The sequence below is a fragment of the Bradyrhizobium commune genome (genome assembly GCF_015624505.1).
GTDB lineage: Bacteria > Pseudomonadota > Alphaproteobacteria > Rhizobiales > Xanthobacteraceae > Bradyrhizobium > Bradyrhizobium commune.
Genome location: NZ_CP061379.1, coordinates 2,041,805 through 2,501,153 on the forward strand (window position 1 = coordinate 2,041,805; position 459,349 = coordinate 2,501,153).

General features: G+C 63.4%; 423 protein-coding genes, 1 tRNA gene and 3 pseudogenes (2 of these 427 cut by a window edge). 260 read left to right on the forward strand and 167 right to left on the reverse strand.

The genetic code is table 11. From position 1 onward, the window contains the following. The 3 genes in view from IC761_RS09640 to IC761_RS09650 are tightly spaced (each overlapping or abutting the next) and all read left to right on the forward strand, a layout consistent with a single transcriptional unit that may run on beyond the window. On the forward strand, positions 1-597 hold the 3' portion of the coding sequence (locus IC761_RS09640) for a branched-chain amino acid ABC transporter permease (RefSeq protein WP_195803013.1). Its footprint begins 423 nt before the window's first position; only the last 597 of its 1,020 coding nucleotides appear in the window; its start codon lies beyond the left edge, outside the window; its stop codon occupies positions 595-597. Next, positions 557-1,474: a polyphosphate kinase 2 family protein gene (locus IC761_RS09645; protein ID WP_195803014.1), complete on the forward strand. Its 918-nt coding sequence runs from the start codon at positions 557-559 to the stop codon at positions 1,472-1,474. Before IC761_RS09640 ends, IC761_RS09645 begins: the two co-directional genes overlap by 41 nt. Continuing rightward, on the forward strand, positions 1,474-1,731 hold the full coding sequence (locus tag IC761_RS09650) for a DUF3551 domain-containing protein (RefSeq protein ID WP_195803015.1): 258 nt from the start codon (positions 1,474-1,476) through the stop codon (positions 1,729-1,731). Before IC761_RS09645 ends, IC761_RS09650 begins: the two co-directional genes overlap by 1 nt. Positions 1,732-1,936: 205 nt before the next feature. Here the strand turns inward: IC761_RS09650 and IC761_RS09655 are convergent, their stop codons facing one another. The 3 genes from IC761_RS09655 to IC761_RS09665 form a co-directional block, all read right to left on the reverse strand. Then, positions 1,937-2,821, reverse strand: coding sequence for an MBL fold metallo-hydrolase (locus IC761_RS09655; RefSeq protein ID WP_195803016.1), 885 nt, complete (start codon positions 2,819-2,821; stop codon positions 1,937-1,939). A 104-nt stretch (positions 2,822-2,925) separates the two neighbouring features. Then, complete coding sequence (locus tag IC761_RS09660) at positions 2,926-3,897, reverse strand: ABC transporter substrate-binding protein (protein WP_195803017.1); 972 nt, start codon at positions 3,895-3,897, stop codon at positions 2,926-2,928. 368 nt (positions 3,898-4,265) lie between these two features. Continuing rightward, positions 4,266-4,859 carry a hypothetical protein gene (locus IC761_RS09665; RefSeq protein WP_195803018.1) on the reverse strand — a complete coding sequence of 198 codons (594 nt, stop codon included), beginning with the start codon at positions 4,857-4,859 and terminating at the stop codon, positions 4,266-4,268. Between the two features lie 218 nt (positions 4,860-5,077). Here IC761_RS09665 and IC761_RS09670 point away from each other — a divergent pair, with 218 nt between their 5' ends. From IC761_RS09670 to IC761_RS09715, 10 genes are all read left to right on the forward strand, one after another. After that, the gene (locus IC761_RS09670) at positions 5,078-7,417 is read left to right on the forward strand and encodes a mechanosensitive ion channel domain-containing protein (protein WP_195803019.1); all 2,340 of its coding nucleotides are present in this window, start codon (positions 5,078-5,080) and stop codon (positions 7,415-7,417) included. Between the two features lie 90 nt (positions 7,418-7,507). After that, positions 7,508-8,506 (forward strand): tripartite tricarboxylate transporter substrate-binding protein, encoded by a 999-nt coding sequence (locus IC761_RS09675; RefSeq protein WP_195803020.1) that lies wholly within the window; start codon positions 7,508-7,510, stop codon positions 8,504-8,506. 220 nt (positions 8,507-8,726) lie between these two features. After that, a complete protein-coding gene (locus IC761_RS09680) occupies positions 8,727-10,322 on the forward strand; it encodes an NAD-dependent malic enzyme (RefSeq protein ID WP_246791557.1) in 1,596 nt (531 codons plus the stop codon). A gap of 231 nt (positions 10,323-10,553) precedes the next feature. Further along, a complete protein-coding gene (locus IC761_RS09685) occupies positions 10,554-10,946 on the forward strand; it encodes a BlaI/MecI/CopY family transcriptional regulator (RefSeq protein ID WP_195803022.1) in 393 nt (130 codons plus the stop codon). Further along, positions 10,943-13,462 carry a M56 family metallopeptidase gene (locus IC761_RS09690; protein ID WP_195803023.1) on the forward strand — a complete coding sequence of 840 codons (2,520 nt, stop codon included), beginning with the start codon at positions 10,943-10,945 and terminating at the stop codon, positions 13,460-13,462. The genes IC761_RS09685 and IC761_RS09690 overlap by 4 nt, the downstream gene beginning before the upstream one ends. Before the next feature lie 174 nt (positions 13,463-13,636). Further along, complete coding sequence (locus tag IC761_RS09695; protein WP_195803024.1) at positions 13,637-15,094, forward strand: DUF1800 domain-containing protein; 1,458 nt, start codon at positions 13,637-13,639, stop codon at positions 15,092-15,094. A 2-nt stretch (positions 15,095-15,096) separates the two neighbouring features. Beyond that, the gene (locus IC761_RS09700; protein ID WP_195803025.1) at positions 15,097-16,347 is read left to right on the forward strand and encodes a DUF1501 domain-containing protein; all 1,251 of its coding nucleotides are present in this window, start codon (positions 15,097-15,099) and stop codon (positions 16,345-16,347) included. A 30-nt stretch (positions 16,348-16,377) separates the two neighbouring features. Then, positions 16,378-16,545, forward strand: a complete 168-nt coding sequence (locus IC761_RS09705) for a hypothetical protein (protein ID WP_195803026.1) — start codon at positions 16,378-16,380, stop codon at positions 16,543-16,545. A gap of 152 nt (positions 16,546-16,697) precedes the next feature. Beyond that, positions 16,698-17,222, forward strand: a complete 525-nt coding sequence (locus IC761_RS09710; RefSeq protein WP_195803027.1) for a septal ring lytic transglycosylase RlpA family protein — start codon at positions 16,698-16,700, stop codon at positions 17,220-17,222. Positions 17,223-17,317: 95 nt separating this feature from the next. Then, positions 17,318-17,470, forward strand: coding sequence for a hypothetical protein (locus tag IC761_RS09715; RefSeq protein ID WP_195803028.1), 153 nt, complete (start codon positions 17,318-17,320; stop codon positions 17,468-17,470). Positions 17,471-17,483: 13 nt separating this feature from the next. On the opposite strand, the gene IC761_RS09720 is transcribed toward IC761_RS09715, so the two are convergent. The 3 genes from IC761_RS09720 to IC761_RS09730 all read right to left on the reverse strand — a co-directional run bounded on the left by IC761_RS09720 (position 17,484) and on the right by IC761_RS09730 (position 20,993). Continuing rightward, positions 17,484-17,789 carry a hypothetical protein gene (locus IC761_RS09720; RefSeq protein WP_195803029.1) on the reverse strand — a complete coding sequence of 102 codons (306 nt, stop codon included), beginning with the start codon at positions 17,787-17,789 and terminating at the stop codon, positions 17,484-17,486. 113 nt (positions 17,790-17,902) lie between these two features. Next, positions 17,903-18,175: a hypothetical protein gene (locus tag IC761_RS09725; protein ID WP_195803030.1), complete on the reverse strand. Its 273-nt coding sequence runs from the start codon at positions 18,173-18,175 to the stop codon at positions 17,903-17,905. Positions 18,176-18,305: 130 nt separating this feature from the next. Next, positions 18,306-20,993, reverse strand: coding sequence for a flavin-containing monooxygenase (locus IC761_RS09730; RefSeq protein WP_195803031.1), 2,688 nt, complete (start codon positions 20,991-20,993; stop codon positions 18,306-18,308). A 187-nt stretch (positions 20,994-21,180) separates the two neighbouring features. On the opposite strand from IC761_RS09730, the gene IC761_RS09735 reads away from it, so the two are divergent. Further along, the gene (locus IC761_RS09735; protein ID WP_195803032.1) at positions 21,181-21,429 is read left to right on the forward strand and encodes a hypothetical protein; all 249 of its coding nucleotides are present in this window, start codon (positions 21,181-21,183) and stop codon (positions 21,427-21,429) included. Between the two features lie 82 nt (positions 21,430-21,511). Beyond that, positions 21,512-22,984, forward strand: coding sequence for a carboxylesterase/lipase family protein (locus IC761_RS09740; RefSeq protein ID WP_195803033.1), 1,473 nt, complete (start codon positions 21,512-21,514; stop codon positions 22,982-22,984). A 7-nt stretch (positions 22,985-22,991) separates the two neighbouring features. Here IC761_RS09740 and IC761_RS09745 read toward each other — a convergent pair whose 3' ends face one another. Then, positions 22,992-23,171: a hypothetical protein gene (locus IC761_RS09745; protein WP_092228438.1), complete on the reverse strand. Its 180-nt coding sequence runs from the start codon at positions 23,169-23,171 to the stop codon at positions 22,992-22,994. A gap of 159 nt (positions 23,172-23,330) precedes the next feature. Between IC761_RS09745 and IC761_RS09750 the strand changes: the two genes are divergently transcribed. Continuing rightward, entirely contained in the window at positions 23,331-24,125 is a 795-nt protein-coding gene (locus IC761_RS09750; RefSeq protein ID WP_195803034.1) for a DODA-type extradiol aromatic ring-opening family dioxygenase, read from the forward strand. A 192-nt stretch (positions 24,126-24,317) separates the two neighbouring features. Here IC761_RS09750 and IC761_RS09755 read toward each other — a convergent pair whose 3' ends face one another. Genes IC761_RS09755 through glgC form a run of 3 tightly spaced genes read right to left on the reverse strand, consistent with a single transcriptional unit; the run spans position 24,318 to position 27,304 of the window. Then, positions 24,318-24,578 carry a SemiSWEET transporter gene (locus IC761_RS09755; RefSeq protein WP_195803035.1) on the reverse strand — a complete coding sequence of 87 codons (261 nt, stop codon included), beginning with the start codon at positions 24,576-24,578 and terminating at the stop codon, positions 24,318-24,320. Positions 24,579-24,608: 30 nt separating this feature from the next. After that, the gene (gene glgA, locus IC761_RS09760) at positions 24,609-26,045 is read right to left on the reverse strand and encodes a glycogen synthase GlgA (RefSeq protein ID WP_195803036.1); all 1,437 of its coding nucleotides are present in this window, start codon (positions 26,043-26,045) and stop codon (positions 24,609-24,611) included. After that, entirely contained in the window at positions 26,042-27,304 is a 1,263-nt protein-coding gene (gene glgC / locus IC761_RS09765; RefSeq protein ID WP_195803037.1) for a glucose-1-phosphate adenylyltransferase, read from the reverse strand. Before glgC ends, glgA begins: the two co-directional genes overlap by 4 nt. Positions 27,305-27,654: 350 nt before the next feature. Between glgC and IC761_RS09770 the strand changes: the two genes are divergently transcribed. The 4 genes from IC761_RS09770 (at position 27,655) to IC761_RS09785 (ending at position 30,831) form a co-directional block, all read left to right on the forward strand. After that, positions 27,655-28,140: a hypothetical protein gene (locus tag IC761_RS09770; RefSeq protein ID WP_195803038.1), complete on the forward strand. Its 486-nt coding sequence runs from the start codon at positions 27,655-27,657 to the stop codon at positions 28,138-28,140. A gap of 213 nt (positions 28,141-28,353) precedes the next feature. Next, a complete protein-coding gene (locus IC761_RS09775) occupies positions 28,354-29,199 on the forward strand; it encodes a CmcJ/NvfI family oxidoreductase (protein ID WP_195803039.1) in 846 nt (281 codons plus the stop codon). A gap of 102 nt (positions 29,200-29,301) precedes the next feature. Beyond that, a complete protein-coding gene (locus tag IC761_RS09780) occupies positions 29,302-29,613 on the forward strand; it encodes a septal ring lytic transglycosylase RlpA family protein (protein WP_195803040.1) in 312 nt (103 codons plus the stop codon). 48 nt (positions 29,614-29,661) lie between these two features. Beyond that, positions 29,662-30,831: a Gfo/Idh/MocA family protein gene (locus tag IC761_RS09785; protein ID WP_195803041.1), complete on the forward strand. Its 1,170-nt coding sequence runs from the start codon at positions 29,662-29,664 to the stop codon at positions 30,829-30,831. A 64-nt stretch (positions 30,832-30,895) separates the two neighbouring features. On the opposite strand, the gene IC761_RS09790 is transcribed toward IC761_RS09785, so the two are convergent. The 8 genes and pseudogenes from IC761_RS09790 to IC761_RS09825 form a co-directional block, all read right to left on the reverse strand. Beyond that, positions 30,896-31,114 carry a GCG_CRPN prefix-to-repeats domain-containing protein gene (locus tag IC761_RS09790; protein ID WP_195803042.1) on the reverse strand — a complete coding sequence of 73 codons (219 nt, stop codon included), beginning with the start codon at positions 31,112-31,114 and terminating at the stop codon, positions 30,896-30,898. Positions 31,115-31,277: 163 nt separating this feature from the next. Further along, entirely contained in the window at positions 31,278-32,588 is a 1,311-nt protein-coding gene (locus tag IC761_RS09795; protein ID WP_195803043.1) for an ABC transporter substrate-binding protein, read from the reverse strand. A gap of 180 nt (positions 32,589-32,768) precedes the next feature. Continuing rightward, the gene (locus IC761_RS09800) at positions 32,769-34,007 is read right to left on the reverse strand and encodes an ABC transporter substrate-binding protein (RefSeq protein WP_195803044.1); all 1,239 of its coding nucleotides are present in this window, start codon (positions 34,005-34,007) and stop codon (positions 32,769-32,771) included. 54 nt (positions 34,008-34,061) lie between these two features. Beyond that, entirely contained in the window at positions 34,062-35,543 is a 1,482-nt protein-coding gene (locus IC761_RS09805; protein ID WP_195803045.1) for an ATP-binding cassette domain-containing protein, read from the reverse strand. Further along, positions 35,543-36,469 (reverse strand): branched-chain amino acid ABC transporter permease, encoded by a 927-nt coding sequence (locus tag IC761_RS09810; protein WP_195803046.1) that lies wholly within the window; start codon positions 36,467-36,469, stop codon positions 35,543-35,545. Before IC761_RS09810 ends, IC761_RS09805 begins: the two co-directional genes overlap by 1 nt. Position 36,470: 1 nt before the next feature. Continuing rightward, a complete protein-coding gene (locus IC761_RS09815; RefSeq protein ID WP_195803047.1) occupies positions 36,471-37,346 on the reverse strand; it encodes a branched-chain amino acid ABC transporter permease in 876 nt (291 codons plus the stop codon). A 91-nt stretch (positions 37,347-37,437) separates the two neighbouring features. After that, positions 37,438-38,682, reverse strand: coding sequence for an ABC transporter substrate-binding protein (locus IC761_RS09820; protein WP_195803048.1), 1,245 nt, complete (start codon positions 38,680-38,682; stop codon positions 37,438-37,440). Positions 38,683-38,904: 222 nt separating this feature from the next. Next, positions 38,905-39,165: pseudogene (locus IC761_RS09825) on the reverse strand (L-2-amino-thiazoline-4-carboxylic acid hydrolase); the annotation flags it as partial. Between the two features lie 99 nt (positions 39,166-39,264). On the opposite strand from IC761_RS09825, the gene IC761_RS09830 reads away from it, so the two are divergent. Continuing rightward, positions 39,265-40,716, forward strand: a complete 1,452-nt coding sequence (locus IC761_RS09830; RefSeq protein WP_368367102.1) for a hypothetical protein — start codon at positions 39,265-39,267, stop codon at positions 40,714-40,716. Positions 40,717-40,816: 100 nt separating this feature from the next. On the opposite strand, the gene IC761_RS09835 is transcribed toward IC761_RS09830, so the two are convergent. Beyond that, the gene (locus IC761_RS09835; protein WP_195803049.1) at positions 40,817-42,040 is read right to left on the reverse strand and encodes an SMP-30/gluconolactonase/LRE family protein; all 1,224 of its coding nucleotides are present in this window, start codon (positions 42,038-42,040) and stop codon (positions 40,817-40,819) included. Positions 42,041-42,297: 257 nt separating this feature from the next. Between IC761_RS09835 and IC761_RS09840 the strand changes: the two genes are divergently transcribed. The 5 genes from IC761_RS09840 to IC761_RS09860 all read left to right on the forward strand — a co-directional run bounded on the left by IC761_RS09840 (position 42,298) and on the right by IC761_RS09860 (position 47,007). After that, positions 42,298-42,537 (forward strand): hypothetical protein, encoded by a 240-nt coding sequence (locus tag IC761_RS09840; RefSeq protein ID WP_195803050.1) that lies wholly within the window; start codon positions 42,298-42,300, stop codon positions 42,535-42,537. 555 nt (positions 42,538-43,092) lie between these two features. Next, positions 43,093-44,655, forward strand: coding sequence for a 2-isopropylmalate synthase (locus IC761_RS09845; protein WP_195803051.1), 1,563 nt, complete (start codon positions 43,093-43,095; stop codon positions 44,653-44,655). A gap of 284 nt (positions 44,656-44,939) precedes the next feature. After that, positions 44,940-45,941, forward strand: a complete 1,002-nt coding sequence (locus IC761_RS09850; protein ID WP_195803052.1) for a TRAP transporter substrate-binding protein — start codon at positions 44,940-44,942, stop codon at positions 45,939-45,941. A 238-nt stretch (positions 45,942-46,179) separates the two neighbouring features. Further along, the gene (locus IC761_RS09855; protein WP_195803053.1) at positions 46,180-46,764 is read left to right on the forward strand and encodes a Spy/CpxP family protein refolding chaperone; all 585 of its coding nucleotides are present in this window, start codon (positions 46,180-46,182) and stop codon (positions 46,762-46,764) included. A 167-nt stretch (positions 46,765-46,931) separates the two neighbouring features. Beyond that, positions 46,932-47,007, forward strand: a tRNA-Lys gene (locus IC761_RS09860). Positions 47,008-47,483: 476 nt separating this feature from the next. Here the strand turns inward: IC761_RS09860 and IC761_RS09865 are convergent. The 3 genes from IC761_RS09865 to IC761_RS09875 are packed head-to-tail and all read right to left on the reverse strand — an operon-like array spanning position 47,484 to position 51,875. Next, entirely contained in the window at positions 47,484-48,476 is a 993-nt protein-coding gene (locus tag IC761_RS09865; RefSeq protein WP_195803054.1) for an HlyD family secretion protein, read from the reverse strand. Beyond that, the gene (locus IC761_RS09870) at positions 48,463-50,793 is read right to left on the reverse strand and encodes an ABC transporter permease (RefSeq protein WP_195803055.1); all 2,331 of its coding nucleotides are present in this window, start codon (positions 50,791-50,793) and stop codon (positions 48,463-48,465) included. Before IC761_RS09870 ends, IC761_RS09865 begins: the two co-directional genes overlap by 14 nt. Before the next feature lie 20 nt (positions 50,794-50,813). Continuing rightward, positions 50,814-51,875, reverse strand: a complete 1,062-nt coding sequence (locus tag IC761_RS09875) for an HlyD family secretion protein (RefSeq protein ID WP_195803056.1) — start codon at positions 51,873-51,875, stop codon at positions 50,814-50,816. A gap of 379 nt (positions 51,876-52,254) precedes the next feature. On the opposite strand from IC761_RS09875, the gene IC761_RS09880 reads away from it, so the two are divergent. The 6 genes from IC761_RS09880 to IC761_RS09905 all read left to right on the forward strand — a co-directional run bounded on the left by IC761_RS09880 (position 52,255) and on the right by IC761_RS09905 (position 58,393). Beyond that, positions 52,255-53,073, forward strand: coding sequence for a 3-hydroxyacyl-CoA dehydrogenase (locus tag IC761_RS09880; RefSeq protein ID WP_368367103.1), 819 nt, complete (start codon positions 52,255-52,257; stop codon positions 53,071-53,073). A gap of 22 nt (positions 53,074-53,095) precedes the next feature. Continuing rightward, on the forward strand, positions 53,096-54,046 hold the full coding sequence (locus tag IC761_RS09885; protein WP_195803058.1) for a 3-hydroxyacyl-CoA dehydrogenase NAD-binding domain-containing protein: 951 nt from the start codon (positions 53,096-53,098) through the stop codon (positions 54,044-54,046). Positions 54,047-54,130: 84 nt separating this feature from the next. Then, complete coding sequence (locus IC761_RS09890; protein ID WP_195803059.1) at positions 54,131-55,351, forward strand: acyl-CoA dehydrogenase family protein; 1,221 nt, start codon at positions 54,131-54,133, stop codon at positions 55,349-55,351. Between the two features lie 49 nt (positions 55,352-55,400). After that, a complete protein-coding gene (locus IC761_RS09895) occupies positions 55,401-56,258 on the forward strand; it encodes an enoyl-CoA hydratase-related protein (RefSeq protein WP_246791475.1) in 858 nt (285 codons plus the stop codon). 39 nt (positions 56,259-56,297) lie between these two features. Next, a complete protein-coding gene (locus IC761_RS09900; protein WP_195803060.1) occupies positions 56,298-57,524 on the forward strand; it encodes a CaiB/BaiF CoA transferase family protein in 1,227 nt (408 codons plus the stop codon). Between the two features lie 83 nt (positions 57,525-57,607). Further along, positions 57,608-58,393 carry an enoyl-CoA hydratase gene (locus IC761_RS09905; protein ID WP_195803061.1) on the forward strand — a complete coding sequence of 262 codons (786 nt, stop codon included), beginning with the start codon at positions 57,608-57,610 and terminating at the stop codon, positions 58,391-58,393. A gap of 49 nt (positions 58,394-58,442) precedes the next feature. On the opposite strand, the gene IC761_RS09910 is transcribed toward IC761_RS09905, so the two are convergent. From IC761_RS09910 to IC761_RS09920, 3 genes are all read right to left on the reverse strand, one after another. Then, positions 58,443-58,892, reverse strand: a complete 450-nt coding sequence (locus tag IC761_RS09910; RefSeq protein ID WP_195803062.1) for a hypothetical protein — start codon at positions 58,890-58,892, stop codon at positions 58,443-58,445. A gap of 57 nt (positions 58,893-58,949) precedes the next feature. After that, complete coding sequence (locus IC761_RS09915) at positions 58,950-60,203, reverse strand: NAD(P)/FAD-dependent oxidoreductase (protein WP_246791476.1); 1,254 nt, start codon at positions 60,201-60,203, stop codon at positions 58,950-58,952. A gap of 233 nt (positions 60,204-60,436) precedes the next feature. Then, entirely contained in the window at positions 60,437-60,790 is a 354-nt protein-coding gene (locus IC761_RS09920) for a hypothetical protein (RefSeq protein WP_195803064.1), read from the reverse strand. A gap of 277 nt (positions 60,791-61,067) precedes the next feature. Between IC761_RS09920 and IC761_RS09925 the strand changes: the two genes are divergently transcribed. From IC761_RS09925 to IC761_RS09970, 10 genes are all read left to right on the forward strand, one after another. Further along, complete coding sequence (locus IC761_RS09925; RefSeq protein ID WP_195803065.1) at positions 61,068-62,117, forward strand: heme o synthase; 1,050 nt, start codon at positions 61,068-61,070, stop codon at positions 62,115-62,117. A gap of 35 nt (positions 62,118-62,152) precedes the next feature. Then, the gene (cyoA, locus tag IC761_RS09930; protein WP_195803066.1) at positions 62,153-62,992 is read left to right on the forward strand and encodes a ubiquinol oxidase subunit II; all 840 of its coding nucleotides are present in this window, start codon (positions 62,153-62,155) and stop codon (positions 62,990-62,992) included. A 53-nt stretch (positions 62,993-63,045) separates the two neighbouring features. Further along, positions 63,046-64,977: a cytochrome o ubiquinol oxidase subunit I gene (gene cyoB, locus IC761_RS09935; protein ID WP_246791477.1), complete on the forward strand. Its 1,932-nt coding sequence runs from the start codon at positions 63,046-63,048 to the stop codon at positions 64,975-64,977. Further along, on the forward strand, positions 64,974-65,606 hold the full coding sequence (gene cyoC, locus IC761_RS09940) for a cytochrome o ubiquinol oxidase subunit III (RefSeq protein ID WP_195803068.1): 633 nt from the start codon (positions 64,974-64,976) through the stop codon (positions 65,604-65,606). Before cyoB ends, cyoC begins: the two co-directional genes overlap by 4 nt. Then, positions 65,603-65,998, forward strand: a complete 396-nt coding sequence (gene cyoD / locus IC761_RS09945) for a cytochrome o ubiquinol oxidase subunit IV (protein ID WP_195803069.1) — start codon at positions 65,603-65,605, stop codon at positions 65,996-65,998. The genes cyoC and cyoD overlap by 4 nt, the downstream gene beginning before the upstream one ends. A 292-nt stretch (positions 65,999-66,290) precedes the next feature. Beyond that, the gene (locus IC761_RS09950) at positions 66,291-67,043 is read left to right on the forward strand and encodes an acetoacetate decarboxylase family protein (protein ID WP_210338527.1); all 753 of its coding nucleotides are present in this window, start codon (positions 66,291-66,293) and stop codon (positions 67,041-67,043) included. Between the two features lie 129 nt (positions 67,044-67,172). Next, on the forward strand, positions 67,173-67,973 hold the full coding sequence (locus IC761_RS09955) for an acetoacetate decarboxylase family protein (RefSeq protein WP_195803071.1): 801 nt from the start codon (positions 67,173-67,175) through the stop codon (positions 67,971-67,973). Between the two features lie 328 nt (positions 67,974-68,301). Continuing rightward, positions 68,302-68,889: a helix-turn-helix domain-containing protein gene (locus tag IC761_RS09960; protein WP_195803072.1), complete on the forward strand. Its 588-nt coding sequence runs from the start codon at positions 68,302-68,304 to the stop codon at positions 68,887-68,889. After that, entirely contained in the window at positions 68,886-71,738 is a 2,853-nt protein-coding gene (locus tag IC761_RS09965) for an ATP-binding protein (protein ID WP_195803073.1), read from the forward strand. The genes IC761_RS09960 and IC761_RS09965 overlap by 4 nt, the downstream gene beginning before the upstream one ends. 115 nt (positions 71,739-71,853) lie before the next feature. Beyond that, entirely contained in the window at positions 71,854-74,733 is a 2,880-nt protein-coding gene (locus tag IC761_RS09970; RefSeq protein WP_195803074.1) for an ATP-binding protein, read from the forward strand. A 13-nt stretch (positions 74,734-74,746) separates the two neighbouring features. Here the strand turns inward: IC761_RS09970 and IC761_RS09975 are convergent, their stop codons facing one another. Then, positions 74,747-77,497, reverse strand: a complete 2,751-nt coding sequence (locus IC761_RS09975) for a winged helix-turn-helix domain-containing protein (protein ID WP_195803075.1) — start codon at positions 77,495-77,497, stop codon at positions 74,747-74,749. Between the two features lie 259 nt (positions 77,498-77,756). On the opposite strand from IC761_RS09975, the gene IC761_RS09980 reads away from it, so the two are divergent. Together IC761_RS09980 and IC761_RS09985 are read left to right on the forward strand one after the other, a co-directional pair. After that, a complete protein-coding gene (locus IC761_RS09980; RefSeq protein WP_195803076.1) occupies positions 77,757-80,624 on the forward strand; it encodes an ATP-binding protein in 2,868 nt (955 codons plus the stop codon). 128 nt (positions 80,625-80,752) lie between these two features. Beyond that, positions 80,753-82,465, forward strand: a complete 1,713-nt coding sequence (locus tag IC761_RS09985) for a thiamine pyrophosphate-dependent enzyme (RefSeq protein ID WP_195803077.1) — start codon at positions 80,753-80,755, stop codon at positions 82,463-82,465. On the opposite strand, the gene IC761_RS09990 is transcribed toward IC761_RS09985, so the two are convergent. Beyond that, positions 82,462-82,782: a hypothetical protein gene (locus IC761_RS09990; protein WP_195803078.1), complete on the reverse strand. Its 321-nt coding sequence runs from the start codon at positions 82,780-82,782 to the stop codon at positions 82,462-82,464. The two genes, IC761_RS09985 and IC761_RS09990, sit on opposite strands and share 4 nt — an antisense overlap. 567 nt (positions 82,783-83,349) lie before the next feature. Between IC761_RS09990 and IC761_RS09995 the strand changes: the two genes are divergently transcribed. Continuing rightward, positions 83,350-84,501: an OpgC domain-containing protein gene (locus IC761_RS09995; protein ID WP_195803079.1), complete on the forward strand. Its 1,152-nt coding sequence runs from the start codon at positions 83,350-83,352 to the stop codon at positions 84,499-84,501. A 400-nt stretch (positions 84,502-84,901) separates the two neighbouring features. Here IC761_RS09995 and IC761_RS10000 read toward each other — a convergent pair whose 3' ends face one another. Beyond that, on the reverse strand, positions 84,902-85,990 hold the full coding sequence (locus IC761_RS10000; RefSeq protein ID WP_195803080.1) for an AraC family transcriptional regulator: 1,089 nt from the start codon (positions 85,988-85,990) through the stop codon (positions 84,902-84,904). A gap of 384 nt (positions 85,991-86,374) precedes the next feature. Between IC761_RS10000 and IC761_RS10005 the strand changes: the two genes are divergently transcribed. From IC761_RS10005 to IC761_RS10035, 7 genes are all read left to right on the forward strand, one after another. After that, a complete protein-coding gene (locus IC761_RS10005; protein ID WP_195803081.1) occupies positions 86,375-88,027 on the forward strand; it encodes a fatty acid--CoA ligase in 1,653 nt (550 codons plus the stop codon). A 42-nt stretch (positions 88,028-88,069) separates the two neighbouring features. Then, positions 88,070-88,549: a MaoC family dehydratase gene (locus tag IC761_RS10010; RefSeq protein ID WP_195803082.1), complete on the forward strand. Its 480-nt coding sequence runs from the start codon at positions 88,070-88,072 to the stop codon at positions 88,547-88,549. After that, on the forward strand, positions 88,546-90,240 hold the full coding sequence (locus IC761_RS10015) for an alpha/beta fold hydrolase (protein WP_195803083.1): 1,695 nt from the start codon (positions 88,546-88,548) through the stop codon (positions 90,238-90,240). The genes IC761_RS10010 and IC761_RS10015 overlap by 4 nt, the downstream gene beginning before the upstream one ends. Next, positions 90,233-91,156 carry a poly(3-hydroxyalkanoate) depolymerase gene (gene phaZ, locus IC761_RS10020; RefSeq protein ID WP_210338528.1) on the forward strand — a complete coding sequence of 308 codons (924 nt, stop codon included), beginning with the start codon at positions 90,233-90,235 and terminating at the stop codon, positions 91,154-91,156. The genes IC761_RS10015 and phaZ overlap by 8 nt, the downstream gene beginning before the upstream one ends. Next, the gene (locus IC761_RS10025) at positions 91,153-91,581 is read left to right on the forward strand and encodes a phasin family protein (protein WP_195803084.1); all 429 of its coding nucleotides are present in this window, start codon (positions 91,153-91,155) and stop codon (positions 91,579-91,581) included. The genes phaZ and IC761_RS10025 overlap by 4 nt, the downstream gene beginning before the upstream one ends. Before the next feature lie 30 nt (positions 91,582-91,611). Continuing rightward, complete coding sequence (locus IC761_RS10030) at positions 91,612-92,829, forward strand: acyl-CoA dehydrogenase family protein (RefSeq protein WP_195803085.1); 1,218 nt, start codon at positions 91,612-91,614, stop codon at positions 92,827-92,829. A gap of 66 nt (positions 92,830-92,895) precedes the next feature. Further along, complete coding sequence (locus IC761_RS10035) at positions 92,896-94,440, forward strand: acetolactate synthase large subunit (protein WP_195803086.1); 1,545 nt, start codon at positions 92,896-92,898, stop codon at positions 94,438-94,440. A 22-nt stretch (positions 94,441-94,462) separates the two neighbouring features. Here IC761_RS10035 and IC761_RS10040 read toward each other — a convergent pair whose 3' ends face one another. After that, on the reverse strand, positions 94,463-94,930 hold the full coding sequence (locus IC761_RS10040) for a nuclear transport factor 2 family protein (RefSeq protein ID WP_195803087.1): 468 nt from the start codon (positions 94,928-94,930) through the stop codon (positions 94,463-94,465). Between the two features lie 174 nt (positions 94,931-95,104). Here IC761_RS10040 and IC761_RS10045 point away from each other — a divergent pair, with 174 nt between their 5' ends. After that, entirely contained in the window at positions 95,105-95,383 is a 279-nt protein-coding gene (locus IC761_RS10045; RefSeq protein WP_246791478.1) for an NAD(P)-binding domain-containing protein, read from the forward strand. Between the two features lie 10 nt (positions 95,384-95,393). On the opposite strand, the gene IC761_RS10050 is transcribed toward IC761_RS10045, so the two are convergent. Further along, complete coding sequence (locus IC761_RS10050) at positions 95,394-96,089, reverse strand: IclR family transcriptional regulator (RefSeq protein WP_246791479.1); 696 nt, start codon at positions 96,087-96,089, stop codon at positions 95,394-95,396. Between the two features lie 206 nt (positions 96,090-96,295). Here IC761_RS10050 and IC761_RS10055 point away from each other — a divergent pair, with 206 nt between their 5' ends. From IC761_RS10055 to IC761_RS10105, 11 genes are all read left to right on the forward strand, one after another. Next, a complete protein-coding gene (locus IC761_RS10055) occupies positions 96,296-96,658 on the forward strand; it encodes a VOC family protein (RefSeq protein WP_195803088.1) in 363 nt (120 codons plus the stop codon). Between the two features lie 38 nt (positions 96,659-96,696). After that, positions 96,697-97,725 carry an LLM class flavin-dependent oxidoreductase gene (locus IC761_RS10060; protein ID WP_195803089.1) on the forward strand — a complete coding sequence of 343 codons (1,029 nt, stop codon included), beginning with the start codon at positions 96,697-96,699 and terminating at the stop codon, positions 97,723-97,725. 17 nt (positions 97,726-97,742) lie between these two features. Then, complete coding sequence (locus IC761_RS10065; RefSeq protein ID WP_195803090.1) at positions 97,743-98,843, forward strand: flavin reductase; 1,101 nt, start codon at positions 97,743-97,745, stop codon at positions 98,841-98,843. Positions 98,844-98,891: 48 nt separating this feature from the next. Continuing rightward, positions 98,892-99,722: an alpha/beta fold hydrolase gene (locus tag IC761_RS10070; RefSeq protein ID WP_195803091.1), complete on the forward strand. Its 831-nt coding sequence runs from the start codon at positions 98,892-98,894 to the stop codon at positions 99,720-99,722. 39 nt (positions 99,723-99,761) lie between these two features. Beyond that, entirely contained in the window at positions 99,762-101,126 is a 1,365-nt protein-coding gene (locus IC761_RS10075; protein ID WP_195803092.1) for an MFS transporter, read from the forward strand. Between the two features lies 1 nt (position 101,127). Beyond that, on the forward strand, positions 101,128-101,916 hold the full coding sequence (locus IC761_RS10080; protein ID WP_195803093.1) for an enoyl-CoA hydratase/isomerase family protein: 789 nt from the start codon (positions 101,128-101,130) through the stop codon (positions 101,914-101,916). Positions 101,917-101,991: 75 nt separating this feature from the next. Beyond that, the gene (locus IC761_RS10085; RefSeq protein ID WP_195804899.1) at positions 101,992-102,240 is read left to right on the forward strand and encodes a type 2 periplasmic-binding domain-containing protein; all 249 of its coding nucleotides are present in this window, start codon (positions 101,992-101,994) and stop codon (positions 102,238-102,240) included. A 233-nt stretch (positions 102,241-102,473) separates the two neighbouring features. Beyond that, on the forward strand, positions 102,474-104,189 hold the full coding sequence (locus IC761_RS10090) for a CocE/NonD family hydrolase (RefSeq protein WP_195803094.1): 1,716 nt from the start codon (positions 102,474-102,476) through the stop codon (positions 104,187-104,189). 27 nt (positions 104,190-104,216) lie between these two features. Further along, entirely contained in the window at positions 104,217-105,002 is a 786-nt protein-coding gene (locus IC761_RS10095) for an enoyl-CoA hydratase/isomerase family protein (RefSeq protein WP_195803095.1), read from the forward strand. 54 nt (positions 105,003-105,056) lie between these two features. Next, positions 105,057-106,739 carry an AMP-binding protein gene (locus IC761_RS10100; protein WP_195803096.1) on the forward strand — a complete coding sequence of 561 codons (1,683 nt, stop codon included), beginning with the start codon at positions 105,057-105,059 and terminating at the stop codon, positions 106,737-106,739. Between the two features lie 155 nt (positions 106,740-106,894). Next, positions 106,895-107,599: a TetR/AcrR family transcriptional regulator gene (locus IC761_RS10105; protein ID WP_195803097.1), complete on the forward strand. Its 705-nt coding sequence runs from the start codon at positions 106,895-106,897 to the stop codon at positions 107,597-107,599. Positions 107,600-107,640: 41 nt separating this feature from the next. On the opposite strand, the gene IC761_RS10110 is transcribed toward IC761_RS10105, so the two are convergent. Together IC761_RS10110 and IC761_RS10115 are read right to left on the reverse strand one after the other, a co-directional pair. Next, positions 107,641-107,823 carry a hypothetical protein gene (locus IC761_RS10110; RefSeq protein ID WP_195803098.1) on the reverse strand — a complete coding sequence of 61 codons (183 nt, stop codon included), beginning with the start codon at positions 107,821-107,823 and terminating at the stop codon, positions 107,641-107,643. 25 nt (positions 107,824-107,848) lie between these two features. Beyond that, complete coding sequence (locus IC761_RS10115; protein ID WP_195803099.1) at positions 107,849-108,607, reverse strand: SDR family NAD(P)-dependent oxidoreductase; 759 nt, start codon at positions 108,605-108,607, stop codon at positions 107,849-107,851. Between the two features lie 160 nt (positions 108,608-108,767). Between IC761_RS10115 and IC761_RS10120 the strand changes: the two genes are divergently transcribed. The 12 genes from IC761_RS10120 (at position 108,768) to IC761_RS10175 (ending at position 122,460) form a co-directional block, all read left to right on the forward strand. After that, positions 108,768-110,027 carry an extracellular solute-binding protein gene (locus IC761_RS10120; protein WP_195803100.1) on the forward strand — a complete coding sequence of 420 codons (1,260 nt, stop codon included), beginning with the start codon at positions 108,768-108,770 and terminating at the stop codon, positions 110,025-110,027. A 2-nt stretch (positions 110,028-110,029) separates the two neighbouring features. After that, positions 110,030-110,971 (forward strand): carbohydrate ABC transporter permease, encoded by a 942-nt coding sequence (locus tag IC761_RS10125; protein ID WP_195803101.1) that lies wholly within the window; start codon positions 110,030-110,032, stop codon positions 110,969-110,971. After that, positions 110,964-111,812: a carbohydrate ABC transporter permease gene (locus IC761_RS10130; RefSeq protein ID WP_195803102.1), complete on the forward strand. Its 849-nt coding sequence runs from the start codon at positions 110,964-110,966 to the stop codon at positions 111,810-111,812. The genes IC761_RS10125 and IC761_RS10130 overlap by 8 nt, the downstream gene beginning before the upstream one ends. A gap of 22 nt (positions 111,813-111,834) precedes the next feature. After that, complete coding sequence (locus IC761_RS10135) at positions 111,835-112,932, forward strand: Gfo/Idh/MocA family protein (RefSeq protein ID WP_195803103.1); 1,098 nt, start codon at positions 111,835-111,837, stop codon at positions 112,930-112,932. Positions 112,933-112,942: 10 nt separating this feature from the next. Then, entirely contained in the window at positions 112,943-113,587 is a 645-nt protein-coding gene (locus tag IC761_RS10140) for a ThuA domain-containing protein (protein WP_195803104.1), read from the forward strand. Then, entirely contained in the window at positions 113,584-114,633 is a 1,050-nt protein-coding gene (locus IC761_RS10145) for a LacI family DNA-binding transcriptional regulator (RefSeq protein WP_195803105.1), read from the forward strand. Before IC761_RS10140 ends, IC761_RS10145 begins: the two co-directional genes overlap by 4 nt. Before the next feature lie 174 nt (positions 114,634-114,807). Further along, a complete protein-coding gene (locus IC761_RS10150) occupies positions 114,808-115,890 on the forward strand; it encodes an AI-2E family transporter (protein WP_195803106.1) in 1,083 nt (360 codons plus the stop codon). A gap of 69 nt (positions 115,891-115,959) precedes the next feature. Further along, a complete protein-coding gene (locus IC761_RS10155; protein ID WP_438265101.1) occupies positions 115,960-118,176 on the forward strand; it encodes a DUF3141 domain-containing protein in 2,217 nt (738 codons plus the stop codon). 29 nt (positions 118,177-118,205) lie between these two features. After that, on the forward strand, positions 118,206-119,168 hold the full coding sequence (locus IC761_RS10160) for a phosphate acetyltransferase (protein ID WP_195803108.1): 963 nt from the start codon (positions 118,206-118,208) through the stop codon (positions 119,166-119,168). Positions 119,169-119,173: 5 nt separating this feature from the next. Next, entirely contained in the window at positions 119,174-120,388 is a 1,215-nt protein-coding gene (locus IC761_RS10165) for an acetate/propionate family kinase (RefSeq protein ID WP_195803109.1), read from the forward strand. Then, entirely contained in the window at positions 120,385-121,173 is a 789-nt protein-coding gene (gene fabI / locus IC761_RS10170; protein ID WP_195803110.1) for an enoyl-ACP reductase FabI, read from the forward strand. The genes IC761_RS10165 and fabI overlap by 4 nt, the downstream gene beginning before the upstream one ends. A gap of 357 nt (positions 121,174-121,530) precedes the next feature. Then, on the forward strand, positions 121,531-122,460 hold the full coding sequence (locus IC761_RS10175) for a formylglycine-generating enzyme family protein (protein WP_195803111.1): 930 nt from the start codon (positions 121,531-121,533) through the stop codon (positions 122,458-122,460). A gap of 43 nt (positions 122,461-122,503) precedes the next feature. Here the strand turns inward: IC761_RS10175 and IC761_RS10180 are convergent, their stop codons facing one another. The 4 genes from IC761_RS10180 to IC761_RS10195 all read right to left on the reverse strand — a co-directional run bounded on the left by IC761_RS10180 (position 122,504) and on the right by IC761_RS10195 (position 125,287). Continuing rightward, positions 122,504-122,983, reverse strand: coding sequence for a hypothetical protein (locus IC761_RS10180; RefSeq protein ID WP_195803112.1), 480 nt, complete (start codon positions 122,981-122,983; stop codon positions 122,504-122,506). 123 nt (positions 122,984-123,106) lie between these two features. After that, on the reverse strand, positions 123,107-123,760 hold the full coding sequence (locus tag IC761_RS10185; RefSeq protein WP_195803113.1) for a hypothetical protein: 654 nt from the start codon (positions 123,758-123,760) through the stop codon (positions 123,107-123,109). 223 nt (positions 123,761-123,983) lie between these two features. After that, positions 123,984-124,634, reverse strand: a complete 651-nt coding sequence (locus IC761_RS10190) for a 3-oxoacid CoA-transferase subunit B (RefSeq protein WP_195803114.1) — start codon at positions 124,632-124,634, stop codon at positions 123,984-123,986. A 5-nt stretch (positions 124,635-124,639) separates the two neighbouring features. Next, entirely contained in the window at positions 124,640-125,287 is a 648-nt protein-coding gene (locus tag IC761_RS10195; protein WP_195803115.1) for a CoA transferase subunit A, read from the reverse strand. Between the two features lie 179 nt (positions 125,288-125,466). Here IC761_RS10195 and IC761_RS10200 point away from each other — a divergent pair, with 179 nt between their 5' ends. Next, complete coding sequence (locus IC761_RS10200) at positions 125,467-125,916, forward strand: potassium channel family protein (RefSeq protein WP_195803116.1); 450 nt, start codon at positions 125,467-125,469, stop codon at positions 125,914-125,916. Between the two features lie 184 nt (positions 125,917-126,100). Here IC761_RS10200 and IC761_RS10205 read toward each other — a convergent pair whose 3' ends face one another. Then, the gene (locus IC761_RS10205) at positions 126,101-126,784 is read right to left on the reverse strand and encodes a helix-turn-helix domain-containing protein (RefSeq protein WP_195803117.1); all 684 of its coding nucleotides are present in this window, start codon (positions 126,782-126,784) and stop codon (positions 126,101-126,103) included. Between the two features lie 322 nt (positions 126,785-127,106). On the opposite strand from IC761_RS10205, the gene IC761_RS10210 reads away from it, so the two are divergent. Next, positions 127,107-127,730, forward strand: a complete 624-nt coding sequence (locus IC761_RS10210) for a response regulator transcription factor (RefSeq protein WP_195803118.1) — start codon at positions 127,107-127,109, stop codon at positions 127,728-127,730. Positions 127,731-127,807: 77 nt separating this feature from the next. Continuing rightward, a complete protein-coding gene (locus tag IC761_RS10215) occupies positions 127,808-128,287 on the forward strand; it encodes a response regulator transcription factor (RefSeq protein ID WP_368367104.1) in 480 nt (159 codons plus the stop codon). A gap of 14 nt (positions 128,288-128,301) precedes the next feature. Here IC761_RS10215 and IC761_RS35820 read toward each other — a convergent pair whose 3' ends face one another. Both IC761_RS35820 and IC761_RS10220 read right to left on the reverse strand, forming a co-directional pair. Beyond that, positions 128,302-128,847 carry an invasion associated locus B family protein gene (locus IC761_RS35820; protein WP_246791560.1) on the reverse strand — a complete coding sequence of 182 codons (546 nt, stop codon included), beginning with the start codon at positions 128,845-128,847 and terminating at the stop codon, positions 128,302-128,304. Beyond that, positions 128,821-129,705 (reverse strand): annotated as a pseudogene (locus IC761_RS10220) (alpha/beta hydrolase family protein); the annotation flags it as partial. The pseudogene IC761_RS10220 and the gene IC761_RS35820, both read right to left, overlap by 27 nt. Before the next feature lie 166 nt (positions 129,706-129,871). Here IC761_RS10220 and IC761_RS10225 point away from each other — a divergent pair. Together IC761_RS10225 and IC761_RS10230 are read left to right on the forward strand one after the other, a co-directional pair. Then, positions 129,872-131,575 (forward strand): SulP family inorganic anion transporter, encoded by a 1,704-nt coding sequence (locus tag IC761_RS10225; protein ID WP_195803119.1) that lies wholly within the window; start codon positions 129,872-129,874, stop codon positions 131,573-131,575. A gap of 148 nt (positions 131,576-131,723) precedes the next feature. Further along, the gene (locus IC761_RS10230) at positions 131,724-134,477 is read left to right on the forward strand and encodes an aminotransferase class I/II-fold pyridoxal phosphate-dependent enzyme (RefSeq protein WP_195803120.1); all 2,754 of its coding nucleotides are present in this window, start codon (positions 131,724-131,726) and stop codon (positions 134,475-134,477) included. A gap of 12 nt (positions 134,478-134,489) precedes the next feature. On the opposite strand, the gene aspT (IC761_RS10235) is transcribed toward IC761_RS10230, so the two are convergent. Then, a complete protein-coding gene (gene aspT / locus IC761_RS10235) occupies positions 134,490-136,184 on the reverse strand; it encodes an aspartate-alanine antiporter (protein ID WP_195803121.1) in 1,695 nt (564 codons plus the stop codon). A gap of 14 nt (positions 136,185-136,198) precedes the next feature. Beyond that, positions 136,199-137,887 carry an aspartate-alanine antiporter gene (aspT, locus tag IC761_RS10240; protein ID WP_195803122.1) on the reverse strand — a complete coding sequence of 563 codons (1,689 nt, stop codon included), beginning with the start codon at positions 137,885-137,887 and terminating at the stop codon, positions 136,199-136,201. Between the two features lie 362 nt (positions 137,888-138,249). Here aspT (IC761_RS10240) and aspD point away from each other — a divergent pair, with 362 nt between their 5' ends. Together aspD and IC761_RS10250 are read left to right on the forward strand one after the other, a co-directional pair. Next, positions 138,250-139,869, forward strand: coding sequence for an aspartate 4-decarboxylase (gene aspD / locus IC761_RS10245; RefSeq protein ID WP_195803123.1), 1,620 nt, complete (start codon positions 138,250-138,252; stop codon positions 139,867-139,869). Between the two features lie 70 nt (positions 139,870-139,939). Then, positions 139,940-140,374 carry a hypothetical protein gene (locus tag IC761_RS10250; protein ID WP_195803124.1) on the forward strand — a complete coding sequence of 145 codons (435 nt, stop codon included), beginning with the start codon at positions 139,940-139,942 and terminating at the stop codon, positions 140,372-140,374. 44 nt (positions 140,375-140,418) lie between these two features. On the opposite strand, the gene ppk2 is transcribed toward IC761_RS10250, so the two are convergent. Beyond that, entirely contained in the window at positions 140,419-141,219 is an 801-nt protein-coding gene (ppk2, locus tag IC761_RS10255; RefSeq protein ID WP_195803125.1) for a polyphosphate kinase 2, read from the reverse strand. A 2-nt stretch (positions 141,220-141,221) separates the two neighbouring features. Beyond that, a complete protein-coding gene (locus tag IC761_RS10260; RefSeq protein WP_195803126.1) occupies positions 141,222-141,677 on the reverse strand; it encodes a hypothetical protein in 456 nt (151 codons plus the stop codon). A gap of 156 nt (positions 141,678-141,833) precedes the next feature. On the opposite strand from IC761_RS10260, the gene IC761_RS10265 reads away from it, so the two are divergent. Together IC761_RS10265 and IC761_RS10270 are read left to right on the forward strand one after the other, a co-directional pair. Then, positions 141,834-142,247: a hypothetical protein gene (locus tag IC761_RS10265; RefSeq protein WP_195804614.1), complete on the forward strand. Its 414-nt coding sequence runs from the start codon at positions 141,834-141,836 to the stop codon at positions 142,245-142,247. Then, on the forward strand, positions 142,240-143,472 hold the full coding sequence (locus IC761_RS10270) for an HlyD family secretion protein (protein WP_195803127.1): 1,233 nt from the start codon (positions 142,240-142,242) through the stop codon (positions 143,470-143,472). Before IC761_RS10265 ends, IC761_RS10270 begins: the two co-directional genes overlap by 8 nt. A 117-nt stretch (positions 143,473-143,589) precedes the next feature. Here the strand turns inward: IC761_RS10270 and IC761_RS36145 are convergent, their stop codons facing one another. Next, positions 143,590-143,871, reverse strand: coding sequence for a winged helix domain-containing protein (locus IC761_RS36145; RefSeq protein ID WP_368367108.1), 282 nt, complete (start codon positions 143,869-143,871; stop codon positions 143,590-143,592). Between IC761_RS36145 and IC761_RS10275 the strand changes: the two genes are divergently transcribed. From IC761_RS10275 to bamA, 5 genes are all read left to right on the forward strand, one after another. Continuing rightward, positions 143,755-145,446, forward strand: coding sequence for a sensor histidine kinase (locus tag IC761_RS10275; protein WP_368367109.1), 1,692 nt, complete (start codon positions 143,755-143,757; stop codon positions 145,444-145,446). The genes IC761_RS36145 and IC761_RS10275 overlap by 117 nt on opposite strands. Positions 145,447-145,576: 130 nt before the next feature. Further along, positions 145,577-147,268, forward strand: coding sequence for a DUF3300 domain-containing protein (locus IC761_RS10280; protein ID WP_195803129.1), 1,692 nt, complete (start codon positions 145,577-145,579; stop codon positions 147,266-147,268). After that, positions 147,265-148,185, forward strand: coding sequence for a DUF2950 domain-containing protein (locus IC761_RS10285; protein WP_195803130.1), 921 nt, complete (start codon positions 147,265-147,267; stop codon positions 148,183-148,185). The genes IC761_RS10280 and IC761_RS10285 overlap by 4 nt, the downstream gene beginning before the upstream one ends. A gap of 19 nt (positions 148,186-148,204) precedes the next feature. After that, on the forward strand, positions 148,205-148,633 hold the full coding sequence (locus IC761_RS10290; RefSeq protein WP_438265102.1) for a hypothetical protein: 429 nt from the start codon (positions 148,205-148,207) through the stop codon (positions 148,631-148,633). 1,041 nt (positions 148,634-149,674) lie between these two features. After that, entirely contained in the window at positions 149,675-152,182 is a 2,508-nt protein-coding gene (bamA, locus tag IC761_RS10295; protein ID WP_195803132.1) for an outer membrane protein assembly factor BamA, read from the forward strand. A gap of 78 nt (positions 152,183-152,260) precedes the next feature. Here the strand turns inward: bamA and IC761_RS10300 are convergent, their stop codons facing one another. From IC761_RS10300 to IC761_RS10325, 6 genes are all read right to left on the reverse strand, one after another. Further along, a complete protein-coding gene (locus IC761_RS10300) occupies positions 152,261-153,493 on the reverse strand; it encodes a Zn-dependent hydrolase (RefSeq protein ID WP_195803133.1) in 1,233 nt (410 codons plus the stop codon). Further along, positions 153,486-154,271, reverse strand: coding sequence for an ABC transporter ATP-binding protein (locus tag IC761_RS10305; RefSeq protein ID WP_195803134.1), 786 nt, complete (start codon positions 154,269-154,271; stop codon positions 153,486-153,488). Before IC761_RS10305 ends, IC761_RS10300 begins: the two co-directional genes overlap by 8 nt. Next, positions 154,268-155,041: an ABC transporter permease gene (locus IC761_RS10310; protein ID WP_195803135.1), complete on the reverse strand. Its 774-nt coding sequence runs from the start codon at positions 155,039-155,041 to the stop codon at positions 154,268-154,270. The genes IC761_RS10305 and IC761_RS10310 overlap by 4 nt, the downstream gene beginning before the upstream one ends. 2 nt (positions 155,042-155,043) lie before the next feature. After that, a complete protein-coding gene (locus IC761_RS10315; protein ID WP_195803136.1) occupies positions 155,044-155,988 on the reverse strand; it encodes an ABC transporter substrate-binding protein in 945 nt (314 codons plus the stop codon). A gap of 106 nt (positions 155,989-156,094) precedes the next feature. After that, positions 156,095-156,823, reverse strand: a complete 729-nt coding sequence (hutC, locus tag IC761_RS10320) for a histidine utilization transcriptional repressor HutC (RefSeq protein ID WP_195803137.1) — start codon at positions 156,821-156,823, stop codon at positions 156,095-156,097. After that, the gene (locus IC761_RS10325) at positions 156,820-158,175 is read right to left on the reverse strand and encodes a formimidoylglutamate deiminase (protein WP_195803138.1); all 1,356 of its coding nucleotides are present in this window, start codon (positions 158,173-158,175) and stop codon (positions 156,820-156,822) included. The genes hutC and IC761_RS10325 overlap by 4 nt, the downstream gene beginning before the upstream one ends. Before the next feature lie 85 nt (positions 158,176-158,260). Here IC761_RS10325 and hutI point away from each other — a divergent pair, with 85 nt between their 5' ends. From hutI to hutU, 3 genes are read left to right on the forward strand one after another with little or no spacing between them, the layout of a single operon-like run. Then, positions 158,261-159,475 (forward strand): imidazolonepropionase, encoded by a 1,215-nt coding sequence (gene hutI / locus IC761_RS10330; RefSeq protein ID WP_195803139.1) that lies wholly within the window; start codon positions 158,261-158,263, stop codon positions 159,473-159,475. Then, a complete protein-coding gene (gene hutH / locus IC761_RS10335; protein ID WP_195803140.1) occupies positions 159,472-161,031 on the forward strand; it encodes a histidine ammonia-lyase in 1,560 nt (519 codons plus the stop codon). Before hutI ends, hutH begins: the two co-directional genes overlap by 4 nt. A gap of 10 nt (positions 161,032-161,041) precedes the next feature. Next, the gene (hutU, locus tag IC761_RS10340) at positions 161,042-162,706 is read left to right on the forward strand and encodes a urocanate hydratase (RefSeq protein WP_195803141.1); all 1,665 of its coding nucleotides are present in this window, start codon (positions 161,042-161,044) and stop codon (positions 162,704-162,706) included. Between the two features lie 8 nt (positions 162,707-162,714). Here hutU and IC761_RS10345 read toward each other — a convergent pair whose 3' ends face one another. The 8 genes from IC761_RS10345 to IC761_RS10380 all read right to left on the reverse strand — a co-directional run bounded on the left by IC761_RS10345 (position 162,715) and on the right by IC761_RS10380 (position 169,164). Next, positions 162,715-164,733 carry a putative bifunctional diguanylate cyclase/phosphodiesterase gene (locus tag IC761_RS10345; RefSeq protein ID WP_195803142.1) on the reverse strand — a complete coding sequence of 673 codons (2,019 nt, stop codon included), beginning with the start codon at positions 164,731-164,733 and terminating at the stop codon, positions 162,715-162,717. 298 nt (positions 164,734-165,031) lie between these two features. After that, positions 165,032-165,307, reverse strand: a complete 276-nt coding sequence (locus tag IC761_RS10350) for a TonB-dependent receptor plug domain-containing protein (RefSeq protein ID WP_195803143.1) — start codon at positions 165,305-165,307, stop codon at positions 165,032-165,034. Positions 165,308-165,378: 71 nt separating this feature from the next. Then, complete coding sequence (locus IC761_RS10355; RefSeq protein ID WP_195803144.1) at positions 165,379-166,413, reverse strand: hypothetical protein; 1,035 nt, start codon at positions 166,411-166,413, stop codon at positions 165,379-165,381. A gap of 214 nt (positions 166,414-166,627) precedes the next feature. Next, positions 166,628-166,852 (reverse strand): hypothetical protein, encoded by a 225-nt coding sequence (locus tag IC761_RS10360; RefSeq protein ID WP_195803145.1) that lies wholly within the window; start codon positions 166,850-166,852, stop codon positions 166,628-166,630. Between the two features lie 374 nt (positions 166,853-167,226). Continuing rightward, positions 167,227-167,916: an aquaporin gene (locus tag IC761_RS10365; protein WP_195803146.1), complete on the reverse strand. Its 690-nt coding sequence runs from the start codon at positions 167,914-167,916 to the stop codon at positions 167,227-167,229. Then, positions 167,916-168,326, reverse strand: a complete 411-nt coding sequence (arsC, locus tag IC761_RS10370; RefSeq protein WP_195803147.1) for an arsenate reductase (glutaredoxin) — start codon at positions 168,324-168,326, stop codon at positions 167,916-167,918. The genes IC761_RS10365 and arsC overlap by 1 nt, the downstream gene beginning before the upstream one ends. An 11-nt stretch (positions 168,327-168,337) precedes the next feature. Next, positions 168,338-168,808 carry an ArsI/CadI family heavy metal resistance metalloenzyme gene (locus IC761_RS10375; RefSeq protein WP_195803148.1) on the reverse strand — a complete coding sequence of 157 codons (471 nt, stop codon included), beginning with the start codon at positions 168,806-168,808 and terminating at the stop codon, positions 168,338-168,340. Positions 168,809-168,819: 11 nt separating this feature from the next. Continuing rightward, a complete protein-coding gene (locus tag IC761_RS10380; RefSeq protein ID WP_195803149.1) occupies positions 168,820-169,164 on the reverse strand; it encodes an ArsR/SmtB family transcription factor in 345 nt (114 codons plus the stop codon). A gap of 159 nt (positions 169,165-169,323) precedes the next feature. Between IC761_RS10380 and IC761_RS10385 the strand changes: the two genes are divergently transcribed. The 5 genes and pseudogenes from IC761_RS10385 to IC761_RS10405 all read left to right on the forward strand — a co-directional run bounded on the left by IC761_RS10385 (position 169,324) and on the right by IC761_RS10405 (position 174,850). Continuing rightward, positions 169,324-170,802 (forward strand): FAD-binding oxidoreductase, encoded by a 1,479-nt coding sequence (locus IC761_RS10385; protein WP_195803150.1) that lies wholly within the window; start codon positions 169,324-169,326, stop codon positions 170,800-170,802. 223 nt (positions 170,803-171,025) lie between these two features. Beyond that, the gene (locus tag IC761_RS10390; RefSeq protein ID WP_195803151.1) at positions 171,026-171,877 is read left to right on the forward strand and encodes a 3-hydroxybutyryl-CoA dehydrogenase; all 852 of its coding nucleotides are present in this window, start codon (positions 171,026-171,028) and stop codon (positions 171,875-171,877) included. 25 nt (positions 171,878-171,902) lie between these two features. Next, positions 171,903-172,091, forward strand: a pseudogene (locus IC761_RS10395) (preprotein translocase subunit TatC); the annotation flags it as partial. Positions 172,092-172,356: 265 nt separating this feature from the next. Further along, complete coding sequence (locus tag IC761_RS10400; RefSeq protein WP_195803152.1) at positions 172,357-173,004, forward strand: QcrA and Rieske domain-containing protein; 648 nt, start codon at positions 172,357-172,359, stop codon at positions 173,002-173,004. 118 nt (positions 173,005-173,122) lie between these two features. Next, positions 173,123-174,850, forward strand: a complete 1,728-nt coding sequence (locus IC761_RS10405) for a methanol/ethanol family PQQ-dependent dehydrogenase (protein WP_195803153.1) — start codon at positions 173,123-173,125, stop codon at positions 174,848-174,850. Positions 174,851-174,939: 89 nt separating this feature from the next. Here IC761_RS10405 and IC761_RS10410 read toward each other — a convergent pair whose 3' ends face one another. The 7 genes from IC761_RS10410 to xoxF5 form a co-directional block, all read right to left on the reverse strand. After that, the gene (locus IC761_RS10410; protein WP_195803154.1) at positions 174,940-175,200 is read right to left on the reverse strand and encodes a hypothetical protein; all 261 of its coding nucleotides are present in this window, start codon (positions 175,198-175,200) and stop codon (positions 174,940-174,942) included. A 52-nt stretch (positions 175,201-175,252) separates the two neighbouring features. Beyond that, a complete protein-coding gene (locus IC761_RS10415; protein ID WP_195803155.1) occupies positions 175,253-177,565 on the reverse strand; it encodes a xanthine dehydrogenase family protein molybdopterin-binding subunit in 2,313 nt (770 codons plus the stop codon). A gap of 1 nt (position 177,566) precedes the next feature. Next, positions 177,567-178,019 (reverse strand): (2Fe-2S)-binding protein, encoded by a 453-nt coding sequence (locus IC761_RS10420; protein ID WP_195803156.1) that lies wholly within the window; start codon positions 178,017-178,019, stop codon positions 177,567-177,569. 597 nt (positions 178,020-178,616) lie between these two features. Continuing rightward, on the reverse strand, positions 178,617-179,180 hold the full coding sequence (gene gfa / locus IC761_RS10425) for an S-(hydroxymethyl)glutathione synthase (RefSeq protein WP_195803157.1): 564 nt from the start codon (positions 179,178-179,180) through the stop codon (positions 178,617-178,619). A gap of 30 nt (positions 179,181-179,210) precedes the next feature. Further along, the gene (locus tag IC761_RS10430; protein ID WP_195803158.1) at positions 179,211-180,320 is read right to left on the reverse strand and encodes an S-(hydroxymethyl)glutathione dehydrogenase/class III alcohol dehydrogenase; all 1,110 of its coding nucleotides are present in this window, start codon (positions 180,318-180,320) and stop codon (positions 179,211-179,213) included. Between the two features lie 61 nt (positions 180,321-180,381). After that, positions 180,382-180,870 (reverse strand): c-type cytochrome, methanol metabolism-related, encoded by a 489-nt coding sequence (locus IC761_RS10435; protein ID WP_195804615.1) that lies wholly within the window; start codon positions 180,868-180,870, stop codon positions 180,382-180,384. Positions 180,871-180,981: 111 nt separating this feature from the next. Then, a complete protein-coding gene (xoxF5, locus tag IC761_RS10440) occupies positions 180,982-182,787 on the reverse strand; it encodes a lanthanide-dependent methanol dehydrogenase XoxF5 (protein ID WP_195804616.1) in 1,806 nt (601 codons plus the stop codon). Positions 182,788-183,299: 512 nt separating this feature from the next. Here xoxF5 and IC761_RS10445 point away from each other — a divergent pair. Continuing rightward, a complete protein-coding gene (locus tag IC761_RS10445; protein ID WP_195803159.1) occupies positions 183,300-184,268 on the forward strand; it encodes a helix-turn-helix domain-containing protein in 969 nt (322 codons plus the stop codon). Between the two features lie 10 nt (positions 184,269-184,278). Here the strand turns inward: IC761_RS10445 and IC761_RS10450 are convergent, their stop codons facing one another. From IC761_RS10450 to IC761_RS10470, 5 genes are all read right to left on the reverse strand, one after another. Next, positions 184,279-184,704: a hypothetical protein gene (locus tag IC761_RS10450; RefSeq protein WP_195803160.1), complete on the reverse strand. Its 426-nt coding sequence runs from the start codon at positions 184,702-184,704 to the stop codon at positions 184,279-184,281. Positions 184,705-184,833: 129 nt separating this feature from the next. Then, a complete protein-coding gene (locus tag IC761_RS10455; protein ID WP_195803161.1) occupies positions 184,834-185,856 on the reverse strand; it encodes an FUSC family protein in 1,023 nt (340 codons plus the stop codon). 85 nt (positions 185,857-185,941) lie between these two features. Next, complete coding sequence (locus tag IC761_RS10460) at positions 185,942-186,868, reverse strand: type 2 periplasmic-binding domain-containing protein (RefSeq protein ID WP_195803162.1); 927 nt, start codon at positions 186,866-186,868, stop codon at positions 185,942-185,944. Then, positions 186,865-187,158 (reverse strand): c-type cytochrome, encoded by a 294-nt coding sequence (locus tag IC761_RS10465; RefSeq protein WP_195804617.1) that lies wholly within the window; start codon positions 187,156-187,158, stop codon positions 186,865-186,867. The genes IC761_RS10460 and IC761_RS10465 overlap by 4 nt, the downstream gene beginning before the upstream one ends. Positions 187,159-187,225: 67 nt before the next feature. Continuing rightward, on the reverse strand, positions 187,226-188,893 hold the full coding sequence (locus tag IC761_RS10470; RefSeq protein WP_195803163.1) for a methanol/ethanol family PQQ-dependent dehydrogenase: 1,668 nt from the start codon (positions 188,891-188,893) through the stop codon (positions 187,226-187,228). Positions 188,894-189,241: 348 nt separating this feature from the next. Here IC761_RS10470 and lanM point away from each other — a divergent pair, with 348 nt between their 5' ends. The 4 genes from lanM (at position 189,242) to IC761_RS10490 (ending at position 191,126) form a co-directional block, all read left to right on the forward strand. Beyond that, positions 189,242-189,634 carry a lanmodulin LanM gene (gene lanM, locus IC761_RS10475; protein ID WP_195803164.1) on the forward strand — a complete coding sequence of 131 codons (393 nt, stop codon included), beginning with the start codon at positions 189,242-189,244 and terminating at the stop codon, positions 189,632-189,634. A 171-nt stretch (positions 189,635-189,805) separates the two neighbouring features. Further along, positions 189,806-189,886 (forward strand): pyrroloquinoline quinone precursor peptide PqqA, encoded by an 81-nt coding sequence (gene pqqA, locus IC761_RS10480; RefSeq protein ID WP_008562446.1) that lies wholly within the window; start codon positions 189,806-189,808, stop codon positions 189,884-189,886. 24 nt (positions 189,887-189,910) lie between these two features. Beyond that, positions 189,911-190,816 carry a DUF6662 family protein gene (locus tag IC761_RS10485; RefSeq protein ID WP_195803165.1) on the forward strand — a complete coding sequence of 302 codons (906 nt, stop codon included), beginning with the start codon at positions 189,911-189,913 and terminating at the stop codon, positions 190,814-190,816. A 100-nt stretch (positions 190,817-190,916) separates the two neighbouring features. Then, positions 190,917-191,126, forward strand: a complete 210-nt coding sequence (locus IC761_RS10490) for a hypothetical protein (RefSeq protein WP_195803166.1) — start codon at positions 190,917-190,919, stop codon at positions 191,124-191,126. Between the two features lie 7 nt (positions 191,127-191,133). Here the strand turns inward: IC761_RS10490 and IC761_RS10495 are convergent, their stop codons facing one another. From IC761_RS10495 to IC761_RS10510, 4 genes are read right to left on the reverse strand one after another with little or no spacing between them, the layout of a single operon-like run. After that, complete coding sequence (locus IC761_RS10495; RefSeq protein ID WP_195803167.1) at positions 191,134-191,487, reverse strand: hypothetical protein; 354 nt, start codon at positions 191,485-191,487, stop codon at positions 191,134-191,136. A 46-nt stretch (positions 191,488-191,533) separates the two neighbouring features. Continuing rightward, positions 191,534-192,244 carry an ABC transporter ATP-binding protein gene (locus IC761_RS10500; RefSeq protein ID WP_195803168.1) on the reverse strand — a complete coding sequence of 237 codons (711 nt, stop codon included), beginning with the start codon at positions 192,242-192,244 and terminating at the stop codon, positions 191,534-191,536. Then, positions 192,234-192,971, reverse strand: a complete 738-nt coding sequence (locus IC761_RS10505; RefSeq protein WP_195803169.1) for an ABC transporter permease — start codon at positions 192,969-192,971, stop codon at positions 192,234-192,236. The genes IC761_RS10500 and IC761_RS10505 overlap by 11 nt, the downstream gene beginning before the upstream one ends. A 1-nt stretch (position 192,972) precedes the next feature. After that, positions 192,973-193,953: an ABC transporter substrate-binding protein gene (locus tag IC761_RS10510; protein WP_195804618.1), complete on the reverse strand. Its 981-nt coding sequence runs from the start codon at positions 193,951-193,953 to the stop codon at positions 192,973-192,975. 87 nt (positions 193,954-194,040) lie between these two features. On the opposite strand from IC761_RS10510, the gene IC761_RS10515 reads away from it, so the two are divergent. Further along, on the forward strand, positions 194,041-194,400 hold the full coding sequence (locus IC761_RS10515) for a hypothetical protein (protein ID WP_195803170.1): 360 nt from the start codon (positions 194,041-194,043) through the stop codon (positions 194,398-194,400). Between the two features lie 228 nt (positions 194,401-194,628). Here the strand turns inward: IC761_RS10515 and IC761_RS10520 are convergent, their stop codons facing one another. Further along, positions 194,629-195,447, reverse strand: a complete 819-nt coding sequence (locus IC761_RS10520; RefSeq protein ID WP_195803171.1) for a quinoprotein dehydrogenase-associated SoxYZ-like carrier — start codon at positions 195,445-195,447, stop codon at positions 194,629-194,631. Positions 195,448-195,500: 53 nt separating this feature from the next. Beyond that, positions 195,501-196,430, reverse strand: coding sequence for a quinoprotein relay system zinc metallohydrolase 2 (locus IC761_RS10525; protein ID WP_438265105.1), 930 nt, complete (start codon positions 196,428-196,430; stop codon positions 195,501-195,503). A 126-nt stretch (positions 196,431-196,556) separates the two neighbouring features. Here IC761_RS10525 and IC761_RS10530 point away from each other — a divergent pair, with 126 nt between their 5' ends. Together IC761_RS10530 and IC761_RS10535 are read left to right on the forward strand one after the other, a co-directional pair. After that, entirely contained in the window at positions 196,557-197,438 is an 882-nt protein-coding gene (locus IC761_RS10530; protein ID WP_195803173.1) for a substrate-binding domain-containing protein, read from the forward strand. After that, positions 197,435-197,992 carry a PQQ-dependent catabolism-associated CXXCW motif protein gene (locus tag IC761_RS10535; RefSeq protein WP_195803174.1) on the forward strand — a complete coding sequence of 186 codons (558 nt, stop codon included), beginning with the start codon at positions 197,435-197,437 and terminating at the stop codon, positions 197,990-197,992. The genes IC761_RS10530 and IC761_RS10535 overlap by 4 nt, the downstream gene beginning before the upstream one ends. 3 nt (positions 197,993-197,995) lie before the next feature. Here IC761_RS10535 and IC761_RS10540 read toward each other — a convergent pair whose 3' ends face one another. The 6 genes from IC761_RS10540 to IC761_RS10565 form a co-directional block, all read right to left on the reverse strand. Then, positions 197,996-198,295, reverse strand: coding sequence for a copper-binding protein (locus IC761_RS10540; RefSeq protein WP_195803175.1), 300 nt, complete (start codon positions 198,293-198,295; stop codon positions 197,996-197,998). Positions 198,296-198,431: 136 nt separating this feature from the next. After that, a complete protein-coding gene (locus IC761_RS10545; protein ID WP_195803176.1) occupies positions 198,432-199,040 on the reverse strand; it encodes a hypothetical protein in 609 nt (202 codons plus the stop codon). Beyond that, a complete protein-coding gene (locus IC761_RS10550; RefSeq protein WP_195803177.1) occupies positions 199,037-199,885 on the reverse strand; it encodes an ABC transporter permease in 849 nt (282 codons plus the stop codon). The genes IC761_RS10545 and IC761_RS10550 overlap by 4 nt, the downstream gene beginning before the upstream one ends. Next, complete coding sequence (locus IC761_RS10555) at positions 199,882-200,688, reverse strand: ABC transporter ATP-binding protein (RefSeq protein ID WP_195803178.1); 807 nt, start codon at positions 200,686-200,688, stop codon at positions 199,882-199,884. Before IC761_RS10555 ends, IC761_RS10550 begins: the two co-directional genes overlap by 4 nt. Further along, complete coding sequence (locus tag IC761_RS10560; protein ID WP_195803179.1) at positions 200,685-201,668, reverse strand: YVTN family beta-propeller repeat protein; 984 nt, start codon at positions 201,666-201,668, stop codon at positions 200,685-200,687. The genes IC761_RS10555 and IC761_RS10560 overlap by 4 nt, the downstream gene beginning before the upstream one ends. Beyond that, entirely contained in the window at positions 201,653-202,849 is a 1,197-nt protein-coding gene (locus IC761_RS10565; protein ID WP_195803180.1) for an ABC transporter substrate-binding protein, read from the reverse strand. Before IC761_RS10565 ends, IC761_RS10560 begins: the two co-directional genes overlap by 16 nt. A 104-nt stretch (positions 202,850-202,953) precedes the next feature. Here IC761_RS10565 and IC761_RS10570 point away from each other — a divergent pair, with 104 nt between their 5' ends. Then, positions 202,954-203,454: a DUF3280 domain-containing protein gene (locus IC761_RS10570; RefSeq protein WP_195803181.1), complete on the forward strand. Its 501-nt coding sequence runs from the start codon at positions 202,954-202,956 to the stop codon at positions 203,452-203,454. Between the two features lie 212 nt (positions 203,455-203,666). Here IC761_RS10570 and fghA read toward each other — a convergent pair whose 3' ends face one another. After that, positions 203,667-204,512 carry an S-formylglutathione hydrolase gene (gene fghA / locus IC761_RS10575; RefSeq protein ID WP_195803182.1) on the reverse strand — a complete coding sequence of 282 codons (846 nt, stop codon included), beginning with the start codon at positions 204,510-204,512 and terminating at the stop codon, positions 203,667-203,669. A 79-nt stretch (positions 204,513-204,591) separates the two neighbouring features. Continuing rightward, on the reverse strand, positions 204,592-205,212 hold the full coding sequence (locus IC761_RS10580; protein ID WP_195803183.1) for a response regulator transcription factor: 621 nt from the start codon (positions 205,210-205,212) through the stop codon (positions 204,592-204,594). Between the two features lie 191 nt (positions 205,213-205,403). On the opposite strand from IC761_RS10580, the gene IC761_RS10585 reads away from it, so the two are divergent. The 8 genes from IC761_RS10585 (at position 205,404) to IC761_RS10620 (ending at position 220,725) form a co-directional block, all read left to right on the forward strand. Continuing rightward, on the forward strand, positions 205,404-206,759 hold the full coding sequence (locus IC761_RS10585; RefSeq protein WP_195803184.1) for a histidine kinase: 1,356 nt from the start codon (positions 205,404-205,406) through the stop codon (positions 206,757-206,759). Positions 206,760-206,921: 162 nt separating this feature from the next. Then, positions 206,922-209,381 (forward strand): TonB-dependent receptor, encoded by a 2,460-nt coding sequence (locus IC761_RS10590; protein WP_195803185.1) that lies wholly within the window; start codon positions 206,922-206,924, stop codon positions 209,379-209,381. A 386-nt stretch (positions 209,382-209,767) separates the two neighbouring features. Further along, positions 209,768-213,211, forward strand: coding sequence for a patatin-like protein (locus IC761_RS10595; protein WP_195803186.1), 3,444 nt, complete (start codon positions 209,768-209,770; stop codon positions 213,209-213,211). A gap of 75 nt (positions 213,212-213,286) precedes the next feature. After that, positions 213,287-214,750 carry a GH1 family beta-glucosidase gene (locus IC761_RS10600; protein WP_195803187.1) on the forward strand — a complete coding sequence of 488 codons (1,464 nt, stop codon included), beginning with the start codon at positions 213,287-213,289 and terminating at the stop codon, positions 214,748-214,750. Between the two features lie 237 nt (positions 214,751-214,987). After that, positions 214,988-216,220 (forward strand): acetyl-CoA C-acetyltransferase, encoded by a 1,233-nt coding sequence (locus IC761_RS10605; RefSeq protein WP_195803188.1) that lies wholly within the window; start codon positions 214,988-214,990, stop codon positions 216,218-216,220. Positions 216,221-216,527: 307 nt separating this feature from the next. Next, positions 216,528-219,146 (forward strand): bifunctional diguanylate cyclase/phosphodiesterase, encoded by a 2,619-nt coding sequence (locus IC761_RS10610; protein WP_195803189.1) that lies wholly within the window; start codon positions 216,528-216,530, stop codon positions 219,144-219,146. Between the two features lie 61 nt (positions 219,147-219,207). Next, positions 219,208-220,131 carry an amino acid ABC transporter substrate-binding protein gene (locus IC761_RS10615; RefSeq protein WP_195803190.1) on the forward strand — a complete coding sequence of 308 codons (924 nt, stop codon included), beginning with the start codon at positions 219,208-219,210 and terminating at the stop codon, positions 220,129-220,131. Positions 220,132-220,422: 291 nt separating this feature from the next. Beyond that, entirely contained in the window at positions 220,423-220,725 is a 303-nt protein-coding gene (locus tag IC761_RS10620) for an HU family DNA-binding protein (RefSeq protein ID WP_195803191.1), read from the forward strand. 71 nt (positions 220,726-220,796) lie between these two features. Here IC761_RS10620 and IC761_RS10625 read toward each other — a convergent pair whose 3' ends face one another. The 4 genes from IC761_RS10625 to IC761_RS10640 form a co-directional block, all read right to left on the reverse strand. Further along, positions 220,797-220,952 carry a hypothetical protein gene (locus IC761_RS10625; protein ID WP_195803192.1) on the reverse strand — a complete coding sequence of 52 codons (156 nt, stop codon included), beginning with the start codon at positions 220,950-220,952 and terminating at the stop codon, positions 220,797-220,799. 4 nt (positions 220,953-220,956) lie between these two features. Next, positions 220,957-223,344, reverse strand: a complete 2,388-nt coding sequence (gene lon, locus IC761_RS10630; RefSeq protein ID WP_195803193.1) for an endopeptidase La — start codon at positions 223,342-223,344, stop codon at positions 220,957-220,959. Between the two features lie 8 nt (positions 223,345-223,352). Next, complete coding sequence (locus tag IC761_RS10635) at positions 223,353-223,736, reverse strand: Hsp20/alpha crystallin family protein (RefSeq protein ID WP_195803194.1); 384 nt, start codon at positions 223,734-223,736, stop codon at positions 223,353-223,355. 189 nt (positions 223,737-223,925) lie between these two features. Then, positions 223,926-224,495, reverse strand: coding sequence for a YciE/YciF ferroxidase family protein (locus IC761_RS10640; protein ID WP_195803195.1), 570 nt, complete (start codon positions 224,493-224,495; stop codon positions 223,926-223,928). Positions 224,496-224,644: 149 nt separating this feature from the next. On the opposite strand from IC761_RS10640, the gene IC761_RS10645 reads away from it, so the two are divergent. The 4 genes from IC761_RS10645 to IC761_RS10660 all read left to right on the forward strand — a co-directional run bounded on the left by IC761_RS10645 (position 224,645) and on the right by IC761_RS10660 (position 229,324). Continuing rightward, positions 224,645-225,271, forward strand: a complete 627-nt coding sequence (locus IC761_RS10645; RefSeq protein ID WP_195803196.1) for a MarC family protein — start codon at positions 224,645-224,647, stop codon at positions 225,269-225,271. A 160-nt stretch (positions 225,272-225,431) separates the two neighbouring features. Then, entirely contained in the window at positions 225,432-226,085 is a 654-nt protein-coding gene (locus IC761_RS10650) for a class II aldolase/adducin family protein (RefSeq protein WP_195803197.1), read from the forward strand. Between the two features lie 8 nt (positions 226,086-226,093). Next, entirely contained in the window at positions 226,094-227,881 is a 1,788-nt protein-coding gene (locus tag IC761_RS10655; RefSeq protein ID WP_195803198.1) for a chloride channel protein, read from the forward strand. Between the two features lie 126 nt (positions 227,882-228,007). Beyond that, positions 228,008-229,324 (forward strand): alpha/beta hydrolase, encoded by a 1,317-nt coding sequence (locus IC761_RS10660; protein ID WP_195803199.1) that lies wholly within the window; start codon positions 228,008-228,010, stop codon positions 229,322-229,324. Positions 229,325-229,338: 14 nt separating this feature from the next. Here IC761_RS10660 and IC761_RS10665 read toward each other — a convergent pair whose 3' ends face one another. Next, on the reverse strand, positions 229,339-229,545 hold the full coding sequence (locus IC761_RS10665) for a hypothetical protein (protein WP_438265108.1): 207 nt from the start codon (positions 229,543-229,545) through the stop codon (positions 229,339-229,341). A 137-nt stretch (positions 229,546-229,682) separates the two neighbouring features. On the opposite strand from IC761_RS10665, the gene IC761_RS10670 reads away from it, so the two are divergent. After that, a complete protein-coding gene (locus IC761_RS10670) occupies positions 229,683-230,075 on the forward strand; it encodes a hypothetical protein (protein WP_195803200.1) in 393 nt (130 codons plus the stop codon). 947 nt (positions 230,076-231,022) lie between these two features. Here IC761_RS10670 and IC761_RS10675 read toward each other — a convergent pair. Next, complete coding sequence (locus IC761_RS10675; protein ID WP_195803201.1) at positions 231,023-231,241, reverse strand: hypothetical protein; 219 nt, start codon at positions 231,239-231,241, stop codon at positions 231,023-231,025. 243 nt (positions 231,242-231,484) lie between these two features. Here IC761_RS10675 and IC761_RS10680 point away from each other — a divergent pair, with 243 nt between their 5' ends. From IC761_RS10680 to uraD, 4 genes are all read left to right on the forward strand, one after another. After that, positions 231,485-231,763: a hypothetical protein gene (locus IC761_RS10680; RefSeq protein WP_195803202.1), complete on the forward strand. Its 279-nt coding sequence runs from the start codon at positions 231,485-231,487 to the stop codon at positions 231,761-231,763. A gap of 93 nt (positions 231,764-231,856) precedes the next feature. Further along, positions 231,857-232,270: a DUF3830 family protein gene (locus IC761_RS10685; RefSeq protein WP_195803203.1), complete on the forward strand. Its 414-nt coding sequence runs from the start codon at positions 231,857-231,859 to the stop codon at positions 232,268-232,270. 1 nt (position 232,271) lies between these two features. Then, the gene (gene puuE / locus IC761_RS10690) at positions 232,272-233,207 is read left to right on the forward strand and encodes an allantoinase PuuE (protein ID WP_195803204.1); all 936 of its coding nucleotides are present in this window, start codon (positions 232,272-232,274) and stop codon (positions 233,205-233,207) included. Between the two features lie 7 nt (positions 233,208-233,214). After that, positions 233,215-234,102: a 2-oxo-4-hydroxy-4-carboxy-5-ureidoimidazoline decarboxylase gene (gene uraD, locus IC761_RS10695; RefSeq protein ID WP_195803205.1), complete on the forward strand. Its 888-nt coding sequence runs from the start codon at positions 233,215-233,217 to the stop codon at positions 234,100-234,102. On the opposite strand, the gene IC761_RS10700 is transcribed toward uraD, so the two are convergent. Continuing rightward, a complete protein-coding gene (locus IC761_RS10700; RefSeq protein ID WP_195803206.1) occupies positions 234,099-236,825 on the reverse strand; it encodes a molybdopterin-dependent oxidoreductase in 2,727 nt (908 codons plus the stop codon). The genes uraD and IC761_RS10700 overlap by 4 nt on opposite strands. After that, positions 236,822-237,649, reverse strand: a complete 828-nt coding sequence (locus IC761_RS10705) for an FAD binding domain-containing protein (RefSeq protein ID WP_195803207.1) — start codon at positions 237,647-237,649, stop codon at positions 236,822-236,824. The genes IC761_RS10700 and IC761_RS10705 overlap by 4 nt, the downstream gene beginning before the upstream one ends. A 151-nt stretch (positions 237,650-237,800) precedes the next feature. On the opposite strand from IC761_RS10705, the gene IC761_RS10710 reads away from it, so the two are divergent. Further along, positions 237,801-239,150: an 8-oxoguanine deaminase gene (locus tag IC761_RS10710; protein ID WP_195803208.1), complete on the forward strand. Its 1,350-nt coding sequence runs from the start codon at positions 237,801-237,803 to the stop codon at positions 239,148-239,150. Between the two features lie 117 nt (positions 239,151-239,267). On the opposite strand, the gene IC761_RS10715 is transcribed toward IC761_RS10710, so the two are convergent. From IC761_RS10715 to IC761_RS10730, 4 genes are all read right to left on the reverse strand, one after another. Beyond that, positions 239,268-240,344 (reverse strand): BMP family ABC transporter substrate-binding protein, encoded by a 1,077-nt coding sequence (locus tag IC761_RS10715; protein ID WP_195803209.1) that lies wholly within the window; start codon positions 240,342-240,344, stop codon positions 239,268-239,270. A gap of 79 nt (positions 240,345-240,423) precedes the next feature. Continuing rightward, positions 240,424-241,341 (reverse strand): ABC transporter permease, encoded by a 918-nt coding sequence (locus IC761_RS10720; protein ID WP_195803210.1) that lies wholly within the window; start codon positions 241,339-241,341, stop codon positions 240,424-240,426. Next, positions 241,328-242,419, reverse strand: a complete 1,092-nt coding sequence (locus tag IC761_RS10725) for an ABC transporter permease (protein ID WP_195803211.1) — start codon at positions 242,417-242,419, stop codon at positions 241,328-241,330. Before IC761_RS10725 ends, IC761_RS10720 begins: the two co-directional genes overlap by 14 nt. Then, a complete protein-coding gene (locus IC761_RS10730) occupies positions 242,403-243,974 on the reverse strand; it encodes an ABC transporter ATP-binding protein (protein WP_195803212.1) in 1,572 nt (523 codons plus the stop codon). Before IC761_RS10730 ends, IC761_RS10725 begins: the two co-directional genes overlap by 17 nt. 569 nt (positions 243,975-244,543) lie before the next feature. Here IC761_RS10730 and IC761_RS10735 point away from each other — a divergent pair. Continuing rightward, complete coding sequence (locus IC761_RS10735; RefSeq protein WP_195803213.1) at positions 244,544-245,650, forward strand: hypothetical protein; 1,107 nt, start codon at positions 244,544-244,546, stop codon at positions 245,648-245,650. A 184-nt stretch (positions 245,651-245,834) separates the two neighbouring features. Here the strand turns inward: IC761_RS10735 and IC761_RS10740 are convergent, their stop codons facing one another. From IC761_RS10740 to IC761_RS10765, 6 genes are read right to left on the reverse strand one after another with little or no spacing between them, the layout of a single operon-like run. Then, entirely contained in the window at positions 245,835-246,320 is a 486-nt protein-coding gene (locus IC761_RS10740; RefSeq protein ID WP_195803214.1) for a nucleoside deaminase, read from the reverse strand. Between the two features lie 14 nt (positions 246,321-246,334). Beyond that, positions 246,335-247,867, reverse strand: coding sequence for an ABC transporter ATP-binding protein (locus tag IC761_RS10745; protein WP_195803215.1), 1,533 nt, complete (start codon positions 247,865-247,867; stop codon positions 246,335-246,337). Continuing rightward, positions 247,864-248,547 carry a biuret amidohydrolase gene (biuH, locus tag IC761_RS10750; protein WP_195803216.1) on the reverse strand — a complete coding sequence of 228 codons (684 nt, stop codon included), beginning with the start codon at positions 248,545-248,547 and terminating at the stop codon, positions 247,864-247,866. The genes IC761_RS10745 and biuH overlap by 4 nt, the downstream gene beginning before the upstream one ends. Before the next feature lie 18 nt (positions 248,548-248,565). Then, positions 248,566-249,492, reverse strand: coding sequence for an ABC transporter permease (locus tag IC761_RS10755; RefSeq protein WP_148753461.1), 927 nt, complete (start codon positions 249,490-249,492; stop codon positions 248,566-248,568). Position 249,493: 1 nt separating this feature from the next. Further along, a complete protein-coding gene (locus IC761_RS10760) occupies positions 249,494-250,606 on the reverse strand; it encodes an ABC transporter permease (protein WP_195803217.1) in 1,113 nt (370 codons plus the stop codon). Then, entirely contained in the window at positions 250,603-251,715 is a 1,113-nt protein-coding gene (locus IC761_RS10765) for a BMP family ABC transporter substrate-binding protein (protein ID WP_195803218.1), read from the reverse strand. The genes IC761_RS10760 and IC761_RS10765 overlap by 4 nt, the downstream gene beginning before the upstream one ends. Before the next feature lie 403 nt (positions 251,716-252,118). Between IC761_RS10765 and IC761_RS10770 the strand changes: the two genes are divergently transcribed. The 5 genes from IC761_RS10770 to IC761_RS10790 all read left to right on the forward strand — a co-directional run bounded on the left by IC761_RS10770 (position 252,119) and on the right by IC761_RS10790 (position 259,269). After that, the gene (locus tag IC761_RS10770) at positions 252,119-253,378 is read left to right on the forward strand and encodes an allantoate amidohydrolase (protein ID WP_195804619.1); all 1,260 of its coding nucleotides are present in this window, start codon (positions 252,119-252,121) and stop codon (positions 253,376-253,378) included. A 116-nt stretch (positions 253,379-253,494) separates the two neighbouring features. Further along, the gene (locus tag IC761_RS10775) at positions 253,495-254,868 is read left to right on the forward strand and encodes a hypothetical protein (RefSeq protein WP_195803219.1); all 1,374 of its coding nucleotides are present in this window, start codon (positions 253,495-253,497) and stop codon (positions 254,866-254,868) included. 269 nt (positions 254,869-255,137) lie between these two features. Beyond that, on the forward strand, positions 255,138-257,195 hold the full coding sequence (locus tag IC761_RS10780; RefSeq protein ID WP_246791482.1) for an alkaline phosphatase family protein: 2,058 nt from the start codon (positions 255,138-255,140) through the stop codon (positions 257,193-257,195). Between the two features lie 224 nt (positions 257,196-257,419). Then, the gene (locus tag IC761_RS10785) at positions 257,420-258,841 is read left to right on the forward strand and encodes a tetratricopeptide repeat-containing sulfotransferase family protein (protein WP_195803221.1); all 1,422 of its coding nucleotides are present in this window, start codon (positions 257,420-257,422) and stop codon (positions 258,839-258,841) included. Next, a complete protein-coding gene (locus tag IC761_RS10790; RefSeq protein WP_195803222.1) occupies positions 258,838-259,269 on the forward strand; it encodes a hypothetical protein in 432 nt (143 codons plus the stop codon). Before IC761_RS10785 ends, IC761_RS10790 begins: the two co-directional genes overlap by 4 nt. A gap of 16 nt (positions 259,270-259,285) precedes the next feature. On the opposite strand, the gene IC761_RS10795 is transcribed toward IC761_RS10790, so the two are convergent. Continuing rightward, a complete protein-coding gene (locus IC761_RS10795; RefSeq protein ID WP_195803223.1) occupies positions 259,286-260,605 on the reverse strand; it encodes a dicarboxylate/amino acid:cation symporter in 1,320 nt (439 codons plus the stop codon). Positions 260,606-260,777: 172 nt separating this feature from the next. Here IC761_RS10795 and IC761_RS10800 point away from each other — a divergent pair, with 172 nt between their 5' ends. Beyond that, positions 260,778-262,397 carry an amidase family protein gene (locus IC761_RS10800; protein WP_195803224.1) on the forward strand — a complete coding sequence of 540 codons (1,620 nt, stop codon included), beginning with the start codon at positions 260,778-260,780 and terminating at the stop codon, positions 262,395-262,397. Between the two features lie 22 nt (positions 262,398-262,419). On the opposite strand, the gene IC761_RS10805 is transcribed toward IC761_RS10800, so the two are convergent. Continuing rightward, positions 262,420-263,433: a formamidase gene (locus IC761_RS10805; RefSeq protein WP_195803225.1), complete on the reverse strand. Its 1,014-nt coding sequence runs from the start codon at positions 263,431-263,433 to the stop codon at positions 262,420-262,422. Between the two features lie 241 nt (positions 263,434-263,674). Here IC761_RS10805 and IC761_RS10810 point away from each other — a divergent pair, with 241 nt between their 5' ends. From IC761_RS10810 to IC761_RS10820, 3 genes are read left to right on the forward strand one after another with little or no spacing between them, the layout of a single operon-like run. Then, positions 263,675-264,337 (forward strand): TetR/AcrR family transcriptional regulator, encoded by a 663-nt coding sequence (locus IC761_RS10810; RefSeq protein WP_195803226.1) that lies wholly within the window; start codon positions 263,675-263,677, stop codon positions 264,335-264,337. Between the two features lie 13 nt (positions 264,338-264,350). After that, positions 264,351-266,216, forward strand: coding sequence for an adenine deaminase (locus IC761_RS10815; protein WP_195803227.1), 1,866 nt, complete (start codon positions 264,351-264,353; stop codon positions 266,214-266,216). A 13-nt stretch (positions 266,217-266,229) separates the two neighbouring features. Further along, on the forward strand, positions 266,230-267,621 hold the full coding sequence (locus tag IC761_RS10820) for an NCS2 family permease (RefSeq protein ID WP_195803228.1): 1,392 nt from the start codon (positions 266,230-266,232) through the stop codon (positions 267,619-267,621). An 8-nt stretch (positions 267,622-267,629) separates the two neighbouring features. Here the strand turns inward: IC761_RS10820 and IC761_RS10825 are convergent, their stop codons facing one another. Beyond that, the gene (locus IC761_RS10825) at positions 267,630-267,851 is read right to left on the reverse strand and encodes a hypothetical protein (RefSeq protein WP_195803229.1); all 222 of its coding nucleotides are present in this window, start codon (positions 267,849-267,851) and stop codon (positions 267,630-267,632) included. Between the two features lie 351 nt (positions 267,852-268,202). On the opposite strand from IC761_RS10825, the gene IC761_RS10830 reads away from it, so the two are divergent. Then, positions 268,203-268,385, forward strand: coding sequence for a hypothetical protein (locus IC761_RS10830; protein WP_195803230.1), 183 nt, complete (start codon positions 268,203-268,205; stop codon positions 268,383-268,385). A gap of 19 nt (positions 268,386-268,404) precedes the next feature. On the opposite strand, the gene IC761_RS10835 is transcribed toward IC761_RS10830, so the two are convergent. From IC761_RS10835 to IC761_RS10845, 3 genes are all read right to left on the reverse strand, one after another. Then, entirely contained in the window at positions 268,405-269,781 is a 1,377-nt protein-coding gene (locus IC761_RS10835) for a vWA domain-containing protein (RefSeq protein ID WP_195803231.1), read from the reverse strand. Positions 269,782-269,786: 5 nt separating this feature from the next. Continuing rightward, the gene (locus tag IC761_RS10840) at positions 269,787-270,734 is read right to left on the reverse strand and encodes an AAA family ATPase (RefSeq protein WP_195803232.1); all 948 of its coding nucleotides are present in this window, start codon (positions 270,732-270,734) and stop codon (positions 269,787-269,789) included. A 146-nt stretch (positions 270,735-270,880) separates the two neighbouring features. Then, the gene (locus IC761_RS10845) at positions 270,881-271,081 is read right to left on the reverse strand and encodes a hypothetical protein (protein ID WP_057749711.1); all 201 of its coding nucleotides are present in this window, start codon (positions 271,079-271,081) and stop codon (positions 270,881-270,883) included. 227 nt (positions 271,082-271,308) lie between these two features. On the opposite strand from IC761_RS10845, the gene IC761_RS10850 reads away from it, so the two are divergent. Then, positions 271,309-272,283 carry a quinone oxidoreductase family protein gene (locus tag IC761_RS10850; protein ID WP_195803233.1) on the forward strand — a complete coding sequence of 325 codons (975 nt, stop codon included), beginning with the start codon at positions 271,309-271,311 and terminating at the stop codon, positions 272,281-272,283. 40 nt (positions 272,284-272,323) lie between these two features. Here the strand turns inward: IC761_RS10850 and IC761_RS10855 are convergent, their stop codons facing one another. Together IC761_RS10855 and IC761_RS10860 are read right to left on the reverse strand one after the other, a co-directional pair. Further along, entirely contained in the window at positions 272,324-272,599 is a 276-nt protein-coding gene (locus IC761_RS10855; protein ID WP_195803234.1) for a hypothetical protein, read from the reverse strand. Between the two features lie 107 nt (positions 272,600-272,706). Further along, entirely contained in the window at positions 272,707-273,315 is a 609-nt protein-coding gene (locus IC761_RS10860) for a S24 family peptidase (RefSeq protein ID WP_195803235.1), read from the reverse strand. Between the two features lie 166 nt (positions 273,316-273,481). Here IC761_RS10860 and IC761_RS10865 point away from each other — a divergent pair, with 166 nt between their 5' ends. After that, positions 273,482-274,009, forward strand: coding sequence for a GcrA family cell cycle regulator (locus IC761_RS10865; protein WP_195803236.1), 528 nt, complete (start codon positions 273,482-273,484; stop codon positions 274,007-274,009). A 52-nt stretch (positions 274,010-274,061) separates the two neighbouring features. Beyond that, positions 274,062-274,637, forward strand: a complete 576-nt coding sequence (locus IC761_RS10870; protein ID WP_195803237.1) for a hypothetical protein — start codon at positions 274,062-274,064, stop codon at positions 274,635-274,637. Between the two features lie 46 nt (positions 274,638-274,683). On the opposite strand, the gene IC761_RS10875 is transcribed toward IC761_RS10870, so the two are convergent. Then, complete coding sequence (locus IC761_RS10875; protein ID WP_195804900.1) at positions 274,684-274,914, reverse strand: hypothetical protein; 231 nt, start codon at positions 274,912-274,914, stop codon at positions 274,684-274,686. Positions 274,915-275,332: 418 nt separating this feature from the next. Between IC761_RS10875 and IC761_RS35825 the strand changes: the two genes are divergently transcribed. Together IC761_RS35825 and IC761_RS10885 are read left to right on the forward strand one after the other, a co-directional pair. Further along, on the forward strand, positions 275,333-275,518 hold the full coding sequence (locus IC761_RS35825; protein ID WP_195803238.1) for a hypothetical protein: 186 nt from the start codon (positions 275,333-275,335) through the stop codon (positions 275,516-275,518). A gap of 143 nt (positions 275,519-275,661) precedes the next feature. Further along, positions 275,662-276,003 carry a phasin gene (locus IC761_RS10885; RefSeq protein ID WP_195803239.1) on the forward strand — a complete coding sequence of 114 codons (342 nt, stop codon included), beginning with the start codon at positions 275,662-275,664 and terminating at the stop codon, positions 276,001-276,003. A gap of 488 nt (positions 276,004-276,491) precedes the next feature. On the opposite strand, the gene IC761_RS10890 is transcribed toward IC761_RS10885, so the two are convergent. Together IC761_RS10890 and IC761_RS10895 are read right to left on the reverse strand one after the other, a co-directional pair. Beyond that, complete coding sequence (locus IC761_RS10890; protein ID WP_195803240.1) at positions 276,492-277,322, reverse strand: alpha/beta fold hydrolase; 831 nt, start codon at positions 277,320-277,322, stop codon at positions 276,492-276,494. Between the two features lie 123 nt (positions 277,323-277,445). Continuing rightward, positions 277,446-279,242, reverse strand: a complete 1,797-nt coding sequence (locus IC761_RS10895) for a ShlB/FhaC/HecB family hemolysin secretion/activation protein (protein WP_195803241.1) — start codon at positions 279,240-279,242, stop codon at positions 277,446-277,448. Positions 279,243-279,373: 131 nt separating this feature from the next. Between IC761_RS10895 and IC761_RS10900 the strand changes: the two genes are divergently transcribed. Beyond that, a complete protein-coding gene (locus tag IC761_RS10900) occupies positions 279,374-280,576 on the forward strand; it encodes a FecR family protein (protein WP_195803242.1) in 1,203 nt (400 codons plus the stop codon). A gap of 62 nt (positions 280,577-280,638) precedes the next feature. Further along, entirely contained in the window at positions 280,639-283,383 is a 2,745-nt protein-coding gene (locus IC761_RS10905; protein WP_195803243.1) for an EAL domain-containing protein, read from the forward strand. Between the two features lie 3 nt (positions 283,384-283,386). On the opposite strand, the gene IC761_RS10910 is transcribed toward IC761_RS10905, so the two are convergent. Further along, positions 283,387-283,647, reverse strand: a complete 261-nt coding sequence (locus IC761_RS10910; protein ID WP_195803244.1) for a hypothetical protein — start codon at positions 283,645-283,647, stop codon at positions 283,387-283,389. A 276-nt stretch (positions 283,648-283,923) separates the two neighbouring features. Between IC761_RS10910 and rocF the strand changes: the two genes are divergently transcribed. The 4 genes from rocF to IC761_RS10930 all read left to right on the forward strand — a co-directional run bounded on the left by rocF (position 283,924) and on the right by IC761_RS10930 (position 287,256). Next, positions 283,924-284,901, forward strand: a complete 978-nt coding sequence (gene rocF, locus IC761_RS10915) for an arginase (protein ID WP_195803245.1) — start codon at positions 283,924-283,926, stop codon at positions 284,899-284,901. Positions 284,902-285,061: 160 nt separating this feature from the next. After that, positions 285,062-286,333, forward strand: a complete 1,272-nt coding sequence (gene soxC, locus IC761_RS10920) for a sulfite dehydrogenase (RefSeq protein ID WP_195803246.1) — start codon at positions 285,062-285,064, stop codon at positions 286,331-286,333. Further along, entirely contained in the window at positions 286,320-286,862 is a 543-nt protein-coding gene (locus tag IC761_RS10925; RefSeq protein WP_195803247.1) for a c-type cytochrome, read from the forward strand. The genes soxC and IC761_RS10925 overlap by 14 nt, the downstream gene beginning before the upstream one ends. A 112-nt stretch (positions 286,863-286,974) precedes the next feature. Beyond that, positions 286,975-287,256 carry a hypothetical protein gene (locus IC761_RS10930; RefSeq protein ID WP_195803248.1) on the forward strand — a complete coding sequence of 94 codons (282 nt, stop codon included), beginning with the start codon at positions 286,975-286,977 and terminating at the stop codon, positions 287,254-287,256. A 23-nt stretch (positions 287,257-287,279) separates the two neighbouring features. Here the strand turns inward: IC761_RS10930 and IC761_RS10935 are convergent, their stop codons facing one another. Both IC761_RS10935 and IC761_RS10945 read right to left on the reverse strand, forming a co-directional pair. Next, positions 287,280-288,494, reverse strand: coding sequence for a mandelate racemase/muconate lactonizing enzyme family protein (locus tag IC761_RS10935; RefSeq protein WP_195803249.1), 1,215 nt, complete (start codon positions 288,492-288,494; stop codon positions 287,280-287,282). Between the two features lie 498 nt (positions 288,495-288,992). Beyond that, the gene (locus IC761_RS10945; RefSeq protein WP_195804620.1) at positions 288,993-290,240 is read right to left on the reverse strand and encodes an NRAMP family divalent metal transporter; all 1,248 of its coding nucleotides are present in this window, start codon (positions 290,238-290,240) and stop codon (positions 288,993-288,995) included. A gap of 502 nt (positions 290,241-290,742) precedes the next feature. Between IC761_RS10945 and IC761_RS10950 the strand changes: the two genes are divergently transcribed. Further along, a complete protein-coding gene (locus IC761_RS10950) occupies positions 290,743-290,934 on the forward strand; it encodes a DUF3606 domain-containing protein (protein WP_195803250.1) in 192 nt (63 codons plus the stop codon). A 94-nt stretch (positions 290,935-291,028) separates the two neighbouring features. Then, complete coding sequence (locus IC761_RS10955) at positions 291,029-291,277, forward strand: hypothetical protein (RefSeq protein WP_195803251.1); 249 nt, start codon at positions 291,029-291,031, stop codon at positions 291,275-291,277. Between the two features lie 71 nt (positions 291,278-291,348). Here IC761_RS10955 and IC761_RS10960 read toward each other — a convergent pair whose 3' ends face one another. After that, positions 291,349-291,534, reverse strand: coding sequence for a hypothetical protein (locus tag IC761_RS10960; protein WP_195803252.1), 186 nt, complete (start codon positions 291,532-291,534; stop codon positions 291,349-291,351). A 184-nt stretch (positions 291,535-291,718) separates the two neighbouring features. Between IC761_RS10960 and IC761_RS10965 the strand changes: the two genes are divergently transcribed. After that, complete coding sequence (locus tag IC761_RS10965) at positions 291,719-292,666, forward strand: ABC transporter substrate-binding protein (RefSeq protein WP_195803253.1); 948 nt, start codon at positions 291,719-291,721, stop codon at positions 292,664-292,666. 49 nt (positions 292,667-292,715) lie between these two features. Here the strand turns inward: IC761_RS10965 and IC761_RS10970 are convergent, their stop codons facing one another. Next, on the reverse strand, positions 292,716-293,054 hold the full coding sequence (locus IC761_RS10970) for a hypothetical protein (protein WP_195803254.1): 339 nt from the start codon (positions 293,052-293,054) through the stop codon (positions 292,716-292,718). 107 nt (positions 293,055-293,161) lie between these two features. Continuing rightward, on the reverse strand, positions 293,162-293,686 hold the full coding sequence (locus IC761_RS10975; protein ID WP_195803255.1) for a hypothetical protein: 525 nt from the start codon (positions 293,684-293,686) through the stop codon (positions 293,162-293,164). A 30-nt stretch (positions 293,687-293,716) separates the two neighbouring features. Here IC761_RS10975 and IC761_RS10980 point away from each other — a divergent pair, with 30 nt between their 5' ends. After that, positions 293,717-293,983 carry a hypothetical protein gene (locus IC761_RS10980; protein WP_195803256.1) on the forward strand — a complete coding sequence of 89 codons (267 nt, stop codon included), beginning with the start codon at positions 293,717-293,719 and terminating at the stop codon, positions 293,981-293,983. 120 nt (positions 293,984-294,103) lie between these two features. Beyond that, complete coding sequence (locus IC761_RS10985) at positions 294,104-294,364, forward strand: hypothetical protein (protein ID WP_195803257.1); 261 nt, start codon at positions 294,104-294,106, stop codon at positions 294,362-294,364. Between the two features lie 37 nt (positions 294,365-294,401). Here the strand turns inward: IC761_RS10985 and IC761_RS10990 are convergent, their stop codons facing one another. Both IC761_RS10990 and IC761_RS10995 read right to left on the reverse strand, forming a co-directional pair. Next, on the reverse strand, positions 294,402-294,980 hold the full coding sequence (locus tag IC761_RS10990; RefSeq protein WP_246791483.1) for an alpha/beta fold hydrolase: 579 nt from the start codon (positions 294,978-294,980) through the stop codon (positions 294,402-294,404). Positions 294,981-295,111: 131 nt separating this feature from the next. After that, positions 295,112-295,357 carry a DUF1127 domain-containing protein gene (locus tag IC761_RS10995; RefSeq protein ID WP_195803258.1) on the reverse strand — a complete coding sequence of 82 codons (246 nt, stop codon included), beginning with the start codon at positions 295,355-295,357 and terminating at the stop codon, positions 295,112-295,114. Between the two features lie 304 nt (positions 295,358-295,661). On the opposite strand from IC761_RS10995, the gene IC761_RS11000 reads away from it, so the two are divergent. The 3 genes from IC761_RS11000 to IC761_RS11010 all read left to right on the forward strand — a co-directional run bounded on the left by IC761_RS11000 (position 295,662) and on the right by IC761_RS11010 (position 297,246). Further along, on the forward strand, positions 295,662-296,273 hold the full coding sequence (locus tag IC761_RS11000) for a hypothetical protein (RefSeq protein ID WP_195803259.1): 612 nt from the start codon (positions 295,662-295,664) through the stop codon (positions 296,271-296,273). A 56-nt stretch (positions 296,274-296,329) separates the two neighbouring features. Continuing rightward, entirely contained in the window at positions 296,330-296,677 is a 348-nt protein-coding gene (locus tag IC761_RS11005; RefSeq protein WP_195803260.1) for a hypothetical protein, read from the forward strand. 275 nt (positions 296,678-296,952) lie between these two features. Next, the gene (locus IC761_RS11010) at positions 296,953-297,246 is read left to right on the forward strand and encodes a hypothetical protein (protein ID WP_195803261.1); all 294 of its coding nucleotides are present in this window, start codon (positions 296,953-296,955) and stop codon (positions 297,244-297,246) included. Here the strand turns inward: IC761_RS11010 and IC761_RS11015 are convergent. Then, positions 297,227-298,177: a S1/P1 nuclease gene (locus IC761_RS11015; RefSeq protein WP_246791484.1), complete on the reverse strand. Its 951-nt coding sequence runs from the start codon at positions 298,175-298,177 to the stop codon at positions 297,227-297,229. The two genes, IC761_RS11010 and IC761_RS11015, sit on opposite strands and share 20 nt — an antisense overlap. 531 nt (positions 298,178-298,708) lie before the next feature. Here IC761_RS11015 and IC761_RS11020 point away from each other — a divergent pair. The 13 genes from IC761_RS11020 to IC761_RS11080 all read left to right on the forward strand — a co-directional run bounded on the left by IC761_RS11020 (position 298,709) and on the right by IC761_RS11080 (position 312,841). Then, positions 298,709-299,077 carry a hypothetical protein gene (locus IC761_RS11020; RefSeq protein WP_246791485.1) on the forward strand — a complete coding sequence of 123 codons (369 nt, stop codon included), beginning with the start codon at positions 298,709-298,711 and terminating at the stop codon, positions 299,075-299,077. A 383-nt stretch (positions 299,078-299,460) separates the two neighbouring features. Next, entirely contained in the window at positions 299,461-300,822 is a 1,362-nt protein-coding gene (locus IC761_RS11025) for a hypothetical protein (protein WP_195803262.1), read from the forward strand. 331 nt (positions 300,823-301,153) lie between these two features. Then, the gene (locus IC761_RS11030) at positions 301,154-301,942 is read left to right on the forward strand and encodes a DUF4261 domain-containing protein (RefSeq protein ID WP_195803263.1); all 789 of its coding nucleotides are present in this window, start codon (positions 301,154-301,156) and stop codon (positions 301,940-301,942) included. A 52-nt stretch (positions 301,943-301,994) separates the two neighbouring features. Next, complete coding sequence (locus tag IC761_RS11035) at positions 301,995-302,654, forward strand: imm11 family protein (protein WP_195803264.1); 660 nt, start codon at positions 301,995-301,997, stop codon at positions 302,652-302,654. Positions 302,655-303,078: 424 nt separating this feature from the next. Further along, entirely contained in the window at positions 303,079-304,635 is a 1,557-nt protein-coding gene (locus IC761_RS11040; RefSeq protein ID WP_195803265.1) for an AHH domain-containing protein, read from the forward strand. Positions 304,636-304,937: 302 nt separating this feature from the next. Continuing rightward, positions 304,938-305,813, forward strand: a complete 876-nt coding sequence (locus IC761_RS11045) for a DUF2971 domain-containing protein (protein WP_195803266.1) — start codon at positions 304,938-304,940, stop codon at positions 305,811-305,813. Positions 305,814-306,307: 494 nt separating this feature from the next. Beyond that, on the forward strand, positions 306,308-306,643 hold the full coding sequence (locus tag IC761_RS11050; protein ID WP_246791486.1) for a hypothetical protein: 336 nt from the start codon (positions 306,308-306,310) through the stop codon (positions 306,641-306,643). A 14-nt stretch (positions 306,644-306,657) separates the two neighbouring features. Continuing rightward, positions 306,658-307,944, forward strand: coding sequence for a PBSX family phage terminase large subunit (locus IC761_RS11055; RefSeq protein ID WP_195803267.1), 1,287 nt, complete (start codon positions 306,658-306,660; stop codon positions 307,942-307,944). Between the two features lie 95 nt (positions 307,945-308,039). Then, the gene (locus IC761_RS11060; RefSeq protein WP_195803268.1) at positions 308,040-308,678 is read left to right on the forward strand and encodes a portal protein; all 639 of its coding nucleotides are present in this window, start codon (positions 308,040-308,042) and stop codon (positions 308,676-308,678) included. A gap of 420 nt (positions 308,679-309,098) precedes the next feature. Then, the gene (locus IC761_RS11065) at positions 309,099-309,665 is read left to right on the forward strand and encodes a hypothetical protein (RefSeq protein WP_195803269.1); all 567 of its coding nucleotides are present in this window, start codon (positions 309,099-309,101) and stop codon (positions 309,663-309,665) included. Between the two features lie 59 nt (positions 309,666-309,724). Continuing rightward, positions 309,725-311,386: a portal protein gene (locus tag IC761_RS11070; protein WP_246791487.1), complete on the forward strand. Its 1,662-nt coding sequence runs from the start codon at positions 309,725-309,727 to the stop codon at positions 311,384-311,386. Beyond that, on the forward strand, positions 311,379-312,374 hold the full coding sequence (locus IC761_RS11075) for an HNH endonuclease signature motif containing protein (protein WP_195803270.1): 996 nt from the start codon (positions 311,379-311,381) through the stop codon (positions 312,372-312,374). The genes IC761_RS11070 and IC761_RS11075 overlap by 8 nt, the downstream gene beginning before the upstream one ends. A 14-nt stretch (positions 312,375-312,388) precedes the next feature. After that, on the forward strand, positions 312,389-312,841 hold the full coding sequence (locus IC761_RS11080; RefSeq protein WP_195803271.1) for an SMI1/KNR4 family protein: 453 nt from the start codon (positions 312,389-312,391) through the stop codon (positions 312,839-312,841). 313 nt (positions 312,842-313,154) lie between these two features. Here the strand turns inward: IC761_RS11080 and IC761_RS11085 are convergent, their stop codons facing one another. Next, positions 313,155-313,715, reverse strand: a complete 561-nt coding sequence (locus tag IC761_RS11085) for a hypothetical protein (RefSeq protein ID WP_195803272.1) — start codon at positions 313,713-313,715, stop codon at positions 313,155-313,157. 159 nt (positions 313,716-313,874) lie between these two features. Here IC761_RS11085 and IC761_RS11090 point away from each other — a divergent pair, with 159 nt between their 5' ends. From IC761_RS11090 to IC761_RS11160, 15 genes are all read left to right on the forward strand, one after another. Then, positions 313,875-314,174: a hypothetical protein gene (locus IC761_RS11090; RefSeq protein ID WP_195803273.1), complete on the forward strand. Its 300-nt coding sequence runs from the start codon at positions 313,875-313,877 to the stop codon at positions 314,172-314,174. A 109-nt stretch (positions 314,175-314,283) separates the two neighbouring features. After that, the gene (locus IC761_RS11095) at positions 314,284-314,919 is read left to right on the forward strand and encodes a hypothetical protein (RefSeq protein WP_195803274.1); all 636 of its coding nucleotides are present in this window, start codon (positions 314,284-314,286) and stop codon (positions 314,917-314,919) included. Positions 314,920-314,950: 31 nt separating this feature from the next. Next, positions 314,951-315,841, forward strand: a complete 891-nt coding sequence (locus IC761_RS11100) for a hypothetical protein (protein ID WP_195803275.1) — start codon at positions 314,951-314,953, stop codon at positions 315,839-315,841. Between the two features lie 206 nt (positions 315,842-316,047). After that, entirely contained in the window at positions 316,048-317,010 is a 963-nt protein-coding gene (locus IC761_RS11105; RefSeq protein WP_195803276.1) for a DUF5309 domain-containing protein, read from the forward strand. 68 nt (positions 317,011-317,078) lie between these two features. Further along, positions 317,079-317,441 carry a hypothetical protein gene (locus IC761_RS11110; protein WP_195803277.1) on the forward strand — a complete coding sequence of 121 codons (363 nt, stop codon included), beginning with the start codon at positions 317,079-317,081 and terminating at the stop codon, positions 317,439-317,441. Position 317,442: 1 nt separating this feature from the next. Further along, positions 317,443-317,754, forward strand: coding sequence for a hypothetical protein (locus IC761_RS11115; RefSeq protein ID WP_195803278.1), 312 nt, complete (start codon positions 317,443-317,445; stop codon positions 317,752-317,754). Continuing rightward, complete coding sequence (locus tag IC761_RS11120) at positions 317,754-318,086, forward strand: hypothetical protein (protein ID WP_195804624.1); 333 nt, start codon at positions 317,754-317,756, stop codon at positions 318,084-318,086. Before IC761_RS11115 ends, IC761_RS11120 begins: the two co-directional genes overlap by 1 nt. Next, positions 318,083-318,736 (forward strand): phage adaptor protein, encoded by a 654-nt coding sequence (locus tag IC761_RS11125; protein WP_195803279.1) that lies wholly within the window; start codon positions 318,083-318,085, stop codon positions 318,734-318,736. The genes IC761_RS11120 and IC761_RS11125 overlap by 4 nt, the downstream gene beginning before the upstream one ends. A 9-nt stretch (positions 318,737-318,745) precedes the next feature. Beyond that, positions 318,746-319,177, forward strand: a complete 432-nt coding sequence (locus IC761_RS11130; protein WP_195803280.1) for a hypothetical protein — start codon at positions 318,746-318,748, stop codon at positions 319,175-319,177. A 1-nt stretch (position 319,178) separates the two neighbouring features. Beyond that, a complete protein-coding gene (locus IC761_RS11135; protein WP_195803281.1) occupies positions 319,179-320,012 on the forward strand; it encodes a hypothetical protein in 834 nt (277 codons plus the stop codon). A gap of 11 nt (positions 320,013-320,023) precedes the next feature. Then, positions 320,024-320,455, forward strand: a complete 432-nt coding sequence (locus IC761_RS11140) for an XkdW family protein (protein ID WP_195803282.1) — start codon at positions 320,024-320,026, stop codon at positions 320,453-320,455. Positions 320,456-320,512: 57 nt separating this feature from the next. Then, positions 320,513-321,070 carry a hypothetical protein gene (locus IC761_RS11145; RefSeq protein ID WP_195803283.1) on the forward strand — a complete coding sequence of 186 codons (558 nt, stop codon included), beginning with the start codon at positions 320,513-320,515 and terminating at the stop codon, positions 321,068-321,070. Between the two features lie 14 nt (positions 321,071-321,084). Next, positions 321,085-322,557, forward strand: a complete 1,473-nt coding sequence (locus tag IC761_RS11150; RefSeq protein ID WP_195803284.1) for a hypothetical protein — start codon at positions 321,085-321,087, stop codon at positions 322,555-322,557. After that, positions 322,554-322,868: a hypothetical protein gene (locus IC761_RS11155; RefSeq protein ID WP_195803285.1), complete on the forward strand. Its 315-nt coding sequence runs from the start codon at positions 322,554-322,556 to the stop codon at positions 322,866-322,868. Before IC761_RS11150 ends, IC761_RS11155 begins: the two co-directional genes overlap by 4 nt. Positions 322,869-323,207: 339 nt before the next feature. After that, positions 323,208-323,855: a tetratricopeptide repeat protein gene (locus IC761_RS11160; RefSeq protein WP_195803286.1), complete on the forward strand. Its 648-nt coding sequence runs from the start codon at positions 323,208-323,210 to the stop codon at positions 323,853-323,855. A 38-nt stretch (positions 323,856-323,893) separates the two neighbouring features. On the opposite strand, the gene IC761_RS11165 is transcribed toward IC761_RS11160, so the two are convergent. Further along, entirely contained in the window at positions 323,894-324,337 is a 444-nt protein-coding gene (locus IC761_RS11165) for a YfjT/YkfB family phage-associated protein (RefSeq protein WP_195803287.1), read from the reverse strand. 231 nt (positions 324,338-324,568) lie between these two features. On the opposite strand from IC761_RS11165, the gene IC761_RS11170 reads away from it, so the two are divergent. After that, positions 324,569-325,390 carry a hypothetical protein gene (locus IC761_RS11170; RefSeq protein WP_195803288.1) on the forward strand — a complete coding sequence of 274 codons (822 nt, stop codon included), beginning with the start codon at positions 324,569-324,571 and terminating at the stop codon, positions 325,388-325,390. A 46-nt stretch (positions 325,391-325,436) separates the two neighbouring features. Beyond that, positions 325,437-325,838 carry a hypothetical protein gene (locus IC761_RS11175; protein ID WP_195803289.1) on the forward strand — a complete coding sequence of 134 codons (402 nt, stop codon included), beginning with the start codon at positions 325,437-325,439 and terminating at the stop codon, positions 325,836-325,838. Positions 325,839-325,854: 16 nt separating this feature from the next. Here IC761_RS11175 and IC761_RS11180 read toward each other — a convergent pair whose 3' ends face one another. Next, on the reverse strand, positions 325,855-326,067 hold the full coding sequence (locus IC761_RS11180; RefSeq protein WP_195803290.1) for a hypothetical protein: 213 nt from the start codon (positions 326,065-326,067) through the stop codon (positions 325,855-325,857). A 64-nt stretch (positions 326,068-326,131) separates the two neighbouring features. Here IC761_RS11180 and IC761_RS11185 point away from each other — a divergent pair, with 64 nt between their 5' ends. The 6 genes from IC761_RS11185 to IC761_RS11210 all read left to right on the forward strand — a co-directional run bounded on the left by IC761_RS11185 (position 326,132) and on the right by IC761_RS11210 (position 330,273). After that, complete coding sequence (locus IC761_RS11185) at positions 326,132-326,986, forward strand: tail fiber domain-containing protein (protein WP_195803291.1); 855 nt, start codon at positions 326,132-326,134, stop codon at positions 326,984-326,986. An 11-nt stretch (positions 326,987-326,997) separates the two neighbouring features. Next, entirely contained in the window at positions 326,998-328,194 is a 1,197-nt protein-coding gene (locus IC761_RS11190) for a hypothetical protein (protein WP_195803292.1), read from the forward strand. A gap of 73 nt (positions 328,195-328,267) precedes the next feature. Beyond that, positions 328,268-328,534 (forward strand): hypothetical protein, encoded by a 267-nt coding sequence (locus IC761_RS11195; RefSeq protein ID WP_195803293.1) that lies wholly within the window; start codon positions 328,268-328,270, stop codon positions 328,532-328,534. Beyond that, entirely contained in the window at positions 328,531-329,019 is a 489-nt protein-coding gene (locus IC761_RS11200; protein WP_195803294.1) for a hypothetical protein, read from the forward strand. The genes IC761_RS11195 and IC761_RS11200 overlap by 4 nt, the downstream gene beginning before the upstream one ends. Continuing rightward, entirely contained in the window at positions 328,985-329,281 is a 297-nt protein-coding gene (locus tag IC761_RS11205; RefSeq protein ID WP_246791488.1) for a hypothetical protein, read from the forward strand. The genes IC761_RS11200 and IC761_RS11205 overlap by 35 nt, the downstream gene beginning before the upstream one ends. Next, positions 329,278-330,273 (forward strand): phage tail protein, encoded by a 996-nt coding sequence (locus IC761_RS11210; protein WP_195803295.1) that lies wholly within the window; start codon positions 329,278-329,280, stop codon positions 330,271-330,273. The genes IC761_RS11205 and IC761_RS11210 overlap by 4 nt, the downstream gene beginning before the upstream one ends. Here IC761_RS11210 and IC761_RS11215 read toward each other — a convergent pair. Beyond that, positions 330,259-331,251, reverse strand: coding sequence for an acyltransferase family protein (locus tag IC761_RS11215; RefSeq protein WP_195803296.1), 993 nt, complete (start codon positions 331,249-331,251; stop codon positions 330,259-330,261). The genes IC761_RS11210 and IC761_RS11215 overlap by 15 nt on opposite strands. 72 nt (positions 331,252-331,323) lie before the next feature. Here IC761_RS11215 and IC761_RS11220 point away from each other — a divergent pair, with 72 nt between their 5' ends. The 10 genes from IC761_RS11220 (at position 331,324) to IC761_RS11265 (ending at position 337,596) form a co-directional block, all read left to right on the forward strand. Then, entirely contained in the window at positions 331,324-332,010 is a 687-nt protein-coding gene (locus IC761_RS11220) for a hypothetical protein (RefSeq protein ID WP_195803297.1), read from the forward strand. 2 nt (positions 332,011-332,012) lie between these two features. Continuing rightward, positions 332,013-332,162 carry a hypothetical protein gene (locus tag IC761_RS11225; protein ID WP_195803298.1) on the forward strand — a complete coding sequence of 50 codons (150 nt, stop codon included), beginning with the start codon at positions 332,013-332,015 and terminating at the stop codon, positions 332,160-332,162. Beyond that, the gene (locus tag IC761_RS11230) at positions 332,162-332,404 is read left to right on the forward strand and encodes a hypothetical protein (RefSeq protein ID WP_195803299.1); all 243 of its coding nucleotides are present in this window, start codon (positions 332,162-332,164) and stop codon (positions 332,402-332,404) included. The genes IC761_RS11225 and IC761_RS11230 overlap by 1 nt, the downstream gene beginning before the upstream one ends. Beyond that, positions 332,404-332,787 (forward strand): hypothetical protein, encoded by a 384-nt coding sequence (locus IC761_RS11235; protein ID WP_195803300.1) that lies wholly within the window; start codon positions 332,404-332,406, stop codon positions 332,785-332,787. Before IC761_RS11230 ends, IC761_RS11235 begins: the two co-directional genes overlap by 1 nt. Then, positions 332,784-333,083, forward strand: coding sequence for a hypothetical protein (locus IC761_RS11240; RefSeq protein WP_195803301.1), 300 nt, complete (start codon positions 332,784-332,786; stop codon positions 333,081-333,083). The genes IC761_RS11235 and IC761_RS11240 overlap by 4 nt, the downstream gene beginning before the upstream one ends. Before the next feature lie 50 nt (positions 333,084-333,133). Next, positions 333,134-333,562: a GNAT family N-acetyltransferase gene (locus IC761_RS11245; protein WP_195803302.1), complete on the forward strand. Its 429-nt coding sequence runs from the start codon at positions 333,134-333,136 to the stop codon at positions 333,560-333,562. A gap of 208 nt (positions 333,563-333,770) precedes the next feature. Next, positions 333,771-335,039 carry a CaiB/BaiF CoA transferase family protein gene (locus IC761_RS11250; protein WP_195803303.1) on the forward strand — a complete coding sequence of 423 codons (1,269 nt, stop codon included), beginning with the start codon at positions 333,771-333,773 and terminating at the stop codon, positions 335,037-335,039. Between the two features lie 34 nt (positions 335,040-335,073). Next, entirely contained in the window at positions 335,074-335,730 is a 657-nt protein-coding gene (maiA, locus tag IC761_RS11255; RefSeq protein ID WP_195803304.1) for a maleylacetoacetate isomerase, read from the forward strand. Between the two features lie 87 nt (positions 335,731-335,817). Then, the gene (locus IC761_RS11260; protein WP_246791489.1) at positions 335,818-337,023 is read left to right on the forward strand and encodes an acyl-CoA dehydrogenase family protein; all 1,206 of its coding nucleotides are present in this window, start codon (positions 335,818-335,820) and stop codon (positions 337,021-337,023) included. Positions 337,024-337,032: 9 nt separating this feature from the next. Further along, positions 337,033-337,596 carry a flavin reductase family protein gene (locus IC761_RS11265; protein ID WP_195803306.1) on the forward strand — a complete coding sequence of 188 codons (564 nt, stop codon included), beginning with the start codon at positions 337,033-337,035 and terminating at the stop codon, positions 337,594-337,596. Positions 337,597-337,611: 15 nt separating this feature from the next. On the opposite strand, the gene IC761_RS11270 is transcribed toward IC761_RS11265, so the two are convergent. After that, on the reverse strand, positions 337,612-338,517 hold the full coding sequence (locus tag IC761_RS11270) for an NAD(P)-dependent oxidoreductase (RefSeq protein WP_195803307.1): 906 nt from the start codon (positions 338,515-338,517) through the stop codon (positions 337,612-337,614). A 180-nt stretch (positions 338,518-338,697) separates the two neighbouring features. Between IC761_RS11270 and IC761_RS11275 the strand changes: the two genes are divergently transcribed. From IC761_RS11275 to IC761_RS11300, 6 genes are all read left to right on the forward strand, one after another. Continuing rightward, positions 338,698-339,681, forward strand: a complete 984-nt coding sequence (locus IC761_RS11275) for an ABC transporter substrate-binding protein (protein ID WP_195803308.1) — start codon at positions 338,698-338,700, stop codon at positions 339,679-339,681. A gap of 78 nt (positions 339,682-339,759) precedes the next feature. Further along, positions 339,760-341,454: a dihydroxy-acid dehydratase gene (ilvD, locus tag IC761_RS11280; RefSeq protein ID WP_195803309.1), complete on the forward strand. Its 1,695-nt coding sequence runs from the start codon at positions 339,760-339,762 to the stop codon at positions 341,452-341,454. Positions 341,455-341,574: 120 nt separating this feature from the next. Continuing rightward, positions 341,575-342,420, forward strand: coding sequence for an ABC transporter ATP-binding protein (locus IC761_RS11285; RefSeq protein WP_195803310.1), 846 nt, complete (start codon positions 341,575-341,577; stop codon positions 342,418-342,420). After that, positions 342,417-343,202 carry an ABC transporter permease gene (locus IC761_RS11290; RefSeq protein WP_195803311.1) on the forward strand — a complete coding sequence of 262 codons (786 nt, stop codon included), beginning with the start codon at positions 342,417-342,419 and terminating at the stop codon, positions 343,200-343,202. Before IC761_RS11285 ends, IC761_RS11290 begins: the two co-directional genes overlap by 4 nt. Before the next feature lie 17 nt (positions 343,203-343,219). Then, positions 343,220-343,966: an ABC transporter permease gene (locus tag IC761_RS11295; RefSeq protein WP_438265111.1), complete on the forward strand. Its 747-nt coding sequence runs from the start codon at positions 343,220-343,222 to the stop codon at positions 343,964-343,966. A gap of 38 nt (positions 343,967-344,004) precedes the next feature. After that, positions 344,005-345,051: a 2,5-dihydroxypyridine 5,6-dioxygenase NicX family protein gene (locus tag IC761_RS11300; protein ID WP_195803313.1), complete on the forward strand. Its 1,047-nt coding sequence runs from the start codon at positions 344,005-344,007 to the stop codon at positions 345,049-345,051. Here the strand turns inward: IC761_RS11300 and IC761_RS11305 are convergent. Genes IC761_RS11305 through IC761_RS11325 form a run of 5 tightly spaced genes read right to left on the reverse strand, consistent with a single transcriptional unit; the run spans position 345,048 to position 350,775 of the window. Beyond that, a complete protein-coding gene (locus IC761_RS11305; protein WP_195803314.1) occupies positions 345,048-346,040 on the reverse strand; it encodes a 3-hydroxybutyryl-CoA dehydrogenase in 993 nt (330 codons plus the stop codon). The two genes, IC761_RS11300 and IC761_RS11305, sit on opposite strands and share 4 nt — an antisense overlap. A gap of 3 nt (positions 346,041-346,043) precedes the next feature. Beyond that, positions 346,044-347,132, reverse strand: a complete 1,089-nt coding sequence (locus tag IC761_RS11310; RefSeq protein WP_195803315.1) for an NAD/NADP-dependent octopine/nopaline dehydrogenase family protein — start codon at positions 347,130-347,132, stop codon at positions 346,044-346,046. Further along, positions 347,129-348,655 (reverse strand): class I adenylate-forming enzyme family protein, encoded by a 1,527-nt coding sequence (locus IC761_RS11315; protein ID WP_195803316.1) that lies wholly within the window; start codon positions 348,653-348,655, stop codon positions 347,129-347,131. Before IC761_RS11315 ends, IC761_RS11310 begins: the two co-directional genes overlap by 4 nt. A 2-nt stretch (positions 348,656-348,657) precedes the next feature. Then, positions 348,658-349,947, reverse strand: coding sequence for an acyl-CoA dehydrogenase family protein (locus tag IC761_RS11320; protein WP_195803317.1), 1,290 nt, complete (start codon positions 349,945-349,947; stop codon positions 348,658-348,660). Positions 349,948-349,959: 12 nt separating this feature from the next. After that, positions 349,960-350,775, reverse strand: coding sequence for an alpha/beta fold hydrolase (locus IC761_RS11325; RefSeq protein WP_195803318.1), 816 nt, complete (start codon positions 350,773-350,775; stop codon positions 349,960-349,962). Positions 350,776-350,973: 198 nt separating this feature from the next. Here IC761_RS11325 and IC761_RS11330 point away from each other — a divergent pair, with 198 nt between their 5' ends. The 4 genes from IC761_RS11330 to IC761_RS11345 all read left to right on the forward strand — a co-directional run bounded on the left by IC761_RS11330 (position 350,974) and on the right by IC761_RS11345 (position 356,354). Further along, entirely contained in the window at positions 350,974-351,735 is a 762-nt protein-coding gene (locus IC761_RS11330) for an SDR family NAD(P)-dependent oxidoreductase (RefSeq protein ID WP_195803319.1), read from the forward strand. A gap of 26 nt (positions 351,736-351,761) precedes the next feature. Next, positions 351,762-352,598, forward strand: a complete 837-nt coding sequence (locus tag IC761_RS11335; RefSeq protein WP_195803320.1) for an enoyl-CoA hydratase family protein — start codon at positions 351,762-351,764, stop codon at positions 352,596-352,598. A gap of 98 nt (positions 352,599-352,696) precedes the next feature. Beyond that, positions 352,697-355,048, forward strand: a complete 2,352-nt coding sequence (locus IC761_RS11340; RefSeq protein ID WP_195803321.1) for a bifunctional salicylyl-CoA 5-hydroxylase/oxidoreductase — start codon at positions 352,697-352,699, stop codon at positions 355,046-355,048. Between the two features lie 55 nt (positions 355,049-355,103). Continuing rightward, complete coding sequence (locus tag IC761_RS11345) at positions 355,104-356,354, forward strand: flavin-dependent oxidoreductase (RefSeq protein WP_195803322.1); 1,251 nt, start codon at positions 355,104-355,106, stop codon at positions 356,352-356,354. A gap of 9 nt (positions 356,355-356,363) precedes the next feature. Here IC761_RS11345 and IC761_RS11350 read toward each other — a convergent pair whose 3' ends face one another. Together IC761_RS11350 and IC761_RS11355 are read right to left on the reverse strand one after the other, a co-directional pair. Beyond that, positions 356,364-356,822: a cupin domain-containing protein gene (locus tag IC761_RS11350; protein ID WP_195803323.1), complete on the reverse strand. Its 459-nt coding sequence runs from the start codon at positions 356,820-356,822 to the stop codon at positions 356,364-356,366. Between the two features lie 29 nt (positions 356,823-356,851). Further along, positions 356,852-358,027 (reverse strand): ABC transporter substrate-binding protein, encoded by a 1,176-nt coding sequence (locus tag IC761_RS11355; RefSeq protein ID WP_195803324.1) that lies wholly within the window; start codon positions 358,025-358,027, stop codon positions 356,852-356,854. A 280-nt stretch (positions 358,028-358,307) separates the two neighbouring features. Here IC761_RS11355 and IC761_RS11360 point away from each other — a divergent pair, with 280 nt between their 5' ends. The 3 genes from IC761_RS11360 (at position 358,308) to IC761_RS11370 (ending at position 361,114) form a co-directional block, all read left to right on the forward strand. After that, positions 358,308-358,799 carry a MarR family winged helix-turn-helix transcriptional regulator gene (locus tag IC761_RS11360; RefSeq protein ID WP_195803325.1) on the forward strand — a complete coding sequence of 164 codons (492 nt, stop codon included), beginning with the start codon at positions 358,308-358,310 and terminating at the stop codon, positions 358,797-358,799. 148 nt (positions 358,800-358,947) lie between these two features. Next, positions 358,948-360,639: a benzoate-CoA ligase family protein gene (locus IC761_RS11365; protein ID WP_195803326.1), complete on the forward strand. Its 1,692-nt coding sequence runs from the start codon at positions 358,948-358,950 to the stop codon at positions 360,637-360,639. Positions 360,640-360,655: 16 nt separating this feature from the next. After that, complete coding sequence (locus IC761_RS11370) at positions 360,656-361,114, forward strand: RidA family protein (protein WP_438265113.1); 459 nt, start codon at positions 360,656-360,658, stop codon at positions 361,112-361,114. 15 nt (positions 361,115-361,129) lie between these two features. Here the strand turns inward: IC761_RS11370 and IC761_RS11375 are convergent, their stop codons facing one another. Continuing rightward, on the reverse strand, positions 361,130-361,858 hold the full coding sequence (locus tag IC761_RS11375) for a CBS domain-containing protein (RefSeq protein ID WP_195803328.1): 729 nt from the start codon (positions 361,856-361,858) through the stop codon (positions 361,130-361,132). 185 nt (positions 361,859-362,043) lie between these two features. On the opposite strand from IC761_RS11375, the gene IC761_RS11380 reads away from it, so the two are divergent. Further along, on the forward strand, positions 362,044-363,894 hold the full coding sequence (locus IC761_RS11380; protein WP_195803329.1) for a PHA/PHB synthase family protein: 1,851 nt from the start codon (positions 362,044-362,046) through the stop codon (positions 363,892-363,894). Here the strand turns inward: IC761_RS11380 and IC761_RS11385 are convergent. Together IC761_RS11385 and IC761_RS11390 are read right to left on the reverse strand one after the other, a co-directional pair. Beyond that, positions 363,891-364,865 (reverse strand): CHAD domain-containing protein, encoded by a 975-nt coding sequence (locus IC761_RS11385; RefSeq protein ID WP_195803330.1) that lies wholly within the window; start codon positions 364,863-364,865, stop codon positions 363,891-363,893. The two genes, IC761_RS11380 and IC761_RS11385, sit on opposite strands and share 4 nt — an antisense overlap. A 25-nt stretch (positions 364,866-364,890) precedes the next feature. Next, entirely contained in the window at positions 364,891-366,414 is a 1,524-nt protein-coding gene (locus tag IC761_RS11390; protein WP_195803331.1) for a bifunctional aminoglycoside phosphotransferase/ATP-binding protein, read from the reverse strand. Positions 366,415-366,603: 189 nt separating this feature from the next. Between IC761_RS11390 and IC761_RS11395 the strand changes: the two genes are divergently transcribed. From IC761_RS11395 to IC761_RS11405, 3 genes are all read left to right on the forward strand, one after another. After that, positions 366,604-367,443 carry a universal stress protein gene (locus tag IC761_RS11395; protein WP_195803332.1) on the forward strand — a complete coding sequence of 280 codons (840 nt, stop codon included), beginning with the start codon at positions 366,604-366,606 and terminating at the stop codon, positions 367,441-367,443. Positions 367,444-367,502: 59 nt separating this feature from the next. Continuing rightward, on the forward strand, positions 367,503-370,196 hold the full coding sequence (locus IC761_RS11400) for a bifunctional acetate--CoA ligase family protein/GNAT family N-acetyltransferase (protein WP_195803333.1): 2,694 nt from the start codon (positions 367,503-367,505) through the stop codon (positions 370,194-370,196). Positions 370,197-370,381: 185 nt separating this feature from the next. Further along, entirely contained in the window at positions 370,382-371,110 is a 729-nt protein-coding gene (locus IC761_RS11405; RefSeq protein ID WP_195803334.1) for a Crp/Fnr family transcriptional regulator, read from the forward strand. 94 nt (positions 371,111-371,204) lie between these two features. Here the strand turns inward: IC761_RS11405 and IC761_RS11410 are convergent, their stop codons facing one another. From IC761_RS11410 to IC761_RS11430, 5 genes are all read right to left on the reverse strand, one after another. Then, a complete protein-coding gene (locus IC761_RS11410) occupies positions 371,205-371,981 on the reverse strand; it encodes a cyclase family protein (protein ID WP_195803335.1) in 777 nt (258 codons plus the stop codon). An 80-nt stretch (positions 371,982-372,061) separates the two neighbouring features. Continuing rightward, positions 372,062-373,351 carry a TRAP transporter large permease gene (locus IC761_RS11415; protein ID WP_195803336.1) on the reverse strand — a complete coding sequence of 430 codons (1,290 nt, stop codon included), beginning with the start codon at positions 373,349-373,351 and terminating at the stop codon, positions 372,062-372,064. Positions 373,352-373,367: 16 nt separating this feature from the next. Continuing rightward, complete coding sequence (locus IC761_RS11420) at positions 373,368-373,883, reverse strand: TRAP transporter small permease (RefSeq protein ID WP_195803337.1); 516 nt, start codon at positions 373,881-373,883, stop codon at positions 373,368-373,370. Positions 373,884-373,971: 88 nt separating this feature from the next. Beyond that, positions 373,972-374,976 carry a TRAP transporter substrate-binding protein gene (locus IC761_RS11425; protein ID WP_195803338.1) on the reverse strand — a complete coding sequence of 335 codons (1,005 nt, stop codon included), beginning with the start codon at positions 374,974-374,976 and terminating at the stop codon, positions 373,972-373,974. Between the two features lie 55 nt (positions 374,977-375,031). Beyond that, positions 375,032-375,775, reverse strand: coding sequence for a GntR family transcriptional regulator (locus IC761_RS11430; protein ID WP_195803339.1), 744 nt, complete (start codon positions 375,773-375,775; stop codon positions 375,032-375,034). A 361-nt stretch (positions 375,776-376,136) separates the two neighbouring features. On the opposite strand from IC761_RS11430, the gene IC761_RS11435 reads away from it, so the two are divergent. Next, positions 376,137-376,943 (forward strand): SDR family NAD(P)-dependent oxidoreductase, encoded by an 807-nt coding sequence (locus IC761_RS11435; RefSeq protein ID WP_195803340.1) that lies wholly within the window; start codon positions 376,137-376,139, stop codon positions 376,941-376,943. Positions 376,944-376,955: 12 nt separating this feature from the next. Here the strand turns inward: IC761_RS11435 and IC761_RS11440 are convergent, their stop codons facing one another. Continuing rightward, a complete protein-coding gene (locus IC761_RS11440) occupies positions 376,956-377,657 on the reverse strand; it encodes a molybdate ABC transporter substrate-binding protein (protein ID WP_195803341.1) in 702 nt (233 codons plus the stop codon). Positions 377,658-377,675: 18 nt separating this feature from the next. Then, positions 377,676-378,632 carry a tripartite tricarboxylate transporter substrate binding protein gene (locus tag IC761_RS11445; protein WP_195804625.1) on the reverse strand — a complete coding sequence of 319 codons (957 nt, stop codon included), beginning with the start codon at positions 378,630-378,632 and terminating at the stop codon, positions 377,676-377,678. Between the two features lie 249 nt (positions 378,633-378,881). Here IC761_RS11445 and IC761_RS11450 point away from each other — a divergent pair, with 249 nt between their 5' ends. Then, positions 378,882-380,972, forward strand: a complete 2,091-nt coding sequence (locus IC761_RS11450) for a molybdopterin-dependent oxidoreductase (protein ID WP_195803342.1) — start codon at positions 378,882-378,884, stop codon at positions 380,970-380,972. On the opposite strand, the gene IC761_RS11455 is transcribed toward IC761_RS11450, so the two are convergent. Beyond that, a complete protein-coding gene (locus tag IC761_RS11455; RefSeq protein WP_246791490.1) occupies positions 380,969-382,339 on the reverse strand; it encodes a caspase family protein in 1,371 nt (456 codons plus the stop codon). The two genes, IC761_RS11450 and IC761_RS11455, sit on opposite strands and share 4 nt — an antisense overlap. A 176-nt stretch (positions 382,340-382,515) precedes the next feature. Between IC761_RS11455 and IC761_RS11460 the strand changes: the two genes are divergently transcribed. Beyond that, positions 382,516-383,298 (forward strand): enoyl-CoA hydratase/isomerase family protein, encoded by a 783-nt coding sequence (locus tag IC761_RS11460; protein WP_195803344.1) that lies wholly within the window; start codon positions 382,516-382,518, stop codon positions 383,296-383,298. Between the two features lie 355 nt (positions 383,299-383,653). Here the strand turns inward: IC761_RS11460 and IC761_RS11465 are convergent, their stop codons facing one another. From IC761_RS11465 to IC761_RS11475, 3 genes are all read right to left on the reverse strand, one after another. Further along, positions 383,654-384,082, reverse strand: coding sequence for a GlcG/HbpS family heme-binding protein (locus tag IC761_RS11465; RefSeq protein ID WP_195803345.1), 429 nt, complete (start codon positions 384,080-384,082; stop codon positions 383,654-383,656). Continuing rightward, on the reverse strand, positions 384,075-387,053 hold the full coding sequence (locus IC761_RS11470; RefSeq protein WP_195803346.1) for an FAD-binding and (Fe-S)-binding domain-containing protein: 2,979 nt from the start codon (positions 387,051-387,053) through the stop codon (positions 384,075-384,077). Before IC761_RS11470 ends, IC761_RS11465 begins: the two co-directional genes overlap by 8 nt. A gap of 104 nt (positions 387,054-387,157) precedes the next feature. Continuing rightward, a complete protein-coding gene (locus IC761_RS11475; protein ID WP_195803347.1) occupies positions 387,158-387,895 on the reverse strand; it encodes a GntR family transcriptional regulator in 738 nt (245 codons plus the stop codon). A 133-nt stretch (positions 387,896-388,028) separates the two neighbouring features. Here IC761_RS11475 and IC761_RS11480 point away from each other — a divergent pair, with 133 nt between their 5' ends. The 10 genes from IC761_RS11480 to IC761_RS11525 all read left to right on the forward strand — a co-directional run bounded on the left by IC761_RS11480 (position 388,029) and on the right by IC761_RS11525 (position 402,948). Next, positions 388,029-389,231, forward strand: coding sequence for a pyridoxal-phosphate-dependent aminotransferase family protein (locus tag IC761_RS11480; protein ID WP_438265114.1), 1,203 nt, complete (start codon positions 388,029-388,031; stop codon positions 389,229-389,231). 53 nt (positions 389,232-389,284) lie between these two features. Beyond that, on the forward strand, positions 389,285-390,568 hold the full coding sequence (locus tag IC761_RS11485) for an MFS transporter (RefSeq protein WP_195803349.1): 1,284 nt from the start codon (positions 389,285-389,287) through the stop codon (positions 390,566-390,568). Between the two features lie 116 nt (positions 390,569-390,684). Beyond that, entirely contained in the window at positions 390,685-391,884 is a 1,200-nt protein-coding gene (locus IC761_RS11490; RefSeq protein ID WP_195803350.1) for a pyridoxal-phosphate-dependent aminotransferase family protein, read from the forward strand. 27 nt (positions 391,885-391,911) lie between these two features. Further along, on the forward strand, positions 391,912-392,709 hold the full coding sequence (locus IC761_RS11495; RefSeq protein ID WP_195803351.1) for an enoyl-CoA hydratase/isomerase family protein: 798 nt from the start codon (positions 391,912-391,914) through the stop codon (positions 392,707-392,709). Positions 392,710-393,255: 546 nt separating this feature from the next. Then, entirely contained in the window at positions 393,256-397,155 is a 3,900-nt protein-coding gene (locus IC761_RS11500) for a beta strand repeat-containing protein (RefSeq protein ID WP_195803352.1), read from the forward strand. Between the two features lie 233 nt (positions 397,156-397,388). Then, on the forward strand, positions 397,389-398,363 hold the full coding sequence (locus IC761_RS11505; protein WP_195803353.1) for a Bug family tripartite tricarboxylate transporter substrate binding protein: 975 nt from the start codon (positions 397,389-397,391) through the stop codon (positions 398,361-398,363). An 80-nt stretch (positions 398,364-398,443) separates the two neighbouring features. Beyond that, positions 398,444-398,986: a tripartite tricarboxylate transporter TctB family protein gene (locus IC761_RS11510; protein ID WP_195803354.1), complete on the forward strand. Its 543-nt coding sequence runs from the start codon at positions 398,444-398,446 to the stop codon at positions 398,984-398,986. 11 nt (positions 398,987-398,997) lie between these two features. Beyond that, positions 398,998-400,515, forward strand: a complete 1,518-nt coding sequence (locus tag IC761_RS11515; protein WP_195803355.1) for a tripartite tricarboxylate transporter permease — start codon at positions 398,998-399,000, stop codon at positions 400,513-400,515. A 298-nt stretch (positions 400,516-400,813) separates the two neighbouring features. Next, positions 400,814-401,713, forward strand: a complete 900-nt coding sequence (locus IC761_RS11520) for a right-handed parallel beta-helix repeat-containing protein (protein WP_195803356.1) — start codon at positions 400,814-400,816, stop codon at positions 401,711-401,713. A gap of 365 nt (positions 401,714-402,078) precedes the next feature. Continuing rightward, positions 402,079-402,948 carry an outer membrane protein gene (locus tag IC761_RS11525; protein ID WP_195803357.1) on the forward strand — a complete coding sequence of 290 codons (870 nt, stop codon included), beginning with the start codon at positions 402,079-402,081 and terminating at the stop codon, positions 402,946-402,948. Between the two features lie 90 nt (positions 402,949-403,038). On the opposite strand, the gene IC761_RS11530 is transcribed toward IC761_RS11525, so the two are convergent. Then, entirely contained in the window at positions 403,039-404,232 is a 1,194-nt protein-coding gene (locus IC761_RS11530) for a CaiB/BaiF CoA transferase family protein (protein ID WP_195803358.1), read from the reverse strand. 388 nt (positions 404,233-404,620) lie between these two features. Here IC761_RS11530 and IC761_RS11535 point away from each other — a divergent pair, with 388 nt between their 5' ends. The 3 genes from IC761_RS11535 (at position 404,621) to IC761_RS11545 (ending at position 411,714) form a co-directional block, all read left to right on the forward strand. Further along, positions 404,621-407,314: an NF038122 family metalloprotease gene (locus IC761_RS11535; RefSeq protein ID WP_195803359.1), complete on the forward strand. Its 2,694-nt coding sequence runs from the start codon at positions 404,621-404,623 to the stop codon at positions 407,312-407,314. A 725-nt stretch (positions 407,315-408,039) separates the two neighbouring features. Beyond that, positions 408,040-411,102, forward strand: coding sequence for a S8 family peptidase (locus IC761_RS11540; RefSeq protein ID WP_246791491.1), 3,063 nt, complete (start codon positions 408,040-408,042; stop codon positions 411,100-411,102). Between the two features lie 144 nt (positions 411,103-411,246). Next, a complete protein-coding gene (locus IC761_RS11545) occupies positions 411,247-411,714 on the forward strand; it encodes a tetratricopeptide repeat protein (protein ID WP_438265136.1) in 468 nt (155 codons plus the stop codon). A 135-nt stretch (positions 411,715-411,849) separates the two neighbouring features. Here the strand turns inward: IC761_RS11545 and IC761_RS11550 are convergent, their stop codons facing one another. Together IC761_RS11550 and gspD are read right to left on the reverse strand one after the other, a co-directional pair. After that, complete coding sequence (locus tag IC761_RS11550; protein WP_195803362.1) at positions 411,850-412,443, reverse strand: prepilin peptidase; 594 nt, start codon at positions 412,441-412,443, stop codon at positions 411,850-411,852. Between the two features lie 3 nt (positions 412,444-412,446). Next, positions 412,447-414,843, reverse strand: a complete 2,397-nt coding sequence (gspD, locus tag IC761_RS11555; protein ID WP_195803363.1) for a type II secretion system secretin GspD — start codon at positions 414,841-414,843, stop codon at positions 412,447-412,449. Between the two features lie 158 nt (positions 414,844-415,001). Between gspD and IC761_RS11560 the strand changes: the two genes are divergently transcribed. From IC761_RS11560 to IC761_RS11625, 14 genes are all read left to right on the forward strand, one after another. Further along, positions 415,002-416,690 carry a GspE/PulE family protein gene (locus IC761_RS11560; protein ID WP_438265116.1) on the forward strand — a complete coding sequence of 563 codons (1,689 nt, stop codon included), beginning with the start codon at positions 415,002-415,004 and terminating at the stop codon, positions 416,688-416,690. Positions 416,691-416,708: 18 nt separating this feature from the next. Then, a complete protein-coding gene (locus IC761_RS11565; RefSeq protein ID WP_195803365.1) occupies positions 416,709-417,920 on the forward strand; it encodes a type II secretion system F family protein in 1,212 nt (403 codons plus the stop codon). A gap of 28 nt (positions 417,921-417,948) precedes the next feature. Next, complete coding sequence (gene gspG / locus IC761_RS11570; protein ID WP_195803366.1) at positions 417,949-418,404, forward strand: type II secretion system major pseudopilin GspG; 456 nt, start codon at positions 417,949-417,951, stop codon at positions 418,402-418,404. After that, complete coding sequence (locus tag IC761_RS11575) at positions 418,367-418,873, forward strand: prepilin-type N-terminal cleavage/methylation domain-containing protein (RefSeq protein ID WP_195803367.1); 507 nt, start codon at positions 418,367-418,369, stop codon at positions 418,871-418,873. The genes gspG and IC761_RS11575 overlap by 38 nt, the downstream gene beginning before the upstream one ends. Further along, positions 418,851-419,249 carry a type IV pilus modification PilV family protein gene (locus IC761_RS11580; protein WP_195803368.1) on the forward strand — a complete coding sequence of 133 codons (399 nt, stop codon included), beginning with the start codon at positions 418,851-418,853 and terminating at the stop codon, positions 419,247-419,249. Before IC761_RS11575 ends, IC761_RS11580 begins: the two co-directional genes overlap by 23 nt. Then, a complete protein-coding gene (locus IC761_RS11585; RefSeq protein WP_246791492.1) occupies positions 419,246-419,986 on the forward strand; it encodes a general secretion pathway protein GspJ in 741 nt (246 codons plus the stop codon). The genes IC761_RS11580 and IC761_RS11585 overlap by 4 nt, the downstream gene beginning before the upstream one ends. Next, positions 419,983-420,924, forward strand: a complete 942-nt coding sequence (locus tag IC761_RS11590) for a type II secretion system minor pseudopilin (protein ID WP_246791493.1) — start codon at positions 419,983-419,985, stop codon at positions 420,922-420,924. Before IC761_RS11585 ends, IC761_RS11590 begins: the two co-directional genes overlap by 4 nt. 1 nt (position 420,925) lies before the next feature. Next, positions 420,926-421,963 carry a PilN domain-containing protein gene (locus IC761_RS11595; RefSeq protein ID WP_195803369.1) on the forward strand — a complete coding sequence of 346 codons (1,038 nt, stop codon included), beginning with the start codon at positions 420,926-420,928 and terminating at the stop codon, positions 421,961-421,963. 8 nt (positions 421,964-421,971) lie between these two features. Next, positions 421,972-422,553 carry a type II secretion system protein GspM gene (gspM, locus tag IC761_RS11600; RefSeq protein WP_195804628.1) on the forward strand — a complete coding sequence of 194 codons (582 nt, stop codon included), beginning with the start codon at positions 421,972-421,974 and terminating at the stop codon, positions 422,551-422,553. Between the two features lie 143 nt (positions 422,554-422,696). Continuing rightward, positions 422,697-423,398 (forward strand): hypothetical protein, encoded by a 702-nt coding sequence (locus IC761_RS11605; protein ID WP_195803370.1) that lies wholly within the window; start codon positions 422,697-422,699, stop codon positions 423,396-423,398. Between the two features lie 96 nt (positions 423,399-423,494). After that, positions 423,495-425,066: an MATE family efflux transporter gene (locus IC761_RS11610; RefSeq protein ID WP_195803371.1), complete on the forward strand. Its 1,572-nt coding sequence runs from the start codon at positions 423,495-423,497 to the stop codon at positions 425,064-425,066. A 125-nt stretch (positions 425,067-425,191) separates the two neighbouring features. Further along, complete coding sequence (locus IC761_RS11615; RefSeq protein WP_195803372.1) at positions 425,192-426,283, forward strand: glycosyltransferase family protein; 1,092 nt, start codon at positions 425,192-425,194, stop codon at positions 426,281-426,283. 9 nt (positions 426,284-426,292) lie between these two features. Next, positions 426,293-427,408, forward strand: a complete 1,116-nt coding sequence (locus tag IC761_RS11620) for a DegT/DnrJ/EryC1/StrS family aminotransferase (protein ID WP_195803373.1) — start codon at positions 426,293-426,295, stop codon at positions 427,406-427,408. After that, entirely contained in the window at positions 427,405-428,523 is a 1,119-nt protein-coding gene (locus IC761_RS11625; RefSeq protein WP_195803374.1) for a glycosyltransferase family 4 protein, read from the forward strand. Before IC761_RS11620 ends, IC761_RS11625 begins: the two co-directional genes overlap by 4 nt. Before the next feature lie 30 nt (positions 428,524-428,553). Here IC761_RS11625 and IC761_RS11630 read toward each other — a convergent pair whose 3' ends face one another. From IC761_RS11630 to IC761_RS11650, 5 genes are all read right to left on the reverse strand, one after another. Continuing rightward, a complete protein-coding gene (locus IC761_RS11630; protein ID WP_195803375.1) occupies positions 428,554-429,204 on the reverse strand; it encodes a class I SAM-dependent methyltransferase in 651 nt (216 codons plus the stop codon). Continuing rightward, positions 429,188-430,531 carry a hypothetical protein gene (locus tag IC761_RS11635; RefSeq protein ID WP_195803376.1) on the reverse strand — a complete coding sequence of 448 codons (1,344 nt, stop codon included), beginning with the start codon at positions 430,529-430,531 and terminating at the stop codon, positions 429,188-429,190. The genes IC761_RS11630 and IC761_RS11635 overlap by 17 nt, the downstream gene beginning before the upstream one ends. Before the next feature lie 41 nt (positions 430,532-430,572). Further along, on the reverse strand, positions 430,573-431,535 hold the full coding sequence (locus tag IC761_RS11640) for a UDP-glucuronic acid decarboxylase family protein (protein WP_195803377.1): 963 nt from the start codon (positions 431,533-431,535) through the stop codon (positions 430,573-430,575). 116 nt (positions 431,536-431,651) lie between these two features. Beyond that, complete coding sequence (locus tag IC761_RS11645) at positions 431,652-432,401, reverse strand: glycosyltransferase family 2 protein (protein ID WP_195803378.1); 750 nt, start codon at positions 432,399-432,401, stop codon at positions 431,652-431,654. Between the two features lie 12 nt (positions 432,402-432,413). Beyond that, positions 432,414-433,814 (reverse strand): capsular polysaccharide export protein, LipB/KpsS family, encoded by a 1,401-nt coding sequence (locus IC761_RS11650; protein WP_195803379.1) that lies wholly within the window; start codon positions 433,812-433,814, stop codon positions 432,414-432,416. 156 nt (positions 433,815-433,970) lie between these two features. Between IC761_RS11650 and pseG the strand changes: the two genes are divergently transcribed. From pseG to IC761_RS11705, 11 genes are all read left to right on the forward strand, one after another. Further along, on the forward strand, positions 433,971-435,065 hold the full coding sequence (gene pseG, locus IC761_RS11655; RefSeq protein WP_195803380.1) for a UDP-2,4-diacetamido-2,4,6-trideoxy-beta-L-altropyranose hydrolase: 1,095 nt from the start codon (positions 433,971-433,973) through the stop codon (positions 435,063-435,065). A gap of 156 nt (positions 435,066-435,221) precedes the next feature. After that, positions 435,222-435,872 (forward strand): formyltransferase family protein, encoded by a 651-nt coding sequence (locus IC761_RS11660; protein ID WP_195803381.1) that lies wholly within the window; start codon positions 435,222-435,224, stop codon positions 435,870-435,872. After that, the gene (pseI, locus tag IC761_RS11665) at positions 435,865-436,974 is read left to right on the forward strand and encodes a pseudaminic acid synthase (protein ID WP_195803382.1); all 1,110 of its coding nucleotides are present in this window, start codon (positions 435,865-435,867) and stop codon (positions 436,972-436,974) included. Before IC761_RS11660 ends, pseI begins: the two co-directional genes overlap by 8 nt. Further along, positions 436,967-438,364 (forward strand): surface carbohydrate biosynthesis protein, encoded by a 1,398-nt coding sequence (locus IC761_RS11670; RefSeq protein ID WP_195803383.1) that lies wholly within the window; start codon positions 436,967-436,969, stop codon positions 438,362-438,364. The genes pseI and IC761_RS11670 overlap by 8 nt, the downstream gene beginning before the upstream one ends. Before the next feature lie 267 nt (positions 438,365-438,631). Then, positions 438,632-439,876, forward strand: a complete 1,245-nt coding sequence (locus tag IC761_RS11675) for a lipopolysaccharide biosynthesis protein (protein WP_246791495.1) — start codon at positions 438,632-438,634, stop codon at positions 439,874-439,876. Between the two features lie 157 nt (positions 439,877-440,033). Beyond that, positions 440,034-440,909, forward strand: a complete 876-nt coding sequence (locus IC761_RS11680) for a hypothetical protein (RefSeq protein WP_246791496.1) — start codon at positions 440,034-440,036, stop codon at positions 440,907-440,909. A gap of 123 nt (positions 440,910-441,032) precedes the next feature. Next, positions 441,033-441,833: a class I SAM-dependent methyltransferase gene (locus IC761_RS11685; protein ID WP_246791497.1), complete on the forward strand. Its 801-nt coding sequence runs from the start codon at positions 441,033-441,035 to the stop codon at positions 441,831-441,833. Between the two features lie 52 nt (positions 441,834-441,885). Further along, positions 441,886-443,316 (forward strand): DUF6418 domain-containing protein, encoded by a 1,431-nt coding sequence (locus tag IC761_RS11690; RefSeq protein ID WP_195803387.1) that lies wholly within the window; start codon positions 441,886-441,888, stop codon positions 443,314-443,316. Continuing rightward, positions 443,313-444,161 carry a hypothetical protein gene (locus IC761_RS11695; protein WP_195803388.1) on the forward strand — a complete coding sequence of 283 codons (849 nt, stop codon included), beginning with the start codon at positions 443,313-443,315 and terminating at the stop codon, positions 444,159-444,161. Before IC761_RS11690 ends, IC761_RS11695 begins: the two co-directional genes overlap by 4 nt. A gap of 16 nt (positions 444,162-444,177) precedes the next feature. Then, positions 444,178-445,386 carry an HAD-IIIA family hydrolase gene (locus tag IC761_RS11700; protein ID WP_195803389.1) on the forward strand — a complete coding sequence of 403 codons (1,209 nt, stop codon included), beginning with the start codon at positions 444,178-444,180 and terminating at the stop codon, positions 445,384-445,386. Positions 445,387-445,548: 162 nt separating this feature from the next. After that, the gene (locus IC761_RS11705) at positions 445,549-446,259 is read left to right on the forward strand and encodes a class I SAM-dependent methyltransferase (protein ID WP_195803390.1); all 711 of its coding nucleotides are present in this window, start codon (positions 445,549-445,551) and stop codon (positions 446,257-446,259) included. A gap of 3 nt (positions 446,260-446,262) precedes the next feature. On the opposite strand, the gene pseF is transcribed toward IC761_RS11705, so the two are convergent. Genes pseF through IC761_RS11755 form a run of 10 tightly spaced genes read right to left on the reverse strand, consistent with a single transcriptional unit; the run spans position 446,263 to position 456,418 of the window. Continuing rightward, a complete protein-coding gene (gene pseF / locus IC761_RS11710; RefSeq protein ID WP_195803391.1) occupies positions 446,263-446,973 on the reverse strand; it encodes a pseudaminic acid cytidylyltransferase in 711 nt (236 codons plus the stop codon). Next, positions 446,970-448,148, reverse strand: coding sequence for a UDP-4-amino-4,6-dideoxy-N-acetyl-beta-L-altrosamine transaminase (gene pseC, locus IC761_RS11715; RefSeq protein ID WP_195803392.1), 1,179 nt, complete (start codon positions 448,146-448,148; stop codon positions 446,970-446,972). Before pseC ends, pseF begins: the two co-directional genes overlap by 4 nt. Beyond that, complete coding sequence (gene pseB / locus IC761_RS11720) at positions 448,145-449,146, reverse strand: UDP-N-acetylglucosamine 4,6-dehydratase (inverting) (protein WP_195803393.1); 1,002 nt, start codon at positions 449,144-449,146, stop codon at positions 448,145-448,147. Before pseB ends, pseC begins: the two co-directional genes overlap by 4 nt. 51 nt (positions 449,147-449,197) lie before the next feature. Further along, entirely contained in the window at positions 449,198-450,037 is an 840-nt protein-coding gene (locus IC761_RS11725) for an SDR family oxidoreductase (RefSeq protein WP_195803394.1), read from the reverse strand. A 13-nt stretch (positions 450,038-450,050) separates the two neighbouring features. Further along, positions 450,051-450,812 carry an SDR family NAD(P)-dependent oxidoreductase gene (locus tag IC761_RS11730; RefSeq protein WP_195803395.1) on the reverse strand — a complete coding sequence of 254 codons (762 nt, stop codon included), beginning with the start codon at positions 450,810-450,812 and terminating at the stop codon, positions 450,051-450,053. Further along, positions 450,809-451,657: a sugar phosphate isomerase/epimerase family protein gene (locus tag IC761_RS11735; RefSeq protein ID WP_246791498.1), complete on the reverse strand. Its 849-nt coding sequence runs from the start codon at positions 451,655-451,657 to the stop codon at positions 450,809-450,811. The genes IC761_RS11730 and IC761_RS11735 overlap by 4 nt, the downstream gene beginning before the upstream one ends. Then, positions 451,654-452,418, reverse strand: coding sequence for an SDR family oxidoreductase (locus IC761_RS11740; RefSeq protein WP_195803396.1), 765 nt, complete (start codon positions 452,416-452,418; stop codon positions 451,654-451,656). The genes IC761_RS11735 and IC761_RS11740 overlap by 4 nt, the downstream gene beginning before the upstream one ends. Further along, entirely contained in the window at positions 452,411-453,100 is a 690-nt protein-coding gene (locus tag IC761_RS11745; RefSeq protein WP_195803397.1) for an acylneuraminate cytidylyltransferase family protein, read from the reverse strand. The genes IC761_RS11740 and IC761_RS11745 overlap by 8 nt, the downstream gene beginning before the upstream one ends. Beyond that, positions 453,100-455,019, reverse strand: a complete 1,920-nt coding sequence (locus IC761_RS11750; protein ID WP_246791499.1) for an N-acetylneuraminate synthase family protein — start codon at positions 455,017-455,019, stop codon at positions 453,100-453,102. The genes IC761_RS11745 and IC761_RS11750 overlap by 1 nt, the downstream gene beginning before the upstream one ends. A 22-nt stretch (positions 455,020-455,041) precedes the next feature. After that, positions 455,042-456,418, reverse strand: coding sequence for a GHMP family kinase ATP-binding protein (locus IC761_RS11755; RefSeq protein ID WP_195803399.1), 1,377 nt, complete (start codon positions 456,416-456,418; stop codon positions 455,042-455,044). A gap of 295 nt (positions 456,419-456,713) precedes the next feature. Between IC761_RS11755 and IC761_RS11760 the strand changes: the two genes are divergently transcribed. Then, positions 456,714-458,765 (forward strand): hypothetical protein, encoded by a 2,052-nt coding sequence (locus tag IC761_RS11760; protein WP_195803400.1) that lies wholly within the window; start codon positions 456,714-456,716, stop codon positions 458,763-458,765. A gap of 24 nt (positions 458,766-458,789) precedes the next feature. Here IC761_RS11760 and IC761_RS11765 read toward each other — a convergent pair whose 3' ends face one another. Then, a protein-coding gene (locus tag IC761_RS11765) for a hypothetical protein (protein WP_195803401.1) crosses the window boundary here: on the reverse strand, positions 458,790-459,349 show its end. The gene runs 2,302 nt beyond the window's last position; only the last 560 of its 2,862 coding nucleotides appear in the window; the start codon falls outside the window, past its right edge — the gene reads right to left on this strand; the stop codon is at positions 458,790-458,792.

The window sequence follows — 459,349 nt, forward strand, 5'->3', positions numbered from 1 at the left end:
ACGCCGAACCGCGCCTCGGGCAACAAGCTGCTGGCGCTGCAATTCGACGACAAGACCACCTGGTATTTGATCGCGCTCGCGGTCTGGCTTGTCGGCATCGTCGTCTGGCACCTGGTCGACCGCAGCATGAGCCGGTACGCGCTCGAGGCGATCTCGGAGGACGAAGACGCCGCGGCCGCCGCCGGCGTCGACGTCACCGCGGAGAAATTGAAGATCACGTTGATCAGCGCGCTGATGACGGCGCTGGCGGGCGCGATCTACTGCCAGTACCAGATGTTCATCACGCCCGACACCGTCTCCGGCATCGCGGTGTCGCTCCAGATGGTGTTCGCGGCGATCGTCGGCGGTCTGTTCGTCTCGCTCGGCCCGACGGTCGGCGCCGTCATCACCATCCTGCTCGCGGAGACCTTGCGCATCGGCTTCGGCACCAGGGCGGTCGGCTGGGACAACCTCGTTTATGGCGTGCTGCTCGTGCTTTTCATCATATTCCTTCCCAAGGGCATCCTTGGTAGCGTGCTCGACCGATTGAAGCCGCAACGCAAGGTGCCCCGCGCTCATGAGCAAGAAGCCGTCCAAATCGCTCGCCCAGGAACTTGATCGCTACATCACGCCGTTCCGCTATGACGGGTCCGGCAAGTTCCACCTCAAGGCGCACAAGACCAACGAGAAAGGCGATCTCGACAAGGAGAAGGCGCAGGAGATTCTCGACGCCAACAAGAAGCGACTCATTGCGTATCAGGAGAAGCTCTACGCCCAGGACCGCTGGTCGATCCTGATCGTGTTCCAGGCCATGGATGCCGGCGGCAAGGATAGCGCGATCAAGGCGATCTTCGAGGGCATCAATCCGCAGGGCTGCGAGGTCCACGCCTTCAAGGCGCCGAGCAGCAAGGAGCTCGATCACGATTTCCTCTGGCGCCACGCCATCGCGCTGCCGGAGCGCGGCAAGATCGGCATCTTCAACCGCTCGCATTACGAGGAATGCCTGGTCACGCGCGTGCATCCGGAGATCCTGGCCAAGGAGAAGCTGCCGGAGAAGCTCGTCACCAAGAACATCTGGAAGGAGCGGTTCGAGGACATCTCCGCCTTTGAGCGCTATCTCTGCCGCAACGGCACCGTGGTGCTCAAATTCTTCCTCAACCTCTCCAAGGAGGAGCAGCGCGAGCGCTTCCTCGACCGGCTGGAGATTCCGGCCAAGCAGTGGAAGTTCTCCATGGACGACATCAAGGAGCGCGCGCTGTGGCCGCGCTACCAGGCGGTCTATCAGGACATCGTCCGTCATACCTCGACGCCGCTTGCGCCCTGGTATGTCGTGCCCGCCGACCACAAATGGTTCGCGCGTGTCGTGATCGGTTCGGTGATTGTCGCAACGCTCGATCAGCTGGACCTGCGTTTTCCGCGCGCCGATAAGGCCTCGTTGGCCGAGTTCGAAAACGTGCGCAAGGCGCTGGAGCGCGAAGGGAAGGGGAAGCGGTGATGTTGAAATCTGCTCTCACCGCGTTCGTGCTTGCCGTGCCCGCGACGAGTACGCCCGCGCCGGCCCAGACCTACGCCCCCGGCGCACCGGTCTGCCTGCACGTCTTCGGAGAGCTGGAGGGCGAGCGGATCGATTGCGTCTTCACCTCGTTCGCCCAGTGCCAGGCCGCGGCATCGGGGCGGCCGGCGACCTGCCTGATAAATCCCTATTTCGCGCAGGCCGGGGCGCGGCCGACAACGGGACGCCGCGTACGCTGACAGATGGTGGGCACGGCGCAAATGCGCCTTTGCCCACCCTGCGGTCTCTCCCCGAGTTGAAATACGAAAACAACCCCATGCACAGTAGCCGATGATAGCGGAATCAATGGTTTGACGGCCCGCGCGAGAAAAATCGGATTTTGCGAATCGATTTGACTTGTCGGGCAAAACAGGCGCATGATGTCACCATCGCGCCGGTGCCCCCTCAATAGCCGCGGCCCCACCAGTAGCAGAAGCGCTCGACATTGGCCGGCAGGCCCGCCTCGTAATTCGCCCACTTCTCGTATTTCGGCAGCTTCACCTCCTTCATCGCGGTGTCGAAGCATTTGCCGGCGTCGGCGGCCTTCTTCACCTCGGCGGACAGATCCTCCATGTAGGCGATGTCGTCCTCGACATCCTTCTTGGTGCCGAGCCGGCCACCGGCATAGGGATGGCCGGGGATCATTCGCTCCCAGTCGAGCGACACCAGCTTCTTCAGCGAGGCGATGAATTCCAGCGGCGAGGCGTTGTCGGGAATGTTGCGGAACTGAATCGATTCAATCGGGGCGAAGTCGACGACGAAGACGATTTTCTCCCTTGGCAGCCGCATCACCAGCGAATTGTCGGAATGGTTGCGACCGACATAGTCGAGCTCCAGCGTGGTGCCGCCGAGCGTGATGTTTTTCTTCTCGTCGACCACCTGGTCGGGCATCACGACGTCGGCGAGCAGCGCATTCTGCTTCTTGAGCTCGAGCAGGCGCTCCCTGGTGCGGCGATGCGCAATGAAGGTGGCGCCGAGATCCTTGAACGGCTGGCCGCCGGCGATGTGGTCGTAATGGTGGTGGCTGTAGATGACGTATTTGATCGGCTTGTCGGTGACGGCCTTGATGGCGTCGATATAGGGTTTTGCCGGACGCTGATACGAGATCGGGTCGGTCGCGATCACGCCCTGCGGCGTCACCACGAACATCGACTGGTGGCCGCCATAGCGGAAGATGTAGACGTTGTCGGTGCCGTCGACCTTCCTGGTCGAGGTTTGCGGCGGCGTCTGTGCGACAGCCGATCCGGCCAAGAGGGTCGCGAGAACGGCAATGCAGAATGATTTTTTCATCTTTGGCTTTCCGGCGAATGATCGGATTGCGGGGAGGGCGGGCACCCGTAACACCACAAACGCCGGCCAATGCCGATTATTCCGCGGGCAAGAGGTCGGTCCTGCTATTCGATCACCTCGTCAGCGGCGGCCATGATCAGCGACGGCAGTTCGAGGTTGAACGCCTTCGCCGTCTTGAGATTGACGATGAGCTCGAACCTGGTCGGCTGCTCGACCGGCAGGTCGCCCGGGCGCGCGCCTTTCAAAATCTTGTCGATGAGCTCCGCAGCGCGGCGGTAATTGGCTGTTTGGCTGAATCCATAGGTCATCAGGCCGCCCGACCGTGCGTAGTCGGCAAAGCCCGACATGGTCGGCAGACGTAATCGCAGGGCCTGCGCGACGACCTCGTCGCGGATGATGGCCGCCAGTGGATCTTCGACGATCATCAGGCTGGTCGCGCCGTTCAGCACCAACCGATCCATCCTTTCCGCCGTGAACTGCTCGGGCCGCCTGACCTCCAGCAATTCGAGCCGCACGCCTCGCTGCTCCGCGGCGGTCTGGAGTTGTGCGAGGGCAAGCGCGCCGTAGGGCGTATCGGGATTCAGCAGCACCCCGATGACGCGCTGCCCGGGGATGCAGCCGAGCAACAATTCGAGCTGCTTGCTCTTGAACTCGGTGGATTGACCGCTCAGGCCGGTCAAATTGCCGCCGGGATGCGCGAGGCTTTGCACGAGACCGGCGCCGATCGGATCGCCGACGGTTGCGAACACAATAGGAATGGTGTCGGTTGCGGCCTTCAGCGCCTTCGGTGCAAGTGTGCCCCATCCCGCGACGAGGACGTCCGGCTTGTCGCGCACGAGGTCCTCGGCGATGGCGGCGAGTCGTCCGGGATCGCCGTCCGCGGAGCGATAAATGAAGGAGAGATTCTTGCCGTCAATGTAGCCCAGATCCCGCAACGGTCCCTTGACCAGGTCGGCGCTTTCGCTGGAATACAGCGTCAGCAGCGCGATGCGATACAACCTCGCTTCGGCATACACGTCGGGCGGCCGGACGACGGTCGTGAGGATCGAGAGGGCAACGAATTCGCGCCGGTTCATCTTTGGACCAACAATCAAGGAATGGACGTGCAACGTAGCGTTGACATTTGTTCCCTGTCAAAGCGCCCAGTTCCGTCCTTCACAATTGTCGATGGACTCATTGATCCGGCTTGACAGTTTTATGTCACGGGAGGACCATGCGTGCGGTCGCGAACAAGCGACGCGTAATGTCCAACCTCATGAGCAAGGGGAGGTCTATGACACCACCTCCGCAAATCCAGCCGCGTTAAGTGCGATGGAGCTCGTTCGGACTATCGCATAGCGGCAAAAACCGCGAACGGCACGCCGGGTCCAGGTTTAGAGGGCTGCATCAGTAAGGCAGAGCCCCTACCTGCCCGGCGCTGTGCGTTTTGTACCGGGCCGGTGCGCTAGGCTTTCTTCTGCACGCCAAAGAGGTCGCCGAGCCATTGATAATAGACCGGCTGCTTGTCATGCAGCGTGGCGCGGTCGTTCGGCGGACGGTCGACATTGCCCCAGAGATAGAGGCTTCCCGTCACGGCGAAGAACTCCTGCACGTTCTTGAGCACATAGGCGTCCGCCGGATAGAGCTCGTTCTGTTTCGCGATGTCATAGAAGCGCACGAGGTCCGGATTCTGCAACGCGCCCGGCAGGACGCGGAAGTGATAGGCGTGCAGCAGTTCGTGCAGCAGCACCGGCTTCTCCGGCGCGACGACCGCCGCGTCCACCGTGACGCCGTCCGCCTTGGACGAGAAGTGCCCGCCGCCATCGCCCTGTCCGGGCTTGACCGAGACCGGCTGGCTCTTGAAGAAGGTCATGATCTCAGGCTTCGCGCCGCAGTCGATCACGATGTCGATCTGATGCTTCAGCGAGGCAACGATCTCCTTGAGATTCGGCAGGTCCTGCGCGGCACTGGCGTCGACATTGATGCCGCGATAGCTGAAGGTCGCGCCGCTCTGCGCGATTGCGGATCGCGTGGCGAGCAGAGCCGCCGCTGCGATCATGAGTCGGCGTCGATCGACATGTATCATGCGAAGTCCCCAAATCACGCCGTTCTGCTTTTGGTTCCATCATGCCTGCGTTGCGGCAAATGCCAAGAGATTGTCGCCTCAACGGCAAACTTCCGACACAGGATCGGGGCGAATAGCGTCCATCCGACATGACGCAGTGCTTCGCGCGGTCACGATTCCGCCGGCGCATTTCATTTTTTCAAGGAATCCGCGTGTCGCATAAGCTTGTCCCGGCGCTTCTTGCCGCCATCCTCCTCGCCATCTCCGCTCTCTCCAGCGCCCGCGCCGAGCCGGCCGCGCCTGCCGCGAGCAGCGCCGCTGCGCTGTCGCCCGACGAGGCGAGGCGCGCATTGGAGACGCTCCAGGACGACCAGAAGCGCGCGCAGATGATCGACACCTTGCGTGCGATTGCGAACGCGTCGGGTCCGCAGCAGGCGGCGGCGCCGGCGCCCGCGCCGAAATCGCCGATCCCGCTTTCGGCCGACGGTCTCGGGGCGCAGCTTCTGCTCACCGTATCCGAGCAGATCGGCGAGGTTTCGCGCGAGGTCGCCGACATGGCGCGGACGCTCACTCATTTTCCGGCGTTCTACTACTGGATCGTGCGGACCGCGAACGATCCTGCGGCCTATAATCTGCTGATCGAGATCGCCTGGAAGCTGGCGCTGGTGTTTGGCTGCGCTTTCGCGGCGGAATGGGTGATCTTCCGCCTGATCCGACGGCCGGTCGCGTTCCTGGAAGCGCGCGTGCCGCAGACCGCGCGCCTGCCGGCGCAGACGTTGCCGATTGCCGACCCGCCGTCGTCGGTGACCGATGTCACCCCTTCGCCGGAATTGCACAGCCGCCGCCACAGCCTCGCGCGCGTCTGGCAATTGCTGCTGCGGCTGCCCTTCGTGCTCGGCCGCCTCGTGCTCGAACTGCTTCCAGTGATCGTTTTCGTCGGCCTCGCCACCACCCTGCTCGGAACGGAGATCGGCGAGCCCGCTACCGTCCGCCTCGTCATCCTCGCTGTCGTCAACGCCTACGCGTTCTCGCGCGGGCTGATCTGCGTCGTTCGTGCATTGGCAGGGCCGTTCGGCCTGTTTCCGGTCCGCGCAGAGACCGCGGCCTATATCGAGATCTGGGCGCGCCGCATCGTCGGCGTCGGCGTCTCCGGCATCGCTTTTGCGAATGTCGCATTGCTGCTCGGGCTGCATCGTGCCGGCTACGCGGCGCTGTTGCGCATGGTGATGCTGGTCGTGCATCTCTTCATCGTCGTCATCATCCTGCAATGCCGCCGCCAGGTCGCGGACGCCATTCGCGCGCCGGCGGACCGGCAGGGGATCGCAGCGCGGCTGCGCAACCGCATCGCCGGCGGCTGGCACTATCTGGCCATCGCGCTCGACATCGCGCTGTGGGCGGTCTGGGCGCTCAACATCCGCAACGGCTATTCGCTGCTGCTGCAATATTTCGTCGGCACCATCGCGGTGGTCTTGATCACGCGCGTCGCCATCGTGGTGACGCTGAGCCTGATCGACCGCGGCTTTCGCATCAATCCGGAGATCCTCCGGCGCTTTCCGGGCCTGGAGACCCGCGCCAACCGCTATCTGCCGTTGCTGCGCAAGATCGTCTCCGGCGTGATCGCCTTCATCGGCTTCGTCGCCGTGCTCGAGGTCTGGGGTGTCGATGCCATCGTCTGGTTCTATGGCGGCCAGATCGGCAGCCGGCTGATCTCGGCCGTGGTGACGATCGGCCTCGCCGTCGTCATCGCCGCGGCGATCTGGGAGGCCAGCAATGCGCTGCTGGACCGCCAGATCAATACGCTGTCGCGCGACGGTCATTATGCCCGCGCCGCGCGGCTGCGCACGTTCCAGCCGATGCTGCGGACGGCGCTGTTGTGCCTGATCGCGACCGTCGTCGGCCTCACTGCGCTGAGCGAGATCGGGGTCAACGTCGCCCCATTGCTCGCAGGCGCCGGCATCGTCGGCATCGCCATCGGCTTCGGCTCGCAAAAGCTGGTGCAGGATCTCATCACCGGCCTGTTTTTGCTGCTGGAGAACACGGTCCAGGTCGGCGACACCGTCAGCGTGTCGGGTCTCACGGGCGTGGTCGAGAATGTTTCTATCCGCACCATTCGTCTGCGCGCCGGCGACGGTGCCGTGCACATCGTGCCGTTCAGCGCGGTGACGACCATCACCAATGCCAGCCGCGGCGCCGGCAATGCATCGGTCAGCGTCAACGTCGCCTACAAGGAGGACACCGACCGCGCCGGCCAGATCCTCAAGGACATTGTCGACGAGATGCGCCGCGAGAGCGAATTCCGCCCGTTGATCCGCGGCGACCTCGAGCTCTGGGGCATCGACAAGGTCGACGGCGCCATGGTGTCGATCGTCGGCCAGATCCGCTGCACCGAAGCCGGCCGCTGGCCGGTCCAGCGCGAATTCAACCGCCGCATGAAGCAGCGCTTCCAGCAGAACGGCATCGAAATCGCATCCGCCACCCAGACCATCCTGATGCAGATCGCGCCGCCGTCAGATGGCGCCGTCAATCTGACGCCGCGGCGCGCGACCGGGTAAATTCCGGCTTGCCTCCATTCATTCGGCATCGTTCACTCCGGCTCCAGTCCGCTCGCGACATGCGGACGACAAAGACGGTGGGAGAGATTGATGCGGGGGCTGTGGGCTGGATTACGCGGTCATGTGATCGTCATTTGCGCTTTGCTCGGGTGCGGGGTGTCGATCGCACCGGCCAGCGCCCAGAATTTTCCCTCGCGCCCGATCACGCTGGTGGTGCCGTTCGCTGCGGGCGGACCGACCGATACGCTGGCGCGCATCTTGTCCGAGCGCATCGCGGCGGAGCTGCGCGCGACCATCGTGGTCGAGAACGTCGCCGGCGCCTCTGGCAGCATTGCCGGTGCCCGCGTCGCGCGCGCGGCTCCGGACGGCACGACCATCACCATCGGCCATTGGGGCACCCATGTGCTCAACGGCGCAATCTTCAAGCTGCCTTATGACGTGGTCGGCGATTTCGAGCCCATCGCGATGATCGCAATGGGAACGCAGCTCATCGTCGGCCGGAAGACGCTCGAGGCCAACAATCTCAAAGAGCTGATCGCCTGGTTGAAGGAGAACCCCGGCAAGGCCACCGCGGGCACGGCGGGTGCCGGCACGGGAGCACATGTCGCCGGTGTCTTCTTCAAGGAGAAGACCGGCACCGACTTCCAGTTCGTGCCCTATCGCGGCGCCGGGCCCGCGATGGTCGATCTGGTCGCCGGCCAGATCGACATCATGTTCGACCAGGCCACCAATTCGCTGCCGCAGGTCAAGAACGGCGCGATCAAGGCTTTTGCGGTGACCTCGCCGACGCGGCTTGCGTCCGCGCCCGACATCCCGACCGTCGATGAGGCCGGGCTACCCGGGCTCTACATCTCCTATTGGCACGGCATCTGGGCACCGAAGAACACGCCGAAGGAGATCGTTGCAAAGCTGAATGCGGCGATCGTCGCCGCACTTGCCGATCCGTCCGTCAAGCAGCGCTTTGCCGAATTGGGGCAGGAGATCCCGCCGGCGGACCAGCAATCGCCCGCAGCGCTCGGCGCCTTCCAGAAGGCCGAGACCGAGAAATGGTGGCCGATCGTGAAGGCCGCGGATATCAAGCCGGAATAGCTTTGCGGCGTTAACTTTTGCGTCGGCGCAAGCTGCGATCTCGCGCGAAAATCTCGCTGCGGTGCGAGATCACAATCGTTGCTGACGAGGCAACATCCTTGATCTCGATGGAGCGCTGGCAGACAATGATTGCCCTTCAATAAGAAACTCCCTGGGGGAATCCGTGAATAGACCTGCTCGGGTCGCAGCCCAACCGACGTCATCCGATCAACCGCACGGCATGACGCTGCTGCGCGATCCCCTGCTCAACAAGGGCACCGCCTTCACGGAAGCGGAGCGCGATGCAATGGGCCTGCGCGGCCTGCTGCCGGCTTGCGTATTGACGATCGAGGCGCAGGTCGAGCGCGTGCTGATCAATCTGCGATCGCTGCCGACCGACCTGGAAAAATACGTCGCGCTGAACGCGCTGCATGATCGCAACGAGGCGCTGTTCTTCCGCGTCGTCGTCGACAACATCGACGAGATCCAGCCGATCATCTACACGCCGACGGTTGGGCTTGCCTGCCAGAAATTCGGCCTGATCTTCCAGCGGCCGCGCGGCATGTTCATCACCTCGCACGATCGTGGTCAGATCGGCGAGATCCTGAAGAACTGGCCCTATCCCGCCAAGCTGATCGTCGTCACCGATGGCGAGCGTATCCTTGGCCTCGGCGATCTCGGCGCCAACGGCATGGGCATTCCGGTCGGAAAACTCTCGCTCTACTCGGCCTGTGCCGGTGTGCATCCCGAGCATTGCCTGCCGATCGTGCTCGATGTCGGCACCAACAATGAAGAGCTGTTGAACGATCCCTATTATCTCGGTCTGCGCGAGCGACGGCTGACCGGCGAGGCCTATGACAGCTTCGTCGACGAATTCATGGTCGCGGCGCGGAAGACGTTTCCGGGCGTGCTGATCCAGTTCGAGGATTTCGCCAATCATTCGGCATTCAAGCTGCTGCACAAATACCGGGATGAAACCTGCGTCTTCAACGATGACATCCAGGGCACCGCGGCGGTGGCGCTGGCCGGCCTGTTCTCGGCGCTGCGTGTGAATGGTGGCAAGCTGAGGGATCAGCGCATCCTGTTCCTCGGCGCCGGCGAGGCGGCGACCGGCATCGCCGATCTCGTGGTCTCCGCGATGATGGCGGAGGGCGCCACTGAAGCGGAGGCGCTCCGGCGCAACTGGCTGGTGGATTCCCGCGGCCTCGTCGTTGCGCGGCGCGAGGGCCTCCATGGCCACAAGCTGCGCTATGCCCATACCGATCAGGCGCCGATCTCCGACTTCCTCACCGCGATCAGGACGCTGAAGCCGACGGCAATCATCGGCGTCGCCGCGGTCGGCGGCGCCTTCACGCCCGACGTGCTCAAGGCGATGGCCGAGCTCAACGACAAGCCGATCGTGTTCGCGCTCTCCAATCCGACCTCGAAGGCCGAATGTTCGGCGGAGGACGCCTATCGCTACACCGAGGGCCGCGCGCTGTTCGCCTGCGGCAGCCCCTATGATCCGGTGACGCTCAACGGCCGCACCTTCGTGCCGCGCCAGGGCAACAATTCCTACATCTTCCCGGGCGTCGGCCTCGGCGTCATCGCCAGCCGCTCGCGCCTCGTCACCGACGAGATGTTCATGGCGGCCGCCCATACGCTGGCCGATTGCGTCGGCAAGGAGGACCTCGCGCAGGGCAGCCTCTATCCGGCGCTGCCCCGCATCCGCGAGGTTTCGGCCCGAATCGCCGCCGCGGTGGCCGATGTCGCCTACCAGCGCGGGCTCGCCGACGGACCGGCGCCGAACGACGTGAAGGCCCTGGTCTCGTCGCAGATGTACGAGCCGAAATACTAGAGCGCGATGAAGGCAGGCTCGATTGGCGTCCCGGATCACCTCTCCCTGCGGGAGAGGTGATCTGAGCTCCTCGGTTCGCATCGATTACCAAAACACATTCCGCCTTAGCGGAAACAGCCAATAGGTCAGCCCGGCGATACCATTTCAGGTGGAATCGCCGTTGCCTGGCGCGGGCGTATATGCGACAGTCTGTAGCGTTACAAGAGAACTCAAGCCGTTAGGTAGGCCACCATGGACGATCGTTTGCCCGAACTGGGCGACCTCGAGCACGAGGTCATGCAATTGGTTTGGGCCCACGGTCCGGTCACGGCTGAAATCGTCCGCGAGCGGCTGTCGCGGCGACTGAAGGAATCCACGGTGCGCACGGTGCTGCGCCGGCTCGAGGAAAAGGGCTATGCTCACCACACCGTGGACGGCCGCACCTACGTCTACCATGCGGCCGAGCCGCGGGCGAAGGTGGCCGCCAAGGCGGTGCAGCGCATCGTCGACTGGTTCTGCAACGGGTCGATGGAGGAGGTCCTCGTCGGCATGGTGGACAATGCGATGCTCGACCAGCAGCAATTGCGCACGCTGGCCGACCAGGTGGCCAAGGCGAAGAAGGCGAAGGGAGTGAAGAAAGAATGATCGCAACTCTGGCGGAGGCGGCGCTGCGCTCCCTTGTGCTGGGAGGCGTCGTTTGGTTCGGTCTCAATCTGTTTCGCGTGCGCAATCCGCACGTCCACATGACGGCGTGGGTCGTCGTGCTCATGGCCTCGCTGGCCATGCCCTTCGTGATGCATTGGCCGACGCTCACCATCGACCGGCTGCCTTTGTCCGTGCCGGTGCCGGACGAATTGTGGCCGGCCGACATTTCGATGCTGGAGACGCCGCAGCCGGCGCTGCCGATCGCGCCAGGCACTGCGGTTGTGCCGCAGGTGAAGAGCGCCGTCTCGATCGATTGGCGGCTCCTGGCCACCATCGGCTATGCCGGAATCGCCGGCCTGTTGCTGTTGCGGCTTGCCATCGGCCTCGGCCTGACCTGGCGGATGGCGCGGGCGGCAAAGCCGATGAAGGGCGGGCAGCTGATCGATGCCGACGTGCGCGTCAGCCGCGATGTCGGCGGTCCCGTGACCTTCGGCTCGACCATCCTGGTGCCGCCGCAATTCGCCGGCTGGGACGCCAAGAAGCGCCTCGCGGTGCTCGCGCATGAGGGTGCGCATGTCGCCAATCGCGACTTCTACGTCCTGCTGCTCGCCTCGCTCAATCGCGCGGTGTTCTGGTTCAGCCCGTTCTCGTGGTGGCAGCTCGCCCGTCTCGCCGAGCTTGCCGAGATCATCAGCGACGCCGAGGCGATCGAGGTGATCGACGACCGCTGGTCCTATGCCGAAATCCTGCTCGACGTCGCAACATCCGTGAAGCCGCGGCCGATGGAGCTCGCGATGGCGCGGGCCTCGACCGTGCGCGCGCGGGTGGAGCGCATCATCGCGGCCGCCGCCATGCCCGTGGCGGTCGGCTGGCGCAAGCGGCTGTGGATCGCGGCGGCGATTGTGCCGGTCATGATCGTCTCCGCCGGCATGATCGCCTATCGCACCCCGGATCCCGCGCCGCTTGCGGCGGATCTCGGCGAGGTGCCGGCGGAGCACTATCGGCCGTTCGTCAATTTCTATGCGATGGGTCCGGCCTCGGTGTTCGCCATCTTCCGCGAGGGCGACGATCTCTATGGACAGCTGACCGGGCAGCGCAAGCTGCGCCTGACGGTCGGCAATGACGGCACGGCGTCCTACGCGGCCTCGTTCGGCGAGATCACGTTCCCGGTCGACGCGGAGCGTCGTTCGTCCGAGCTGATGCTACGCATGAACGGTCGCGACATGCGCGCCGCGCGCGTTGCCGAGATGCCGACGGCGGCCGCCGATTCCGCGTCACTTGACCAGTATGTCGGCTGGTACAGGATGGCGCCGAATCGCGTGCTCACCGTGCGGCGCGATGGCGATCGGCTCCAGGTGCAGGAATCCGTGCAAGGCGGTGCCGCGCTCCTGGCCGAAGGTGCCGATGTCTTCTCGATCCAGGGCCGCAATCTCCTGATCTTCCTGCGCGACGGGGAGGCCAAGGTCTCGCGCGTCCTGGTCCAGAATGCGGTGTTCGGCGCCCGTCTCGCGCCGCGGATCGATGCGGCGACGGCGCAGGCCATCGAGGCCGACTTCGCGCGCCGGCTCGCGCAGGTTCCGGAACGTTTCCGGGAGCAGGTCCCGGCCGACGGCGGCAAGGAGATGATCCTGCGCGGGATCGAGGATCTGCGCCACGGCACGCCGAACTACGACCGCATGAGCGCGCCGCTCGCGGCCAAGGTACACCGGCAGCTCGGCGAGCTGACTGCGACGGTCGTGGCGCTCGGCGCGGTGGAATCGATCTTCTTCCGCGGCGTCGGCCCCGGCGGCTACGACATCTACGGCGCACAGTTCGAAAACGGCGCGGCCGAATTCCGCCTGCTGATCGACCCCGACGGCAAGGCCGGCGACGTGCTGTTCCGTCCCAACGGCAATAGCGAACTCGGCGGCATGGTCTCCTGTGCCGAGGAGGCGAGCGTTCGCGGCCGCACCGGCACCTCGCCGATCAGGATCATGATCTACAACGACATGGGTGACGACATCCAGGTCTTCAATCTCGACGGCGACGGCAATCACCGGGCGCAGAGCGTCGTCAGGGCCAACATGTCCTGGGCTTCCACGACCACCGTGAACAATCCGTGGATGATTGCCGACAAATCGGGACGATGCCTGGAGATCCTGGTGCCGGGCCGGCAGACGCGCTTCCACAATGTCGAGGCTTCCAGCCTCGGCGCGCGACCGGGGCGCGCTGCTCGCCGCGACGTTCCGATCGCCAATGGCGAGGAGATGCTGCGCCACTATATCGACGGCGTCGGCAAGGGGCAGCCGGACTACGATCTCATGACGACCGAAGTTGCCGATCTCACGCGTCAGCAGCTTCCGTTCGATCAGGCGATCCTGGCCCGGCTCGGAACGCTGCGGGCGATCTCGTTCCGCGGCGTCACCGCGCTCGACAGCGACATCTATATCGCCCAGTTCGCCAACGGCTCGGCGGAATGGCGCATCGGCGTCAGGAACGGAACGATCACGAAGATCGCGCTCGGGCCGAGTTTCTAGACTGCTGCGACGCATCCGCCGGCTGGCGGATGCCGGTTCGCGCCGTCAGAGCCTTGCTCAATCTCAACTTGCATCCGTCCATCGCTAATGCTACGTTGTGTAGCATTACGGTTCGTACCGGACCGAGGCGTATCGCCCCGCCGTCCGGTGGCTCGAAACAGTTGGGCATTCGCCATGAGCAATTCTGCAAAGGCCGAAGCTGTGCTGGCGCTCCATCGATTCGGGATGGGACCACGGCCGGGATCGATCGCCGCTGTTGGCACCGATCCGCGAGGCGCTTTGATCGCCGAGCTCGACCGGCCGCTGGTGCTCAGCGCGGCCACCAACCTTCCCACCAGCGCCAAGGCATTCCGCACCGTGGCCGACGCCAATGCGCGGCGAACGGCGCGCGCCAAGCAGGCGCAGCAGCAGGCAAAGAAGCAGCAGATGGCTTCCGCGCCCGCCATGTCGGAAGACCAGACGCAGGCACCAGGACAAGGCTCCGAGAAGGACGCCGCCGAGATGGCGGCCAAGCAGGCCGCCGAAGCCGTGCCAGATCCCGGACGTCCGATGTATTTGCAGGAGGCCAAGCTGCGCACGGAGGCGGCGCTCGCCGCCGAGATCGGCTTCGCCGAACGGCTGGTGTGGTTCTGGTCCAACCATTTCTGCATCTCGGCCAACAAGATCCAGAGCATGTCCGGCGCCTATGAGCGCGAAGCCATTCGCGCCAATACGCTCGGCCGCTTCGTCGATCTGCTGCTGGCGGTCGAAGGCCATCCGGCGATGCTGTTCTATCTCGACAACCTGGAATCGATGGGGGCGAACTCGATTGCCGGCATCAACCGCAATCGCGGCCTCAACGAGAACATCGCGCGCGAGATCATGGAGCTGCACACGCTCGGTGTGCGCACCGGCTACACCCAGGACGACGTCATCAGCTTCGCCAACGTCATGACCGGCTGGACGCTGGTGCCGCCGGGCGTCGATCCCCAGCATGGCGGCGAGTTCACCTTCAACCCGCGCCTGCACGAGCCCGGCGGACAGACCGTGCTCGGCAAGCGCTACGAGCAGGAGGATGCCGAGCAGGGCCGCGCCGTGCTGCGCGACCTCGCCGCAAACCCCGCAACCGCGACCCATGTCGCGACCAAGCTCGCGCGGCATTTCGTGGCCGACGAGCCGCCGCCAGCGCTGATCGAGCCGATGGCGAAGACGTTTCGCGACACCGAGGGCGATCTCAAGCAGGTCGCGATCACCATGGTGTCGTCAGATGAAGCCTGGCGCGGGCCGCCGTCAAAGCTCAAGCGTCCCAGCGAATGGGTGATCGGCATGGTGCGCGCCACCGGCATCACGGTGGTCGATCCCGTGCGCTACACCGGGGGCCAGGAATTGCTCGGCGAGGCGCTGTGGCGTCCGTCGGCGCCGAAGGGCTATCCTGACGACGAGGCGAGCTGGATCGACGGCGTCGGCCGCCGGCTCGACGTCGCCAACAATTTTGCCGAGCGGATCACCGGCACGGCCGATCCGCAAGCCATCATCGAGGACGTCTTCGCATCCGAGATCGGAGCGGACGTGAAGCAGGCGGTCGGGCGCGCGGAGAGCCGGCAGCAGGCGCTGGCGCTGTTGTTCATGTCGGCAGATTTTCAGAGGAGGTGAGCATGGGCCTGGTCAACCATCTGCCCACAAGGCGCGAGCTTCTGGTCGGCTCCGGTGCGCTGTTCGCGTGGAGCCAGATGCCGCGGCTCGCGCGTGCCGAAGGCCGCGATCCGCGCCTGCTCGTCATCGTGCTGCGCGGCGCGCTTGACGGCCTCGGCGCGGTCGCGCCCGTGGGCGATCCCGACTGGATCGCGTTGCGCGGCGACCGCGCGCTGGTCGCGGACGGCAAGACGCCGGCGCTGCCGCTCGATGCTTTCTTCGCGCTCAATCCGGCGATGCCGAACCTGCACCGGCTCTACAAGACCGGCAAGGCCGCGATCGTCCACGCCACCGCGACGCCCTATCGCGAGCGCTCGCATTTCGACGGCCAGGACGTGCTCGAGAGCGGGCTCACCAAGCCCGGCATGACCAGCTCGGGCTGGCTCAACCGCGCGCTCGTCGCGCTGGAATCCGGCGGTCGTGTCGATCCGCGCGGCAGCCGTGCGCTCGGCATCGGCTCGGTGACGCCGCTCGTCGTGCGCGGCTCGGCGCCGGTGATGACATGGGTGCCGCAGAAGCTGTTGCCGGCGAGCGCGGACACGCAGAACCGTCTGCTCGATCTCTACCAGCATACCGACCCGAAGCTCGCGACCGTGCTCCAGGCGCGCATGAAGCTCGCCTCGCTCGACGGCGCGATGGGCACGGGTGAAGCGATGTCGGACGACCCGACGCTGGCGCCGCCCGGCATCGCGCGTGTGCGCGCCTATTTTGCGGAGGCCGCCGGCACGGCCGCACGCTATCTCGCAAAGCCCGACGGTCCGCGCGTCGGCGCCATGGGATTTGTCGGCTGGGACACGCACATCGCCGAAGGTGCCGCCGCAGGTCAGCTCTACAATCTGCTCGGCGCGCTCGACGGCGCCTTTGCGTCCATCGAGACCAACATGGGCGAGGCCTGGGGCGAGACGGTCGTCGCCGTCGTCACCGAGTTTGGCCGCACCGCGCGCATCAACGGCACGCAAGGCACCGACCACGGCACGGGCACGGTGGCCTTCCTGATCGGCGGCGCGCTCTCCGGCGGCCGCGTGATCGCGGACTGGCCGGGCCTGAAATCGGAGCAGCTGTTCGAGGACCGCGATCTCAAGCCGACCACTGACTTGCGCGCCGTGCTGAAGGGCCTGCTCAGGGATCATCTGCGCGTCGACGAGAAAGTGCTGGCGGATGCGGTCTTCCCCGGCAGCGCGGATGTCAAGGCAATGGGAGGCCTCGTCGGCTGACGACGTGGCCACTGCAACTTGATCGGGTCCATGATGTGCACACTGACACAACGGGAGCTCGACTTTCTCGCCAGCCTGAAAACGGGCTGGCGGCTGCTCTATCGGCGCGAGCTGATGCGGCTTCTGAGGGGCGACGGCGACACTGCTGAGGCTCAGCCGGACGCGCGCCCGATGCTCTGGCGCGTCGTATCGGGCTGATTTTTCGCTGAATTTGTCCCGATTCAGGACATCGACTGTGGTGGATTCGTCACAGCCGGTGCCAAACAACCCCCGCCTTACCCCCGCTCGGCTTCAGCCAAGGTTCTGCCCTCATTGCCCACCGAAACTTGGGGTTGTTCGGAGGGCGTATCATGTCTCGCTTTGCACGTGCCGAAAATGCCCGGATTTCCCCCGCAACCTCGTGCCGGCTGCTGCTCGCATTCATCGGCGCCGCATCGCTTGCCGCCTGCGCGCAATCGCCGGTCGGTCGCCAGAGGGCCGATCTTGGCACGACCACAAGGCAGTCCGCGATCGAGCGGCCGCACCGGGTGGCGGCGCTGCATCCGCATCCGATCTTCAGGCCGCGTCCGTCTCATGATACGGCGAGCACCAGGCCGACGGCGTCGCAGGGCGTTGCGAGCTTCTATTCGGACACGGAGACCGCGAGCGGCGAGAAGTTCGACAAGAACGAGTTGACCGCGGCCCATCCCACCTTGCCGTTCGGCACCAAGCTGCGCGTCACCGATGTTTCCTCCGGCCGCTTCGTCACCGTCAGGGTCAACGATCGCGGCCCCTTCGTTCACGGACGCGTCGTCGACATCTCCCCCTCCGCGGCCGAGGCGCTCGGCATGGTCGACAAGGGCGTCACCAATGTCAGGCTCGACGTCGTGCGATAGGCCGCGATTTCATTTGAGGGCCGCGCTTAACCGGCTGTTAGCCGACGTCGCTCACGATGGGGGCTTCGACACATCGAGGCTTTTGGGGGCGGCGCTTGAACACGATCCAGTATCTCGAAGATCAGGCCGCGCGCGCCGAGCGGCTCGCCAAACGGATCACGGATACGCTGACGATCGAAAAGCTCCTGAGCTTCGCCGGCGACCGCCGCCGCGAGATCGAGGTCATCGCCGCCAGGCGGCGTGGATAACCTCGGCAATCCCTCAGCTATTGGCTGCGACGAAATCTCTGAGGTAGTCGGGAAGCGTAATCCCGTCGATGTCGCAGCGCGCCCGGATTTCGCCGGCGATCTCGGGCGAGATATCCTTGACCCAGTGCTCGAGCGTGTTGAACGAGATCACCTTGACCGGATCATTGAAGCAGCCGGCCACGAGCTCGCCGATCGTGGTTTCGAGATCGCTGCGCTCGATGCGGATCTCGGTCGCTTTGTCGCGGCGATCGATCACCACGAACAGGGTCTGATCTGCGCCATAGGGCACGGTCGGGGATGGTACGCCAGCTTCGATCATCTCAGCACTCTCGCCTCAGCATCCGATCCCCGATAACGGGAAAAACCGGACGAAGGTTCCTGCGCCTGTGAGAAGCTGGTCGTATGGGTGCGGGCAGAGGCCTCTGCGCGTCGTTAGAGAAATTCCCGCAGCCGCGACAGCTCGGCGATGTGCTCCGGCGAGAGGATCTCAGTCACCAGCGGCGGCTGCGGCGCCGTGTGGATCTCATAGAGGTGCCGGGTTGCCGGCGGCTTCTCCATGAAGGCTGTGATGCACTGGTCGAGCGTGCCTTCGCTGACGTGGTAAGATTCCCGGTCCGGCCTGCGCTGGTTTGCAAGCGACGGCCATTTGTGCAGCACGGCCGGCACGCCGAAATCGACCTTTGAATCAGTGGCTGATGCCCCCATCGTCCTCGCCTCACGCAAAAAGAACCCCGGCACGCAGACACGCGTACCGGGGCCCACACCAATCGCTGCATCTCTATGCCACGTTTCGATAACGCGGTGGCCGGGACATGGTTCCCGGCCGATCGCGGCCTTAACTTGCGGCCGCTGCGATCTTGTGCCCCGGGCTGACATGGCCGTGACTATGCTCGTCATCGTGCCTTAACCCCGGCGGCAGCCCGGCAAAGCGCCGCAACGCCTCGGCCATCTGCGTCCGGCCAGTCACGCCGGTGATGACTACGTCGACCATCGTGAAGGACGAGTGGAAATGGCCGTGCGCCTTGAGCTGCTCGACCGCGACGCCGGCCGCGGCCATCGCGTCCGCATAGGCGATGCCCTCGTCGCGCAGCGGATCGAATTCGCAGGTGACGACGAAGGCCGGCGGCAACCCTGAGACCTTGCCGCGCAACGGCGAGACGCGCGGATCGGTGCGGTCGGCCGGCGAGCAGTAGAGGTCCCAGAACCAGTCCATCAGCGAGCGCGTCAGGAAATAGCCGGTCGCATTGTCGTTGTAGGAGGGACGGTCGAAGCTGCAATCGGTGACCGGGCAAATCAGCAGCTGGCCGGCGATCGCCGGGCCGCCGCGGTCACGCGCGAGCTGGCAGGTGACGGCGGCGATGTTGCCGCCGGCGCTCCAGCCCGCAACCAGCACCGGACCCGGCTGGCCGCCGAGCTCGACCGCATGCTCGGCGATCCAGCGCGTCGCCGCATAGCCGTCCTCGGCTGCGGTCGGAAAGCGATGCTCCGGCGCATGGCGATAGCCGACGCTGACGAACATCATGCCGGTCCGCCGCACCATGTCACGGCAGAACGGTTCGTCCGATTGCTCATCGCCGAGCACCCAGCCGCCGCCGTGGAAATAGACCACGATCGGATGCGGTCCCGCCGTCGCGGGCTTGTAGACACGATAGGGCAGCGGACCGTCGGCGCCGGGCAACGTGCCGTCGACGACAGCGCCGATCGGCCGTCCGGCAGGGCGGCCCTTGTTGAACTCGTTGACGAAGGCCCGGGCGCCTTGCGCGCCCATCGACTCGATCGGCGGCAGGTTGAGCGTTGCGAGCAGGTTCAGCACCAGCCGCACATCCGGTTGCAGGCGTACCACCTCGCCGTCATTGCACTGCGCGGCGACATTGGGGCCGGTCAGCTTGAAGCCGAGCATGCCGCGGCTCGTGACCTCGTCGCAGATGCTGCGATAGGGGCCGACGCCGCCGGTATAGGGCATCAGCGCGTGCACCTTGCCGGGAACGTTGGCGCCGGTGTACCAGGTGTTGGCGAGCCGGTGCAGCGTCAGCATCGCGCAGTCGGCCATGTGCCGGCCCCAGCCGGCCTGCGCCGTCTCGGTCGCTTCGACCGTGGTGAAGCCGGCGTCGCGCAATTGGGCGAGGCGATCGACCACCCAGTCGACATGCTGCTCGATCGACACCGCCATGTTCGACAGCACCGACGGGCTGCCGGGCCCGGTGATCATGAAGAAGTTCGGGAAGCCTTCGACCGTGAGCCCGAGATAGCTCTCGGGTCCGTGCGCCCAGACATCGGACAGCGACTTGCCGCCGCGGCCGGTGATCGGATGCACGGCGCGGATCGCGCCGGTCATGGCGTCGAACCCGGTCGCGAACACGATGACGTCGACGTCGACGTTGCGCTTGGCCGTCGTGATCCCGCTTTCCGTGATTGCCTTGATCGGCTCCTGGCGCAGATTGACCAGCGTGACGTTCGGCCGGTTGTAGGTCGCGTAGTAATTGGTGTCGAGGCAGGGACGTTTGGCGCCGAACGGATGATCGTGCGGCATCAGCGCAGCTGCCGTTTCCGGATCCTTCACGATCGCCGAAATCTTCTCGCGTATGAAGTCGCAGACCAGTCTGTTGCCGTCGAGCTCGGAGCCCTGATCGGCCCAGAGCTGGGTCAGGATGTGGACGAGGTCGCCGGCGGCCCAGGCGCGTTCGAAGCGCTCGCGACGCTCGGCCTCGCTCAATTGCCAGCTCACCGCCGTCTGCTGCGGATAGGGCACGCCGGTCATCGACTGACGCGCCTGATCGCGATACGCGGCGCGGTCGCCTTGCAGCAGGCTCATGCGGTCGTCCGGCGCGGGGCCGTTATGCGCGGGCAACGCGAAATTCGGCGTGCGCTGGAACACGGTCAGATGCGCGGCCTGTTCGGCGATCAACGGGATCGACTGGATTCCCGACGAGCCGGTGCCGATCACGGCGACGCGCTTGCCCGCAAGGTCGACGCCGCCATGCGGCCAGCGTCCGGTGAAATAGACCTGGCCGCGAAAATCCTTGACGCCGTCGATCTCCGGCGGCTTTGGCGCGGAGAGGCAGCCGGTCGCCATGATGTAGAAGCGGCAGGAGACGGGCGCGCCGCTGTCGGTCGAGAGCTGCCAGCGCTCGGTCGCCTCGTCCCATTTGGCTTCCGTCACCTTGGTCTTGAAGCGGATATCGCTGCGCAGGTCATAGCGGTCGGCGACGAAGCCGAGATAGCGCAGGATCTCCGGCTGGGTCGCGTATTTCTCCGACCAGGTCCAGGCGGTCTCGAGCTCGGGATCGAAAGTGTAGCTGTAGTCGATGGTCTGGATGTCGCAGCGTGCGCCGGGATAGCGGTTCCAGTACCAGGTGCCGCCGACATCGCCGGCTTCTTCGAGCGCGACCGTCGAGAAGCCGGCCTTGCGCAAACGATGCAGAAGATAGAGGCCGGCAAATCCGGCGCCGACCACGGCAACATCGACCTGTTGGACGGTTCCATTCGCTTTGGAATCGCGTGCGGCGACCATTGCGTCAGGCATGGCATTCCTCCCGTGTATTTTTGTTTGCCGGCAGGCTAACGCCGCCAGCCCGGTCTGTCATCAGAACAAGTGCAATCTCCGGTAGTCGTTTGCGGCGTCATCGTGGCGCGAACGTTGCGTCAATGCACGCATCGCGATGCACAATGGCCGTGATTGCCCGGGCTAATCATGTACGATCCGTCCGTGTATGCTTGCGGTTACTAGCCACGCGTACCGACCGGGCGTCATGACAGAGTTGAGTGAGCGGACCAAAGCCAACATGGACGTCGTCCTGGAGGAGACGTGCCGCCAATTGCCGCATGGCGGTGATCACGACAGCCGCAGGTTCATCGCCGAGCGCCTGATCGAGGCGGCACAAGCCGGCCATTCCACGCTCGGCGAGCTCGGCATCATCGCGCGCCGCGCGCTGGCGGAGATTATCGGCAAGGGCGGCTAGGCGCGGCTGCAAGGCTTGCCTCGCCGCCGGCGCCGGACGTAACCTCCGGGGGAACCTTACCGCGCATCGAGATCCCCCGAAGATGCGATCCCTGCTAGCGGGCGTTGCGGCTTTTGTCGTCCTCTGCTGCACCGGCATCGCCACCGCGCAGCCGGTCGGACAATTTCCATTCGCGTTGACGCGCGAGGGGCAGATGCTCGGCGCCGTCGAGGGCGAGGTCGCCTCCTTCAGGGGGCTCGCTTATGCGAAGCCGCCGGTCGGCGCACTGCGCTGGCGGCCGCCGCAGCCGACGCCGGAAAGCTCGGAGATGCGCACTGCCTACGACTATGGCGCGCCTTGTCTTCAGCCGTTGATCTCCGGGACGCGCGAGGATTGCCTGACGCTCAACGTGTTCCGTCCGTTCGGCGTCGACGGCCCGTTGCCAGTGATGGTGTTCATCCATGGCGGCGATTTCGCAAGAGGCACGGCGAACGATCCGCTGTTCGACGGCGCCAAGCTCGCGCAGGCCGGCCTCATCGTCGTGACCGTGAATTACCGCCTCGGCGTGCTCGGCTTTCTCACGCATCCCGCGCTGTCGGAAGGCGGCTCCGGCAATTTCGGTCTGATGGACCAGATCGCGGCGCTCAATTGGGTACACGACAACATCGCGGCCTTCGGCGGCGATCCCGGTAACGTCACCCTGTTCGGGAACGGCGCAGGCGCGACCTCGATCGCGCTTTTGATGCTGTGCTCCCAATCGCGCGATCTGTTTCAGAAGGCCATTCTGCAATCAGTGCCCGGCCGTGCACACCTGAACTCGTCGCAGCAGGCCGAGGCCGCGGGCCGACAGCTTATCGCCGCGCTCGGGCCGGAGGCGGATATGCGCGACGCGAAAGCGATGCGGCTACTTGCCGTCGAAAAAAATCTTCTGGCGAAATCGCCCCATGGTTTTGGGCCAGCGATAGACGGAAACCTCGTGACGGAAGACGTCGCCGCCGGATTTGCCGCAGCACACCAGAGCCGCGTTCCCCTGATCGTCGGTTCGAACGACGATGAGACACGCTTTGACGGCGAGCTCGACATCAAGGACGCGCTTTCATCCGCAGGCGAGAGCATCGATGAGCTGCGCAAGCTCTATCCCGACGTCGCGAGGCCGGCAGACCTTGCGGCCAGTTTCTACACCGACAAGGTCTTCTCCGAGCCGGTGCGTTTGCTGGCTCGGCTTCATGCCGCAACCGGCGCGCCGACCTTCCGCTATCGTTTTGCCTATGTGCCGCAGGCGCAGCGCCGCAATCCCGACGAAGGGCATGGGCGCGAGCTGCAGTTCATCTTCGGTGCGGAGGGCGTGCCCGGCGCGGGCATCTTCTCGCGCGGCGACCGCGAGGTCGCGAGCCGCCTGCGCGCCTACTGGATCAACTTTGCCAAGAGCGGCGATCCCAACAGCCCCGACCTGCCGCATTGGGACGCGGTCGCAGACCGCGATCGCCTGCTGCTGATCGCGAATGATCGCATCGCGAGCGGCGACGACCCTTGGGTAGAGCGTCTCGACCGGCTCGCGCCCGAGAGCAAGAAATGAGTGAGACTTAGGCGGCGAGCTCGACGCGGGGCGCCGGCGTCAACCGGTCTTCCTCCAGATAGTCCATCGCACCATCCTTCTCGACGGCGTAGAATTGCTGGCCTTCCTTGGAGCGGTAGGCGGCGCGAACGACACCGCGACGGCCCTTGTCACTGTTGACGACGTCCCCCAGCGCAAACTTCTTCATCTCACGACTCGCTTGTCTTCTGGCCGATTCCTTCGGCCACGTCGGATTCTCGCCGGCAAATCGTTAACGGCTTGCTAACCATGACGATTTCCCTATGCTCGCCGCCGATTGCGCGGGCCGCTGGCACGCGCATGTTCTGAAACAGGCGAGCCGACACCCATGACGCGATTACCGACCCTCTTCCTGTCCCACGGCGGCGGACCCTGGCCGTTCATGGAGGACCGGCGGGTGCAATATGCCAGGACCGCCGCGGAGTTCGCTCGGCTGCCGCAACTGCTGCCGGCAAAGCCGAAGGCGGTGCTCGTCATCACCGGCCATTGGGAGGCAGATGCTTTCACCGTGTCGACCTCGGCGCATCCGCCGATGGTGTACGACTATTACGGTTTCCCCGAGCATACCTATCACATCAAATATGCGGCGCCGGGAAAGCCCGAGCTTGCCGCCGAGGTGAAGGCGCTGCTCGCGCGCGCCGATCTCGAGTGCCGGGAAGATGCCAACCAGGGTTTTGACCACGGCACCTTCGTGCCGCTCGGCCTGATGTATCCGAACGCGGACATGCCGATCGTGCTGCTGTCGCTGAAATCGAGCTACGATGCGGCCGAGCACATCAAGGTCGGGCAGGCGATTGCATCGCTGCGCGACGAAGGCATTCTGATCGTCGGCAGCGGGCTCACCTATCACAACATGCGCGGCTTTGGCCGCGCAGAGTCGAAGCCTGTCTCCTATGACTTCGAAGCCTATCTGAACGAGGCGATCAGCAACCCGGATGCGGCGCGCCGCAACGCGATGCTGGTCGATTGGGAGCACGCGCCGAGTGCGCGGTTGGCCCATCCGCGCGAAGACCATCTGCTGCCGCTGATGGTCGCAGCCGGCGCCGCCGGCAGCGATGTGGGCGAGCGCGTCTTCGTCGACGAGGTCGCCAGCGTCGCGATGGCGTCGTATGTGTTCGGGTGAATCGTAGGGCGGCGTTTGGCGCCGCAACCCTCTCCCCTTGTGGGAGAGGGTGGATCGCCGCGCAGCGGCGAGACGGGTGAGGGGTTTCTCTCGACTCGGGAATCTTGCGTAGTGAATTTGCCGAGCGAACCCCTCATCCGGCGCTTCGCGCCACCTTCTCCCACAAGGGGAGAAGGAAGAGGCGAGCAGGGCTCACCCATATTTCAGCTTCATCGCCAGAATGCCGCCGGCGAGCAGCATGGTGATGGCGTTGGCGGCGACGAGCGGCGCATCGCCCGAGAGCAGGCCGTAGATCAGCCAGAGCGCCAGGCCCAGCACCATGATCAGGAACATGCCGAGCGAGATGTCGCGCGCCGAGCGGGTCTTCCAGACCTTGATGACTTGCGGCGCGTAGGCGACAGTGGTGCAGGTGGCGGCGGCAAAGCCGATCAGCTTGATGACGAAGGGTTCCATGCCGGCTCTATAGCATGGATTCGACGAGGGTCACGCCATGCGGCGGGATGCCATCAGGCCGCGATAGAGCGCGGCATATTCGCCGGCCCGGTTGCGCCACGAGACGTCGGTCGCAAGGCCCGTGAGCTGCAATTGGCGCCACGCCGGCTTGTCGTGGAAGGCGAGGCTTGCGCGCCTCAATGCAGCCGAGAGATTGTCCGACGTGACCGGGCCGAAGGTGAATCCCGTCGCCGGTTCGCTGACCGTGTCCGCAAGACCGCCGACGCGCGACACGATCGGCACGGCGCCATAGCGCAGCGCGCAGAGCTGCGTCAGGCCGCATGGCTCGAACCGCGATGGCACGACGAGGGCGTCGACGCCGGCCTGGATCAGGTGAGCAAGCGCCTCGTCATAGCCGATCACGGCCGCGATCCGTCGCGGATGCGCACGGGCAGCTTCACGGTAGCGATCCTGTAACTCGGCGTCACCGCTGCCGAGCAGAGCCAGTTGCATGCCTTCGCCCAGTATGGTGGGGATGGCCTCGAGCAGGAGATCGAGACCCTTCTGCCACGACAGCCGGCTGATGACGCCGAGCAATGGTGCGTCGGTCAGGAGATCGAGCCCGAGCCGTTGCTGCAAGGTCGCCTTGTTCGCCACCCGAAACGACATCTCGTCGGCATCGAAGCGGCAGGCGATCAGCGGATCGGTCCGCGGATTCCACACCGAGACGTCGACGCCGTTGAGGATGCCGCTCAGCACGCTCGCGCGCTCGCGCAAGAGGCCGCCGAGCCCCATGCCGCCCTCGTCGCTCTGGATCTCGCGCGCGTAGGTCGGCGATACCGTGGTGATGCGATCGGCGAATTGCAGGCCGGCCTTCAGGAAGCTGATCCCGCCAAAATATTCGAGCCCATTGACGTCGAACGACGCGTCCCCGGGCAGGCCGATCGCGCCCGTCAGCGCGCGGTCGAACTTGCCCTGATAGGCCATGTTGTGAATGGTCATCACGGTGCCGGGCCGCGGACGGTTGTCATAATGGAGATAGGCCGGCGCGAGCCCGGCCTGCCAGTCATGGGCATGTACGATTTCGGGCACGAAGGCGGAGACAAGGCCGTGGCCGATATCGGCTGCCACGCGCGCCAGCGCCGCAAAGCGCACGCCGTTGTCCGGCCAGTCGGTGCCATCAGCGGTGACATAGGGATTGCCGGGCCGTGCGTAGAGATGCGGCACATCCAGCACGAACAGGTCGAGCCCGTCGCGTGTGCCGGCGAGCAGCCGGCCGGGCCCGCCGAAATAATCCGGCCAGCGCCACACCTCCTGCGCGCCCGCGAGCATCCGCATCACATCGGGATAGCCCGGCATTAGCGTGCGCATCTCGACGCCATGCGCCTTCAGTGCGATCGGCAGCGCGCCGGCGACATCCGCGAGGCCGCCGGTCTTGACGATGGGATAGACTTCGGAGGCGACCGCGAGGACGCGAACAGGCGTCATGTATTGAGCCTGTCGATCATCGGCTGGGTGATCAGCGAGACGCCCTGCTCGGTGGTGCGGAAGCGTCTTGCGTCGAGCTCGGGATCTTCGCCGACGACAAGCCCCTCGGGGATTTCGATGCCGCGGTCGATCACGACGTTCTTGAGCCGCGCGCCGCGGCCGATATTGACGTAAGGCATGATCACGGCGTTCTCGACGCTGGCATAGGAATTGACGCGCACGCCGGTAAACAGCAGCGAACGTCGCAGCGAGGCGCCGGAAATGATGCAGCCACCGGACACCAGCGAGCTCACCGCCGAACCGCGCCGGCTCTCTTCGTCATGGACGAATTTCGCCGGCGGCGTGATCTCGGCATAGGACCAGATCGGCCAGGCGCGGTCGAACAGGTCGAGCTCCGGCACCACGTCGGTCAAATCGATGTTGGCGGCCCAATAGGCGTCGACCGTGCCGACGTCGCGCCAATAGGAGCGGGGATCGTCGCCCGAACGGACGCAGGAGCTGGAGAACTGATGCGCGATGGCGCGGCCGTTCTTGACGATGTAGGGGATGATGTCCTTGCCGAAATCGTGGTTCGAATTCGGATCCTCGGCGTCGCGCTTGAGCTGGTCGTAGAGGAATTTGGCATCGAACACGTAGATGCCCATGCTGGCGAGCGAGACGTCGGGCTTGCCCGGCATTGGCGGCGGATCCTTGGGCTTTTCCAGGAATTGCTGGATCCAGCCGTTCTCGTCGATATGCATGATGCCGAAGCCACTGGATTCCGCGCGCGGCATTTCGAGGCAGCCGACGGTGACGTCGGCGCCGCTGTCGACATGCTGCCGCAGCATCACCTCGTAATCCATCTTGTAGATATGATCGCCGGCGAGCACGACGATGAAGCGGCAGGCATGCGACTCGATGATGTCGATGTTCTGGTAGATCGCATCCGCCGTGCCGACATACCACATGTTCTCCGACACGCGCTGGCTGGCGGGAAGGATGTCAAAGCTCTCGTTGCGCTCGGGGCGGAAGAAATTCCAGCCCATTTGAAGATGCCGGATCAGGCTGTGCGCCTTGTACTGGGTCGCGACCGCGATGCGGCGGATGCCGGAGTTCACCGCGTTCGACAGCGCGAAATCAATGATGCGGGATTTGCCACCGAAATAGACCGCGGGCTTGGCGCGCCGGTCAGTCAGCTCCAGCAGCCGGCTGCCGCGTCCGCCGGCCAGGACGAACGCCAGCGCCTGGCGGGCAAGCGGCTCATTTCCGGCGGCACTCATGTCATCCTCCCACTCACGCTTGGCGCAGGCCGCGGCCTGTTGTCGCGAGGAGCCCGTTGGGCCCGCGCCCGTTGGAACCGATAGTAGCGGTACGAATAGTCAATCGGGAAGCTGGTTGTTGGTTGCGAACGCGCGGCAAGCTTAATGCTTTGCCGTTCGAGGCCCGCCCTCCGGCGCGGTCGTCTCGTTGTCACATCGGCGCGCTGGAGGGCCCGGCTGATAACAATTCAGGCAAGGGGCCGCGTCTTGTGCGCTGCACGCGAATTCGAAGCTTTGACTTGGCGCAAGGATGCACGATCATGGGGCCTGCGATCTTTTTCCAAACGAAACGTCAGACAGGAGTTGAGGCGATGAGTATCTGGAAAACGGTAGTTTCCTGTTCGCTTGCGACGGCTGTATTGGCCGGTCAGGTCGAGCAGGCGGCGGCGGCGCCGATGCCGACCCATGTCGCGGCCATGAAGGCCGCGACCCCTGAGGCCGCGACGCAGGTGTATTGGCGCGGGCGCGGCTTTGGCTGGGGTATCGGCGGGCTTGCGGCCGGCGCGATCATCGGCGGCGCCATCGCCAGCAGCGGGCCCTACGGCTATTACGGCGGGAGCCCTTATGGCTATTACGGCGGTAGCCCCTATTACGGCTACGGCGGCGGCTATGGATATCCGGCCTACGGGTACGGTTATGGATCCGGTTACGCGCCGGCCTATTACAGCTACGGCTATGGTCCTGGCTACGGTTACGGCTATCGCCCCTACTACCGTCCGCGTCCGTATTACGGCTATCGCTACGGCTACTATCGGCCCCGGGCCTATTATCGCCCTTACTATCGGCACTATTGGTGATTGCGCGTCCGAGGTGGTCATTCTCGGTTTCGATCGATCGAAGATAAGATGAGAACAACTCGTTTGGCGGGATCGCTTCGCCGACGTGATTGTTCTCTTCTTGCCCGTGCCGACGACAGCGACATTGCTATTCGAGCCGGCTCCCTTGCGGCGCAATCAGCGCCCGCCGAGATCAATCTGATGCCGACAAATGAGTTGGCCAGGAGATCAGAGATGGGCCTGCAAGAAACAAAAATCGAATCGCTTCCCTTCGTCACCGCTGAACTCAACTATCTCGCGCCGACATCAGCCAAGCCGCGCACCTATGCCTTCGATCCGCCGCCGGGCGAGCCGAAAAGCACGTCACTGCCGGAGCCGCATCAGGTGCCGATCTTCGACGCACGACTGATCGCCGAAAATTTATCGCTTGATCGCGAAGGCTTTGCGCTGGTGCGCCACCCGACCCGGGTGAAGGATTTTTACAACGACGAGGAAATACGTACGGTCTACTATCCCGCCGTCGAAGCCTTTCTCCGCGCGACGCTGAAGGCCGACCGCGTCGTCATCTTCGATCACACCGTGCGCAAGCGTGTCGCGGGCGCAGCCGACATCCGTGGCGGCGGGCCGCGCCAGCCTGCCACGCGCGTGCATGTCGACCAGACCGTCACGTCCGGCGCCAACCGCGTGCGCGAGCATTTGCCTGATGAAGCCGATGAGCTGTTGAACGGCCGCGTGCAGGTGATCAATCTCTGGCGCCCGATCCGCGGGCCCTTGCGCGATTCACCGCTCGCGATGGCCGACGGCACCACGGTCGCGCCCGAGGATCTTGTTGCGTCCGACCTGATCTATCCGAACCGGCGCGGCGAGACCTATTCGGTGAAATACAATCCGAACCATCGCTGGTTCTATTTTCCCGAGATGACGGCAGACGAAGCTCTGCTGCTCAAGTGCTATGATTCCGCAACCGACGGCCGCACGCGGTTCGGACCGCACACGGCCTTCGTCGATCCGACGACGCCGGCCGATGCACCCCTGCGCGAAAGCATCGAAGTGCGCACGCTCGTATTTCACAAGCAGTAACAATGTGTGATGGCACTGCCGGGTAATGCCCGGCAGTGTTCCCGGAACCATTTGGAACAAGGCGACGTTTGCACGCGGGGCAGGGTAACCGGGAGCGGTGCCGTGCGAGCGCGGACGACCTTATTGCTGTGTGTGACGACTTCTTCTCTCGCCTTCATCTCCGTTGCAAATGCCGAGAGTGGGCTTGCCTCATATTACGGTTACGGAAAGGCCGGCAAAGGCGAGATGACGTGCGCCCACCGTACGCGGCCATTCGGCAGCGTGCTGAAGGTGTCCTGGAGCGGGCACACGATTCAATGCCGCGTGAATGATCGCGGCCCGTTCATCCGTGGCCGCATCGTCGATCTCTCGGTGCCCGCCGCCCGCGCGCTCGGCATGATGAGCGCCGGCGTGGTCCGCGTCTCGGTGGAATAGACCTGCAAGCGCGCTATAGTGCTACCAAACCAGGGGTGAGGGAGCGTTATGGCTGGGATCAGGGTCGGACTCGTCGGCTGCGGCTTCGTGTCGGAGCTGCATATGCATGCGTTCCGGCGCGTCTATGGCGTGGACGTCGAGGTCGCGGCGGTCGCCGCGCGCGGCGACAAGGTCGTCGCGTTCGCTCGGCATCACAATATTGCACGGGTCTATCGGAGCTTCGCCGAACTGATCGCCGATCGAGAGCTCGACATCATCGACATCTGCACGCCGCCCAATCTCCACGCCGAGATGATCGTCGCCAGCATGCAGGCCGGCAAGCATGTCATCTGCGAGAAGCCCTTTGCCGGCTATTTCGGCCGCAACGGCGACCAGCAGCCGATCGGCAAGCACGTGCCGAAGGCGCTGATGTATGAACGGGTGATCGAGGAGATGGACGCGACGCGGGCCGCGATCGAGCGGACGGGAAAGCTCTTCATGTATGCCGAGGACTGGATCTACGCCCCCGCCGTCACCAAGACCGCTGAAATCATCAAGGCGACGAAAGACAAAATCCTGTTCATGAAGGGTGAGGAGAGTCATTCCGGTTCGCACGCGGCGCACGCCGCGCAATGGGCGATGACCGGCGGCGGCTCGCTGATCCGCATGGGCTGCCATCCGCTCTCTGCGGTGCTCTATCTCAAGCAGGTCGAGGCGAAGGCGCGCGGCGAGACCATCCGCGTTGCCAGCGTCACCGGCGATGTCGGCAACGTCACCGCCGGTCTGAAGCCGGGGGAGCGCAGCTACATCAAGGCCAATCCGGTCGATGTCGAGGATTGGGGCACGCTGACGGCGACCTTCTCCGACGGCACCAAGGCGACCGTGTTCTCCGGCGACATGATCATGGGCGGCGTGCGCAATCTGATCGAGACTTATACCAGCGGCGGCTCGCTATTCGCCAACATCACCCCGAACACGCATCTGATGAGCTACCAGACCTCCGAGGAAAAGCTCGCGTCGGTCTACATCACGGAAAAGGTCGACCGCAAAACCGGCTGGCAATATGTCTGCCTCGAGGAGGAATGGACGCGCGGCTATTTGCAGGAAATCCAGGATTTCATGGAATGCGCGGTGACGGGAAGGCAGCCGCTTTCGGACCTAGCGCTGGCCTACGAGACGATCAAGGTGAACTACGCGGGCTATTGGGCCGCGGAGGAAGGGCGACGGGTGGTGTTGTAAGGGTGATGAACCGCCCTCTCCCGCAGGGGGAGAGGGGAAGTGAATGTCGCCGATCGGCTTCAGCTCACAGGCACTTCATCGTGCCGTTGGGCATGCGCGTGGCCGGATGGCCGGTCTTGCGGATGCACCAGTCTTCATTCTGACCACCGGGGACGCAGCGCCCGGCGCCATCGCGATGGGCGTTGGGACCGCAGCCGCCGAGCGCGAGCGCAGGCGTCGAGGTCAACCACAGGCCGGCCGAGAGAACGACAATTCCAAACAGAGCGGCAGAAAGCATCTTCATGAATATCTCCACGTCTCGCACCATCGTCGGTGAATGGCGGCTTTCTATAGCACGGGCGCGGAACTCATAAATGACCGAAGCGCCCGGTCCTGGCGAAAATAACTTTGCGCTCGCGCCTCTGCTATAAGAAGAGAGGCGCGCTGTCAGCCTGGTGTCAGGAATCTCACGCCCCGTAGGTCGAGCCCTTCGGCAGCGGAAACACCGGGTCCTGTGTCCGGATGTTGGTCGGCCACACCACGGAAATGTGCTCGCCGGCGTTCTGCATCACCACGGGCGTCGAGCGTTCGTTCTGGCCGGACAGCGGCGTGCCCGGCGGGAAGAATTTTACGCCATAGCCCTGGATGGTGCCGCCGGCGGGAATGTCGACGTCGAGCGCCGCCTTGCGAATGGCGTCGGGCTCGAAGCTGCCGTACTTCTCCTTGGCGACCGGCAACACGTTGTTGAGCAGCACCCAGGTCTGGTTGAAGCCCATCGAGCAGTGCGGCGGCACGTCGGTGGCGCCGGTCTTGGCCTGGTAGCGCATGACCATGGTCTTGATCAGCTCACCCATGCCGGGCGCAAGCTTCGACGGATCGAGCAGCTGCGCCGGCACCGGATCGATGTTGCAGAAATTGTCGATGTCGGCGCCGAAGGTGGTGCGCAGCTTGTCGAGCTGGCTGTAGCCGGCGCCCGCGCCGAACAGCATCTTGAAGCGCAATCCGCTCTCGCGCGCCTGGCGCAGGAACAGCGTGATGTCGGGGTTGTAGCCGGCGTGCGAGATCACGTCGACCTTGGCGCGCTTGAGCTTGGTCACGAGCACTGAGAGATCTGGCGCAGAGGCCGAATAGCCCTCGCGCAGCGCCACCTGGATGCCGGCCTGCTTGGCATAGGCCTCGTCGGCCGCCGCGACGCCGACGCCATAGGGGCCGTCCTCGTGGATCAGCGCGACCTTCACATCCGCGGGCTCCATGCCGAGCTTGGCCTTGGCGTGCTCGGCGAGGAAGCCGGCGAAGGCCTGGCCGTACTGGTCGGAGTGGATCTGCGCGCGAAACACGTATTGCAGGTTCTTGTCCTTGAACACGGCGGTCGACACTGCGGTCGTGATCCAGAGGATCTTCTTCTGCTGCTCGACCTTCGCCGCCATCGGCACGGCATGCGCGCTGGAATAGACGCCGTTGATGATGTCGATCTTTTCCTGGCTGATCAGCCGCTCGGCCTCGTTGATGGCGACGTCGGCCTTGCTCTGCGAATCCGCGGAGACCGGCGCGATCTTGGTCTTGCCGCCGATGCCGCCCTTCTCGTTGACGAGGTCGATGGCGATCTGCGCGCCGACCGAGGAGGCGACCGAGCCGCCTGCGGCAAACGGACCGGTGAGGTCGTAGATCAGGCCGATGCGCAAATTCTCGGCTTGCGCCTGGGCCCGTGTCCAATCGAGGCTGAGTGTGGCGGCGGCAGCCGCCGAACCCTTCAGCAGCTGCCTGCGTGAAGTCGGCATCCTATCCTCCCTCAAATCCGTCTTATGATTGGTTGTTATTTTTTTGCGAAGTATGGGGAGGGGGACAGCGGAAAGTCAACATCGCCCAAGGTCGATACGCGGGCGCGCCACAACGCAGCTGCGAAAAGAAAAGCCCGCCGCTTCTGAGCGAGCGGCGGGCCGACTATCGGCTGATGCGCGTTACTGCGACAGCTTCACAAAGTCCGGAAACTTCAGCTTGCCTTCCGCGATCTTCTCGGGCCAGACCACGACCTGCTTCTGGTCCTGCCACTGGAAGACGAGGCCGGTGACGGCGCCGGGGCCGGACTTGATGCCGTGGGTGAATTCGTCGTCCTTGCCGTAGAACTGGATCTGGCCGATCGTGCCCTCGAAATTGGTTTTCTCCATCTCGGCGACCATCTTGTCGGGATCGGTCGAGCCGGCGCGCTTGATCGCGTCGGTGATGATGTAGACCTCGTCATAGGCGGTGTAGCCGGTATAGGCCGGGGGGCTGCCGAACTTGGCCTTGAAGGCGGCCGCGAACGGCTTCGTCTTCGAGGTCACGGCAACGTCGGGCGTCGCCACCGCGAGCGACGGGACGCCGTCGGCGGCGCCATTGGTGTCCTTCCAGAAGGTCGGGCTCAGCGCCTGCGCGCTGATGCCGAACATCGGGATCGGCACCTGCTGGTTCTTCCACTGCACCGTCGGCTGTACGCCGACATGCGAGATGCCGGTGACGATCACGTCCGGCTTCTTGGCTTCCATATTGTTGAAGATCGGCGTGAAGTCGGTGGTGTCGGGCGAGAAGCGCACATGCTCGACGACCTTCAAACCCGCCTTGGGCAGGCAGGCCTCGTAGCCGACGTCGAGTGGCTTGGTCCAGGCGGCGTCCTCGCTCATGATCGCGACCGTCTTCATGTGCATCTTGTCGACGAGCAAATCCTTCGCCGCGTCGCAGACGAGCTGGGCCTGCGCTGCCGAGGTCAGGTAGCCGTGGAAGGTGTACTTGTTCTTCTCGTAGTCGTTGTGGATCGCCTTGGTGATTTCGTTCGAGGCCGCACCCGGTGTGATCAGCGGCATCTTCAGCCGCGCCGCCCAGGGCTCGAGCGCCAGCACGACCTCGCTGATATAGCTCGCGATCACGGCCGACACCTTGTCCTCGCTCACCGCGCGCTGGAACGCGCGCACGGAATCGGCCGAGGAGCTCTTGTTGTCATAGGTGACGATCTCGATCTTGCGGCCGAGGATGCCGCCCTTGGCATTGATCTCGTCGGCGGCGATCTGCGCGCCGCCGGGCGTCGCCGCACCCGCGATCGATTGCACCTCGGCGATGACGCCGATCTTGATCGGATCGTTCGATTGCGCATAGGCGGGCGCCGCGAGGCACAGCGCCAGCGCCGAGGCGAGGAAGCCGCCGCCGAGAAGAGTTGATGATCGCATGGTCGTTTCCCTTTCCTTGTTTTCTTGCCTTGTTTTGTCATTGATACGCGCGAACTAGAGAAAGTCGGCACCCGCTTCGCTCGCGAACCGGCCGGGATCACCCTCCCAGACGATCCTTGCATGCTCGAGCACATAGACGCGGTCGGCATGCGGCAGCGCGAAGGTGACGTTCTGCTCGCCGAGCAGCACCGTGATCGAGGTGGTCTGCCGCAGTTTTTCCAGCGCCTTGGACAACAGCTCGAGGATGACGGGGGCCAAACCCAGCGTCGGCTCGTCCAGGATCAAGATCTGCGGCTGCATCATCAGTGCGCGGCCGATCGCAAGCATCTGCTGCTCGCCGCCGGAAAGCGTCTGCGCCAGCTGGCCCTGGCGTTCCTTCAGGATCGGGAACAGCTCGAACAGCCAGGCGAGCTGCGCGGCGCGCTTGTCGTCGGAAAGATGCTGACCACCGAGATCGAGATTCTCGCGCACGCTCATCTCGCCGAACAGCTCGCGCGATTCCGGACACTGCACGAGGCCGCTGCGGGCGATCTTCGCCGGGCTGGTGCCGCGCAGCCGCTCGCCGCCGCGCGTGATCTCGCCGCTATAGGGCAGGAAGCCGGAGATGGTGTTGAACAGCGTGGTCTTGCCGGCGCCGTTGAGGCCGACGATCGAGACGAACTCGCCTTCGTGGACGTGGATCGAGACGTTCTCCAGCGCCTGCGCCTTGCCGTAATGGACGCTGACATTCTCGACCTGGAGCAGCGGCACCTTGTCCTTGAAGCTGGTCTCTGGCCGCGCATGGGTCTCGAGCGCGCCGCCGAGATAGACCCGCCGCACCGTCTCGTTCTTCATGACGTCGTCGGCCTTGCCGGTGACGATCTCCTCGCCGAGATACATCGCGAGCACGCGGTCGACCAGCGCCGCGACACTCTTGACGTTGTGGTCGACCAGCATCACCGCGCGCCCGTCATCGCGAAAACTGCGGATCAAATCGGAGAAGACCTCGACCTCGGCGCGCGTCAGCCCGGCAAACGGCTCGTCGACCAGCACGACCTTTGGGTCGCGCGCGATAGCCTTGGCAAGCTCGAGCCGGCGCAGATCGGCAAACGGCAGCGTCGGCGGACGGCGGTTCACGACCGCGCCGAGGCCGACGCGGTCCGCGATCCATTTGGCGCGCTCGACCAGCGCCTTGTCCGGGAACAGCATGAACAGGCTGTCCGGCAACAGCGCCACCATGATATTTTCGAGCACGGTCTGCCGATTCAGCGGCCGCGAGTGCTGGAACACCATGCCAAAGCCTTTGCGCGCGATCTTGTGTGCGGGCAGGCCGGCGACATTCTCGCCCTCGAAAATCACCTCGCCGGCGGTGGGGCGCTCGATGCCCATCACGCTTTTCATCGCGGTGGATTTGCCGGACCCGTTCGGCCCGATCAGGCCAAAGATCTCGCCGCTGTTGACCTCGAAGCCGAGGTTCTTCACCGCCGTCAATCCGCCGAAGCGTTTTGTGAGACCGCGGACTTCGAGCACGGGCCGGTTTGAAAGCCGCATATCCATCACGAGCGAGCCTCGTGCGAGAGGGCCGCCCCGAGGAAGCCGCCGGGAAAGAACAGGACGACGAGCAGCGCCACCGCCGAGACGATGAAGGTCGCAAGCTCGCCGGTCGGACGCAGGAATTCGCCGGCGACGATCAGGAAGATCGCTCCTAACGCCGCCCCAAGCACAGTACGCCTTCCGCCGAGCACGGCCGACACGATCACGTTGACGCCGACCGCGACGTCGACGACGGTGCCGACCGATGCGGTGCCGAAATAGAACACCAGCAGCGCGCCAGATAACCCCGAGAAGAACGCGCTGACGATGAAGGCGGCCAGTTTGTGCTTCACGATGTTGAAGCCGAGCGCGCCGGCCTGCACCGGGTCCTGGCCGCTCGCTTGCAGCACCAGCCCGATCGGTGATTGCGACAGGCCATAGAGGATGGCGGCCGAGATCGTCATGAAGCCGAGCGCGATCCAGTAATTGGCGCCGGCATTGATGGTGATGACATCGGGGATGGTCAGCCCGATCTCGCCGCCGGTGAGGTCGGCGAAAACCACGATGAAGTTTTGCAACATCAGCACCGCGACCAGCGTGGTCAGGCCGAAATAGGGCCCGCGCACGCGTAACGCCGGCAGCGCCAGCACGAGGCCGGCGATGACGGAGGCGAGCGCGCCGAGCACGATGCAGAGATAGACCGACCAGCCGAACTGGGCATTCAGGATGCCGGCGGTGTAAGCACCGACGCCGATCAGGAAAGTCGGCCCGAAATTCACTTCGCCCGCGAAACCGAACAGCAGGTCCCAGGCCATCGCGAACACGCCGAAATAGAAAGCGACAGTCAAGAGGCCCAGCACGTAGCCGGAGACATAGAGCGGCAGCGTCGCCGCGATCACGACCAGCGCCAGCGAAATGAAGAACAGGCGCGAGGTAAAGAAGCTCGCCATCTCAGCGCCTCCCCAGAAGGCCCTGGGGCCGGATGTACATCACGAAGACGAGCAGCAGCAGCGCCGGAATGGTGCGATAGGCCGGCGAGACCAGATAGGCCGTCAGCGTTTCGAGGTAGCCGACCACGAAGGCCGCGATCAGCGAGCCGGAGACGCTGCCGAGGCCGCCGAGCACCACGATCGAGAATGCGCTCGCGGTCAGCGGCCCGACGCTGTAGGAGCTGACGCCGAGAAACATGCCGAGCAACACGCCGGCGATGCCGGCCAAAATACCGTAGATCGCCCAGACCACGATGTAGATGTTGGTGAGCTCGAGGCCGAGCAATGTCACACCGCGCGGGTTCATCGAGGCCGCCAGCACCGCCTTGCCGGTGCGGGTGCGGTTCACCAGCAGCCACAGCAGCGCGATGACGAGGCAGCACACGATCGCGGTGAAGATCTCGTTCTTGGGCGTGCGGACGCCGAGGATGTCGACCACGCCCTCGACGATCGGCAGCACCGTCTTGGCGTTGTTGGTGAAGAAATAGGCGATCAGCTCCTGGATCATGATGCCCCAGAGCAGCGTGCCCGTGAGCACGAAGATCTCCTTCTCCTCATTCGGGATGCGCCGGGAATCCTGGATCGGCTTCACCACCGCGAAGTAAGTGGCAAACGCGGCGATGAGCGCAACCGCGACCCCGATCAGCGCGCCGGCATAGGTGCCGACGTTGAAGATGCTGGCGGCGGCCCAGGCGGCGACTGCTGCCGCCACCATGATGGCCCCGTGGGAGAGGTTGAGGACGCCGGAGACGCCGAAGATCAGCGTGAAGCCGGTGGCACCGAGGGCATAGAGAGCGCTGATGGCAAAGCCATCGATCAGAATCTGGAAAGCTCGCATCTATGGTTGGCCAAGCAGTCTTGCTGGAGGAACGTGTTGCGGGACGCCGCAAGTGGAAGCTCCCGGGAGATGGTCCCGGGAGCGTGTCCTCTTAGTTCGAGAGCTTGATGAAGCTCGGGAACTTGATATCGACCTTGGCGACGTCCTTGGGCCAGACCGCGCTCTGCTTCCCGTCCTGCCATTGCAGCATCAGCCCGGTGATCAGGCCCTTGCCGTATTTGATCGAGTGCGTGAACGGATCGTCCTTGCCGTAGAACTGGACGCGGCCGATGGTGCCTTCCCAATCGGTCTTCTCCAGCGCGTCGACCAGCCTGTCGGCATCGGTCGAGCCGGCGCGCTTGACTGCGTCGGCGACGTAGTAGACCTCGTCATAGGCGGTGTAGCCCGCATAGGACGGATAATTGCCGAACTTCTTCTTGAAGTTCTCCGCAAACGGCACCGATTTCGGCGTCACCGCGACGCCGGGACCGGAGACGCCCTGATAGAGCACGCCCTCGGCCGCCTGGTTGGTGTCCTTGCCGAACGTCTCGTTGGTCGCTTGCGAGGCGATCCCGAACATCGGGATCGGCACCTGCTGGTTCTTCCACTGCACCGTCGGCTGCACGCCGACATGCGAGATGCCGGTGATGATTACGTCGGGCTTCGCACCCTCGATCTTGTTGAAGATCGGCGTGAAGTCGGTGGTGTCAGGCGAGAAGCGGATGTGGTCAAGCACCTTCAGCCCGATCTTGGGCAGGCACTCCTCGTAGCCGACATCGAGCGGCTTGGTCCAGGCGGCGTCCTCGCTCATGATGACGGCCGTCTTCATGTGCATCCTGTCGACGAGCAGATCCTTGGCGCCATCGCAGACCGAGAGCGCGAGTGCTGCCGAGGTCAGATAGCCGTGGAACGTATACTTGTTCTTCTCGTAATCGGCGTGGACGCTCTTGCTGATCTCGTTGGAGGCCGCGCCCGGCGTCACGAATGGCGTCTTCAGTCGCGACGCCCAGGGTTCCAGCGCCAGCACGACTTCGCTGATATAGCTGGCGATGACCACGTTGACCTTGTCCTCGTTCACCGCGCGCTGGAACGCTCGCACCGAGTCGGCCGAGGAGGAATGATTGTCGTAGCCGATGATCTCGATCTTGCGGCCGTCGACGCCGCCGTTCGCGTTGATCTCGTCGGCGGCGAGCTGTGCGGCTTGCGGGATCGATGCGCCGGCGATCGCCTGCGCTTCCGCGATCACGCCGATCCTGATCGGATCCGCCGCAAATGCTGCACCTGATGCCGTCATCAACGCGCCGATCGAGGCCGCGCCAAGCGCTATTCGCAATGCACAAGGGAGTATGTTCTTCATGTTGTTCGTCTCCTCTTAAACAAGCCTCTTTTGAGCTATTGGAGCGCGACTATAACGGTGAGGGCATTCTCGGCAAGTGAAACTGCATTCAGGATTGTGAGAGGGGAACTAAAGTCTAGCGTTGCGCAAATTGAGTGCGGGGGCGGTGTGCGCGAAACCGCCTAGCGCATAGGCATGCAGATTTCGTCGGCGGGCATGCGGACGCGTCGTAGCCACATCGTCCTAGTCCGGCGGCAACCGTGAGAACCGGAAATTGCAGTGGTTCGCGCCGCCGGCCAACGTTTGTGTCCGCTCCAGATGGAAGCCGCGTGTCGCATAGGCCGCGAAATCGAGTCCGCAAATGTTCGGCAGGATTTCCTTGTCGCCATGGCGCGCCGCGAATTTGCAAAATCCGCAGGCCTTGTAGTTGATGCCGAATTCGAAGCCGTCGCCCGGACCCGGCTCGACGAAATCGTAGACGAAGTCGTCCGGAAATTGCTTCTGAGCCCCCGCTCAGACAACAATGTCGCTGATCTTGTCTGCCAGATATCGCGCGCCTTGTCCGCAAGTCACAAATAATTCGGCGTTGGCACCGGCGCCGCTTTGCAATCTTTCGTCGCGCCGCTCAGGCCGGTCCTGCGTCGTCGTCAACACGGCGCAGAGCAATGTTCTTCTTCCCTCGTTGATCATACAGTTCGCGCCGCCGCGTCGTATGCGCAGTGTTTCAAAATGTTTCACGCGAGCGTCACACCTCGCGGCTACGTTTGTCGCCGCAATTTGAAGCCTCGGGCGGCTTCCTCTCATTTCGTAAACCAGGCTTGGCCAGGACAACTCGACGTTGTCGCTGTGGTGAGCCGTCTTTTGTCAAAAGCTGTCTGGGGAGAGACCATGATGAGACTCAGTGGTGGGAGGTTGGAAGGCGTCTACGGCAAGCTGCGCAGGATGAGCTTTCTCGCGCTGGCCGCCTGCTTTGCGATTTGTCCGATCGTCGGCGCGCAGGCCGACGATGACGACCGCGACAGGGGAGGCGAGAGCCGGGCTTATGCGATCGGGTTGTGGGGCGATCTGCCATATTCCGACCTTCAGGCGCAGGTCGGCGTGCCGAACCTGATCGCAGACATGAACGACCAGAAGCTTGCCTTCACGGTTCACGATGGCGACTTGAAGGCTGGCAACGGCACGCCTGGATCGGTGACGCCGACCACGTGCAGCGACGCCCTGTATCAGCAGGGGCTCGGATATTTCAACGCGTTGAAATCGGCCGCGATGTTCACTACCGGCGACAACGACTGGACCGACTGCGATCGGCCGGCGAACGGCTCGTTTTCCTCGCGAGAAAGGCTTGACTACGAGCGGAAGATTTTCTTCAGCACCGATTTCTCACTTGGCCAGCGGCCGATCAAGCAGCAGGTGCAGCACGACAAGCTGTGTCTCGATCACAACAACCAATTGACCGGCTGCGTCGAGAATCGCCGCTGGATCATGAAGGGCGTCGTCTACGCGACGCTCAACATTCAGGGATCGTGCAACAATCGTTGCGATACATTGCCCGACGACGCCGAATGGGCCGCGCGCAACAACGCCAACATCCTGTGGATGCAGCAGACCTTCGAGGTGGCGAGGACATACCGCGCCGCGGCGATCATGTTCATCTCGCAGGCCGACCCGGGCTGGGACCAGTCGGACGCCACCCGCTCGCCGTTGCGTGACCCGAAGTCGCTCAAGGAAACCGATGCCAATCCGGATGGTTTCCAGGCCTTCCTGCTGGCGCTGCGCGATGAAGTGGTCGCTTTCGGCAGGCCCGTCGCCTACGTTCATGGCGACTCCCACTATTTCCGGATCGATCGGCCGTTCCTCGATGCCCAAGGCCGGCGGCTGGAAAACTTCGTCCGCGTCGAGACCTTTGGCGATAATCAGGCGAACGGCAACAACGACGTGCACTGGCTGAAAGTGTTCGTGGACGACCGTAGCCGCGAGGTGTTCGCGTTCCAGCCGCAGATCGTGCCTGCCAACCGAACCGCCGTGCCGGCGCCGCCGAAGCGTGGCGACAACTGATAAGTGATGCCAAGGCCGGTCTGCGATCGGCCCAATCTTTCGCAAGAAAAACTGGTGCCGGCACATTTGCGCCGGCACCATTTTGTGAGGCCGGCCCGCCTCAACCCGGTCCTGCGCCCTGCGTCGCCGTGTACACGGCATAGAGCGACTGGCTTGCGGCCATGAACAGGCGGTTGCGCTTGGGGCCGCCGAAGCAGAGGTTGCCGCAGACTTCGGGCAGGCGGATGCGGCCGAGCAACTTGCCTTCCGGCGACCACACCGTCACGCCGTTATAGCCGACGGCGCGGCCGGCATTGCTGGAGGCCCAGACATTGCCGTTGACGTCGCAGCGCACGCCGTCGGGCCCGCACTTCACGCCGTCGATCACGAAGTCGGAAAACCGCTTTGGGTTGGACAGCTTGTTGTCGCTGCCGACGTCGAACACGAAGACGTCGCCCTGGCCGCCCGCTCCCGTATCGCCAGGACCCTTGCCGGTCGAGACGACATAGAGCTTCTTGAAGTCGGGCGAGAAGCACAGGCCGTTCGGATCGGGCACCTGATCCTCAGTGACGACGAGATCGACGCGGCCGCTCGGATCGATGCGGTAGCAGTTGGTCGGCAGCTCGCGCTTGCCAGGGGCGAAGCCCGCGGGCTGTCCGATCCGCGGATTGAGCTTGCCGGGTGCATTGCTCGGCCCGCCCGGACCGTCGGGTTCGCCTTCATAGAGCTGGCCGCCATAGGGCGGATCGGTGAACCAGTAGCTGCCATCGGGATGCGCGACGACGTCGTTCGGCGAGTTCAGCTTCTTGCCGTTGTAGCTGTCGCACAACACAGTGGCGGTGCCGTCATGTTCGTAGCGCGTCACCCGCCGGGTGAGGTGTTCGCAGGAGAGCTGGCGGCCCTGGAAGTCGAACGAGTTGCCGTTGGAATTGTTGGAGGGCGAGCGGAATATGCTGACGCGGCCGTCGTCCTCGCTCCATCGCATCTGCCGGTTGTTGGGAATGTCGCTCCACAGCAGATACCGGCCCTGCGCACTCCACGCCGGACCTTCGGCCCACAACAGGCCAGTGTGAAGGCGCTTGATCGCGGTGTTGGGCTGCGCCAGATCGTTGAAGGCGGGATCGACCGCGATGATGTCAGGGTCCCAGAAGTAGGTGGTCGGTGCGCCGCGAGGGCTGAAGTCGCGCGGCGGGGTGGTGATCGTCGTCGGCGGGGCGGCAGGTCCGGTCTGGGCCTGTGCGGTGCCCGTTCCGGCCAGCGTGGCCGCGGCACCGAGCGCAAGGCCCTGCACCAGCGTTCGTCGTGAAAGCGCAGCATCCAGCTCACGCTGCTGTTGGCGTGTCATCGCGTCCTCCCGGTCTTGTTTGGCTGGCCGGTTGATCCGGCCGAGCGACCTCAAGGTTAGTCCGGTCTGCAGCGGGTTGCGAGGGGTGGATTCGCAGCCTCTGCGTGATGCCCAAGCGATGTCGTGAATTCGTCGCAAGATTGTCCAAAACGGCGACAGTTCCACGGTGTGATCGCGTATTCGTTCGTGGCGCATCACGCCTTGACCTCGCCCTCATTGCTGCGCACAACTCGCCTGGGACGAAGTCGGAGTTGAGTGTGGGCGGTTTCATCTTGATCGTGCTGCTCGGGATCGCGTTCGCGGCCGGCTATTTCACGCGCGATCAGATCTCGCGCAAACGACACGCCGAAGCGCGCCGCATGCGCGGCTACGCGAAGCCGGATTGGGTCGCCGCCGCACCCGCCAACACCAACGAGGTGCCACCCCGGACCACCGGCGAACTCGGCCAGATGCTCGACCGCTGGGAGAGCAGGGCCCGCGCCCGTCGCGCGGGGTGAAACGCGAGTTGAGGTGATCGCGACGTCGCGCCTTTCTCCGTCATGGCGAGCGAAGCGAAGCAATCCAGAATCTTTCCGCGGAGACGGCCTGGATTGCTTCGCTTCGCTCGCAAGGACGAGTTCCTGGCAGCGGTGGCCTAACTGTCCCGCAGCAGAGCGCCTTGGCTCCGCCGCCCGAAGCGGGCCGCCCGACCAGGTCAGCCCACCTGACCATCTTTTGGCGTTGCGGTTGCGCCTATTTCTCGTCTAGAAACGGCGCACTGGGCCTCCCGGCAACCAACCGTCAACGGTTTTGACCGAGAATTGGAGGCTCAAAAGGGTCTGGCAATGCTGATTCGCGGCCAAATCGATGGGATTTCGGGGGAGGTGGCTCTGGCCGCCGCCACGATCCCGGCCGCGTCGCTGCTCACCCTTATTATTGGCGAGCTCCTTCTTAGCTGCCCCTGAGGGCCGGCTGGGCGCACGCGCCTGGGCACTCAGGGGTTGGTCGAGATCACCGGACACCTCCAAGCGCCCAGCAGACTGACGGCGCGAAAGCTCAAAAGGAAATTTGAAATGGCCCCCGCGAACAAGTCCGACAAGGACCGCGTCATCATTTTCGATACCACGCTGCGCGACGGCGAGCAGTGCCCCGGCGCCACCATGACCTTCGAGGAGAAGCTCGAGGTCGCCGAACTGCTGGACGATATGGGCGTCGACGTCATCGAAGCCGGCTTCCCGATCACCTCCGAAGGCGACTTCCAGGCGGTCAGCGAGATCGCCCGCCGCTCCAAGACCGCGATCATCGCCGGCCTGTCCCGCGCCCATCCCGCCGACATCGACCGCTGCGCCGAGGCGGTGAAGTTTGCAAAACGCGGCCGCGTTCACACTGTGATCGCGACTTCGCCGCTGCATATGCGGGTCAAGCTGAACAAGACGCCGGACCAGGTGATCGAGACCTCCGTTGCCATGGTCGCGCGTGCGCGCAACCAGATCGACGACGTCGAATGGTCGGCCGAGGACGGCACCCGCAGCGAGATGGATTATCTGTGCCGCATCGTCGAAGCCGTCATCAAGGCCGGCGCCACCACGGTGAACATCCCCGACACCGTCGGCTATACCACGCCCGATGAATATACCCAGTTCATGAAGACGCTGATCGAGCGCGTGCCGAATTCAGATAAAGCGGTGTTCTCCGTGCACTGCCATAACGACCTCGGCATGGCTGTGGCGAATTCGCTGGCCGGCGTGGTCGGCGGTGCGCGCCAGGTCGAGTGCACCATCAACGGCATCGGCGAGCGCGCCGGCAACGCCGCGCTCGAAGAGATCGTGATGGCGATCAACGTGCGCAACGACAAATTCCCGTTCTGGAACAAGATCGACACCACGCAGCTGACCCGCGCCTCGAAGGTGGTGTCGGCGGCGACCTCGTTCCCGGTGCAGTACAACAAGGCGATCGTCGGCCGGAACGCGTTCGCGCATGAGAGCGGCATTCACCAGGACGGCGTGCTGAAGGACGCTTCCACCTACGAGATCATGCGGCCGGAGATGGTCGGCCTGAAGCAGTCCTCGCTGGTGCTCGGCAAGCATTCCGGACGTCATGCGTTCGTGCACAAGCTGGAAGAGATGGGCTACAAGCTCGGCCCGAACCAGCTGGAAGATGCATTCACGCGGATGAAGGCGCTCGCCGACCGCAAGAAGGACATCTACGACGAGGACATCGAGGCGCTGGTCGACGAGGAGATGGCGGCCTCCCACGATCGCATCAAGCTGACCTCGCTGACCGTGATCGCCGGCACCCATGGCCCGCAGCGCGCGACCATGAAGCTCGACGTCGACGGCCAGATCAAGATCGAGGAAGCGGAAGGAAATGGTCCGGTCGACGCAGTGTTCAACTGCATCAAGCGCCTGGTGCCGCACGACGCCAAGCTCGAGCTGTACCAGGTCCACGCGGTGACCGAAGGCACCGACGCGCAGGCGGAAGTGTCGGTGCGGCTGTCGCAGGAGGGCCGTTCGATGACGGCGCGCGCGGCGGATCCCGATACGCTGGTGGCGTCTGCCAAGGCTTATCTCGGTGCGCTCAACAAGATCGTCATGAAGCGCCAGCGCGACACCGTGTCGGCGGCGGCGGCGAGCTGACGTTGCTGTCTTCGCCTCTCCCGCTTGCGGGAGAGGCTGACGCGTGCGGAGCGCCGCGGCGGGCGAGGGCTCTCTCCCCAAAGAGAATCTTTCTGTGGAGACACCCTCTCCCCAATCCTCTCCCGCAAGCGGGAGAGGGAGCTCAACGCCGCTCGCATTCACCATGAATAGCTGCCCTGCTAACGGCCAATAGCACATGTGGGCGCCGGCCTGTATTGATGTGCCCGGCTCGAGGATCGGTCGCCCGCGCGCCGGGTGGCCCAAGAAAGCAACAGGGAGAGAATATGCGCACCTTCGCGATCGCGGCGTCCATCGCTGGACTGGCATTTGGGCTCGCCGGCCCGGCCAGCGCCGACCCGATCATCATCAAGTTCAGCCACGTCGTCGCGACCGACACGCCGAAGGGCAAGGCGTCCGAAAAATTCAAGGAACTCGCCGAGAAGTACACCGGCGGCAAGGTCAAGATCGAGGTCTATCCGAACTCGACGCTGTACAAGGACAAGGAAGAGCTCGAGGCGCTTCAGCTCGGCAGCGTGCAGATGCTGGCGCCGTCCAACTCGAAATTCGGCCCGCTCGGCATCCGCGAGTTCGAGGTGTTCGATCTGCCCTACATCCTTCCCGACCTGAAGACGCTGCGGAAGGTGACGGAAGGTCCGCTCGGCCTGCGCCTGCTCAAGCTCTTGGACTCCAAGGGCATCACCGGCCTTGCCTATTGGGACAACGGCTTCAAGCAGATGAGCGCCAACAAGAAGCTGGTGACGCCGGCGGATTATCAGGGCGTCAAGTTCCGGATCCAGTCCTCGCGCGTGCTCCAGGCCCAGTTCAAGGCACTCGGCTCGCTGCCGCAGGTGATGGCGTTCTCGGAAGTCTACCAGGCGCTCCAGACCGGCGTGGTCGACGGCCAGGAGAACACCTGGTCGAACATCTATACGCAGAAGATGCACGAGGTGCAGAAATACATCACCGAGACCAATCACGGTTACATCGGCTACGTCGTGATCGTGAACAAGAAGTTCTGGGACGATCTGCCGGCCGACATCCGCGACCAGCTCTCGAAGGCGATGAAGGAAGCGACCGACTTCAACAACGCGCAGTCGCAGAAGGAAAACGACGACGCGATGGCCGAGATCAAGAAGAGCGGCAAGAGCGAGATCATCAAGCTCACGCCGGAGCAGGACGAGGCGATGCGCAAGGCGATGGAGCCGGTCTACAAGGACGCTGCAAGCCGCGTCGGCCAGCCGCTGATCGACGAGTTCCTGAGGGAAGCCAAGAGCTCGACGAACTAGCACGACGAACTAGCACGACGAACGGAGAGCACCGTCGAACTAATCTCAACGAAATATGAAAAAGAGGCTTCCGTGCGCGCTGCACGGAAGCTTTTTTGTTACGAATGATGTCCGCGGTGGTTGAACGGAAATTCACAGGCGTTACATCTCGGTTAGGACGTGCTCTCTGTCCAACTTGTAAGTTGCGCACGAGCCTCGCGGCGCTCATCTTCAGGGCATCCTTCCAGAGGAGGTTCGTATGAGGAAGTTCACCATCGCCGCCATCGCCGTGCTCAGCATCGCCGGCTCGGGCGCGGTCTATGCCCAATTTCATCGCCCGTGGATGGAGCACTTCCGCCACATCCGCATGAACCCGGAAGACCGCGCCGCCTTCGTCGACGCGCGGATCGCCGCGGTCCATGCCGGGCTGAAGCTCAATGCCGATCAGGAGAAGCTGTGGCCGCCGGTCGAGGCCGCCGTGCGCGACTTCGCCAAGCTGCGCCTCGACCGCGCCAATGCGCGGATGAATGCGCCGCCCGGCGATGCCGACAAGCCGGAGGATCCGGTCGCCCGCCTGCGCCAGCGCGCCGACGACATGGGTGCGACCTCCGCGGCCCTGAAGAAGATCGCCGATGCCGCCGATCCGCTCTACAAGACCCTGGATGACGGCCAGAAGCGGCGCCTGGCGCTCTTGACCCGCCACCGCGGTCCGTTCGGCGGCGGCGAAGACGGCCCGCCCCGCCACTTCATGGAACGCGGTATGGACCGCATGATGGAGCGCGGCATGGACCACTTCCGCGGCAGCGACCGGGACGGCGGCCCGGACCGGGAAGGTCGGCTGTGAGCCGACCGGGATTCCCCGGGTATTGCCCCCTGAGAAGCCGCTGGAATCCAGCGGCTTTTCGCATTTCAGGGGCTGTGGAAGAACCTTGGAAAACATGCGCCGCATCGCTTGCCATCCCCGGATCGCTTTGCTAAACGACCGGCCTCGCAAGGCATTGACCGCCTTTCGGGCGCATAGCTCAGTTGGTAGAGCAGCTGACTCTTAATCAGCGGGTCCCAGGTTCGAGCCCTGGTGCGCCCACCATATAAAAATCCTTCCTTCCCAAGGCCTTCGCGTGATAGCGGACGAGAACAAAACGGGTCTCGTGCGACGTTTTCTGTGGTCGGATTGCTGCGCGACTTTCTTTTGTTTCTGTACCCTCTCCCCATTCGATACGGCGCGCAGATCCGACGGTATAGGTCGATCACGTGCTCGTCGTAGAATAGGATATTGGGGCGAGCAAAACGGACAATCTGTTCTTCCCGTCACCGCATGAAATCGCTTGCTGCAGAACCAGAACCGGATTGTTCGGGTCGGGGGTTCGCTTCGCCCTCCCGCTACCAAACTTCTGCGATCTTGTTCGCCCTCCTTCGATCATCTGCGATCCGTTCCGCTTAATGGTAGCGCCTGACCAAGTGCGATTTGAATCTCGCCAGATTTCGCTTGCCATCACGGGCCGAGGTTCAAATGCCCCACAGCCAAGTGGAAAACCCCGGTAGTCTCAACGGACCGCTGGGGTTTCATTGTGGCGGCGGGATCGAGTGGTCGATCCAGACGGTCATGCCCGGCTCAAGGTCTGCCAACTCCCCCTTTGGGTCGAGGCGCAGGCGAAGCGTGTTGCGGTCATGATCGCCGATCACGCGTTCGGCTTGCCAGGTGGCGAAGACGCCGAGCGGCCGCAGCTCGGTGATGACCGCCTTCATCGGGACAGCGGCACCGTTCCGCATCACGTCTGTTGTTGCTCCCATCGCCAGACGATCGAGATGATCCTCGCGGACGTTGAACGAGAGCCATCGCTTGCCCGCCGCCTCGACCATCAGGATCGGCTGGCCCGCGCGAACATTTTCGCCGACCTCGGCGGCGATGACGCTGACCACACCATCGGCTGGCGCCCGCAACACCATCTTGTCGAGGCGGCGCTCAAGCACGGCGACCGCGGTGGTCGCGGCCTGCACCTGCGCATCGGCAATCGCACGCTCCTCCCGGGTCGGGCCCGCCACCGCCGCATCGTAATTGGCCTGGGCCTCCGCCACGTCGGCGCGCGCGCTGGCGACGTCGTTCTCGGCCTGATCGAGCGACTGCTGAGATTCAAAGCTCTGGCGCGCCAGCGTGCTGGTCCGGGTCAACTGGGCCTGCACGAAGTCGAGGCGGGCGCCCGCCTTGGCGATGGCAGCTTTCAGCGAGTCGACCTGTTCCCGGCGCACACCGGCATAGACGTTGTCGCGGTTGGCGGTCACTGATGCCAGCGCGGCCCGCGCCTGGTCCGCCTGTGCCGTCAATTCCACAGCAGAGAGCTGCGCCAGAATATCACCCGCGCGCACATGGGCGCCCTTCTCGACCGCAATCGACTGGAGCTGGCCGCCCACCTCCGGCTCGACCCTCACCTCGGTCGAGCGCACGACACCGACGATCGCCGCGGGCGGTGCCGAGTTGCGCATGACATAGAGTAACGCTCCCGCCGCGACGAGCGCGAGCGGAATTGCGACGAAGGCGGCAGGTCTAAGGGTGGGCATGTCGCTGGCTCCTCCTGACGACAAATGCCGAGATCACCGCGAGCCCGAAATAAACCAGCGCCAGCAACCAGAGTCCGAGCCAGTCATGCGCGACTTCCCAGATGCCGGCGCCGAGCTGATTGATGCGCACGAGGCCGTCGATCGCGGAGTCCGAGGGGAAAATCCGGCCGAACGCGAGGGCGACGCCGGGTATGGCTTCACGCGGCCATGCAAAACCGGCCATGAAAAATTGCGGCATGCTGGTCGCGAGCAGCAGGATGGTCGCGTTCTCCGGCCGCGTGAACCAGGCCCCAACGGCCTGTCCCATAAAACTCGTCGCCAGCAGGAAGAGGGTCGCGAGCGCGAGGATTTGCGGCAGATGGCCGAGTGTCGAGAAACCGTAGATCCGCGGCAGCACGATGAGATAGAGCGCGACCGCCGGCAGGTAGATGGTCAGATGCGCGACGCCACGGCCGAGCACGCCGGAGAATGCGCCGCCGCGGCTGGCCAGTGCGGAGCGGGTCAACATAGCCGCGCCGATCAGCAGGGTTTGCTGGAGGATCAGCACGAACGCCGCCGGAACGACGTAGCTCGCGTAGCCGCCGACCGGGTTGAAGATCGGTTGCAGCAGAACGTCGGCCGGGCTCGCGCTTGCGAGCTTCGCCTTGACCAGGCTGCCGTCCGAGCGACCGCCGCGCGATACCAGCTCCGACGTCAGGACTCCCAAGGCAGTGGCCACCCCGCTTGCGGTCGAGCGGAAGATGAAGAGGTAGGTGGCATCCGCATAGACCGGGATGTGAGCCGTGAGGCCCTTGAGCACATCGCGCTCGGTGCCTGTCGGGATGTCGACGGCCGCAAAAGCCTCGCCGCGATTGATCGCCTTGTTCGCGTCGGCCAACGTTCGGGCGCGAACCGCAACGCTCAATGCGCCACTCGCATCCAGCGTCTCGACCATCCGGCGGCTGAGATCGCTGAGATCGTTTTCGACGACCGCGATGGGAAGCTTGCGCAGGATCTGGTTCAGATAGGGTTGCGGATAATAGATGCCGTAAACCAGCGGCGCCAGGAACAGCACGCTGAAGGCGCTCCGCGCGCCCAGCACGCGCCGCCACTCCGCCGTGAAGGCGCCGCCGATGCCGTGCGGCGTGGGCTCGATCGCGGGCGGTTCTTCAGGTTGCGCCGTCTCGAACCAGCCCTTGCGCGTCAGGCTCGCCATGCGCCACCATGCCAGCCCGGCAAACAGCACCGCCAGTCCCGCGAGCGCCGCGAAGGGGACCGCGGAATCCGCGACCGACAGTCCCCGCGCCGCTTGTCCCAGCAGGACGGACATGTACCAGCGCAGCGGCAGGATCGTGCTCCATGTCTGCGCAAAGGCATTCATGCCGATGGTAGGAAAGCCGACGCCGGCATAGCCGAACGCGGGCGAGGCGATGAGGCCCGCAAGCCCGAGTCCGGTGGCGAGATCGCCGACCAGAAGCTGGAGCAGGGCGCCGAGCGACAGATAGGCGATGATCAGCAGCGAGCCGGCGGCGATCATCAGCGGCAGGTGTCCCTTGAAGGGGACGTCCAGCACGCCCTCGAGCACGAGCGGCTCGGCCAGCATGATCAGGAGGAAGATGCAGAACAGCGGCGCGAGCTTGCCGGCGAGTGCTGCGACCGGATCGCCTCCGGCACTTGCGAGCCAGGCCCGCGCGTCGCGGCGGCGGAATTCGGAGCCGACCGAATAGCCCGCGGCAAGCGTCATCACCACATGAATGATCGTCGGCAGCAGCGCGCGCAGCAGGAACTGCGCGTAATTCTTCTGCGGATTGACCAGCGCGATGGTCTCGGCCGAGAGCGTCCCGATCGAAGCCGCGGCCGGCGCGGCGTTCCTGGCGGGGGCGGCCACGGCCGCCGCAGCGGACAGTCCATCGCTCAGACCCGAGGCGGCGATGCCGGCGGCTGTCAGGAACTGCTGGTTATAGAACCCGACCACCTGTGGGCGGCGCTGCGCTTTCAGGTCGCGCTCGAAATCCGGCGGAATGTGAATGGCCGAGATCGCCTTGCCCGAGCGGATGTCCTGCACCGCCGTGGACAATGTTCCGGAGCGGTCGACGATTTTGAGGCTCGGTGACGCCGCGACATATTCCACCAGCGCATGCGAAGCGTCCGACTTGTCCTCGTCGACGATCGTCACGCCGAGCCCGCGGATGACCGGATGGCTGAACACCGTGGTGAGCACCACGAACGCAAACAGCGGCACGCCGAAGATCAGGAGCAGCGCCACGCGATCATGAAACAGCCAGCGGCACTCGCGCCGCGCGACCAGTAGAAATCCGGGCCCAGATCCGGACCTCAACCCAGGCTCTGGCGCCGCCCTCATTGCCGCGACCGCCAGTCGAGATAGGCGCTCATCCCCGGTCGCAGCTCGGGCACCGGCTGAACGGGATAGGCGCGGATCGAAAACGTCCGCAGATCGAAATCCCCAGAGGCACGCGTCGCCCGCCAGCTCGCATACTCGCCCTTGGTCGCGATGAGCTTGACCTCGACCGTCACGGAACGGTCGCCGAGGGCCGGAATGCGGACATCGAAGCGATCGCCGACCTTCAGGCTTTTAACGAGATCCTCGCGGAGGTCGAAATGCACCCAGAGGTCGGCCAGGTTGATCAAGGTGACGAGCGGGACGCCCGGCGATACGTATTCGCCAGGCTCCACGTTGCGCTGGTAGACCTGCGAGGCGATGGGCGCATAGACCACGAGCTGATCGATGATCGACTGGACGCTCTGGATGTCGGCGCCGGCCTTTTCGACGTTGGTCCCGGCGATGGCGCGCTCCTCCTTGGTGTAGCCGTTGACCGCCTGCTCATAGGCCGATTTGGCCTGGTCGACCGCGCGCTCGCTCTCGTGCAGCGCATCGGTGGCCTGGTCGAGGCGGGCCTGCGGCGCGTTGCCCTGATCGGTCAGGGTGTGCGTGCGGTCGAACGTCTTCTGCGCCAGCACCAGCGCTGCCTGGGCGCGCTCCATTTCCGCCTTGCGTGCGGCGATGACTTCCGCGCGCGTTCCGACCAGCACGTTGGCAAGCTGCGCGTCCGCAACAGCCTTGGCCGCCTTCATCTGCTCGTGCTTGGCCAGCGTTTCCGGATTGTCGATCTGGACGAGCACCGTGTTCGCGGCAACGTTCTGACCACGTTCGACGGGGATCTTGCCGACCCGTCCGTCGACGCGCGCGGCAATATCAAGCCGCGTTGCATCGACTTCGCCCTGAACGAGCAACGGTTCTGGCCGCAACAGATAGAAGACCGAAAGCCCGACGACGGCGGCCGCAACGACACCGACGATGATGGAGGGAGTCCGGATCGGGTTGCGTGCGGCTTTCGCCTGTCCGTCACCCGGTACGTCGGGTGGGCTTTGGATGTCCTTGTCAGAGCTCGGCACGTCCATGCCTGACTCCCTTTCCCACGGCCTGATCGCCGTTCACTATGTTTAGCCGTCCGGTCCGGTCCAATCGCGGTGTGCCGATCTTGTGGGCCGCAAACCCCGACCATGTGGCGTGTCCATTGCCCGTGCTTGGACGTTTGATGCCTGAGTTGTCGAAAGCTGCTGCTCTCGCATCTGTCGGTGCAGCAGGCCCATCCCAACGATGACATTCCTGTCCAAGCTGACCGTCGGCACTCAGGTCATAGTCACGGCCACCTGACCCGGTTCGTGGTCGGGCCACGATGCAGGGTGCGCCATGGCAAATGCTGTCACAAGATCTTCCGCAAACTCCTCAGTCCCTCGCCTCTTCGTTCTCGAATTGAACGCCGGCTGCATTCACTTGATGAATGCGGATGGCTCCGATCGCACGACGATCGTTACGGGCTGTCACCTGCCGGATGGCATCGTCGTGGATGTCGAAGCGGGCCATATCTACTGGACCAACATGGGCATCCCAAGCCTGAATGACGGGTCGGTCGAGCGGGCGGACATCGACGGCAAGAACCGCAGGATCATCGTGCCGCAGGGAGCGACCCACACTCCGAAGCAGATCATTCTCGATAAGAAAGGCGGCAAGCTCTACTGGTGCGACCGCGAGGGCATGCGCCTCATGCGCTGCAATCTCGACGGCTCGCAGCTGGAGACGCTCATCGAGGCGGGGCACGGCGAGGCTGAACGCAAGGACCAGACACGATGGTGCGTTGGACTCGCGATCGATCCGAAACTCGGACGCATCTACTGGACGCAAAAGGGCCCCGACAATGCCGGGCTCGGTCGCATCTTCCGCGCCAATGTTGAAATACCCGCTGGCCAGACTGCGGCCACCAGGTCCGACATCGAGATCTTCTACGACGGTCTGCCGGAGCCGATCGATCTGGAGATCGATCACAAGAGCCGGATTCTCTATTGGACCGACCGCGGCGACCCTCCGCGCGGCAACACGGTGAACCGGGCCTCAATCGATACCAAGCCGGCGGAGCCGGAGATCGTGGTGACCCATCTCATGGAAGGGATCGGCATCGCGCTCGACGTCCCGAACGACCGCATGTTCGTGACCGACTTTGCTGGCTCGATCTACTCCGCACGACTCGATGGATCCGGCGAGCGCAACTTCCTCTTCGCCCAGGGCAATCTCACCGGCATTGCTTACGCCGAAATCTAACCGACGTATTGGAGAGAATGACATGACCGACACCAAGCCCATTCGCCGCATCGCCATCATCGGTACCGGCGTGATCGGCGCGAGCTGGAGCTCGCTGTTTCTCGCCAAGGGACTGCAGGTCGTCGCGACAGATATCGCGCCGAACGCAGAAGCGGCGCTGAGGAAGTTCGTCGAGACGGCGTGGCCGGCGCTGACGCGACTGGGTCTGTCGCCCGGAGCGTCGCAAGCGAACCTCAAATTCACGTCCGACATCGCGCAGGCGCTCGCGGGTGCCGACCTGGTCCAGGAGAACGGGCCCGAGCGGATCGAATTCAAGCAGAAGCTCTATGGCCAGCTTGATGAGCTGTTGCCGCCCGACGTGATCATCGCATCGAGCTCGTCGGGGCTCACCATGAGCGAAATCCAGAAGGGGGCCGCGTCGCATCCCGAGCGTTGCGTCATCGCCCACCCGTTCAATCCGCCGCACCTGATCCCGCTGGTCGAGATCGTCGGCGGCGCGAAGACCTCCGAGGTCACGAAACAGCGCGCAGCGGAGTTCTACACGTCGATCGGGCAACGGACGGTGCGCCTCAACAAGGAAATGCCGGGGCATGTCGCCAACCGTCTGCAGGCGGCGCTAAGTCGCGAGGTTTATTACCTTGTCGCCGAGGGTGTGGTGAGCGCCGCCGACGTCGACACCGCTCTGAGCTGGGGGCCGGGCCTGCGCTGGGGTGTCATGGGCAGCATGATGCTCAACCATCTCGGGGGCGGTCCGGGTGGCATCGAGCACTTCTTCCAACAGTTCACCGGACCGATGACGGCCTGGTGGAAGACCCTTGGCTCGCCGGTGCTGACGCCGGAGGTGCAAAAGAAACTCATCGACAGCGTCCATGCCGAGGCTGGATCGCGCACCATCGTGGAGTTGGAGGCCGAGCGCGACGAAATTCTGCTCGGTCTGATCGAGCTGCGCAAGAAAGCTGCCAAGCCGAGCTAACGACATCGGCGACGCCCGCGAGATCAACGACACGTTCAACCCATCACTTTTCAGGCTTCCGAGCCGCAGCGAGGAGTATCGCAAATGCCCACCGCAACCACAGCAAGCAAGAGCGCCGCGCCGAAGCCGGCGCCCGCACCCAATGGCGACTTCTATCAGCTGGCCGACCTTCTCACTGCCGAGGAGAAGGCGCTCGTCAAGAAGGTGCGGACCTACATGGAGACCAAGGTCCAGCCGGTCATCAACAAGTACTGGGCCGACGACGCGTTTCCGTTCGAGCTGCTGCCGTCGTTCAAGGAGCTCGGCCTCGGCGGCCTCGGCTTCGAAGGTTATGGTTGCGCCGGCGGCAGCCAGAAGCTGTTCGGCTTCGTCGCGATGGAACTGGCGCGCACCGATGCCTCGTTCTGCACGTTCTTCGGCGTGCATAGCGGCCTGGCGATGGGCTCGATCTATCTCGATGGCTCCGAGGAGCAGAAGCAGAAATGGCTGCCGGCGATGGCGCGCTGGGAAAAGATCGGCTGCTTCGGCCTCACCGAGCCGCTGGTCGGCTCCGGCACGAGCGGCGGTCTGACCACGACGGCCAAGCGTGAAGGCGATACCTGGATCCTCAATGGACAGAAGCGGTGGATCGGCAATGCGCCGTGGTGCGACCTTTCCATCATCTGGGCGCGCGACCTTGCCGACAACCAGGTCAAGGGATTCATCGTCGAGAACAAGTCGACGCCCGGTTTTAGCGTCGAGAAAATCGAACATAAGATCGCGCTCAAGGTGGTCCAGAACGGCCAGATCACGCTGAAGGATGTGCGGGTGTCCGAAGCGAACCGCCTGCAGGGCGGCAATTCATTCCGCGATACCGCGCGCGTGCTGCGGATGACGCGGTACATGGTGGGCTGGGCGTCGACCGGCATCCAGATGGGCGCATACGAAGCAACCCTCAAATACGCCCAGGAGCGTCTGCAATTCGGCAAGCCGATCGCGTCGTTCCAGCTGATTCAGGATCTGCTCGCCAAGATGCTTGGCAATCTGACCGCGTGCCAGTGCCTGATGCTCCGCCTGGCGCAGCTCGATGACGAAGGCAAGCTTGGCGACCATCACGCGGCGCTGGCGAAGGCGTTCTGCACCTCGAAATCGCGCGAGACGGTCTCATGGGGCCGTGAGGTGCTGGGCGGCAATGGCATCGTCGCCGACTACAACGTCGCGCGCTTCTTCGCCGATGCCGAGGCGCTCTATTCCTACGAGGGTACGTATCAGATGCAGAATCTGATCGTGGGCAAGGCCATCACTGGCCACGGCGCATTCCTCTGACATCTCAGCGGCGCCGACGCACCAGCGCCGGCTGCCCCACCCAGGAGACATGACCATGGTTTCGGGAACTGCACCGTTCACCCCATCGCCAGCGACGGCGCCAAGCTCCGTCCCCAGAGCGGCGCTGGTCCTTACGAACGTTCTATATGAGAAAAAAGGCTCGATCGCCTACGTCACGATCAATCGGCCCAAGGTGCTCAACGCGCTCAATACGCCAACTTGGACCGATCTGCACGCTGCATTCGAGGACGCCAAGGCCGACGCGTCGGTGCGCGGCGTCATTCTCACCGGCGCGGGCGAGAGGGCGTTTATCGCCGGCGCCGACATCAGTGAACTTGCACATGTCGACGCCTACGACGCCGAAGAGTCCAGTCGGTTCGGGCAGGGCGTGCTGGACCTGATCGAAAATCTAGGCAAGCCGGTGATCGCGGCGATCAACGGCTTCGCCCTTGGCGGTGGCTGCGAGACGGCGATGGCCTGCACCATCAGGATCGCGGCCGAGCACGCCAGATTCGGGCAGCCCGAGGTCAAGCTGGGCCTGTTGCCCGGCGGTGGCGGAACACAGCGCTTGCCGCGCCTGGTAGGAAAGGGTCGTGCGTTGCAGCTGATCCTCACCGGCGAGACGATTTCCGCGCACGAGGCCTATCGCATCGGCCTCGTCAACGAAGTCGTCGCCGGAGCCGGCCTGATCGATCGTGCCGAGACGATTCTGAAGCAGATCATGGCCAATGCACCGATCGCAGTGAAGTTCTCGCTGGAAGCCGCCAACAGGGGGATGGAGACGAGCCAAAGCGAAGGCCTCGTGCTGGAAGCATCCTTTTTCGGCATTTGTGCCGCCACCGAGGATAAGAAGGAAGGCACCGCCGCCTTTCTCGAGAAACGCGCGCCGCAGTTTCGCGGACGCTGAAGCAAGGCCGCTCTCCACGCGGATTTGGAAAGGATGCCCATGGCAAACGATAACATTTTCTCCGGACTGAAGGTGGTAGACCTCGCGAGCTTCATCGCGGGCCCCAGCGCGGCCGTGATCTTGTCCGATTTCGGCGCCGACGTGATCAAGGTCGAGCCGCCGAGCGGCGAACTTTGGCGACACGCGAACCATCTCCCGCCGCAGCCGGTCGCCGACGAAGCCTATCCCTGGCATCTGGCCAATCGCAACAAACGCGGCATGGCGCTCGATCTGAAATCTCCGAGCGCCCATCAAGTTCTGGAGAAGCTCGTCAAATGGGCCGACGTTCTCATCGTCAACACGCCGCATCCGGCGCGCAAGAAACTGAAGCTCGAGTATGAAGATGTGGTGGGGTGGAATCCGCGGCTGATCTACGCCGACCTCACGGGTTTCGGCGACAAGGGACCGGATGCAAATCTTCCGGGCTTCGACATCACGTCGTACTGGGCCCGTAGCGGATTGCTGTCGATGACCCGCGATGCCGGCGCGCCGCCGACCTGGCCGGTGGCCGGCAGCGGCGACAATGCGACCGCCGTCGGGCTCTATTCGGCGATCGTCACGGCACTATATCGTCGCGAGCGAACCGGCGAGGGGGCGCATGTCACGACCTCGCTGCTCGCCGAGGGCGTGTGGTCCGCCAGCGTCTCGATTCAGGCCGCGCTGTGCGATGCGAAATTCTTCGGGTTGCATGATCGCATGCATCCCGCAAATGCAGCCATGAACGTCTATCGCGCCAAGGATGATACCTGGTTCGTGCTCCTCATCACGCCTGACAAGGTGGAGGCCGTGGCGAAGGCGATCGGCCGACCCGATCTCCTGACCGATCCGCGATTCTCCGACCCGGCCAAGCTGATGGCGAACATGACGGAGCTCACGGCAATTCTCGACCAGACCTTCTGTGCCGAGCCGATGACACATTGGTACGAGGTGTTCAACGGCGTTCACGTGACGTTCGGAGCGGTGCGTGGGCCGCAAGAGGTGATCAACGATCCTCAACTCCGGGCGAATGACATCATCGTTCCGCTCGAGGGTGCCGGCGGCAAGCTGACGTCCACGATCTCCAGTCCGCTTCAGGTCCATGGCGTCGCCAAGGTCTCCGCCAAGCGCGCCCCGAAGATCGGAGAACACAATGACGAGGTTCTCCGGCAATTGGGATTTAGCGCGGCCGACATCGATGGTCTGCATGCGAGCGGTGCCATTCCCAAGCCAAAGGAACACGCGGCTTAGCGTAACGAGACGCTCGGGGCGGCGTTAGCCGCCTCGAGCTTGCACTTGCAGTGAAAGTCACCAAAGAGATCAGGATTTCGGCCATGGATGAGATCGTTACCGAACATGCCGCAGGCATCCTGCGCGTCCAATTGAACCGCCCGGCAAAGCGGAACGCGATGACGTCCGCCATGTACGTTGCTCTCGCAGACATCTTCAACGCCGCAGCGAAGGACGAGAGCACACGTGTCGTCCTCTGGCACGGCGCGGGAGATTCGTTCTGCGCCGGCAACGATATCGATGATTTTCTCGCGAATCCCCCAGGGCCAGGTGAATCGCCACAGGCCGGGCTCATGACGGCGTTGGTCAACTTCGACAAGCCATTGGTCGCGGCGGTCCACGGCGCCGCCATCGGGGGCGGTACCACCATGCTGACGCACTGCGACTTCATCTATGCCGGCGAGAGCACGAAATTCCAGATGCCCTTCATCAATCTGGCTGTCGTGCCTGAATTCGGCTCGAGCTGCTCCGTGCCGGCGCGGATCGGTCATATCCGTGCGGCCGAGCTGATCCTGTTGGGAGCTCCCTTTGATGCCCGGCGCGCGGTAGAGTTAGGTCTGGCCACCGAAATCGTTCCGGATAGCGATCTCCGGGCGAAAGCAACCGACACGGCCCGCAAACTGGCAGCGAAGCCTGCCGCGGCGCTGCAGGCCGGCAAAAGGCTCATGAAGCAGCCGTTTCGCGAGCAGATCAAAGCCGCGATGAAGGCGGAGAACGAAGAGTTCAGCGTGCAGGTCCGCTCCGATGACGCAAGAGAGGCGTTCACGGCCTTCGTCGAAAAGCGCAAGCCCGACTTCACGCGAAACATCAAGTCTCAAGCGACTGCATGACGATCCGGTCGCAGGGGTCAGACACCTGACGCCTTACGTCAAAAGTGAACTAGAAATGGACTGGCCGCATTTGCTCGAATTCGTCGCGGCACGCGTGGCTGAAGCCGCGCAGCAGATCGATCGTGCCGTCGATCGCCATTTCGCGCAGTTGGACGAAGTTCTTGTCCGGCTCCAAATAAGCGTCCAGGATTCTTCGGGCGACGTCTTCGGCATGATGGACCACCAGTTTTGAAGACACCGCCCGCATCGCGCTCAATTGCGCGTAAAGGCTGACCAGGCCGGCAATGTCGGGCTTATCGTGCTGGAGCGCATCGATATAGCATTTGGCCGCGTCCTGGATGAAATCTCTGTACAAGGTCTGCCGGCTGGTCTCTTCGTGAAGGATCCACTGCGCGCGGACCTGGCTTCGTTGGCTCCGCCAATTCGCTATTCCACTTGTCAAGCCGCCGACGGCTGCACCCGTCAGAGCGGCGAGCGCGGATATGATGGAGGCGTCCACAGGTGTTATCTCCGGCCGGCAGAAGCCGGCGGTGAGGGTTATCGAGCCTGATCTAGATCAAGACGCAGGCGGCCGCGGTCCTTCCGAGATCAGCCGTGAGCTCCGCTGTCCCGACAGATACGACCAGAACCACTGGGTCTGGACCCGAAACCTGTTCTGGAGCTGCGGCAGCGCGAGCACGTGCAGCGCGGCCCACACCCACCAGGTCACGAAGCCGCTGCTGCGCAAATGGCCGGCCTCGAGGATGGCAAAATTCTTGCCGACCACGGCCATGTTGCCTTTGTTGCGGTATCGAAACGGTCGGCCATCCTTGCGGCTCCTGGCGCGGCCGGCGATGACCTGCCCGACAAATCGTCCCTGTTGAATGGCTGCCTGCGCCACTCCGGGGACGGGATGCCCATCCTGAGTCATCGTGGCAGCATCGCCTGCCACAAAGACGTTGGGCGCTTCCGGAATGTCCATGAAAGCGCCAACGAATGCCCGTCCGGCGCGGTCTGTCCGGGTCCCAAGCATTTTCACGATTGGGGAGGCGCTGACGCCTGCTGTCCATAGCACCGTGGCGCTGGGAATGCGGACGCCAGCCGCGATCACACCCTGATCGTCGACTTTCTCGACCTTCACGCCCGTCGCCACCTCGACGCCGAGTTTCGTCAGTCGCGTGGCTGCCTTTCGCGACAGCGATTCCGCAAAGCTCGGCAGGACGCGAGTGCCGCCATCCAGCAAGACAATTCGGCTCTTGGCCGGGTCGATCTTGCGGAAATTGTTGCGCAGGGTCACCGAGACCAGTTGAGCGATCGAAGCGGCAAGCTCGACGCCGGTCGGGCCGGCGCCCACTAAGACAAAGGTCATTTGACGCGCGCGTTCCCTCTCGTCATCGGTCGATTCTGCCAGTTCAAAAGCGCTGAGGATCTTGGTCCGGATCGTCTCGGCGTCGTTGAGGCTCTTGAGGCCCGGTGCGAACTGCGCGAACTCGTCATGGCCGAAATAGCTCGGATGCATTCCGGTCGCGATCACCAGGAAGTCGTACGCGAGTTTTCGACTGCCAATCTCCGGGCAGATGGCCTCGATCGTGCGTGCCGCGAGATCGATGCCCTTGACCTCGGCCAGCAACACGCTGAGATTTTTCTGTTTCGCCTCGAGTTGCCGGATAGGCGCCGCTATCTCGGATGGTGCCAGAACAGCGGTGGCGACCTGGTACAGGAGCGGCTGAAAAATGTGGTGATTGCGCCGATCGATCAGCGTGATGTCGACGTCGGCTCGCTTCAGTGCCCGTGCCGCCGCGATGCCAGCAAAGCCACCGCCGACGATCAAGACGCGCTTTTTGCCCTGCGCCGCCCGCGTCGATGGCCGCTTTTCCTGCGGGAACGATTTGGTCAGAACTGTCGTCATGGGTGTACCAACTCTTGCGGGCTCGCCGGCTTGCGGGCCAATCGGCCCGTCAGGACAGATACGGGGGAGCTGCAAACTATTCTTGGATGGCGCTGCGGTGCATTGAACGGCCGTGCCTCGTCATACGGGGCACGATCTTTTCCGTCCCCGACCGTTCAATTGCGCTGCGCGGTCCAGTAGCCCGAGCATCGCGAACTTCCCGCGTAGCCGGTCCACCTTCCGCGACCCGCGGCCGCGGAAAGTCTACCTGTGCCGGACGCGAATTTATCGTGAACCGTCACGGAGGCGCGAACCGAACCGGATCTCGTGACGTATCCCTTGAATTTCACGAGATTGGGATGAGTGACGATTCCGTCGGAGATGTTGACGGTGAAGTTGTAGCTGGGATCGCATGCGCCTCCTTGCGTCACGAAGACGAGATCCCAGGAGCCGTCATAGGCGGATCGTGCCTGTGCGGCAGGGGGCACAAGGCAGATGGTTGCGATGATCCAGAGCAAAGGCGTCTTCATTGAGAGTTCTCCGTGGGCTCGGCGAGCGCTTCCACTGCTCTAGGAAAAACCGGTGCAGAGCGCTTGTTGAAACGTGCTCGGATGTTGTGAATCGGGCATTCGCGGTGGGTCTCGTTCGATCCGGACTCCTCAGCCCGCTGTTTTGAGCAGGATTGGTACCAATCGAGCAGCCATGTTCAATCGCGGCCTCGCCTGGGCCGACAAACTGAATGCACGCACTGCGGCTGTTCGAACGGAAGACGGCAGCTCTTATTCTGAATGACCTTGGAGCAGCGAGATGAACGTCAAATCTATTGCTGGCCAGGTCGAGGGAAGACGATCTCGTTCTGCCCATCTGCTTGCTGACCATTGGAGGGTGTCTGACTTCGTCGCCCTCACAAAGCCGCGCGTGATGATGCTTGCGGTCTTCACGACGCTCGTCGGATTGAGCTGCGCCCCGAGTCAACTTGATCCGCTGACGACTGTCGTGGCGGCTCTTGCCATCGCAGCGGGAGCTGGAGCCGCCGGTGTGCTCAACATGTGGTACGACGCCGATATCGATGCGATCATGAGCCGTACCGCCATGCGGCCAATTCCCCGCGGCAAGGTCTCCCGGTTCGAGGCGCTTGTCTTTGGGGTCGTTCTTGGCGGTTTTGCCGTGGTGATGCTCGCCTCGGTGACGAATCTCATGGCAGCCGCATTGTTGGCCGGAGCGATCCTCTTTTATGTTCTCGTGTACACCGCGTGGCTGAAACGGTCCACGCGGCATAACATCGTCATCGGCGGCGCCGCCGGTGCGCTGCCGCCGGTGATCGGATGGGCTGCGGCAACCGGGGAAGTCGGACTCCAGCCGCTTGCGATGTTCCTCATCATATTTCTTTGGACGCCACCCCATTTCTGGGCGTTGGCGCTAAATCGCGCTGACGACTATGCGCGTGCCAGCGTGCCGATGTTGCCGGTTGTCGCGGGACGCGCCACGACAACGCGCCAGATCCTGATCTACGGTGGCCTCCTGGCGCTCGCTTCGGAATTACCTTGGGCACTGGGGTTTGCAGGTGTGATCTATGGCGTGGCCGTTGCGATCTGTGGCGCGCTCTTCCTTACATTCGCATTCCAGCTGGACAGAAGCACTGGGCCTGATCGCCGCCCCGCTCACAGGCTGTTCGTGTTTTCCATCTGCTACCTGTTCGTGCTGTTTGCAGCGCTTCTGGTCGACCATGGCGGCAATTCATCCTCGCTCATGCATGCCTCGCATGCGGGCCTCGGCATCTCGGCGCATGCCGAACTCATGCCAGAGGCCGTCCGCACCACATGGCGCACCATCAACCTCGGCGAGGGTCTAGCATGAGATACGGATTACTGACTGTCCTCCTGATTGGAGCCATGGCACTCGGTGGCTGCACAGAAGGCGTGCTCGATCCCAAAGGACCGATCGCGCTGGCCGAGCAGCAAATTCTGTTCAACGCGCTGGGTATCATGCTGGCGATTGTGATCCCGGTGATCCTTGCGACACTCGGCTTTGCATTTTGGTTTCGTGCATCGAATGAGCGTGCGCGCTATCTGCCGGATTTCACTTATTCCGGACGTCTTGAGTTGCTGGTCTGGTCCGCCCCCGCAATGACGGTGCTTCTGGTCGGTGGCGTCGCATGGATCGGCGCACACGACCTTGATCCGGGCAAGCCGATTAGCTCAACGGTCAAGCCTGTCAACATTCAGGTCGTCTCGCTCGACTGGAAATGGCTGTTTATCTATCCAGAGCAGGGGGTCGCGAGCGTCAACAAGCTGGTCGTACCAGTTGGCACGCCGATCAGCTTCGAACTGACCTCTTCGAGCGTCATGAATAGCTTCTTCGTGCCTCAGCTCGGGAGCCAGATCTACACCATGTCCGGGATGGCGACGCGTCTCCACCTGCAGGCAGACCATCTCGGAACCTATGCCGGGTTATCCGCCATGTTCAGCGGGGATGGCTTTCCCGACATGCGCTTCACGGTCGATGCAGTGACAGACGACGGATTTGCGCAATGGGTCCGGCGAGCCCGCGAAGTTGGTTCGGTACTCGATAAGCGGGCCTATGCTGACCTGACCAGCCCGACTAAGGCGGTCGCACCGTTCACCTATCGCGACGTCGCTCCCGATCTGTTTAGCAGCGTCGTAAACGCCGGCACGGGCATCAAAGATTCCTCTCTATCAACTTGTTCAACGTCGCAGAGGGCCGAGCGATGAATCTCCTTGGGAAGCTGGATTGGAATGCGATTCCACTTCATGAGCCGATCATCATGGGCGCAACGGTCTTCATGGTCGTGATCGTGCTGGTCGTTCTCGGGTTCCTCACGGCGAAGGGGGCCTGGCTCTATCTGTGGCGCGAGTGGCTCACCTCGGTCGACCACAAGCGCATAGGCGCCATGTATTGCATACTGGCGCTCGTCATGATGCTGCGCGGCTTCAGCGACGCGATCATGATCCGCGCGCAGCAGGCGCTCGCAGCCGGCGGTGCGCAAGGTTATCTGCCGCCCGAGCATTTCAACCAGATTTTCTCGGCGCACGGCACGATCATGATTTTGTTCATGGCAATGCCGTTCGTGGTGGGGCTCATGAACTTCGCAGTGCCGCTGCAACTTGGTGTTCGCGATGTCGCATTCCCTACGCTCAATTCCGTCAGCTTCTGGCTGACCGCCTCGGGCGCGTTGTTGGTCAACATTTCGCTGGCGGTCGGCGAGTTCTCAAGAGCCGGCTGGTGGGGTTATCCGCCGCTTAGCGAATTGCAATACTCGCCCGGCGTCGGTGTCGACTATTATCTTTGGTCGCTGCAAATCTCCGGTCTCGGTACCCTGCTGGCGGGAATAAACTTCGTCACAACCATCCTCAAACTGCGGGCACCGGGAATGAGCTATATGCGCATGCCGGTCTTCTGCTGGACAGCGCTTGCCGCCAATTTGCTCATTGTCGCGGCTTTTCCGGTCCTGACCGCGACGCTCGCGATGCTGGCGCTCGATCGCTATCTCGGCTTTCACTTCTTCACACTCGAAGGCCAGGGCAATCAGATGCTGTATTCCAACTTGTTCTGGGTGTGGGGGCACCCCGAGGTCTACATCCTGATCTTGCCGGCATTCGGCGTATTCTCGGAAGTGATGGCGACCTTTTCCGGCAAGCCGTTGTTCGGCTATCGCTCGATGGTCGCCGCAACGATGGCCATCTGTATCCTCTCCTTCCTGGTCTGGCTGCACCATTTCTTCACAATGGGTGCCGGCGCAAACGTCAACGGCTTCTTCGGCGTCATGAGCATGATTATCGCTCTTCCGACGGGCGCGAAGGTCTTCAACTGGCTGTTCACAATGTATGGCGGACGAGTTCGGTTCTCGGTGCCGGTGCTGTGGTCGATTGGCTTCATGGTGACCTTCGTCATTGGGGGCATGACCGGCGTGCTCATGGCGGTGCCCCCGGCCGACTTCCAGCTGCACAACAGCGTGTTCCTGGTTGCGCACTTCCATAATGTCGCCATCGGCGGCGTCGTGTTCGGCGTGATGGCGGGGTACAATTATTGGTTTCCCAAGGCGTTCGGGTTCAAGCTCGACGAACGCTGGGGCAAAGCGTCATTCTGGTGCTGGTTCGTCGGCTTCTATGTCGCCTTCATGCCGCTCTATGTGCTGGGCTTGATGGGCATGACCCGGCGTATGCAACATTACGACAATTTGTCCTGGCAGCCTTGGCTGATTGCGGCGGCATTCGGCACCGCGATCATCCTGGCCGGCGTCGTTTGCCAAGTCGTGCAACTCGTTGTGTCGATCCGTAATCGCGAGAGCCTGCAGGACGTGACCGGCGATCCGTGGAACGGCCGCACGCTCGAATGGGCGACAGCGTCTCCGCCGCCGGCGTGGAACTTTGCGTTCCAACCCAAGGTAGCCGGACTGGACGCGTTCTGGAGCAGCAAAAACCGCGCGCAAGCAACGAAGGACGAGCCGCCGCCGGCGCGGACTTATGAGCCCGTCGAAATGCCGAAGAACAGCGCCACCGGCTTTGTCACTGCGTTCTTCGCCGTCGTGATCGGCTTTGCGCTGATCTGGCACATCTGGTGGTTGGCCGGCATCGGGGCGTTCGGCGCGTTTCTGACGTTACTTGCGTTCTCGTTCCGCCGACACAACGAAATCGAGGTGCCTGCCGAGGAGATCGCCCGGTTCGTACGGGCCCACCAGGCAGGGGTTGCAGCATGAATATCGCCGTCGCAATAGACCAGATTCCGCAAGAGGCGCTGCCAAGTGCGAGTGAGGCCGGGCCTGCGCCAAAGAGGATCGTCGTCGCCTATGGCTTCTGGATCTTCCTGCTGAGTGACATCATCATGTTTGCCGCGCTGTTCGCGAGCTACGCGGTCCTCTTGCGCTCCACGGCCGGCGGGCCAACCGGGGCCCAGCTGTTCAATCAGACGACGGTCGCGATCGAAACCGCCTGTCTGCTCTTTTCGAGCTACACTTGCGGGCTGATGTCCATGTCCATCAATTCGCGCCGCTACCTCAGGACCTATTTAGGGGCCCTCATCACTTTCGCGCTCGGAGCCACGTTTCTCAGTCTCGAGATCCGCGAATTCTCAAGCATGATCGCAATCGGTGCAACTCCGCAGCGGAGCGCTTTCCTGTCTGCATTCTTTACGCTGGTCGGATGTCACGGGCTGCACGTCACGCTCGGACTGATCTGGCTGATCGTGATGATGGTGCAGGTGGCGGTATTCGGGTTTGCTGCGAGGGTGCAGCATCGCCTGCTCTGCTTCTCGTTGTTCTGGCACGCGCTCGACATCGTTTGGGTCGGCGTATTCACGGTGGTCTATCTGATGGGAGTGAGCCCATGACCGACACTCGACACGAACGCGCACCCGGAGACAGGCCGAGCCGCGAGATGGACTCATCGGCTCCATCCGAGTTGATCGTCTACACGATCGGCCTGTTTGTGGCGGTTCTTCTCACGGCTACGTCGTTCTGGACTGCAAACACGACGGTGCTCTGGCCGGGCGGCGTATTCCTGGGGCTCGCTGTTCTTGCCATCGCTCAGATGGGCATTCACCTGGTGTTTTTTCTGCACATCACCAGCGGACCGGAGAGCACCAATAATGTGCTCGCGCTTGCCTTTGGCGCTCTCATCGTACTCGTCGTGATATCCGGTACGATGTGGATCGTGGCAGACATGAACGCGAACATGACGATGTCGTCGGGCGCGCCGATGAGTATGAGGATGGAACATTGAGCAGCATCGCGGGGATATCTGCTGCCAATTAAGCGTCCATCCCGCTGCGGCCCTCCGGCTCCTGGAAGGGACTTACGGGGAATTGCACAATCAGAGCTGTTCGGTTCGGCCGGTTTGTGTCAGCGTCGGGTGCGCACAAACCACCAATTCATCAGACGTTTGTCCAAGCGTTGAGGTTGATACCGACGTTAACTTTCTATGTTGGAATGATACGCCTTGTATGGACTGCTGGTGGGGCGAGGACATGCTCAAGGGATTTACGGCTCCTCGGTCGCCTCGAGGGACTGCTGCATTGGTCCCGTCGCCGCCCTGGCACTTCGCAGGTGACGTGCTCGCAGTGGAATTCTGGAATGATCCTGATGTCTCTGCCCAGATCCTTCCGACGGGCATGTCACTTGATGAGCAATCTCGAGGCCACTCTGTTGCACTCTTCACGGACTATCAGTTCACGGCGCAGAGCGATGAGCATCTGGATCCGGCCAGATATCAGTGTCGCGGCTTCAGCGTTCTGCTCGACGCAATGTGGAAGGGGACGCCGATAGCGTGGTGCCCATACTGCTATGTGGACAACGACGCCGCTTTGATGAGAGGCTGGATTCAGGGCTACCCGAGAAAATTCGGCACTGTGCACCTCACCCGCACCTTTGCTGCTACGAGCTTGGCTTCGGCGCCACTCGTCCACGATGGCAGGTTTTCGGCCTGCATGTCCGCTCACGGCCGCTTGCTGGTGCAGGCCAGCGTTACCTTACGCGAAAAAGCCGAGCATCTAGTCGGTCTGCTCGATCGGCGCATTGTCGGACGGCGGCATTTTCCACGGCTCTCCGCAGGCATGCACGACAAGCCGGCCGTGGACGAACTCGTTCGATGCGTTTCGGACCAGGTCCTGATCACCAACGTGTGGATCGGCGAGGGTGAGCTCAATTTTCCGGAAGCCTATGGCGAGGAGCTGGACATGCTCGGGCCGGTCAAGGTGGGGCGCGGATACCGGTTCTCGTTTTCGTACTCCGTCACCGATATCGAGGTTTTGGCAGACCTGACCGCCTAGCAATCGGCCGGTGCCGACAGGCATGTTCTGGATTGCGGCAGGAATAGACAAATCGACGCATTTCAATCAAATCCAGCGAGGTTGGTTCCGGTAGCCTCTGTGTCGAAGCGATGCACGTAGGACACGGAAATGCTCAAGGGTTTTACAGTTCCGAAGTCGCCCTTCGGTCAGGCCGCTCTAACTCCACCGCCACCCTGGCACTATGCCGGGGATGCCGTCGGCGTCGCGTTCTGGACCGACCCCGACGCGACAGCAGCTACTTTGCCGAGCGGACTTTCTCCCGATCCGGAGTCGAATGGTCACGCGGTCATGATGTTCCTGGATTGGCAATTCACCGCCCAGGACGACGAATACCTCGAGCCGGCGCGTTATCAATATCGCGAGGCGCTTGTCCTGGTCGACGCAATGTATGCCGACGTGCCGGTGATGTGGTGTCCGTACATCTATGTCGACAATGACGCTGCGCTGGCGCGCGGTTGGACGCAGGGATTTCCAAAGAAGATGGGCAGCATCTTTCAGACGCGCTCCTTCGTGGCCTCAGGGCCCGCCGCGGCGCCGATCGCGCCCGGCAGCCGGTTCGGCGCCAGCCTCTCGGCGCATGGCCAGCGTCTTGCGGAGTCATGCGTCACCTTGCGCAAGCCGGTCGAAAACGGGCTGTCGCTGCTCAGCCGACCCACGGTCCTGTTGCGATATTTCCCGACTCTCGCGGCCGGATGCCAGGACAAGCCAGCGGTCGATGAACTGGCGATGTCGGTCACCGACAATCTCACCGTTGCCGGCGCCTGGATCGGGACGGGAGAGCTCAATTTTCCGGAAACGAATGGCGAAGAACTCCACGCGCTGGCGCCGAGGCGGATCGAGTCGGGATTCCGTTACTCACTTTCCTACTCGATCAGCGATCTGAAGGTCCTCGAAGACCGTGGCACGTAGGTGAGGACACCCGGCGTGATGGCGGGGCATACTGTACTCGCTTCGTCAGCCGGGGCGCCGCGGCATCGCGTCCCGCAGCAGCCGGAAGCTTTCCCGCGACCGGTGAGGAAAGCTGATGGTCACAATTGCGTCCGAATATCTGGTTCGACGCCATCTACATTGACGATCTGCTTGAAAATTAAGGGTTTTTTCCTTCCGTCGGAACATTCGCCCAGCAGCGGAGCATTTGCCCACTTTTAACCGTTCAGAACGTTACTTAACAAGCCAAGCGGCTCCCCTTGCTGCACTCTCTCGCCGGGCTGTCGGACTGATCGTCGAGGGAATGAATATGGCAGGACTTCCGGCTACTGCACCAGAATCGCCCCCGGCATCCGATCAACAGTTCAGCCTGGTTGCGAACAGCTTGGCCACGTTGCTTGAAACGGCGCGGCGCGAGCTTGAGCGTGATCGAGATGCGGCCAAGGTGTCGCTGGCCACGGCATCTCACATCCTGCAAGCGGAGATCGAGCGATGCTCCGGCGCTCACGGCTCCACAAGGGGCGGCCTGGCAGCCTGGCAGATCCTGCGCGTGCGAGCCTACATCGACAGCAATCTGCATCGCACCATCCACATTCGGGATCTCAGTGCAGTCGCACGTCGAAGCCCTGCGCACTTCTCCCGCAAGTTCAAGCTGGCTGTCGGGGAGTCGCCGCACGCCTATGTGGTGAGAAGGCGACTGGAGCGAGCCTGCCACCTGATGATGACCTGTGCGGCGTCGTTGAGCGAAATAGCCCTGAGCGTAGGCTTTTCCGATCAAGCCCATCTCTGCAGGCTGTTCAGACACGCCTTTGGTCAGAGCCCGGCCAACTGGCGACGCGAGCTTGGAATCCCTTGCGAGCTCACCCCGAGAACCGAGATGGACGAAAATAGCTCATGAGCGGTCAGCAGGGGACAGTCCTCAGCTTCGGCCCCTTCGAACTGTCGATAGCAAACAGACTGTTGACGAACGACGCGAAAGTCGTGCCGCTCGGCGCACGCGCCATGGATCTCCTCATCATCCTGGTGGAGCAGGCAGGCAAGGTCGTCGGCAGGAGGACTCTGATCGAACGCGTTTGGCCAGAGCGAGGGGCGGAACAAGTCAGCCTGCGCGTCCATATTTCAGCGTTGCGGAAGGCTCTCGATCAAAGCGACCCCGGAAGGCGATACGTCGCGAACATACCCGGGCGCGGGTACAGCTTCGTCGTACCGGTCACCTCACGTGCCTCGCAGATGTCGGAGAATCCCAAGCTGCCTCCGAGGCCCCGAGTGCCTGCGCGCCTGATGCGGATGCTTGGACGTGAACAAGCCGTGGCCGAGATCCAGGCGAAGCTGGCCGGGCAGAAGTTTGTCACGGTCGTCGGGCCTGGCGGCGTCGGCAAGACCACGGTGGCGGTCGCAGTTGCCCATGAGATGGGCACAGCCTTCGACAGCCAGGTTCTCTTCATCGACCTGAGTGCGCTCGGCGACGCCTCGCTCGTCGCGCCTGCCATCGCCGCATCACTTGGCATGTCGGTGCAAACAAACAATGTCGTACCCGCCTTGATCGATCGCTTGCAGGGAAGGCCAGCGCTGATCGTGCTCGACTGTTGCGAGCATCTGATCGATGGAGCGTCGGCCGTCGCAGAGGAGCTGATGCGCCGTGTCCCGACATTGCATTTACTCGCGACCAGCCGGGAGGCCATGCGCGTCGAGGGTGAGCATGTCTACGAACTCGACGGGCTCGAATGCCCTCCGGAAGACGACAATCTGTCAGCGCGGGATGCGCTGCAATACCCCTCTGTTCAATTGCTGGTCGACCGCGTGCGAGCCGTGCGAAGTGACTTCGAACTGACGGATGCGGATGCGCCGATCGCTGCGGAAATCTGCCGACGGCTTGACGGCATTCCCTTGGCAGTCGAACTCGCAGCCTGCAGGGTCGACATATTCGGCCTTGGCAAGACCGCAAGCCTGCTCGACGAGCGACTGAACCTGTCATGGGTGGGGCGCAGGACCGCACCGTCGAGGCACCAGACGTTGAACGCCACGTTGGAGTGGAGCTACGACCTGCTCGGCGAGGCAGAGAAGCGCATATTGAATCGGCTCAGCGTATTTGCCGGCGGATTTTCGTTCGAAGCGGCGGTCGCTGTTGTCGCCGATGAGACGGTGGATGAAGCAAACGTATCGGATTGCGTTTGGGAGCTTCGCTCGAAATCGATGATTGCCGCTCAAGGACAGGACGGCCGGCTGCGCTTGCTTGACCCCACCCGCGCCTTTGCCCTGCAGCGATTGGCCAGGAGCGGCGAGCAGGACCTCTTTCGCCGCCGTCACGCCCTCTATTTCACCGACCTGTTCAGGCAGGGCGCTGCAATGGACATATCGGGCTGGCCTAAGGCGCTCGCGATTGAGGTCGATAACCTCAGAGCCGCCCTGAACTGGGCGTTTTCTGCGACGGGCGATGCGAAAACCGGCGTTGAACTCGCTGCGGCTTCGGCAAGCGCCTGGATGGGCATGGCGCTTCTCACCGAATGCGTGGAATGGATGAGAAAGGCCATAAGCCATCTCGACGAGAAGAATTCGGGCACACGGCAGGAGATGGTCCTTCAGTCGGCCCTCGCGAGTTGCGTGATGTTCACTGGGGGCATGACGGAAAAATCATACGCGACGTGGGCCAAGGCGCTGCTTCTCGCCGAGGGCCTCAACGACATCGACTATCAGATGGACGCCGTGCTTGTGCTGTGGGCACACGAGTTGCGCGTTCCGAACTATGCGCAAGCCATCGAGCTGGCGGACCGCGGCGGCATGGTTTCGGAAGGAACGGGCCGGATCGGCGCCGTCGCAACGGCCAACTACATGCGGGGCATCGCGTATTACCATGTCGGCCGCATTACGGAAGCTCAAGGCCTGCTGGAACTGTCGCTGCATCGTGATGACGAGGCTGCGCGACAATTGCTGATCAAGCGGTTTGGCTATGATCGCAAGGTCGACAATTTGGCCGGTCTTGCGACCCTGGCGTGGTTGCGCGGCTCTCCGGATCAAGCCCGCAGGTTCAATCAAATGGCCGTCGCCGAGGCGCGCCAATCCAATCGGACCGTGAACCTTTGTGGCGCGCTGACCTTTGCAGGCTTCATCGCATATTTCACAAATCCGGATGACGGCGAAGCCCAGGCGTTCGTCGACGAACTCGTCACTCATGCCGGGAAATCCGCTCTCCACAACTACCAGGGCTTTGGTCTCGGCATGCAGGCTCTCTACGAAGTCAGGCGAGGAGGGCAAATCAGCGCGGCGTCCGCGATGCTCTACTCGGGTCTCGAGAAGCTTTCCGCGGCGCGCTACGGAATTTTCAACTGGATCTTGCAGGCAGAGTTTGCGATGTGCACGGCCCTCGCGAGCCGGCCGAGGGAAGGGCTTGATGTCTTCGAGCGTGCGAAGATCGATCTCGACGAAAGCCGATGGTATGGCCCGGAACTGCACCGCATCAGGGGTGAACTGGCGCTGAGCAACGGCGAAGGATTGGCAGCTGGCAGGCAATACTTTCAGCGCGCGCTCGAGCTTGCAAACAGGCAGGCCAGCCTGTCATGGGCGCTCAGGGCCGCGACCAGCCTCGCCATTGCCGAGACGTCGGCCGGGCGAAAGGAGGCCGCGTGGCGGACCTTGCAGGCCACTCACGCGAAGTTTCGGGAGGATTTCGAGACCTTCGACCTCCGGCTGGCCAGGCAGGTGCTGAGCGGTTCATACCGGCGTGAAGACGCAGCCAATTCAATGCAGTGAGGCTTGTTGCCAAAGGAGGTTTCGGCTAACACTTGATCGGTTGGCGTGCGTTTGCGCAAGACTGACGGCGAACGATGCGGTAACCAGATCGTCGGCGGTCTTGGCGGAATGATTGATGTCGGTCCCACCAATTGGCTCATCGAGTGCAATCCGGCTTCGGTTTGGCCCATTCGAGCTGAGTGTCGCCGAGCGCTCTCTCAGCAAGGCGAGCCAGGTCATTCCACTGGGTGGCAGGGTCTACGACATCCTGATCGCGCTGCTCGAAAACGCCGGTGAGGTCGTCCCGAAGTCCGAACTGATCGCGAAGGCTTGGCCTGATGTGACGGTCGAGGAGGGCAGTCTTCGCGTCCATCTGTCGGCGCTGCGCAAGGCACTGGGCGACGGCCAGTTCGGCAACAAGTACATCGCGAATATCCAGGGCCGCGGCTATAGCTTCATCGCGCCGGTTACGCGATTGTCCGCAGTTCGCGACAGCGGTAGCGCATCTTCGGGATTGTCAAACCTGCCGCCGGCCCTGGGTCGCATGGTTGGTCGTAGCAAGGTCGTCCTTGAAATTCAGCATCTGCTCCAGACGGAACAGCGTCTGATTACAATTCTGGGTGCCGGGGGCATGGGCAAGACGACGGTTGCCCTGTCAGTCGGGCACGGGGCGCTGGCCGACTTCTCCGGGGCGGTATTCTTTGTCGACCTTTCAACGGCGACCGATAATGAGCAAGTCATCGGCGCTGTCGCTGCCGCGCTCGGGCTCGCCCCGCACCTGGTCGATCCGAGGGAGGCGTTGCTCAATTTCCTGCGCACACGCAGGGCGCTTGTCATTCTCGACAGTTGCGAGCATCTCATCGAGAGCGCCGCGGAGATCGCCGACCATATTTTCCGGAACGCCCCCGACATCTACATCCTCGCGACCAGCAGGGAGATCTTGCGTGTTGCTGGCGAACACGTGCTTCGTCTTTGTCCACTGGACTGCCCGCCGGAGCAGCCGCGGTTGACCGCGTCGGAGGTGTTGGCTTATCCGGCAGTACGGTTGTTTGCCGAACGGGTCAGTGCTCGCCGCGGCAATTTTTCGCTGAGTGACGACGAAGCCCCCATGGTTGCCGAGATCTGCCGCAAGCTTGACGGCATTGCGCTCGCCATCGAACTCGCCGCTGGAAGAGCCGCTGTCTTCGGCGTCAGGAACACTGTGGCAAGATTGGGTTCGCACCTCGATCTTCTCAAATTCGGCCGCCGGACGGCGAATCCGCGGCATCAGACCCTCAAGGCGACGCTGGACTGGAGCCACGATCACCTGTCCGAGGTCGAGTGCGTTGTACTGCGACGTGTCGCGATCTTCGTCGGGCACTTTTCACTGGAAGCGGCGTGTGCGGTTGCAGAGCAGGACGGAATTGACCGGTCCGAGATCGAGGGCGCGGTCGAAAACCTCGTCAACAAATCGCTCATTGTGGCGTGGCCCAGCTACCGGCGGATGCTTTACCGATTGCTCGACACCACGCGCTCCTATGCCTTGGAGAAACTGGCGGCAAGCGGCGAACATCAGTCCATGGCGGCGCGCCACGCGAGCCATTTGAGTCGATCGTTGCACGACAACCGCGAGAATCTCTTCGATCTGGAGCCCGGACGAACTTTGGCGGATGCGACGCAGCACAATCTCGGTGATATCCGTGCCGCACTCGAATGGAGCTTCGGTCCCGATGGAAACGACCGCGCGGCCACACAAATGGCGGCCGCCGCCCCGCAATTGCTCCTGGCCAAATCGCTTTTCATGGAGTGCCGGGATTGGATGGAGAAGGCGATCGATCGGATCGCTGCGGAGGATGACCCGCGGGACCAGATGGAAATCCACGCTTCGCTCGCCTTGTCGCTGATGTTCACTGCCGGCAACAGTGAAAGGGTTCGCGATGCCTTCAATACGGCGTTGACTCTCGCCGAGCGGTGCGAGGATGCCTACCAGCAGCTGCGTCTTCTCAGCGGGCTGTCGATGTATCTTCACCGCACGATCGACGCGGCGGCCAGTCTTGAAGTTGCGCTGCGCGCAGAGTCCGTCGCGAACAAGACCGGAAATCCGGAGGATGCAGCGCTAGCGGATTCGATGCTGGGAGCAGCGTACTATATGCTTGCGGACCACCTCCGCGCGCCAAAATACCTCGAACGGGCCCTGCACGGGGCGCCGGCTTCCCGACGGTTCAACGCAACTCAATATCTGTTTGATCTGCGCACCACATCGCTGTTCAACCTTACCCGATCGCACTGGTTTGCTGGCAATCTTGATAAGGCGGTCGGTTATTCCGGACGAACCATCGCGGAGGCTGAGAAATCGGATCATCCGATAGCCCTGTGTCGGGCCCTGATCCTGACGATGCCTCTCTATTTCTGGATCGACGACTTGGGACAGGCCGAACGGAACCTTTCTGCGCTCGAGCTCACCGCCGAGAAGTATTCGTTGGAGCCATTTCGCGCGGTCGCCGTGGGACTTCGGGGGCGTTATCTGGTTCGCGTCGGCCAGACAGAGGATGGCATGTGTCATCTGCGGGACAGCTTGAAAAAGCTGCGGATACTGCGATACGAAATGCTCGTAACGGATTTTGTCTCCGAATTGGCGGTCAGTCTGGCAAAGCAAAACCAGCGCGCGGAAGCGCTGGCTCTCATCGACGGTTCGATCGCCACGCAGCTTGGATCGAGGAGGCCTCTTCATCTTCCGGCCCTCTTTTTGGCGAAAGGCGTGGCCCTTATGTGCGGTGAATCCCAACAGCGTGATCTGGCTGTGGAGTGTTTCGAGGCGGCAATGACCCTGGCAGCGCAACAGTCGGCGCTTTCGTTCGAACTGCGGGCAGGATTGGCGCTTGCGCGGATTTGGATTGATCGGGGTCAAATCCGAGGGGCCCATGAGCTCATCGGAGCCATCTACGGCCGATTTACCGAGGGCTTCGAAACGCCGGATCTCGTGCTGGCGAGCCAAATCCTCGAGCAGACGAGTGTTCGTGCGCGGCAAGCCGGATGAAGGGCGCGAAGCTTCACTGCGTGGTGACGATGCCCAGGGTCTGTGCGCGTGATACGGCCTGTGCGCGCTTCTCCACGCCCAGCTTGGTGAAAACGCTCTTGAGGTGCGACTTCACGGTCTCAGGACCTATCTCAAGGCTTCGGGCGATTTCCTTGTTGGACAATCCATCCGCGATCCGCGTGAGAATGTCGGTCTCGCGCCGGCTCAATGAGCTGAGCACCCGCGCGCTTGAACTCGGTGCCGAACGATCTTGTCGTGCGCGCTGCAAACCCGCCGCGAGGCGATCGACGTAGGGGATCAGATCCGGTTTGACGTTTCGTCCCTCCCGGGTCGCTCGGAGAAGCTCGGAAATGACAGGCCCCTCGTCCAGGACGCTCTGATAAAGACCGGCCGCCGCACACGCGGCAAGCACGCGGTGAAAGCGGCTCACCGCCTCCGCGGCCTTGCCGGCGCTGAGCTGAATTGCCGACTGGCGGATCGCAATGCAGATCAGGAACTGACGGTGCTGCAACGCTTCAGCTTCGTGCTGCAATTGTTGCAGGATTGAAATGGCCTCGTCGGGACGAGCCTGCTGGCCCAGCAAATGAGCGCGGGCCAATTTGTGGTACCACCCAATCTCCGACCAGGCGCCAGGTCTCGGCGCGGGGTTTTTCCGCGCAAGGCGGTCCAGGCGATCGACGCATGCGGCGGCTTCATCCAGCCGGCCATCGTTAAGGTAGAGCCGCGCCTGCTCCGCGATCACGCCGGCCGAGAGCCTGCCCCAGTCTCGCGCGACGCCCAGATTTTCTGCGCGCTCGAGGAGCGTACGGGCCCGCTCGAAGTTCATTCGCGCCGCGGCGACCCTGGAGATCACAAAATAGGTGCCCCACACGCAGTCGAGCATTGTCCCCGAGTTGATCAGCGGGACGCGATCGATGACCCAGGCTTCTGCCTCATCGAGCTGGCCTTGCTCGTATTTAACTCGTGCGATCAGACTTGCCGGCAAGGCCGCGGCGATCGAATTCGGGCCGACATCCTGCTCGGCGATCCGCAAGCCCTCGCGGTAGTGCTCGTCTGCCGCCGCGAGACGTATCTGCCGCTCTTCTGCAAGCCCGTTCAGGCAGTGTCGATACACGGAGGCAAATACGTTCCTGCGATCCTCCTCGACCGAATACGGAATCCATGGCGTCGCATGGAATTGCTTGAGGTTGCCCGCCTTCATATGGCTGAAGCGAATGACGTTCGAGGCGACGTTCGCGGTCCAGGGATCGGATGAACGGTTCACGCAATCCTGCGCCAGAGGCAGCGCACTTTCGCCGTCATCCTTCAGCGCGATGGCAACGGCGCGAATCGCCTGGCATTCGCACAGCAGGTTGCCGTCCGGCAGAGATGTTCTGGCGATATCGCCCTCTATGTCGGCTGCGAGCTTCAGGGCCTCGTCACAACGAAGCGCGAGCGCCAATCCCCAGGCGATCGCCAATCGGACCTCGCACTGACCTCGCATGAGCTCGTCGGGAAACTGGCGCTGCCATTCGAGCAAGGTGAAGAGATCGCCTCTCTTTATCAACGTCATCGCGCAATTTTTGATCCAGCCGATCGCACGATCGGAGGCGCCGGCTGCAATCGCGTGCTGGACCGCCTCGGTCCACAATTCGTGGGAGGCGTACCAAAGCGCCGCGCGCCCGTGCAATTCAGGAACCTCAATGCCGCGATCCGCCTCAAGCCGCTGTCTCAGATATTCGGCAAGCAGCGTGTGATAGCGAAACCAGACCCCGTCATTGTCGAGCGGCGTGAGCAGCATCTGGCGCTGGGCAAGTGATGCCAGAATGGTGCGGCTCGCGCTCAAACCTGTCACGGCCTCGCAGAGGGGACCGGAGAGCCGATCGAGAACTGCCGTGCGCAGCATGAAGTCGACCAGTTCGACCGGAAGCCCATCCAGCATCTCCGTCAGGTAGGCGGCGATTGGACGCTGCGAACCCGAAAGATTGTGGACATACTCCTTCAAGTCGGATCCGGCCTGCGAAGGCATGGATGAGATAATGCGCAGCGCGGCGGGCCACCCCTCGGTCTTGCGCTGCAAGAGTTGAACGTCGGGGAGTTCCAGTATTCCGGGTTTGGTGCCGTCCAGAAACGCCTGTGTCTCCTGCATGTCGAACCGCAGGGCTTCGGCGTCAATCTCGATCAACTGGTTCTGGGCGCGCAAGGTCGCGAGCGGCAGGGGCGGTTCGGTACGCGTCGTCAGCACCACATGACAGTGCGACGGGGCGTGCTTCAGAAAATACGCGACAGTTTGATGGATGCGAGGCGCACTGACCCAGTGATAGTCCTCGAGAAACAGGTAAACATCATCCTCGATCTCCGCCAGATCGTTGATCAGGCTCGACAGGACCGCCGTCGGGTCGATCAAATTGTTCTCGAGGATCAGCCCGATCGCGCCGGCGCCGACCTCCGGACAGGCCTGGTGCAGGGCCTGGGAGACATAAAATAGGAACCGCGTGGCCTCGTCGTCGTCCGAATCGATTGTCAGCCACCCAACGGCATTGCCGTCTTGCTCGAGCATCTCGGCCCAAGTGGCCGCCAGTGAGCTCTTGCCGAAACCCGCCGGCGCCTTGATGACGCCAAGTCGCTTGGCGCGGAACTCGGACAAGATGGCGAGGAGCCGGGGACGCGCGACCAGTCCCCCGAATCGGGCCGGCAAGATCTTGGTCGCGAGGAATGGTAGCCGTCCTCCGCCGGGCAGGGCACCCGTTCCATGTGCCGGATGGCTGGAGTGCGGCTGGATCAAGGGCTCCCCCTAACCACGTCGGTCCTCCCCCCATTCGGGGGATGCAAACAATGGTGAAAGTGTACGATCTCTGTCAGCGAGAGGGAAGCGCCGGGCGTCGTCGGTTGTATGTAGTCCGCATGCCGGTCGCCGCGTGCCGATCCCTTCAAGTCTGCGCGTCGAGCCGAAAGCGAGCTGATGTCTATCAAGAACGCACGCTTGGGTTTCGCGTGGATCATTGAACATCCTGGAAAAGCACCCCAAGCCCGTGCCAAGAGCCATGGCTGACGATGAGCTTCGTGGAAATCTGCTGTTTGGCCCCTTTGAGCTTTCCAGCACAGAGAGGGTACTTCGGCGCGACGGCCTGGCGCTGCCCCTCGGGAGCAGGGCCCTCGACATCCTGATCTACCTCGTTGAGCGTCCGGGTGAGGTGATCGCAAAGCAGGAGTTGATCGATCACGTCTGGCCGGATGTGACTGTCGAGGAGGGTAGCATCCGGGTCCACGTGGCTGCGATCCGCAAGGCGCTCGGCGCCGGCCAATTCGGCAACCGCTACATCGCAAACATCAAGGGGCGGGGCTACTCGTTCGTCGGCACAGTGATCCCGCTCGGAGGCGCCACGGAAAGCAGCAACGCCAGGTCGCGGCACCAAGGCAGGCTTCCGTTGCGACCGATCGCGATGGTCGGGCACGAGGCGCTCGTCGGGGAGGTCGGCGACAAGCTTCGAAACGACCGGTTCGTGACCCTGCTCGGCCCCGGAGGCATCGGCAAAACGACCATTGCCCAGGCCGTCGGCCGCGCTGTCGCCGAGCGGTTTGGGCGCGATGTCTATTTTGTCGATCTGGAAAGCCTCACCGATCCACTTCATGTTGCTCCAGCCGTCGCGGCCACTTTGGGGCTCGCGCTCAAAACGAAAGATCCCGGACTGGAGCTGGTCGACCTCATTCGGTCGCGGAAACTTCTCATCATACTCGATAACTGCGAGCATGTGATCGAGACGGTCGCCCCGCTTGCCGAACAACTCTACCAGCAAACCGAAGCGGTCCATATTCTGACCACGAGCAGAGAGTTGCTGAAAGTCGAGGGCGAGCATTGTTGCCGGGTTCTCCCCCTTGATTTTCCGCCAGACGGCTCGGAGCAAACCGCAAATGAAGTGCTACGATATCCGGCGGCGCAGCTGTTCGTGCGGCGTTTGGCCACGAGAGCAGGTCGCGTCGTTCTCGCCGACAGGGAGGCGCCATTTGTCGCGGAAATATGCCGAAAGCTGGATGGGATTCCGTTGGCAATCGAGTTGGCTGCGGGTCAGGTGGCCGTGCTGGGCCTCAAGAACACGGTTGACCTCCTGATGTCCCGGCTGGAATTGCTGAAGCTGAGCCATCGGACGGCAGTTGCCAGACATCGGACGCTCAAGGCGACATTGGATTGGAGTTACGATCTGCTGTCCGACGCCGAGAGGATCGTCTTTCGACGCATCGCTCCTTTCGTCGGACATTTCACCCTGGATGGCGCGCGGTCGGTCACGGATGAACCCGGCGTGGGTGCCGAGGAAATTTTTGACGCGGTCGCGGGCCTCGTTGAGAAGTCGTTGATAGCAACCCAGATCGATGCCGCGCAGGCACAGTATCGGTTGTCGAACACGACCCGGGCGTACGCGCTGGCAAAACTGGAGGAGCATGCCGAAGTCGATATTGTCTTCGGCCGGCATGCAGAATACCTGGCCGGACACCTCGAGACGCTGAGGGAGGCTCTATCGGCCCTGCCGGGCGCTGAAAGAGTTTTGGCCTATTCCGATCAATTGAGCAACGTCCGTGCGGCGCTCGAATGGAGCTTCGGGCCGCACGGCGATGCCGCGACGGCAACGAGACTGGCCGCCGCTTCCACGCAGGTGTTTCTGGAGCTGTCACTGCTGATCGAATGCCAGGCATGGGCAGAACGCGCGATGGCAAGCCTGGGAAATCCGCATCGAGACTCCCGCCGAGCAATGGAAATCTCCGCGTCGATACCGCTGGCCATGATGCACACGGAAGGTAACGATCAACGCGTCCGGACCGCATTTACGAACGCGCTGGAGATTGCGATCGAACAGGGAGATATCGCTTACGAGCTGAGGATTCTGAGTGGATTTTTCATGTACTCACACTGGATCATGGACATTCGTGGTGCGACCGACATCGCCATCCGGAGCAAGAAACTGGCGTTGAGGACGGGGGATCACGCCGACATGGCGCTGGCGGAGGCAATGTTTGCGGCGTCCGAACATCTGTTGGGGAATCAGCTCGCCGCACAACTGCATTGCGAATCGGGCCTGCGGCACTTGGCGTCCGGACCACGCTCTCGAACGGAACCATATCTTTTTCACTATACGAGCTTCCTGCTCGTCGGTATGGCGCGTTCTCTCCTGTACCGGGGCTTGCTCGATCAATCGCTGGACTATGCAAGGCGCGCCTTGGAGGAAGGCAAGAGGTCAGGCAATCCCGCCACGCTTTGCCGATCCCTGGCCCTGGTCCTTCCTGTCTTTCTGGCCATGGCCGACCTGAAACAATCGGACCAGTACATCGGTGAGCTGAGCGAGCTCTCCGTCGCGCATTCGCTGATGCCGTATCGCGCCATAGCGGCTGGCCTGAAGGGTCAATGGCTGCTCCTCCAAGGCGATCGCATCGAAGCGATCCAATTGCTGAAGAAAGCGCTGGAAGAGCTTCATGTCCAGCGTCACGAGATGCTGAACATGGACTTTACCTGCGATCTGGCCGCGGCCCTCGTGCACCTTGGTGAGCACGAACAAGCGATGACCCTCACGGTGAATGCAATCGAGCAACAGCAGCGCGCCGGAAAATTGTTGCACATGCCCGCTCTGTTCAGGATGAAGGGGCTCATCCTGGCGTCTCGATCCGTGGAGGACCATCTCGACGCCGAAGAAAGCCTGCTGTCGGCAATCGACTGGGCAAAACGCCAGTGGGCCACCCTTTTCGAATTGATGGCCGCGACGGACCTTGCCGCGCTGTTGCAAAAACAGGATCGCTTGCCGGAAGCTTGCGAGTATCTCAGCGCAAGTCTTGAGCGAATGCCGGCCGGAATTTCATTTCCCGCTCGCAGGCGCGCCGAGGAAATGCTCGGCCAACTCCAATCCGGAACCGATCACGTCGGCTGAAAGCTGCGCCTTCCGCAGCCGTGCGCCGTCTGCGCAGGCGGGTTCAAGTCCCCGCATTCCGATACAAGCCCCGTAGTGCAGTTGGGTGCACGCTGTGGCAGGAACGGTCATAGCCAGGGTTGAATGTCATGGGCAAGCTGGTCGCGGATATCATTGTTGAAACTCTGCAAAGTGCAGGAGTCAAACATTGTTATGGCGTCGTCGGCGACACCCTCAATCTGATCGCCCGCTCGCTCGAAAGAAGCGAGATCGAGTGGATATCAATGAGACACGAAGAGGCGGGGGCGTTCGCCGCTCAGGCGGAGGCGCAGGTTGCCGATCGCCTGACCGCGGTCGCCGGCAGCTGCGGGCCCGGAAGCCTGCATTTCATCAACGGGATATTCGAGGCCAATCGCAACCGTGCGCCCGTCATCCTGATCGCAAGTCAGATCATTCGCGACGAATTGGGCTTCGAGTTCATCCAGGAGGTCGACTTCAAGCAGGTCTACAGGGACTGCAGCGTCTTCTGCGACATGATCCATACTCCGGAACAGGCGCGCCGGAAGACGGTGATCGCCTGTCAGACGGCCCTGGCGAAACGCGGAGTTGCCGTTCTGATCGTGCCGGCGGATATCTCTGCCTCGATTGTGGATGACAACATCCCCTATGCCGTGCACGTCGCCAAACCTATCACGCGACCGAACGATGCGGATCTCGGTGAGATCGCAGACATCCTCAACAGTAGCGAAAATGTCGTGCTGTACTGCGGATCGGGCTGCCAGGGCGCGCATCGGGAGATTCTCGCGGTCGCCAGCAAGCTGAAGGCGCCGATTGCGCATACGTCGCGCGCAAAGGACTTCCTTGAGTTTGACAATCCCTACAACATCGGAATGACCGGGATGCTCGGCAACGAGGCCGGATACCACGCCTTGCTGGATTGCGATGCGCTGCTGATGCTGGGCGCGGACTTTGCCTGGCGGCAATTCTACCCCGACAAGGCAAAGATTGTGCAGGTCGATATCGACCCGACCCACCTGGGACGGCGGCATCCGATCACGAAAGGCGTCGTCGGCGATGTGAAGGCAACGCTCGAGGCTCTGCTGCCGATGCTGGCCGAGCGCAGCGATGCCTCGTTTCGAAGCGCATATGTGAAGCGCTACGCGCAATATCGGGAGGCGGAGCGGGTCAAGGTTGCTGCCGGTCACGAAGGCCACATTCCTGGAAGCTATCTGACGCAGGTCATCAGCCGGCACGCCGCAGAGGATGCGTTGTTCACGGCCGACGACGGTACCCCGGCCGCCTGGGCCTATCGCCACATCGAGGCGAACGGCCGGCGCCGCATCTTCGCGAGCCTGCTTCACGGTACGATGGCGAACGGCATGCCGTCCTCCATTGGGCTCCAGAAGGCAGAGCCCGGCCGCCAAGTCGTGTGCATGGCCGGCGACGGCGGAATCTCGATGCTGTTCGGAGACCTGATGACGGTCGTCCAGCAGGAGTTGCCCATCAAGATAGCGGTCTACGACAACGGCAAGCTCGGCTTTGTGGAGATCGAGCAAAAGGCCGAGGGGATGCTCGATACTTTCACGAAGTTGAAAAACCCGAATTTCGCCGGCGTTGCGCGTGCGCTGGGTCTCTGGGGCCAGACGGTTTCGAGTGCGGACGAGTTGGAGACCGCGGTCAAGGATTGGTTGGCGCAACCGGGGCCCGCGCTTCTGCACGTACACGTCAACCCGATGCAGCTCGTCATGCCGCCATTCATGCAGGTCGAACCTGCAGTCGGGATGGCGCTCTATTCGGCTCGAGCCGTCCTGCATGGCCGTGGAGGAGACGTCTGGGAGATGGTGAAGGAGAACTTCCTCTAGCCGAGGTCGCCCTCCCTCAGCAGCGGCGTGGCGTCCCGATCGCTTCGCCGCATGGCATGAGACTGGCCAAGCATTGCTGTCATGGGTCGATCGAGATTGCCGAAACCGCCGGAACCATCGGCTCTACCCATGGCAACGTATTTTGTGGTTGTCGGGGGCGCACTCGCTGTTCTTCTGCTGATAGCCGGCTGGTCTTTGCCGGAGCTGCCGGACAGATTTCCTGATCGGCCGAGCAGCATCGACGCGGCGACCATCCGGATCAAATCAGCGCGCAAATGGCCGGAGAAGGTCGTCTTTGACGCCAACCAGCCGACCATCTCGCCACCGTCGATTGAGGCGGTACCAACCCAGACATTGGTCGAGCGGCTGCCCGACGAACAGACGGATCGGACGCGCGTTGACTCGTTGACTGACTCCATAACCGAACCAGAACCGGGCGCGCGGCCGATCGTTGCCGATCATCCGCCGATGCGCGCCAGGCGTAAGCGGGCCCGGACGGCTCCACCGGCCCATGTGGCGAGAGCCAGTAATCCTAATGAACTCTACGCACTGGGTGAGGAGTGCTGTTGGTTTGAGTCGACGGACAGGCGAAGGTCGGGAGCTGGATCACATAAGCGCGTTGCCCGTCGTGACTCATGGGCAGGATGGCATTTTCCAGAGGCAAATTGAAAGTCGAAGCTGTTCTGCCAGCCTCGTCTCCTGTCTTTCCACCGAACTCACATCCAGCGTGCGCACGATTATACAAGACTGGCAGTTACGGGCAGCTATGCTCACGTCGACCACGTCGAAATGTCGGGGCGGGCTCTGGATGTTGCAAACGGAGGCACCGCAGGCAGGTAATCGGCGAAGGAGATATCTCGGGTTAGAGCCTCGGTGCATTGACGATGAAGATTCTCGCGACGCTCCCGACGAAGGGCCGAGATCTCCGGCTGGACCTGTTTCGAGGTGTGGCAAATTGGGGGATATTCCTCGACCATATCCCCAACAACGTCGTGAACTGGGTAACAACGCGGAACTACGGTTTCAGCGACGCCGCGGATCTCTTCATCTTCATTTCCGGCTACACCGTCGCCTTCGTCTTCGCACGGATGATGCTCGAACGTGGATTCATCATTGGAGCATCGAGGCTTCTGAAGCGTGTCTGGCAGATCTACGTCGCCCACGTCTTCTTGTTCGTGCTCTATCTCGCAGAAATCGGATATGTCGCGCAGAGCTATGGAAACTCAAGTTTCACCGATGACTTCAACATACGGGGCTTCCTCGCCAATCCCGCGCAGTTCCTGTTCGAAGGGCTGGTACTCCGGTTCAAGCCGGTGAACATGGATGTGCTACCGCTTTACATCGTTCTGATGGGCGTTTTCCCGCCGATACTTTGGCTGATGCTCCGCCGGCCGAATATGACCCTGGCAGCTTCGGGGGTGCTCTATTTGATGGCCAGGCATTTCGGCTGGAACGTTTCAGCCTATCCGTCGGGTGTCTGGTATTTCAATCCATTCGCATGGCAGTTTTTGTTCACGTTCGGAGCCTGGTTTGCGCTTGGTGGATCGGCACAGGCAATGCCATTCATCCGGTCGCGTACCGCGCTGGTGCTCGGCGTCAGTTATCTTCTGTTCGCCCTGGTCATGACGATGGCGGCCCGGTTTGACGGACTGCGGTCACTGATCCCGCCGGACATCTACGGCGCCTTCAATCCGAACGACAAGACCAACCTTGCGCCTTATCGTTTGCTGCATTTTGTTGTGTTCGCCTTTTTTGTCGTTCGTCTGCTGCCACGCGATTGGCCGGGGCTGGAATGGGCGATCTTTCGGCCCGCAATCAAGTGCGGTCAGCAGTCGCTCGAAGTGTTTTGCGCCGGCATATTCCTGTCCTTTGCCGCACACGTGGTTTTGGTCGAGATTTCCGGCGCGATCTGGATGCAGGTCGTGGTCAGCATTGTCGGGATATCGATGATGACCGCGCTGGCGTACTACCGGTCCTGGTCGAAGAACGCCGACAAGGCACCGAAGGCCAAGCCGGTCGTCGTAGTGGCGGGTTAAGAGCCGGGGGATCGGTTGCAGCGAGGACGCCGTCCGCTTCGCCGTCGGCATTCACTACGGCGAGGTCGTGCAGGGAGATGTCGGCAGCGAAAGAAGGCTGGAGCTCACCCTGGTCGGTACACCGTGAATATCGCGAGCCGCGTTGAAGCCTATTGCCGAATTCTCGATGCTCGGCTTCTGGTTACCGGTCAATTCGTGGAGGCGCTGCTGGCAGAGGGGAGTCAGGAACTTGCGAAAGCGTTTGTCGACGAAGGTGTCCACGTATTGCGCGGTTGCAAGGAGCCGATCCGTCTCCTTAGCGTGAGACGAGAACGAACGGCCGTCCAGAGACCGGACGACAGGATGGTTTGCGGCCGTCCGGCGGATGAAGTCGGGTGAAATGGGTGAGCGAGCCAGCGGCCTATTCGGCCCTGATGTCGCTCGGCGCCTTGTTTGTCCATCGATGGAACGCGCGACGGAAATTCGCGGCGTCGCTGAATCCGAGCGCCAAAGCGATATCGTCGTTCGAAAGCCTGGTCGTGCGGAGATATTTCAGCGCAATCTGGGCGCGGAGTTCGTCCAGCAAGCCGCGATAGGAAAGACCTTGCTGGCGAAGCTTGCGGCGCAGGGAGCGATCGTCCATGCCGAGGAGCCTGGCCGCCGCCGAGGAGGTTGGCGGCGTGGCAATATCCGCCAGCAGAAGGTCGCGAACCTTTCCGGCGATGCCGATTCGTAACGTCAGATCGTCGAGCAGGTCGTCGCATAGCGCAACGATCGATGGGTAGGTGGTCCTGTTGCCGAGACTTGCCTCCTGCTCCAGCCATGTCGATCGGAAAACAATCTTGTTCGCGGTTTTCGCGAAGCTGACGCTGCATCGTAACTCGTCGTTCGGAAAGCCGCCGTCTCCCGCGCCCGGGTAGGCGAGGCAGACTTCGTCCGGGGCGAACGCGGGACCCATGACGTCGCGCATCAGAGAGATGTGTATTCCGATCTGCATCTCGGTGACGAAGCGATACAATGCGGGATCCGTTGCGGCGTGCAGATTGGGTTCGATGGACCAGACGGCGGATCCGTTCTCTTCGCTGAAGCTGATCGCAGCCAGGGGCGCGGCGAGCATGTGGTACCGCGTCGCGAACTGCATCGTCCTGCGAAAGTCGGGACAGCACAGGATGGCAAAACCGTACATTCCGTACGTGGATATATGGATGGATGCGCCGATCCGATAGGCGAGGTAAGGATCCCTCGAGAGCCGGACGGCATTCTTGCAGGCGGTCAGCAATTGCTTGAGCGAGATCCGCGCCTTCGAGGAATACACCTCCTTCGCCGGCAGATTGACGTTCTTCAATATCTCGCTGGCCGGGTGGCCCTGGCTCAATAGCATGTCGAACAGCGCGGCAAGCTTGGTCGTTTCGTATATGCGCTCGCTCAAGCCGACGATCGCCGATTCCTTCGCGCCTTCCGGGTGCGGTGGTGAGGACGGGAAAGGGTGATGTTGCCGAGCTTTTTGCAATCGGGTCCGCCTTTGTACTGGAGCTCCGAAGGGGCGCGCTCCCGTTCACCGACCGTCCGGTAGTCTCGGCAACGATAGCAGCTTTTTGGATCGTCAAAAGCAATGCCGGGATTTGCGACGCGTCAGCCGGATGACGCGCCGCCGCAATTCGCGAAATGAGCAGCTTTATTCAAGAACGAATGCCGGAGTGGTCGTAGCCTGTCCGTTCTGGACCCCGTTGATGTCCGTTTCGGACCTTCACAAACACCGCGCGTCACGCGACGGTCGATGTCCACGTCGGGTGATGGAATCGTCGAAGGGACGACCGGCCGAGGCGATCCGCAAATCATAATTGCGGACGTCGCGAGGAGCCGAGCGAGAGGCAACGTTTCGAGGGAGGCCGCCATGGTGGGAAGGCTGATCCAGACTGCCAAATCCGCCTATCGATATCCGCTGATCCTCAAGCAGCTGTGGCATACCCCGTTGCTGCAATCGCCCGCGCAGGAGATCGTCTATCGCGATCGAAGCCGGCTGACATATCGGCAGCTCGGAGAGCGCATCGCCCGCCTCGCCTCCGCGCTGAGCAGGCTCGGTGTCGAGCCCGGCGACACGGTCGGCGTCCTCGACTGGGACAGCAACAGGTTTCTCGAGGCCTTCTTTGCGATCCCGATGATGGGGGCGGTGTTGCAGACGGTCAACGTGCGGCTCTCGCCCGAGCAGGTCGCCTATACGATCGATCATGCCGGCGCGTCCACGCTGCTCGTCAACGACGAGTTCGTCGGCTTGCTGGAAGGCCTCAGGCCGCAGCTCACGAAGGTCAAGACGCTCGTCGTGATGTCGGATCGTCCTCGCCCCGAGACCGGAAGCCTGCCGTTTGCCGGCGAGTACGAGAGCCTGCTTGCCGAAGCGTCGTCCGACTATGATTTTCCGGATTTCGACGAGGATACGCAGGCGACGACCTTCTACACCACCGGCACGACCGGCTTGCCCAAGGGGGTCTATTACAGCCATCGGCAGCTGGTGCTGCATTCGTTATGCGAGCTGGCGTTCTTCGGGATGGCGAGCCAGCAGGGCCGGTTCTCGCGCGACGACGTGTATATGCCGATCACGCCCATGTTCCATGTGCACGGCTGGGGTTTTCCCTGGGCTGCGACGCTTGCCGGTGTCAAACAGGTCTATCCCGGGCGCTATGACCCGGCGATGCTCGTCAAGCTGATCAAGAGCGAGGGCGTCACGTTCACCCACGGCGTCCCGACGATCCTGCAAATGCTGCTGAACGCCGCTGCGGCAGCGAAGACGGACCTTGCGGGTCTGAAGATGGTGATCGGCGGCTCGGCGCTGCCGAAGACGCTGGCGAAGCAGGCGCTCGCCGCGGGCATCGACATATTTGCCGGTTACGGCATGTCCGAGACCGGCCCGATCGCCGCGGTGGCCCACGTCATGTCGCGCGACCTCAGCGGCGATCACGACCGGGAGGTGGAATTCCGGACCAAGGCGGGCATGGCGGCCCCGCTGGTCGATCTGCGCATCGTCGACGAGGACATGAACGATGTCCCCCATGACGGCAAGTCGTCCGGAGAGATCGTGTTGCGCTCCCCCTGGCTGACGCAGGGCTACTACAACAATCCCGAGGGCTCGGAGGAGCTCTGGGCCGGCGGCTATCTGCACACCAACGACATCGCGGTGGTGAGCCCGGGCGGCTACGTCCATATCACCGACCGCCTCAAGGACGTCATCAAGACCGGCGGTGAGTGGGTGTCCTCGTTGCAGATCGAGGACCTGATCACGCAATGCCCGGGTGTGGAGGAGGCGGCGGTCATCGGCGTCAAGGATGACCGGTGGGGCGAGCGTCCACTTGCACTCGTGGTCAAGGAACCGGCGGAGACAAACGGTGTCACCGATACGATCGTGAAAAGTCATCTCAAGACGTTCGCCGACAAGGGCGTCATCTCGCGATACGGAATTCCCGAGAAGATCATCTTCATCGACAGCATCCCCAAGACCAGCGTCGGCAAGATCAACAAGAAGGAGCTGCGCAAGCGCTACGGCGACGTGTAGCCGTTCGACCCCGGTCGGAGAAAAGCATCAAAGGAGGAAAACGTGAGCAAGCTCACCCTTGCCGGTCTGAGCGAACGAATTGGAGAGGAGCTTGGCCTGTCCGAATGGGCCACGATCGACCAGGCGCGCATCGACGCGTTCGCCTCCTGCACCGGCGACCATCAGTGGATTCACGTCGATGTCGAACGGGCGCGCCGTGAAAGTCCCTTCCGCAGTCCGGTCGCGCACGGCTATCTGGCGCTGGCGATGGTGGCTCCGCTGTCGATGCAGGTCGGTGTCATCCCAGGCGATGCGGCGGCCGGTCTGAACTACGGCATCGACAAGGTGCGCTTCCTCGCGCCGGTGCCGGCGGGCGCGCGGGTCAGGCTTCGTGTCGTTCTTGCCGGCGTCGAGCCGAAGGAGCGTGGGCAGGTGGTCATGAAAACCCGGAACACGTTGGAGGTGGAGGGGTCGGAAAAGCCCGCCCTGATCGCCGAGACCCTGGCGCTGCTGATTCCCGCAACGGAAGCGAGACAGTCATGAGCACGGAAGACCCCGGCCCGACATTGTCGCGCGCAGAATTATCCGAGGAGGCATCCAAAAATACGCTGGCGCTCAATCCCCTCGTCGCCATCCAGGGCCAGGATCTGCTCGACAGTGCCGGTATCTTGTTCAAGGCGGTCATCAACGAGCCGAAGGTCGCAACCGAACAGTGGCTCGCCTTCGTCGGCGAGTTAGGCTCCATCGTCGCCGGAAAGTCCGAGCGCGCGCCGAAGCCCGGGGACAAGCGGTTCTCGGATCCGACATGGAAGGAGAGCTCGTTGCACCGCGGCCTGCTCAAGGCCTATCTGGCGTGGGGCGAGGCCGTCAATGGCCTCGTCGACAAGACCAGCCTCAGCAACATCGACAAGGCGCGCGCGCACCTGATCACCGAGATCCTGATCGATGCGGTGGCGCCGACCAACGCGATGGTCACCAATCCCGCGGCGGTCCGCAAGTTCGTCGACAGCGGTGGGCAGAGCCTGTGGCGTGGATTGAAGAACTATCTTGACGACCTCACCCGCAATCGCGGCATGCCGTCGATGGTGGATACCAGCGCATTCAGGGTCGGCGAGAATCTCGCAGTCACGCCGGGCGCGGTCGTGCTGCGTAACGAGCTGCTCGAGCTGATCCAGTATACGCCGACGACGCCAAAAGTCTGGAGACGGCCGCTGCTCATCACGCCGCCGCAGATCAACAAGTACTACGCGCTCGATCTCTCGCCCGACAAGAGCATGGTTCGTTTTCTGCTCGAGAGCGGTATTCAGGTGTTTTGCGTGAGCTGGCGCAATCCGACCGCTGCCGATCGCGACGTTGGCCTCGAGAGCTACGTTGCCGCGCTCGACGAAGCCGTCGACGCCGCGCGCGAAGTCACTGGCAGCGACGACATCTCGATGATGGGATCCTGCTCCGGCGGCATCACATCGACGGCGTATTTCGCAACCCTCGGCAGCGCGAAGATCAGGAACATGGTGCTGGCGGTCTGCCTGCTCGATCCGAACACCGCCGACGAGAGCGCGTTCGGCTGCCTCATGACGCCGGAAACGATGAGGGCCGCCAAGGAAACATCGCGGCTCCGCGGTCTGGTCGATGGTCACGAACTGGCGCGGATGTTCGCCTGGATGAGGCCGAACGATTTGATCTGGAACTACTGGGTCAACAACTATCTGCTCGGCAATCAACCGCCGGCCTTCGACATCCTGTACTGGAACGCCGATACGACCCGGCTGCCGGCGCGCCTGCACGGCGACTACCTCGATCTCTACTTCACCAATCCGTTCGTCAACGCCGGAAAGCTCGCGCTGAACGACAGGATGATCGACATGAGCAAAGTCAAGGCCGACTGCTACGTCGTTGCCGGCGTGACCGACCACATCACGCCCTGGAAGGGCGTGCACAGGACGGCGCAGATCATGGGTGCAGGTACCACCTTCGTGCTGTCGAACAGCGGTCACCTCCAAAGCCTCCTCAATCCGCCGACCAATCCGAAGGCGTCGTTCATGATCGGTCCCGTCAATTCGGCAGGCCCGGACGCGTTCCTGGCCGCCTCCGAAAAGCGGAAGGGAAGCTGGTGGCTCGACTGGCGAGACTGGCTTCACAGGCGATCGGGTGAGGAAGTGGGTGCACCGGCGTCGTTCGGTAGCCAACGCCATCCCGTCCTTGCTCCAGCTCCGGGGACATACGTCTTTGAGTGACATCGCCACGAGTGCCCGCCCGTCTGCACAGATCGCGACCGGGAAGCCGGGCGAGATCACGGTGCAGCAAATCGCAATCGACGGGCAGTCGCTCCGGGTCGCCATCAGGCATGGCCGCGAGCGACAACCGCCCCTGCTGCTGTTCAACGGGATCGGCGCCAACTGGGAGCTGGCCAAGCCGCTCCTCGAGGCGCTCACGCGCACGACCGCGATCATCTTCGATGTGCCGGGGGTCGGGGCATCGCCTCGACCGCTTTTCCCATATCGTCCCTCGACGTTGGCACGGCTGGCCGCCAGTCTCCTTGCCGAGCTTGGCTACGCCGAGGTCGACGTTGCCGGCGTGTCCTGGGGAGGCGGCATCGCGCAGCAATTCGCGCACCAATATCCGACGCTGTGCCGGCGGCTGGTGCTGGCTGCGACGGCGCCCGGCTTCACCATGGTGCCGGCGAGCCCCGCCGTGTTGTGGAAAATGGCAACGCCGCGCCGTTATACCGACAAGGACTATATGAACAGGATCGCGGCGGACATCTATGGCGGTGCCTTTCGCCAGGATCCGTCATTGATCGGCCGGCATGCGGCGGGGATGCATGGCGCGCGCAATCTCGGCTATCTGTACCAACTTCTCGCGATGGCCGGCTGGACCAGCCTGCCATGGCTATGGTCTCTACCACAGCCGACGCTCGTGCTGATGGGTAACGACGATCCGCTGGTCCCCCCGATCAACGGTCATATTCTGGCGAGCCTGATCCCGAACGCCGAGCTCCGCATGATCGATGACGGACATCTGTTCATGGTGACCCGGCCGGCGGAGACCGCCGCGTTGATCGAGGATTTTCTGGTGATCGCAGATATCGTTCCGGCATCGGAAGATGGGCGTCATCACACCAAGGCAGAGCAACAAGGGAGGACATCATGACGGATACAGCCTCGTACATCGACATGCTGAGGAAGTTCGGCAGCGACCTCGGTTTGCCGAAGCTGAACGTGGATGAGCTGCTTCAGGCCCAGAAGAAGAGTATCGACGCGCTCGGCCAAAGCGCAAAGGTGGCGGCGCAGGGCGCCCAGTCGGTCGCGCAGAAGCAGCGCGAGGTGTTGGAGGCTGGCCTCAGAGAAGCCGAGACACTCGCGCGCGAGTACAAACCGCTTGGCCAGATGCAGGAGAACATCGCGTTGCAGACCGAATTCGCGCGAAAAGTCTTCGAGATCACGGTCGAGGGAGCGCGCGAGAGCGCGTCGACCGCGAGGCAATCGACCACGGATGCGGTGAAGATCATCCAGGACCGCGTGAAGGAGAGTCTGGAGGAGATCCGCGCCAACGTTCGTCCGGGCAAATCGACCTGACGTTATCGTTCACGCACCAGGGAGAGGATCATGGCGAACCCGCAGGCGACAGGAGCGAGAAAGCCTGATTACGCGCCGCCGCCGATCGACGGCGACTTCTATCGGATTGCGAAGGTGATGAACGAGAGCGAGCGTGCGTTGCTCCGGCGCGTCCGCGAGTTCACCGAAGGCGTGGTCGCGCCCGTGATCGAGGAGTATTGGGGGCGGGACGAATTCCCGTTCGCAATCGTTCCGAAGATGGCCGAAATCGGCATCGGAGGTGTCGGCTATCAGGGCCATGGCGCGGCAGGCGGAAGCTGGTTGTTGAATGGCCTCGTCGCGATGGAGCTGGCTCGGGTCGATGCGTCGATTGCGACGTTCTGGGGCGTGCACACGGGGCTCTCGGCGGGCTCGATCTACCTGTGTGGCGACGAGGCGCAGAAGCAACGCTGGCTGCCGCCCATGATGCGTTTCGAGAGGATCGGCTCGTTCGGCCTGACCGAGCCGCTGGTCGGCTCCGCGACATCGGGTGGGATGACGACGACTTGCCGGCGCGAGGGCGAAATCTGGATCCTCAATGGCCAGAAGAAGTGGATCGGCAACGCTACCTTCGCCGACATAAATGTGATCTGGGCGCGCGAGGAGGACACGAACCAGGTCAAGGGCTTCGTCGTCGGGAGGGACAATCCCGGATTCGCAGTCGAGAAGATCAGGACCAAGATGGCGCTTCGCGTCGTGCAGAACGGGCTGATCACCCTGAAGGATTGTCGCGTGCCGGAGGCGGATCGCCTGCAGAACGCAAACTCGTTCAAGGACACCGCCAAGGTGCTGAGGATGACGCGCACCGGCGTGGCGTGGTTCGCCGTGGGCTGCCAGATGGGCGCCTATGAGCACGCGCTGCGCTACGCGACCGAGCGAATGCAGTTCGGCAGGCCGATCGGCGGCTTCCAGCTCGTCCAGGATCTCCTGGTGCGCATGCTCGGCAACGTCACGTCGACCCAGACCATGATGCTGCGTCTTGCCCAGCTCCAGGACGAAGGCGTGATGCGCGACGAGCATGCCTCGCTGGCGAAGGCCTTCTGTACCGTCAAGTGCCGCGAGACGGTCGGCTATGCGCGCGAGCTGCTTGGCGGCAACGGCATCCTGCTCGAAAACCATATCGGGCGGTTCGTCGCCGATGCCGAGGCGATCTACTCCTATGAAGGCACCAGGGAGATGAACACGTTGATCGTCGGCAAGGCGATCACCGGTTTGAGTGCCTTCGTCTGATGAGATACGTACGAATTTTCAAGTGACGGCACGACAAAGTCCTCAACGGTAAAACGGGGAAGCGGCATGAACGGCGCTGAAAGTCTCTTGCGGACGCTCGTCGGATCGGGTGTCGAGGTCTGCTTCGGCAATCCCGGCACGTCGGAAATGCATTTTGTGGCTGCCCTCGACAGGGTGGAGGGTATGCGGACCGTGCTCGGCCTGTTCGAAGGTGTGGTGACCGGCATGGCCGACGGCTACGGTCGCATGGCGGAGAAGCCGGCCGCGACGCTGCTGCATCTCGGACCTGGACTCGCGAACGGGCTCGCCAATCTTCATAACGCGCGCCGCGCGGCGACGCCGATCGTCAATATCGTCGGTGACCACGCCACCTATCACGCGCAGTACGACGCGCCGCTCGCTTCCGATGTCCGCGGCTTTGCGCGGCCGGTCTCCGGCTGGGTGCATTCGTCGGTGAGCGCCAGAACCGTTGCCGCAGACGGCGCGCGGGCCGTGCAGGCCGCCCTGCAATATCCGGGTCAGATTGCGACGTTGATCTTGCCTGCCGACACGGCCTGGCTCGAGGCCGACCACCCGGCACCCGCGCTGCCGAAGCCTCTGCCAGCGACGGCGTCTGCCGAAGCGATCGACCAGGCCGCCGTTGCACTCAAATCGGGCCGCAAGACCATGCTGCTGATCCGCGGAGCTGCGCTCAAGGAAAGTGGGCTCAATGCGGCAGGACGCATCGCCGCGACTTCAGGCGCGCGGATCGCCTGCGACACCTTTGCGCCACGCTGCCAGCGTGGCGCCGGGCGCGTGAAAGTGGAGCGTGTTCCCTATTTCGCCGAGCAAATCGTCGAGTTCATGAAGGGAACGCAGCAACTGATCCTGGTTGGCGCGAATCCTCCGGTGAGCTTCTTCGCCTATCCGAACAAGCCGTCCTGGTGCACGCCCGACGACTGCAAGATCTTGCATCTCGCCCACGTCCACGAGGATGGCACGGCGGCGCTGGAAGCTCTCGCTGACGCCGTGAAGGCAGCGAGGGACCCAGCGCATATCGGTTCGCCAGGCAAGCCTGATATCCCTGCCGGACCGCTCAATCCGCAGACCGCCGGACAGATCATTGCACATTTCCTTCCTGACGGGGCCATCATCTCAGACGAAGGCGCAACGGCAGGCGGTGGCATGCATCGATTTGCAGCCAATATCGCGCCGCACGACCATCTTGCGTTGACCGGAGGCGCGATCGGGCAGGGTATCCCCCTCGCCACGGGCGCCGCGGTTGCCTGTCCGGACAGGAAGGTCGTCTGTCTCCATGGCGACGGCGGAGCGATGTATACGCCGCAGGCGTTGTGGACGCAGGTGCGGGAATCGCTCGACGTCACCACGGTGATCTTTGCCAATCGCTCCTATGCGATTCTCAACATCGAGCTCGCGCGGGTGGGTGCCGGAGAAGCCGGGCCCAAGGCGTTTTCGATGCTGGATCTGCATAATCCGGAGCTCGATTGGGTCAAGCTCGCCTCCGGCATGGGCGTGGAGGCGAGCCGGGCGACTTCGGTTGAGGGGTTTGCGAGCCAATTCGCCAGCGCGATGAGTAATCGCGGTCCCCGCCTGATCGAGGTCGTGCTTTAGTTTCCTGGAACGCGACGCGTCCTCATGAGAGCGCGCGTTCGTCGATCCAGTCGACATAGAGCCGGCGCTCCGCAAACAGCCAGGTGCCGTCCAGCTTCACGAACGTATCGAGGTAGCGGAGCGAGGCGACCATCAGGCGGCGTTGTCCGTCGTTGCCGACCGTGACGTGATGCGCCAGGCAATAGGTTTCGCCCGTGCCATGCTCGCTCGTCAGCGAGAGCAGCGTGCTCTGTCCGAGGAAGTGGGTCGTGGCATCGTATTTGTTCAGCTCCGCGAAGACCGGAGCAAGTGCCGCACGGGAGTGCAGCTCCTGTGACGGCGTTGGATCCTTGGCATTCATGTAAACGATGAACTGGGTGTCCTCGGTGAAGAGGGACATCTGGCCCATTGCATCGCGACGGTCGGCGCAGTGTGCGTAGGCTTCGACCAGCTCGCGTATTGCGAGGCGATCCGCGGCTTCGCCGGGGGAGATGGCAAATTGCTTGCTCATGGGCAGATCTCCGCTTGAGTAGGAGCGACCAAGTCTCGCCGGTCAAGCTGACGCATTTGCGGGACTGGTCTTGAACAAAACTGCTCTGGCCGAAGGGATTTCGAAGAATCTGCTCTCAGAGGCGGGCTTGGCGCGACCATCGCAAACAGTCGCGGCCCGGAGTCGCTACGAGGATTGGTCGCGGAACTTGGTCCGTCGATCAAGGCCGGTACCGCCAGGGAGGCTGCCAGCGCCGACATCGTTCTGACGGCCGTACGCTGGGTCGATCTCGAAAGGGCGTCACAGGGGCTTCCCGTTTGCAACGGCCGCATCGTCATCGATGCCACCAATCCCGTTGAGTTCATCGAACGGGTCGGTCATTTTCCGGTCGACCTCGGCGTACTCAATGTGGGTGAGCCTCTGGCCTCGCTGCCGTTCGGTTCGCTTGCGGCGAGCAACCTTGTCAAAATCTGACGTTCGATCTTCAGTCGCGTAGGTCGGTCTTGCCTCCGAGGGATTGTGTCGCGCGGGAGGCGCTGGCGAGCAGCGCCTTCACGTGATCGCTCGAGGGCTCGACTTTCATGGAGGCGCGCGTGCCGGCGAGGCTGAGCGTGAAGCGAACATCGCCGTTCCAGTCCACGATCGGCGCGGCGATCGAAACATAGCCATCGAGGTCGGACCGGGTGATGGTGGTGTAGCCCCTTCGCTTGAGCTCCCGCACGGCATCTTCTCGGAATTTGCCGATATCGGGCTTGCCACCGAACATCGCGCCCCACTCCTGCTCGATCAGATGTGTCGTCACGCCCGCCGGCAGCCGGGCCGCATAGATCTTCCCCGCCGCAGAACCGAGCATCGGGATCAGCCCGGTGCGAAATTCGAACGCGCCGCGCTGATCGCCGTCCTGCTTGAACAGGCTGAGTGGGCCGTCATCGGTCCAGGTGGTGACGGCCGCGCTGCGCCTGGTCATGTCGCGCAGATTGGTGACCTCGCGGCGGACGATCTCGAAACCGTCGATCTGCTGGATCGCGCTGACGCCGAGCGAGAGCGCCGCAGGTCCGAGGCGATAGTGGCCAGGCTTCTCGTCCGCGGCGGCAAGCCCGATCCTGACGAGGCTCACGAGATAGTTATTCGCGGCGCTCGTCGTGAGATCGGCCAGAGGCGCGATGTCCTTGAGAGCCATTGCCTGCTGGCTCGTCTGCATAACGCTCAGAATCCGAAAGGCAATTTCCACCGACTGAATGCCTCGGCGCGGCTTCTTCTCCAGCATCTGCTTCCTTCGACTGGTTCAGCGATTGGAATCGAGATTGACACAAATGAAAGTCGAGAGCAGTATACAACAATACAACATATATACAACAGTGTTGAATATAGGAAAAGGAGGAAAAGATGCCTTTCGGGGCCGTCCGCAGCATCTACACGGTCGTCAATGACATGGACCGCATGCAGGCCTTCTACGCAGAGGCGCTGGAGTTGCCGCGGGCATTTCGCGATCACGACAACTGGTGCCAGTTCAAGGCCGGGCCGGTCGTGTTCGCCCTGAGCTCGGCTGCCGAGGCGGCCAAGGACGCGCGCGGCAGCGTGATCGTGTTCGACGCAACCGATGTGGGGCCGGTCGCGGCGCGGATCGAACGGTTTGGCGGACGGCATCTCGCAAGCCGCGACATGGGCGCGCACGGCAGCGTCGCCACCTTCGCCGATCCCGAGGGCAATCTGTTTCAGCTTCACGTCCGGCCGGGCCGCTCGGTCTGACCCGGCTGCGCATATCGAATCCAACGAGGAGACTCATCATGAAATTCGGCGTCTTCGATCAGAATGACCGTTCGGGCCTACCGCTGGCGGAGCAGTACGAGAACCGTCTTGCGCTCGCCGAGCTCTACGACCGTCTCGGCTTCCATTGCTTCCATATGAGCGAGCATCACGGCACGCCGCTGAGCATGACGCCGTCGCCCAGCGTGTGGATGGCTGCCCTGTCGCAGCGGACCAAGAAGTTGAGGCTATGCCCGCTCGTCTATCTGTTGCCGACCTACAATCCCGCGCGCCTTTACGAAGAGATCTGCATGCTCGATCATCTGAGTGGCGGGCGGTTCGAGTTCGGGATTGGGCGCGGTGCTTCGCCGCATGAACTCGACGCGCTCGGCATCGACTCCACGAAGGCCGCGAAGATGTATGCGGAGGCCTTCGATGCGATCCAGCGCTGCATCACGCAGGATTCCGTCACGACGACGGGCGAGTTCTGGAACCTCAACGACTATGCGGTGGAGATGAAGCCGCTTCAGCGGCCGCGTCCGCCGATGTGGTACGCGGTCGGCTCGCCGGACTCCGTGGTCTGGCCGGCACACAACGGTTTGAACGTGGTCTGCGGCGGGCAGGTATCGCGCGTGCGCGCGATTTCGGATCGCTACCGCAAGGAGATGGCTGCGGCCGGTCTCCGGGGCAACGGCTCGCCGCTGATTGGCGTCAATCGCTACATCATCGTCGGCGAGACCGATCGCGAAGCGCAGGAACTGGGACGAAAGGCCTGGCCGTCGTTCTACGACAACTTCATCAAGCTCTGGCGCAAGCACGGGACGCAACCGGTCAACGCGAAGCTGCCGCCGTCATTCGACCAACTCGTCGAATCCGGACATGCGATTGCCGGCTCGGCCCGAACGGTGACGCAAGTTCTGTCGGACCAGGTCGCGCTTGGCGGACTGAACTACGTGATCGGAAGCTTCATGTTCGGGACCATGCCGCACGCGGAAGCCGCTGCCTCGATCCTCCGCTTTGCCGAGCATGTCATGCCGGCCGTGGAAGCGGCGGAAGCGGTTGCCGCATGAACGCAAGGAGATGAAAAATGCCGGATGCTCCTCTGTTCGACAGCCGCGATCTGCGGCGCGTGCTCGGAACCTTCGTGACGGGGGTGACGGTCGTCACCACCAGCGACGACGAAGGTCAATTTCACGGCGTGACCGCTAATTCGTTCAGCTCGGTATCGCTCGACCCTCCGCTGGTTCTCTGGAGCCAGGCGGTGAAGAGCCATAGTCATTCGGCATTCTTCAAGGCTGAACGCTTCGCGGTGAATATCCTGGCCGAGGACCAGATCGAGCTGTCCAAACGATTCGCGAAATCCTCGCATGAGAAGTTCGCGGGCATCGATGTCGATATCGGCGCTGGCGGCGTACCGCTGCTCCGCGACTGCAGTGCCCGGCTCGAGTGTCGGGTCGTGTCGCGCGTGCCGGGCGGCGACCACACGATCTATGTCGGCGAGGTGCTCGCGATCGATCAAGCCGAGCGGAAGCCGCTCGTCTTCGGCAATGGTCGATATCTGCTGGCGGATCCCCACGACATGGCCGACGGCGCGTCGTCGCCCGATCGCAGAAACGCTCAGCTCACGGCGATGCGGCTCGGCACACGTGCGATCGAGCGCCTGGTCAGACGGTTCGACGAGACGATGGCGCTTGCCGTCTGGGGCGCCCATGGTCCGACGATCACCCATTGGGAGCCGGCATCCGCTCCGGTGAGCGAAGCGCTTCCCCTGGGGTTGATCCTCCCGGTCGCATCGACGGCGACCGGTCTAGCCTTTGCTGCACATCTTTCTCCTGAAGCTATCGCCCAGACGACTTTGCCAGATCAAGATGCGGGGGCCAGAGAGGGCGATTGGAACGAACGCCTCGCAGAGGTGCGGCGGCAAGGGCTCGCGAGACAAGGGCTGGAGACCTTCTATCGTAGCGAGACGCTGATCAACGCGCTCAGCGCGCCCGTGCTCGATGCGGATGGCCGGGCGGTGCTGGCCCTGACCGCGGTGGGCGAGGCGAGCCGGTTTCGCGCCGATCTCGACGGAGAGTTCGCTCGCGCCTTGCGCGAGACGGCAAAAGACCTGTCGCAACGGCTTGGCTATGAAGCCGGGAATTCTCGCGAGCCGGCCCGACGCCTCGCGCTTGCGGTCGGAGCTTGAGCGATGGCCGAATTGTCCCCGCTCGATACCGAGCTGCTTGCGCAGGATTTGCCCGCGCTCGCCCGGGCCGACGTTGTGTCGTCGGTCTTCTCCGGGCAGCGGGGCCAGATGGAATATCGTTCCGCTGGAAATCCGAGCAATCCTGCGGTGCTGATGCTTCATGGGCTGGGCTCCAGTTCGGCAGGATACCGCGCCCAATTCGCCGGGTTGTCGCGTGATTTTCACGTCATCGCCTGGAACGCGCCCGGCTTTGGCCGCAGCTCGCCGATCCCGGGGCAGGACGCTGATATCGATGGCTATACAAACGCGCTGGAAGGTTTACTGCGTGCGCTCGGCGTGCGACGGCTGGCGGCTCTGGTTGGCAGCTCCTGGGGGAGCGTCGTGGCGCTGGCCTTTGCGCGACGATATCCCTCGCTGATCGGCAGCCTTGTTCTTTCGGCGCCCAACGCTGCCAGAGGTCACATCACCGGTGAGGCCCGCGATGCCGAGCTGAATGCGTGGCTTCGTATGGCGGATGTCGACATCCTGGTGTCGCGCGCGGCGATCGCGAACAGGCTCGTCGCCCCCCACACGCCGGCTCAGGTCAGGCAGCATGTCGAATGCTTGCGCGATGGGATGACGACCGATGGCTGGCGTCAGGCGATCCGCTCGCTGTTCACGGTCTACACACCCGACATCATCGCAGCGGTTAAGTCCCCGATCGCCATCCTCTCCGGCACCCTCGACCAGGTCGCGCCATATCGAGATCACGCCGGGCGGCTCCTTGCCGCGGCGCCGTCGGCTATGGCGCATTCGTTCGAGGATTGCGGTCACATTCTCAAGCTCGAAGCTCCCTCGAAATTCAACGCGGTCGTTCGCGAGATGGCCGCTCAAGCGTGAAGGGAAGCGGGCGCAGTTGCGCCGGGAGGAAGGAAACGCATGGTAGCCGAACAGGAAGTCGAGCGGCCCAATCGAGGGCATTGGTGGTTGGCGGCTGTCCTTTGTCTCGTGAATGCCGTTGCGTTCATCGATCGCGCGGCACTGCCGTTGCTGGTGCAGCCGATCAAGCGCGACCTCCAGATATCCGACACGCTGATGAGCTTCCTGATCGGGGCTGCCTTTATCATTACCTACTCCGTCGGAGGCTGGTTCGTCGGCATCCTTGTCGATCGTTTCCCGCGACGACGGATCCTGGCTATGGGTATCGCTGTGTGGGGCATATCGACGATGTTCTGCGGCTCCGTCACGACTTACGCAGGTCTCTTTCTTGGCCGCTGCGGCGTCGGTGCCGGCGAAGCAACCTGCGGACCTTCGAGCATGTCGCTCGTCAGGGATGCATTCCATCCCCGCTTTCGGGGGCGCGCGGTTGCGATCTGGGCGATGGGGGCGAGCGTCGGCGGCGGGTTGGCGCTGCTAGGCGGCGGAGCGATCCTTCACTTCGTGGGAGAGAGCGGAAGCTACGTTCTTCCCTTGCTGGGAGTCTCGGTTCGCTCATGGCAGCTCGTTCTGATCGCGTGCGGGGCGATCGCGCTCCCGGTCGCCTTGCTCGTCTACACGTTCAAGGAGCCGGCGCGACGGTCGGTTAGCACGGATAAACCCATCGCGCTCAAGGACGCCTTCGAAGCTGTTCGTGATCGATGGCTTGTCTTCGTTCCGCTGTTTCTGGCGAACGCCGCAACGATCATGTTGTCGGTCGGATACTCGTCCTGGATACCGGCCTTTCTCGGGCGGGTATGGAAGATCCCGGCCGGCGAGATCGGCCTGACCTATGGTCTCATCGTCCTGTTTCTCAGCACCGCCAGCCAGTTCATCGCCGGCTTTCTCGTCGACGCGGTCTATCGGAGGTACGGGTTGCCGGCGGTCCCGGCCCTCGGCGTTGCGATCTCCGCGCTGATCTTCCTTCCAGCGGTCTTTGTTCCGGCCGCAGGTTCCATCGTCTCGGTCTGGATGCTGCTCGCCGTCTTCAATCTGCTGGCCGCGAGCCTCTTCACCATCGGAACATCGACGATCGTGCATTTGTCGTCCGGAGCCGCGATCGGAAAGATCACGGCAGTCCATTTCGCCTGGGTCGGCATTACCGGAACGGCGATCGCGCCGACACTGGTGGCCGTCGTCGCCGAGCAACTTTTCCAGGGAGTTCTGGGATCGGCTCTCTCGACTGTCGGCGGAGCGCTGGCGGCGCTCGGCGGGCTGTGTCTCCTCGTCGTGTACTGGCAACTGCGACCGGGCGATACCGTTTCGTCGCTGGCGCGAGACGGCCTAGGGAATTCATCTTTGCTCGACAAACCCATCCCAGGAGGTTGACATGCAAGTGATCAAATTCGAACAGACGGACGCCGTCGGCCACATCGTGCTGGCCAATCCACCGAAGAATCTCATCGCCTCGGCCTTCTCGAACGACCTCAAGCAGGCTGTTCATGAAGCCAGCGAAAGCGACATTCGGGTGCTGTTGGTCCGCGCGGAAGGCCCCAATTTCAGCCAGGGCGGCGACGTGCTCGACTTCCTGGAGAAGAACACCAATCAATTCCGCACCTTCATCGCCGAATGCAATCGTTCGTTCCGTGCGATCGAGGCCTTGCAGGTCCCGACCGTCGCGGCGGTTCGAGGCGCGGCATATGGCGGCGCCTTTGAGCTTGCTCTGGCTTGCGACTTCATCGTTGTGGCGGACGACGCCGTCTTTCGCTGCATCGAGGCATCGGTGGGATCCGCGCCGGTCGCCGGTGCAGTGCAACGATTGGCGGAGCGCATCGGCCGTTCGCGCGCGGCACGCTATGCCATGCTGTGCGAGCCGATGTCGGGCGTCACTGCCGGCCAATTGGGTATCGCGACATCGGTCGTGCCCGCGGAGGAAGTCGAGGCGGTGGCGTTGAAATTCGCGCAGGACCTGTCGACGGGCCCCACGCGATCCTATGCGGCGATACGAACCCTGTTGAAGGCGTGGTCGGGCGGCGGCGTTCCGTCCGCCGATGCGGTGATCCTGGACGTCACGATGGCGCTTCACAACTCGGAGGATGCGCGACGCGGCCGCACGTCTCGCGCGGAGGCCATCAAGGAGGGGATCGAGCCGCCGAAGGTCGTCTTCACCGGCCGGTGAGGATGATCGAGAGGCGCGGAATCCTCCTCATCTGCCCGAGCAGTTCGGATCGCGAGGAAGGACTGGCGAGTAACGGTGCGCGACTTCAACGATCTCCGGTTCTTTGCCGCGGTGGTCCTCAAACGCGACCAATCGCCGCGTCGACCTGATTCACGAAGCGTCGATGTCGCGATCCGCGTGCGGGAACGTCTCGATACCGATGCGGACATGCAAGTGAAATGGATCGGCGTCAGCCGGCGGATCCTTGTTGCGAGCCCGAGCCTGCTGGCAAAGGTGGGCGCAGCCAGAGAAGGACGCACGAACGTCCCGCATTGCGCGGCATAGCGTGTCGCGCGAGTGCCTACTGGCATTCACTGTCCTGCAGAATGCGTCGTCCCACGACCGGCTCCGGAGACGGCGAATATTATACTTTACGATCGTAAAGGTAAGTGGCATAATCCGTCTGGTCGGGATCGAGCGCTTGGTTCTCCATCCGCCGACAGCGTCAAACGTCGACCGAAAGTGTCGCGAAAAGCCGGGGTGAAACGATGGTCGAGGAACGGGACATCAGCGTTGCCATGAGAGACGGCACTCGGCTCGCCGTCGACGTGTATCGTCCGGACGTATCGGGCAAATACCCGGTGCTGTACGCGTCAGCACTGCACAACAAGGATATCCAGGGGCCCGACATCGCGGACATCTTGCCGCCGCAGCCGGCTCATGCGCCGCTGTGGTTCGGACCGATCGAGGCGGGCGACACACGGCGTTTCATCGCCAATGGCTATGTGCATGTGATCGGGCAGCCGAGAGGATCGGCCAAGTCGGAAGGCCATTACGGCCACGAAGACACCGACCATTACGATACGATCGAATGGATCACGCAGCAGCCTTGGTCGAACGGCAAGGTGGGCATGGTCGGCATTTCCGGCTACGCCGGCGAGCAATGGCGCGCCGCCGCGCAGGGGCATCCCGCACTAAAAGCCATCTTCCCTTACGACGCATGCAGCGCCTACGGCGGCATGTTCGGCTTCCGCGACTTCAATCCCGGCGGCGTGCTGCACACCTTCCCGTATCTGCTTGACGTGTTCAGCACCGTTCATGAATCGCGGGACCGGCCCGCGGAGCTTCCTGCCGCGGAGGAAGAGCTGTGGCGCCGCGCGATGCGGAATCCGGACTTCAAGCAGTACATCAATCTCTACAACATCCTGACCCAGAAGGGGCAGCGGACCTTCATCATGTATCTCATGATGACGCATCCCTGGGAGCTCGACGGAACCGTCGAGCGCGCGGAGGAGATATTCAAGAAGATCAAAATCCCGTTCTACACCGGCTCAGGCGCCTACGCTTACACCTACAAGCTCCACTGGCTCGGCGCGCAGCACTATTTCCGGAACGTCGATGCGCCGAAGAAGCTGCTGTTCACCGGACCGGCGCATCTCGAGCGACCATTCCATCAATATCACGACGAGATCATTCGCTGGTACGACCATTGGCTGAAGGGGCAGGATACCGGCATCATGAACGACCCGCCGGTGCGCTACTGGCTGATGGGCGCCAATGAGTGGCGAACCGGTGCGGATTGGCCGCTGCCGGAGACCCAGTGGACGAAATACTATCTCTCCCACTGGGAAGGCCTCTCGACTGAGCCGCCGCGACCGGCCATCGAGCTTGGCGCAGCAGCACGCGAGCCGGATGTCTTCACGCAGATGCCGGTCACGCGGACGACGAAGGTCGAGCGGCTGCGTTACATGACAGAGCCTTTGCCGCATGACGTCACGGTGGCCGGCCCGATCACGCTCACGCTCCACGCAGCGATCGATCAGGAGGACACCAATTGGATCGTCGTTCTCAAGGACGTCGGCCCCGACGTTTCCGTTCGCACCGCCCGCGAAGGCGAGCGCGACGTTCCCTCGACCTTGCCCGAACGGGAGCTGACGCGAGGCTGGCTGAAGGCCTCCTACCGGGCACTCGATGAGAAGCGTTCAAAGCCCTGGGAGCCGTTCCACAAGCTCACGCGCGAGGCGATCTCTCCCGTGAAGCCGGGCGAAGCGGTCGAGTACCAGATCCAGATTCTCGCCACCGCGAACCAGTTCAAGGCCGGACACCGGATTTGCCTCGACATCGCGTCCATGGATGTTCCGACCGGCACGGGGGCGATGACCAATGTCGAATACATCCCGTACCACGTTTGCAGCAGCAAGGCCGTGACCCACAGGATCTACCGGGACGCGGAGCGGCCCTCGCATTTGCTGCTGCCCATCATTCCACAGTCGAACGATCGCCGTACGGTATGACCGTCGGCGTACAGGAGGAAGCTTGCCATGACGATCCGATTTGAACGCGACGGCGCCGTCGGCAGCATCGTGCTCGCCAACCCACCCTTCAACCGTCTTGACCTGCGCTTTACCGAGGCCCTGCGGATCGCAGTGCACCAGGCCGGCATCAGCGACATCCGCGCGCTCGTCATCCGTGCAGAGGGACCACACTTCTCCTTCGGCGGCGAGGTGCGCGAATGGCCGGGCAAAGACGTCAACTGGTTCAGGACGTTTGTGGCCGAGGTCAACGTCTCCTACCGCGCCATCGAAATGCTGAAGATTCCGACCGTCGCAGTGGTGCAGGGTGTCGCGTTCGGCGGCGGCTTTGAGCTGGCGCTGGCCTGCGATTTCCTCATCGCCGCGGAAAGTGCGACGCTACGCTGCGTCGAGGTCACCACGGCGATGCTGCCGATCGCGGGCGCCCTCCAGCGGATCGCCGAGCGCGCCGGCCGGGCGCGTGCCTCGCGGCTTGCCATGCTCGGTGAGCCGATCTCCGGACGCGAGGCGGGGCAACTCGGAATCGCGACCCATGTGGTGCCCGAGACCGAGCTCGCGGCGACGGCTGCGGCACTGACGCAACAGCTCGCCGCCGGGCCGACCCGATCCTATGCCGCGACGCGCACGCTTCTGAAGGCATGGTCGAGCGGCGGCGTGGCAGCGGCAGACCTCGTGATGCTCGATGTTGCGATGGAGCTCTATGACGGCGCCGATGCGCAGCGCGGCTTCGCCAATACGGCAGCGGCCTTCGACAAGGACATCGAGCCGCCGACGCTCGTCTTCGAAGGAAAGTAAGCCAGCCGCGGCGCGGCTAGCGTCCGATGGCTCAGAGATGACCGGGAGGAATACGTGCCACGCGAAAGCTATGTTCATGGTAGCAGCGGACCACCCCTGATCGGGAAAACCGTTGGCGCGCTTCTGGACGAGGTGAGCGCGACCGATGGGTCTCGCGAAGCACTGGTCGTGACGCACCAGAACATTCGCTGGACCTACGCCGAGCTGAAATCGCGCTCCGATGCGTTCGCCTCGGGTCTTCTGGCTCTTGGCCTGCAGGCCGGCGACCGGGTCGGAATCTGGTCCCCGAACTGCGCGGAATGGACGATCGCGCAGTTCGCGACAGCGAAGGCCGGCCTGGTCCTCGTCAACATCAACCCCGCCTATCGCCTCAGCGAGTTGGAGCACGTCTTGCGGGCGGTGGGATGCCGGGCGCTGATATCGGCTGCCCGCTTCAAGTCCAGCGACTATGTCGCCATGATCCGCGAGCTTGTTCCGGAGCTCGCAAGCGCAAATGGTGAGCTGCATGGTGCGCGCCTTCCCGAACTGAGGCACGTGATCGCAATCGCGGGAAAGCATGAGGGTTGCCTGACGTTCGACTGGGTCATGGAACGCGGCAGGCAAGTCGGTAACGCCCGGCTCGACGCCGTGTCCGCCGCAGTCCAAATGGACGACGCCGTCAATATCCAGTTCACCAGTGGCACGACGGGACTGCCGAAGGGTGCAACCCTTTCGCATCATAACCTGATCAATAATGCTCTCTTCGTGGGTGAGACGACCGGGATCGAACCTGGTTCTCGCGTCTGCATCCCGGTGCCGCTGTATCATTGCTTCGGCATGGTGATGGGCAACCTCGGCTGCGTCACCCACGCGGCAACCATGGTCTATCCATCCGAGTCCTTCGATCCCCTGAGGACGCTCGAGACCCTGGAGGCGGAGCGATGCGACGTGCTCTATGGCGTGCCCACGATGTTCATCGCGCAGCTGAACCATCCCGAGTTCTCGCGCTTCGATCTGAGCTCGCTGCGGCGCGGAATCATGGCCGGGGCGCCATGCCCGATCGAGGTCATGAAGGAAGTGGCCTCGAAAATGCACATGAGCGAGATCACGATCGCCTACGGGATGACCGAAACCAGCCCGGTGAGCTTCCAGAGCAGTCGCGACGATCCGCTCGAGCTGCGCGTCTCAACGGTCGGAAGGATCCAGCCGCATCTCGAGGTCAAGATCGTCGATCGCCAGGGCCGGGTCCTGCCGCGGGGAGAAGCCGGCGAACTCTGTACCCGCGGCTACTCCGTCATGCTCGGCTATTGGAATGACGAAGTGCGGACCAAGGAAGCGATCGATTCGGCGGGCTGGATGCATACGGGCGACCTGGCGACGATCGACGAGGAGGGATATTGCCGCATCGTCGGACGGATCAAGGACATGGTGATCCGCGGCGGCGAGAACATCTATCCGCGTGAAGTGGAGGAGTATCTCTACCGCCATCCCCAGATTCAGGACGTCCAGGTGTTCGGCGTGCCCGACACGAAGTACGGCGAGGAGCTCTGCGCCTGGATCATCACGAAGGCCGGCACCACGCTCGACGAGGAGAACGTCCGCAAGTTCTGTCAGGATCGGATATCGCACTACAAGATCCCGCGCTACATCCGCTTCGTCGAGAATTTCCCCTCCACCGTCACTGGCAAGATCCAGAAGTTTGCCATGCGCGAAGCGATGATCGAGGAGTTCGGCCGTGCGACGAAGGTCGATGCATGAGCGGTGACGACGCCGTCGATCACGCCGAAAGACCGGAGATCGGCGAATCGACGGTCCTGGGATCGTTCTATGCGGCAAATCCCTCGTGGATTCATGACATGTCATCGACCACGTTGCTTGGCCTCAGGTCGGAAGCCATGCTAATTGACGGCCAAATGGCGAACAAAACGGGGCTGACCACCGGGCGTCGCGGGCGACCGCGCAAGAGAGCCGAACAACAGCGCTCGATCGAGACGCGAGCCGCGATCCTCGATGCTGCCATCGCGGAGTTTGCCGAGCGCGGGTTCGAAGGAGCGAGCATTCGCGCCATTGCCGATCGGCTCGGCCTGCAACATCCCCTGATCACCTATCATTTTCGCAGCAAGGATATCCTCTGGCGGGCCGCAGCGGAGCATGCGTTCGCCCAGATTCGGTCCGAATGGGATGTCTCAGCCCCCGAGGAATCGGATTTGTCGCCGCTGGCGCGGCTGCGTCAGGAGTACACGACGCTGTTCCGCTATACGGTCGCGTTTCCGGAATTTCACCGGTTCATGCGCCAGGAAACGCTCACGAACAATCCCCGGCTGAAATGGGTCGCAGAAACGGTGCTGGTGCCGCTGCTCGATCGGCTGATTCCGCAGATCGCCGCCGCCCAGAAACAGCGTCTCCTCCCGGCGGTCGATCCCATCCTGTTTCACTACATGATGGTCAGCCTGACCGCGACGCTCTCGGGCTTTGGGCCTGAAATGCAGTTCACGAGCGGACTATCCGACAAGGACCCGCAGGTCGTGGAAGCCTATTGGCGCCTAGTCAATGAGACTGTCTTTGGCGCGGATACGTGCGGCAAGGCGGCTCGCGGCAGCGACGCGCGGAAGCGCTGAGACATCGATTGGGCGCGAGGCAAATCGCGGCCGGCGGTCGCTCATGCCTGCCCGGTCACGGTCGTATCGACGGCGCGTTGCTCGGTCGCTTTGGCTCTCGCCTCTGCCGGATAACGATAGGGGCCGAGACAAAGGATCGCGGCGCTCGCGACCAGCATGAATGCGACGAAAGCCCAAAGCGCGGGACCGTAGGAATGCAGCCGCCTGAAGGCGAGTCCCATCATACCCTGGTGCGCCCACCATCCCGTCTCACACCCAGCCGCCATCGACGATGTAGTGCTGGGCGGTGCAGGCGGAGGCCTCGTCGGAGGCGAGGAAGACGGTGAAGTTCGCGACTTCGTCCGGGACGAGTCTGCGCTTCAGGCATTGTCGCTGCTGCAGTTCGATCTCGCCCGCCGGCGTCATCCATTTCTCGAGTTGGCGCTCGGTCATGATCCAGCCCGGCGCGATCGCGTTCACGCGAATATTGTAGGGCCCGTAATCGCGCGCCAGCGAGCGCGTCAGGCCGACCACGCCTGATTTGCTGGCGGTGTAGGCGGCCATGCCGCCTTGTCCCGCGATCCACGACACCGAGCCGAAGTTGATGATGGCGCCGGCATTCGCGGCCTTCATGTCCGGCAGCACGGCCTGCGACGCAAAGAACTGGTGCTTCAGATTCACCGCGATGCGGTCGTCCCAATATTCCGGCGTCATCTCCTCGGTGTTGTGCCGCTCATCGTGCGCGGCATTGTTGATGAGAACGTTGATTGCGCCATGGGCCTTGCGCGCCTCCACGACGCCGGCGCGTAACGCCGCGATATTGGTCAGGTCGACGCACTGGAAATGCGTGCCGAGACCTTGATCCGACAGCTCGCGTGCCAGGCGTTGGCCCTCATCGGCCTTGATGTCGAAGAACACGACAGTGGACTTCTGCAGTGCAAAGCGCCGCACGATCGCAGCGCCAATTCCCGATGCGCCACCGGTGACGAGAACGACCTTGCCGGCGAGGTCGGAATAGATGGCGGCCATGGGTACCTCGACTTGTTGACGGGGCGATGCGCCGCCCAACTCTCCCGCAGACCTTAACCGCTCCCCGCGCGAGGTGCATAGATCAGAATTTTAGTTGCGCACCTCAAAAATTGAAGGCAGGATTGCAGCCAAAGAATAAAAGCCGGTCGGGAGGAATGTGATGAGACTGCTCGAGAAGCTAGGACTCGCCGCTGCCGCATGCCTGCTTTGGGCTAACTCTGCCGCAGCCGACACGACGGTAAAGTGGCTGCACATCGAGGCAAATCCGGCCCAGGTGAAGATCTGGGAGGAGGTCGCGCGGGCCTATGAGGCGTCGCATCCCGGTGTAAAGGTCGAGATGCAGTTCCTCGAGAATGAGGCTTACAAGGCCAAGCTGCCGACCATCCTGCAATCCAGGGACCGGCCCAACATCATCTACAGCTGGGCCGGCGGCGTCCTGAAGACGCAGATCGAGGCCGGCGTCCTCGACGACATCACCGATTCCGTGAAGGGCTACAGCGACAGCCTCACGCCGGCGGCGCTCGCCGCCTTCACCAGCAACGGCCGCGTCTATGGCCTGCCGACCGCGCTGTCGCAGGTCGGCTTCCTCTGCAACAAGGAACTGATGGCCAAGGCGAAGGTCGATCCTGCCGGGATCAAGAGCTGGGACGATCTGCTCGCGGCGGTGAAGACGTTGAAGGCGGCCGGTGTCACCCCGATCGTGGTCGGCGGCGCCGACAAATGGCCGCTGCACTTCTACTGGACCCATCTTGCGGTGCGCATCGGCGGCAAGGCGGCATTCGACGCGGCGTTGCGCGGCGAGAATGGCGGCTTCGCCGGCGAGACCTTCCTGAAATCCGGCGAGCTGTTCAAGCAGCTCGTCGATCTCCAGCCGTTCCAGAACGGTTTTCTCGGCTTCAAGAACCCGCAGGCTGTCGGCTATTTCGGCGACGGCAAGGCGGCAATGACGCTTGCGATCAGCACGGTCTATCATTTGCAGCGCGCGCTCGCCGCCGACAAGGTCGGGCTGAGCGAAGACAAGATCTGCTGGTTCGATTTTCCGGTCGTCGCCGGCGGCAAGGGCGCGCCGACGGATACGCTCGGCGGCATCACCGGCTGGCTGATCACCAAGGGCTCGCCGAAGGAAGCCGTCGATTTCCTGAAGTACTTCATCTCGAAGGACGTGCAGACGCGGCTTGCGGCGGGCAATTTCATCATCCCGGTGGTGCAGGGCGCGGACGCCGGCCTCAACAATTCCTTCATGAAGCTGATCGCGGCCAATCTGGCGAAGTCGAACTACCATCAGAACTTCTACGACCAGAGCCTCGGCCCCTCGGTCGGCCGCGTCGTCAACGACGTCACCGCGGAGATCGCCGGCGGCAGCATGAGCCCGCAGGACGCTGCGAAAGCGATCGAAGCGGCGTGGAAGCAGGGCAATTGACGGTGGCGCGACGGATCGCGATCGTGCCGGCGATGGGCGTTGCCGGCGAGACGGTCCCGCAGGCCGCGGTCCGCGGCCCGAGCTGGGACGGCCGCTTCACCGTCCTGATTCTGTTCCTGCCGCCGGCGCTGCTGTTGTTCACGTTGTTCGTCGTGCTGCCGATCGGCGAGGCCGCCTGGTACTCGGGCTTCAACTGGAATGGGTTCGGCAAGCCGACCCACTGGATCGGCTTCGACAATTACCGCTTCGTGCTGGAGACGCGTGCCTTCTGGCTCGCGCTGCGCAACAACGGGCTGATCATCGCGGTCTCGCTCGCGATCCAGCTGCCGCTGGCGCTCACGCTGGCCTTGATGCTTGCCGAACGCTTTCGTGGAGCGGTGGCGCTGCGCATGCTGTTCTTCATGCCCTACATCCTGGCCGAGATCGCGACCGGGTTGATCTTCAGCTTCGTCTATGACGGCGACTACGGCCTCGTCGCCTCGGTCTGGCGTACCTTCGGCGCCGAGCCGCCACATCTCTTGGCCTCGACCGATACGGCGATGCTGGCGGTGCTGATCGTGATCGTCTGGAAGTATTTTGGCTTCCACATGATGCTGTTCATCGCGGCGCTCCAGGGCCTCGACAAGAGCCTGGTCGAGGCGGCGCGAATCGACGGCGCAACGCGCTCGCAAGCGCTGCGCCACGTCGTCATCCCCTTGCTCTATCCGACGATCCGGCTCTCCGTGTTCTTCGCCATCGTCGGCTCGCTGCAGCTGTTCGACCTCGTCATGCCGCTGACGCGCGGGGGGCCTGCGGATTCCTCCAACACGATGGTGAGCTTCCTCTACAACAACGGCATCTCGCGCATGCGGGTCGGCTATGGCAGCGCCATCGGTGTCATTCTGTTCGCGATCTGCGTGACGTTTGCCTTCACGTACAAGCGATGGTTCATGCGCGATGAGTAGCACCGAGACCGCCCGTGCGCCATTCGATCCCGCCGTGCTGTTCAAGACGGCGTTCCTCGCGCTCGTTGCCATCTTCGTGCTGGTGCCGCTGCTTGCGACCTTGCTCGGCGGCTTCAAATCGCTCGGCGAATTGCGGGTGAATCCGTTCGGCTGGCCCACGCACTGGGAATGGCAGAATTACGCCGACATCCTGTTCTCCGCGCGGTACTGGCAGCTCCTGCGCAACTCGCTGATCATTTCGACGCTCACGGTGACATTGACCCTGATCACAGCCTCGATGGCGGCGTTCACCTTTGCCCATGTCAGGTTCTACGGCTCATCGATGTTGCTGAGTTATTTGACGCTCGGCCTGCTGTTTCCGGCGGCGACCGCGGTGCTGCCGCTGTTCATCAAGGTGCGCGATCTCGGGCTGCTGGACACCTATTTCGGCGTTGCGCTGCCGCAAGTGGCCTTCAGCCTCGCGATGAGCGTGCTGCTGCTAAGGCGCTTCTTCAAGGACATTCCCTACGAACTGCTTGAGGCCGCGCTGGTCGATGGTTGCAGCTATGTCAAGTTCTTCCGCTACGTGACGCTGCCGTTGTCGCGGCCCATTCTCGCGACCGTCGGTACCATCACCTTCGTCAACAGCTGGAACGCCTATCTGTTGCCGCTGGTGATGCTCAACACCGATGCGCTCTATCCCTGGCCGCTCGGGATCATGGTTTACCAGGGCGAGTATTCGTCCGAATGGCACCTGATCCTGGCCTTCATCACGCTGACCATCCTGCCCACGATCATTCTCTTCCTGCTGGCGCAGAAGCACATCGTCGCCGGTCTCACCGCAGGCGCGGTCAAGGGATGAACGGTACCTCACGGAGATCACAATGAGAAAAGTCGGCATCGGAATCATCGGCTGCGGCAATATCAGCACGGCCTATCTGAAAGCGGCGCAGCGCTTCCCGGTCCTGGATATCAAGGCGCTGGCCGACATGCGGAGCGATGCTGCGAAGCGTCAGGGCGCCGCCTTCGGGCTTCCGGCGATGCGGGTCGACCAATTGCTCAAGCGCGATGACGTCGAGATCGTCATCAATCTCACGGTGCCGCTCGCCCACACCGACGTCAGCCTCGCGGTGCTGAATGCCGGGAAGCACGTTCACTCCGAGAAGCCGCTCGGGATCGACGTCGCGGAAGCCCGCAAGGTGATGGATCTCGCTGCGCAGAAGGGCCTGCGCGTCGGCTGTGCGCCCGACACGTTCCTCGGCGGTGGACACCAGACCGCACGCAAGCTGATCGACGACGGCGCCATCGGCACGCCGGTGGCGGGCAGCGCCTTCTTCGGCTGCCCCGGCCACGAGCGCTGGCATCCGGCACCGGGCTTCTACTATTTGCGCGGCGGCGGCCCGATGCTGGACATGGGCCCGTATTACATCACGGACCTCGTGCAGCTGCTCGGCCCGGTCGCGAGCGTGATGGGCTCGACCGCGCGACCGAAATCCGAACGTATCGTCACCAGCCAGCCGATGAACGGCGCGCTGATCCCGGTCGAGGTTTCGACCCATGTCGCGGGCACGCTCGAATTCGAGAGCGGCGCGGTCGTCTCGATCGCGATGAGCTTCGACGTGCCGAAGCACCGGCACGCGCCGATCGAGATCTATGGCGACACCGGCAGCATGCTGGTGCCGGACCCGAACCGCTTTGGCGGCGAGGTGCAGGTGGCGAAGACAGGTGGCGAGTGGCAGACGGTGCCGCTAACCCATGGTCATGTCGAAGGCGAATTCCGTTCCATCGGCGTCGCCGACATGGCCTCGGCGGTCCTGAACAACCGGCCGCACCGCGCCTCGGGGGCGCTCGCCTTCCATGTGCTGGAGGTGATGGAGGCGTTCCAGACCTCTGCCGACGAAGGCCGGCGCGTCAAGATCGAGAATCGCGTCGAGCGGCCGGCGATGCTGCCGGCCGGACGTGAAACCGGACAGATCGACTGAGGACAGAAACATGCGCAAGGCAATGATAGTTTGGGGCGGTTGGCCGGGACATGATCCCGATCTCTGTGCCTCGATGATCCGCGGCTGGCTCAAGGCGGAAGGCTTCGAGGTGCGGGTCGAGACCACGACGGCGGCGTTCGCCGATCCCGCGATCCACGATCTGTCGCTGATCATCCCGATCTATACCATGTCGAAGATCGAGAAGGCGGAGGCGCTCAATCTCTGTGCGGCGGTGCGTGGCGGCGTCGGGCTCGCCGGCCATCATGGCGGCATGTGCGATGCGTTCCGCGAGTCCGTCGATTACCAGTTCTTGTGCGGCGGGCAGTGGGTCGCGCATCCCGGCAACATCATCGATTACAAGGTCGACTTGACGAAGCCGGATGACCCTATCATGAAGGGTCTGAAGAGTTTCGAGCACCGTTCCGAGCAATACTACATGCATGTCGACCCCGCCAACGAGGTGTTGGCGACAACGACCTTCAGTGGCGAGCACGCACCCTGGATCGAGGGTGTGGTCATGCCCGTCGTATGGAAGAAGCGCTACGGTGCGGGCAGGGTGTTCTATTCCTCGCTCGGCCACCGGGCCTACGAGCTCGACGTACCGGAGATCCGAACGTTGATGACCCGCGGCATGCTGTGGGCAGCGCGCGAATGACGGTTGGCGCGATGCAGCCGGCCGTTCGCGCCACGCTCGAGGACGTCGCGCGAGCGGCGGGCGTTTCGCTCGCCACCGTCGATCGTGTCGTCAACCGGCGCGAGGGCGTGCGGGCCAAGACCGTCGCGCGTGTCGAGGCCGCCGTCGCCAAGCTCGGCTACCGCGCAGACGTGGCGGCCGCCCGGCTCGCGCGCGGGCAGAGCTTTCGCTTCGCCTTCGTGCTGCCGAGCGGCAGCAACAGCTTCATGACTAGCCTGACCGAACAGGTCCAGCGCACCGCGGAGTGGCTCGCCGGACAGCGCGGCTTCATCGATATCCTCCATGTCGACGTATTCGATCCGGATGTGCTCGCCGGCGCGCTGGAGAATTTGTCGCCGGCCTATCACGGCGTTGCCGTCATCGCGCTCGACCATCCAAGGGTGCGCGCCGCGATCGACGAGCTCGCCGCGCGCGGGGTCGCCGTGGTGACCCTTGTGTCGGACGCGCCGAGTTCGCGCCGCCTGCATTATGTCGGTATCGACAACCCGGCCGCAGGGCGGACTGCGGCAACGCTGATGGGACGTTTCCTCGCGGGCCGCGAGGGGACGGTTGCCGTGATCGCGGGATCGTTGTCGCTGCGCGATCACACCGAGCGGCAGTTCGGCTTCCACCAGATCCTATCCAGCGAGTATCCGAGCCTGCTCACGCTACCGGTCATCGAAGGCCGCGACGACAGCGCGCGCACGCGGGAGCTCACTGTCGCGCTGCTCGCGCGCCATGCCGATCTCCGCGGCATATACTGCTGCGGCGCCGGAAACCGCGGCATCGCCGATGCGCTCGAGGCCTCCGGTCGCGCGCGCGATGTGGTCTGGATCACTCATGAGCTCACTCAGTACACGCGGCGTTTCCTGGTTCGCGGCACGCTCGACGCCATCATCAACCAGGATCCCGGTCACGAGGCCCGGTCTGCGGCGCGTGTCCTGCTCGCGCATTGTTCGGGCGAGCCGATCAGCCCCGACCAGGAGCGCATCCGCATCGACATTTTTCTGCGGGACAATCTGCCGTGACTTCAAATGAGTGCCTGGAGGCCCACTGAGAGGCATCGAGCGCTGCCGAACTGCCACCTTGGCGAGCCGATCAGGCCGCCTGCCTCCGCGCGCCGTTTGATCTGGATCAAGATCGCCGCGCGACCGGAGCCGCTACGCTGATCCCGTGTCGCTGCTCCAGCAAGAGGCGCCGCCTTGAACACCCTTCGCCAGCTTGTCTCCGCGGAGAAAGTGATCCAGCTCGTGATCCGGCTCGGATTGCTGGCGCTGCTGATCGTGTGGACGTTCCTGATCATCCGCCCCTTCGTGCCGATCCTGACCTGGAGCGGGGTGCTGGCGGTGGCGTTCTATCCGGTCTTCGGCTGGCTCGCCAAACGTCTCGGCGGCCGCCCGCGGATGGCTGCGACCATCCTCACCTTGATCATGCTCGGCATCGTCATCGGTCCGGCGGCATGGCTCGGCTTGAGCGCCGTCGAAGGCATCAGGGACCTCGCAAGCCAGATCGGCACCGGCGATCTCGTGCTTCAGGCCGCCCCCGAGCAGATCAGGAGCTGGCCCCTGATCGGGCCGCAGCTCTACGATCTCTGGAATCTGGCCTACACCAACATTCGCGCCGTGTTGCGCGAGGTGACGCCCTATCTGAAGCCGCTCGCCGGCGTCATGCTCTCGTTCGCCGGCAGTGCCGGGGTCGGCACGCTCCAGTTTCTGCTGTCGGTCCTGGTTGCCGGATTCCTGTTTCCCCACGGGCCGCAGCTCACGGCCGCGGTCCGCGGCTTCCTGTTCCGCATCGTGCCGGAGCAGAGCGAGCATTTTCTCGCGCTTGCGGGTGCGACGATCCGGGCGGTGTCGCAGGGCGTGATCGGTGTTGCCATCATCCAGGCGCTACTCGCCGGCATCGGCTTCAAGCTTGCCGCCATTCCGAGCGCGGGCCTGCTCGCAATCATCGTGCTGTTGCTGTCGATCGTGCAGATCGGCCCCGCCATCGTCCTTGTCCCGGTCGTGATCTGGATCTGGATGGACAAGGACGTCACCACCGCGCTGCTCCTGACGGTCTTCCTCGTCATCGTCGGCCTCCTCGACAACATCCTCAAGCCCCTCGTGATGGGGCGCGGCCTCACCACGCCAACGCTGGTCATCCTGATCGGCGTGATTGGCGGCACGCTGGCGCACGGCATCATCGGCCTCTTCATCGGGCCGATCATCCTGGCGGTTGCCTGGGAACTCGCGGCGGCCTGGATCCGAACCGACAGCGCCGCGAACGTTGTCGCCAACCGTTGACCTAAATCAACGTTGGCGATTGCAGCGTGCCTTGAATGGCCTCGCGCGACAGCGAGGTCGGACATGCCGATGGACAATGTGAAACTGCTCGACGGCCCCCTGTCGGGACTGGTGGCTTCCGCCGTCGAATACATGGTCGATGCCGGACAGCGCAGCGTGCTGTTTTTAGACATCATGCGTCAGCGCGGCGATCAATATCGCGAGCATGTCGCCCAGACCGCGCCGCATGTGCTGCAATATGCCGCCGAATTGATCACCGACGGCCGCACGCTGGAGGAGCCGGTCAATTACGCGCTGGTGCGGATCATTCCGCCGAAGGACGTCGAGATCGACATGGGCCGGCGGCCCTTCGTCGTGGTCGATCCGCGCGCCGGCCACGGTCCGGGCATCGGCGGCTTCAAGGCGGACAGCGAAATCGGCGTTGCGATGAAGGCCGGACATCCCTGCTATTTCATCGGGTTCCTGCCGGAGCCGGTGCCGGGCCAGACCATCGAGCGGATCGCGCGGGCCGAAGCGAAATTCATCGAGACCGTCATCAGCCGCCATCCCGATGCCGACGGAAAGCCTTGTGTGATCGGCAATTGCCAGGCCGGCTGGGCCGTCATGATCCTGGCCTCGCTGCGGCCGGAGCTGTTCGGGCCGCTGATCATCGCCGGCGCACCGCTTGCCTATTGGGCAGGCGTGCACGGCCAATATCCGATGCGCTATTCGGGCGGCCTGTTGGGCGGAAGCTGGCTCACGGCGCTCACGAGTGACCTCGGCGCCGGCAAGTTCGACGGTGCCTGGCTGGTGCAGAACTTCGAGAACCAGAATCCGTCGAACACGCTCTGGACCAAGCAATATAACGTCTATTCCAAGGTCGACACCGAGGCCGAGCGCTACCTCGATTTCGAGCGCTGGTGGGGCGGGCACGTCAATCTCAATGCCGAGGAGATCCAGTTCATCGTCGATGAGCTGTTCATCGGCAACAATCTCGCCGCCGGCCGGATCGAGATGTCCGACGGCCAGAAGGTCGATCTGCGCAACATCCGTTCGCCGATCCTGGTGTTCTGCTCCAAGGGCGACAACGTCACCCCGCCACAGCAGGCGCTGGACTGGATCCTCGACTGCTATGCCGATGTCGACGAGATCAGGGCCTATGGCCAGACCATCGTCTACACCGTTCACGACAGCATCGGCCATCTCGGCATCTTCGTGTCCGGCGGGGTGGCCAGGAAGGAGCATGCGGAGTTCTCCAGCAATATCGACCTGATCGACGTGCTGCCGCCCGGGCTCTATGAAGCGACCTTCGAGGCTCGTGGTAACGAGACGCTCAATGCCGATCTCGCGGCAGGCCAGTGGGTGATGCGCTGCGAGGCGCGTACGCTCGACGATATCCGCGCCATCGGCGGCAATTCGCCCGAAGACGAGCGGCGGTTTGCGGCAGCCAAGCGCGTCTCGGAGCTCAATCTCGCGGCCTATCAGAAATTCGTGCAGCCCTGGGTCAAAAGGATGGTGACGCCGCAGGTGGCGAACTGGGCGCGCAACATGCATCCGCTGCGACTTCAGTACGAAGCCTTCAGCAGCAAGAACCCCTTGATGTCCTCGGTCAGGTCGGCCGCCGATCGGGTCGAGGACAATCGCAGGCCGGTCTCGAAGGACAATCCGTTCCTGGCGTTCCAGGAGCAGATGTCGAAGCAGATCGTGCACGCGCTGGATAGCTGGCGCGACGCACAGGAGAGGCTGAGCGAGACGATCTTCCTGAATGTCTATGGCTCGCCGGTGCTTCAGGCCGCGGTCGGCATCGATCCGAGCTCCGCGCCGTCGCGCCGCCGCGAGATGTCGGCGGAGCACCGCGCCATGCTCGACAGGCGGGTCGCGGAGTTGAAGTCGAAGATCGACGAGGGCGGTCTGCGCGAAGCGGCTATTCGCGCGCTGCTCTATGTCGGCTCGGCGCGCGGCATGGTGGACGAACGGAGCATCGAGGCGCTGCGGCAGATCCGGCGCGATCATCCCGGTGAGCGGCTGACGCTCGCCGAATTCAAGATGCTGGTGCGCGAGCAGTTCTTCATGCTGCTGCTGGACCGGGAGGCGGCGCTTGCCACCATTCCGACCATGCTGCCGAACGATCTCAATCAGAAGCGCGCGGCGTTCGCGGCCATGCGCGAGGTGCTGTCGGCGAGCGAGGACATCAGCGGCGAGCGCGCCAACCGCCTGAAGCGCGTCGCCGAACTGTTCGGTCTGGACGGGGAAGGAGAGTGGACGTCGAATGTCGCCCCTTTCGACCCGCAGGCAAGGGCGTCGTAACGCGGATTGGCGGGAGCGGGAGCGACACGATGTCGACTGAGGCGACGCAGGCGCATTCCGGCAGCAAATATGACCGCCTGATCGCGGCGGCCCGGGCTGCGCCGCCGACGCCGACCGTCGTTGTGCATCCCTGCGACGAGACTTCGCTGCGCGGCGCCGTCGATAGCGCGAGCGCCGGCATCATCCGGCCGATCCTGGTCGGACCCGAGAGCCGGATCAGGGACATTGCCGCGATGTTCGATCTCGACGTCTCCGGCTTCGAGATCGTCGATGCCGCGCATAGCGACGACGCCGCGGCCAAGGGCGTCGAGCTGATCCATTCCGCCAGGGGCGAGCTCCTGATGAAGGGCAGCCTCCACACCGACGAGCTGATGCGGGCCGTCACGGCCAAGACCGGCGGGCTGCGCACCGATCGTCGCATCAGCCATGTCTTCGTCATGGACGTGCCGGCCTATGCCGAGACCATTTTCGTCACGGATGCCGCGATCAACATCTTTCCGGATCTCGACGCCAAGCGCGACATCATCCAGAACGCGATCGATCTCTACAACCAGGCCGGATTCGGCAAGGCGCCGCGGGTGGCGATCCTGTCGGCCGTCGAGACGGTGACGTCAAAAATTCCCTCCACGATCGAAGCGGCGGCGCTGTGCAAGATGGCCGACCGCGGCCAGATCACCGGCGGTGTGCTCGACGGACCGCTGGCCTTCGACAATGCCATCGACCCCGAGGCGGCGCGGATCAAGGGCATCGCATCCGAGGTCGCGGGCCGCGCCCAGATCCTGATGGTTCCGGACCTCGAGTCCGGCAACATGCTCGCCAAGAACCTCGCTTATTTCGCCAAGGCCGATGGCGCGGGCATCGTGCTCGGCGCGCGGGTGCCGGTGGTGCTGACCTCGCGCGCGGATTCGCCGCGGGCGCGCATGGCCTCCTGCGCGGTCGCCGCGCTCTACGCTCACGCCCGGCGCCAGAGCGCGCCGACAGTCGCGGCGTGATCGCCATGGACACGATCCTCGTCGTCAATGCCGGTTCTTCAAGCGTCAAGTTCCAGGTCTATTCGGTCGAAGGCGAGGGCGTGCTTCGCCGCCAGATCAAGGGCCAGATGGATGGCATCGGCTCCAGGCCGCGGCTGCGGGCGAGCGGCGCGAGCGGCGATCCGCTGGCCGATCGCGCCTATCCGATCGAGGCCGTGCCTGACGTTCCCGCTGCAATGGCCGTTGCCGGCGACTGGTTGCGGCATGAGGTCAGGGTCTTGCCCATCGCCGTCGGCCACCGCGTCGTGCATGGCGGGCCCGACTACGACCGGCCGGTCCTGATCGACCACGGTGTCGTCTGCCGCCTCGAACGCCTCGTCACGCTGGCGCCGTTGCATCAGCCGCACAATTTGGCGCCGATCCGTTCGCTGCTCGAAAATTTCCCGACGCTGCCCCAGGTCGCCTGCTTCGATACCGCGTTCCATCGCACCCATGATGCGGTGGCCGACCACTACGCCATTCCGCACCAGCTCTATGCCGAGGGCGTGCGGCGCTACGGCTTTCACGGCCTGTCCTACGAATACATCGCCAAGACGTTGCCCGCCGTCGCGCCTGATGTGGCGAAGGGCCGCGTGATCGTCGCGCATCTCGGCAGCGGCGCCTCGATGTGCGCGCTGAAAGACGGCCGCAGCGTCGAGAGCACCATGGGTTTCACCGCGCTCGATGGCCTGCCGATGGGCACGCGCCCGGGGCAGATCGACCCCGGCGTGGTGCTCTATCTCGTCTCCGAGAAGGGCATGTCGGCCGCCAAGGTTCAGGACTTCCTCTACCGCGAATGCGGCTTGAAGGGACTTTCCGGCGTGAGCAACGACATGCGGGAGCTGGAAGCGAGCACGGATCCGCAAGCCAGGCTCGCGATCGACTATTTCGTCTACCGCATCAGTCTCAACGCCGGCCTGCTTGCCGCCGCCTTGCAGGGCCTCGACGCCTTCGTCTTCACGGCTGGCATCGGCGAGAACTCCGCCGCCATCCGCGCCCGTGTCGTCGCGCAACTCGGATGGCTTGGTGCTGCGCTCGATGCGACCGAGAACGCGCGGCACGCGCGGCTGATCTCGCGCCCCGAGAGCGCGATTCCCGTCTACGTCGTGCCGACCGACGAAGAGTTGATGATCGCGCAGCACACGCTGGCGCTGCTGATGAACGGCCAATCGCACAACACCAGAGCTGAGAGGGTGTCATGATCCCCGTCTTTCCGGACAGCAAGGTCGCCCTCAAGGGCAAGAAAGGCCTCGTCGTCGGCATTGCCAACGACCAGTCGATCGCTTGGGGCTGCGCGCGGGCGTTTCGCGCGCTCGGCGCCGATCTCGCCGTCACCTATCTCAACGACCGCGCCAGGAAGCATGTCGAGCCATTGGCACAGGCGCTGGAGGCGCCGATCTTCATGCCGCTGGACGTGATGGTCGACGGCCAGACCGAGGCGGTGTTCGAACGCATCACGGCGGAGTGGGGACAGCTCGACTTCCTGCTGCACTCGATCGCGTTCTCGCCCAAAGAAGCCTTGCACGGCCGCGTCGTTGACGTCGGCCGCGACGGCTTCCTCAAGACCATGGACGTCTCCTGCTGGTCGTTCCTGCGCATGGCCCATCTTGCCGAGCCGCTGATGAAGAACGGCGGCACCCTGTTCACCATGACCTACTATGGCAGCCAGATGGTGGTGGACAATTACAACATCATGGGCGTCGCCAAGGCGGCACTCGAGGCCTCCGTCCGCTATGCCGCCGCCGAGCTCGGTCCGAAGGGTATCCGCGTGCACGCGATTTCGCCGGGACCGCTGGCGACACGCGCGGCGTCAGGCATTCCCGAGTTCGACGAGCTCATGGACAAGGCGCAGTCGAAGGCGCCGGCGCGCAGCCTCGTCAGCATCGACGATGTCGGCAACGCCACCGCATTCCTCGCACTCGACGGCGCCAAGCTGATCACCGGCAGCGTGCTCTATATCGACGGCGGATATCACATCATCGACTAGGGCGTGTACCCGGCGAGATCACTCGCAAAAGAACTGCCTGACGCGATTGATCGCGTCCGCAATGACTTTGGGTTTGACGCAATGCTTGGTGATTTTCATCTGGGCATGTTGTACCATCCGACGTGAAAATCTCAGTTTAGGCGAAAACGACGTCAAATCGTCAGCTGCCGTACTTCTTATCACTCGTGACGATATTTCATTTATTCAAGCCGCGAAGCAATTCAGCTTAGCAACGAAGCCATCTTGTTGGCATACGCAGTCAGCCTGAAACAAACGGAATGTATGGTGCGCGAATTAATCGGCGTTCATTGAAGACGCCGCAAGCTGTTTGCGCTTTTGATCAAAAGATAGCTCTGCATGAATGGATTTGCTCCACGATTGCTTGTCTTGCTTGCGCCCCTGATGATCCAGGTGCACGTGGCGAGCGTCGGAGCACAAACGTCGGATCAATCCATGCAGGCGCTCCCGACCTTGACCGACAAGGGCGCATCGGCCCTGGATTTGCGGCTCCTGCGGCCGCTATCGCGATCTGAAGAAAAAGCATTACTGCCTCTTGATCCCTTTAAAGAGTGTGATCGCTGTCCAGCGATGATTGTCGTCCCCGGCGGCAGCTTCACCATGGGCGCAAGCGCGGACGAATCAGGGAGCACGGCGGACGAACGGCCGCAACACCAGGTGACGTTTTCGAGATTTGCAGTCGGACGCTTTCCCGTTTCTCTTGATGAGTGGAACGCCTGCGTCATTGGGAAGGGCTGCAGCTTTCGACCTTCCGATGCGACAGCGAGCAACGGATGGAAACCCGTCACCAATATTCAATGGATCGAAGCCAAAGAGTACGTTGAATGGCTGTCGCGCGCGACCGGAAGGCCATATCGGTTGTTGAGTGAATCGGAGCGAGAGTACGTCGCCCGCGCCGGGACGACGACCCCCTTCTGGTGGGGGGATTCCTTCGCCATTGACCAGGTCGAGGAACGCCAACTCGCCGGGACGAGCTCTCCGCCGCCAACGATGTCCGCTTTCGAAACGTCGCTTCCTAACCCATGGGGGGTCTACGAAGTCCATGGTCGAGTCTACGACTGGGTGGAGGATTGCTGGCACGACACTTACCAGGGCGCACCGACGGACGGCTCGGCATGGATAGAAGATGATTGCAGCCGACACGTCCTGCGCGGCGGCTCGCTCAGTCGAGCGGCGCAAACCCGTCGCGCCGCGGCGCGCATCTGGTTCGGCCCATCAAATCGGATGCATTACATGAGTGTTCGTGTCGCAAGGACACTACAGCGATAGGCAGGGTAGGCCCCGTCCCCAACGGCACGGAGACAAGCGTCGACTATTTTTCCGTCGCGGCCGAACGTCCACAAACGCGCACAGCTTCGACGAACGCGCCCCAATCCTTTACGCAGGAGATCGTGGCTTCGATGTCATCCCACGTAAGGGCGGCCTTGGCGTCCAGCTCTGGCGCTCCGCGGCTTTGCAAATCCTCTTTCGCGGCCAAGCTGGCCAGGCGAGAGGCAACGAAGTCGCGATCGAGATCGAGCAGACTAATGTTTTCTGAGGCTGACGGAATCTGGGCGCCGCTCCGATCACGGATGTCGAGCAGTCCGAGCTCCTCCCGTCTGACGTCCGCTGTCTCGTTACCCCAAATCGTTTCCGCCCGCTGAGCCAGCAGGATGAGCCGAACGTAGAGGCTCGCGGGGATCCCGGACGCCGCCGCTTGGGTCTGCGCGATGACATCAATCCGGTGAGACTGGAAGTCGAGCACCTCACCCGACTGAGCGTGGGAGTGATCCCTGGTTTCGTCTGCCGACATCGCAATCTCCGCAGCGACGGTGAATTAACGATAGCAAAAACCGATTCCGAAAAGGCAACGACGGGCGCTAAAATCTCTGCGCTTTGATTCCCCCGCTCAGAAAACAAATGGCCGCATTGTCGCTCAGTTGGCGGCGAAGCAATAAAACAATCCCGCACCGCCGACGCGCTGCAAATTCGCCGGTGAACAACCCGGCGTCTTGTGCGAATAGTTCCAGAAATTGGGACCCTGAGTGTTGCCGATCAAGTCATGGTGTCCGACGATCGCGCTGCCCTGGCCGTCAGTGCTGCTGGTCCAGTTACCGCAAGTCGCGTCGGCCCCCGGGATAGCCGTGCCATCGTGCTGCGTGCCGGTGAGCATGTCATGTTGATTGGGGGTATCGGTGCGGCCCTTGACCGTCATGCCCTTCTCGTCGAGGCCGGTCTCTTTGTTGATCTTGTTGCTGTCGCCGTGCAGGTCGGCCACGTTTGCCGCGATCTGGATACCTTTGGCGTTGAACCAGGGACCGTTGCCAATTCGGTCCTTGGCATTGATCGCGCCAGGGCCCTGCGTCGAGAGGTAGGCGCGCCAGGTTTTGCCACCCGCGCCTGCGGCCTGGGCGAGGCTCTGGCAGTGTCGATCCGCACCATCGAGCCCACCGAGGTCGCCGCCCTTCCCGAGCCCGACACTGGTGATGAAGAAACTCATGCTGCTTTGCTGGGCTTGCGCCGGTCCACTCGCACTCAAGGTCAACCAGACCATGGACGAGAGGAGAACCAAATTCGTTATCTTGCTCATGTGGCTGGTCCTTCCGATGAGGACTCTGACCACGCGCAGTCGCGACTGGCAGGCTCGAACGCGTGGGGCTGATCATGGCATCATGCCAGTGTTTTGCCCGACGGAGCAAACGATTTCGTTGACTGAAATTTCGCTGATTGAGAAACGCAAATGACTCCAGACCTAGGGCTACTGTGCATGGGGTTGTTTTGGATTTTTCTCGGCGGCCGTGCAGCAGCCTCCGTTAGAGCTTCATCTCCGGCACGGAATCGGGAAGCACAAGCTCGGCTTCGGTCACCGCCAAGACTTCCCCGACCGTGACGCCGGGTGCGGTCTCCAGCAGCGTCGCCCGGCCGTCGGAAAAGCCGATCACGGCCATGTCGGTGACGACCAGGCTCACCGGTCGCACTGAGGTCAGCGGCAGTGTGCATTGGGCGACGATCTTGGACTTGCCCTTGGCGGCGTGCTGCATCGCGACGATGACGCGCCTGGCGCCGCTGACGAGATCCATGGCGCCGCCCATGCCCGGCACCATCTTGCCGGGGATCATCCAGTTGGCGAGCAGGCCATGCGCGTCGACCTGGAGGCCGCCGAGCACCGTGACGTCGACATGGCCGCCGCGGATCAGGCCGAACGACATCGCGCTGTCGAAGGTGGCTGCGCCCGGCAGCGCGCTGATCGGCCGGCCGCCGGCGTCGGTGAGCAGCGGATGGGCCATACCCTGCTCCGGAATCGGCCCGGTGCCGATCAGCCCGTTCTCGGACTGGAAGAACACCTTGAGGTCGGCCGGGACGTAGTTCGCGACCAGCGTCGGAATGCCGATGCCGAGATTGACGAGATTGCCGCTCTTCAATTCCTGGGCGACGCGCCGGGCGATGATGATCTGCGGGTCCATGGATCTCACCCGTTCGTAATGAGATAGTCGACCAGCGGCGCCGGCGTGACGACATGATCGGGCGCGATGACGCCGACCGGCACGATGTGCTCGGCCGTGACGATCACGGTGTCGGCCGCCATCGCCATGATCGGATTGAAATTGCGCGCGGTGAGCGCGTAGGTGAGGTTGCCGAGGTAATCGGCGAGGAAGGCGTGCACCAGCGCGAATTGCGCGCGGATGGCGGTCTCCAGCAGGAAAGGCTTGCCGTCGACCTCGATCAGGCGCTTGCCTTCCGCAACGAGGGTCCCGACGCCGGTGGGCGTCAGCACGCCGCCGAGGCCGCAGCCGCCGGCGCGGATGCGCTCGACGAAAGTGCCCTGCGGCACCAGATCGACGTTGATCTGGTTCGCCAGCATCTGCTGCTGTGCTTTCGGATTGAGCCCGATATGCGTTGCGGTCAGCCTCGCGACCAGCGCCGCATCGAACAATTTGCCGACGCCCTTGCCCGGCGTCGCCGCGTCATTGCAGATCACGGCCAGCCCGCTCTTCTTCTGCCGGACGACTTCGTCGAGCAGCCGCTCCGGCGTTCCCACGCCCATGAAGCCGCCGACCATGACACTGGCACCTGCCGGGATCATCGCAACGGCTTCTTCGACGGAAACAGCCTGCATGGTTGCAACTCCGGTCGGCGCGCAGGGAGCGGCGACGGATCGATGCTGGCGGACCTCCGCATGCTATCCTTGATCTGCGTCAAGGCTCCGCATCATCCGGATATGACGATGCCGATACTCTCCGGGATGTTGCGGCGCACCTTGGCGTTGACCGGTATTGATGGAAGCGACGGCACCTGATGGTTCTTCAATTCCTCGTCGGCGCGCTGGTCAGCGCGATCGACATCGGAATCCATGCGATGGCGACCGTCGTCGCCATATCGATCGCGCGGGCCGCCAGCTTGCGGCTGACCGAAACGCCGCGACTGCATCTGATGGGCGTGATGATTGCGACAGCGGCGGCGCTCATGGTCGCGCACACGCTGGAGATCCTGGTCTGGGCCTGGACCTACGGCATCATCCAGGCGGCACCCCCGGGCAGCGACCTGCTCTATTTCGCCTTCGTCAACTACACCACGCTCGGCTATGGCGACATCACCCCGGTGGGCGAATGGCGGCTGATCGGGCCGCTGACGGCGATGAACGGAATCCTGCTGTTCGGCTGGTCGGCCGCCATCCTGTTCGAGGTCTTGCGCAAGACGCTCGAACATCTCGATGCCATCGAGGTGCCCGGGAAGCCCCGGACCTGATGGACGACGGAACCCGAACCCGATTCACCGCAGGAAAAGCACAGCGGCCGTGAGCGCGACCGGCAGCGTACCAATGACAATGATCGCGATCCGGAAGGCGAGCTCGTTCGACATGGACCGACGGTATCATGCGATAGAGCCGGTGTGATGTGCAGTTTGTGCCACCACGCGGGCCTTGGGCCGCTCAGGACTGGAGGTCGAGGCCCGCAAGCTGCTCCCGGTCCAGGAGCACGATCTGGCGCTGGGTGTTGCCAATGAAGCCGAGGATGCCGAGCTCATGCAGCCGCGACAGGGCGCGCGAGACGGTTTCCAGCGTCAGACCGAGATAATCGGCGATGTCGCGCCGCGACATCGGCAGCGCCATGACGCCCGCTGCGGTCAGGCGCTTGTCCATCTCGAGCAGGAAGGCCGCGACGCGCTCCAGCGACGTCTTGCGGCCGAGCAACAGCATGTGGTCTTCCGCGTGCTGGAGGTTGTTGGTGGTCATGCTGAGCAGGTTTCTGGCCACCATCGCATCGCTCTGGGCCACGACTTCGAGGCTTTGCTGTCGGATCAGACGAACCGTGGTATCGACGATCGCTTCGGTCGTGAACCGGTGCTCATCGCCGTTCTCGAGACCGAAGATGTCGCCGATCAGATGGAAGGCGCCGATCTGCCGGCGGCCATCCGACAGCAGCTTGTAGCTTCGCACTGCACCAGACTTGACCTGATAGACGTACTCGGCGGGCTCTTTCTCGCCGTAGATCTCGGCGCCTTTTCTGTAGGAAAATTCGCTTAAACTGACGAGCGCATTTGAAGCGCTGGTCATGCCGAGGTCACGGAGGGAATTGGGACGGAGCGCGCTATCCGTCGTGATGCGAACGAACATAGGCCAACTCCTCAGCTCATCGCCGAATTGGTCTGTCGGACAAAATCTCTCGCAGCGGGACATGTGCCGCGCCGTCTCATTCCCGCCGAGGTTGATTTACGACTAACGCAGTGTTCCAATCCATTGTCCCAAGGTTCATTGTACCAAGGGGAGGACGGGCGTTTACTTGCTGTGATTGAAGCGCGGATTGAGAAGTGCGCAATGCGTTCCGGCATCTGTCCCATTGCGAAGCACATATTTCGCTTTTCGAACCATTGGGCGGCGGCGCCGCTTGGTTTAGAAACCTGAATCGATGTTTTCTGGATTTCGTGAGAGGTGAAGAGTGCCGGGCCTTGTCCATGTGGTCGACGACGATGCTTCGTTCCGCACCGCGATCGAGCGCAGGTTGAAGCTTGCCGGCTATGAGGTCGCGACCTACGCATCGGCGCAGGACCTGCTCGACGCAGCACTGGACGACCACCAGCCGGGATGCATTTTACTCGACGTGCGGATACCGGGGCTGAGCGGTCCCGATTTGCAGAGCCGCCTGATCGAGCGGGGGTCGACATTGCCCATCGTCTTCCTGACCGGACACGCGGACACGCCGACCACGGTGCGGGCCATCAAGGCCGGCGCCGAGGATTTTTTGACCAAGCCGATCTCGTCGGAGCTGCTGCTCGATGCGATCGAGCGCGCGCTGGCACGGCAGCGCACCGCGCGCGTGCAGCGCGACAGGCTCGAGACGTTCCGCGCGCACCTCGCGACGCTGACGCAGCGCGAGCGCCAGGTATTCGAACTGATCGTCCGCGGCAGGATCAACAAGCAAATCGCCTATGAGCTCGGCACCACCGAGCGCACGGTGAAAGCCCATCGCCATCAGGTGATGGAGAAGATGCAGGTTCATTCACTTGCGGAGCTCGTTTCGATCGCGGAGCGGCTCGGAATGCTCGATTCGAACGGCGATTGATCGCTTTGTCAGAATGCACGTTTCCATGATGGCACTGCCCCAAGGGACAATATGAAATCTGTCAACGTGGTGATGCCATGCATGTGCGGCAGATGTGGCGTTTTGTCTGCTGCGCGAATCGATGGTCGGGCCTGTCGGATGTGTCCGGCCGTGCCATCAGCGCCGATGCCGCCCGAAAGGTCGACGCCGTGACAACGCGCCAGTCCGTTTTCATCGTCGATGATGATCCGTCCGTCCGGACCAGCATGAGCCGGCTGCTGCGCGAATATGGCTTCGTCACGACTCTGTTCGAGTCCGCGAGTGCGTTGCTTGATTACGGCAGCTTCGACAGCGCGATCTGCATCGTCATCGATATCAATCTCGACGGAAATTCCGGCATCGATTTGCGACGGAGACTGGCAGAGGATGGCGTCACTGTACCGGTGATCTTCATTACCGGCAGTGACAGCGCTGCGAACCGCGTCGCTGCGATTACGTCGGGCTGCGTCGCCTACCTGACCAAACCGTTCACGGCGCAGTCGCTGATCGAGTCGGTGACGCGCGCATCGGCCGCGTAGCGGGGCCAGGCTGTTCATTCATCGACATATTGCTCCAGCGTCTGCGCCGGTGCGCCCCTGTGGACAGATGCGAATTGCGCCAGCGGAATCGATGTCGTCATTGCCAGCAGGTTGGAGTCGACGACCTCGAGCGCCAGCACCTTGCCCGCTTCCATCTGCTGGACGATCTCGGGCGATGCGACATCGGCTGCAATGCACGCGTTGGTCAGGCACCAGGTATAGGGGATGCGAAAGGCGCTGCCCTGATCGACAGTCAGCTTGGCCGGCTGTTGCAGATACATGCCAACGGGCACGAACAGTTGCAGCCGTGCCGTGGACGTGCCTTCGCGCTCGATCAGGTCCACACGTACGGCAGTCTGGCCGGTCGGGAATTTGCCGGTGATGGAGGTCCGGCACAGCGTCGGCGCGCCACCCGCCTTGAAGCAGAGCTTCTGCCAGTCGCTATAGGTGATGTCCTTGGCCTCACGTTGGCCGCGGGTCGCGACCTCGGTGGATTTGTCGACCTGCGCGGCCTTCGATGCGGCCCAATCCGGTTTCTGCGCGTCGAGGAATTTGGTCACCAGCGGTGACCAGAGCGGGATCGCATCCAGCGAGCCGATGAAGAAATGCCCCTCGTTGCCGAACGGCGGCATCAGATGATATTCGGCCCGGCCGCCGGCCGCGGTGAAGGCCGCGTACATGCGCTTCGACAGATCGGGGCCAAAGAACGTGTCGTTCTCGATGTAGATCCACAGCATCGGCACCCGCGAGGTGCGGCCAAAATCCGCGGTGGCCTCCACCAGCCTGTCGGGTGCGCAATTGTTGTTGGGCTTGCCGCCGACCCGGCCACCGCGACCGGCTGCGAATGTGATGACGGCTTTGACCTGCGGCGGGTTTACGCTCGACAGCGCGATCGAGGCCCAGCCGCCGGCGGACTGCCCGACCACGATCACGTCCTTCGGGACGATGCGCTTTTCAGCGGCGAGGTAGTCGATGATCCAGAGATCGACCTGCGCCACCGCAAGCCCCGCGTCGTGGAAGTTGGGATTCGTGCATTTGCCGATCTTGGAGAAGAAGGGGCCGTAGATCGCGCGCGCGGGAATGTCGATGGCGGCGGCGCCATAGCCGGAGCCCACCGGCGCCACCACGAGATAGCCGCGCTTGGCGAACCACTTTGCGGCGTCACGGAATTCCACGAGCGGAAAGAAGCTGCGATCGGTCGGATTGAGCGACACGCCGTGGTTCATGATCACGAGCGGGAAGGGGCCGTCGCCGACCGGGCGCACCAGATAGGCGAACATGGGCAGCGGCAGCGGCAGCGCCCAGATCTCCTCCTGGATGCGGACGTCGTTCTCGGCGCGCACCGGCGCGGACAATCCGCCGAGAACGAGCAGGGCGGTTGCAAGTGATCGGAGGATTGCCGTCGGGACACAGCGCATCACAAACCTCCTTCAGCCCGGCGGATTTGAGTTGCGGCAGGAGAAGTTTGCTTGATCCAGATCAATCTTTCCCGATGACCGGAAACCCCTATGGATCGATGCAGCAGACCCGACAGCTGCTCATCGTGTCGCTGCGCTGTGCGGTCATCCATCATGAGGCATCTGCATGAACACATCATCCGAGCCGGGATGGATACGATTCTTCCCGCCGTCTGCCTGGCTCGCGGCCTATGAACGACGTTGGCTATCGTCTGACGCGGTCGCGGGCATCACGCTGGCGGCCTACGCCATCCCGGTCTCGCTCGCCTATGCGGCGCTGGCCGGCCTGGCGCCGCAGGTCGGCGTCTACGGCTACATGCTCGGCGGGATCGGCTATGCCTTGCTCGGCTCGTCGCGACAGCTCGCAATTGGCCCGACGTCGGCGATTTCCCTGATGATTGCCGCCACCGTCGGCGCGCTCGCCGGCGGCGATGCGGTGCGCTATGCGCAGATCGCAAGTCTTGCCGCGTTTGCTGTGGCGGTGCTGTGCTTCATCGCCTGGCTGTTCAAGCTCAGCGTGCTGGTCCGTCTCGTCAGCGACAGCATCCTGGTCGGCTTCAAGGCTGGCGCCGGGCTCACCATCATCCTGAGCCAGTTGCCGAGCCTGCTGGGCGTTGCCGGCGGCGGCCACAATTTCTTCGACCGCGCTTTCAAGCTGATGGGGCAGCTCGGGCATATCGATGCGCTGGTGCTGGCGATTGGCGCGATCGCGCTGTTGCTGCTCCTGCTCGGCGAAAGATTGCTGCCGGGCAAGCCGGTCGGAATCAGCATCGTGGCGCTTGCAATTGTGGTGGCAACGGTTCTGGGCTTTCCGGCCATGGGTGTGCCCGTTACCGGGAAGATACCGGAGGGGCTGCCGGCAGTGGGGATGCCGACATTCGGGCTGCTGGAGTTCGACGATCTCTTTCCGCTCGCCGCCGGATGCGTGCTGCTGGCCTACATAGAAGGTGTCTCGGCCGCCCGCAGCTTTGCCGCGAAGCACGGCTATCCCCTCGACGTGCGGCAGGAATTTTTGGGGCTGGGCGCTGCGAACCTCGCGGCCGCCTTTGGCCATGGCTATCCCGTCGCCGGCGGCTTGTCGCAATCGGCCGTCAACGACAGTGCCGGCGCGCGGACGCCGCTGGCGCTGGTGATCTGCTCGGTGACGCTCGGGCTGTGCCTTCTGTTCTTCACGGGGTTGCTGACCAATCTTCCCAAGGCGGTGCTCGCGGCCATTGTCTTTGCCGCCGTGTACAGGCTGGTCGATATCCGCGCGCTGATGCGGATGTGGCAGGTCAGCCGGATCGATTTCTATGCCGCGGCGATCGCGCTGGTTTCGGTGTTGCTGCTCGGCATTCTCCAGGGCGTCCTGCTGGCTTCGATTGCGTCGATTGTCCTGCTGCTCGCGCGGGCCTCGCAGCCGAACGTGGCGTTTCTCGGCCGTCTACCCGGTAGCGGGCGCTATTCCGACAGCGCGAGGCACCAGGATGTCGAGCCGCTGGTCGGAATCATCGCATTCCGCCCCGAGGCCTCGCTGCTCTATATCAACGCCGAGACCATCCTCGATACCGTCCTGATTGCGTTGCGGCGATCGCCGGGCATCCGGCTGGTTGCCTGCGATCTGTCGGCCTCGCCCTATATCGACCTCGCCGGTGCCCGCATGCTGCGCGACCTCCATGACGAGCTCGCGCCGCGCAGCATCACATTCTGTATCGTCGGTGCGCATGCGCAGCTGCGCGATCTGCTCCGAGCTGAGGGTTTGGCCGACAAGACCGACAGCGGCCAGTGGCTGCGTTCGCTCGACAGCGTTCTCGGGGACGATCATACCGGCGAAGCGCAACGGCCCGCCTGACGAGGCATGTCGCGTTGCGGGCAAGACCGACGCGGACGTCGATCGTCATAACAGTTGACCGTTGACTTGGATCAACGGAGCCCTCCGCGCTGCACGCACGATCTGCCATCATCTTTGTCCAATGGCCGACACGGATCGGGAGAGACACATGTCAAAAGACGCCAAGCCCGCACATAAGCGAATCGACCAGTTCTTTTCCGGCCCCGGCGGTCGGGCGGATGACTGGCGAGATCTGGTGGAAGCTGCAAAGGCGTGGGCGCGCGGCGGCGGTCGCGCGAAATATGATGCAGCCTTGGCTGAGCTTTTGGTGACGGAGGAGTTTCACGGCTATCCCGGCCTGCAATTGATGACCGCGCTGCGGGAGGCGGCCTCGGCCGGAGATGCGGCAACCTCGCTGGCCCTTGCGACCCGGATCACCCAGGCTCTGGCGACGCGTTCGTTCCGGCAGCATGCCGGCGACTGGAGCGCGACCGATGACGGCAATGGTGATGTGCCCGAGCTGGTTCCGTCGGCTTTCGGCGCACATACGACGCGCCGACCCTATTTCGAAACGCTGATCGTCACCGGCGTGTCGTCCAGCAACTGGCCGGCCCTTGCGGCGGAATGGCGCAAGCTGCGCCGTCCGACCGACGCCTTCGTCTACGAGCCCGTCATTGTCGGCAGTCTCGAAGACGCCTTCTGCGCGACGATGCTCAATCCCAACATCGCCGCCGTCGTGATCAACGACGGTTTCGGCCTGCGCTCGCGCCACGATGCCCCGGTGCTGCGTTCGATGACGGCCGCTGCCGGCCTCAACGACGAGGCTGATGCGTCCGCACTCAGGCTCGCTCACATCATCAAGCGCGTCCGGCCCGAGCTCGACATCTACCTGATGTCCAATCGCGACGTCGAGGAGATGGCGGGCAATCCCGAAGCCAACGTCGCTCGCCGCATCTTCTACTCCGTCGAGGAGCTGCTGGAGCTGCATCTGTCGATCCTCGAAGGCATCCAGGACCGGTTCGACACGCCGTTCTTCGACAATCTCAAGAAATATGCCCAGCGTCCGATTGGGACGTTCCACGCTTTGCCGATCGCCCGCGGCAAATCGATCTTCAAGTCTGACTGGATCCGCGACATGGGCGAGTTCTACGGCTTGAACCTGTTCCTGGCCGAGAGCAGCGCCACCACCGGCGGTCTCGACAGCTTGCTGGAGCCGACCGGCACCATCAAGAAGGCACAGGACAAGGCGGCTCGGGCGCTCGGCGCCGACCGCGTCTTCTTCGTCACCAACGGCACCTCGACCTCGAACAAGATGGCGGTGCAGGCGTTGCTTGCGCCGGGCGACATCGCGATCGTCGACCGCAACTGCCACAAGTCGCATCACTACGGCATGGTGCTGGCCGGCGCCCAGCCGCTCTATGTCGAAGCCTTTCCGATGACGGAATATTCGATGTATGGCGCGGTGCCGCTGAAGACCATCAAGCAGGCGCTGCTCGACGCCAAGGCCGACGGCCGGCTCGACCGCGTCAAGCTGCTCGATCTCACTAACTGCACCTTCGATGGCCACATCTACAACACCCGCCGGGTCATGGAGGAATGCCTTGCGATCAAGCCGGACCTGATCTTCCTGTGGGACGAGGCCTGGTTTGGCTTCGCGCGGTTCTCGCCGTTCCTGCGCCGGCGCACTGCGATGGGCGCGGCCAACGAGATCGAGGCGTGGATGCACGACCCGAAATCGATCGAGGTCTACGAGAAGCAACAGACCGAGCTTGGCAAGAATCCGTCCGACGAAGTGCTGCTCAAGACTCGGCTGATCCCGGACCCGCGCCAGATCCGGCTGCGCGTCTACCAGACCAACTCGACCCACAAGTCGATGTCGGCGATCCGCCAGGGCTCCATGCTCTCGGTCAAGGACGTTGAATTCCACACGGTCGAGCAGCAGTTCAAGGAGGCCGTGTTCACCCACGCCTCGACCAGCCCGAACCAGCAGCTCATTGCCAGCCTCGACGTCTCGCGGCGTCAGATGGAGCTGGAAGGCTATGGCCTCGTCGCCAACGCGATGGAGATCGCGCTCGCGATCCGCCAGGCCGTCAACAACAATCCGCTGATCTCGAAGTACTTCCGCGTCCTCGGCGCCGACGCGATGGTGCCCGCGCAATATCGCCAAAGCGGCTTCACCGACTATCTCGCCGCCGGCGTCAACTGGGCCAATACGCTCAAAAGCCTGGACGACGACGAGTTCTGCCTTGATCCGACCCGCATGACGCTGGTGTGCGGCACCGCCGGTTACGACGGCACCCAGTTCAAGGGCATTCTCGCCAACGAGTACAACATCCAGGTCAACAAGACTTCGCGCAATTCGGTGCTGCTCCAGTCCAACATCAACAACACCCGCAGCGACGTCGCCCATCTCGTGCGCGTGCTCGCCGAGATCGCGGGCGAGGTCGATCGCGGCCTCGCGCAGGGCGGCGCCAATGCGAAGAAGACGTTCGAGGCGCGGGTGACAAGCCTGATGAAGGACGTGCCGGACTTGCCAAACTTCTCGCACTTCCATCCGAGCTTCCGCGGTGATGCCGGCGCCAAGACCAACGAGGGCGACATCCGCACCGGCTTCTATGCGGCCTATGACGCAGCGGGCTGCGAGCATATCCGCCTTGGCGATCCCGAGATTGACCGCCGCCTGAAGGCCGGGCCCGAGCTTGTCTCGGCCAATTTCGTGATCCCGTATCCGCCGGGGTTCCCGATCATGGTGCCCGGCCAGGTCATCACCCAGGAGACTATCGACTTCATGCGCAAGCTCGATGTGAAGGAGATCCATGGCTACGACGCCAAGGAGGGACTGAAGCTCGTTCGCACGGAGGCCTTGGCGAAGCTCGGCCGGCCGAAGCCCGGCGCACAGCCGAAGCTCAAGGCGGCGTCATAGCGTGCTGGCCGTTCAGACGGCGAACACGACCACCATGACTGAGCCCCAGGTCGTCAACAGGATGTTGGCGACCGGGTAGGCTGGGGTGTAGCCCAGAACCGGGACGGGGCTGCCGGCGCGTTCCTGCAGCGCTGCCATTGCGGCGGTGACCGTCTGCGACCCGGTCAAGCCGCCGAGCAGGAGAATCGGATTCATCCGCAACACGAAATGGCCAAAGCAGAATCCGACGAGCTGCGGCAGCAACGTGACGGCCATTCCGCCCAACAGGAGGCCGATGCCTGATTGTTGAAGGGCCGTCAGGAAGATCGGCCCGGCATGGATGCCGGTGAGCCCGACGAAGGCCGCAAGGCCGAGCGAGGTCATCAGGCTGATGGCACCGTCGGGAATCTGTCCGAACAGCGGGTAACGCGTACGGAGATGCCCGACCAGAAGCCCAGCGAGCAACGTGCCGACGCTGGTGCTGAGCGAGATCGTGATGCCGCCGACGGTGAAGCTCAGGAGCGTGCCAACGAGGCCGCCGAGGAAAATCGCGAGCCCCAGCACGATGAAATCGATGTTGGTGCTGGGCGCAACGATGACGCCGATGCTCTTGGCCGCGTTCTGTACGACCGGCTCGGGCCCGACGATCCGGAGCAGATCGCCGCGTTGCAGGACAACGCCGGCTCCGACCGGAATCTCCTGGCCTCCCCGGGTCAACGATCGCAAATAGAGGGCACGGGTCCAGCTCTCCTGCGAAGCGGCTTCCAATGTCATGCCTGCAAGCTTCGGATTGATCAGGAGGACGTCAGCGGAGATCAAGGGAATGTCGAGAAGCTCCCTGTCCTCGACTTCCTCGGCGCGAGGGCCGATCCGCCCGACGATGATTTGGCGCGGTGCGGATAGCGCAACGAGATCGCCGGTCGCGAGGATCGTTCCGGGAGCCGCTTCAGCGATGTGGTCTCCACGACGGATCCGGTGAATGAACAGCCGGTGTTCTGGAATACGGCCTTCCGCGTCTGCGACGGTCGACCCAACGAGAGGTGAGCCCTCGTCCAATCGATAGGCGCGTAGCTCGAATTTGCGCCAGGCCGATGCCAGACCCGGCTTGGTGCGGGTCACGCCCAAGGCCTGCTCGAGCTTGAGCGCCTCCGCGCGCAGGTCGATTTTGAGCAAAGCCGGCGCAATCTGGGTGACGAACAGGATGACGCCTGCGTAGCCGAAGATATAGCAGACCGCGTCCGCAACCGCGATGTGCGAGACGTAGAGTGCGCGCTGCGCCTCGGAAATGGCCAGCCCGTTGACCGCATCGGTCGCCGTTCCCATTGCGGCGCTCTGGCTAAGGGCGCCTGACATGAGGCCCGCCGCGAGGCCGGGATCGAGATGCAACACCTTCGCGACGACAATGGCTGTCGCGAGACCGGTCGAGCACGTCACGACGGCAAGCAGCATCGGCTTCAGCCCGTCGCGCTTCATCGCCTGCGCGAATTGCGGTCCGACCAGATAGCCGACGCCAAACAGGAACATCAGGAACAGGAAAGACTTGGTCATGCCGGAGACCGGGACATGCGCGAAATCCCCGACCGCCAGTCCGGCAAACAGCGCGCCCGTAACCGGGCCGAGGCTAAACGTTCCAACCCTGAAGCTGCCGATCCAGTAGCCCGCGGCAATCACAAGGAATAGCGCGAGCTCCGGGTAGCGGACGAGGAACTGCTCCAGCCAGGCCAGCATCGCGAGCAGTCCCGCTACGTCATCAACATGACCAGCACCATTCCCCAGATCGTCAGCAATGTGTTTCCGACGGCGTAGGTGACCGTATAACCCAACCCGGGAATCTGGCTTTTGGCACGGTCATTGATCATGCCGAGGGAAGCTGTCGTGGTCCGCGCTCCTGAGCAGCAACCCAGCACGATGGCGTCATGAAAGCGAAACACATACTTGCCGACATACATCGCCAGGATCAGCGGCACGGTCGTGACTGCGACGCCCCAGAGGAACAGGCTGAAGCCGAGCTGCTGGAGACCCGCGACGAAGCCCGGTCCCGACGAGATGCCCACGACCGCAATGAACATGTTCAGGCCGACTGAATTCATGAACCACACGGTCGGCGACGGGATTCGGCCGAAGGTCGGGTGGACCGATCGCAGCCAGCCGAAGAACAGGCCCGAGATCAAGGCGCCACCCGAGGTGGATAGTGTCAGCGGCACGCTGCCGACCTTGTAGACGACGGCGCCGATCAATGCGCCGATCGCAATCGCTGCTCCGATGAAGGCGACGTCGGCAACGTCGGTCACGCGATCCGGGCGGCCGAGCAATTTCGTTGCGGCCGCCACATCCGGCGTACGTCCCACGATGGTGACGATGTCGCCGCGATTGAGCTTCGTGTTCGGCAGGATGGGAATGTCGACCGCGATTGCGCCCCTGGTGATCTTGCGCAGAAATACGCCGCGCGCGCTCGGCTCTGTCGACAGCTCTTCCAGCGTCTTTCCGTCGACGTCCTTGCTGGTCACGTAGACGTCGACGCCTTCGATCGGCACCGCCAGCAGCTCGCGGTCATCGACTTCCTCCGCCTGCTCGCCAATCAGATTGATGAGAACGTCGCGCCGGCCGGCCACGGCGACGACATCACCGGCGTGAATGACGGTATCGGCAGTGGCGTCCATGATCTTCCCGCTCTGCCTGATCCGCAGCACGAACACCCGATGCTCGGGCACCAGCGCCTCTGCCTGATGTACGGTCTTTCCAACCGCGAGCCCCCGTTCGCTAACCCGGAACGCACGCACATCGAACTGGTGCCACGCGGTCCCCGGGCCGCCCGCCTGCTTCTTGCCCCCCTGTTCTTCCTCATATTTTTTGCAGGCCGCTTCGAGGTCGATACCGAGCAGTGCCGGACCAAGCAGTGCCAGGACGACCGCGGATCCGACCGTGCCGAAGATATAGGTGACCGCATAGGCGACCGGCATCGCGTCGAGCAGCTTCTTCGCTTCTTCTGCACTCAGGCCGAGACGATTGATCGCGTCGGTGGCAAGGCCCATCGATGCCGAGATCGTCTGTGAGCCGGCATAGAGCCCCACGGCTGACCCGACATCGTAGCCGGCGATCTTGGCGCCGAGATAGGGGGCCAGGAGGCAGAATACGCAAACGACCACGGCAAAAATCGCCTGCGGGACACCGTCGTGCGCGATGCCGCGTACGAATTGTGGCCCGACGCCGTAGCCAATCGCGAACAGGAACATCAGAAAGAAGGTCGGCTTGAGCGGACCCGAGATCGTGATCCCGATCTGGCCGATGATGACGGCCGCGATCAAGGTCGCCGTCACGGCGCCGAGGCCGAGACCCTTGTAGGTGAAGGAGCCAAAGTAGTAGCCCAGGGCCAGCGAGAGGAAGATCGCGATTTCCGGATAGCTCTTGAGAGTCTGGAAGAACCAATTCATCGTCTCGTCCCCCGTTCATGCAGAAGCACTGGCGACGCGTGCCTCGGCCACGTGCGCGCCGGACCAAACGGCAGCGACATGGCCTCGCATCGCGTGAGCCCAACATCGGGCGGCGGCCGACCCGGTCATGTTGATCTATGTCAACCATATGCGGGATGTCTCACGACACCGATGTCATCGCCGCGTCATTCGCCGCGTTGCAGCGCGGCGACGGGCCCGCGCTCTCGTCGATCCGTCGCGGTCGAAGCGTTGAGATAGATCAAAGATCGACGTCGATCGCCCACCATGCTGCTGGAGATTGCGCAGGCGAGGAGCCTCCTCGGCTTCCGTTTCATCAGGCTGCATAGCCCTGGGAGTCTCACATGGCAGACATCTTAACTCTGAAGAAGTTCGAGGCGCTGAGCCCGTTCGAGATCAAGGACGAACTGATCAATTTGGCCAAGGCCTCCTCGAAACGGACGCAGAGTGCGTTTCTGAACGCCGGCCGCGGCAATCCGAACTGGGTCGCGACCACGCCGCGCGAAGGCTTTTTCCTGTTGGGACAGTTTGCCATCAGCGAAAGCAAGCGGGTGATGGACCATCCCGCCGGGATCGGCGGCATGGCCGAGGCGAAGGGCATCGCCCGACGGTTCGAGGCCTGGCTTGCCAAGCACGCCGACATGCCGGGCGCGAGCTTCCTGTCGGCGATGCTGCCGTTCGCGGTCAAGAAGTTCGGTTTCGACCCCGATGCTTTCGTTCACGAGCTCGTCGATTCGATTATCGGCGACAATTATCCCGTGCCGGACCGCATGCTGGTGCACAACGAGAAGATCGTGCACGAATATCTGATGTGGGCTGTTTGCGGCGAGCCGCGGCCGGCCGGCAAGTTCGACATCTACGCAGTCGAGGGCGGGACAGCGGCGATGTGCTATCTCTTCAAGTCACTGAAGGCCAATCGCCTGCTGCAGCCCGGTGACACGATTGCGCTCGGAACGCCGATCTTCACGCCCTACATCGAGATGACGCACCTGGAGGACTATGACCTCAAGGTTGTTCAGATCAGGGCTCCGCAGGAAAACAAGTTCCAGTTCACCGACGAGGAAATCAAGAAACTGGAGGATCCGAAGGTCAAGGCTTTCTTCGTCGTCAATCCGTCCAATCCTCCGGGGATGGGCTTGAGCAAGGAAACGATCTCCAAGCTGGCGAACCTGGTCAAGACCAAGCGGCCCGACCTGATGATCCTGACCGATGACGTCTACGGCACCTTCGTGCACGGTTTCCGCTCGCTGCTGGGCGAGCTGCCGCACAACACGATCGGCGTCTATTCCTATTCCAAATATTTTGGTTGCACCGGATGGCGGCTCGGCGCCATCGCCATTCACGAGGACAACATCTTTGACAAGATGATCGCCAAGCTGCCCGATGCCGCCGTGAAGGCGCTCGACAAGCGTTACGGCCCTCTGACGCTGGAACCCCGCAAGCTGAAGCTGATCGACCGCATCGTCGCCGACAGCCGGGACGTCGCGCTCAATCACACCGCGGGCCTGTCGCTGCCGCAGCAGGTGATGATGAGCCTGTTCTCCCTGTCCGAGATGCTGGACGACAAGAAGGCTTATCAGGCTGCCTGCATGGAGATCGTCAACAAGCGGCTATGGTCGCTGCTCGACGGCCTCGGGCTCGCCGACAAGCTGAGCCCGAATCCCAGTTACGACGCCTATTATGCCTTGCTCGATTTCGAGTTCTGGGCTCGGAAGAACATCGGCGACGAGGCCGTCGAATATCTGAAGAAAAGCGTCCATCCGCTCGATCTCGCATTTCGTCTGGCCGAAGCCCACGGCATCGTGCTGCTGAACGGCGGTGGCTTTGACGCTCCTGAATGGTCGCTGCGCGTGTCGCTGGCCAATCTTCCCGACGACGTTTACGACGACATCGGTCGAGGCGTCCGGTCGATCGCGCGCGGCTATCGGGATGCATACGAGGCGTCCAAGGCCGGCCCGAAGTAACGGAAACCTGAGGGAGGCCGCCGGTCGGACCCGGAGCGCTTCGGTATCATTACCAAAGGAAAAGAGAGTCATGAGACAGACTGCCCTCTACGCTGCCCTGATCACCTCGCTCGTAACTGTCGCCGGCTTCAGCACGCCGTCGCGTGCAGAAACCGGCCAGGTTGCCATCGTCTTCACCAAGGGCGGGTTTATCGTCGGCGTCGGAGGCGGGGAGGGTGTTCTGCTGTACCGGGGCCACAAATATCCCTTCACCGTCTCAGGCATGAGCGTCGGTTTCACAATCGGGGCTTCGACGACGAAGTTCGTCGGCCACGCCCTCAATCTGAGAGGGCCGCAGTCGATCGAGGGCTCCTACGCCGCGGGCGGCGCCGGCGGCGCGGTCGCCGCTGGTGCCGGTGCCGTGCAGTTGCAGAACGGCAATGGCGTGATCCTTCAGCTCAGCGGCCCGAAGGTCGGCGCGGAAGTCTCGGCCGCGGTCGGCGGCGTCACGATCCGGCTGAAATAAGGACAGGGCGATAGGGCCGCGCTCCCGGCGCGGCCTGATTTGCCTCAGTACCGCTGCTCGACGAACTTCATCCGGCGCAGGCTCGCCTGATCGTTATAGCGGCCCTTGTGGGACCGCTTCGGCAGCCTGACCTTGGCCCGCGCGATCTTCTTGTAGGGGATGGTCTTGAGAATGTGCGAGATGACGTTGAGCCGCGCCCGACGCTTGTCGTCGGAGCGGATCAGCCGCCATGGCGCATGCCTGGTGTCGGTCGCCTCGAACATCATGTCGCGTGCGCGCGAATAGTCGTACCAGCGGCCGAAGGATTCGGTATCCATCGGGCTCAGCTTCCACTGCCGCAGCGGATCCTCGATACGCGCCTGGAAGCGCAGCTGCTGCTCTTCCATCCCGACCTCGAGCCACAGCTTGATCAGGATGATGCCGGCGTCCACGGCGAATTTCTCGACCAGTGGACACAGCTCCAGGAAGCGCTTGTGCTCGGCCGGCGAGCAGAAGCCCATGACGTATTCGACACCGGCGCGATTGTACCAGCTGCGGTCGAAGATCACGATTTCGCCGCCGGCTGGAAACTGCTCGATATAGCGTTGCAGGAACAGCTGGGTTTTTTGCCGGTCGGACGGTGCGGGTAGCGCGCAGACACGGAAGACGCGCGGGCTCACCTTCTCGGTCAGGGCCTTGATGGTGCCGCCCTTGCCGGCGGCGTCACGGCCCTCGAAGATGACGATCACCTTCAGCTTCTCGGCCTTCACCCATTCCTGGAGATGACACAGCTCGACCTGGAGCTTTTCCAGCTCCTGCTCATAGTCCTTCCGCTTCATTTTCTCCGCAGGCTTGTCCTTCGCCATGATCAATCATCGCCCCACGAAATGATGACGCCGATGTCGCCGGGCACGCCGCCGGGAAAGTCGATGATCTGATAGGCGATGCGATAGCCGCGCGGCTTCAGATGGTCGGCCCAGAGCTGGAAGATCTCCTTGGGAATGCCGGTCAGCGTATTTTCCCAACCCTTCTCCATCTGGTTGATGGCGCGCCCCTTGTCGGTGCAGAGCGAGTTGGGGAAACGATAGACCTGCACCTCGGTGAGCCCGTTTCGCACTGCACGCTGGATGATGGTCGAGGCGAGCCTGACCTTCTCCTCCTCGGTCTTGCCGGAGGGCTTGCTCAGCCGCTCGATCAGCGCGCGTTTCTCGGCCTCGGCGGCTGCGGCGAGGCGGACATATTCCTCGGCCTTCTCGGCCTCCTTGAGAGCGGCCTCTTTGCGGATCTGCGTGGCGCTGGGGATCAGGTCATCGATGCCGGGCATGGCTTGCGGCTCCTATGGCTGCATTTCGACGTCTGAGGTAGGCTAGGTCCGGCAAGGGGTATTCCCTTGATTCAAATCAACCATGTCCGCGACCTGTTGCGCACGCTGCGGCACATTCCTGACCGGGAGAGAGATTTGAGCGAACAGCTTCATCCTATGGCGCCGCACCATCTGCCGTTCTATCTGGCGCCGGGGAGCGGGACCGACACGCTGATGGTCGTGATGGGGATCTTCCTTATCGGCACCGTGCTCTGGGTCGGCACGCTCTATTGGAGGCTACACAGCCTGCCTGAGCGGATGGCGCACAAATCGCAGAAGCTGCAGTTCGAGTTCGTCGCCGTGCTCGGCCTGATCTCGCTCTTCACGCACATGCACATCTTCTGGATCGCGGGCCTCTTGCTGGCCTTGATCGACATCCCCGATTTCGGCGGCCCGCTGCGCAGCATCGCCGATTCCGTCGAGAAGATCGCCGACGCGACGCCGGGTGAGGTGGGCGAGGACGGGCAACCGAAGCCGCCGCCGTCACAACCGACTGAACCGGCGAAGGAAAGGGAGCACAATCATGTTTGAGCTCATGATCTGCTCCCTGCTGACGATTGTGCCGGATTATCTCTATCGCCGTTATGCCCAGGGAAAGCGTTTTGGCAAGGAGATCACCTTCTTCTCGGTCTGGTACGAGCTGCGCTGGGGCATCACCGGCTGCCTGATGCTGACGGTGTCGCTGATCACCATGATCTTCTATTTTCATCCGTCGACGTCGAGCGCCACGCTCTATTTCCGCACCATCCCGATCCTGCCCGAGGGCTCGGGCCGCGTGGCCGAGGTCAAGGTCGGCTTCAGCGAGGCGGTGAAGAAGGGTGACGTGCTGTTCACGCTCGACGCATCGAGCCAGAAGGCCGCGCTCGAAACTGCAAGGCGCAAGGTCGCGGAGGTCGATGCCGGCATGGAGACGGCCCAGGCCGACCTGGTCAAGGCCGATGCGCAGATTGGCGAAGCCAAGGCCAGCTATCAGCAGGCCAAGGACGAACTCGACACCAAGATCGAGCTCCAGCGCCGCAACGCCAACGTCGTCGCGCAGCGTGAGATCGACAAGCTCCAGGTGCTGGTCGATCAGCGCCAGGCCGGCATCGACGCCGCGACGGCCGCGAGGCGGGCGGCGGAGTTGCAGATCTCGGCGTCGCTTCCGGCGCAGAAGGCAAGCGCGGTGGCTGCGCGAGACGAGGCCCAGGTCGCGTTCGACAAGACCTTCATTCGCGCCGGTGTGGACGGACGCGTGGAGCAATTCCTCGTCCGCCCCGGTGACCTCGTCGCCCAGATCATGCGCCCCGCCGGCATCCTGATTCCGGCGGAGGCCGGCCGAACGGTGCTTCAGGCCGGCTTCAGCCAGATCGAGGCGCAGGTGATGAAGACCGGCATGGTGGCGGAGGCGACCTGCATCTCGAAGCCGTGGGTGATCATTCCGATGGTCATCACGACGGTGCAGGACTATATCGCGGCTGGGCAATTCCGGGCTGGTGAGCAGTTGATCGACGCGCAGACGGCCGTCCGGCCCGGCACGATCCTGGTGTTCCTGGAGCCGCTCTACAAAGGCGGCCTCGAGGGCGTGACGCCCGGCTCGAGCTGCATCGTCAATGCCTATACCAGCAACCACGAGGAAATCTCCGCGAAGGAGACCTCGACCGGTCGGAAGATCGCGCTGCACGTCGTCGACGGCGTCGGCCTGGTTCATGCGCTGCTGCTGCGTATCCAGGCCTTGCTGCTGCCGATCCAGACTCTGGTGTTCACCGGGCACTGATACCAGGCCTGTCGAAGCGGCGCAGTTCCCGCTAGAATTGTGGCCAGCAACGGCCGGAGAAAGCCGTCGGGGAGGCGGATGAGCGGGCGGAGATCCATGGCGCCGATCATGCCGCGGTCAGTCGCGGCCGCGTGGCTCAGTCTCGGCCTGTGGCTCGCCGCCTGCATCCTGTCCAGCGCGGCCGGAGCCGTCGAGCGCAGCGCGCGCGGAGAGCTCAGGCGCGTGCTGGTGCTGCATTCCTTCGGCCGCGAATTCCGCCCCTGGAGCGAATATGCGCGTAGCATCAAGGCGGGGCTGGAGCAGCAATCGCGCTGGCCCCTGGACATCCAGGAGCACACCCTGCTCACCGCGCGCTTCAACAGTCCGGGCCCGGAAGCGCCCTTCGTCGACTATCTGCACTCGCTCTACGAGGGCGCCCCGCCTGACATCGTGCTGAGCATCGGCGCGCCGGCGGCGCGGTTCGTGCAGCGATACCGGCAAAAGCTCTTTCCCGAGATACCGATGGTGCTGACCGTGGTCGAGCAGCGGCTCGTGAATAGTCTCGACCTCACCGACAACGACGTCGTCGTGTCGGTCCACAACGATTTCATGGCCGTGTTCGACAACATTCTCCGCGTTCTGCCGGGCACGAAGAGTGTTGCCATGGTGGTTGGCGCATCGCCGCTCGAGAAGTTCTGGATCGACGAGGTGAAGCAGGAGCTGAGGCCGCTAGGAAAACGCGTCGGCCTGATCTGGTATTCGGACCTTGCGTTCGATGAAATCCTCAGGCGCGCCGCAAAACTTCCGCCAGACACGGTGTTGTTCTGGGGCCTGATGTCGGTCGATGCCGCCGGAATCGTCTACGAAGGCGACATCGCCTTGCGCAGCCTGCACGCGGTCGCCAACGCCCCGATCTTCTCCTACCAGGAGCCCTTCTTCGGCAACAGCACCGTCGGCGGCCCGATGCAGATGATCGGCGAGACGAGCCGAAGAACCGTCGATGCCGTCAACCGCATTCTCGGGGGCGAGAAACCGGCCAGCATCAAATACGAGACGATCGAATTCGGAACGCCGCGATACGATTGGCACGAGCTGCAACGCTGGTCCATTAGCGAGAGCAATCTGCCGCCCGGCAGCGAGATCATGTTCCGCGATCAGGGCTTGTGGGAGACCTACCGCTGGCAGCTGCTGCTGATCGCCGCCGTGATCCTGGTGCAGACCGGGCTGATCAGCGGGTTGCTGCATGAGCGCCGGCGCCGCCAGGTCGCCGAGGTCGAATCGCGCCAGCGTCTCGCCGAGCTCGCGCACGCCAATCGCTATTCGGCCGTCGGCGAGCTGACGACGTCGATCGCGCACGAACTCAACCAGCCGCTCGGCTCCATCCTGACCAACACGGAGACGGCAGAGCTCATGCTCAAGGGCGCCTCGCCCGACATCGACGAGGTCCGGCAGATCCTCGCCGATATCAGGCGCGACGACCAGCGGGCGAGTGAGGTGATCCGCAGGCTGCGCAGTGTCTTGAAGAAGACGCCGTTCGAGATCAAGAACCTCGAGCTCAACGACACGGTGCGGGAGGCGATCGGCCTGGTGGCGGCCGTTGCCGACGGACGCCGCATCGCGCTGACCTATGTCCCGGCTTCCGCCGACCTGCATGTCAAGGGCGATTCCGTGCAGCTCCAGCAGGTCGTGCTCAACCTGATCATCAATGCCATGGATGCGGTCGCCGACGCCGACATGAGGAAGCGGGACGTCAGCGTGGCGACCGCGCGGGCCGGCAACCAGGCCGAGATCAAGATCGCCGACACCGGTCCCGGGATCGCGTCCGGCGATCTCGCGAACGTCTTCAACCCGTTCTTCACCACCAAGCCACAGGGCATGGGCATGGGGCTTGCGATTGCGAAGACGATCGTCGAGGCCCATCACGGAACGATTGGCGTCGAGAACCAGCCGTGGGGCGGAGCGCTGTTTTCGGTCCGGCTCCCGATCATCCGTTGACACCGGGATCTGGCCGCCCTGCCGCTCTCGCGCCGCAACACGGTTGCGAAGCAGCCTTTCCTTGATCTCGATCAACGAACGCCGACGCTCCGGCACGATCCTCGCGGATAGCATGTTTGGGGAGATTGTGATGTTTCGCTGCGGCAAGACCCTGATGGCGCTTGCGCTAATGATGGCGGTCCCGGCCGCCGCAATGGCGCAGGCCACCACGCCGGCGGCTCCGAGCCCGCAGGCGCAGCCGGCGAGCCCGCCGGCGCCGTCCGCCGAGCTGTTGAAGCCCGAGCAGCTCGAGGCGCTGGTCGCACCGATCGCGCTCTATCCCGACGAGCTCCTCGCCAATGTGCTCGCCGCTTCGACCTATCCGCTCGAAGTGGTGCAGGCCGATCGCTGGCTGAAGGACCACAAGACCCTGAAGGGCGATGCGCTGAAGGCCGAGGTCGACAAGCAGGGCTGGGACGACAGCGTCAAGGCGCTCGCGAGCACCGCCGACGTGCTGTCGACGATGAGCGACAAGCTCGACTGGACCGAGAAGCTCGGCGATGCCTTTCTCGCCCAGCAGCCCGACGTGATGGATGCGATCCAGCGGCTGCGCAACAAGGCCTATGACAACAAGAAGCTCGTGACCACCAAGCAGCAGAAGGTCAGCGTGCAGTCGCAGGAAGGCAAGCAGGTCGTGGTGATCCAGCAAGCCGATCCGCAGACGATGTACGTGCCCTATTACGATCCGTCGACGGTGTATGGCTCCTGGCCCTATGCGGAGTACCCGCCCTATTATTGGGGTTATCCGTCCTATATCGGCGCCGGCGCGGTCGCCGCCGGCCTCGCTTTCGGTACGGCCTGGGCGATCGGGCGCTGGGGCAATTACTGGGGTGGTGGCTGCAACTGGGGCAACCGCAACGTCTACGTCAATCACCGCACGACGAACATCAATGGCGGCTGGCAGCACAATCCGGCGCATCGCCAGGGCGTGCGCTACAACAACGCCAACGTTCAGCAGCGCTTCGGCAATAACAATGCGCGGGCGGGCGCATCGGATCGGATGGATTTCCGCGGCCGGGACGGAAACCAGGTGCTGCGTCCCAATCAGGGCGGCCCAGGCGACCGTGCAGGAGATCGCGCGGGTGACCGTGGCGGACCGGGAGATCGCGGCGGCGCCGGAGATCGCGCGGGCAATCGCGGAGATCGCGCGGGAGCAGGCGATCGCGCCGGGGTGAGCGATCGTGCCAAGGGCGGCGGCGATCGTGCCAAGGGTGGCGATCGTGCCAAGGGTGGCGGCGATCGTGCAAAGGCTGCGAACCGCGGTGGTGCCGGCGCAGGCAACCGTGGCGGAGGCAATCGCCCTGCGACCGCCAATCGCGGTGGTGGCAATCGCGGTGGCGCCATGAACGTCTCGTCCGGCCGGGCGGCGTCGGCTGCGTCGGCGCGCGGACGGTCCAGCATGGCCAGCATGCCACGCGGTGGTGGCGGTCCCAGCATGGCCGGACGCGGCGGCGGTGGCGGCGGGTTCCAAGGCGGCGGCGGGGGAGGCGGCCGTGGCGGCGGTGGTGGCGGCCGGCGTTCCGACATCGCGCTGAAGCAGGACATCGTCCTGCTTGGCCATCTCGCCAACGGTCTCGGCTACTACCGCTTCAGCTATATCGGCAGCAACAGGGCCTATGTCGGCGTCATGGCGCAGGAGGTCGAGAATGTGATGCCGGAAGCCGTGACCCGTGGCAGCGACGGATATCTGCGGGTCTATTACGACAAGCTCGGGCTGACATTCCGCACCTACCGCGACTGGCTCGCCGGCGGCGCGAAGATTCCTGCGGAGGCCTTGCCATGATTGATCTGAAAACGCTTCGGCGCGCGGTTCTGCCGGCCATCATGGCCGTGGCGATGCTTGGCTCGGCGGCGCAATCGCAGGAATCCTACAAGACGCCGGAAGACGCAGCCGCAGCACTCGCTGCCGCGGCCAAGAGCGGTCCGAAAGACATCCTGAAGGTGCTCGGCGGGGCCGCCGACGACATCGTCTCGTCCGGAGATGAGGTTGCGGATGCCGACATCCGCGCGCGCTTCATCTCGATGTATGAGGTCAAGCACGGCATCAAGGCGGAGGGCAACAGGAAGGCCACGCTGCTGCTCGGGCCCGACGACTTCCCGTTCCCGATTCCGCTGGTCAATACCAAGACCGGATGGGAGTTCGACACCGACGAGGGACGCATCGAGGTGCTTCGTCGTCGCATCGGCCGCAACGAGCTCGATGCGATCCAGACCGCGCTCGCCTATGTCGACGCCCAGAACGAATATGCCGACAAGGATCGCGGCGAGGGTGTCGGCGTCTATGCGCAGCGCTTCCTCTCCACCGCCGGCAAGAAGGACGGCCTGTTCTGGCGCGACGACAGCGATCCAAGTCCGCTCGGCGCGCTGGTCGCGGAAGCCTCGTCCGAAGGCTACAAGCCTGGCGCAGGCGACGGGCCCGTGCCCTATCACGGCTATTATTTCCGGATCCTGAAGGGCCAGGGATCCGACGCGCCCGGCGGCGCACTCAACTACGTCGTCAAAGGCAAGATGATCGGCGGCTTCGGATTGATTGCCTGGCCCGCCGAGTACGGCAACTCCGGCGTAATGACCTTCGTGGTCAACCATGCCGGCACCGTCTACCAGAAGGATCTCGGCACGCGGACCGATTTCATCGCGCCGCGTACGACGCTGTTCGATCCCGACCAGACCTGGAAGAAGGCCGATGCCGAGAAGCCCTGAGCGGCGCGTGACATTGCGTATGTGGCGTCTGATTGCAATGGTCTTGTTCGTGCTGGGGCTTGTCGCGCCGGCGACGCCGTGCTTCGCGCAGGCCGCGGGCCATGTCCGCGTCAAGATCGTCAAGGCCGGCCTGCTGGTCGGCGGCGGCGCCGGCAGCGGCACGCTGACCTATCGCGGCAAGACCTATCCGTTCACAATCAGCGGCCTGAGCTTCGGCATCACGGCCGGTGCCACCATTGGCCGGTTCGACGGCTGGGCCTCGGGCATCGGCGAGGTCAGAGACTTCGCCGGCACCTACAGCTCCGTCGGCGGCGGCTTTGCGCTCGTCGGTGGCGTCAATGGCGTCCACTTGCGCAACGAGAAGGGCGTCACCATCGTGCTCCAGGGCCCGAAGGCGGGGCTGGAACTTGCGGCGAATATCAGCGCGATCACGATTGCGCTAAGGTAAGAGCTGCCTGTCGCCCGGGTCCCTTCCCATTCGACGAACTCCGCCCTGTTTTGCTCGCCTGTCAACATCCCTACGCAAAAATATTCAGCTTTACCGAAATTCGGAAATATCGTATGTATCGCCCATCCCGGCTCATCCTTGAGGGGCGATCTCGTGTCGTCTTGATTGCGAGCCGGGCTTGCGGTGGACGCGGGCAGCGTCGGGTGCGAGAGGTGCGGGCAGGGCGGGTAGTCCCTGTGAGCCCGAAACCGCGTGCCGACGAACGGCGCTGCAAGGCTCGTCTCGCCTGTAAGTTTCTGGCTCCGTCGACAGGGCCGGGAAAACTGCGGCGAAAACGGCGGGCCGTGCGTACGGCAAAACCGTGTGGTCCTGGCCGTCGTTGCTACGGTCAAGCCTTTCGCGGAGATGTGCGCGAGCCCAACCGGGCAGACGGCATCGTCAATTCGCGGGGTGAGGGAGGCCAGCAGGAAGTCGGCTCCCGGGAGAGCACGGCATAAGCCGTCCGACCATCGCGCAGGGAAGGCCGAGTGATTGGCACCACCTGTATGCTGCTGTGCGGTCTCTTTGCGCTACCTTTCGCGCAGCAGACCGCGGGTGCGAGGTCAGCACCCGGTCTTCCCTGCGCCCTCTTGGCTAAGAGGGTGGAGAGACGAAGCAAAGCTCGGGCGAAACCGGTCGCGAGGATGCGTAGGCGCGTCTGCGAGTCGAAATGAGAATCGAAGATCGATGCTGCCGCTCCTTGCTCCGTCATTGCGAGGAGCCCTTGCGACGAAGCAATCCAGAATCTCACCGCAGGCAGTCTGGATTGCTTCGCTGCGCTCGCAATGACGATGAGGAGAGGGCGAGCGCCCCTCCGCCGTTCATCCTTCGAGGCTCCGCTCGCGATGCGTTCGCATCGCATGCTTCGCACCTCAGGATGACGGAGCCATGCGCCCGCGAAAAATCAAACTCAACGACCAGAAACAGACCAGCAACAACAAAGCCACACCGTGGCCACAGCTTTCCCGTCTCAAGGCAGGTCAGGTGCTCTTGAGGTGTGGAATGTCGGTTTTGCGGGCCTGGCTTGTCGCGGTGGTGGTGAGTGGCGTGTCGATTGCAGCTTCACTGCCGCTGCTGCCGCAGCCGGCAGCGGCGCAAGCAGCTGAGACGATCGTGGTCGAAGGCAACCGCCGCGTCGAGGCCGAGACGGTTCGCTCCTATTTCAAGCCCATGGCCGGCGGGCAGTTCGATCAGGCAGCCGTCGACGACGGCCTCAAGGCGCTGATCGAGACCGGCCTGTTCCAGGACGTGAAGGTCAGCCGGGTCGGTGGCCACATCGTGGTGTCGGTGGTGGAGAACGCCGTGATCGGCCGCGTTGCCTTCGAAGGCAACAAGAAGATCAAGGACGAGCAGCTCTCGGCCGAGGTCCAGTCCAAGCCGCGCGGGACCTTCTCGCGCGCCATGGTGCAATCCGACACGCTGCGGATCGCCGAAATCTACCGCCGCTCGGGCCGCTACGACGTCCGCGTCACGCCGGAGATCATCGAGCAGCCGAACAACCGCGTCGACCTCGTCTTTACGGTCGAGGAGGGCGTCAAGACCGGCGTCAAATCGGTCGAGTTCATCGGCAACAACGCCTACTCGGCCTCGCGCCTGCGCGACGTGATCAAGACGCATGAATCGAATCTGCTGAGTTTCCTCAGCAGCGCTGACATCTACGATCCCGACCGGGTCGAGGCCGACCGCGACCTGATCCGCCGCTTCTATCTCAAGAACGGCTATGCCGACGCCCAGGTCGTCGCGGCGCTCACCGAATACGACCCGGACAAGAAGGGTTTCCTCGTCACCTTCAAGATCGAGGAAGGCCAGCAATATCGCGTTGGAACGGTCGATCTCCATTCGACCATCGCCAATTTCGATGCCGCCTCGCTGCGCTCCTTCTCGCGCGTCAATGTCGGCTCGCTCTACAACGTCGAAGCGGTCGAGAAGTCGGTCGAGGACATGCAGATCGAGGCGTCGCGCCGCGGCTACGCTTTCGCCGTCGTCCGGCCGAGCGGCGACCGCAATTTCGAGGCGCATACCGTGTCGGTCGTGTTCAACATCGACGAAGGGGCGCGCACTTATATCGAGCGCATCAATCTGCGGGGCAACACCCGCACGCGCGATTACGTGATCCGACGCGAGTTCGACATCTCCGAGGGCGACGCCTATAACCGCGCGCTGGTCGACCGCGCGGAGCGGCGGCTGAAGAATCTCGACTACTTCAAGAGCGTCAAGATCACGACGGAGCCCGGCTCCTCCAGCGACCGCGTCGTTCTGATCGTCGACATGGAGGAGAAGTCGACCGGCGATTTCTCGATCTCGGGCGGCTACTCCACGACCGACGGTGCGCTCGCCGAAGTCTCGGTCTCCGAGCGCAACCTGCTCGGCAGGGGGCTCTACGCCAAGGCGTCGGTGACCTACGGCCAGTATGCGCGCGGCGTCTCGCTGTCCTTTGTCGAGCCTTATCTGCTCGATTACCGCATCGCGCTCGGAATCGACACCTATTGGCGCCAGCAGCTGTCGAACAGCTACACCAGCTACGGCGTCACCACGCTGGGCTTCTCACCGCGCCTCGGCTTCCAGCTGCGCGAAGATACGTCGCTTCAGCTGCGCTACTCGCTCTATCAGCAGAGCATCACGCTCGCCAGCGCCTACAACAACTGTAACAACAACGCGGCCAACACGTCGCTCGCGTTCAATCCGACGCCGGCCTATATCGCGAACGTGCTCGGCGGTGTGGATCCGACCAATTCGACGAGCTCGGGTGTGTACGGCTACGGCTGCTATGGCGATGGCGAGTCGAGCTTGCCGGTGCGCAAGGAGCTCGCCAACGGTCCGACCTTGACGTCGGCGGTCGGTTACACGCTGAACTACAACACGCTCGACAACAACAAGAACCCGACCGACGGCCTGATGATCGACTTCAAGCAGGATTTCGCCGGGGTCGGCGGCGACGTGACCTATCTGAAGACCGCGGCCGACGCCAAATACTATACGCCGCTGGTGTCCGAGATCGTCAGCGTGATCCACTTCCAGGGCGGCGTCCTCACCAAGATCGGCGACAACGATCTGCGCATGCTGGATCACTTCCAGATGGGCCCGAACCTCGTGCGCGGCTTCGCTTCGAACGGCATCGGTCCGCGTGACATCACCTACGCAAGCTATGGCGCAGTTGGTGACGCGCTCGGCGGCACCAAATATTGGGGCGCGTCGATGGAATTGCAGATGCCGTTCTGGTTCCTGCCCAAGGAAGTCGGCTTGAAGGGCGCAGTCTATGCCGACGCCGGCTCGCTCTGGGGCTACCAGGGGCCGACATCCTGGGCTGCGACCGGTGAGGTCAATACCAAGGCCTGCCCCACCTGCGGATTGCAATATGACGACAGCAGCGTGGTTCGCTCGTCGGTCGGCGTCGGCCTGATCTGGGCCTCACCGTTCGGGCCGCTGCGCTTCGACTATGCCGTGCCGCTCACGAAGGGCAAATACGACGTGGTTCAGGAGTTCAGGTTCGGCGGCGGCACGTCGTTCTAGAGCATGATCCGGAAAAGTGTGCAGCGGTTTTCCGAAAAGATCATGCTCAAAAAAATGGGCTAAAGCGCGATAAGCGCTTTAGCTTTCCAGAATGCGCCGGCAGGCGTCGACAAAGACCTCCGCGCCGGTGACGATGTCGGCGTCCGCCGTGTTCTCGGTCCAGTGGTGGCTGATGCCGCCGATCGAGGGCACAAACAGCATGCCGGCGGGCATCACGGTCGCGAGCATCTGCGCATCGTGACCGGCCCCGCTCGGCATGCGCAGCGATCGCCCGCCGGCAAATATCTTGCTGGCGGCGTCGATCGCATCCTGAAAGCCGGCGTTCATCATCGCGGGCGCGCCGGTGCGCAGCTTCGTGACGATGACGGCGCAGGGGCCGTTCGTGCTGGCCTCATCCGCCATGGTCCGCAGCAGCTCCTCCAGCCGCGCGATGACGGTCGGGTTGTCATCTCGAATCTGGAACAACATCTCGGCGCCACCCGGAATGATGCTCGGTGCGCCCGGATCGAGCGTGATGCGGCCGGTGGTCCAGACCGTGCGTGGACCGCACGCGGCGGGGAAACGCTCGTCGATCGCCACACAGAATTTGGCCAGCGCAAGCCCGGCATCCTTGCGCGCCGCCATGCGGGTCGTGCCGGCGTGATTCTGCTCGCCGACAAAATTGATCTGGTACTGCCAGATCCCGACGATGGAGGTCACGACGCCGATCGCGAGTTGGCCGCTCTCGAGCGTGTCGCCCTGCTCGATATGCGCCTCGAGATAGCCGACGTGCCGTCCCGGCTCGACCGCGATACGTGCCTGTCCGGCAAGCCCCATGTCGGCCAGTGCATCGCGCATAGTACGGCCATTGGTGCGGTCGCGCGCGGCGTCGATATCGGCCTCGGTCACCTGCCCGATATAGGAGCGCGAGCCGAGGAAGCTGCCGAAATGACCTTCCTCGTCGCACCAGGCGGCAACTTCGACCGCACCTGTCACGGAAGGATCGCGGTTGAGCACCCGCGCGGTTTCGAGCGCGTAGACGACGCCAAGCGGACCGTCGAGCCAGCCCGCGTAATTCTGGCTCTCCAGATGCGATCCGGCGAGAAGCTTCGGCCCTGCCTTGGCGCTGGTGCCGAAGACATTGCCGATACCGTCAATTACCGCGCCGAGGCCGGCGTCGGGCAGCTTCTGCATGAGCCACTCCAGCGACTGCTTGTGCGGCTCCGAAAAGGTCGGCTTGTGCACGCCGGTCTTGTAGGCGCCGATGGCGCGCAGCGCATTGAGATCGGCGAGAACGCGGGCGCCGTCGGCGGAGGGACGAATGTCAGGCATGTTCGGCAACCTTCAGCGCCTCGGTGCGGATTTCCTCGACCAGCCGCTCCTTGAGCTGGACGAATTCCGGCGTGGTCTTGATCTTGTAGGAGCGCGGATGCGGCAGGTCCACATTGATCTCGGCCTTGATGCGGCCGGGCCGCGCGCTCATGACGATGACGCGGCTGCCGAGGAAGATCGCCTCCTCGATGTCGTGGGTGACGAACAGCACGGTCTTCTGGTCGCGCTCCCAGATCCCGAGCAGCATCTCCTGCATCAGCGCGCGGGTCTGGTTGTCGAGCGCGCCGAAGGGTTCGTCGAGCAAGAGAATCTTCGGATCATTGGCAAGCGCGCGCGCAATCGCCGTGCGCTGCTGCATGCCGCCGGAGAGCTGCTTGGGCCAGTGGCTCTCGAAGCCGGAGAGCCCGACCTGGCGGATGAAGGCGTCGGCGACCTTGTTGCGCTCCGCCTCGGACACGCCGCGCTCGCGCAGGCCGAAGGCGATGTTCTCGCGCACGGTGAGCCAGGGAAACAGCGTGTAGGACTGGAACACCACGCCGCGATCGGCGCCGGGGCCCGTCACCTCGCGCCCGTCAAGGGTGACGTGACCGCCGGTCGGACGGTCGAGGCCGGCCACGATGCGCAGCAGCGTGGATTTGCCGCAGCCGGAGGGCCCAAGGATCGTGACGAAATCATTGTTGCCGATGGTGAGATCGGTCGGATCCAGAGCCCTGGTCGGGGCGTTGCCGTGGCGGGCGGGGAAGGTTCGCGAAACCTGCTCGATCTTCAGGGTCGTCATGCCAGCTTCCACGGGAACAGCCAGGCGTTGAACGCCTTGAACAGGAAGTCGGAGACGAGGCCGATCAGGCCGATGATTATGATGCCGAAGATGATTTGGCCGGTGTTGAGCAGAGCCTGGCTGTCGGTGATCATGTGGCCGATACCGGAGGATGATCCGATCAACTCAGCGACGATGACGTAGGTCCAGGCCCAGCCCAGCACCAGCCGCAGAATCTCCGCGATCTCTGGCGCGGAGGAGGGCAGCAGCACGCGACGGATGATGCCGCGGTCGCCGGCGCCCAGCGTATAGGCCGCCTCCACCAGATCGCGCCGCGTCGCGCCGACGGTTACGGCAACCATCAGGATGACCTGGAACACCGAGCCGATGAAAATGACGAGCAGCTTCTGCAATTCGCCGATGCCGGCCCACAGGATCAGGAGCGGAATGAAGGCGGAAGCGGGCAAGTAGCGCGCAAAGGACACGAACGGTTCGAGAAAGGCCTCGACGGGCTTGTAGGCGCCCATCAATACGCCGAGCGGCACCGCGACGAGCGCAGCCAGAACAAAGCCGCCGATCACACGCCAGATCGTCATGCCGATGTCGAACACGAAGCCTTGCTTGGTCAGCAGATCAAAACCCTCCTGCACCATGGTCAGCGGATTGGCGAGGAAGGTCTTCGACACATGGCCGCCGAACGTCGCCCACGACCAGAGGGCAACGAACACCACGAAGAACGCGAGGCCATAGGCCGCGCGCTGCTTCGATGTTACGGGATCGAGGGGACGCATGCCTACTTGATGAAGCCGGCGTCGAAGAGATCCTCGACCTTCGGTGCGGCCTTGATGATGCCGATCTCAAGCAGGAGCTCGGCGGCATCCTTGTTGAAGGCGAGGAAATCACCCGAGAAGAACTTCCGGTTCGCAGCCTTGTCCTGCCAGCGCAGGTATTTGGCCGAGTTGCCGAACGCCTCGCCGGTCTGCTTCACGTCCGCGCCCATGATCTCATAGGCCTTGGCTTGGTCCTTGGCGATCATGTCGAGCGACTCGAAATAGCTGTCGGCGAGCGCCTGCGCGGCCTTCGGGTTCTCGCTCAGGAATTTCGGCGTGCAGCCAAAGGTATCCATCACGATCGGATAGTCCAGCGTGGTCGCGATGATCTTGCCCTTGTCGGGCGCGGCGCGCACGGTCGACAGATACGGCTCATAGGTCATCGCGGCGTCGTTCTGGCCTGTGACGAAAGCCTGCGCAGCCGCGGCCGGCTCCAGGTTCACGACGGTGACGTCCTTCATGGTGAGGCCGTTCTTCTTCAGCATCCAGGCGAGCGCAAAGTAAGGCGAGGTGCCCGGCGCTGACGCGGCGACTGTCTTGCCCTTGAGATCCTTGATCGCGGCGATGTCGTTGCGTACCGCCATGCCGTCGGCGCCAAAGCTCTTGTCGAGCTGGAAGATCTGCTTGGTCGCGACGCCATTGGCGTTCCAGGAAATCCAGGTCTCGACCGTGGTCGCGGCGCACTGGATGTCGCCGGAGGCGATCGCAAGGTGGCGGTCCTTCTGCGGGATCTTCTTGATCGTGACGTCGAGGCCGTTCTTCTTGAAGATGCCGGCCTCCTTCGCCAGCGTCAGCGGCGCGAAGCCGGTCCAGCCGGAGATGCCGATTCCGACCTTGACGTCGTCGGCGAGCACCGGAGTGGAGACCGTAAGCGCAATGATTGTCGCAAATACTTTCGAGCTACGCATGATTGTCGTCCTCTTGCCGATCGATGGATTGACGTCCTGTTGATCTCTGTCGGCCCGTATAGGCCGTTGCCTGAAGCGTTGCACGATTTGTGCCGACATGGTCCTCTCAGCCTCCCTTGAATCGGGCGACAAGGCGGTGAGAGTCACCGGGATAAAGCAGCCGTACCGCGGTGATCGTGCGCGCGCTGCGCCAAGTATAGCGATCGATCACAAGGCAGGGTGCGCCGATGGCGATATCGAGCGCCTCCGCCGTGTGATGATCCGCAACAATGGCGCTGATCGTATGCTCGGCCTCTGTCCATGGGACATGATGAAGCAGCCACGAGCCCGGCGGCTCGCGCGAAAAATCCGCGGTCGCGGCGTCCGGCACAGACGAGAGGTCAATCAGCCTGTCTTCGACCGCGAAGGGCACGTTGTCGGCGCTGTGCCGGCAGGCGATTGCGATCACCTTGCCGGCTTTCTTCACGCCGAGCCGGTCGCGATCAGCGGCTGTCGCTACGCGTAGCTTGCGATGGATCAGCTCGTAGCCATAGCTGCGGCCGAGCGCGGTGATCTCGGCGCGGATATCGGCGATCTTGAGCACGGCGGACTGATGTTGCGGCCGGCGCACGAAGGAGCCGGCGCGCCGCCGCCGTTCGATCAAATCGGCCTGGGCGAGCTCCGACAGCGCCTTGTTCACCGTCATGCGCGAGCAGCCGTAGCGCGCAACAAGCTCGTGCTCAAAGGGGATGCGATGGCCGGGCGGCCACTCGCCGGTCAGGATACGCTTCTCGATGTCGGAGCGGATGCGCTTATAGAGCGTCGGCTTGTTACTTTCGTCAGTGGCAAGGCTCATGCGACGAGCCTCCGCACCGATGCGTTGAAGCGTTCGCGCGCGGTTTGACGCAGCCTGTGCCGTCCGCCTTCGACCAGCTTGTGGCCGCCAGCCCAGACGCAATCGATCGCGTTGCTGCCGGTCGCGAAAATCCAACCGTCGATAATGGCGTCGTGCGAACGTCCCGCCAGCGACGGATGCGCGGCGTCGAGCGTGACGATGTCGGCGCGCACACCGGGCGCGAAGCCGACAGTCGGTTGCGCCAGTGCCTGCGCGCCGCCAGCGAGTGCATGGGCAAACAGCGTGCGCCCGGTCGAGGCGCCCGCGCCTCCAGAGAGCACGTTGCGCTCACGAAGCTTGAGCCGCTGGCCGTATTCGAGTTGGCGCAATTCGTCGGCGACACCGACCAAGACGTTGGAATCGGTGCCGACGCCGAACCGGCCGCCAGCATCGAGGAATTCACGGGCCGGAAAAATTCCGTCGCCGAGGCTCGCTTCTGTGATGGGGCAAAGGCCTGCGACTGCGCCGGTCTTGGCGAATGCGGCGACTTCGTCATCCGTCGTGTGGGTCGCGTGAATGAGGCACCAGCGTTGATCGACCGGCGCGTGCTCCAGCAGCCACTGTACCGGTCGCCGTCCCGACCAGGCCAGGCAATCATCGACTTCCCTGACCTGCTCGGCGGCATGAATGTGCACGGGCCCGCCATCGGCGAGCGGAATGATTGCCGCAAGCTCGTCCGGCGCGACGGCGCGCAAGCTGTGCGGCGCGATGCCGATATTGGCGCCCGGCAATTTGCTGATTGCCTTGCGAGAGGCCGCCATCAACGCGGCGAACTGATCGACTGAACAGATGAAGCGGCGCTGGCCGGCATGCGGCGCGGCGCCGAAGGAGCCATGCGCATAAAAACTCGGCAGCAGGGTCAGGCCAATGCCGGATGCTTCCGCAGCCTGGACGATGCGCGCAGCCATCTCGGCGATATCAGCGTAGTGCAAGCCGTCGCGATCATGGTGCAGATAGTGGAATTCGCCGACGCGGGTAAAACCCTGCTCCAGCATCTCGACATAAAGCAGCGTTGCGACGGCCGCGACGTCGTCCGGCGTCATCGCGAGCGCGAAGCGATACATCGTCTCGCGCCAGGTCCAGAAGGTGTCGGTTGAGTCCCCGCGTAGTTCCGCCAGCCCGGCCATGCCGCGCTGGAAGGCGTGGCTGTGCAGGCTCGCAAGCCCAGGCAGCGCGATCTGGTGGCGCTCATCGCCGGCGGTGGGCGCCACGCCCGGCGTCACCGCCGCGATCGTGCCGGCGGTGACCACCACCTGCACGTCATTGGCCCAGCCCGAAGGCAGGAGCGCGGAAGCAAAATGCAATCGGGTCATGATTACACGCCGGCTGGACAGAACCGCGCAACGATTATATGTCTAGACATATAAGTCAAGCATCCCGCGACGAGGGGACACCTTCATGGCAGAGCGCTTCGACCGGATCTGGCACAATGCCCGGCTCGCCACGATGCGGGCCGATCGTCCCGATCTCGGTGAGATCGAGCACGGTGTGATCGCCGCGCGCGATGGCCGCATCGTCTGCGCCGGCGCGCTGGCGGATTTCCCGGCGGATGCGGACGCGATCCAGCGGATCGATTGCGAGGGCCGCTGGATCACGCCGGGCCTGATCGATTGCCACACCCATCTCGTCTACGGCGGCAACCGCGCGCACGAATTCGAGCTGCGCCTGAAAGGCGCGAGTTACGAAGAAATCGCGCGCGCCGGCGGCGGCATCGTCTCGACGGTCGCCGCGACACGCAAGGCGAGCGAGGCCGATCTCGTCGCGAGCGCGCTGCCGCGACTTGACGCGCTGATCGGCGAGGGCGCAACGACGGTCGAGATCAAGTCCGGATATGGCCTCGATACGGCGACCGAGATGCGGCAGCTCGCGGCCGCGCGCAGCCTCGGGCGCCAGCGGAAGGTCACGGTCCGCACGTCGTTCCTCGGCGCGCATGCGTTGCCGCCCGAGGCCGATGGCGACAAGGATCGCTACATCGATCTCGTCTGCAACGAAATGCTGCCCGCAGTGGCAAAGGCGGGCCTCGCCGACGCCGTCGATGCCTTCATGGAGGGTATCGCGTTCTCGGCCGAGCAGACGGCGCGGGTGTTCGAGGCGGCGAGGGCGCTCGGATTGCCGGTCAAGCTTCATGCCGATCAGCTCTCGAATCTCGGCGGCGCCGCGCTCGCCGCAAAATTCTCTGCGCTCTCCGCCGATCATTTGGAGCACTCCGATGAAGCCGGGGCCGCCGCGATGGCAAAGGCCGGAACGGTCGCAGTGCTGCTGCCCGGTGCGTTCTACTTCATCCGCGAGACGCAAAGGCCACCGGTCGGAGCGTTCCGCAAGCACGGCGTTCCCATGGCGCTCGCGACCGACTGTAATCCCGGCAGCTCGCCGCTGACCTCACTGCTGCTGGCGATGAACATGGGCGCGACGCTGTTTCGAATGAATGTCGCCGAATGCCTCGCTGGCGTCACCCGCGAAGGCGCGCGTGCGCTTGGGGTGCTCGCGGAGACCGGCACGCTCGAGGCCGGCAAATGGTGCGACCTCGCAATCTGGGAGATCGAGCGTCCTGCCGAGCTCGTCTACCGCATCGGATTCAATCCGCTGTACCGCCGGGTGTGGAGGGGACAGTGACGGAGCAGGGCGCCGCGATCATCGTCAAGCCGGGAACGGTCAGCTTCGACGATCTCGCGCGCGTGCTGGAGGGCGCGCCGGTCCAGCTTGATCCCGCATTCTGGTCGCGCGTCGAAGCCGCCGCGGAAATCGTCGCCAAAGCCGCGCGGGCCGCTGCCCCTGTCTACGGCATCAACACCGGCTTCGGAAAGCTGGCTTCGAAGCGGATTCCGCCGGACCAGACCGCGCTGCTTCAGCGCAATCTCATCGTCTCGCATTGCTGTGGCGTCGGCCCGGCGACGCCGGAGCCGATCGTGCGGTTGATGATGGCGCTGAAGATCGTTTCGCTTGGCCGCGGCGCCTCCGGCGTTCGCCGGCAGGTGATCGAGCAGCTACAGGCCATGCTTGCGCGTGGCGTCTTTCCGCTGGTGCCGCAGCAGGGTTCGGTCGGTGCGTCCGGCGATCTCGCGCCGCTTGCCCATATGACCGCGGTCATGATTGGAGAGGGGCAAGCGATCGTCGACGGCAGCACCGCATCCGGCGCCGAGGCGCTCGCCGCCGCCGGCCTTGCGCCACTGACGCTAGGCCCTAAGGAGGGACTTGCGCTGATCAACGGCACCCAGTTCTCGACGGCCTACGCCGTCGCTGGCGTGCTGCGCGCGCATCGTCTGGCTCGCGCCGCGCTCGTGACGGGCGCGCTGTCGGTCGATGCGGCGATGGCGTCAACGGCGCCGTTCCGCCCGGAGATCCAGTCGCTGCGTGGCCATGCCGGGCAGATCGGTGCGGCCGCAACGCTAATGGCGCTGCTCGACGGCAGCGACATCCGCCTGTCGCATCTCGAAGGCGACGAACGCGTGCAGGATCCCTATTGCCTGCGCTGTCAGCCACAGGTCGCGGGCGCCGCGCTTGATGTGATCACGGGGGCTGCGCGCACGTTGATCGTCGAGGCCAACGCCGTCACCGATAATCCGCTGGTGTTGGTCGAGACCGGCGAGATTGTCTCCGGTGGCAATTTCCACGCCGAGCCGGTCGCCTTCGCCGCCGACGCCATTGCACTGGCGCTGTCGGAGATCGGTGCGATCAGCGAGCGGCGGATTGCGACGCTGGTCGATCCCGCGCTCAATTTCGGCCTGCCGCCGTTCCTCACCCCCGATCCTGGCATCAATTCCGGCTTCATGATCGCCGAAGTCACGGCTGCCGCGCTCTACGCCGAGAACAAGCAGCGCGCTTCTGCTTGTTCGATCGACTCGACGCCGACCAGCGCCAACCAGGAAGATCACGTCTCGATGGCCGCGCATGCCGCGCGGCGCCTGTCCGACATGGCCGACAATCTCGCCGCCATTTTGGGCATCGAGCTTCTGGTCGCCGCACAAGGCATCACGCTCCGCGCGCCGCATCTGACCAGCGCGTCGCTCGTCGCCGTCATCGCCGCGTTGCGCGAACATGTGCCCGCGCTCGGCGCGGACCGCTACATGGCCGACGATCTCGCCAAGGCTGCTGCGCTGATCGAAGCCGACGCACTGCCGGTCGCGGCGCTTTCCGCGCTTCCATCCGATCCGTTTCCAAGACTCGACTGAAGAGGTCTTCATGAACCGCCGACTGGACAACGACCGCACCATCCGCGCCGCTCGCGGCAGCGAGATCAGCGCCAAGAGCTGGCTGACGGAAGCGCCGCTGCGGATGCTGATGAACAACCTCGATCCTGATGTCGCCGAGCGCCCGAGCGAGCTCGTCGTTTATGGCGGCATCGGCCGCGCCGCGCGCGACTGGGAGAGCTTTGACCGGATTACGGCCGCCTTGCGCAAACTTGAGAACGATCAGACCTTGCTGGTGCAGTCCGGCAAGCCGGTCGGCGTGTTCCGCACCCATGCCGATGCGCCGCGTGTGCTGATCGCGAACTCCAACATCGTACCGCACTGGGCGACGCTCGATCATTTCAACGAGCTCGATCGCCAGGGCCTGATGATGTACGGTCAGATGACGGCTGGCTCATGGATTTACATCGGCAGCCAGGGCATCGTGCAGGGCACCTACGAGACCTTCGTCGAGGTCGGTCGCCGCCATTATGGCGGCAGCCTCGCCGGCAAATGGATTCTCACCGCCGGCCTCGGCGGCATGGGCGGAGCCCAGCCGCTGGCGGCGACCATGGCCGGCGCATCGATGCTCGCGGTCGAATGCCAGCCGAGCCGCATCGAGATGCGGCTGCGCACCGGCTATCTCGATCGTCAGGCTGCAACGCTCGACGAAGCGTTGTCGATCATGGATGAGGCCGCGAAGACAAAGAAGGCGGTCTCCGTTGGCCTGCTCGGGAATGCCGCTGAAATCTTTCCCGAGTTGGTGCGCCGCGGCGTGAAGCCCGACATCGTCACCGACCAGACCAGCGCGCATGACCCGATCAACGGGTACTTGCCGAAGGGCTGGACTCTCGCCGATTGGGAAGCGAAGCGCGCATCCGATCCGAAAGGGGTTGAGCGCGCGTCGAAGATTTCGATGGTCGAGCACGTCCAGGCCATGCTGGATTTCCATGCGCTAGGAATCCCAACGCTCGACTATGGCAACAACATCCGCCAGATGGCGCAGGACATGGGCCTGAAGAACGCCTTCGATTTCCCGGGCTTCGTTCCCGCCTATATCCGCCCCTTGTTCTGCCGCGGCGTCGGGCCGTTCCGCTGGGCCGCGCTGTCAGGCGATCCCGAGGACATTTTCAAGACCGATGCCAAGGTCAAGGAGCTGATGCCCAATGACAAGCACCTGCACAATTGGCTCGACATGGCCAGGGAACGCATCAAGTTCCAGGGCCTGCCGGCGCGGATCTGCTGGGTCGGGCTCGGCGATCGTGATCGTCTGGGTCTCGCCTTCAACGAGATGGTCGCGCGAGGCGAGTTGAAAGCACCCATCGTGATCGGCCGCGATCATCTCGACAGCGGATCGGTCGCAAGCCCGAACCGCGAGACTGAGGCAATGAAGGACGGATCGGATGCGGTGTCCGACTGGCCCCTGCTTAACGCGCTGCTCAATTGCGCAAGCGGCGCGACCTGGGTGTCCCTGCACCATGGCGGCGGCGTCGGCATCGGCTATTCCCAGCACGCCGGCATGGTGATTGTCGCGGACGGCACGCCGGAAGCCGCCAAGCGGATCGAGCGCGTGCTTTGGAACGATCCCGCCAGCGGCGTCATGCGCCATGCGGATGCAGGCTACAAGACCGCGATCGACTGCGCCCGCGCCAATGGGCTCGATCTGCCGAGCTTGTAGCCCGGTATTCAGGCCACGACTTTTGCGTCGCGCGTCCCGGCAGCGTGGAGACGCTGCTGCTCCTTCGTGAGATACTTGTCGATCGCATCGCCCGACATCGGCTTTGCGAAATAATAGCCCTGGATGAAGTCGCAGCCGAGGCGGCGCAGGCTGTCGAGCTGGGCGCGGGTCTCGACGCCTTCGACGACACAAGCGATTTCCATGTCGTCGCACAGGCCTGTCAGAGACTTGATGATCTTGTGGCTGACCGGATTGTCGTTGATGTCGGCGACGAAGCTGCGGTCGACCTTGATCTTGTCGAGCGGCAGGCGGTGGACGTGGCTCAGCGACGAATAGCCGGTGCCGAAATCGTCGAGCGAGATGCCGCAGCCCATGGTCTTCAGCGCAGCAATCGATTGCTGCGCGCGCACGAAGTCGAAGGTGACGGCGGTCTCGGTGATCTCGAAGTCGAGCCGGCGCGGCGGCACGCCGCTCTTCTCGATGATGGCGATCAGCGGCAGGATGCCTTCGGGCGAGCAGACGTCGTGGGCCGAGAGGTTGAACGAGAGGCGGATATCGTCGGGCCAGGTCTTTGCGGTCGCGAGCGCACGCACCAGCAGCGCCTGTGTCAGCGGACGGATCAGGCCGATGCGCTCGGCGGCCGGGATGAAATCGGCCGGCGAGACCCAGCCTAGGCGCGGGCTCTGCCAGCGCGCCAGCGCCTCGAAGCTGGCGGTGCGCTCGCTCATGGCGTCGACGATCGGCTGGAACACCAGTTCCAGCTCGGTTTCGAAATCGGCGGTGCGCAGCGAATTCTCGATGACGCCACGGCTGCGAATCTCGGCCTCGAGCTCGATCGAGAAGATCACGGTGCGGCCGCGCAGATGGCGCTTGGCGTGATAGAGCGAATAGTCGGCGCATTCATAGAGCGCTTCCGCCGTCGTCGCTGATTGCGGGAACAGCGCAAAACCGATCGAGCAGGACAGGCCGGTATGCGCGGTGTCGAGCTGATAGGGCAGCTTGACCTGGTCCCCGATGCGCTGGCCGAGCCGCATCAGATCGTCGTCGCCGGGGTCATCCCAGACCACGAGGCCGAACTCGTCGCCGCCGAGGCGGGCGAACTCGACGCGGTGCGCGCCGAAGCCCTCGCAGACCTCGCGGATGCGGCGGCCGGCCTCGATCAGAACGCGGTCGCCGACCGAGTGGCCGTAATTGTCGTTGATCGGCTTGAAGCCGTCGAGATCGATGATTCCGACCGCAACGCGAACGCTGCTTCGCTCGGCGTCGGCGAAGGCGCTTGAGAGCTCGGCGAAGAAGCGGCGGCGGTTTGGCAGTTCGGTGAGGGAATCGAGATTGGCGAGACGGAAGTTCTCATCCGAGAGCGCCTGCGTCGCCGCCTGCTGCGCGAGCAGCGATTTGCGGCTGGCGACGAGATCGGCGAAATCGCGATAATAGATCACCAGTACCGTCACCATCGCGCCGGACACCAGGAGGTCGTTGACGGCGATCGCTCGCAGCGTCGGCTCGCCGGTCGCCCAGAAGAACAGCACATACGGTATGTCGACAACCAGCGTGACGATCAGCGCCGACGAGCGCAGGTGCATCAGCGAGAAGATGCAGCCGATCACTGTGACTGCCATGTAGAAGGCGATCTGGCTCTTGGCAAAAGGGTCGCCGTAAGGGTAGAGCGCGAAAGACCAGGCAGTGAAGCCGGCGCCGATCGGCAGCGTCATCCAGTTGGTGGCGCGCAGGTTGCGCAGGATGTCGGCGTCGCTGCGCACGAGATGACGCTGGCGCAGCCACCAGAAGGTTCGGAGCGCCGCTAGCACGGTCAGCACGCTCGGCACGATCATCGTAAGCCAATCCGGCGCCACGTTCACATAGGTGTAGGCGACCGCGATCGTATTGCTGATCAGGATGAAATAGAGCAGCGGGATTTGCTTGGAGAAGGCGTCGAACTGCGCGCGCGTCAGGTCCGGATTGTCGGCCGGCACACGAAACAGCCGCACGGCGGCGGCGAGGTGCGCTTTCAAATCGACGGCAGGCATTGCAATACGCGCCCCAAATCCCTTCAAACGAAGGCGATCTTGCACAGCGGGAGTAAAGAGCGCGTTAGACGAGTTCCACGTGGAAAAGCCTGCGCAGGTTGCGCGCTACCGCAGGATTTTCCGGCCGCGTGCATTGGTGAGGCGGTGTTAAGCATGTGCGGCAGAAGGGACGGGTGCGGAGCCCGTGACGGCTACGCTCTGCTAACCATGCGCATGGCGCAGCGCAGAGCCGCATCCCATTGGCGCAGGCCGACTTGCTGGATCGACCTCTTTCGCCGCCGCGCCGGACGCCAGCGAGCTAGCGCCCGATCGTCACGCCGGCGGTCGAGCGCATCGCGTCTCTCAGGCTCGTCGCGTTCATGTCGTCGAGGACTTGCCGCGTCAGCACGGTGGTCTGTCCGGGTGTGTTGAGGATCGTCTCGCCGCGCGAGGAAGAAAGCCGGTCGGTCTTATAGGGCGCGGCTGGATCGGTAGCCGGTATGGACGCAGGTGCATCGCGCGGCTGCTTGGAAGCGGCAAGCGCGCCTTGCGAGACGCAGAGCGCGGCGATCACGATCATTCGTAGCGATGTCATGGCCAAGCGAACTCCCAGGTCAAGGGCGTCAGCCTAACACATGGTAGCGACCATCGTGGCGGGGAAATGCGTCAGGCGAGCGCGGCCTGGCGCTCCCGCATGGGCTCGCGGACCCGGTCGTGGCTCCGCGGTTCGGCAAGCCGGGTGAAGCTGCGCTGGCTTGCATGCGCAGGCGCTTCGACAATGACGCCTTCGCAGACGATCTGGCCGCCGAGCATCCTGAATTCGAGCTTGTCGTAGCGCGGCAACGTCTCGCCCGGCGCCGGCGGCAGCAGCTCGACGCGCCCCTGGATATTCAGCGTGGCATCGCCGGCACCGTGCAGCCGCGGGTTCCACATCCTGATCCCGGTCTCCGCCCAGCGCTGGCGGATCAGCGTAGCGCGGTCGACAGGGTCGGCTGCTCTTGCGCGAGCCTTCCGCGTGCTGCGGATTTCCGGGGCAGGAGGCGGGGGAACCGTGGCAGGCTCGACGGTCGCGGCGGCAGAATCCTCGGCAAGGGCGATGGCGACGGGCAAAGGATCGTTTGCGACGACCGGTTCGATCTCAGCGACGACACGGGAGGATTGATCCGTGTCGATACTGACCTCGGAGTCATCAGCCGCGGACACTTCGGCGGCGGCGGCGACGCAGGAGTCGTCAACGATCGCCGGCCCGATGTTTGGGAGAACGCCGGGCGAAGCATCTTCATCGATCGCGACATCAGCGAGTTCAGCTGGAGCGGCCTCGATGTCGATCGACGAGACCGGGATCTCCTCCATGACGAGGGGCTCAACATCCGTCGGGAATTCGGCAGAAAGATCGCGGCTGGCAACATGCTCAGGACCTTCAGCCGGCTCGTTCCCGACATCAGACGAGACCGAAGCCTCTTCCACGACCGGGTCAAGATCCAAGCGCTCTGTTCGAGATGAAGCGTCGCTGAATTGGATGTCGGACGGCGCGGCCGATGGACTCTCTGCGATGACAGAGATCGTCGAGTCATCCTCCGCGACCGGCATGACCACAGACTGTCCATCCGCAGCGATCTGCGTCGCGTCGATGCTGCCGCTATCCGGCAGAGGCCGACGCCGGGTGAACGCCCATTTCACCGCAGGGATGCGGCGCAGCAACGATATCAGTCTCGAAAGCACTGGGAGTTGTCCAAGAGGTACTCAGCTTGAGGCAATCGCTGATTCGCCAGCAATGCAAAAAACTGCCCCGGCCGTCACATCGATGTCAATGTAGGTGGGACCAATTGCAGAACATCCGCACAGCCGTCGCGTGCGAGAGAAGCGACACGCGTGACGTCTCGCTTGTTGCCCACCGCCAATTGCGTTGCAACGTTCATTCGAAATGCATGGATGCGAGGGGATCCTCTTCGGGATCGGGCAGGCGTGTCGGAGGAAGCGAGATAGCCGCGTGCTCGGTCTTGCGGATATGCGGGTGTGCCGCAGCGGGCTTGCGGACGAGCGCCGCGGCCAGTGCGCTACCAGGCGAGGCCTGCGCCGGGCCGGCGATCGCAAGCGAGAGGATCAGTCGCAACGCGGTGACGATGATTGTCTTTGTCATGGGAGGCTCCAAACCGTTCCATCGAAAAGATCGGCCGGAGCGCTTGATATTCCGCGCTGCCACATGATCTCGCATCGGCTCACGTAGGGTTCAACGGGCGTGAGGTGTGCGTGAGGGGGCGCTCGCGCCTGCAAGCGTTGAGCTGTGCCGGGAACCCGGATGCGACAAAGCACCGCCGCGGAGTTCGGGGACGTCGTGCTTAGGATGCGGGGGCAGCAAGGCGAAACGTTCGCATGTCCGATCCTCCCGAAGACAGGATCGTTCCGATCCGCCCTTTGCAAGGCGCAAGGCTCCTCGCAGCGGCTAAGATCCAGCTCGACGAGGTGTCGGCCATCATCGAACGGCTACGACCGTCATGAACGCCGAGCCGGCTGTCATGAGGCCGGCGGTGCCGCGCTCAGTCTGGTAGGGCGTCCCCAAAGCCAGCATCCGACAGCAGTGGCAGCGATCGCCCCGACGAACTGGGCGGCAATGAAAGCCGGCACGCTGTGCAGAGCGATGCCTGCGAACGTATCGGACAGCGACCGAGCGATGGTGACTGCGGGATTGGCGAACGACGTCGAGGCCGTGAACCAATATGCCGAAGTGACATACAGGCCGACAGCGTAGGGAACGGCCGCGGGTGTTCGCGACGCGACGCCGAAGATCGTCAACAGCAGACCGAAGGTTGCTACGGCCTCGGCGAGCCATTGCCCAGTTCCGCTGCGCTGTGTCAGCGAAAGCTGGAGCACGGGCAGTTCGAACATCAAATGCGCGAGCCAGACACCGATGACCGCGCCGACGATCTGCGCAACGACATAGACCGCAGCGTCGGTCCGGGCTGTGTCGCCGCGGAGCGTAAATGCCAGGGTCACCACCGGATTGAACTGGGCCCCCGATATCGGGGCAAAAGTGAGGATCAGCACCGCGAGGATGGCGCCGGTGGCAATCGTGTTGCAGAGAAGGGCCAGCGCGACGTTTCCGCCCGAGAGCTTCTGGGCCATGATCCCCGAACCGACCACCGCGGCGAGCAGGAACGCCGTCCCGAGCCATTCCGCGAAAGCGCGCTGCGCTAACCCTGGCATCAGGCGCCGCGGTCGAGCCGGACATGCTCGCCATCCTCCTTGACAAATTCGCCCTGCTGCGCGGGGAGGAGATCCAGCACCAGCTCGGAAGGACGGCAGAGCTTGACGCCTTTCGGCGTGACCACGATCGGCCGGTTGATCAGGATCGGATGTGCCATCATCGCGTCGAGGAGTTGGTCATCGGTCAGGCCCGCATTGTCGAGCCCGAGCTCGGCGTAGGGCGTTCCCTTCTCGCGCAGCAGCTGGCGCACCGAGAGCCCCATCCGCGCGATTAGCTCTTGCAACAGCGCCCGCGAAGGCGGCGCCTTGAGATATTCGATCACATGCGGCTCGATGCCGGCATTCCGGATCATGGCGAGCGTGTTGCGCGACGTGCCGCAGGCGGGATTGTGGTAGATGATCGCATCCATGGCGAAGGCCTTTAGCAGCAGACCTGCGATGGCTTGGCCGCCGTCTGCGGCGCACAGCAGGCCGAAGGCTTCTCATTGGCGACGCGCGCGCGGTTCTCGCCGCTGCCGTCGCCGTAGTCGGTGCTCTCGCCGGTCGTGTGGAAGGTCTCCCAGGCGATGCCGGCGGGATCGTCGATCCAGGATTTTTCGGACTTGGCATAGCAGCAGGCCGTCTGTCCCTGGTCGATGATCTCGCCACCCGCCTCGCGCAACCGGGTATAGACCTCCTGGAGTTCGTCATCGGTCTCGACCTGGATGCCGAGATGGTCGAGCCCGGGCGTGCGTCCGCGTGTCGAGATCGCAAAGTTCACGCGGGGGTCTTCCAGCATCCATTTGGCGTAGTCGGATTTCACGACTGAAGGCTGAGATGCGAACAGGGCAGAATAGAAGCCGATGGAGCGGGAGAGATCATCGACGGAGACGTGAACGTGCAGGCGCTTCATGATCTGTCCTTTCAGGCTGGCAATTTGCTGCGCCTTCGCGCGGGCTTCGCAGGTGCGGCCGGCGCGCATGAGACGCCGCCACAGCAATTCTCGGTCAGGAAGCCGACGAGCGCATTCATGGTCTCGAACCGTGCGGCATAGATCATCGAGCGCCCCTCACGCCGGACGGTGGCAAGCCCGGACATCCGCAGGCGGTCGAAGTGGAATGTCAGCGTGTTGGGGGCGAGGTCCAGTGCTTCCGCGATCGCGCCGGCGGCCATGCCGTCGGGGCCGGCCTGCACCAGCAGACGGAAGACATCGAGGCGATTGGTCTGTGCAAGTGCGGCCAGCGCCGTGACGGCATCTGTTTTTTCCATATTTCAACGATTATTGAAGTATTGCAGGTCTGTCAACCCTGCGCCCGCAACCGTGGCCTTCGTGCTAGGCTCCTCGCGCGAACGCCCAGAACTGAAATGCAAAAACGAAGGCCGGCGCGCCTTGAGGGCAGCGTAGAAGAGCCGCAAAGAGAGGAACACATGCCGGGTGCAGCCCTTCCCTCCACTCCCTCGATTCCGACCGCGCCCGTGACACCAGCCGTTCTCGAGCGCCTGCGGGCCGTCGTCGGCGACAAGGGTCTGATCCTGGACGAGCTGGACAAGCAGCCTTTTGTGACCGACTGGCGCGGCGAGCTGGCGGGGCAGGCCTCGGCTGTCGTGCGTCCGGCCAGCACTGCGGAGGTCTCGGCTGTCGTCAAACTTTGCTACGATAACGGCATCGCCATCGTGCCGCAGGGCGGCAACACCGGCCTGATGGGCGGTGCGACGCCGTGGCCTGCGCATCGCGGCATCGTGCTGTCGCTCGGGCGCATGAACCACGTGCTTGATGTCGATCCCGTCGGTTACGCCATGACCGTGGAGGCGGGCTGTATCCTCCAGACGCTTCAGGACACCGCCGCACGTCATGACCGCTTCTTCCCGCTCAGCCTGGGCGCCCAGGGCTCGTGCATGATCGGCGGCAATCTGTCCACCAATGCCGGCGGCGTGCAGGTGCTGCGCTACGGCAATGCGCGAAACCTGGTGCTGGGTCTCGAGGTCGTGCTGCCTAACGGTGATATCTGGAACGGACTGCGCGCACTCAAGAAGGACAACACCGGCTATGACCTCAAGCACCTGTTCGTGGGCGCCGAAGGCACGCTCGGCATCATCACCAAGGCAGTTCTGAAGCTGTGGCCCGCGCCAAAGGACGTCTGCACGGCATGGCTCGCGGTCCGCGATCCCGGCGCGGCGATCGAGCTCCTGTCGGAGGCGCATGCCGCATCCGACGACAATGTCGGATCCTGCGAGCTGATGAGCCGCGCCTGCACCGATATGGTGCTGCGCCATATTCCCGGCACCCAGGATCCGCTTAAAGCCTCGACCGAATGGTATCTCCTGCTCGAATGGTCGTCGGCCCGACCGCGGCAGGACAGCGCGCCGGGCATGTCGGACAGGATGGAGCAGTTTCTGGCCGGCCAGCTCGAGACGGGTCGGGTGCTGGACGCGGTGATCGCACAGACAGAAGCGCAGTCGCGCAACATGTGGCGCATTCGCGAGAGCGTCGCTGAAGCCTCACGCGCCGAAGGACCGGGCCTGAGCTACGACGTGTCGGTCGCGATCTCCAAAATTCCCGAATTCATCGACAAGGGGCTCAAGGCCGCGCTCGAGATCCTGCCGACGATCCGTCCCTATCCGCTCGGCCACATCGGAGACGGCAATGTGCACTTCTCCTTCATGGGGCCGAAGGGCATGGATCGCGCCACGCTCAGCCAGTATTCCGCGGCGATCACCCGGGCCGTCAACGACCTCATCGCCTCCATGGACGGCTCGATCTCGGCGGAGCACGGCATCGGCATCGAGAAGCTCGACGAGCTCTCGCACTATCGCTCCCGGACCGAGCTCGACATCATGCGGACGATCAAGCGGGCGCTCGACCCCAAGAACATCATGAATCCGGGCAAGGTGCTGCGGCTTGGGTGAGGCGAGGACCGGGCCCTCCTAAGGGGCTCTGCCTGCACATCGCTCAGGCCGAAACCGGCCGCGCGGCCTGCAAATGATGCCCTTTGCGGCTTTATTCCCGCCATGGATGCTTTAAGGAAGGGGCAGGATCAGGTCGCACCCGCCCGGCGACGGTGCTAGACCCTGATGCAGGAACAATGGGCCGGGCCGCTAGCGTGCCCGCAAGGATGAAGGATGTGACGCAATGATCCAGACCGTTGGCATCATCGGGGCAGGGACCATGGGGAACGGCATCGCGCAGGTCTCTGCGGCGGCCGGGCTCTCGGTCGTGATGGTCGATATCTCCGATGCGGCGGTGAGCCGCGGCGTCGCAACCGTCGGCGGCAGCCTCGAGCGGCTGGTCAAGAAGGAGAAGATGTCGGCGGCCGATCGCGAGGCGACGCTCAAGCGCATCGCCGGCACGACGGACCGGGCCAGGCTCGCCGATTGCGATCTCGTCATCGAGGCCGCGACTGAGAATGAGGAACTGAAGGTCAAGATACTCAAGGACCTTTGCGCGACGCTGTCGCCGCGCACGCTGGTTGCGACCAACACCTCGTCGATCTCGATCACCAAGCTCGCCGCCGCAACCGATCGCCCGGATCGCTTCATCGGCATGCACTTCTTCAATCCGGTGCCGGTGATGCAACTGCTGGAGCTGATCCGCGGCTTGCAGACCTCTGACGATACCCACGCCAAGGCGCTCGATTTCGCCCAGCGCGTCGGCAAGGTGGCGATCACGGCCAAGAACAGCCCTGGCTTCGCCGTCAACCGCATCCTCTGCCCGATGATCAACGAGGCGATCTTCGCGCTCCAGGAAGGAATCGCGACTGCTGAGGAAATCGATGCCGGCATGAAGCTCGGCTGCAACCATCCGATCGGGCCGCTGGCGCTGGCCGATCTCGTCGGGCTCGACACCATGCTTTCGGTGATGGAGGTCTTCTACAAAGGCTTCAACGATCCCAAATACCGTCCGGCGCCGCTGCTGAAGGAAATGGTCGATGCCGGCCATCTCGGCCGCAAGACCGGGCAGGGCTTTTATTCTTACGGCGCTTGATGGTGGTGCGAGGGCGGGCGTGCCGCTCTCACTGATCGGGAACCACTTTGATCGCTGGCTCGACCTGTTCGAGCAGACGGCGCGCGAGATCTGTCCACCGGCAGCAGCTGGACTGTTCATCGACAAGGCGCACCGCATCGCCGACAGTTTCGAGATGGCGTCGGCGACGGTTGCGGGGCGCATCGCGTCGCCGCGCCATGTGCTCAAGTCCTGAAATCCAAAATACCTGCCTGAGAAGCGTGCAACGCACGAATGGCAATCGGCGTAGCGCTGAAGCGCGGCGCGATGCACCAATTCCCGCATCATCGGTCTGATCTGCAAAATCATCATGCTGCTCGCGCGGCGTGACGTAGAATTCGCGAAAACGCGATTGAATGCGTTCATTCGTGTTCAATCAAAGCGAGCAAAGCCATATTGATGCACTGCGGCGCCAATTCTCCGCCTTCATTTTGGCAGAGTTCCAGCGCCTGCTAGCATGCATGTCGAACGCATCGTTCAACGCCACGGCGCCATCCTCCGACAGCATTGCGGAACCTGAGGCGTGCGCGGAACAAACGCGACGAACGCTGTTGCTCGGTGCGCTCGCCACCAGTGCCTGTCTCGGGTGTTCCGCGCCGGCGCGCGCTGGCGAGGATCCGCCGGGCTCCGACGAGCGGCCGCAAAAGGGCGATCGGCTCGTCTTCTCCGAAGGCGACCAGGAGGGAAAGCTCATCACCTCGGCAGATGTCCCACGCGGCGGTCCACCGGTACACGCCTGGCCGCAGGATCCCACGACATCGGTGGTGCGCAGCGCCTCGCGGCTCAACGAGATCCTGATCATCCAGCTTGATCCAGCCGAGCTCGACGAGCAGACGCGCGCGCGTGCGGTGGACGGCATCATCGCCTATTCAGCGATCTGTTCCCATGCCGGTTGTCCCGTCACCGCCTGGGTCAAGAGCGATGTCGGCGACAAGGAGGTGTTCAAATGCATGTGCCACAACTCCGAATACGATCCCCGCGCGGGTGCGCAGGTCGTGTTCGGGCCGGCGCCGCGGCGGCTTGCCGCGTTGCCGCTCATGCTCGATGACGGCTCGCTCAGCGTCGCCGGCAATTTCGTCGGAAAGGTAGGTGGCGCGCAGCCGGGATGATGGACCATGCGGGTTGCGCCCGCGTCACGAGAGGTCGCATCCGCCGATCGGCGGACGACGGGACGAACGACAAGAATTCAAAAACAAGAATTCAAACGGATGAAAAAGGGGAACGTCCATGACCAGGAAGCAATGGTTATTGTCCGGCTTCGTCGCCTTCACGTGCCTTGCCTCGACCGCCGCGAGTGCCGGCCCAATCGAGAATTATGCACCTGTCACCGCGCAACGCCTGGAAAATCCGGAACCAGGCAATTGGATGCTCTATCGTCGTACCTATGACGGGCAGGGCTATAGTCCGCTCGACCAGATCAACATCTCGAACGTCAAGGATCTCACGCCGGTCTGGACCTTTGCGACCGGCGTGGTCGAAGGCCACGAGGCGCCGCCGATCGTCAACAATGGCGTGATGTTCGTGGCGACGCCGATGGGACAGGTGATCGCGCTGAACGCGAAGACCGGTGACGAATATTGGCGCTACAAGCGGCAGCTTCCCGACGATCTGTTCCAGCTGCATCCGACCAGCCGCGGTGTCGGCCTGTGGGACGACAAGCTCTATCTCGCCACCACCGACGACCACGTCGTCGCACTCGACGCCAAGACCGGCAAGGTGGTCTGGGATACGAAGGTCCAGGATTACAAGAAGGGTCAGTACATGACTCTGATGCCGCTGATCGTCGACGGCAAGGTCATCGTCGGCGGCTCCGGCGGCGAGCTCGGCGTGCGCGGTTACGTCGCCGCCTACGATGCCAAGGACGGCAAGGAGCTGTGGCGCACCTTCACCATTCCCGGCGAAGGCGAGCCGGGCCACGACACCTGGCAGGGCGACGACTGGAAAACCGGCGGCGGCTCGGCCTGGATGACCGGCAATTACGACAAGGACACCAAGACGATCTATTGGGGCGTCGGCAATGCTGCGCCGTGGCCCGGCGAGACGCATCCCGGCGACAATCTCTACACCTCGTCGGTGCTCGCACTCGACCCGAGCAGCGGCAAGATCAAGACCTATCACCAGTACCACCAGAATGATTCCTGGGACTGGGACGAGGTCGACGCGCCGATGCTGGTCGACCTGCAACGCGACGGCCGCAGCATCAAGAGCCTGATCCATCCCGGCCGCGACGCGATCTTCTGGGTGCTCGAGCGTACGCCGACCAAGATCAACTACGTCGCCGGCTGGCCGTTCGTCTCAACCGACGTCTGGAAGGGTATCGATGCCGAAAGCGGACGGCCGATCGTCGATCCCGCGCACAAGCCGGTCATCGGCAAGCGCGTCGAGTTCTGCCCATCACTGTGGGGCGGCAAGGACTGGCCGTCGGCGGCCTACAGCCAGCGGACCGGTCTCGTCTACGTGCCCGCCAACGAGAATTTCTGCGGCGGGTTCACCGGCGAGAAGGTGGCGCTGAAGCCGGGCGAGCTCTGGCTCGGCACCAAACCGGAGGATATCGGCCTGAAGGCGAAGCCGGGCGCGGATCATTTCGGCGAGCTTCAGGCCTGGGATCCCGTCACGGGCAAGAAGGTGTGGCAGCACGACTTCCCGAAATCGCAGCTGTTCGGTTCGGTGACGGCGACCGCGGGCGATCTCATCTTCGCCGGCGGCACCAACGACCGCAACTTCCGCGCTTTCAATGCCAGGACCGGCGATCTGCTGTGGGAGCAGAAGACCAATTCCGGCATCATGGGCATGCCGGTATCTTATGAGATCGACGGCACGCAGTACGTCGCGATCCAGTCGGGCTGGGGCGTGGACGCGCAGCGCATCCAGGATGCGCTCGCGACCAACAATATCGGCATCGAGTCCAATGTGCCGCAAGGCGGCGTGATCTGGGTGTTTGCGCTGAAGAAATAAGCTCCGCAGGCGGATCGACGAAGGCGGAGCGACAGGGGGCAAATGCGGCGGACGGCAACGTCCGCCGCATTTTGCGCGTGCGATAGAGCTTACTTCCCTTGCCTGTCGACCTTGTCCTTCTCCGCCTGGTTCATCTCCCGAACCTTCGGATCGGTGGTGCTCTGCCCGGTGGTCTGGGTGGTGGAGGTGGGTGGGGCGCTGGCGTTGGGAAGCGAGCTCTGGTCCGGCGCGGTGGGGCGCGTCGCCGTGGTCGGCGGCGTGGTGCTGCTCTGGGCGAACGCGCCTGCGGCCGGCAAAAGAAAGGCGCCCGACAGCAACGAGACTGCGAGCGCCCTTGAGATGTTGGTCATCGATCTGCTCCTGTCAGATCGAAGAGAACGGCGCGAGGTCGCCTCTGTTCCGTCACGCCTCCAATTGCTTGCCGATCGGAAGCGCGCGGATGCGCTTGCCGGTCGCGGCGAAGATCGCGTTTATCAACGCCGGTGCGAACGGCGGCACGCCGGGCTCGCCGACGCCGCTCGGCGGCGTGTCAGGTCCGGGCGGCACGATGTAGACGTTGGTGACCACCGGAGATTCGTCGATCCTGACGACCTGGAAGTCGTCAAAATTCTTCTGCTCTACCTTGCCGCCCTTGAAGCTGATCTCGCCGTATTTGGCGAGACTCAACCCCATGATCGCCGCGCCCTCGATCTGCGAGGCGATGCGCTCCGGATTGACATAGGTGCCGCAATCAATTGCGGTATCGACCCGCGGCACCGTCAGCTTGCCCTTGTCGTCGACTGCGACCTCGACGATGGTCGCGATGTAGCTGACGAAGCTGCGGTGCACGGCGATGCCGAGGCCGTGGCCCTTCGCAACCTGACGGCCCCATTCGCCCTTCTCGGCGACCTGCTCGACCACCTTGCGCAGGCGCGCGGTGTCGATCGGGTAGCTGTCATAGGGCTCGCCGTAGTTCCAGAGATCCTTCACCGCCGGCTTGACGATGCGCGGGCTGCCGATCAGCGCGAGCAGCGTCTCCTTCTGGTCGCGTCCTGTTGCATTCGCGATCTCGCCGACCATTGATTGCACCGCGAAGGCGCGCGGGATGTTCGAGACCGAGCGGAACCAGCCGATGCGGGTGAACGCGGCCGCCTCCGGGTTCTCGCAACTGATATTGGCGATCTCGAACGGCATGTCGACGAGGCCCATGCCGAGCTCGAACGCAGCTTCGTGCTTGGCGCCTGCCTCAAACGTCGAGGCGATGCTCGGCGCCACGCTGCGATGGCGCCAAGCGATCACCTTGCCGCTCTTGTCGAGCCCCGCCTCGATACGTTCCACGGAGACGGTGTGCAGGAAGTCGTGACGGACGTCGTCCTCGCGGGTCCACTGCACCTTGACGGGCGCGCCGAGCTCTTTCGACAGGAGCGCAGCTTCGAGCGCGAAATCGCATTTCGATTTGCGGCCGAAGCCGCCGCCAAGCAGCGTGACATTGACGGTGACGTTGCCCTCGGGGATGCCGAGCGTCTTGGCGACATCCTCGCGGGTTCCGCCGGGGCTCTGCACCGGCGCCCAGATCTCGGCCTTGTCGCCCTTGACGTCGGCAACCGCGACCGGCGGCTCCATGCTGACATGGGCGAGGTGGGGCAGATAATATTCGCCGACGATGACCTTGTCGGCACTCTTCAGCGCGGCGTCCGCATCGCCCTCCTGGCGCACCACGAGGCCGGGTTTGCGCGAGGCCTCCTCGAGCTCTTTGCGATAGGCGACCGAGTCGTATTTGCCGTTGGCGCCGTCGTCCCAGACCAGCTTCAGCGCATCGCGGCCCTTGATCGCAGCACCGGTGTTGCGCGCGATCACCGCAACACCGCCGAGCGGCTGGAACTTCGACGGCCACGGCCAGCCGCGCACCTGCATCACCTTTTCGACGCCGGGGACTTTCATCGCTTCAGCCGGGTCGAATGAGGTGAGCTTGCCCCCGGTGACCGGCGGACGCGCGATCACGGCGTATTTCATGCCGGGCAATCGCACGTCGGCGCCGTAACGCGCCTTGCCTGTGGTGATGTCGTGGAGATCGACGATGCCGACCTCGCCCTTGCCGAGATAGCGGAAGTCCTTGGGGTCCTTCAGCTTGAGGCCTTCGATGCTCGGCACCGATTCCTTGGCGGCATCGGCAGCGAGCTCGCCGAAGCCGAGCTTGCGTCCGCTCGCGCTGTGGACGACCTCGTGATTGACTGCTTTCACCTCGGTCGCCGGCACGCCCCAGCGTTTCGCCGCGGCCTGTTCCAGCATGGTGCGGGCGGAAGCGCCGATCTGGCGCATCGGGATCAGATAGTGCCGCGTGCTGCGCGAGCCGTCGGTGTCCTGGTTGCCGAACTTGACCTCGTCGCCATGGGCCTGCTGCACTTTCACTTTCGACCAGTCGGCTTCCATTTCCTCGGCCACGATCAGCGGCAGGCTGGTGCGCACGCCGGTGCCCATCTCGGCGCGATGGGCGAGGATGGTGACGGTGCCGTCGGGGGCGACCGCGACGAAGACGCGTGGATCGACCACGACGCCGTGCGGCATCTTGCCGGCGCCGGTCTCGTAGGCAAAAGCCTGACGCGACATCACGGGTGCGGCGAGCACGAAGCCGCCGGTGACGCCGAGCCCCTTCAGGATGCTGCGGCGCGAGACCTTCTCGACCCTGGTGTGCTTCTCGAAGCCACGGAGCTTGCGGGGATTGTCGATGAAATTCATGTCACACTCCCGTCGATGCGAGATGGACCGCGTTCTCGATGCGCTGGTAGCAGCCGCAGCGGCAGATGTTGCCGGACATCGCCTCGCGGATCTGGTCGTGCGACGGTTTGGGATTGTCCATCAGAAGCGCTGCGGCCTGCATGATCTGGCCGGCCTGGCAGAACCCGCATTGGGGAACATTGACCTGGCGCCAGGCCTTTTGCACGGGGTGATCGCCATCGGGATGCAAGCCTTCGATCGTGGTGACCTCGCGTCCGGCGACGTCGTTGACCGACGTGATGCAGGAACGCACCGCCTGCTTGTCGACGATGACGGTGCAGGCGCCGCAAAGGGCCTGGCCACAGCCGAATTTGGTGCCGGTCAGCCCGGCCTCGTCGCGCAGGAACCAGAGTAGCGGGAGATCCGGGTCGCCGTCCCAGCTCTGTTCCTGGCCGTTGATCTTCACCTTGATCATGATCGTCCCTCGCTCTTCATAAGCATGCCAAATCCGAACTCACCGACGTGGGTCAGTCAGAGGTCGTATGTCGTGCCGCCGCATCCCTGCCGTCATCCCGCCCGGGCAAATCCCGGTGGGAGACAGGAACGCCAATGGCGATGTCTGGATGTGCTCGATACCTCCCCGTGTTGTTCTTGTTTGATTGAACTTCGCGCGGCATCGTGACGACGCGATCGTAGCAGAGGTCGCGTCGATCTGACGTTCACAGCCAAGTGTTCTCACCGGGAAAAGATTGCATCGGTGGTTTGTCAAAAGCAGGGCGCGGCATCACGCCGCGCGCTTGCACAACGTCACGGGAAAAAAGCTTCGTCCGCCAGAGGGACTGCGCGGACGAAGCAGTAAGCCTCAGTCGAGGGAGGGAGAAACGCAGGGCGCGCTGACTTCAAGACGGAAGGAGGCGGCACTGCGCAGTCATTCAGAGACCAGGACTGAGGAGCGGAACTCACTCGCATACGCAAAGTGCGCCGGCGGAACGGCCGCCGTCAGTTGCGCCCGTCCCGCTCGCTGACGGCGGTTGCGGTCAGCGAGCGGAGAGGCGAAGGGTGAGCGGCCCTGTCAGGCCGCCTTGGCCTTCGCCACGTGGGTGGCGATCGCGTCCATCAGCGCCGGCGACAGACAGTCATAGGGCTCGAGCCCGATTTCCTTCAGCCGCGAACGGATGCCGGCCATCTGCTCCGGCTTGACGCCGGACTCGATCACCGAGGAGACGAAGGCGGCGAATTGCGGCGCCTGCGAGCCCTGCTCCTGGAACAGCTCCGGATGGATGAAATCGAGCCCATAGAACGGATGGTTCTTGTTCTCGATACGGCCGAACATGTGCGTGCCGCAGGCCTTGCAGGCGTGGCGCTGGATCACTGCGGAGGCGTCGACGATCTGAAGCTTGTCGCCGTTCTCGAGCACGGTGACGTTTTGGCGCGGCACCACCGCGACGACGGAGAAGGTCGCGCCCTGCGGCTTCCAGCACTTGGTGCAGCCGCAGGCGTGGTTGTGTGCCACGTCGCCCTTGACGCCGACCTTGACCGGGTGGTCCTTGCATTTGCAGGCGAGCGTGCCGCCGGCAAAGTGGCCGGTGCCTTGTTTGACGCCGTTGTCGATCGAGGGGTGGAGTGCAACAGTCATGGTCGATCCTCCTTGGGGGTGACGCTTGAGCTAGAACACGACGACTGAACGAATCGATTTGCCCTCATGCATCAGGTCGAAGCCCTTGTTGATGTCTTCGAGCTTGAGCGTGTGGGTGATCATCGGATCAATCTGGATCTTTCCGTTCATGTACCAGTCGACGATCTTGGGCACGTCGGTGCGGCCACGGGCGCCGCCGAAGGCGGTGCCGCGCCAGTTGCGGCCGGTGACGAGCTGGAACGGACGGGTGGCGATCTCCTTGCCGGCTTCGGCAACGCCGATGATGATCGAGGTGCCCCAGCCGCGATGGCAGGCTTCCAGCGCCTGACGCATGACCGTGGTGTTGCCGGTGCAGTCGAAGGTGTAGTCGGCGCCGCCATCGGTCAGGGTGACCAGATGCGGGACGATGTCACCGGTGATCTTCTTGGGGTTGACGAAGTCGGTCATGCCGAACCGGCGGCCCCATTCCTCCTTGGAGTCGTTGACGTCGACGCCGATGATCTTGTCGGCGCCGGCCATCTTGGCGCCCTGGATCACGTTGAGGCCGATACCGCCGAGGCCGAACACGACGACGTTGGAGCCCGGTTCGACCTTCGCGGTGTTGACGACGGCGCCGACGCCGGTGGTGACGCCGCAGCCGATATAGCAGCTCTTGTCGAACGGGGCGTCCTCGCGGATTTTCGCCACCGCAATCTCCGGCAGCACCGTGAAGTTGGAGAAGGTCGAGCAGCCCATATAGTGATAGATCGGCTTGCCCTTGTAGGAGAAGCGGCTGGTGCCGTCGGGCATGACGCCCTTGCCTTGCGTCGCGCGGATCGCGGTACAGAGATTGGTCTTCTGGCTCAGGCAGCTTTTGCACTGCCGGCATTCCGGGGTGTAAAGCGGAATGACGTGATCGCCCGGCTTCACCGAGGTCACGCCGGCGCCGATCTCGCGGATGATCCCAGCGCCCTCATGGCCGAGGATTGAGGGGAAGATTCCTTCGCTGTCGAAGCCGTCGAGCGTATAGGCGTCGGTATGGCAGATGCCCGTCGCCTTGATCTCGACCAGGACTTCGCCGGCTTTCGGTCCTTCCAGATCGACTTCGACGATCTCGAGCGGTTTCTTGGCTTCGAAAGCGACGGCGGCACGTGTCTTCATCGGTAACTCCTTAAATTCTCGCAGGGCGCCAAGACTTAAGTCTCAGCCGGGCCCCAAACGTTCACTTCTTGCCCATGCACGAGTCTTCATTCTTGGTATAGGCGTCGTTCTTGTCCTCATGCTTGCCCGGACGGGCTCGGCCCCATGCGTCGTTGGAGCGGGAACGCAGATAGACGTAGAGATCGTCCATGTAGCAGGCGACGTTCGGGTTATCGCCGAAGGCCGGCATCACGTTCTCCGCGGCCGTCGAGATGTTCTTGCGGCCGGAGGCGACGACGCCCAAAAAGTCGGCATAGCTCATCGTCTTGAGCGAATCCTTCAGCGCCGGCGCATAGGTCGAGCCCATTCCATCGGGGCCGTGGCAGACATGGCAGTCCGAGTGATAGCGGCGGTATCCCGAATAGGTGTACCAGTCGACGGATTCGCCGTTGATCTTGTAGGTCGGATTTCCCTCCTTATCGAGCCACTCGCCAGTTTCGTTCTGCTTGACGGCAGTGGGATCGCCCGAGCCGTCCGCGACAGCAATTCCTCCGGACACAACGAAGATCATCGCAGCAATGACAAAGCAGATTTTACGCAAGAGGTTTTCCTCGAAGGCGTTCGGTGGAGACGAGCCGGCGCGTGGAGTTGATCCACGCGCCGGAGCGATGCCGATCAGGGCCTAGTTGGTGGGCAACGAGAACACGGTCAGCGTGCCGCCGAGTGCCGTGTAGTTGCTGAGTGCAGCATAGCCGCCGACTGCGCCGAGACCGGCGGTCGGATCGGTCAGGCCTGCGGCGAGACCAATGCCGGCCCAGCCGCCAACGCCGGAGAGCACGGCAACATACTGCTTGCCGCCGTTCTCATAGGTGGTGACGTTGCCGATGATGCCGGAGGGAGTCTTGAACTTGTAGAGCTCCTTGCCGGTCTTGGCGTCGACCGCCTTCAGATAGCCTTCCAGCGTGCCGTAGAACACTACGCCGCCGCCGGTTGCGAGCGCACCCGACCAGACCGAGAACTGCTCCTTGTTCGACCAGACGATCTTGCCGGTCTTGCCGTCCCAGGCGATGAAGTTACCCATGTTGGTATCGCCCTGCGGCGGATACATCGAGAGCGTCGCGCCCACATAGGGCTGGCCCGCGGTGTAGCTCACCTTGAACGGCTCGTAGTCCATGCAGACGTGGTTGGTCGGAACATAGAACAGCTGCGTGTCCGGCGAGTACGCCGCCGGCTGCTCGTCCTTGGTGCCGAGCGCGGCCGGGCAGATACCCTTCACGTTGTGGTCCTCGCCGGCCTTGTCGGTCGAAGCTGCGTCGAGCACCTTCGGACGGCCATAGGTCGCAGAGTTCTTGTCCATGTCGACGCCGGAGGTCCAGTTCACCTTCGGATCGTACTTCTCGGCGACCAGAAGCTCGCCGGTGGTGCGATCGAGCGTATAGCCGAGGCCGTTACGATCGAAATGCGTCAGCAGCTTGCGCGCCTGGCCGTTGATCGACTGGTCCGACAGGATCATCTCGTTGACGCCGTCATAATCCCATTCGTCATGGGGCGTCATCTGATAGACCCATTTGGCGACGCCGGTGTCCGGATTGCGCGCCCAGATCGTCATCGACCATTTGTTGTCGCCGGGACGCTGCTTCGGATTCCAGGTCGAGGGGTTGCCCGATCCGTAATAGACGAGGTTCAGCTCGGGATCGTAGGAGATCCAGCCCCATGTGGCGCCGCCGCCGATCTTCCACTGATCGCCCTGCCAGGTCTTCAGGCTGGAATCTTTGCCGATCGGCTTCCCGAGTGCGGTGGTCTTGTCGTCGACCAGGATCTGGTCATCCGGGCCTTCCGAAAAGCCGCGCCAGGCGAGCTTGCCGGTCTTGATGTCGTAGGCGCTCATGTGGGCCTGAACGCCGAACTCACCGCCGGAGATGCCGATCAGCACCTTGTCCTTGATCACCATCGGCGCCGACGTGCCGGTCTCGCCCTTGCCCGGATCGCCGTTCTTCGCGGTCCATGCCACCTCACCGGTCTTGGCGTCGAGCGCGACCAGGGTCGTGTCGGCCTGATGCAGGAAGATCTTGCCGTCGCCAAATGCCAGGCCACGATTCACCGTATCGCAGCACATCACCGGAATGACGTTCGGATCCTGCTTCGGCTCGTACTTCCAGACGATCTTGTTCTCCTGCGAAAGGTCAATGGCGTAGACCTTGTTCGGGAACGGCGTATGGACGTACATCATGTTGCCGATCACCAGCGGGCCGCCTTCGTGGCCGCGCAGCACGCCGGTCGAGAAGGTCCAGGCGACCTGGAGCTTGCCGACATTTTGTGCGTTGATCTGGTTCAGCTTGGAATAGCGGCTATTGGCATAGTCGCCGGTCGGCATCACCCAGTCTTTCGGGTTCTGCGACATCTTGTTCAGCTCGTCATTGGCTGAAGCGCTGCCGACGGCGAGAGCCGCCGCGGAGCCAAGAAAGGTCGCCAGTAGCACCTTGCGCATAGTCATTCCTCCGTTGGTCTCGTTTATTGTTTCCGAAGCATTGCTCAATCACCGGGCTTCTCGTCCGGCGTCTGCTCGTGCAGGGCGGTCACGATTGCGACCAGAAACGATGCGGTGGTGTTTCCTCCTCCTGATGAGAGCCACAGGTCCGCGTGCAGGAGCGGCCCGTTCTTTTTTGTTCCTGCCGCAATTCCTAACGGGTTCGCCAACGGGAAACTTGCCCAAGAGAGAAGGCGCTTTGCTCGATAGCGCACGGAGGCGAAGTTTTTGATTTTGCAGTAGCGAATTCAGCGGCTTCCGCATCGCGCGGCGCGGCGCACCACGCTCAGGTTCCCCTTGACGGCGCTGCAACTAAGGCGGAGGATTAACGTCAAGGGTGGCAATGCAGCGATGGCGCGCGCAGCAAAAGACCACCCAAATTTGAGGTAAACGTCACGCAATCACGGCCGAGGCTCCAGCAGCGCTGGTCGCGATTCGCATCGAATCCCCGGGTAACACCAGTGGCTGGATTAATGTCCGACACAATTCACACGCTCTCGACGACGGGACTGACGCCGAGGCGGCAGATCCAGAGCTGGGTCGACGGGCTGACGAGCCTGTGCGGCCATTTCGACGTCGATCCGCTGGAGGCGTCCTCGCTCGAAGGACGCATCGATTACACCACCGTGTCGCGGTTGAAGCTCTGCCAGATCGAGGTGAGTCAGCATCGCATCGCGCACACGCTGGCGCGTGCCAAGGCCAATGAACACCCGTACATCAAGATTCACTTCCAGACTTATGGCGTGTCCTATTTCGAGCAGGAAGGCCGCCACATCGAACTGAACCCCGGCGACATCATCGCCTACGACGTCTCCTGCCCGCACTCGATCATCAGCCCTGCCTTCACCCGCCACGACGTGGTGATCGTGCCGAAGGCGCTGCTGCGCGACCGCGGTTTCCCGTCGCAACGGATGCCGGCTTGCAAATTGTCGGCGCGCACAGGCACGGGACGCATTGCTCATGACTTCGTCCACGCCACGTTCGACGAGGCGGCAAAACTGTCGGCCAACAGCGCGGTCGGCGTCGCCGATTCGCTGATCGACCTGCTGCTGCTGCCGCTGCGCGAAGCCGATACGATGTTCGATCGCGTCGGGCCCGAGGCGATGTATGTGCGTGCGCAGTTCTTCATCCGCGAGCATCTGCGCGATCCGGATCTGTGCATCGATCAGATCTCTGCCGAGCTCGGCTGCTCCAAGCGCTATCTGCACATGCTGTTCTCGGAGCGCGGCACCACGGTGAGCGACTACATCTGGCAGGCGCGCTTGCAGAATTGCCGCCAGGAGCTCGAGGCCCACGCCGGCAAGACCATCACCGACGTCGCGTTCTCCTGGGGCTTCTCCAGCTCATCGCATTTCAGCCGCGTGTTCCGGAAATATTTCGGCGTGGTGCCGTCCTCGATCCACAAGGCACAGCAGGGCACTGTCGTCGCGGACGAGAACTAGGCGGGCCTCCTTACGTCGACATGGCAACGTAGGGAATGCTGGCCACGAGAGCGGCGACGAGCGCCGCGTTGCAGAGCATTCCGCTCCAGTGCAATCGACGCAGCCGCCGCACGGCGTCCGCATCGCCTGCGTCCCTGGCGCTCAGCTGGTCATCCATCCGTTTCATGAACCACCCGCGTCCCCAGATCGCGAGGGACGCAATCAGGCCAATGCCGATGGCGAAGAGCGGCCGACCTGCGACGAGGAAAGCCACCGTCGCAAGGACTCCGGTCGCACCTATCATTCTGAACTGGATGTTGAACATCCCGCGCAGCAGCTGCGTAACCGGCGGGATATCGAGCTTCACAAGCAGGAAGGCGGGCGAGGCCAGCAAAAAATAGCCCATCGGAAAGAGCAGGATGACCAGGGCGGCCACGGCAACGGCATCGGGTCTCATGCGATCGGCCTTTCTCGTCCGGAGCGGTGAGGGCCTCCGGCAGCAGCGCATGATCATAGCCGGCAAATGGCGTTCCGACACTAGGCTTTGGTCGGACGCGGGACCGCGAGCGGGCCAACGCCTCCCGTATCACGCCGACGACCGGTCCTTCCGGATCATGCGTTGCCAGACGATGTCGGTCAGGGCCACCGCAATGAGACCGAACGCGCCGCCGGTGATCACATTGGCGACGCGCTCCTCCGCAATCCCGCTGGCGCCGCCGGCAAAGGAGGCGGCGAGTGCGATGAAGAAGCAGCGCAGACCGAAGCCGACGATGTAACGGGAGAACGAGATCAGCGTGAGCGTGGCCGCGAGAACGGCGAGCGCATAGCCGGCGCGGTTCTGCGGCAGCGCGAGGCCGGCGAGGAAGCCTAAGGGCACACCGACGCACGCGCCGATGGCGCGCTGCTTCAGCTTGTCGGTGGATGCGGAGAGATCGCCGACCACGACGCTCGCGGCCGACCACATCACCCATTGCCCCTGCGCGAGATCCAGGACCTCGACCAGTGCGGCTGCGGCGAACACCGCCATGGCGGTGGCCGCTGCGGGGAGAAACCATTCGGCCGCAGGCGGTCCGAACGAGCTCACTGCCGCCTTGCCGCGTCGCTGATCGTAGATCTGGATGCCGCAGACCAGCGCCAGCGCGACCGGGGAGGACACGATGATCATGCCGGCATGACGCAGCGCTTCCGCGGCGCCCACGCCCTCCCGCACTTCGCAGGCGAGATAGACGGCGGCGATGAATACCCAATTGCCAAGCGTGCGAAAGTGTTCGCCGTAGCGCGTCACCGCCACCGCGAGGAAGCCGGCGAGCGCCGTCAGCAGCACGAAGAGTGGCTTGATCGGGGCAGCGAAGAAGAGCGTGGCGAAGGTGATGAGGATCGCAAGGTAGTGCCACGCGACCACCTTCGTCGCCAGGTGCAGCCGCAGCGCGGGAATCAACAGCGACACTGCGACCAGCCCCAGGTTCAGGAGCGCCGTTTCGCGCGAGATGAAATAGGCCGCCACGAACGGCCCGACGACAAGCAGCGCGCGCAGCAGTTCGCTGGCCTTGACCTCGCGGGAGATGAGATCGCGGAGGCCTGCGGCGGGCGGTATGGTAGGGGCGTTCATAGAGCACCGTACGGTCGCACGAAAACGTGGCATCATACGGTTCCTGGTACGGCAAGGCCAGCGAACGGCGGTGCGTACGACCGCCTCACCGTTGCATGATCTGCTTCCACACGTCGCCCAGGATCGCAGGCTCGCGCGGCGGCAGATAAGTCAGGCCGGCCTGCTTGCCGTATTCGGCGATCTTGCCTTCCGCAGCGAGCTCCCCGAGCGCCTTGTTGACGGCCTCGATCAGCGCAGGGTCATTCGCAAGCCCGACATAACCGCGATTGGCCCCGATCGGATAATAATAGCCGGAGGCGGTGATGGCGGTGTCGGGATGTGCCGTGCGATGGGCGTCGAAGCGGGCGAGATCGATCAGCGTTGCGTCATACTCGCCGCGGTCGAGCGCGCCGAGCAGATCGTCGCGGCCGGGGACGAGATGGGTGATGCTGTCGATCAGCCGCCCCTTGTCGAAGTTCATCAAGACGGCGTCACCAAGCGAACCGCTTTCGATCGCGAGCTGCAGGCCGGCGAGATCGCCGATGTCGCCGATCTTGCGGTCGCGCGCCTTCGGCCCGAGCACGATCGTCATCGGCGAATAGACGTAAGGCGCGCTCGGTGCGAGCACGCCGAGCGCGACGCGGCGCCGCCGGTCGTCGCGCGTTGCGCCTGCGAAATCCGGCAGGCGCGCCGTCTTCATGCCGGGTGCGACGAGGGAATCCGTCGTCAGTGCATAGCCGCCGACGAACGAGCAGCGACGATCGGAGAGCAGCGCGTTGGCCTCGAGCTGCGGGCTCGAGTCCTCGTCCAGCTTGCTCTCGAACCACTGGATTTTCAGCGGCCGTCCCAGCCGGTCTGCGATCGCCTGTGCGAGCAGCACATCGAAGCCCGCGTCGGGCTTGCCGCGGTGATGCACCGACAGCGGCGGCCGGTCCTCGTCGAGACAGATGCTCAACGGATCGGCCGCGCGCGCGGTCGTTGCCAGCGAGGTCAGCATTGCAGCGAGACCCAGCGCCGCCAGCCGGCACCTCATGGCTTCCTCCGGCTCGAGATGAAGGCCCAGAGATCGCCGATCTCGTCGTCGTTGAGGACGTCGCCCCAGGGCGGCATCTTGTTGTTCTTGCCGTTCTTCACCGTGGTGACGAAGCGCGTCTTGTCGTCGGGAAAGGCGCGCAAATCCGGCGTGATGGTCCCCGAATTGACCATGTTGGGGCCGTGGCAGTGCGAACACTTCTGGGCGTAGGTCATTTTGCCGTGGTCGATCGGGGAATTGGCGTTCTGCTCCTGCGCGATGCCGGCGGCCGCAAAGACCGCGACAGCCATCACCGCGACGGCGGCGAACGCCGCCGCCGTCCTGAAGGTTGATGTCCTGGGCACGCGGTACCTGCGATCACTGCTTGACGGCAAACACCCACAGCGAACCGCCCGCGGGCACGTTCGCAAGCCGTTCGTCACCCGAGAAGATCGAGTAGACGCCGCCGTAACCGCTGGTGACGGCGATATATTGCACGCCGTCCTGCTGCCAGGTGACAGGCTGTCCCTCGATGCCCGAGCCGGTCTGGAACTGCCAGAGCTTCTTGCCGGTGTCGGCGTCGAAGGCCTCGAACTCGCCGGTCAGCGCGCCGGTGAAGACGACGCCGCCCGCTGTCGACAGCACGCCGGAGAAGCGCGGAATGTCGCTCGGCGCTTCCCATTTCGCCTTGCCTGTCAGCGGATCGATGGCCTTGAGATGACCACGTGGTCCGTCGGTCCACTCCCACAGATCGGTCAAGTCCATGCCGAGGTACCATTCGCCGGCCTTGTAGGTCGCCGGTTCCGTCTTGTAGTGTCCGCCGAACGCAAGGGTGTTGGCGTAGGCCAGCCCCGTCTGCGGATTGAACGACATCGGTTCCCAGTTCTTCCCGCCCAGCAACGATGGGAAGACGACCACCTTCTTGCCATCACGGGCATCCTTGCTGACGTCGGTCTCGATCGGACGACCCGACTTCATGTCGATGCCGGTGGCCCAGTTCACCTTCACGTACGGATTGGCCGCGAGCAGCTTGCCGTCGGTGCGATCGAGCACGTAGAAGAAGCCGTTGCGGTTGGCGTCCATCAGCACCTTGGTCGGCTTGCCCTCGACATTCATGTCGGCGAGGACCATCTCGGCCACCGAGTCATAGTCGAACGGATTGTTCGGCGAGAACTGGTAATGCCACTTGATCTTGCCGGTCTTGGGATCCATCGCCAGCACGGAGCAGGTGTAGAGATTGTCGCCGGGACGCACCGCCGAATTGAATGGGCCGGGATTGCCGATGCCCCAATAGACCGTGTTCAGCTCGGGATCGTAGGAACCCGTGATCCAGGTCGAGCCGCCGCCGAGCTTCCAGGTGTCGCCCTTCCAGGTGTCGCCGCCGGGCTCGTCCGGCGAGGGGATCGAATGCGTGCGCCAGAGATGCTTGCCCGTTGCCGGATCCCAGCCGTCGATGAAGCCGCGGGTGCCGAACTCGGCGCCGGAAATGCCGGTGATGACGACGCCGTCGGCGACCAGCGGGGCCACCGTCATCGAGTAGCCTTCCTTGATGTCGGCCACCTTCTGCCGCCACAGCTCCTTGCCGTCCTTGGCGTCGAGCGCAATCACGTTGGCGTCGAGCGTGGTGCGGAAGAGCTTGCCATCGTAGAGCGCGGCGCCGCGATTGATGATGCCGCAGCAGACGATGCGCGGCGTCTCGGCCGGATATTCGATCTTGCTCTTCCAGATCTGCTTGCCGGTCTTGGCGTCGACCGCCATGGTCGCGTTGTGCGAGGTCACGTAGATCACACCCTGGTACACCAGCGGCTGCGATTCCTCGCTGCGATCGTCGTTGAAGGAGTAGTTCCAGACCGGGACGAGGTTCTTGATGGTGTCCTTGTTGATCTGGTTCAGCGTTGAGAAGCGCTGGAGATTGTAGCCCATCCCGTAGTTGAGAACGTTCGACGTGTCGGTCGCACCCTTGACCAGTTGCTCGGTGGTCTGAGCGTTTGCATACGTCGATGCAACCAGCATGACGAGGCTCGCGGCCATCGCAAAGCGTTTCATCCGTTCCTCCCAATATGCGCGCCTTTTGACGCTGCGATTGCAACACTCGGCCCGAAAGCAAAACCCGTCAATACGAAAGTCGAAAGCGCGTTGCCGATATGTTGGACGCCAGATGCCAGGCTTCGTTCGGTAATTCCCGAGAGAATTTGCGCGTCTTGCGCGAATGCGCTGCACCAATTTCCACGGCGCGAAGATTGGTCCGGGACGCTGTGAGAGCAGAACGCCCGTGCGGCCGAGTTCCCGTTGTTGAGCGGTGATCCGCGACTCCACGCTTGAACCGCGACGCGATTGTGGACTTATGTTCTCTCTTCCCCGTTCGAATCGGGGCTCTTGCTCAGGGAGGTTTTGATGATATCGCGCCGTTCCATTGCGCTGTCGTTGCCGATTGCCTTGCTCGCCGGTCCGGCTTGGTCTGCCTCCGGCAGTGCCGTCAAGATGTTCGATACCGACAATGACGGCACGCTCGATCTCGTCGAGGTGAAGAAGGCGGCGGCCGCGCTGTTCGCCAAGCTCGATCCGGACCATGACGGCACGCTCGACGTGCGCGAGTTGCGCGGACGGTTGACGGCGAAGGAACTCGCGGCCGCCGATCCCGATCACGACGGAACGCTCACGCTCGAGGAATATCTCGCGGTGGTGGAGCAGCGTTTCAACGCGGCGAATCCCGACAAGGACGGAACGCTCGACGCGAAGGAGTTGAATTCGCGTGCGGGCCGTGCGTTGCTGCGTTTGTTGCGATGAGAAACACATCGTTTGACTGGGAGCGAAGGCGATTTGCCCGAGAGGGAACTGCGCGCGTACAACACGCTCGATCGCTGCGTCAGACGCTTGATTCCAGGCTTGCACTGCGTGTGACGCAGCCCTAGGTTTTGCCCGGCGCGATGTCGCGCTCAATACCTTGGGAGACCCCGAATGGCTTGGAAAGCTCCGAAGATCGTGGAAGTGCCGGTCGGCATGGAAATCAACATGTACGCCTGCGCTTCGCGCAAGTAAGACTGACGACCTGCCGCGGCTTCGGTGGCGAATGCCATCGAAGCCGTGGTAGTGTTCGTGATGCGCATTGGTGCTCACACGATTTGGACGGCGGCCGCGTGCACGCTTGTGCTCGCACCGGTATGCGTCAGCGCCGAAGAGGGTTTCGATACTGAGCACATCTTCGGCTTCATGATCGGCAGCGACGTCGGCAATCCCGGCGAGCGCGAATTCCAGAGCCAGACGACGGGACGTTTCGGCAAGGGTGGCGGCACCTATCGTGCCATAGGCCAGGAGGTTGAGATCGAAATCGTGCCGCTGCCGAATTTTCGCATCGAGGTCGGCGGCGCCACCACGTTGCACGACATCACCGGCGTCCCTGATATCGACGATCGCCGCCAGCTCAACTTTCAGGGCGCCTCGCTCGATCTGCGTTATCGCCTGCTCGACCGGGAGCGCGCCCCGTTCGGCATGACCATCGCCGCCGAGTCTCATGGCGATCGCATCGACGAGATCAGCGGCGCCAAGGGGCGGATGTATGGCACCGACTTCACGCTCGCTTTCGACCGCGAACTCGCCCCGAACCTCGTCATCGGCGCCCTCAACCTGGTCTATCAGCCTGAATGGGCGCGCTTCGAGGCGACGGGGCTGTCGGAGAAGAGCTCAACCATCGGCGTCGCCTTCGCCGGCATGGTGCGCCTGCGCCCCGATGTCCTGCTCGGCAGTGAAGTGCGCTACTTCCGCCAGTATGAAGGCATCGGTCTCGGCGAGCTTTCGGGGCAGGCCCTGTTCGTCGGCCCGACAGCGTATTTCCAGCTCTCCGAGAGCTCGCGGCTGACGCTGAGCTGGAGCATGCAGGCCTGGGGGCGTCCAGCCGGAACAGCCGCCAATCTCGACCTCGTCAATTTCGAACGGCATCAGGCACGGCTGGTGTTCGGCGTGAACTTCTAGGCGTTCTTCCCGATCCCTCACGCCGGATTGAAACTTCCCGCTGCTCGGAACGTATTCCCTTATGCTAATCTCCAGCGCGCCCCTGCGTGAGGATCCCGGCATGAACCCGATCGACCTGGTGGTGACTGTGTGTGCGGTGCTCGCGCCTGCGACCTGCGAAGAGCAGCATCTTGTGTTCAACTACGCGGGATCACCGACGCAATGCGCGATGGCCGCGCCGCCCTACATCGCGCAATGGGTCGGCGAGCATCCGAAATGGCAGGCGGTGCGGTGGCGCTGCGAATATCCGCACCCGAACGACAAGGCGTGACGCGCGACTACTTGGTGCAGTCCTTCAGATCCTTGTCGGCGATCGAGAACACCGCATCCGCCTTGATCTCGATATCGCGCACGATGCATTGCCTTGAGTTCGGATAGCTGACCTTGGCGTCGTAGCGGCCGGGCTCGATGCCGGTAATGCGCAGCCGCTCGTCGTGGTCGACCTCCTTGTCCTTGTCGTTCAGGCACTGGTTCGCGCCCCAGTCGGTCTTGCCGGCGGGCGCGAGCTGGAAGCCCGAGATCGTCTCGCTCGTCAAATTCCAGAGCCGGATGCCCTTGCCCTTGGTCTGCGCGAGCGCCGCGCCCGGCATCGCGACCAACAGGATGCCGATCGCAATCAGCTGACGGCGCATGGTAGACCTCCCGCAACAATCGTTTGGTGCAATTGACCACGAGTTGTTATTTCGATTCAAGCTGCAACGCCGCGAGCTCAGCTCGGATCCTGCCGAGCTCGGCCTCGCCGCGCTCCGCGCGCGGAATTGGGATCGGCACCTCCTGAATGACGCGTGCCGGCCGCGGCGACAGGACAAACAGGCGGTCGCCGAGGCGGATGGCGTCGTCAAGATTGTGCGTGACGAGCAAAGTGATCGCGGAACGGTTTGCCACCAGCGCAGCGATCTCGTCGCGCAGGCGGCTGGCGAGCGCGTCGTCCAACGAGGCGAGGGGTTCGTCGAGCACCAGCAGATCGGGCTCGACCGCAAACGCACGAGCGAGTGCGACGCGCCGGGCGAGACCCAATGACAGTTCGCCGGGGAAGTGGCTGCGATGTGCGTCAAGCTCCAGAATCTTGAACAACTCGCTGAGCTTCGCATCGTTTGCATCGGGCGCCGCGAGGCGCACGTTCTGCTCGACCGAGCGCCACGGCAAGAGCCGCGGCTCCTGGAACACCATGCCGACCCGCGCCTCAGGCGGGCGCGCTACATAGCCCTCGAAATCGCGGTCGAGCCCGAGGATGATGCGCAGCATCGTGCTCTTGCCGCAGCCGGACGGGCCGATGAGAACGCCGACCTCGCCCGACTGAAGCGCGAATTTGATCGGCGCCAGCACCTCGTGCGTTCCGCCCGCAGCGCTCCTGAAGGTCTTGCCAAAAATATCGACATCAAGCCGCACGGGGCCGCCACCGTGTTGCGCGGGCCTCGAACGGCTGCACCAGCGCGGTCTCGATCACGAGGACAACGGCGGCAAAGGTCAGCGAATAGGCGAGCAGCCGCGGTGTGTCGAACAGCTGGAAGGCGACCCCGATCTCGAAGCCGACGCCGTTCGGCCGTCCCAGCAGTTCGGCGACCAGCACGATCTTCCACACCAGCGACAGGCCCGAACGGGCGGCGGCCGCGATATAGGGTGCGAGCTGGGGCAGGACGACATGGCGGAACGCGCGCCAGCGCGGCATCGCGAATACGGTTGCCATTTCATCAAGTGAACGGTCGAGCGCGCGGGTGCCCTCGCGCAAGGTGACGACGGCGGTCGGCAGCTTGTTGATCGCGATCGCCGCGATGGCGGCAGCTTCGGTCAGTCCTGCCCAGATATAGGCAAGCACGATCACGACCAGTGCCGGCAGGTTCAGGAGCAGGATCAGCCAGGGATCGCCGAGCCGGTCGGCGAGCTTCACCCGACCCATCAAATAGCCGATGGCGCTGCCGAGCGACATCGCCAGCACGAAGGACAACGCGACGCGGGCGAGCGTGGCGCTGAGATGCAGAAACAGCGCACCGCTCGCGGCTTCCGCGATCATCACGTTGAGCACGACCGGCGGGGAGGGCAGTTTTGCGCCGCCGACGAACAGAGCGGCGGTCCACCAGACCGCGAGAAACAGGGCGAACGAGAGCAGACGCAGCACCTCAATCTCCGCCGCCGGCGTGATAGAACGTGCCAGGATCGAGTTCGGACGCCGGCCCGACCAGGTCGCGGCCGCCGATTTCGGCCAGCACGCGATAGAGTATGCGCGCATCCGCCTCCTCATCGGTGATGCTCCGGCGCGGAATGCCGTCGCGATAACGGTCGCGATAGGTCTTGAGCAGGACCGGATCGGTCGTGCCGGTGAGCGGGGCGATCTTGTCCCAGGCCGCATCCGAGGTGACCAGCAACTGCTTGGATTTGCGGGTCATGGCGATGAAACGCGCCACCGCGTCGCGATGGCTCGCGGCCCAGCTCTCGTCGAAGACATAGCCGACCGCGGACACCGCGCCCTTGGCCCCCAGCTTCGGCAAGATCTCCTCGATGCCGGCGAGGCGTCGAAAACCCTTGGCTTCAAGCTGGGCGCAGAAATTCCAGAAGTTGAGGCTCGCATCCATCTCGCCGTCGAGCGCCTTGGCGGCGATCAGCGGTGGCGCGCCATAGACGATGGTCGCCTCCGATTTCAGGTCGATGCCGTCCTGCTTCATCCGCGCCTGCAGCAGCAGCCAGCTCTTGTCGATGGGACCGCCGCCGACCGCGAGCTTGCGGCCCTTGAGATCAGCAAGTGTCTTGATCGGCGATGAGGCCTGCACCATCACGGCGCCAAGCGCGCTGGAATAGGGATAGAAGGTCAGCTTGGCGCCGAGCGCGCGCTCGCGCGACACCCACAGCCAATCCGACAGCATGATGTCGGCATTGCCGGCGCGAAGCGCGATCTTGCCGGCTTCGGGGCTCGCAAGCTCGCTGACTTCCAGCGACAGGTCGGCCTCCTTGTCGAGGCCGGCGCCGCGGATCGTCGCCAGTTCCCAGGAGAATGTGCCGGTTTTCTGCACCGCGAGGCGGATCGTATCCGCAGCGTGGCCGGTTGTGATGAGTGTCAGTGCCAGCGTCGCCGCAAGCGCCCATGTTCGACCGAGAAGTTTCATCACCTTGTGAGCCGTTTCCTCGAAGGGAGTGCTTTTCAGGACAATACGCATAGCATAGCTTTCATCGCAACCAGCGGGAGGACGCTCATGGGTGTTGCGGGACAGGGACTGCCGATTGTCGCCGCATTGGCATTGTGGGCTGCGACCGCTTGCGTGGCGCGCGCCGAGGACGCCAATGATTACCCGACTTCCGCGCGGGCCGAATATGTCTATGGCTGCATGAAGGCCAATGGCGAAACGCGGCAGTCGATTGAGCAATGTTCCTGCTCGATCGATGTGGTCGCCTCGATCGTGTCCTACGAGCGCTACGTGACTGCCGAGACAGCGCTCAGCATGTCTCAGGTCCGCGGGAATCTCGGTGTCCAGTTCCGCACGTCGGAGCAGGCAAATTCGGCGGTGAATGATCTGCGCCGCGCGCAGGCCGAGGCTGAGGTGAGGTGTTTCTAGTATAGCTGCGCAGGCGGTGCCTTCTTCCTTCTCCCCTTGTGGGAGAAGGTGGCGTAGGCGGCCTTCGGCCGCCGTTCTTGAGAACGCCGAAGCGAAGCTTCGGCTATGGCGCCGGATGAGGGGTATCTCACCGCGCGCTCGTGTGTGGAGAGATACCCCTCACCCGTCTCGCTGCTTACGCAGCGATCCAACCTCTCCCACAAGGGGGAGAGGGTAAGAAAGCGCCCCTCACGTCCCCGGCTTCTCCACGTCCCACTCGTTGCGGAACACGTGCCCGTCCGTGTCCTTGGCTTCCGCACGGAAGCGCTTGGCGCCATTGGACACATAGGTGAAGCGCAGGTTGGGATCTTCCGAGATCGAGATGCCGCCTTCCATCGACAGCACCGGGCTGTCATCCTGCGTCAGCTTGAGCTGGTTGACGAAGAAGGCGGGAATATAGAGCTGGGTGACCTGATCCATCTGGAGGCCGGAATTGTTGGGATGGCCGATCATGATCTGCGCCTCGCGAACGCGGCTTGCGGGCGCCTCCTCGCGCGCGAATTGCCGGTAGCGCATCTGGCCGAGACGATTGCGGGCTTCCTCGGCATTCTTTGCTGCTGGCGCCGAGCAGCCGCCGGAGGCCTTCACATAGGTCTTGGCGACGTAGAGCTGGCCGTCGCTGAGCTCGGCGACGGCATGCACGTCGGTATAATTGTTGACGCGTACGCGCGTGGAGATCTCGGTGACATTGGCGTCCGGCCCGAGCTCGAACTTCGCCGCCATCGGCGCGGGGTTGCGGTCGATCACCAGCGTGATCGACCGGATGCGGCGGCTATCCGCGGGCGAGAGCTTGCTGCGCAGCGCCACGGGCACGATTGCCGCGTCCTCGGCGCGATAGGGCATCTCGATGCCGATGATGTCGGCACCATCGTTCATCGGACGGCTGTTGAAGATGTCCTGCACCAAGCCCGGCCAGGGATCATAGGCCTCTTCGGCGCGCGCGGGCGCTGCGAAGGCGATGCCGGCGAGCGCGGCGATCAAGGTCAGGCGGCGAGCGTATCCGATCATGGTCGTGGTCCCGCGCGGACGAAGCAGTCGTTGGGCCGAGCGTAGCGCGCTTGCTACTCCCATTCAATTTCCGAAAATGCTGCGGTTGCGTTGCGGGCGTTGTAATCGTCGAACAGTTCCCAATGAGGCCGTTCCGATCCGGCCGCCTTGTCCGCCGCTGCCCGAATCGATTCGCCCTTCTTGTTCAACGCGCGGACGTCGGACAGCAGGGTCGTGAGATAACGCCGTTCATCCGCGAGTGCAGCGGGCCAATCGCTCACAGGCCCGTGACCGGGGATGACGCGAGTGGCTGGAATCGTCTCGAGTTCCTTGAGCAAATCCAGCCAGCCGCGCAGGCTGCCGTCCATCACCGGGATGTGGCGGAGAAAGACGAGATCGCCTGCGAACAACGTCTTCGTCGTCTCGTCGAACACGGTCAGATCGTTGTCGCTGTGGGCGGCCGGCCAGGCCCGCAAGGTGAGCCGGCGCGATCCGAGGTCGAGCGTCAGCGTATCCGCGACGAGCAGTGTGGGCGGCACGATCTTCACGGGATCGATCAATTCGCCACCCATGATGCGCCTGAAATTGTCGAGATAGTACGGCCCGCGCGTTGCCAGCGCCTGCGGCAGCTTGCTGTGGCCGACGAAGCTGGTTCCCTCTGCCACGAAGGCGGCGTTGCCGAAGACATGATCGGGATGGCCGTGGGTGTTGATGACATAGCGGATCGGCTTGGTCGTGTGGGCCCGTAAGGCCGCGAGCAGCGCCTCGCCCTCGCGAAGGCTGCCGCCGGTGTCGATCACGGCCACCGCATCCTCGCCGACGATGAAGCCGACATTGGCGATGTCGCCCTCGTTCTTGCGGGTCATCAGCGCAATGGCCCCGGAGTGTAGGAAGATTCCCGGTGCGACTTCGCTCACAGGCAATTCGGTCGCCCCGGCGCGTGCTAGCGTCGCCAGTCCCAGCAGGGACAAGGCCGCGATCTGTGACGCGAGATGAGACACCACTTTTCCGCCTCAGTTCAGGGTTGTTCGCATTGCACTGCAACAGGACAAGCCAACGCAAAGTTTGGCAAACAGGGTGCGTCCATGCGTTGCATGGATAGCATTCGAAGGAAACGAGGAGGAAGCGCGATGACGGAGGCCGGACGACATCGTCGCTGGTTGTTTCTGCTGTGTGTGATGGCGGCGTCTGGTGCGATCGGCGATGTCGCCGTGGCGCAGACGAATGAGAGTGGCGATCTCTCGTTCGAGCTGGTCGACCCAAAGGTGCTGCGTGTCTGCGCCGACCCGCGCAATCTGCCGTTCTCGAGTGAAAAGGGCGAAGGTTTCGAGAACAAGCTCGCCGAGCTGTTCGCGGACAAGCTTGGCAAGAAGCTCGACTACGTCTTCTTCCCGCAGGCAACCGGCTTCGTGCGGATGACGCTGGGTGCGCATCGCTGCGACGTCATCATGGGCTTTCCGCAAGGCGACGATCTCGTGCAGGGCACCAATCCCTATTACCGCACCACCTATGCGCTGGTCGCGAAGGCCGGCAGCGGGCTCGAGGATGTCGATACGCTCGAAGACGCACGACTCAAGGGCAAGCATGTCGGCATCGTCGCCGGCACGCCGCCAGCGACCAACATGGCGATCGCCGGCCTGATGGGCGACGCAAAGCCCTATCCGCTGATGATCGACACGCGCTACGACAATTCGGCGCAAGCCATGATCGACGACCTCACTGCCGGCAAGATCGACGCGGGCGTGCTGTGGGGCCCGATGGCCGGCTTTTATGCGAAGAAGGCCGGCTCGCTGCATGTCACGCCGCTGGTGAAGGAGACCTCCGGGCCGAAACTTGTCTATCGGATCGGTATGGGCGTGCGCCCGGCCGACCAGAACTGGAAGCGGCAGCTCAACAAGCTCATTCAGGAGAACCAGGGCGAGATCAACAAGATCCTGCTCGACTTCGGCGTGCCGCTATTGGACGAGAACGACCGGCCGCTCGGCGCGGAGACGGCCAAGAAGGCGCCATGAGGCGGCGTCTCGCTGCTGCGCTCGTCGCCGCCATGCTGGCCGCGCCGGCGTCCGCGCAGCAGCAGGAGCCGTTCGAGCCGGAGGGTTTTCGCTCCGACAATTACCGCGCGCCGGTGCCGGCGACGCTGGAAGGCGCGCGCGTGCTCACGACGGCGGAGGCGGAGGCGATCTGGCGCGCGAAAAGCGCTGCCTTCATCGATGTGTTGCCGCGCCCGCCGAAGCCCAAGAACCTTCCCGAAGGCACGGTGTGGCGCGATGCGCCACGCAAGAACATTCCGGGCAGCCTATGGCTGCCGGATACCGGCTACGGCGCGCTGCCGCCTGCGATGGCCGATTATTTCCAGCGCGGCCTCATGCGCGCGTCGCATGGCGACAAGGCCGCGCTGCTGGTGATCTATTGTCTGGCCGACTGCTGGATGTCGTGGAACGCCGCCAAGCGCGCGCTGGCTTACGGCTATTCCAACATCGCCTGGTATCCCGACGGCACCGATGGCTGGGAGCGCGCAAAGCTACCGACCGAAGATGCGCAGCCGGAGCCACGGCCTGATCAGTAGGCGTTACTGCTTCTGCAGCTTCGTCAGCGTGCCTGTGCCGTCGGTGTCGGTCGCGGTGTAGCTCACCCTGTCGCCGGCATGGACGGCATCCAGCATCGCGGCGTCCTTGGCCTTGTACTGTTGGAGCGCACCGGCGCCGCCGGCACTGCCGCCGACCGTGCCCTTCTGCGTCTGCTGGATCGAGATCGTGTTGTTGAGCCGATCGATCCTTGTGACCATTCCGGTCATGTCGTCGGCGAATGCGCTGGACGCGATCATGGTGAGGACCGCAGCGCCTGCGAGGATCAATTTTGTGGTTCCCATCGAAGCCTCCCGGCGTCTTGGATTCACATCGACAAGCCATCCTAGAGCGATTTGGTTCCGGCAGATAGCGCGGCAAAGGTTAACGATCGCGTTGAGATCGCGGGAACATTTCTCGAAGCTGTCAGCAAGGCTGACGCTATTCCAGTTCCTGCTGGATGACGCGACCGAGCGCGAACAGGCGCTGGTCGATCGTGGTCGGAACCTCGCAGACGAATCGCACCACCTTGCGGCGGTCCTCGAAGATGCGGGTCTCCCAGATCAGCTGATTGCTGAGCGCCTCGACCTTGGTGTCGTCGCGTGGCGTCGCGCCCTGGAGGGTCTGGAGCTGGATCGTCTCGTCTCGGATCTTGTCGGCGGCCTCGCGCTGCTTGCGGCTGACGCGTTCGAGCCCGCTCATGACCTGGGAGCGCTGGGCGTTGAGGGTGTCGAACAGGCCGGCGAACAACAGCTTTGCATTGGTGGATTTGTCGCTCGCCGAACCCGCCAGAAATTCCTTCACCGACTTCTCGGCCTCGTCCAGCGGCGTCTTGCGCGCCGCGAGCTTCGAGACCAGCGCGCTGACTTTGGCGTCGTCTTTCCACTTGCTCTCGGCGTTGTCGAGCGCCGGACCGGCCCAGACGGCCGCGAGCGAAATGTCCGGCACCTTTGCCTGCGTACAGGGCCAGTCGGGATAGCGCGGATCGGCCGCGTGCGCGGCCGTGCCCGCGACTGCCAGGACGACCATCGCTGCGATCAGAACTCTCATCCTTCGCCTCCTGCGGGCCCGCGCCGCGCCAGCCCGCGCGAGGGATCATAGGCGAAAATCGCTGCCGTCATGAAGACGATTGTGCAGGCCGCGACCACCGCCAGCGAGATCCAGTTGATCTGCCCATAGAGCGCGAAGCGGATCAGCTCGACCGCGTGGGTGAACGGATTGGCCTCGCAGACATAATAAAGATAGGGGCTGCCTTCCTGCACCCGCCAGAGCGGATAGAGCGCCGAGGACGCAAAGAACATCGGGAAGATGACAAAATTCATCACGCCGGCAAAGTTCTCCAGCTGCTTGATGCCGGAGGAGATCAGCATGCCGAGCGAGCCCAGCATCAGCCCGGACAGCACCAGCGCCGGCAGCACGGTGAGATAGCCGATCGGGGGCGGGGTGATATCCCAGAACCAGGCGATGATCAGGAACGCATAGACCTGGAGCAGCGACACCGCGGTGCCGGCGAGCAGCTTGCAGAACAGCAGGAAGCCGCGCGGCAGCGGGCTCACCAGCAGCGTGCGCATGTTGCCCATCTCGCGGTCATAGACCATCGAGAGCGAGGACTGCATGCCGTTGAAGAGCTGGATCATCGCCATCAACCCGGGCGCGATGAAGACCTCGTAGAGGATGTAGGTCTCGTAGGGCGGGATGATGGAGATGCCGAGCACCTGGCGGAAGCCGGCGGCGAAGATGAACAGCCACACCAGCGGCCGCACCAGCGCCGAGACGAAGCGCTCGCGCTGATGCAGGAAGCGCAGGCCCTCGCGCCAGACGATGCCGGTGAGGCAGGTCATGTACTCCTGGAGCGAGAAGCCGCGCGGTGTGTCACGTGCCGTGATGCTGCTCATGCGCCGCCTCCCGGCATGGTTTGCGCGCCGGTCAGGCGCATGAAGGCGGTGTTCACGTCCTGTGCGCCCGCTTCGGTGATCACGCGGTTCATCGGGCCCTGCGCCAGCACCTTGCCCTGGTGCAGTACGACGAGATCGTCGCCGGCGGTGATCTCGTCGAACAGATGCGTGGCCCAGAGCACGCCGATGCCTTGTTCGGTGACGAGCTGGCGGACATGGCTGATGATGTCGGCGCGCGCCTTGACGTCGAGGCCGACGGTCGGCTCGTCCAGCAAGAGCAGCCGCGGCCGATGCAGCAGCGCGCGGGCGATCTCCAGCCGTCGCATCTGTCCGCCGGAGAGATCGCGCACCTTGCTGCCGGCGCGGTCGGCAAGCCCGATGCGCGCGAGCAGCTCGGCGCTGCGCGCGGCGGCCTCGCGGCGGCTGATGCCGTGGAGAGCGGCGTGATAGAGCAGGTTTTGCGTCAGCGACAGGTCGAGATCGAGCGTGCGCGGCTGGAACACCACGCCGAGCAGCCGCAGCGCCTCGCCGGGCGCGCGGCTGATGTCGTGGCCGAAAATGCCGATGCGCCCGGACTGGATGCCGAAGAGCCGCGTGATCAACGAGAACAGGGTGCTCTTGCCCGCGCCATTGAGGCCGAGCAGCGCCGTGAAACTCGCGGGCTGCACATTGAAGGAGACGTCAATCAGCGCCCGCCGCGGGCCATAGGAATGGTTGATGCCGTCGAGCGACAGCGCCGGCACCGCGGCCGGATCTGGCCCTGGCGTCTCGCGTGGCTCGGCGATGGGGGCGGGGCTGGTCATGGTGCGATCGTGATGCCCCAGGGCAATTCGCCCACCTGAATGGTCTTGATGACCTTTTGCGCGGCGACGTCGATGACGGAGACGTCGTTCGACACGCCGTTGGTCGTCAGCAGGTATTTTTCATCCGGCGTGAACGCCATGTGCCAGACGCGTTGCCCGACCAGCAGATATTTCGTCACCTTGCGCGTGGCGGTGTCGACCACGGCAACGCGGTTGGCGGGGCCGAGCGCAACGAAGGCGGTCTTGTCGTCCTTGGTCATGGCGATGCCGACCGGCTGGATCGCCTCGCGGCGCAGGCCCGGGATGTCGAAATTGATCTTGCCGATCACCTCGTGCTTGCCGGGATCGACGATCGACACGGTGCCGCCGATCTCGGACGAGACCCACAGCTCCGAGCTGTCGTGCTTGAACTCGGCAAAGCGCGGCCGCGCGTCGACCAGCACGTTGGCAACGATCTGGCGCGACGATGTGTCGATGAAATGCGCCATGTTGGTGGTTTCCGACGTGTTGATCAAAATCTTGCCGTCGGGGCTGATGGTCATGCCCTCGGGCTCGACGCCAACCTGAATGTCGCCGAGGCGGGCGCGCTTCTCCAGATCAATCACGGTGACCGTGTTGTCGTTCTCGTTGGCGACATAAAGCGTTTTGCCGGCCGCATCCTGGGTGAACAGCTCGGGGTCCGGACCCGAGGGCAGGCTGTCCACCACTCCTTGCGTCTTGGCGTCGATCACCTGGATGGTGTCGTCGTCACCGACGGCGACCATCACGAATTTTCCATCGCGCGTGAACGCGATGCCGCGCGGGCGCTGGCCGACCTTGATGGTCTTGGTCACGGTCCAGCTGTCGGTGTCGATCACCGAGACCGTGTTGCTCTTCTCGTTCGAGACATAGGCAACGAAGGCATGTGCCGGCGTGGCGGCAAACGCCAACCCGAAGAGCAGCCCGACACGCAACATCTGCTTTCTCACTTCAACTTGCATTTGCTCTCCGGACGATCGTAGCCGAGCGTGTCGAGCTCGGAGACCTGGTGCAGAAATCCCTCCTGCGGCGACACCGACACCACCATGCGGCCATCGACCAGCAGGATCGGCTGGCGCAGCTGGAGATTCCAGTCGCGCAGGGTCAGCTTGGTGCCCTTGAAGGCGGCGACGGAGAAGTCCGGCCCCTTGATGAAATCGGTGACCTTCTTGATATCGCCGGAATTGGTGCGCGAGGTGGCTTCGCCAATCATACGCACCGCGGTCCAGGCCTGCATGTCGAGCGCGGTCATGCGCCGCGAGTTCAGCTTCATGAAGCGGTTCTGCATCTGGGTCGCGCCCCACTGGTCCTGCGCGGCGTCCCAGCTGCGCGGCACCAGGCCGGCTGAGCCCGCGACGGGCCGCGGATCCCAGGTGCGGTAGGGCAGATAGGCGCCGAACACCTCGCTCTCGTCGGCGGCGACCAGCACATCGTATGCCGGCGCTTGCTGGGTAAAGACCGGCATCTGGCGCTGGATCAATGTCACACCGCTATCGGTACGACGCGCGCCGCCGGTGTCTTCAAAGGTGCGCTCCTGCACGATCTTGGCGCCGAAGCGTGTGGCGGCGCGGCGCAGCGCGTCGGCATAGAGCTTGTCCTCGTCATGCGAGCCGACCACGAGCAGCCAGCGCGACCAGCGCTTCCACACCAGGTACTGGCCGAGCGCATCCGCCAGCATCGAGCGCGTCGGTGCGGTGTGGATGACATTGGCGCGGCAATCGGCTTCGCGCAGCCGCTCGTCGATTGCGCCGGCGTTAAACAGCAGCGTGCCGCGGTCGCGCAGGGAATCTGCGACTTTCAGCAGCGCGTCGGCCGGCAGGTCGGCAATGATGAAGCCGTTGCGCGCGGCGAGGTCGGCCGCGGCCTGGATCGCGTCCTCGCCTTCCCTGATGCGGCGTTCTTCCAGCGTGAAACGCTGGTTGAGGAATTTGCCCGTGGTGTTGTTGTCCTCGACCGCGAGGCGGGCGCCGGCGACGCCGTCATTGTCCGCGGGCTGCTCGACCAGCGACAGTGTCGATCTGGTGCCGGCGATTCCGAGATAGCCGACGCCGATCATGACCGGGTCGGCCGCGAGCGCTTGCGTCGCGGCAAGGCTCAAACCGACAAGACTCAGGCCGATCAGGCCGAGCGACCCTCGGATCATGCTTCCTCCGTAGGCTCCCCGGCTTGACCGCCGATGGAGAATTGTTTCTCTTCAAGCATGACCGATTTGGCCGGGCTTGCAACCCCGCATTTGGAATCACGATCATGCGAGCGCTGATAACCATCGCGACTTTGTTGCTGAGTGGTTCGGGCGCGTTCGCCGATCCGCCAAAACTCGCCGTGTTCGATTTCGAGCTGATCGATACCAGCCTGCCCGGCGAGTTCTACGGCTCCAAGCCGGAGGAGGCGCGTCTCGATCGGATCAGCGAGCAGTTGCGCAAGGAACTGGCCGAGTCGGGCCGGTTCCAGGTGCTCGACATTGCGCCGGTTCGGGACGCTGCCCAGCACAGCAATCTGCAGGCCTGCGGCGGCTGTGATCTCAAGCTTGCGGGAGAGTTGGGCGCCGATATCGAAATCACTGGCCTCGTGCAGAAGGTCTCGAACCTGATCATCAACCTCAACATCTACCTGCGCGACGTGAAGACCGGCAACTTGATCACGGCCGCCAGCGCCGACATGCGCGGCAACACCGACGAATCCTGGACGCGCACGATGAGCTATCTCATCCGCAACCGATTGCTCGCGCCGAATTACGGGCGGCCGTGAGGTTTTCGCCTCTCCCTGGCTGTGCGCTGCTTTCCCTCTCCCCTTGCGGGAGAGGGTGGCTCGCCGCGAAGCGGCGAGACGGGTGAGGGGTTTCTCTCCGCGAGTCCACCCTCATTTGAGTTTGCGGAAACAACCCCTCATCCGGCGCTTCGCGCCACCTTCTCCCACAAGGGGAGAAGGAAGAACGCAGCGTGCGCCTGGCGCGCAGAGCCTCACCCCTTCAGTCTCTCCGCATGCCACTGCAGATGATCGCTCATGAAGGTCGAGATGAAATAATAGCTGTGGTCGTAGCCGGGCTGCCGCCGCAGCGTCAGCGGGATGTTGGCCTTGGTGCAGGCCGCCTGGAGCAGCTCCGGCTTGAGCTGTTCTTTGAGGAAATTGTCTGCCTCGCCGACGTCGACGAGGAAGCCGGAATATTTCGCGCCGTCCTCGATCAGCGCCACGGTGTCGTGGTTGCGCCAGTTGTCCTTGTTCGGCCCGAGATAGCCGGTCAGCGCCTTGATGCCCCAGGGCACCTGCGACGGGGCCACGATCGGCGCGAACGCACTTGCCGCGCGATAGCGGTGCGGATTGCGCAGCGCCACCGTCAGCGCGCCGTGACCGCCCATGGAATGGCCCATGATTGATTGCCGCTTGGGGTCGACCGGAAAGTTCTCCGCGACAAGCTTCGGCAGTTCGTCGGTGACATAGCTCCACATGCGATAGTTGCGCGCGAACGGCGCTTCGGTGGCATCGACATAGAAGCCGGCGCCCAGGCCGAAATCATAGGCATTGTTGGCGTCGCCCGGGACGTCCGGTCCGCGCGGTGAGGTGTCGGGGGCGACGAAGATCAGGCCGAGCTCGGCGCAGGCTTTGCGGAATTCGCCCTTCTCGGTGACGTTGGCATGGGTGCAGGTGAGCCCGGAGAGATACCAGACCACCGGCAGCTTCGTGCCGTCGGGATGCAACGGAACGTAGACCGAGAACACCATGTCGGTGCCGGTCGCCTGGCTCGCATGGCGGTACACGCCCTGCACGCCGCCATAGGATTTGTTGGTCGAGACAGTCTGGAAAGTCATGCCATTTCGCTCCGTGGCATCTCACCACATCAACATTGCAACGCTGTATGACCGAATTTGTGGCGGCTGTCGCGCCTCGTCAGGCCACGCCGCTATCGATCGCCATCCGCACCAGTTCGACCGAGGTCTTCACGCCGAGCTTCTGCCGTATGATCGAGGAGGTGTTGGCGACCGTCTTGTAGGACGATTGCACCAGCCAGGCGATCTCGGACAGGCTCTTTCCGGCGCTGAGCAGCCGCAAGATCTCCATCTCGCGCGCGTTCAGCTTCGACAGCGGGCTCTGCGCCAGCGACGGCCCCGCGAAAGCGATGCTGCGTGCGATCGCGGTGGGCAGATAAGTGCCGCCGCTTCCGACCGCGCGGATCGCCTCGACGAGGTCGTTGGGATCGCCGGTCTTGGAGACATAGCCCTTGGCGCCGGATTCGATCGCGCGCGCGGCAAACGCAGGGTCGTCGTTCATGCTGAACATGATGATGCGCGCCTCGGGCGCGCGTTCGAGGATGCGGCGCGCGAGCTCGAAGCCGGAGACGGTCGGCAGGTTGATGTCGATGATGGAGAGGTCGGGGCGCTCGACGATGAAGACGCTCTCGCCGTCTTCGGCGTCGGCGGCCTCCAGGATCTCGATCTCGCCTTCGTCGGCCAGCACGGCGCGGCAGCCGGAGGCGACAATGGGATGATCGTCGACGATCAGAATGCGCATGGGCGTTCCCCGGGACAGCCTCGGCCTGTTTTGCAGCGCACGGTGCCGAATGAGGGACACGCGCGTGCCCCATGTCGGGTCATGCAACCCGGCCGGGATTGCTGTACGGTTTCGATTAGATATCGGCCGCTTCGCCTCTGTCAACGCTATCGGATGGACGCGAGCGATCCTTCGTGGGGCAGGCGAAAGCAATGTGGCAAAATCTCTCCTTGCGCGCGCGCATCAACCTGTTGCTGGCGCTGCTGCTGGCGCTGGGGCTCGCCGTCAACATCGCCCGCCAGGTCGCGGAAGCAGGTCCCCGTGTTCAGGCCGAGGACCAGAGCGTGATCCGGCTCGCACGCGAGTTCATCGAGATGATCGTTGCCGATCTCAACGAGGCGCCGGACCCCGATGCCCGGCTAAACCAGATCGCGAACGACCTCAATCGTCTCCGCCATGTCAGTATCGCGCTTCGCGATTCCGGCGGGAACCCGCTGACGCCGCCGCGCACTGAGGCCGATGACGACACGCCCGGGCCGCCGGCCTGGTTCGTCAGCCTGGTTCATCCAGAGCAGACCGCCGTCAGTGTTCCCGTCTCGGTCCATGGCAAGCCCGGTTCCCTGGTGATTACCTCGCATCCCACTGACGAGATCGCCGAGATCTGGGACGCCATCGTCACGCAGCTCGAGGTCGGCTCGGCCATCGCGCTCGTGCTGTTCCTGGTGATGATGACGGTCGTCGGCCGGGCGCTGGCGCCGCTCGAATCATTGGCGCAAACGATGGCCGAACTCGAGGGCGGCCACTACGACGCGCGCGCGACGCCCGGCGGCGCGCCCGAGCTGGCTGCGATCTGCACCAAGCTCAATCATCTCGCGGCGACATTGGGGGAGGCGGTCGAGGACAAGCGGCGCCTTGCCGAGCGCGCGGTGTCGCTCCAGGACGTTGAGCGCAAGGAGATCGCGCGCGAGCTGCATGACGAGTTCGGGCCCTATCTGTTTTCGCTGCGCGCGCATGCGAGCGCGTTGGCCAAGCTCGCCGATGGGCGCGCGCCAAATGCGGACGCCGTGCGAAAACATGGCGGCGCCTTGCTCGAGCAGATCAACGCGCTTCAGCAATTCACCCGTCGTGTGCTGGAGCGCTTGAGGCCCGTCGGCCTTGCCGAGCTTGGTCTCGGCAAGGCGCTTGAATCGCTGTCGCGGCTGTGGCGGGAATCGCATCCCGATGTCGCGATCGAGACCACGATCTCGCCGTCGCTTGGGATCACCGGCGAAACCGCCGACCTCACCATCTACCGCGTCGTGCAGGAGGCGCTCACCAACGCGTTCCGTCACGCCGGCGCGACCGCGATCAATGTCGTGATCGAGCCGGCGGAGCAGGGCCGCGATGGCCGCGGTTGCGCCCGGGTGCGGGTCAGCGACAACGGCCACGGCATGGAGCCGGGCCAGAAGCTCGGCTTCGGCCTTGTCGGCATGCGCGAGCGCATTCTGGCGCTGGGCGGCACGCTCAACGTGGCGTCTGGCGAGCGCGGTGTCACGGTGGAAGCGCTGGTTCCGACGGCTTCCGCCTGATCGGGCCTGACACAATCGGGAAAAATTCCCGATTTCGTCGGGAAGATGGGTGCGGAGCGTGCCCGACCTTTTGTGGCTGGTGCGAGAGATGCTGCCGATTACACTCGTCGCAACCAAACGGCGAAAACAAAACAGCCGAAGGTGACGGGTGGGACGACAGAAATGGGCAAGCCGGGAAACAAGCGACGTCTGCTGATGGCCTCGGTCTCGACTGGGCTGGTGTCAGGAGTCGTTCTCGCAACGGATGCGCGCGCTGCGCAGGACGAACAGACCAATGTTCAAAACCTGCCCGCGGTCGAGGTGGTGGCGCCGCCGCCGACCACGCGGCGCGCGCCAACGCGGGCCACGCCGGCCAGAACCGCGAACGCCGCCAAGCCCAAGCCCAGGATCTACGTCTACCCGACCTCGCCCGGCGCCTCCGGCAGCATCGATGTCGACAAGATTCCGGCGAGCGTGAATGCGGTCGATCCGACCCAGATCAAGCGCACCGGATCCTTGAACATCGCCGACGCGCTCCAGCAATATGTGCCCGGCGTCAATTTGACCGAAGTCACCGGCAATCCGTTCCAGCCCAACATCGAGTTTCGCGGCTATGTCGCCTCGCCCCTGGCCGGCACGCCGCAGGGCCTCGCCGTCTACCAGAACGGCGTGCGCATCAACGAAGCGTTTTCCGATACCGTCAATTGGGACATGATCCCGACCGCGGCGATCCGATCGGCCACGATCGTCACCAACAATCCCGCCTTCGGCCTCAATGCGCTTGGTGGCGCGGTGAACCTTCTCATGAAGGACGGCTTCACCTATCAGGGGGCCGAGATCGACGTCATGGGCGGCTCCTACGGCCGCATCCAGGGCTCCGCGCAATGGGGCAAGAAGATCGACAACAACTGGGCGGTCTATGGTGCGCTGGAGGGTGCGCACGACAACGGCTTCCGTAATTTCTCCGCCTCGGACATCCGCCGCTTCTACGGCGACGTCGGCTATCGCTTCGAGGGCAACGAATTCCACGTCAATATGGGCGTCGCCGACAATCACCTGGCGGGGCCGAGCAGCGTTCCGATCGAGCTGCTCCAACAATATTGGGGCGCGACCTACACCACGCCGCAGACCAGCGCCAACAAGGTCGGCTACATCAATTTGACCGGCAAGGTCGAGGCGACGCCGACCTGGACCTTCGAGGGCACCGCGCATGTGCGCGGCTTCAACCAGAACACGCAAGATGGCAATCCGACCGACGCCCAGCCTTGCAGCGCGCCGGCGGGCCTGCTGTGTTTCGGCGACGACACTACGCCGGCTTTCGGCCTCAACGGCGTCCAGCTCGCCAATCCCTTCCCGGCGGGCGCAGTGCTCGGCGAGATCGATCGGACCACGACGCGCTCGACCTCGTTCGGCATCTCCGGCCAGGCGACCAACAGCGACAGACTGTTCGGGCATGAGAACCGTGTCGTGCTCGGTGCGAGCTACGACGCCAGCGTCAGCCATTTCGATGCGAGCTCCGAGCTCGGGACGATCGGCGACAACTACGTCGTCACCGGCAGCGGCATCTTCCTGGGACAGTCGGGTGTTCCGACCTCGATCGGTCCGGTGTCGCTGCGCACCGTCAACCAGTATCGGGGCGTCTATGCGCTCGACACGTTCAACGTGACGGAGGCGTTCGCGATCACCGGCGGCGGCCGCTTCAACGCGGCCCGCGTCACGCTGGAGGACCAGCTCGGCACCGCCTTGAACGGTGACCATACCTACAACCGCTTCAATCCCGTGATCGGGGGCACCTACAAGATCACGCCGGAGCTGACCGCCTATGCCGGCTATTCGGAAGCCAACCGCGTGCCGACGCCGCTCGAGCTCGGCTGCGCCGATCCGAACAATCCCTGCCTGATCGCGGCGTTTCTCGTCTCCGATCCCGACCTGAAGCAGGTGGTATCCAAGACCGTGGAAGCCGGCCTCCGCGGCACCAAGGAGCTGAACATCGGCTCGCTCGGCTGGAAGTTCGGCGGTTTTCGCGCCACCAATTACGATGACATCCTGGCGCTGCCGATCGCGGGCCTGCAAGGTTTTGGCTTCTTCCAGAACGTCGGCTCGACGCGCCGGCAGGGACTTGAAGCCGAGATCAGCCTCAAGTCCAACGAAGTCCAGTTCCACGCGAGCTACGCCTTCGTCGATGCGCGCTTCCTCGACGCGCTCACCGTCGCCTCCAACAGCCCGACGGCCGTCGCCAATGGCGGCACGATCCCGATCACGCCCGGCAACCAGATTCCGGCCGTGCCGCGCCACCGCATCAAGGCCGGCATCGAATATGCCGTCACCGACGCCTGGAAGATCGGCGGCGACGCGCTCTGGGTTTCCAGCCAGTATTTTGTCGGCGACGAGGCCAACGTCGAGATGAAGCTGCCCTCCTACGCCGTGTTCAACTTGCACACCTCCTACCAGGTCACCAAGAACCTCCAGCTCTACGGCAAGGTCGACAACGTCTTCGACAACCGCTACGCGACCTACGGCACCTTCTTCGACACCACCGCGCTCCCGAATTTCGCCAACGGCGGAAGCCCCTTCGCCGACCCGCGCTCGCTGAGCCCGGCCAGGCCGCGCGCGTTCTACGCGGGCGCGCGGGTGACGTTCTAGGCGATTGCGGGTTCCTCGCGAAAGATGGCGCGGCCGACGCCAGGCAGGCCTTGGCCGGGCGACGCACCGATTGACTTGCAGCCGAGGTTGTCAATAATCTATCATGCATCGCGACGTAGAGTGGTGGCGTGCGGCGATAGACCGTAGGCGCCAGTCGTGGCTTGCGTAACCGGCAAGCCCTCTTTTTCCCGAGCGTGAATTTGAAACTGCGAATTTTTGAGTGTGATTTTGAAACCGTGATTTGGAGAAATCCCGGCGACGCTTCGAGAACGCCGGTGAACCAGGAGTCATCGATCATTCGCGCATCAGGCGCATCGCGCAAGCCATCGCGGGTGGCTTCGCCGGCCCATGGCGCGTGGACGTGACCCAGAAGGCAGGAGCGACCAATGACCACGACTGACAATCTCTACGCGCGCGAGATCCGCTTCGGCGTGGTCATGTATGGCGGCGTCTCGCTTGCGATCTACATCAACGGCGTGTCGAACGAGCTCTACGAAATGGCCTGCGCGACGCCGAAGGGGCAGGATACGCCGGGGGGTGGACACACGCGCGAGGTCTATCGAAAGGCGTCCTGGCTGCTGCGCGACCAGGCGCTTCGCGATAGCTATCTTGCCTACATCCGCGACCAGAAATTGCCGGTCAACGCGCGCAATCCGGCTTTGACGGATCCGTTCGGGAAGGATGCAACGCCCACGTCGACGGAACGAACTCGCTTCGTGATCGACGCGATCGCAGGCACCTCGGCGGGTGGTATCAACGGCTTGTTTCTCGCGAAAGCACTCGTCAACGGACAGGAATTCTCTCCGCTGAAGAACTTGTGGATTCAGGAAGGCGATATCGGCGGTCTGCTCAATGACAACCAGTCATATCAAGGCCTGGAATTCGCCAAGACCGACAACCCGCCCCAGTCGCTGTTGAACAGCGACCGCATGTACGTCAAGCTCGTTGGCGCGTTCCAGGGCATGGCAAACGTCATCCCCCAAGTGGGTCGAGAGCCGGCCCTCGTCGACGAACTGGACCTTTTCATCACGACGACGGACATTCGCGGAGCCATCGTACCCCTGCGCCTGTTCGACAAGGTCGTGTACGAAAAAAGGTACAAGCAGGTCTATCGATTCCAGTATCCATCCGCGGACGGAACCAATCATTTCGACGACAGCTCCGTGCCGTTTCTCGCATTCGCGGCGCGGTGCACGTCATCCTTTCCGTTTGCATTCGAGCCGATGTCCGTGGCCGACGCGCAGCGCCTGTGCGACGCAAACCCGGCCGGCGCGGGGGTGAATTTCGACCGATGGAAGCCATTCTTCACCGGCCTGTCGAGCGATGACATCGCGAGTGGCCGTTGGCGCACGCGCGCATTTGGCGACGGCGGATATCTCGACAACAAGCCGTTCAGCTATGTCGTCGAGACCCTGTCGTTGCGCCTCGGCGGGCTGCCGATGGAACGGAAGCTGATCTATCTCGAGCCGGCACCGACCAATCCGGAGCTGGAGCGCGTGGTCTTTGACAGGAAGCCCGACGCGCTCGAAAACGCCATGGAGGCGCTGTTCACGATTCCCCAGGACGAGACGATCAGGGAAGACCTCGAGGCTGTCCTGGCCCGCAACCGGCGCATCGAGCGGGTCGAGCGGATCGTCCGCCAGGTCGAAACGGAGATCGACGAGCGGGCCGACGACCCGTACGCACGTATCGAGCTCGAAGGTGATGACCATGATCAGGTCCCCGCGTGGGGATCACGCGACCTGCGCGACATGGCCAACTATTATGGAGCGGCGTTCCTTCCCTACCGGCAGCTTCGGGTGATGACCGTAACCGACGACATCGCGGAGCAACTGGCCGCCTGGTGGGATATCGACAGCAAATCCGACCGCTTGTACGCGATGAAAGCCATGGCCCGCGTGTGGCGCGATGCGCACTACTACGAGAACAAGAAGGAGAGCAAGGGCCGAGACGAGTCGGTCAATGCGTTCCTCGAAGATTATGACGTGAAGTACTATATCAGGCGCGCCAGCTTCATTCTGCGCAAGGTCCATCAGCTCCTGAGCCTGGTGAGAAAGCTTAGCCTGCCCGGCGGCCCGCCGAGTCTGACCGATATCGAGCAACATCTCTACGACCTCTGGAATGATCACCCGAAGACAGGCGCTTCGATGGACGTCGGCCGTCTCGTGGATGCGCTCACCTGCCTCGCTGGCGGGTTGGGCGCTGCAATCCGCGAAATCCGTCGGGTCACGCCGCTCCGCGCGCCCTCTGAGAATGCGGATGCACGGAGAGCGCACCACGACGAGCTCGAAGCGGTGCTTCATCTCCTCCTTGGTGAGGGGACCGTCACGGCTTTGACGTCGCAGGCCGGCGGGACCGTACCGGTATCGAACGACCTGCCGACACCCAGCCCGTTGCTCACGCTTCAGGAAAACGTGTTTGCGAGGGCGGCAACGCTCTACAAATATGCAACGCAGGCCAATCTGACCGGCCTCCAGAAGGGGCTCGAGGACGACATCGCGCTGATGCAGCGCGCCTATGCCAGCGCGATAGATGGGTCGTCGGGGGCCGTGCCGTCCGTTCACGATCTGCTTGGAAAGCCGAAGCTGCGCGCCACGCCCGTCGAAGGCGGGCACCGCGTGGATGTTCACCTCGAAGGCCCCGCTGCGGGCGGCGACGCGCTCAATACGGTTGAGGGCACGGCGCTGCGAGGGTTCCTTGCCGACTACTATATGCGGTTCGACGAGTACGACCAGGTGAGCTTTCCACTCTATTACGACACCGGAACCGGAGAGCCGTCGACCGTCGAGGTGGTTCGTGTCAGCCCCGAGGACGCGTGCAGCCTGATCGACGAGCATAACGAGCAGGGGACCGTCGTTCACCAGCGGCTCAAGCTTGCGGGAACGGCGTTGTTTCACTTCGGCGGCTTCCTCGACGCGCAGTGGCGGCGGAACGACATCATGTGGGGGCGCCTGGACGGTTGCGAGCGGCTGTTGACCACTCTGTTTCCTGCAACCGAGGACAAGGAGATCAGGGACGCATTGCTCCTGGAGGCGCAGCTCACGATCGTGCGCGAGGAAATGAAGCCCGAGGGATACGCCGAGCTGGTCGATCGGTTCGGAGAGGCGCTTGCGGAACAGAACAATGCAACGCTCGAGGGCGCCTTCGATGATCTCTGGGGCGAGCTGGCGCTCACGGCCGGCGGACAGCGTCGCACGCAGATCGCCCAGGCGCTGAGGGCAGTTCTGGGCGACGTAGGCATGCTCAATTACGTGCGCGAACATTATGAGGTTGATCGCAAGCTCGACAGGCAGGTCGCGTTGCAAACCAGTACACGCGCGCTGACCATCACCGGGCGGATTCTCGAGGAATTGGAGCAGCGCCGCCGGGGCCAGCGGAGCTGGATGTTATGGGTCACGCGTGCCGGCCGCGCGACCCAGGTGTTGCTCGCGATTTCGACGCCCGGCGGATTGAGCGAGGCCTTGTTTCGCCACTGGCTCGGCCTGCTGTATCTGTTCGAGGCCGTGATATTTATCGGCGCGACCTTGCTTGGCTTCTCGGGCGTCCGCAATTTCGCTGTGGCGGCCTTTGCCGTGACCGCGGCAATTCACATCGCGAGCCTGATTACGCAGGACCTCATTGTTCGCCGATCCGGGCGGCTCAGGGCGATCGGTCTCGCATTTGGGATCACGACTCTCGTGCTGGCGTTCATGGGCGCGATGGCGGTGGTCAACGGCGGTCTTCACGGCATCAACTGCGCAGGGGGCCATAACGCCTTTGGCTCGATCTTCGACATGCTGTGTCAGCCGAGCAACAGCGTTGACCCCCATGCGCCGCGGCCGGGTGGATGACGGGGACTCCACTTCTCAAATCGGTCGGAACTGGTCAGTGTGCCGCGGCAACAGCAGCACACCGGAGCAGTATCGATGTCGGACAGGGTCTCGCGTCGCCAGTTCGCGAAAATCGCGGGGGTGTCCGCAGCTGGAATTGCAAATCCCCTTGAGATCGCGGAGGCCAAACCGGCATCGGCTCCACGCAGCACGACGAGCTTCCCGCCAGGCTTCCTCTGGGGCACCGCGACTTCGTCCTATCAGGTCGAAGGCGCGGTCAACGAGGACGGGCGAGGGGTCTCGATCTGGGACAGGTTTGTCCGCATTCCCGGCAAGATCGAGGACGGCACCACCGGCGATCGCGCCAACGAGCATTATCACCGCTACAAGGACGATATCGCGCTGGTCAGGGAGCTCGGCTGCAAGGCCTATCGCTTCTCGGTGGCCTGGCCGCGGGTGTTTCCCGACGGCGACGGCAAGCCGAACCCGAAGGGGCTTGATTTCTACAATCGCCTCGTCGACGAGTGCCTTAGGAACGGCATCGAACCTTGGCTGACGCTCTATCACTGGGACCTGCCGCAATCACTCCAGGATCGTTTTGGCGGCTGGCGCTCGACCGAGACCTGCAAGATCTTTGGCGACTACGCGGCCTATGTCGCGGCGCATCTGACCGATCGCGTCAAAAACGTGTTCACGCTGAACGAGAGCGGCCGCTTCGTCCATTTCGGCTACGGCCTAGGCATCGACGCGCCCGGCCTGACGCTGCCGCAAGCAGAGGTCAACCAGATCAGGCACAACAGCGCGCTCGCGCACGGGCTCGCGGTGCAGGCGGTGCGCGCCCACGGCCGGCGCGGCACCAGGGTCGGCCCGGCCGAGAACATCGACGTCTGCGTGCCCGCGATCGATACGCCCGAGCATGTCCGCGCCGCCGAGATCGCGCTGCGCGAGATGAATGGCGGCTATCTCAACGTCATCATGACGGGCCAATACACCGACGCGTTCCTTAAATACGCAGGTGCGAACGCGCCCAAATATACCGACGCCGAACTGAAGATCATCTCCTCGCTGGTCGACTTCCTCGGCCTTAACATCTACGCGCCGCAGAATTACGTGGTGCCGTCCGACCAGGGCGCCGGCTTCGCGCCGCTGCCGATCCCGAAGTCGTTTCCGCACATGAATTCGGACTGGCTCCGCATCGCGCCGGAGACGATCTACTGGGTGCCGAAGCTGGCGGCTAAGATCTGGAAGACGGATGCGATCTATATCAGCGAGAACGGTACCTCCGGCGACGACGTGGTCACGCAAGACGGCAAGGTCTACGACACCGATCGCATCATGTACTTGCGCAACTATCTCGCCCAGCTCCAGCGCGCCACCGCCGAAGGCGTACCGGTACGCGGCTATTTCCTCTGGAGCCTGATGGACAATTTCGAATGGGTGTATGGGCTCGGCAAGCGTTTTGGGCTCTATCACGTCAATTTCGACACTCAGGTGCGCACGGCAAAACTCAGCGCCAGCTTCTACCGGAACGTGATCGCAAGGAACGCGGTAGGGGCGTAGCTTACCTCCGAGGAGAGTCCCGCACCCAGAGGTCGTCATGCCAGGGCTTGTCCCGGGCATCCACGTTCGTCGTGCCGCGCAGCAAGGCGTGGATGGCCGGGACAAGCCCGGCCATGACGTCGCAGAGACTTTCGCGCGGCGGAAAATCCAGGTGAGGGGCTGAAACGCTGCGCATTGACTCCACTCTCCCCCTGATTCAAAACCGCCCCCAACACTCATAACAAGAGGACAACGCCCATGGCTGACGCGCTGATCATCGATGCTTGCCGCACCCCGCGGGGCGTCGGCAAGGCCGGCAAGGGAGCACTCTCCGGCATTCATCCGCAGCAATTGGGGGCAACCGTGCTGCGCGCGCTCGCCGATCGCACCGGCATCAACACCGCCGACGTCGACGACATCGTCTGGGGCTGCTCGGCGCAGGTCGCAACCCAAGGCGGCGATCTCGGCCGGATGTCGGCGCTCGATGCCGGCTATGACGTGCGCGCCAGCGCCGTGACGCTGGATCGCTTCTGCGGCTCCGGCATCACCAGCGTCAACATGGCGGCATCGTCGATCATGGCGGGCGCGGAAGACCTCGTGATCGCCGGCGGTTGTGAGATGATGTCGATGGAGGGGCGCCGCGGCGGCGGTCCGATGATGATGGACAGCGGCAATTTGCGGCTGCGTGCGCGGCATCCGCAGTCGCATCAGGGCGTCTGCGCCGACGCGATCGCGACGCTGGAAGGCGTCACGCGACAGGATGTCGATGCGCTCGGGCTCGAGAGCCAGAAGCGCGCAGCGCATGCGATGGCGAATGGCCACTTCAAGAAGAGTCTCGTGCCGGTCCATCGCGAGGACGGCAGCCTCGCGCTCGACCACGAGGAGTATCCGCGGCCGCAGACCACGATGGAAGGGTTGAGCAGCCTGAAGCCGGCATTCCCCGCGATCGCCGACTATGCGCTGGACGACAAGGGCACGACTTATCGCGGTCTCATCCTCCAGCAATATCCGGACCTGAAGATCGACTTCGTGCATCACGCCGGCAATTCGTCCGGCGTCGTCGACGGCGCCGCCGCGATCCTGCTGGCGTCGCCCGCTTACGCCAAGGCTCACGGCCTGAAGCCACGCGCCCGCGTCGTCGCGATGGCCAACATGGGTGACTCTCCGACCCTGATGCTGAACGCGCCGGTGCCGGCCACCCGCAAGGTGCTGGCGAAGGCGGGGCTTTCCATCGACGATATCGATCTGTTCGAGATCAACGAGGCCTTTGCGGTGGTCGCGGAAAAATACATCCGCGACCTCAAGCTCGACCGCGCCAAGGTCAACGTCAATGGTGGTTCGATCGCACTCGGCCATCCCATCGGCGCCACCGGCTCGATCCTGATCGGCACCGTGCTCGACGAGCTCGAACGGCGCGACCTCAAGCGCGGTCTCGTCACCATGTGCGCCGCCGGCGGCATGGCGCCTGCGGTCATCATCGAGCGGGTCTAGCCGGTCGTCCTCATCGGCGGCGGGCCTGACGGCCGCGAGGTTGCACATTCCAGATGCAGCGATCTCCGTAGAATTGCGGAAAGAGAGGCCTTACTCGTCGCATCGTCCGCGATGATGAAACACACAGGTAACCCTGATCGTCGTTCGGACGTCGACCGAGCGCCAGCTTTAACCGGATTCGACATACTCGAAGCCCTACACTCCGACGGTTGGATTGTCCTCGGAATTGTGTTTCCTGATGCTTCGGGCTGTTCGCGCGCTCAAAGGCCGGTTAGCGATGCTGGCGCCGGACGGGGGAGCCCGTCCGATGCGCCGGATCGGCGCGACGCGCCCTGTTGCCGTGCTGATGCTGTGCGGCGCGTTTCTGATCGCGCTCGTCGTATGCACCATCGCCCTCATCCTGTCCAACCTGCGCGATCACGCGATCGCGGAGAGCAAGCAGCAACTGCTGGCGACGGCGACGCTGCTGGGCAATCAGACGGCGCGCGACTTCGAGGCCGTCGACCTGATCGAGACGAATCTGATCGAGCACATGCAAATCCTCGCCGTCGTCTCCGACGAGGTCTACGCGCGTTCGATGGCGAGCCGCGACATCCAGCTCATGCTGGAGGACAAGATCGGCGGCTTTCCGCATATCGGGGCTGTGATGCTGGTCGGCGCCGACGGGACCGTGATCAATTCGTCCGCCGCCTGGCCCACGCCACGCCTCAACGTCGCGGATCAGGACTATTTCCGGGCCTTGAAGACCACCCCGGCCCTGAGCTCGAAGCTCGGCCGTCCGACGAAGGATCCGCGCAGCGGAACCTGGACCATCCCGCTCGCCCGGAAATTCATGGGCGCCGACGGTGAATTTCTCGGGCTGGTGGTCGGCATGATCAAGTCCCGGCATTTCGAGGAACTCTATCACACGATGGTCCGCGGCGCGGATGAATCCATTGCGCTGGTCGGCCGCGACGGCGTAACGCTGGCGCGTTATCCGCACGTCGATCCCGTGGTCGACAAGTCCGTCTCGAGCGGCCGGCTGGCCGAGATCACCCGCGCTGGCGCGGGCGTGATCCGGGAGTTCGACGCGTTCGACGGCACCGACCGGCTGATCGCGGCGGCATCTCTCGTCAAGGTCCCCATTTTCCTGACGACCAGCACAACGGTGCCCGCAGCGCTCGCCGGCTGGCGAACCGAGGCGTGGTTTCTGATCGGGCTTACCCTCGTGCTCGTCGTCGCCATCGGCGGCACCGGAGCCGTGGTCGTTCAACATTTCCGCAAGCAGAGCATCCAGCTCGATGCGACGCTGAACAACCAGTCGCAGGGCGTCTGCATGTACGACGCCCAGCATCGCCTGATCGTCTGCAACGACCGCTACGCCAAGATGTTCAATCTTCCCAACGAGCTCATGAGACCGGGAATCATGCTGCGCGAGGTGTTCGAGTATCGGCTTTCGCGGGGGCTGTACCCCGCAGACGGCGCCGACGCACTGAAGGCGATCATTGCGGCCAACGAACCGGCAAGCATCGTGGCGGAGCTTCCCGACGGGCGCGCGGTGGTGATCGTCTTCCGTCCGGTGCCTGGCGGCGGCTTCGTGAAGACGGTCGAGGATATCACCGAGCAGAAGCGCACCGAGAAGCGGATCGCGCACATCGCACACCACGATGCCCTGACCGGATTGCACAATCGCGCGTCGTTTTCCGACTATCTGGCGACGACGGTCGACGAGACGATCCGCGCCGGAGGGGCTTTCGCGATCCTGTGCCTCGACCTCGACCGCTTCAAGGAGATCAACGACCTCTACGGCCATCCGGTCGGTGACGCGCTGCTGTGCGAGGTGACGCGGCGACTGAAGCAGGTTGCGGGCGACGCCTTCCTGGCGCGGGTCGGCGGCGACGAGTTCATCGCGGTGCTGCTTGGCGAGAAGCAGGCCGCGGCCGCCGGCCGGCTTGCGGAGCAGTTGCGGGCGGCCCTTGTCGGAGACATCGAGATTGCCGGACGGCAGGTGCGTATCGGCGTGAGCATCGGCATTGCGTGTTCACCGGTTGATGGCAACGACCCGACGACGCTTCTGGCCAATGCCGACATTGCGCTCTACCGCGCCAAGTCCGAGGGACGCAACGCGATCCGTCTCTTCGAGGCGGGCATGGCGACGCAGCTTCGCGACCAGCGCGAATTGCAGCATGATCTGCAATCGGCGGTCGCCAATGACGAACTGCGGCTCGATTTTCAACCGCTGGCGCGGACCGGCGGCGAGATCGTGGGCTTCGAAGCCCTGGTCCGCTGGTGGCATCCGAAACGCGGCCTGATCTCGCCCGGCACGTTCATTCCGCTTGCCGAGGAGAACGGGCTGATCGTCACCATGGGCGAGTGGATTCTGCGCGCCGCGTGCCGCGAGGCCGCATCCTGGGCGAACCAGCTCAAGATTTCCGTGAACCTGTCACCGGTCCAGTTCCGCAACGACGACATCGTGCGGCTGGTCCATGAGATCCTGATCGAGACCGGATTGAGTGCCGGCCGGCTGGAGCTCGAGATCACGGAAGGCGTTCTGATCGATGATGTCTCCGGCGCGGTCTCGATCCTGCGCCGGCTCAAGTCGCTCGGAGTAGGCATCGCGCTCGACGATTTCGGCACGGGTTACTCGTCGATATCCTATCTGCACGCGTTCCCGTTCGACATGATCAAGATCGACCGCAGCTTCATTTCGAACCTTGACCATGCGCAGTCGAAGGCGGTCTTGCGCGGCGTCGTCGGACTGGCGCGGGGGCTTGAGCTTCCGGTCACCGCGGAGGGCGTCGAGACGCAGGAGCAGCTCGATGTTCTAACGCAAGCGGGCTGCGATTTCGCGCAAGGCTTCCTGATCGGACGGCCGGCCGCGATGACCCAATATGCCGCAATCGTGGGGCGGCCGGTTCGCCGGGCGCGACTGGCCTCCAACGGATGAACGAGCCGATGACCGATTGTTGCAGTCATGATTTGTCGGTGCCAACCAAGGAAATGGAACGATGAACGTCAAGATGATCCTGGCCGTGGCCGCGCTGAGCATTGCAAGCCATGCGGCGATCGCCGAAGAGCCCAGCGGCACGCTGGAGAAGATCAGGAGCACCGGCACGATCACGATCGGTCATCGTGAATCGTCGATTCCGTTCTCGTATTACGACAACAACGAGAAGGTCGTGGGCTACGCCATGGACCTCTGCTATCTGGCAGTCGACGCCGTGAAAGCGAAGCTCGGGCTGCAAAAGCTCGACGTGAAGCTCGTGCCTGTCACCCCGTCGGGTCGTATCCAGTCCGTGCTGAGCGGGGCGATCGATCTCGAATGCGGAACGACCACCAACAACCTCGAGCGGCAGAAGGTGGTGACGTTCTCCACCTCGTATTTCGTCGCGGCAAATCGTTTCATGGCCAAGGCAGCGGCCAATGTGCGGACCCTGGATGACCTCAAGGGCAAGACCATCGTTTCCACCATCGGGTCCACCAATCTCAAGCAGATCAGCGAGCTCAACAGCCAGCGCCAGCTCGGTCTCACCATTCTGGCTGCCAAGGACAACGGCGAAGCGTTCCGGATGCTGGAATCCGATCGGGCCGCCGCCTTCGTGATGGACGATATCCTGCTCTACAGCCGGATGGCCAATTCGGAGATTCCCGGCACTTACATCGTCTCGGAGGAAGCGCTGTCGGTGGAGCCTTACGGCATCATGCTCCGGCGCGACGATCCGGCCTTCAAGAAGGTGATCGATGACGCGCTGTCGGCGGTCTATCGCAGCGGCGAAATCCAGAAGATCTATGCCAGATGGTTCCTGGCGCCGCTTCCGCCGAACAACGTCAATCTCAACGTCCCGATGAGCGCGTCGCTCAAGCTTGCGATCGAGCATCTGACCGACAGTGGCGACCCGGCCGCGTATCGGACCGAAAGCCTCGTGCGGTGAGGCAGGACTGACGCATTTCGACGCTTCTCTCGCGACCGGCCTTCGACAAAGAGGCCGGTCGTCGCTTGTCGAAAGCATCGAATCAGCTTTAGCAAGGCTGCTTGCGGGCCTTTGAAACAAGGCAAAAACCGCTGCCCGAAGCGCCTCCCGCTCTGGAAGCCGCTAAAAAGCAGGGTTTTTTGCCACAGGGGGCCAAAAAAGCCCGTAAAACCGCGACAAAACTGTGCAGAAGGCTATAGGCCTTTGCCGGTTGGTCTAATATGCAACCGGCAACGAATCAGAGGAGACACGATGCCAACCCAAATGTCGAAATCGCAGCTGATCGAAAAGATCGCGACCGCCACCGAGCTTTCCAAGCGCGACGTCAAGAACGTCATGGAGACGTTGACGGACGTCGGCCACAAGGAGCTCAAGAAGAGCGGCCTGTTCCTGGTGCCGGGCTTCGCCAAGTTCGTGGTCATCAAGAAGCCCGCGACCAAGGCGCGCAAGGGCACCAACCCGTTCACGGGCGAAGAGATGATGTTCAAGGCCAAGCCGGCCCGGAAGATCGTCCGCGCCCGCCCGGTCAAGGCTGCCAAGGACGCCGTGGCCTGATAACGCAAAGGCCCCCTCGAGGAGAGGGGGCCTTTTCTATTCGACGATCGCAAGGGCTGAGGCGGAGGGGCTCAGCCCTTGCGACGTTTGACCCGGACCGGGATCGGCTGAAGCCGCGGCTCGGGTCCTGCAAGTGCTTCGCGCACCCGGTCGATGGTGCGATCGAGCAGCTGCCGCAGGCGCTGTGCCTTCCGGGACTTCTTCGCTCTTTCCAACAATTCGCTCATCGTATCACTCCGCCGCCTCGACCTTGGCCCCGGCTTCGGTCGGCTCGAGCGCTGCGGCGATGGCTTCGTCGACGCGCTCCAGCCAGATGAATTCGAGATTGTCCCGCGCGCTCTGCGGGATGTCGTCGTAGTCCCGCTTGTTGCGCGCAGGCAGCATCACCCGCTTCAAACCGGCGGCGGCCGCGGCCACCACCTTCTCCTTGATGCCACCGACCGGCAGCACCAGGCCGCGCAGCGAGATCTCGCCGGTCATCGCCGTGTCGCTGCGCACCGTGCGGTTGGTGAGCAGTGATGTCAGCGCCGTGAACATTGCGACGCCCGCGCTCGGTCCGTCCTTCGGGGTTGCGCCCGCCGGCACGTGAACGTGGATGTCGCTCTTCTCGAACACCGACGGATCGATGCCGAGCTGCGAGGCCTTGCTCTTCACCAGCGTCATCGCCGCCTGCACGCTCTCGCGCATGACGTCGCCGAGCTGGCCGGTCAGGATCATGCCGCCGCGGCCGGGCACGCGCGAAGCCTCGATGAACAGGATGTCGCCGCCCACCGGCGTCCAGGCAAGGCCGGTGGCCACGCCCGGAATGCTGGTGCGCTGCGCGATCTCACCCTCGAAGCGTGGCTGGCCAAGCACCGTGGCGATGTCCTTCGGCGTCACCACGACCTTGGTAGCCGTGCCCTCGGCGACCTGCACCGCGGCATGGCGGAACAGTTTTCCGATTTCGCGCTCCAGATTCCGCACGCCGGCTTCGCGGGTGTAGCCCTTGACCACCAGCTTCAGGGCCTCCGGCTCGATTTCGGCCTGCTCGGCCGTCAGGCCGTTGGCCTCGAGCTGCCGCCGCATCAGATAGCGCTTCGCGATCTCCAGCTTCTCGTCCTCGGTGTAACTGGCGAGGCTGATCAGCTCCATGCGATCCAGCAGCGGGCCGGGAATCTGGTCCAGCATGTTGGCGGTCGCAATGAAGACCACGCGCGACAGGTCGAACGGCACGCCGAGATAGTTGTCCCGGAACGTCCCGTTCTGCTCGGGGTCGAGCACCTCCAGCATTGCGGCTGAGGGATCGCCCTGCACGCCGCGGCCCATCTTGTCGATCTCGTCCAGCATCATGACGCAGTTCCGTGCGCCCGCCTTGCGGATGCCCTGGATGATGTTGCCGGGCAGCGCACCGATATAGGTGCGCCGGTGACCGCGGATCTCGGCCTCGTCATGCACGCCGCCGAGGCTGACGCGCACGAAGGGGCGATCCATCGCGCGCGCGATGGACTGGCCGAGCGAGGTCTTGCCGACGCCGGGCGGGCCGACGAAGCACAGGATCGGCGCCTTGCCCTGCGGGGCGAGCTTGCGCACCGCCAGATATTCGATGATCCGGCTCTTGATCTTCTCCAGGCCGAAATGATCGGCGTCGAGGATGCGGCGCGCCTCCTTGATGTCGATCGGCTTCTCCGCGGGCAGAGCCCAGGGCAGCTCGATCAACCAGTCGAGATAGGTGCGGACCATGCCGGCCTCGCCGGCGGCCTCGGGCATGCGCTCGTAGCGGCGCAGCTCCTTCTTGGCGTGCGCGTCCGCCTCCGGCGGCATGTCGGCCTTGGCGATGGCAGCCGTCAGCTCGGCGACCTCGGCCGCCTTGCCGTCGCCTTCGCCCAGCTGGCGCTGGATGGTCGCCATCTGCTCGCGCAGGATCGCCTCGCGCTGCCGCTCGTCGAACGAGGCCTTGGTCTTCTGGCCGATTTCGTTGGAGATGCGCAGTACCTCCAGCCGCTCGGCCAGATGCTTCGACACCTTCTCGACGCGCAAAGCGAGGTCGACGGTCTCCAGCACCTCCTGCTTGTCCTGCGGCTTGATGTCCATGAACGAGGTCGCCAGATCGGCCAGCGCGCCGGGCGCGGTGGTGCTCTGGAACATCGCGACCAGCTCGGGCGGCGCCTGCGGCAGCAGCTCGATCGCCTCGATGGCCTGGCGCTGCAGATTCAGCGCCCGCGCCTCGATCTCGGGCGAAGACGTGGTCGGCTCCGGAATCTGCTGGAAGCGCGCAACCGGGAACGGCGTCCCCGGCAGGAAGTCGAGGATGCGCGCGCGCTGCACGCCCTGGCAGACGATATGATGGGTGCCGTCGGGCGCGGTGATGTAGCGCACGATGTTGGCGATGGTCGCGACCCGGTAGAGATCGTCCGGGCCGGGCTCGTCGGTCTCGGGGCTGCGTTGCAGCACGATGCCGATCGGCCGCTGCTCACGCAGCGCCTGCTGGGCGGCGGCGACCGACTTCGGCCGCGCAATCGCGATCGGCGCGATGGCGCCGGGGAAAAGCACCATCTCGCGCACGGGGATGATGATCAGTGCGTCTTCGGGGATCTTCACGTCAGGATTGGTCTGTGCGTTATTCATCTGTTCGGTGGCCATGATCGACCTCAGGATTTGGCGAGGCGCAGTGCGACGCAGCCGTCCATCACGAAGCGGCTGATGGCGTAGCGGCCAATGGGCAATGCAATGCGGCGTTCAAAACGCCCCTGCGGCAGCTCGAGCCGGTGGATGCGGGCGTTGCGAAGCTCCGGCGGCAGCGTGCGCTGGCCGGAGATGATGAGCGCGCCGTCATGGATCACCGTCTCGACGTTGTCGGGATTGACGCCGGGAAGCGCCACCAGGATCAGAAGCTCATGCTCGGTCTCGAGCACGTCGATCGGCGGCTCCCAGCAGGCTTCCTGGCGGCCGAACTGCTGACGCAGCCGTTCGGCGCGGGTCAGCTGGTCCAGGGCTTCGGACAGCATCCAGTCGAGGGGATTTTTGGGTTGCATGGCAAAAACTCGGGGGAAGGCGCCGCGGTTGGAAAACGTGGATATGGGGACGGTTCCCCAAAATTCCAGCATCGCGCGTTCCGAGCATGCCTGTCCCCTCGATGGGGGAGGAGCCTTCGCACTCAGACGCATCGACGCCACGGAGATGTTCCGCGGCGCCGAAGGCAATAGTTGGGCGCGGGGCGCGGATCAGGCAGCCGCGCGGTACTCCTCTTCCGCTTCGAGGTTGATCACGGAGGTGGCAAGCTCGGTCAACGTGTGGTCGGTCGCCTCTTCCTCGTCGAGCGTCGCCTGCAGCAGCTGGGCTGCCTCCGGCATGCCGAGCTCCTCGGCCCAGGTACGCAGCGTGCCGTAGCGGGAGATCTCGTAGTGCTCCACGGCTTGCGCGGCTGCGAGCAGGCCGGCATCGAGGGCAGGGGCATTCTTGAAGTCCTTCATGATCTCGGCGCCCTCCTCAGTGATGCCGTTGATCGCTTCGCAAGGCTTGCCGCGCGCGGGCTTGCCCAGCATCTTGAAGATCTGGTCAAGCCGTTTGACCTGGCCCTGCGTCTCGCGCAGGTGTTTGTTGAAGGCCGCCGCGAGATCCTTCGAATGCGCGGCTTTGGCCATCTTGGGCAGGGTCTTGATGATCTTGTTCTCGGCGAAATAGATGTCCTTCAGCGTCTCCAGAAACAGATCGCTCAGCATCTTCGGTGCCTGACGCGCGCGGCGCGAAGCGGTCGTTTTCTTGTTTGCACGCTTCTTTGCTCTCTTAGCCATTGGTCCTCCTCTTGAGGTGACGCGGGAAGGCAGCCCTTCCTCAATCCTCGGGCGATCAAGCGTCCGCGAAAGCAAAAGTTCCTCGCGTCGGTTGCGTCGAGCCGCTATGGCTTGCGGCCTGAGCCGCGCCCGTCCCGAGACACCCTCCCATGCTCGACTTCGCCCTGTCCGCCTTCGTGACGCTGCTGCTGGTGGTCGATCCAGTCGGCCTCGCGCCGGCCTTCCTGGCTGCGACCGGCGGCATGCCCGACAAGGTCAAGCGGACGGTCGCGTTGCGCGCGCCATCGATCGCGGCCTCGATCCTGGTTGTGATCGCGCTGGTCGGAAACTGGCTGTTGCGCCAGCTCGGGATCGGCATCCCCGCGTTCCAGATCGCCGGCGGGCTTCTGCTGTTCGGCGTCTCCTACCAGATGATCTTCGGCGACCGGCCGCATCGCGAGGCCCGCGAGGCCGACAAGGCGACGGCCGAACATGCCTCCGATGTCGCCGTGTTTCCGCTCGCCATCCCCATGATGGCCGGCCCCGGCGCGATCGCGACCACACTCCTGCTGGCGGGCGATGCCGGCTACGGGCCGAAGCTCGCGATCATCATCGCGATCGTGCTCGCGGTGTGTCTCCTTTGCATGCTCTGCTTCGTCTCCGCGAGCCTGATCGCGCGGACGCTTGGGCGGACCGGAAATGCCGTGCTGTCGCGCGTGCTCGGCATGCTGCTCGCCGCCTATTCGGTGCAGTTCGTCATCAACGGGATCGCGGCCGTCCGGGCGAGCCTCTCCTGAGGCTGCGACAATCTGTTAATTAATTGATTTTACGATATATTTCGGGGCGGCCGGCACGACTTCCCGCGATCCGGGCCGCTTTCTCTTGCACTGCCATATGGGTTTGACGTACTTCCCCTTTAACAGGCGTCCACGGCCAAGAAATCGAGATGAATTCGGGATGTCGATGACAGCGGACGAGCTCGACAAGAGACAGGCCATCGTCGACGCCTGCCGCCGCATGAATGCGCTCGGCATCAACCAGGGCACCTCGGGCAATATCAGCGTTCGGCACCAGGACGGGCTTCTGGTGACCCCGACCAGCGTGCCCTATGAGGCCATGACGCCCGACCAGATCGTGTTCATGGCGATGGACGGCTCGCATGCGCCCACCCAGAAGCCGTCGAGCGAGTGGCGCTTCCACCGCGATATCCTGAAGGCGCGCGGCGACGTCAGCGCCGTTGTCCACGCCCATCCGACCTATTGCACCATCCTGGCGATCATGGGCATGGAGATCCCGCCGGTGCATTACATGATCGCGGCCGCCGGCGGCGACAGCATCCGCTGCGCGCCCTATGCCACCTTCGGGACAGCGGAATTGTCCGAATATGCAGTGCGGGCGCTGCAAGGCCGGCTGGCCTGCCTGCTCGACCATCATGGCATGATCGCGGTCGGCAAGACGCTCGACAAGGCGATGTGGCTTGCGGTCGAGGTCGAGACGCTGGCGCGGCAATATCACGGCTGTCTCCAGATCGGGACACCGCCGCTGCTGTCGAGCGCCGAGATCGAGCGGGTCTGCCAGCGCATGGCCGGCTACGGCATGGCGGAGGGGTAGGGCAGCCGGTGTTCGCGCGGATCAGGCATATCGTCGATCGTAAGGGGACCAACCGCACCATGGTTCGGCTGCGCGCACTGTTGCGCAGCAACGAGTTCTACCTGATCCCGTTGTCGCTGCTGATCGGGACGCTGGCCGGCGCGATCGTGACGCTGATGGCCGAGATCGCGCAGATCGCCCATGTCGTGATCTACGGCATTCCGGTCGACGTCCGCCTCTCCGCCAACGCGCGCATCACGCCCTGGGCGGCGCTGCTCGCGCCTGCGCTCGGCGGGCTGGCGCTCGGCATCATGGAATGGTGGCGGCGGCGCTGGAAGATTTCCAGCGCGGTCGACCCGATCGAAGCCAATGCGCTGCGCGGCGGCAATCTGTCGATGCGCGACAGCGTGGTGGTGTCGAGCCAGACCCTGATCTCCAACGGCTGCGGCGCCTCGGTCGGCCTCGAGGCGGGCTACACCCAGATCGGCTCGGGCATCGCCTCGCTGTTCGGAAAATTCTTCAATCTCCGCCGCAACGATCTGCGCCTGATCGTCGGCTGCGGCGCCGCGGCTGCGATCGCGGCGGCTTTCGGCGCGCCGATCACCGGCGCGTTCTACGCCTGCGAGCTGATCGTCGGCGTCTATTCGGTCGGCAGCGCCGCGCCGATCCTGGCCGCCTCGCTCGCCGGCGCGCTGACCGCGCAATGGCTCGGCGGCGCGCCGTATTCGATCGAGATCCCGAAGGTCTCGTCGGTCGGCATCGAGCAATATCTGGCGCTGATCGTGCTTGCGCTCGTCACCAGCGGCGTCGGCATCGCCGTGATGCGCTCGTCCTCGATGTTCGAGCGGCTGTTCAAGTGGTTGCCGGTCTGGTTGCGCCCGGTGATCGGCGGCCTCGTCGTCGGCAGCTTTGCGATCGTCACGCCGCAGGTGCTCGCGGCCGGTCACGGCGCCATGGTGCTCGATCTCTTCCACGACATGACGATCGGCCTGATCGCGCTGATCATCGCGTTGAAGGTGACGGCCTGCCTGATCTCGCTCGCCTCGGGCTTCCGCGGCGGTCTGTTCTTTGCCTCGCTGTTCGTCGGCAGCCTGATCGGAAAGTTCTTCTCCGCCGTACTGCTGCTGATCAGCCCGGAGTTCGTGATCGATCCGCTGGTGGCGATGCTGACCGGCATGGCCACGCTCGGCGTCGCCATCGTCGGCGGACCGCTGACGATGTCGTTCCTCGTGCTCGAAATGACCCGCAATGTCGACGTCACCGCCGTCGTGCTCGCCGGCTGCATCGTCACCTCGATCTGCGTCCGCTTCATGTTCGGCCATTCGTTCTCGACCTGGCGCCTGCATCTGCGCGGCGAGACCATCCGCAGCGCCAACGATGTCGGTTGGCTGCGCAACCTCACCGTCGAGCGCCTGATGCGCTCCGACGTCGGCAAGGTGCCGTCGACCACGACGATCGCCGCGACAAGGAGCGAATTTCCGCTGGGATCGCGGCCCGGCATCGTCATCGTCAACAATGCGGACGAATATGTCGGTCTCGTCCTGCTGCACGATCTGTTCTCCAGCGATCTCGACACCATCGCCGACGATATCCAGATCATCGAGCTCGCCCGCCTGACCGACATCGTGCTGATCCCGGAAATGAACGTGAAATCGGCGATGGCGGTGTTCGACGAGGCGGAAGCCGAAATGCTGGCGGTGGTCGATTCCACCGACAGCCGCAAGGTGGTCGGCTTCCTGACCGAGAGCACCGCCCGCCGCCGTTACGTCGAGGAGATCGACAAGGCCACCCGCGGCGTGCTGGGGGCGTTGTCGTAAGGAACGCCGTCCGGGCAAGTTGACGCTGGCACGCGCAGCGGACTTGCCAGATCGTTCACAACCTCTAGGCTAGGAACGGACGGTCGGGCTGCCGCCTCGGCCGCATTCAGCGACGAGGGCCGTGCGATGTCGGACACGCTTCGCCTGTTGCTTGCCTTGCTCGGCCTTGGGCCGCAATTGGAGAAGCTGCTCGGCGACAAATGGCCGGCCTATCGCGACGACTTGCTGGAGCTCGCCGGCCGCGCGGGCGAGGGCAATGACCCCGGCGAGCTTCGCCGTGCGCTCGACGCGCTGGTTCAGCGCCTGCTTGCTGAGGCGCCGGCCGCGGAGATCGTCCGGCGTGCGGTGCAAGCGACGCAGCCCGCGCCGGTCAAGGAGATCGTGATCCGCCGCGGCCGCCCGCCGCCGCCTGTGGTCTCGGAGATCGTCCGCCCGAGCGCGGATGAGGCGACCGGCATCGTCACGATCCCCGTCTTCTACGGCACCGATCGCGCCCGGGGCGGCGACACACCGGCGAGCTATTTTCGTGGTGAGCGCGGGACCCTGGCGTTCGGGATCGCGGAGGTCAGCGTGCCCACGCGCGGGCGCGACCTCGGCGAACTGACCGGCCCCAGCTGGTGGCGTTTCGAATTGACGGCCGATCCGGCCAGGCACGTCATCCTCAGAAGCGTCGGGCCGCTGGGCCGGGATGTCTTCGTCACGAGCCTGACGGACTCGCTTGCCGCGGCCGACGCACGCGACGTCCTCGTCTTCGTGCACGGCTACAACGTGACGTTCGAGGATGCGGCGCGGCGAGCCGGGCAGCTCTCGGTCGACCTGAAATTTGCAGGGAGAACGCTGCTCTATAGCTGGGCGTCGGCTGCGGATACCAAGAAATACACCGTGGACGAGAGCACGATCGAATGGTCGCGCGACCATTTCGAGGCGTTTCTCCAGCTTGCGCTCGCCGAGATCGGCGCCCGCGAGGTTCACGTCATCGCCCACAGCATGGGCAACCGCGCGGTGATCAACACGCTCGAACGCGTCTCGTCCTGGCAATTGCCCACGGGGGCCGCAAAGCTCGGTCAGGTCATCTTTGCCGCGCCGGACATCGACCGCGATCGCTTCGTCCAGCTCGCCGCGAAGTTCAAGGACTCCGCCGCGCGCTTCACGCTCTACGCCTCGTCACGCGACGTCGCGCTGCTGGCCTCGAAATTCATCCACGGCTATCCCAGGGCAGGCGAGGCCGGCGCCGCCTTGCTGGTGGTCGACGGCGTCGACACCATCGATGCGTCGCTGGTCGACACCAGCCTCGTCGGCTTGCACCATTCCTATTTCGGCGACAAGCGCTCGATCCTCAACGACATGTTCAATCTGATCGCGCAGCAACTCGCACCCGACCAGCGCTTCGACCTCCAGGCCTCCGGCAATGCGCCGCAAAAATATTGGAGCTATAGAGCCTAGAACGCGATATGGACTTATTTGAATCGATGCGAGCCGCGAACTCCGAACACCTCTCCGAGCTGAGGAGAAGTGAAGCGCAGGGCCGCCAGCGTGACGCGGACGACGACGCTGATGGTGTCGGCCGCACCCATGGCGATAAGCGCAACGATCGAGAGCCAGATGGTCCGCGACAGCGCGAACACGATGGTCGCAAGGCCGAACACGATCACCGCCTGAAACATCCGCAGGCCCGCGCGCCGCGGTTCGGTTTACAATCGTTCAAAGCGCGGCGGATTGCCGCGGTCGCGAAACCATTTCAGTGCTTTGCGCGTTATGTCGCGTTTCCATATCTTCCCTGGCGAGAACAGAGGACGTTCAGATGAGTGACAGGCCCGTGAATTCGAGAATTGGCCGCAGCACTGCGCTGGCAGCGTTCACCAGTCTCGCCGTGGCCATGGTGTCCATGTCGCCTCCGGCGGCCGCTTCCCCGATGCCGGCCAACACGACAGCCAAGGCACCGGCCGCGGTGGCCGGGCAGGGGTCATCCGACGTGACCGATTTCAGTGCCGTGCGACGTCGTCACTACTATCGGCGCGGGCCGAGCGCTGCGGGCCTTGCCTTCATGGGCGTCGCGGCCGGTCTGATCGGCGGTGCGATCGCCGAAAGCCGGCGCCAGGAGTACTACGACAATTACTACTATGGCGGCCCGCGTTATTATGGTCCCGGCTACGGCTACTATGGTGGTCCTCGCTACTACTACGATCCGTATTGACGGTGACTGTAGCCCGGATGGAGCGCAGCGTAATCCGGGGCCGCTGGTGCTTGCGGCAAAGCCCCGGATTGCGCTGCGCTCCATCCGGGTTACGGGACTGATTGTTACGGTGCCCGACGGGCAAAACACTTGCGAACGCCGTCAAGCCGCGCTCGCAAAAATATTCGACTTTACAGAAATTCGGAATTGGCGTATGTGTCGCGGTATCCCGGCTCATCCTTGAGGGGCGATCTCGTGTCGTCTTGATTGCGAGCCGGGCTTGCGGTGGACGCGGCAGCGTCGGCACGAGAAGTGCGGGCAGGGCGGGTAGTCCCTGTGAGCCCGAAACCGCGTGCCGACGAACGGCGCTGCAAGGCTCGTCTCGCCTGTAAGTTTCCGGCTCCGTCGACAGGGCCGGGAAAACTGCGGCGAAAACGGCGGGCCGTGCGTACGGCAAAACCGTGTGGTCCTGGCCGTCGTTGCTACGGTCAAGCCTTTCGCGGAGATGTGCGCGAGCCCAACCGGGCAGACGGCATCGTCAATTCGCGGGGTGAGGGAGGCCAGCAGGAAGTCGGCTCCCGGGAGAGCACGGCATAAGCCGTCCGACCATCGCGCAGGGAAGGCCGAGTGATTGGCACCACCTGTATGCTGCTGTGCGGTCTCTTTGCGCTACCTTTCGCGCAGCAGACCGTGGGTGCGAGGTCAGCACCCGGCCTTCCCTGCGCCCTCTTGGCTTGAGAGGGTGGAGAGACCAAGCAAAGCTCGGGCGACATGCGTCGCGAGGATGCGTAGGCGCGTCTACGGTTTGAAATGCGAATGGGAGAAAGGCGATGTCGCCTCATACTCCGTCATTGCGAGCGCAGCGAAGCAATCCAGAATCTTTTCCGCGCAGGCAGTCTCGATTGCTTCGCTGCGCTCGCAATGACGACGTTGATGCAGTTGCGCTCGATCGCGCTACGCTTCCGACATCACCGTCCCGCCGGCGCCGACAGCGCGCCGTTCACGTAGCGCGAGTAATCCGGCTCGGTCGGCTGCGACGGCCAGATCGCCGCATTGGAGTCGCGCACGGACTGGGTGACTTGGGCAGGTTGCGCCTTGCGGGCGTGGTGACGGTCGCTCGCCGCGGCGGTCTGGATGGTGGCTGCGGCAATCAGGGTGGCGCCGAGAATGGCAAGAGTCTTTTGCATGGTTGTTTCTCCCGTGACGACGTCCCGGTTGTGAAAAATGTCATCGTCGTCACGGCTGACATGGCGATGCGTCTCACCGAATGTCAGCGGGACCGGCTTCACGATCGGCCGGACCGCTTTCACGAAGGGGCGAGCAAATTTTTTGGTCTCGGCTAAATATTCGGCAATCGCCCCTGGGGCCCAATGGACTTGACCGGCGCAATCCGGTTGAATGGGGGCCAATTGAGGTTTTGGACGACAATGATGTCGAAATATCTGCTGATCCTTCTGCTGATCGCCCCGCCGGCCGCGGCGCAGGTCAAGCTCACTCCAAAAACCTCGGCGGCGCATCCGGACCCCTGTGCCCCTATCGGACGCACCGCGGATGGCAAGCTGGTCTATTCCATGAAATGCGAGAACCTGCCGGCGCCGCCTGCGCCCCCGCCGCAGGCGGAACTGAAGGAAGCACCTGCACCGGCCGCCGAGCCCGAGCCGGAAGTGCGGCGGAGCGGCCTTTTCGGCTGGTCCTACGACCGCCGGTAGAGGGGGCCTGCGCCCCTTGCGCGAAGCCCGCTGGAATGCTCTTTGCTTGCAAGTTCCACGTGGGGCCTTTGGCTCCCGATCCAGAGAGATGAGATGAGCAAACTCGTTATCCGTGCCGGTGATTACTCTTTCGATGCCCGCTTCGAGGAGCAACTGGCGCCCAAGACCGTCGCCGCGTTCCGCAAGGCCATGCCGTTCGAAAGCCACATCATCCACGTGCGCTGGAGCGGTGAGGCGGTGTGGATGCCGCTTGGCGACCTCGACTTCGGCGTCGGCTACGAGAACCACACGAGCTATCCCGCGCCCGGCCAGATCATCCTCTATCCGGGCGGCATCAGCGAGACCGAGATCCTGATGGCCTATGGCGGCGTGAGCTTTGCGAGCAAGATGGGCCAGCTCGCCGGCAATCACTTCATCACCGTCACCTCGGGCCTCGAGAATCTCGCGACGCTGGGCAAGAGCGTGCTGTGGAAAGGCGCGCTGCCGATCCGCTTCGAGGAAGTCTGATTTGGAAGAGCAACGCTACCCGCGCGATCTCCGCGGCTACGGCCGCAACCCGCCGCATCCGCAATGGCCGGGTCACGCGCGGGTCGCGGTGCAGTTCGTCGTCAATTTCGAGGAAGGCGGCGAGAACAACATTCTGCATGGCGACCGCGCTTCGGAAGCGTTTTTGTCCGACGTGCTCGGCGCGCAGCCCTGGCCAGGGCAGCGCCATGCGAATATCGAGTCGATGTTCGAATATGGCTCGCGCGCCGGCTTCTGGCGGCTGTGGCGGATGTTCACCGAGCGGAAGTGGCCGACCACCGTGTTCGGCGTCGCCACCGCGCTCAAGCGCAATCCGGAAATTGTTGCTGCCATGAAGGAGGCGGGCTGGGACATCGCCAGCCACAGCCTGAAATGGATCGAGCACAAGGACATGACCGAGGCGCAGGAGCGCGCCGAGATCGCAGAGGCGATCCGCGTCCATACTGAAGCTACCGGCGCGCGACCGCTCGGCTGGTACACGGGCCGGTCCTCGATCAACACCAACCGGCTGTTGATGGAGGAGGGCGGCTTCCTCTATCTCTGCGACTCCTATGCCGACGATCTGCCCTATTGGGTCAAGGGCGCGAATGGCAAGCAGCTCATCATTCCCTATACGCTCGACAACAACGACATGCGCTTCATCAATCCGCAGGGCTTTGCCGAGGGCGAGCAGTTCTACACCTATCTGAAGGACGCTTTTGACGTGCTCTATGCCGAGGGCGAGACCGCGCCGAAGATGATGTCGGTGGGGCTGCATTGCCGTCTCGCCGGCCGGCCCGGCCGCGCTGCGGGCCTGATCCGTTTCCTCGACTATATCGGCAAGCACGAGCGCGTCTGGGTGCCGACCCGTCTCCAGATCGCGCAGCATTGGCACGACAAGCTTGCGCATCTCGCCGGCAATGCATTCGAGACCGGGTGAGGGGACGATGTCGCAAATTTCGCTCGTCGATCTCAATGCCGCAAGCCAAGCCGACTTCGTCGCCGCGCTCGCCAACGTCGTCGAATATTCACCGTGGATCGCCGAGCAGATCGCCGTGCGGCGACCGTTCGCCGGGATCAATCAACTGCATGCCGCGCTGATGGCGGCAATTCAGAGTGCCGAACCGGATGCGCAGCTGGCGTTGATCCGGGCGCATCCCGACCTCGCCAACAAGACCCAGCGCGCCGCGGGCCTGACCGCAGAATCGACCGACGAGCAGAACGGCGCTGGCCTCGACCGGCTGTCGGATGCCGAATACGCGGCGTTCGAGCGCGTCAACAACGCCTACCGCGAGAAATTCGGCTTCCCCTATATTGTCTGCGTGCGGCGCCACACCAAGGATTCAGTGCTGCGCGACTTCGAGACGCGCTTGCTCAATATCGGCAAGACCGAGACGCGCCGCGCGATCGAGGAGATCGGACGCATCTCGGCGCTGCGGCTCGATCAGCTCGTCATCGCTGACGACAAGCTCAAGGTGCATGGCCGACTCTCAACGCATGTGCTCGACAATCACGCCGGCAAACCCGCCCCTAGCATCCCGGTTGAGCTCGTCGAGCTCTCCGCGCTCGGCGAAAACCGCGTCATCGCGCGCACCGTCACCAACGCGGATGGCCGTACCGACCAGCCGCTGATTGGCGGCCGCCCGTTGCCGATCGGTCGCTACGAGCTCAAGTTCAGCGTCGCCAAATACTACGTCGAGCGCAACGTGCCGCTGTCGGATCCGCCGTTCCTCGACGAGATCCCGTTGCGCTTCGCGATCAGCGACCCGGAGAGCCACTATCACGTGCCTCTCCTGGTCACGCCCTGGAGCTACGCGACCTATCGCGGCAGCTAGGACCCGAATTTTTCGAGCAGCGCCGGAAACAGCCGGTCCGGCTTGAACGGCGGCGCCGTGAAGCGGATGCCGGTGGCATCGGCGATTGCGTTGCCGAGTGCGGCGGTGACCGGATTGTACGGGCTCTCGCTCATCGACTTCGCCCCTAACGGTCCGATCGTGTCGGAGGTCTCGGCGAACAGGACCTCCGTGCGCGGCACGTCGGCGAAGGACGGCAAATGATAGTCGCGGAATTTCGGATTGGTGACGCGGCCGCTCTCGTCGATCACCATCTCCTCGTAGAGCGCAGCACCAAGCGCCTGCGCGACGCCGCCCTCGACCTGGCCACGGCATTGCATGGGGTTGGCGACGACGCCGGCGTCCGCGGCCTGCACGCTCCTGAGAATCTTGACCTCGCCAGTGCCCTTGTTCACACCGACACGAAACCCCTGCACGTTGAAGCCGACCGAGCGCGGCGTGCCAGCGGAATCGCCGTGCGCTGCGAGAGGACGACCGCCTTCGCGCGCGAGCTTGGCGAGCTCCACAAAGGACATTCGGCGCACCCCGCTGACGACGAAGTCGTCCTCGAGGGTGCAGGTCCCCGCATCGCAGAGCCAGGCGCCGGCGGCCGCCGCCTTCAGGTCGGTCGCAAGCTGCATCGCGGCAGCATGCGTGGCCTTGCCGGCCACGAAAGTGCCGGTGCTGCCATAGGCGCCGGTGTCGTGACCACCATGGGCGGTGTCGGACTGGCGCAGGTTGATCCTGTCGACAGTGGTCGCGAGAATCGTCGCCGCGATCTGGCGGTGCACTGTGCTGGTGCCGTTGCCGAACTCGGCGGTGCCGACGGTGAGATCGAAGCCGCCATCATCGCGCAATGCGATCATGGCATCGGCGAGGTGGCCGGCCGGTGGCACGGTGTCGATCATGGTCAGCGCGATGCCCTCGCCGATCAGCCATTCCGGCGAAAGCTCCGGCTGCGGTTGATCGGCCTGCATCGCGCGCTCGACGAGGTCGAGGCACTGGTCGAGGCCATAGGAGCCGTAGAGCACGTCGTGATATTCCGACGGCGGCGGCGACAGCATGGGATCGCCGGGCCTGACGATGTTCAGCCTGCGCATGTCGTAGGGGCTGATGCCGAGCTGTCTGGCCAGCTCGTCGATTGCGGCCTCCACCGCGATCAGCGTCTGCGGCAGGCCATAGCCGCGAAAAGCACCCGCCGGCACCGTATTGGTGTAGACGACGAGGCCGTCGACCCGCTTGTTCGGGCAGTTGTAGACGGCGATGGACTCGGACACCGCATGGAACATCACGGAGCCGCCGTGATTGCCGTAAGCGCCGGTGTTGGAGAGCACGTCGAGCTGGAGCGCGGTGAGCTTGCCGTCGGCGTCGGCGCCGGCCTTGATGCGGACCCGCATCGGATGCCGCGTCGAGGTCGCGATGAACTGCTCCTCGCGGGTGAGCTCGAGCTTGACTGGCCGTCCCGTCTTCAGCGCGGCGAGCGCGAGGATGTCCTCGACGAACATCTCCTGCTTGCCGCCAAAGCCGCCGCCGACCCGCTCGCAGAACACGCGGACCTTGTCCATGGGAAGCTGAAAAATGTCCGACAGCGCACGCCGGGTCAGGAACGGCACCTGCGTCGAGGTGCGGACGTTGAGCACGCCAGCCGCGTCGAGCCAGGCGAGGCCGCCATGGGTCTCCAGTGCCGCGTGCTGGACGCGATGACTGCGGTAGGTGGCCTCGTAGGTGACGGCCGATGTGGCGAGTGCCGCCGCGACATCGCCGAACTCGCCATGTGTTTCGGCCACGAGGTTGCGCCGGGCGTCGGCGACACGGTTCGCGGCGGTCCGGTCGGGATGAACGAGCGGCGCACCGGGCGCCATCGCCTGTTCGGGATCGATCACCGCGGGCAGGATCTCGTAGTCGACCTTGAGCCGTCGGCAAGCCTCCTCGGCGGCACCTTCGCTCTCGGCGACGACGGCGGCGACCTTCTGGCCAATGAAGCGGACGACGTCGTCGAGGATGCGGGTGTCCTCCGGATCCATCCAGTCCTTCTCGTGCCGCGCGGTCGAGAACAGCGCCGATGGCGCATCTTCATGCGTCAGCACCGCGTGCACGCCGGGAACGGCGAGCGCGGCAGACTTGTCGATCGCGACGATCTTGGCGTGAGCGTGCGGCGAACGGAGCAGCTTGATGTGGAGCAGCCCGTCGATCGCAGTATCGAACGTGTAACGCGCCTTGCCGCGCACGACATCGGGGCCGGCGGGCGCGGGCAGGCTGCGGCCGAAGGCGGCGCCGGCCTCGACGCTCGCCTCGACATTGCTCTTGCCGTGGATCGCGTCCTCGATCGAGCGATAGCCGGTGCAGCGGCAGATGTTGCCCTTGAGTGCCACGCCGAGATCGCGCTGCTGCGCCTGGTTGAGCGAGGCGCAGGTCAGGATCATGCCGGCGGTGCAGAAGCCGCACTGGAATCCCTGCGCGTCGAGGAACGCCTGCTGCATCGGATGCGCGCCGGCGTCGCCGCCGAGCCCCTCGATCGTGGTGACGGCACGACCTTCGGCGCGGAAGGCGGGGATCAGGCAGCTATGCACGGGCTCGCCGTCGAGCAGCACGGTGCAGGCGCCGCAATCGCCGGCGTCGCAGCCCTTTTTCACGCCGAAATGGCCGAGCTCGCGCAGGAACGTGCGCAGGCACTGGCCTGCGCGCGGCTCTTGCGAAAAAATCGCGCCATTGATCTCAAAACTCATGGCCGCGTTGCATCCAATAATTCGCCGCGAATCTCTTCGGCGAGCCGCAGCGTCATGTGCTTGCGCCAGAGCGGCTTGCCGTGGATGTCGGTGTGGTACGTCTCGTCGGTGATCTGCTGCACGATCGTATCGTGGAGCGTATTCGCATCGGGCGGTTTGGGAAACGACAGTCGAACCGGGCGCACCGTCGAGGCGGTCACCGTCAGTGTCATCGTGCCGTCGGCATCGAGACTTCCGATCAGCAGCGCAGCCGAGCGGCCGACCGGCGCGAGCGAGATCTGGCGAAACGCGGAGCGGCGCTTCAGTGCGGCAAGCGGGAGATCGATCTGCCGCAGCAGGTCGCCCGGCGTCAGGCTGTTGCGCTGGTTGCCGGTGACGAAATCAACGACGGGAAGCTTCTGCTCGCCGCCGCCGGCTTTCCAGATGGTGCAGACGCCGTCGAGCGCCGAGGTGAGCGAGATCATCGGTCCCGCCGGCAGCGACATGCAGAGATTGCCGCCGACGGTCGCCGTCTTCCAGATCTTGAAGGACGCGAGGAAGGCGCGGCAACATTGGCTGATCAAGGGCGCGGCGAGCCAGTCGGCCGGGGAGGCGAGCGCGTCGAGTTGCGAGATGGTGCAGGTCGCAGCGATACTGAGGTGGCTCTCCGTCATCGTCAGCGCAGGCCATTTCAGATCGGTGAGATCGATGAGCCGCGCGAGGTGGATTTGCGGCTCGGAGAACAACCAGGTGCCGCCTGCGAGCCAAGCATCACCTGACGTCCAAACGGGCAGCTGGGAGCGCGTTTGCGGATGGGCGACCGCTGTGATGGTATTCAAGTCCATGGCTGCGCCGACGCTGGCATCGAGTGAATTAGCATGTGGAAAGTCTTGCAAGACCAGCGCCAAGTGGCAACAACAAGTCGCAGCAATCACGCTCTCGGACTGGCCTTGGCCTTGCAGGCGTACCGTCAGCGGATGTGAGGAGACGCACGATATGAGCGACGCAAAGCCGATCTGGATCAGGGATCCCCTGGCCATCCTCGCCGACGGCGCCGAGCGCGGGATCGTATTGAAGGACGGCCGGATCATCGAGCTCGTTCCAGCAGGCGGGACGCCCGCGACTGCGGATGTCGCGGCGTTCGATGCAAGCCAGCACGTCGTGCTGCCAGGCCTCATCAATACCCATCACCACTTTTACCAGACGCTGACGCGCGCGCTGCCGGCGGCGATGGACCGCGAGCTGTTTCCCTGGCTCCAGGCCCTCTATCCGGTATGGGCGAGGATGACGCCGGAATCGCTCGAGCTTGGCGTCACGGTAGCGATGTCCGAGCTGCTGCTTTCGGGCTGCACGACGACGACGGATCATCACTACGTGTTTCCAGCCGGGCTCGAGCAGTCGGTTGACATCGAAGTCGGAGTCGCAAAGCGGCTTGGCCTGCGCGTGCTGCTGACGCGCGGCTCGATGAACCTGTCGCAGCGCGACGGCGGCCTGCCGCCGGACAGCGTCGTGCAGGATGAAGACACTATCCTCGCCGACAGCGCGCGCGTCGTCGCAAAGCATCACCAGCGTGGTGCCGATGCGATGGTGCAGATTGCGCTCGCGCCTTGTTCGCCGTTCTCGGTGACGACGTCGCTGATGCGCAGCACCGCCGATCTCGCCGACAAGCTCGACGTGCGCCTGCACACCCATCTCGCCGAGACCGAGGACGAGAACAAATTTTGCCAGCAGATGTATGGCTGCCGCCCGCTCGACTATCTCGAGCAATGCGGCTGGCTCAATGCGCGAACCTGGCTCGCCCACGGCATATTTTTCAACGCCGATGAGATGAAGCGGCTCGGCAGGGCGAAGACGACCATCAGCCATTGCGCCTGCAGCAACCAGCTGCTGGCGTCGGGCTGTTGTCCGGTGTGCGAGATGGAGGAGGCGGGCGTCGGGATCGGGATTGGCGTCGACGGCTCGGCCTCGAACGACGGATCGAACCTGATGCAGGAGGTACGGGCGGCCTTCCTGCTGCAACGGGCGCGCTATGGGGTGACGAAGGTCAGCCACAAGGACGCGCTGCGCTGGGCCACCAGGGGCTCGGCGGCCTGCGTGGGCAGGCCGGAACTCGGCGAGATCGCCGTCGGCAAGGCCGCCGACCTCGCTCTGTTCAAGCTCGACGAGCTGCGCTTCTCCGGTCACGGCGATCCCCTGGCCGCCGTGGTGCTGTGCGGGGCGCATCGGGCCGATCGGGTGATGGTGGCGGGAAAATGGGCGGTCGTGGACGGCGCGATCCCGGGACTGGACGTCGCAGATCTCATCCGCCGCCACAGTTCCGCGGCGCGTGCGATGCAGGCCGGATAGGGTAGGCAGATTAGGCGAGATAGAAAGAGGGGGCGACCACAAGTGCCGGGTGCTCGTGGCCACCCCCTCCGAACCTCCTCCGGGAGGAGCAGGTGATTTAGCAATGCAAGAAGCGTGCTACTTGCCCGGCAGCTTGTCGTCGATGCCCTTGACGTAGAAATTCATGCCGAGGATCTGGCCGTCCGCCAGATTGGCGCCGCCCTTGCACTCGATCTCCTTGCCGTCCTGCCCAACGACCGGGCATTTGAACGGATGCAGCTTGCCGGCGGTGATTGCCGCCTGGGCATCCTCGGCAATCTTCTTCACGTCGTCTGGCATGTTGGTATAGGGCGCCATCGCGAACATGTGGCTGTCGAGGCCGCCCCAAGTATCTTCCGACTTCCAGGTGCCGTCGAGCTCGGCCTTGACGCGAGCAATGTAGTAGGGCGCCCAGGTGTCGAGGATCGAGGTCAGCTGGGTCTTGGGCCCGAACTTAATCATCTCGGAGTCCTGGCCGAAGGCGAGCTTGCCGCGTTCGCTGGCGATCTGCATCGCGGCCGGCGAATCCGTATGTTGCATGATGACGTCGGCGCCCTGATCGATCAGCGCCTTGGCGGCGTCGGCTTCCTTGCCCGGGTCGAACCAGGTGTTGGCCCAGATGATCTTGACCTTGATGTTCGGGTTGATGGTCTGCGCCGCGAGCATCGTCGCGTTGATGCCGGAGACGACCTCGGGAATCGGGAACGAGCCGATATAGCCGAGCACGCCGGTTTTCGACATCTTGGCGGCGATCAGGCCCTGGATGTAGCGGCCCTGATACCATTTCGACGAGTAGGTCGACATGTTCTTGTCGCGCTTGTAGCCGGTGGCGTGCTCGAAATGCACGTTCGGATACTTCTTCGCGACCTTCAGCGTCGGATCCATGTAGCCGAACGAGGTCGTGAAGATCAGCTTGTTGCCGGCGCGGACGAGCTGCTCGATGGCGCGCTCGGCGTCGGGACCTTCGGGCACGTTCTCGAGGTAGGTGGTCTCGATCTTGTCGCCGAACTCCTTGACCATCGCCTGGCGGGCGAGCTCATGCTGGTAGGTCCAGCCGAGGTCGCCGATCGGGCCGAGGTAAATGAAGCCGACTTTCAACTTGTCGGCAGCGGAGGCCGCACTGACGCTCCCGGCAAGCAGAAGGCCGGCAGCCAGCGCAAGAAGTGATTTCCTCATCGTCAATCTCCAAACAGTCGGGGAAAGCCACGATCCGCAACGTGCGCGCCCCATCGCGCACGCCGCGGAAATGAAAACCTCAGCGGTCAGGCACGAACACGGTGCCGAGCGCGGCCGGCGCGGTCGAGCCGCCGGTGCGCGCGCGGGACAACAGGACCAGCACGATGACGGTCGCGAGATAAGGCAGCGCCGACATGAACTGCGAGGGAATGCCGACGCCCCAGCCCTGCGCATGCAGTTGCAGGATCGTCACCGCACCGAATAGATAGGCGCCGATCACGAGCCGGCCCGGGCGCCATGACGCGAACACGACCAGGGCCAGCGCGATCCAGCCGCGGCCTGCGGTCATGCCGGGAATGAAGAACGGCGTATAGGCGAGCGGCAGATAGGCCCCGGCAAGCCCGGCGCAGGCGCCGCCGAACATTACGGCGAGGGTGCGGATGCGCAGCACCGGATAGCCGAGCGCATGCGCGGAGACATGGCTGTCGCCGCAGGCGCGCAGCACGAGCCCCGCCCGCGTGCGATACAGAAACCACCAGACGCTGATGATGAGCGCGACGGAGAAATAGACGAAGGCGTCCTCGCCGAGCAGCACGCGGCCGATCAGCGGCAAGTCGGTGAGGCCGGGAATGTAGAGATGCGCCGCCGGCGTGATGCGCTCGCCGACAAAACCGGCGCCGATCAGGCCGGAGAGGCCGACGCCGAGAATGGTCAGAGCGAGGCCGGTCGCGACCTGATTGACGGCAAGGCCAAGCGCCATCAGCGCGAAGATCAACGACATCAGCGTACCGGCGACGATGCCGAACAGCGCGCCGATGAAGATCGAGCCCGTGAGCCAGGCGCCGCCAAAGCCGCAGGCCGCGCCGACGATCATCATGCCTTCGACGCCGAGGTTGAGCACGCCGGAGCGCTCGGTCACGAGCTCGCCGGTCGCCGCGATCAGGAGCGGCGTCGAGGCGGCGAGCACCGACAGGATGATGGCTTCAACCAGCTCCACGGGCCACCTGACGGTTCGGGAACACCAGCTTGAAGCGGTAGAGGATGAGGGAATCGCAGGCGAGCACGTAGAACAGCAGGATGCCCTGAAAAACCTTGGTGACGTCCAACGGGATCTTCATCGCGATCTGCGCCTGCTCGCCGCCGATAAAGGTCAACGCAAGAAAAAGGCCTGCAATTAATATTCCAATCGGATTCAACCGGCCGAGGAACGCGACGATGATCGCGGTAAAACCGTAGCCCGGCGAGATGCCGGGCTGGAGATGGCCGACGGGACCGGCAACCTCGATGATGCCGGCCAGGCCCGCCAGCGCGCCGGAGACGGCGAAGGTCAGGATGATCAGCTGGTTGGCGTTGAAGCCGCCGAACCGCGCCGCACGTGGCGCTGCGCCGACCACACGGATCTCGAAACCCTTGATGGTTCGCCCGAGCAGGACCGCCGCAGCTGCGACGACCAGCAGCGCAATGACGGAACCGAGATGCAGCCGACCGCCCTCGATCAGCAGCGGAACGGTCGCTACGGGATCGAACTCCGCCGTGGTCGGGAAGTTGAAGCCGTTCGGATCGCGCCAGGGGCCGCGCACGAGGTAATCGAGGAACAGATCGGCGACATAGACCAGCATCAGGCTGGTCAGGATTTCGCTGGCGCCGAACTTCACCTTGCAGATCGCGGGGATCAGCGCATAGAGCGCGCCCGCGGCCGCAGCCAGCACGAGCATCGCCGGCAGCACCCAGGCGCCGGCATCGGTGCCTTGCGTCTTCACGGCAATCCAGCTCCCGGCAACAGCGCCGATGAGGAATTGGCCTTCAGCACCGATGTTCCAGGCGTTGGCGAGATAGCAGAGCGACAGCCCAATCGCGATCATCACCAGAGGCGTCGCCTTCACCGCGATCTCCTGCAGCGAATAGCTGTCGCTCAGAGGCGCGATGAAATAGGCATGCAGTGCGAGAAACGGGTTCTTGCCGAGGATCGCGAACAGGATCGTCATGGTCACGATCGTCAGGCCGATGGCGATCAGCGGGGAAACCAGCGCGATCGTGTTGGAGCGCTCGGCGCGCTTCTCAAGCACCAACTGCATGCGCGGCCTCCTTCGGCTCCAGGCTGCTGCCGCCCATCAACAGGCCGAGCTTTTCGCGTGTTGCGTCGCGCGTGGCGAGCGGCTCCGACAAATGGCCGTGGAACATCACGGCGATGCGGTCGGCAATCTCGGCAAGCTCGTCGAGATCCTGGCTGGTCACGAGCACGGCGGCGCCTGCTGTTGCGAGATCAAGCAACGCCTGGCGGATGACGGCGGCGGCGCCGGCGTCGACGCCCCAGGTCGGCTGACTCACCACCAGCACCGCCGGATTGCGCAGGATCTCGCGGCCGACGATGAATTTTTGCAAGTTACCGCCGGAGAGGCTCGCAGCCTCCGGGTCGCGCTTGGCCTTGCGCACATCGAACGTCTCGGTCGCGCGGTCGACGGTCTTCAACGTGGCCGCGGTGTCGATGAAGCCGCGATTGACCATGCCGCTGGCGGCATGTCCGGTGAGCAGTGCATTCTCGGACAGTTTCATGCGCGGCGCGGTGCCGTGGCCAAGCCGCTCCTCAGGTACGAAGGCCGCGCCGAGCTTGCGGCGCCGGGTGATCGAGAGGTGGCCGGCGGCGATGCCTTCGATCACCACGGTGCCGGGATCCTTGGAGAGCCGCTCGCCGGACAGCGCGGCGAACAGCTCATCCTGGCCGTTGCCGGCAACGCCGGCGATACCGAGGATCTCGCCGCCCTTCAGCTCGAACGAGATGTGCTCGAGCCGTACGCCATGCGCCTCGTCGGGCGCTAGCGAGAGGTCGTTGACGACCAGCCGCGGGATCGTGGTCTGCCGGCCGGCGGCCGCCTTCACTTCCTTGATCTCGCCGCCGACCATCATGCGCGCCAGCGAGGCGGCGGTCTCGCGCCGGGGGTTGCAGGTGTCGACCTTCTTGCCCCCGCGCAGGATCGTGGCGGTGTCGCAGAGGCGCTTCACCTCCTCGAGCTTGTGGCTGATATAGAGGATGGCGCGGCCTTCGGCCTTGAGCCGCTCCAGCACGATGAAGAGCTGATCGGCCTCCTGCGGCGTCAGCACCGCGGTGGGTTCGTCCAGGATCAGGAATTTCGGGTCCTGCATCAGCGCGCGCACGATTTCGATGCGCTGGCGCTCGCCGACCGACAATTGCCAGACCTCACGCCTTGGATCGAGCGGCAAACCATAGGTCTTTGACACCTGCTCAAGCCGGGCCGACATGTCTTTGAAGGATTCCTTGCCGTCGAGGCCGAGCGCGACATTCTCGGCGACGGTAAGATTGTCGAACAGCGAAAAGTGCTGGAACACCATGCCGATGCCGCGGCTGCGAGCTTCGGACGGCCCGGACAGCACGATCGGTTCGCCCTGCCAGCGGATCTCGCCGGCGCTGGGCTGGATCAGCCCGTAGATCGCCTTGACCAGCGTCGACTTGCCGGCGCCGTTCTCGCCCAGCAGTGCGTGGATTTCCTTCGGCCAGATGTCGATGTCGATGGAATCATTGGCAAGGAAATCCCCATAGCGTTTGGTGAGCCCGAGCGTTTGGAGCAACGGGGACTCGCCGGAATGCAGGCCGTTAGGCGTCGGATCTAACATTCGCTGATACGCTTGCATGGGGGTGAAGTGCCTCAATAGTGGGCTAGTTTGAACCGCTGCGTAAGTAGTGAAAAAGCGTCATCCCTTGCTCAACGCTTCGGCAGGCGCGCCGCCGCGGTGAGTCGCTGCACTTGTTCGGTGAGGGCTCGAAAAGCCCTTCCGGGATGGGCGTCGCCATGGCGTTCTGCCAGCAACAGCTGTTGCAGAATTGTGACGGTTCAGTCCAAATCGGACCGGCTATGCAGGCTTGACGTTGAGTTGATGAAACACGCGCCACGGCTCGTATGCATCTCCCGACGGCCATCGCAGCGATCGCGGTCGCGTTGCCCGATTGACGAAAAACCACAGCAAAATCAAACGGAAATGTCTGGCAATGGTCGGTGTCGGATTGCCGTCTGGAAGCAATGGCACAGTGCAAAAACCATTGAAATTCCGGGGTCGGAGACTGCTTGCTGCTGAAACAAGCGGCACGCCTTGAAAAAAGATGAGGCTTCTCACATCGGAAGTTCGGCGCAAGTGTCGCACCAAGGGACGTTCATTTTTACGTGTTCAAACTTGGGGGTATCAGGATGTCGTTTCGTTTCAAGGCAATTGCAGCAGCCGCGCTGTCACTTGCTACGCTCGCCGCCGGCGGCTTGGCTCAGGCGGCTGATCTGCCGGTCAAGGCCGTCAAGAAGGCGCCTGATCTTCCGTTCTTCCTGGTGATCGACGACCGCGTGTCGTTCTCCTGGATGCCGAAGGGTACTGACCCCGGCATGTGGAGCACCCGCCCGGATGGCAGCATCAACGGCACCACCGCCAAGCAGGTCTACTCCTTCACCCACTTCGACCTGTGGGCCTACGGCACCAACTTCTTCACGATCTCGATGTTCAAGTCGGGTCATAACGACCCTGCCTCGCCCTGTACCGCGCCGGGCGTGACCATCACCGGCGGCGTCGGCAACTGCGCTGGCGCGACCGAGATCTACGGCCTGTTCCGCTCGACCTTCGGCTGGAACGAGCTGTTCAACACCAAGGCCTTCACCATGGGGCCGTTGCACAACATCTCGTTCGAAGTCGGTATGGACGGCAACAGCGAGAACAACTTCCTGGCGCCCGCCAAGCGCGACGTGGTCGCCGGTCTCCAGTTCGCCTTCGACCTTCCATACAAGGGCTACGTCAACGTCGCTCCGTTGATGTACTGGGAGTTCTCGAACCACAACGCCTTCACGCAGTGCGGTCTGTTCGGTGCGGGCGTTGCGGGCGTGACTTGTAACTCCGACGGTAACGTCAGCTACAACCCGACCTGGGCCGTTGAAATCAACTACTACATGGATCTCGGCTTCCTGCCGCCGAGCATGCAGTACTTCTCGATCAGCGGCCGCGCCGGTTGGTATGGTGCGAAGGGCGACTCGAACGGCCTGCCTGCCCTCTCGGGTGCCGGCCGGCTCTCGACCGCCTCCAAGGTCGAGCTGAACAGCGAACCGATCCGTCTGACCTTCGACGCTTCGAAGGCGGTCTGGGGTGACAAGTACTCGCACTTCGTCGACCTCTGGGTTGCCTACCGTTACTGGCAGAACAAGTTCGGCCTCGACCACAACGCCATGCCCGGCGTCTGCACCATCGCCGCGACTGGCCAGAGCACCAATAGCTGCACCGAGTCCACGGTTTACGGTGGTATCACTCTGAAGTTCTGATCTGAGGTCTCCAAGGTTCGAATGGCGCCGCGCAGCAATGCGCGGCGCCATTCTGCTTTGAAGAGGCGAGCGTAGCCGCAGGGTGGGCAAAGGCGCAACGCGCCATGCCCACCACCTTCCAAAGCGAGGTTATTGGTGGGCACGCTTCGCTTTGCCCACCCTACAATTCCGAGTTTGCGGCTCGCTACTTCGTCCAAACGCCGTCGTGCAGCGCTGCGGCTTCGTCTTCCAGCAGCGGCCCCACAACCACCGTCGGGCGCTGGCCGCTGGCGAAGACCTCGCGGCAGGGCAGGTCGAGCGTCGGGTTCTCCGGATGGTTGCCGGTCACGCCGCGCAGGCGGTGCTCGCTGAGGCCGTAGACCACGCGGCCGATGCCGGCCCAGTAGATCGCGCCGGCGCACATCGCACAGGGCTCGGCGGAGGAATAGAGCGTGGCCGTCGCCAGCACCTCACGGTCCAGCGTGCGGCAGGCCTGGGTGGCTGCGAGGCGCTCAGCATGCGCGGTGCCGTCGTGATCCGGCATGTAGCCGTTCTCGGTCTCGATCAACACATTGCCGTCGGCATCGACGACGATGCAGCCGAAGGGATGGTTGCCATGGGTCAGCGAGCGGCGTGCGACGGCGAAGGACAAACGCAAAAGCTGTTCGTCGCGTTCGGTTGCGCCACTCATCGACATTTCCCTGGTCAGTGACCCGCCATGTGCCGGCCGACCACGGTGAGATCGGCCTCGCTGGTACGCGCTTCATACACGAATTCACCGTGGAACATCACCACCAGCCGATCGGAGAGCTCGAGCAATTCGTCGAGGTCCTCGCTGACCAGCAGCACCGCGGCGCCTCGGTTGCGCGCAGCCATGATCTCGGCGTGGATCTGCGCGACCGCTGCGAAGTCGAGACCGAAGCAGGGATTGGCCGCGATCAGCACCTCGACGTCGCCGCCGAGCTCGCGGGCGAGCACGGCGCGCTGCACATTGCCTCCTGACAGCGCCGAGATCGGCGTGTCAGGCGTGCGGGTCTTGATCTTGTATTGGCCGATCTTCTTCTTCGCGTCATCGCGGAAGGCGCTGCGGTTAAGCCACCAGCCGCCGCTGGCGAAGGGAGCGCGGTCGAACTCGCGGAAGGCAATATTGTCGGCGACGCTCATGCCACCGACGCAGGCGTTCTTCAGCGGTTCCTCGGGCAGCAGCGACATCCTGTGCCGACGCATCTCCTCGCGGCTGGCATGATAGGGATCGCCGGCGACGCGGACCTCGCCGCTCTCGGCCTCGCGCTGGCCGGCCAGCACTTCGACCAGCTGGCGCTGGCCGTTGCCGGAAACGCCGGCGATGCCGACGATCTCGCCAGCGCGCACGGTGAGCGACACGTCATGCACAGCGACGGCACCGGCGTCATCGAGTGCGCGGACCTTCTCCAGCTCCAGCCTGGCCTTGCCGGTTTCGCCGGTGCGCGGCGGCTGCACCGTCAGTTCCTCGGCCCCGATCATGGTGCGCGCCATCGCATCCGGCGTCAGCTCCGCGACCTTGCCGGCGCCGGCGAGCTTGCCGCGGCGCAGGATCGTGACCTCGTCAGCGAAGGCCATGACCTCGCGGAATTTGTGCGTGATCATCAGGATGGTGAGCTCGCCCTTGACCACCATGTCGCGGAGCATGCCGAGGACCTCGTCGGCTTCTGCCGGCGTCAGCACCGAGGTCGGCTCGTCCAGGATCAGGAAGCGGCGCTTCAGATAGAGCTGCTTGAGGATCTCGCATTTCTGCCGCTCGCCGGCGGAAATATCGGAGACCTTTGCAGAGAGCGGCACCTTGAAGGGCATGCGGGCGAGGAACGCCTCGAGCTCCTTCATCTCGTTGGACCAATTCACCACCGCTGGCACATCGTCGCGCGCCAGCACCAGGTTCTCGGCAACGGTCATGGCCGGGACCAGCGTAAAGTGCTGATAGACCATGCCGAGGCCGAGTGCGTGGGCGTCCTTCGGATTGGCGATCGCCTGCTCGCGATCGCCAATGATGATGTCGCCCTCGGTTGCGTGGTAGTAGCCCATGATGCATTTGACCAGCGTGGACTTGCCGGCGCCGTTCTCGCCGAGCAGCGCATGGAACGAGCCCGGCCGCACTTTCAGTTCGACATTGTCCAGCGCCAGGAAGTCGCCGAAACGCATGGTCATGGCGATGGCGTTGACGCCGAAGGCGCCCGACGGTGGAGCGGATTCGCCGATGATCACGAAATCGCCCCGATGAAAGCCTCTGACGTCGAGACTGCGCCGAACACGCCGCCCTGCATCTTGATCATCTTGAGCGCGTGCTCGTGGTTGCTCTTGTCAGTCGCGCCGCAGCAATCGTGCAGCAGCACGCATTCGAAACCGCGGTCGTTGGCCTCGCGCATGGTGGTGTGGACGCAGACGTCGGTGGTGATGCCGGTCAGCGCGATATTCTCGATGCCGCGCACGCGCAGGATCAGTTCGAGATCGGTGGCGCAGAACGAGCCTTTGCCGGGCTTGTCGATGATCGGCTCGCCCGGCAGCGGAGCGAGTTCCTCGATGATGTCCCAGCCGGGCTCGCCACGCACCAGAATGCGGCCGCAGGGGCCGGGATCGCCGATGCCGGCACCGATCTGGCGCGAGCGCCAGCGCTTGTTGGCGGGCAGGTCGGCGAGGTCGGGGCGATGGCCTTCGCGGGTATGAATGATGTGAAAGCCTTGGGCGCGCATCGCAGCGAGCAGCTTCTTGATCGGTTCGATCGGCGCCCGCGTCAGCGAGAGGTCATAGCCCATCTTGTCGACATAACCGCCGACGCCGCAGAAGTCGGTCTGCATGTCGATGATGATGAGCGCCGTATTCTCGGGACGGAGATCACCATTGTAAGGCCAGGCGTAGGGCTCGGACTTGATGTAGCGCTCGGGCATGGACGACCTCGTGCGTGTTTACCGTGTGATCGAGAGTTCGGCGGGGGCGCCGGTCAGCGTCCGCTTTGGCGAGCAGGTGATGATCATGATTGCCAGCGTCAGAATGTAGGGCGCGGCGTTGAAGAGGTGATAGCCGGAGGTGACGCCGACCGATTGCAGCGCAGGTCCAAGCGCGGCCGCGCCGCCGAAGGCCAGCGAGGCCCACAGGCAGAGCAGCGGATCCCAGCGCGCGAAGATGACCAGCGCCACGGCGGTGATGCCCTGGCCGGAGGACAGGCCTTCGTTCCAGCTGCCGGGATAGAACAGCGACAGGAACGAGCCGCCGATGCCGGCGAGGAAGCCGCCGACCATGGTGGCGCGCAGGCGGATCAGGAGCACGGAATGGCCCATGGCGCGTGCGGCGTCCGAACTCTCGCCGGCGGTGCGGATCAGGAGGCCCCAGCGCGTGGTGCGGAAGGCCCAGTACAGGATTGGTGCGAGCGCCACGCCGATCAGAAAGAGGACGTTGACGCGCAGCGCTGCGCGGAGCTGCGGGATGTCGCTCCACCAGCCGAAATCGATCGCGGGCAGCCGCGGCGCGGTAGGCTCGATCAGCGGCTTGCCGAGATAGAAGGCGAGGCCGGTGCCGAACAGCATCAGCGCGATGCCAACCGCGACGTCGTTGACGCGCGGCAGCGAGCAGATACCGGCATGGAGCGCGCCAAGCAGCGCGCCGGTGACGCCGGCGGCAAGTACACCAAGCCAGGGCGAGCCGGTGAGATAGGAGATGCCGTAAGCGCTCATTGCGCCCATCACCAGCGTGCCCTCGAGGCCGAGATTGATGCGCCCCGAACGCTCGGTGATGCACTCACCGAGGCTCACGAACAGGAACGGCGTGGAGACGCGAATGGCGCCGCCGAGCACGGCGAGCGGGACGGTCCAGAGTCCGATCGATCCGTCTGCCATCTCAGGATTTTCCCTTCAGAAACCCGATGCGGCCGTAGAGTGCATCGCTGGCCAGCACGAAGACGAAGATGATGCCCTGCAGCACCAGCACGGATGCATCAGGCAGTCCAAGACGTCGTTGCAGCAGACCGCCGCTGGCGCTGATGCCGCCAAGCAGGATCGCGACGGGAATGATGGCGAGCGGATTCTGCCGCGCCAGGAAGGCGACGAGGATGCCGGTGAAGCCGTAGCCGGCCGCGAGGTTGGCGTTGGTACGCCCCTGCACGGCGGCGACCTCGACCATGCCGGCAAGGCCGGCGGCGCCGCCGGCGAGGAAGCAGATGGTCAGGATCAGCTTGCTGACGCCGAGGCCAACGATCTTTGCGGCGCGGATGTTGCCGCCGGCGACGCGCGCGGCAAAGCCGAACACGGTGTGATAGATCAGGATATAGGCGGCGATCGCGGCGATCAGGCCGAAGACCAGGCCCCAATGCACGTCGGTGCCGGGAATAGAGCCGATCATGTTGGCGGCGCCGATCTCGCGGGTCGACGGCTTGTTGAGGCTGGCGGGATCGCGCATCACGCCTTCGACGAGATGGTTGAGGATCGCGAGGCCGATGTAGACGAGGAGCAGGCTGGATATTGTTTCGTTGACGCCGCGATATTGCCGCAGCGCGCCCGCCAGCATGATCCACAAGCCACCCCCGACGACACCGGCGACGACCATGGCAGTTTGCACGACGAGCGGCGGCATGCCCTGGAGCGCCAGCGCGATACTGGTCGCCGAGAGCGCGCCGATCAGCAGCGCGCCTTCGCCGCCGATGATGACCATGCCGAGCTGCGCCGGCAGCGCCGTGCAGAGCGCGGTCAGGATCAGGGGCGCGGCACGCGTCAGCGTGTTCTGCCAGGAGAACCAGGTGCCGAAGGCGCCCTGGTACATGTAGAAATAGAGGTCCAGCGGGTTCTTGCCGAACAGCATGACGAAGATCCCGAAGACCACGAGCGCGCCGGCAAGCGCCGCGCCCGGGATCAGGACGTATTCGATCGTGCCGCCATGGCGTTGCAGAAAGCCGGGGTCGGCGGCCGGGGCAATTGTCCCGGCCGCCTCGGCAGAATCCGCTGCTTCCGATGTCACGAAGTCGCTCCGATCACGCCCTCGACGAGATAGTCCATCTTCTCGAGCTCAGGATCCTTCTGGCCGCGATCGGTGCCGGCGGGGATCACCGTCTTGCCCTTGTTGTCGACCAGCCCACCCTTGAACACGGCGTAGCCGTCCGCGGACAGGAACTTGGCCTTGATGTCGTCGGCGTGCTTGCGCGCCTCGGCCGAAACCGCCTCGCCATACGGAGACGTCTTGACGATCTCTTCCTTGAGGCCGCCGCGATAGAAGTTCGGGATGGTCTCGCCGGCGGCGATCATCTTGACGAACTTCGGATACAGCGCTTCCCAGTTCCACTCGGCGCCGGTGAGATAGGCCTTCGGCGCCAGCGGCGACTGGTTGACGTGATAGCCGCAGACGAACGCGCCGCGGCGTGCCGCGTTCTCGACCATGGTCTTCGGACCGTCGACGTGACAGGTCAGAACGTCCACGCCCTGGTCGATCAGGCTGTTGGTGGCCTCGGCCTCCTTGACCGGCATCGACCAGTCACCGGTGAAGATCACCTGCGTGGTGGCCTTGGGGTTGGCGAGCTTGGCGCCGAGCGCGAAAGCGTTGATGTTGCGCAGCACCTGCGGGATCGGCTTGGCCGCGACGAAGCCGAGCTTGCCGCTCTTGGAGGTGTAGCCGGCGACGATGCCCGAGATGTACTGGGCTTCGTCGATATAGCCGAAATAGCTGCCGGCGTTCTTCGGATCCTTGTCGCTCCAGAGGCCGCCGCAGTGCTCGAAGCGGAGCTTCGGGTACTTGTTGGCCATCTTGATCATGTGCGGATTGTAGTAACCGAACGAGGTCGGGAAGAGCAGGGAGGCGCCGTCGAGATTGATCATCGACTCCATCGTCTTCTCGACGGCGTCGGTCTCCGGCACCTTCTCTTCCTCGACGACCTTCAACCCGGCGATCTTCTTCAGCGCCGCCGCGCCCTGGGCATGCGCCTGGTTGTAGCCATAGTCATCGCGCGACCCGACATAGATGAAGCCGATGGTGGTGTCGGCTGCGAAGGCCGGCCGGGCGCCGGCCGCCGCGCCGAGGGTGAGGGCCGCGCCGCCCTGCAACAAATGCCGTCGTGAAATCCTGCCAAAATCCATTGGTTGCTCCCTTGGCGGATGGACCGCCTCAATCTCGCGGCTGCGCCGGTCTGGCGGAGCCCGGGATAAGATGTCGCAAGCTTCGTGCCAGAGGCTATGAAGCGTGCATTTCGAAATAAGATATTGAAAAGTATATAGTATATGGATCACCCGAATCCTGATGAGGAAAGTGGCAGATTAAATTATGAGCAGTATCTTTTGATTGTATGCAATGGAGTTAAGCAACCCTAACCGGCTCTCAGGTGTGCATGACCACGGTTGGGCGGGTCTGCCGGCTACCGCATTCATGCTAACCACGCGCTGGTTCGGATGACGCCGGCTAAACGATTTTCGCTGGCACCGAACTTGAATCGATTGTGGTTGCGACCGCGGCGCGGTCTCCAGGATGGAAAGCTTGACCGAGATGGGTTCTGCCAACGCCGTTCAAAATGCATCGCTCGGCGAGGAGATCGTACGTCGCATCAATGAGCTCGGCGCGATCTCGGAAGACACCGACAAGCTCACCCGCATCTATCTCAGCAAGGAACTGCGCGTGGCCTCGGACCTGATCCTCGGCTGGATGCGCGAGGCGGGCATGAGCGCGCATCTGGACGCGGTCGGCAATGTCTGTGGCCGCTACGAAGGCGCGCGGCCGGGCGCGCCCTGCCTGATGCTTGGCTCCCACTACGACACCGTGCGGGACGCCGGCAAATGGGACGGGCCGCTGGGCCTGATCACGGCGATCTCCTGCGTTGCCGATCTCAACCGCCGCGGCAAGCGCCTGCCGTTTGCGGTCGAGGTCGTTGGCTTTGCCGACGAAGAGGGCGTGCGCTTCGCCTCAACCCTGCTCGGCAGCCGCGCGGTCGCCGGCACGTTCGACGAAAGCGTTTTGAATACGCGCGACCGCGACGGCGTGTCGATGCGTCAGGCGCTCGTGCAATTCGGGCTCGATCCTGATCATATCGGTGCGGCCGCGCGGGCGCGCCGCGAGCTGCTGGCCTATCTCGAATTGCATATCGAGCAGGGGCCGGTGCTGGAAGCGCAGAATTTGCCGGTCGGCGTGGTCACGGCGATCGCGGGCGCGACACGGCTCGCCGCGCGCCTGACCGGCATGGCCGGTCATGCCGGCACGGTGCCGATGGCGTTGCGGCGCGACGCGCTCACGGGTGCTGCCGAATGTATCGGTGCGATCGAAGAGTTCTGCCGCACCGACGAGGGCGGGCTGGTCGGCACCGTCGGCTACATCCAGGCGAGGCCCGGCGCGACCAACGTCATTCCGGGCGACGTATCATTCACCATCGACATGCGCGCGCCGACCGACATGCATCGCAAGCGCGCGGTCGCCGATATCGTCCGCCAGATCGAGGCCATCGCAAAGCGCCGGCAAGTGGCGCTTCAGCTCAACGTCACCCACGAAAACCGCACCGCGCCGTGTGCGCCCTGGCTGAGGGATCAGATCGCGCAGGCGATCGCCGCTGAGGGCTCTTCGGCGTTCGAGTTGCCGAGTGGGGCCGGGCATGACGGCATGGCCATGATCGACATTGCCGATGTCGGCATGATCTTCGTCCGCTGCCGCGGCGGCATCAGCCACCACCCCGACGAGCATGTCGATCTCGCCGACGCCGATGCCGGTGCGCGGGTGCTGCTCAGAGTGGTCGAGAATTTCCGGCCGCGTGAGGGATAGTCGCATCCAGTTAACGATGTCGCGAGCCCCGCAAGTTCCCGGGTAGAGAGACGAATCAGCTGCATTTAGAATAAGCCAGCACCGAACCACCCGAGACTTTGGCCGACTTAAGCATTATGAACAGCGATATTTCGTTTCCGTCACATCCTGAGAACCGGTTCTACCAGGGCGTTGCCGCGACCTTTGTCGCCAACGCGCTTCAGGCGGTGAATTTTCTCGGCGATCGGTTCATGAGAAAGTCGCAGCATTCGCTGTCGGCCATCGAGGATCTCTACCGGCATTCGATGGACAGCGCCTTCTCGGTGACCGAGTCCTTTCTCGTCACAGGAGCGCCGCACGCATCCGCCTATTACCCGCGCGACTTCGCCTGGTTCTACCCTGATGTCCTCGACCCCGAGACGATCATGGATGCGCAGGACGCAGTGAGGCGGGCCCGGCTGCTCGACAAGAGCGTGCGCCTGTTGCTGGAGGCGGTTCGCGCCAACGTCGTCACGACGACCATCGTCCCGGCCGGACGTGGCCGGTATCTCGGCGTGAACTATTTCTCGCGGCCCTCTGATACGCTGCTCGGCATTCTGGCCGGTCTCCAGCAGATGCTCTCTGCCGAAGAGCGGGCGTCGTCCTATCTGGCGATGTCACAATGCGCGCATGCCGGCCGCCTCTTGCTGGCCGAGTATGGCGCAGACCTGAAGCGCGCGATTTTGCGGCTTGCAAGCGAGCTTGAGCCGTTCGACGATGACGGCACCCGGTATTTGCTGTGCGATGCCAGCGCGCCTCGCTCTGCGGCGACGGACACTCGCGCCGAGCGCCGGCGTTTCGTCACCAATGCCTGCGTCTACACGACGTTCGTGTGGGGTGTAGAGCTCGGCGTCGTCAGCGAGAACGAGCTGAAGCGCCTGCTTGGGCGTGACCTCTCGCAATACAAGGGCGACCTTCTCCGCCTGTTCGGCAAGGGCGGCTATATCAGGCATTCGCTGGACGGTCCGGCAGGTTCGCCCGCGTCTTCGGTTGCACTGGATTTCGTCAGCGTGCATCGCGGCTTCTGGAATTTAAACGATGCAAGCGAACGCGCGCTGTTTGCGGCCACGGCGGATCTGGTCATCGCCGAGCCGCGGTTTCGCATCCCCGGAACCTCCCACTTCCTGGTGTCCGCCGATAATCCGCGCAACAAGATGATCCACAAGATCGCGGCACCCGCTTATCAGGGTCGTTCTTCCTGGCCGACGTTCAATGTCGAGTTTGCCGACCGCATGCTGGACTACGATGAGTTCTCAGGGGACGATACTTATCGCGCCTGCGCCCAGGGAATCCTGAAGGATATTCGCACCGCGACCGAAGTCCATGGCGGATATCAGGAGCTGATCTCGGAGCAGGGTCTGAAGTACCGCACCTGGGCCTATAAGGGCGCGGTGGCGCACTCCTGGTTTCCGCGCTTCCTCTCCGTCTGGAGCAGGGCGTTCGGAACGCCGCTCCTCCAGTGGAACGACTGAAGGCACCTCAGCGCGAGCTTGCGGTTTCCCCGCTCTCGCTCGGGCACCGTCTTGCGGTGGAACCTCGGGTGAAATCACCGGCAAGCCATTGACAGCAATCCATAAGCGCCGCCGGTTGCGACAACATGTCCCTGCACGCTGTCACAATTGCATAATGCAACTGACATTCTCGCGCAGCACGTCTGACAAGTGCGACCCCTAGCCTGAAGTGCACTGAAACAATTTTCAGGCTTCAGAAACGAACAGAGGGGTGTGAAATGCTTTCGAGAATGACACGACGTCTACGCGATCGCACCGTGGTCACCGCCGCGATCCTGTCGCTGATGGGGTATGACGTTTATGCGGCGGACGCCAATTTGCTCGGGGGAAGCAACAGGAACGGCGATCGGACCGAGTCGCCGATCAAGCATGTGATCGTCATCCTCGGCGAAAACCGCACCTTCGACCACGTCTTCGCCACCTATGAGCCGGCGCGTCCGGGCGAGCGTGTCGACAACCTCCTCTCCAAGGGCATCATCACCAAGGATGGCTTGCCCGGACCGAACTACGCCAAGTCGGCGCAATTCTCCGCCGTGGTCAACAACACCTATTCAATCAGCCCCGGCCAGAAGGCTCCCTACAATACCACCACCAACAAGGTGCAGGCGCCGGGAACCTCCTACGCGCCGCAATCCTGCTACACCTCCGTCGATCAGGCCGCGCTCAATGGGCCCGGGTGCCTCGCTACGCTGCAAATCGCGGCGCAGGGGGATTACGGCCTCCGCCAGCAGGATCTGCCGCTGCTGACGACGGGTGCCACGGGACTGCCCGGCAATTCGCCGGACTCGCGCATCCTGGATTTCGACAGTCTGCCGAACGGAGCCTATCCGCTGGTGACCCTGGCGCAGGCCAGCGAAACCCCGACCAGTCTCTACAAGACCTATGGCGGCAGCCCGGTGCACCGGTTCTACCAGATGTGGCAGGAGCTCGACTGCGACGTCGCCAAGGCCACGCACCACAATCCGAGCGGCTGCCAGGCCGATCTCTTCACCTTCGTGGAATCGAGCGTTTCCTCGGGAAGCAACGGCAACCCGACGCCGCACGCCCTCAAGGAGGGTGCTATCGCGCTCGGCTTCTACAATGTCGCCAAGGGCGACGCGCCTTATCTGACCGAGCTTGCGCGCAAGTACACGCTCAACGACAATTTCCATCAGAGCGTGATGGGCGGCACTTTCGCCAATCACATGATGATCGGCTACGCCGATGCGCTCTATTATGCTGATGACAAGGGCGATCCCGCGAAGCCCGACCACGTGCTCGTTCCCGGCTCCAACCCACCGCAATACGTCAACGAGGTCGAGAACCCGAACCCGGCGCCTGGCACCAACAACTGGTACCTCAACGACGGTTATGGCGGTGGCAGCTATTCGAACTGCTCCGATCCGAACCAGCCGGGTGTCGGTCCGGTCGTCACCTACCTCAACGCCATCCACGTGTCGCCGCGCTGTGCGCCGAACGCCTATTATCTCCTGAACAACTACGTTCCGGCCTATATCGGCAGCGGCGCCACCGATCCTATCAACAACGGTCCGTTCACCCTGCCGCCTGTCATCAAGCAGCGGCATATCGGCGATGCGCTGACCCAGGCCGATGTCTCCTGGGCCTATTTCGGCGAGCGCTGGAACGATTTCAAGACCGCGCCAGGTGAAGGCACCAACTTCGGCGCGCTGGACCCGGTCGCCTATCTCTATTGCAACATCTGCAATCCGTTCCTGTTCTCCGCCTCGGTCATGACCCATGCGGCGCAGCGCAATGCGCACATGAAGGATACGCTCGATCTTTACGACGCCATCGCGGATGGCAAACTTCCGGCCGTGTCTTTTGTCAAGCCGAGCACTTTCAACGATGGCCATCCGTCGTCGTCCCGTGTGGATATCTTCGAGGCTTTCACCAAGAACATCGTTGACAAGGTGAAGTCCGACAAGGAGCTGTGGAAGTCGACGGCCATCGTCATCACCATGGACGAGGGTGGCGGTTACTACGACTCGGGCTATGTCCAGCCGGTCGACTTCTTCGGCGACGGCACGCGGATTCCGCTTCTGGTCGTGTCGAAATACTCGCGCGGCGGTCACATGTCGCACGAATATGGCGACCACGTCTCGATCACCAAGTTCATCGAGCGCAACTGGCATCTCAAGCCGCTCGGACCCAAGACGCGCGACACGTTGCCCAACCCCGTGGCCTCGGACGACAATCCTTACGTTCCCGTCAACCGGCCGGCGATTGGCGATCTCTTCGGCAATTTCAATTTCGCCGATCGTCGCGACGATGATCGTGATGATGACTGACCACGACCGGTGATCTTCGACCGATCGACCCGGAGGCCGACCGGCCACCGGGTCGATTTCATCACTCGTAGCATAGGGCAATTTGCGTGAATGTAGCGCGCTCGGGGAGCACCGCTTCGATTGATGCGGCGCGTGATGCGTTTGCCGGAGGCAATTTGGGAGCCGCCGAGCAAATCTGTGCAAGCATTCTTGAACAGAATCCTGCCGAGTGGCGCGCCTGGGCATTGCTGACGGAAGCCGCGCTGTTGCGCGGCCGGCAGGATGCCGCGACCGTCAGCGCCGCTCGCGCCGTCGCGCTCGCGCCTACGAACCCGGTTGCGCTGGTGTTACGCGCGAAGTGCCTGTTCATCGCTGGTGAGACACGCCAGGCCTGTGCGGCAACGGAGGTCGCGGCACAGCATCTCGGCGAAGCTCCCGATGCGCTCGATGCTGTCGGCGCGATGTTCGGTCTGCTCGGGCTACAGCAGCGAGCGATAGAGCTCTTTCGTCGCGCCATGCTCGGGCGGCCGGACGTGCCGCAATATCTCTTCAACCTGGCTGCTGCCGAGCGGATGATCGGCGCACTCGGAGACGCCGAAGCGCATTGCGACGCGGCCATTGCCTGCGACCGTCATTACGGCCTTGCGCACTATTTGCGGTCGGATCTGCGCATCCAGAGCCCCGATCGCAACCATATCGACGAGATGGAAGCGCTGATCGGTGAGGGAGGCTTGTCTGCCTCGAGCGAAATCATGCTGCGCTTTGCGCTCGGCAAGGAATGCGAAGACATCGAGCTCTGGGGGCGCGCCTTCGATCATGTCGAGGCTGGCTGCAATTTGCAGAGCCGATCGCTTCCGCGCGACCCCGCCGCCGAAATTGGCGAGATCGATGCCATCATCGAGGCGCACACGCGACGCTGGATCCAAGCCGCGCCACGCGGCTGTGTCGACGCCGCGCCTGTCTTCGTCACCGGACTGCCGCGCACCGGCACGACGCTGGTGGAGCGAATTATCGGGAGCCACTCCGCGATGCATTCCGTGGGCGAGACCGGCGCGTTCGCGGCCGAGATGCGCCGCGCCATGGCGGAGCGCGCGGGCGGCCGCGACCCTGAAGGCATCGGCAGACGCTATCTGGATTCGGCGGCAGCCCTGCGCGTGCCGGTCGACGCGCGTTTCATCGACAAGACACTCGAGAACTATCTCTATTGCGGCCTCATCCACGTGGCGCTGCCTGCCGCGAAGATCATCCTCGTGCAGCGGCATCCGATCGATTCGTGCTGGGCGATCTACAAGGCGCATTTCCGCGGCAAGTTCTCGTTCTCATATCGGCAGACCGAGCTCGCGGACTATTATCTGGCGTATCGCCGTCTGTCGCAGCACTGGCGCACCGTGCTGCCGCCGGATGTGCTGATGGAAATCAACTACGAGGACATTGTGCGGGACCAGGCGGCGGCAAGCCGGGATATCATCCGCTTTCTCGGGCTTCCCTGGGAAGACGGGGTGATGCGCTTTCATGAAAGCCCTGCGCCATCGGCAACTGCCAGCGCCGTTCAGGTGCGCCGCCCGGTCTACGCGTCCTCGGTCGGCAAATGGCGTCACCATGCCGATCGGCTAGGGCCGCTTCGCGAACGTTTGGCGCGCGAGATTCCGGAAGCAGAGCTCGCATGATGACATGTCGGCCATTCCTCCTCCTCGTGACCGCGTCTGCCGTCCTGCTGGCCTTCGGTCGAGCCGCGTCGGCCGAGGTGAAGATCGAAGGCAGGCCGGAGGCCGTGCATCTCGAAGTCCATGACGCTTCGCTCCATGATGTGCTGGCGGCGCTGCAGGAACGGTTCAACCTGCGTTATCGCACCATCGATGCGCTCGACACGCCGACGACGGGAGTCTTCGATGGACCATTGCGGCGCGTGGTGGCTCGGCTCCTCAGTGGCCATGATTATGCGATGCAAGTCACCGCTGACGGTGTCGACGTGCTGGTGCTGGCGCCGCAGCCATCCAGCGCCGCAATGGTCGCCACGGTGACGCCGGCCAATGCGGCCAGGCCGCCGCTAACGGCCGCGGAGCGCAGGCACTTTGAGCGCGGGCACCTGCGCTAGGACGACGATAGGCGAATTAGCCCGCGGTCACGTCCACCAGCTCGCCGCCTTCGAGCACCTTGGCCGCCTTGACGCGGTCGAGGTCGCCTTCCCAGGCGGCAACCACCACGGTCGCCACGCAGTTGCCGATCAGGTTGCCGAGCGCGCGGGCCATGCCGATGAACCAGTCGACCGAGAGCACCAGCACGAGGCCGATCGCGGGGATGCTCGGCACCGCGTTCAGCGTTGCCGCCAGGATCACGATCGCCGAGCCCGGCACGCCATGCGCGCCCTTCGAGGTGATCAGGGAGACGCCGAGGACCAGCAGGAGATCGCCGAAGGACAGCGGCGTGTTGGTCGCCTGCGCGATGAACACGACGGCGAGCGTGAGATAGATCGAGAAGGCGTCGAGGTTGAAGGAATAGCCGGTCGGAATGACGAGGCCGACCACGGAATCCTTCACGCCCATCCGCTCGAGCTTCTTCATGATCTGCGGCAACACGGCGTCGGAAGAGGCGGTTGCCAGCACGATGGTAAGCTCCTCGCGGAGGTAGGCGAGGAACTTGAGAATGTTGATTCCGGCAAGCGCCATCACGCTGCCGAGCACGCCGAGCACGAAGATGCCGACCGAGACGTAGAACAGCAACACCAGCGAGACGAGCTGCTTCAGCGAGCCGACCCCATATTTGCCGACGGTGTAGGCGACCGCACCGAGCACGCCAAGCGGGGCGACGCGGACGATCAGTCCCATGACGCGGAACAGCACGGTGGAGGCCGCGTCGATGATCGAGGTGACGAGTTGGCCCTTCTCGCCGCCGACCAGCGCGAGGCCGACGCCGAACAGCACGGCGAAGAACAGCACCTGGAGCACGTCGTTGCGCGACAGCGCGTCGAACGATGTGGTCGGAATCACGTTGAGCAGGAAGGCGCCGATGCCCGCGCCCTGCAGCTTGTGGGCGTTGTCGGCATAGGTATTGAGCGCCTTGGCATCAAGCGTCGAGGGATCGATGTTCATGCCGTGGCCAGGGCCGAAGATGTAGGCCAGGATGAGCCCGACCACGAGCGCCACCGTCGTCATCGTCTCGAAATAGAGCAGCGCCTTTGCGCCGACCCGGCCGACCTTCTTGAGGTCGCCGGCCCCGGCGATGCCGTGCACGACGACGCAGAACACGATCGGCGCCACGATCATCGAGATCAATTTCAGGAAGGCGTCGCTGAGGATCTTGAGGCTGATAGCGAAGTCCGGGGCGACCATGCCGAGGATGATGCCAAGGATCAGGGCCGCAAGGACCTGAACGAACAGCGAGGTGTAGAGCGGCTTGCGCTCGACGGCCGGAGCCGCGGCAATGGTCGACATGGAAACTCCCCCTTTTGACGACGTCCAGATGACACAAGGAGCAACTACCGTGCCAGAATGTCGCGGTTTTCCCCGGAAACGTGTCGGGCGCGTCCTCGCGGACCCGGGATTGTCCGTGTCACGGCGGCGAAGGTATGCGCATGATGCCGGGCGAGAATCCCTGAGGTATGCCATGAGGAAGCCAACCCGCCGCGATGCAGGCGCGGCCGCCGGCAGTGTGACGCGGACCAAGCTGAAGCTCGAGCACGCACCGATGAGCGATATCATCGATGCTTTGGCCAGCGGTCGGGTGACTGCGACGGCGCTGGCCGAGGGTTATCTCGCCCGCATCGCGGCCTACGACCGCGATGGGCCCATGCTGAACTCCGTCCGCGCGTTCAATCCCGACGCGATCAAGATCGCGGCCAAGCTCGACGGCACCAAGCCGTCGGCCAGGCGGCCGCTGGCCGGTGTGCCCATTCTGGTGAAGGACAATATCGCGACCTCTGACAAACAGCCGACCACGGCGGGCTCGCTGGCGCTGGAGGGCGCGCGTGCCAGGGACGACGCCACCGTCGTCAAGCTGCTGCGTGACGCCGGCGCGGTGATCCTGGGCAAGGCGAACCTGACGGAGTTCGCCAACATTCTCGCGATCGACATGCCCTCGGGCTACTCGTCGCTGGGCGGTCAGGTGAAGAACCCCTTCGTGCCGGCGCTGATGGACGATCGCGGCATCCCGGTCGTGCAACCCGGGGGATCGAGCTCGGGTTCGGCGGTCGCGGTCGCGGCCGGCCTGTGCGCGGCCTCGATCGGCACCGAGACCTCGGGCTCGCTGCTGTACCCCGCAAGCCAGAACGGCCTCGTCACCGTCAAGCCGACAGTCGGACTGATCAGCCGTACCGGCATCCTGCCGATCTCGCACAGCCAGGACACGGCAGGGCCGATGACGCGTACCGTGCGCGACGCGGCGATGTTGCTGAATGTGTTGGCCGCCGCGGACCCGCTCGATCCGGTAACGAAGCGGCAGCGGCGGCCGGCCGACTACACCGCCGACCTCGCGCAGGATGCGATGAAGGGCGCGCGCATCGGTGTGCCGAGCGACCCCGCCGACCCGCTCAACGATCGCTACTACGGCAAGCTGCCGCCCAAATGGACCAAGGTGATGGCTGACGTGGTCAAGGTGCTGGAGGACCTGGGCGCGGTCATCGTGCGCGCCAACATGCCGACGGCTGGCTGGACCGGCGGGCCGGGCACGAGCATGTCCGTGCTCAACCGCAATCCGCTGAGTCCCCACAAGGGCAATGTGGCGACGCCGCCGATCGTCTTCCTCTACGAGCTGAAGCACGGTCTCAACCTGTATTTGAAGGATTGGGCGACCAACACGGGGATCAAGACTATGGCCGACATCATCGCCTTCAACGATGCGCACGCCGAGAAGGCGCTGCGTTTTGGTCAGGACCTGTTTCTCGCCGCCGATATCAGCAGGGGCGATTTGAGTGAGCGTGAGTACAAGTCGGCGCGTGCCATGGACCTGCTCTCCGCCAAGACACGCGGCATGGACGCCTACATGAACCAGCACAGGCTCGACGCGGTGCTGTTCCCCGGCAGCGGAGGCTGCGTGATCGCCGCGAAGGCAGGCTATCCCAGCGTCATGGTGCCGGCTGGCTTCGTGTCAGGCGTCGACGGCAAGGACACGCCCGACTATCCGCTCGGCGTCACCTTCGCAGGCCGCGCCTGGAGCGAGCACAAGCTGCTGCGTCTGGCCTACGCCTATGAGCAGGCTACCCACATCTTCAAGCCGCCTGAGCTCTAGACAGAGCCAAGGCCTGCGGCCGTCACTCCGCCGCCTTCGCGGTCTTTCCGAACATCCGCGCCGGTGCCGGGAAGCCGCAGGAGGAGCCGTCGGTGACCTTGACCTGGTCTTCCCACGGCAGGCGGAAAGTGCCGGCGACCATGTCCTGCATGAAGGTGTAGGGGCAGTCCATCGCGCCGCCCTTCACCGCGACATAGCCGCGGTGCCAGAGCTGGTAAATGTTGTTCTCGACGCCCCAATTGATGCGGGCTTCGCGCACGAGGTCGGGCCGCACTTCGGCGGTGATGATCTCGTCGGCGCGGCCGGTGGTGCCGTGCGCCAGCACGCTGCCGTCGAAATTGACGATCATGCCTTCGCCCATGGAATCGAACGAGCCGTCGGAGCCGCACATGCAGACGTTCGCCGTGACCATCAGGTTCTGGAACGAGTTGGCCTGGTTGGTGAAGCGCCAGGCGTCGCGGATCGGCGCGGTGTAGCCGGCGGTGCGGATCATGATCTCCGCGCCCTTGTAGGCGCATTCCCGCGCCATCTCCGGGAACATGCCGTCATGGCAGATGATCAGTGCGATCTTCGCGCCATTCGGCCCGTCGATCACGGGAATGCCGATATCGCCCGGCTCCCACGGTTCGACCGGAATCCAGGGATGGAGTTTTCGGTAATAGAGCTTGATCTCGCCGTGGTCGTCGATGATCAGGCCGGAATTGTAGGGATTGCCGTGCGGGTTGAACTCCATGATGGAGAAGCAGCCCCAGATCCTGTTGTCGATGCAGGCCTTCTTGAACGCCGCGACCTCGGGCCCGTCGAGCCGGCACATGATCTCGGGATTGGTGTCCATCGAGAGGCCGTGCAGCGAATATTCGGGAAACACCACCAGATCCATGGTGGAGAGATTGCGGCGGGCCTTGCCGACCATCCAGACGATGCGCTCGGTCTGCTTCGCAAGATCGGCCCGGGTCACGACGTTCGGCAGCTGCAGCTGCACCAGCCCGATGACCACGCCGTTGGGAGATTTGTTCAACCCGCCAAGCCCGTTCATGATCAGCTCCCTTGTCGGCTTTGTTGCCGTCCGCGCGACGTCTTCGCGCGCGATCGGTTCTTGGCAGAGCAAATCCGATTTTGACGGCGTGCAAAAGTCCATTTTTCAGGCGGCAGGCGAAAGTCGTGCCCGTGTGGGGTCGACTGACCTCCCGGAGTGTATGCCGACGCCCATGATTGCGGCGCGGCGTGCCGCAAGTCTCGGCTTGACCCTCCAATCCGCCCGATGTCAGACTTATGACATGAGTACAGAAAAGCGACATATCGCCAGCCTTCGCGACGAATATGCCGAGATGACACGGCAGCGCATTGTCGCGGCTTTTGTCGAGACGCTGGAGGACGAGGCGGCCGATGACGTCTCGATGGCTGCGGTGGCGAAGCGGGCGAAGGTGGCCGAGCGCACTGTCTACCGTCACTTCAACACCCGCGCGGAGCTGTTCGCTGCTGCCGGTGAATGGATCGAGCACAACGTCTTCAGCTACATTCCCTTCACCTCGCCCGACGAGCTGCCGGATATATTCCGCAAGCTGTGCAGGCGGTTCGACCATCACCCGCATCTGGCCCGCGCCATTGCGATGACGCGAGCGGGCCGCCGGGTGCGCGCCGGCTTCCGGCGTCACCTGATCGACCAGCACCGCAAGGCGATGGCGCCGCTGGTGCAGCATCTCCCTGCGAAGGAAGTCCGCCAGGCGGAGGCGCTCGCGTCTTATCTCAACAACGTGCTGGCCTGGAATGCGATGCGCGAGGATTTTGGCATGTCGAGCGCCGAGATCGCCGATGCGATCGAGTGGGCGCTCACGACGCTCCTGAAGGACGTCCGTCAGCGCGATGCCGCCGCGGCGCGGAGCGGCAAGACCGGTAAATCGCCGCGAAAGCGATCCACGGCTGCGAAAGAGCAGGCGTAGAGCGAGGCAGGCCATGAACGCGATACCCGAAGATCTCTTGATCAACGCGCCCGACGAGGTCCGCATTCGCCAGGACCTGGTGCTGACGGCGCTCGGTCGCCGCCCGGCCGATCGCGCTTTACGGGTCGGCAGGTTGCTGGATGTGCATAGCCGCACCTGGAGCGAAGATCAGGAGATTGTCTTTAAGGGCCGGCGCATCGCCTGGGTCGGGCCTGCCGGCAGTTATCCCGGCGAAGTCCGCGAGCGCGCGCATCGGCCGGATCTTGCGGCCGTGCCCGGCTTCGGCGAGGTGCACAAGCACATCGAAAGTTCGCATCTCACGCCGGAATGGGAGGCCGCGCTGGTGCTGCCGCATGGCAATACCTGGACCTGCGAGGCAAGCCACGAGTTCTCCAATGTCAACGGCGCCCGCAATCTCGAATTCTGGTTCGAGGCACGCCGCCGCGGCTCGCCGCTCAAGATCTTTCCGCAACCCGGCTCGGCCGTGCCACCGACGGCTTACGAATGGGGTGGCGGATGGTATGGCCACGACGAGCAGGCGCGCTTCATGGGCGAGAGCCTGATGGTGACCGGGCTCGACGAAGTCATGGACTGGCCGGCGGTGTGGAATCCCGACAATCCCTCCTACAAGCGGCTCTGGGGCATGATCGAGGCGACGTTCGCGGCGCGCGGCGTCGTCGAAGGCCACGCCTCTGGCTTGCGGGATCTGCCCTCCATCAACGCCTTTGCCGCGGCGGGGCTCGCCTCCGATCACGAAATGCAGACTCCGGAGGAAACCTGGGACAAGCTCACCCGCGGCTTGTTCGTCGAGCTGCGCGTCTATGCCATGGACGAGATCGTCAAATGGCTGCTCGCCAAGGGCCTGCAGGATTGGTCGCAGATCGCATTCACGACCGACGACCGTAGCGCCAGCCACACGATCGAGCTTGGTGCCAGCGACCACAACGCGCGAATCGCCATCGAAGCCGGTCTTGTGCCTGAAATCGCAATTCAATGTCTCACCATCAATCCGGCGCGGCACATGCGCCTTACGCCGTTCGTCGGCAGCCTGGCTCCAGGGCGTTTCGGCGACGTCGTGCTGCTGTCGGATGTTGCCAAACTCACCGTCGCCGAAGTGTGGGCCGATGGCATGCAGGTCTCCGAAGGCAAGCGCTATCTCGGCAAGGTGCCTGAAATCCAATGGCCGGCCTGGGCAACGAAGACAGTCAACATCAAGCGTACGATCAAGCCTCAGGATTTCGAGCTGCGGGCCGAGACTGGCCGCACTTCGATGAAGGCGGCCGTGATCCGTCCCTTCCATTGGCATCCCGAATTCTACACGCTCGAACTGCCGGTGCGTGATGGTGCCGTACAGCGCGACGAGAGCGAGGCCATCACCAAGTTTGCCATCGTCGACCGCTTTTCCGGCGACGGGCGCGTCGCAAAGATGTTCTGGCGCGGCTGCGGACCGCGAACGCCGGAGACGGCCGTTGCCTGTTCGGTGGCGCACGACAAGCACAATATCTGGGTGGTCGGCTCGTCCGACGCGGCGATGGCGAAGGCGGTGAACGCGCTGATCGAGCTTCAGGGCGGATGGGCTCTGGTGCGCGAGGGTGAGCTCGTTGCCACCGTGCGCTTCGAGGTCGGAGGGCTGATGAGCTGCCGCTCGGCGCAAGCGCTCGATGCCGAGATGCAGGCGCTCTATGCAGAAGGCCGCAAGGTCGACTGGATGTACGAGCCGACGTTCCGGCCGCGCTGGTATCCGGGATTCCCCGAGCGGCTGATGTTCGCGACGCTGACTTGCGCGCCCTGGAGCTGGGTGCTGGTGGCGCCTTGCGAGCAGGCGCCGCTCGGATTCATCAACGTGCAGACGGGCGAGGCGCACCCGGTGGTCTGGTAGGGGGAGGACTGGGATGAACGAGATGACACCACCGCAGGAAGCTTCCGCAGAGCTGCCGTCAAAGCCCGCCGCAAGCGCGCTTGATCGATTCTTTGGCGTCAGCGAGCGCGGCACCAGCCTCGGACGCGAGGTCATGGCCGGAGCGACTACGTTCGCGGCGATGGCCTATATCATCGCTGTGAACCCGGCGATCATGTCCAACGCCGGGATGGACCGCGCCGACCTCGTCAGCGCCACGGCACTCGCCGCGATCCTCGGCTCGGTCATGATGGGCCTTTGGGCCAATCTGCCACTCGCCGTTGCGCCGGCGATGGGATCGAACGTCATCTTCACCTACGTCATCGTCAAGCAGATGGGCATGCCCTGGCAGGGCGCGCTCGCGATGGTCGCCTTCACCGGCGTGTTGTTTTTGATTCTCAGCCTGTCGAAGCTGCGCGAAAAAGTCGCAAAGGACGTTCCGGAAGCGCTGAAGATCGGTATCCAGGCCGCCGTCGGCACCCTCATCGTCTTCATTGCGCTGCGTGGTGCCGGCTTCGTGGTCCAGAATCCGTCGACCTACATCGCGATGGGATCGCTGCGCAATCCGCCGGTGCTGCTGACGCTGTTCGGTCTCCTGCTCACGCCGGTATTGGTAGCGCGCCGAGTGCCGGCAGCGCTCATCCTGTCGATCGCAGTGCTCACCCTGATTGGCTTCTTCGTTCCGGGTGCCAACGGCAAGATGGTCACGTCGGTGCCGTCGGCCATCATGGCGTGGCCGCGCTGGCCGACCAGCACCTTCATGGCGCTCGACATCGGCTATCTCTTCAGCCATTTCGTCGTGGCGCTGCCATTGCTGTTCTATTTCCTGTGCGCCGAATTCTTCTCGACGCTGGGTACGCTGATCGGAGTCACGGGGGCGGCCAATCTGCGCAAGCCCGACGGTTCGATCCCGAATGCCACCGCGGCGTTTGCCACCGATGCGACTGCCTCCATCGTCGGCCCGCTGCTCGGCACCTCCGTTGTCACGGCCTACATCGAATCCATCACCGGCGTGCAGGCGGGTGGGCGAACCGGCCTGACCTCGTTGACCGTTGCGGCATTCTTCTTTCTCGCGCTGTTCTTCTGGCCGATCTTCGTCATCATCCCGCCGCAAGCAACCGCGCCGGCGCTCGTGCTCGTCGGCGTCTTGATGATGCAGGGGCTCGCCCGCATCGACATGACCGATCTCGTCAACGCGGTGCCGATCGTGCTGACCTTATTGGTCACCGTGCTGACCAATAACCTCATCAACGGAATGGCGCTGGGGACGCTGAGCTACTTAGCGCTCGAAGCGGCGATGGGCCGTCGGGCGCAGATTCCGGCGATGGTGTGGGGCTTGGGCGTGGTGTTCATCGCCTACGCGTTCGTGATCGCGCAGATATTCTGATTTCCGCGCTACGCCGCCAGATCGAGCAGCCGGCACGAGCCGCGCACCAGAACCTGGCGGCCGGTCGGAGTCATCGCAGGCACGCCGTCGTTGACGACGACGAGGCCAAGCTTCACGAGGCCGTCGAGGAGATAAGCCTTCGAAAGGCGACCGTTCGACACCGGGTTGCGAAGCGAGCGCAGCGCTTCCCATTGGTCCGGTGAAAGATCGAAGTCGACGTCGTTGCTCATGTTGCCTCAAGTGACAGTACGGTTGGTGCGCCCCTGTTAGCGGCGCCGCATGAAGACCATGCGACGACAATGAGTCGGAATTCGGTGAGGTGTTGAGAACCTCTATTCGCAAATTGCCGCACGTCATTGCGTCACAACAGTTAAGATCGCCGAGATGAGAATATCGTCTCGATTTCGGATCACTAATTGATGATCTGCCCTTGAATGTGCGGTGAGGGCTACCGCAGTGCACGGGAAGGACCGCTGTCCCATTCTGCGTCGCGATATGCACAGAAATCTTGAGGCGAGCGTTTCAGGAGTCTGTTAGGCTGATTCGCGGGGAATGGCTTCACACGACAGGAGTGTGAGTGCATGAAGAGGCTGGCGGAAATACGCAGTCAGGAATTCCTTTGCCGCGAGCGCGCCGCGCTCGATTCGGAGCGCCGGCTTTTCTGGCTCGCGCGAGCGGAAGAGTGGGAGCAGCGTGCTCTCGACGAGATCGCGTATCATTTCCGGGAATGCAATCTCGACTTGACCGAGCTGGCTGCTGCCTGACGTCAGAGGCGGGCACTGCTTACTGGTAAGTTGCCACGATATCGGACACAGCGCGCTCGAGCTGGTGCGCTGTGGCGCATTGGCGCACGACGCTGCAAAAGGTCGCGTAGCGCGGCATCTCGGAATCGCCAAAGCCCCAGGCGAGCCGTCCTTCGGGATTGAGCCAGACCAGCCGCTTCGAACGCTCGGAGATGCGCCGCAGGATGTCGGCGCGCGGGTCGAGATTGTTGCTGCGGGCGTCGCCGAGCACGATCACCGTGGTCTGCGGTGTCAGCGTGCTCATGAACTCCTTCTCGAAATCGACCAGCGACGAGCCATAGTCGGATGAGCCGAAGCCGACCTTGGACATGATCTCGGCCATCGCCGCTTCCGGCGAATTCTCCTCCAGGATCTCGCTGACCTCGATCAGATGCGACGAGAATGCGAAGGAACGGACGTCGTCGACCACCTCGTGCAGGGAGTGGATGAGGAGCAGGAAGAAGTCGGAGACCTGCGCGACTGAGCCCGAGACGTCGCACAGCGCCACGATTTTGGGCCGGTCACGGTGCTTGCGCTTCCACGCCGTGAGGAAGGGCACACCGCCCCAGGCGGCGTTGCGGCGGAGGGTGCGGCGAACGTCGAGATGGCCCCGGCGCTGGCGCTTGCGCGGCTTCGAATAGCGCTCGCGCAGGCGCCGTGCAATCTGGCGGATGAGGGCGCGCATCTCGGCGACCTGGCGCCGCTCGATCCGCGCGAGCGGCGCGTTACGCAGGATCTCGTTGCGGAGGTTTTCGGCCTCCTCGCGGGCATAGAGTGCAAGTCCTTGGGAGACCGTGTCGCGGACCGCTTCGCGCAGGGCATCGAGCGCGGCGCGGAGGCGCTCGGCGAGTGCCGGGCTGGTCACGGTCAGTTCATCGAGCTCGTCGCGCAGGCGCTGAAGGCCCATGGCGTCGAGGATGCGGCTCGAGAAGATGCCGCGCTGGGTGGAATATCGGATGTCGGACAACGAGGCGGCGCCGGCGGCGTTGGCGATTGCGGCGGCGATCGCGTTGCGATCCTGCGACAGCAGCATCTGAGCGAGCGGGCCCAATGCTTCGGCAGGCTGACCTTCGCCCGCTTCGCTGGCCGAGCCGGATGAGGGCGATTGATCAGAGTCCTGCGAGGCGTCGTCGTTGTCGGGCTCAGGCGGATCTTCCCGCAGTTCAGGCTGACTGAAGAACAGGTCAAAACTGTCGCCGAGCGCGAGCTTCTCGTCCTGCGACTTGGCAAGCGTCAGGAGGAGCGCGTCGCGCAGGATCGCCCGGTCGGAAAATCCGACCTGCTTGACCGCGCGCATCGCATCGATGCTTTCGGCGGGCGAGACGTGGACTCCGGCTCCCCGCGCCGCCCGAAAGAAACGATGGAGGTTTTCGCGCATCGGCGTCAACCGAAGACGTTGGACCGGGCCGCTTTGGCAATGAAGGTCGTCACTTGCGGCGACGCGGCCTCGATGTCGGCTTCGTATTTCAGGAGCACGTTGAGCGTGTCCTTGACGATGTCGGTGTCGAGCTCGGAGGCCTGGAGCAGCACCAGCACGCGCGCCCAGTCGATGGTCTCGCTGACCGAAGGCAGTTTCTTCAGGTCGAGCGAACGGATCTCGTGGATGAAGCCGACCATCTGCCGGCGCAGCGTCTGCGAGATGCCGGGCACGCGGCTCTCGACGATGCGTTCCTCCAGCCGCTGCTCGGGGAAGCCGATATGCAGATGCAGGCAGCGCCGCTTCAAGGCGTCGCCGAGATCGCGCTCGCTGTTCGAGGTGAGGATCACCGTGGGCGGCGTGATTGCGGAGACCGTGCCGAGCTCGGGGATCGTCACCTGGAAATCGGACAGGATTTCCAACAGCAGCGATTCGAATTCGGCGTCCGATTTGTCGATCTCGTCGATCAGCAGCACGCAGCCGCCCGGCTGCTCCAGCGCCTGGAGCAGGGGGCGCGGCTCGACGAACTCCTTGGAGAAGAACACGTCGCCGAAATCATGCAGCTGGTCGAGCGCGGCATGCAGCGTCTGTGCGCCGCCGAGGACTTCGCCAAGCTTGTCCTTGAGGATTTGGGTGTAGAGCAGCTGCTTGGCGTATTTCCACTCGTAGAGCGCCTTGGCCTCGTCGAGGCCTTCGTAGCATTGCAGGCGGATCATCTTCATGCCGCGCCATGCGGCGATCGCCTTGGCAAGCTCGGTCTTGCCGACGCCCGCGGGGCCCTCGACCAGGATCGGTTTCTCGATCTGTTGCGACAAATAGACGGCGGTCGCGATCTGCCGGCTCGCGATATAGCCCTGCGCGGCGAGGCCGCTCTCCACTGCCTCGATCGAGGTCGAGGCCTTCTGTTCAGCCACGAAACGGCTCTCCCAAAGGTCTTGGTTGAGGCTTGTTCTGCCTGCGTTCCAGGCAAAGAACAAGTCTCGTTTGGGACGGCCTGACCCGCGCTCACGATCGCTTTTTCCGTTCAGCGCAAATACTTAAGGGATGGCCGATCGTGCGGTCAGTGCCGCAGCAGCTCCGGCTTGCGGATGGTCTGCCTGACCTCGGCGCCGCAATCGGCGCATTCATAGACGAAGTCGATCTTGGCAAGGCTCCAATGCGGCTCGACCTCGCGCACATACATTGGCAGGAACCCCATGCAGGTCGGGCAAATTACAGGCGCGATTTCGATATCCTGATGATGCTGGACGTATGCAGGCATCTCGGCTTTCCTTCGCAGGCGACCACCAAACCCCGCGCAAAAGCTACTGCCGGACGGCCTCAGGGCCGTCATCAACTCTTTCGAACAGAGGCGGAACAGCGGAGCTTTGTCGTTCGCTGTGACATTCTTGTTACGTCTTTTATACTGTAACGGGCGGACCAAATGCCTATTTCACGGGCCGATCCGCTGCCTGCGGACCTTCATTCCAACGATAAGGGAGCAACCCCATGACGCACGCCATTCGCTTTCACAAGACCGGCGGTCCGGAAGTCCTTGTGTGGGAGGAGGTCAGTGTCGGCAAGCCCGGAGCTGGCGAAGCGCGCATCCGCCATACCGCGGTCGGTCTGAACTTTGTCGACATCTACAACCGCTCCGGTCTTTATCCCGCGCAATTGCCGAGCGGGCTTGGCAGTGAGGCGGCCGGTGTCGTCGAGGAGGTCGGCTCAGGCGTCACCGATCTGAAGCCCGGCGATCGCGTCGCCTACGGCGCCTCGCCGCTCGGCGCTTATTCCGAGGCGCGGCTGATCCCCGCCGACCGGTTGTTGAAGCTGCCTGACGGCGTCGACGACAAGACTGCGGCGGCAATGATGCTGAAGGGGCTGACCACGCAATATCTGATCCGGCAGACCTATCGCGTGAAGGCCGGCGACACCATTCTGCTGCACGCCGCGGCCGGCGGCGTGGGCCTGATCCTCAGCCAGTGGGCAAAACATCTCGGCGCGACCGTGATCGGCACGGTCAGCAGCGACGAGAAGGCGAAGCTTGCCAAGGCGCATGGCTGCGACCATGTCATCATCTATACGCGCGAGGATTTCGTGAAGCGCGTCGACGAGATCACCGGCGGCAGGAAGGTGCCGGTGGTCTACGACTCCGTCGGCAAGGATACGTTCCTGAAGTCGCTCGACTGCCTCGCGCCGCTCGGCGTCGCTGCGCTGTTTGGTGCATCCTCCGGCGCTGTCGAGCCGCTTAATCTCGGCCTGCTCGCGCAGAAGGGCTCGCTCTACGTGACCCGTCCGACGCTGTTCACCTACGCCGCCAAGCGCGAAAGCCTGGTCGCGATGGCGGGCGAGCTGTTCGACGTCGTGAAATCCGGCGCGGTCAAGATCGAGGTGCGCCAGACCTATCCACTGAAGGACGCCGCCAAGGCGCATGCCGATCTCGCCGCGCGCAAGACCACGGGATCGACCGTGCTTACGGTGTGATCTCGCCGCCGGACGGTGGCGCGGGCCGCTCAAGCCCGCGTCACGTCCGCTCGTGCTTGCGCAGGTCGCGGGCGTGATCGAGGCGGATGGCCTGGAGATCGACGTCTTCCGGGGGGATTTGGGGCAGGGCAGCTTCCGTCAGGATCGCTTCGGTGACGTCTTCGACCGAACGCTCCACGATCTCGTGGATGAAGGAGATGTTCCGGTATTCACCCGAGGCGACGCGGGAGACGACCTCGCGCCTGGTGATCTCGGGGTCGACGACCGCCTCGCGGCCGCGCCGTCCATAGTCGATCATCACGACGAAATACTGCATGAAACGATCCTGCCGCGCTCCGGTTTCCGGGAGCGCAGCAGAGTATTTCCGAAAAACGGAATTAAGTCAAGCAAAATTTCCAAAAATCGGAAATCTGCGCCGGGCGCCTATTTGCTCTTCTTGCGGGGACGCGCTGACTTGGCGCGCAGCCGCTCGAGCTGGCCTTTGGGCATGGACAGGCAGATCTCGCCGACCCAGTCGAGCTTGACGCCGACGATCGGCTTGGCGTTGAAGCTGGTGAGGTTGACGACGGAGGGCGATTTGCCCCGCTCGATGGTCTTCAAATAGCGCTCGCCGGTCTTGAGCCGGACCGCGGCCTCTTCGCCGTAGAAGCTCGACAGCGGATGGCGCTGGTCCTTGTAGACCACGATCACGTCGCCGCTTTCGTACTTCGGCAGCATCGAATCGCCGACGATCTCGAAGGCGACGGTCTCTTCCATGATCGGGAAGGGCAGCGCGATGTCGCCGAGCCCCTCCGGGGGGACCTGCTCGTAATCCGGCTCGATCACCGCGCCGGCGCCGACCCGGCCCATGATCGGCGCGAGGTTGAGCTCAAGATATTCCATGATCGGAATGATTTCCGACGCTTTCACAAGACGTTCGCCGCCGAGGATCTCCGACACCGCGCCCGGGCGCACGCCCATCGCCGCAGCGAGGCCGCCTTTGCTCTTGCCCGTCTTTTCCAGGCCCCGCTCGATCATTGCAACGTCCAGCATGTGATTCCCTCGATTAGCCATCGCCTAGGCTCTTGTAATCCGAAATTCGGAATTGATGCAATTATGAATATCAGAAATATTGCTTGACTTCTTTTTCGGAATAACGGAATGTGCATGTCGCCTTCCCGATCGTTCGATCGGCGGAGGCGCATCACAGGACAGCAGCATGGAACCGGGCCAGTGGTCGTCGGAACAATCCGACGCGCTTCGCGACTATTTTCTCAAAGGGATGTCTTATGCGGAGATCGGGAGACAGATTAACGCAAGGTTTGGAACGGCTTACACGCGCAACGCAGTGGCCGGCCGTGCCAAACGGCTCGGACTTGCCGCACCTGTGCGAATGACCAGTCCGTCGATCGTGCCGTCACTGCCTGGCGAACCCGGTCTGCTCTCGGCTCGCCGCCCGGCGCTCCTGAACCTGCCGCCGCCATCGGCGATGAAGCCGGCCAAGCAGGTCAAATTGCGTTGCGTTGGTATTCAGCCACGACTGATCGCGCTGCTTGAACTCGAGCGGGGCGACTGCCGCTATCCCTATGGCGGCGACAAGGAGGGCGAGGAGATCAGCTTTTGCGGTCACCCGCGCCAACCTGGCTCGGGCTATTGCGCGCCGCATGCCCGCCTGACCCGTAGATCCGGAGCCGCTTCCGGCCGGATCGCCGGTCCCGTCGCACTGAGACTGGTCTCCGCCGCTTGACCGGCACAGCCCAGCCATTCCTTCCAACGACAGCTTTCGCGAGGAGTTTTCAGTGGGACGTGTCAGACGCAACAGGTCGTACAAATTGGCCAAGCTTCACGACCGGCGGTCGCGTGAGCTGCCGTTCAATGCCGCGGTGGCGGAGGTCGAGGTCGACAATCCGCTGGCGCTCGATCCGGACGAGAAGATCCTGGCCATGCGCTCGGTCCGCAACGATCCGCTCGGCCGGCTGCATTCGCATCACCAGATCGACGAGGCGCAATATCGTGGCGGTCGGGCCTACCAGAACGACTGGGAGAGGGCCGAGCGGGGCCCGCAGGCGGTGGATACGACACGCGAATATGTCGATGGCGCCGGCACGCGCGAGCCCGTCACCGAGGGCCAGCGCCAGGCTGTGCTGCGGTTGAACCGGGTCGAACGCGAGCTCGGCACCGACGGCGCTGCGCTGGTGTATGACGTGCTGGTGCTGGGGCTCACGATGGATCAGATCGGGCAGCGGCGTGCCGTCCGCACCCAGCGCTGGAATGACTATTTCGCGCGGCGCTTTCGCGAATGCCTCGACCGGCTGGCGCTGATCTACGGCTTTGCGACGGAAGCAGGGGGGCAACGCGCGGAGCTACGCCGATGATCGTGGCACGCCTGCGGCTTCGGCCGCAGGCGTGCCGGTTGGCCGCTCAGGGATGCGGCATGACCTGGTAGGGCGTGGTGCAGGGCTCGACGCGGAGCGAGGCATTGGCCAGAAGCCCGATCTTCGCGGTCGGCGCCTGCTGCAACCCATGGCGCCCGTGATCTGCGTGGCCGCTTCGCAACCGCTTGGTCGCACGATTCTTGAACGGCGGTTCATGTGCCGCGGTGGCGAGATCGACGTCCATTTCGTGGACGATGCAACCGCCGAAATCGGACACAACGATTACGTGTATACGTTAAGCAGGCGCCAGCTGCGTTTGCCGATTTCCGCTCACGCTGGAAACAAGCGGAAACGCTGTACCGATTGACAGCGATCAGGACTGCATGCGTGAGTGATGCCGCTTCTTGACGCAGGTGGGTGACGGCGGTGCATATTCCTGTTATCCGGAATTGCCGTGGCGCGATGCCGACGAAGCATCGCTAGGTCATACGGTTTGGCTTGCCCAAAGGGTTGTTCCTTGTCATAATTGCAACCTCTCGGGTCGGGCCGAGTCCGTTCAGATGTACTGCTCAGCGTGCCAACCCGCTGGGGTGCCCGTCCGAGAGTTCGTCGTCGCCATGCTATTCGGTGACGGTGTCCGGTTCTCGGGGGACCCTGACTTCCGACACGAAGGCCGATCCCGTCATAGGTGCGAGATGAAAAACCTCAATTTCGCGGCTGAATTGCATCTCAAGCTCGGCGCGCCCGCGAACAGTACTGTCGAAAGTCTCCGCCTGCTGCGCGCCTTTCTCAAGCTCGAGCCTCGGCAACGCTTCGAGGTCATCAAGCTGGTCGAAGACCTCGTCACCGACGAAACCCTCCCCGAACATCCCTTGTCTTGAGCGGGGCCTCGCGCCCGCATTACACTTTGTCCATCTTTCCAGCCGGCGACGGGTGCCAGGTGGTAGCCCTTAGCGGAGCTTGGCCGCTGGAAGGCGATGCGACAAATGTGATAATCAGTAAGAAAAAGGGGAGGAGAGCGACCATGATCGAACCGAAGCTCGAAGTTCCGGCCGAATTGCGCGACCTGGCCGAGAAGACGATCGACCAGGCGGAGAAGGCGTTCGGCATGTTTTTCGATGCCGCCACCAAATCCATGTCGTCGGTCCCGGGACCGGGGGCGGATGTCTCCAAACAGGCGCTCGCCTTCACCGAGCAGAACATCAAGGCGGCGTTCGAGCACGCGCGCAAGCTCGTTCACGCAACCGATGTTCAAGAAGCGATGCGGATCCAGTCGGAATTCCTCCGCAGCCAGTTCACCAACGCGGGGGATCACATGCGCCAGATGACGGGCAACTTCATGCAGCCCGGCAAGGGCAAGTCCTGACTACAAGTCCTGACTACAAGTCCTGACTACAAGCCCTGACCACAAGTCCCGATTATACAAGGCGCCGCTGCCTGCTCACAAATTGATCTTGCCTTGCGGCGAGATGCGCACTTCAATTTTGGTGCAGGTCCATGATGGGCCACCGGATGAACATCATTCGCCGTCCGTCATCCTTTCTGCTGATCCCTGTCGGTTCATCCGGCAGGGATTTGCATTTGGCAGGCTAGTCCAACTAGTTTGCGGATCTGGCGCACCGCGCCCCGCTCAGCCGCAGCAAGATCCCGGAAATTGCGAGAGGTCGATGCGGGCGATGATCGACCGTAGCAGCCTGCTGGCCGAACGATAGAGCTGGCGTGCGAACCTGCGCGTTCTCGACGCAGGCAGGCCAAAGCTTTCGCTGTAATGCGACACCGGTTTCTCCGACGCTGTACGGCTCTTCTATCGCCGTCGGTTGGGAGCTGCCTTGATCTGCCGCAATGCGTTCCCGGCTAGTAGTCGGCGGGATTCATGATCATCGGGCTCGTCGTATCCGCCGGCGCGAGCGCGCTGCTGGCGCTGTCGCTGAGGAAGCGATCGAGTGTCGCCTGGATCTTCTCCTTGACCGAGTCGGGTCCGCGGTCGCTCATCTCGGTGTGCTGTGCACCGGTATGAACGATATCGATGCCGCGCGCTTTGGCCTCTTCCGGTGTCGGCAGCACGCCGGGGTCGGTCACGAAATGCGGATCCTTCGAGCGGAATGACAGGATCTTCATGTGATCGTTGAGCACGAAAGGCACCCTGAGATTGTCGAGCGTAATCACCTTCGACACCAGCTCGGGATGCTGACGGGCGACATACATGGAGACGTCGCCGCCGTTGGAATGACCGACCAGCGTGATGTGGTCGTAATCGGCGTTCTCCTGCCGCCCCCTCAGCTCGTTCAGCACGAACAGGATATTGGCCTCGCAACGCATATAGACCTCGCGGCGGCCGACATATTGCTGGCCGACATGGGTCATCAAAGGCGGATCGCTCGGCAGGTCCTGCTGGATGCTCGCGACGAGATAGCCGCGCGCAGCGAGCACGTTGGCAAGGAACGAATACTCGGTGGCCCTGACGGTGTTGCCGTTGCTGATGATGGCGAGCGGAAGCTTCCAGAGGCCGAGATTGGCCTTGGTCTCGTAGTCGCGTCGCACCGCGATCTCGACGGAGATCGGCCGCTGGCGCGATGCGTCGAACAGGGTCAGCACCTCGTGACGGATCGCGAATTTGCTCACGATCACGTACTGGCCCACGCCAAGGGCGACGAGAAAAGCCAGAATTGCAAACACCCTCTTCATGGTTCCGTCTCAATCACATTTGACTGAACATGGCCATCGGGAACGCCTGGATCGAGCGATCGTGAGCATGTTACGGGATTAAATTTAGGCAAGTCTGTGAGGTGGGTCCCAAAAGGGCGCAGGCTAGAGGCAGTTTGCCTTGCCGCGTTCCGAGCAGAGCCGGAAGGCGCTCGAGAGCGTGAACAGGAAGCGCGGGCTGCGGCGCTCATTGTCCGGTGCCCGGTAGCTCAGCGGCACGGCGACGCCGAAATCGGCCTGGAGATCGTCCCACAGGAAGAACCGCGCGCCGACGCCCGCCGAGGTCAGCGCCAGGCCGTCGCTCAGGCGATAGCCGTCGTTCCAGACCGCGCCGGCGTCACCGAAGGCGTAGAGCTGGTAGCCGCCCCAGTAGCGGTAGTTGAGCTTCTGGTCGAAGCGCAGCTCGAGCGAACCGGCAAGACCGTTATCGCCGCTGATCTCGGCTGCGCCATAGCCGCGGCCGAAGGCCGCGCCGCCGAGATAGAATTGCTGCGAGGTGAAGAGCGGCCGCGATGCGGTCTGGCTCGCCGCGGAGAGCTTGAGCGACCAGGTGTCGTTGAGCGTCTGGTAGCGCGTGAACCAGAGGTTCAGCACCGAGAAGTCCGAGGAGGCGCCATCGCGCGACAACAGATCGTCGCCGAATTGTGAGGCGCCAAAGATGTTGAGGCCCTGGCGGAACGTCAGCGTCGCGAAATTGGTGCCGCCGAAGCGATCCTGGAGGCGGTAATCGGCGGTGAGGCTCGCAGTCCTGATGTGGTCGTTGTACCAGGGACCGTAGAGGTCGTGCTCCGACACATTGCTGAAGGTCGTCGCCGCAGTCAGGGTCAGCGAGGAAGATTGCGACTGCAGCGGGACGATGCTGGCGCGCAGCTCGAAGGCCTCGGTCGTGGTAATGTCGCTGTCGAGGCGCCGGGCGTCACCCGGCCGGACCGCGCTGTACAGCACCGATCCACCGAGCCGCACGCCGTCGACTCCGACCGGCGCATCATAGGACAGGCGGCCGAAGCCGAGCTCCCGCGGGTCGTTCGCGATCGTCGACAGGTTAACCGCGAGCGCGTCGCCGGGCGTGAGGTATGAGTTGAACGCGCCCGTCGCGTAGGTCTGCCACGGACCGACCGACGACGAGCCGAGATTGTCCAGCCCGAACGAGGTGAAGACGTGCCACGTTTTTACATAGACGGTGAGGCGGAAACGACCGGTCATACCGCCGATCTCCTCTAGCGCGGTATCGGCGATCCGAACACCCGGCCTGCCGTTGATGAGGTAGAGCTGGCGTTCAAGCGTCGCCAGGCGCGACGGCTGCTCGGCCAGGACCGGTCCAAGCATCGGACGCACGCCGAACTGCTCGGCGCCGTCGCCTTTCAGATCGACTTGCACGATCGCGCCTTCGATCGCACGGATCTGGACGCGGCCGTCGGTGATGTCCTGCGGCGGCACGATGGCCCGGCTGAGATGGAAACCGTCGGCGCGGTAGAGATCGCTGATCGCACCGGCAATCGCGGCAAGGTCCGCTTGCGAGACCGTCTTGCCGAGATAGGTCTGGTAGACCGCGGTGATGCGCTCGCGTGGAATGGCGTGAGCGCCGCTGATATTGACGTCGCGCAGGACGAACTGCGGCCTGGTATCGCCGCCGGTGTTTGGCTGGCCGACACTCGGCAGCTTGACCGGGGGCCGGTTCAACGACTCCTGCTCGGATTGGTTTTCGAAATATTTTTCGGGCTGACGTGGATCGAATCCGGGCTGGTTCGCCTGTTGCGCGAATGCTTGCGGAATTCCCGTAAAAATTGGTGTCAGCACGAGCAAAGCGGTAAGCAGATGCCGCTTCTCATTGCGTGCAGCGAACCACTCTCCGTAGTTTGACGGAGTTATCCCGAGGATGCGGTAAAGGTTCGTTAGCCACATGATTTTTCATAGTTTTTTATGGTCAATGAAGAGTTAATGCGGCCGTTAGATTTGCCGGTTCCGGCTAATCGGATGTTGAGTGATTTCGGATACGCCTCAGGTTCCGGCGAAACAGCGGACTGAGGATCGTCATGCTCGGTAGAATGGGATTGCGGCGCGCCTTGATGGCCGCGCTGGTACTGGGAATGGCCTCTGACGCATTCGCCGCTGATGACGGCGTCTGGTCGGTGAGCAAGGCTTCTGGTGAGGTCTGGGTTGCGACCGACGGCGCGCAGCAGGCGTCGTTGAACCAGGAAGAAACGCTCAAGCCCGGCGATACCATTCGCACCGGGCGCAACGGCCGCGTGCTGCTCGTCCGCGGCGAGGAAACGATCCTGATCTCGCCAAACTCGGTGGTCGGCCTGCCGACCGAGAAGAAGGACGGACTCTCGACCACCATCATCCAGCAGGCGGGTTCGATCCTGCTCGAGGTCGAGAAGCGCAACGTCAAGCATTTCGAGGTCGAGACGCCTTATCTCGCCGCCGTGGTCAAGGGAACGCAGTTCAGCGTCACGGTCGGTGCAGGCAGCACCAAGGTTGGCGTGCTCCGCGGCCAGGTCGAAGTCTCCGATTTCAAGACCGGCCAGATTGCCCAGGTCATGCCGGGACAGGTGGCCACCGCCTTCGAGCACGGCAAGCCCGGTCTCAGCCTGAGCGGCTCCGGAACGTTCAATGCGATCGAACAGGGCAAGCCACGCGCGTCGGCGGTCGATCGGATTCCCGTACCGAAATCGGGGCTGTCGGCGCAGCGCAATGCGGCCAACGGACACGCGATCCATGCGCTCGGTCCGATGGACAAGGGCGTCAAGACGGCCGGCGTGCCGACGCAATCGCATCAAGCGTCAAAAGGTCAGACGCCCAAGGCCGGCGTCGTGCGCATCTCCGGCACGCTCGGCGAGGTCAGGCTGAACTTCCACAAGGTCACGCATGGACTCGCTCACGACGCCGTTGCGGTGGGGCGCGTGCGTAACGCGAACGCCAGCTCCGATACGGTCTGGAGCGATACCAAGACGAGCGTGGCGACCACAGCTGCAAACAGCTCCACGGTCACGGCGGTCACCTTGAGCAGCAGTGCCGCCGCCGCCAGCGCCGCATCGACGTCGTCGAGCGCAACGACGGCCGCTGCGACGACCAGCAGCGCGTCGAGCGGAAGCCCCGGAAGCGAAAGCAGCGAGAGTGGCGCGACCGGCAACGGCAACAGCGGCAACGGCAACAGCGGCAATGGTAACAGCGGTAATGGTAACAGCGGAAACGGCAACAACGGCAACCATTACGGCCAGTACAAGCATCACTAGGATCGTCTCGTCGCCATAAAGGGGAGCACTGCGGCATCCGCCGTGGGTGCGGGGGAGCAAGGGTGAAACGCTATCGGCCGCATATTCTTGTTGTGATCGCACTTGCGGTCGTGCTGTCGACGGGATGGCATGGCGCACTGCGCAATGCGCTCACCGATCTGCGGTTCGCCTGGCAATCGCGTGCGGCTAGCGGAGACGTCGTCGTGGTGGCGATTGATGCGCCCTCGATCGACCGGATCGGCGTGTGGCCGTGGCCGCGCCGGTTGCACGCGGAGTTGCTGCACAGGCTGGAAGCCGCCGGCGCGCAGGAGGTGGCCTTCGATGTCGATTTCAGCACGCCGTCCGATCCTGACTCGGATGAGGCCTTCCTCAAGGCGCTTCGCGAGGTCGGCGGTTCGACGATCCTGCCGTCCTTCAAGCAGCCGGGGCCGACCGGTGGTGCGGCTCACGTCAATCGTCCCTTAAAGCCGTTCGGCAACCAGTCGTGGCCGGCCCTCGTCAATGTCGCGATCGAATCCGATGGTCTCGTTCGTCGCTACCCGTTCGGTGAGAAGCTCGGCGACACCGTGATGCCATCGATGGCCGTCGTGTTGGCCGGACAGGACGTTAATCGGCGGCCGCCGTTCCTGATCGATTTCGGTATCCGCGCCGCCTCCGTGCCGCGTGTCTCCTATGCCGATGTGCTCCGCGGCGATGCCGAGACCCTGGACAAGCTGAGAGACAAGAAGATCATCGTCGGGGCCACCGCGCTTGAGCTCGGCGACCGCTTCAGTGTTCCAAACGGCGGCATCGTGTCGGGGCCGGTGCTTCAGGCGCTCGCGGCGGAATCGATCCTTCAGCATAGAACGCTGCGCTGGACGTCCGATTTCGGCATGATGCTCGGCCTCGGCCTGATCTGCCTGTTGATGATGTATTCGTGGCGCCGCATCGCGCCGGGTCTGCGCGTGGCGATCCTAGTTGCGGCAGGAGCCGGTGTCGAGTTGATCGCAGCCCTCGTGCAGGCAAGATGGCCGCTCGTCATCGACACGTCGCTCTTCCACATTGCCATCATCGCCTACCTGACCGCGATAGCGCTCGACGAGATCGATTTCCGCAGCCTTTTGGGACGCATCGCCGAGAGCCGCTTTCACCGCATCGCGATGTCGCTCGGCGACGGCCTGGTCTGCACCGACGAGGATCACCGCATCACGGTGTGGAATCCCGGCGCCAGCGCGATCTTCGGCTACATGCCGACCGAGATGATCGGGCGGTCGTTCGAGACCCTGTGCGCGGTGCCGGCCGACAATAGCGCGAGGCCCTTCGCCATGAGGGATGCCGCGCGCCAGGCGCTCTTGGTTCCGGGGGGCGCCGTCGTCGTCGAGTTCGAGGGACGGCGCAAGAACGGCGAGACATTTCCGGTCGAGGCGAGCTTCTCGGGCTGGCAGGGCGCGGACGGCTTCCAATATGGCGCGATCCTGCGTGACATCTCGGTCCGCAAGCGCGAAGCGGAGCGTGTCCGATATCTCGCCGAATATGATGCGCTGACGGGTCTCGCCAATCGCAACACGCTGCATGCGGGGCTCGTCGGCTTGATCGCTAAAGCGGAGCGGCGGTCTTCCGAGGTCGCGCTGCTGGTGCTTGGCCTCGATGGCTTCCAGCAAATCAACGACATGCTCGGCCATGCGGCCGGCGATCTCGTGTTGCGCGCTGTCGCCGCGCGCCTGAAGACAGAGGTGGGCGAGACCGCGATCGTGGCCCGGCTCAGCGGTGACGAATTTGCCATCGCGTTCGATTGTGCTGAAACCGGCGAGCCGGTCGCCGCTTTCGCGGAGCGGATCGCACGGGCCTTCGAAGCGCCACTCGCAACGGGCGCGCGGCAACACCGCGTCAGGATCAGCATCGGTGTCTCGGTCTATCCGGAAGCCGGACAAAACGCCGACGATCTCATGGGCAACGGACATCTTGCATTGACCAAGGCAAAGATGACGCGGCGCGGCAGCCATGTGATCTTCGAGAGCACCATCAGGCAGGAGCTGGAGAACCGGCTGACGCTGGAGAGCGAGCTTGCACTCGCCGCGGACCGCGGCGAATTCGAATTGTTCTACCAGCCCCAGGTTCGCCTGGTCGACGGCAGCCTGATCGGGGCCGAGGCACTGATCCGCTGGCGACATCCCGCGCGCGGCTACGTCTCGCCCGGAGAGTTCATGCCGGTCGTCAACACGTCGGCGTTGTCCGAGCGGATCGCGAGCTGGGTGATGGAGACCGCCAGCCGGCAGGCCCGGGCGTGGGAATTGTCGGGCAACAGTGTACGTGTTGCGATCAACCTGTCGCCCTCGCAGCTGCACTCAGGCGATCTCGCCCATTCGGTCGCGGTGCTGCTCGCGACGACGGGGCTGACGCCATCGCTGCTCGAGCTCGAAGTAACCGAAGATATCCTGCTGCACGACGAAGGCCGCGTGCTCGACCTGTTCAAGCGGATCCAGGAGCTCGGCGTCCGCGTCCTGTTCGACGATTTCGGCACGGGTTATGCGAGCTTGAGTTATCTGAAGAAGTTTCCGCTCGATGGACTGAAGATCGACCGATCCTTCGTGCTCGACCTGCTCTCGGATTCCGACGATGCCGCGATCGTCGGTTCGACCATTGGTCTCAGCAAGCAGCTCGGTCTTACCGTTGTGGCCGAAGGTATCGAGAACCGCGCCACCGCCGACTTCCTGGTCAGCATGGGATGCGAGGAGGGGCAGGGCTATTTCTTCGGACGCCCGATGCCTGCCGAGGCATTCGAAAAGCAATTCCTGATGGTCGGACGCGAATCCGTCAACGCTGCCTGACGTCTACCGCCGACGCGCGACAGCGACGCCGAACAGAAATGCAACGAACAGGCTTGCAAGCGGTGCTTCGCGTGTAATCGCGGCAACAGTCGACAGCGGCCGGCCAGGTTTTCGGGCTTCTTCGATTGCATGGGTGAGGCGATCGACGGCCGCACGCAGACCTCCCGCGACTTCGCCGATGGTCCGAGACACGTCGGTCGCTGCGTCGATGGCGCGTTCGGCCATGCCGGGTTGGGGATCGGGCTGTGGTATGTCCGTGCTCAAGCTCGACCTCCAAACCAGGCAAAGATATTGAGGCCGGCACCTTTGGCTATCCGCGCGAGCGCTCGTTTTGAACAGCGGGTCAAAAGACCTTTGGCTATCCGCGACAGGCGCCGTCTGTAGACGGCGGGTGCCGGCCTTGCAGTGAAAATGCGGTGTAAGAGAATTTGTTCCGAGATGGACGCTCGCGCCCCGGATTTTCGGTCCATAATCCCCGTGAAACGACGGGTGCGAATCTCTGTTAGGCTGGCGCAGTCTTGCTGATCTCGGGAGATTGCCGTGACCGATCGGACCATGACGGATCGAGCCCGGCGCATCGCCTTGCTCGGCGCGCCCATCGACATGGGGGCGTCGCAGCGCGGCACCTTGATGGGCCCCGCGGCTTTGCGCACCGCCGGCCTTGCGACGCTGCTTGAGAGCCTGGATTTCGAGGTCGTCGACTACGGCGATCTCTCCGTGGCCGAGGTCAGAGACCTCGCCGACCGGCCGCCGGAGAAGGCCAATCATTACCGCGAAATCCAGCGCTGGACGCGTGTGCTCAGCCGTCGCGGCTACGAGATCGCGCAGACCGGCGCGATCCCGATCTTCCTCGGCGGCGATCACACGTTGTCGATGGGCTCGGTCAATGCCATGGCGCGGCACTGGCAAGAGCGCGGACGCGAGCTGTTCGTGCTCTGGCTGGACGCGCATGCCGACTACAACACGCCGGAGACGACGATCACCGCTAACATGCATGGCATGTCGGCGGCGTTTCTGTGCGGTGAGCCGGGGCTCGATGGTCTGCTGGGCGATGATCCGCGCGCTTCGATCGATCCTGACAGGCTCGATCTGTTCGGTGCGCGTTCGATCGACAAGCTCGAAAAGGAGTTGATGCGCGCACGCCGGATCAGGATTGTCGATATGCGGCAGATCGACGAGTTCGGTGTCGCCGTGTTGATCCGGCGCGTGATCGAGCGGGTCAAGGCGAGCAACGCCGTGCTGCATGTCAGCTTCGACGTCGATTTCCTCGACCCCTGCGTGGCGCCGGGCGTCGGTACCACGGTGCCGGGCGGGGCGACCTATCGCGAGGCGCATCTGATTATGGAGCTGCTGCACGATTCCGGCGTGGTGGGATCGGTCGACATCGTCGAGCTCAATCCGTTCCTCGACGAGCGCGGCCGCACGGCCCGCACCGCGGTCGAACTGATCGGAAGCCTGTTTGGCCAGCAGATCGCCGATCGGCCGACACCCAGCAACGCGATTGCGCCGGGTGAATGACGCGCGAGCCGTTTGTGCATCGCAAAGAATGGAACTGCTGTCGCGGGCAGCGGATTTAGATCAGTCGTGATCGAAATCGCCTGCTTTTGAAATACGCGCGAATTGCAAATGCGCTTCGTGAGAGGTTTCATGCTGGCCGAGCTTCAGCCGAGGAACCGCCATGAGCAGTACGATCGATGCCGACGAGAAATCAGCAAGGACTACGCGCCGTCGCTTCCTCCAGGGTGGTAGCGCAGCCGCAGGCGGCATTGTTCTAGGGACCGGCGCATCGCGTGCCGCGGAGACCGAAAATCTTCCACCAAACGTGCCGGAATGGATGAAGGCGCCGGGCGATCCGATGGGTAGCCAGCCCTATGGCACACCGTCGCCGTACGAGAAAAACGTCGTCAAGAATATCTCGAAGAATCTCAAGCAATACATTTCGGCGTCGGGCCGGACGCCACTGCAGGAGCTCGATGGCATCATCACGCCGAACGGGTTGTTCTACGAACGGCACCATGGCGGTGTTCCGACCATCGACCCGGCTCAGCATCGGTTGATGCTTCATGGGATGGTCGAGCGTCCTCTGATCTTCTCGATGGACGATTTGCGGCGCTTTCCCTCGGAGTCGCGTATCCACTTTCTCGAATGCTCGGGCAATCCTGGCTATACCAAGCCCTATGGCAAGACCGCGTCGGACCTCGTTGGCCTCTTGAGCTGCGCGGAATGGACCGGCGTGAGCCTGAAGCTGGTGCTTCAGGAGGCTGGGCTGAAGCCGGAGGCCAAATGGGTGATCGCCGAAGGTGCCGACGCGGCAGCGCTGACCCGGAGCATCCCGATCGAGAAATGTCTTGAAGATGCCATGCTCGTGTATAGCCAGAATGGCGAGCGGTTGCGTCCGCAGCAAGGCTATCCGCTGCGATTGCTGTTGCCGGGCTTCGAAGGCAACATGAATGTGAAGTGGCTAAGGCGGCTCCATGTGACCGCCGAGCCCGCTTATTCGCGCGAGGAGACCTCGAAATACACCGACCTTCTGCCGGACGGAACGGCGCGAGAATTCTCCTTCTACATGGAAGCGAAGTCGATCATCACGCGCCCCTCGGGTGGACAGCGCCTGAGCGCGCCTGGCTTCCATGAGATCACGGGCATTGCCTGGAGCGGGCATGGCAAGATCGCCCGTGTCGAGGTGTCCGTCGATGACGGCAAGAGCTGGCAGGAGGCGAGGCTGCAGGAGCCGGTGCTGACGCGAGCGCTCACGCGTTTTCGCCTGCCGTGGCAGTGGGACGGCCGGCCCGCCGTCATCCAGAGCCGCGCTATCGACGATACCGGCTATGTGCAGCCGACATTCGCGGAACTGCTCGCAGTGCGCGGTGAGAACTTTTTCTACCACAATAACGCGATTTGGCCCTGGCGAATCGCGGCCGATGGTGAGGTGACCAATGCGCTGGCGTGAGATTTTTGGCATCGCCCCAGCTCTGCTACTGTGCGCTTGGTCGGGCCATGCGTGGGCGCAGAGCCCTTATGGCATTGGGCGACCCGCAACGCCGGCCGAGATCGCTGGCTGGAATATCGATATCGGGCGCGATGGCACCAATCTGCCGGAGGGACATGGCTCGGTCAGTCGGGGGCGAGAGGTGTTCGCGCAGCAATGCGCCGCCTGCCACGGCGACAAGGGCCAAGGCGATCTCGGCGATCGTCTCGTTGGCGGGCAGGGGACAATCGGTACCGCAAAGCCGATCCGCACAGTCGGAAGCTATTGGCCCTATGCAACGACGCTGTTCGACTACATCCGCCGCGCCATGCCGCAAAATGCGCCGCAGTCGCTCAGTAATGACGAGGTGTATGCGGTCTCGGCCTACATTCTGAGCTTGAACGGATTGGTCGCAGCTGATGCGACGCTCGACGCAAATTCCCTCGCGGCCGTCAACATGCCGAATCGTGACAAGTTTGTCGGCGATGCGCGGCCCGATGTGAAGCATTGAGCTGTGTGCTCGTTGGGTTCCAACGCATTGGCTCGGAACTTGCTTAATCCCCGGCGGAACTCGTTGGGGCGGAATTGAGTTAGCCCACGAGAGAAAAACAGCGGATTCTTCGATGTCAGATCGTTTCGCGAACTCTATCTCCATTACGCTTCGTCATCCCGGCGTGATTGCGCTGATCGTGGCCGGCGTCACGATTGCAGCAATGCTGGTGGTCGACCACGGACCGTGGAATCGCGCCAAGACGCAGCCGGCCCATGTCGCGATGTACGCAACCACGGGCGAAGCGGCGCACGCGGCAGGCGCCAAGGTGCTTCCGACCGAACCAAGATCGCCGGTCGAGCCGGAACGGCCGGGGCCAAAGACATCCCCGACCGTCAATCCCGTGACGCCCTAATTTGCTTCAGTTCTTGTTTCGCTTCAGCTCTTGCGGCCGTAATTGAGCAGCCCGCCGCTCGTCTTCGGCGGATGCGCGCGAAGCGCGTCCTCGTTCGGCTCGGTGCCCCAGCCTGGCCGGTCCGGAATGATCAGATGACCGTTCTGGAATTCAGGCTCGTGCGTGAACAGCTCGCGGTCCCAGGCGAGGCGATCGATGTCGATCTCCATGATGCGCAGATTCGGCACGGCGGCGCAGAAATGCGCGTTCATCATCGAGCAGAGGTGGCCGTAGAAATTATGCGGCGCGACGTTGACCTCGAAGGCCTCCGCGGCTGACGCGATCTTCATCGACTGCCATACGCCGTTCCAGGGCGTGTCGATGATCGCGACGTCCATCGCCTGCTCGCGGAAATAGGGCAGGAACTCGCGCAGGCCCAACAATGTCTCGCAGGACGAGATCGGGTGCGGGCTCTGCCTGCGGATGTAGCCGAGCGCCTCCGGATTGAAGCTGTCGATCTCGATCCAGAACATGTCGAGGTCGGCGATGCTGCGCAGGATCTTCAGATAGCCCTCTGTCTTGGCGTTGAAGTTGCAGTCGAGCAGGATGTCGATGTCGGGGCCTGCGCCGTCGCGGATCGCTTCGAGATGCATGCGCAGGTCGCGCAGGATCTTGCGGTCGACGTTGATCTCGGGGGCGAAAGGCGAGCCGAATCCGGGTCGCCAGCCGGTCGGCTTGCCGTCGTCATAGGAGAAGATGTTGGTCTTGAGCGCGGTGAATTTCTTCTCGCGCACCTCGCGTCCCATCGCCTTGACGCCGTCGAGGTTTTCGATCGGCGGCTTGTACCAGGACGGGTGATTGATCCGCCACGTCGCGCAGTGTGACCAGTAGACCCGGACGCGGTCGCGGATCTTGCCGCCGAGGAGCTCATAGCAGGGCACGCCGAGGCATTTCGCCTTGGCATCGAGCAGCGCATTCTCGATCGCGCCGAGCGCCTGCGCCACCACGCCGCCGGCTGCGGGACGGGTGGCCGCGAACAGCTCGGCATGGATGCGCTCGTGCTGGAAGACATTCTGGCCGATAACGCGTGTGGACAGGCGCTGAATCGCAGCGCCGACGCCCGGCGAGCCAAAACCCTCGTCGAACTCGCTCCAGCCGACGATGCCGTCATCGGTCGTGACCTTGACGAAGTGGTAGTTTCTCCAGCCGGCGTCGCAGGCGAAGATGTCGAGACTTGTCGCTTTTGATGACTTTGTCATGTCGCTCCCCGTCGCCCGGCCCGCCTTTGTGACCCGGTCGCAAGCCCGAGCACAGCCACAATTGTTAGGCTAACGATCGATCGGCGTGAAGCCTGCGGAGCGGAAGCCGGCCTGCATTCCGGCCGCGTTTCGAGGCAAAGGCCGGTAGAATCTGCTGGGGATGGCCATGATGTTTCCCGGGATCGTCCTGAAATTGCGCCACGGCCTGACGTTTTTGGCCACAATCGGAACCGACCCTGCGGGCCATGAAATTCATGGCCATGATCTCGATACTGGCGCTGCTCACGATGAGCGGGGCGGCCATTTCCGATCAGCTTCTGACGGCCGATCAGCACGTTGCGCGTGGGGTGGAGTAGGCGCGGCGGGCGGAGGGCGATGTTTGTCTTTTGGGGGGACAGCGATGCTTTCGGTAGACCAGTTCTTGCGGTTCATCAGCGTGCCGGCCGTGTTCGCGGCCTTCATCATCGCGTCGCAGATCTCGGCGGCGCTGTCGCCGGTCTAGCCGAGCACGGACGAGCCGAGCAGAGCGAGCACGGCGAGCGCCATCAGCGCGGTGCCGAGCCAGCCCAAAGCGACGAGCCATGACCGCGCCTTGAAGCGGCCCATGATCGTGGCATTCGAGACGATCAGCATCATCATCGCCATGATCGGCACCGCGACGATGCCGTTGATCACGGCGCTCCACACCAGCATGTGGATCGAGTCGATCCCGGTGAAACCGAGGCCGAAGCCGATGATGGTTGCGGCCGCGATGATGGTGTAGAAGCCGGCCGCCTTCTCGGGGCGAGCCTCCAGCGTCGCGCGCCAGCCGAAAATCTCCGCAACGCCATAAGCCGCCGAGCCCGCCAGCACCGGGATCGCCAGCAGGCCCGTGCCGATGATGCCGAGCGCGAACAGTGCAAAGGTGAAGTCGCCGGCGAGCGGCCGCAGCGCCTCGGCGGCCTGCGTCGCCGAATTGATGTTGGTGACGCCGTTGGCGTTGAGCACCGAGGCCGTGGTCAGAATGATGAAGTAGGCGATGCCGTTCGACAGCAGCATGCCGAGGATGGTGTCGGCCTTGATGCGGGCGATCTCGGGATCGCCGCCGCTGGGCAGATCGCGCAGCGGCTTGTCGCGCTTGCCCTGGTTCATCTCCTCGACCTCTTGCGAGGCCTGCCAGAAGAACAAATAAGGGCTGATGGTGGTGCCGAGCACGGCGACCACCATCATGAGATAATCGGCGTTGACGGTCGCCTTCGGCCACACGGTCGCAAGCAGCGCGGTGCTCCAGGGGATTTTCACCGTAAAGGCGGTCGCGACATAGGCAAACAGCGTCAGCGTCAGGAATTTCAGCACCGGCGAATAGCGCCGATAGGGCAGGAAGACCTGGAGGATCGTCGAGCCGGCCGCGAAGATCAGCGCATGCTCGTGGTTGAGCCCGCCGATCACCAGCGACAGCGATTCCGCCATCGCGGCGATGTCGGCGGCGATGTTGAAGGTGTTCGCGGCAACGAGCAGCGCGACCAGCCCGAGCACCAGCCAGCGCGGCGCGAGCGCCATGACGTTGGCAGCGAGTCCCTTGCCGGTGACCCGGCCGATCTGCGCGCTCACGAGCTGGATCGCGATCATGAACGGCGTGGTCAAAAACACCGTCCAGAGCAGGCCGTAGCCGAATTGCGCGCCGGCCTGCGAATAAGTGGCGATGCCCGACGGATCGTCGTCGGCCGCGCCCGTGATCAGGCCGGGGCCCAGCCGTCGCAGCAGCATCGGCCCCGACTTCGTCGGCGCGACGACACTGTCGTGTCTGGAGGGGCGGCGTTTTGACCGGTTCGACAAGGCGTTCTTTCCGGAATTACGAATTCAGGGCACAAGCCCCATCATAGCCGGAAAGTTCCATTGCCGCATGACAAGCCGACGCCTGCGGCGCGCGGTTTGACTCGTCGGGCAAAACACCTGTAGATTGCTACCATCGAAAAATCGTCGAGCCCGCGCCGCCACCGGTCGCGGGCTTTGTCGTTCAGGTCGCCAACCTTCGGGCCGCAAACCTCGCGCGACATGATTGGCCGCGCCCGCGACAGCTCTGCCGGCACATCAGTCCGCGTATCGTCCAGATATTTCCAGCGGCGACGGAACGTCCGCCCACCACGCAGGTTGATTCTGCGGCGACGGAATCTTCGCAAGCCGCGGGACAGTCCCCATCGCGACGAAGGCGGCGTCACGCCCGCCTTGTCGCGGTCCGCCGCTCCCTCCTCGTCTTGAAAGAAAGCTCATGAACAGGCCCCGGCCGACCTATTTCCGCAATGCGATCGATCTGCGCGACAAGGTGCAGGTCAAGGTCTTGCGCAAGCGTCTCAATCTGTCGAACGATCAGTTCGCCGAAGTCTTTCGGAAGTCCGGCAATTCGATCTCGGGTATCGCCAAGGAGGCGGCCGTTTCGAAACCGGGCAAGGTCGTGGCATAGGCCGCGCGCGGCTTGCCACATTATTTCCGCCGGCCGCGCCGCGGGCCGGAACGAGCCATTAGTCCGACGATTTTCTCGTCAGGAGGAAACCCCGATGAAAACAGCAACCCTGACTTTGGCAATTTTGCTCGCGCTCCCGGCCGGCTATGCGTCGGCCCACAGCACCAGGCACAGCCACCATCACGGCTGGTTCAGTTCGTTTGGCATGATGCACGGCCCGGGCCGCACCGCGGCGCGGACTGATCCCAATGGCACGGCAGGCGGCCCGACCAGTGTCAGCGGCACCGGCTCGTCGAAATTCGGCGGCCAGATTCCCGGCGCGCCCGCGGCGGCACGGCAATAGAGTCAAAACAGCCGACTGTAGCGCTTCGGGCGTGCCGGCGCCCGTCACGGATGTCGGCCGCTTCTCGCGTCCTATTTGACGCTGACGAACATGCCCCAGGCGGCTGCGAGCGCGGCGCCGGTGAAGACGATGATAGGGCTGTCGCAGAACGCGCTGCCATAGCTGCACACGTCCGCGCCGAACTGGCCGAGCTCGTGATGGCTCGCCGAGTAGAACATTCCTGAAAGTCCGAGCAATGCGGCGGCGACGTAATACATCGCGCATCTCCTCAGAATGCGTGCGTGCCAGCGTGGCGCGAACAGATTTCAGTCAGCCGAATCCACATCCCTGCATTTAATTAAAGTTTGACCCGTCGGGCAAAACACCGGCACAATGGCATCGTCGGGATGTGCACGCGCGCTGGATCGTGAGATGAAGCGAAGGCGGTTCTTGAATCTCCTCGTGGGTGCCGCGGCCGCGGGACCTATCAAGGTCGGTGCACAACAATCCGCCAGGCAACCGGTGATCGGCTTCCTCGTGGCGGGGACGGAGGCCTCGCACGGGGCGTGGGTGGCCGCGTTCGCGCGGCGCCTGTCGGAGCTCGGATGGACCGATGGGCGCAATGTCACGATCGCGTACAAATGGGCGGCCGGCGACGTCCAGCGCATGGCGGAATTTGCCGCCGAGTTCGTGCGGCAGAAGGTCAACGTCATCGTGACTTCGGCATATGGTGTTGTCGCAGCCCGGCAGGCAACGTTGACGATCCCGATTGTATTTGCTTCTTACGGCGATGCCGTCGCCAATGGCTTCGCTGCGAGCCTGTCCCGGCCTGGTGGAAATGTGACGGGGCTGTCGATCCAGCCGGGCGAGCTCAGCAGCAAGCGTCTTGAATTGTTGAGGGAAGTGATCCCGGGTGTCCGCCGTCTCGCCGCGCTGGTCAACGTCAATTACGCAGGGCTCAAGCAGGAGGTCGCCGGAATCCGGGCCGCCTCCACGCGGATGAACATTGACGTCGATCTGATCGAGATCGAAAAGGCTGACGACATTGGGCCCGCGCTGTCCAAGCTCGCGGGCCAAACGGACGCCCTCTATGTCTACAGCGAGCCTCTCACCAATGCCAACAGGGCTCAGATCATCGCCGCGGCCACCGCTGCAAAAATCCCCACCATCTTCGGGTTCAGGGAGTTCGTCGACGCAGGAGGCTTGATTTCATATGGCCCGAACTTCGTCGAGCTTTTCTCACGTGCTGCGGAGTTCACGGACAAGATCCTGCGTGGCGCAACGCCGGCGGATATGCCGATCGAGCTGCCGGTCAAGTTCGACCTCATCATCAACCTCAAGGCAGCCAGGGCGATCGGTCTTGCCATTTCGGAAAACGTTCTGACGCGGGCCGACGAGGTGATCGAATGAGCCGAAATGATCGAGCCCTGCCGCTCCGCTCGCGGCTCACGCATGGCCGTCAGACGTCGCCTCTGCGGGGAGGACGCGCCAATGGGAGAACACCGAGAGCTTCGACCGACCCTTCGGCGCGTTGAACGTTGGCCTTGTCCCCGTTGGCTTCGCGTGCTGCTTCCCGGGCGGTCAAGGAGACCGCTTGCGCAGTGTTTTGAGAACCGTTGCCTGAACCGTTGCGGACGGAGGTCCTGGACATGTGGTCGAACAGATCCTGCCAACCCTGTTCTCGCGCGGCTTCTTTCGCTCTCTGTCTGCGCGCCTCGCGCGTACGAATATGCTTCCGCTCTTCCTGGAAGACGCGAAGCGACCAAAGGAATTCGGAGACGATATCGCCGATGCCCATCTGACCTTCCGCCTGGCGCGCCGCCGGCCCAAAGCTGCCTTGTGTGAGGCCGCCTTGCGTGAGGCGGCCCTGGACGCGACCATGGGGCGCGGTGAATATCGAGTCAATCAGTTCGGTGTTGGCCGTGCCTCGGCCGGCGCACTCTTCGCTGGTGTCGCGGCTTGCCCGGTGACGGCACTTGCGCTTTTGCTGGCGGAGGGTTGGGCCCGGCTCACGATCTTCAGCTTCGAGACCACCTCGGCATTGTCCTCGCGCATCATCGTTGCAAAGGCGTCCGCGATCGCATCGATCTTGGCCCGCGAATAGCCGCTGCTGTTGGGATCGAGATCGAAGTCGACTTCGACGACCAGCGTTTTGTTGCGGGTCGCTCCTTTGATATCCAGCTCGAAATGGGTTTTCGACACGCCTTCGAGACGCTCGACATAGTCCCTGACCATCGCTTTGTCTTGGCTCATGAAATCCTCCCGGGATTGAGGGTGTGGGATCGTCTTGTGCGGACCATTTGAACCCACGGCGGCCAGCTTCGTTCCAAGCGCGCTTGAACCTGCATCCTGCCCGGCCACACCAAATCCAGGCAGAACGCATGTGACGGCTTCTGTGACCTTGCCCGACGGGCCGCACAGCCTGATCATCGCCTCGGAACGTGACGCACGGATGCTCGCATGAACATTCTCGTTGACATCGGCTTCCGCGCCGCTTCGGCCTCGCTGTGTGTCTCGTTTGGCCGCCGGGTCTGGTCCGGCCTCGCCGCGAGACAGATCCAGTCCTGGCAAAGGCCCAGCATCTTTGATCTGTTTCAGGAACGGAAGCCGCCGGTCTATCAGAGGGATGCCGAGCCGGTCGGCTTCTGGATGCAGATCTGCCTCCAGGGCGGCGCCGCGGCCATGGGCCTCGTGAGTGCGATTGTCGGATGGCATCCGAACGGCTGAGCCATTGAACCGGTATCCGCTCCGGCCACACCAAATCGGGCAGAGCTATTGCCAAGAGCCTGCCGATCGATGGGCGGTACGGCTGGTCGTCGATGCAGGACGTCGTGGACGGATATTCGCATGAACCCCGCGCTTGATCTCGCCTATCGCCTCGTCGTGCTCGGGCTCAGCGTCTATTGGGCTCGCAAGGCGTGGCTTGGCTATGTCGAGCGCAAGATCCTGTTCATCAGCGACGACTGGCTGGACTGGTCGCGCTGGTCGCGGCAGGAGTTTGACCGCGACACCATGCCGATCCGCTACTGGATGCAGATGGGAGGCACCGCGTTCGGCGCGGTGCTCTGCCTCGTCGGCGCGATCATCGGCTGGCAGCCGAACGGCTGAGCGGCCGCCGATGGACCGCGAGCGGACAGCTGCGACCTCACGCCGCCTGCAGGATCAACTCGCTCACGCGATCCGATGCATCGAGCATGACGAAGTGCCCAACGTCCGGCAGTTCGAATGTGGTCCAGGATTTATCGCCCTTGCAATCTGCGAGCGCCTTGTCAAAGGACGGCAGCGGATATCTGGGGAGGCGGATGTATGTCTTCTTCGCCACCTTTTGCAGCGCCCCGGTCAGCTTGACCGGCTGGAGATAGGCGCCGACGGGATGCGGAGTAGCTTTGGATTCGACGAAGGCCCGATCTCGCTCGGCAACGACGGCGTCGCTCGAAATCTTCACCAATCCGCGAACGCCGGGTTCGCCCTTGTCGACGGCCACCTGTATGGCCTTGCGAACCGCCTCGGCCGCGGTGTCCGCCGGCCTTTGTCCGTCGGCTGGAATGAAGGCATCAAGCCATACGATCGACGAGACGCGATCGCCGATGCTTTCGAGTGCGCCCGAACCGACATAGCCCGCCAAGGACCACGCCACGAGGCAGACGTTCTCGAGACTCTCCCATTTGATCAGGTTGACGACGTCGGCGATGTGGGTGTCCAGATTGATGTCCTTGCTCAGCACCTGACTGTCGGCGGGTTGCGGCCCGAAGGATATCCGCGCAACGACGCACGGCCAAGGTCCGCGCCTGTCTTGGCAAGGCTCGCCATGGTGCCACTCGCACCGGAAGATTTCGTCACCCGATCGGGTGAAATTCAGCGCGCGGTGGATCGCACGCCGCGCGGATCGATCGAGCGGTGCGAGGCGACGTAGTCGATCTCGCCGCGCGTGATGCCGAGGTCCTGCAAATCGCGGTCATTCAGGCCGGACAAATCGGCACGCAGCTGATCGCGTTCGCGCCAGTCCTGAAAGGCGCGCAAATATTTTCTGAGAGGGCGGAACAGGCGCCACGCCGATGCGGTCGGCTGGGTCGAACCCGTTCTGCTGATGATCGTGCTCATGGCAGCGCTCCAATTCGGCAATGACTTCAAAATGATCTGCCCGCGACGTCGCAGCCGGGGCCAGCCTGTCATGTTCTAAAATGGCGTTTGGGTCTCGTCGCAATCCGGGCTCTCGGTCGACCGGATTGAAAATGGCGCGCTGCCTTCAGGCAGCCGCGCAACGGACCCGCTATCGGATCGAGGATACTGCGCCGGCGCTGTTCGGTGTGTGAACTGGCTTACATCCGCGCAAACGTTTCCGCTCGCGAGTTCTTGTACGGCGATGATGTAGACAACCTGACGGTGTTTTTCTAAGCTCTGCATCATGGCTGATCCGGCAACGGCATTTGATGCTTTCAAGGCGTGCCTCGATCAAATTCCGGCATCGGGAAGCCGTGCCTACACGATCGCCAAGGATTTTCAGCCCTTGATCGCGGCGGCGGTTGCGCTCCTCGTTGGCGTGGCAGCCTGGATCAAGTTGAGAGAAGACCGCAGAGTGGCCGAACTGGCCGACAGGGAAAAGAAGAAGGCGCTTTATTGGCTTGCGCACACCGAAGCAGGCATCGGCGGCTACAACGCAGAAACGCTGAAAAAGGAAATCGACAAGTGGATCGAAGACCATCCTGCCGAGGATGCGGTCGTCGATGCCGGTATTCAGAGGAATTGGCAGCTGCAAGTCGGTCGGCTTGCGTCGGAAGAATATGAGATGGCGTACCAGCAGCTCTCCGTCTTCCCGCTCGCGGCATTCGATTCGATCCGCATGCTCAATGCCTACAACCAAAACTTGCGCATACTGGCTTCCGACACGACCATTCCGGGTTTTTCGGCGAAATATCTGTCGTACCTGCTCAACGATGTGATCAAGTATTCGTCGGACCTCGAGAAGGTGCTGGCGCCTTTGGTGGCAAATTTCACCTGGAAAGAACGGAAGCTTTGAAGTTGGTTCGGCTTCCAGTGACCCAGTTGGCTCTACCGAGTGCATTGGAGAATGATATGGGTGAGGCCGATAAACCCGACGTCAGCCTTCCGAGAAATGAAGCAGAGCGCAAAAGCTTCATCCGAGACCATCTGCTAACAAGAACTGCGGATCAAATTGCGGATGCCCGTTATACCGGTGAGTGGGGGCGCTACAATAGAGACCCTGCCAAGAGCAGTTGGAAGGTCAGACAAGCCAACCGGTACCTGACCGAACGCGATCGACGGCGAGCTCTTCTCTGGGTAACTGTGGGCATCTGGGTCGGCGTTGTCGCAGTTGTTGTCGCCATCTTGGCGATGCCGGTCAAGGATAGTCTGTTATGCCGGTTGTCCGGCAAGTACATTCCGTTTTGTCATGGTGGCTAGACGCCCCGCAGCAAGCGGCCGAGATTGTCTCGTGGCCGTTGGCGAGGCGCGAAATGGTCATTTTCGCCCCGACGAAACAGTTCTGAAACACTCCTGAAACCAGATCGTCCTGAACGCCTTTCCCGCTGGCCCCGACCAACGGAGCGCAAAGGAGACAGGCATGATCCAGGTCGGTTCGAAGGAAGAAGTCGCGTTGCTGCTGGCGCTGTTCGGCACTCACACCCAGCCCGTCAGGAAGCCGAAGCCGAAACCGCAGCAGAGCTGAGCGAACACCCATGCCGGGTCTGGCCGATTGCCTGAGTTTTTTGCGATTGCTGATCGCCAGGGGAGATCCGAAAGGAATCCCGCTGGCCGAAAACGCCATCGACGACTATCTCGCGATGGCGCCGATCAGCGCGCGCCGCTCAGGCCTGCGCACGCTCCAGCAGGACGCATGGGAGCTGCATGGCACCGCGGTCGGCGTGCAGCGCTCGTTCGCGGAAACGGTGGACGCTTATATCGAGCGGAAGCTCAGCGAAGAGGAGGGCGGCGCCGCAGGCGAGCGTGCCGCTATTTCAGCGCATCGTTGATCAGCTTCGCGAGCCTTGCCGCCGCAAGGGCGGCCTGGCTGCGTGCGATGTTGCGGACGTTGGTTTCATACTCGCGCGTCAGCAGCACCGCGTTGTCGCCCGTGCTCACCGGCGCGGCAAAGCCATATTGCTGCGCGAGCTGGGCGCTCTCGTCGATCCAGCTTTGCGGATCGACGATCTGGGCGCTGGTATCGTTCACCGTGAGGTGCGAGATGCCGCCCTTGTCGTCGGCGTCGAACACGGCGCCGAACGGCGAGTCATAGCCGCCGAACATCGCATCCCAATAGGCGTGCAGCGCGATCGTCTCGCCGGTGGCCGGGATCACCATCTCGAGGTTGCCGCCGGAATCGCCGTTCGGGATCTGCCGCGTGTAGCGGGTCGAGGCATGCAGCGGCTGGTGGGCATCGCCGACCAGATGCAGCATCCAGACCAGATCGTAGGAGCGGACGTCGTCCGAGGCGCCGGACGAGGCCGGCAATGCCGCGATCATCAGCTTGAGCTGGGTGACGATATCGACGGGGTCGGGCGTCGGCAGCGGCGTGCCGTCGGGCGAGAAATTGGTGTCCTTGAAATGCCAATAGGCGTGCTGGTTGTGGTCGGCATAGCCGATGTTCTGGCCCGCGGTGGCGCTATCGACGCTGTCGCGGGTGTAGTGATAGTCGGCGTTCTTGATGTCGTCGGCCCAGGTCGCCGCGTGCACGAAGGCCCAGAGCTTTGCGGTGCGGTCGTCGGGCGCGCCTGCGCTCCATTTCGTATAGTCCGGGTTGAGCCGCAGCAGCGCATCGACCTTGTCCTTCACGGGCGCGTCGAGGTGCTTGTAGGCGACATAGGCGATCTGCATGTGGCCGGCATCCCACCAGGCCTGGGCAGGCTGCGCGAGGCCAAGGACGGCGACGATGGGGAGGATTTGCGACAGACGAAGCATGGCCATGGCCTCCGGACGATGCGGATTCAATCTGGACGCGCATAGGCAACATCAACGTCGTGACGTTGCGATGACGGGGGGGTGGGGATGGACGGCGCGGACAGCGCTGCCAAAGAGCAACCCATGCCGGGTTTGGCCGATTGCCTGAGCTCTCCGCGTTTGCTGATTGCCAGGGGGATCCGAAAGGAATCCCGCTGGCCCAAAACGCCATCGACGACTATCTCGCGATGGCGCCCGGTCATGGATTGACGCCGTTGGCAAATCCTCGATCGCTAGTGGGCGCGATGGAGGCTGGCCTACTGCCGGTCGTGGATGTGGAAAACCAAAGCGCGCGTCAGGGCTTGGCGAGAAATAGGAGCCTTCGAGACACGGCCCCGCTTGAGACACGGAAGTGCTGATTTACCGAAACATGCTTGACGCGTCGGGCAAAACACTGGCATAGTGGCATCATCGAAGAAGTTTGGTTCAATCCGCGCGGAGCAATCCGCTGCGGGTTTTTTATTTCCAGCGAATCCAATTGCTCGTGGGAGTTTCGAAATGGTCCCCTTGAAAAGAAGTTCTGCTCTATCTTTCAGCGACGGCATCGGAGATCCGACGCTGGAGGACATTCGGCTGTTGGCGAGAAGCAAGACCGAAGCCGCAATCAACGTCCTTTCCGCGATCATGTACAAGGAGAGCGCGAACGCGTTTGCGCGCGTGGCCGCCGCAAACGCGCTTCTCGACCGGGGCTGGGGCAAGCCGGTGCAGCCACTGGCGACCGACGAAGGCCCGCTCGAACTCATCCACCGGATCGAACGCGTCATCGTGCATCCGAATAACCCTGCGCCGTCCGTGCCCCAGATAGAAGGCAAAGGCGGCCAGGAGGTTTCGCAGTTCGTCTCATCCCGAGAGACGGAATTGCAATGAGTGAGATAACACCGACAGCAGCTGTACTGAGATCGTCAGCGAACGAGACACAGGAATTGGCCGCGCTGGCCTGAATGGATTCGCGAGGCGCTCGCGTATCAGCGATAAAAGCAAGTGCCTACGAAGGTAGACACAGACAACGCTCCTCCACGCATCGATGCTGCAAACGTTCGGATTCTGAGCCGTATGCCGCCCTCAGGTTGATCCCTCGTTGCGATCGTTCGTCTATGGAACTCTCGGCGCACCCTACTTGACCGAGATGGCTTGGGCCTCAGAACCTATCATCCATCGACAATCTCTAGATGCATATCCCATATCATGATCGACACGCGGTCGGCTTGTGGTAACCTAAGCCGCGCATTCTATTTCTTGGGAAGTCCCCAATGAAAGACATTCGAATCCCGCTACCGGGTGATGTCCTTTTCTTCGAGTCGGCGAAAATTCACGGCAAGGCAATTGCCCTGGAGCAACGAAGGCTGGGGCTTGAGCACTACAAGTACATCCACGCCGCCCTCGTGGTCGAAGGCGACCTCGTTCTCGAGTCGACTACAAGGCAGGGAGTAGACAAGGTACGACTTTCGAGCCTTGACGACCCAAGCCAATACCTCAACGCCGCCGTGCTCCGAAACGCCACCGTTTCATCGCTGACGCCTTTTGAAGAAACTGGGGAACTGGCGAAGGCCGCTTACTATTTCTACAAAGAGGCCTATGACTGGCCGGGGATCGTTGATCGCGATCTCGACAGAGACGGCAAGTCGATCTGCTCGGTATTCGTGAAAAAGGCGCTGCTGCGCGCCGAGCAGGTTCCAACAACGGCTTTTGCGAAGTACCGGACACAGATTTTTCCGGCCGAGCTGTTTGGTGCGTTGCTCGACGCGGGCTACCAAATCTTGGATCAAGGGTACGATCGAGAGCTGATGGGGCGCGCATCATTCCGGCTGGACGACATAGAATCCTCTCTGGACATTATAGATATTCTGGAGCAGTCGCGGGAACACAACCGGCTGTTTGAAGAGCTCGACAAAGTCTCTCGGCGATCCCGACGGTCGGTGGATGAGCTTCTTGAAAGGCTCGGTCGGGAGTCGTCACGGCTTTGGCGATACATTTCCTTCTTCAGGGCAGCCAAACTTACATTTATCGACTTCATTCATCTTCGCTTTGAAACAATCTTGCGCGACTTCGAAGGGCTCGATCGTAAAGTAAAGAAGGAGCCGCAAACCTGGAGAGATAGATCGGAAGACAACGCCGCAGCATTGCATCATTCAGACGCAATCGTTCGGTTTTGCAAGGGCACGATGAACGTTGTCGCCGCCTTCATCGAAATGGTGCCGAGCAAGTCGATCGTTGATCGAATTTCTCAATCGCCGCCAGTCACCACGAGCGAAGGGGTTACTGAGCTCCTCATGTGCATCTCGCTCATTATGCTCGAAGTCTTCCTGGTCACCGGCGCGCGTGACCTTGATCAGCTTGACGCCAAGGTCCGGGAGTCGCGAGCCAAGCTTAATGGCTACAAAGAGGCCGTTGACGCTTTGCCAGCCGTTAGGGGTTTCAAGTATCCTTCGTTGGCCGATGTATACGAGACGCCGATCGCGATTCTCGAACAGTTTGCGGACATGTTCCGCAGCCACGAGAGCGCATTTGGAAAACCAGTGATGGACCAGATCGTCGTCGGCTCACGGAAGACCGCTGAAGAGCTGATAGCCGAATTGGCGCAGCTTACCGCACCTGCAGAGCCTGCTAGATAGGCTCGGTGACCTTGACGACGATCCTCGCAGTGGGTGGCGATTTCGGATAATACAAATATGGTTTGACTCGTCGGGCAAAACACCGGTAGAGTGGCATCATCGAAATTGTTTGGTCGACCCGCGCGGAGTTGTTCGCCGCGGGTTTTTTTGCGCGGGAAGCTAACGCTGCTTTGGGCGCGGCTAGACGCATGTCCGCGAGCCTGAAATGGCTTGGCTTTGCCTGGTTGAGCCTCGAACCAAGGGCGCCTGTTGACATCGTTCTTGATTTGTTCCATTGTTTCAACCTCTGACCGATCGCCGCATTTCGCGTTGGGTTTAGACGAGGTAGCCAATGAGTAACTCTTTCCTCGCCCTTGTTTTGTTGGAAAAGCCGGCTAGTCCGGACATGGTGCTGGTCGTCAAGGCCCTTCATGCGAGGCATCCCGAGCTGGGGGCGGAAATAGTAGATGACCGTGGAGCGGCGGACATTCGGCAGCCCCCTGCGAGTTCGCCGCTCATCCGCTGTGGCGACGAAATGGTCGCTGTGATGTCGATGCCGGCACCCATTCCGCAAGACCCCGGCTTGTGGTCGCGCGCGGCGACCACGTGGCCGGAGGCCGGGACGGTGGCGGCGCGTCATCGAGGTCATCTGATCGTCTCGGTGCTAGGGCAAGATCTGCAGCCGCTGCCGGCTGCACGCGTGACGACCGCTGTCATCGGGGCGTTGATCGCCACGATGCCGGAATGCAGCGCGGTGGTGTGGGGTACCAAAGTCGCGCGACCCGCCAAACTTTGGATGGAGATGTCGCGTCAATCCTTCGCGCCGTTTCCCGACTATCCGTTCACGCTTTGGGTCGACATCCAGCCGTTCCGCTCGGAGGCGAAGATCGGCGCCGTGACAATGGGGCTATCGGCCTTTGCGGGGCGCGAGATTGAATTCGAGACGGGCAAACTTGCGCTTCCAATGATGATCGACAGGGTGGAAGGCTTGGCCGTCTATCTCATCGAGCATGGTGCCGTCGTCAAAGATGGCGACACCTTCGGCGGCGACGAGCACGAGCGCTTCACGGCGCATTACAGAATGTCCGCGCGATTTGCGGGCTTGCCCGTGCTGTTCTGCGCCGCGGATCCGGCGTCGTGAACAAGCAGCGATCACGTTCCTCTCTGGAGCGCACGCTGGCAGGGCTATGAGAATGAGCGACGAAAAACCAAAGACGATTGAGAAACGATCAAAGGCGATCAAGCGCAGATTTTATGAAATGAGGCTTGACTTTCGTATCCAATCGGCGCCGGGAGTTGATTGGGAGAATATCGATGAGCTCGCCCCGGACACTGGAGAGCTCGATCCTTTTCTCAGACGAGGGTTTCCGAATTACCCTGAGGCGCCGCGTTTCGTGTTCGACAGGAAGTTGGGGCGAGCGCCGCTGGATTTCGAACAATTTTCTAAGTACTGGCTGATCTCCGACCGAATGAAAGCGGTCTTTGAAGCGGTCGATCCCGCAGGATTTGCTTTTGCCGCATGTGACGTCAGGCTAGCGCGGGGATCCTACAATGGACCGAGCTACTGGTTGTGCGACATCGTTCGTGTCCTTGATGCAGTGGATGAATCGCGATCACGTTTAGAGATCGGCATTGTTGACGATCCGAAGTACCGAAATTTCGGTTTGAAGTATTACAGCACCTTGCTCGTGGGCGGAGCCAAGCTTGTCTTCAAGGAAGACGTGGTAGCCAGGGCGCACATTTTTAGAATGGCGCATCTGGAGGCAACCATCATTTGCGATCAGCTGCTCAAGGATGCCTGCAAGAACGCCGGTGTTGCAGGCGTCAGTTTTAGAGACGCGTCAAAACTCTAGTTCTGTGGCCTTTCTCGCGCCGATAGCGTGATTGCGGCGGCTAACCGATCGCTCATCATTAGGTGGCTGCTCTTAGCTCAAATTGCTATGCGCCGGACTTCCCAGCTTAGGGGGCGGCATTCTGTTGCACTATTTGAGCGTTCGGGAGTGATGGCTTGCGACTCCAAGGGTCGGCACGCGCCGGCGCGCACGACCCAAGTACTCTCTTCTCAACATCTCGTTGTTGCGCCCAATCGATCTGTTTGATCGATCGGCCCGATAATCGGAGAGCGCTCTCGTCCGTCGCGCTCAGGCCGATTGGCCCATCTCACCAAGACATCTTCCCGAGAAGCAGACGTGGATTTGACGTCTCGAGGGAAATTCGAGGGTCCACACAGACCCAGGGCGACGACTTGGCTTCCAGAATTTTCCGAGGTGAAATGTCATGGCAATACTGGGCGAACATCACATCATTCCCAAGCGCTTCGCGGGTCATGATGCGCTCAAAGGCATAGACATCAATGCGCCAGAGAACCTGATTTATCTGCCGGAAAGCAAAGAGCTTGCTGCGAGAATGGGAGTATCTCCTCATTCGGGTGGTCACTTGTCTTCGTATTATGATGTGAAGACGATACTCGATCAGATCGCAAGGATCAGAAATCCATCTCGTCGCCAAACAGAAATCAGAAATCTGCAAGATGCGATGAGGCTCGGGCTCGCAAACGGCGACCTCTATGCCAACGATCCCGGAACAGGTGCTGACCCGGAATCAATTAACCCCAAGCTCATCACGCGCTACAACGACTATCACGCAGTGCACCCTGATCAGGTTCGGAAGCTGGCGCATCTTAGGCAGAGAGGCATCGATACCGGAAATCCAAACTTGGAGAAATTTTCGGCGATACTGGGTGATGACGACAGGGAGAAGCTGCTAAGCGAGGCAATCGCAAAAAATCCTGGCGTCAACATAACAACAGGAAACAAGGACTTGGGCGGTACGCATTGGCAGTCCAAGTTCACAGTTGCCGATGACATTTTTAACGTACCGCCATCGACGCCGGCCAAGCCGAGCGACGCTCCCTCGCTGCCGCCCTTCAGTTCGCCATCTCTTGGTGGTCTGAACGAACCGGAAGGGCTTGATCGAAATGATCCGCGCTTGGCCAATGGACTGCCAGGTTTTCCGGTGCCGAACCCGAATGAGCAGAGGCTTGGCCAATTGCCTCCCAGCACAGCCATGCCGTCCGCACCGCAAGTTCTGCAATTCCATTCCGAGACCGGAAATCTGCTCAGGCTTTCGGATGGATCGCCGTTGATGGGGCCGGATCCGTACAATATGCCCCATGACGCCGCGAGTGGCCCGGCCGTTCTGGCTGGATTGGCGATATTCGGGACCGCAATGTTTGCGCCAGAATTATTGCCACTGTTGCCGGCTTGGGCGCCAATCGCAGGCGCTCTTGGGCTAACGGGCTTGGCGGCCAACTCCGCAGCCCACGCGGAGCCTACCAGCAGTAGGGAGCCCGGAGCATTCCGCGTTGCGCCCCTCGCTGCGCAGCAGTCCGCGAACAACGTGCGAAGTCAAAATCCGACTCCCTCCAGCACGTTTGCCGATCGGTTCGGAAATTGGACCGACGCGACGAACGGTACCTTGCCTGCTCAGCCAGCGAGTGGCGGCGAAGCGCCGGCCGTTCCTGCCGCGCAAGCGGTCCCGCCCGAACAAGTCCGGCAGCTCACCCGCGTGAACGCCTCGAACGCGGGCAGTGTGTTTACGTCGGGGAGTGCGCCGGTCCCATATCTGCCTTCTCCGGAATTTAACGATCGATTTGGCAATTGGAGCACGACGAGCGGGGATGGGCAGTCACCGCCGACGAGCCGGCCGGTCGGTGCATTCGCCGATGAGCCGGGCTATGTCATCCCCCCACCGATCTGGGGAATAGAGCAGTCGGCCAATCCGCGAAAGGATGCGGAAGAATGGTTCTCCCGCTGGATACGGCCGCTGCTTTGACACAGGAATGACGGTGTATTTCCTATCTGAGCGAACTCGGCTCGATCCGGTTTGACTCGTCGGGCAAAACACTGGCAGAATGGCATCATCGAGATGGCTGAAATCGGTCCGCGCGGAGCAATCCGCTGCGGACCTTTATTTTGTCCGAACGCGCTATCGCATGTCGGGCGCTGAACAGGCATCCGGCAGTGCGCGCTGGAATCCGGCAAGGAGCGCGAAAACAAGCGGCTTCCACCTAGAAGAACAACGCAATCTGAGATAGTATCTTCAGTAAAGTAAAATCAGCAAATCTGAGGCCGCACATGATCACGGATCGATTGGCCGCCGTCAAAGGTCTCACTCATCTCTATCACTATCAATCGTTTAATCTGGATCGCTTGCGCGAGGTGATTGTCGGCGGGACCATCTATTTCTCGAAACCAAGCGACTTCAATGATCCCTGGGATTGTCGACCATGGTACGATTTGGAGTCATTGAAAGACCCCGCCGTATTCGAGCAGCACTTGCAGCTCTACATGAAGCTTGAGCGCCGGTCACCGGAATGCTCGGAAGCTCGACTTGCGAGAACTGTGGAGCGCTACAGGGCCAAACCTGACATGCTTGCAGACGTGATACGTGACCTCTCGGCTGAGACCGCGAAGTCGTTCGATGAGCGATACCGCATCTATTGCCTTGGAACAAAGCCAGACTGCGAACTGATGTGGGCGCACTATACGACCAAGCATCAGGGTGTGTGCTTGGAGTTCTCGGTGCAGGACAATCTGCTGTTCGGTCAGGCGGCTGAGGTACGTTACGTGCGAGACTACCCACGCTTTACAATTACCGACGGACCCGACGAGCGTTTCGAAGCGTTCCTCACCAAGTCCGCATCGTGGAGCTATGAAAACGAGTTTCGCCTGATTGGGGATGAAAACGAATACCCTTCATTGACCGCGGCCATAGCCACGAAGGCTGGCAAATTTGCGATCCCGCCGATGACTCTAACAGCAGTCATTTTGGGTTGCTCGGCATCCGATTCAACAAGAAAAAGCATCGCTGACCTGGTCTCGTCTTCGCGGCAGTGGCCGAAACTGAAGATAGCCACGCGGATGAAAGACAGGTACCAACTGGAAATCCGCGACTGCGGGCATTTTCCTTTCAATACAGAGTTTGACTCGTCGGACAAAACACCGGCATAATGGCATCATCGAAATTGTTTGGTTGAGCCCGCGCGGAACGCGATCCACGGCGGGCTTTTTTCATGTCGATTTCGGATAATGCAAATAGGGTTTGACTCGTCGGGCAAAACACCGGTAGAGTGGCATCATCGAGAAACGTTCGTGACACCCGCGCGGGACAAAAATCCGCCGCGGGTTTTTTCATGCCTATTCGAGATCGGACGGCGGCCACGCCTTGCGGCCACGCACTCACAACACTGGAGCGCCGATCGGCGCGCCGCCGTCCGAACCTTTTTATTGGCCGCGCACGCGCGAACGTGCCGGCCCGCGGCGCGATGTCCCTCGCGTCGCGCCGCAGCGGCCCCCGGATACGGGGATAGGGTTCGCGCCGAAACGATCGCGCCTCGTCGCGCGATCTGCCGCACCTTTTCATGTCGTGGAGATGCGATGACCGCCTATCTGATATCGCTCGCGCTCGCGGGCCTGGTTGCAATCGTGCTGTGGGAGAGTGTGTCGTGAGCGAGGAGATATGCGCGCGTGACAACGATCCGGTTCGCCTGCCTGTGGCTCGAAAATCGTCACGCGCGCGGACGCCGACCGAAATTCGCACGCTCGCGCGCAGCCATACCCGGACGGCCATCAAGGTTCTCGTCGGGGTGATGCGCAGCGACGACGCAACGCCGGCCGCCCGCGTCTCGGCGGCCAACGCCATCCTCGACCGCGGCTGGGGCAAGGCTGCGCAAACGATGGAGAACGGCGAAGACGGCGTGCTGCAATTGATCCACCGGATCGAACGCATCATCGTGCATCCCATACAGTCTGACGGTGAGGACGCTGGCGCCTCCGATTGAGAGGAGGTGCCGAAATGTCCATCCTGAAAATTCCAACCGCCAAAATCTTCGAGCCGTTGCTGAAACCCGCACGCTACAAGGGGGTTTACGGCGGACGCGGCTCCGGTAAATCGCATTTCTTCGGCGAGCTTTTGGTCGAGACCTGCCAGGCCGAACGCGGCACGCTCGCGGTCTGCATTCGCGAGACGCAGCGGACGCTGGCGCAATCGTCCAAGCGGTTGATCGAGGACAAGATCGCGGGCCTCGGGCTCGGCCACGGATTCAAGCTGTTCAGCGACAAGATTGAAACTCCGGGCGACGGCCTGATCATCTTCCGGGGCCTTCAGGATTATACGGCGGACGCTCTTAAATCCCTGGAAGGATTTCGCATCGCCTGGATCGACGAGGCGCAAAGCCTGAGCGCGCGCAGCATCGCACTGTTGCGGCCGACGATCCGCGCAAAGCACTCCGAGCTGTGGGCGAGCTGGAATCCGCGTCGCAAAAGCGATGCCATTGATGACTTCTTACGAGGGCGCCGGCCGGATGGCGCTGTCGTCGTCAAGGCGAACTGGCGCGACAATCCCTGGTTTCCGGACGTGCTCGCGGAGGAGCGGTTGCTCGACCAAAAACTCTATCCGGAGCGCTACGATCACATCTGGGAAGGTGAATATGCGCGCGCCTTCGAGGGCGCCTATTTTGCCGCGCTGCTGTCGGAGGCACGGACGCAGGGACGGATCGGGAAGGTCGCGGCAGATCCGCTGCTGCCGCTGCGCGCCTTCATCGACATTGGCGGCGCGGGAGCCGCGGCGGACGCATTCACGATCTGGATTGCGCAGTGGGTCGGAAGCGAAATTCGCGTGCTGGATTATTACGAGAGCGTCGGCCAAGTGCTGGCGTTTCACGTCAACTGGCTGCGCGCGCGCGGCTACGACAAGGCCATTCTGTATTTGCCGCATGACGGCGTCGCCGCCAACAACATCACCGGCAAGCGCTACGAGGATCATCTGCGCGAGGCCGGCTTCGCGGTCGAGCCGCCGGTGAAGAACCAGGGGCCGGGTGCCGCGATGCTGCGGATCGAGGCGCTGCGGCGGCTCGCCCCGCAGCTCTGGTTCAACGAAGCGACGACCGAGCCCGGCCGTGAGGCACTCGGCTTCTATCACGAACGCAAGGACGAGACGCGCAACATCGGCCTCGGGCCGGAGCACGACTGGTCGAGCCATGCTGCCGATGCGCTGGGATTGATGGCGATCTGCTACGAGCAGCCGGGCAGGGTGGCCGCGTTCAACCGGCCGATCCGCTATGCCGAGCAGGGCTGGGTGTGAGCGGGGCGGGTTGCCGCTATAAAACCTGGGGTTGATGTTGTTCTTTATGTTCTATCGTCGGATCAAGGCCAGCCTTGCCGATCAGAAGGTTCTTCATGTCCAAAAAAATGTCGATCTCCGAAGTGAAGACAATGCTCGCCTCCGAGAAGGCCAATGCGCTCGCCGCGATGTCGGCGGCGCGGCTTGCCGAGGAGCGCGCCGATGCAATGGACTATTATCTCGGCGACATGCGCAAGGACATGCCGGTGCAGGACGGCCGCTCGCGCGCGGTGTCGACCGACGTCGCTGACGCCATCGAAGGCCTGATGCCGTCACTGATGGACATCTTTGCCGGATCCGACGAGGTCGTGCACTTCGAGCCGGTCGGCCCGGAAGATGTCGCCGCCGCGCAGCAGGAGACGGATTACGTCAATCACGTCTTCATGCAGCAGAACGGCGGATTCATGATCCTCTATTCCTTCATCAAGGATGCGCTGCTGTCGAAGGCCGGCATCGTCAAGGTCTGGTGGGAGGAGCGGGAGGAGGAGAGTCGCGAGACCTACTACGATCTCACCGACGATCAATTCGCGCTGCTTGCCCAGGACGTGGCGGAATCGAACGGCGCCATGAAGATTGTCGCGCATACGGTGCGCGACGGGGCGGATCTCCAGGATAGGTCGCAGACGGCGCCTTTTGAGGGGTTCAAGGCCGCGGCGAACCGGGAGCCCATCGACGCAACCGCCATTGTTCGTTGATACGAACAACTTCAGCGGGCCAATCGACGAGATCGGAATCGGGCTTGGGCCGCCAGGACACTTTGACCGTTAGACGGTCGTCACTTTCCCAGCGGACGTATTCCCAAAGTTCATAGCCTTCGGACCTGCAATGAATGCGCGCGAGTACGGATCACTCTCCCAGCGAGTCGATTTCGCCTGTTGGTCGAGACCGATTGCGGGAGGCGGACAAGCCCCGTCTCGCGGCTCGGAAAGAAAACAACTGAAGCCTGCCGGGCATGGAACGTCCGACGAAGTTGCCGCGAATGCGTTGCTTGCTCCCATTGAGGCGCACAGCACGCCAAAGAGAAACACCCGCATCGCCATTCCCGGAATTGGCGTGAGAGCGGCTCGCGCGCGCTGGGCGATCGTTACCGGATCAACAATCGACGGAATCAAGAGATGCCCGAATACAGATATCCCGGCTACGGTCCGGCCAGCGAAAATTGGTTGACGCCCCGCGCGAAGACCAAAGGTGGTTATCACGGCGGAACTGACAATCCGGCCAAGCCGGGAACATATTCCAGCGACATCACACACAAGGCGGATCCGGACGCGTTTGATATCGATCGTCCGGTCTTTCCGTACCAGAACGGAGAGCCGAAGCCGGCGCTTCCGCCTGGCTCTACGCTTTCGCCGGGAGCCGCGCCTCTGTCATCGTCCGGCATGGCTATTCCCGGCGCGGAAGGCCCGACATCGTTGGGTGGATCGAACGGTCCGGCACCGTTGCGGGCTCCTACATCTTCGCGCTCGCAATCTCCGGCGCTCTTTCCACTCGAGGCGCTGCTGGCTCGCGATCCCAATCGCGCATGGGATCAATGGGCCTCGCTGCGGAGAGACGTGTCATCGCGCGCGCCGGGTGTTTCCGCCGGCCCGTCGGCCCCGGTGGATTCGGCCAATCCAGATCAAGCGCCCGCCGGCGGACTGCTTAGCCTGATCCGGGACCATATGCGCAACAACGGCTATTAGGCCGCCGCGCTCTTTCTGCCGTCCGCCCCACGCGGCAAAACCGAAGAGTTCAATCAGACATGCCCGTTCCTTTGCTAGCCCCGGCGCCGCCCGCGCCGGTGGGTCCTCTCGTCACGCATGACGTCACCATCGTCACCACGCGCAAGCGCGCGCAGGTGCGGGTGATGGGTGTGCCGCCCGAAGAATTCGGCATCGAGCGCGGCGCGCGCAGCATCCGTGACTGCAATTATTGCTTCCATGAGGTCGTCACCAAGACCGAGGCGCAGCTGATCGCGGAAGGTTTTGATGCCGGCCAGATCAGGGCGCTGCGGCCGCATACCGGCACGACCGAGATCGAGACGCTGGCACGCGACACGGTGGAAGAGCATCTGTCGGCGACCGCCGGCGGCGGCAGCGCCAATTCGGCGGCGCGGCTGGTGCGCATCACCGAGCATTATGTCCGGATGGACTTCGAGGGCTCGGGCCGTCCCTGCCTCTACCAGGTCATCACCGGCGGCGATCAGGCCGAGATCCTACGCAAGGACGGCAAGGACTGCATCACGCCGTTCGACGAGATTCCCTTTGCCGCCACCACGCCGGTGCCGGTGACGCACCGTTTCTTCGGCCGTTCGATCGCCGATCTCGTGATGCCATTGCAGCGGGAGAAGACCGCGCTGAAGCGCGGCGCGCTCGACAATCTCTATCTGCACAACAATCCTCGCGTCGAGGTCGCCGAGCAGAATGCCGGGCCGAACACGCTGGACGATCTGCTGGTGTCGCGGCCGGGCGGCGTGGTCCGCACCAAGACCGCGGGAGGGCTGAACTGGCAGGTCGTGCCCGATATCACCACGTCGATCTATCCGATGCTGCAATATCTTGACGCCGAGATCGAGATCCGCACCGGCCTCGGCAAGCAGACGCAAGGCATCGACGCCAACGCGTTGCAGAACCAGTCGGCCACCGCGGTCGCGCAGGTGTTCTCGGCCTCGCAGATGCGGATCAAGCTGATCGCGCGCATCATGGCCGAGGGCGTGCGCGACATCTTCGCGCTGCTGCATGGCACGATCCGCAAGCATGGACAGCGCGAGGAGACGGTGCGGCTGCGCGACGCCTGGGTCGACGTCAATCCGCGCGACTGGAAGACCCGCGACGACATGACCATCAATGTCGGCCTCGGCTCCGGCGGCAAGGCGCAGCAATTCGCCCAGACCATGGCGATCGCCAATGTGCAGAAGGAGCTGCTTGCCGGCGGCAAGATCAACCTGGTCGGCGACCGCCAGCTCTACAACACGGCGGCCGAGTTGACGCGAATCATGGGGCACCGAAACCCCGATCAGTTCTTCAATGATCCGACCGCCGTCAATCCGCAGACCGGACAGCTGCTCAATCCGCCGCCGGCGCCACCGCAGCCGCCGCCGGATCCGAAGCTATTGGCCATACAGGCGCGGGCGCAGGTCGATGCCGCGCTCGCGGCGCATCAGGCGCAGCTCCAGCAACAAAAGGCGCAGAACGACGCGATCCATCTCCAGGTCAAGACGCAAGGGGAGATCGAGCTCGCCAAGATCAAAGCCGCTCTCGACGCCAAGATGACGGTGCTGGAGACGCATCTGAAGGCGGCGATCGATGTAGGGAAAGTGCAGCGTTCATATCCGCCGGGCGCACGCAAGGCGAAAGACGGCCACCACTATCTGCCGGACACCAACCGGCCCGGCAAATATCTGCTGGTCGCTCACCATGGCTGATTATTCCCTGGTGCCGGTCGAGCATCAGCCGGACTTCGAGAATGCCTCTCTCGTTCCAGTCGACCACGATCCGTTCAGCGCCGATGGCGTAACGCAGCACGTGCCGGCCCAAACAGCACAGAGTCAGCCAGCGCAGTCTCCGCTGCAGCAGCCAGCGACGGGAGTTCAGCGACTCTATGTCGGTCCGGCAGCGAAGATCACACAGACATCGGAGGAGGGCGAATCTTGGGATCCGGAAAGTGAAGCTAACGATACGTCTACGTCAAATCGACCGACCCAACCGACACCTCCGCAGGACAAGCCTCCTCCTGATCTGTCGCACTTTACACCGCTCGGCGAGCTGAAGCCGGCGACCTTCACGCCCACGCAGCAGATTGAGCATCACGCGATCGACGCGCTGTTAGCTCTCGGCGTGCCGCTGCACAATGCCCAAGAGCTGGCGACGCGTATTGGAAACTTGTTGAGCTTGACGCCGCTTGGCGTTGCCGGGTCGGCGCTCAACCTCATCGATGCGAAGCGCCGCGACGATTTCCCCGCGGGCGTTGAGGCTGCGATCGGACTGATACCGGGTGCGAAGGGCGTCGGCCGCGTCGCCGCCGGAGAAGTACGCGCGCTAACAAGCAAGGTTCGGCTCTCTCCGGCATCCTGGGCGGCTAAAAAAGGATACGCCGGTGTTGGAACGACCGTGAACGGCGGGCCCACCTTTGCTGCAACCAAGCATCTGTATCCTGCTGTGCAGGGGCAGCGAAGTGTTGTGAAAATAAAACTTACTGGGAGCCGAAGAGGTGACTCTAACCTCGCGAACAGGCAGGGTGGGTTCACTAAAACTCCGCCTGGATATAGGTGGCACCACGTCGACGACTTCGATCCGCAGAGTGGAGAGGCCTCCCTTGAGCTTATAGATAAAGACGCGCATGATGCTACTTTCCCGCATGCCGGTTCGGTTGCGCAGTACGCGAAGCACCACGGAGTACAGTACAAGCGTTGACAAGGAAACAGGCCATGGTTGTTTTTGAAGATACTGCTCCACCGCTTTCCGAGCTTGACATAAAGCGTGTGGAGAACCGCTTGGGTATTCGCTTGCCGCAGGATCTCAAGGAACACTACCTCCTGCACAATGGTGGAAGACCTTGCCCTCAATTTTTTCCGAAGGATGGAGACGCATATGATGTCGACTGTTTCTATTCCATGAACACCTACGCGAAGGGCTCAAGCTTCGAGCGGACATACGTCATGATGGTGCATCAGACACCCGAGTTTCCTCGGGGGTATATACCGTTCGCGGACGATTGTTCGGGCGACAAGTTTCTCTATAGTGTGAGGCCTGAGTCCTTCGGGAATATTATGTTCATTTCACATGAAGATTATGAGGACCCTGATCGATACGTCGTGTTTCTCGCCCCGACATTGAAGGAATTTATCAATTCTCTCACTGAACTCCCTGAAGGTTTGTAGTGGCCGTGGAGCCGTGCGGTCTACGGATCTGCAGGCAAGACGTGATTGTGTGGCTGGATGCATCTAGGATGAAGGCACGCGGACCGAACGCTTGCTGAGGCAACCCGGCGCCGCCGCAGCCGCCGCCGGATCCGAAGCTATTGGCCATACAGGCGCGGGCGCAGGTCGATGCCGCGCTCGCAGCGCATCGCTCAAGACGAGCTCGCTCTCGATTGGTCGCACCTTAATCAGCCGTTCGGCGAACTGAAGCCGGCGACATTCACGCCCTCGCAGCAGATCGGGTACTTTCGAGCTCGCCTTCGTCTTGAGGCGGTCAATGGTTGAGCAGATTTTGCATCCGATCTATCTCTGTTTCAAGAATTGCAGCTATTTCGTCGCACGCGTTGGCCACGCGCTCGCAATTGTTACGAAGCATCGGTTTCATTCTGTCTTTTTGCCGCTGTTCGATAGGACCCAGTTGACCAACTCGATCGATGAGTTGGTGGCTCCTAATCACAAAGTACCGGGCTTTTTCGAGGGGAGCCATTGCTTCGATGGGCAGCATGGAGAGCCTTTGCCATGCGTCATCAATGTCGGGCACGTTCTTGGGTATCGCAACGACGAAGTTGTCGTAATGGATATCCTCTGCGGTCGAGAAGTGTCGCATCTCTGCACCGAGCTGCTGCGAGACTGCGCGGAGTCGGTAAAGAAGACCAAGCCGTTCATCGATTCGGTCGTCCGCTCTTATCTTTCGGTCGAACTCTACCCTCGCCATTGTGCTGCGATAGGCGAGTGCTGCGGCCGCAAGGGCGATGCCGGCTGCCAGCGAAGGCTGAAAGTCCTTCAATATGTCGTAAAGCGCGTGCGCGGCGCTCGCCGTCGTTGCGTCAGTCATCAGGCGGCCTCAGATGCCTTTTGGCACAGCGCCAAGGTCCGCGGACCTTATCAGAACATTGTACCAGGTGGAGGATGGATGTTGCCGAGGCGGCGCTCGCCGCATCTGCCGCGCGCCACGATATGAAAACGCGCCGGCCGAATAACGAGGAGGAAACCAATGTCTGACGAGAGCTCCCTGGAGAGGGCGGCCGCGAAGGCGGCTCGTGCCGAAGCATTGCTTGACGACGAGCTCTTGGGCGAGGCGTTCGACACACTCGAGACAGGCTACATCGCGGCCTGGCGCGCGACTACGGTCGACGATGCTGCTGGGCGCGAGAAATTGTTTCTCGCCATCAACATCGTCGGCAAGGTGCGCGATCATCTTGCGGCCGTCGTCGCCAACGGCAAGTTGGCGCGCGCCGAGCTCAAGGAGCTTGCGGAGACGGCGGAGCGGCGGAAGCGGTTCGGGATCATTTAGCCTGCACAGATTCTGCACAACTACAGGGAGAGTTGACATCGTTCCTGTTTTGTTCAATTAATGCCCTGATGTCCATTATGTTTGTCTTGGGAAGTTGGAGAGGTTTCGGTTGAGCAGTGATCAGGAGCAGTCGGCGCCAGCAACGTCTGGCGGAGAGATGTTCCGACGTCCGCCCTGGCTGACCTGTGCGTTCGCTGCCGTGACTTTGGCGAGCCTGGCTGGCCAGGAATTCCTGACGTATCTCCAGCCTGAGGCGGCCGGCTGGCTCCTTTGGCTCGGTGTCGCGTGTATCGCCATCACCGTCGTATGGCTCATCATCTGCGCGTTCATTCGGAAGCCGCGAAGTGCGCCGGTCCTCCTCGCCACTTTGCTGGTTTTTTTTGTTCCCTATCTTTTCGAGCGCGAAAATGCCCCTTGGCTCACGTCACAGGGATTCCGCCTCCAGGCTTCGCCACTCGAGCAGTATCTGAAGGGGTGCCGGTTGGTCGAGTTCAACGAAGCGGGGGGCACCCAGGCCATGGGCTTTTGTGAGAGGCGTGAATTCGGCTATTCGCTCAACACGCAGTTCGACAGTGTCTTCTACGATTCAACGGGAGGAATTCAGAAGCCGGAACGACGAACACCGGAATGGACGCAAGCTTGGCATGATCTCGAGACCGCTGACATTGGCCTGATCCGGACTTGCGGAGGAGCGCTTCGTCTCGTCGATCATTTTTACCGTGTTTGTACTGCTTATGGAATGTGAACAGTAATCCTGGAGACGATGGACCAATTTGATGGCTGAACGGACATTCTATGCCGGCGCAATACGCAACGAGAAGGGCAGAGACATCGTGGCCGGCTTCGCGCCGGCCAAATTTTTGATGCGCGACGGCGCCTATGTCGTGGACCCGATCCCGGGCGGCTCTCAAGGTTTTGCGCTCTATTCTGACGACCGCGGGAACAACAGGACCGAAGGAAGGATTGCAAACCCGAACAACTACCTCATGGTGCCCGCGAACTATGACGAGCAGAAAGCGAAAGCTTTTGCCGCGGTCATCACCCAAAAGTGGAACACGGTCCATCCTGGTGGTGATGACACCGGACTGACCGGACCAAGCGAGGCGCTCATGGCGATGACGCAAGCCTTCAGGCGTGGTGGTCCGCAGGACTTGCAGCGACATCCGCAATGGGGCGTTCCAAACGGCCTCTTCGTACCTGCCTTTACTAGCAGCGCTTCGAACCATCTGGGATATGTCATGGCGCAAACACCCATTCCAATGGTTGCTGCCGAAGTCGGTGGAGGGACTTCAAATCGACTGGGCGCGATTCAAAAATTGATCGGTTCGATCATCAACGAAAACCGGAGGAATACGGGCGGGGTCAAGCCGCCGCCGCCAAATACCGATACGAGCGGGCCCTACGGCCTTTCCCAACAGAACCATGCCAACATGGTTCAAGGTTATGAATACGGGAGCCGTAGCAATGCTCCGCCGTCCGCATTCGAGGATTACGGCCGTGACGCGCGACCACGCGGTGCCGCCGCGGTTATCGGCGCCGGCAATGGTATCGCGCCTTTCACCGGATCGCTTGCCGGCGTGAACTCCGACGAGCTGACGCCGCCGGACTGGCCTCCTGCGACCACGGCTCCTGTACGCTATCTCAGTTCGTACAGAGTGCGACCGTAGACGACGCGTTCGCGTCGACGCCGCCCTCACGCACCGCGTGGGCTCCCGGCGACCTAGTCTCGACATTCCAGACCGGACCTGTTCTCGGCGCGACCGGTGGAGCGAGATCGCAAAGTCGAAAATCAAACGCGAAGGCCTGGGCGTACCAACGGCAGTACGATGTTCTGCACGTCAGGTGACGCTCGGCTTCTCTCAGGGAAACACAGATGACACTACCGGCTTCAACTTTCGTGACCTATTCCGCGGTCGGCAACCGCGAAGACCTCAGCGATATGATCTATCGCATCGACCCGGTCGACACGCCGTTCATGAGCGGCGTCGACAAGGAGAAGGCGGCTGCCGTCAATCACGAATGGCAGACGCAGGCCCTTGCCGCGGCCGATAACACCAACGCCCAGCTCGAGGGCGACGACCCCAACACCAACACGACCACGCCGACCGTCCGGCTCGGCAATCTCTGCCAGATCTCCTACAAGGTCGCGCGTGTCTCGGGCACGCAGCAGGCGGTCGATCACGCCGGCCGCGACAACGAGCTCGCCTACCAGGAGATGCTGAAAGGTCTCGAGCTCAAGCGCGACCTCGAAACCATCCTGTGCGGCACCAACCAGGCCAAGGTGGTCGGCAACACGACGACGCCGCGGAAGAGTGCGTCCGTCCTCTCCTGGATCTTCTCGAACACCTCGAAAGGCACGGCAGGCGGTGCTGCGGACCCGGCGGCTGCCGACGGCACCGGCACGCGAACGGACGGCACCCAGCTCGCCTTCACCGAGGTGCGGCTTAAGACCGTGCTGTCCGCGATCTGGGGCAACGGCGGCAAGCCCGGTACCATCATGACCGGCGCCTTCAACAAGCAGGTGTTTTCGACCTTCACCGGTCGCTCCACCGCGATCGAGGAGTCGAAGTCGAAGAAGATCGTCGCGTCGGTCGATGCCTATGAGTCCGATTTCGGCAAGCTCAAGGTGCTCGCCAATCGCTTCCAGCGCCCGCGCGACGTGCTGGTGCTCGAGCTCGACAAATGGGCAGTGGCCTATCTCAATGGCCGCAACATGATCTCGATCCCGCTGGCCAAGACCGGCGATTCCGATCGCCGCCAGATCCTGGCGGAATACACCCTGGTTTCTCGCAACGAGAAGGCCTCCGGCGGCGTGTTCGACAACACCACGTCCTGAGCGATCAAGATCCTTCATCTCATCTCGGGGCGGCCTTCGGGTCGCCCCTCATTTTTTGGAGACCCAAGATGCCGCTTCCCGGCAATCGCCCTCTCAATACCGCCGATCTTACCGCCTATACGCCATCGTGCGGTGCCAGCCCCGTCGCTGCCTATGTCCGCGCTCCCTTCCGTTGCCGCGTGCTGAAAGTCACCGGCATTCTCGGCGGCGCTCTCACCACCACCGATGGAACGATCACCGTGTCGGCCAATGCGGTGACGCTTGCGACGTTCGCCGTGCCGCAGGCGGGGTCCGCCGCCGGCCAGCTGTTCTCGGTCGTTCCGCCGTCGCCGACCTATCTCAACGAGGACGACGTGATCGTGCTGACGCCCTCGGGCGCCGCAGGCGCGGCCATTCCGATGCATTTCTCGATCTCAGTGAGGACCGCCTGACATGCCGTTCTTCTCCAAGCAAAACTCCTCGCGCATCGGCCCGACCCAGACGATTGCCTATGACGGCAGTGTCGGCGCCACCAACGCGTTCGGCACGGAGACCTACCAGATCCGCCTGGTCGCCAATTCCGGCTGTAGCTACCGCATCGGCGACGGCGTCCAGACCGCGACCATTTCAGATCCCTACCTCCCGGCCAACGTCGTTGAATACGTCACGGTGAGCCCCGGCCAGCGCATCGCCGCGTTGAAGGCGGCCACCAACGGCTTGGTCACGGCGACAGCCGGCACGCTGTGGGTCACGGAGCTGTCGTGATGGAGGGCGTCCTGATCCGACCTCATCTCGACAGCAATGGCCGCGACCTCGCGATCGAGCATGTTCAAGACGTCGCTCCGATCCTGGAATGGAATAGTCGGGCGCGCGGTGACGAGCAGCACGGCGAATGGGGGCGGCACGTCGCCCGCATTCCCAACGTCATCTACGTCCAATGGCTCAACGAGGAACATGCCAAGGGCAACACCTCGCTGCGGCTGTTCACGCCTGAATTCGACGCGATCGTGCAGAGGAAACTCGACGATCCCGAATGGGCCTATTTGCGAACCGATAGGCCCAAATTGCAGGCCGGCTGGTCAGCGGAGCTCTCGTGACCCAGATAACCGACTACATTTCGCTGCAATCTGCGGTGACCGAATATCTCGCGCGCGACCAGGACACCACGCTGATCGCGCGGATCCCGACCTTCGTCCAGCTCGCGGAAGCCAAGTTCAACCGTCAGCTGTTCGTGCGGCAGATGGAGCAGCGGGCGACCGCGCTGGTTGACCTCGGATCGGACGAGCCGGAGTTCATCTCGCTGCCGTCGGACTTCCAGTCCATGCGCAGGGTTCGACTGTCGAGCGTGACTGGCAAGCCGTGCCTGGAGTTCAAGTCCGGCACGCAGATGGACGAATATCGCTTCGCGACGTCCGATATCGCCGCGCAGCCGCGTTACTTCACCGTGTTCGGCAACGAGCTGGAGCTCGCGCCGACCCCGGATGCCGCCTACACCATCGAAATGGTCTACCGGCAGAACGTGCCGGCGCTGGCGTCCGACGGCAGCAATTGGCTGCTGACCATGGCGCCGGATCTCTATCTCTACGGCGCCCTGCTGGAAACCGCGCCGTACATCAAGGAAGACGCGCGCATCCAGACCTGGGGGCTCGGCTTCACCTCGGCACTCACCGACCTCAACAATCTCGGGCTGACGTCGACCTTCAACGCGGGGCCGATGACGGTGCGCGTGTCCGGACAGGTCATCTAGGAGGCGATCATGGCAAGCTTCAACAAGTTCTATTGCTTCGTGCAGGACGTCGCCAACGCGCTGCACGACATGAAGACCGGTACAGCGCAGGTGTACAAGATCTATCTGACCAATACGGCGCCGGTCGTCACCAACACCGTCTACAACACGCCGGCGGATCTTGCGGCCGGCAACGGTTACACCGCGGGCGGCAACAGCGTCGGTACCATCACCGGCGCGCAGACGACCGGCACGTTCAAGTTCGTCGGCGGAAGCGACCCGTCATGGACGGCGTCGGGCGGTTCGATCGGACCGTTTCAATACGCGGTGCTCTACAATTCGACGTCGTCGACCAAGCCGCTGATCGGCTGGTGGGACTATGGCACCGCCATCACGCTCACGAACGGCAACACCTTCACCGTCGATCTCGATCAGACCAACGGCATTTTGACGATCACCTGACATGGCAGCTTTTCTCGACGTTTGCAGGTTCACGCCATCGGCCGGCGGCACCGCGGACTGGACTTACGCCGCCGCTGTCACGGGCTATCAGAGCCCGGCCGCAGCCGGCGTGGTCAACGGCCGGCTCTACAAATATCGCGCGGAAAGTGCGGATCTCAGCCAGTGGGAGGTGGGTGAGGGGGCTTACAACACCTCGACCGGCGTCCTGGCGAGGACGACCGTGCTGTTCAACTCGTCGGGCACCACGGCGAAGATCAGTTTCTCAGCGACACCGCAGGTCGCCGTCGTTGCGCTCAAGGAGGATCTGATCTCGGTCGAGGAGAGCAACAGCTTCACGACCACGCAGCAGGCGCAGGCGCGCAACAATATCGGCGTGACGGCGATCGGCGCGGCCAACGTCGGTCAGATCCCTGGCACGACCGGAACGACGCAACCGTCGGCCGGAAATGTCGGCGAGACGATCACCATCAATTCCACGCTCTCGTTCGGCGGTTCCGGTGTCACTGGAAATGTCGGGAGCGCGAGTCTCGCGCCCGGCGTCTACGACGTGACGATCATGGGAACGTTCGGCGGACCCGGCGGCACGACGTCGTCCGACTGGCTTCTTGCTTTCGGCACCACCAGCGCGTCAGTGAGCTCGAGTCAGGCCATCCAGCTTCACGAGCGCATCAGCAATTCGTCGCCGCTCGCCGACATGTCGATCGTGATGACGTCAGCCTCGGTCCGCATCACGGTCGCGAGCACCACGACCTATTATCTCTGTGCTCAAGCCGCTTACGCCGGGGCCGGCGGCTATGGTGTTCAGGGCCAGGCCTATATCCGGCGCGCGAGTTAGAGAAAGAGAACATGGCATATCATCCCAAGGACTTTGTTCTCGCCCTGGCGGCCCTGCGCCCCGGCCTCGCGAGGAATATCGACTTCGAGGTGTCGGATCACGGCGATGGGCCGTTCATCTCCCGCTGGGAACGAACCGACGTGGCGCAACCGACGGCTGCCGAAGTTGCAGCGGTCGATACGGACGCACTCCTGCAACAGCAGGTGAGGTTCGTCGCGCGCGAGATGCTGGCCCAACTGACGCCGGACGACTATGTCAGGATCCAGCTGGCGATCACGTCGAACGCTGCGCTGGGTCTGTTGTGGGCTGCCTTGCTCGGACAGGGTGAAGCGCCGATCTCGGTCGGTTCCGATCGCTTCAGGCAGGGGTGGGCCGGCATGACGTCCGCTCTGGGGAGCGACCGTTCTCATGCCATCGCCGCCGCGATCGGCATTCTGGTCTGATCGATGTCACTCCTCGGGTTCGATGCTGTCGGGCGCCAGGCGCTCGGGCAGCTGCCGATGCTTGGCCTGACCAATACGGTTCTGCTCACGGTCACGAGCGCCTATGCGGTCGCCGGCCAGGGCGCGGCCTTTCAGGCGGCAGCAGCCGGTGGCGCAGGCGCCTTTGCCATCTCGGGAAATGCCGCAATCTTCGGCGCCGCGCTGTCTGCCGCAGCAGGCAGTTACGTCATGTCCGGAAACGTCGCCCTGTTCAGGCGATCGCTTGCGGCAAATCCCGCTGCTTACACGGTGGGCGGAGTGCCGACGACGACCGCTCTGCGGATGTCTTCGCTGACCGGCACGTATCTGTTCACAGGTCGCGCGACGTCGATGGCCACATCGGCCGCGTTGCGCGGGGGCAGCTATCTCGTCAACGGCAATCCCTCGAGCTCGAGCAGGGATTTCGAAGCGTGGTTTCCGCGGCCGTTCGATTCCGACGCCTGGAGCGGCGCCGTGATCGAAGCTCAAGTCTGGACGGCGAAGGATGGTGTCACCGCCGCCTGGGTCGTGGAAGCGGAGCCGTCCGATCAATGGACGAAGACGACGATCCAACCCGAGTCTTGGACAACCGAATAACCGAAGGCAAAGCCATGCCCCTTCTTGCCTATGGCGAATACCGCCCGGACGTCAGCGATTACGAAGGACAAGCGACGCGCAACATTCTCAACGTCATTCCGCGCGGCGACGGCTACGGACCGTTTCCGTCCTTCTCCGCCTACACCTCGGCCCTGCCGGCGCCGTGCCGCGGCGCATTCTACGCACTGAAGTCCGATGGCACGGTCGTTACCTTCGCGGGCACGAGCACCAGGCTCTATCGGCTCAACAACATCGACTTCACCTGGATAGATGTGTCCAAGGGAGGTTCGCCCTATTCGGCGCTTTCGGCCACAGCGCAATGGCAGTTCGCCCAGACCGGGAACTTCGTCTTCGCGACGCAGGCCAATGCGGTGTTGCAGGTTTTCGATCTCTCGTCGTCGACGGCTTTTGTCGACGCGCTGGGGACGCCGCCACAGGCGGCCTATATCAGCGTGGTCGGACGCTTCCTGGTGCTGTCCGGACTATTGTCGACGCCGTATCGGATCCAGTGGTCCGGGCTGAACAATTTCAACGCGTCCGACAGCTGGACCAGCGGCATCAAATCGTCCGACTTCCAGGACTTTCCGGATGGCGGCATCGTTCGTGGTGTCGCCGGGGGCGAGTCCGGCATCGTGTTCCAGGACCAGGCGATCCGCCGCATGTCCTATGTGCCGGGGTCGCCGATCATCTTCCAGATCGATCGCATCACCCAGGACAAGGGGCTCTACGCGCCGTACTCGATCATCCGTGCCGGCGAGCGCATCTTCTTTTACGCAGGGCAAGGCTTTCACAAGATCGAGCCGGGCGGCGTGCCGGAGCAGATCGGACGCGAGAAGGTGGATCGCACGTTTCTCGCCGATCTCGACAAGGGCAATCTGCAACTCTTCATCGGCGCGGCCGACCCGCGCTCGACGCGCGTGTACTGGGCCTACAAGTCGGTGTCGGGCACGGTCGGCGCGTTCGACAAGCTGCTCGGCTACGATTTTGTGCTCGATCGCTTCTTTCCGGTTGCGGTGACGGGAGAGTATCTGCTCGGCATCTCGCAGACCGGGCTTACGCTGGAAAATCTCGATAGCATCTCGTCGTCGCTCGATGCGCTGACGCTGAGCCTGGATGCCTATGCCACCGCCGTGCAGCCCGAGATCGCGCAATTTTCGAATGGTCACGTGCTGGGCTTCTTTCGCGGTCCCAACCTCGAGGCAACGCTGGAAAGCTCGGAACAAGGCACGGACGAGAACCGCATCACCATTCGCGGCTTCCGCCCGGTGACTGACGCCGCGACGTTGTTCGGCTCGGCGTCCTGGCGCGATACGCCGTCCGCCGCGGCGACGCCAGGCGCGGAGGTGCTGGTCAACGCGCGGACCGGGCGATGCGACCTCAGGCGCGACACCCGCTATTCGCGCTTCAAGGTGCGCATCCCCGCGGCGACGTCGTGGTCGTTCTGCGCCGGCATCGTTCCCGATCTTACACCCAGCGGCACGCTATGACGGCTTACGTTCCGGGCATCACCGAGACCGACCTGAAGAAGATCGTGCTCGCGATCCAGCAGCTCGCAGCCGGCAGGTCGAACGCCGTCGGCAGCGTGACGCTGGCGACGGGAGCATCCAGCACGACCGTGACGACGGCGAACTGTGCGGTTGGTTCGGTGCCGATCCTGGTGCCGGCGTCCGCGAACGCGGCGACGGAGGTCGGCAACGGCACGATGTATGTGAGCGCGGTTGCAAACGGCACGTTCACGATTGCGCATGCGAACGCCGCGACGACGGGGCGGGTGTTTTTGTGGGCGGTGATGGGGTGAGGGGACGCCGGAGGCGCTCCTGACGACACGATCTAAAGACAGCAAACGTTTCGATAGTCATTTCACCTGCTGAGCTTGGCTCGGTTGCGCGCGGCAGGCCGCACTGTGCTGCGCTCTATTCAGCTTCTCGTTTTCAAATCGTGAAAGATTTTCGATGGCAACCCCTGATATTGGCCGCGGAACGATGGGATGCCTGCAATAAGAACGGCGGAACTCCACCGCCTTGGGAACCAAAAAAGTGGAGTCTCGATCCGGACGAAGAGCTTTATATCAACCCAGATCGATAAAAGAGATCAGCCCGTTGCCAGCTCATATTTGAATTGACCTGATACTCCCCTGTTGCTCGAATACGAACAACTGCGACAGGAGGCAAAGATCGGACAGATCGATCCATCAGTTAGAGTCGAAGGCTGGATTCGACGATTGCGCACCGAGGCTCCACTCGATCGCGTTATTGCTACCGTAACTCGGCGCCTCGAGCAAACGGATGGTGATGACCATCGTTCGCTTTCCTACGAATTGGTCTTTTTACTTCGCGAAGCAGAGCGGAATCAGGAGGCTCTGCAGCTTCTCGATCAGATTCTGCAATGCTATCCAGACGACGTTCTTCCCGGAATCAACAAGGCGAACGTCTTCTTCAATTCGCTTGATGAGCCTGAGGAAGCGCTCAAGTGTATCGAGGTAGCGTTGGAGCGCGCTTATCGTACTAAGTATTTTCGTAGACAGGCACTTGGCAACAAGGCTCGGATCCTCCTGAAATTGGGGCGTGGCGACGAGCTGTCCGATGTTCTCGAGGAAATCATGTCACTTCAGATGGTGACAAACATACCTGATGTCGCCCGCGAGCGTGATTTTGTTGATAGGGCACCATCAGGGCTCATTCGAAAGAACGTCTTGGACCGCTACAACGAATTTCGTCCAAGACGGCCGGGCGATAGTTTGGCTGACGAACCGCCAAAATACAAACCGTCCGACGACAACATGTGAAGCTATTGACTGTTTTCAGGGCGCCATACAGTTGCCTATCACGTCCCGTCATCGCATTCCCTGATGATGGTCTTTTTCGCAGTCCCCAGCGTCTTTCGGACATCGAGCAGGGAAAACGTTTCCTGGGTTTGGTACTTGGGGAATTCGACGACAAAGGACTTTTGATTGCTCGCGGCCAATGCGTTGACGAGCTCTCTGAAGTCCCATTGGTTCTGGCGTCCCGCAGCCTTGAATTGGCTTCCGTCGAGAAGGAACGGATGGTTCTTGCCGTCGATGATGATCTGCGCTGTCACGATTTCTTTGACCTGCGGCTTGATCCGCGCGACCGTGATGAACATCCCCGGCGTCTTATCGTCGCTGCCGGCCGGGCAATAGATGCTGAAAGTGGATCCGGCACCGTTCTCGATGTTCGCCTCCAGCGTGCCCTGGCCATAGCCGAGGGTCCAGCGGAAATCGACGGCCAGGGCGGCGGTGCCGCTCACGATCAGGGCGAACGCAGCTGGTAGCAGTTTCATCTGTCACATCCGGTAGTGGTGAGACATTTAGCTATAGATAGATCGTCCGACATTGCAACTGCGCGTGCCCGTTTCGAGGGTGAGCAGGGCATTCCTTCAGATTTCGAAAAGGAGATGGATATGGGTTCCCGCGATAGCAGTGCATTTGTCCCGGAGACATCCTCGGGCGCCGGTGGTCTTCTCGGGAGATTGTCGGGAATGACCGGGCAAATGCGGAATGGAGCCGATCCGACCGCAGCCCAGCAAGGCATGTATGATCCTGAGGCCTTTGGCGGAGCTGCGGTTGGCCTGATCGACCGAATGCGTAAGCTTCAGCAGCAGCAAGCCTCCTATCGGCCGAGCGCGACGTTGGCGCCGAGCCCGCTGACGAACCAAAGCGGCGGCAGAGCGAATGCTACGAATGATCTTTCAAGCGCGCTCGGCGCCGGCCAATTTCTTCGCGGGACATGGCTGGACATGCTGGCCAAGTACCGGCCGGATTTGACCGGGACACCGGACGAGCTTGCGGCGCTGCGCAAGGATCCTAAGCTTTCGGCCGAAATGGTCGAAGCCTATGCGGCCGAGAATGCCAAGCGGCTTGTTCGGGCCGGACATGAGGCTACTCCGGGCAATATCTATCTGGCGCACTTTGCGGGCCCCTCGGGTGCGTTCAAGATACTCGCTGCCGACCAGGCAGCGTCGGCCAGGTCGGTTCTCGGAGAAGATGCAGTCACCGCCAATCCGTTTCTCGACAGGATGACGGTTGGAGACCTGAGGTCATGGGCGGACCGGAAGATGCGCGCGCAGCCGTCAGCACCGCGTTCTCAGGCGCCGGCTTTTCCCGATCATGCTGACCCTGTCTTCGGCGCGCCGGCATTTCCGGACGTCGCGCCGCAAGGCCCATCGTCCAACGCATCACCGGCGTCGTCTCGCCCGGCTCCTGATGTCCCGCAAGGGACGGACGATCGCTCGCGTGGACTCCTGAGCAACGAACCGATGAGGCTTTGGCCGGTACAGCCCCCGATCTTCTTTCCGTTCTGAAATGTCCCTCAGGAGCGGCCTATCGACGGAATCACGCGCAGGCGGCATGCAGCTCGCCTGTGTCGATCCGAAGCGCGTGCGCGAGATCTGGCCGGCCGTCGCTCCGCTCCTCAAGCGAGCAATTGTCAGGACAGGGCTGTCGGCGTTCGCCGCAATCGAGCACGACATTCTCGATGGTTCCTCGCTGCTTTGGGTCGCCTGGAACGGTCGCGCCATCGAAGCGGCTGCATCGACGAGTCTTCAGCAGACGGATGCGGGCAAGGTCTGCGTCGTCACAGCGTGTGCCGGTGCCGGCATGACGCGCTGGTTGCCTTTGATCCACGATATCGAAGTCTACGCCGAAGTGGAGGGCTGCCGGTTCGTACGCATCTTCGGACGCAGGGGCTGGGCCCGCGTCCTGGATGGATACAAAGAAACCTACGCGATCATCGACAGGCGCCTGCGGTAGCGGACGCGATGCGCGTTCAGACGCGCGCCGCCGCCGCTCGCACCGGGAAATCTGAAGCTTCACGCCATACGCCCGCGCCGCTGAATACTGCCGCGGCGACATCGCGCGGCCGATCGCGTCGTCGCAAGACAAGCGCGTGCTCTGTCTTGATGGGGAGATCACATCCGACCTCAACGTCGCGGTCGGGGAAAACCTGGCGGATCGCGGCATCGCCGTCGAGTACTGCCATCGCTTGCGCTGCTGGAGCGGCGTCGCCGCAAAAATACCCTCAAGCTCAAAAAGGAACATCGTCCATGGGCGGACAATCCACTTCCACACAGACCCAGCAATCGCAGACTGCGCCCTGGGCCGCCGCGCAACCTGCGCTCCAAACGATGCTGGGCCAGATCGGCACTGGCCTCAACAACACCGGCCTGACGTCGGCGGAGAGCTCTGCGCTCGACACGCTGCGGAACAACGCCGCGACAGGTAATCCTTATGCGGGCCAGATCGCGAACTATGCGCAGACGCTGCTCAATGGCGGCGGAGCCACGGCGCAGGCCAGCAACGTGCAGGACAATCTCGCGGCCTATCGGGCGGCGTTGACGCCATATGCAACCGGCAGCATGGTGGGCAACAATCCCGCGCTCACCGCACAGCTCGCGCAGATTCGTTCGGACGTCGGCAACGACGTGAACTCGCAGTTTGCCGCAGCCGGTCGCGATCTGAGCGGTGCCAATCTGATGGCGTATGGCCGCGGCGTCTCAGCTGGCGAAGCGCCTGTGATCGCGGCTCAATACAATCAGGATGTGGCAAACCAACTCGCGGCTGGCAACGCGCTCTATAACGCTGGCAACACCACTGCCAACACGCTGGCGCAGATGCAGCAGAGCGACCTCGCCAATCGCGGTCAGGGCGTGTCTGCTGCGCAATCGGCGCTGGATGCGCAAAACTACGGCGCCAACGCCACTCTGGCGGAGGAAGCGCAGCGACGCGGCATTCCCGTGCAGGCATTGAGCCTGCTCGCACAGATCGGCGTACCCATCGCGCAGCTCGGCAGTCAGGGCAACAGCACGACGACGGGGACACAGGAGAAATCCGGGGTGGATCAGTTTGCGACGTTGGCCGGTGGGATCAGCAGCCTGGTCAATGCCTTTAAGCCCAAGTAGGGAGGCCGGACATGACGATTCAAACCGAATCCGCGTTGACGGGAGCAGCCTTTGATCTGGCAAATGCGGGATACGAGGCGATGCCGGACCGCGAGCGCAAGGAAGCGGCCGAGCCGATCGGCAGCGACAGCGGCTCGCTGCGTGATGCCGCGGACCGACGCTCCGATTCATCCTCCGAACTCGTCGTCAGGCGATACACAGATGCAGAGGGCAAGCCTGCGGCCGCAAACGAGGCCGTGACGCTGTCCCGTGCCGCGCGTGACTACGCGAGCGCGACGGCCAGTGACAGGCGGGCCGCCGAGAACGAGTCGGCCGAGGATCTCGCCACAAGGATCGACGCGCTGCGCGCGGAGGTCGCCGCCCAGGACCCGGATGCGCCCGAGTTCTACGGATTTGAGCAGTCCGAGGCAAATGACGGTGAAGACGAAGAGACCGCAGCTTCCTCAAAGACGGCAAGCGATCCGAAGCTGCGCTCAACGGAGATCGATCCGGATATCGAAACGCTCATGCGGCACCCGCAGGTGCGCCTGGCGCTCGAGGAAAAGGTCGGAGAGGTCGAGCGCGCGCGTCGAAGCTATGTCGACGGGCTCGACGCCGCCATGCAGGTGGCGCAAGCGAGCTTCATCAGCCAGTTTCCGGAGCTGACCGGTCTTGCTCCGGAGCAGCTTCCGGAAGCGCTGGCGCAGATGGCGCGGCAGGACCCCGCAAAGCTGTCGCGCGTCCAGGCGATCGTCGCGGCGAGCGAGCAGTTGCGCGCGCGCCAGGGGGAAGAAGCTCGGCGGACGGCGGATGCAGCGCGGCGCAACTTCCAGAATTATGCAAAGGCAGAGGATGTCCGGCTCGAGAGCTTGCTCAAGGATGAAACGCGGGACGTCCGGCAGGCGGTCGCGCAGGAGATACTTTCGTCGGCCAAGGCCAGCGGCATCGAACCGGACGAATTGCACCGTCTGTTCGACAGCGAGCCGCTGATGCGCAATGCGACCTTCCAGCGCATGATGTACGACGCCGGCAAGTATCGATTGATGATGAAGGCGAGGGATGCGGTTGCGGCCAGGCCCGTGCCGCCGGTGGTGCGGCCGGGGATGGCTGCGACCCGCGCCGAGCGTGAGCAGTCGGATCTGCGGTCGCTGAATGCCAGGCTTTCCAGCTCGGGCGATCTGAAGGATGCGGTTGCGCTTTATCAGGCGAAGAGGGCGGGCAGGCGGTGAGCGATGCACCAGAGGGGCATTCGCCAGGCGATTGTTGGCTGAAAGAAACCTGTTCCAGCAGAGGATGACCTCCATGACCGATGACGACCGGAATTTTATCGATCGCGCTGATTCCATCACCGGAAATCTTTATGGCGAGCCGATGTCGCCGGAACGCATTGTCGAGAACTTTGCGCTCTATGGACTGAATAAGCGCGCGGCCGCGCTCGAGAGGTTCGACGCCGAGCTTCGAGGCGAGATCGATTCGAGCCCCCACAATCTGCGGCGGCGCATCCAGCTCGTCGATTTGCGCCGGCGCATGGGCGGTCTGCACGAGGCGCTGCGCAAAGCGAAGCGATGACGCATCCGCTGCTGACGGCGCTGGCGCAGGCGCGGCTGCGCGAGGCGCCGATATTCGTCCGATGGTGTGAGCTGAACAATCTGATCGCCTGCCCGGCAGCACCGGCTTCGGTGGCGCGTTTTGTCACCGACTGCGCGTCGCTCGGCATGAGCCGGCTCTGGCCGGCCGTGCAGGACATCTCGCGGATGCATGCGTCGCTTGGCCTTGCCGATCCCACGCTTGGTGGCACAGCCGCAACCGCGATCAGCAAGATCGCGGCGGTTGCTCCGCCGCGATCTTGGCCTGCGGAATTCAAGCAGCTGTTCGGCACGCTGCCCTACGACATCCAGATGTATCTCGCATCCCACGAGACGCAGCGGGAGCGCGCGCTCCGGCGTGCGCAGAATGAGGCTGCATCCGCCCGGCAGAAGCTGGCGGAACGTGAAGTTCAATTGAAGGACGCAAAAACGCATGGCGACGAAGCAGCAACGAACGACAAGGCTTGAGGAGCGGATCGAGGAACTGCGCACCGAGATCGATGCCATCATCGACGAGCGCGTGGCGAAGATCGCGAGCCAGAGCCCGGGGGGTGCCGCCTGGTGTGATCCGCAACCTTCTCACGGCTCGAGCACCGGCCTGCCGCTGCGCGCAGTACATCGAGCTGTGCGGCAGGGAAGCGAAGAATTCCGACTGACAGGGCGAGTGGTGCCCGTGGAAATGGACAACAGCGACGATCGCTCGCGCCTTCACATCGAGGAAGCAGGATGACTCTCTACAAATGGTCTCAAACGGCATCGGCCGACGCGACGGCGGATTCGACGATCAACTGGGCCGAGGGGCAATCTCCCTCCAGCGTCAACGATTCCGCGCGCGCAATGATGGCGGCGATCGCCAAATATCGGGATGACATCGCCGGCGCGATCGTGACGAGCGGGACCAACACGGCCTACGTCGTCAACAGCTATCAGGTGTTCCAGTCGCTCTCGCAGCTGAACGGCCAGGTGATCGCTTTCACACCGCACGCCACGAACGGTGCGACGGTCACGATCAATGTGGATGGTCTTGGTGCGAAGCCGCTGCGGTCGGCACCGGGGGGCGAATTGCCAGCCGGGACGATTATCCAAGGAACGCCGTATGCTGCCCTTTACAATAACGGTGACGCTGCGTTCTATCTGATGGGCTTCTTCAACAATCCCTACAATATGCCGATTGGTTGCTGTATCGATTTTTTCGGCGCTATAGCTCCGAACAGTTCGTTCGTGCTTGCCTACGGTCAGGGAATCTCCCGAACGGCGTACTCTACGCTGTTCTCGATGTTCGGTACGACGTATGGAGTCGGGGATGGCTCGACCACATTCAACATTCCAGACCTGCGTGGGCGGATTATCGCTGGCAGAGATGACATGGGTGGTTCTGCCGCTTCGCGGCTTACATCATCGTATTTCGGCGGTTCGGCTAGTAACCTTGGCGCGGTGGGCGGCTCCGAAAGCCATACTCTTACGACAGCTCAACTTGCATCGCATGTACACGCGAACAGTCTGACTGATCTTGGACATCAGCACGGCGGTGGCCAGGCTAGCGTTCAGACCGCTTTTGGAGGGACGAACTCAGGGGCCCAGGTCACTTGGGGAGGTACGGCGCAAAATACGAGCTCGGCGACTACGGGGATCACCATCACAAATGCCTCTGCCGGCAGCGGCAACCCCCACAATAATACTCAGCCGACGATCATCGCAAATAAGCTCCTACGCATAATTTGATGCAGGCACAGCTGTTGTGATCGACCGTCCGAGTTTCACAAAGCTATGCTCAATGAGAAACCAGGATGTCCACGCCATCGGAATCGTGAGGAAAACGGCGAGACCAAAGATAAATACCCAATTTTCAGAGGCTCTTGCCGCCAACGATAAGCCTATTGGGTGCAGCAAATAGAAACTATAAGAAATGCGTCCAACGAAGCGAACGGGAAAAGTATCCAAAACGGCGAAGAAACTGTCTTTGGTGTTGTTGGCAATCAAATAGATCAATGAAGCTGAGGCTAAAGTTTCGCCCAGGATCGTAATCGCCGTCTGCTTGCGAAGACCACACATAACAAGAGTAGCAGCAGCTAACGCGGTGCATCCGATCAGCATCATTCGCTCTGCGCGCGATGCGAAATGTACAAGGACCCCGACCACGAAAGCGTAGAGCGGCGCCAAATTAGTGAAACCGCCTAGCAGGTGAACATAGGGTCCCCAAAATGACAGGGCCACTAGGATCACACAAAGTGAAATGAGAGGCCAAGGCCCAAATCGTTTGTGTGCCAGAAAGCATGCGAGGATTAGGGGGGAGGCTACGCACTCAACGGTCATTGACCACATAACGCCATTTATATCGTTACGGATCATAAGTGCGTTCAAAAAAACATTTAGAGCGTCAAACGAGCCTTCGAAGCCCACGTAAAAACCGAACCGCCAATGAAGAAGGGTGAGAAGTACAATTGTCGCCGCGGCGGCGGGTAAGAGGCGAAACAGCCGATTGAGAAAGAATCTGCCAGGATTGGGATTTCGGTCGAGAGACCGAGCCAACACAAAACCGCTGAGCACAAAAAACAATACGACAGGCGCCATGCCAGTCACGAACGTGTCGCTCTGCAATCCATATGAATGATAACCGACGACGGAAACGGCGGCCAGACCCCGAAGTGATTCAAGGCGGGGCAGAAATTCGGTTCGGCGACTTAAATCGCGCTTCGGCATAGGCGCGTGTTTTCCAAATATTACTGATTTGTATCTAAACGTATCATCTTAAACCCCCAATCGAGTCAACCCATGGTAGACCTGAACGCCCTCTCCAGGGCGAATGCGAAGCGCTGGGCTAATGCCAAGCCGACCCGAGAGGCAGAAGCCGCCAGCATTGCCTCGCGCCTTTACAAGGCCAGGCAGCGCTACCAGGCCGTCGAGCGGCAAACCGGCGTGCCTTGGCCCGCTATCGCTGTCATCCACGAACGGGAGTCGTCCCAGAATTGGATGGGCTCTCTGGCCCAGGGCGATCCCTGGAACCGGGTCTCGGTTCACGTTCCGGCCGGGCGAGGTCCTTTTGACTCCTGGGAGGCCGCGGCGATCGATGCGCTGGTCAACTGCCCGCCTTTCCTGGCGCGCCACAAGGACTGGTCGATCGCCGGCGCGTTGACCGCGCTCGAGACCTACAACGGCATCGGCTATGCCGCCCGTGGCGTGGCTTCGCCTTATCTCTGGTCCGGGACAAACCAGTACCACGCCGGAAAGTACGTGCGCGATGGCATTTACGATCCCGGCAAGGTCGACCCGCAACTAGGCTGCGCGGCGTTGTTGCTTGCGCTGATGGAGCTCGATCCAGGGATCAGCTTTGCAGGGGTCAAGATCACCAAGAGCCCGGTCATTCGCGATCCGAACAAGCCCTCACTGACGAACCCGTCGCAAGGCTCAATCGGCGCGCTTGTCGTCAACCTGATCAAGACCATTTTTGGAAGGAAATGAACATGTGGACTGTTTTTGACGTCATCGTCTTCGCCGCCGGTTTCGGCGCCAGCTGGCTTTGCAAGGATGCGCTGCTCCGATTCGTGACCGGCACCGACGCGCTGATCAAGTCGCTCGAGGCCAAGCTTGCCATGCTGCGGGCCAAGCCGTGATGATTGCGAAGATCAAGGCGGCTTGCCTGCACTCCATGACCATCGCCTGGAGTTACTGCATCGCGCTTGCCGGTGCATTGGCTTCGATCGTCGATGATCTTGCCGACGCCTTGGGCGATCCCGGCGTCAAGGATCAAATCAGCGCGGCCATCGGCGACGTCAAGGTCACGGGACGGATCCTGCTCGCGATCTCCGTCGTGACGATCATCGCGCGCCTGCGAACACTCCGGAGGACATCCTGATGTGGATGACGATCATCTCGTTTCTCGGCGGTCCTGTCGTCAAGGCGCTGATCGATGCCTATAGCGCGAAATTGAAGGCTGAGACTACCGACGCCAAAATTGCCGCGGATCTCGCAGCTGGCGAGATCGCTTCGCAAACGGCCGAGACCAAGGCCATCATGCAGTACCGCATCGCCGAGATCGGGCACTGGTATGAGCCGGACAAGCTGATGGGGTATTGCGTGGCGCTCTACTTCGCAAAACTCCTGGTCTGGGACAAGGTCCTCGGTTTCGGCTCCACGGACGCCCTGGCGGGATTTGCCGCGATCACCGCGAATCTCGTCGTCTCCTTCTATTTCGCCAAGCGCGGCTTCGAGAATGTTGCAAGGATCATCAAGCGGTGAAGATACAGGATGACGACATCCGGGCGATTGTCGCCGAGACGCTCGCCGAGCAGCACAGGATACAGCAGGAGAGCATCGATGCCATCGTGTTGAAAGCGGTGGCGTCGGTGCTGGCGTCCTTTGGAATCGAAGACGATGACCGAAAGGAGCTCAAGGCTGATTTTCAGCACCTGCGGCGGTGGCGCAAGAGTGTCGAGCAGGCGCAGAGCTACACTTTCAAGGCCGTCATCACAGTGATCGCGACCGGCTTGATGGGGGCCGTCTGGCTAGGCGTCAAGGTCGTGCTCGGCAAGTGAGCTCGTGCCTGCAAGTACGTTCAAGGATATTCCTCGTCAATGAGCCATCCATGTACAAAATTCGAAGCGTCGATACGGACGACGATGACGTTGTCGACACCCTTGTCGACCTGCACCGGTTGACGTTTTTCGATGGGGCGAGCGTGCCGCAGTTCGAGCTCGGAGCTTGGTGGCTTGCCTATCACAATGATGACGCGGTGGCGTTTGCCGGAGTTGTCCCGTCGACGCACGCACGGAATGGCGGCTATTTTTCCAGGGTCGGGGTTCTGCGACGGCATCGGGGGCGGGGCCTTCAACTCAGGCTGACGCGGGTTATCGAAGCGAGGGGCAGGCGCGTCGGATGGCACAGCATCGTTTCGGATACGACGAATAATCCGGTGTCAGCAAATAATTTCATCAGGGCCGGTTATCGGCTCTACGAGCCCGACGTGCCCTGGGCCTGGTCGAATTCGCTCTATTGGAGAAAGTGGCTCAGATAGCGACGCAATCGCCTGGTCCCAGGGTGCGGAACGTCATTTTGCAGCGAACATCTGGCGCGATCAGAACGGCCCGGCAGCTTGGCTGCCGGGCCGTTTTTGCATTTCAGGTGGAGCGAGTGAGCACTTGCGCAGACGGCGGCGTCGCGCTTTAAGTTTGGTCTTGCAAGAAATTCGGCGAGCACAAGCCGATGTAAGGGAGTCCCAAACATTGTCCACCAAGCCTCAATTGCCGGAACGTCCGCTGCGGGCTACAGGACGACCAAGCGCGCTTGACGGTCTGCTGGTCATCGATTTCACGCGTGTGGTCGCGGGGCCCGCCTGCACACAGACGCTCGCCGATTTCGGTGCGCGCGTCATCAAGATCGAAAACCCCGACGGCGGCGACGACACGCGCGCCTACGAGCATGCCGAGATCGGCGGAGAAAGCGCCGCCTATCTCAGCCTGAACCGCAACAAGCGTGGTATCGCGCTCGACCTCGGCGTGCGGGAGGCGCGTCAGATCGTGCTGGATCTGATCCGCAAGGCGGATGTCGTCGTAGAGAATTTTTCGAGCGGAGTCATGAAGAAGTTCGGTCTCGACTATGAAGCGGTCGCGCCGCTCAATCCGCGGCTGATCTATTGCTCGATCTCGGCCTATGGGCGCACCGGACCTTTCGCCTCCCGTCCTGGTTTCGATCCCATCACGCAAGCCGAAAGCGGCTTCATGTCGCTCAATGGGTTTGCAGACGGTCCCGCGGTCCGCACTGGGCCGCCCATCGTCGACATGGCGACAGGGATGTCTGCCTGCAACGCCATCCTGCTCGCTCTGTTGGCGCGGGATCGGCTCGGCCGCGGGCAGCATGTCGAGGTCGCCCTGTTCGACGTCGCCATGGGCATGACCGGCTTTTTTGGCATGGCCTATCTGATCAACGGCGAGAATCCGGGACGGTTCGGCAATTCGCCGAGTGGTTCTCCGACCGTCGGCGTCTACGACGCATCCGACGGGCCACTCTACATGGCCTGCGCCAATGACCGGCTGTTTCGGCGACTGGTGGTTGAGGTGTTGAACCGCCCTGATCTCATCGCCGATCCGCGGTTCGCCACGCGGAAGGCGCGGTCCGAGAACAAGGAGCTGCTGCGTGCGGCCATCGCGGAGGTCTTTGCGAGCGACACTCTCGAGAACTGGATGGCGAAGATGAAGCTCGCCAATATCCCGGTCGGCTACCTCAGGACGGTTGAGGAGGGGTTCAACGCCCCCGAAGCGCGCGAACGCGATCGCCTGAGCCGGATTCGGCATCCCACGGCGCAATGGGTTCCCAACATCGAGCCGCCGATCAACATGAGCGTAACGGCGGCGGTCGATCCCGTGGCCGCGCCGTTGTTGGGCGAGCACACGGAGCAGGTCTTGCGCGATATACTCGGTTACGACGAAGATCGCATCGCGGAGTTCGCGAAAAAAGGCGCGTTTGGATCGGGCAGGCTTTCGCGGCCGGTTTGAACCTGCATGCTAAGATCCTCCAGGGGGTATGACGATGACCATTCGGCTCTACGGCTTCTGGCGATCGATCGCCTCGTTTCGCGTCCGCGTGGCGCTGAAGCTGAAGCAGTTGCCATTCGAGGAAATTCCTGTCGATATCCTGTCCGGTGAGCAGTTTGGTCCGGACTATGGTGCGGTCAACGACGAGCGCGTCGTCCCCACCCTGGTGCATGGCGACCGCCGGGTATTTCAGTCTCTGGCTATCATCGAATTTCTCGATGACCTCATGCCGGAGCCGAGGTTGTTGCCGTCCGATCCCGCCGATCGCGCCTATGCACGGTCTTTGGCCCTCGTCGCGGTCGCGGATGCCCACCCGTTGGTGACGCCGCGTGTCCGCAATCATCTCGTCAAGATGTTCGGTGCCGATGCCAATGCGATCGAGAGTTGGGCTAAGCATTGGACGATCGAAGGACTGGCGACCTATGAGAGATTGCTGGAACGACGGCCGCCGGCGCCATTCGCTCTCGGCCCACGCGTGGGCGTCGCGGACATCTGCATTGCCGGCCAGATCGTCGGGGCCCACTTCCTGAAGCTCGATTTGACGCCGTTTCCCGCCGTGGCGCGGCTCGCTGATCACTGTTTTGCGCTCCCTCCCTTCGCGATGTCGCATCCTTTCGAGCAACCGGGTTATAGGGCGGCAGCGCCCCGCTAGCGCTGCATCAGCTTGATTCGGCGAAGTTCCCGCCGCATAAATGTGTGAAAGCGAGGGACATGAATGGCGCCTGGTCGAGAGCCGAGCATGGGTCAGCCGGTAGGGACGGACTCCGGTGAACGCGCCTATGCGACGATGATCGCAAGGGCCAAGTCGCTCCTGCCGCAACTGCAGGAGCGGGCGGCCCGGACGGAAGAGTTGCGGCACCTGCCAGCGGAGACCGAGCGGGACCTGCACGACTGTGGCCTTTTCCGAATGCTTCAGCCGAAACGCATCGGCGGGGCAGAACTCGATTACGTCGCCCTGATCGATTGCGCCGATCTGCTCGGTCAGGCGGATGCGTCGGTGGCCTGGAATCTTGCCAATCTGGCGAGCCATCACTGGATGCTCGGCATGTTCGAGCCGACAGCGCAGGATCAGGTTTGGGGCGCTGACCCGGACGTGCTGATCGCGTCGTCGTTCATCTTTCCGGCTGGCCGCGCCAGGAAGGTCGAGGGTGGGTACCAGCTGCGCGGAAGCTGGCCGTTCTCCTCCGGTGTCGCCTCCTGCGCGTGGAACATGCTCGCAAGTGTCGTCTCGTCGGACGACGAGGCTGATGGCATCGAATATCGTATCTTTCTGTTGCCGAAGGCCGATTATAGCATCCTCGATACCTGGAACGTCGCTGGGCTGCGCGGCACAGGGTCGTCGGACGTGGAAGTCAGGGACGCTTTCGTGGCCGACCATATGACTGTCGCCGTGGGTGATCTTGCCGGGGGCCCGACGCCGGGCAGCAAGGTCAATCCCAATCCGCTCTACGCGCTGCCTGTGTTCTCGCTGTTTCCCTATGTTCTGTCCGGCGTCGCACTCGGGAATGCGCAGGCATGCCTCGACGATTATGCGGAGGTCGCGCGTCATCGCATATCCACCTACAACCGCGCCAAGCTCAGCGACTTTCAAAGCACCCAGATCAAGATAGCGGAAGCCTCGGCCAAGATCGATGCCGCGCGACTCGTCATGCGTTCGGCCTGCATCGATGCCATGGAGAAGGCGCGGCGACGGTATATTCCGGACATGGCGACCAAGACCAGGTACCGGCGCGACGGGGCCTTCTCGGTCAATATGTGCACCGACGCGGTCTCGATGCTGTTCGCGGCGAGCGGGGCCCGCGGCCTGTTCACGACGGGTGTGTTGCAGCGGCAGTTCCGCGACGCGCACGCCATCAACTCGCACCTCGCATTCAATTTTGATGCGGCCGGAACCAATTATGGACGTGTGGCGCTCGGCCTGCCGTCCGAGAATCTCACGTTGTGAGGCCGGGCGATGAATGATCTGCCCAAGCAGCCGCCCGTTCCTGATGCCGCCAATGAACTCGCAAGCGACAGCTCGTCAATCGATCCTCGTGACTTTCGCAATGCGCTCGGCGCGTTCGGAACGGGTGTAACGATCATCACCGCCTCGGCCGCTGATGGAAAGCCCTACGGCATCACTTGCAATTCATTCGCATCGGTCTCGTTGAATCCCCCTTTGGTCCTTTGGAGCCTCGGAGTTTATTCATCAAGCCTGACCGTCTTCCAGAACGCCAGCCACTTCACCGTCCATGTCCTCGGCGTTTCTCAGCAGGCGCTTGCGAACAAATTTGCGAAATCGTCCGAGGACAAGTTCGCCGGCATCGACTGGACGCCCGGGCTCGGCAACGCTCCGGTGCTTGCCGAGAGCGTCGCCAATTTTCAATGCCGTTCCGTCAATCGCTACTATGGCGGCGATCACGTGATCTTTCTTGGGGCGGTCGAGGCCTACACCTATAGCGACAGAGAGCCTTTGCTCTTTGCGCGAGGGACTTACGGCCGCTTTCTGGCGGACGACGAACGCAAGAAGTCGCCCTAAGGCGGGGACGCCGGCTCAACAGTCTTCGGACAACTTGTAGATCTCCAGGGCGTCTGCGTCCGCGCCGCGTGCAGCCTTTGCCAGTCTGAAAATCTGTCCCGCGAGCGAGGCCATCGGTATGGGCGTCGACGTCGTCTGCGCGACATCGGCGACTGTATCGAGATCCTTGAGCATCGTTGCGATGTGCCCAAGCGGCGGCGAGTGAATGCCCTGAACCATGCGCGGCACGAACAGCTGAAGCGGAATGGAATCCGCAAAGCCCCCGGCGAGGGCTTCGGGCAAGCGATTGGCATCGATTCCCGCGTTTGCGGCGAGGCGGGTTGCTTCCGCAAGGACGGCCATCGCGCATCCGACGATCACTTGATTGCAGAGTTTTGTGGTCTGGCCCGCGCCGGTCGGGCCCATATGGGTGATCCTGCGTGCCATCGCCAGCACGTAGGGCCGCACCCGCTCGATGTCGCCGGCTTCCCCGCCGGCCATGATGGCGAGCGTGCCCTCCTCGGCGCCCTTGGTGCCACCCGACACCGGCGCATCGATCCAGCCCGCGCCGTTCGCAGCTTTTAGCCGGGCCGCGAGCTCGCGTGCGGCATCAGGATGAATCGAGGAGAAATCAACCACGAGCTTGCCCGCTCCGGCAACCGCCGAGATACCCTCAGGTCCGAAGATCACCTCTTCGACGGCCGCTGCGTCAGTCACGCACATGAAGACGATGTCCGAGCGCGCAAGAACGTCGCGAGGTGTGGCTGCGTGCCCGGCACCGGCTTCGACGAGCGGCGCAACCTTGCCCTCCGACCGATTCCAGACAGTCACCTGATAGCCGGCCTTGAGCAGGCGGCGGGTCATCGGCGTCCCCATCAAGCCCAGGCCGAGATAGCCGAGCTTCTCCGCGCTCTGCAGGTTTGCCTTGCCGGCATCAGCCATAGGTTGCCTCCTTCTGTCGCAGCGCAGGCGGCGCGCGGCCGCTTCCGCACCATACATAACGCATGGAGCCGCGACACCGGGCCGGTCTGCATGGCTTGCCTGATTGTTTGAACCATGAAACAATTTGGGCCGGTCGGGTTGGGTGGCGCCGGTCGGCGCCGGAGCAACGGAGTGGGCACGATGCGGACGGTTTCGAGGTGGATGCTGGCAATGGGGGCTGTGGCCGCCATGATTGCGGGCGCAAGCCCCTCACGGGCGCAACAGACGATCCGCGTCGGCTGGACGATCCCGGCCGAGGAATCCAAATATTGGATGATGCGCAGGCCCGCCGAATTCCCCAACATCGGCAAGACCTACAATATCGAATGGACCCAATTCCAGGGTACCGCGCCGATGACGCAGGCGCTCGCGGCGGGTGCGCTCGACTGCGCCACGCAGGCGCCGCTGTCACTCGCCAATGGCGTGGTCGGCGGCAATCTCAAGGCCTACATCGTGGCCCAGCATGTGTTTGAGAAGCCCGGCGGGTTTTCGGTCTATTGGGCGGTCATGGACGACTCCCCGATCAAGACGATCGCCGATCTCAAGGGTAAGACAGTCGGTATTTCCGTGATCGGCGGCGGCACGCAGGGGCCGTTCAACCTGCTCCTGAAGCAGAACGGCATCGATCCGGCCAAGGACATCAAGCTGGTCGAGGTCGGCTTTGCTGTCTCCGAAGATGCGTTGCGGCAGGGCCGCGTCGATGCGGTCAACATGAACCAGCCATTTGCGGCGCGTGCGGAGGCGAAGGGTGGCACGAGAAAGCTGTTCTCGTTGTCGCAGGCGATGCCGAACATCGTGCACATCCTGGAAGCCTGCCGGGCCGACTTCGTTGACAAGAACCCGGAGCCGGTCAGGGCCTATGTCCGCGACATCACGTCGGGCATGAAGAAGGCGCTGGCGAACCGCGAAGAGACCTTGAAGGTGGTCAATGAAGTCTTGAAGGCGCCCATTCCGGTGCTCGAGACTTATCTCCTCAAGGACAATGATTTTGGCCGCGATCCCGGTGCGGCACCGAATTTCCCGGCGATTCAGAAGATGCTCGACATCTATGCGGAGACGGGAATGCTGCCGAAACTGGATGTCGCGCAGTTCAAGCATCCGACGATCGTCGCGCCGTTACAATAAACGGTCTGGTCGTTTGCTGAGATAACGAGGTCGCAATGTCCCGCCACGTGCGGGACATTGCATGAAGATGATGCAGGTATGAAGAAGTTGCGATCGCGGATAACGACTGACGGCCTTGACCGGGCCCCGCACCGCGCGTTCATGCGCGCGATGGGTCTCGACGACGCGGCAATCGCTAAGCCGATGGTCGGCATTGTCAGCATGAAGGGCGAGCAAACGCCCTGCAATATGACCCATGACTTCCAGGTCGCTGCGGCCAAAACCGGGATCGAAGAGACCGGCGGCACGCCGCGCGAATTCTCGACCGTCTCGGTCTCCGATGGCATCAGCATGAATCATGAGGGAATGAAGTTCTCCCTGTTTTCGCGCGAGCTGATCGCCGACTCCATCGAGGCAGTCGTTCATGGCCTCGCCTATGACGCGCTGATCGGGTATGGCGGATGCGACAAGACGCTTCCCGGCGTCATGATGGGCATGGTTCGTTGCAACGTACCGTCCATCTTCATCTATGGCGGCAGCTCGCTGCCGGGCCGCATCGACGGCCGGACGCTGACCGTTCTCGACTCCTATGAAGCGGTCGGCAGCTTCATGACTAGCGAGATCGACGCCGCGACGCTCGAGCGGATCGAGCGCGCCTGCCTGCCGACCATCGGTGCCTGCGCCGGCCAGTTCACCGCAAACACCATGGGAATGGTGTCCGAGGCAATGGGCTTGACCATTCCCAATGTCTCGATGGTGCCCGGCGTCTACGCCGAGCGTGCGCAAATATCCCGGCGCGCCGGGCGGCTCATCATGGAGATGCTGGAGCACGGTGGACCACTGCCGCGCGACATCGTGACGCGGAAATCTCTGGAGAACGGTGCGGCGATCGTGGCTGCAACGGGCGGTTCGACCAACGCCGCGCTGCACCTGCCGGCGATCGCGAACGAGGCCGGTATCGCCTTCACCATCGACGATGTTGGCGAGGTTTTTGCCAGGACGCCGCTGATCGGAAACTTGCGACCCGGAGGCAAGTACACGGCGAAGGACGTTTACGACATCGGCGGCGCCGCCGTCGTGATCCGCGAATTGATTGAGAGCGGACACATCGATGGCAGCTGCCTGAGTGTCACGGGCCGCACCATCGCCGAGGAATATGGCGCTGCCAATGCGCCGGATGGCGAGATCATCTACGCGGCTCGTGCGCCTATCATGCCCGATGGTGGCGTGGCGGTGTTGAAGGGCAATCTCTGTCCGGACGGCGCAGTGATCAAGGTCGCGGGTTTGAAGAGCCAGTTCTTCGAAGGCGTGGCGCGGGTTTTCGAGGATGAGGAGTCTTGCGTCGCGGCGGTTCGCGAGCGCAGCTACAAGGCCGGTGAAGTTCTGGTGATCCGCAACGAAGGGCCTGTCGGCGGCCCCGGCATGCGCGAGATGCTCGGCGTCACTGCGCTGATTTACGGGCAGGGCATGGGCGAAAAAGTTGCCCTGATCACGGATGGCCGGTTCTCTGGCGCGACGCGCGGGATGTGCATCGGGTATGTCTCTCCGGAAGCGTTCGTTGGCGGCCCGTTGGCGCTCGTGCGCGACGGCGACAAGATCCGCATCGATGCCGCCGGCCGCCGTATGGATCTGCTGGTCGACGAACAGGAGCTCGTAGCGCGACAACGCGATTGGAAGCCGCGGCCGCCACGCCATCGTGCTGGCGCACTCGCAAAATATGCACGGCTGGTCGGTCAGGCGCCCGGCGGAGCCGTGACGCATGAGGGCCCTGCGGAATGGCCATGGTTCGATTGAGCCATGCTTGTGCGAAATGACGGCCTGTTTGGCAAGTTTCTTGCTAAGCTCCTGCCGCTGATGGAGGCCATTCAGCAGGTTGGTTGTGCGGTATTTGCACAAGCGTAAAGCGAGAGACGGATGAGGGTTGTGCCTTCGAGATCGAGTGAATGGGTGAGACCGGTGACGTCACAAAGGCCGGCTTCTGCGATCATCGAGATCGACCACGTCTCCCAGGTTTTTCAGACCTCGGCGCGCAGGGATCATTTGGCGCTATCGGACATCTCGCTGACGATCGACGAAGGTGCGTTTGTCTCCATCCTTGGACCGTCTGGCTGTGGCAAGTCGACGTTGCTTTACATCGTCGGAGGGTTCGTCAGTCCAAGCAGCGGCGCTGCGAAGATGAAGGGACAGGCGATCACGCGCCCCGGTCCGGATCGTGGACCGGTGTTTCAGGAATTCGCGCTGTTTCCCTGGAAGACAGTGCTGGGCAATGTGATGTATGGGCCGCGTCAGCAGGGGGTGCACGCCGCTGAAGCGGAAGCGCAGAGCCGGTCCTTGATCGAGATGGTCGGCCTCAAGGGCTACGAGAATTTCTACCCGAAGGAGCTGTCGGGTGGCATGAAGCAGCGCGTCGCGCTGGCCCGGACTCTCGCTTACCACCCTGAAGTCCTGTTGATGGACGAGCCGTTCGGCGCGCTCGACGCTCACACCCGGACACGGTTGCAGAACGATCTCCTGAATATCTGGGAGCGCGACCGCAAGACGGTGCTGTTCGTGACCCATTCGGTCGACGAAGCCGTCTTCCTGTCCGATAAGGTCGTAATGATGTCGAAATCTCCCGGCCGCATCCGGCAGATCATCGACATCGACCTGCCGCGGCCAAGGCGTCGCAACGAGCTGCTGCTCGATCCGCGCTACCAGAAATACGTCGTTGACATCGAGCGCATGTTCGACGAAAGCGACCAAGGCGGATCGGCATCATGATATCGTCGGCCGCCCTGGTAAAACGTGCGGCTCCAGTACTGGCTTGCATCGGATTGCTGGCAGTGTGGCAGGTCGCCTCACTCGCGCTGAAGAACGACAGCTTTCCGACGTCGCTGGAGGCAATTCGCGCGATCCCGGATATTCTGGGTGACAAAGAATCCCTGATCAACATCCTGGCCTCGCTGCGCCGCATGGCGATCGGATTTGGCGTGGCGGTGCTTTTCTCGATTCCTTTGGGTTTGCTGATGGGCCGTAGCCGGGCGGTTGCAGCGTTCTTCAATCCGCTGCTGATGATCATCTATCCAGTGCCGAAGGCGGCGCTGATGCCAATCATCATGCTCTGGCTCGGCGTCGGCGAAGCTACGAAGATACTGGTGATCTTCCTCGGGGTCAGCCTGCCTGTGATCTATCACAGCTTTGAGGGCGCCAAGGCCGTCGAGGAGAAGATGCTGTGGTCGGGGGCGGCAATGGGGCTCTCGTCGCTGCAACGTCTGGTTCGGATCGTGCTGCCGGCCGCGCTCCCGGAGATTCTAACCGGGTGCCGCACCGGCCTGGTTCTGGCGCTGATCACCATGATCACCAGCGAGATGATCGCTCGCCAGTCCGGCGCGGGAAACATCCTATTCAATGCGCTGGACATGGGACAATATGACACTGTCTTTGCGATGATCATCATCGTCGGCGCGATGGGTATTTGCCTCGATGCGATCTTCGAGCGCGTCCGCGCGCGCCTCGTGCGCTGGTCTGAGCCTCAGTTCGACATGCCGCTGAGCTTCTCATGACATCGCGCCCTGTCCCAATGAATATTGTCCTCGGTATCGCGCCGATCGTGCTGGTGATCGCGGTGTGGCAAGGCCTTGTCTCGTCAGGTCTTGCGCCGGCGGTCTTGCTGCCTCCGCCAGGAGTTGTCTTCAGCCGGCTGTTCCAGCAGCTCGTAACCTGGACCTTTCAGCAGGAGATCGTGGCAACCTTGATCCGGTTGTTTGCCGGTTTTGCGATTGCCGTTGTGCTTGGCGTAAGCATTGGTATTGCCGCAGCAGCAAATCCGGCAATCAACGCGGTGGTGCGTCCGATCGTGCGCGTCCTGGCGCCGTTGCCGAAGGTTGCGCTGTATCCCGCCCTGTTGCTTCTCCTTGGTTTCGGCCATGGCTCGAAGATCACATTGGTCGCAGCAGACGCGCTCTTTCCCATCCTGCTTTCGACCTATTATGGCGCCTCTACCGTCGAGCAAAAGCTGATCTGGTCCGCCATGGCGGCGGGAACGCCGCGCTACGAGATCCTGTTCAAGGTTGTGTTGCCGGCGGCCATGCCGTCGATCCTGACGGGATGCCGGATCGGCCTTGTCATTTCCTGCATCGTGGTGTTTCTGGCCGAGATGATCACATCGACGGATGGGTTGGGCCATGCCCTCGTGACTGCGGCCAGGACCTTCCAGGCCGTTGACATGTTCGTGCCGTTGATCACGATCTCGCTTTTGGGGTTGATCCTGAACGGATTGTTGGGCGCCCTGCGATCGTACCTGCTCCGGGGCTTCCCCGAAGCGTGATCCGAACGAACGAGAAACCAGAAGACCGGGAGTGAATCATGCTGGCGGACCGTATCGAGGCTAAATGGATCGACGCATTTTGCGAGATTTTCGAGCGATGCGCGGTCAAGGCCGGTGATACCGCCGCCATCCTGTCCGAGACCCAGTCACGTGCGTTGAATGTGCATCTGGCGGAGCTTGCTCTGCTGCGGATGGGCGCGCGACCGTTTCACGTGGTGATGCCGACGCCGCGCAATCGCAATGTCGTGCCGGTGCGTTCGACGGGCGCGAGCGAGGCGATCCAACGGCTAGGCCCAGTCATCACAGCGCTTCAGCAGGCTGGGTTTGTGGTGGATTGTACGATCGAAGGCCTGATGCATGCGGTGGAGACGCCGGAAATCCTGAAGGCCGGCGCGCGTATCCTGGTCATCTCCAACGAGCACCCCGAGGCATTGGAGCGAATGGTACCGGACCTCGCGCTCGAGAAGCGCGTTCGGGCAGCCGCGAAGATGCTGCGCGGGACCAAGCGGATGCGTATCACCTCAAAGGCCGGCACCGCGCTCGACGTCGATATGGTCGGCGCCTCAACGGTCGGCGTCTGGGGGTGGACCGACAAGCCTGGCACACTGGCGCATTGGCCGGGCGGCATTGTGGTCAGCTTTCCCAAGAGCGGCACGATCAACGGTACACTGGTGATGGCGCCCGGTGACATCAACCTGACCTTCAAGCGTTATCTGACGTCCCCGGTGAAGATGACGTTGCAGGACGATTATGTCGTCGAGCTGGAAGGCGAGGGCACCGATGCCGCAATGATGCGTGCCTATCTGGCCGCCTGGGGTGATCGCGAGGCCTACGCCGTGTCGCATGTCGGCTTTGGCATGAATCCGGGGGCGCGCTATGAGGCGCTCTCGATGTACGACCAGCGCGACACCAACGGCACCGAGATCCGCGCCGTCTCCGGCAACTTCCTGTTTTCGACCGGTGCGAACGAATTTGCCGGCCGTTACACGGCCGGCCATTTCGACCTGCCGATGATGAGCACGACCATCGAACTCGACGGCGTCGCGGTGGTGCGGGATGGCGTGCTTCAGGACGTCTTCGGTTAGCTGCGATCGAGCACCGGCGGCCGAGCCAACTCGAAGTGCCGGAGCAGGTCGACCATGGCCTGGAGCCGCTTGGTGCGATAAGCGTCGACGTCGATGCCCGAATAATCGAGGAAGCCGGCGCCTGTCCGCAGGCCGATCCGGCCCTCGTGCATGTTTCGTGCAATCACCTCGGGCGCGCGATAGCGGTCGCTGCCTAGCGCGCCTTCGAGATAGCGGCTCGCATAGTAGAGAATATCGCCGCCACCCCAGTCGATGAATTCGAGCAGCCCGAGCACGGCATAGCGGAAGCCGAAGCCGTAGCGGATCGCCTTGTCGATCTCCTCCGCGCTGGCGACGCCTTCCTCGACCATGCGCGCGGCCTCGTTCATGGCCAGCGCCTGGATGCGCGGCACGATGAAGCCGGGCGTGGCGGCGCAGACTACAGGCACCTTGCCGATGCCTTCCAGCAATGCCTTGACCTCGTCGATGATGACAGGATCGGTCGCCTTGCCGGGAGAAAGCTCCACCAGCGGAATTAGATAAGCCGGGTTGAGCCAATGGACATTGAGGAAGCGGCGAGGGTTTTCGATCGCGCCTGAGAGATCGTCGACCAGGATGGTGGACGTTGTTGACGCGATGATGGTGTCCGGCTTCACCTGCCTTGAGGCCGTCCCTAGAACTTCGCGCTTGAGCTCGACAACTTCGGGGACGCCCTCGAAGACCATACCGACATCCGACAATGGGACGCTGCTTTGGCTGGCCGGTACCATTGAAATCCGGTCGATCAGAGTTGCTATGTCTGCCTCGGCGAGCAGTCCCAGCTTCGACAGGCTGAGAAAGGTCTTCCTGATTTCGCCGAGCGCGTCCGCCTCCAGCTTGGCGAAGTCCTCCACGGAGCGAGGCTTGACGTCGATCATCGTGACTCTGTGTCCCGCGTAGGCGAACGCAACGGCGATGCCGCGGCCCATGCGGCCGGCTCCGAGACAGGCGATGTTGGCGCGGGTGGTCATCGATCAGAATCCCTCGCGAAGCAGCGTCTGCAATTCGGCCCTGTGGAGACCGCCGAGGCCCAGCGCGTCGAGCGTTCGCCCGCCTTGCGTAAAATCTTCCCCGCAGATTGCACCGCCAATCGCCAGAAAGGCCTTCGCCAGCGGCGTGGTGACGCCTGCCAGCCCAGCGGTGGACACCAGCAGCGACAGTCCAAGCCGCAAATCCTCGCGCATGTATCGGTGCTCCGTCAGGACAATACGTTCGCGCCAGTCGCCGGAATCGGTCAGGCGGTCGTGCGAGCCGCGGCCATACATCCAGATCTCGCCTTCCTTGGCGTAGTGATGGGCGAGTGGGAAATGCGGTGTACCGTATCCGAGCGCCTCGCGCACCGCGATCCGTTCGGCATCGAGCGCGTCGGTGACGCGACGGATTGCGGCTTGCGTGCCTTCCTTGTGAATGTCCCAGCGTTCAAAATGCTCGATCGGGCCTGCGTTCATCACGATAAGCGGCGGATGGATGATCGGTCCTGCATTCATCAACGCGCCGGAGAGCGCATCTCCGCACGGCTCGATGACGTCGGGAAAGGCGCGTCCAATCACTTCAAGTGCATGCGACGCCTGATCGGACGGGAAAACCCCAACCGGCAGTCGCTTGGCGCGTATGGTGATGGCGACCTCGAACGGCCCGTGCTTGCGCGTTAGCCACGGCAACGTCCCGGTCTCGGCAAAGCTGGCCTTGGCACGGTTGCCGGCCTCTCTTGCGGCCTGTGCAAAGATCATCGAGCCGAATGTCGCCGGCGGCAGAAATACCACTTGGCCATCCCGCAGATGCGGGGCGAGCAGGCGGGCGATGTCCGGCTGTGCGAAAGCGGGGGCCGGGCACAGGATCAGTTCGACGCCGCCGACGGCTTCGGCAATGTCCGTCGTGACCAGCGCGAGCCTGACGTCGTGGCGCCCACTATGATCCTTCACCAGGATGCGCGAGCCGGCCGCGCGATGCGCTACGACCTGATCCGGATCGCGGCGCCAGAGCCTGACCTCATGCCCCGATAGCGCAAAGTCGCCTGCGGCCGCGAAAGAGCCGTTTCCCCCACCCAGAACCGCAATCTTCAAGATGCCTCTCCTTGCGCGCGCGACTGCGCATCAAGCTGCTTCAGCAGGAAATGTTGGACCTTGCCCAGCGCCGTGCGCGGCAGGTCAGTGACGAAAACGATGTCGCGCGGGATCTTGTAGCGGGCGAGTTGGGCCTGAAGGTGCACGCGCAGCTCGTCGGCTTCGAGACGGCAGCCGGATCGCCGGATCACATAGGCGATCGGCACTTCATCCCAGCGCGGATCCGGCCTGCTGACCACCGCACACTCGCTGACGTCGGGATGTTCCAGCAGGACCCGTTCGACTTCGGCCGGATAGACATTCTCGCCGCCGGAGATGATCATATTCTTCTTGCGGTCGCGGACCCAGAAATAGCCATCCGCGTCGCACAGGCCGATATCACCGGTGCGATACCAGCCGTCTTGCAGCGCATCGCGTGTGGCGTCCCCATTGCCCCAATATTCGAAGAAGACGTTGGGGCCGCACACTGCGATTTCGCCCGGCGTGCCCGCCGGCACCTCGCGGCCTGCTTGATCGATCACCTTTGCTTCGCAGCACAGGCCGGCAAGGCCGGTCGATCCCACGCGCGAGAGATTGCCGCCAAGGCGCGTATAGACCGCGATGGGACAGGTTTCCGTCGAGCCGTAAACCTGAAGCACCGGAATGCCGCGCGCGACAAAGCGGTCGATCAGATGCGGCGGCACGATGGTCGAGCCGGTGGTAACAGCCTTTAGCGAAGAGAGGTCGGCTGCGGCCCAGGCGGGATGGTCGCTCACCGCCTGAATGATCGCGGGCACCATCACTGTCAGCGTCGGTCGCTCCTGCGCGATGGCGGCAAGCGCCGTATCGGGCGTGAAGCGAGCATGGATCGTGATAGTCGCGCCGAGCTGGAGCGCGGGCGTCGTCTGGATGTTGAGACCGCCGACGTGGAAGAACGGCAACACCGTCAGCACATGATCGTCGGACGTCATGTTGTGCATATGCTGGCTCATGACGCCGTTCCAGAACAGGGCTTCCTGGCGCAGCACCGCGCCTTTCGGCCGTCCCGTCGTTCCGGACGTGTAGACAATGAGGAGCGGGCAGGAGAGATCGGTATGCGGATTTCGTCCGCTGCCCTCGCCATGCGCCAGCAGAGCCTCAAAGGTCGCGCCATGCGGTGGCGTGAAGTCGAGCCCGACGACGGCCGTCGCCGGCGCGAGTTCGGCGAGGACACCTTCGAAGGCCTGCTCGAGGACTAAAACCTTGGCGCCGGCATCGGCGAGAATGAAGAGCTGCTCGGCGATCGCCAGCCGCCAGTTCAGGGGCACCAGTAGCGCCCCGAGCCGCGCGCAGGCATAGAGAAGAACGAGATAGTCCGGGCGGTTCAAGCTCAGGATCGCGACACGATCCCCGCGGCCGACACCGAGCTCCGTCTTCAATGCCGTTGCCGTCCGTTCGATGCGTGCGGCGAATGCCGCGTAGCTCAGCCGCTCCCCTTCGAAGGCGATGGCCGTCTTGTCTGGCGCAAACGCCGCGTTGCGATCGATCAGACTACAGAGGTCCACCGTCAGTCGTCCGTTTCGCCGGCCTCGTACAGCGCCTCGCGGCCGATGCGATCGAGGCAGAGCTCGGCCGTCCAGGGCAGCATCAGCGAGCCGCAGCGGCTGTCGCGATAGATCCGCTCTAGCGGCAGCGAGCGAAGCATGGCTTGTCCGCCGCAAGTGCGGATCGCGAGCGTCGCAAGCTCATTGGCGCCTTCCATCACCGAATATTGCGCCGCGTAGGCCCGCAACACCTGCTCCTTGCTCGGATTGGAGCGGGCCTCAGTGACCGCCTGGAACCAGATCGACTTGATCTGCTCGAGCTTGATCTGCATCTGCGCGACCGCGATCTGCTTGGTCGGGTACATCCTGCGCTTGACCGGCGGCATGCCCGGCACCTCGCCGCGCAAGTAACGTACGGTGAAATCGTAAGCCGCTTGCGCGAGGCCCATATAGGTCGGCGACAGCGTCAGGAACATGTGCGGCCAGCGCATCGCGGCCTGGAAATAGACGCCGCGCGGCATCAGCGCCGAATCCTCAGGCACGAAGACGTCTTTGAACAGCAGCGTCCGCGAGACCGTGCCGCGCATGCCGAGCGGATCCCAATCGCCGACGACCGAGACGCCCGGTGATTTCGCGGAAATGGCGAGGTAAAGCGTGTTACGGCGCGAGGCCTTCTCGCCTTCCTCGATCTCGGTGCAGAGCACGCCGTAATAATCAGCATGGCCCGAGAGTGACGCAAAGATCTTCTTGCCGTTGACGATCCAGCCGCCCTCGACAGGCCTCGCTTCCGTTCCGAAGGCAACGCCGCCTGCGGCCGCCGCACCGCCTTCCGAGAAGGGCTGCGAATAGATCGCACCGTCCTCGACGATTCTCTTGTAGTGGACCGCTCGCCGCCGCTCGTGCTCCGCGCGGGTCTCGATATCCATGTCGAGATCGTCAGCGAGCGGGCCCGACCACAGGGTCGAGCAGACATGCATGTTCCAGGTGAGCGCGGTCGCGCCGCAATAGCGGCCGATCTCGGCAGCCGCCAACGCATAGGTCTGGTAGTTCGCGCCTAGCCCGCCATGCTTCTTGGGGACGGCGATGCCGAGCAGGCCGACGCGATGGAGGTCGCGATAATTCTCGGTCGGGAAGACCGCCTCGCGATCGTAGGTCGCGGCACGGCCGGCGAACACGCTCTGGCCGATCTCGCGGGCGCGGGCGATGATGCCGGCCTGTTCGTCGCTCAGTCGGAATGCGACGGGGTCGAAGATCGGCGCATCGAGTGCGATCTTGTCGCTCGTCCCAATCGTCTTGCTGACTTGCATCGTCATGGGGCAGTCACCTTACGTTTTGGTCACGACGGAATTCAGGAATGGGCCGAGAGCCGCGTTGAAGGCATCGGGGCGCTCGAGGTTGGCGAGATGGCCGATGCCGGCGAGCTCGACATATTCGGCAGAGGGAATGTAGGTCGCCGTCTTCGCCATCATCGGTGCCGGCGCATTGTTGTCCTTCGAGCCGGACAACAGCAACGTCGGCACGGAAATATCCTTGAGCGTGCTGCGCTGATCGAACCCGATCAAGGCCAGCACCATGGCGCGATAGCTCGCCTCCGGGACGCTCGCCATGCACTCCCGCGCGACGTCCATCCCCATCGGATCCGGATCGTCGCCGACAAGGTCTTTCACCAGCGAAGGCGCCAGCGATTTCATCGTCTCGCCGAGATCGAGTGGTCCCAGCCGCGCCGCAATGAACGATTTCTGCCAGTCACCATCGGCCTTGCCGAAGGCCGGGCTGGTTTGCGCGAGAACGACGGCGCGCGCTGATGTCGGAGATTGCGCCAGCCATTTCTGGACGATCATGCCGCCGATGGAATGGCCGATCAGAATGGGCTTTATTGCGCCGAGCTGCTCGATGAATTGCTGGAGCGCATCCGCAAGGGCAGCGATGCTGACGCTGGCAAGCGGCGCTGATCCGCCATAGCCCGGCATGTCCCATGCGATAGCGCGGAAGCGATCGCCGAAGGTCGTAAGTTGCTGCCGCCAGGCCCGCGCCGCGCCGCCAATGCCGTGGAGGAAAATCAAAGGAATCGCGCCCGGATCTCCCGCAGCTTCATAGGCGAAGCGTCCGTCCTTTGTTATCATTGGCGCAGGCTGCGACACGCGACATCCTTCTGCTTGGCCCGGCGATGCTAACAGGCTTGCGGGCGATGGGAAGCGATAATTTTATACTTAAAGCAATTTTCAGGCCGGTCGTACCGCACGCGTCCGTTCCCCGTGGAAAAACACGCTTCATTGCAAAAGCTTGAAGTTTAAAATATATCGAAGCTTGGGCCTTTAGCCATGTCAGGGAGCCAGCGCATGTCCGGATTGCCGCATTCGCCGCACGCACTGGTGACGGGTGGCGGTCGCGGTATCGGTCGTGCGATTGCGGCAGCGCTTGTCCAGGCCGGTGCGACGGTGACAGTGCTCGGCCGGAATGCGGCAACGCTCGAAGAGGCCGTCAATGCAGGAGCTGCCCATTTTGCAGCCGTCGCCGACGTCTCGGACGAAGCCGCGCTGAAGGCAGCCATTGCTGAAGCGCATACGCGCAAGCCGATCGATATCTTGATCGCCAACGCCGGCAGCGCCGAGTCGGCGCCGTTCGCGAAATCAGACGGCGCACTGTTTGCGCGCATGATGGACGTCAATTTCATGGGTGTGGTCCATGCTATTAGCGCTGTGCTGCCCGGGATGAAGGATCGCCCCTATGGCCGCATCGTCGCGGTCGCATCGACGGCTGGACTCAAGGGCTATGCCTATGTCAGCGCCTACGTCGCCGCCAAGCACGCGGTGGTCGGTCTAGTACGTTCGCTCGCCCTCGAGATGGCCGGCAGCAACATAACCGTGAATGCGGTCTGTCCCGGCTTCACCGACACTGATCTGGTCGCTGGCAGCATTGACAACATCATGAAGAAGACCGGCCGGACGCGCGAGCAGGCGATCGCCGAGCTTGCCAAGCACAATCCGCAGGGGCGTCTGGTCACGCCGCGGGAGGTCGCGGATGCCGTGCTTTGGCTATGTGGCGAGGGCGCAGGCGCGATCACCGGACAGGCTATTGCTGTCGCCGGTGGCGAGATCTGACGGCCCGGAACAAGGAAGGACATCGCATGAGCAGACCAGCCAATCCCGTGACCGTGCCGCTTGCGGACTATTCGCCGCAGCATTTCCTGCTGGCCGTGGTCGACGGTGTGGCGACCGTGACGTTCAACCGCCCGGAGCGGAAGAATCCGCTGACCTTCGAAAGCTATCGGGAACTCACCGATTTCTTCCGTGCCTGCGCCTTCGATGATGCGGTGAAGACCGTCGTCGTCACCGGTGCCGGCGGTAATTTCTCGTCCGGCGGCGATGTGTTCGAGATCATCGGGCCGCTCGTGAAGATGGATACCAAGGGGCTCACGGCCTTTACCCGCATGACCGGTGACCTCGTCAAGGCAATGCGCGCATGCCCGCAGCCGATCGTTGCCGCGGTCGAGGGCATCTGCGCTGGCGCCGGCGCCATCGTCGCCATGGCGTCGGACATACGGCTCGCGGCGAGCGGGGCGAAGGTGGCGTTCCTGTTCAACAAGGTCGGCCTAGCCGGCTGCGACATGGGGGCCTGCGCGATCCTGCCGCGGATCATCGGACAGTCGCGCGCCTCCGAGCTGCTCTATACGGGCCGGTTCATGACCGCGGAGGAGGGCGAGCGCTGGGGCTTCTTCAGCCGCATCGTGACGCCGGAGCAGGTGCTGCTCCAGGCGCAGCTGCTGGCTAGGCAGGTCGCGGAAGGGCCGACCTTTGCCAACACCATGACCAAGCGGATGCTGGCGATGGAATGGGCGATGTCGGTGGAGGAGGCGATCGAGGCTGAAGCCGTTGCCCAGGCGCTGTGCATGACGACCGCCGATTTCGAGCGCGCCTTCGAGGCCTTCGCTAACAAGGTCAAGCCGGTCTTCAGGGGCGACTAAACCGGTGAGGCTTTCCGGCGGGGAGGCTTGCAGCGGGGACTTGCGCGAAATTATTTTAGGGTTAAAATAATTTCGCCGGGTCAATTGGCGAGGCTCCTATGAAAGTCGCGATCATCGGTGGTGGACCTGCAGGTCTTTACGCAGCGATCCTGCTCAAGAAGCAGCGGCCGAGCGCCGACATCGCGGTGTATGAGCGCAATCGCGCCGACGATACGTTCGGCTTTGGCGTGGTGTTTTCCGACGCCACGCTCGACAATTTCGAGAAGCACGATCTTCCGAGCTACCGCCGCATCACCCAGAAATTCGCCTACTGGGACGACATCGCCGTGCACTTCCGCGGCACGGTTCATCGGGTCGGCGGCAACGGCTTTTGCGGCTGCTCGCGACAAAAGCTGCTGCTGATCCTGCAGGAGCGGGCGCGCGAGCTCGGTGTCGTCCTGCATTTCGAAGTAGATGTCGAGGATGAGGCGCGCTTCGCCGCTGCTGATCTCATCCTGCTCGCCGACGGCATCAACAGCCGCTTCCGCGAGAAATACCTCGATCATTTCCAGCCTGAGGTCGATCTCCGCGCAAACAAGTTCGCCTGGATGGGATCGACCCGGCCGCTCGACGCCTTCACCTTCATCTTCCAGGAGACGGAGTGGGGCCCCTTCATCGCCCACGCCTATCAGTACGAGGCCGGGCACTCGACCTGGATTTTCGAGACCGATCCGCAGACGTTCGAGCGGGCAGGGCTGACCGGGCTGGACGAGACCCAATCTGCAGCACGCATGGCCGAGATCTTCGGCTGGTTCCTCGATGGGCACAAGTTGCTCACCAACCGTTCGATGTGGCGCAATTTCCCGATGATCCGCAGCAAGCGCTGGGTCAAGGACAACATGGTGCTGCTTGGCGATGCCAAGGCGAGCGCCCATTTCTCGATCGGCTCGGGGACCAAGCTCGCGATGGAAGACGCGATCGCGCTGGCTGAGGCGATGGAAAAGGTGCCCAGCATCAAAGCGGCGCTCGAGGTCTATGAGCACGGCCGCCGCGAGGAGGTCGAGAAGACCCAGCATGCCGCCGACGTCTCGCTGGTCTGGTTCGAGCACGTCGACCGCTTCTGGGATTTCGATCCCGTGCAGTTCGCCTTCGGCGTGATGACGCGCTCGAAGGCGATCACCTATGACAATCTCAAGCTCCGCGCGCCCAATTTCGTGGCCGAAGTCGAGAAGTCATTCGCCAAGCAGGCGCGTAGCAATGGCTTCGCCGTCAATGCCGACAAGCCGATGGTCCCGCTGTTCCAGCCATTCCGCCTGCGGGAGATGGAAATCGCCAACCGCGCCGTGATGTCACCGATGTGCATGTATTCGGCGAAGGAGGGTATCCCGGGCGATTTTCACCTCGTGCACTACGGCTCGCGGGCCATCGGCGGCGCCGGACTGATCTTCACGGAGATGACCTGCGTCAGCCGCGACGCCCGGATCACCCCCGGCTGCACGGGCCTGTGGAATGACGAGCAGGAAGCTTCGTGGCGTCGCATTGTGGATTTCGTCCACGGCAACTCGGCTGCAAAAATCTGCCTGCAACTCGGGCATGCCGGCCGCAAGGGCGCGACCAAGCTGATGTGGGACGGCATCGATCGTCCCCTAGACCAAGGCGGCTGGGACGTGGTCTCAGCATCGCCGCTCCCCTATTTCCCCGACAGCCAGGTGCCGCGCGAGCTTGATCGCGCGAGCATGAGCGCGGTGAGAGACTCCTTTGTCGCAGCGGCCGAGCGCGGCGAGCGCTGCGGCTTCGACATGCTCGAACTGCACTGTGCCCACGGCTATCTCTTGGCGAGCTTCATCTCGCCGCTGACCAACACGCGCACTGACGAATATGGTGGCTCACTTGAAAACCGCCTTCGCTTCCCGCTCGAGGTCTTCGAGGCGCTGCGCGCGGTGTGGCCTTCGCACAAGCCGATGTCGGTACGTATCTCGGCGACCGACTGGGCTGAGGGCGGAATCGATGGCGACGATGCCGTGGCGATTGCGCGCGCCTTTGCCGAGGCTGGTGTCGATCTCGTCGACGTCTCGACGGGCCAGACCGTGCGCGACGCGCAGCCGGTCTATGGGCGCATGTTCCAGACGCCGTTCTCCGACCAGGTGCGCAACGAGGCGCGCGTCGCCACCATGTGTGTCGGCAACATCACGACCGCTGACCAGGCCAATACCATCCTGGCGGCCGGCCGGGCGGATCTCGTCGCTCTCGGCCGCCCGCATCTGGTTGATCCATTCTTCACCATGAAGGCAGCGGCCTGGTACGGGGCAAACGACGCGTTCTGCCCGCCGCAATATCTGCCCGGAAAAGATCAGATTTTCCGCAATAGCGTGCGTGACAGGCAAGATCTCGAGGAGCTGCGAATTAAGGCTAAGCCCAAGACCCGGGCGGAGCTCAAGGCGGAGGCGACAAAGCCGCTTGCGGCAGAGTGACCGCCCGTGCCAATTTAACCCATTGCCTGGCGTGTTTTGAGTGGAGTTGAGGGCGATGAAGGCGATTATCGTCGGTGGCGGTATCGGTGGTCTCACCACGGCGTTGATGCTGCGGGCACGTGGCATCGCCTGCGAGATTTTCGAGCAGGCCGACACCATCCGTGAGCTCGGCGTCGGCATCAACACGCTGCCACATGCCATGCGAGAGCTTGCCAGCCTTGGTCTTCTGCAGAAGCTCGACGACGTCGCGATCCGCACCGACCAGCTCTATTACCTCAACCGCCACGGCCAGGAGGTCTGGCGCGAAGCCCGTGGCATCGATGCCGGCCACGATGTGCCGCAATTCTCGATCCACCGCGGACGCCTTCAGAGTGTCATCCATCGTGCCGTCGAGGAGCGGCTCGGGCCCGAGGCGATCCACACTGGCTGCCGGCTCGGCTCCTTCACTCAGGATGAGGGCGGCGTCTCGGCGTACTTTTTCGATCGCACCGGTTCGCACATCCACACCGCGCGTGGCGATATCCTGATCGGTGCCGATGGCATTCATTCACGCGTGCGCGACACACTGTTTCCAAACGAGGGGCCGCCATGCTGGAACGGCCTGATGCTGTGGCGCGGCGCGCGCGACTGGCCGCTGTTCCTCTCCGGCAAATCGATGATCGTGGCCGGTGGCCTCAATGCCAAGGTCGTGGTCTACCCGATCGCGGAGGGATCGAGCCCGGCGAGCCGCTTGACCAATTGGGCGGTGCTGGTGAAGGTCGGTGAGGGCAACGCGCCGCCGCCGCGGAAAGAGGACTGGTCGCGGCCGGGCCGGCGCGAGGAGCTGATGCCGCATGTGGCGCGCTTCTCCGTGCCCTATATCGACGTGAAGAGCCTGATCTCGGCGACGCCCGAATTCTACGAATATCCGACCTGCGACCGCGATCCCTTGCCCTATTGGTCGTCCGGGCGCGTCACGCTGCTCGGCGATGCCGCGCACCCGATGTACCCGGTTGGCTCGAACGGCGCGTCGCAGGCGATCCTCGACGCGCGCTGCCTCGCGGACGCGCTGGTGCGCGCCGAGCATCCGCGCCAGGCGCTGGTCGAATATGAGAAGAAGCGCCTGCCGATGACCGCGGAGATCGTCCGCTCCAACCGTCGTGGCGGCCCCGAAGGCGTCATCGACGCCGTCGAGCAGCTCGCGCCCGACGGCTTCGACAATGTCGACAATGTGCTGAGCTATTCTCAGCGCGAGGCGATCGTGCGCGGCTATGCCAGCAAGGCCGGCTTCGCCGCAGTGCCAGGACTTGCGGCAGTGCGCGCTTAAGGCCCGCCGCTATCCGGCGCCAGGCGGCGGCGGCAGGAAGTGGATGTTGAACTCCGCGGCCATCGCCACCACGTCCTCCGGCTTCTGCTCCTTCATGTTGTGAAGGCCCCAGAACAGGTCGAACAGTTTTTTGGTCGGCGAGACCCAGAACAACACCTTCGCGGTCTGGTCCGACTTGTTGAAGATGCCATGCGGCACGCCCATGCCGAGCCGGATCAGGTCGCCCGGGGTCGCTTGGGCCTCGGAATTGCCGAGCATGAAGTCGAGCTTGCCCTCCAGCATGTAGAGATACTCATCCTGGTCGGGATGGATGTGCGGTGGCACGAACGTGCCCGGCGGCAATGTCGCATGCCAGGAGAAGCTGTTCTCGGTATTGCTCTTCGGCACATAAGTCTGGCCGAGGATGTTCCAGGAAATTCCCTGGAGGCCCTCATTGGCCCGCGTGATGCCGGTGATTTCGCTCTTCATTACAGTCCTCCCTCAACGCGACACGCGGCTTAGTTCGCCGCCTTGCAGTCCTTGGCATAGCGGTCGCCGTAATTCTCAAAAACCTTCTGCACGATCTCGGTCTGGAACTTGCCGTCCGGGCGCTTGGCGACCTTGGTCAGGTAAAAGTCCTGGATCGGATAGCCGTTGGTGTTGAACTTGAAGGAGCCGCGCAACGAGGTGAAGTCCGCCTTCTTCAAGGCCGCCGCAATGGCATCCTTATTGGAGAGATCGCCCTTTACGCCCTTGACCGCGCTGTCGATCAGCATTGCGGCGTCATAGGCCTGGAAGGCATAGGTGCCGGGTACGCCATTGTATGCGGCCTCATAGGCGGCGACGAACTTCTTGTTTTGGGGATTGTCAAGATTTGGCGCCCAGTTGGCGCCGCCGAACATGCCGACGGCGGCGTCCTGCTGCGCCGGCAGGGTCGATTCATCCACGGTGAAAGCCGACAGAACAGGGATACTGTCGGCAAGGCCGGCCTGCTTGTATTGCTTGACGAGATTGACGCCGAGGCCGCCCGGCATGAACGTGAAGAGCGCATCGGGCTTCTGCGCCGAGATCTTGGAAAGCTCCGGCTGGAAGTCCAGCGTGTTCAGCGGCATGTAGGACTCTTCGACGATCTCGCCCTTGTAGTCGAGCTTGAATCCGGCGACCGAGTCCTTGCCCGCCTGATAGTTCGGCACCATCAGGTACATGCGCTTGTAGCCGCGATCCTGCGCGACCTTGCCGAGGATCTCGTGCACCTGATCGTTCTGGTACGAGGTCACATAGAAGAACGGATTACAGTCCTTGCCGGCAAAGGTCGACGGGCCGGCATTCGGGCTGATCAGGAAGGTCTTCGATTCCGTGACCGGCCGGTGGATCGCCTGAAGGATGTTAGAGAAGATCGGGCCGACCACGAAATCGACCTTGTCGCGCTCGAGCAGACCCTTGACCTTTGTCACGGCCGCATCTGGTTTGAGCTCGTCGTCGACCACCACGACCTCGACATCGCGACCGCCCATCTTGCCGCCGAGATCCTTCACCGCGAGCGCAAAGCCGTCGCGGACCTGTTGCCCCAGCGCAGCCGCAGGCCCCGACAGAGTTACGATCACGCCCAGCTTGATCTTGTCTTCGGCGAGGGCGGGGCTCAGCGCGGTGCCAAGCAGGAAGGCGGCCGCGGCCATGGTGAATTGCGTCTTCATGATCTGTCCCCCGTGACATCAGGCTTGCGTCGCAAGCCACGTACTCCGATCCAAGCTTAAGCCGATGATGGCTTCCGCGGCAAGCAAGGCTGAAAGCGTTGTGCCATCATGCAACGGGCATGCATGCAAGCGGCGCGCCAATTGCTTGAAGCTTAAAGAAATTGGCATGCGGTCGATTGTTGTAGCTTTAGGCTTGCGGCCGGGGCCGATTTATTTGAAGCTCAAAACGTTAGGGAATCCGTGGCCTCCGCCACTGCCAGCCATCAGTGTTTGCATCAAGATGCTCGATTCCGAGACCAAGGCCGTCGAAACGCCGGAGGATCATGCCGAGGAGCTTCGGCTGTGGTTGCGCCTCCTGACCTGCACGACCCTGATCGAGGGCGAGGTTCGCGGCCGGCTGCGGCAGCGCTTCGACGTGACGCTGCCGCGTTTCGACCTGATGGCGCAGCTCGACAAGGCGCCCGACGGTATGACCCTGTCCGACATCTCCAAGCGCATGATGGTCTCCAACGGCAACGTTACCGGCCTCGTCGAGCGCCTGGTGGAATCCGGCCATCTCGACCGCCGGACCTCGGAGACGGACCGCCGCGTCCAGGTGATCCGCCTCACGAAACTCGGCCGCGCCGAGTTTCGTAGGATGGCCGCGGAGCACGAGACCTGGATCGCCGATCTCTTCGCTGACCTGACGCCGAAGGACGTACGCGAATTGATGCGGCTCCTGGCCAAGACCAAGGCGTCGGCGCAGAAATCGGCAGTGCGCCGCCGGCCTTAAATGGATGGTCGGGCAGTCCGCCAATCCCATCTTGCCGCAGGAAAATGCATGGGATGCCCAAAATCCGCTATTGCGCCGAATTGTTTTAAGCCTAAAATGTTTCCCAGATAGTGCTGCCGGGTGCTTTCCATGCGCAAAGGAGCGTGCGATGGCCAACGCCGCCAAGGTTCAAGTGACGGGCTCGTCTGACGGCAATGTCGCGACGGCCCATGTCGACACATTCGCGCGGCAGCATCTGCCGCCGCGAGAGCTCTGGCCCGAATTCACCTTCACGCGGCCGGAGCTGCACTATCCGCCGCGATTGAACTGCGTCAGCTATTTCCTCGACCGTTGGGTCGAGCAGGGGCACGGCGATGCGCCCTGCGTCATCAGTCCCGCCGTCAGCTACTCCTATCGCGAGCTGCAAACGCTGGTGAACCGGATCGCTAATGTACTGGTCAGCAAGCTTGGTCTCGTGACGGGCGGACGTGTGCTGCTGCGCTCCGCAAACAACCCGATGATGGTTGCGACCTATCTCGCGGTGATCAAGGCCGGCGGCATTTGCGTGGCGACCATGCCGCTGCTGCGCGCCAAGGAGCTGTCCTATCCGATCCAGAAGGCTGAAATCACGCTGGCGCTCTGCGACGGAAAACTTGCAGATGAAATGGAGAAGGCGAGAGCCGCTGTGCCCGGGCTCAAGCACGTCCTCTATTGGGGCAATGGTGCAGCCGACTCGCTCGAGGCGCTGATCGCGGACGCGAGTCCAGAGTTCAACGCCGTCGATACCGCTTCCGATGACATCTGCCTGATCGCCTTCACCTCTGGCACGACCGGCGATCCCAAGGGCACCATGCATTTCCACCGGGACATGCTGGCCGTGTGTGACGGCTACGCGCGCAACATCCTGCGGGCCGCACAGAACGATCGCTTCGTCGGCTCGGCGCCGCTCGCCTTCACCTTTGGCTTCGGTGGCGTGCTGTTTCCCATGCATATCGGCGCTTCCTTCGTCGTGCTGGAGAAGACGACGCCGGACGATATTCTGAACGCGATCGAGCAGTACAAGATCACGGTGTGTTTCACCGCTCCGACCGCCTATCGAGCTATGATCGGCAAGCTCCCAGGCCGCGATATATCTTCGCTCCGCAAGTGCGTCTCCGCCGGCGAGACGCTGCCGAAGCCGACATTCGATGCCTGGCACAAGGCGACCGGCATCAAGCTGATGGATGGCATTGGCTCGACCGAGATGCTGCACATCTTTATCAGTGCGACCGAGGACGAGATCCGTCCCGGCGCGACCGGAAAGCCGGTGCCGGGCTATGAAGCCAAGATCGTCGATGACGCCGGCGACGACATGCCGCCGGGCACGATGGGACGGCTTGCGGTGCGCGGACCGACCGGCTGCCGGTATCTCGCCGACGAGCGCCAGCGCAAATATGTCCAGAACGGCTGGAATATCACCGGCGATACTTACCTCATGGATAGCGACGGTTACTTCTGGTACCAGTCGCGCTCGGACGACATGATCGTGTCGTCTGGCTACAACATCGCCGGCACCGACGTCGAGGCGGCGCTGCTCACGCATCCGTCCGTCGTCGAGTGCGGCGTCGTCGGTGCGCCCGACGAAGCGCGCGGAATGATCGTGAAGGCCTATGTCATCACCGTGCCCGGCGTCACGCCGGACGCCAAGCTCGCGGCTGAGTTGCAGGAGCATGTCAAACGGGAGATCGCGCCATACAAATATCCGCGCGCGATCGAATTTGTGACGCAATTGCCGAAAACCGAGACCGGCAAGTTGAAGCGCTTTGCCTTGCGCCAGCTGGCGCAGGCGGCGGCAGCATCTTCCGGCGTTGCCGCAGAATGAGGATAGAGATTTGTCCGTGACGACACCGAAAGGCCCGCATCTTGCGGTGCTGCCGACCGCAGCCGAGGACGAAACCCGTTCCACGGCGCAGATGCTCCAGCCCTCCGGCTGGCCGATGCCGAAGGGCTATGCCAACGGCATGGCCGCGGACGGCCGCATCGTCGTGACCGGCGGAGTGATCGGTTGGGATATCGAGGAACGTCTCGCGGATGGCTTTGTCGCCCAAGTGCACCAGACCCTGAGCAACATCGCTGCGATCCTGGCGGAGGCCGGTGCGCGACCCGAGCATCTCGTGCGCCTCACCTGGTACGTGGTCGACATGGACGAGTACCTGACGAACCTGAGGGAGCTCGGCAAGGTCTATCGGACGATCTTCGGCACGCACTATCCTGCGATGGCACTGGTGCAGGTCGTCCGCCTCGTCGAGAAGGCGGCGCGCGTCGAAATCGAGGCGACCGCCGTCATTCCGCGCTGAGCCGCGTTCGTCGCTTCAGCTCGCTTTGGCGAGATCATCGTCCTCGGGCGAGTTCAAATAGACGCCCGACATGGTGTCGACCCAGCACAGATGGTCGTGCACCTTTTTCACGCCCTGGACATTTTCCGCCGCAACGACTGCAGCTTGACGCGCGCGTTCCTCGGTAATGACGCCGCTCAAGTGAACGATGCCGCCGCGAACGATGACGTTGAGCCCGAACGGGCACCAGTCGTTCTTCTCCATGGCGTCGATGATGCGGCTGCGGATGTGATCGTCGTCGGCTGTTGGATCCGGCACTTCGCGAGCAAGGCCGGCCACCGCCTGCAATAAATTGGCGCGCGACACGATGCCGACGAGCTTGTCACCGCGCACCACTGGAAGACGCTTGACGTTGTTCCGTTCCATCAAGTCAACGATCTCCGCGAGCGCGGTATCCTCGGTGATGGTGACTGGCGAATCGGTCATCACTTCGGAAACCTTGCGCCCGTGCTCGTGCACGAAGTCGCTGGCCGTTTTGCCGGGACCGAGGATGAACCGCAGCCAGCGGCCCTGCTTGCGCCCGGTGCCGATTTCGCTGCGGCGTATGAAGTCACCTTCCGAGACAACGCCGACCAGCGTGCCGGCCTCGTCGACTACGGTCAGGCCGCTGACGTGCCGCTTCAGCATGATGTTGGCCGCCTCGACGATGCCGGTGCCGGGGGTGACCGAGATGACCGACCGGGTCATGATCTGGTGGGCGCGCATGGGAAACTCCGCAGTCTGGACCAATTTCGATACGAAAACTCTAGATCAGGCGCGGCAGCAGGGTTTGACGCAGGTCAAGCGGCTGGACGGAACCAATCAGGTTGACGCAGCTCAAACGCACGCGCCAGGCGCGGCTCTATCCTGGCGCGGAAAACAGGACCAGAAGCGTGCAGGAACCTTCCGTCATGAGCGTCGTGCATACATTTCCTCGGCCCGCAGGGCCGGCGGGGCCGCCGACGCCCGGCATTCCCGTTGCTGGCGTCAGCCCCTCTCCGGTGAGCAGCGAGGCGTCCGGCAAACGGTTAGTCCCGAGCGCTGAGCCGGCGTCCGAGCCGCAGCCGCTCGACCGTGCCCTCCACGCAATGCTGGCGCGGTTCACGGGCGGGATTTCGCCGGCGGCCTTGTCGCTCGCCTGGCTTGATTGGGGCTCGCATCTTGCTGTGGCGCCCCAGCGCCAGATGGAGCTGGCCCGCGATGTCCTGCGCGACATTGGCCGCTTTGTCGAAGCCGCCGCCCACGCGACGTCGCCCGAGCAGAAACCTTGGTCCGTGATTCAACCGCATGGGCGGGATCGTCGTTTCAAAGAGCCGCAGTGGGAGGTCGCGCCCTTCAATCTGTTGGCGCAGGCCTTTCTGCTCGGCGAGCGCTGGTGGCACGACGCGACAACCGGCGTGCGCGGTGTCTCGCGTGCCAATGAAGCGATCGTCGAGTTCTCGGTGCGGCAGATGCTCGATACGTTCGCGCCGTCGAATTTCGTGGCGACCAACCCCGAAGTGCTGGAGAAGGCGTTTCGGAGCGGCGGAGAGAATTTCATCTTCGGTTGGCAGAATTGGTGCAGCGATCTGATGCGCCTGCTGTTCGCAGCAAAATCGCCCGGCCATGAGCAGTTCGTGGTTGGCAAGACGGTTGCGGCCTCGACCGGCAAGGTCGTCTACCGCAACGAACTGATGGAGCTCATCCAGTACGCTCCGACCACCGCGAAGGTGAGGCCGGAGCCGATCCTGATCGTGCCGGCCTGGATCATGAAGTACTACATCCTCGATCTGTCACGGCAGAATTCGCTGGTGCGCTACCTCACCAGTCAGGGTTTTACCGTGTTCGCGATTTCCTGGCGCAATCCCGACGCGAGGGACCGGGATGTTGCTTTCGACGACTATCGCAACCTCGGCGTCATGGCCGCTCTGGACACGATCGGCAAGATTGTGCCCGGGCGGAAGGCCCATGGGCTCGGCTATTGTCTGGGCGGAACGTTGCTATCGATAGCCGCCGCTGCGATGGCCCGCGACGGCGACGTCCGTCTCGGCACGGTCACGCTCCTTGCCGCGCAGACCGATTTCACCGAAGCGGGCGAATTGACGCTCTTCATCAACGAAAGCCAGGTCACGTTCCTCGAAGACATGATGTGGCAACGGGGCTTTCTCGATACGGCGCAGATGGCCGGTGCATTTGCGCTCCTCCGCTCCAACGATCTGATCTGGTCGCGGCTGTCGCACGATTATCTGATGGGCGATGCGGCGCCGCCGAGTGACCTGATGGCCTGGAACGCGGACGCGACGCGGCTGCCCTATCGCATGCATTCGGAATATCTGCGCAAGCTGTTCCTCGACAACGATCTGGCTGAAGGTCGCTACACTGTCGACGGCCGCAGCATCGCGCTCTCCGACATCCATGCGCCGATGTTCGTGGTCGGCACGCTCGCAGATCACGTGGCGCCGTGGCGGTCTGTCTATAAGCTCCACTACCAGGTCGACGCCGACGTGACCTTCCTGCTGACCAGCGGCGGCCACAATGCCGGCGTGGTCGCGCCTCCCGACGATCCCGGGCACAGCTATCAGGTGATGACCAAGGCTGCGGATGCGCCCTATGTCGGCCCGGACCAATGGCTGAAGCTGGCACCGCATGTTGAGGGATCGTGGTGGCCGGAATGGACGCAGTGGCTGACAGCGAGATCGGGCAATCCCTGTGATCCGCCGCCAATCGGATCTGGAGATATCGAGAGCCTGCCCGACGCACCCGGCGACTATGTCCGCACCTAGTCCTCAGGCTCCGTATTCGGTGCGAGGTCGGAGGATCGGAAGGGTTTGGCCTTGTCCAGTTTCCGATACGCCGTGGCGGCGGTTCGCAACAGCTTCTTTTCGCGCTTGCGGTCGAGGAAGCGAATGCCCGCCTCGGGGACGGCCTCGTTCAATGACGCCGCCAGCGTTTGGCCTCGCGCATCGTCATTCAGTTGTCCGAGCGACCGCTGAGCCTTGCGCAATTGCTTGAGGATCGACTTTTGCTTCGTCAGCGATTTGTCGGCGAACAGATCCTCCAGCGACTCGATCGAGTAGGTCAGTCGCTTGTTGAGAAGTCGCAGCTTGTGCCGCTTCTCGACGTCGAGCTTGCGAAGCTTCCTGGCTCTCTTGAGAAGTGTCGTCTCCCACTCCTTGAGTTGCGCCGTCGCGTGGTCGGAGAGCGAGCAGCGGCGCAGTCTGATGGCGTCCTTGCTGCGTCTGGTTGACCAGGGGCCGCTCTCGATCCAGGCCGAGGTCTGTTCGACCAGCCGCCGATAGCGCGCGGAATGCAGCGCGCGGGCCAGCAGGCGATGGCTCTCGGCACGCTTCTCGTCCCAGTGCTGGAGCTCGGCGATCACGGCGAGCTCCTCGCCGGTCTCGGCGACGACGCGTTCGATTGCCACGTCGAGGTCTCGCACCATGCCAAGCTGGCTGTTCAGCCATTTCAGCTCGGTCCAGACTTTTGGCCGCAGCGCGTCATCGACCATCGGGGAAAAGAAGCGGATGGCGGTCCGCAGATGTGTCAGCGCGATTCGGATCTGATGAAGTGCGTCGGGGTCGCCCCGGCAGGTGCCATCATGCTGGGCGAGGACGGCGGCGAGGTGACGTCGCGCGATGATCCGGAAGGCGGTGTCGCAGGCCATGCCAGGGCTCAGGCGGCCAGGCAGTGTATTGCGATTCGCCGCCGGCCTGGCGCGAACGGTCGCCGTCGAGGTCCTGGTGCGTCGCGCCATCCCTGTCCGCGTCAATCAGATAGCCTTACCCGCCCTTGGCGATCGCGTCCCGGCAGCGCTGAAGCGTCTGCTCTTGTGTCCCGGATGCATCGATGGTCGCCCAACCGACATGACCGATATTATAGTGCTCTTGCAGCGCGGCAACCTCTTGCGTGGCGTCGGATGCGTCCCCTTGTCGACTTCCGATTCGCGCCTGTCGCGTCGCGAGGTCGGCGACCAGGAAGAAACCTGTCATCGGTATGTCGCACGCCCGCCCCAACGTGGCGAATGCGTCTCGTTCGGCATCTCGGGCGAACACGCCGTCGACAACGACCGAATGGCCCTGGGCGAGCACGCGCCGGGCGTGTCGGGCCAACGTCTCGTAGACGTGCGCCGCAAGCTCTGGCGTGTATGCGGATCGCGGCAACCGGTCCGTGTCCTTGACCCCGAACATCTGCTTGCGGACGACGTCGCTGCGCAGCACGACCGCTCCCGGGTGCGGTGCTATGTCCGGCGCGAGCGCGCGCGCCAAAACCGTCTTTCCGGTGCCCGACAATCCACCAACGGCAATCAGGCGAGGCGCAGGGGGATGGATCAGCGCCCGGGCCAGGCCAAAGTAGCGCTGCGCGTCGTTAAGGATGCCGGAATCGCTGGAATGCGGTGAATTCAGCCGCGCCAGCGTCACCTGCGCACGGATCGCCGCCCGAATCGACATGAACAACGGCAGCGCACCGAGCGCGTCGAGATTTTCGTGCGGCGTTGTGGTCAGATATTGGTTCAGGACGATGTTCGCCGCCACAGTCTGGTCGTGGTGCAACAGATCCATCAGCGTGAATGCGAGATCGTAGAGCACGTCGACGGTGGACATCCGCGCGTCGAACTCGATGGCGTCGAACAGGATCGGCTGCTGTTCGATCGACACGATATTCGCAAGATGCAGGTCGCCATGGCAGCGGCGTACGAAACCCCGGCGGCCACGCTGCTCAAGCAACGAGCGAACGCGCAAAAACGCCTCGTGCGAGGCTTCGGCAAGCTGCTCGATCTCCGCCGCTGAAATATACCCGCCGTTCCGCAGACCATTGCTGTTACCGTCGATCAGGGCAGGGATGGAGGAAACCCACCCCTCGCCATCAGCATCTGGGGCGGCCGCATGTGAAGCGGCGATCGCGTCGGCGGTCGCCGAGGCCAGGTTTGGATCCAGCGGGCCGGCCTTCGCCAAATGGTCCAGAGTCCGGCTTTCGTCGAAGCGCAACATGTCGACCGCATACTCGATCGGTCGGCCCGATCCTGCAACCTTCACCGATCCGTCCGGCTCCTCCGTGATCGCCACGACGCGATGATAGATCTGCGGCGCCAGCGGCCGGTTGATCCTGATCTCCTCCTCGCAGGCCGCCTTGCGCTGCTCGAGCGTCGAATAATCGAGGAAGGGAAACCGGACGGCCCGCTTGATTTTCAGCGCGCGTGTCCCGTCGAGGAAGACTGACGCTGCGTGCGTGTCGATCCGCTTCACGCCGCCACGCGCGGTCAGCGTTGCAAAGATCCGTTCCTGGGTTGCGGAATCGTCTGTCATCCCTGCCGGCATGTGCAGATGGGCGGCAGGTGGTCCGGCCGCCGAAATAGGTCTTACGACGAGATGACGACCACTCCTTGACTTCCGTCAAGGCCTGTCGTCGGCTGGCCTGACGGAATTCCCTCGGCTTGACGAGGATCAAGCGTCCCGACCAAAGGCGGCCTAGTTTGGCCGGCAAGGAGAATCCCGATGCCCATCAAGGACGTCTTTCTGCCGCTGATCGGCCAGCCGCGTAAACCAGCGCTTGCAGCCATCGAGAAGTGCGTGGCCGTTGCCGCCGACCTCGGTGCCAGGATCACCGCGCTTGCGCTGGAGGACGATGTTTTCGTGCGTCCGAAGGTGGTGTTTCCTGATGATCCGGAGTCCGCCGACACGATCGGCGTGCGCGAAGTGGGCGACATGCAGCAGCTGCTCAACGCGTTCACGCGCGCGGCCTCCCGCACCGGCATTCGCGCACAGAGCCGGTCAGGCAGGGTGCCGGCGGACCAAATTGCATCGACCTTTGCCGAACATGCGCGCTTCAGCGATCTCACGCTGATCCCGGTGAAGCCGCACGACAGCCAAAGCGAAAATATCGTCGAGACGTTCCTGTTCGAGTCCGGCCGGCCGCTGCTGCTCTGTCCGGAGCAGCATGTGGACGTGTTGCGGCCGGAATTCGAGAACGTCATGATCGCCTGGGATCACTCGGCTCGCGCTGCGCGCGCGGTTGGCGACGCGCTGCCGATCCTTCAGGCGGCCAACGCGGTGCGCGTGATCACGGTGGCTGACGACAACGCCGACGCGATCGCGCAATCAGGGACCAGTCTCGTCGATCATCTCAGGGAGCACGGGGTCTACGCGTCCTTTGAAACCGTGAAGGGCAGCGGCAGCTCGATCGGCAAGGTGCTCGGGACCTGGGCGAATGAACATGCGATCGATGCCATCGTCATGGGCGCCTACCACCATTCGCGCCTGAACGAGATCGTCTGGGGCGGGGTGACCAAGACCGTCATCGGCCAGCCACCGTGCTGGGTGATGATGTCGCACTAGCTGCGTTTGCCACATCGATCCAGATTTCCGACCCGTCGCCCGATCGAACGGTTGCAACCATGTCAACCTATCGCCTGAAAAACGTGTTGTCGCCGCGGTCCGTGGCGTTGGTGGGCGCGAGCGCCCGTCAGGTCTCCGTCGGTCGCGCCGTTCTGGAGAACATCCGGAAGGCGGAATTCAGGGGTCCGTTCGGGCTGGTGAATCCGCGGCATGCCGAGATCGGCGGCGTCGCTGCGGTCAGCAGCCTGGACCAATTGCCGTTCGTCCCCGAGCTGGTCGTCATCACCGCGCCGGCGGCCGAGGTTCCCGGCATCATCGATCAGGCCGGGCAGCGCGGCTCGGCCGGCGTGTTGATCGTCTCGGCCGGGCTCGGTCTGGGGCCGGGATCGCCGCACGAGGCCGCCATCGCCGCGGCGCGCAAATACGGTATGCGACTGATCGGCCCTAATTGCCTCGGCATCATGATGCCCGGTGCCAGCCTCAACGCCAGTTTCGCCGCCCATATGCCAGGCTCGGGCAATCTTGCACTGATCTCGCAATCGGGTGCGATCGCCGCCGGCATGGTGGATTGGGCCGCACAGCGCGGCGTCGGCTTCTCCGGCATCGTCTCGATCGGCGACCAGATCGACGTCGATCTCGCCGACCTGCTCGACTATTTCGCGATGGATCACAAGACCCGCGCGATCCTGCTCTATATCGAGGCCATCAAGGACGCGCGGAAGTTCATGTCGGCGGCGCGGGCCGCGGCGCGCGTGAAGCCGGTCGTCGTGGTCAAGTCCGGCCGAATGGCGCAGGGTGCGAAGGCAGCGGCCACGCACACGGGCGCGCTTGCCGGTGCGGATTCCGTCTATGATGCGGCATTCCGCCGTGCCGGTGTGCTGCGGGTATCAGATCTGCGCGAGCTGTTCGATTGCGCCGAGACGCTCGGCCGCGTCGAATCGCGGACCGGCAAGCGCCTCGCGATCCTGACCAATGGCGGCGGCATCGGCGTCCTGGCCGTCGACCGGCTGGTCGAGCTTGGCGGCATTCCCGCGTCGATCTCGGCGGAGGCGCGCAAAGATCTTGACGCCGTGCTGCCGCCGACCTGGTCCGGCGCCAACCCGGTCGACATCGTCGGCGACGCTGACGCATCGCGCTACGCCGCGGCGCTGGATGTGCTGCTCGCCGATCCCGACAATGACGCGGTTCTGGTCCTCAATGTGCAGACCGCGATCGCCTCGGCCGTTGACATCGCAACCCGGGTGACGGAACTCGTCAGCGCGTATCGCACCAAGCACCGCAGCTGGGCGAAACCTGTCCTTGCGGCTTGGGTCGGGGCCGATCAGAAGATCGTCGAGATGCTGTCAGGCGCCGGCATTCCGAACTATCCGACCGAGGATGACGCGGTTCGCGGGTTTATGCACCTCGTGAGACATCGCGAGGTCGTGGAGGCGCTGAGCCAGGTTCCCCCGGCGATGCCCGACACCTTCTTGCCAGACGCGAGAGCCGCGAGGCAGATCGTCGCGAACGCAATTGCGGATGGCCGCAAATGGCTCGAACCGGTCGAGGTCAAGCGCCTGCTCGAAGCCTATGACATCGCGATGGTACCGACCTTTGCGGCGACCGATGTCGAGCAGGCGGTGGTCTGCGCCAACGACATCTTCGCCCAGGGGGCAACCGTCGTGCTCAAGATCATGTCACGCGACATCGTGCACAAATCCGATGTCGGCGGCGTCGTTCTCAATCTCACCACGCCGGATGCCGTGCGTGCCGCCGCGACAGACATCCTTGCGCGTGCGAGGAAGCTGCGCCCGGAAGCCCGCATTGCTGGCATCATCGTGCAGGCGATGGTCGTCAAGCCCAAGGCGCGCGAGCTGATCCTGGGCCTTGCGGACGATCCGACCTTCGGCACCGTCGTCGTGTTCGGCCGGGGCGGGACGGCGGTGGAGATCATCAATGACAAGGCGCTTGCGCTGCCGCCGCTCGATTTGCAGCTCGCGCGCGACCTGATCGGGCGCACGCGTGTTTCTCGGCTGTTGCGCGCCTACCGGGACGTTCCCGCGGTGAAGCAGGACGCCGTCGCGATGGTGCTGGTCAAGCTCGCGCAGATGGCGGCCGACATTCCAGAGATCCGCGAGTTCGACATCAATCCGATGTTGGCAGACGAAACCGGCGTCACGGCGGTTGACGCGCGCGTCGCGGTCGGACCACCACAGCGGAAATTTGCGGGCTCAGGGCCCGCCAATTTCGCCGTCCGCGCCTATCCGTCGCAGTGGGAGCGACGCCTCGTGCTCAAGGACGGCTGGCGCATCTCCGTGCGTCCCTTGCGCCCGGAGGACGAGCCGACCATCCACGAATTCCTGCACCATGTCACGCCCCACGACCTCCGCCTGCGCTTCTTCGCGCCGATGAAGGAGTTTACCCACGAATTCATCGCCCGCCTGACCCAGCTCGACTACGCGCGGGCGATGGCCTTCATCGCCTTCGACGAGGCGACCAGCGAGATGGTCGGCGTGGTCCGGCTCCATTCGGACTCGGTCTACGAGAGCGGCGAGTATGCGATCCTGCTGCGTTCGGACCTCAAGGGCAGGGGGCTCGGATGGGCCCTGATGCAACTGATCATCGACTACGCGAAATCGGAGGGGTTGAGGACCATCTCGGGCGACGTGCTCAAGGAGAACGTCACGATGCTGGAGATGTGCCGCCAGCTCGGTTTTGCGGTGAAGCCGGATCCGACCGAGCCCGACATCTGTGACGTCAGGCTGAAGCTCTGAAGTGCGGTTACCGCAACTCTGCATCGCACGAAATGCATTGACGCACCCTCCGGATGCGGTTTAGTGGAACTCGCACGGTCTCAGCGGCATTTGATTAAACCTGTACGCTCTGCTTTCCGGTTGAAAAGCCGGGCAACGTTGACTACGCAGGGACACCACTGCCTCGCAGTCTTAGGAGTCCCGGCGTGCCTCAGGACAAGACCGGCGACCCCCGACAGTCGTCGGGCAACAAATTATCGGTCCTGCGCAAGCACCCGATCTTCGCGGATCTGGAGCCTGACGCGCTTGATCAGCTCTGCCGCTATGCCAAGCACACGACGGTGAAGCGCGGAGCGACGATTGCAGCCAAGGGCGACCCCGGCAACAATCTGTTTGCGGTGATCACGGGAACAGTGAAGATCTCCTCCTCGTCGCCTGATGGGCGGAACGCTATTCTCAATCTGATCGGTCCGGGAGAAATCTTTGGCGAGATCGCGGTTCTCGACGGCGCGCCGCGGTCGGCGGATGCGACCGCCAACACCAATTGCGAGCTTTACATCATCGACCGCCGCGACTTCCTGCCGTTTGTGAAGAGCCAGCCGGCGCTGGCGATGAAATTCATTGAGCTGCTGTGCGCGCGGCTGCGCTGGACCAGCCAGCAGGTCGAGCAGGTGATCTTGCAGAATTTGCCGGGCCGGCTTGCCAGCGCGCTGCTCGGCCTCACCGAGGAGCGCAAGTTCGACTCCGGCAGCGGCACGCTCGCCGTCACCCAGCAGGAGATCAGCGAGATGGTGGGGATGACGCGCGAGAGCATCAACAAGCAATTGCGCGCCTGGGCCGGACGCAACTGGGTTCGTCTCGAGCACGGCGCCATCGTCGTGCTCGACACCGAAGCGCTACGTGAGCTCGTTGACAGCGGCCTCGACGGCGACTAACGCGCGATGACGACGAGTCGTCATCGCTCGTCAGGTTGTTGTTTGAGCATGATCTTTTTCGGAGAACCGCTGCGAACTTTTCCCGATCATGCTTTTAGCTCTCGATGATCGCGACCGCACGGGTCCAGCCCGCGGAGGCGCGCTCGATCTTCACCGGAAAGCATGAGACGGTGAAGCCGGTTGCAGGCAATTGCTCGAGATTGTGCAGCTTCTCGAGATGGCAATAGCCGATGTGCCGTCCCGCCTTATGGCCCTCCCAGATCAGGCCGGCGTTTTTCGTTTCCGCGTATTTCCTTGCGGTGAAGACGAACGGTGCATCCCAGCTCCAGCCGTCGGTTCCGGTGAGCCGTACGCCGCGTTCGAGCAGGTACATGGTGGCCTCACAGCCCATGCCGCAGCCGGAATTGACGTAGTCGGCCTGGCCGAATTTGGCGCCGGCGCTGGTGTTGACGACGACGATCTCCAGCGGCGAGAGCGTGTGGCCGATACGCTTGAGTTCCTTCTCGACGTCCTCGGCGGTGGCGACATAGCCGTCTGGCAGATGTCGGAAGTCAAGCTTCACGCCGGGCTGAAAGCACCATTCCAGCGGCACCTCGTCGATGGTCCATGACCGCTCGCCGCGATTCATGGTCGGGTGAAAATGCCATGGCGCGTCGAGATGCGTGCCGTTGTGGGTCGACAGCGAGACCTGCTCGACCGCCCAGCCCTGGCCATCCGGCAGATCCTGCGCCTTGAGACCATCGAAGAACTGCAACATGCGCGGCAGCCCCTGCTGATGGTCGATATACTGGATCGTCGGGTGGTTGCCCGGCGGATCGGCCGGCACGTCGTTCTGCAACGGCACGGAGATGTCGATCAGCTTCCGCGGCATGGGCGTTTCCCTCGAGATGTTTCCCAGCATCTTGAGGGCGGCGTGCCGGCGCCGTCAAGCGACGCGCCGGCGCGATCAACTCACCGCAGGATGTGACGCGGCAGCCAGAGCGAGATCTCCGGCAGATAGGTGACGAGCATCAGCACGAACAGCATGACGCCGTAGAACGGCCAGATCTTGCGCATGACCTCTTCAAGCGAGACCTTGCCGACCGCGCAGCCGACGAACAGGATCGCGCCGACCGGTGGATGGCACAGGCCGATGCCGAGATTGAGCAGCATGATCATGCCGAAATGCACGGGATCGACGCCGAAATTCTGCATCACCGGCAGCAGGATCGGCGTCGCGATCAGGATCGACGGCGCCATGTCGAGCAGCGTGCCGAGCAGCAGCAGCAGCACGTTGAGCAGCAGCAGGATGACGTATTTGTTGCTGGAGATCGACAGGAAGAATGCCGTCATCTTCGCCGGCATCTGTGTGAGCGCCATGATGTAGCCGACTGCGGAGGCGCAGGCGATCAGCGTCATCACCATCGCGACCGTGCGCAAGGTCCGGTGCAGCAGCACCGGCAAGTCACGCCATTGATAGTCGCGGTAGACGAACATGGTGACGAAGAACGCCCAGATGCAGGCGACCGCGCCAGCCTCGATCGCGGTGAAGATGCCGCCCAAAATGCCGCCGAGGATGATGACGAGCGTGATCAGGCCCCAGGCCGCATCGATCGTGATCTTGATCGCGTCCTTGGCCGGAACAGTGCGCCCCTGAGGATGACCCTCGCGATAGGCAATCGCAACGCACAGCACGATCAGCGAGAAGCCGAGCAGCAGGCCGGGAAACACGCCCGCCATGAACAGGGCGCTGATCGAGATGGTGCCGCCGGTCGCGAGCGAATACAGCACCGCATTGTGGCTCGGCGGCACCAGCAGCGCCTGCACCGAGGACGAGATGGTGAGGTTGGTGGCGAACACGCGCGGATAGCCGTTCTTCTCCATCTGCGGGATCATCACCGAGCCGATCGCCGAGGTATCGGCCACCGCCGAGCCGGAGATGCCGCTGAGGAACGTCGTCGCCAGCACGTTGACGATCGAGAGGCCGCCGCGCAGCCGGGTCAAGCCGACCAGCACGTCGGCAAAGGCGACCAGCCGCTTTGCCATGCCGCCTTCCGCCATGATGGCGCCGGCGAGCACGAAGAACGGGATCGTCAGCATCGCAACCTTGCTGACGCCGTCCGAGATTTTCAGCATCAAGGCTTCAAGGGGAATGCCGACCGACAGCGCGCCCGCGATCGCCGCCATCGCCAGCGAGTAGGCGATCGGCATGCCGATCAGGAAGCAGACGATCATCGTGCCGAGCAGGATAAAGATGTCCATGACGATGACTCCTGGCTCACTCGAAGGCCGCAGGCTCGGAATGCTTGCCGATCGGGTCGGGTGGCACGCCGAGGAATATCCGTTCGATCACGAACAGGAGCAGGCAGACGCCGCCGATCGGAATCGGCAGATAGGTGACGCCGACCGACAGCGACGGGAAGTCAGCGATGGAGTTGTGCCAGGTGATCTCGACGAGACTTTCACCCCAGATGACCATGAACAGCGCGATAAGCGCCATGAGCAACTGAACGAAGATGTCGAGCGCCCGTTGCAGGGGCGGCGGGAGCTTCTTGGCGAAATAGGCGACATTCATGTGCAGGTTGAGCCGGTAGCCGGCGGCTGCGCCGATGAATGTCAAGACGATCGTCAGCAGCACCGCCATCGGCTCCGGCCACGAAGCCGCGCTGTTGAGGACGTAGCGCGTGAATACCGCCCAGGGGATCACCGCGGAGATCGCGACCAGCGCGATGCAGCCGACGATCACGCACAACAAATAGAGAAAATCCATCGCTCGGCGAAACAGTGCGGCCATCCGCGTTTCCTGCTCTGTCAGTGGTTTAAGTTGTCGAGGCCGAAGCGCGACGAGTGCTCATCGCGCTTCGGCTCTTTTCGAGCATCCTCTAGAGCGCTTGGATGCGCTGGATCGTGGCCTGGTATTTCGGGCCGTATTTGTCCCAGACCGGCTTGACCGCGTCCTGGAATGGTTTCTTGTCGGCGATCTCGACGATTTCGCAGCCAGCGGCCTTGGCCTTCTCCATCGCCGTCGTCTCGTACTTCTTCCACAGCTCGCGCTCCTCGAGCTGGGCTTCGCGCGCGAACTTCTTGATCAGCGCTTGGTCGTCGGCCGACAGTGCTGTCCAGGATCGCTTCGAGAAACAGAGGATCTCAGGGATCACGAGGTGCTCGGTCAGCGAGTAATATTTTGCGGCGGTGTAGTGGTTGCTGAACACGTAGCTCGGCGGATTGTTTTCAGCGCCGTCGATCACGCCTGTTTGCAGCGACGAGAACACCTGGTCGTAGCCCATGGCGATGCCGTTGCCGCCGAGCGAGTTGACCATGTCGATGAAGATCGGATTGCCGATGACGCGAAGCTTCAGGCCCTTGACGTCGGCGATCGACTTGATCGGATGTTTGGTGTTGTAGAAGCTGCGCGCGCCCGAATCCATCCAGCACAGTCCGACCAGGTTCGCGTTCGGGCTCGCGGTGATCTTGTCGAGCAATTCCTGGCCGATGTCGCCGTCCATCATCTTCCAGGCTTGCGCTATGTTCTTGAACAGGAAGGGCATGTTGACGACGTTGATGTCGTCGACGATTGGCCCGACCGCGCCTGCACTGACGCGCAGCATCTGGATCGCGCCAATCTGTGTCTGCTCGATCGTCTCCTTCTCGGCGCCGAGTTGCGCGGAGGGATAGGTCTGGATCGAGAGCCGGCCTTGCGTCGCATCCGACAGCTTCTTGCCCATGCTCTCGACGGCGGCGACCGTCGGATAGCCGACCGGCTGCACGTCGGCAGCCTTGAACACGGCTTTGGTCTGGGCGCGGCCCGACGAGATCGGAGCCAGCGTGGCTGCTCCAAGTCCGGCGCCAAGTCCGGCGCTCAATTTGATGAAATCACGGCGTCTCATGGTAGTCCTCCCTCATTGCTTCGTTGGTGTGCGTCGTTGTTTGACCGCGGTCCGGTTATTCCGTGCTTGCGAAAAACTCCGGATTGGTATGTTGCGTTTCCGAGATGTCGCGGAGCAGGCGATCGAGATGCTTCTCCATCGCGATTCCCGCGCGTTGCGGATCGTGCGCTTCGATCGCCGCGAGGATCGGCTCGTGCTCGGCGATCACCTGTGTCATGCGTCCGACGACCGGCAGCGTCAGCTGCCGATAGCGATCGACGTGGACCTTCACGTGCTGGATCAGCGTCCAGATGCCGGGATGTCTCGCGACATCGGCGACAGTGGCGTGGAACAGCTCGTCGGCCTGGTGAAACGCGGTGCGGTCGCCGGCTTCGTCGGCCTCGCGCTGGCGCTCGACGATCGAGCGCAATTGCAGGATCTGGCTTGCGGTGGCGCGCTCGGCCGCAAGCCGCGCGGTGGTTTCCTCCAGCGCCTTGCGGATGATGATCGCTTCGGGCAGGGCGGCGAGCGGAATGCGGGAGACGAAAATTCCCGATTGCGGGAACACGTCGAGCAGGCCCTCGTCAGACAGCTTGAGGATCGCCTCGCGCACCGGCGTCCGGCTGACGCCATAGGTCATTGCGATCTCCGCTTCCGAGATCACTTCGCCCGGCCGGCGCCGCATCGACACCAGCTCGCTGCGCAGCTCGGTATAGATGCGCGACGAGGCCGTCGCCCGCTGCGGCGGCTTGCCGCGGCGGGGCGTGACGACGGCCGGCGTGGATGCGGCCTGGGCTTTCCTCTTTGCGCGTGCGGGCATGGTTGTGTTTGAAATTGATATATTAGTATACGAGGCGATCGGACAGAAGATCAACTGGCTAGATTAGCCCGATGGTGCGTTGCAGCAGGATTTGCAAGGTCGTGACGAAGGGTGAGACACCAGCCTTCGTCGCATTCAGCGGATAACTCCGCACGCATGCCGCCCTCCTTGAATTTATTTCCCCTAGGGCTTTCCTAGGGTCGCGCAGCGCGGCGAGTCCAAGTTGAAGGGGGTATCGATCGATACCGATTTTGGATTGATGGGTGACCGCGAGAGCGTCAAACACTCTAGCCGCCCTGTTTTCGCAGCCGGGGATGAGTGCAGTACGCCCCGACTTTGAAAGCATTGGAAGGATGTGACCGTGACGGACTATCGCAAGCTCTTCGATCTCACCGGCAAGACCGCCGTGGTGCTCGGCGCCGCATCGGGCATCGGCAAATCGTCGGCGGAAGCACTGGCCGGGCTCGGTGCCCGGATCGTCTGCGCGGATCGCGCGCTTGACGCAGCGGAAGCGACCGCCGCCGGCATTCGCGACAAGGGCGGTTGGGCCGAGGCCGCCGCGTGTGACGCCGCCAGCGCCGCTGACGTCAACGCATTGGCCAAAATCGCGATGCAAAAATTTCCGCGGCTCGACATCGCCGTGACCACGCCCGGCCTCAACATCCGCAAGACCATCCTCGACTACACCGAGGAGGATCTCGACCGCGTCCTCACGCTGAATGTGAAGGGCACCGTCTGGTTCTTCCAGGCGTTCGGCCGCATCATGGTGGAGCAGAAGGGCGGCAGCATCATCGCCTGCTCCTCGGTCCGCGCTGTCACCATCGAGCCCGGCCTTGCGGTGTATGGGTCCACCAAGGCGGCGATCGGGCTTCTGGTGAAGGGCTTTGCGTCCGAGGTCGGCCGCGCCGGCGTGCGCGTCAACGCAATTGCGCCGAGCATCGCCGAGACCGCGCTGACCGGCCCGTTCAAGCAGCGTCCCGACATCTACAATCTCTACGCCGGCCACACCGTGTTCAACCGCTGGAGCAGCGCCCATGAGGTCGCGACCGCCGTTGCCTATCTCGCCTCGGATGCCGCGAGCTATGTCAGCGGCAGCACGCTGTTCGTCGACGGCGGTTGGACCGCCGTCGACGGGCCGCCGACCGGCCTCACGCAGCTGCACAAATAGGGCCATCCGCGTCTAGCCGGCAAAGCCCACGCGCTGGCGCAGCTCTCTCTGATCTGCGCCAGTCAGCAACGCGATCAGGGCGGCTGCCTCGTTCGGATGTGCAGCCCGCGCAGTCACGCCGGCTGTATACATCGTCACCAGCTCGCATCCCGGCGGCAGCGATCCCGACAGCACGATGCCGTCGATTGCGATGATCTCGGTCGCCTGGGTGCAGCCGATCGGGCGTTGTGCGGTGGACATCGCAAGCTCCCGCATCGCAGTCGCGCCATTCGGAAAGATCTTCAGCCGCGAGGCGACCTCATAGGCGATGCCAAGCTGATCCAGCACTTTTGCGACGTGCTGTCCCGCGGTCGAGGCTTTTGTGTCGGGCACGAAGATCGCGTCGGCGGCGCGCAAGACGTCGCGTAGATCGGCTTCGGTTTTGACCGTCACCTTGGCATCGCGGCTGCGGACCGCGAGCGCCGTTTCGACCCGGCCGATATTGGCGATCGCGGCGGGGACGACGAGTTTCTCATCGGCAAGCTTCGTCAGCAGCGCCTGCGTCAGGATCACGAGATCGGCCGGCGTGCCCGCGCGCAGCCTGTCGGCCATGATGCCGACCGCACCGAATTCGCCATCGACTGCAAATCCCGTCTTCGCCTTGAAGGCCGCGGCGAGGCCGCGCACCAGGCCTTGCGCCGCGCCGCCGCTGAGGATGTTCACTGTATCAGCCATGCCGGCTCCCGTCAGATTTCAGGATTTGTCGAACCGCTTGACGACATCGGCCCATTTTTCGATGTCGCCGCGCAAGAATTTGTCGAATTCGCCCGGCGTCATCGACATCGGCAGAGCCCCCTGTTCGGTCCACAGCTTGACGATCTCGGGCCGCTTCACGAATGCACCGACGGCCGCGTTGAGCTTGTCGATGATCGGTCTCGGCGTGCCCGCCGGCGCCATCAGGCCGAGCCAGATCGTGGCCTCGTAGCCGGGCACGCCGGCCTCATTCGCGGTCGGCACGTTCGGCAGCACCGCGGAACGCAGCTTGCCGGTGGTCGCGAGCGCACGGACCTGGTTCTCTCCGATGTTCGGCGCCATCGCCGGCACCGCGTCGATCATCATCTGCACCTGGCCGCCGATCACGCCGCTGCGCGCCTCGCCGCTGTTACGATAGGGCACATGGACGAGGTCGATGCCCGCCATCGCCTTGAACAGCTCGCCGGCCATGTGATAGGGCGTGCCCTGGCCGGAGGAGGCGTAGTTCAGCTTGCCCGGCTGCGCCTTGGCGAGCGCAATGAACTCTGGCAGCGTCCTGGCCGGCACCGACGGGCTCACGACGATCACCAAGTCGGACGAATTCACCGGCGCGATCGGTGCAAGGTCGCGCATCAGCTCGTATTTGCGCTGTTCAGCCGTCAGCAGCGATTCATTCGCCGTCTGCGTGTTCGACATCATCAGCAGCGTGTAGCCGTCGGCCGGTGACTTCGCTGCCTCGACCGTACCGATGACACCGCCCGCTCCGGTGCGGTTCTCGATCACGAAGGGCTGGCCAAGGCTCTCCTGGAGCGCGTTGCCGATCAGCCGCGCCGCGACGTCGGCCGGCCCGCCGGCGCCGAAGGGCACGATGATGCGGACCGCATGCGCAGGATAGTCCTGCGCGAAGGAGGGCCCGGCAGAGACTATGGTGAGCAGGCCGGCCGCCAGTGCCAGCATGAATCGTGGGGCCGTCACGCCCGCCTCCCTGTCGTTTTTGTTGGCTGGCACTGTAACGGCAGCCGACGCGGACTGTCGACGCCTCACAAAGTCGATTACAGCCGGAATATCGGGCTGCTTTCGGTGTGATCGTGCGGCCTTTCGCGGTTGCAGCAGGAACGGGTGCCGAACGCGCCTTGAGCAAATCGCATGGGCATTGCCGGATAAATGCGCTCGGCCGGCTGGTCTTTTGATGTTACGAATTTGGCCATGAACCAGCACGCCAAGATCGAGATCCGCCACTCCACCTGTCCGCATGATTGCCCCTCGGCCTGCGCCCTCGATATCGAGGTGGTCGAGGGCCGCAGCATCGGCCGGGTCCGCGGCTCGAAAAAGCAGACGTACACGGCTGGCGTCGTCTGCGCCAAGGTCGCCCGCTACGCCGAGCGCATCCATCATCCGGAGCGGCTGATCTATCCGATGCGCCGCACCGGGCCGAAGGGGTCCGGACAGTTTGCGCGGATCTCCTGGGACGAGGCGCTGGACGAGATCGGGAATCGCTTCAACCAGGCTGAACGCGAGTTCGGCGCGGAATCGATCTGGCCCTATTACTACGCCGGCACGATGGGGCTGGTGATGCGCGACGGCCTCAATCGTCTGACGCATGTGAAGAAATATTCGCGCTTCTATTCGACGATCTGCGCCAATGTCGCGCGCGTCGGTTACGCGATCGGCACCGGCAAGATCGCCGGCGTCGATCCGCGGGAGATGGCGCTGTCCGATCTCGTCGTGATCTGGGGCACCAATCCCGTCAACACCCAGGTCAACGTGATGACGCACGCCGCCCGTGCCCGCAAGGAACGCGGTGCCAGGATCGCGGCGGTCGACGTCTACGATAACGAGACCATGAAGCAGGCGGACATCAAGATCATCCTGCGACCGGGCACCGACGGCGCGTTCGCCTGCGGCGTCATGCATGTACTGTTCCGCGACGGCTACGCCGACCGTGCCTACATGGACAAGTACACGGACTGCCCCGATGAGCTCGAGGCGCATCTGGGGACGCGCACGCCCGAATGGGCGTCCGCGATCTGCGGCGTGCCGGTGGCGGAGATCGAGGCCTTTGCCAAGCTCGTCGGCGAGACCAAGCGGGCCTTCTTTCGCCTCGGCTACGGCTTCACCCGTTCGCGCAATGGCGCCACGCAGATGCACGCGGCGCTGTGCATTCCGGCGGTGACCGGTGCCTGGCAGCACGAAGGTGGCGGCGCCTTCTTCAACAATTACGCGCTGTGGCACTTCGACGAATCCATCATCGAGGGCCACGACGCGATCGACAAGGCGACACGGGCGCTCGACCAGTCGCAGATCGGCCGCATCCTCACCGGCGATACCGAGGCCCTGCACGGCAAGGGGCCGATCAAGGCGATGCTGATCCAGAACACCAACCCGATGACGGTGGCGCCCGAGCAGGCGCTGGTCCGCCAGGGGTTTGCGCGCGAGGATCTGTTCGTGGCGGTGCATGAGCAGTTCATGACCGAAACGGCGCAGATGGCCGACATCGTGCTGCCGGCGACCATGTTCATGGAGCATGACGACCTCTATTACGGCGGCGGCCATCAGCACATCTCGGTTGGGCCCAAGCTGATCGATCCGCCCGGCGAATGCCGCTCCAACCACGAGGTGTTGCAGGCACTGGCGCCGCGGCTTGGCGCGAAGCACCACGGCTTTGAGATGACGCCGCGCGAGTTGATCGACGCGACGCTGAAGCTGAGCGACCATGGCGACATCGCAAGCCTCGAGGCCGACCTCTGGCGCGACCTGCAACCGGATTTCCGCACCGCGCATTACCTCGACGGCTTTGCCCACGCCGACAGGAAATTCCACTTCAAGGCCGACTGGGCGCATCCGCCGTTCGGCCTGATGATGGGCGACTTCGAGAGCATGCCGTCGCTGCCCGACCACTGGGCGGTGATCGAGCACGCCGACCAGGCTCATCCGTTCCGCCTCGCCACCAGTCCCTCGCGGAGCTTCCTCAACACCTCCTTCAACGAGACGCCGTCCTCGCAGGCGCGCGAGGGCAAGGCGAGCGTGATGATCCATCCGCTGGATGCGGCTTCCCTCGATATTGCCGACGGCGATGCCGTGACGCTCGGCAACACCCGCGGCGAGACCACGCTGGTTGCAGTCTTCTTCGAGGGCGTGCGTCGCGGCGTGCTGATCGCCGAGTCCGTTCATCCGAACAAGAATCATATCGGTGGCCGCGGCATCAACATGCTGACTGGAGGCGAAGCCGTCGCGCCGATCGGCGGCGCGGCGTTCCATGACAACAAGGTCTGGATCAGGAAAGCCGTTCCCACCTAAGGCACGCACTCGGTCACGCCGTAGCCTGCAAACTCCTTCGCGATGTTCGGGTCCATCGATTTCGCCTGCATGATGTCGGCCGCGCCGTCGCCGCCGCTTTTGCGGGTCGCGACGCCGCGGCCGAACAGCGACGATGACGAACGAGGATTGCGCTGGATCGCGTCCGTATAATCCTTGATCGCCTCCGCGGTCCGGCCGAGCTTGAGGTTGACGAGCCCGCGGCTGTCGAGCGCCTCGCTCAGTCCGGGATCGACCTGGAGCGCGAGGTTGCAGTCGGCGAGCGCGCCTTGCAGGTCGCCGGTGGCGGCCCGGGTCCAACAGCGGTTGTTGAGCGCCTCTCCATCTCTGGGATCGAGGCGGATCACGGCGTCGAAATCCTGCATGGCGAGCGCATAGGCGCGCTTGATCGCGTAGACCTGGCCGCGCTTGTAGCGCGAGATCGCATCGCTGGCATTGGCCGCGATCCTGTGCGTGAGATCGGCGATGATCGGATCCCTGGCGAGATCGTCTGCGCTCGGCGCGGCGTCAGGTTGCACGACCTCGCAGACCGGCTTCTGCTGTTCGGATTTCGACGGAGGCCGATCGGCGCCCTTGTTGCCGGGCGGCTGTGCCACCAGGCCCGCGAACGAAAAGTCCGTCGTCAGCGACGACGACAGCCAGGGTACCTGCTCGCGGTTGGTCGCGCCGACCACGCCGTTCTTGGTGTTGGTCAGCGCCTGCTCGGCGCTGACATTGGGCGCGCGCATCTCGCGCAACAATTCGGTGACGAACAGGCTGTGGTCGGTCTGGCCGCTCGCAACCACCGCGCCGAGCGCGGCGGAATAGATCAGCAGCGAATTGCTCGGCGCGATCGCCGGCGCGAGGCCGGCCGAATAGCGGCGAAAGCGCCGCTCGAACGGATTGCGGCGGGAGGCGTCGATCAGCGCGATCTTGATCGCGGCGCCGCGCGCATTCATCTCCGCGAGAATGCTGTCGAGGCTGAAGCCGTCGCGCGAGACGTCGGGCTCGGCCCAGATTTGCGCATCGACGGGCAACAGGTAGCTCTGCCGGTTGGACTGGATGCCGAACCCGTCGAAGAAGATCAGCGCCACCGCGCCCTGATTGATGCGGGCGTAGAAGCGATCGAGCGTTTGCCGCATGGCATCGCCGGTGAGGTTGATCTGCCGGTCGACGACGAAGCCGTCGCGGCTCAGTTCGTCGGCGATGTCCTGCGCGTCATTGGCGGCATCATTCAGCACGAATTCATTGTCGGGATATTTGGCGTTGCCGATCACCAGCGCGATTTTCGCGGCATCGGCGGCGCGGCTAGCAGTGCCACTGCTCGCGATGATCAAGCCTGCCAGCAACAGGGCGATGGGGGCGCGCATGAAATGGCTCATCGGTGATCAAAATCTCCAGTCAGGATAGCGGCCATGGCCGGTAATTCAATCGCGACGCGAAGTTGCGCCAACACGCTATGGTGACACAGCGTTGCAGTTTCTCCTTGCCCCCGCCGCCCGACCTGCCGCAAATGGCTGCAAACGAGAGCAGGGAAGCGAGTGCCATGACCGATACGACCAGCGTCGTCACCGAGAAGCGCGGGCAGGCGTTCTGGATCACCATCAACCGGCCGGAGAAGCGCAACGCGCTGAACGGCGAGGTGATCGCCGGCATTGCCAAAGCCTATCGCGACGCGCATGACGACAACGACGTCCGCGTCATCGTGCTGACGGGCGCGGGCGACAAGGCGTTCTGCGCCGGCGCGGATCTGCAGAATTCCGGTGCGGCTTTTGCGATGGACCATTCCAAGCCAAATGTCGACTATGCCGATCTGTTACGTGTGTCACAGAACGCCACCAAGCCGGCGATTGCGCGGGTCGGTGGCGTCTGCATGGCCGGCGGCATGGGCCTGCTCTGCATGACCGATATGGCGATCGCCGCCGATCACGTCGTCTTCGGCCTCCCCGAGGTGAAGGTCGGCGTCTTCCCGATGCAGGTGCTGAGCCTGTTGCAATCCATCGCGCCGCCGCGCCTCGTCAACGAATGGGCCCTGACCGGCGAGCCGTTCGATGCGAAGGCCGCAAAGGGCGCGGGCCTGCTCAACTACGTGGTGCCGACGACCGAACTCGACGCCAAGGTCGACTGGCTGATCGGCCGCATCGTCGACAAATCCCCGACCGCAATCCGCCGCGGCAAATACGCGATGCGTGCCATCGCCTCGATGTCGTTTGACGAGAGCATCGCCTATACCGAAAGCCAGATCGCACTGCTCGCGATGACCGAGGATGCCAGGGAAGGGCTGAAAGCATTCGGCGAGAAGCGCAAGCCGGTCTGGACGGGAAGGTAAGGGGCGGGGCGGTGTGCCGCTGCTAGACCCATCCTCCTGAGGTGCGAGCTGCGCGATGCGCTTGCCGTCGCGCCAGGAGCCTCGAAGGATGCCCGGCCGAGCGGGTGCAACGGGGCCGTCGCCCTTCGAGGCTTGCTCTGCGGCGCTCCGGCACTTCAGGGTGACGGTGATGGAGCAAGAATCGAAAAAACAACCCCATGCACAGTAGAGATGGGGTTGAAACGCCTGGAGAATTTTCGGTCTTACCGAAAATTGCTTGCTTCGACGGGCAAAACAGCTGTATCAAGGCAGAATCGGGTTTAGCGCCTGACGTCATTCGTCGGCGCGAGCCAGGTGGTGCGTCCCGGCAGACGAGCTATCCCGCGTTGGCCTTCAGCCTCGCCGCCTGGATGCCCGCGACCGCGCAGGCCTCGTCATTGTCGGAGGTGTCGCCGGAGATGCCGACGGCGCCGACGAGCGTGGTGCCGTCCAGGATCAGCACGCCGCCGGGGACCGGCACCAGCGCGCCCTTGGCGATCGTGTTCACGGCGTCGATGAAATAGGGCTGCTCCTGCGCCCGCTGGTACAGCGCGCGCGAACCCAGGCCCATGGCCAGCGCGCCATAGGCCTTGCCGTGGGCGATCTCGGCGCGCATCAGGCTGGTGCCGTCCTGTGCTGCGGCAAGCTTGAGCACGCCGCGGGCGTCGAGAATGGTGACGACCAGCGGCTTGAGCTTCAGCTCCGCGGCCTTCGCGAAGGCGGCGTCGAGGATTTTGCGGGCGGTGTCGAGCGTGAGTTCAGCCATGACTGGGTTCCTTTGCAACGGGAGTGATCGTGGGATGGGTTTTGGCGCGATCGAGGCTCATCGCCAGCACGCGCGCGACGTGAAGTGCCTCGCGCTGGGTGCCGTCGTGGATCTGGTGGCGGCAGGAGGTGCCGTCGGCAACGACCAGCGTCGCCCGATCCGCCTTCCGGACCGCGGGCAGCAGCGACAGCTCGGCCATCTCGATCGAGGCATCGTAGGTGTCCGCGCCATAGCCGAAGGCGCCGGCCATGCCGCAGCAGCTCGATTCGATGGTCTCGACCTCGAGGCCGGGGACGAGGCGCAGCACCTGCTCGACCGGCCTGAAGGCACCGAAGGATTTTTGGTGGCAATGGCCGTGCACGACGGCCTTCTCAGCGACGCTGCCGAGCGGCAATTGCAGGCGCCCGGCCTCGGCCTCGCGCACCAGAAACTCCTCGAAGGTCAGCGCATGGGCACCGACCGCCTTGGCGTCATTGTCCTTGCGCAGTGAGGCGAGCTCGTCGCGCAGCGTCAGTAGGCAGCTCGGCTCGAGGCCGACGATCGGCACGCCGCGCGCGGCAAAGGGCGCGAAGGCGGCGACGAGACGGTCGAGCTCAGTCTTCGCTTCGTCAACGAGACCGGCTGACAGGAAGGTGCGACCGCAGCAGAGCGGGCGGCTGCCGCTGGTTGGCGTCGGCAGATGCACGCGATAGCCGCCGGCCGCAAGCACGCGCAGCGCTGCGTCGAGGTTCTCGCGCTCATAGATGCGATTGAAAGTATCAGCGAACAGCACGACCTCGCGACCGCCCTCCGGCCCGATCTTGTCGGCGGGAGCTACGAACACATCGCTGCGGAAGGCGGGCAGCGCGCGGCGCGCGCTGATGCCGGCGAAGCGCTCGAACAGCTTTCGCAGCAGCGGACTGTGGTTGCGTAGATTGGCGAGCGGCGCGACGCGCGCGGCGAGGCCGGCGTAGCGCGGCAGATAGCCGACCAGGCGGTCGCGCAGCGTCAACCCGTGCGAGGCCGCGCGTGCGGCCAGCACCTCGATCTTCATCTTGGCCATGTCGACGCCGGTCGGGCATTCGTGGCGGCAGGCCTTGCAGGAGACGCAGAGCTTTAGCGTTTCCATCATCTCGTCGGACGACAACGCGTCGGGACCGAGCTGGCCTGATATAGCGAGCCTCAAGGTGTTGGCGCGCCCGCGCGTGACATCCTTCTCGTTGCGCGTGGCGCGGTAGGACGGGCACATCACGCCGCCTTCGAGCTTGCGGCAGGCGCCGTTGTTGTTGCACATCTCGACCGCGCCCTGAAAACCGCCGCCGGCGCCGGGCCAGGCGGACCAGTCGAGTTTTGTCTTGAACTCGCCGACGCGATAGCCGGGCCGGTAGCGAAACAGCGAGCGGTCGTCCATCTTGGGCGCATCGACGATCTTGCCAGGGTTGAGCACGCCGTCGGGGTCGAAGCGGCGCTTGACTTCCCTGAAGTCGGCGACGAGGCGCTCGCCGAACATGCTCTCGTGAAATTCCGAGCGCACCAGGCCGTCGCCGTGCTCGCCGGAATGCGAGCCCTTGTACTCGCGCACCAGCGCGAAGGCTTCCTCCGCGATGGCGCGCATCGCCTCGACGTTTTTCTCCAGCTTCAGGTTCAGCACCGGGCGTACGTGCAGGCAGCCTTCGGACGCGTGCGCATACATCGTGCCGCTGGTGCCGTGCTTCGCGAACACCTCGTTCAGCCGTGCCGTGTAGTCGGCGAGATGCGGCAGCGGCACGGCGCAGTCCTCGACGAAGGAGACCGGCTTGCCCTCCTGCTTCATCGACATCATGACGTTGAGGCCGGCGGCGCGGAAATCGGCGATGCCGCTCTGCAGCGCGGGCTCGGTGATCTCCACCACGCCGCCCCATTTGCGCGTGTCGTTGTTCCAGCCGAAGCCGAGGTCGCCCATCAGCTCGGTGAGCTGCTTCAGGCGCGCGAGATTGTCCGCCTGGTCCTCCCCGGCAAATTCGACCACCAGCACGGCATCGGGATCGCCCTTGATCGCCGCATTGATGATCGGCTTGAACATCGCGATGTCGCGGCCGAGCGCGATCATGGTGCGGTCGACCAGTTCGACCGCGATCGGCTTCAGCTTGACCAGATGCTGGGCCGCATCCATGGCCTCGTAAAAGCTGCCGAAATGGCAGATTCCGAGCGCCTTGTTGCGGATGACGGGCCAGAGCTTCAGCTCGACCTTGGTGGTAAAGGCGAGGGTGCCCTCGGAGCCGACCAGCAGATGCGCCATGTTGTTCGGCGCGTTGCGCGGAACCAGGGCATCGAGATTGTAGCCGCCGACGCGGCGCTGCACCTTTGGGAAGCGCGCCGCGATCTCGTCGGCCTCGCGGGCGCCGAGATCCAGCATGTCGCGGAACAGCGGGCGCGTGCTGCTGCCGGCATCGATATCGGAGAGATCGCGTGCGACCTCGCCAAAACGGCTCAGCGTGCCGTCGGCAAGGGAAGCCTCCATCGACAGCGTGTTGTCGCGCATGGTGCCGTAACGGAGCGAGCGGCCGCCGCAGGAGTTGTTGCCGGCCATGCCGCCGATGGTGGCGCGGGAGGCCGTGGAGACGTCGACCGGAAACCACAGGCCGTGCTTCCTGAGCCGGCGGTTGAGGTCGTCGAGCACGATGCCGGGCTCGACCACGCAGGTGCGGCCCTCGACGTCGAGCGACAGGACGCGGTTGAGGTGTTTTGAGAGATCGACCACGAGGCCGTCATTGACGGTCTGGCCGCATTGCGAGGTGCCGCCGCCGCGCGGGGTGACCTTCACCCCCTCGTCGCGGGCGATCGCCAGCGAAAGCAGGGCCTCGTCCATGGTTTTCGGCACGACCACGCCTGATGGAACGATCTGGTAGAACGAAGCATCGGTGGCGTAGCGGCCGCGGCTGAAGCGATCGAACAGGACGTCGCCGGTGATGTCCGCGCGCAGGCGCCGTTCGAGCGAGGAGGCGTTTGTCATCCCTGGTCCCGGAGTGATCCAGCGAGGCACGTGGCAGCTGGATTATTCATTCTTGTTTCTGACCGATTATATTATGAATTCAAAATGAGCAAGCCAGCCGCCCTTCAGGCCGATGCCGGCGCCTCGTCTTGAGGCTCGGTCAGGTGCTCGATCGCGGCCATCCGCTTGTTGCGCAGATGCAGGAACAGGATGTCGCTGAGCTCGCTGCCGGCGCGGCGGCGCAGGGCATCGAGGATTGCCTCGTGCTCGCGCATCGCCTCGGCCCAGCGCTGCCGCTTGCGAGCGAAATTGGCGGAGTAGCGGACGCGGCGGATTCTCCCTGCAAAATTGGCGTAGGCGATCTTCAGCGTCTCGTTGCGAGCGGCGGCGACGATGCTCTCGTGGATGCGCTGGTTGGTCTGGAAATAGCCATGCATGTCGCGGTGCAGATAGTGGCCGTACATCTCGTAATGCAGCTGCTCGATCGCGGCGATTTCCGCATCTGTAATGGCCTCGCAGGCGAGGCGCCCGGCGAGGCTTTCGAGGCCCGCCATCACGTCGAACAGCTCTTCCAGGTCGCGCTGGCTGAGCTGGCGGATTCGGGCGCCGCGGTTGGGCAAAAGCTCGATCAGGCCCTCGGCGGCGAGCACTTTCAGCGCCTCGCGCAGCGGTGTGCGGGAGATGCCGAACATCTCGCAGAGCTGGCGCTCGGGAACGCGGGCGCCGTCGGGAATGTTGCCTTCCACGACGTAGTCGCGCAGCCGCAGCAGCACCTCGCCATGTAGCGATGCTGCCTCGCGGTCGCCGCCATTTTGGGCGGGTGCGGCGATCGGAACCCCGGTGTCGGGAATCGTGGATTTCATTTGCAGCACAGTAATTTGCCCGTTGGATCGCGTCGACGTCCACAATCGAATACCAAATTTCGGTTGAAAGTACAAAAAATGAATGCAAAATAGCCAACAGAGCCGGCCAGAACCCGCCGCCAGGGAGGTTTTCATGCATCAGGGACGCCATTTCCTTCAAATTCCGGGCCCGAGCCCGGTCCCCGAGCGCGTGTTGCGCGCCATGGACATGCCGGTGATCGACCACCGCAGCGCGGAGTTCGGCGAGCTCGGCCGCACCGTGCTCGAGGGCAGCCAGACCATTTTCCAGACCAAGGGCCCGGTCATCATCTTCCCCTCGTCGGGGACCGGTGCCTGGGAGGCTGCGATCGTCAACACGCTGTCGCCGGGCGACAAGGTGCTGATGGTCGAGACCGGCCATTTCGCCACGCTGTGGCGGCAGATGGCCGGCCGCTTCGGCATCGAGGTCGATTTCGTTCCGGGCGACTGGCGCCGTGGCGCCGACCCGGCCGTGATTGAAGCCCGGCTCGCCGAGGACAAGGCCCGCGCGATCAAGGCCGTGATGGTCGTGCATAACGAGACCTCGACCGGCGCGACCAGCCGCATCGCCGAGATCCGCGCCGCGATCGATCGCACGGGGCATCCGGCGTTGCTGATGGTCGACACCATCTCCTCGCTCGGCTCGGTCGATTTCCGCCACGACGAGTGGAAGGTCGATGTCAGCGTCAGCTGCTCGCAGAAGGGTTTCATGCTGCCGCCCGGCCTCGGCTTCAACGCGATCTCGGAGAAAGCGCTCACTGCATCGAAGACCAACAAGATGCCGCGCTCCTATTTCGACTGGGAGGAAATGCTCAAGCCCAATGCAAAAGGCTTCTTCCCCTACACGCCGGCGACCAACCTGCTCTACGGCCTGCGCGAAGCCATCGCGATGCTGCTTGAGGAGGGACTCGACAACGTGTTTGCGCGGCATCAGCGGCTGGCTGCGGCCACCCGCGCCGCCGTCAATCATTGGGGCCTCGAAGTGCTCTGTCAGGAGCCGGCCGAGTTCTCGCCGGTGCTGACGGCCGTGCTGATGCCGCCGGGACATGATGCGGATCAGTTCCGCAAGATCGTGCTCGACAATTACAACATGTCGCTCGGCTCGGGCCTGTCGAAGGTCGCCGGAAAGGTCTTCCGCATCGGCCATCTCGGCGAATGCAATGCGCTGACGCTGCTCGGCGCGCTCACCGGCGTGGAGATGGGCCTGTCGGTCGCCGGCGTGCCGCATCGCTCCGGCGGCGTCGATGTCGCGATGAAGCTGCTGGAGCAGCGGCCGCAGGGAAATGCATCACCGCATCTCAAAGTGGTCGGCACCTAAGCCGCGCGGGACACGCGGGCGGCAACCATAAGAAGCGATCAGGGAGGGTGGAGATGAAAATCCGGTTCAAGGCCACGCATGTCGTGCTGGCGATGCTCTGCGCGATGTATTTCATCACCTATGTCGACCGGGTGAACATCGGCACGGCGGCGAGCGAGATCCAGAAGGAGCTGGGTCTGTCGAACACGCAGCTTGGCCTCGTCTTCTCCGCCTTCGCTTATCCCTATCTGCTGTTCCAGGTGATCGGCGGCTGGGTCGGCGATCATTTCGGGCCGCGCAAGACGCTGTTCTGGTGCGGCATGATCTGGGCGGCCGCCACCATCTCGACCGGCTTCGTGAATGGCCTTGGCGCACTGTTCGTCGCGCGTTTCGCGCTCGGCTTCGGCGAAGGGGCGACGTTCCCGACCGCAACGCGCGCGATGCAATATTGGACGCCGGCGAACCGCCGCGGTTTCGCGCAAGGCCTGACCCATTCCTTTGCCCGGCTCGGCAACGCGGTAACGCCGCCGGTGGTGGCGCTGTTGATCCTGTGGCTGACCTGGCGCGGCGCCTTCGTCGTGCTTGGCTTCGTCAGCCTGATCTGGGGCGTGATCTGGGTCTGGTACTTCCGCAACGAGCCGAAGGAGCACGCTTCGATCACCGAAGCCGAGCTCGCGGCGCTGCCGCCGCGTCCGACCGGCGAGCGGCCGCAGGTGCCGTGGGGGCCGCTGTTCAGCCGGATGTGGCCGGTGACGCTGACCTATTTCTGCTATGGCTGGAGCCTGTGGCTCTATCTCAACTGGCTGCCGCTGTTCTTCAAGAACAACTACAATCTCGATATCAAGAACTCGGCGCTGTTTGCCTCCGGCGTGTTCTTCGCCGGCGTGATCGGCGACAGCGTCGGCGGCGTCATTTCCGATCGCATCCTCGAGCGCACCGGCAACGTTCGCCTGGCGCGGCTCAGCGTCACCGTTGCGGGATTTGCGGGAGCGCTGCTCTCGCTGTTTCCGATCCTGTTCGTCCACGACATCACCATCGTCGCGCTGTGCCTGTCGGCCGGCTTCTTCTGCGCCGAGCTGGTGATCGGCCCGATGTGGTCGATCCCGATGGACATCGCCCCGAAATATTCCGGCACCGCGTCGGGGTTGATGAACACGGGCTCGGCGTTCGCGGCCATCGTCTCCCCGCTGGTCGCAGGCTTCGTGATCGACGCGACCGGTAACTGGTACCTCCCGTTCCTGATGTCGATGGGGCTATTGCTGCTCGGCGGCGTCTCCGCCTTCCTGATGCACCCCGAACGCCCGTTCGCGGAGGTCGAGGGCAGGGGGCCGTCCGGCAAGATGGTGGCCGCCGAATAGGGGGCGGCGGAGGTCCACCGCTTATGCATGGAAGTCGCCCTTTGGAGAGGGGACAAGCCGGTCAAATGGTGCTATTCGGCGGCCATCAAAACAAGGCTAGACCGGGAAGGACGCCGATGACCGTGCATACTGGAAGGCATTTCTTACAGATTCCAGGACCGACCAATGTGCCCGACCGCGTGCTGCGGGCGATGGACATGCCGACGCTGGACCATCGCGGTCCCGAATTCGCCGAGCTCGGCTTTGCCGTCTTGGCCTCGATGCAACGCGTGTTCCGCACCAAGCAGCCCGTGATCATCTTTCCCTCGTCCGGCACCGGTGCCTGGGAAGCGGCGATGGTCAATGTGCTCGCCCCCGGCGACAAGGTTTTGATGTGCGAGACCGGCCAGTTCGCCGTGCTGTGGCGCGGCATCGCCGACAAGTTCAAGCTCGATGTCGACTTCATCCCGGGCGACTGGCGCCATGGCGCCGATCTTGCCGAGATCGAGAAGCGCCTCGCGGCGGACAAGCGGCACACCATCAAGGCGGTCTGCGTCGTCCACAACGAGACCTCGACCGGCTGCGTCACGCCGCCCGCGGAGGTGCGCAAGATCCTCGATCGCACCAAACATCCGGCGCTGTTGATGGTCGACACCATCTCCGGCCTCGGCTCGATGGAATATGAGCACGACGCCTGGGGCATCGACGTCTCGGTTGCGGGCTCGCAGAAGGGCCTGATGCTGCCGCCGGGTCTCGGCTTCAACGCCGTGTCGGAGAAGGCGCTTAGCGTTGCCAAGGCCAATCCGGGCATGCGCTCCTATTGGGACTGGCAGGAGGTCATCACCTTCAACAAGCTCGGCACCTTCCCCTATACGCCTGCGACCAATCTGCTCTACGGCCTGCGCGAGGCGGTGAAGATGCTGGAGGAGGAAGGTCTCGAGAACGTCTGGACCCGCCATAAGCGCCACAGCGCGGCGACGCGCGCCGCGGCCAAGGTCTGGGGTCTCGAGACGCAGTGCGCCGATCCGGCCGCACACTCGCCGGCATTGACCGGCGTGCGGGTGCCTGACGGACACGACGCCGACGCCTTCCGCAAGGTGGTGCTGGACAACTTCGACATGTCGCTCGGCACCGGCCTGAACAAGGTCAAGGGCAAGGTGTTCCGCATCGGCCATATCGGCCACTTCAACGATCTGATGCTGATGGGCACGCTCGCCGGCGTCGAGATGGGCCTGGATCTTGCAAAGATCCCGCACAGAAGCGGCGGCGTGCTGGCGGCCATGGACGTCCTGAAGGGACGCGACGTGGTGCCGATGGCCAAAGCTCAGGTGGCCTGAACCAACTCAACGAAGAAGAGACGCGCGATGAATGCACCGACGACGACCAACGAAGACCTGCTCTACTCCGTCACCGACGGCATCGCGCGGATCACCTTCAACCGCCCGCAGGCGCGCAACGCCATGACCTTCGCCATGTATGACCGCATGGCGGAGATCTGCACCGAGATCAACGCGGACCGTTCGATCAAGGCGCTGATCCTGACCGGCGCCGGCGACAAGGCGTTTGCGTCGGGCACCGACATCTCGCAATTCCGGGCGTTCAAGACCGCGCAGGATGCGCTCGACTACGAGTCGCGGATCGACCGTGTGCTCGGCACCCTGGAGCAGTGCCGCGTTCCCGTGATCGCGGCAATCGCAGGCGCCTGCACCGGCGGCGGTGCCGGCATCGCAGCCTGCTGCGACTTGCGCATCGGCACCGAGACGACGCGCATGGGATTCCCGATCGCGCGCACGCTCGGCAATTGCCTGTCGATGTCCAACATCAGCCGCATCGTCGCGCTGGTCGGTCCCGCCCGCACCAAGGACATGATCTTCAGGGCGCGTCTGGTGGAGGCGCAGGAAGCGCTGGCGCTCGGCCTGCTCACTGAAATCGTGCCCGACGTCGAGACGCTGCAGCGCCGCGCCGACGAGATGGCAAAGCTGGTCGCAAGTCATGCGCCCCTCACGATGGAAACGGCCAAGGAGGCGGTGCGACGAATCCGTCCGACGTTGTCGCGTGAGGAGGGCCAGGACCTGATCCTCAAGGCCTATATGAGTGAAGATTTTCGCGAAGGCATGGACGCCTTCCTCAACAAGCGTACGCCCGTCTGGAAGGGCAAGTAGCGCGCGCCAGGCTTTTTGCGCCGCCGCGATGGCGCAAAAGGCCAAGGCGACCGGTGACGTCAATCGTCGGCCGCTCAGCAATTTCAAATGTCGCAAATCTGTCAAGCGGTTCCGGCGCATGGAACCGCGGTTGCGCGCGTGCGCGTCGACGTGTCCACGTTGACGGCGCGACGAGCTCGGGCATAAGATCGCGGAGGTTGCATTCCACCGTCTCGTTTTTTCAAGCAACGGGCCGGTCGGTTGATGTGAGTGCAGTCGAATTGAGCGACATGAATTACGTGATGCGTGCTGCAACCCGAAGTCATTGAACTGAAATCGAACTGAAAAAGTAGTGAAGTAGTTTTCGACGACGCGAGCTGCGCCAGAATTTCATTGCTGCTGACCATCCCGACGCCGGGCTCGGCCTCGCGACCAAGCCAAGACCACCAAGCCAAGATCGACGAGCCAAGACTGTTTAAGTCACGTCTGATTTCTCAGACCGATTAGTCGCGTCGCCGCGTCTTCGAGCGGCGCCGTCTCCATGGCAACGCAGGCAGGGGTTTTCCCATGACCAATCATACGCCGACTTTCACCTCGTCATCCGCGAGCGGCAGCTTCACCGAATTCGCCAACACCACCGACTCGACGACGCTGCACAATTTGTCCGGGACGATGAGCTTCAAGGACAGCGACAAGACCGACACCCATACAACGTCGGCGAGCCTGCATTCCGCGGTGCTGTCCAGCGGAACGATCATCCCTGCCGCCTCGCTTGCGCATTTCCAGACTGCGATGCAATCGCAGATCCTGAGCGATTCAAACGGCACGGGCCAGCTCAAATGGAGCTTCAGCGACGCCGACGACGATTTCGACTTCCTCGCCAAGAACCAGACGCTGGTGCTGACCTACGACATCAAGGTCTCTGACAACCACGGCGGCACCGCGATCCAGACCGTCCAGGTCACCATCACCGGCAGCGACGACAAGCCGGTGATCAACATGACGACGGCGGCGACCGTCACCGAGCAGGCCAACAAGACGCTGTCGTTGTCGCCCGACACGGTTCACGTCGCACTCAGCTTCACCGACGACGATCTCACCAACACCGGCCACACCGCAACCGTGATCGGCGTCTCCGCCTCCGGCGCCACCGCGGGCCTGTTGCCGGGCTCGCTCGGCGACGCCGAGCTGATGGCGTTCTACCATGTCGACAACGTCGTCAAGAATTCGGGTTCGAGCGCCGGCACCATCAACACCACCTTTTCCGCGCCCGATCTCGCCTTCGACTATCTCGCGGCAGGCCAGCATCTCGACATCACCTACACCGTGCAGCTCGACGATCATGTCGGTGGCGTCTCGACGCAGACCGTCACCGTGACCGTGGTCGGCTCCAACGACAAGCCGGTGTTTCTGTCGTGCCCGGAATCGGCGGCTCTCGCCGAGGACCACAACGTCGATCCAAGCGGCAATCTGACCGCGCATGGCGATCTCTTCTTCTCGGATGTCGACCTCGCCGACGCGCACACCGTCTCGACCACGGTGAGCGCGACGCGTTCGGGGGGCGGCGCGATCCCGCTGACGAACGCGCAGCTGCTCGCCGCGTTCGGCACCTCGCTCGAGGATTCGACCGGCCATGTGCTCGGCGAGGTCGACTGGAATTTCGCGCTCGCCAACGGCTCGACCAATTTTCTCAGCGGCGGCGAGAAGCTGACCCTGGTCTACCACGTCACGGTCGCCGATCCCTCCGGCGCCACCACGACCCAGGACGTCACCGTCACGATCCTCGGCGTCAACCATCCCGTCGTGATCACGAGCGGCCCGGAATCCTCCACCGCGACCGAGCAGGACGCCACCACGGGCTCGTCGGCGCCCGACACGACGCCGACGATTCCTGCGGGCACGCTCGCTTTCACCGACCCGGACATCAGCGATACGCACACCGTGACGGTGGCGCTCGACTCGACCTCCGGGCCGACGCCACCGGCCGCGACCCAGGCCGACCTCGCCACGGCGCTGACGACGACGCTGCACGATTCCACCGGCACCGGTACCGGCAGCATCGACTGGAACTTTGCGATCGCCGACAAGGACCTCGATTATCTCGCTTCGGGCGAGACACTGACGGTGAACTATAACGTCAAGGTCGCAGATGGCTCGACCAACTCGACGCAGACGGTGTCCGTCGTCATCACCGGCGCCAATGACGCGGTCACGATGACCAGCGGTCCTGAATCCGCTTCGGTCGCCGAGCAGCCCGGTCAGTCCAATTCGCCGACGCCCGACACGACGGCGGTGCAGACGTTGAACTTCACCGACGTCGATCTGTCCGATGTCCACTCGGTCGGTGTGATGCTCACCTCTGCGGTGTGGTCGGCCGATCCGTCCTTCGTTCCCGGCGACACGTTGAACGATCTGCAGACCGCACTCATCACGGCACTGCACGATTCCACGGGTTCCGGCACGGGCGGGATCGACTGGAGCTTCAGTCTTCCCGACCGGGATCTGGACTTCCTGGGCACCGGTGAGACGCTGACGGTCACCTACGACGTCACGGTGAGCGACGGTTCAACCAGCTCGACCCAGCAAGTCACGATCACCGCGACCGGTGCGGCCGACGCCATGACCGTCAATCCGGTCACAGCGACAATCAACGACACATCGTTCGTCGACGCCGGAAGCATCGTTGCCCAGGGCGATGCCATTCACGACGTGTCCGACAGCCCGGGCGACGGCAGTGTGTCGCTCAGCATCACCGCCGTGGACGGACAGGCGGCGAATGTCGGCACGTCGATCGCCGCTGCCTATGGCACGCTGCTGGTCGAGTCCGACGGCTCCTACCGCTACACGGCCTCGTCGGCCCTCGATCAGCTCCAGAACGGCGACAATCCGACCGAACAGTTCACGATCACCGTCACCAACAGCCTCGGAGAGAGCCACGACACGACGCTGACCTTCAACGTGTTCGGCACCGACGACGCGCCAGTGATCACTGCGGCCAATTCGCTGGGGACGCTGACCGAGGACGCGGGTCCGACCGTCATCGTCAACGGCGGCTTTGAGACCGGCGACCTGAGTGGCTGGACGGCATCGGATGTCTTCCTGGAACAGCTGGTGCTGGGTGACCAGTATGGCAACTACACCCTGCGGCTCGGCAACAACGGCTTCCTTGAGCAGAATGTCGCCACCGTCGCCGGACAGCACTATACGCTGAGCTTTGAGGTTGCCGGCGATCCCGAAGCGACATCCTCCTCGTTCTCGGTGTTCTGGGACGGCGCGCAGATCTATGGTTCGACCCACGTGGAGTTTGGGTTCACCAAATTCACGTTCGACGTCGTTGGCGATGGAGGAGGCGGCTCGACGCCTTTGGAGTTCACTTTCGGCACCGACGGGGTTGGCCAGTTGCTCGATGCCGTCTCGGTTTCGCCGACGCCTGGACCTGCGGTGGAAACCACCGACGGATCAATCTCGTTCTCCGACATCGAGACCGGGGATACGCATACGGCAAGCTTCGCGCCGAATGGCAGCGGCTATGTCGGTACCTTCTCGCTCGATCCGGTGTCGGAGGTGCCGGGGAGCGGATCGGTCGCCTGGCACTACTCGGTCGACAACGCCGACATCCAGTTCCTGGCACAGGGACAGACGCTGGTGCAGAACTACGCCGTCACCATCCTCGACAGCAACGGCGCCTCCACCGTGCAGAACGTCTCCATTGCCATCAACGGCACCAACGATGCGCCGACCGCGGTCAGCGAGACCGTGGTCACGGATACCGGCGCCGGCAACTCGGTCACCATTCCCGGCTGGGCGCTGGCGCTGAACGACACCGATCCCGATGCCACCGACCACGTCTCGCTCGGCTCAGTCACGGCAAGCTCGGGCGGCAGCGCCGGCTCCTTGTTTGGCGAGGCGTCCTTCACCGATGACGCCACGCTCGGCGGTTCGTTCGACTACACCGCATCCGACGGAATCACGACATCAGCCAACGCCGCAACCGACACGGTGGTGAACAACTCGACGACCGCGACCACGCTGACGGCAGCAAGCGGCGACAGCATCCTGGTTGCGACCCAAGGCACCGAGCAGCTCGTCGGCGGCGCCGGCAACGACGTGCTGATCGGCACCGCCAGCGGCAATATCATGACCGGTGGTGGCGGCAACGACACCTTCGCCTTTCTTCAGCCGCCGAGTGCACCCAGCCAGATTACGGACTTCAACAACACCACCGAGCACGACCGCATTGCGATCTCCGCAAGCAGCTTCGGCGGCGGCCTGACGGCGGGTATGGACGTCACGCCGACATTCGAGACTTCGGCCGACAATAATTTCTCCGGCGCGGCCGAATTCCACTTCGATACGACCAACCAGACGCTCTATTTCAGCGCGGATGGCACGCAAGGCTCGGCGATCGCGGTGGTGGCGGTCCAGGCCAGCGCGGTGATCAATCCGCACGACATCCTGCTGGTGTAGCCGATCGGCGCACTGGCTCTGCAAGCTGCGCGCGGGCTCCGCAAGGGGCCCGCGCTTTTTTGCGGGCCGTGCTTGCAATCGATCTCATTCCAAAGTCATAAGCGGGGCGACGTCGGGCGGCTTGAACTGACCGGCGTTCGTCCGCACAATGCAATCCGCCTCTGACTTCGCGAATTGCCAATCCGAACAAGAAGATAGACAGGAATTTGGGGAAGACGCGCGTGGGACATGGAATGAAGGCCGCCATGACGCTGGCGGCCGTGCTTTGCGGCACACCGGCTTTCGCCGGGTGGGAGCCGACAAAACCCGTCGAGATCGTGGTGGCAGCGGGCGCAGGCGGCGCCTCCGACCAGATGGCGCGGATGATGCAGGCCGCGATCCAGAAGAACAATCTGATGAAACAGCCATTGGTGGTTTCGCTCAAGGGCGGCGCCTCTGGCGCGGAAGCGCTGATGTACATGAAGTCCAGCGAAGGTGATGCGAACAAGGTGCTGATCGCCTATTCGCTGATCTACATGCTGCCGCTGTCGGCCAAGATCCCGTTCAACTGGCGTGAGCTGACGCCGGTGTCGGTGATCGCGCTCGACCAGTTCGTGCTATGGGACAACAGCGCCGGTCCCAAGACGGTGAAGGAATTCGTCGAGGCCGCGAAGGCGTCAGCCTCGCCGTTCAAGATGGGCGGCACCGGCTCCAAGCGCGAGGACCACGTGCTGACCGTGTTCATCGAGCAGAAGACCGGCGCGAAATTCTCCTATCTGCCCTACAAGTCCGGCGGCGAGGCCGCGACCCAGCTCGTCGGCAATCACACCGAATCCAACGTCAACAATCCGAGCGAGAATCTCGAAGTCTGGCGCGCAGGTCAGGTGCGCCCGCTCTGCGTGTTCGACAAGGAGCGCATCTCCTACACCAGCAAGGTGACGGACACGCAGTCCTGGGCCGACATCCCGACTTGCAGGGAGGAGGGCGTCGACGTGCAGTATCTGATGCTGCGCGCGATGTTCCTGCCCGGCAAGGTCACACCGGAGCAACAGGCGTTCTATGTCGAGCTGTTTCACAAGGTGACGCAGACCGCGGAGTACAAGGACTACATGGAGAAGCAGGCGCTGAAGCCGATCTTCCTCACGGGCAAGGATATGGTGCAATTCCTCGAAGAGGACGACGCGCAGAACAAGTCGCTGATGACGGAAGCCGGATTCGTCGCGAAGTAACCGGTCTTCTTCACCTCGCCCCGCTCGCCCTCTCCCCGCAAGCGGGGAGAGGGATTGGCCACAGCGTTTGTTGTTAGAGCATGTCCCAAACCGATCCTGAAATCGTCGTCGACGATCCGACCGCGCCTGAAGACGACTCGCCCGCTGTGGCAAGCACCCGTGCGGTCGAAATCATCGTCTGCCTGCTGCTCCTCGCGCTCGCCGCAATCCTCGGCTACGACAATTGGCGCACCGGTGCCTCCTGGGATTCGACCGGGCCCGAGCCCGGCTATTTTCCGTTCTATCTCTCCATCATTCTCGGCGGCGGCAGCCTGTACGGTCTGGTCTCGGCGCTGGTCGGACGCCATGCTGCGTCCGAGACCTTCGTCACGCGCGCGCAGGCGCGTCGCGTGCTGGCGGTGTTCGTGCCGACGCTGCTGTTCTGCCTGGTGACGCAGTTCCTCGGCCTTTATGTCGCGAGCTTCCTCCTGATCGCAGGCTTCATGCGGCTGATCGGCAAGATCGCGCTGTGGAAGTCGCTGCTCACCGCCTTTCTCTTCACGGCGATCATGTTCGCGACCTTCGATATCGCCTTTGACGTCATCATGCCGAAGGGACCGCTCGAAGCGGCCTTTGGTTACTAGGCGGGCCTGCGATGGAAGCTTTCGGTCTGTTGCTGCACGGCTTCGCCGTCCTGCTCACGTGGAAGACGCTCGTGCTGATGATGGTCGGGCTGGTGCTTGGCATCTTCGTCGGCGTGCTCCCCGGCCTTGGCGGCCCCAACGGCGTTGCCATCCTCCTGCCGCTCACCTTCACGATGGATCCGACCTCGGCGATCGTGATGCTGTCCTGCATCTATTGGGGCGCGCTGTTCGGCGGCGCGATCACCTCGATCCTGTTCAACATTCCCGGTGAGGCCTGGTCGGTCGCGACCACCTTCGACGGCTATCCGATGGCGCAGCAGGGCAGGGCGGCAGAAGCGCTAACTGCGGCGTTCACCTCGTCCTTCATCGGCTCGCTGGTCGCGGTGCTCCTGATCACCTTCCTGGCTCCGATGATCTCGTCCTTTGCGTTAAAGTTCGGTCCGCCCGAGTTCTTCGCGGTCTATCTCCTGACGTTCTGCTCCTTCGTCGGCCTCGGCCGCGAGGCCAAGCACAAGACGGTCGTCTCGATGTCGCTCGGGCTCCTGCTCGCCGGAATCGGCATGGACACGGTATCGGGACAGCTGCGCATGACCTTCGGCTCGTCGGAGCTGTTGCGCGGCATCAACTTCCTCGTCGCCGTCATCGGCCTGTTCGGCATCAGCGAGATCCTGTTGACCATGGAGGAGCGGCTGGCGCTGCGCGGGCACGCGGCGAGCATCTCGCTGCGCGTCGTGCTCGACGTGTGGAAGGATCTGCCGAAATATTGGGTGACGCTGCTGCGCTCCTCCTTCGTCGGCTGCTGGCTCGGCATTACTCCGGGCGGCGCGATCGCGGCGTCCTTCATGGGCTACAACCTCGCCAAGCGCTTCGCCAAGGATCCCGAAAGCTTTGGCAAGGGCCGCATCGAGGGCGTGTTCGCGCCCGAGACTGCGGCGCATGCCTCCGGCACCTCGGCGCTGCTGCCGATGCTGGCGCTCGGCATTCCCGGCTCCGGCACCGCCGCGATCCTGCTCGGCGGCCTGATGGTGTGGGGACTCAATCCCGGACCGCTGCTTTTCGTCGAGCACAAGGATTTCGTCTGGGGCCTGATCGCCTCGATGTATCTCGGCAATGTCGTCGGCCTCGTGCTGGTGCTGACGACGGTGCCGATCTTTGCCTCGATCCTGCGCGTGCCGTTCGCGGCCGTAGCTCCGATGATCGTGGTGTCCTGTGCGATCGGCGCCTATGCGATTCAGAACGCGATGTTCGACATCTGGCTGATGCTAGGCTTCGGTGTCGTCGGTTACGTCTTCAAGAAGATCGGCATTGCGCTCGCGCCGTTCACGCTGGCGCTCGTGCTCGGGAACCGCGCCGAAGATGCCTTCCGGCTGTCGATGATCGGCTCCGGTGGCGACCTCAAAGTGTTCTGGTCGAACAGTCTTGTCGGTTCCATCACGACGCTGGCGATCTTGTTGTTGTTCTGGCCGTTGATCGACGGCGTGCTGAGCCGCGTCGGATCGTCGCAGCGGCGAAGCCGAGACGGTAGATGAAGCAGTCCGATTGTCGTTTGAAGCAGTGCCTTCGCCAGTCTCCTTCGGATTGAAGTCCAAGCGCGCTCACAAAGCAGCCCCATCGAACGATTCGACAATGACCCTGTCGTAAGGCGAGTGCGGCGGCTCATGGCGTTGTGAGCTAGATGACACGTAAAGTTGTAATCTTCTGGTATATAATGCGGCATCTCCGGCTCGTCGAAGCTGAGAGACCTTATTGTCATCAATTTTTTGATTGGAGCCGGAAATGAAGAGATTGCCGAGATTACTTGGTGTGTCTTTTGCGATCATTGGAGCGATGATCGCACTCTCCGTCCTCGCAAGTCCCGCCAGCGCTCAAGCAAGCCGCACTTGGGTGTCCGGTGTTGGCGATGACGTCAACCCGTGCAGCCGCACGGCGCCCTGCAAGACCTTCGCCGGCGCTATCTCGAAGACAGCGGTGAACGGTGAGATCAATTGCCTCGATCCCGGCGGCTTCGGCGCCGTGACCATCACGAAGTCAATCACGATCGACTGCCATGAGATCTTCGGTTCTATTCTCAGCGCCGGAACGAACGGCATCAACATCGCGTTCGATTCGTTCGGTGCGACCGACGTGCGCAAGACCGTGAACCTGCGCAACATCAACATCCAGGGATTTGACAGCGGCATCATCGGTATTCGCATCTTCGGCGCGGGTACCGGGACCTTCGCCAATATCGAGGATTGCCTGGTCAACGGCAATTTCGGCTCGACTGCGACGGGCATCGCCGATCAGCGCACCAACGGAACGCTTAACGTTGTGAACACGACGGTCCGCGATATGGGCGGTAGCGGCATTACGATCGCGAGTGCGGCGGGGGGTCTGATCAAGGCGACGCTCAGCAATGTGAGGGTGATCAACGCTGCCAGCGGCGTTGCGGTCGGTACCGGTGCGGCCGTTCATCTCTCCAACTCGCTCGTGTCAAGCAATTCGGTCGCCGGCATCTCTATTTCGGGCGGCGGCGTCAACGTTGACGACACCACAATTCCGTTCAACGCGATTGGCATCAAGCAGACCGGCGGAACGGTCAACCTGTCGAACAGCGACCTCTCGTTCAACAGCAGCGGTGTGTCTGGCACGGTCTTGTCATATTCGAACAATCGCTTCACCAGCAACGGCGCGGGCGGAACGATTACGGCAATCGGAACCACGTCCAATCCGACCGGGTTGCAGTAATCGCGGGAAGAGCTGCGGCTCGTCGGCCGTCATTCGCTTAAAGTGCAAAAGCCCCGGCTCGCCGGGGCTTTTGTCTGTTCCGGGCGAACGATCTGGCCGTCCCGATCACAACGCTCGCGATCGTGCTGTTGTTTTGGCCAGTCATCAACGGTTGGCTGGCCCGCGTCGGATGGACGCGGCGGGCCAAATCTGCGCCGTGCCAGGGCCAGGATAATATTGTTTGAAATCAGTCGGATAGACGGTTGGTGGTGAATCTCGTCCGGGCACCACCTCGACTCGATTGTTTCCAAATGTTGCTGCAGCGGCACAGCCTTTGGGCGGGTAGCAGCGTATATTTTAATCACGAAATCGTGGGGAGAGGTTCCATGAAGCGGATCGTGATTGGAATGGCAGCGGCGATGTCGCTGTTTGCGACGGGCGCAATGGCTGCCGACCTGGCAGCGAAGCCCTACGTCAAGGCGCCGGTCATGGTCGATCCGGTCTGGACCTGGACTGGCTTTTATATCGGCGGCAATGGCGGCTATAGCTGGGGCCGTTCGCGCACCGACGTCTCCTACTTCAACACGGCAACCGGGGCGGCCATCGCGCCACCCGCCGGCTCCAACACCAACGCCTCATTCGACATGAATGGCGGCATCGCGGGCGGTCAGATCGGTTACAACTGGCAGAGCACCAACTGGGTGTTCGGCATCGAGGGCGACGCGCAATGGTCGGACGAGAAGGGCCGCGCGACCTTCTCCTGCGTCGGCGTCGCGCCTGCCGGCGGGGCCTGCCTTCCCGGCCTGACATTCCTTCCGGCCGGCGGCCTCGCCGGCACCACGCTGACGATCGACCAGAAGCTCGAATGGTTCGGCACGGTCCGTGGCCGCGTCGGCATCCTGGCGACGCCGAAGGTGCTGTTCTACGGCACCGGAGGCTTGGCCTTCGGCGAGATCAAGACGACCGGCACCATGAATGGCTTCAACGCCGGCGGTGTTGCGCTGACCTCGGTCGGCTCGACCTCGACGACGCGGGCCGGCTGGACCGTGGGCGCGGGTGTCGAAGGCAAGATCACTCAGAACTGGAGCGCCAAGCTCGAATATCTCTACATGGATCTCGGCCGCTTCGGCTCCGGTCCGTTCACGCTCGCGCCGGGCTCCACGATCGGCACCAACGTCTCGTCCCGCTTCACCGACAACATCCTGCGCGCCGGCATCAACTATCAGTTCTACGGCCCCGTGGTCGCCAAGTACTGAGCAAGTCCTGAGATCAACAGAGGCGTTCAACAAGACGAAAAGCCCGGCGCATGCGCCGGGCTTTTTTGCTTGAGACGTTGCGCGCAGCGCTCACACCACCTTGGCGTCCCGGAGCTTCGCAATCTCGTCGGCGCCGAAGCCGAACTCCTTCAGCACCTCGTCGGTCTGCTCGCCGAATTCCGGCGGCCGCGCCACCATCCTGCTCGGGGTGCGCGACAGCGTGACGGGCTGGCCGACCAGGCGGATGTGGCGGTCCTCGTCGTTCGGCACATCCTGCGCGATGCCGAGATGCCTGACCTGCGCGTCCTCGAACATCTGGTCGATGGCGTAGATCGGCCCGCAGGGCACGCCGGCCTCGTTGAACTCGCGGACCCAGGTCTCGGTCGATTTGGTGACCGTGCGCTTCTCGATCTCGGCGTTGAGCGCGTCGCGGTTCCTGGAGCGGGCGGGGGCCGTCGCATAGTCGGGATGGCTGTAGAGCTCGGGCGCGCCGATCGCCTGCGCGCAGCGCTCCCAGATCCGACCGCCCGTGGTGGCGATGTTGATGTAACCGTCGGAGGTCTTGAAAACGCCGGTCGGGATGCTGGTCGGATGGTTGTTGCCAGCCTGTTTTGCCACTTCCTTTTCCATCAGCCAGCGTGCGGCCTGGAAGTCGAGCATGAAAATCTGCGCTTGCAACAAGGAGGTCTGCACCCATTGGCCTTTGCCGGAGACCTCGCGCTCGAGCAGCGCGGTAAGGATGCCCATGGCGCAGAACAGGCCCGCGGTAAGGTCGGCGACGGGAATGCCGACCCGCATCGGGCCTTCTCCCGGCGCGCCCGTGATCGACATCAGTCCACCCATGCCCTGCGCGATCTGATCGAAGCCCGGCCGCTTGTGATAGGGACCGTCCTGGCCGAAGCCGGAAATGCTGCCATAGACGATGCGTGGGTTGATCTCGGAGAGGCTCTCATAGTCGATGCCGAGCTTCTTCTTTACGTCGGGTCGGAAATTCTCGACCACGACGTCGGCCTTGGCGGCCAGACGCTTGAACACGGCCAGTCCGCGCTCATCCTTGAGGTTTAGCGTCATCGCCCGCTTGTTGCGGTGCAAATTCTGGAAGTCGGAGCCGCGCCGCGGCCCGCCCGGCTGTTCCCCGCCGGAATCCTCGGTCAGCGCGTCGATCTTGATCACGGTGGCCCCCCAATCCGCGAGCTGCCGCACGCAGGTCGGCCCGGACCGGACGCGGGTCAGGTCGAGCACGGTGAAGCGAGACAGGGCTTCCGAGGCGCGGGGGAATGGCATTTTTTGACAGGCTCCTGACGCAAGGGGCAGTATGCTGATGCTGTAATCGGGCAATTCTATCCGAAACTCAATGGTCTGGCGGCACACAAGCCTGATTGTTCGGGACGACGCCTTGCTGAAGCGAAGCTTCCGCTCGCGATCTGAGGCCTCCGCGGTTTACCGGTAGAGAGTTGGAATTGGGGGCTGGGTATGCGTGGCAGATCGATTGCGCGGCCGGTCGCGTCAATTTTGGACATCTGTTAACGGCAAATTAGCACGGAGGAACCAATACTTGGGCCGAATGCATGGTATTTGCCAGGACGTGCGCCGCGATTCGAGCCAGGCTACCGGAGCTGATGACCGAAGCCCAACCATGCCCGAAGGGCACATCCGAAGTCGGGACTGAGCGATGACATCCGCGTCTGGGCAGGACCAGGATCTACTCTCCGAAGATCCCATCTACACAGTCGTGGGCACCAGCATTCAAGGAAGCTATATTCCGGCCACCTCTGGAGGTTCGTCGGGCGGCTCGTCGTCAGGCTCCGTCATGTCGGTCACGTCCGGCGGCATCACGATCAATCTGATCCTCGATGCGGCTGCGCAGGCAGCACCGGCCAGTTTCAAGAACGGCCTGCAGCAGGCCGTCTCGATCCTCGCCGCGAACATCACCGACCATATCACCGTCAATATCAAGATTGACTATAGCGGCACCGGGGGCGGTGCCGCTGCCGGCCCCGACTACGGCTACTATGAATCCTACGCGTGGACCCACTCCGAGCTGGTTAATAATGCGACTGCAGGCGACACCACGTTCAACAGCTTGCCAGGCGGCTCCACGATCCAGGGGCAATCGAACGTCGCGGTCTGGAACGCGCAGCTCAAGCTCTGGGGTGTTATTGGTGCCAACGACACCACGACCGACGACGCCAGCGCGTATTTTTCCACCGACATCAATCCCAATCTGCTGGTCGGCGTCGCGCTGCACGAGCTGACCCATGCGTTGGGCCGCGTGCCCTATGGTTCGGCGCCTGACGTCTTCGATCTCTACCGCTTCACGAGCCCCGGCGTCCGCCTGTTCTCGGGCGGCTCGACGGCACCGGAGGCGTATTTCTCGCTCGATAACGGTGCGACCAAGATTGCCGACTACGGCCAGACGTCCGATCCGAGCGACTTCCTCAACAGCGGCGTTCAAGGGCCCAACGACCCCTTCAACGAATTCTACACCGGCGGCACCACTCAGACATTGTCATCGATCGATCTGAAGCAGCTTGACGCGCTCGGATTTCACCTCGCCATCAACAGTCCGGGCATGGCGGCCCAGCCCGATCTGTCCGAGTACGTGGCGGTGGACAAGACCACCGTTGCTGCCGGGAGCAGTTTGACGATCGACGCCTACAACATGAACCTTGGCGATGCGGTGGCAGGACCGTCCACAGCCAAAATCTATCTCTCTACAGACGCGACGATCACCACTTCGGATACGCTGCTCGCGACGGTATCGACCTCGACGACGCTCGCCACTGTCAGCCAGCCCGGCTACTACGATCATCAGACCATCATGGTCGCGCTTCCCGGCAATCTGGCGCCAGGCACCTACTACATCGGCGGCATTGCCGATTACAACAACCAGATCGGCGAGCGTGACGAGACCAACAATACCTACAATGTGGTGCAGATTACGATCACCGCGGGCCATCCTGACCTGTCCGAATACGTCGCCGTGGACAAGACGACCGTTGTCGCCGGGAGCAGTCTGACGATCGATGCCTACGACATGAATCTCGGCGACGGCGTGGACGCGACCTCGACCACTGCCGGAATCTACCTTTCGACCGACGCGACGATCACGACGTCGGACACGCTGCTCACGACATTGACGACGTCAGCGACACTGGCCGCGGTCAGTTTGTCCGGATACTATGACCATCAGGCGACGACCGTGACATTGCCGGGCAACCTTGCGCCGGGCACCTACTACATCGGCGGCATCGCCGACTACAACAATCACCTCACCGAGAGCAACGAGACCAACAACACCTACAACGTGGTGCAGGTGACGGTGACGGCACCAGCGCAGCCCGACCTGACCGAGTATGTGGCCGTGAATCACACGAGCGTCGCCGCTGGCGACAGCGTGACGATCGATGCCTACAACATGAACCTCGGCAGCGGGGTGGCTTCGTCCCCGAACACTGCGGGAATCTATCTCTCGACCGATGCGACGATCACCACGTCGGACACGCTGCTCACGACACTGACGACGTCGTCGACGCTCGCCACCGTGAGCCAGCCCGGCTATTACGACCATCAGACGGTCACTGTGGCGCTGCCGGGCAATCTGGCGCCCGGCACCTATTACATCGGCGGCATCGCCGACTACAACAACCACGTCACCGAGAGCAACGAAACCAACAATACCTATAATGTCGTGCAGGTGACGGTGGCGGCGCCAGCGCGGCCTGATCTGTCCGAATATGTCGCCGTGGACAGGACCACCGTTGCGGCCGGCTCCAGCCTCACGGTCGACGCCTACAACATGAATCTCGGCAACGCGGTGGCTTCGTCTCCGAACACCGCCGGAATCTATCTCTCGACCGATGCGACGATCACGACGTCGGACACGCTGCTTACGACACTAACGACGTCATCGACGTTGGCCACGGTGAGCCAGCCCGGCTATTACGACCACCAGACGGTCACGGTGACGCTGCCGGGCAACCTTGCGCCGGGCACCTACTACATCGGCGGTCTTGCCGACTACAACAACCAACTCGCCGAGAGCAACGAGACCAACAACGCCTACAACGTGGTTCAGGTCACCGTGACGGCGCCCGGCAGTTCGTCGACGCCGCAAGCCTCAGTGGCATCGTCGTCGACTGGCGCTGCATATTTTGGAAACCCCAACGTCCAGGACAATTTCGCGTTGGCCCAGGCGGGCGACGTGCAGCCTCTCGGCGTTGCGCTCGTGACGGATCACGCTTCACTCGCCACGACGGTCTCGCTCCAGGCCCAGGCGGGCAGTACGGACGTGGCCATCCATTTTGTGTTTGACCACTTGACGGACGTCGCGCAGCACTATTTCGGCGACTATCATCTGGTCTGATCGAAACACTGATCTCATTGCCTATCAACGTCCGGGGGGCTACCCAAGCGGGCGAAGGCATGCAATTCTCAGTTGTTTCGATCACGGCGGATTCAACCTCCCGTCGGCCGGCCCGTGCAGGAAGATTTTGAGCCATGACCAAGCGGATAAGTGATGAAGTCGTATTCATCTCTGGCCCGCGGGACTGGTCGGCCGATTTGTTCAACGCCGCGGCGGATGCAGCGTCCTTTCCGTGGGTTTGGGACGGTGCAACGAGCGTTGCTCACGCGCCTTCGGTCGCTTCGCCAGTGGTCCCGATTTCGGCTCCGATGGTCGAATCCCCCTTCGCACGGGATGGGACCAATAACGACCTCGCTGGGCAGGTCCACGAGGGAATTCCTGACGGAGATTTCTCCTTCCACTGGCCCGAAGCGGGCCAGGTCGCCTCTGACGGCGAGGCGACTGCGCCGACGGTCATTGCGACAGATGCAGCAATCCCGGTTCTGCTGGTCCCGTTGCATTCGGCTATCGGTCTCGTTGCTGCCCCGATGCCTGAAATGGTTGGGATCAGCCACGAGGATGGCGCCGTAGCACCAGCCTATGCGAATGCTCAGTTAGTCTTCGCCGGCGCCCAGGTGATCGTAGACAGTGCGCCTTCGGCTGCGACGTCGACAGGTCCCCAGGCGACATCATCAGACGCCATCACGAATGCCAGCATCGGGTCCCACGGCGCTACCGCTGCTCAGGTGCGGCAGTCCCTCAACGAGAGTGCATCGAACGCCGACGGTACTGGAATCAAGGTTGGCGTTCTCTCCGACAGTTTCAACGATCTGGGAGGCTATGCCAACGACCAGGCCAGCGGGACATTGCCCTCCGTTCAGGTGCTTGCCGATCTTTCGTCAGGCGGTACCGACGAGGGCCGCGCGATGTTGCAGATCGTGCACGATATCGCCCCCAACGCCAGCCTCGCGTTCTACACCGCCGATCAGGGCGAGCAGGCCTTCGCCAATGGCATCCTGGCGCTCGCGGCCGCCGGCTGCAAGGTGATCTGCGATGACGTGACCTATCTCGACGAGCCGTTCTTCGGTGGAGGCGTGATCGCGCAGGCGATTCAAACCGTCGAAGCGGAAGGCGTCACCTACATTACGTCCGCCGGCAACAATGCGAGCACGGCCTACCAGGCGGCCTGGACGCCTGTGTCGGGGTACTTCAACGGCTACTATTTCAGCGACGCCCAACTCTTCGGCAGCAGCGTTTTTCAGACCCTCACGATCACCGCGAGCGCGAGCGAGCCGGTCCCCTTGCTGCTGGAATGGGACAAGGCCTACGGACAGGCAAACTTCAATTCCGGGCAAGCGCCCGACATCGACATGTTTGTCTATCAAAATGGAAGCCTGATCGCCCAGGCGACCAACGCGACCGTCGGCGAGCCGAACAATCCATTTACGGGATACGAGTTCACCGCCTCGGGTACCTACCAGATCGTGATCGCCAACAATTTCGGACCGGATCCTCACCTGATCAAGGAAATCCTGTTCGGCAACGGCCTGCCCGAGACCATCAGTGGCGCCAACGCCGGTACCGTCATGGGGCACGCGCTGTCACCCTACGCCATCACCGTGGGCGCCGTCAGCACCGCCGCGACGCCGGCGTTCGGCTACAGTACGCCGGTCAGCGAAAGCTTTTCGTCGTCAGGCGCCGGCTCGGAACTGCTTTTCGACAGCAACGGCGCGGCGCTGCCGTCGCCCCAGTTCATAAGTCCGGTTGACGTCTCGAGCGTGGACAATATCGCCACGACGCTTTCCGGGGGGCTTGGCGACTTCTACGGCACCTCCGCCGCATCGGCGAGCCTGGCCGGTGTCGCCGCGGTGATCCTGGGAGCCAATCCGTCCCTGTCGCCTGCGCAGCTCGCGCAGATCATGGAGCAAACGGCGACATCGATGGCCAATCCGGCTGTCAGTGGTTCGGGGCTGGTGAACGTCGATGCGGCCGTGGCTGCAGCCGTCGCGCTGCTTCCGCCGGATCTCTCCGAATACGTGGCGGTGAACAAGACCACCGTTGCCGCCGGCGGCAGTCTGACGATCGATGCCTACAACATGAATCTCGGAAGCGGGTCGGACGCGACCTCGACCACTGCCGGAATCTATCTCTCGACCGACGCGACGATCACGACGTCGGACACTCTGCTCACGACGCTGACGACCACGTCGACGCTGGCCAGGGTCAGTCAACCCGGCTACTACGACCATCAGACGGTCACGGTGACATTGCCGGGCAACCTTGCACCGGGCACCTACTACATCGGCGGCATTGCCGACTACAACAACCAGCTCAGCGAGAGCAATGAGACCAACAACACCTATAATGTCGTGCAGGTCACGGTGACGGCGCCGGCGCTGCCCGACCTGTCCGAATATGTGGCTGTGAACAAGACCACCGTTGCGGCCGGCGACAGCGTGACGGTCGATGCCTACAACATGAACCTCGGCGGCGGGGTGGACGCGACCTCGACCACTGCCGGAATTTATCTCTCGACCGATGCGACGATCACCACGTCGGACACGTTGCTCACGACGCTGACGACGTCAGCAACCTTGGCCACCGTCAGCCAGCCCGGCTATTACGACCACCAGACGGTCACGGTGATGCTGCCGGGCAACCTTGCCCCCGGCACTTACTACATTGGCGGCATTGCCGATTACAACAATCACCTCACCGAGAGCAACGAGACCAACAACACCTACAACGTGGTGCAGGTGACGGTGACGGCGCCAGTGCTGCCCGACTTGTCCGAATACGTGGCCGTGAACAAGACCACCGTTGCGGCCGGCGACAGCGTGACGATCGATGCCTACAACATGAACCTCGGCAACGGGGTGGATGCGACCCCCACGACTGCCGGAATTTATCTCTCGACCGATGCGACGATCACCACGTCGGACACGCTGCTCACGACGCTGACGACGTCGTCGACGCTCGCTACTGTGAGCCAGCCCGGCTATTACGACCACCAGACGGTCACGGTGACGCTGCCGGGCAACCTGGCGCCTGGCACCTACTACATCGGTGGTCTTGCCGACTACAACAGCCACCTCACCGAGAGCAACGAGACCAACAACACCTACAACGTGGTGCAGGTGACGGTGACGGCGCCAGTGCTGCCCGACTTGTCCGAATACGTGGCTGTGAACAAGACCACCGTTGCGGCCGGCAACAGCGTGACGATCGATGCCTACAACATGAACCTCGGCAACGGGGTGGATGCGACCCCCACGACTGCCGGAATTTATCTCTCGACCGATGCGACGATCACCACGTCGGACACGCTGCTCACGACGCTGACGACGTCGTCGACGCTCGCTACTGTGAGCCAGCCCGGCTATTACGACCACCAGACGGTCACGGTGACGCTGCCGGGCAACCTTGCGCCCGGCACTTACTACATCGGCGGCATCGCCGATTATAACAACCACCTCGCCGAGAGCAGCGAGACCAACAACACCTATAATGTCGTGCAGATCACGGTGACGGCGGCGGGTAGCTCGTCGGTGGCGCAAGTGTCAGCCGCATCATCGTCGGGTGGCGCTGCGTATTTTGGACAGCCCAACGTTTACGACAATTTCGTGTTGGCCCAGGTCAGCAATGTGCAGTCCCTCGGCGGTACGTCCGAGGCGGATCACGTCTCGCTCACCACGACGGCCTTGCCCCAGGCCCCGGCGGCCACGACAGACGTGGCGGCCGCTCACTTCGTGTCTGACCACGTGACGGACGTCATGCAGCACTCTTCCAGCGACTTTCATCTGCTCTGATCGTGGCGTGGTCCAACCCGTCGCTATGGATTCTCCGATAGCCGTAGACTAGATTGGCCGCCTGTGCGGGGAGCGACGGGAATGGCGAGCGTTGACGTGTGTGATCGGGGGCTTCGCCGTGCGGTGTTGCGGCCGGGATTGGCGATGATCGCGCTTGTGCTTGCACTGGCTGCGCCGGCCCGCGCCCAGTCGCTCGGCCAGGGCGTGTCTGCCTTCAACCGCCAGGACTATGTCACGGCGTCGCGCATCTTCATTCCGCTCGCCGAGCGCGGCAATGCGGCTGCGCAGTCCTATCTCGGCTTCCTGTTCGAGACCGGCCGCGGCGTGCCGCAGAACTATACGGAGGCCGCGATGTGGTACCGCCGCGCGGCGGAGCAGGGCGACGGCCGCGCCCAATATTCGCTCGGGTTGCTCTACGACCGCGGCCAGGGCGTGCCGCAGGACATCGTCGAAGCCTCCAAATGGCTCAACCTGTCGACCGCGGCCGCACCATCGCGGGTGCGTGAATCCCGCGCCCGGATCCGTGACGCCGTCACCACCAAGATGTCGCGCGGGGAGATCGCCGAGGCCCGCCTGCGGGCGCTGGAATGGGCGCCGAGCCGCGAGCGCTGACCGCTCGCGCCTCGGGTTCCCACAGCCGGCGCGACAAAAATGGCGAAAACAACCCCATGCACAGTAGAAGACGCCGGCCAGCGCGATCCCGCGCGCTTGCGCCGCGATGACCAATCATCCCGATCGTGTCGGGCTTTAGGGCCAGCCGCCGAGCCAGTTCATGTACCAGGTCTCGCCGATCCACCCGATCCAGATCGCGGGCGCCAGGAACAGCCCGAACGGCAGGAAGGCGGTCGCGCGCAGCCGCTTCCTTTGCAAGGCGGTGTTGGCGACATAGGCGCCGATCGCGAGCAGCGCCGCGAGCTCGATCACCGCGGCCACCGTCGCAAGATCGAGCCAGGCGCCGCAGACGGCCGCGAGCTTGACGTCGCCGAGCCCCAGCCCGTCGCGGCCGCGCCAGCGCCGATAGGCGAACATCAACAGCAGGAGCGGAATCGTGACGGAAGCAGCGCGGGCGAGCGGCCATAGCAGCGCCTCGGCGCCCGTATCCGGCACGAACGCGGCGGCGCGGAGCAGGGCGAGCATGAGGGCGGCCCCGGTCAGCTCGTTCGGGATCAGATAATGGCGCGCATCGTTCGCCGCGACAGCGAGCATCAGGGCGGCAAGGAACGCACCGAAAATGCCCTCCGCGCCGGGGGCCGTGACGAGGCTTGCGAACACGCCGACGAGCAATGCGAGGCTGAGGACGAGCGGAGCGCGCGTCCCGTCATGCTCGGCGTCGCTGGTCACGTGCTAGCGCGCCGCCTTGGGCAAGGTGACCACCGGATCGCTGGTTCCGACCAGCCGACCGTTCATCTTGCTGCGCATCTCCTCGGCGATGACATGCGCATCGACGCCGTCCTTGATGACGGTCGGGCGGATGAACAGGATCAGCTCGGTGCGCGCCCGCGCATTGGTCTGGTGCCCGAAGGCGTCGCCGATGCCGGGAATGGAATCCAGGATCGGCAGGCCCTGGCGCTGCGTGTTCTCGGTCTCGCTGATCAGGCCGGCGAGCAGCACGGTCTGCCCGCTCGTCACCGCGATCGAGCTCTTGACCCGGCGCTGCGAGATCGTCGGTGTCAGCGAGCCGGTGCTGCCGGCCGCGACACTCGAAATCTCCTGTTCGATGTCGAGCACGACATTGCCGTTGGCATTGGCGCGCGGCAGCACGCGCAGGATGATGCCGGTGTTCTTGTAGTCGATGGTGTTGACGACGGTGTTGTTGGCGGTCAGCACGGTCGCGGTACCGGTCGAGAACGGCACCTGATCGCCGACCTGCAAGGTCGCTGCCTGGTTGTCCAGCACCACCAGCGACGGGTTCGACAGCACCTTCACATCGGTGACGCTGTGCAGTGCGTCGAGGATGACGCGCGGCGAGTTCTCGGAACCGATCAGGAAGTTGAAGCCCGGCAGCACGCGCCCGAGCAGCGCGCCGGATGCGGCGTTGACGGCGTTGGACGCCGCTTCGACGGCACCGCTGCCGACCGTGGCGGCGTTGCTGACGCCGGAAATCGTGTTGGAGATCGAGCCCTTCTGGCTCGCCAGGAAGAACTGCACGCCATAGTTCAACTGGTTGTTCAGCGTCACTTCGGCGATGGTCGCCTCGATCGCGATCTGGCGTTGCGGCCGGTCGATCTGCCGGATGGTCTGCTCGACGACGCGCTGCGCGTCCTGATTGGCATAGACGAGAACGGCGTTGTTGGTGATGTCGGCGGTGATCCGGACGTTCTGGAGGATGCCGTTGATGCCGGACTTCGAGCCGTTACCGGACTGTCCACCGAAGCCGCTGTCCTGCGCTGGCGTCGCGGATGTGGCAGACGTTGCGGACGCGGCCGGCGCGGGACGGGCGCTGAACGATGATCCCGGCGCTCCGGTGACCGGGGTGGCGGCGCCGGAAGCGGCGGTCGGCAGCGCACTCAACGAGGCGACCGGATTGGTGGAGGACGACGACGTCGAGATGCCCGCGCCGGGCGAGATCTGGCTCGATGCACTGTCGAGCGAGGAATTGCTTGTCGTGCTCTGGTTGAACAGCATGTCGTTCAGCATCGCCACGACCACCTTGGAGTTGCCGTAGCGCAGCGGATAGGACTTCAGGTTCACGCCGTCGGTATCCGAACGATCGAGCCGCGCGATCCAGGTCTGCGCGCGCTTGAGATATTCCGGCTTCTGGCTCACCACGAGGATCGAATTCAGCCGCGCGATCGGCTGGAGCTTGATCACGTTCTGGCTCATCCCGCCTTCGCCGGAATCCATGATCTTCTCGATTTCCGCGATGACCGGCTCGGGTGAGGAATTGCGCACCGGGAAAATACCGACCGATTGTCCGCGCATCCAGTCCGCGTCAAATGACAGAATTGTGTCGACCGCGGTCGCCCGGTCGGTGCCGCTGCCGCTCACGATCAGCGTGTTGCGGGAACTGTCAGGACGCATGGTCGAGGCCTTCACGCCGAAGGCATCGAGCAGCTTGAAGATGTTTTGGGCCGAGGTGTAGCGCAACGGCACCACGGTGATGCCCTGGCCGGCCTCGGCGTTCACCGAGCGGTCGATGCCGCCTGGGCCTGCTTCCGGCGCCGGCAGCAGGCGATAGCCGGTACGGTCGCGCACCAGCGCCACGCCGGACATGCGCAGCGCATTCTCCAGCACGTAAATCGCGTCGGCCTTTGGAACCGGACGGACCGAGGCGAGTGTGACAGTTCCTTGAACGCGGGGATCGATCGTGTAACCGACGTTAAGCACGTCACCAAGGATGACCTTTGCGACGGTCGCAACCGGCGCATTCTCGAAATTGAGATCGTAGCCGCCGCCGGCACCGTCGCGCTCGGCCAGCGCCCCGCCTTGCGGCGTTGCACCATCGCTGAGATAGATCGCGGGCTTCGACGATTTTGCCTGGCCAATGCCGCTCGCCCCTGTCTCCGCAGGTTGTCGCGGCTGGATGTCGAGGCCACGGATCTTGTCGACAAGGTTCTGAGTGCGCGGATCCTTGGGATCGGTTTCGACCGATTGATCGGCGGTGACGATGCAGGCCGTGAGCAAAAAAGCGGACGACAACAGCGCGATCGTTCCAGTCAACGCTGAGCGGCGGCGCAAAAGCGTCTGGACCACTTCGAACAAGATACGCCCACCAACGCTGCGAGTGACTGGAAATTGCATCCGATCCCCGTGGCTCGGACGCGCAATTATTTGCGCCACGATTATGTTTTTGCTAAGAAATAAGTCAAGCGTAAAGGACTTCCGTCGTCCGCGAGAGCTGTTGCTTTCAGGTAAGCGAAAGCTGTTGCTTTCAGGTAACAAGGCAAGCTGTGAGTGCGATGCGAGACCTTTCCGCAGAGAGCTTCCGGCAACATCTCCTGGAGAAATATTCCCTGCCGCCGCGGGCACGCGCCCGTGTGGAGAAATCCGCCAACCCGGCGCTGACGCGCCCCTTGCTCGAATTGTGGGAAGCAACCGATCTCTCTGCGACCGAGTTCGCCGACGAGGTCTCCGACTATTTCGGCCTGGCGCGGCTCGGCCTGCCGCAACTGCTCACAACCACGCCCTGTCTCGATGGTTTCTCCCGCCGCTTCCTGCGTGAATCCACCATCTTTCCGTTCCGCGCGCCGAATGGCGGCTATCGGCTGGCGATCGCCGACCCGTCGGACACAGCCGCGGTGCGCGCCGCCGAGATCGTGTTCGGCGAGACGGTCGAGGTCGTTGTCGCCTCGTTCGAGGACATCACCACGGTGCTCGACCAGCGCGCCGAGGCGGGCGATGCGAAGACCGGCGACGGCGTACGGAGCATCGCGCAGCAATCCGATGATGACATCGAGAGCCTGCGCGATCTCGCCAGCGGCGCACCGGTGGTGCGCGCGCTCAACGATCTTCTGGAGCGCGCGGTCGACCTGCGCGCCAGCGACATTCACGTCGAGCCGTTCCGTGCCGGACTTACGGTGCGCATGCGTGTCGATGGACTGCTGCGTGCGCTGCCGTCGCCGCACGGCATCCCGCCGCAGGCGCTGATCTCGCGCATCAAAATTCTCGCCAGTCTCAACATCGCCGAACGCCGCCTGCCGCAGGACGGCGCGGCGCGCGTGCGCGTCGGGCGCAGCGAGCTCGACGTTCGCGTCGCGACCATGCCGACGCAACACGGAGAGAGCGCCGTCATCCGCCTGCTGCCGCGCGACCGTGGCCTGCTCGAGATGAGCAAGCTTGGCCTCCGCTCGCGCGACGAGGGCGCGATGACGCGTCTGCTGGCGCTGCCGCACGGCATGATCGTCGTCACCGGACCGACCGGCAGCGGCAAGACCACGACGCTCGCCACCATGCTGTCGATCCTGAACGAGCCGACGCGCAAGATCCTCACCATCGAGGATCCGGTCGAGTACGAGATACCCGGCATCAACCAATCCCAGGTCAAGCCGTCGATTGGGCTCACCTTTGCGTCGGCCATGCGTTCCTTCGTGCGTCAGGACCCCGACGTGATCATGGTCGGTGAGGTCCGCGACGCCGAGACCGCGCATATCGCGATCCATGCCGCGCTGACCGGCCATCTCGTCCTGACGACGCTGCACACCGAGACGGCGGCGGCGGCCGTGCCGCGCCTGATCGATCTCGGGATCGAGGGCTTCCTGCTCAAGTCGACGTTGCGTGCGGTGGTCGCGCAGCGCCTGGTGCGCATGCTGTGCGACCGCTGCAAGGTGCCGCATGCGCTGACGGAAGCCGATCTCGCCAAGGACCCGCGCTTTGCCGTGATCGGCTTCAAGTGCGGCGAGGTCGTGCACGAGGCCGGCGGCTGCGAGCGCTGCGGCGGCACCGGCTATCGCGGCCGTAACGGCGTGTTCGAGATCCTCGAAATGTCCGACGAGGTGCGCGCGCTGATCGGACCGCAAACCGACTCTCACTCCATCGATGCCGCCGCGATGCGGGGCGGAATGACGACCATGCTGGAGGATGCCGTCGCCAAATGCCGCTCAGGGCTGACGACGGTGCCCGAGGTCTTCCGCGTCACGACGGTGCGCTAAACCAGGTACGCCAAAAATATGCCGAACTATCGCTACCGCGCGCTCAATGCCAACGGCGAACTGGTCTCCGGGGCCATCGCCGCGGCCGCGCCAGGCGACGTGGCCCAGCGGATCGAGCGGCTCGGCCTGGTGCTGGTCGACAATGTCTCGCCGGAGGAGGGGGGCGTCGCGCGTGGCGCGCTCAGCCTGTTCAACAGGCCGAAGGCCGAAGACGTCACCATCCTCACCCGCGACCTCGCGCTGCTGCTGCGCGCCGGCGCCCGCATCAACGACGGCCTGGAGCTGCTTGCGGCCGATCCCGATTTCGGGAGGCTGCGGCCGGTCGTTGCCGACATCCGCGCGCGCGTCGTCTCCGGCGAGAGCTTTGCCGAGGCGTTAGCGCGGCATGAGGGGTTGTTTCCGCCGATGTACATTGCGCTGGTGCGGGTCGGCGAAGCCTCCGGCTCGCTGGACCAGGTGCTGGAGGTGCTGGCTGGCGAACGCGCGCGTGGCGAGGCGCTGAAGCGCCGGCTGACGGATGCGATCCGCTACCCCGTGTTCGTTCTCGGCGCCGCCGGCTGCGTGCTCTTGTTCTTCCTGACGTTCGTGCTGCCGCAATTTGCCAGCGTCTTGCAGGATTTCGGCGCCAAGGTCGATCCGATCGTCGGCGTGTTCCTCAACATCTCGACCTTCTTGCGTGGCAATTCCGATGCGGTGCTCGCCTCCCTTGCCATCGCGGTTGCCGCAACCTGGCTCTTGTTGCGTCAGGAGCGCGTCCGCCGCGGCATCACCAATATGATCACACGGCTGCCGGCGATCCGTAGCGTGATGGGCCAGTACCGCACGGCGCTGTTCTGCCGCAATCTCGGCCTGCTGCTCGGCAGCGGCGTCAACCTCACCACGACGCTGCGCATCCTGATCGACATGATGGCGACGACCGGGCCGTCCGCGGTGTGGAGCGATGCCGCCGACCGCGTTCGTCACGGCTCGAAATTGTCCGACGCGCTAGCAGAGACCAACGCATTGCCGGCGATGGCGGTCCGCATGCTTCGCCTCGGCGACGAGACCGGGCAGTTGCCGATGCTGTCGGGCCGTGTCGCCGAGTTCTATGAGAGCAAGCTGCAACGCACCCTCGACCGCGCGGTCGGCATTGCGGGGCCGGCGGCGATCATCGCGATCTCCCTGGTCGTCGGTGGCCTGATCACGTCGGTGATGACGGCGCTGATGTCGGTGAGCCAGATTGTCGGTTAGAATATCAGGGAAACGGGAGGGGCTCGAGATGATCAAACATCCATCGTCAAGGCGCGGTCGCCGGCGCGCTGGCCGAGGGGAGGCCGGCTTCACCCTGGTCGAGATGCTCGTCGTCATCACCATCATCGGGATGATCATGGCGCTGGTCGGCCCGCGGGTGCTGAACTATCTCAGCGAGTCCAAGGCCAAGGCGGCCAAGATCCAGATCGAAAGCTTTTCCAGTGCGCTCGATCTCTACTACCTCGATCTCGGCCGCTATCCGACGTCGAATGAAGGCCTCGTCGGGCTGACGCGCAGCAACAATCAGGCCGGCTGGAACGGGCCTTATCTACGCGGTGGCGTGGTGCCCAACGATCCCTGGGGCCATGTCTATGTCTATCGCTCGCCGGGCGCGAGCTCACCCTACGACATCATCTCCCTCGGATCGGACGGTCAGGAAGGCGGCAGTGGAACGGCAGCCGACATTGTCAGCGGTGCGCGCTGAGCCGATGCGGGATGCGCAAGGCTTTGAACGGGGCTTTGCGCTGATCGAGATCCTGTGCGTGCTTGCGATCATCGCGCTGCTCGCGGCCATCATCCTGCCCGCGATCCCGCGTTCGACGACGCGGGCGAAGCTGGAAAGCTACGCGGTCGAAACCGCGACGCTGCTGAAGGCGGACCGCAACTCGGCGCTGCGCCGGCAGGTGTGGGTGGCCACCCAGGTGGATGCTGAGGCGCGCTCGATCCGCTCCGGCGTTACCGGACAGACCATCCGCCTGCCGCGCGACGTCGTCGTGCAGGCGACGCTGGCCTCGCGCTGCGCCGATCGCCGCACGGGACGGTCGATCGATTTCTTTCCGTCGGGCATGTCGTGCGGCGGCGTGATCGCGCTGGCGCGGCCCGGCATGGGCTATGAGGTACGCGTCAACTGGCTGACCGGAGGCGTCGAGATTGTTCCGCAGAAGCTGCTCTGACGGCGCCGCCGGATTCACCCTGATCGAGGCGCTGGTCGCGCTTGCGATCATTGCCATCGTGCTCGGCACGATCGGCTCGGTCATCGCCACGACGGCGAAGGGCACGCGTTCGATCGACCAGCGCCTGGTACTGGCCGGCACGGCCGAGACGCTGCTCGCGGACTTGCCGCCGCGGGCGGTGCTCAAGCCCGGCCGGCAGAGCGGCGAGCTTGCAGGCAGCCGCTGGCGCGTCGATGTTGCGCCGATGAATGTGGCTGGCGGCAATCCCGCCACCGATCGCTTCGTGCCGCTGGCGGTCAATCTGCGCCTCCAGCGTCCCGACGGCAGTGCGATCCAGATCACGACGGTGAAGCTGGTGCCAAGACCCACCCAATGACCAGCGCAATGACCCGCACGATGACCCGCGCCATGAAACGGCTGCACCGCGCGCTCGGCCCCGAGGCGGGCTTCACCCTGCTCGAAGTGCTGCTCGCCACGCTGCTGATGACGGTGATCCTGGCCGCGCTTGCGACCGTGACGGCGCAGTGGCTGCCGAACTGGAATCGCGGCATCGCGCGCGTGCAGCGCGCCGAACGTCTCGCCACCGGCCTCGACCGCATCGTTGCCGATCTGTCGGTCGCCGAGCAGATGACGGTGAACGGCGACGCCAAGGCGCCGCTGTTCGACGGCGCCGAATTGTCCGTGACCTTCCTGCGCACGGCGCTCGGCCCGAGCGCGCGTCCGGGCCTCGAATACATCCGCTTCATCGAGAAGGCCGACGCGCAGGGGCTCGCGCTGGTGCGCGAGCGCGCGCCGTTCCAGCCGATGGCGACAGACGGGCAGATCCGCTTCGTCGACCAGGTCGTGCTGATCCGCGCGCCGTTCCGCGTGAGCTTCGCCTATGCCGGGCCTGATAGGAAATGGCAGCCCGCCTGGCACGGTCAGGCGCAACTGCCAGACCGCATCCGCATCACGGTGCGCGACGGCGCCAACGGCCAGGTGCTGGCGGTCTCGGCGGCCGTGGTGACGCACATCACCGCGCCGGCCGAATGCGCGCGCGCCAAGAATCCGACGACCTGCCTGACGGCGGGCACAAGGCCGCAACAGGCGCAGAAAGAGGAGCAGCAGCTTTGAGCGGAGCGACGCACGACCGGGCGGCGCTTGACGATCGCCGCGGCTTCGCCGCTTTTGGCGATGGCCGCGGCTTCATCGTTGTCGTGGTGCTCTGGATGCTGGCTGCACTCGCCGCGCTCGCACTGATCTACCTGACCTATGTCACCAACACCGCCGTCACCGTTGCCGTCAACGCCGACCGGTTGCAGGCCGACGCGCTGATGAACGCCGGCCTCGAGCTCACGGCCTACCGGCTGACCGCGCAGAACGAGGCGACACGCCCGACCAGCGGCACCTTCAACGCCCGCGTCGGAGCGGGCCGGGTGAGTGTGACGTTCCGCTCGGAGGCCGCACGCATCGATCTCAACATGGCACCGAAGCCAATTCTCGCGGGCCTGATGATGGCGCTCGGCGTCTCCGAGACGGATGCGCCGACCTATGCCGACCGGATCATGGCGTGGCGGTCATCGACCGAGGCGGGCCAGGACAATCCCGAGGATTCGTACTACCGTACGCTCGGCGCGCCCTATCTGCCGCGCCACGCGCCGTTCCCGCACAGCGACGAGCTGTGGCTCGTGCGCGGCATTCCACCGGCCGTGATCGAGCGCGTGCTGCCCTACGTCACCGTGTTCAGCAACATGCGCACGGTGAACGTGCTGGACGCCGCGCCGCAAGTGGTGGCGGCGTTGCCCGGCATGACGCCGGAGACCCTGCAACGGCTGCTGCGCGACCGCGCCGATCCCAACGTCGACCCGCGATCCCTGGTCGGGCTCGCCGGCAGCGCCAGCGCGACGACCGAGGGCGCGAAGACCTACCGCCTGACGATCGCCGCGGAATCGCCGGCACACCGCGCGAGCGCGGCCGAGATCGTCATCCTGCTTCTCGACAGCGGCGATGAGCCCTATCGTGTATTGTCGTGGCACAACGCCTTCGACGGCTCCGCCGGAAAGCCTCTGTAAGATGAGCTCGCTCAGTTCCCTTCGCGCCATTCTCGATGCCTGGACCGGTACGGTGGCAGGCTCCGTTGTCGCCGGGCTTGAGCGGATGGTGTCGCCGCGCCTGGTGCGGCTGGTCGAGGATGACAAGGGCATATTCGCACTGGAGACTGCGAAGCCGGAGAACAGCCTCAAGACCATCGCGTTCGAGGACGGCAAGTTCGCTGCCGCCGGTCTCGCCCAGATCGTTCGCGGCAGCCGCGTCGAGATTGTGCTACGGCCGGCGCGCTTCCTGTTTCGCCCGCTGGAGCTGCCGGCGCGAGCGGCCGATTTCCTCGACGGCATCGTGCGGGCGCAGATCGATCGGCTGACGCCCTGGAGCGCCGCTGAGGCCGTGTTCGGTTGCAGCGTGCCAGTGGCCCAAGGCAGCGAGGGCATCACCACGCTGATCGCAGCGGCCCCGCGCAGGCTGGCCATGGGTTGTGTCGAGGCGGTGTCCCCCTATCATCCGTCCGCGATCGCGATCGTGACGGAGGCTGCCGAGGGCGGGCGCATCAAGGTGTTCGAGCAGAGGTCGCGCGGTGCGGTCGATCCGGCCCGGTTGAGCCGGACGCTGCAGATGGTGCTGGGCGTTGCCGCAATCGTCGCCGTAGCCGGATCGATCGCCGCCGGCTATCTCGCCGACAGCCTCAGCGCGCAGGAGAGCGAGCTCGAGCGCCAGATCACCCAGCGCCGCGCCGCGATCCGCGGCAGCGATGGCGGCGAGCGCTCGCCGCTCGCGCTGCTGGAGCGGCGCAAATACGACACGCCGGCGAGCGTGATCGTGCTGGAATCGCTGAGCCGCGTTCTGCCGGACCACACTTATGTCACCGAGCTGCACCTGGCCGGCGACAAGCTCCAGATCGCCGGCATCACGCGCGATGCGCCTTCGCTGATCCCGCTGATCGAGCAGTCCCAGCATTTTGCCCGCGCGACCTTCTATGCCCCGACCACGCGCGCCGCGTCGGATCCCGGCGAGCGCTTCCACATCGAGGCGCAGATCGAGCCGAGGAACGCGCCATGAGCACGGGCATGAGCGCGCCGGGCATCGCGAGCGGAAATGCAGTTGCGCGGGCGCTGCACGGCTCGCCGCTGATCGCGGTCACGCTCTATCTCGCGGTGACGGGCGGGCTGTTGCTGATGGCGGGCCTGTCGATCGCCGACGTCATCGCCCACCGCCAGGCGCTGGCACAGACCTCCGACCTGCTCGACCAGCTGCGCGGCCGCAAGGGAGCGGCCAAGAATGCCGCGGCAGCCCTGGCCGAGCATCCCGGCACGCCGTTCCTGGAAGGGCCGACCGTGACGGTCGCCGGCGCCAATCTGTTGCAGCGGGTCGCGGCCGCCGTCGGCAATGTCGGCGGCTCAGTGCAGTCCTCGCAGGTCGACCTAACAGGCGCGCAAGTGAAGGACGGCTTCGTCGGCCTCGTCGTCAGCTGCGAGCTGGAGCAGCCGGCGCTGCAGAAGGTTCTCTACGATCTCGAAGCCGGCATGCCGTTCCTGTTCGTCGATCAGCTCGACGTCCAGGTGCCGCAGACGACGGCTTTGAGCGATGCCGGCACCGGCCGCATCAGGGTGATCTTGGGCGTTTCCGGCCAGTGGCAGGCGGGGAAGTAGGGCGGGATTTTCAGGCATGGCAACATGCCGGACGCAAAGGCGGGTTCCGGAGCAGGTTGATGGCGAGGCGCATCGGGCCTAGTTTGCTGAGGAAGGCTTGCCGCGTGCTGGCGCGGCCGCAATGGAACTTGCAAGGAATTCTGATGTCCGGATGGCTGAGACCGACGGGATTGGCCGTGTTGTGCGCGGTGGTGGGCATTGCCGAAACGATGGCCGCCACCTCGTCGCGCATTGATATCCTGCCCGACGAAGTCGCAGGCACTCCCTCCGAGAGCATCGATGTCGGCGCGTTGCGGCCGATCGCCAGTCCCGCGCGGGCTGTGAGCAAGCCGGCTCTCCGCGGCAATCCGCTGTGGTCGGTGCCGTTCTCGGCGCTGACCGTGACCCAGGAGCGCCCGATCTTCTCGGCGACGCGCCGGCCACCGCCGCGCGCGGTCGCCGTGTCCCCGGTTGAAGAGACGCATGCGCCGCCGCCGCCGAAGCCGGCCGACGCGCCACCGCCGCTGACGCTGGTCGGGGCCGTGATCGGCGAGGGCGATGCGATCGCGATCCTCGTCAACCGCATCGACCAGAAGGTCGTTCGCCTGCGCCAGGGCGAGTCGCTCGACGGCTGGTCGCTGACCGCGGTTCAGCCGCGCGAGGTGACGTTCAAGCAGGGCGATCGCAGCGAAGTGCTGGCGCTGCAACGGCCGGACGGGACGACTGCGCCTGCCGGCTCGCCCGCAACCGCGCCTGCGCCGGCGGATGCCGAAGGCAAGCTGACGATGCCGACCACGGCCAACACGTCGTTCGCGCCCTTCGCGCCGCGGTCCACGCCGAAGAACGGCGAGTCGGACGGGCTCTGATCGCCGTCCGATGCCATTGCCTGAGCCGTCCAACCGCCTTAAGACGCGCCTTCAAGGCCCTGCGCCGGGCCGATCGAGCGCCGGGAAGGATGCGGCTTGACCGACACGCAGACTGACGCGCCGGGCAAGGCCGACGATCGGGGCGGTGCCGGCCGCGGCCGCCGGCTCATTCGCGGCTGGTCGGCGAATCTGGTCCAGATGATGCTGGGCCTGACCCAGCAGCTGCTGCTGATCCCGGCCTTCCTGCACGTCTGGAGCGGCGATGTGCTCGCGGCGTGGCTGGCGATCTATGCGGCCGGCAGCCTCATCGTCGTCGCGGATGCGGGATTGCAGCTTCGCGCCATCAACCGGTTTCTCGCTTTCAAATCCTGCGTCGATTGCGACGGGCGGACTGCGAATTTCTATGCGGCGATGCTGCGGATCTATCTCGCTGTCGTGGCGGTGCTGGCTGTGCTGTTGCTGCTTGCCACGTCTCTGATTCCGCCCTCGGTGGTATTCGGGTTTCGCGGGACCGCGTCCTTCGATTCCGCGTTCGTGGTGATGACACTGGGAATGCTGGTGAGCCTGCCTGCAAACGTCGCCTCCGCCCTCTATCGGGCGCGCGGCCAATATGGTCGCACGGCGTGGCTCTTGAACGGCGCATTGCTGCTCGGTCAGATCGCGCAGCTTTTTGCGATCGCGCGGTTCGGCAGCCTTGTCGCCGTCGCAATCGCCTACGTCTCGATGCAGATCCTGCTGGCTGCCGTCCTTCTCGTCGACGCGCCGCATCTGTTTCCGTTCCTGCGCCGTGATCTGCGTCGCGCGCGATCGTGGTCCGCGTCGCTGCGCTGGAGCGTCGGGCAGTTCGGCCGCGCATTTCCCTTTGCCATCGCCAACGTCACCGAGCTCGCGCTCGTCAATCTTCCGGTGCTGCTGGTCTCCGCGCTCGTCACCGACCGCGTCGCGGTGGCGCAGTGGGGGTTGACGCGCGTGATCGCGAGCCTCGTGCGCGGGCTCTGCCTGCAACTGGCGCTTCCGCTCGCCGCCGAACTCGGTCATGACTACGCCATCGGCGATCGTGAGCGCCTGAGCCGGCTTTATGCGCGTGGATCGGTGTTCGTCACGATCCTGGCGAGCTCGGTTGTCGCCGCGCTGATGCCGTTCTGGGGCGACTTCTTTACGTTGTGGACGCACGGGAGCATTCCCTACGACGCGCCCCTTGCGGTCACCCTTCTGCTCGGTTCGGCCGCCGCGGCGCCGTCGCTGCTGGCATTGGCATTCGCCAGCCACAGCAATCGCGGCGATCTCCTGATCCGCGGCAAGGGGCTGCAGCTCGTGGTTTTCCTGGTGTTGTCCTTTGTCCTGACGCCCCGGCTCGGGCCGCTGGGCGCAGCCCTTGCCATCGTCGCGAGCGACATCCTGGTGCAATCCGGCCTGCTGGCCTTCGTAATCATAGGACAGACCCTGGAGCATCCGGTTCGGCACACCGGATTCCTGATCCTCGTCTCTGTCACCATCGTGCTGTCCGGCTGGGGCGCCGGCCTCGCGGCCGCGTGGCTCGCGCCGGGCACGGGGCTCGTCCATTTTTTCGCGGAATGTGCAATCTGGCTGAGCTTCGCAGGGGCCGCGGCAAGTCCCCTGATGGTCAAGGGATTTCGGCAAACATTGATCGCCGCCATCCCGCGCTAAGCCCCGGATTTTGCTTGACCTTCGGGGAGGGCGGAGGTTGAGTGCGCGCGACCTGCCAAGGCTAGGTCCCCCAAGGCATCTCATCCTATCCAAGACGATCTATCCAAAGACAATCGGACGCGTTTGTGAGGCTTTTCCAGAACTGCAGGTACTATCCCTCGCTGCGCCCGAGGCTTCGCGACCTGACCCGGCACACCCCGACATTTGCCGGCAAGATGGATGTGTTCAAGCAGTTCCGCCATGCCGGATGCCACATCCTGCTGCCGGTCGACCAACGCGCCGAATGGGCATTTTTCGCTTACGGGGATGACCTGGAGGTGCAGCGGGTCTGGGCCAGCGAGCAGGGCATGAAGGCGCGCGCCACGGCCGCCGAAATCCTCAAGGCCCAGATCGAGCATCATCGCGCGGACGTGTTCTACAACCAGGACACCACCGGCTGGCCGTCCGATTTCATCAACAGCCTGCCCGGATGCGTGAGGCACGTCATCGCCTGGCATGCGGCGCCGCTTCTCGACGTGGCGTTCGCCGACTACGACCTCGTCGTCTGCAATTTCCCCTCGATCCTCGCCTCGATCGCCGCCCGCGGCGCACGGACGGACTATTTCTTTCCCGGCTATGATCGCGAGCTCGATCCGTTCGCCGCGCGCCAGGACCGGCCCATCGACGTGCTGTTCGTCGGCGGCTATTCGCGCCATCACCGGCAGCGCGCCGCCGTGCTCGAGCAGGTGGCGGGGCTCGCGGGTGAGCATCATGTCGTGTATCACCTCGACAGGTCGCGGCTGTGCCGTCTGGCCGAATCTCCGATCGGCCGGCTGCTGCCGCTGGCCGAGCACAGGCGGCCCGAGGCGGTCAGGTCGATTGCACAGCCTCCCGTCTTTGGGCGCGACTATTACGAGGTTCTCGGCGCGGCCAAGATCGTGCTCAACGGCGCCATCGACATGTCGGGCGAGGATCGCGGCAACATGCGCTGTTTCGAGGCGATGGGCGCGGCGTCGCTTCTTCTGTCGGATGATGGTAACTATCCCGAGGGGATGGTCGATGGGGACACGCTCGTGACGTACAGCTCGCCCGAAGATGCGGTCAGGCAGATTCGCAGGCTGCTCGACGATTCGGCGCTATGGGCAAAGATCGCGCGCGCCGGCCACGACATGCTGACGACGCGCTATTCCAAAGAGGTGCAATGGCAGCGCTTCGAAGCGCTCGTCGCGTCGCTTTAGAAAGTCCACATGACAGACAGCTTCATTCCGATTTCAAAGCCGACGATCGGCCCGCGCGAGAGAGAACTGGTTCTGGCCGCGCTGGATTCCGGCTGGGTCTCCTCGATCGGCGAATATATCGACCGGTTCGAGGCGGAGTTCGCCAAATATTGCGGCACCCGCTACGCGCTGGCGGTGAGCAACGGCACGACCGCGCTTCACCTTGCGTTCGCGACGCTCGACCTGAAACCGGGCGACGAGGTCATCGTGCCCGACCTCACCTTTGTCGCAACGGCGAATGCGGTGGCCTACACCGGCGCGACGCCGGTGCTGGCCGACGTCGATCCCGACACGCTGTGTCTCGATCCCGCCTCCGTCCGTGCGCTGATCTCGCCTCGCACCAAGGCGATCGTTCCGGTGCATCTCTACGGCCACCCCGCGGACATGGACGCGCTGACGGAAATCGCGGACTCGCATGGCATTGCCATCATCGAGGACGCGGCGGAGGCGCATGGCGCGGAATATCGGGGGCGTCGTGTCGGCGGTCTCGGCAAATGCGGCGTCTTCTCCTTCTACGGCAACAAGGTGATCACGACCGGCGAAGGCGGCATGCTGACCACCGACGACGAGGCGTTCTGGCAGCGCGCCAAGCGCCTGCGCGATCACGCGATGAGCCCGACCCGGCGCTACTTCCACGAGGAGCGCGGCTTCAACTACAGGATCACCAATCTCCAGGCCGCGCTCGGCGTCGCCCAGCTCGAACGGATCGGTGAGTTTCTGGCCCGTCGGGCCGAGATCATGGACTGGTATCGGCAAGTCGTCGGTGTTAGCGACAGCGTTCGGCTCAACCGGGTGAAGAACTGGGCGAAGAGCGCCTATTGGATGGTTTGTCTCGAGGTCGATGCCTTCGACGCCGAGCGGCGCGACGAGTTCATGCGGCTGCTGAAAGCGCGCGGTATCGATTCCCGGCCCTATTTCTGCACGATGTCGGCGATGCCGATGTACCGGCAGAAGGGACTGCCCGTGGCCGGCCGCAAGGCGGATATCGGTCTCAACCTGCCGTCTTATTTCGACATGACGAAGTCGGATGTCGAGCGCATCGGCAGCGAAGTGAACGACATCCTGAAATCGATGGGCGTGGTGTGAGCGTCAGGCTCGGCGTCATCGCGCTTGCCGGTCCGAACAACGGCGGGACTTACCAGTATACGCTGGCGATGCTTCACGGCCTCCAGCATGTCGTTGGCTTCGACATCACCCTTTATGGCGACCCGACCAACCCGGACTTCCTCGAGTTCGGCTATCCGATCCGTCCTTTCGAGGAGAGCCGCTGGCGGCAGTTGACCGCGCTGGCCGCGCACCGGTTGCATGTTAGGCTGCCCGATCCATTCGGTTCTGAGGATTTGCTGCTTGCGCCGATCTTCTCGCTGGCCCTCTTGCATACGTCAAAACCGTTCGCCTTCACGCTGCATGATTTGCAGGAGAACTACTATCCGCAGAATTTTTCGGCCCGGCAGCGGATCTGGCGGCACGCGATCTACGCAGGCCTGCTCGGCCGCGCGCGGCGCGTGATATGCGAGTCGCGCTACGTCAAGGCCGACATTGTCGGCTCGTTCGGCGTCGCGGATGAACGGATCGAGATCATTGCCGCTCCGCCGCAGCGTCAGTTCATGACCGCGCAATCGGACGCCGAGCTCGACGAGGTGCGCCGGCGACTGCAATTGCCGTCGCGGTTCCTGTTCTACCCGGCGCAGTTCTGGGTCCACAAGAATCATCTGCGGTTGGTCGAGGCCTTCAACGAAGTCCTCAAGGAGGCGCCCGATCTCAAGCTGGTGCTGACGGGAAAACAACGCGACGAATATCGCAACGTAATGGACGCGGTGGCTCGGCTGGGTCTCGACCAAAGCGTTGTGCATGTCGGCTTCGTCGAGCGCGACGAGCTCCAGGCGATCTACCGGCTCGCCACGGCGCTTGTGATGCCGTCTCTGTTCGAGAGCATCAGTATCCCGGTCTACGAAGCCTTTCTGGCCGGCGCGCCGGTGATTGCCTCCGGCATCCATGGCATTCCGGAACAGGTCGGCGACGGCGCGCTGTTGTTCGATCCGACGTCGGTCGCCTCGATCAGGGACGCCATTCTGGCCGTCGTCAGGGATGGCGATCTCGCGAGGACGCTCACGGCAAAGGCACGCGAGCGGATGGAGAAGATGACGCCGGAGCACTACGGGGAGCAGCTCCAGTCGCTCCTGAGCGACATGCAGGCGTGACCTCCGGAGAGTGCCCGGGTCGCGCTTCTTTTACGTATTGCCTGTCCGTCGCGCGACGTAGCAGCGCTGGTAGACCAAGGCTTCGGGCAGATGGGGGATGAGAGCCTCTCCGAACGGAAGCCTGATCATCGCCGCTGCGGCGATCCCTCCGATTCCAGCCCTCCAGTAGGCATTCAAATTGCGCCATTGGAGGATCGAGAGGCCGTGTCTGGCAAGCATCTGCACGATGCCGGAATGCGTGTAGTACGACCGGTGCTCGTTCGCGCCTATGATCGGCGCGGAGAGAATGAAAACGCCATCATGCTCGCGGACCAGCTTCTGAAGGAACGCATCCTGCTCGGCCGCCGAGAGATAATAGAGGCATTCGATTGCTGCGATGACATCATAGCCGGCGAAGCTGACGGTCAGAAAATCCGACACCTCGAAGCTCGCAGAGGGGAGGTCCAGCGCTTGCGCGCGCGAGACGGCGATTGCGCTGATGTCGATCCCCTTGACGCTCTTCGCGCGAGAAAAGATCGTCGAGGTGAGATGACCCTCGCCGCATCCAAGCTCCAGGACGGAGCGGCCGTCTACATAAGGCGTGATGACCTTCCCGAGCGCCCGATCGCGGCGTCCCGCGTGCTTGAGGCCCCAGGGGTCGGGAGAGCTGTAGTGCGCGTCAAAATCAATCGCGGTCCGCATTCTGATCCCCTAACAGGCCGCGCGGCATCACGTACCAGAGCAAGAACAGGATGATGGTGCCGTGGGTGAGCATGGCGACCGACAGTGGCACGTTGAGCAGGACATGCGGCAGCACGCCGGCGGACATCAGCACGAAGCGAGGCGAAAGCCCTGCGGAGGCGCGGTTGCCGAGCGCGAGCATCAGGCCCGATCCGAGCGCGGTGAGAGGCGCAAGATAGAGGCCGACGGAGGCAACCCCTTCGGTCGCAAACAGCGACGCATTCAGATTGCCGAAGCCGTAGGTGTTCTGCATCACCACGGCGAGCGGCTCCTGGTAGGGGCAGGACATCAGCGGCTTGAGGACGGAGACCTGGCAGAACCAGGTTTGCGGATGATGAGCGAAGAAATGGTTGTAGATGTCGAGCGCGCTCGATGCCGTCGCGATCATCCGGATGTTGATGATGTCGAACATCCGGATGCGTGCTGCGTCAGCGATCGAATAGATCTCCGTGTGATCGAGGGAGGGGATGGTGATCGATATCAGGATGACGCCGGCGAGCATCGGCAGGAAAAGCGTCAGAAGCGCGGACGTCCTGGCTTCGAAGAAGCGTGAAATGACGGCCAGTGCGATGATCCAGACAGGTGTGAAGAAGGCAAATTTGGTCAGGGTAATCGGATAAAGCAATACAAGCAGGATCAGGACGAGTGCCGTCCGCCAGCGATACCCAAGCAGCCAGTAGCAGGCGAAAGCGAACGGCAGCAATGTGCTGGAAACCCAGCCCGTGAGATACCGCACTGTTCCCGGAAATGCGAGCGCGTCGCGATAGTCGTAGATGTTTTCGATCGTGATGAGGCGGAAATTGTAGATCGAGGCCACGGCGATGGTGCCAATGGAGATCACCAGGATCAGCGTGAGCAGATGCTCGAAGCCGGCACGTGACAGCACGACGAGCTGCCGGAACGGCGCCCGGATGAACAGCATGGGCAACAGCAAGAGCACCAGCGATGCCGCCGCCGAGAACCCGGCGAGCAATCGCGGATAGCTGTACTCGGAGAAGACGTCGATCCACAGAAAGCCCAGGATCATCGTGTAGAAATAGAAGCCGGCGAAATAGCCGAAGCTGAAGCGGGCAGCGACGAACAGCAGCGACACGACGGAGAAGGCGGCCGCGACGGTGACCGCGAGCCAGAGGCGTTCGTCGCTGAAATGGATATAGGACTGGAAGGCCGCGATCTTGATCAGCGACAGGCAGGCGACCGCACTGTGGAGCAGGACCAGGATCGCGAGCGCGGGCTTCGAGCCCAGTCGCAATCGCAGATCCCCGATGATGCGGGATGGCGTGCTCATTGCGGATCGACTTGCTGCGGGCAACACGGGGGCGAGCAGGATCAGGCCAGCTCAAGCGTATGCTTGAAATAGGCGATGGTCTCCTTCAGGCCGTCCTCGAGCGCGACCTTCGGCTCCCAGTTCAGGACCGCCTTCGCCCTGGCGAGGTCGGGCTGGCGCTGCCGCGGATCGTCCTGCGGCAGCGGCTTGAAGATCAACTTCGAGCGCGAGCCGGTCAGCTTGATGACCTTTTCGGCGAGCTCGCGGATCGTGAACTCGGAATTGTTGCCGAGATTGATTGGGCCGGTGACGTCTTCCTCGGTCGCCATCAGCCGCATGATGGCCTCGACGAGATCGTCGACATAGCAGAACGAGCGGGTCTGGCCGCCGTCGCCGAACACGGTGATCGGCTCGCCCTTCAGCGCCTGCACGATGAAGGACGACACCACGCGTCCGTCATTGGGCTGCATGCGCGGCCCGTAGGTGTTGAAGATGCGCGCGATCTTGATCGGCAGGCCGTGCTGCCGCCAATAGTCGAAGAACAGCGTCTCGGCGCAGCGCTTGCCCTCGTCGTAGCAGGAGCGGATGCCGATCGGGTTGACGTTGCCCCAATAATCCTCGGTCTGGGGATGGATGAGGGGATCGCCATAGACCTCGCTGGTCGAGGCCTGGAAGATGCGCGCCTTGAGCCGCTTGGCGAGGCCGAGCATGTTGATGGCGCCGTGCACCGAGGTCTTGGTGGTCTGCACGGGGTCGCGCTGGTAGTGGATCGGCGAGGCCGGGCAGGCCAGATTGAAGATCGCATCGACCTCGATGTAGAGCGGGAAGGTGACGTCGTGCCTGACCGCCTCGAACAGCGGGTTTGCGATCAGATGGGCGATGTTGCGCCGGCTGCCGGTGAAATAATTGTCCGCTGAGACCACTTCGGCGCCCGTCGCGAGCAGCCGCTCGCAGAGGTGCGATCCGATGAAGCCGGCGCCCCCGGTCACGAGGATACGGCTGGTCTTGTAGCTTTCAAACGGCATGATCGTTTCCAGATTACCCGGCCGGGCGGAGCAGGATGACGAGTGGTATCGGCAACGGCAGGGCTCGCCAATAGCCAAATGACGGTTTGGTTTGAGGTATTAAGATACCATATTTTCTAGAATTGCCGCCGCTTCAGCCAGGCGCGCGCGCCCCAATGGCCGAAGCACCAGGCCGATTTGACCAGCGGCAGCTGCTCCACGTTGCGATAGATGTTCCAGACCCATTTGGCGGACCGGACGGGCCGGCTGGAGACTGAGGAGCCCCGGACGCGATAGCGCGCCAGATCCTCATTCAGGCCATAGGCGACGTGGCCACGCCTGAGGATGGAGAGCCACAGGCAGAAATCGTCATAGCCCTCGTTGGTCATGGCGACGGGTCCGGAGATCTCGCGGTCGACCAGCGCTGTCAGCGTCGCGATCGAGGTGTTTTTCAGGAGCTGGTCGTAGCTCAGCTGCGCCGGCACCTCGATCAGGCGGCCGGAACTGGTGTTGGCCTCGTCGATGCGGCGGAACGCGGTGTAGCTGAGTGCGGCGCGCTTTTCGCTGGCAAAGGCGAGCTGTCGTTCGAGCTTGGTGGGCAGCCACAGATCGTCGCTGTCGAGGAAGGCGAGATAGCGGCCCTGCGCCTGGTCGATCGAGGCCTGGCGCGCCAGCGCCGGGCCGCCGTTCTTCGCCTGCCGGATCAGCTTGACGCGGGGATCGCGCTCGCCGATCTCGGCGATGATCGCAGGCGTGCGATCGGTCGAGCAATCATCAGCGATCAGGAGCTCCCAGTCCGTGAAGGTCTGGGCCTGCACCGAATCGATCGTCTCCTCGATGAAGCGCTCGACATTCCAGGACGGCGTGATGATGGAGACAAGGGGCATCGCGTGATCCGTTCAGCCTGCATCGACCGCTTCGACAACCGCGCTTCGCAGCGAAGCCGCAAACGTATCGAGCAGCTTGGGATCGCTGATGTAGAGCTCGCCCGGAAACGAGCGCCGCCACGCGGCTTCGAAATAGGGCGCGCCCTTGGCAGGATCAAACGGGCCGGCCGCCAACGCCTCGCGCAGGCGTGCGGGCACGTCGCGCAGGCGGTCGGCGCGATAGATCAGCGGGCAGGAGCTGTAGAAGGCGTCACCCATCACCACGACCGGCTTGCCGAGCAGCAGCGCCTCGGCGCCGGACTTGCTGTTGACGGAGACGACCGCGTCGGACCGGTTCAACACGGTGTAATTGTTGGTCTGCGGCGGCAGCAGCACGAAATTGTCGAAGCGGCGCGCCAGCTCGAACAGCCGGTCGGCCAAGATCGCGCCGATCTGGGCGGGGTGCTCCTTGACCACCAGCACATGTGAATCCGGAATTGTGCGCAGCAGGAAATCGACGGTGGCGACCTGATCGAGATAATCCGGCGAGCGCAGCGTCAGCGCCATGTCGGCCGGCACGTGGAAGGGATAGTAGACGAAGCGCGTCTCGGGGATCGGACGATAAAGCTTCTTGAGCCGCGTCGCGTTGACGGCCATCGCGGCGTGCACGCGGGCGTGGCGCAGATTGTGCCCGAACTCCTGGTGCTTGCCGAGCGCGAACTGGTCCCACAGCTTTTCGGCAAGGCGGCGCGAGTTGCGCAGGTTGAGCACCTTCTTGAAGGCCGCCGAGTAATGATGCTGATCCTTCTTGGGGATGACGATGGCCTGCTGCTTCAATGTGTCGTCGAGATAGGCGCGCACTTCGGCCGAGATGGCATCGGAGGGCGTGGCCATCACCTGCGGCGCGGCGAGACTGTCGGGCGTGAAGTACATCCGCCCGCGGAAGAACGACGGCTCGATGAACCAGTTGCGGATGCCGCGGCGTCTTGCGGCGTAGAAGCTCGCAATCACCGAGAGGAAGCCGCCGAGCTCCTGCACCAGCACGGCGCGCTTGCCTTGCGCTTCGAGCCGGTCGAGCAAGGCTTCCATGGCGTTGGCATAGATCATGAACCGGCGGCGCAGCGCTGCGGTGTCGCGAATGCCGAAGGTGAAGCGCTCATGGCTGAACAGGAAATTGGAGCCGTCGAGGCCATAGGCCTCGATCCGCGCATCGAATGCCTTGCGGTCCTCGGGCGAGGGGCCGGTCTTGAGGCCCTCGCGGTACATGTTCGTAACCGGCACACCCGCGGCCTCTGACATCTCGGCGCTGCGGTCGTCGAAGGCGAGCAGCTCGACCTCGCAGCCCGTCGCGCGCAGACGCTGCGCGACCGGGAGCCAGAACCGGGTCTGGTATTCCGCGAGCGTCGTGATGAGGATGGTCTTGGGGAAGCTCATGCTGAGGGCAGGGGGGCTCGGTTGCCGTTCCCGCATATAGAAGCCGGTACGATAGCTCAAGCTTGATTAGAGTGAGTTCCGCCGTTGAATTGTGGTAGTTGACGGCCCCATTGGGACGCAAGCTGCCTGTAGAGCAGGACATGCCGGGTCGAATCGATGAAAAATGACCGCGTAATCTTTCGCGTCGACGGGTCGGTCGAGATGGGCATGGGCCATCTGACGCGCTGTCTCACGCTCGCCGGCGCGCTTGCCGAGCACGGCGCGCGCTCGTGCTTTCTGATGCGAGGTCACGCGGCCGGTCTGGCCGAACTGGTACAGCGCAATGGACATGCCGTGCAGCTTCTGCCTGATCCTGACGCCTGGACCCCCGGGACGATCCAGGATGGCGGCCTTCACGCCCATTGGCTGCCGACGACATGGCAAGGGGACGCCGAGCAGACGTCCCGCGCAATGGATGGGCTTGGTCCGGCCGATTGGCTGGTCGTCGATCACTATGCCCTCGATGCTCGCTGGGAGAGCGCATGCCGCCGCGAGGGCCTGCGAATTCTTGCGATCGACGATCTCGCCGATCGCGCGCATGGCTGCGATATCCTTCTCGATCAGAACCTCGTTCGGCAGATGGACACGCGCTATCGTGACAGATTGCCGGAGGCCTGCGTGCGGCTGCTTGGGCCGCGATACGCGCTGCTTCGTCCAGATTTCCTCGCGCAGCGTCGCCTGTTGACAGGCCGCAGCGGCAAGATCGGTCGTATCCTGGTTTGCTACGGCGGCTCCGATCCGACCAATGAGACTGCCAGGGCGGTAAGGGCGCTCGCAAATCTCGCGATCCCGTCGGTCGCGGTCGACGTTGTCGTCGGCATGAGCAATCCGCACGTCGAGTCGATTGCGCGACTTTGCAGCGGATTGCCGCGGGCAGAGGTGCACCGGGGCGCAAACAACATCGCCGAGCTGATGCGACAGGCAGACCTTTCGATCGGCGCTGGCGGCGTGATGAGCTGGGAGCGTTGTTGTCTGGGCCTGCCAGCCGTGGTGGTCGACATTGCCGCAAACCAGGTTGGTGCATTGACGGCGCTGGCTGATAGGGGGGCGGCTCTCTATCTCGGGGCGGCCGCCTCCGTCACCGTCGAAGCGCTAGGCAATGCCATTGGCGAACTGATGGACGATTCGAACCGGGCGAGAGCGCTCGGGGAGGCCGCCTTTGCGCTTGTCGACGGCGAGGGGCGGAGCCGGGTCGCGGCCGCCTGCGGATAGGTCGTTGATTTCGGGGGCAAAATCGGGATCAAAATCCTCGGGGCGTTCGCGGTTCGGGTTCCCGGGTCACGGGCCAGCTATTTGGTGCGCATCGGGACTTTTGTGCTAAACGCTGGGCTCAACTTGGGAATTCCGCGGTTTGTCCGTCGGTCGAAGATGAAGATTTCGATACTCTGCTCCAGTACATCGCATCCGATCTACCCCGATCTCCAGCATTGGGTGCAGGTCGCGGGCGCTGCACACGACGTCGAACTTGTGCACAAGAAGGCCGAGCTCTCGGGCGGCGATCTGCTGTTCCTGATCTCGTGTCACGAGATCATCTCTGCACAGGATCGCGCGCGATACGGCAAGAGCCTCGTGATCCATGCGAGCGATCTTCCGCAGGGGCGCGGCTGGTCGCCCCACGTCTGGCAGATCCTCGAGGGGAAGAGCGATATCGTGGTTTCCCTGCTGGAGGCCGAGGACCAGGTTGATACGGGTGCCATATGGGCGCGGCGCCATATGGTTCTGGAAGGCCACGAGCTGTACGATGAGATCAACGCGAAGCTGTTTGCGATCGAACTCGATCTCATGAACGAGGCTTTGGCGAGCATCGGAAAAGAGGCGCCGGCTCCCCAGGACGGTCGCGCGCCGACCTACTACCCGCGCCGTTCGCCGGAGGATTCGAGGCTGGATCCCGCCCGGCCGCTCGCCCAGCAGTTCGATCTTCTTCGGGTGGCGGATCCCGAGCGCTTTCCTGCGTTCTTCGATTTTCGTGGTCACCGTTATCTGGTGCGCATCGAAAAGGCTGGAGCAAATGATGACTGACACCATAACCATTGCCGGGCGATCGATCGGCAAGTCTCACGAGCCGTTCGTCATTGCTGAGATGTCGGGCAACCACAACCAGTCGCTTGATCGGGCATTGGCGATCGTCGATGCGGCTGCCAAGGCAGGTGCTCACGCCCTCAAGCTGCAGACCTACACCGCCGACACGATGACGCTCGAACTCGCGCGCGGCGAGTTCTTCATCGATGATCCCAACAGCCTGTGGAAGGGCCGTTCGCTGCACGAGCTCTATCAGCAGGCCTACACGCCGTGGGAGTGGCATGCCCCGATCTTCGAACGTGCGCGATCACTCGGGATGATCCCGTTCTCGACGCCGTTCGATGCCACCGCCGTCGACTTTCTCGAAAGCCTCGGCGTCGCCTGCTACAAGATCGCGTCGTTCGAGAACACGGATTTGCCGCTCATTCGCAAGGTCGCGGCGACCGGCAAGCCCACGATCATCTCGACGGGCATGGCCACGGTAGCCGATCTCGACGAGACGGTGCGCACCGCGAGAGCGGCAGGCTGCGAGCAGCTCGTCCTGCTGAAATGCACGAGCACCTATCCGGCGGCACCCTCCGACACCAATCTGCTGACGATCCCCCATATGCGGACGTTGTTCGGTTGCGAGGTCGGGCTTTCCGACCACACGTTCGGGATCGGCGCATCGGTGGCAAGCGTCGCCCTCGGGGCCACCGTGATCGAGAAGCATTTCACGCTCGCGCGCGCCGACGGTGGCGTCGACTCCACGTTCTCGATGGAGCCCGAGGAGATGGCGGCCCTTGTGGTCGAGACCAAGCGTGCCTGGCTTGCCCTTGGCCAAGTGTACTATGGCTTGACCGAGAAGGAGAGCAAGTCGCTTGTCTTCCGCCGCTCGCTCTATGTGGCGGAGGATCTCGCTCCGGGTGACGTGCTGACGGAGAAGAACCTGCGCATCATCCGGCCTGGTCTCGGCCTGCCGCCGAAATATTTCGAGGTCTTGCTGGGCAAACGGGTCGGGCGGTCGATTAGTCGCGGCACGCCGATGAGCTGGGATCTGCTGTCGTCCGAGGACGGGGCTGCGCCGGCGCCGCTGGGGATGTCGAGGAGCGCTCGTGGCTAACAAGCCGCATGTCTGTCTGGTCGTTGACAACCCGCTTCGCGATCTCGAAGGGTTGGTGTTGCTCGCGCGGCAGCTATCGACGCGCGGGGCGCGTGCGACGCTGGTCCCAATGTACGAACAGGGATTCGACGTTCCGGCCCTTCAGCCGGATCTCGTGCTGGTGAACTACACAAGGCCCAACAACGCCGATCTGATCAAGTCCTACAAGCGGGCCGGAATTCTCGTTGGCGTCCTCGACACGGAGGGGATCGGCGGCAAGAATGCGGACCAGTTCGCGACCATGGTGAAGAGCGCGGGGTGCCCCGAGCTGGTTGATCTCTACTGTGTCTGGGGGCAGTCACAATATGCAGCGTTCCTGCGGCAGAAGACAGTCGCAGAAGATCTCCTGCACGTTACCGGGTGTCCCCGCTATGATTTCTGCGCGCCACCCTGGCGGGCGGCCCTGCCGAAGCCATCGGTCGGCTCGGGCTACGTGCTCATCAACACCAATTTCCCGACCGTCAATCCGCGCTTCTCGACCGGCTCGGCGCATGAAGAGGAGTCGATGGTCAAGGCCGGCTTCTCGCGCGAGTTCGCGCGGCAGTTCATCGCCGACGGCGGCCATGCCCATCGCAACGCATTGGACATGGCGATCAAGCTCGCCAGGCACTTCGTCGATGTGGAATTCGTGCTGCGGCCGCATCCGTTCGAAAATATCAACTCGTATGACGCGTTCGCCGCGTTGCCGAATGCAAAGGTGATTCAGAGCGGGACGTCGCTCGAATGGATCAGCGGCGCGCGTCTGCTCGTTCACCAGAACTGCTCCACCGCGATCGAGGCAACCATGCTGAATGTGGAGCCGCTGAGCATGGAGTGGTTCAACACGCCGGCGCTGCGTCTCGACGCCGCGACGCGGGTCAGCCGGGGCGCGGCCGCAGAAGCCGACATGATCGAGCTGGTCCGGCAGGGTCTCGAAAATCGCTTGCCGCCGCTGCCTTCCGAGACCGGGAGGTTTCGTCGAGAGATCATCGATGAACTCTATACCGCCATGGACGGCGCGAGCTCTGTCCGGGTGTCCGAGGCGGTCCTCGCCACGATCGCTACGCCCGCGCGAGGCGAGCCGGCGGCGAAGGTCTTGCCGGCGCCGTCCTTGCGCGGGCTGGCGGCCGATGCGGTTCGTCGAACGCTCGGCCACAGGGCGAGTGCGCTGTTGCGTCGAACCACCAGCTCTGCTGAGAACGAGCGTCGCCGGGCCGGAAAAGTGTTCGATGTCGAGGCGGTGAACGCGATATTGCAGCGTCTCGACGGGGCCTCGGTGGACCGCCGGAGATTTGTCGCGCGGCCGGCCGTGAGCGAACGGATGAAGCGAATGGCGAGCGGGGCGAGCCTCCAGCTTGCGGAAGCGAACTGACCAGTGCTGCGCCGATTCCTGCATAACACTGCGATTTCGGCCGTAGCCTACGGCCTTGCCGGGGTGCTCGGCCTGTTCGCGGTCGGACTGATCGCGAAATCCTACGGCCTGGCGGTTCTTGGCTTGATCGTGCTGGTGCGCGGATTTCTTCCGAGCGGCTTTCTCATTCTGATCGATTTCGGCGTCTCCGAGATCACGACCCAGGTGATCGCTCGCGGCCGGCTCGGAGATTGGTCGGCGGCCAGCGAGAAGATATCGCTCCTGACCGTGATCGCGGCCATTGCCGGTGTCGTCTCGAGCATCGTGCTTTGGCTCGCGGCAGCCAGCCTTGCCCTCGTTTTCAAGGTCGCGCCGGAACAAGCACCGGCGTTCGTGTCTATTCTCAAGATCACCGCGCTGATCCTCCCGATCGCTTTCGTCGGGCTGATCGCCGAGGGCGCGCTGAAGGGTTTTGAGGAATATGGCTGGCTTCGCTTGACGGAGGTGGGCGGCAGCGTCCTCTACGTGGCCTCGATCTATCTCGCTGTCTGGCAAAACGCCGCCTTTGAATGGATCGCCTATGCGTATCTTGCCGCCATGGTTGCAAAGTACCTGGTGCTGGCGCTGGTCATCCATCTTGCGGTGCGTGGCACGCCGCTCCGCTTCTGCCGCTGGACGTCGGGGAGCCGGCAGGATGTCGCTTATCGCTCCTGGCTGATGTTCAACAACAGGATCGCGGGCACCCTGCAGCAAGCCATCATTCCGCTGCTCATTGGCGCACTCTACGGTCCCGTCGAGGTCGGGGCCTTCGACCTGCTCACGCGGTTGCCGCGCTTTCTGAAAACCACGATGAGCCCGCTTTACTCGGCGATCCTTCCCATCTCCACCCATCTCGACGAGAAAACCGACGTTCGGCGATTGCAGTTGCTTGGCCGGAACGGCCTGGTCCTGCCGGCTGCCGTCATCATCCCGATCCTCGTCGTGATTGGGCTGTTCTCCGAGAACATATTGAAGGTGTGGGTCGGCGCGGAGCATGCGGATCAATGGCCATGGCTTGCCCTCGCGCTGTTCGTGCCTGCCGTGAGCGTCATGTTGGGTGCGGGGCAAACGGCGCTGATGGTCCGGTCGGATTTTCTCCGCATCAACACGCGTTTTCTCTATTTGCAGGTGCTGACGCAATACATCGTCACCGCGATCGCGGCGGTCTGGTTGCGCGAGCGTGCCTTCATCCTCGGTTGGGTGGTGTCCTACATCCTCTTTGCGCCGCTCATTGCTCACCGCATGCTGTCCTTCATGAGCCTGCCGAATTCGTTATTCTGGCAGCAGCTCGGCAGACAGATGATGGTGGCGGCGATCCTGGCGGCGATGGCGGCCAGCTACAAGATGTACTCTGAACCGACGACCCTGCCGGCCTTGTTCGTCGTGGGGACGATTGCCTGCATCGCGGCGTGGGCGCTCAGCATCACCCTGATTCTCTCGCGCACCGACCGGGCCATGGTGGGCAAATTCGCCCGCGCGATGTCGCAGCGCTGATGGACCCTGTGCCCCATGGCGTCGTAAGGTTCCGCACCGACACTCTGCGGTTGCTCGTGTTTGCTGGATTTGCTAAGCGCAGACCGGCTGATCTAAGCCTCTTCGAAATAGAACGAATCTTATTTCCGGCAGGATCGGGGGCGGCAAAATGGGATTGATGTCCAGAGCGCTTTGGCACGTGAACCGCTCGCCGCTTCGTTGGGCGGTCAAGACGGGCGTCAACACCTGGCACCTCGGCGAGAAGCAGGAGCGGCGGCGGCAGGCAGAGCTCCTGACCGTATCCGCGCTCGAAAAAACCAAGGCCGAGGACCTGAACCGGGATGGTTATGCGATCGTCACGGAGCTGATGGACCCGTCGATCGTGCAGAATTTCGCGGACGCGGGCACGGCGAGGCTGAAGGATATCGAGGGGCTCGAGACAAAGCAGAGCTCGAACTGGAAGAAGTTCTGGGTACGTCTGCTTGATGCGGAGATGCAGAACGGCCAGCTCAGTGCCGACAACATCTTCGTTCGCTATGCCATGCAGAGTTCGGTCGTCAACGTCATCGCAACCGCACTGGGTGAGATTCCCTGGCTTGACTACGTGCTGTTGTCTTACTCCCGTTACACCGGTGATGGTCTCGCTTCGTCGCAGCTCTGGCATCGTGATCATGACGACGTCCGGGTGATCAAGCTCTTCAGCTATCTGACCGACGTCGAGGACGACGCCGACGGCCCGTTCACTTTCCTGCCGAAGCAATCGACGGACAAGTTCGGCTATCCTCTCCTCGGCAGCCATTTCCCCGACGAGCAGGTGTTCAACAAGGTGCCGCGCGGCGATATCAAGGTGATGAAGGCGCCGCGGCTCGCGTCCTTCATGGTGGACACGACAAGATGTCTGCACATGGGGAGCCGGATGGGGCCAGGACACGGACGGCTGCTCTACACCGCGACGTTCTTCTCTTTTCCGCGGATGTTCCCTGGCGCCAAGAACCGGCCGTTCTTCGCGACGCCGAACACGACGGCCTTCGAGAAGCTCCTGCTGGGCCTGTGATAGGGTAGGCACGCCATCAATGATCGATCTGCGAAAGAGCGTTCGGTGACGTTCAGGCCTGATTTGAAACCTGCATCGCGGCTGGAGCTGTCGAAGGCCTATGCCGTCGATATTGCACGTAGCTTGCGCCGGATCGCGATCAAGAATATCAGGCGGACGCACGATATCGTCGATGCCGAATACAACGCCGGGGAATGGGGCCGGATTCTTTCCGAGCGTGCCTGGCTTCGCGCGTCTTCGCTCGAAGACTTTCTGGTTGGTCACAACGAGGCGCCGCGCCTTGCCAAGGTCGACGGCGGGATCGTCCGAATTTCCACCAGTGACTATTATCGGTATCGGCTGGGCGCGCTGTCGCGATTGATCTCGCGGCATGCCGGCGAAGCAACCTCGCTGCTCGAGCTTGGCGCTGGCTTCGGATACAATCTGTTCTCGCTGTGCCTGGATCCGCGCTGGACCAGTCTGCGCGGTCTCGACATCGCGCCGAACGGGATCGAGGCGGGGCGACAGATCGCCGGCCATTTTGGGCTCGATGGTCGGATCGGCTTCGGTCGGATCGACCTGACTGATCCGGCCGATCCTGCTTTCAAGGAACTCACGGGCGCGACGATCCTCACCTACTTCTGCATCGAGCAGATTCCCTACGCGGTCGAGGCCGTCGTGGACCAGATCCTGAAGGCCCGTCCTGCGCGTGTGATCCACATCGAGCCCGCGGTCGACATGCTGGACCTCGCAGATCCCCGGGATATTGCCAGCCGTATCTACATTCGGTCGATGGACTATCAGACCCGGTTGTGGACACTGCTCGATGAGCTGGACCACAAGGGCCGGATTCGCGTGACTGCGAGGGAACGTATGAACTTCGCACCCACACTGCACAATGACGGAATGCTCTACGCCTGGGAGCCGCTGGGCGCGTCGGACTGATCCGGAACCTGTCCGGGCGCTGGGGCTCAGCTCGGGTATCGATGGGGAAGAGATGCAGGTCTCGTGGTGGAGCTTGGAGGGCTTGTTTCCGGCGATGCTTTGCATCGTTGCCGCCGGCCTCGTGCTCGCAGCCATGGGCCGGCTCGCGGCGAGCCGGCCGGGGCTTCTGCTTGTCCTGTTCTTTTTCTTCTTCGCATTTGCCTGGCGGCTTCTCTCCGTTCTCTACATTGACGTGTGGGGGCCGGTTTACTCGGAGCAGCTGGACAGGCAGATCGGTCCCGGTCTTGGCACCCTGCCGCTCGCGGCGTCCCAGGGGCTCGTCATCGCGGCATTGTTCCTCTCTTTTCGTTCGGAGCGCCTGCGCGCGCTTTCGGACGGATTCGTCATTCGGCTCTCCGGCTTGCTAAGGAGCGGCAATTGGAATTTGGCTGACCTGGCCTTTCGCGTTGTCGGATTGTTTGTTCTCCTGCTCTGGGCGGAATTGCTCGTCGGGGGACATATTCCGCTGTTCGCAAAGCTCGAGCGGTTCGACTATACGCGCCTGTACGGCGGCCCCTTGCATCAGCGGCTGCTGGAATGGGGGCCGATGCTGGCGTTTCAGCTCGGTGTTCTCATGTCACTGCCCGCGCTCCACCGCAGGCCTCTGGACAAGCGGTTTGGAGCGCTGTTCGCCGCCTTGATATTATATCTGTTTGTGGTCGGGCATCGCTTTTCGTCGTTTTATCTCTACCTCTCGTTCCTGATCATTCCGATCGGCGCCGTGCTGCTCGGCAGGCAGTCTGCCGGCCAGACCTCGTTGCCGAAATTGTTGCGCAGCTTCTTGTTGCCAGCGCTTGGCTTCATCCTTCTGATCGGGCTTGCGCTGGTCTATTCCTACGCCGTCGTCCGGAGCGGCGAGGTGGAGGCCCTTGGGACCAAACTCGTCCAGCGCGTCCTCGTCCAGCAAGGCGAAATGTGGTGGATGACGTATGAGCGCGTCTTCCTGCATAATGCCTGGGATAGCGGTCTCGCCGTCTTCAAGTTGTTCGTCGCTCCGTTTGATCCGAGCCGGAACTCGACCATGCAGTTTCTGATGGAGCTGGGATTGCCGCTCGAGCGCGCCCAGTTCATTCTCCAGCAGGGATCGGCCTACACTGGCGGTTGGCCTGAAGTTCTCTTCGAGCTGGGAGGCCCGGTCGAAGGTTTCTGTCTCGTGGCCATCTCGGCCATGTTGTTTTCTGAATTCATGTTCTTGTTGACGCGCTGCCTTGTCGAGGAGCGTTACGTTACGTGCTTTTTCCTGACCCCGATCTTCTATGCGGTTTCGACCTTCCTTGTGTCAGGAATGGTCAATTCGTTTATACAATTCACGTTCATGGTGAAGCTGGCCGTCGTCGCTTTCGTATACGTCCTCGAAGACAGATGGCGGCGGAGCGTGATCGCGGACACGACCTCGAATTCCGGTGAGCGCGTCGTGTGTGATCAGAAGGAACCCGCTGTATGAGTGAGAGGCAAGCGCAGATATCCATCGCCGTTTATGCCGACGAGCTGTCCACGTTTTTTGGCCGTTCGGTCGGCCGCCGGCTGATCACGATTGCATCGGGTACGCTCGCAGTAATGCTCATCGTGTTCCTCGTGAGCCAAATGATGCCCGCGATCTATACCGCGACGGCCACGGTTCGTCTTGCTCGGGTCGATGGGCAGGATCTATCGACGCCGCAGGCGACGGCCGTTCAGATGAATTCGCCGGCGTTCATCAACCGGGCTATGGCGGCGGCGAGCGCGGCGGATCGCGGCGACGACCGCAACCGACGAACGATCCTGGACAATTTCGACGCGCGCCCGAAAACATCGGATTCGTTGACGCTCGTCGCGGCTGCAGCAAGCGCGGAGCAGGTCCGCAATGCGCTGGAGGCCGCGATACGCCAACTGAACAATGACCAGGAAATGCTGCGAGGCCCGTTGCTGTCGGACATCAACGCCCAGATTGCGGTGACAGATGCAAACATCGCAAGCTTGATGCGAATACGGGAATCGCTAGCGACGGCAGATTCGATTACACCTTCCGCGCCCGGAGACCCGTCGACGCTGGCGTTGCGGCGCGTGTGGCTGTTGGACCTGACCACCAGGAACGAGGAGAGGCTGGCTATCGCCAGCGCAGAGCGGCGCGCGCTGGAAGCTCGGATCGGGCCTACGAAAACCTATCCAGCGTCGTTGAGCGACGACGTGACGGTCGTCCAGGTGTCGCCGCGACCGGTCAGGCATGCCATCTTTGCCGGGGCAATTGCATTGCTGGCGCTGCTGCTGTACGCCATGATCCGCACGCCGGGCCAGGCCCGCGCAGATTAGGGGCGCAGCGCGAACGATGTTGAGACAGGCCGTAATCTTGGTCGGAGGTCTCGGGACACGGCTCGGTGAGCGAACACGGCTTGTTCCAAAACCGTTGCTTGAAGTCGGCGGCAGGCCATTCCTCGACTATCTGCTCGACGAGTTGACGCGCTACCAGACGATCGAGGAGATCGTGCTGCTCGCCGGCCATCGCGCTGAGGTCGTGGTCGAGGCCTACCACGGCAAGCGCTGGCGCGGCGCCTCGGTGACCGTCGTTTGCGAGCCATCTCCGTGCGGCACCGGCGGCGCATTGAAGTACGCTGCCGGAGTGCTTCATGAACGCTTCTTTCTTTTGAACGGCGACTCCTGGTTCGATTTCAACTTGCTTGATCTCGCGCTGCGTGCCGAGAACGCGTCCGCGATTGTTCACATGGCGCTCAAGCGGGACCAGGCGGGAGACCGCTTCGGTCGAGTTGTGCTCGAGAATGGCCGCATCAGAAGTTTTCTTGCCGCCGGCACGGAGCCCAACGGGCCGATCAACACGGGCATCTACTGCGTCGATCGGGCCATTCTCGAATACGTTCAAGACATGCCATGCTCGCTCGAGCAGCAGGTGTTTCCGAGACTGGCCGCGGAAGGACGTCTCACGGCAGATCTCTACGACGGCTTCTTTATCGATATCGGCATTCCCTCGGATTTCGAGCGGGTCCAGCATGCGCTCCCCGAGAGGCTGCGCCGCCCCGCGGTGTTCTTCGACCGGGACGGTGTACTCAACGTCGACAAGGCCTATGTGTACCGGATCGAGGACTTCGAGTGGGTCGATGGTGCGCGCGAGGCGATCAAGCTCTGCAACGATCTCGGTTACTACGCTTTCATCGTCACCAATCAGTCGGGCGTCGCACGCGGCTATTACGGCGTCGACGACGTGCACAAGTTGCACGATTGGATGGCCGGCGAACTCGCGGCAGTCGGTGCTCACATCGACGACTACCAGTATTGTCCGTATCATGAGGACGGCACGGTTGAGGCGTTTCGACGTGTCAGCGACCGGCGCAAGCCTGCGCCAGGTATGATCCTCGATTGCATGAATGCCTGGCCGGTCCGGACGGAGGGAAGCCTCGTCGTCGGCGACAATGGTCGAGACGTCGAAGCGGCGCTCGCTGCGGGGCTGCCCGGGCACTTGTACAGGGAGGGCGATTTGGCAACGTTCCTTCGTCCGCTGCTCACTGCCCCGGCCACGCCTTAGGGCATTGTTCCGCTCGGCTCCGCTCGGGCCAGCCAGCGAAAAATCACGCTTCGGTTGCGCGATTGACGGGTGAAATGCTACGTCAGGTCAGGAAGAATTCGAGCACGGCTGGCGTATATGCGATTGTCCTCAAATCTCAAGCATCACATTTGGCGCGCTGCCATGAGGGCAACGCCATTTCCGATCTTCGCGAAGGCGCGCGATTCCGACTATTGGCAGAAGCACTGGAAAGAGAAGCAGCACACAAACGAGTTCGGTGGGTACGCCGCGTCGACTCCGCTCAAAAAGTGGTTCGCGAGACAAGTCGTCGACCTTCGGCCGAAATCCGTTTTGGAGCTCGGATGCAATGTAGGAGCCAATCTTCGCGAAATTAACGCGCTCGACGCTTCCGCCAATCTGTACGGGATCGAGCTCAACGACCGCGCGATCCAGCACGGCATTGAGAATGTGGTTGGAAAAAACGCGCAGCTGATTCAGGGCTCCATGGCCGACGCCAAGTCTCTCATGCAGCGACGCAATGTCCCCGAAGTCGATGTCGTATTCAGCTCGGCGGCAGCAATGCATTGCGACGACAATATTTTCGCCGCTGCCAAGGATGCCGCGCTATCGCTTGCCACAAAGGCGATCGTGCACCTCGAATTCAACGCATGGAGCCCCGCCGACCTTCATAATTGGCGCGGCTGGCGCAATTCGTTCGTCAGCGACAGGTGGATCCGTGACTATGCTGGCGAATATCGAGGTCACCCCAGGGTCGAGCGTATCGAAACGGTCGGCATTCCGCTTGATATCAACTTTATGGACAATATCGGGCGCGTGATGGTTAGCGATGTGACCGGTCTGGTCATCGTCCATCTGAAGGATGCGGCGTCCTGAGGCTCACGGTGGCGTTCGCGCTGCCGAGACGCGGTTGATCGTACGGAACATGTGTTCGGCCTGTTCCCAGTCATCGAGTGTATCGATGTCCTGCACGTACATGCGCGGCAGCACGATGCCGATGGACCGCTCGGAGAATAGCGGCACCTCGTCGAGAAATGCCGCAGCTGTGCCCCAGTAGAACTGGCCGGCGTCGTGATAGGCCGGTTCCAGGTCCTGCGAGCGCGTCAGGCGATGTTCGGGATGGAAGGGATCGATCCGGCCCGACGCCGACACCCGTACGGCACGCTGGATCGGGAAGGCGTAGCTTGTCACCGAAAAGGCGAAGGCCGCGTCGGAGTGCGCAAGGGCATCGTGGCCCTCTCGCAGATAGCGCGGCTGGATCAGCGGCGCTGTCGCGTAGATGCAGCAGGCGTGGCTGACATCGACACCGCGTTCGATGAACCAGCCGACGGCGTGCTTGACGACGGCATTGGTGCCGGTGAAATCGTCGGAAATTTCCTTCGGCCGGACAAAGGGCGTCGTCGCGCCGAATTGGCGTGCCACGCTGGCGATCTCTTCGTCGTCCGTGGACACGATGATCTCGTCGAACAGTCCACTCCCGCGTGCCGCGTCGATCGAATAGGCGATGATCGGTTTCCCGCAGAATGGGCGAATGTTCTTGCGGGGAATCCGCTTGCTACCGCCTCGTGCCGGGATGACCGCGATCTTCACGAGAGAATCTTCGTGAGCGCCGCGACGACGGTGTCCTGCTCGGCATCCGTCATCTTCGAGAACAGCGGCAGCGTGATGGCGTCCTGGTAGTAGCTTTCGGCCTCCGGGAACATGCCGGTGCTGAAGCCGAGGCGCTGATAGTAAGGCTGGGTATGCACCGGGATGTAATGAACGTTGACGCCGATGCCGGCCGCGCGCAACGCCTCGAACACCTGACGCCGGGTCAGCTTGATCTCGTTCCGCTGCAGCCGGATCACGTAGAGATGCCAGGCCGAATTCGTGTCAGGGTGCTGCCATGGGCAGGTTACCGGCAGCTTCGCAAGAAGCGCGTCGTAGCGCGCCGCAAGTTCCCGACGGCGCGCGACGAAGGCGTCGAGCCGGCCCAGCTGGCTGGCGCCGAGCGCAGCCTGGATGTCCGTCATGCGGTAGTTCAGTCCGAGCTCGATCTGCTCGTACATCCAGGGGCCGTATCGGTCCTCGTTGGAGCGCGCCGCGTCAACCGGGGCAGCCTGCGAGGGGCGCACGATGCCGTGGGTGCGCAGATAAGCAAGGCGCTCTCCCAGCCTGGGATCGTTCGTGAGCGTCATGCCTCCTTCGCCGGTCGTGATAATTTTCACGGGATGGAAGCTGAAGACGACGATGTCGCTGAGCTGCGCAGCGCCGATCTTTCGGCCCAGATAGTCGCCGCCGACCGCGTGGGAGGCGTCCTCGATGATGCGGAAACCGTAGCGATCCGCGAGCGCACGGATCTCCGTCATCTCGCAGGACTGGCCGGCAAAATGCACGGGAATGACGACCTTCGGCAGCCGCCCTTGTGTACTCGCTTGCGCGAGCTTCTCCGAGAGAGCCGCCACGCTCATGTTGTAGGTGCGCGGATCGATATCCACGAAATCAACGCTGGCCCCGCAATAGAGCGCGCAATTGGCCGAGGCGACGAACGTGTTCGGCACCGTCCACAAGATGTCGCCAGGGCCGAGATCGAGCGCAAGGCAGGCGATGTGAAGCGCTGCGGTCGCGTTCGACATCGCAGCCGCGCTGCGTGCGCCGCAATAGTCCGCCATTGCCCGCTCGAAGCGCGGGCCGGCCTGCCCCTGGGTCAGCCAGTCCGACTGGAGCACCTGCGTGACCGCGTCGATGTCCTCTGGCGAAATGTCCTGGCGACCGTAAGGGATCATTGGACTGCGAGCTTGTTGAATTCTCTGATCTCGTCGACGTTGAGAAAGTGGTCGTTCCGGCCGGAGTTATATTCGAATCCGTCGGACACGGCTTCGCCGCGCTCGCCGATCTGGTTGGTGAGATAATCGACGTCGCGGCGGAAGAATTTGATGGTCGGTTTGATCACGAAGTGATCGTGGAACTTCAACGTCAGGTGCGAGTCGTCGGTCGGGCACATCACTTCATGGAGCTTTTCGCCCGGCCGGATGCCGATGACCCGCGTCGGCAGGGCAGGGGCCATCGCCGCCGCCAGATCGGGAATGCGCACCGAGGGAATCATCGGAACAAAGATCTCGCCGCCCGACATGCGCTCGAAGCTCTTGATGACGAAGTCGACGCCCTGCTGAAGCGAGATCCAGAATCGCGTCATCCGCGGATCGGTAATCGGCAGCTGCTCCGCACCTTCGGCGATCAGCTTGTTGAACAGCGGCACGATCGAGCCGCGCGAACCGACGACGTTGCCGTAACGAACCACCCCGAACGACGTGGGATGGCCGCCGGCCATGTTGTTGGCCGCGATGAACAGCTTGTCGGAGGCGAGCTTGGTTGCGCCGTAGAGATTGATCGGCTGCGCTGCCTTGTCCGTCGACAACGCGATCACCTTCTCGATGTTCGCTTCCAGCGCCGCCTGGATGACGTTCTCCGCACCGTGAACGTTGGTCTTGATGCACTCCATGGGATTGTATTCGGCGGCCGGCACCTGCTTCAGGGCGGCGGCATGGACGACGAAGTCGATCCCTTTCATGGCGGTACGCAGGCGCTCGCCGTCGCGTACGTCACCGATGAAATAGCGCATCGCAGGCTGGTCGAAATCCTGCTGCATCTCGTACTGTTTCAGCTCGTCACGCGAATAGACCACGACGCGACGCGGCTTGAAGTTCTTCAAGAGGCAGCCGACAAACTTCTTCCCGAACGATCCTGTGCCGCCAGTGATCAGAATGGCTTTATCGTTGAACATGTTCGCTCTTGCGCAGGACCGTCGTTTGCGGAAAGGGGGGAATGGCGCTGGTTACCACACGCTCCTGCCGCCGTCCATGACCAGGTTCTGTCCGGTCATGTAGCTCGAGGCATCGGAGCAGAGGAACTGCACAGCCGCACGGTATTCGTCGACCTCGGCCATGCGCCCCATCGGGATCAGGCGGGTGAGGCGTTCCACGAAGGCGGGATCCTGGTTGTTGAAGACGCCGCCCGGCGAGATCGCGTTGACGCGCACGCCGTGGTCGGCCCAGTAGGTCGCCAGGTACTTCGTCAGTCCGATCAGCCCGTGCTTGATCACCGAATAGGTCACGGGCTTTACCGGCTGTTCCTCCTCGCGCGTGACATGCGGCTGCCGATAGAGCCGCTGGTCCGGCGCGATCACGCCGAGATCGGAGGCGATGTTGAGGATCACGCCGCGGCCGCGCCGGGCCATCAGGCCGCCGAACTCCTGCGCGCACAGCATCGCGCCGGTGAGGCCGACGGCGATCTCGGTCTGCCATTGCGGCACCGGGAATGCTTCGAAGCGCGAGGAGTGCATCACGCCCGGGCTCGACGTCACCTTCGGATCGATCGCGGCGTTGTTGACGAGGATGTCGACGGTGATGCCGCGGCCCGCGAGTTCGTCGCTCGCGGCGCGCACCGAGTCCTGCGCGGTGACGTTGAGTGCGAGCGCGATCAGATCGCCGGACGGCGCAGCCTGCTTCAGCGCTGCGACGGCCGCCTCGGCCTGGGCAAGGCCGATCTCCGTGACGACGACGCGCGCGCCGGCCTCGGACAACGCCGCAACGTGCTGCCGGCCGAGCAGGCCGCCGGCGCCGGTCACAAGCGCGGTGCGTCCTGTCAGATCGTAGCGGAGGGACGGGCTTGCCATGGAACGCTCCTGTTCAGCTGCGCAGTTGGCCGCCGTCGGCGACCACCACAGTGCCGGTGATGAAGGCCGCGCGCAGCGAGGCGAGGAACGCGACGAGGTCGGCGACCTCTTCCGGCTTTCCGAGCCGGCGCAGCGCTACCTCGCGCGCAAGCATGTCCTCGACCGCAGTCTTGTTTTCGGCGAGCTTGCGCGCCCAGGTCCCGTCGGCGGCCAGGATGTTGCCCGGCGCGACCGCGTTGATGCGGATGCCCTCCAGCGCCAGCGGGCGCGCCAGTCCGCGCACGGTCGCATTCAGCGCCGCCTTCGCGGCGTAGTAAGTCACGGGCGCGCCGATCGCGGCCATGCCTGCGATCGAGGAGATGCAGACGATGGCCCGGTCACCGCTGCCGCGCGCCATCAGCGGGCGGGCGGCTTCGATCATGTTGGTCGTGGCCAAGAAATTGAGATCCATCATCCGCGACCATTCCGCCGCGATCTCCTTGCCCGGGGGGACGGAGGCGCCGCTGCCGACATTGCAGACGAGGATGTCGAGCCGGCCCCATTGCTTTTCGACGTCCTGCATCAGTGTTGCGACCGCGGTCGGATCGGTGACGTCGGCGATGTGAACCGAGCTTTGCCCGCCGATCGTTGCGCGCGCCGCGTTCAGCGTATCGGCGCCACGTGCTGCGAGCGCGACCTTGGCGCCCTCCGCAGCAAGCGCAGCGGCGATGGCAAGGCCGATGCCCCGGCTCGCGCCTGTGACCAGGGCAACACGATCGTCGAGCTCGAGCTTCATTGCGCGGCGTCCTCGATCCAGCCGACCGTCATGTCGCGATACTTTGCCAGCGTGGCAGAATGGTCGCCGTCCGCGGCGCGCGCGGTTTGCAGAATGTATTGTCCTGTGTAACCGGAGCGCTCGATCTGCCGGATCGCCCTGGCGAGATCTGCGTTGCCGGTGCCGAGCGGCACGGTGGTGCCGCCACGAATGCGGTCCTTGATATGCACGTTGAGGATCCGCCCGGCATAGGCCTCGATCTCCTCGCAGCTGTCATAGCCGAGCGAGGCGCTGTTGCCGCTGTCGTAGTTGATGCCGAAGACGTCAGCCGGAAAGGCCTCCATGAACCGGGCCAGCTCGCGCGGCGGCAGATCGGATTCGAACACGATCTTGACGTTCCGTTTCGCAAGCGTCTCGCGACGCGCGACCAGCACGCGTTTGAGCGTATCGCTCTCGCTCTCGCGCTCGATCTTGCCATTGTCGACCAGCGGGATCACGACGAACTCGATTCCGATCCCGCTGCAGGCGGCGATCAGGAGATCGAGATCGTTGACGAGCGCGTCGCGCACGACGGAGTCGACCTTCCAGAACGGCGCCTGCATGAAGCAGTCGCCGGTCAGGCTCGGAATGCGTACGCCGTTCTCGCGCGACAGCGCCAGCACCTGCTGCTGCCCCTCGTCGGTCGTCAACGGGTTTTCGCGCAACCGCTCTTGGTCGATGGTCCATTCCATCCGCGTCAGGCCGAGCGCTTTCGCACGGGGAAATTCCTCGCGCCATTCGGTCCACGGGAAGGCCTGGATCTTGCCGTCGACGAGGGCCGACAGGCGTCCCTGCATGAAGCCGATGCGTTGCAGCGTTGCGGTCACGATTTGCTATCCGAACTGATGGCGAGGCCCTTGGTCGTCCAGCCGCCGTCGACGAAGAGCTCCTGCCCGGTGACATAGGCCGATGCGTCCGAGGCCAGGAAGATGGCGGCGCCTACCATGTCGCCAGGCTGTCCCCAGCGGCCGAGCATGGTGTGGCGGCGCCGATCCTCGTGCATGGCCGGATCGGCAAAGCTCTTCGCGGTCATCTCGGTCGCGACATAGCCCGGCGCCAGAGCGTTGACGCGGATGCCGTCGGCCGCATAGTCGGCGGCGAGCGCGCGCGTCAGCCCGGCGAGACCGGCTTTCGCCGCGACGTAACCGGGATTGCCGGGAAAGCCGCGGATCGAGTTGATGCTGGTGACGTTGACGATCGCGGCCGAGCCCGCATTCTTCAGAAGCGGGTAGGCGGCGAGGATGGCGGCGTAAACGCCGGTGAGGTCGGTCGCGACGGTCGCGCGGAAGCGCGCGAGCTCGCTTTCAGTGCTCTGGGCCGGAAGACTGATGCCGGCGGCGTTGACCAGCGCGTCGATGTGCCCGCCTTGCGCCGCGATTGTGCCGAACGCGCGCGCGATCGCGGCGTCGTCGGAGAGATCGCAGGCCATCGCCGTCACGCCCTGCGGCGCGGTCCCGGAGCGGCTGAGACCGAACACCGTGGCACCGGCCTCCTTCAGGCCATCAGCAATCGCAGCGCCGATGCCGCGCGAGGCGCCGGTGACGACGGCGATCTTATCTGCGAGAGAGAAGGCGCTGAGATCAGGCATAGCCGTAACTGCGCATGATGGCGGCACAGAGCTTGACGTCTTCCGGGCGGTCGATCTGGAACATCTTGTGGCGTTCCATCACGTGAAAACCGATCTTGCCGCCGAGACGATTGCTCTGCTCGCGCAGGAGTGAAGGGATCAGGACGTAGAACGAGCCGTTTTCGAGATAGCGCTTCTCGATCTGCTGCCGCATGCGGCGGTTGCGATAATCGTAGTTGATCGGTTCGGGGCCGCTTTGGCCGATGCGCCAGTTGAAATAATCCTCGACCTCGCAGACCGAGAGCAGGCTGTCGAGGTGATCGCGATCGAAGGTTGCAAGCGCCTTCTCGATGTCGCCGGGCTCGCGGATCGGCGAGGTCGCCTGCAGCGCGACGATCCGCTCGAACCGGCCCATCCGGGCGTCGATGGCATCGAGCGCGTGCAGCCAGGCGGATTCGGAGGAGGCGAGGTCACCGGAAATGTCGTGGGGGCGCCGCACTCCGACCGCGCCAGCAGCTTCGGCCGCAGCGAGAATCTGGTCGCTGTCGGAGGAGACGGCCACCACGTCCACGCCCTGCGCGGCGCGCGCCTGTTCGACCGTCCAGGCGATCAGCGGCTTGCCGCAGAGATCGAGCAGGTTCTTGTGTGGAATTCCCTTCGAGCCGCCGCGTGCGGCGACCACGGCCAGCGTCTTGCGCGCCATCAGATGTGCCCCTCGAGGCGCTCGAGCGCAGTCCAGAAGCCTTCGCCCATGTTCTTGTGGCCCTGCCAGATCTCCGGAATGAAGGACGCGGCCGGTGCGTGCTTGCGCAGCACCCGTCCGATCTCGTCGAAGTCGATCTCGCCTTCGCCGACCTGGAGGCCTTCGCCATCGAGGCCCTTGGCGTCGCCGAAATGCAGATGCGCGGTGTGCGGTCCAAGCTGGGCGAGACCTTGCGCGAAATCAAAGCCGAAATGATTGGCGGCGAGCTTGGTGTGGGAAATGTCGACACACATGCGCAAGTCGTGCTTGGCGCAGAATGCAGCTGACTCTTCCGGGATGATGAAAATGTTCTGGTGGCGCTGACCGCCGAAGTGCCAGGGGAACGGTGCCATGGTCTGCGGCGTCAGCTCGACGCCCTCCATGTCGAGCTCCTTCAGACTCTGCGCGAAGATTCGATAGCGCTCGGCCTTCTCTTCCGGCGGCAGCGGCTCGTCCATGGTGAAGCCGCCGATATTGGCGACGATCGGCGGGCGCTTGGTCTTGGGAAAGAATCTCTTGAGGCCGCGGGTGATGTCGATCACCGCCTGCGTCTGCTCCAGCGAATAGCGCCGCAGCGCCTCGTCCGGCGCGGCGAGGTCCATCAGCTTGGAGCCGGCGAACAGCTCCGGCGCGTGCACGACGAAGCCGAGATCGTAGGTGCCGGACAGATACGCCGCGGGGTCGCGTTCCATGTCGCTGTAGCTGAGATGGAACTCGATGATGTCGGGCTCACAGATTTCGAGAAAGCGTTCGGTGTCGTGATAGCGCACCGGGACGCCCCAGGGGCGATCGAAGCGGTAATGCCGCGCCTTCGCAGCGCCCTCGTCGAGATCGCTCTGGAAGAAGTAATCGTCGGCTGCCATCCTGCGCTTGAGGGTCCTGCCGATCAACGCCGGCATTTTCAGCGGCGACAGGCCCTGGCCCGGGCTCTTCACGGCGATGTCGTCGTCGGAGATCACCGTGCCGGCTGCGATGTCGCGCGCGGCGACCAGGCTCTTCGCCAGGTTCTCGCGGTTGATGAGCTCGCCCTGGCTCAACGCACGCTCGGCGAGCTTCTCGCCGCGTGCCGCCTCCACCTCGCGGATGCCGACGACGAGGGCCTTGAATTCTTCCGGCTCAAGGCTCGCGGCATGGTCGGGGCCTTCCATCTCGCGGTCGAGCGTGATGTGGCGCTCGATCACGGCAGCGCCAAGGGCGACCGCTGCCGTCGACACCGCGGTGCCGCGCTCGTGGCCGGAATAGCCGACCAGCGGGTGGATCTCCCGCAGCGTCTCCATGAAACGCAGATGGATGTTGTGAAGCGCCGCGGGGTAGGTGCTCTGGCAGTGCAGCAGCACGTAGCTCGCATTGCGCTCGTCGAGAAATTTCGCAGCGGTCTTGATTTCGTCGGTCGTGCTCATGCCGGTCGAGACGATCAGCGTCTTGCCGGTGGCTGCGAGTTTGGCAAGCAAGGGAAGATTGGTGAGGTCGGCGGAAGCAACCTTGTAGGCGGTGACGCCAAAGCCTTCGAGCACCGCGACGCTCCTGGCGTCCCAGGGCGTGCAGAGATATTCAATGTCCTTCGAGGCGCAATAGTCGGCGATCTTCTTCTGCTGCTCGGCCGTCAGCTCGAAGCGGCGCAACAGGTCGAGCGTATATTCGACGGCGAGATCGTCGTCCTTTCCGGAGAGCGAAGAGGCGCGGTAGACCTCGTCGAGCTTGCGCATCTGGAATTTGGCGCAATCCGCGCCGGCGGCGACCGCCGCGTCGACCAGCGCGATGGCGCGGTCGAGATCGCCATTGTGGTTGTTGCCGACCTCGGCGATCACGTAGCAGGGCTCGCCGTCGCCGAGAAGGCGGTTGCCGATGCGGACCGGAGCTGGCTGTTTAGGCGATGTCATCAACATTCTCGTCTCACATGCGTCAGGCGGATCGCGCCGGAAAACGCGACTTCCAGGTCCGCAGTCCGTTTTCTTCGAACATGATGCGCGAGCAGCTGTGCCCCCGCTGCTCCAGTGCCGCGATGAGCTGGTAGCGCTCGAACGGACGCACGAAGAACATGAAATAGCCGCCGCCGCCGGCACCCAGCAGCTTGCCGCCGACCGCGCCGTGCTGCCTGGCGAAATCATAGATCGCATCGAGCGCGTTCGACGAGATCTTCGAGCTGAACTTCCGCTTGGCGTGCCAGGCCTCGTCGATCAGCCGCCCGCATTCCAGCAGCTGGCCGCGCAGCAGGTGCCGCCGGATATCGCGCGTCACTTCCTTCTGCTTCGCGGCCGCCGCGACCGCGTCGCCGGTCTCGTGCTGGGCTTTCTGGTCGCGGTGGATGGCGCCGGAATCGTGGCCCGAGCCGGTGTAGCAGAGCACCAGGCTCTCCTCGAGCTCGGCGATGATATTGGTGTCGAGGCGGAGCGGCACGATCGTGTTCTGGTCGGAGAAGAACTCCATGTGATTGAAGCCGCCGAACACGGTGGCGTATTGATCCTGCCAGCCGCCCGGGATGTTGAGCATCAGCCGCTCGGCCTGGAACGCCATCTCCGCGATCTCGTGGCGGTCCCACTGGTCCGAACGGAATTCGTTGAAGCAGCCGATGATGGCGGAGGAGACCACCGCGGAGCCGCCGAGGCCGGAACCGACCGGAAAGTCGGCCGAGACCTCGAGCTCGAAACCGTAAGTCGGCTTGATCAGGCGCACCACCGACTTGATCAGCGCGAGATCACCGCCGGTGCCGAGCTCGGCGAGATCGTCGGCCTCGACCGTGCAGCGGAAATCGTGCGAGTAGATCCGGATGCGGGCATCGCTGCGGCGCCGCAGCGTCGCGTGGGCGTACATCTTGATCGTCGCGTTGATCACAGCGCCGCCGTCATTCGCCACGAAATAATGCGTCAGATCGGTGCCGCCGCCGGAGAAGGAGATCCGCACCGGCGAGCGGGCGCGCGCAAAAACCTCGCTCTCGTCCGAGAGGTTGAAGAGCTCGCGGCTGAAGACGTCAACCAGCCGGCCCTCGACGTCGAGGATCGGAATCACGTGCACACGCTGGTCGAGCAGCTTGAGGATTTGCTCGCGCGGTCCGCCGGCGCGTGCCCAGACGAAATTGCGGTTGACGCAGGCTGCGACCTTGTCGTGGATCGTGGTGCCGGTCAGCATCCGCCTGCGGATGTCGCCGTCGGTCACCGCGCCGACAATTTTCCCGCCCGCGTCCTGCGCAAAGAGAATGCCGAGCATGTTGGCGTTGAGGCGCCGGAAGGCTTCCTCAATCGTGGCTGTCTCGGCGATGGTGACGTGGCTCTTGTCTGCCAAAGTTCATGATCCAAAAAGCGAAGGCTATTCCGCCACTTATCCCCAGATGGCAGCCGCTCGAAAGGCCGGGGGGTGGGGTCGTAGATACGGCAGGGGGGCGGATGATGCAAGTTTCGGGAAAGCGCCCGAACCGGCCTGCCTCGAGGCGCCGCCGGCACTAGTTCCGCTCGATCGTTGGTGGCCGAGACGGCGCACTGGCCGCTGAGCCCAGAATTGGCTATTCGAACCATGCCACGTCGTGGCCAAGGCTGTTTGAGCGTCTCCTCAAACAGGGTACGAAAAGGATCTAGCCCGCTTGCACTCCCCGCTGAACAAGCCAGAAGAATTGGACCGCAGTTTCGGAGTGAGCCGAGTCTCGCCTGAAGCTGGCTCGATCTGTTTCGCCGCGGTTTTCGTCTGCGCGATGTCGGCGACATCGGCGGTGATCTGCGCCGTCGTGCGGGGCCCTCTTGGAAGTCCCCACTGGTTCGTGTTCGTAAAGGCGTTCCTGCTGCTGGCGGCCGCCGTCTCCTGCGTGCTGGTGCTGACAACCCGTCACCGGCAGGGCCATGCCGGGGTGGTGCTGGGCGTCATCGCGATTTTGTTCTTGCCGTGTCTGGCATGGCTGGATCGTGTCTTGGCGGACGTCGTCATCTACCCGATTCTGCTCGGGGTGGTCTTCGTTGGCATCTGGCGCTTCGCTGTACTGGTGCGCGGCATGGCGCGGCCGACGTTGATGCTGGCCGTGGCCAGCGGCTGCGGTGCGGGGATCTGCTACTTCTTCGTCGTGAACGCAAAGGGCTACGCTACCGTTCTTACGCCCGAACAGGCGGTGACGGGCCTGCAGCACCTCGACACGCTGTTTCACGCCTCGATTGCCAACATGCTGGTGAAGACCGGTCACTTGAGTACGGGGCTGGACGGCTTTTTGCCGATCAAATACCACGTTCTCTCCCACATCTGGATTGGGTGTATCGGCCTCTGGCTCGGCGTCACGACGCTCGAGAGCTATTATCTCGTGGCGCAGATCATCGCCATTCCGCTGTTGTTCTTCAGCCTGATCGCAGCTGGGGCATTGCTGCGGCGACCGGACGACCAATCGCCGGACAGCGCCCTCGTCACGTTCGTACCGCTGCTGCTCCTTGCGGTCGCTGACCTCTGGGGCTGGACGTCCTACCTCGTATCCGAGAGCTACTTCCTTTCTCTGCTTCTGTTCCTGTTTGCGATGCCGCTATTCGCCGAGATTGCCGACGAGAGGTCACCGCTGCGGCCTCCGTTGTTCGCGCTGGCGATTGCAGGAACCCTGGTCCTGTTCTCCAAGATTTCGGTCGGGGTGATTTTTTGGGGAGCCACTGGTTTCCTGCTTTGGCGGCGAACGGGGCCGACCGCCCTGAACCTCGTCAAGCTTGCGCTGCCCATCGGACTGCTGGTCGGGCTTGCCAGCATGGTCAGTTCTCCCGACGCCGGCACCTACGTTCACACGCTGAGACTGCTCAGCTTTGCGCGCGAGTACCCGCGCGGCGCGCTACCGAATATCGTCGCCAATCTGGTGCTGCTGTACGGTGCGGCGTCGCTTTGGTTGGCCGGTTCGCCGTCCGAGAAGCGGCTGGCCGAAACATTTGCACTGTTCGCGATCGGAAGCCTTGTTCCGGCCGTGCTGCTCGACATCGCGGGAGGGTCAGCATTCTATTTCGCCAATGTCGGGACCTTCGCCTGTATCGCCTTTCTGACTGCGTATGGCGTTCCGGCGATTGAAAGGCGAGGTCATTGGGCATTTCGTCCCGCCATCGTCCTCGGCATTCTCATTGCCGTCGGCCTGGCCACCGATGAGAAGAGAAACAGCCCCGGCAAACTGGCGGCACAGTTTCGGGAGTTGAACGATCGAGTCCACGCGCTCACTGGCGCCGACGACGCGGCCCCACTCCCGACAGCGCGTGCGATTGCCGCGCTGCTTGCGCCTGCCGGGAGCCTTCGGCGAGAGATCGGTGATGGCATCAAGCGCGTGCCGGGAACTCAATCGATTGAGACGCTGCTTTCGTTGAGTGGAGGGCAGACGCGCCATCTGGCCGTGTTCGTCGCGCCGGGCAATCGGCCGTTCTGGACCACTTATCTCGATTGTCGAGGAGACCCGTTCATCATTCCGGCAATCCTTGGGGTCCCTATGCTCAAGGGGATCAATCCTCCGGAATTCAAATGTGCCAGAGACATTTACTATACGACCAGCCTCTACAGGGACGACGCGATCTCGGAGGCATCGACCGACGAGCAGCTTTGCGCACGGGCATCCGGCTTCGGGCTGGATACGTTATTGGTCCTCTCGGCGCCGCGCGAAGGCCGGAAAGTGAGCTGCGCTGTCCCGCAGCGATGAGTATCGCGGCGGCGTGCCGGCGTTCTACTCGGAGCTCGAGCGCTCCTTCAGATTTGCGATGATCCGCAATTGTCTGGTGTTCTGCGCACAGAGTAGCTCTGCTTGAGCCTGCGAAATCGGTACGCTCTTTTCGTCGGCTAGCGTCCCGGTGACGGCCAGTCGCTCCACGCCGGCGAGCTGGCTGATCGGCGGCAAGAGCTGCCGGCAGGCGGCTTGAGGGAGGGCAAAGAGATCGATCGTCAATTGGGATCCGGATTTCTGCAAGGACATGGTCCCCGAGAACGACACCAATCGTCGGCCGGCGACAAGATTTGGAGGAACCGTCGCACCCGCGCGTTCGAGCGCCGGATAATTCAGAGCGCCGTCCGGGAGGGCGCGGCTTACTGCGCGAATCCCGTCGATGAGCGCCGCTAGATCCGCTGTGCGTCCGCGCGATCGTTCAACGATTTCTTCAGCCAAGTCCATGGTCTGCTCGCGGCAATCATCGGCAGCTTGCGGATCGCCCGTCTTCCGAATCCTGTAGGCGGCAACGTCCGGCGTCGAGCCGCGAAGCTCGCACAGCGCGCCTTGGGTGCGGAGCCGCT

What these genes read in the sequence shown, in the direction of transcription:
- IC761_RS09645 (WP_195803014.1), top strand. Translation starts at nt 557, where the DNA reads ATGAGCAAGAAGCCGTCCAAATCGCTCGCCCAGGAACTTGATCGCTAC.
- IC761_RS09650 (WP_195803015.1), top strand. Translation starts at nt 1,474, where the DNA reads ATGTTGAAATCTGCTCTCACCGCGTTCGTGCTTGCCGTGCCCGCGACG.
- IC761_RS09655 (WP_195803016.1), bottom strand. Translation starts at nt 2,821, where the DNA reads ATGAAAAAATCATTCTGCATTGCCGTTCTCGCGACCCTCTTGGCCGGA.
- IC761_RS09660 (WP_195803017.1), bottom strand. Translation starts at nt 3,897, where the DNA reads ATGAACCGGCGCGAATTCGTTGCCCTCTCGATCCTCACGACCGTCGTC.
- IC761_RS09665 (WP_195803018.1), bottom strand. Translation starts at nt 4,859, where the DNA reads ATGATCGCAGCGGCGGCTCTGCTCGCCACGCGATCCGCAATCGCGCAG.
- IC761_RS09675 (WP_195803020.1), top strand. Translation starts at nt 7,508, where the DNA reads ATGCGGGGGCTGTGGGCTGGATTACGCGGTCATGTGATCGTCATTTGC.
- IC761_RS09680 (WP_246791557.1), top strand. Translation starts at nt 8,727, where the DNA reads ATGACGCTGCTGCGCGATCCCCTGCTCAACAAGGGCACCGCCTTCACG.
- IC761_RS09685 (WP_195803022.1), top strand. Translation starts at nt 10,554, where the DNA reads ATGGACGATCGTTTGCCCGAACTGGGCGACCTCGAGCACGAGGTCATG.
- IC761_RS09690 (WP_195803023.1), top strand. Translation starts at nt 10,943, where the DNA reads ATGATCGCAACTCTGGCGGAGGCGGCGCTGCGCTCCCTTGTGCTGGGA.
- IC761_RS09695 (WP_195803024.1), top strand. Translation starts at nt 13,637, where the DNA reads ATGAGCAATTCTGCAAAGGCCGAAGCTGTGCTGGCGCTCCATCGATTC.
- IC761_RS09700 (WP_195803025.1), top strand. Translation starts at nt 15,097, where the DNA reads ATGGGCCTGGTCAACCATCTGCCCACAAGGCGCGAGCTTCTGGTCGGC.
- IC761_RS09705 (WP_195803026.1), top strand. Translation starts at nt 16,378, where the DNA reads ATGATGTGCACACTGACACAACGGGAGCTCGACTTTCTCGCCAGCCTG.
- IC761_RS09710 (WP_195803027.1), top strand. Translation starts at nt 16,698, where the DNA reads ATGTCTCGCTTTGCACGTGCCGAAAATGCCCGGATTTCCCCCGCAACC.
- IC761_RS09720 (WP_195803029.1), bottom strand. Translation starts at nt 17,789, where the DNA reads ATGATCGAAGCTGGCGTACCATCCCCGACCGTGCCCTATGGCGCAGAT.
- IC761_RS09725 (WP_195803030.1), bottom strand. Translation starts at nt 18,175, where the DNA reads ATGGGGGCATCAGCCACTGATTCAAAGGTCGATTTCGGCGTGCCGGCC.
- IC761_RS09730 (WP_195803031.1), bottom strand. Translation starts at nt 20,993, where the DNA reads ATGCCTGACGCAATGGTCGCCGCACGCGATTCCAAAGCGAATGGAACC.
- IC761_RS09735 (WP_195803032.1), top strand. Translation starts at nt 21,181, where the DNA reads ATGCTTGCGGTTACTAGCCACGCGTACCGACCGGGCGTCATGACAGAG.
- IC761_RS09740 (WP_195803033.1), top strand. Translation starts at nt 21,512, where the DNA reads ATGCGATCCCTGCTAGCGGGCGTTGCGGCTTTTGTCGTCCTCTGCTGC.
- IC761_RS09745 (WP_092228438.1), bottom strand. Translation starts at nt 23,171, where the DNA reads ATGAAGAAGTTTGCGCTGGGGGACGTCGTCAACAGTGACAAGGGCCGT.
- IC761_RS09750 (WP_195803034.1), top strand. Translation starts at nt 23,331, where the DNA reads ATGACGCGATTACCGACCCTCTTCCTGTCCCACGGCGGCGGACCCTGG.
- IC761_RS09755 (WP_195803035.1), bottom strand. Translation starts at nt 24,578, where the DNA reads ATGGAACCCTTCGTCATCAAGCTGATCGGCTTTGCCGCCGCCACCTGC.
- glgA (WP_195803036.1), bottom strand. Translation starts at nt 26,045, where the DNA reads ATGACGCCTGTTCGCGTCCTCGCGGTCGCCTCCGAAGTCTATCCCATC.
- glgC (WP_195803037.1), bottom strand. Translation starts at nt 27,304, where the DNA reads ATGAGTGCCGCCGGAAATGAGCCGCTTGCCCGCCAGGCGCTGGCGTTC.
- IC761_RS09770 (WP_195803038.1), top strand. Translation starts at nt 27,655, where the DNA reads ATGAGTATCTGGAAAACGGTAGTTTCCTGTTCGCTTGCGACGGCTGTA.
- IC761_RS09775 (WP_195803039.1), top strand. Translation starts at nt 28,354, where the DNA reads ATGGGCCTGCAAGAAACAAAAATCGAATCGCTTCCCTTCGTCACCGCT.
- IC761_RS09785 (WP_195803041.1), top strand. Translation starts at nt 29,662, where the DNA reads ATGGCTGGGATCAGGGTCGGACTCGTCGGCTGCGGCTTCGTGTCGGAG.
- IC761_RS09790 (WP_195803042.1), bottom strand. Translation starts at nt 31,114, where the DNA reads ATGAAGATGCTTTCTGCCGCTCTGTTTGGAATTGTCGTTCTCTCGGCC.
- IC761_RS09795 (WP_195803043.1), bottom strand. Translation starts at nt 32,588, where the DNA reads ATGCCGACTTCACGCAGGCAGCTGCTGAAGGGTTCGGCGGCTGCCGCC.
- IC761_RS09800 (WP_195803044.1), bottom strand. Translation starts at nt 34,007, where the DNA reads ATGCGATCATCAACTCTTCTCGGCGGCGGCTTCCTCGCCTCGGCGCTG.
- IC761_RS09805 (WP_195803045.1), bottom strand. Translation starts at nt 35,543, where the DNA reads ATGGATATGCGGCTTTCAAACCGGCCCGTGCTCGAAGTCCGCGGTCTC.
- IC761_RS09810 (WP_195803046.1), bottom strand. Translation starts at nt 36,469, where the DNA reads ATGGCGAGCTTCTTTACCTCGCGCCTGTTCTTCATTTCGCTGGCGCTG.
- IC761_RS09815 (WP_195803047.1), bottom strand. Translation starts at nt 37,346, where the DNA reads ATGCGAGCTTTCCAGATTCTGATCGATGGCTTTGCCATCAGCGCTCTC.
- IC761_RS09820 (WP_195803048.1), bottom strand. Translation starts at nt 38,682, where the DNA reads ATGAAGAACATACTCCCTTGTGCATTGCGAATAGCGCTTGGCGCGGCC.
- IC761_RS09835 (WP_195803049.1), bottom strand. Translation starts at nt 42,040, where the DNA reads ATGACACGCCAACAGCAGCGTGAGCTGGATGCTGCGCTTTCACGACGA.
- IC761_RS09845 (WP_195803051.1), top strand. Translation starts at nt 43,093, where the DNA reads ATGGCCCCCGCGAACAAGTCCGACAAGGACCGCGTCATCATTTTCGAT.
- IC761_RS09850 (WP_195803052.1), top strand. Translation starts at nt 44,940, where the DNA reads ATGCGCACCTTCGCGATCGCGGCGTCCATCGCTGGACTGGCATTTGGG.
- IC761_RS09855 (WP_195803053.1), top strand. Translation starts at nt 46,180, where the DNA reads ATGAGGAAGTTCACCATCGCCGCCATCGCCGTGCTCAGCATCGCCGGC.
- IC761_RS09865 (WP_195803054.1), bottom strand. Translation starts at nt 48,476, where the DNA reads ATGCCCACCCTTAGACCTGCCGCCTTCGTCGCAATTCCGCTCGCGCTC.
- IC761_RS09875 (WP_195803056.1), bottom strand. Translation starts at nt 51,875, where the DNA reads ATGGACGTGCCGAGCTCTGACAAGGACATCCAAAGCCCACCCGACGTA.
- IC761_RS09880 (WP_368367103.1), top strand. Translation starts at nt 52,255, where the DNA reads ATGAATGCGGATGGCTCCGATCGCACGACGATCGTTACGGGCTGTCAC.
- IC761_RS09885 (WP_195803058.1), top strand. Translation starts at nt 53,096, where the DNA reads ATGACCGACACCAAGCCCATTCGCCGCATCGCCATCATCGGTACCGGC.
- IC761_RS09890 (WP_195803059.1), top strand. Translation starts at nt 54,131, where the DNA reads ATGCCCACCGCAACCACAGCAAGCAAGAGCGCCGCGCCGAAGCCGGCG.
- IC761_RS09895 (WP_246791475.1), top strand. Translation starts at nt 55,401, where the DNA reads ATGACCATGGTTTCGGGAACTGCACCGTTCACCCCATCGCCAGCGACG.
- IC761_RS09900 (WP_195803060.1), top strand. Translation starts at nt 56,298, where the DNA reads ATGGCAAACGATAACATTTTCTCCGGACTGAAGGTGGTAGACCTCGCG.
- IC761_RS09905 (WP_195803061.1), top strand. Translation starts at nt 57,608, where the DNA reads ATGGATGAGATCGTTACCGAACATGCCGCAGGCATCCTGCGCGTCCAA.
- IC761_RS09920 (WP_195803064.1), bottom strand. Translation starts at nt 60,790, where the DNA reads ATGAAGACGCCTTTGCTCTGGATCATCGCAACCATCTGCCTTGTGCCC.
- IC761_RS09925 (WP_195803065.1), top strand. Translation starts at nt 61,068, where the DNA reads ATGAACGTCAAATCTATTGCTGGCCAGGTCGAGGGAAGACGATCTCGT.
- cyoA (WP_195803066.1), top strand. Translation starts at nt 62,153, where the DNA reads ATGGCACTCGGTGGCTGCACAGAAGGCGTGCTCGATCCCAAAGGACCG.
- cyoB (WP_246791477.1), top strand. Translation starts at nt 63,046, where the DNA reads ATGGGCGCAACGGTCTTCATGGTCGTGATCGTGCTGGTCGTTCTCGGG.
- cyoC (WP_195803068.1), top strand. Translation starts at nt 64,974, where the DNA reads ATGAATATCGCCGTCGCAATAGACCAGATTCCGCAAGAGGCGCTGCCA.
- cyoD (WP_195803069.1), top strand. Translation starts at nt 65,603, where the DNA reads ATGACCGACACTCGACACGAACGCGCACCCGGAGACAGGCCGAGCCGC.
- IC761_RS09955 (WP_195803071.1), top strand. Translation starts at nt 67,173, where the DNA reads ATGCTCAAGGGTTTTACAGTTCCGAAGTCGCCCTTCGGTCAGGCCGCT.
- IC761_RS09960 (WP_195803072.1), top strand. Translation starts at nt 68,302, where the DNA reads ATGGCAGGACTTCCGGCTACTGCACCAGAATCGCCCCCGGCATCCGAT.
- IC761_RS09965 (WP_195803073.1), top strand. Translation starts at nt 68,886, where the DNA reads ATGAGCGGTCAGCAGGGGACAGTCCTCAGCTTCGGCCCCTTCGAACTG.
- IC761_RS09970 (WP_195803074.1), top strand. Translation starts at nt 71,854, where the DNA reads ATGTCGGTCCCACCAATTGGCTCATCGAGTGCAATCCGGCTTCGGTTT.
- IC761_RS09980 (WP_195803076.1), top strand. Translation starts at nt 77,757, where the DNA reads ATGGCTGACGATGAGCTTCGTGGAAATCTGCTGTTTGGCCCCTTTGAG.
- IC761_RS09985 (WP_195803077.1), top strand. Translation starts at nt 80,753, where the DNA reads ATGGGCAAGCTGGTCGCGGATATCATTGTTGAAACTCTGCAAAGTGCA.
- IC761_RS09990 (WP_195803078.1), bottom strand. Translation starts at nt 82,782, where the DNA reads ATGGTCGGCTGGTTGGCGTCAAAGACGACCTTCTCCGGCCATTTGCGC.
- IC761_RS09995 (WP_195803079.1), top strand. Translation starts at nt 83,350, where the DNA reads ATGAAGATTCTCGCGACGCTCCCGACGAAGGGCCGAGATCTCCGGCTG.
- IC761_RS10005 (WP_195803081.1), top strand. Translation starts at nt 86,375, where the DNA reads ATGGTGGGAAGGCTGATCCAGACTGCCAAATCCGCCTATCGATATCCG.
- IC761_RS10015 (WP_195803083.1), top strand. Translation starts at nt 88,546, where the DNA reads ATGAGCACGGAAGACCCCGGCCCGACATTGTCGCGCGCAGAATTATCC.
- IC761_RS10025 (WP_195803084.1), top strand. Translation starts at nt 91,153, where the DNA reads ATGACGGATACAGCCTCGTACATCGACATGCTGAGGAAGTTCGGCAGC.
- IC761_RS10030 (WP_195803085.1), top strand. Translation starts at nt 91,612, where the DNA reads ATGGCGAACCCGCAGGCGACAGGAGCGAGAAAGCCTGATTACGCGCCG.
- IC761_RS10035 (WP_195803086.1), top strand. Translation starts at nt 92,896, where the DNA reads ATGAACGGCGCTGAAAGTCTCTTGCGGACGCTCGTCGGATCGGGTGTC.
- IC761_RS10040 (WP_195803087.1), bottom strand. Translation starts at nt 94,930, where the DNA reads ATGAGCAAGCAATTTGCCATCTCCCCCGGCGAAGCCGCGGATCGCCTC.
- IC761_RS10050 (WP_246791479.1), bottom strand. Translation starts at nt 96,089, where the DNA reads ATGGCTCTCAAGGACATCGCGCCTCTGGCCGATCTCACGACGAGCGCC.
- IC761_RS10055 (WP_195803088.1), top strand. Translation starts at nt 96,296, where the DNA reads ATGCCTTTCGGGGCCGTCCGCAGCATCTACACGGTCGTCAATGACATG.
- IC761_RS10060 (WP_195803089.1), top strand. Translation starts at nt 96,697, where the DNA reads ATGAAATTCGGCGTCTTCGATCAGAATGACCGTTCGGGCCTACCGCTG.
- IC761_RS10065 (WP_195803090.1), top strand. Translation starts at nt 97,743, where the DNA reads ATGCCGGATGCTCCTCTGTTCGACAGCCGCGATCTGCGGCGCGTGCTC.
- IC761_RS10075 (WP_195803092.1), top strand. Translation starts at nt 99,762, where the DNA reads ATGGTAGCCGAACAGGAAGTCGAGCGGCCCAATCGAGGGCATTGGTGG.
- IC761_RS10080 (WP_195803093.1), top strand. Translation starts at nt 101,128, where the DNA reads ATGCAAGTGATCAAATTCGAACAGACGGACGCCGTCGGCCACATCGTG.
- IC761_RS10090 (WP_195803094.1), top strand. Translation starts at nt 102,474, where the DNA reads ATGAGAGACGGCACTCGGCTCGCCGTCGACGTGTATCGTCCGGACGTA.
- IC761_RS10095 (WP_195803095.1), top strand. Translation starts at nt 104,217, where the DNA reads ATGACGATCCGATTTGAACGCGACGGCGCCGTCGGCAGCATCGTGCTC.
- IC761_RS10105 (WP_195803097.1), top strand. Translation starts at nt 106,895, where the DNA reads ATGGCGAACAAAACGGGGCTGACCACCGGGCGTCGCGGGCGACCGCGC.
- IC761_RS10110 (WP_195803098.1), bottom strand. Translation starts at nt 107,823, where the DNA reads ATGATGGGACTCGCCTTCAGGCGGCTGCATTCCTACGGTCCCGCGCTT.
- IC761_RS10115 (WP_195803099.1), bottom strand. Translation starts at nt 108,607, where the DNA reads ATGGCCGCCATCTATTCCGACCTCGCCGGCAAGGTCGTTCTCGTCACC.
- IC761_RS10120 (WP_195803100.1), top strand. Translation starts at nt 108,768, where the DNA reads ATGAGACTGCTCGAGAAGCTAGGACTCGCCGCTGCCGCATGCCTGCTT.
- IC761_RS10130 (WP_195803102.1), top strand. Translation starts at nt 110,964, where the DNA reads ATGAGTAGCACCGAGACCGCCCGTGCGCCATTCGATCCCGCCGTGCTG.
- IC761_RS10135 (WP_195803103.1), top strand. Translation starts at nt 111,835, where the DNA reads ATGAGAAAAGTCGGCATCGGAATCATCGGCTGCGGCAATATCAGCACG.
- IC761_RS10140 (WP_195803104.1), top strand. Translation starts at nt 112,943, where the DNA reads ATGCGCAAGGCAATGATAGTTTGGGGCGGTTGGCCGGGACATGATCCC.
- IC761_RS10145 (WP_195803105.1), top strand. Translation starts at nt 113,584, where the DNA reads ATGACGGTTGGCGCGATGCAGCCGGCCGTTCGCGCCACGCTCGAGGAC.
- IC761_RS10155 (WP_438265101.1), top strand. Translation starts at nt 115,960, where the DNA reads ATGGACAATGTGAAACTGCTCGACGGCCCCCTGTCGGGACTGGTGGCT.
- IC761_RS10160 (WP_195803108.1), top strand. Translation starts at nt 118,206, where the DNA reads ATGTCGACTGAGGCGACGCAGGCGCATTCCGGCAGCAAATATGACCGC.
- IC761_RS10165 (WP_195803109.1), top strand. Translation starts at nt 119,174, where the DNA reads ATGGACACGATCCTCGTCGTCAATGCCGGTTCTTCAAGCGTCAAGTTC.
- fabI (WP_195803110.1), top strand. Translation starts at nt 120,385, where the DNA reads ATGATCCCCGTCTTTCCGGACAGCAAGGTCGCCCTCAAGGGCAAGAAA.
- IC761_RS10175 (WP_195803111.1), top strand. Translation starts at nt 121,531, where the DNA reads ATGAATGGATTTGCTCCACGATTGCTTGTCTTGCTTGCGCCCCTGATG.
- IC761_RS10180 (WP_195803112.1), bottom strand. Translation starts at nt 122,983, where the DNA reads ATGTCGGCAGACGAAACCAGGGATCACTCCCACGCTCAGTCGGGTGAG.
- IC761_RS10185 (WP_195803113.1), bottom strand. Translation starts at nt 123,760, where the DNA reads ATGAGCAAGATAACGAATTTGGTTCTCCTCTCGTCCATGGTCTGGTTG.
- IC761_RS10190 (WP_195803114.1), bottom strand. Translation starts at nt 124,634, where the DNA reads ATGGACCCGCAGATCATCATCGCCCGGCGCGTCGCCCAGGAATTGAAG.
- IC761_RS10195 (WP_195803115.1), bottom strand. Translation starts at nt 125,287, where the DNA reads ATGCAGGCTGTTTCCGTCGAAGAAGCCGTTGCGATGATCCCGGCAGGT.
- IC761_RS10200 (WP_195803116.1), top strand. Translation starts at nt 125,467, where the DNA reads ATGGTTCTTCAATTCCTCGTCGGCGCGCTGGTCAGCGCGATCGACATC.
- IC761_RS10205 (WP_195803117.1), bottom strand. Translation starts at nt 126,784, where the DNA reads ATGTTCGTTCGCATCACGACGGATAGCGCGCTCCGTCCCAATTCCCTC.
- IC761_RS10215 (WP_368367104.1), top strand. Translation starts at nt 127,808, where the DNA reads ATGCATGTGCGGCAGATGTGGCGTTTTGTCTGCTGCGCGAATCGATGG.
- IC761_RS10225 (WP_195803119.1), top strand. Translation starts at nt 129,872, where the DNA reads ATGAACACATCATCCGAGCCGGGATGGATACGATTCTTCCCGCCGTCT.
- IC761_RS10230 (WP_195803120.1), top strand. Translation starts at nt 131,724, where the DNA reads ATGTCAAAAGACGCCAAGCCCGCACATAAGCGAATCGACCAGTTCTTT.
- aspT (WP_195803121.1), bottom strand. Translation starts at nt 136,184, where the DNA reads ATGCTGGCCTGGCTGGAGCAGTTCCTCGTCCGCTACCCGGAGCTCGCG.
- aspT (WP_195803122.1), bottom strand. Translation starts at nt 137,887, where the DNA reads ATGAATTGGTTCTTCCAGACTCTCAAGAGCTATCCGGAAATCGCGATC.
- aspD (WP_195803123.1), top strand. Translation starts at nt 138,250, where the DNA reads ATGGCAGACATCTTAACTCTGAAGAAGTTCGAGGCGCTGAGCCCGTTC.
- IC761_RS10250 (WP_195803124.1), top strand. Translation starts at nt 139,940, where the DNA reads ATGAGACAGACTGCCCTCTACGCTGCCCTGATCACCTCGCTCGTAACT.
- ppk2 (WP_195803125.1), bottom strand. Translation starts at nt 141,219, where the DNA reads ATGGCGAAGGACAAGCCTGCGGAGAAAATGAAGCGGAAGGACTATGAG.
- IC761_RS10260 (WP_195803126.1), bottom strand. Translation starts at nt 141,677, where the DNA reads ATGCCCGGCATCGATGACCTGATCCCCAGCGCCACGCAGATCCGCAAA.
- IC761_RS10265 (WP_195804614.1), top strand. Translation starts at nt 141,834, where the DNA reads ATGGCGCCGCACCATCTGCCGTTCTATCTGGCGCCGGGGAGCGGGACC.
- IC761_RS10270 (WP_195803127.1), top strand. Translation starts at nt 142,240, where the DNA reads ATGTTTGAGCTCATGATCTGCTCCCTGCTGACGATTGTGCCGGATTAT.
- IC761_RS10280 (WP_195803129.1), top strand. Translation starts at nt 145,577, where the DNA reads ATGTTTCGCTGCGGCAAGACCCTGATGGCGCTTGCGCTAATGATGGCG.
- IC761_RS10285 (WP_195803130.1), top strand. Translation starts at nt 147,265, where the DNA reads ATGATTGATCTGAAAACGCTTCGGCGCGCGGTTCTGCCGGCCATCATG.
- IC761_RS10290 (WP_438265102.1), top strand. Translation starts at nt 148,205, where the DNA reads ATGTGGCGTCTGATTGCAATGGTCTTGTTCGTGCTGGGGCTTGTCGCG.
- bamA (WP_195803132.1), top strand. Translation starts at nt 149,675, where the DNA reads ATGTCGGTTTTGCGGGCCTGGCTTGTCGCGGTGGTGGTGAGTGGCGTG.
- IC761_RS10300 (WP_195803133.1), bottom strand. Translation starts at nt 153,493, where the DNA reads ATGCCTGACATTCGTCCCTCCGCCGACGGCGCCCGCGTTCTCGCCGAT.
- IC761_RS10305 (WP_195803134.1), bottom strand. Translation starts at nt 154,271, where the DNA reads ATGACGACCCTGAAGATCGAGCAGGTTTCGCGAACCTTCCCCGCCCGC.
- IC761_RS10310 (WP_195803135.1), bottom strand. Translation starts at nt 155,041, where the DNA reads ATGCGTCCCCTCGATCCCGTAACATCGAAGCAGCGCGCGGCCTATGGC.
- IC761_RS10315 (WP_195803136.1), bottom strand. Translation starts at nt 155,988, where the DNA reads ATGCGTAGCTCGAAAGTATTTGCGACAATCATTGCGCTTACGGTCTCC.
- hutC (WP_195803137.1), bottom strand. Translation starts at nt 156,823, where the DNA reads ATGAGCCTTGCCACTGACGAAAGTAACAAGCCGACGCTCTATAAGCGC.
- IC761_RS10325 (WP_195803138.1), bottom strand. Translation starts at nt 158,175, where the DNA reads ATGACCCGATTGCATTTTGCTTCCGCGCTCCTGCCTTCGGGCTGGGCC.
- hutI (WP_195803139.1), top strand. Translation starts at nt 158,261, where the DNA reads ATGGCAGAGCGCTTCGACCGGATCTGGCACAATGCCCGGCTCGCCACG.
- hutU (WP_195803141.1), top strand. Translation starts at nt 161,042, where the DNA reads ATGAACCGCCGACTGGACAACGACCGCACCATCCGCGCCGCTCGCGGC.
- IC761_RS10345 (WP_195803142.1), bottom strand. Translation starts at nt 164,733, where the DNA reads ATGCCTGCCGTCGATTTGAAAGCGCACCTCGCCGCCGCCGTGCGGCTG.
- IC761_RS10350 (WP_195803143.1), bottom strand. Translation starts at nt 165,307, where the DNA reads ATGACATCGCTACGAATGATCGTGATCGCCGCGCTCTGCGTCTCGCAA.
- IC761_RS10360 (WP_195803145.1), bottom strand. Translation starts at nt 166,852, where the DNA reads ATGACAAAGACAATCATCGTCACCGCGTTGCGACTGATCCTCTCGCTT.
- IC761_RS10365 (WP_195803146.1), bottom strand. Translation starts at nt 167,916, where the DNA reads ATGCCAGGGTTAGCGCAGCGCGCTTTCGCGGAATGGCTCGGGACGGCG.
- arsC (WP_195803147.1), bottom strand. Translation starts at nt 168,326, where the DNA reads ATGGATGCGATCATCTACCACAATCCCGCCTGCGGCACGTCGCGCAAC.
- IC761_RS10375 (WP_195803148.1), bottom strand. Translation starts at nt 168,808, where the DNA reads ATGAAGCGCCTGCACGTTCACGTCTCCGTCGATGATCTCTCCCGCTCC.
- IC761_RS10380 (WP_195803149.1), bottom strand. Translation starts at nt 169,164, where the DNA reads ATGGAAAAAACAGATGCCGTCACGGCGCTGGCCGCACTTGCACAGACC.
- IC761_RS10385 (WP_195803150.1), top strand. Translation starts at nt 169,324, where the DNA reads ATGCCGGGTGCAGCCCTTCCCTCCACTCCCTCGATTCCGACCGCGCCC.
- IC761_RS10390 (WP_195803151.1), top strand. Translation starts at nt 171,026, where the DNA reads ATGATCCAGACCGTTGGCATCATCGGGGCAGGGACCATGGGGAACGGC.
- IC761_RS10400 (WP_195803152.1), top strand. Translation starts at nt 172,357, where the DNA reads ATGTCGAACGCATCGTTCAACGCCACGGCGCCATCCTCCGACAGCATT.
- IC761_RS10405 (WP_195803153.1), top strand. Translation starts at nt 173,123, where the DNA reads ATGACCAGGAAGCAATGGTTATTGTCCGGCTTCGTCGCCTTCACGTGC.
- IC761_RS10410 (WP_195803154.1), bottom strand. Translation starts at nt 175,200, where the DNA reads ATGACCAACATCTCAAGGGCGCTCGCAGTCTCGTTGCTGTCGGGCGCC.
- IC761_RS10415 (WP_195803155.1), bottom strand. Translation starts at nt 177,565, where the DNA reads ATGAATTTCATCGACAATCCCCGCAAGCTCCGTGGCTTCGAGAAGCAC.
- IC761_RS10420 (WP_195803156.1), bottom strand. Translation starts at nt 178,019, where the DNA reads ATGATCAAGGTGAAGATCAACGGCCAGGAACAGAGCTGGGACGGCGAC.
- gfa (WP_195803157.1), bottom strand. Translation starts at nt 179,180, where the DNA reads ATGACTGTTGCACTCCACCCCTCGATCGACAACGGCGTCAAACAAGGC.
- IC761_RS10430 (WP_195803158.1), bottom strand. Translation starts at nt 180,320, where the DNA reads ATGAAGACACGTGCCGCCGTCGCTTTCGAAGCCAAGAAACCGCTCGAG.
- IC761_RS10435 (WP_195804615.1), bottom strand. Translation starts at nt 180,870, where the DNA reads ATGATCTTCGTTGTGTCCGGAGGAATTGCTGTCGCGGACGGCTCGGGC.
- xoxF5 (WP_195804616.1), bottom strand. Translation starts at nt 182,787, where the DNA reads ATGCGCAAGGTGCTACTGGCGACCTTTCTTGGCTCCGCGGCGGCTCTC.
- IC761_RS10445 (WP_195803159.1), top strand. Translation starts at nt 183,300, where the DNA reads ATGTCCGACACAATTCACACGCTCTCGACGACGGGACTGACGCCGAGG.
- IC761_RS10450 (WP_195803160.1), bottom strand. Translation starts at nt 184,704, where the DNA reads ATGAGACCCGATGCCGTTGCCGTGGCCGCCCTGGTCATCCTGCTCTTT.
- IC761_RS10455 (WP_195803161.1), bottom strand. Translation starts at nt 185,856, where the DNA reads ATGAACGCCCCTACCATACCGCCCGCCGCAGGCCTCCGCGATCTCATC.
- IC761_RS10460 (WP_195803162.1), bottom strand. Translation starts at nt 186,868, where the DNA reads ATGAGGTGCCGGCTGGCGGCGCTGGGTCTCGCTGCAATGCTGACCTCG.
- IC761_RS10465 (WP_195804617.1), bottom strand. Translation starts at nt 187,158, where the DNA reads ATGGCTGTCGCGGTCTTTGCGGCCGCCGGCATCGCGCAGGAGCAGAAC.
- IC761_RS10470 (WP_195803163.1), bottom strand. Translation starts at nt 188,893, where the DNA reads ATGAAACGCTTTGCGATGGCCGCGAGCCTCGTCATGCTGGTTGCATCG.
- lanM (WP_195803164.1), top strand. Translation starts at nt 189,242, where the DNA reads ATGATATCGCGCCGTTCCATTGCGCTGTCGTTGCCGATTGCCTTGCTC.
- pqqA (WP_008562446.1), top strand. Translation starts at nt 189,806, where the DNA reads ATGGCTTGGAAAGCTCCGAAGATCGTGGAAGTGCCGGTCGGCATGGAA.
- IC761_RS10490 (WP_195803166.1), top strand. Translation starts at nt 190,917, where the DNA reads ATGAACCCGATCGACCTGGTGGTGACTGTGTGTGCGGTGCTCGCGCCT.
- IC761_RS10495 (WP_195803167.1), bottom strand. Translation starts at nt 191,487, where the DNA reads ATGCGCCGTCAGCTGATTGCGATCGGCATCCTGTTGGTCGCGATGCCG.
- IC761_RS10510 (WP_195804618.1), bottom strand. Translation starts at nt 193,953, where the DNA reads ATGAAACTTCTCGGTCGAACATGGGCGCTTGCGGCGACGCTGGCACTG.
- IC761_RS10515 (WP_195803170.1), top strand. Translation starts at nt 194,041, where the DNA reads ATGGGTGTTGCGGGACAGGGACTGCCGATTGTCGCCGCATTGGCATTG.
- IC761_RS10520 (WP_195803171.1), bottom strand. Translation starts at nt 195,447, where the DNA reads ATGATCGGATACGCTCGCCGCCTGACCTTGATCGCCGCGCTCGCCGGC.
- IC761_RS10530 (WP_195803173.1), top strand. Translation starts at nt 196,557, where the DNA reads ATGACGGAGGCCGGACGACATCGTCGCTGGTTGTTTCTGCTGTGTGTG.
- IC761_RS10535 (WP_195803174.1), top strand. Translation starts at nt 197,435, where the DNA reads ATGAGGCGGCGTCTCGCTGCTGCGCTCGTCGCCGCCATGCTGGCCGCG.
- IC761_RS10540 (WP_195803175.1), bottom strand. Translation starts at nt 198,295, where the DNA reads ATGGGAACCACAAAATTGATCCTCGCAGGCGCTGCGGTCCTCACCATG.
- IC761_RS10545 (WP_195803176.1), bottom strand. Translation starts at nt 199,040, where the DNA reads ATGAGAGTTCTGATCGCAGCGATGGTCGTCCTGGCAGTCGCGGGCACG.
- IC761_RS10550 (WP_195803177.1), bottom strand. Translation starts at nt 199,885, where the DNA reads ATGAGCAGCATCACGGCACGTGACACACCGCGCGGCTTCTCGCTCCAG.
- IC761_RS10555 (WP_195803178.1), bottom strand. Translation starts at nt 200,688, where the DNA reads ATGACCAGCCCCGCCCCCATCGCCGAGCCACGCGAGACGCCAGGGCCA.
- IC761_RS10560 (WP_195803179.1), bottom strand. Translation starts at nt 201,668, where the DNA reads ATGCAAGTTGAAGTGAGAAAGCAGATGTTGCGTGTCGGGCTGCTCTTC.
- IC761_RS10565 (WP_195803180.1), bottom strand. Translation starts at nt 202,849, where the DNA reads ATGATCCGAGGGTCGCTCGGCCTGATCGGCCTGAGTCTTGTCGGTTTG.
- IC761_RS10570 (WP_195803181.1), top strand. Translation starts at nt 202,954, where the DNA reads ATGCGAGCGCTGATAACCATCGCGACTTTGTTGCTGAGTGGTTCGGGC.
- fghA (WP_195803182.1), bottom strand. Translation starts at nt 204,512, where the DNA reads ATGACTTTCCAGACTGTCTCGACCAACAAATCCTATGGCGGCGTGCAG.
- IC761_RS10580 (WP_195803183.1), bottom strand. Translation starts at nt 205,212, where the DNA reads ATGCGCATTCTGATCGTCGACGATCATCCCATTGTCGCCTCCGGCTGC.
- IC761_RS10585 (WP_195803184.1), top strand. Translation starts at nt 205,404, where the DNA reads ATGTGGCAAAATCTCTCCTTGCGCGCGCGCATCAACCTGTTGCTGGCG.
- IC761_RS10590 (WP_195803185.1), top strand. Translation starts at nt 206,922, where the DNA reads ATGGGCAAGCCGGGAAACAAGCGACGTCTGCTGATGGCCTCGGTCTCG.
- IC761_RS10595 (WP_195803186.1), top strand. Translation starts at nt 209,768, where the DNA reads ATGACCACGACTGACAATCTCTACGCGCGCGAGATCCGCTTCGGCGTG.
- IC761_RS10600 (WP_195803187.1), top strand. Translation starts at nt 213,287, where the DNA reads ATGTCGGACAGGGTCTCGCGTCGCCAGTTCGCGAAAATCGCGGGGGTG.
- IC761_RS10605 (WP_195803188.1), top strand. Translation starts at nt 214,988, where the DNA reads ATGGCTGACGCGCTGATCATCGATGCTTGCCGCACCCCGCGGGGCGTC.
- IC761_RS10610 (WP_195803189.1), top strand. Translation starts at nt 216,528, where the DNA reads ATGCGCCGGATCGGCGCGACGCGCCCTGTTGCCGTGCTGATGCTGTGC.
- IC761_RS10615 (WP_195803190.1), top strand. Translation starts at nt 219,208, where the DNA reads ATGAACGTCAAGATGATCCTGGCCGTGGCCGCGCTGAGCATTGCAAGC.
- IC761_RS10620 (WP_195803191.1), top strand. Translation starts at nt 220,423, where the DNA reads ATGCCAACCCAAATGTCGAAATCGCAGCTGATCGAAAAGATCGCGACC.
- IC761_RS10625 (WP_195803192.1), bottom strand. Translation starts at nt 220,952, where the DNA reads ATGAGCGAATTGTTGGAAAGAGCGAAGAAGTCCCGGAAGGCACAGCGC.
- lon (WP_195803193.1), bottom strand. Translation starts at nt 223,344, where the DNA reads ATGGCCACCGAACAGATGAATAACGCACAGACCAATCCTGACGTGAAG.
- IC761_RS10635 (WP_195803194.1), bottom strand. Translation starts at nt 223,736, where the DNA reads ATGCAACCCAAAAATCCCCTCGACTGGATGCTGTCCGAAGCCCTGGAC.
- IC761_RS10640 (WP_195803195.1), bottom strand. Translation starts at nt 224,495, where the DNA reads ATGGCTAAGAGAGCAAAGAAGCGTGCAAACAAGAAAACGACCGCTTCG.
- IC761_RS10645 (WP_195803196.1), top strand. Translation starts at nt 224,645, where the DNA reads ATGCTCGACTTCGCCCTGTCCGCCTTCGTGACGCTGCTGCTGGTGGTC.
- IC761_RS10650 (WP_195803197.1), top strand. Translation starts at nt 225,432, where the DNA reads ATGTCGATGACAGCGGACGAGCTCGACAAGAGACAGGCCATCGTCGAC.
- IC761_RS10660 (WP_195803199.1), top strand. Translation starts at nt 228,008, where the DNA reads ATGTCGGACACGCTTCGCCTGTTGCTTGCCTTGCTCGGCCTTGGGCCG.
- IC761_RS10665 (WP_438265108.1), bottom strand. Translation starts at nt 229,545, where the DNA reads ATGTTTCAGGCGGTGATCGTGTTCGGCCTTGCGACCATCGTGTTCGCG.
- IC761_RS10670 (WP_195803200.1), top strand. Translation starts at nt 229,683, where the DNA reads ATGAGTGACAGGCCCGTGAATTCGAGAATTGGCCGCAGCACTGCGCTG.
- IC761_RS10675 (WP_195803201.1), bottom strand. Translation starts at nt 231,241, where the DNA reads ATGCAAAAGACTCTTGCCATTCTCGGCGCCACCCTGATTGCCGCAGCC.
- IC761_RS10680 (WP_195803202.1), top strand. Translation starts at nt 231,485, where the DNA reads ATGTCGAAATATCTGCTGATCCTTCTGCTGATCGCCCCGCCGGCCGCG.
- IC761_RS10685 (WP_195803203.1), top strand. Translation starts at nt 231,857, where the DNA reads ATGAGCAAACTCGTTATCCGTGCCGGTGATTACTCTTTCGATGCCCGC.
- uraD (WP_195803205.1), top strand. Translation starts at nt 233,215, where the DNA reads ATGTCGCAAATTTCGCTCGTCGATCTCAATGCCGCAAGCCAAGCCGAC.
- IC761_RS10700 (WP_195803206.1), bottom strand. Translation starts at nt 236,825, where the DNA reads ATGAGTTTTGAGATCAATGGCGCGATTTTTTCGCAAGAGCCGCGCGCA.
- IC761_RS10705 (WP_195803207.1), bottom strand. Translation starts at nt 237,649, where the DNA reads ATGGACTTGAATACCATCACAGCGGTCGCCCATCCGCAAACGCGCTCC.
- IC761_RS10710 (WP_195803208.1), top strand. Translation starts at nt 237,801, where the DNA reads ATGAGCGACGCAAAGCCGATCTGGATCAGGGATCCCCTGGCCATCCTC.
- IC761_RS10715 (WP_195803209.1), bottom strand. Translation starts at nt 240,344, where the DNA reads ATGAGGAAATCACTTCTTGCGCTGGCTGCCGGCCTTCTGCTTGCCGGG.
- IC761_RS10725 (WP_195803211.1), bottom strand. Translation starts at nt 242,419, where the DNA reads ATGCAGTTGGTGCTTGAGAAGCGCGCCGAGCGCTCCAACACGATCGCG.
- IC761_RS10730 (WP_195803212.1), bottom strand. Translation starts at nt 243,974, where the DNA reads ATGTTAGATCCGACGCCTAACGGCCTGCATTCCGGCGAGTCCCCGTTG.
- IC761_RS10735 (WP_195803213.1), top strand. Translation starts at nt 244,544, where the DNA reads ATGTCGTTTCGTTTCAAGGCAATTGCAGCAGCCGCGCTGTCACTTGCT.
- IC761_RS10740 (WP_195803214.1), bottom strand. Translation starts at nt 246,320, where the DNA reads ATGAGTGGCGCAACCGAACGCGACGAACAGCTTTTGCGTTTGTCCTTC.
- biuH (WP_195803216.1), bottom strand. Translation starts at nt 248,547, where the DNA reads ATGCCCGAGCGCTACATCAAGTCCGAGCCCTACGCCTGGCCTTACAAT.
- IC761_RS10755 (WP_148753461.1), bottom strand. Translation starts at nt 249,492, where the DNA reads ATGGCAGACGGATCGATCGGACTCTGGACCGTCCCGCTCGCCGTGCTC.
- IC761_RS10765 (WP_195803218.1), bottom strand. Translation starts at nt 251,715, where the DNA reads ATGGATTTTGGCAGGATTTCACGACGGCATTTGTTGCAGGGCGGCGCG.
- IC761_RS10770 (WP_195804619.1), top strand. Translation starts at nt 252,119, where the DNA reads ATGGGTTCTGCCAACGCCGTTCAAAATGCATCGCTCGGCGAGGAGATC.
- IC761_RS10775 (WP_195803219.1), top strand. Translation starts at nt 253,495, where the DNA reads ATGAACAGCGATATTTCGTTTCCGTCACATCCTGAGAACCGGTTCTAC.
- IC761_RS10780 (WP_246791482.1), top strand. Translation starts at nt 255,138, where the DNA reads ATGACACGACGTCTACGCGATCGCACCGTGGTCACCGCCGCGATCCTG.
- IC761_RS10790 (WP_195803222.1), top strand. Translation starts at nt 258,838, where the DNA reads ATGATGACATGTCGGCCATTCCTCCTCCTCGTGACCGCGTCTGCCGTC.
- IC761_RS10795 (WP_195803223.1), bottom strand. Translation starts at nt 260,605, where the DNA reads ATGTCGACCATTGCCGCGGCTCCGGCCGTCGAGCGCAAGCCGCTCTAC.
- IC761_RS10800 (WP_195803224.1), top strand. Translation starts at nt 260,778, where the DNA reads ATGAGGAAGCCAACCCGCCGCGATGCAGGCGCGGCCGCCGGCAGTGTG.
- IC761_RS10805 (WP_195803225.1), bottom strand. Translation starts at nt 263,433, where the DNA reads ATGAACGGGCTTGGCGGGTTGAACAAATCTCCCAACGGCGTGGTCATC.
- IC761_RS10810 (WP_195803226.1), top strand. Translation starts at nt 263,675, where the DNA reads ATGAGTACAGAAAAGCGACATATCGCCAGCCTTCGCGACGAATATGCC.
- IC761_RS10815 (WP_195803227.1), top strand. Translation starts at nt 264,351, where the DNA reads ATGAACGCGATACCCGAAGATCTCTTGATCAACGCGCCCGACGAGGTC.
- IC761_RS10820 (WP_195803228.1), top strand. Translation starts at nt 266,230, where the DNA reads ATGAACGAGATGACACCACCGCAGGAAGCTTCCGCAGAGCTGCCGTCA.
- IC761_RS10825 (WP_195803229.1), bottom strand. Translation starts at nt 267,851, where the DNA reads ATGAGCAACGACGTCGACTTCGATCTTTCACCGGACCAATGGGAAGCG.
- IC761_RS10830 (WP_195803230.1), top strand. Translation starts at nt 268,203, where the DNA reads ATGAAGAGGCTGGCGGAAATACGCAGTCAGGAATTCCTTTGCCGCGAG.
- IC761_RS10835 (WP_195803231.1), bottom strand. Translation starts at nt 269,781, where the DNA reads ATGCGCGAAAACCTCCATCGTTTCTTTCGGGCGGCGCGGGGAGCCGGA.
- IC761_RS10845 (WP_057749711.1), bottom strand. Translation starts at nt 271,081, where the DNA reads ATGCCTGCATACGTCCAGCATCATCAGGATATCGAAATCGCGCCTGTA.
- IC761_RS10850 (WP_195803233.1), top strand. Translation starts at nt 271,309, where the DNA reads ATGACGCACGCCATTCGCTTTCACAAGACCGGCGGTCCGGAAGTCCTT.
- IC761_RS10855 (WP_195803234.1), bottom strand. Translation starts at nt 272,599, where the DNA reads ATGCAGTATTTCGTCGTGATGATCGACTATGGACGGCGCGGCCGCGAG.
- IC761_RS10860 (WP_195803235.1), bottom strand. Translation starts at nt 273,315, where the DNA reads ATGCTGGACGTTGCAATGATCGAGCGGGGCCTGGAAAAGACGGGCAAG.
- IC761_RS10865 (WP_195803236.1), top strand. Translation starts at nt 273,482, where the DNA reads ATGGAACCGGGCCAGTGGTCGTCGGAACAATCCGACGCGCTTCGCGAC.
- IC761_RS35825 (WP_195803238.1), top strand. Translation starts at nt 275,333, where the DNA reads ATGAAAAACCTCAATTTCGCGGCTGAATTGCATCTCAAGCTCGGCGCG.
- IC761_RS10885 (WP_195803239.1), top strand. Translation starts at nt 275,662, where the DNA reads ATGATCGAACCGAAGCTCGAAGTTCCGGCCGAATTGCGCGACCTGGCC.
- IC761_RS10890 (WP_195803240.1), bottom strand. Translation starts at nt 277,322, where the DNA reads ATGAAGAGGGTGTTTGCAATTCTGGCTTTTCTCGTCGCCCTTGGCGTG.
- IC761_RS10895 (WP_195803241.1), bottom strand. Translation starts at nt 279,242, where the DNA reads ATGTGGCTAACGAACCTTTACCGCATCCTCGGGATAACTCCGTCAAAC.
- IC761_RS10900 (WP_195803242.1), top strand. Translation starts at nt 279,374, where the DNA reads ATGCTCGGTAGAATGGGATTGCGGCGCGCCTTGATGGCCGCGCTGGTA.
- soxC (WP_195803246.1), top strand. Translation starts at nt 285,062, where the DNA reads ATGAGCAGTACGATCGATGCCGACGAGAAATCAGCAAGGACTACGCGC.
- IC761_RS10925 (WP_195803247.1), top strand. Translation starts at nt 286,320, where the DNA reads ATGCGCTGGCGTGAGATTTTTGGCATCGCCCCAGCTCTGCTACTGTGC.
- IC761_RS10930 (WP_195803248.1), top strand. Translation starts at nt 286,975, where the DNA reads ATGTCAGATCGTTTCGCGAACTCTATCTCCATTACGCTTCGTCATCCC.
- IC761_RS10935 (WP_195803249.1), bottom strand. Translation starts at nt 288,494, where the DNA reads ATGACAAAGTCATCAAAAGCGACAAGTCTCGACATCTTCGCCTGCGAC.
- IC761_RS10945 (WP_195804620.1), bottom strand. Translation starts at nt 290,240, where the DNA reads ATGCTGCTGCGACGGCTGGGCCCCGGCCTGATCACGGGCGCGGCCGAC.
- IC761_RS10950 (WP_195803250.1), top strand. Translation starts at nt 290,743, where the DNA reads ATGAACAGGCCCCGGCCGACCTATTTCCGCAATGCGATCGATCTGCGC.
- IC761_RS10955 (WP_195803251.1), top strand. Translation starts at nt 291,029, where the DNA reads ATGAAAACAGCAACCCTGACTTTGGCAATTTTGCTCGCGCTCCCGGCC.
- IC761_RS10960 (WP_195803252.1), bottom strand. Translation starts at nt 291,534, where the DNA reads ATGTATTACGTCGCCGCCGCATTGCTCGGACTTTCAGGAATGTTCTAC.
- IC761_RS10970 (WP_195803254.1), bottom strand. Translation starts at nt 293,054, where the DNA reads ATGGGCATCGGCGATATCGTCTCCGAATTCCTTTGGTCGCTTCGCGTC.
- IC761_RS10975 (WP_195803255.1), bottom strand. Translation starts at nt 293,686, where the DNA reads ATGATCAGGCTGTGCGGCCCGTCGGGCAAGGTCACAGAAGCCGTCACA.
- IC761_RS10980 (WP_195803256.1), top strand. Translation starts at nt 293,717, where the DNA reads ATGAACATTCTCGTTGACATCGGCTTCCGCGCCGCTTCGGCCTCGCTG.
- IC761_RS10985 (WP_195803257.1), top strand. Translation starts at nt 294,104, where the DNA reads ATGAACCCCGCGCTTGATCTCGCCTATCGCCTCGTCGTGCTCGGGCTC.
- IC761_RS10995 (WP_195803258.1), bottom strand. Translation starts at nt 295,357, where the DNA reads ATGAGCACGATCATCAGCAGAACGGGTTCGACCCAGCCGACCGCATCG.
- IC761_RS11000 (WP_195803259.1), top strand. Translation starts at nt 295,662, where the DNA reads ATGGCTGATCCGGCAACGGCATTTGATGCTTTCAAGGCGTGCCTCGAT.
- IC761_RS11005 (WP_195803260.1), top strand. Translation starts at nt 296,330, where the DNA reads ATGGGTGAGGCCGATAAACCCGACGTCAGCCTTCCGAGAAATGAAGCA.
- IC761_RS11010 (WP_195803261.1), top strand. Translation starts at nt 296,953, where the DNA reads ATGCCGGGTCTGGCCGATTGCCTGAGTTTTTTGCGATTGCTGATCGCC.
- IC761_RS11015 (WP_246791484.1), bottom strand. Translation starts at nt 298,177, where the DNA reads ATGGCCATGCTTCGTCTGTCGCAAATCCTCCCCATCGTCGCCGTCCTT.
- IC761_RS11020 (WP_246791485.1), top strand. Translation starts at nt 298,709, where the DNA reads ATGGTCCCCTTGAAAAGAAGTTCTGCTCTATCTTTCAGCGACGGCATC.
- IC761_RS11025 (WP_195803262.1), top strand. Translation starts at nt 299,461, where the DNA reads ATGAAAGACATTCGAATCCCGCTACCGGGTGATGTCCTTTTCTTCGAG.
- IC761_RS11030 (WP_195803263.1), top strand. Translation starts at nt 301,154, where the DNA reads ATGAGTAACTCTTTCCTCGCCCTTGTTTTGTTGGAAAAGCCGGCTAGT.
- IC761_RS11035 (WP_195803264.1), top strand. Translation starts at nt 301,995, where the DNA reads ATGAGCGACGAAAAACCAAAGACGATTGAGAAACGATCAAAGGCGATC.
- IC761_RS11040 (WP_195803265.1), top strand. Translation starts at nt 303,079, where the DNA reads ATGGCAATACTGGGCGAACATCACATCATTCCCAAGCGCTTCGCGGGT.
- IC761_RS11045 (WP_195803266.1), top strand. Translation starts at nt 304,938, where the DNA reads ATGATCACGGATCGATTGGCCGCCGTCAAAGGTCTCACTCATCTCTAT.
- IC761_RS11055 (WP_195803267.1), top strand. Translation starts at nt 306,658, where the DNA reads ATGTCCATCCTGAAAATTCCAACCGCCAAAATCTTCGAGCCGTTGCTG.
- IC761_RS11060 (WP_195803268.1), top strand. Translation starts at nt 308,040, where the DNA reads ATGTCCAAAAAAATGTCGATCTCCGAAGTGAAGACAATGCTCGCCTCC.
- IC761_RS11065 (WP_195803269.1), top strand. Translation starts at nt 309,099, where the DNA reads ATGCCCGAATACAGATATCCCGGCTACGGTCCGGCCAGCGAAAATTGG.
- IC761_RS11070 (WP_246791487.1), top strand. Translation starts at nt 309,725, where the DNA reads ATGCCCGTTCCTTTGCTAGCCCCGGCGCCGCCCGCGCCGGTGGGTCCT.
- IC761_RS11075 (WP_195803270.1), top strand. Translation starts at nt 311,379, where the DNA reads ATGGCTGATTATTCCCTGGTGCCGGTCGAGCATCAGCCGGACTTCGAG.
- IC761_RS11080 (WP_195803271.1), top strand. Translation starts at nt 312,389, where the DNA reads ATGGTTGTTTTTGAAGATACTGCTCCACCGCTTTCCGAGCTTGACATA.
- IC761_RS11085 (WP_195803272.1), bottom strand. Translation starts at nt 313,715, where the DNA reads ATGACTGACGCAACGACGGCGAGCGCCGCGCACGCGCTTTACGACATA.
- IC761_RS11090 (WP_195803273.1), top strand. Translation starts at nt 313,875, where the DNA reads ATGTCTGACGAGAGCTCCCTGGAGAGGGCGGCCGCGAAGGCGGCTCGT.
- IC761_RS11100 (WP_195803275.1), top strand. Translation starts at nt 314,951, where the DNA reads ATGGCTGAACGGACATTCTATGCCGGCGCAATACGCAACGAGAAGGGC.
- IC761_RS11105 (WP_195803276.1), top strand. Translation starts at nt 316,048, where the DNA reads ATGACACTACCGGCTTCAACTTTCGTGACCTATTCCGCGGTCGGCAAC.
- IC761_RS11110 (WP_195803277.1), top strand. Translation starts at nt 317,079, where the DNA reads ATGCCGCTTCCCGGCAATCGCCCTCTCAATACCGCCGATCTTACCGCC.
- IC761_RS11115 (WP_195803278.1), top strand. Translation starts at nt 317,443, where the DNA reads ATGCCGTTCTTCTCCAAGCAAAACTCCTCGCGCATCGGCCCGACCCAG.
- IC761_RS11120 (WP_195804624.1), top strand. Translation starts at nt 317,754, where the DNA reads ATGGAGGGCGTCCTGATCCGACCTCATCTCGACAGCAATGGCCGCGAC.
- IC761_RS11130 (WP_195803280.1), top strand. Translation starts at nt 318,746, where the DNA reads ATGGCAAGCTTCAACAAGTTCTATTGCTTCGTGCAGGACGTCGCCAAC.
- IC761_RS11135 (WP_195803281.1), top strand. Translation starts at nt 319,179, where the DNA reads ATGGCAGCTTTTCTCGACGTTTGCAGGTTCACGCCATCGGCCGGCGGC.
- IC761_RS11140 (WP_195803282.1), top strand. Translation starts at nt 320,024, where the DNA reads ATGGCATATCATCCCAAGGACTTTGTTCTCGCCCTGGCGGCCCTGCGC.
- IC761_RS11145 (WP_195803283.1), top strand. Translation starts at nt 320,513, where the DNA reads ATGCTTGGCCTGACCAATACGGTTCTGCTCACGGTCACGAGCGCCTAT.
- IC761_RS11150 (WP_195803284.1), top strand. Translation starts at nt 321,085, where the DNA reads ATGCCCCTTCTTGCCTATGGCGAATACCGCCCGGACGTCAGCGATTAC.
- IC761_RS11155 (WP_195803285.1), top strand. Translation starts at nt 322,554, where the DNA reads ATGACGGCTTACGTTCCGGGCATCACCGAGACCGACCTGAAGAAGATC.
- IC761_RS11170 (WP_195803288.1), top strand. Translation starts at nt 324,569, where the DNA reads ATGACCGGGCAAATGCGGAATGGAGCCGATCCGACCGCAGCCCAGCAA.
- IC761_RS11175 (WP_195803289.1), top strand. Translation starts at nt 325,437, where the DNA reads ATGCAGCTCGCCTGTGTCGATCCGAAGCGCGTGCGCGAGATCTGGCCG.
- IC761_RS11180 (WP_195803290.1), bottom strand. Translation starts at nt 326,067, where the DNA reads ATGGCAGTACTCGACGGCGATGCCGCGATCCGCCAGGTTTTCCCCGAC.
- IC761_RS11185 (WP_195803291.1), top strand. Translation starts at nt 326,132, where the DNA reads ATGGGCGGACAATCCACTTCCACACAGACCCAGCAATCGCAGACTGCG.
- IC761_RS11190 (WP_195803292.1), top strand. Translation starts at nt 326,998, where the DNA reads ATGACGATTCAAACCGAATCCGCGTTGACGGGAGCAGCCTTTGATCTG.
- IC761_RS11195 (WP_195803293.1), top strand. Translation starts at nt 328,268, where the DNA reads ATGACCGATGACGACCGGAATTTTATCGATCGCGCTGATTCCATCACC.
- IC761_RS11200 (WP_195803294.1), top strand. Translation starts at nt 328,531, where the DNA reads ATGACGCATCCGCTGCTGACGGCGCTGGCGCAGGCGCGGCTGCGCGAG.
- IC761_RS11205 (WP_246791488.1), top strand. Translation starts at nt 328,985, where the DNA reads ATGGCGACGAAGCAGCAACGAACGACAAGGCTTGAGGAGCGGATCGAG.
- IC761_RS11210 (WP_195803295.1), top strand. Translation starts at nt 329,278, where the DNA reads ATGACTCTCTACAAATGGTCTCAAACGGCATCGGCCGACGCGACGGCG.
- IC761_RS11215 (WP_195803296.1), bottom strand. Translation starts at nt 331,251, where the DNA reads ATGCCGAAGCGCGATTTAAGTCGCCGAACCGAATTTCTGCCCCGCCTT.
- IC761_RS11220 (WP_195803297.1), top strand. Translation starts at nt 331,324, where the DNA reads ATGGTAGACCTGAACGCCCTCTCCAGGGCGAATGCGAAGCGCTGGGCT.
- IC761_RS11225 (WP_195803298.1), top strand. Translation starts at nt 332,013, where the DNA reads ATGTGGACTGTTTTTGACGTCATCGTCTTCGCCGCCGGTTTCGGCGCC.
- IC761_RS11230 (WP_195803299.1), top strand. Translation starts at nt 332,162, where the DNA reads ATGATTGCGAAGATCAAGGCGGCTTGCCTGCACTCCATGACCATCGCC.
- IC761_RS11235 (WP_195803300.1), top strand. Translation starts at nt 332,404, where the DNA reads ATGTGGATGACGATCATCTCGTTTCTCGGCGGTCCTGTCGTCAAGGCG.
- IC761_RS11245 (WP_195803302.1), top strand. Translation starts at nt 333,134, where the DNA reads ATGTACAAAATTCGAAGCGTCGATACGGACGACGATGACGTTGTCGAC.
- maiA (WP_195803304.1), top strand. Translation starts at nt 335,074, where the DNA reads ATGACCATTCGGCTCTACGGCTTCTGGCGATCGATCGCCTCGTTTCGC.
- IC761_RS11260 (WP_246791489.1), top strand. Translation starts at nt 335,818, where the DNA reads ATGGGTCAGCCGGTAGGGACGGACTCCGGTGAACGCGCCTATGCGACG.
- IC761_RS11265 (WP_195803306.1), top strand. Translation starts at nt 337,033, where the DNA reads ATGAATGATCTGCCCAAGCAGCCGCCCGTTCCTGATGCCGCCAATGAA.
- IC761_RS11270 (WP_195803307.1), bottom strand. Translation starts at nt 338,517, where the DNA reads ATGGCTGATGCCGGCAAGGCAAACCTGCAGAGCGCGGAGAAGCTCGGC.
- IC761_RS11275 (WP_195803308.1), top strand. Translation starts at nt 338,698, where the DNA reads ATGCGGACGGTTTCGAGGTGGATGCTGGCAATGGGGGCTGTGGCCGCC.
- ilvD (WP_195803309.1), top strand. Translation starts at nt 339,760, where the DNA reads ATGAAGAAGTTGCGATCGCGGATAACGACTGACGGCCTTGACCGGGCC.
- IC761_RS11285 (WP_195803310.1), top strand. Translation starts at nt 341,575, where the DNA reads ATGAGGGTTGTGCCTTCGAGATCGAGTGAATGGGTGAGACCGGTGACG.
- IC761_RS11290 (WP_195803311.1), top strand. Translation starts at nt 342,417, where the DNA reads ATGATATCGTCGGCCGCCCTGGTAAAACGTGCGGCTCCAGTACTGGCT.
- IC761_RS11295 (WP_438265111.1), top strand. Translation starts at nt 343,220, where the DNA reads ATGAATATTGTCCTCGGTATCGCGCCGATCGTGCTGGTGATCGCGGTG.
- IC761_RS11300 (WP_195803313.1), top strand. Translation starts at nt 344,005, where the DNA reads ATGCTGGCGGACCGTATCGAGGCTAAATGGATCGACGCATTTTGCGAG.
- IC761_RS11305 (WP_195803314.1), bottom strand. Translation starts at nt 346,040, where the DNA reads ATGACCACCCGCGCCAACATCGCCTGTCTCGGAGCCGGCCGCATGGGC.
- IC761_RS11320 (WP_195803317.1), bottom strand. Translation starts at nt 349,947, where the DNA reads ATGACGATGCAAGTCAGCAAGACGATTGGGACGAGCGACAAGATCGCA.
- IC761_RS11330 (WP_195803319.1), top strand. Translation starts at nt 350,974, where the DNA reads ATGTCCGGATTGCCGCATTCGCCGCACGCACTGGTGACGGGTGGCGGT.
- IC761_RS11335 (WP_195803320.1), top strand. Translation starts at nt 351,762, where the DNA reads ATGAGCAGACCAGCCAATCCCGTGACCGTGCCGCTTGCGGACTATTCG.
- IC761_RS11340 (WP_195803321.1), top strand. Translation starts at nt 352,697, where the DNA reads ATGAAAGTCGCGATCATCGGTGGTGGACCTGCAGGTCTTTACGCAGCG.
- IC761_RS11345 (WP_195803322.1), top strand. Translation starts at nt 355,104, where the DNA reads ATGAAGGCGATTATCGTCGGTGGCGGTATCGGTGGTCTCACCACGGCG.
- IC761_RS11350 (WP_195803323.1), bottom strand. Translation starts at nt 356,822, where the DNA reads ATGAAGAGCGAAATCACCGGCATCACGCGGGCCAATGAGGGCCTCCAG.
- IC761_RS11355 (WP_195803324.1), bottom strand. Translation starts at nt 358,027, where the DNA reads ATGAAGACGCAATTCACCATGGCCGCGGCCGCCTTCCTGCTTGGCACC.
- IC761_RS11360 (WP_195803325.1), top strand. Translation starts at nt 358,308, where the DNA reads ATGCTCGATTCCGAGACCAAGGCCGTCGAAACGCCGGAGGATCATGCC.
- IC761_RS11365 (WP_195803326.1), top strand. Translation starts at nt 358,948, where the DNA reads ATGGCCAACGCCGCCAAGGTTCAAGTGACGGGCTCGTCTGACGGCAAT.
- IC761_RS11375 (WP_195803328.1), bottom strand. Translation starts at nt 361,858, where the DNA reads ATGCGCGCCCACCAGATCATGACCCGGTCGGTCATCTCGGTCACCCCC.
- IC761_RS11380 (WP_195803329.1), top strand. Translation starts at nt 362,044, where the DNA reads ATGAGCGTCGTGCATACATTTCCTCGGCCCGCAGGGCCGGCGGGGCCG.
- IC761_RS11385 (WP_195803330.1), bottom strand. Translation starts at nt 364,865, where the DNA reads ATGGCGCGACGCACCAGGACCTCGACGGCGACCGTTCGCGCCAGGCCG.
- IC761_RS11390 (WP_195803331.1), bottom strand. Translation starts at nt 366,414, where the DNA reads ATGACAGACGATTCCGCAACCCAGGAACGGATCTTTGCAACGCTGACC.
- IC761_RS11395 (WP_195803332.1), top strand. Translation starts at nt 366,604, where the DNA reads ATGCCCATCAAGGACGTCTTTCTGCCGCTGATCGGCCAGCCGCGTAAA.
- IC761_RS11400 (WP_195803333.1), top strand. Translation starts at nt 367,503, where the DNA reads ATGTCAACCTATCGCCTGAAAAACGTGTTGTCGCCGCGGTCCGTGGCG.
- IC761_RS11410 (WP_195803335.1), bottom strand. Translation starts at nt 371,981, where the DNA reads ATGCCGCGGAAGCTGATCGACATCTCCGTGCCGTTGCAGAACGACGTG.
- IC761_RS11415 (WP_195803336.1), bottom strand. Translation starts at nt 373,351, where the DNA reads ATGGACATCTTTATCCTGCTCGGCACGATGATCGTCTGCTTCCTGATC.
- IC761_RS11420 (WP_195803337.1), bottom strand. Translation starts at nt 373,883, where the DNA reads ATGGCCGCACTGTTTCGCCGAGCGATGGATTTTCTCTATTTGTTGTGC.
- IC761_RS11425 (WP_195803338.1), bottom strand. Translation starts at nt 374,976, where the DNA reads ATGAGACGCCGTGATTTCATCAAATTGAGCGCCGGACTTGGCGCCGGA.
- IC761_RS11430 (WP_195803339.1), bottom strand. Translation starts at nt 375,775, where the DNA reads ATGCCCGCACGCGCAAAGAGGAAAGCCCAGGCCGCATCCACGCCGGCC.
- IC761_RS11440 (WP_195803341.1), bottom strand. Translation starts at nt 377,657, where the DNA reads ATGGCTGATACAGTGAACATCCTCAGCGGCGGCGCGGCGCAAGGCCTG.
- IC761_RS11445 (WP_195804625.1), bottom strand. Translation starts at nt 378,632, where the DNA reads ATGCTGGCACTGGCGGCCGGCCTGCTCACCATAGTCTCTGCCGGGCCC.
- IC761_RS11450 (WP_195803342.1), top strand. Translation starts at nt 378,882, where the DNA reads ATGAACCAGCACGCCAAGATCGAGATCCGCCACTCCACCTGTCCGCAT.
- IC761_RS11455 (WP_246791490.1), bottom strand. Translation starts at nt 382,339, where the DNA reads ATGCGCGCCCCCATCGCCCTGTTGCTGGCAGGCTTGATCATCGCGAGC.
- IC761_RS11460 (WP_195803344.1), top strand. Translation starts at nt 382,516, where the DNA reads ATGACCGATACGACCAGCGTCGTCACCGAGAAGCGCGGGCAGGCGTTC.
- IC761_RS11465 (WP_195803345.1), bottom strand. Translation starts at nt 384,082, where the DNA reads ATGGCTGAACTCACGCTCGACACCGCCCGCAAAATCCTCGACGCCGCC.
- IC761_RS11470 (WP_195803346.1), bottom strand. Translation starts at nt 387,053, where the DNA reads ATGACAAACGCCTCCTCGCTCGAACGGCGCCTGCGCGCGGACATCACC.
- IC761_RS11475 (WP_195803347.1), bottom strand. Translation starts at nt 387,895, where the DNA reads ATGAAATCCACGATTCCCGACACCGGGGTTCCGATCGCCGCACCCGCC.
- IC761_RS11480 (WP_438265114.1), top strand. Translation starts at nt 388,029, where the DNA reads ATGCATCAGGGACGCCATTTCCTTCAAATTCCGGGCCCGAGCCCGGTC.
- IC761_RS11485 (WP_195803349.1), top strand. Translation starts at nt 389,285, where the DNA reads ATGAAAATCCGGTTCAAGGCCACGCATGTCGTGCTGGCGATGCTCTGC.
- IC761_RS11490 (WP_195803350.1), top strand. Translation starts at nt 390,685, where the DNA reads ATGACCGTGCATACTGGAAGGCATTTCTTACAGATTCCAGGACCGACC.
- IC761_RS11495 (WP_195803351.1), top strand. Translation starts at nt 391,912, where the DNA reads ATGAATGCACCGACGACGACCAACGAAGACCTGCTCTACTCCGTCACC.
- IC761_RS11500 (WP_195803352.1), top strand. Translation starts at nt 393,256, where the DNA reads ATGACCAATCATACGCCGACTTTCACCTCGTCATCCGCGAGCGGCAGC.
- IC761_RS11505 (WP_195803353.1), top strand. Translation starts at nt 397,389, where the DNA reads ATGAAGGCCGCCATGACGCTGGCGGCCGTGCTTTGCGGCACACCGGCT.
- IC761_RS11510 (WP_195803354.1), top strand. Translation starts at nt 398,444, where the DNA reads ATGTCCCAAACCGATCCTGAAATCGTCGTCGACGATCCGACCGCGCCT.
- IC761_RS11515 (WP_195803355.1), top strand. Translation starts at nt 398,998, where the DNA reads ATGGAAGCTTTCGGTCTGTTGCTGCACGGCTTCGCCGTCCTGCTCACG.
- IC761_RS11520 (WP_195803356.1), top strand. Translation starts at nt 400,814, where the DNA reads ATGATCGCACTCTCCGTCCTCGCAAGTCCCGCCAGCGCTCAAGCAAGC.
- IC761_RS11525 (WP_195803357.1), top strand. Translation starts at nt 402,079, where the DNA reads ATGAAGCGGATCGTGATTGGAATGGCAGCGGCGATGTCGCTGTTTGCG.
- IC761_RS11530 (WP_195803358.1), bottom strand. Translation starts at nt 404,232, where the DNA reads ATGCCATTCCCCCGCGCCTCGGAAGCCCTGTCTCGCTTCACCGTGCTC.
- IC761_RS11535 (WP_195803359.1), top strand. Translation starts at nt 404,621, where the DNA reads ATGACATCCGCGTCTGGGCAGGACCAGGATCTACTCTCCGAAGATCCC.
- IC761_RS11545 (WP_438265136.1), top strand. Translation starts at nt 411,247, where the DNA reads ATGATCGCGCTTGTGCTTGCACTGGCTGCGCCGGCCCGCGCCCAGTCG.
- gspD (WP_195803363.1), bottom strand. Translation starts at nt 414,843, where the DNA reads ATGCAATTTCCAGTCACTCGCAGCGTTGGTGGGCGTATCTTGTTCGAA.
- IC761_RS11560 (WP_438265116.1), top strand. Translation starts at nt 415,002, where the DNA reads ATGCGAGACCTTTCCGCAGAGAGCTTCCGGCAACATCTCCTGGAGAAA.
- IC761_RS11565 (WP_195803365.1), top strand. Translation starts at nt 416,709, where the DNA reads ATGCCGAACTATCGCTACCGCGCGCTCAATGCCAACGGCGAACTGGTC.
- gspG (WP_195803366.1), top strand. Translation starts at nt 417,949, where the DNA reads ATGATCAAACATCCATCGTCAAGGCGCGGTCGCCGGCGCGCTGGCCGA.
- IC761_RS11585 (WP_246791492.1), top strand. Translation starts at nt 419,246, where the DNA reads ATGACCAGCGCAATGACCCGCACGATGACCCGCGCCATGAAACGGCTG.
- IC761_RS11595 (WP_195803369.1), top strand. Translation starts at nt 420,926, where the DNA reads ATGAGCTCGCTCAGTTCCCTTCGCGCCATTCTCGATGCCTGGACCGGT.
- gspM (WP_195804628.1), top strand. Translation starts at nt 421,972, where the DNA reads ATGAGCGCGCCGGGCATCGCGAGCGGAAATGCAGTTGCGCGGGCGCTG.
- IC761_RS11605 (WP_195803370.1), top strand. Translation starts at nt 422,697, where the DNA reads ATGTCCGGATGGCTGAGACCGACGGGATTGGCCGTGTTGTGCGCGGTG.
- IC761_RS11620 (WP_195803373.1), top strand. Translation starts at nt 426,293, where the DNA reads ATGACAGACAGCTTCATTCCGATTTCAAAGCCGACGATCGGCCCGCGC.
- IC761_RS11630 (WP_195803375.1), bottom strand. Translation starts at nt 429,204, where the DNA reads ATGCGGACCGCGATTGATTTTGACGCGCACTACAGCTCTCCCGACCCC.
- IC761_RS11635 (WP_195803376.1), bottom strand. Translation starts at nt 430,531, where the DNA reads ATGAGCACGCCATCCCGCATCATCGGGGATCTGCGATTGCGACTGGGC.
- IC761_RS11640 (WP_195803377.1), bottom strand. Translation starts at nt 431,535, where the DNA reads ATGCCGTTTGAAAGCTACAAGACCAGCCGTATCCTCGTGACCGGGGGC.
- IC761_RS11645 (WP_195803378.1), bottom strand. Translation starts at nt 432,401, where the DNA reads ATGCCCCTTGTCTCCATCATCACGCCGTCCTGGAATGTCGAGCGCTTC.
- IC761_RS11650 (WP_195803379.1), bottom strand. Translation starts at nt 433,814, where the DNA reads ATGAGCTTCCCCAAGACCATCCTCATCACGACGCTCGCGGAATACCAG.
- pseG (WP_195803380.1), top strand. Translation starts at nt 433,971, where the DNA reads ATGAAAAATGACCGCGTAATCTTTCGCGTCGACGGGTCGGTCGAGATG.
- IC761_RS11660 (WP_195803381.1), top strand. Translation starts at nt 435,222, where the DNA reads ATGAAGATTTCGATACTCTGCTCCAGTACATCGCATCCGATCTACCCC.
- pseI (WP_195803382.1), top strand. Translation starts at nt 435,865, where the DNA reads ATGACTGACACCATAACCATTGCCGGGCGATCGATCGGCAAGTCTCAC.
- IC761_RS11680 (WP_246791496.1), top strand. Translation starts at nt 440,034, where the DNA reads ATGTCCAGAGCGCTTTGGCACGTGAACCGCTCGCCGCTTCGTTGGGCG.
- IC761_RS11690 (WP_195803387.1), top strand. Translation starts at nt 441,886, where the DNA reads ATGCAGGTCTCGTGGTGGAGCTTGGAGGGCTTGTTTCCGGCGATGCTT.
- IC761_RS11695 (WP_195803388.1), top strand. Translation starts at nt 443,313, where the DNA reads ATGAGTGAGAGGCAAGCGCAGATATCCATCGCCGTTTATGCCGACGAG.
- IC761_RS11700 (WP_195803389.1), top strand. Translation starts at nt 444,178, where the DNA reads ATGTTGAGACAGGCCGTAATCTTGGTCGGAGGTCTCGGGACACGGCTC.
- IC761_RS11705 (WP_195803390.1), top strand. Translation starts at nt 445,549, where the DNA reads ATGAGGGCAACGCCATTTCCGATCTTCGCGAAGGCGCGCGATTCCGAC.
- pseC (WP_195803392.1), bottom strand. Translation starts at nt 448,148, where the DNA reads ATGATCCCTTACGGTCGCCAGGACATTTCGCCAGAGGACATCGACGCG.
- pseB (WP_195803393.1), bottom strand. Translation starts at nt 449,146, where the DNA reads ATGTTCAACGATAAAGCCATTCTGATCACTGGCGGCACAGGATCGTTC.
- IC761_RS11725 (WP_195803394.1), bottom strand. Translation starts at nt 450,037, where the DNA reads ATGGCAAGCCCGTCCCTCCGCTACGATCTGACAGGACGCACCGCGCTT.
- IC761_RS11730 (WP_195803395.1), bottom strand. Translation starts at nt 450,812, where the DNA reads ATGAAGCTCGAGCTCGACGATCGTGTTGCCCTGGTCACAGGCGCGAGC.
- IC761_RS11740 (WP_195803396.1), bottom strand. Translation starts at nt 452,418, where the DNA reads ATGCCTGATCTCAGCGCCTTCTCTCTCGCAGATAAGATCGCCGTCGTC.
- IC761_RS11745 (WP_195803397.1), bottom strand. Translation starts at nt 453,100, where the DNA reads ATGGCGCGCAAGACGCTGGCCGTGGTCGCCGCACGCGGCGGCTCGAAG.
- IC761_RS11750 (WP_246791499.1), bottom strand. Translation starts at nt 455,019, where the DNA reads ATGACATCGCCTAAACAGCCAGCTCCGGTCCGCATCGGCAACCGCCTT.